At 62.5% G+C, this 362,476-nt stretch carries 318 protein-coding genes and 1 pseudogene (1 of these 319 only partly in view); 185 read left to right on the top strand and 134 right to left on the bottom strand.

Going from position 1 to position 362,476, the window contains the following annotated elements:
• Positions 1–245 precede the first annotated feature (245 nt).
• The 5 genes from fusA to ACNOHI_RS16520 form a co-directional block, all read right to left on the bottom strand.
• Positions 246–2,294, bottom strand: coding sequence for an elongation factor G (fusA, locus tag ACNOHI_RS16540; protein ID WP_420475781.1), 2,049 nt, complete (start codon positions 2,292–2,294; stop codon positions 246–248).
• 126 nt (positions 2,295–2,420) lie between these two features.
• A complete protein-coding gene (locus tag ACNOHI_RS16535; protein ID WP_420475780.1) occupies positions 2,421–3,455 on the bottom strand; it encodes a DUF2804 domain-containing protein in 1,035 nt (344 codons plus the stop codon).
• Positions 3,456–3,500: 45 nt separating this feature from the next.
• Positions 3,501–6,095: a putative bifunctional diguanylate cyclase/phosphodiesterase gene (locus ACNOHI_RS16530; protein WP_420475779.1), complete on the bottom strand. Its 2,595-nt coding sequence runs from the start codon at positions 6,093–6,095 to the stop codon at positions 3,501–3,503.
• Positions 6,088–7,272: a diguanylate cyclase gene (locus tag ACNOHI_RS16525; protein ID WP_420475778.1), complete on the bottom strand. Its 1,185-nt coding sequence runs from the start codon at positions 7,270–7,272 to the stop codon at positions 6,088–6,090. The genes ACNOHI_RS16530 and ACNOHI_RS16525 overlap by 8 nt, the downstream gene beginning before the upstream one ends.
• A 403-nt stretch (positions 7,273–7,675) precedes the next feature.
• A complete protein-coding gene (locus ACNOHI_RS16520) occupies positions 7,676–8,182 on the bottom strand; it encodes a response regulator (protein WP_420475777.1) in 507 nt (168 codons plus the stop codon).
• 394 nt (positions 8,183–8,576) lie between these two features.
• Here ACNOHI_RS16520 and ACNOHI_RS16515 point away from each other — a divergent pair, with 394 nt between their 5' ends.
• Positions 8,577–10,742: an ATP-binding protein gene (locus ACNOHI_RS16515; protein ID WP_420475776.1), complete on the top strand. Its 2,166-nt coding sequence runs from the start codon at positions 8,577–8,579 to the stop codon at positions 10,740–10,742.
• 21 nt (positions 10,743–10,763) lie between these two features.
• On the opposite strand, the gene ACNOHI_RS16510 is transcribed toward ACNOHI_RS16515, so the two are convergent.
• From ACNOHI_RS16510 to ACNOHI_RS16490, 5 genes are read right to left on the bottom strand one after another with little or no spacing between them, the layout of a single operon-like run.
• The gene (locus ACNOHI_RS16510; protein ID WP_420475775.1) at positions 10,764–11,873 is read right to left on the bottom strand and encodes a PQQ-dependent sugar dehydrogenase; all 1,110 of its coding nucleotides are present in this window, start codon (positions 11,871–11,873) and stop codon (positions 10,764–10,766) included.
• Between the two features lie 49 nt (positions 11,874–11,922).
• Entirely contained in the window at positions 11,923–12,456 is a 534-nt protein-coding gene (locus tag ACNOHI_RS16505) for a hypothetical protein (protein ID WP_420475774.1), read from the bottom strand.
• 6 nt (positions 12,457–12,462) lie between these two features.
• The gene (locus ACNOHI_RS16500; protein WP_420475773.1) at positions 12,463–12,762 is read right to left on the bottom strand and encodes a hypothetical protein; all 300 of its coding nucleotides are present in this window, start codon (positions 12,760–12,762) and stop codon (positions 12,463–12,465) included.
• Positions 12,763–12,803: 41 nt separating this feature from the next.
• Complete coding sequence (locus ACNOHI_RS16495) at positions 12,804–13,082, bottom strand: hypothetical protein (RefSeq protein WP_420475772.1); 279 nt, start codon at positions 13,080–13,082, stop codon at positions 12,804–12,806.
• Complete coding sequence (locus tag ACNOHI_RS16490) at positions 13,079–13,618, bottom strand: hemerythrin domain-containing protein (protein WP_420475771.1); 540 nt, start codon at positions 13,616–13,618, stop codon at positions 13,079–13,081. The genes ACNOHI_RS16495 and ACNOHI_RS16490 overlap by 4 nt, the downstream gene beginning before the upstream one ends.
• Positions 13,619–13,794: 176 nt before the next feature.
• Between ACNOHI_RS16490 and ACNOHI_RS16485 the strand changes: the two genes are divergently transcribed.
• The 3 genes from ACNOHI_RS16485 (at position 13,795) to ACNOHI_RS16475 (ending at position 15,599) form a co-directional block, all read left to right on the top strand.
• Positions 13,795–14,694, top strand: a complete 900-nt coding sequence (locus ACNOHI_RS16485) for a DMT family transporter (protein WP_420475770.1) — start codon at positions 13,795–13,797, stop codon at positions 14,692–14,694.
• Between the two features lie 90 nt (positions 14,695–14,784).
• Positions 14,785–15,093 (top strand): YkvA family protein, encoded by a 309-nt coding sequence (locus tag ACNOHI_RS16480; RefSeq protein WP_420475769.1) that lies wholly within the window; start codon positions 14,785–14,787, stop codon positions 15,091–15,093.
• 107 nt (positions 15,094–15,200) lie between these two features.
• Positions 15,201–15,599 carry a nuclear transport factor 2 family protein gene (locus tag ACNOHI_RS16475; protein ID WP_420475768.1) on the top strand — a complete coding sequence of 133 codons (399 nt, stop codon included), beginning with the start codon at positions 15,201–15,203 and terminating at the stop codon, positions 15,597–15,599.
• Here the strand turns inward: ACNOHI_RS16475 and ACNOHI_RS16470 are convergent, their stop codons facing one another.
• Positions 15,600–16,415: a metal-dependent hydrolase gene (locus ACNOHI_RS16470; RefSeq protein WP_420475767.1), complete on the bottom strand. Its 816-nt coding sequence runs from the start codon at positions 16,413–16,415 to the stop codon at positions 15,600–15,602.
• Between the two features lie 114 nt (positions 16,416–16,529).
• Between ACNOHI_RS16470 and ACNOHI_RS16465 the strand changes: the two genes are divergently transcribed.
• The 6 genes from ACNOHI_RS16465 (at position 16,530) to ACNOHI_RS16440 (ending at position 24,269) form a co-directional block, all read left to right on the top strand.
• Positions 16,530–17,123 (top strand): TetR/AcrR family transcriptional regulator, encoded by a 594-nt coding sequence (locus ACNOHI_RS16465; protein ID WP_420475766.1) that lies wholly within the window; start codon positions 16,530–16,532, stop codon positions 17,121–17,123.
• A 117-nt stretch (positions 17,124–17,240) separates the two neighbouring features.
• On the top strand, positions 17,241–19,973 hold the full coding sequence (locus ACNOHI_RS16460; protein WP_420475765.1) for a bifunctional diguanylate cyclase/phosphodiesterase: 2,733 nt from the start codon (positions 17,241–17,243) through the stop codon (positions 19,971–19,973).
• Between the two features lie 84 nt (positions 19,974–20,057).
• Entirely contained in the window at positions 20,058–21,560 is a 1,503-nt protein-coding gene (locus ACNOHI_RS16455; RefSeq protein WP_420475764.1) for an ATPase domain-containing protein, read from the top strand.
• A complete protein-coding gene (locus ACNOHI_RS16450; protein WP_420475763.1) occupies positions 21,550–23,073 on the top strand; it encodes a hybrid sensor histidine kinase/response regulator in 1,524 nt (507 codons plus the stop codon). The genes ACNOHI_RS16455 and ACNOHI_RS16450 overlap by 11 nt, the downstream gene beginning before the upstream one ends.
• Positions 23,074–23,145: 72 nt before the next feature.
• Positions 23,146–23,835, top strand: a complete 690-nt coding sequence (locus ACNOHI_RS16445; protein WP_420475762.1) for an MgtC/SapB family protein — start codon at positions 23,146–23,148, stop codon at positions 23,833–23,835.
• Between the two features lie 53 nt (positions 23,836–23,888).
• The gene (locus ACNOHI_RS16440; protein ID WP_420475761.1) at positions 23,889–24,269 is read left to right on the top strand and encodes a hypothetical protein; all 381 of its coding nucleotides are present in this window, start codon (positions 23,889–23,891) and stop codon (positions 24,267–24,269) included.
• Here the strand turns inward: ACNOHI_RS16440 and ACNOHI_RS16435 are convergent.
• The 4 genes from ACNOHI_RS16435 to ACNOHI_RS16420 all read right to left on the bottom strand — a co-directional run bounded on the left by ACNOHI_RS16435 (position 24,241) and on the right by ACNOHI_RS16420 (position 28,801).
• Entirely contained in the window at positions 24,241–24,534 is a 294-nt protein-coding gene (locus ACNOHI_RS16435; protein WP_420475760.1) for a hypothetical protein, read from the bottom strand. The genes ACNOHI_RS16440 and ACNOHI_RS16435 overlap by 29 nt on opposite strands.
• Before the next feature lie 98 nt (positions 24,535–24,632).
• Positions 24,633–25,361 carry a type 1 glutamine amidotransferase domain-containing protein gene (locus ACNOHI_RS16430; RefSeq protein WP_420475759.1) on the bottom strand — a complete coding sequence of 243 codons (729 nt, stop codon included), beginning with the start codon at positions 25,359–25,361 and terminating at the stop codon, positions 24,633–24,635.
• Between the two features lie 80 nt (positions 25,362–25,441).
• Positions 25,442–27,907 carry a DNA ligase D gene (gene ligD, locus ACNOHI_RS16425; RefSeq protein WP_420475758.1) on the bottom strand — a complete coding sequence of 822 codons (2,466 nt, stop codon included), beginning with the start codon at positions 27,905–27,907 and terminating at the stop codon, positions 25,442–25,444.
• Positions 27,908–27,916: 9 nt separating this feature from the next.
• Entirely contained in the window at positions 27,917–28,801 is an 885-nt protein-coding gene (locus ACNOHI_RS16420) for a Ku protein (protein WP_420475757.1), read from the bottom strand.
• 195 nt (positions 28,802–28,996) lie between these two features.
• On the opposite strand from ACNOHI_RS16420, the gene ACNOHI_RS16415 reads away from it, so the two are divergent.
• From ACNOHI_RS16415 to ACNOHI_RS16390, 6 genes are all read left to right on the top strand, one after another.
• Positions 28,997–29,917, top strand: a complete 921-nt coding sequence (locus ACNOHI_RS16415) for a Tim44 domain-containing protein (RefSeq protein ID WP_420475756.1) — start codon at positions 28,997–28,999, stop codon at positions 29,915–29,917.
• Between the two features lie 120 nt (positions 29,918–30,037).
• On the top strand, positions 30,038–30,223 hold the full coding sequence (locus ACNOHI_RS16410; protein WP_420475755.1) for a hypothetical protein: 186 nt from the start codon (positions 30,038–30,040) through the stop codon (positions 30,221–30,223).
• Positions 30,224–30,541: 318 nt separating this feature from the next.
• The gene (locus ACNOHI_RS16405) at positions 30,542–31,390 is read left to right on the top strand and encodes a c-type cytochrome (protein WP_420475754.1); all 849 of its coding nucleotides are present in this window, start codon (positions 30,542–30,544) and stop codon (positions 31,388–31,390) included.
• A gap of 15 nt (positions 31,391–31,405) precedes the next feature.
• Positions 31,406–32,782: a cbb3-type cytochrome c oxidase subunit I gene (locus ACNOHI_RS16400; protein ID WP_420475753.1), complete on the top strand. Its 1,377-nt coding sequence runs from the start codon at positions 31,406–31,408 to the stop codon at positions 32,780–32,782.
• Complete coding sequence (locus ACNOHI_RS16395; protein ID WP_420475752.1) at positions 32,779–33,582, top strand: CbbQ/NirQ/NorQ/GpvN family protein; 804 nt, start codon at positions 32,779–32,781, stop codon at positions 33,580–33,582. Before ACNOHI_RS16400 ends, ACNOHI_RS16395 begins: the two co-directional genes overlap by 4 nt.
• 3 nt (positions 33,583–33,585) lie before the next feature.
• Positions 33,586–35,565, top strand: a complete 1,980-nt coding sequence (locus ACNOHI_RS16390; protein ID WP_420475751.1) for a nitric oxide reductase activation protein NorD — start codon at positions 33,586–33,588, stop codon at positions 35,563–35,565.
• A gap of 218 nt (positions 35,566–35,783) precedes the next feature.
• Here the strand turns inward: ACNOHI_RS16390 and ACNOHI_RS16385 are convergent, their stop codons facing one another.
• The 5 genes from ACNOHI_RS16385 to ACNOHI_RS16365 all read right to left on the bottom strand — a co-directional run bounded on the left by ACNOHI_RS16385 (position 35,784) and on the right by ACNOHI_RS16365 (position 38,795).
• A complete protein-coding gene (locus ACNOHI_RS16385) occupies positions 35,784–35,978 on the bottom strand; it encodes a DUF3079 domain-containing protein (protein ID WP_420475750.1) in 195 nt (64 codons plus the stop codon).
• A 2-nt stretch (positions 35,979–35,980) separates the two neighbouring features.
• Positions 35,981–37,384 (bottom strand): oxygen-independent coproporphyrinogen III oxidase, encoded by a 1,404-nt coding sequence (gene hemN / locus ACNOHI_RS16380; protein ID WP_420475749.1) that lies wholly within the window; start codon positions 37,382–37,384, stop codon positions 35,981–35,983.
• A gap of 79 nt (positions 37,385–37,463) precedes the next feature.
• Complete coding sequence (locus tag ACNOHI_RS16375) at positions 37,464–38,078, bottom strand: hypothetical protein (RefSeq protein WP_420475748.1); 615 nt, start codon at positions 38,076–38,078, stop codon at positions 37,464–37,466.
• Between the two features lie 14 nt (positions 38,079–38,092).
• Entirely contained in the window at positions 38,093–38,344 is a 252-nt protein-coding gene (locus ACNOHI_RS16370) for a heavy-metal-associated domain-containing protein (RefSeq protein ID WP_420475747.1), read from the bottom strand.
• A gap of 40 nt (positions 38,345–38,384) precedes the next feature.
• Positions 38,385–38,795 (bottom strand): hemerythrin domain-containing protein, encoded by a 411-nt coding sequence (locus ACNOHI_RS16365; RefSeq protein WP_420475746.1) that lies wholly within the window; start codon positions 38,793–38,795, stop codon positions 38,385–38,387.
• A 91-nt stretch (positions 38,796–38,886) separates the two neighbouring features.
• On the opposite strand from ACNOHI_RS16365, the gene ACNOHI_RS16360 reads away from it, so the two are divergent.
• A complete protein-coding gene (locus ACNOHI_RS16360; RefSeq protein WP_420475745.1) occupies positions 38,887–39,159 on the top strand; it encodes a hypothetical protein in 273 nt (90 codons plus the stop codon).
• A 7-nt stretch (positions 39,160–39,166) separates the two neighbouring features.
• Here the strand turns inward: ACNOHI_RS16360 and ACNOHI_RS16355 are convergent, their stop codons facing one another.
• The 3 genes from ACNOHI_RS16355 to acnA form a co-directional block, all read right to left on the bottom strand.
• Entirely contained in the window at positions 39,167–40,336 is a 1,170-nt protein-coding gene (locus tag ACNOHI_RS16355) for a DUF4382 domain-containing protein (protein ID WP_420475744.1), read from the bottom strand.
• Positions 40,337–40,437: 101 nt separating this feature from the next.
• Complete coding sequence (locus tag ACNOHI_RS16350) at positions 40,438–41,310, bottom strand: FCD domain-containing protein (RefSeq protein WP_420475743.1); 873 nt, start codon at positions 41,308–41,310, stop codon at positions 40,438–40,440.
• A complete protein-coding gene (gene acnA, locus ACNOHI_RS16345) occupies positions 41,307–43,907 on the bottom strand; it encodes an aconitate hydratase AcnA (RefSeq protein ID WP_420475742.1) in 2,601 nt (866 codons plus the stop codon). Before acnA ends, ACNOHI_RS16350 begins: the two co-directional genes overlap by 4 nt.
• A gap of 133 nt (positions 43,908–44,040) precedes the next feature.
• On the opposite strand from acnA, the gene ACNOHI_RS16340 reads away from it, so the two are divergent.
• From ACNOHI_RS16340 to ACNOHI_RS16325, 4 genes are read left to right on the top strand one after another with little or no spacing between them, the layout of a single operon-like run.
• On the top strand, positions 44,041–45,021 hold the full coding sequence (locus ACNOHI_RS16340; RefSeq protein ID WP_420475741.1) for a Bug family tripartite tricarboxylate transporter substrate binding protein: 981 nt from the start codon (positions 44,041–44,043) through the stop codon (positions 45,019–45,021).
• On the top strand, positions 45,018–45,518 hold the full coding sequence (locus ACNOHI_RS16335; protein ID WP_420475740.1) for a tripartite tricarboxylate transporter TctB family protein: 501 nt from the start codon (positions 45,018–45,020) through the stop codon (positions 45,516–45,518). Before ACNOHI_RS16340 ends, ACNOHI_RS16335 begins: the two co-directional genes overlap by 4 nt.
• Before the next feature lie 9 nt (positions 45,519–45,527).
• Complete coding sequence (locus ACNOHI_RS16330; RefSeq protein WP_420475739.1) at positions 45,528–47,027, top strand: tripartite tricarboxylate transporter permease; 1,500 nt, start codon at positions 45,528–45,530, stop codon at positions 47,025–47,027.
• A gap of 10 nt (positions 47,028–47,037) precedes the next feature.
• Complete coding sequence (locus tag ACNOHI_RS16325; protein ID WP_420475738.1) at positions 47,038–47,775, top strand: ABC transporter substrate-binding protein; 738 nt, start codon at positions 47,038–47,040, stop codon at positions 47,773–47,775.
• Positions 47,776–47,782: 7 nt separating this feature from the next.
• On the opposite strand, the gene ACNOHI_RS16320 is transcribed toward ACNOHI_RS16325, so the two are convergent.
• The 3 genes from ACNOHI_RS16320 to ACNOHI_RS16310 form a co-directional block, all read right to left on the bottom strand.
• The gene (locus ACNOHI_RS16320; RefSeq protein WP_420475737.1) at positions 47,783–48,673 is read right to left on the bottom strand and encodes a universal stress protein; all 891 of its coding nucleotides are present in this window, start codon (positions 48,671–48,673) and stop codon (positions 47,783–47,785) included.
• 26 nt (positions 48,674–48,699) lie between these two features.
• A complete protein-coding gene (ybaL, locus tag ACNOHI_RS16315; RefSeq protein ID WP_420475795.1) occupies positions 48,700–50,430 on the bottom strand; it encodes a YbaL family putative K(+) efflux transporter in 1,731 nt (576 codons plus the stop codon).
• A 125-nt stretch (positions 50,431–50,555) separates the two neighbouring features.
• On the bottom strand, positions 50,556–50,900 hold the full coding sequence (locus ACNOHI_RS16310; protein WP_420475736.1) for a hypothetical protein: 345 nt from the start codon (positions 50,898–50,900) through the stop codon (positions 50,556–50,558).
• A gap of 171 nt (positions 50,901–51,071) precedes the next feature.
• On the opposite strand from ACNOHI_RS16310, the gene ACNOHI_RS16305 reads away from it, so the two are divergent.
• Positions 51,072–51,950: a formate/nitrite transporter family protein gene (locus ACNOHI_RS16305; protein ID WP_420475735.1), complete on the top strand. Its 879-nt coding sequence runs from the start codon at positions 51,072–51,074 to the stop codon at positions 51,948–51,950.
• A gap of 3 nt (positions 51,951–51,953) precedes the next feature.
• Here the strand turns inward: ACNOHI_RS16305 and ACNOHI_RS16300 are convergent, their stop codons facing one another.
• Complete coding sequence (locus tag ACNOHI_RS16300) at positions 51,954–53,588, bottom strand: catalase (RefSeq protein ID WP_420475734.1); 1,635 nt, start codon at positions 53,586–53,588, stop codon at positions 51,954–51,956.
• A gap of 320 nt (positions 53,589–53,908) precedes the next feature.
• Complete coding sequence (locus tag ACNOHI_RS16295; protein WP_420475733.1) at positions 53,909–56,503, bottom strand: EAL and GGDEF domain-containing protein; 2,595 nt, start codon at positions 56,501–56,503, stop codon at positions 53,909–53,911.
• A 250-nt stretch (positions 56,504–56,753) separates the two neighbouring features.
• On the opposite strand from ACNOHI_RS16295, the gene ACNOHI_RS16290 reads away from it, so the two are divergent.
• The 3 genes from ACNOHI_RS16290 (at position 56,754) to ACNOHI_RS16280 (ending at position 59,669) form a co-directional block, all read left to right on the top strand.
• Positions 56,754–57,890: a metallophosphoesterase gene (locus ACNOHI_RS16290; RefSeq protein WP_420475732.1), complete on the top strand. Its 1,137-nt coding sequence runs from the start codon at positions 56,754–56,756 to the stop codon at positions 57,888–57,890.
• Between the two features lie 199 nt (positions 57,891–58,089).
• A complete protein-coding gene (locus ACNOHI_RS16285) occupies positions 58,090–58,788 on the top strand; it encodes a hypothetical protein (RefSeq protein ID WP_420475731.1) in 699 nt (232 codons plus the stop codon).
• 191 nt (positions 58,789–58,979) lie between these two features.
• Positions 58,980–59,669, top strand: a complete 690-nt coding sequence (locus ACNOHI_RS16280) for an aspartate/glutamate racemase family protein (protein WP_420475730.1) — start codon at positions 58,980–58,982, stop codon at positions 59,667–59,669.
• A gap of 3 nt (positions 59,670–59,672) precedes the next feature.
• Here the strand turns inward: ACNOHI_RS16280 and ACNOHI_RS16275 are convergent, their stop codons facing one another.
• The 3 genes from ACNOHI_RS16275 to ACNOHI_RS16265 form a co-directional block, all read right to left on the bottom strand.
• Positions 59,673–60,785 carry an NADH:flavin oxidoreductase/NADH oxidase gene (locus tag ACNOHI_RS16275; protein ID WP_420475794.1) on the bottom strand — a complete coding sequence of 371 codons (1,113 nt, stop codon included), beginning with the start codon at positions 60,783–60,785 and terminating at the stop codon, positions 59,673–59,675.
• A gap of 64 nt (positions 60,786–60,849) precedes the next feature.
• A complete protein-coding gene (locus ACNOHI_RS16270; protein WP_420475729.1) occupies positions 60,850–62,619 on the bottom strand; it encodes a thiamine pyrophosphate-requiring protein in 1,770 nt (589 codons plus the stop codon).
• A 126-nt stretch (positions 62,620–62,745) separates the two neighbouring features.
• Positions 62,746–63,795 carry a porin gene (locus tag ACNOHI_RS16265; protein WP_420475728.1) on the bottom strand — a complete coding sequence of 350 codons (1,050 nt, stop codon included), beginning with the start codon at positions 63,793–63,795 and terminating at the stop codon, positions 62,746–62,748.
• Between the two features lie 596 nt (positions 63,796–64,391).
• Here ACNOHI_RS16265 and uraH (ACNOHI_RS16260) point away from each other — a divergent pair.
• The 3 genes from uraH (ACNOHI_RS16260) to ACNOHI_RS16250 all read left to right on the top strand — a co-directional run bounded on the left by uraH (ACNOHI_RS16260) (position 64,392) and on the right by ACNOHI_RS16250 (position 67,234).
• Entirely contained in the window at positions 64,392–64,877 is a 486-nt protein-coding gene (gene uraH / locus ACNOHI_RS16260) for a hydroxyisourate hydrolase (protein WP_420475727.1), read from the top strand.
• A gap of 46 nt (positions 64,878–64,923) precedes the next feature.
• A complete protein-coding gene (uraH, locus tag ACNOHI_RS16255; protein WP_420475726.1) occupies positions 64,924–65,277 on the top strand; it encodes a hydroxyisourate hydrolase in 354 nt (117 codons plus the stop codon).
• A 100-nt stretch (positions 65,278–65,377) separates the two neighbouring features.
• Entirely contained in the window at positions 65,378–67,234 is a 1,857-nt protein-coding gene (locus ACNOHI_RS16250; protein ID WP_420475725.1) for a methyl-accepting chemotaxis protein, read from the top strand.
• 14 nt (positions 67,235–67,248) lie between these two features.
• Here the strand turns inward: ACNOHI_RS16250 and ACNOHI_RS16245 are convergent, their stop codons facing one another.
• The gene (locus ACNOHI_RS16245) at positions 67,249–68,520 is read right to left on the bottom strand and encodes a c-type cytochrome (protein WP_420475724.1); all 1,272 of its coding nucleotides are present in this window, start codon (positions 68,518–68,520) and stop codon (positions 67,249–67,251) included.
• A complete protein-coding gene (locus tag ACNOHI_RS16240; protein WP_420475723.1) occupies positions 68,517–69,227 on the bottom strand; it encodes a c-type cytochrome in 711 nt (236 codons plus the stop codon). The genes ACNOHI_RS16245 and ACNOHI_RS16240 overlap by 4 nt, the downstream gene beginning before the upstream one ends.
• Before the next feature lie 160 nt (positions 69,228–69,387).
• On the opposite strand from ACNOHI_RS16240, the gene ACNOHI_RS16235 reads away from it, so the two are divergent.
• The 6 genes from ACNOHI_RS16235 to ACNOHI_RS16210 all read left to right on the top strand — a co-directional run bounded on the left by ACNOHI_RS16235 (position 69,388) and on the right by ACNOHI_RS16210 (position 75,755).
• Positions 69,388–69,798 (top strand): type IV pilin protein, encoded by a 411-nt coding sequence (locus ACNOHI_RS16235; RefSeq protein ID WP_420475722.1) that lies wholly within the window; start codon positions 69,388–69,390, stop codon positions 69,796–69,798.
• A 2-nt stretch (positions 69,799–69,800) separates the two neighbouring features.
• Complete coding sequence (pilV, locus tag ACNOHI_RS16230; RefSeq protein ID WP_420475721.1) at positions 69,801–70,370, top strand: type IV pilus modification protein PilV; 570 nt, start codon at positions 69,801–69,803, stop codon at positions 70,368–70,370.
• On the top strand, positions 70,370–71,566 hold the full coding sequence (locus ACNOHI_RS16225; protein WP_420475720.1) for a PilW family protein: 1,197 nt from the start codon (positions 70,370–70,372) through the stop codon (positions 71,564–71,566). Before pilV ends, ACNOHI_RS16225 begins: the two co-directional genes overlap by 1 nt.
• Entirely contained in the window at positions 71,563–72,081 is a 519-nt protein-coding gene (locus ACNOHI_RS16220; RefSeq protein ID WP_420475719.1) for a hypothetical protein, read from the top strand. Before ACNOHI_RS16225 ends, ACNOHI_RS16220 begins: the two co-directional genes overlap by 4 nt.
• Before the next feature lie 68 nt (positions 72,082–72,149).
• Positions 72,150–75,215 (top strand): pilus assembly protein, encoded by a 3,066-nt coding sequence (locus tag ACNOHI_RS16215; protein ID WP_420475718.1) that lies wholly within the window; start codon positions 72,150–72,152, stop codon positions 75,213–75,215.
• Positions 75,216–75,230: 15 nt separating this feature from the next.
• Complete coding sequence (locus ACNOHI_RS16210) at positions 75,231–75,755, top strand: GspH/FimT family pseudopilin (protein WP_420475717.1); 525 nt, start codon at positions 75,231–75,233, stop codon at positions 75,753–75,755.
• A 32-nt stretch (positions 75,756–75,787) separates the two neighbouring features.
• On the opposite strand, the gene ACNOHI_RS16205 is transcribed toward ACNOHI_RS16210, so the two are convergent.
• Positions 75,788–76,864, bottom strand: coding sequence for a 3-deoxy-7-phosphoheptulonate synthase (locus ACNOHI_RS16205; RefSeq protein ID WP_420475716.1), 1,077 nt, complete (start codon positions 76,862–76,864; stop codon positions 75,788–75,790).
• Positions 76,865–76,978: 114 nt separating this feature from the next.
• Here ACNOHI_RS16205 and ACNOHI_RS16200 point away from each other — a divergent pair, with 114 nt between their 5' ends.
• From ACNOHI_RS16200 to ACNOHI_RS16175, 6 genes are all read left to right on the top strand, one after another.
• Entirely contained in the window at positions 76,979–77,383 is a 405-nt protein-coding gene (locus ACNOHI_RS16200; protein WP_420475715.1) for a gamma-glutamylcyclotransferase family protein, read from the top strand.
• 76 nt (positions 77,384–77,459) lie between these two features.
• Entirely contained in the window at positions 77,460–79,187 is a 1,728-nt protein-coding gene (argS, locus tag ACNOHI_RS16195; RefSeq protein WP_420475714.1) for an arginine--tRNA ligase, read from the top strand.
• A gap of 21 nt (positions 79,188–79,208) precedes the next feature.
• Positions 79,209–79,853: an SPOR domain-containing protein gene (locus ACNOHI_RS16190; RefSeq protein ID WP_420475713.1), complete on the top strand. Its 645-nt coding sequence runs from the start codon at positions 79,209–79,211 to the stop codon at positions 79,851–79,853.
• A gap of 28 nt (positions 79,854–79,881) precedes the next feature.
• Positions 79,882–80,547, top strand: coding sequence for a thiol:disulfide interchange protein DsbA/DsbL (locus ACNOHI_RS16185; protein ID WP_420475712.1), 666 nt, complete (start codon positions 79,882–79,884; stop codon positions 80,545–80,547).
• A 77-nt stretch (positions 80,548–80,624) separates the two neighbouring features.
• Positions 80,625–81,407: an SDR family oxidoreductase gene (locus ACNOHI_RS16180; protein WP_420475711.1), complete on the top strand. Its 783-nt coding sequence runs from the start codon at positions 80,625–80,627 to the stop codon at positions 81,405–81,407.
• A complete protein-coding gene (locus ACNOHI_RS16175; RefSeq protein WP_420475710.1) occupies positions 81,404–82,216 on the top strand; it encodes a helical backbone metal receptor in 813 nt (270 codons plus the stop codon). Before ACNOHI_RS16180 ends, ACNOHI_RS16175 begins: the two co-directional genes overlap by 4 nt.
• On the opposite strand, the gene ACNOHI_RS16170 is transcribed toward ACNOHI_RS16175, so the two are convergent.
• Positions 82,200–82,601 (bottom strand): hypothetical protein, encoded by a 402-nt coding sequence (locus ACNOHI_RS16170; RefSeq protein ID WP_420475709.1) that lies wholly within the window; start codon positions 82,599–82,601, stop codon positions 82,200–82,202. The genes ACNOHI_RS16175 and ACNOHI_RS16170 overlap by 17 nt on opposite strands.
• Before the next feature lie 246 nt (positions 82,602–82,847).
• Positions 82,848–83,888 carry an MBL fold metallo-hydrolase gene (locus ACNOHI_RS16165; protein ID WP_420475708.1) on the bottom strand — a complete coding sequence of 347 codons (1,041 nt, stop codon included), beginning with the start codon at positions 83,886–83,888 and terminating at the stop codon, positions 82,848–82,850.
• A gap of 152 nt (positions 83,889–84,040) precedes the next feature.
• Between ACNOHI_RS16165 and ACNOHI_RS16160 the strand changes: the two genes are divergently transcribed.
• The 26 genes from ACNOHI_RS16160 (at position 84,041) to ACNOHI_RS16035 (ending at position 108,531) form a co-directional block, all read left to right on the top strand.
• Positions 84,041–84,481, top strand: a complete 441-nt coding sequence (locus ACNOHI_RS16160) for a MerR family transcriptional regulator (RefSeq protein ID WP_420475707.1) — start codon at positions 84,041–84,043, stop codon at positions 84,479–84,481.
• 133 nt (positions 84,482–84,614) lie between these two features.
• Positions 84,615–85,799, top strand: a complete 1,185-nt coding sequence (locus ACNOHI_RS16155) for an isovaleryl-CoA dehydrogenase (RefSeq protein ID WP_420475706.1) — start codon at positions 84,615–84,617, stop codon at positions 85,797–85,799.
• 82 nt (positions 85,800–85,881) lie between these two features.
• A complete protein-coding gene (locus ACNOHI_RS16150) occupies positions 85,882–86,319 on the top strand; it encodes a PaaI family thioesterase (protein ID WP_420475705.1) in 438 nt (145 codons plus the stop codon).
• An 8-nt stretch (positions 86,320–86,327) separates the two neighbouring features.
• Positions 86,328–87,269 carry a pyridoxal-phosphate dependent enzyme gene (locus ACNOHI_RS16145; RefSeq protein ID WP_420475704.1) on the top strand — a complete coding sequence of 314 codons (942 nt, stop codon included), beginning with the start codon at positions 86,328–86,330 and terminating at the stop codon, positions 87,267–87,269.
• Between the two features lies 1 nt (position 87,270).
• Entirely contained in the window at positions 87,271–89,064 is a 1,794-nt protein-coding gene (aceK, locus tag ACNOHI_RS16140; RefSeq protein ID WP_420475703.1) for a bifunctional isocitrate dehydrogenase kinase/phosphatase, read from the top strand.
• 19 nt (positions 89,065–89,083) lie between these two features.
• Positions 89,084–90,265, top strand: coding sequence for an acetyl-CoA C-acetyltransferase (locus ACNOHI_RS16135; protein WP_420475702.1), 1,182 nt, complete (start codon positions 89,084–89,086; stop codon positions 90,263–90,265).
• 127 nt (positions 90,266–90,392) lie between these two features.
• On the top strand, positions 90,393–91,064 hold the full coding sequence (locus tag ACNOHI_RS16130; protein ID WP_420475701.1) for an SDR family oxidoreductase: 672 nt from the start codon (positions 90,393–90,395) through the stop codon (positions 91,062–91,064).
• Between the two features lie 13 nt (positions 91,065–91,077).
• Positions 91,078–92,208: an acyl-CoA dehydrogenase family protein gene (locus ACNOHI_RS16125; RefSeq protein WP_420475700.1), complete on the top strand. Its 1,131-nt coding sequence runs from the start codon at positions 91,078–91,080 to the stop codon at positions 92,206–92,208.
• A gap of 10 nt (positions 92,209–92,218) precedes the next feature.
• On the top strand, positions 92,219–92,824 hold the full coding sequence (locus ACNOHI_RS16120) for a 2-hydroxychromene-2-carboxylate isomerase (RefSeq protein WP_420475699.1): 606 nt from the start codon (positions 92,219–92,221) through the stop codon (positions 92,822–92,824).
• A 12-nt stretch (positions 92,825–92,836) separates the two neighbouring features.
• A complete protein-coding gene (locus ACNOHI_RS16115) occupies positions 92,837–93,238 on the top strand; it encodes a rhodanese-like domain-containing protein (protein ID WP_420475698.1) in 402 nt (133 codons plus the stop codon).
• On the top strand, positions 93,238–93,630 hold the full coding sequence (locus tag ACNOHI_RS16110) for a YchJ family protein (RefSeq protein WP_420475697.1): 393 nt from the start codon (positions 93,238–93,240) through the stop codon (positions 93,628–93,630). Before ACNOHI_RS16115 ends, ACNOHI_RS16110 begins: the two co-directional genes overlap by 1 nt.
• A 14-nt stretch (positions 93,631–93,644) precedes the next feature.
• The gene (locus ACNOHI_RS16105) at positions 93,645–95,339 is read left to right on the top strand and encodes an AMP-binding protein (RefSeq protein WP_420475696.1); all 1,695 of its coding nucleotides are present in this window, start codon (positions 93,645–93,647) and stop codon (positions 95,337–95,339) included.
• A 25-nt stretch (positions 95,340–95,364) separates the two neighbouring features.
• Positions 95,365–96,972: a carboxyl transferase domain-containing protein gene (locus ACNOHI_RS16100; RefSeq protein WP_420475695.1), complete on the top strand. Its 1,608-nt coding sequence runs from the start codon at positions 95,365–95,367 to the stop codon at positions 96,970–96,972.
• A 2-nt stretch (positions 96,973–96,974) separates the two neighbouring features.
• Positions 96,975–97,760, top strand: a complete 786-nt coding sequence (locus ACNOHI_RS16095) for an enoyl-CoA hydratase/isomerase family protein (RefSeq protein WP_420475694.1) — start codon at positions 96,975–96,977, stop codon at positions 97,758–97,760.
• Positions 97,761–97,790: 30 nt separating this feature from the next.
• Positions 97,791–99,131 (top strand): adenosylmethionine--8-amino-7-oxononanoate transaminase, encoded by a 1,341-nt coding sequence (gene bioA, locus ACNOHI_RS16090; protein WP_420475693.1) that lies wholly within the window; start codon positions 97,791–97,793, stop codon positions 99,129–99,131.
• Positions 99,132–99,133: 2 nt separating this feature from the next.
• Entirely contained in the window at positions 99,134–100,315 is a 1,182-nt protein-coding gene (gene bioF, locus ACNOHI_RS16085; RefSeq protein WP_420475793.1) for an 8-amino-7-oxononanoate synthase, read from the top strand.
• On the top strand, positions 100,312–101,019 hold the full coding sequence (gene bioD / locus ACNOHI_RS16080) for a dethiobiotin synthase (protein WP_420475692.1): 708 nt from the start codon (positions 100,312–100,314) through the stop codon (positions 101,017–101,019). The genes bioF and bioD overlap by 4 nt, the downstream gene beginning before the upstream one ends.
• A 17-nt stretch (positions 101,020–101,036) precedes the next feature.
• The gene (bioB, locus tag ACNOHI_RS16075; protein ID WP_420475691.1) at positions 101,037–102,068 is read left to right on the top strand and encodes a biotin synthase BioB; all 1,032 of its coding nucleotides are present in this window, start codon (positions 101,037–101,039) and stop codon (positions 102,066–102,068) included.
• A gap of 116 nt (positions 102,069–102,184) precedes the next feature.
• On the top strand, positions 102,185–104,200 hold the full coding sequence (locus ACNOHI_RS16070) for an acetyl/propionyl/methylcrotonyl-CoA carboxylase subunit alpha (RefSeq protein WP_420475690.1): 2,016 nt from the start codon (positions 102,185–102,187) through the stop codon (positions 104,198–104,200).
• A 98-nt stretch (positions 104,201–104,298) separates the two neighbouring features.
• Complete coding sequence (locus tag ACNOHI_RS16065) at positions 104,299–105,207, top strand: hydroxymethylglutaryl-CoA lyase (protein WP_420475689.1); 909 nt, start codon at positions 104,299–104,301, stop codon at positions 105,205–105,207.
• Between the two features lie 21 nt (positions 105,208–105,228).
• Positions 105,229–105,807, top strand: coding sequence for a uracil-DNA glycosylase family protein (locus ACNOHI_RS16060; RefSeq protein WP_420475688.1), 579 nt, complete (start codon positions 105,229–105,231; stop codon positions 105,805–105,807).
• A 13-nt stretch (positions 105,808–105,820) separates the two neighbouring features.
• A complete protein-coding gene (locus tag ACNOHI_RS16055; RefSeq protein WP_420475687.1) occupies positions 105,821–106,333 on the top strand; it encodes a YbaK/EbsC family protein in 513 nt (170 codons plus the stop codon).
• On the top strand, positions 106,330–106,530 hold the full coding sequence (locus ACNOHI_RS16050; RefSeq protein WP_420475686.1) for a DUF1289 domain-containing protein: 201 nt from the start codon (positions 106,330–106,332) through the stop codon (positions 106,528–106,530). Before ACNOHI_RS16055 ends, ACNOHI_RS16050 begins: the two co-directional genes overlap by 4 nt.
• 20 nt (positions 106,531–106,550) lie before the next feature.
• The gene (locus tag ACNOHI_RS16045; RefSeq protein WP_420475685.1) at positions 106,551–107,177 is read left to right on the top strand and encodes a 2-hydroxychromene-2-carboxylate isomerase; all 627 of its coding nucleotides are present in this window, start codon (positions 106,551–106,553) and stop codon (positions 107,175–107,177) included.
• Positions 107,177–107,626 (top strand): hypothetical protein, encoded by a 450-nt coding sequence (locus tag ACNOHI_RS16040; protein WP_420475684.1) that lies wholly within the window; start codon positions 107,177–107,179, stop codon positions 107,624–107,626. Before ACNOHI_RS16045 ends, ACNOHI_RS16040 begins: the two co-directional genes overlap by 1 nt.
• Complete coding sequence (locus tag ACNOHI_RS16035; RefSeq protein WP_420475683.1) at positions 107,623–108,531, top strand: MBL fold metallo-hydrolase; 909 nt, start codon at positions 107,623–107,625, stop codon at positions 108,529–108,531. The genes ACNOHI_RS16040 and ACNOHI_RS16035 overlap by 4 nt, the downstream gene beginning before the upstream one ends.
• 123 nt (positions 108,532–108,654) lie before the next feature.
• Here the strand turns inward: ACNOHI_RS16035 and ACNOHI_RS16030 are convergent, their stop codons facing one another.
• The 3 genes from ACNOHI_RS16030 to ACNOHI_RS16020 are packed head-to-tail and all read right to left on the bottom strand — an operon-like array spanning position 108,655 to position 111,153.
• On the bottom strand, positions 108,655–109,557 hold the full coding sequence (locus tag ACNOHI_RS16030; protein ID WP_420475682.1) for an SDR family oxidoreductase: 903 nt from the start codon (positions 109,555–109,557) through the stop codon (positions 108,655–108,657).
• A 45-nt stretch (positions 109,558–109,602) separates the two neighbouring features.
• Positions 109,603–110,460, bottom strand: coding sequence for an enoyl-CoA hydratase-related protein (locus ACNOHI_RS16025; RefSeq protein ID WP_420475681.1), 858 nt, complete (start codon positions 110,458–110,460; stop codon positions 109,603–109,605).
• A gap of 18 nt (positions 110,461–110,478) precedes the next feature.
• On the bottom strand, positions 110,479–111,153 hold the full coding sequence (locus ACNOHI_RS16020) for a TetR/AcrR family transcriptional regulator (protein ID WP_420475680.1): 675 nt from the start codon (positions 111,151–111,153) through the stop codon (positions 110,479–110,481).
• A 136-nt stretch (positions 111,154–111,289) separates the two neighbouring features.
• Here ACNOHI_RS16020 and ACNOHI_RS16015 point away from each other — a divergent pair, with 136 nt between their 5' ends.
• Entirely contained in the window at positions 111,290–112,261 is a 972-nt protein-coding gene (locus ACNOHI_RS16015) for an NAD(P)H-dependent flavin oxidoreductase (protein ID WP_420475679.1), read from the top strand.
• A gap of 23 nt (positions 112,262–112,284) precedes the next feature.
• On the opposite strand, the gene ACNOHI_RS16010 is transcribed toward ACNOHI_RS16015, so the two are convergent.
• Positions 112,285–112,689 carry a hypothetical protein gene (locus ACNOHI_RS16010; RefSeq protein ID WP_420475678.1) on the bottom strand — a complete coding sequence of 135 codons (405 nt, stop codon included), beginning with the start codon at positions 112,687–112,689 and terminating at the stop codon, positions 112,285–112,287.
• A 132-nt stretch (positions 112,690–112,821) separates the two neighbouring features.
• Here ACNOHI_RS16010 and ACNOHI_RS16005 point away from each other — a divergent pair, with 132 nt between their 5' ends.
• A complete protein-coding gene (locus ACNOHI_RS16005; RefSeq protein ID WP_420475792.1) occupies positions 112,822–113,613 on the top strand; it encodes a helix-turn-helix domain-containing protein in 792 nt (263 codons plus the stop codon).
• Here ACNOHI_RS16005 and ACNOHI_RS16000 read toward each other — a convergent pair.
• From ACNOHI_RS16000 to ACNOHI_RS15965, 8 genes are all read right to left on the bottom strand, one after another.
• A complete protein-coding gene (locus ACNOHI_RS16000; protein ID WP_420475677.1) occupies positions 113,610–116,237 on the bottom strand; it encodes an EAL domain-containing protein in 2,628 nt (875 codons plus the stop codon). The genes ACNOHI_RS16005 and ACNOHI_RS16000 overlap by 4 nt on opposite strands.
• Complete coding sequence (locus ACNOHI_RS15995) at positions 116,195–116,833, bottom strand: SpoIIE family protein phosphatase (RefSeq protein WP_420475676.1); 639 nt, start codon at positions 116,831–116,833, stop codon at positions 116,195–116,197. The genes ACNOHI_RS16000 and ACNOHI_RS15995 overlap by 43 nt, the downstream gene beginning before the upstream one ends.
• 3 nt (positions 116,834–116,836) lie before the next feature.
• Positions 116,837–117,250 (bottom strand): anti-sigma regulatory factor, encoded by a 414-nt coding sequence (locus ACNOHI_RS15990; protein ID WP_420475675.1) that lies wholly within the window; start codon positions 117,248–117,250, stop codon positions 116,837–116,839.
• Complete coding sequence (locus ACNOHI_RS15985) at positions 117,231–117,608, bottom strand: STAS domain-containing protein (protein ID WP_420475674.1); 378 nt, start codon at positions 117,606–117,608, stop codon at positions 117,231–117,233. Before ACNOHI_RS15985 ends, ACNOHI_RS15990 begins: the two co-directional genes overlap by 20 nt.
• A gap of 9 nt (positions 117,609–117,617) precedes the next feature.
• Positions 117,618–118,550: a protoglobin domain-containing protein gene (locus ACNOHI_RS15980; protein WP_420475673.1), complete on the bottom strand. Its 933-nt coding sequence runs from the start codon at positions 118,548–118,550 to the stop codon at positions 117,618–117,620.
• A gap of 433 nt (positions 118,551–118,983) precedes the next feature.
• On the bottom strand, positions 118,984–121,044 hold the full coding sequence (locus ACNOHI_RS15975; protein ID WP_420475672.1) for a putative bifunctional diguanylate cyclase/phosphodiesterase: 2,061 nt from the start codon (positions 121,042–121,044) through the stop codon (positions 118,984–118,986).
• A 176-nt stretch (positions 121,045–121,220) separates the two neighbouring features.
• Positions 121,221–122,501 carry an MFS transporter gene (locus tag ACNOHI_RS15970; RefSeq protein ID WP_420475671.1) on the bottom strand — a complete coding sequence of 427 codons (1,281 nt, stop codon included), beginning with the start codon at positions 122,499–122,501 and terminating at the stop codon, positions 121,221–121,223.
• Positions 122,498–123,562 carry a MerR family transcriptional regulator gene (locus ACNOHI_RS15965; RefSeq protein ID WP_420475670.1) on the bottom strand — a complete coding sequence of 355 codons (1,065 nt, stop codon included), beginning with the start codon at positions 123,560–123,562 and terminating at the stop codon, positions 122,498–122,500. The genes ACNOHI_RS15970 and ACNOHI_RS15965 overlap by 4 nt, the downstream gene beginning before the upstream one ends.
• 293 nt (positions 123,563–123,855) lie before the next feature.
• Between ACNOHI_RS15965 and ACNOHI_RS15960 the strand changes: the two genes are divergently transcribed.
• A complete protein-coding gene (locus ACNOHI_RS15960; protein ID WP_420475669.1) occupies positions 123,856–125,040 on the top strand; it encodes a hypothetical protein in 1,185 nt (394 codons plus the stop codon).
• A 227-nt stretch (positions 125,041–125,267) separates the two neighbouring features.
• Positions 125,268–125,558 (top strand): hypothetical protein, encoded by a 291-nt coding sequence (locus tag ACNOHI_RS15955; protein ID WP_420475668.1) that lies wholly within the window; start codon positions 125,268–125,270, stop codon positions 125,556–125,558.
• Here the strand turns inward: ACNOHI_RS15955 and ACNOHI_RS15950 are convergent.
• The 6 genes from ACNOHI_RS15950 to ACNOHI_RS15925 all read right to left on the bottom strand — a co-directional run bounded on the left by ACNOHI_RS15950 (position 125,536) and on the right by ACNOHI_RS15925 (position 131,441).
• A complete protein-coding gene (locus ACNOHI_RS15950; RefSeq protein WP_420475667.1) occupies positions 125,536–126,705 on the bottom strand; it encodes a zinc-dependent alcohol dehydrogenase in 1,170 nt (389 codons plus the stop codon). The two genes, ACNOHI_RS15955 and ACNOHI_RS15950, sit on opposite strands and share 23 nt — an antisense overlap.
• Positions 126,702–127,751: an SRPBCC family protein gene (locus ACNOHI_RS15945; protein WP_420475666.1), complete on the bottom strand. Its 1,050-nt coding sequence runs from the start codon at positions 127,749–127,751 to the stop codon at positions 126,702–126,704. Before ACNOHI_RS15945 ends, ACNOHI_RS15950 begins: the two co-directional genes overlap by 4 nt.
• A gap of 151 nt (positions 127,752–127,902) precedes the next feature.
• Positions 127,903–128,475, bottom strand: a complete 573-nt coding sequence (locus ACNOHI_RS15940; protein ID WP_420475665.1) for a hypothetical protein — start codon at positions 128,473–128,475, stop codon at positions 127,903–127,905.
• 206 nt (positions 128,476–128,681) lie between these two features.
• On the bottom strand, positions 128,682–128,984 hold the full coding sequence (locus ACNOHI_RS15935; protein WP_420475664.1) for an antibiotic biosynthesis monooxygenase family protein: 303 nt from the start codon (positions 128,982–128,984) through the stop codon (positions 128,682–128,684).
• 44 nt (positions 128,985–129,028) lie between these two features.
• Positions 129,029–130,165, bottom strand: a complete 1,137-nt coding sequence (locus ACNOHI_RS15930) for a DNA topoisomerase IB (protein WP_420475663.1) — start codon at positions 130,163–130,165, stop codon at positions 129,029–129,031.
• A 139-nt stretch (positions 130,166–130,304) separates the two neighbouring features.
• Complete coding sequence (locus ACNOHI_RS15925; protein WP_420475662.1) at positions 130,305–131,441, bottom strand: sensor histidine kinase; 1,137 nt, start codon at positions 131,439–131,441, stop codon at positions 130,305–130,307.
• A 197-nt stretch (positions 131,442–131,638) separates the two neighbouring features.
• Here ACNOHI_RS15925 and ACNOHI_RS15920 point away from each other — a divergent pair, with 197 nt between their 5' ends.
• Positions 131,639–133,129, top strand: coding sequence for a sensor domain-containing diguanylate cyclase (locus tag ACNOHI_RS15920; protein WP_420475661.1), 1,491 nt, complete (start codon positions 131,639–131,641; stop codon positions 133,127–133,129).
• 40 nt (positions 133,130–133,169) lie between these two features.
• On the opposite strand, the gene ACNOHI_RS15915 is transcribed toward ACNOHI_RS15920, so the two are convergent.
• Positions 133,170–134,294: a branched-chain amino acid ABC transporter substrate-binding protein gene (locus tag ACNOHI_RS15915; RefSeq protein ID WP_420475660.1), complete on the bottom strand. Its 1,125-nt coding sequence runs from the start codon at positions 134,292–134,294 to the stop codon at positions 133,170–133,172.
• Positions 134,295–134,548: 254 nt separating this feature from the next.
• Between ACNOHI_RS15915 and ACNOHI_RS15910 the strand changes: the two genes are divergently transcribed.
• Together ACNOHI_RS15910 and ACNOHI_RS15905 are read left to right on the top strand one after the other, a co-directional pair.
• The gene (locus ACNOHI_RS15910) at positions 134,549–134,884 is read left to right on the top strand and encodes a cupin domain-containing protein (protein ID WP_420475659.1); all 336 of its coding nucleotides are present in this window, start codon (positions 134,549–134,551) and stop codon (positions 134,882–134,884) included.
• A gap of 5 nt (positions 134,885–134,889) precedes the next feature.
• The gene (locus tag ACNOHI_RS15905; RefSeq protein WP_420475658.1) at positions 134,890–136,164 is read left to right on the top strand and encodes an amidohydrolase family protein; all 1,275 of its coding nucleotides are present in this window, start codon (positions 134,890–134,892) and stop codon (positions 136,162–136,164) included.
• On the opposite strand, the gene ACNOHI_RS15900 is transcribed toward ACNOHI_RS15905, so the two are convergent.
• Both ACNOHI_RS15900 and ACNOHI_RS15895 read right to left on the bottom strand, forming a co-directional pair.
• A complete protein-coding gene (locus ACNOHI_RS15900) occupies positions 136,154–136,543 on the bottom strand; it encodes a phosphopantetheine adenylyltransferase (protein ID WP_420475657.1) in 390 nt (129 codons plus the stop codon). The two genes, ACNOHI_RS15905 and ACNOHI_RS15900, sit on opposite strands and share 11 nt — an antisense overlap.
• Positions 136,544–136,556: 13 nt before the next feature.
• Complete coding sequence (locus ACNOHI_RS15895) at positions 136,557–136,994, bottom strand: MAPEG family protein (RefSeq protein ID WP_420475656.1); 438 nt, start codon at positions 136,992–136,994, stop codon at positions 136,557–136,559.
• A 91-nt stretch (positions 136,995–137,085) separates the two neighbouring features.
• Here ACNOHI_RS15895 and ACNOHI_RS15890 point away from each other — a divergent pair, with 91 nt between their 5' ends.
• Together ACNOHI_RS15890 and ACNOHI_RS15885 are read left to right on the top strand one after the other, a co-directional pair.
• Complete coding sequence (locus tag ACNOHI_RS15890) at positions 137,086–138,087, top strand: GlxA family transcriptional regulator (protein WP_420475655.1); 1,002 nt, start codon at positions 137,086–137,088, stop codon at positions 138,085–138,087.
• A complete protein-coding gene (locus ACNOHI_RS15885) occupies positions 138,084–139,181 on the top strand; it encodes a DUF748 domain-containing protein (protein ID WP_420475654.1) in 1,098 nt (365 codons plus the stop codon). Before ACNOHI_RS15890 ends, ACNOHI_RS15885 begins: the two co-directional genes overlap by 4 nt.
• A 246-nt stretch (positions 139,182–139,427) precedes the next feature.
• On the opposite strand, the gene ACNOHI_RS15880 is transcribed toward ACNOHI_RS15885, so the two are convergent.
• The gene (locus ACNOHI_RS15880; protein ID WP_420475653.1) at positions 139,428–140,114 is read right to left on the bottom strand and encodes a hypothetical protein; all 687 of its coding nucleotides are present in this window, start codon (positions 140,112–140,114) and stop codon (positions 139,428–139,430) included.
• Positions 140,115–140,234: 120 nt separating this feature from the next.
• Here ACNOHI_RS15880 and ACNOHI_RS15875 point away from each other — a divergent pair, with 120 nt between their 5' ends.
• Entirely contained in the window at positions 140,235–140,999 is a 765-nt protein-coding gene (locus ACNOHI_RS15875) for a phytanoyl-CoA dioxygenase family protein (RefSeq protein ID WP_420475652.1), read from the top strand.
• On the opposite strand, the gene ACNOHI_RS15870 is transcribed toward ACNOHI_RS15875, so the two are convergent.
• The gene (locus tag ACNOHI_RS15870; RefSeq protein ID WP_420475651.1) at positions 140,996–141,679 is read right to left on the bottom strand and encodes an ArsR/SmtB family transcription factor; all 684 of its coding nucleotides are present in this window, start codon (positions 141,677–141,679) and stop codon (positions 140,996–140,998) included. The two genes, ACNOHI_RS15875 and ACNOHI_RS15870, sit on opposite strands and share 4 nt — an antisense overlap.
• Before the next feature lie 69 nt (positions 141,680–141,748).
• Here ACNOHI_RS15870 and ACNOHI_RS15865 point away from each other — a divergent pair, with 69 nt between their 5' ends.
• Both ACNOHI_RS15865 and ACNOHI_RS15860 read left to right on the top strand, forming a co-directional pair.
• Positions 141,749–142,288: an antibiotic biosynthesis monooxygenase family protein gene (locus tag ACNOHI_RS15865; protein ID WP_420475650.1), complete on the top strand. Its 540-nt coding sequence runs from the start codon at positions 141,749–141,751 to the stop codon at positions 142,286–142,288.
• Positions 142,288–143,376 carry a cytochrome P450 gene (locus ACNOHI_RS15860; RefSeq protein WP_420475649.1) on the top strand — a complete coding sequence of 363 codons (1,089 nt, stop codon included), beginning with the start codon at positions 142,288–142,290 and terminating at the stop codon, positions 143,374–143,376. The genes ACNOHI_RS15865 and ACNOHI_RS15860 overlap by 1 nt, the downstream gene beginning before the upstream one ends.
• Here the strand turns inward: ACNOHI_RS15860 and ACNOHI_RS15855 are convergent.
• Together ACNOHI_RS15855 and lon are read right to left on the bottom strand one after the other, a co-directional pair.
• The gene (locus ACNOHI_RS15855; protein ID WP_420475648.1) at positions 143,364–143,732 is read right to left on the bottom strand and encodes a hypothetical protein; all 369 of its coding nucleotides are present in this window, start codon (positions 143,730–143,732) and stop codon (positions 143,364–143,366) included. The genes ACNOHI_RS15860 and ACNOHI_RS15855 overlap by 13 nt on opposite strands.
• Positions 143,708–146,041 carry an endopeptidase La gene (gene lon, locus ACNOHI_RS15850; protein WP_420475791.1) on the bottom strand — a complete coding sequence of 778 codons (2,334 nt, stop codon included), beginning with the start codon at positions 146,039–146,041 and terminating at the stop codon, positions 143,708–143,710. Before lon ends, ACNOHI_RS15855 begins: the two co-directional genes overlap by 25 nt.
• A gap of 346 nt (positions 146,042–146,387) precedes the next feature.
• Between lon and ACNOHI_RS15845 the strand changes: the two genes are divergently transcribed.
• Positions 146,388–146,987: a type 1 glutamine amidotransferase domain-containing protein gene (locus ACNOHI_RS15845; protein ID WP_420475647.1), complete on the top strand. Its 600-nt coding sequence runs from the start codon at positions 146,388–146,390 to the stop codon at positions 146,985–146,987.
• Between the two features lie 6 nt (positions 146,988–146,993).
• Here ACNOHI_RS15845 and ACNOHI_RS15840 read toward each other — a convergent pair whose 3' ends face one another.
• The 3 genes from ACNOHI_RS15840 to ACNOHI_RS15830 all read right to left on the bottom strand — a co-directional run bounded on the left by ACNOHI_RS15840 (position 146,994) and on the right by ACNOHI_RS15830 (position 148,813).
• Positions 146,994–147,197 carry a dodecin family protein gene (locus tag ACNOHI_RS15840; protein ID WP_420475646.1) on the bottom strand — a complete coding sequence of 68 codons (204 nt, stop codon included), beginning with the start codon at positions 147,195–147,197 and terminating at the stop codon, positions 146,994–146,996.
• Positions 147,198–147,319: 122 nt separating this feature from the next.
• On the bottom strand, positions 147,320–148,063 hold the full coding sequence (locus ACNOHI_RS15835; RefSeq protein WP_420475645.1) for an MgtC/SapB family protein: 744 nt from the start codon (positions 148,061–148,063) through the stop codon (positions 147,320–147,322).
• Positions 148,064–148,126: 63 nt separating this feature from the next.
• Positions 148,127–148,813: a Crp/Fnr family transcriptional regulator gene (locus tag ACNOHI_RS15830; RefSeq protein ID WP_420475644.1), complete on the bottom strand. Its 687-nt coding sequence runs from the start codon at positions 148,811–148,813 to the stop codon at positions 148,127–148,129.
• A 218-nt stretch (positions 148,814–149,031) separates the two neighbouring features.
• Here ACNOHI_RS15830 and ACNOHI_RS15825 point away from each other — a divergent pair, with 218 nt between their 5' ends.
• The 8 genes from ACNOHI_RS15825 (at position 149,032) to ACNOHI_RS15790 (ending at position 158,195) form a co-directional block, all read left to right on the top strand.
• On the top strand, positions 149,032–150,987 hold the full coding sequence (locus ACNOHI_RS15825; protein WP_420475790.1) for an AMP-dependent synthetase/ligase: 1,956 nt from the start codon (positions 149,032–149,034) through the stop codon (positions 150,985–150,987).
• Position 150,988: 1 nt separating this feature from the next.
• Positions 150,989–151,777: an ABC transporter ATP-binding protein gene (locus ACNOHI_RS15820; protein WP_420475643.1), complete on the top strand. Its 789-nt coding sequence runs from the start codon at positions 150,989–150,991 to the stop codon at positions 151,775–151,777.
• Between the two features lie 137 nt (positions 151,778–151,914).
• Positions 151,915–152,817 (top strand): branched-chain amino acid ABC transporter permease, encoded by a 903-nt coding sequence (locus tag ACNOHI_RS15815; RefSeq protein WP_420475642.1) that lies wholly within the window; start codon positions 151,915–151,917, stop codon positions 152,815–152,817.
• 135 nt (positions 152,818–152,952) lie between these two features.
• On the top strand, positions 152,953–154,011 hold the full coding sequence (locus ACNOHI_RS15810; protein WP_420475641.1) for a branched-chain amino acid ABC transporter permease: 1,059 nt from the start codon (positions 152,953–152,955) through the stop codon (positions 154,009–154,011).
• A 53-nt stretch (positions 154,012–154,064) separates the two neighbouring features.
• Entirely contained in the window at positions 154,065–155,372 is a 1,308-nt protein-coding gene (locus ACNOHI_RS15805; RefSeq protein WP_420475640.1) for an ABC transporter substrate-binding protein, read from the top strand.
• 113 nt (positions 155,373–155,485) lie between these two features.
• Complete coding sequence (locus ACNOHI_RS15800; protein ID WP_420475639.1) at positions 155,486–156,331, top strand: ABC transporter ATP-binding protein; 846 nt, start codon at positions 155,486–155,488, stop codon at positions 156,329–156,331.
• A gap of 63 nt (positions 156,332–156,394) precedes the next feature.
• Positions 156,395–157,642: a phenylacetate--CoA ligase family protein gene (locus ACNOHI_RS15795; RefSeq protein WP_420475638.1), complete on the top strand. Its 1,248-nt coding sequence runs from the start codon at positions 156,395–156,397 to the stop codon at positions 157,640–157,642.
• A 94-nt stretch (positions 157,643–157,736) separates the two neighbouring features.
• Positions 157,737–158,195, top strand: a complete 459-nt coding sequence (locus ACNOHI_RS15790) for a cache domain-containing protein (protein ID WP_420475637.1) — start codon at positions 157,737–157,739, stop codon at positions 158,193–158,195.
• Between the two features lie 39 nt (positions 158,196–158,234).
• On the opposite strand, the gene ACNOHI_RS15785 is transcribed toward ACNOHI_RS15790, so the two are convergent.
• A complete protein-coding gene (locus tag ACNOHI_RS15785) occupies positions 158,235–158,495 on the bottom strand; it encodes a hypothetical protein (protein ID WP_420475636.1) in 261 nt (86 codons plus the stop codon).
• 247 nt (positions 158,496–158,742) lie between these two features.
• On the opposite strand from ACNOHI_RS15785, the gene ACNOHI_RS15780 reads away from it, so the two are divergent.
• Positions 158,743–159,324, top strand: a complete 582-nt coding sequence (locus ACNOHI_RS15780) for a hypoxanthine-guanine phosphoribosyltransferase (protein ID WP_420475635.1) — start codon at positions 158,743–158,745, stop codon at positions 159,322–159,324.
• Positions 159,325–159,397: 73 nt separating this feature from the next.
• On the opposite strand, the gene ACNOHI_RS15775 is transcribed toward ACNOHI_RS15780, so the two are convergent.
• Both ACNOHI_RS15775 and ACNOHI_RS15770 read right to left on the bottom strand, forming a co-directional pair.
• Complete coding sequence (locus tag ACNOHI_RS15775) at positions 159,398–159,850, bottom strand: universal stress protein (RefSeq protein WP_420475634.1); 453 nt, start codon at positions 159,848–159,850, stop codon at positions 159,398–159,400.
• Between the two features lie 91 nt (positions 159,851–159,941).
• Positions 159,942–160,493, bottom strand: a complete 552-nt coding sequence (locus tag ACNOHI_RS15770) for a glutathione peroxidase (RefSeq protein ID WP_420475633.1) — start codon at positions 160,491–160,493, stop codon at positions 159,942–159,944.
• A 123-nt stretch (positions 160,494–160,616) separates the two neighbouring features.
• Here ACNOHI_RS15770 and ACNOHI_RS15765 point away from each other — a divergent pair, with 123 nt between their 5' ends.
• The 4 genes from ACNOHI_RS15765 (at position 160,617) to ACNOHI_RS15750 (ending at position 167,475) form a co-directional block, all read left to right on the top strand.
• Complete coding sequence (locus ACNOHI_RS15765) at positions 160,617–161,006, top strand: ANTAR domain-containing response regulator (protein ID WP_420475632.1); 390 nt, start codon at positions 160,617–160,619, stop codon at positions 161,004–161,006.
• Positions 161,007–161,196: 190 nt separating this feature from the next.
• Positions 161,197–163,122 carry an acyl CoA:acetate/3-ketoacid CoA transferase gene (locus ACNOHI_RS15760; RefSeq protein WP_420475631.1) on the top strand — a complete coding sequence of 642 codons (1,926 nt, stop codon included), beginning with the start codon at positions 161,197–161,199 and terminating at the stop codon, positions 163,120–163,122.
• 286 nt (positions 163,123–163,408) lie between these two features.
• The gene (locus tag ACNOHI_RS15755; protein ID WP_420475630.1) at positions 163,409–166,261 is read left to right on the top strand and encodes a putative bifunctional diguanylate cyclase/phosphodiesterase; all 2,853 of its coding nucleotides are present in this window, start codon (positions 163,409–163,411) and stop codon (positions 166,259–166,261) included.
• A 386-nt stretch (positions 166,262–166,647) separates the two neighbouring features.
• Positions 166,648–167,475 carry a Crp/Fnr family transcriptional regulator gene (locus ACNOHI_RS15750; protein WP_420475629.1) on the top strand — a complete coding sequence of 276 codons (828 nt, stop codon included), beginning with the start codon at positions 166,648–166,650 and terminating at the stop codon, positions 167,473–167,475.
• Between the two features lie 63 nt (positions 167,476–167,538).
• On the opposite strand, the gene ACNOHI_RS15745 is transcribed toward ACNOHI_RS15750, so the two are convergent.
• Positions 167,539–169,776 carry an EAL domain-containing protein gene (locus ACNOHI_RS15745; RefSeq protein WP_420475628.1) on the bottom strand — a complete coding sequence of 746 codons (2,238 nt, stop codon included), beginning with the start codon at positions 169,774–169,776 and terminating at the stop codon, positions 167,539–167,541.
• 235 nt (positions 169,777–170,011) lie between these two features.
• Positions 170,012–171,031 (bottom strand): LysR family transcriptional regulator, encoded by a 1,020-nt coding sequence (locus tag ACNOHI_RS15740; RefSeq protein ID WP_420475627.1) that lies wholly within the window; start codon positions 171,029–171,031, stop codon positions 170,012–170,014.
• 173 nt (positions 171,032–171,204) lie between these two features.
• Here ACNOHI_RS15740 and ACNOHI_RS15735 point away from each other — a divergent pair, with 173 nt between their 5' ends.
• The 5 genes from ACNOHI_RS15735 to ACNOHI_RS15715 all read left to right on the top strand — a co-directional run bounded on the left by ACNOHI_RS15735 (position 171,205) and on the right by ACNOHI_RS15715 (position 178,672).
• Positions 171,205–172,029 carry an alpha/beta hydrolase gene (locus ACNOHI_RS15735; RefSeq protein WP_420475626.1) on the top strand — a complete coding sequence of 275 codons (825 nt, stop codon included), beginning with the start codon at positions 171,205–171,207 and terminating at the stop codon, positions 172,027–172,029.
• 74 nt (positions 172,030–172,103) lie between these two features.
• On the top strand, positions 172,104–173,324 hold the full coding sequence (locus ACNOHI_RS15730; RefSeq protein ID WP_420475625.1) for an efflux RND transporter periplasmic adaptor subunit: 1,221 nt from the start codon (positions 172,104–172,106) through the stop codon (positions 173,322–173,324).
• 104 nt (positions 173,325–173,428) lie between these two features.
• Positions 173,429–176,602: an efflux RND transporter permease subunit gene (locus tag ACNOHI_RS15725; protein WP_420475624.1), complete on the top strand. Its 3,174-nt coding sequence runs from the start codon at positions 173,429–173,431 to the stop codon at positions 176,600–176,602.
• Entirely contained in the window at positions 176,602–178,047 is a 1,446-nt protein-coding gene (locus tag ACNOHI_RS15720) for an efflux transporter outer membrane subunit (RefSeq protein ID WP_420475623.1), read from the top strand. Before ACNOHI_RS15725 ends, ACNOHI_RS15720 begins: the two co-directional genes overlap by 1 nt.
• Positions 178,048–178,315: 268 nt before the next feature.
• Entirely contained in the window at positions 178,316–178,672 is a 357-nt protein-coding gene (locus tag ACNOHI_RS15715; protein ID WP_420475622.1) for a DUF4148 domain-containing protein, read from the top strand.
• Between the two features lie 150 nt (positions 178,673–178,822).
• Here the strand turns inward: ACNOHI_RS15715 and ACNOHI_RS15710 are convergent, their stop codons facing one another.
• Together ACNOHI_RS15710 and ACNOHI_RS15705 are read right to left on the bottom strand one after the other, a co-directional pair.
• Entirely contained in the window at positions 178,823–180,433 is a 1,611-nt protein-coding gene (locus tag ACNOHI_RS15710) for an FAD-dependent oxidoreductase (RefSeq protein ID WP_420475621.1), read from the bottom strand.
• Positions 180,433–181,944, bottom strand: a complete 1,512-nt coding sequence (locus ACNOHI_RS15705; protein WP_420475620.1) for a polyamine aminopropyltransferase — start codon at positions 181,942–181,944, stop codon at positions 180,433–180,435. The genes ACNOHI_RS15710 and ACNOHI_RS15705 overlap by 1 nt, the downstream gene beginning before the upstream one ends.
• Before the next feature lie 161 nt (positions 181,945–182,105).
• On the opposite strand from ACNOHI_RS15705, the gene ACNOHI_RS15700 reads away from it, so the two are divergent.
• From ACNOHI_RS15700 to ACNOHI_RS15640, 13 genes are all read left to right on the top strand, one after another.
• On the top strand, positions 182,106–182,492 hold the full coding sequence (locus ACNOHI_RS15700; RefSeq protein WP_420475619.1) for a DUF350 domain-containing protein: 387 nt from the start codon (positions 182,106–182,108) through the stop codon (positions 182,490–182,492).
• A gap of 14 nt (positions 182,493–182,506) precedes the next feature.
• Positions 182,507–183,547 (top strand): SPFH domain-containing protein, encoded by a 1,041-nt coding sequence (locus ACNOHI_RS15695; protein ID WP_420475618.1) that lies wholly within the window; start codon positions 182,507–182,509, stop codon positions 183,545–183,547.
• A 7-nt stretch (positions 183,548–183,554) separates the two neighbouring features.
• Positions 183,555–185,003, top strand: a complete 1,449-nt coding sequence (locus tag ACNOHI_RS15690; protein WP_420475617.1) for a DUF4178 domain-containing protein — start codon at positions 183,555–183,557, stop codon at positions 185,001–185,003.
• Positions 185,000–185,167, top strand: coding sequence for a hypothetical protein (locus ACNOHI_RS15685; RefSeq protein WP_420475616.1), 168 nt, complete (start codon positions 185,000–185,002; stop codon positions 185,165–185,167). The genes ACNOHI_RS15690 and ACNOHI_RS15685 overlap by 4 nt, the downstream gene beginning before the upstream one ends.
• Positions 185,164–185,544, top strand: a complete 381-nt coding sequence (speD, locus tag ACNOHI_RS15680) for an adenosylmethionine decarboxylase (RefSeq protein ID WP_420475615.1) — start codon at positions 185,164–185,166, stop codon at positions 185,542–185,544. The genes ACNOHI_RS15685 and speD overlap by 4 nt, the downstream gene beginning before the upstream one ends.
• A complete protein-coding gene (locus ACNOHI_RS15675) occupies positions 185,541–186,326 on the top strand; it encodes a metallophosphoesterase (RefSeq protein WP_420475614.1) in 786 nt (261 codons plus the stop codon). The genes speD and ACNOHI_RS15675 overlap by 4 nt, the downstream gene beginning before the upstream one ends.
• Before the next feature lie 111 nt (positions 186,327–186,437).
• On the top strand, positions 186,438–188,603 hold the full coding sequence (locus ACNOHI_RS15670) for an EAL domain-containing protein (RefSeq protein ID WP_420475613.1): 2,166 nt from the start codon (positions 186,438–186,440) through the stop codon (positions 188,601–188,603).
• Positions 188,604–188,607: 4 nt separating this feature from the next.
• The gene (locus ACNOHI_RS15665) at positions 188,608–188,991 is read left to right on the top strand and encodes a nucleotide pyrophosphohydrolase (protein ID WP_420475612.1); all 384 of its coding nucleotides are present in this window, start codon (positions 188,608–188,610) and stop codon (positions 188,989–188,991) included.
• A 283-nt stretch (positions 188,992–189,274) separates the two neighbouring features.
• The gene (locus ACNOHI_RS15660; protein WP_420475611.1) at positions 189,275–190,438 is read left to right on the top strand and encodes a hypothetical protein; all 1,164 of its coding nucleotides are present in this window, start codon (positions 189,275–189,277) and stop codon (positions 190,436–190,438) included.
• A gap of 308 nt (positions 190,439–190,746) precedes the next feature.
• Entirely contained in the window at positions 190,747–191,400 is a 654-nt protein-coding gene (locus ACNOHI_RS15655) for a class I SAM-dependent methyltransferase (RefSeq protein WP_420475610.1), read from the top strand.
• A 151-nt stretch (positions 191,401–191,551) separates the two neighbouring features.
• Positions 191,552–192,571, top strand: a complete 1,020-nt coding sequence (locus ACNOHI_RS15650) for a DUF2156 domain-containing protein (RefSeq protein ID WP_420475609.1) — start codon at positions 191,552–191,554, stop codon at positions 192,569–192,571.
• Positions 192,572–192,590: 19 nt separating this feature from the next.
• Positions 192,591–194,159 carry an SDR family oxidoreductase gene (locus ACNOHI_RS15645; RefSeq protein ID WP_420475608.1) on the top strand — a complete coding sequence of 523 codons (1,569 nt, stop codon included), beginning with the start codon at positions 192,591–192,593 and terminating at the stop codon, positions 194,157–194,159.
• A 160-nt stretch (positions 194,160–194,319) separates the two neighbouring features.
• Complete coding sequence (locus tag ACNOHI_RS15640) at positions 194,320–194,595, top strand: hypothetical protein (RefSeq protein ID WP_420475607.1); 276 nt, start codon at positions 194,320–194,322, stop codon at positions 194,593–194,595.
• Here the strand turns inward: ACNOHI_RS15640 and ACNOHI_RS15635 are convergent.
• Entirely contained in the window at positions 194,592–195,314 is a 723-nt protein-coding gene (locus ACNOHI_RS15635) for a glutathione S-transferase (RefSeq protein WP_420475606.1), read from the bottom strand. The two genes, ACNOHI_RS15640 and ACNOHI_RS15635, sit on opposite strands and share 4 nt — an antisense overlap.
• Before the next feature lie 274 nt (positions 195,315–195,588).
• Here ACNOHI_RS15635 and ACNOHI_RS15630 point away from each other — a divergent pair, with 274 nt between their 5' ends.
• The 5 genes from ACNOHI_RS15630 (at position 195,589) to ACNOHI_RS15610 (ending at position 200,467) form a co-directional block, all read left to right on the top strand.
• Positions 195,589–196,359, top strand: coding sequence for an ABC transporter ATP-binding protein (locus ACNOHI_RS15630; protein WP_420475605.1), 771 nt, complete (start codon positions 195,589–195,591; stop codon positions 196,357–196,359).
• Entirely contained in the window at positions 196,356–197,351 is a 996-nt protein-coding gene (locus ACNOHI_RS15625; RefSeq protein ID WP_420475604.1) for an ABC transporter substrate-binding protein, read from the top strand. Before ACNOHI_RS15630 ends, ACNOHI_RS15625 begins: the two co-directional genes overlap by 4 nt.
• A 209-nt stretch (positions 197,352–197,560) precedes the next feature.
• Positions 197,561–198,334, top strand: a complete 774-nt coding sequence (locus ACNOHI_RS15620; RefSeq protein WP_420475603.1) for an ABC transporter permease — start codon at positions 197,561–197,563, stop codon at positions 198,332–198,334.
• Between the two features lies 1 nt (position 198,335).
• Positions 198,336–199,133: an ABC transporter substrate-binding protein gene (locus ACNOHI_RS15615; RefSeq protein ID WP_420475602.1), complete on the top strand. Its 798-nt coding sequence runs from the start codon at positions 198,336–198,338 to the stop codon at positions 199,131–199,133.
• An 80-nt stretch (positions 199,134–199,213) separates the two neighbouring features.
• Positions 199,214–200,467, top strand: a complete 1,254-nt coding sequence (locus ACNOHI_RS15610) for a patatin-like phospholipase family protein (RefSeq protein ID WP_420475601.1) — start codon at positions 199,214–199,216, stop codon at positions 200,465–200,467.
• A gap of 2 nt (positions 200,468–200,469) precedes the next feature.
• Here ACNOHI_RS15610 and ACNOHI_RS15605 read toward each other — a convergent pair.
• The 4 genes and pseudogenes from ACNOHI_RS15605 to ACNOHI_RS15590 all read right to left on the bottom strand — a co-directional run.
• Positions 200,470–201,291 (bottom strand): annotated as a pseudogene (locus tag ACNOHI_RS15605) (NYN domain-containing protein); the annotation flags it as partial.
• Positions 201,292–201,413: 122 nt separating this feature from the next.
• The gene (locus tag ACNOHI_RS15600) at positions 201,414–204,122 is read right to left on the bottom strand and encodes a calcium-binding protein (RefSeq protein WP_420475600.1); all 2,709 of its coding nucleotides are present in this window, start codon (positions 204,120–204,122) and stop codon (positions 201,414–201,416) included.
• 376 nt (positions 204,123–204,498) lie between these two features.
• Positions 204,499–205,635 (bottom strand): trypsin-like peptidase domain-containing protein, encoded by a 1,137-nt coding sequence (locus ACNOHI_RS15595; RefSeq protein ID WP_420475599.1) that lies wholly within the window; start codon positions 205,633–205,635, stop codon positions 204,499–204,501.
• Between the two features lie 57 nt (positions 205,636–205,692).
• Positions 205,693–206,199: an Hsp20/alpha crystallin family protein gene (locus ACNOHI_RS15590; protein WP_420475598.1), complete on the bottom strand. Its 507-nt coding sequence runs from the start codon at positions 206,197–206,199 to the stop codon at positions 205,693–205,695.
• A 164-nt stretch (positions 206,200–206,363) separates the two neighbouring features.
• Between ACNOHI_RS15590 and ACNOHI_RS15585 the strand changes: the two genes are divergently transcribed.
• From ACNOHI_RS15585 to ACNOHI_RS15530, 12 genes are all read left to right on the top strand, one after another.
• Positions 206,364–206,753 (top strand): hypothetical protein, encoded by a 390-nt coding sequence (locus tag ACNOHI_RS15585; protein WP_420475597.1) that lies wholly within the window; start codon positions 206,364–206,366, stop codon positions 206,751–206,753.
• Between the two features lie 39 nt (positions 206,754–206,792).
• Positions 206,793–207,710: an alpha/beta hydrolase family protein gene (locus tag ACNOHI_RS15580; protein ID WP_420475596.1), complete on the top strand. Its 918-nt coding sequence runs from the start codon at positions 206,793–206,795 to the stop codon at positions 207,708–207,710.
• A 104-nt stretch (positions 207,711–207,814) separates the two neighbouring features.
• Entirely contained in the window at positions 207,815–209,293 is a 1,479-nt protein-coding gene (locus ACNOHI_RS15575; RefSeq protein ID WP_420475595.1) for a COG3014 family protein, read from the top strand.
• Between the two features lie 33 nt (positions 209,294–209,326).
• Positions 209,327–209,725 carry a YcfL family protein gene (locus ACNOHI_RS15570; RefSeq protein WP_420475594.1) on the top strand — a complete coding sequence of 133 codons (399 nt, stop codon included), beginning with the start codon at positions 209,327–209,329 and terminating at the stop codon, positions 209,723–209,725.
• Positions 209,726–209,757: 32 nt separating this feature from the next.
• Positions 209,758–210,378 carry a penicillin-binding protein activator LpoB gene (gene lpoB / locus ACNOHI_RS15565; RefSeq protein ID WP_420475593.1) on the top strand — a complete coding sequence of 207 codons (621 nt, stop codon included), beginning with the start codon at positions 209,758–209,760 and terminating at the stop codon, positions 210,376–210,378.
• 23 nt (positions 210,379–210,401) lie between these two features.
• Positions 210,402–211,232 carry a hypothetical protein gene (locus tag ACNOHI_RS15560; protein WP_420475592.1) on the top strand — a complete coding sequence of 277 codons (831 nt, stop codon included), beginning with the start codon at positions 210,402–210,404 and terminating at the stop codon, positions 211,230–211,232.
• A gap of 226 nt (positions 211,233–211,458) precedes the next feature.
• Positions 211,459–213,219 carry a carboxylesterase/lipase family protein gene (locus ACNOHI_RS15555; RefSeq protein WP_420475591.1) on the top strand — a complete coding sequence of 587 codons (1,761 nt, stop codon included), beginning with the start codon at positions 211,459–211,461 and terminating at the stop codon, positions 213,217–213,219.
• Between the two features lie 195 nt (positions 213,220–213,414).
• A complete protein-coding gene (locus ACNOHI_RS15550; protein WP_420475590.1) occupies positions 213,415–217,329 on the top strand; it encodes an EAL domain-containing protein in 3,915 nt (1,304 codons plus the stop codon).
• Positions 217,330–217,473: 144 nt separating this feature from the next.
• Positions 217,474–220,188, top strand: a complete 2,715-nt coding sequence (locus ACNOHI_RS15545; protein WP_420475589.1) for a bifunctional diguanylate cyclase/phosphodiesterase — start codon at positions 217,474–217,476, stop codon at positions 220,186–220,188.
• Between the two features lie 90 nt (positions 220,189–220,278).
• Positions 220,279–222,975: a type VI secretion system Vgr family protein gene (locus tag ACNOHI_RS15540; RefSeq protein ID WP_420475588.1), complete on the top strand. Its 2,697-nt coding sequence runs from the start codon at positions 220,279–220,281 to the stop codon at positions 222,973–222,975.
• A 10-nt stretch (positions 222,976–222,985) separates the two neighbouring features.
• Positions 222,986–224,428, top strand: a complete 1,443-nt coding sequence (locus ACNOHI_RS15535) for a LysM peptidoglycan-binding domain-containing protein (protein WP_420475587.1) — start codon at positions 222,986–222,988, stop codon at positions 224,426–224,428.
• Positions 224,409–224,846, top strand: a complete 438-nt coding sequence (locus ACNOHI_RS15530) for a lysozyme inhibitor LprI family protein (protein ID WP_420475586.1) — start codon at positions 224,409–224,411, stop codon at positions 224,844–224,846. The genes ACNOHI_RS15535 and ACNOHI_RS15530 overlap by 20 nt, the downstream gene beginning before the upstream one ends.
• On the opposite strand, the gene ACNOHI_RS15525 is transcribed toward ACNOHI_RS15530, so the two are convergent.
• On the bottom strand, positions 224,843–226,093 hold the full coding sequence (locus ACNOHI_RS15525) for an NAD(P)/FAD-dependent oxidoreductase (RefSeq protein ID WP_420475585.1): 1,251 nt from the start codon (positions 226,091–226,093) through the stop codon (positions 224,843–224,845). The genes ACNOHI_RS15530 and ACNOHI_RS15525 overlap by 4 nt on opposite strands.
• 48 nt (positions 226,094–226,141) lie before the next feature.
• Positions 226,142–227,179, bottom strand: coding sequence for a histone deacetylase family protein (locus tag ACNOHI_RS15520; RefSeq protein ID WP_420475584.1), 1,038 nt, complete (start codon positions 227,177–227,179; stop codon positions 226,142–226,144).
• Between the two features lie 151 nt (positions 227,180–227,330).
• Between ACNOHI_RS15520 and ACNOHI_RS15515 the strand changes: the two genes are divergently transcribed.
• The 3 genes from ACNOHI_RS15515 (at position 227,331) to ACNOHI_RS15505 (ending at position 231,261) form a co-directional block, all read left to right on the top strand.
• Positions 227,331–228,890: a Na+/H+ antiporter gene (locus ACNOHI_RS15515; RefSeq protein WP_420475583.1), complete on the top strand. Its 1,560-nt coding sequence runs from the start codon at positions 227,331–227,333 to the stop codon at positions 228,888–228,890.
• Positions 228,891–229,069: 179 nt separating this feature from the next.
• On the top strand, positions 229,070–229,294 hold the full coding sequence (locus ACNOHI_RS15510; protein WP_420475582.1) for a helix-turn-helix domain-containing protein: 225 nt from the start codon (positions 229,070–229,072) through the stop codon (positions 229,292–229,294).
• Positions 229,294–231,261 carry a DUF2075 domain-containing protein gene (locus ACNOHI_RS15505; protein ID WP_420475581.1) on the top strand — a complete coding sequence of 656 codons (1,968 nt, stop codon included), beginning with the start codon at positions 229,294–229,296 and terminating at the stop codon, positions 231,259–231,261. Before ACNOHI_RS15510 ends, ACNOHI_RS15505 begins: the two co-directional genes overlap by 1 nt.
• Positions 231,262–231,332: 71 nt before the next feature.
• Here the strand turns inward: ACNOHI_RS15505 and gyrB are convergent, their stop codons facing one another.
• From gyrB to dnaA, 3 genes are all read right to left on the bottom strand, one after another.
• Positions 231,333–233,834, bottom strand: coding sequence for a DNA topoisomerase (ATP-hydrolyzing) subunit B (gene gyrB, locus ACNOHI_RS15500; RefSeq protein WP_420475580.1), 2,502 nt, complete (start codon positions 233,832–233,834; stop codon positions 231,333–231,335).
• A gap of 319 nt (positions 233,835–234,153) precedes the next feature.
• On the bottom strand, positions 234,154–235,260 hold the full coding sequence (dnaN, locus tag ACNOHI_RS15495) for a DNA polymerase III subunit beta (protein ID WP_420475579.1): 1,107 nt from the start codon (positions 235,258–235,260) through the stop codon (positions 234,154–234,156).
• Positions 235,261–235,519: 259 nt separating this feature from the next.
• Positions 235,520–236,926, bottom strand: a complete 1,407-nt coding sequence (gene dnaA, locus ACNOHI_RS15490; RefSeq protein ID WP_420475578.1) for a chromosomal replication initiator protein DnaA — start codon at positions 236,924–236,926, stop codon at positions 235,520–235,522.
• Between the two features lie 600 nt (positions 236,927–237,526).
• Here dnaA and rpmH point away from each other — a divergent pair.
• The 6 genes from rpmH to ACNOHI_RS15460 all read left to right on the top strand — a co-directional run bounded on the left by rpmH (position 237,527) and on the right by ACNOHI_RS15460 (position 242,441).
• Positions 237,527–237,661: a 50S ribosomal protein L34 gene (rpmH, locus tag ACNOHI_RS15485; RefSeq protein WP_040041456.1), complete on the top strand. Its 135-nt coding sequence runs from the start codon at positions 237,527–237,529 to the stop codon at positions 237,659–237,661.
• Positions 237,662–237,693: 32 nt separating this feature from the next.
• On the top strand, positions 237,694–238,095 hold the full coding sequence (gene rnpA, locus ACNOHI_RS15480) for a ribonuclease P protein component (RefSeq protein ID WP_420475577.1): 402 nt from the start codon (positions 237,694–237,696) through the stop codon (positions 238,093–238,095).
• Positions 238,095–238,349 carry a membrane protein insertion efficiency factor YidD gene (gene yidD / locus ACNOHI_RS15475; RefSeq protein ID WP_420475576.1) on the top strand — a complete coding sequence of 85 codons (255 nt, stop codon included), beginning with the start codon at positions 238,095–238,097 and terminating at the stop codon, positions 238,347–238,349. Before rnpA ends, yidD begins: the two co-directional genes overlap by 1 nt.
• 31 nt (positions 238,350–238,380) lie before the next feature.
• A complete protein-coding gene (gene yidC / locus ACNOHI_RS15470) occupies positions 238,381–240,033 on the top strand; it encodes a membrane protein insertase YidC (protein WP_420475575.1) in 1,653 nt (550 codons plus the stop codon).
• 263 nt (positions 240,034–240,296) lie between these two features.
• Complete coding sequence (gene mnmE, locus ACNOHI_RS15465) at positions 240,297–241,679, top strand: tRNA uridine-5-carboxymethylaminomethyl(34) synthesis GTPase MnmE (RefSeq protein ID WP_420475574.1); 1,383 nt, start codon at positions 240,297–240,299, stop codon at positions 241,677–241,679.
• A gap of 423 nt (positions 241,680–242,102) precedes the next feature.
• Positions 242,103–242,441 carry a DUF3135 domain-containing protein gene (locus ACNOHI_RS15460; protein WP_420475573.1) on the top strand — a complete coding sequence of 113 codons (339 nt, stop codon included), beginning with the start codon at positions 242,103–242,105 and terminating at the stop codon, positions 242,439–242,441.
• 74 nt (positions 242,442–242,515) lie between these two features.
• On the opposite strand, the gene ACNOHI_RS15455 is transcribed toward ACNOHI_RS15460, so the two are convergent.
• From ACNOHI_RS15455 to ACNOHI_RS15420, 8 genes are all read right to left on the bottom strand, one after another.
• On the bottom strand, positions 242,516–242,776 hold the full coding sequence (locus tag ACNOHI_RS15455) for a hypothetical protein (RefSeq protein WP_420475572.1): 261 nt from the start codon (positions 242,774–242,776) through the stop codon (positions 242,516–242,518).
• A gap of 163 nt (positions 242,777–242,939) precedes the next feature.
• Complete coding sequence (locus ACNOHI_RS15450; protein ID WP_420475571.1) at positions 242,940–243,158, bottom strand: hypothetical protein; 219 nt, start codon at positions 243,156–243,158, stop codon at positions 242,940–242,942.
• A gap of 274 nt (positions 243,159–243,432) precedes the next feature.
• Positions 243,433–243,825 (bottom strand): response regulator transcription factor, encoded by a 393-nt coding sequence (locus tag ACNOHI_RS15445; protein ID WP_420475570.1) that lies wholly within the window; start codon positions 243,823–243,825, stop codon positions 243,433–243,435.
• 24 nt (positions 243,826–243,849) lie between these two features.
• The gene (locus tag ACNOHI_RS15440) at positions 243,850–244,626 is read right to left on the bottom strand and encodes a response regulator (protein WP_420475569.1); all 777 of its coding nucleotides are present in this window, start codon (positions 244,624–244,626) and stop codon (positions 243,850–243,852) included.
• An 8-nt stretch (positions 244,627–244,634) separates the two neighbouring features.
• Complete coding sequence (locus ACNOHI_RS15435) at positions 244,635–248,846, bottom strand: PAS domain S-box protein (RefSeq protein ID WP_420475568.1); 4,212 nt, start codon at positions 248,844–248,846, stop codon at positions 244,635–244,637.
• Between the two features lie 127 nt (positions 248,847–248,973).
• A complete protein-coding gene (locus ACNOHI_RS15430) occupies positions 248,974–249,927 on the bottom strand; it encodes a CAP domain-containing protein (protein ID WP_420475567.1) in 954 nt (317 codons plus the stop codon).
• 105 nt (positions 249,928–250,032) lie between these two features.
• Positions 250,033–251,385, bottom strand: a complete 1,353-nt coding sequence (locus tag ACNOHI_RS15425; RefSeq protein WP_420475789.1) for a sensor histidine kinase — start codon at positions 251,383–251,385, stop codon at positions 250,033–250,035.
• Positions 251,386–251,429: 44 nt separating this feature from the next.
• Positions 251,430–252,110 (bottom strand): response regulator, encoded by a 681-nt coding sequence (locus tag ACNOHI_RS15420; RefSeq protein WP_420475566.1) that lies wholly within the window; start codon positions 252,108–252,110, stop codon positions 251,430–251,432.
• A gap of 189 nt (positions 252,111–252,299) precedes the next feature.
• On the opposite strand from ACNOHI_RS15420, the gene ACNOHI_RS15415 reads away from it, so the two are divergent.
• Both ACNOHI_RS15415 and ACNOHI_RS15410 read left to right on the top strand, forming a co-directional pair.
• Positions 252,300–253,277 (top strand): tripartite tricarboxylate transporter substrate binding protein, encoded by a 978-nt coding sequence (locus tag ACNOHI_RS15415; protein WP_420475565.1) that lies wholly within the window; start codon positions 252,300–252,302, stop codon positions 253,275–253,277.
• Between the two features lie 34 nt (positions 253,278–253,311).
• Positions 253,312–254,370, top strand: a complete 1,059-nt coding sequence (locus tag ACNOHI_RS15410) for an AbrB family transcriptional regulator (RefSeq protein WP_420475564.1) — start codon at positions 253,312–253,314, stop codon at positions 254,368–254,370.
• Between the two features lie 180 nt (positions 254,371–254,550).
• On the opposite strand, the gene ACNOHI_RS15405 is transcribed toward ACNOHI_RS15410, so the two are convergent.
• Positions 254,551–255,189, bottom strand: a complete 639-nt coding sequence (locus tag ACNOHI_RS15405) for an NAD(P)-dependent oxidoreductase (protein WP_420475563.1) — start codon at positions 255,187–255,189, stop codon at positions 254,551–254,553.
• A 108-nt stretch (positions 255,190–255,297) separates the two neighbouring features.
• Between ACNOHI_RS15405 and ACNOHI_RS15400 the strand changes: the two genes are divergently transcribed.
• On the top strand, positions 255,298–256,200 hold the full coding sequence (locus ACNOHI_RS15400) for a LysR family transcriptional regulator (protein WP_420475562.1): 903 nt from the start codon (positions 255,298–255,300) through the stop codon (positions 256,198–256,200).
• On the opposite strand, the gene ACNOHI_RS15395 is transcribed toward ACNOHI_RS15400, so the two are convergent.
• Both ACNOHI_RS15395 and ACNOHI_RS15390 read right to left on the bottom strand, forming a co-directional pair.
• Entirely contained in the window at positions 256,193–256,711 is a 519-nt protein-coding gene (locus ACNOHI_RS15395; protein WP_420475561.1) for a hypothetical protein, read from the bottom strand. The two genes, ACNOHI_RS15400 and ACNOHI_RS15395, sit on opposite strands and share 8 nt — an antisense overlap.
• On the bottom strand, positions 256,708–259,311 hold the full coding sequence (locus tag ACNOHI_RS15390) for a chemotaxis protein CheW (RefSeq protein WP_420475560.1): 2,604 nt from the start codon (positions 259,309–259,311) through the stop codon (positions 256,708–256,710). Before ACNOHI_RS15390 ends, ACNOHI_RS15395 begins: the two co-directional genes overlap by 4 nt.
• A 638-nt stretch (positions 259,312–259,949) precedes the next feature.
• On the opposite strand from ACNOHI_RS15390, the gene ACNOHI_RS15385 reads away from it, so the two are divergent.
• On the top strand, positions 259,950–260,708 hold the full coding sequence (locus tag ACNOHI_RS15385; protein WP_420475559.1) for an L-asparaginase: 759 nt from the start codon (positions 259,950–259,952) through the stop codon (positions 260,706–260,708).
• Here ACNOHI_RS15385 and ACNOHI_RS15380 read toward each other — a convergent pair.
• Both ACNOHI_RS15380 and ACNOHI_RS15375 read right to left on the bottom strand, forming a co-directional pair.
• Entirely contained in the window at positions 260,665–261,255 is a 591-nt protein-coding gene (locus ACNOHI_RS15380) for an MOSC domain-containing protein (protein ID WP_420475558.1), read from the bottom strand. The genes ACNOHI_RS15385 and ACNOHI_RS15380 overlap by 44 nt on opposite strands.
• Positions 261,252–262,415 (bottom strand): MFS transporter, encoded by a 1,164-nt coding sequence (locus ACNOHI_RS15375; RefSeq protein ID WP_420475557.1) that lies wholly within the window; start codon positions 262,413–262,415, stop codon positions 261,252–261,254. The genes ACNOHI_RS15380 and ACNOHI_RS15375 overlap by 4 nt, the downstream gene beginning before the upstream one ends.
• Before the next feature lie 198 nt (positions 262,416–262,613).
• On the opposite strand from ACNOHI_RS15375, the gene cynS reads away from it, so the two are divergent.
• Positions 262,614–263,057, top strand: a complete 444-nt coding sequence (gene cynS / locus ACNOHI_RS15370) for a cyanase (RefSeq protein WP_420475556.1) — start codon at positions 262,614–262,616, stop codon at positions 263,055–263,057.
• Here the strand turns inward: cynS and ACNOHI_RS15365 are convergent.
• Together ACNOHI_RS15365 and ACNOHI_RS15360 are read right to left on the bottom strand one after the other, a co-directional pair.
• A complete protein-coding gene (locus ACNOHI_RS15365; RefSeq protein ID WP_420475555.1) occupies positions 263,051–265,801 on the bottom strand; it encodes a M16 family metallopeptidase in 2,751 nt (916 codons plus the stop codon). The genes cynS and ACNOHI_RS15365 overlap by 7 nt on opposite strands.
• Positions 265,802–265,805: 4 nt before the next feature.
• Positions 265,806–266,795, bottom strand: a complete 990-nt coding sequence (locus tag ACNOHI_RS15360; protein ID WP_420475554.1) for a D-2-hydroxyacid dehydrogenase family protein — start codon at positions 266,793–266,795, stop codon at positions 265,806–265,808.
• 355 nt (positions 266,796–267,150) lie between these two features.
• Between ACNOHI_RS15360 and ACNOHI_RS15355 the strand changes: the two genes are divergently transcribed.
• The 3 genes from ACNOHI_RS15355 to ACNOHI_RS15345 all read left to right on the top strand — a co-directional run bounded on the left by ACNOHI_RS15355 (position 267,151) and on the right by ACNOHI_RS15345 (position 272,122).
• Positions 267,151–269,007 (top strand): phosphoenolpyruvate carboxykinase (GTP), encoded by a 1,857-nt coding sequence (locus ACNOHI_RS15355; RefSeq protein WP_420475553.1) that lies wholly within the window; start codon positions 267,151–267,153, stop codon positions 269,005–269,007.
• 379 nt (positions 269,008–269,386) lie between these two features.
• Positions 269,387–271,582, top strand: coding sequence for a DUF1631 family protein (locus ACNOHI_RS15350; RefSeq protein WP_420475552.1), 2,196 nt, complete (start codon positions 269,387–269,389; stop codon positions 271,580–271,582).
• A gap of 174 nt (positions 271,583–271,756) precedes the next feature.
• The gene (locus ACNOHI_RS15345) at positions 271,757–272,122 is read left to right on the top strand and encodes a hypothetical protein (RefSeq protein ID WP_420475551.1); all 366 of its coding nucleotides are present in this window, start codon (positions 271,757–271,759) and stop codon (positions 272,120–272,122) included.
• Here the strand turns inward: ACNOHI_RS15345 and ACNOHI_RS15340 are convergent.
• On the bottom strand, positions 272,096–272,761 hold the full coding sequence (locus tag ACNOHI_RS15340) for a 1-acyl-sn-glycerol-3-phosphate acyltransferase (RefSeq protein WP_420475550.1): 666 nt from the start codon (positions 272,759–272,761) through the stop codon (positions 272,096–272,098). The two genes, ACNOHI_RS15345 and ACNOHI_RS15340, sit on opposite strands and share 27 nt — an antisense overlap.
• Before the next feature lie 133 nt (positions 272,762–272,894).
• Here ACNOHI_RS15340 and ACNOHI_RS15335 point away from each other — a divergent pair, with 133 nt between their 5' ends.
• The gene (locus tag ACNOHI_RS15335) at positions 272,895–273,812 is read left to right on the top strand and encodes a DUF808 domain-containing protein (protein ID WP_420475549.1); all 918 of its coding nucleotides are present in this window, start codon (positions 272,895–272,897) and stop codon (positions 273,810–273,812) included.
• A 1-nt stretch (position 273,813) separates the two neighbouring features.
• Here ACNOHI_RS15335 and ACNOHI_RS15330 read toward each other — a convergent pair whose 3' ends face one another.
• From ACNOHI_RS15330 to ACNOHI_RS15320, 3 genes are read right to left on the bottom strand one after another with little or no spacing between them, the layout of a single operon-like run.
• Positions 273,814–274,398 carry a phospholipase D family protein gene (locus ACNOHI_RS15330; protein ID WP_420475788.1) on the bottom strand — a complete coding sequence of 195 codons (585 nt, stop codon included), beginning with the start codon at positions 274,396–274,398 and terminating at the stop codon, positions 273,814–273,816.
• 51 nt (positions 274,399–274,449) lie between these two features.
• Complete coding sequence (locus ACNOHI_RS15325) at positions 274,450–275,403, bottom strand: pyridoxamine 5'-phosphate oxidase family protein (protein ID WP_420475548.1); 954 nt, start codon at positions 275,401–275,403, stop codon at positions 274,450–274,452.
• 1 nt (position 275,404) lies between these two features.
• Positions 275,405–276,040 (bottom strand): glutathione S-transferase family protein, encoded by a 636-nt coding sequence (locus tag ACNOHI_RS15320; RefSeq protein ID WP_420475547.1) that lies wholly within the window; start codon positions 276,038–276,040, stop codon positions 275,405–275,407.
• Positions 276,041–276,160: 120 nt separating this feature from the next.
• Between ACNOHI_RS15320 and ACNOHI_RS15315 the strand changes: the two genes are divergently transcribed.
• Entirely contained in the window at positions 276,161–277,063 is a 903-nt protein-coding gene (locus ACNOHI_RS15315; protein ID WP_420475546.1) for a LysR substrate-binding domain-containing protein, read from the top strand.
• Positions 277,064–277,251: 188 nt separating this feature from the next.
• Positions 277,252–279,312, top strand: a complete 2,061-nt coding sequence (locus ACNOHI_RS15310; protein WP_420475545.1) for a histidine kinase — start codon at positions 277,252–277,254, stop codon at positions 279,310–279,312.
• On the opposite strand, the gene ACNOHI_RS15305 is transcribed toward ACNOHI_RS15310, so the two are convergent.
• The 3 genes from ACNOHI_RS15305 to ACNOHI_RS15295 all read right to left on the bottom strand — a co-directional run bounded on the left by ACNOHI_RS15305 (position 279,309) and on the right by ACNOHI_RS15295 (position 283,156).
• Positions 279,309–281,279 (bottom strand): TRAP transporter large permease, encoded by a 1,971-nt coding sequence (locus ACNOHI_RS15305; protein ID WP_420475544.1) that lies wholly within the window; start codon positions 281,277–281,279, stop codon positions 279,309–279,311. The genes ACNOHI_RS15310 and ACNOHI_RS15305 overlap by 4 nt on opposite strands.
• Positions 281,276–281,902, bottom strand: a complete 627-nt coding sequence (locus tag ACNOHI_RS15300) for a TRAP transporter small permease subunit (RefSeq protein WP_420475543.1) — start codon at positions 281,900–281,902, stop codon at positions 281,276–281,278. The genes ACNOHI_RS15305 and ACNOHI_RS15300 overlap by 4 nt, the downstream gene beginning before the upstream one ends.
• A gap of 108 nt (positions 281,903–282,010) precedes the next feature.
• Positions 282,011–283,156: a TRAP transporter substrate-binding protein gene (locus tag ACNOHI_RS15295; protein WP_420475542.1), complete on the bottom strand. Its 1,146-nt coding sequence runs from the start codon at positions 283,154–283,156 to the stop codon at positions 282,011–282,013.
• 476 nt (positions 283,157–283,632) lie between these two features.
• Between ACNOHI_RS15295 and ACNOHI_RS15290 the strand changes: the two genes are divergently transcribed.
• Entirely contained in the window at positions 283,633–284,649 is a 1,017-nt protein-coding gene (locus ACNOHI_RS15290) for a threonine ammonia-lyase (protein ID WP_420475541.1), read from the top strand.
• Here ACNOHI_RS15290 and ACNOHI_RS15285 read toward each other — a convergent pair.
• The 9 genes from ACNOHI_RS15285 to ACNOHI_RS15245 form a co-directional block, all read right to left on the bottom strand.
• Positions 284,646–286,319 (bottom strand): methyl-accepting chemotaxis protein, encoded by a 1,674-nt coding sequence (locus ACNOHI_RS15285; protein WP_420475540.1) that lies wholly within the window; start codon positions 286,317–286,319, stop codon positions 284,646–284,648. The genes ACNOHI_RS15290 and ACNOHI_RS15285 overlap by 4 nt on opposite strands.
• A gap of 209 nt (positions 286,320–286,528) precedes the next feature.
• Complete coding sequence (locus ACNOHI_RS15280) at positions 286,529–287,299, bottom strand: 4'-phosphopantetheinyl transferase family protein (protein ID WP_420475539.1); 771 nt, start codon at positions 287,297–287,299, stop codon at positions 286,529–286,531.
• Positions 287,296–287,949: a hypothetical protein gene (locus tag ACNOHI_RS15275; protein ID WP_420475538.1), complete on the bottom strand. Its 654-nt coding sequence runs from the start codon at positions 287,947–287,949 to the stop codon at positions 287,296–287,298. The genes ACNOHI_RS15280 and ACNOHI_RS15275 overlap by 4 nt, the downstream gene beginning before the upstream one ends.
• A 25-nt stretch (positions 287,950–287,974) precedes the next feature.
• Positions 287,975–289,282 carry an NADH:flavin oxidoreductase/NADH oxidase family protein gene (locus ACNOHI_RS15270; protein WP_420475537.1) on the bottom strand — a complete coding sequence of 436 codons (1,308 nt, stop codon included), beginning with the start codon at positions 289,280–289,282 and terminating at the stop codon, positions 287,975–287,977.
• 39 nt (positions 289,283–289,321) lie between these two features.
• Positions 289,322–291,979 carry a PEP/pyruvate-binding domain-containing protein gene (locus ACNOHI_RS15265; protein WP_420475536.1) on the bottom strand — a complete coding sequence of 886 codons (2,658 nt, stop codon included), beginning with the start codon at positions 291,977–291,979 and terminating at the stop codon, positions 289,322–289,324.
• Positions 291,976–292,779 (bottom strand): sulfite exporter TauE/SafE family protein, encoded by an 804-nt coding sequence (locus ACNOHI_RS15260; protein WP_420475787.1) that lies wholly within the window; start codon positions 292,777–292,779, stop codon positions 291,976–291,978. The genes ACNOHI_RS15265 and ACNOHI_RS15260 overlap by 4 nt, the downstream gene beginning before the upstream one ends.
• Positions 292,769–294,052 carry a hypothetical protein gene (locus tag ACNOHI_RS15255; RefSeq protein ID WP_420475535.1) on the bottom strand — a complete coding sequence of 428 codons (1,284 nt, stop codon included), beginning with the start codon at positions 294,050–294,052 and terminating at the stop codon, positions 292,769–292,771. Before ACNOHI_RS15255 ends, ACNOHI_RS15260 begins: the two co-directional genes overlap by 11 nt.
• A gap of 13 nt (positions 294,053–294,065) precedes the next feature.
• Complete coding sequence (locus tag ACNOHI_RS15250) at positions 294,066–294,476, bottom strand: hypothetical protein (protein WP_420475534.1); 411 nt, start codon at positions 294,474–294,476, stop codon at positions 294,066–294,068.
• Between the two features lie 5 nt (positions 294,477–294,481).
• Positions 294,482–300,436 (bottom strand): amino acid adenylation domain-containing protein, encoded by a 5,955-nt coding sequence (locus tag ACNOHI_RS15245; RefSeq protein WP_420475533.1) that lies wholly within the window; start codon positions 300,434–300,436, stop codon positions 294,482–294,484.
• Between the two features lie 408 nt (positions 300,437–300,844).
• Here ACNOHI_RS15245 and ACNOHI_RS15240 point away from each other — a divergent pair, with 408 nt between their 5' ends.
• The 6 genes from ACNOHI_RS15240 to ACNOHI_RS15215 all read left to right on the top strand — a co-directional run bounded on the left by ACNOHI_RS15240 (position 300,845) and on the right by ACNOHI_RS15215 (position 306,464).
• Positions 300,845–301,564 carry an ABC transporter ATP-binding protein gene (locus tag ACNOHI_RS15240; protein ID WP_420475786.1) on the top strand — a complete coding sequence of 240 codons (720 nt, stop codon included), beginning with the start codon at positions 300,845–300,847 and terminating at the stop codon, positions 301,562–301,564.
• Complete coding sequence (locus ACNOHI_RS15235; protein ID WP_420475532.1) at positions 301,561–302,949, top strand: ABC transporter permease; 1,389 nt, start codon at positions 301,561–301,563, stop codon at positions 302,947–302,949. The genes ACNOHI_RS15240 and ACNOHI_RS15235 overlap by 4 nt, the downstream gene beginning before the upstream one ends.
• A 9-nt stretch (positions 302,950–302,958) precedes the next feature.
• On the top strand, positions 302,959–303,726 hold the full coding sequence (locus ACNOHI_RS15230) for an outer membrane lipoprotein-sorting protein (protein ID WP_420475531.1): 768 nt from the start codon (positions 302,959–302,961) through the stop codon (positions 303,724–303,726).
• Positions 303,727–303,735: 9 nt separating this feature from the next.
• Positions 303,736–304,977, top strand: a complete 1,242-nt coding sequence (locus tag ACNOHI_RS15225) for a hypothetical protein (protein WP_420475530.1) — start codon at positions 303,736–303,738, stop codon at positions 304,975–304,977.
• Between the two features lie 151 nt (positions 304,978–305,128).
• Complete coding sequence (locus tag ACNOHI_RS15220; protein WP_420475529.1) at positions 305,129–306,046, top strand: lipid kinase; 918 nt, start codon at positions 305,129–305,131, stop codon at positions 306,044–306,046.
• Positions 306,030–306,464, top strand: a complete 435-nt coding sequence (locus ACNOHI_RS15215) for a DUF2383 domain-containing protein (protein ID WP_420475528.1) — start codon at positions 306,030–306,032, stop codon at positions 306,462–306,464. Before ACNOHI_RS15220 ends, ACNOHI_RS15215 begins: the two co-directional genes overlap by 17 nt.
• Here ACNOHI_RS15215 and ACNOHI_RS15210 read toward each other — a convergent pair.
• Both ACNOHI_RS15210 and ACNOHI_RS15205 read right to left on the bottom strand, forming a co-directional pair.
• Positions 306,461–307,600, bottom strand: a complete 1,140-nt coding sequence (locus ACNOHI_RS15210) for a GNAT family N-acetyltransferase (RefSeq protein WP_420475527.1) — start codon at positions 307,598–307,600, stop codon at positions 306,461–306,463. The two genes, ACNOHI_RS15215 and ACNOHI_RS15210, sit on opposite strands and share 4 nt — an antisense overlap.
• Before the next feature lie 258 nt (positions 307,601–307,858).
• On the bottom strand, positions 307,859–309,979 hold the full coding sequence (locus tag ACNOHI_RS15205) for a putative bifunctional diguanylate cyclase/phosphodiesterase (protein ID WP_420475526.1): 2,121 nt from the start codon (positions 309,977–309,979) through the stop codon (positions 307,859–307,861).
• A 258-nt stretch (positions 309,980–310,237) separates the two neighbouring features.
• Between ACNOHI_RS15205 and ACNOHI_RS15200 the strand changes: the two genes are divergently transcribed.
• The 6 genes from ACNOHI_RS15200 (at position 310,238) to ACNOHI_RS15175 (ending at position 318,898) form a co-directional block, all read left to right on the top strand.
• A complete protein-coding gene (locus tag ACNOHI_RS15200; RefSeq protein WP_420475525.1) occupies positions 310,238–312,442 on the top strand; it encodes an ATP-binding protein in 2,205 nt (734 codons plus the stop codon).
• 149 nt (positions 312,443–312,591) lie between these two features.
• On the top strand, positions 312,592–315,306 hold the full coding sequence (locus tag ACNOHI_RS15195) for a PAS domain S-box protein (protein WP_420475524.1): 2,715 nt from the start codon (positions 312,592–312,594) through the stop codon (positions 315,304–315,306).
• Positions 315,303–315,695, top strand: coding sequence for a response regulator (locus ACNOHI_RS15190; protein ID WP_420475523.1), 393 nt, complete (start codon positions 315,303–315,305; stop codon positions 315,693–315,695). Before ACNOHI_RS15195 ends, ACNOHI_RS15190 begins: the two co-directional genes overlap by 4 nt.
• A gap of 3 nt (positions 315,696–315,698) precedes the next feature.
• A complete protein-coding gene (locus ACNOHI_RS15185) occupies positions 315,699–317,375 on the top strand; it encodes a diguanylate cyclase (protein WP_420475522.1) in 1,677 nt (558 codons plus the stop codon).
• A gap of 63 nt (positions 317,376–317,438) precedes the next feature.
• On the top strand, positions 317,439–318,110 hold the full coding sequence (locus ACNOHI_RS15180; protein WP_420475521.1) for an ANTAR domain-containing response regulator: 672 nt from the start codon (positions 317,439–317,441) through the stop codon (positions 318,108–318,110).
• 122 nt (positions 318,111–318,232) lie between these two features.
• A complete protein-coding gene (locus ACNOHI_RS15175; RefSeq protein WP_420475520.1) occupies positions 318,233–318,898 on the top strand; it encodes a hypothetical protein in 666 nt (221 codons plus the stop codon).
• On the opposite strand, the gene ACNOHI_RS15170 is transcribed toward ACNOHI_RS15175, so the two are convergent.
• The 5 genes from ACNOHI_RS15170 to ACNOHI_RS15150 form a co-directional block, all read right to left on the bottom strand.
• Positions 318,892–319,986 (bottom strand): WD40/YVTN/BNR-like repeat-containing protein, encoded by a 1,095-nt coding sequence (locus ACNOHI_RS15170; protein ID WP_420475519.1) that lies wholly within the window; start codon positions 319,984–319,986, stop codon positions 318,892–318,894. The two genes, ACNOHI_RS15175 and ACNOHI_RS15170, sit on opposite strands and share 7 nt — an antisense overlap.
• A 2-nt stretch (positions 319,987–319,988) precedes the next feature.
• Positions 319,989–320,258 carry a MoaD/ThiS family protein gene (locus ACNOHI_RS15165; RefSeq protein WP_420475518.1) on the bottom strand — a complete coding sequence of 90 codons (270 nt, stop codon included), beginning with the start codon at positions 320,256–320,258 and terminating at the stop codon, positions 319,989–319,991.
• Between the two features lie 7 nt (positions 320,259–320,265).
• Positions 320,266–320,895, bottom strand: a complete 630-nt coding sequence (locus ACNOHI_RS15160) for a carbonic anhydrase (RefSeq protein ID WP_420475517.1) — start codon at positions 320,893–320,895, stop codon at positions 320,266–320,268.
• A gap of 84 nt (positions 320,896–320,979) precedes the next feature.
• Entirely contained in the window at positions 320,980–321,285 is a 306-nt protein-coding gene (locus tag ACNOHI_RS15155) for a c-type cytochrome (protein WP_420475516.1), read from the bottom strand.
• A complete protein-coding gene (locus ACNOHI_RS15150; protein ID WP_420475515.1) occupies positions 321,282–322,514 on the bottom strand; it encodes a sulfite oxidase in 1,233 nt (410 codons plus the stop codon). The genes ACNOHI_RS15155 and ACNOHI_RS15150 overlap by 4 nt, the downstream gene beginning before the upstream one ends.
• Before the next feature lie 184 nt (positions 322,515–322,698).
• Between ACNOHI_RS15150 and ACNOHI_RS15145 the strand changes: the two genes are divergently transcribed.
• The 7 genes from ACNOHI_RS15145 to cysK all read left to right on the top strand — a co-directional run bounded on the left by ACNOHI_RS15145 (position 322,699) and on the right by cysK (position 330,199).
• Entirely contained in the window at positions 322,699–324,255 is a 1,557-nt protein-coding gene (locus ACNOHI_RS15145) for a class I adenylate-forming enzyme family protein (protein ID WP_420475514.1), read from the top strand.
• 17 nt (positions 324,256–324,272) lie between these two features.
• Positions 324,273–325,136 (top strand): acyl-CoA thioesterase, encoded by an 864-nt coding sequence (locus tag ACNOHI_RS15140; RefSeq protein ID WP_420475513.1) that lies wholly within the window; start codon positions 324,273–324,275, stop codon positions 325,134–325,136.
• Between the two features lie 196 nt (positions 325,137–325,332).
• Positions 325,333–326,106, top strand: coding sequence for a TSUP family transporter (locus ACNOHI_RS15135; protein ID WP_420475512.1), 774 nt, complete (start codon positions 325,333–325,335; stop codon positions 326,104–326,106).
• A 47-nt stretch (positions 326,107–326,153) separates the two neighbouring features.
• Positions 326,154–327,149: an LLM class flavin-dependent oxidoreductase gene (locus ACNOHI_RS15130; RefSeq protein ID WP_420475511.1), complete on the top strand. Its 996-nt coding sequence runs from the start codon at positions 326,154–326,156 to the stop codon at positions 327,147–327,149.
• Between the two features lie 12 nt (positions 327,150–327,161).
• Complete coding sequence (locus ACNOHI_RS15125) at positions 327,162–327,398, top strand: hypothetical protein (protein WP_420475510.1); 237 nt, start codon at positions 327,162–327,164, stop codon at positions 327,396–327,398.
• A gap of 107 nt (positions 327,399–327,505) precedes the next feature.
• Positions 327,506–329,245, top strand: coding sequence for a cation:proton antiporter (locus tag ACNOHI_RS15120; RefSeq protein WP_420475509.1), 1,740 nt, complete (start codon positions 327,506–327,508; stop codon positions 329,243–329,245).
• A 21-nt stretch (positions 329,246–329,266) separates the two neighbouring features.
• The gene (gene cysK / locus ACNOHI_RS15115; RefSeq protein ID WP_420475508.1) at positions 329,267–330,199 is read left to right on the top strand and encodes a cysteine synthase A; all 933 of its coding nucleotides are present in this window, start codon (positions 329,267–329,269) and stop codon (positions 330,197–330,199) included.
• Here cysK and ACNOHI_RS15110 read toward each other — a convergent pair.
• Together ACNOHI_RS15110 and ACNOHI_RS15105 are read right to left on the bottom strand one after the other, a co-directional pair.
• Positions 330,196–330,828, bottom strand: coding sequence for an oxidoreductase (locus ACNOHI_RS15110; protein ID WP_420475507.1), 633 nt, complete (start codon positions 330,826–330,828; stop codon positions 330,196–330,198). The two genes, cysK and ACNOHI_RS15110, sit on opposite strands and share 4 nt — an antisense overlap.
• Positions 330,828–331,694, bottom strand: a complete 867-nt coding sequence (locus ACNOHI_RS15105; protein WP_420475506.1) for a response regulator — start codon at positions 331,692–331,694, stop codon at positions 330,828–330,830. Before ACNOHI_RS15105 ends, ACNOHI_RS15110 begins: the two co-directional genes overlap by 1 nt.
• A 181-nt stretch (positions 331,695–331,875) precedes the next feature.
• On the opposite strand from ACNOHI_RS15105, the gene ltaE reads away from it, so the two are divergent.
• Positions 331,876–332,934: a low-specificity L-threonine aldolase gene (gene ltaE / locus ACNOHI_RS15100; RefSeq protein WP_420475505.1), complete on the top strand. Its 1,059-nt coding sequence runs from the start codon at positions 331,876–331,878 to the stop codon at positions 332,932–332,934.
• Here the strand turns inward: ltaE and ACNOHI_RS15095 are convergent.
• A complete protein-coding gene (locus tag ACNOHI_RS15095) occupies positions 332,889–334,079 on the bottom strand; it encodes an alpha/beta fold hydrolase (protein ID WP_420475504.1) in 1,191 nt (396 codons plus the stop codon). The two genes, ltaE and ACNOHI_RS15095, sit on opposite strands and share 46 nt — an antisense overlap.
• 265 nt (positions 334,080–334,344) lie before the next feature.
• On the opposite strand from ACNOHI_RS15095, the gene ACNOHI_RS15090 reads away from it, so the two are divergent.
• Together ACNOHI_RS15090 and ACNOHI_RS15085 are read left to right on the top strand one after the other, a co-directional pair.
• Positions 334,345–335,022 (top strand): hypothetical protein, encoded by a 678-nt coding sequence (locus ACNOHI_RS15090; protein WP_420475503.1) that lies wholly within the window; start codon positions 334,345–334,347, stop codon positions 335,020–335,022.
• A 104-nt stretch (positions 335,023–335,126) separates the two neighbouring features.
• On the top strand, positions 335,127–335,348 hold the full coding sequence (locus tag ACNOHI_RS15085) for a DUF2061 domain-containing protein (protein WP_420475502.1): 222 nt from the start codon (positions 335,127–335,129) through the stop codon (positions 335,346–335,348).
• Between the two features lie 8 nt (positions 335,349–335,356).
• On the opposite strand, the gene ACNOHI_RS15080 is transcribed toward ACNOHI_RS15085, so the two are convergent.
• Positions 335,357–335,827, bottom strand: coding sequence for a Dps family protein (locus ACNOHI_RS15080; protein ID WP_420475501.1), 471 nt, complete (start codon positions 335,825–335,827; stop codon positions 335,357–335,359).
• Positions 335,828–335,897: 70 nt separating this feature from the next.
• On the bottom strand, positions 335,898–337,097 hold the full coding sequence (locus ACNOHI_RS15075; RefSeq protein ID WP_420475500.1) for a multidrug effflux MFS transporter: 1,200 nt from the start codon (positions 337,095–337,097) through the stop codon (positions 335,898–335,900).
• A gap of 232 nt (positions 337,098–337,329) precedes the next feature.
• Between ACNOHI_RS15075 and ACNOHI_RS15070 the strand changes: the two genes are divergently transcribed.
• From ACNOHI_RS15070 to ACNOHI_RS15060, 3 genes are all read left to right on the top strand, one after another.
• On the top strand, positions 337,330–337,791 hold the full coding sequence (locus tag ACNOHI_RS15070; RefSeq protein WP_420475499.1) for a MarR family winged helix-turn-helix transcriptional regulator: 462 nt from the start codon (positions 337,330–337,332) through the stop codon (positions 337,789–337,791).
• Between the two features lie 21 nt (positions 337,792–337,812).
• Positions 337,813–338,394 (top strand): YceI family protein, encoded by a 582-nt coding sequence (locus tag ACNOHI_RS15065; protein ID WP_420475498.1) that lies wholly within the window; start codon positions 337,813–337,815, stop codon positions 338,392–338,394.
• Positions 338,395–338,556: 162 nt separating this feature from the next.
• Positions 338,557–339,414 carry a hypothetical protein gene (locus ACNOHI_RS15060; RefSeq protein ID WP_420475497.1) on the top strand — a complete coding sequence of 286 codons (858 nt, stop codon included), beginning with the start codon at positions 338,557–338,559 and terminating at the stop codon, positions 339,412–339,414.
• On the opposite strand, the gene ACNOHI_RS15055 is transcribed toward ACNOHI_RS15060, so the two are convergent.
• The gene (locus tag ACNOHI_RS15055) at positions 339,415–340,311 is read right to left on the bottom strand and encodes a LysR family transcriptional regulator (RefSeq protein ID WP_420475496.1); all 897 of its coding nucleotides are present in this window, start codon (positions 340,309–340,311) and stop codon (positions 339,415–339,417) included. It lies immediately after the preceding gene.
• A 117-nt stretch (positions 340,312–340,428) separates the two neighbouring features.
• Between ACNOHI_RS15055 and ACNOHI_RS15050 the strand changes: the two genes are divergently transcribed.
• The 5 genes from ACNOHI_RS15050 to ACNOHI_RS15030 all read left to right on the top strand — a co-directional run bounded on the left by ACNOHI_RS15050 (position 340,429) and on the right by ACNOHI_RS15030 (position 344,769).
• Positions 340,429–340,977 (top strand): GNAT family N-acetyltransferase, encoded by a 549-nt coding sequence (locus ACNOHI_RS15050; protein ID WP_420475495.1) that lies wholly within the window; start codon positions 340,429–340,431, stop codon positions 340,975–340,977.
• 90 nt (positions 340,978–341,067) lie between these two features.
• Positions 341,068–342,453 carry a cytochrome c oxidase accessory protein CcoG gene (gene ccoG / locus ACNOHI_RS15045; protein WP_420475494.1) on the top strand — a complete coding sequence of 462 codons (1,386 nt, stop codon included), beginning with the start codon at positions 341,068–341,070 and terminating at the stop codon, positions 342,451–342,453.
• A gap of 12 nt (positions 342,454–342,465) precedes the next feature.
• On the top strand, positions 342,466–342,672 hold the full coding sequence (locus tag ACNOHI_RS15040; protein WP_420475493.1) for a DUF2970 domain-containing protein: 207 nt from the start codon (positions 342,466–342,468) through the stop codon (positions 342,670–342,672).
• Positions 342,673–342,713: 41 nt separating this feature from the next.
• Complete coding sequence (locus tag ACNOHI_RS15035) at positions 342,714–344,144, top strand: PLP-dependent aminotransferase family protein (RefSeq protein ID WP_420475785.1); 1,431 nt, start codon at positions 342,714–342,716, stop codon at positions 344,142–344,144.
• Positions 344,145–344,223: 79 nt separating this feature from the next.
• Positions 344,224–344,769, top strand: a complete 546-nt coding sequence (locus tag ACNOHI_RS15030) for a cysteine hydrolase family protein (protein ID WP_420475492.1) — start codon at positions 344,224–344,226, stop codon at positions 344,767–344,769.
• Positions 344,770–345,527: 758 nt separating this feature from the next.
• Here the strand turns inward: ACNOHI_RS15030 and ACNOHI_RS15025 are convergent.
• Positions 345,528–346,583 (bottom strand): response regulator, encoded by a 1,056-nt coding sequence (locus ACNOHI_RS15025; RefSeq protein ID WP_420475491.1) that lies wholly within the window; start codon positions 346,581–346,583, stop codon positions 345,528–345,530.
• Between the two features lie 564 nt (positions 346,584–347,147).
• On the opposite strand from ACNOHI_RS15025, the gene ACNOHI_RS15020 reads away from it, so the two are divergent.
• Positions 347,148–347,456 carry a BON domain-containing protein gene (locus tag ACNOHI_RS15020; protein ID WP_420475490.1) on the top strand — a complete coding sequence of 103 codons (309 nt, stop codon included), beginning with the start codon at positions 347,148–347,150 and terminating at the stop codon, positions 347,454–347,456.
• A gap of 56 nt (positions 347,457–347,512) precedes the next feature.
• Positions 347,513–347,728, top strand: coding sequence for a glycine zipper 2TM domain-containing protein (locus ACNOHI_RS15015; RefSeq protein ID WP_420475489.1), 216 nt, complete (start codon positions 347,513–347,515; stop codon positions 347,726–347,728).
• 106 nt (positions 347,729–347,834) lie between these two features.
• Here the strand turns inward: ACNOHI_RS15015 and ACNOHI_RS15010 are convergent, their stop codons facing one another.
• From ACNOHI_RS15010 to ACNOHI_RS15000, 3 genes are all read right to left on the bottom strand, one after another.
• Positions 347,835–348,149 carry a DUF190 domain-containing protein gene (locus ACNOHI_RS15010; RefSeq protein ID WP_420475488.1) on the bottom strand — a complete coding sequence of 105 codons (315 nt, stop codon included), beginning with the start codon at positions 348,147–348,149 and terminating at the stop codon, positions 347,835–347,837.
• A 138-nt stretch (positions 348,150–348,287) separates the two neighbouring features.
• Positions 348,288–349,790, bottom strand: coding sequence for a leucyl aminopeptidase (locus tag ACNOHI_RS15005; protein WP_420475487.1), 1,503 nt, complete (start codon positions 349,788–349,790; stop codon positions 348,288–348,290).
• Between the two features lie 7 nt (positions 349,791–349,797).
• Positions 349,798–351,270, bottom strand: a complete 1,473-nt coding sequence (locus tag ACNOHI_RS15000) for a RimK family protein (protein ID WP_420475486.1) — start codon at positions 351,268–351,270, stop codon at positions 349,798–349,800.
• Between the two features lie 177 nt (positions 351,271–351,447).
• On the opposite strand from ACNOHI_RS15000, the gene ACNOHI_RS14995 reads away from it, so the two are divergent.
• The 5 genes from ACNOHI_RS14995 to ACNOHI_RS14975 all read left to right on the top strand — a co-directional run bounded on the left by ACNOHI_RS14995 (position 351,448) and on the right by ACNOHI_RS14975 (position 357,253).
• On the top strand, positions 351,448–353,892 hold the full coding sequence (locus ACNOHI_RS14995) for an MEDS domain-containing protein (RefSeq protein ID WP_420475485.1): 2,445 nt from the start codon (positions 351,448–351,450) through the stop codon (positions 353,890–353,892).
• Between the two features lie 210 nt (positions 353,893–354,102).
• Complete coding sequence (locus ACNOHI_RS14990) at positions 354,103–354,489, top strand: DUF2946 domain-containing protein (protein WP_420475484.1); 387 nt, start codon at positions 354,103–354,105, stop codon at positions 354,487–354,489.
• A gap of 160 nt (positions 354,490–354,649) precedes the next feature.
• Positions 354,650–355,621: a hypothetical protein gene (locus tag ACNOHI_RS14985; RefSeq protein WP_420475483.1), complete on the top strand. Its 972-nt coding sequence runs from the start codon at positions 354,650–354,652 to the stop codon at positions 355,619–355,621.
• A gap of 68 nt (positions 355,622–355,689) precedes the next feature.
• Positions 355,690–356,154 carry a TlpA family protein disulfide reductase gene (locus tag ACNOHI_RS14980; RefSeq protein ID WP_420475482.1) on the top strand — a complete coding sequence of 155 codons (465 nt, stop codon included), beginning with the start codon at positions 355,690–355,692 and terminating at the stop codon, positions 356,152–356,154.
• A gap of 136 nt (positions 356,155–356,290) precedes the next feature.
• Positions 356,291–357,253 carry a glycoside hydrolase family 16 protein gene (locus tag ACNOHI_RS14975; protein WP_420475481.1) on the top strand — a complete coding sequence of 321 codons (963 nt, stop codon included), beginning with the start codon at positions 356,291–356,293 and terminating at the stop codon, positions 357,251–357,253.
• A 105-nt stretch (positions 357,254–357,358) separates the two neighbouring features.
• On the opposite strand, the gene ACNOHI_RS14970 is transcribed toward ACNOHI_RS14975, so the two are convergent.
• From ACNOHI_RS14970 to ACNOHI_RS14950, 5 genes are all read right to left on the bottom strand, one after another.
• Positions 357,359–358,372 (bottom strand): C45 family autoproteolytic acyltransferase/hydolase, encoded by a 1,014-nt coding sequence (locus ACNOHI_RS14970; RefSeq protein WP_420475480.1) that lies wholly within the window; start codon positions 358,370–358,372, stop codon positions 357,359–357,361.
• Between the two features lie 25 nt (positions 358,373–358,397).
• The gene (rnk, locus tag ACNOHI_RS14965) at positions 358,398–358,796 is read right to left on the bottom strand and encodes a nucleoside diphosphate kinase regulator (RefSeq protein ID WP_420475479.1); all 399 of its coding nucleotides are present in this window, start codon (positions 358,794–358,796) and stop codon (positions 358,398–358,400) included.
• Between the two features lie 87 nt (positions 358,797–358,883).
• Positions 358,884–359,780 (bottom strand): universal stress protein, encoded by an 897-nt coding sequence (locus ACNOHI_RS14960; RefSeq protein WP_420475478.1) that lies wholly within the window; start codon positions 359,778–359,780, stop codon positions 358,884–358,886.
• A gap of 28 nt (positions 359,781–359,808) precedes the next feature.
• Positions 359,809–360,246, bottom strand: coding sequence for a GreA/GreB family elongation factor (locus ACNOHI_RS14955; RefSeq protein ID WP_420475477.1), 438 nt, complete (start codon positions 360,244–360,246; stop codon positions 359,809–359,811).
• 390 nt (positions 360,247–360,636) lie between these two features.
• Positions 360,637–362,476 carry the 3' portion of a penicillin-binding protein 1A gene (locus tag ACNOHI_RS14950; RefSeq protein ID WP_420475476.1) on the bottom strand. 602 nt of this gene lie beyond the right edge of the window, so the window shows 1,840 of its 2,442 coding nt (coding positions 603–2,442); its start codon lies beyond the right edge, outside the window — the gene reads right to left on this strand; the stop codon is at positions 360,637–360,639.

The following is a 362,476-nucleotide window of genomic DNA, read 5'->3' as shown; positions in this document are numbered from 1 at the left end:
CTTCTCGTCCATCGGTTTGACATCCTTCCAAGGCATGGCTCTCTCCAGCAATGAAGATAGCCATAGGGTAAAAAACTGTTACCCATGTGCTTGAATTAATGTGTTACCGATCAGAGTAAACCGTACCGGGTCGCCTTTTTGGCCTACCTTTTTGGCGAAGTAAAAAGGTAGGTGGCCCGCCGGGGCCAGTCCCGGCTAGCATCCACGGAGAAAAAACAGAACCGGGCCACCGAAGAAAATAACAACTACTCTTCCGCCTCCACCTTATGCTCGCTCACCATCCTCTGCTGCGTGGAAGGCGGCACGATATCGTAATGACTGAACTCCACGGTATAACTGCCGCGCCCCGCGGTAGTCGAGTTCAACCGCGACTGGTACCCGTTCAGCTCCGACAGCGGCACCTGCCCCGACACGACGACCACTGACGCCTGCGCCGTCTGCATCCCGTTGATCTGCCCGCGACGCGAGGACAGGTCGCCGGTGATGTCGCCCATGCATTCCTCCGGCGTCACGATCTCGATGTTGACGATCGGCTCCAGCACCATCGGCCTGGCCTTCATGACGGCATCGATGAAGGCCTTGCGGCCGGCTGTCGCAAAGGCGACTTCCTTCGAGTCGACAGGATGGCTCTTGCCGTCATAGACGACCACGCGCACATCCTGCATGGGAAAGCCCGCCAGCGGCCCAGCATCCAGCACCTGGCGTATGCCCTTCTCGACGGCCGGGATGAACTGTCCGGGAATCGTTCCGCCCTTCACCTCGTCCACAAACTCGAAGCCCGATCCGCGGGGCAAGGTCTCCACGCGCAGGAACACCTCGCCGAACTGCCCGGCGCCACCGGTCTGCTTCTTGTGGCGGTGATGCCCCTCGGAACGGCCGGCAACTGTTTCGCGATAGGCAATCTTCGGGGGATGCGTGGCGACGTCGATCTTGTACACCTCCATCATGCGCTCCAGCGCCGACCGCAGGTGCAGCTCGCCCAGTCCGAGCAGGACGGTTTCATTGGTGGTGGGATTGTGCTCGACCTTCAGGCAGGCATCTTCCGCCGTCAGCTTCTGCAGGATTTCCCACATGCGCTGTTCGTCGCCGCGCTTCTTCGGCTCGATGGCGAGGCCGAAGATCGGGGTCGGGAAGACGGACGGTCGCAGGTGGATATGGTCGTCCTCCGCCGCATCGTGCAGCACGGCGTCGTACACCATGTCCTCGATCTTGGCGACCGCGCAGATATCGCCCGGCACCGCCTGTGGCACTTCCACCTGCTCCTTGCCCTGCTGCATGTAGAGATGCGCCACCTTGAACGGCTTCCGGCCGTCGCCGATGTAGAGCATGCTGTCGCGGCGCACCGTCCCCTGGTGGATGCGGAACACCGCGATCTTGCCGATGAAGGGATCGACGGCGATCTTGAAGACGTGCGCGAGCACATGTTGCGCCGGATCGGGTGTCGCGCGGATTTCCTTCTTCCTGTCCGGCGCATTGTCGTCGTCACGGTAGAACAGCGGGGGATTACCCTCCGTTGGATTCGGCATCAGCTTGACGAAGACGTCGAGCAATTCCTTGATGCCGGCACCGTTCTTCGCCGAGACAAAACAGACGGGGACGAGGTGTCCTTCGCGCAATGCCTGTTCGAATGGCGCGTGCAACTGTTCCGGCTCGATCTCGCCCTGTTCGAGGTAGAGGGCCATCAGGTCGGCATCAACTTCCACCACCTGGTCGACCAGCGCGCGATGTGCGGCCTCCACAGATGAAAAATCCGACTCGCCGGCCGGATTGAAGAAGCAGTCCACCACTTTGGATCCCCCTGCAGCAGGGAGATTGATGGGCAGGCATTCCTTGCCGAATGTTTCCTGGATGCGCGTGACCAGCCCGGGCAGGTCGACGTTGTCGGCGTCGATCTTGTTGACGATGATCATGCGGCACATGTTGCGCTGCTTCGCCCACTCCATCATGCGGCCGGTGATCATTTCAAGGCCGTTCTGCGCGTTTATGACGACCGCCGCGGTTTCCACCGCCGACAGGGCGCTGATCGCTTGCCCGATGAAGTCCGGATAGCCGGGCGTGTCGAGCACGTGGATGCGCGTGTCGCGGTGGTCGAGGTGGATAACGGCGGAACTCAGCGAATGCTGGTACTTGCGTTCCAAAGGATCGAAATCGCAGGTGGTGGTTCCCCGCTCGAGGCTGCCCGGGGTGCCGATCATGCCGGCGCCGTGGAGCAGGGCTTCGGCAAGGCTGGTCTTGCCGCTGGAGGTGTGCCCGACAAGGGCAATGGTACGGATGGCTTCGGTACTGTAAGGCATAGGTCGTTCCTTTCCTACATGCAAACCGCAAAAACCCGTTCAGGACATTATGGCGCTTGCCCCGCCGCAGGGCAAACCGATTGCTTGCAAGGTTTGATTTGGAATGGGAAAGCGACGACTAGCCGCTTACCAGCGGGAGAAATGGTCTTCCGTGATCCCGGCCAGCCGCCGGACTTCCCGCGGTGCAGCATCCGGCGCGGCCTTCACCCAGCCGCTGAAACTGCCAATCGGCTGCACGTACCGGGAAACGGCGACCAGCAGGTTCTTGTCTTCCTGCCGCATCCCCTCCGGTTCGAAATGCAGGTCGAGCAGGCCGTCCTCGGTATGGATGTGCCACGGCTTCATTGGATCGGTGCGGTCGTAATCGAAAACGGCGAGGCCCAGCGGTACCAGCCGCCCATCCAGCCACAACGCGTTCTCGTGCCCGCCAAAGTAGCCGGCCTGCAGGTTGAACCCGATATCGAGGCGGTGGGCAGACGCCCAGCGCCATTCCGTTTCGCGGGCGAGCAGACCGTTGGAATAGTCGACGCTGGCCACGCCACCGCCCAAGTCATATTTCCCGCCCTTCACCCGCACCTCGCCGGCGAGCGGCATGCCGGGTGATTTTTGCGTGGCATGCACCGAGCCGCCCTCGATCGGGCCGACCGCCAGCAGCGGCATTGCATTGCTTGCACTGAACTCGGCGTCGATCCGGAAATCCCCGCAGCGTAGTTCCAGCGCATGCCGCCCGTCGTCCAAGGTATGGCAGCGAATGTGCCTGCCCGCAAAACGGAAATGACTCGTGCCCTGGGGGGTATCCGGTACACGCGCGGTGATCCCTGGAATGCCGTCTTGCGAGAAGGAGGCCACGATTGCGCGCCTGCGGCGGTCGAAGGCGTAGGCGAACGCCGTATTGGTCCACCCCACGTCGACAATGGCGAGCCCGCAGAACAACTGCTCCGTCGACAGCGCGACATAGTGCCAGCGTTTGTGATGGAGACGGCGCCAAAGCGCATTGCGCGCGTACGGACCGCGCAGTGCGGACCAGTCGATGCGGCCGGCAGTGCCGGCAAAGCGACCGAAGGGCGGATAGCCCTCAGCGTCCGGCAAGGAAAGGCTGGCGGCGGGCGGCAGGGCAATGGGAGGCGGTTTCAGGTCCATCGGGCCGGGGAAGACTTGCAAAAACAGCCATATTACTCCCGCACCCCTACCCGGGCTTGCGGCCCCTCAACCTGCCTGGCGGCCCTGCTTTTCCTCCGGGACATGCATCTTCGCCGAGGGACGGCTGATGTGATAGCCCTGTGCATAGTCGATGCCGAGCGCGCCGACCGCCTTCAGGATATCCGCGTCCTCGACGAACTCGGCCACGGTCTTGATCTTCAGCTCCTTGGCCAGCGTCACGATACTCTTGATGAAGGCAAGGTAGGTTTCATCGTGCAGCATGTTGCGGATGAACTCGCCTTCGATCTTGATGTAGTCCACCGGGAAGCACTTGATGTACTGGAAGGACGAATAGCCCGATCCGAAGTCGTCGATGGCGAAACTGAAGCCCTGCACCTTGGCATCGAGCACGAACTTTTCCAGCAGCGTAAGGTTGCGCACCGTCTCGCGCTCGGTGATCTCGAACACGATGCGCGAGGGTTCGATGCCGTACTGCCCGGCCAGGCGGCTCACATGCGAGGCAAACTCGCCGACGATCAGTGCCTTGGGCGACAGGTTCACGAACAGCATGCCCTGGTAGCCCTGGCGGCGGACCTCGGTGAATGCCTTTTCGATGAGCTGGTAGTCCATCTTGTGGGCGATGCCCATGTTCTCGGCTTCGGCGATGAAGTCGTTGGCGGTGATGATCTGGTCGTCGAGCTGGATGCGCATGAGCAGCTCGTGGATCACGATCTCGCCGGTATGCGCGTCGCAGATCGGCTGGAAGTAAGGGATGATGCGCTGCTGGTCGAGCGCATTCTGGATCATGATCACCTTCTCGCCGGCCTTGCGGAAGACCTCCGCCATTTCGTCCTCGCTCGGCATCGCAATCGCATTCTTGCCTGCGGCCTTGGCCTTGTACATCATGTTGTCGGCCACGAGGAACAAGTCCTTGGGATTGTCGCCGTGCGTGGGGCTGAGCGCGATGCCGATCGACGACGTGGCCTTGATGCGGTTGCCGTCCGGCGTGTCCATCCAGAAGTGATCGAGCGACTCGGCGATGCGCTGCGCCACCATGTGCGCCTGCGTCTCGCTGGCTTCCGGCAGGATGATGCAGAACTCGTCGCCGCCGTAGCGCGCGATCATGTCGCCGTTGCGCACCGCGCCGTGCAGCAGGTCGGCAAACTTCTGCAGGAAGGCATCGCCGAAATGGTGCCCGAAGCGGTCGTTGAAGGTCTTGAAATTGTCGAGGTCCAGCATCATGACCGCGAAGGTCTGGTTATGCCGTTTCGAGCGGCCGATCTCGTAGCCCAGCAATTCCCAGAACATGCGCTGGTTGTACAGGTCGGTCAGCGGATCGCGCGTGGCGTAGTGCTCGAGGTCCTTGGTGTACTTGTAGATCGCCTTGACCGAGCCGACCAGGTTGAGCAGCGTGGTCAGGATGCTGCCGATCACCATGTTGCGGATATTGTCCTCGGCCATCATCGACTGCACGCCGATGCCGACGATGCCGCCGATCTTCGGCGTTTCCAGCAGCAGCGTCTTGGTCTGCACCTCGATATCGCGCGGGCTCAGGTCCGGCAGCGTGCCTTCCTCGTCGGCGATATTGTGGGCGATGGGGAGCAGCGTCGCGCCCTGGAAGAACGGCGTCTCGTCGAGCTGGCGGCGCAGGATCTTCTCGAACAGGCGCACCGTCTTTTCCTGCGGCGGATTGCGCCAGAAGACTTCGCATTCGTAGGCTTCTTCCTCGACGCGGAAGATGGTCACCAGTGCATAGGCATCGATGATGGGATTGATCTCCAGCAGCAGGTTCTTGATGAACTCGCGCCAGTCGCGCACCACGTTGGACGTGATGATGAATTTTTCCAGCAGCCGGATCTCGAATTCCAGCACGCCCTTGTCCACCGCCACGCGCTTGATCTTGTCCACCAGCAGTGCGACGTTGTCGAAGGCGACGTTGAATTCCTCGAAGCCGAAGTCGACCTTGTGCATGTCGAAGCGGTCGAAGTCCTTGATGGTGTTGAAGGTTTCGACCTTGCCCCGGAACAGGTCCATCGATCGCTTGAGGCGGCGCGCGGCGAACGAGGTCAGCGCCAGCGCCGCCAGCAGCACGACGAGGGCGAGCGCGAGGAACAGTGCGACATAGTAAATGCGCACGGTGGAGGTCACGGTCTGCAGGTTGTGCTTCACGGCGACCACGCCGAGGACGTCGCCGGCCTTCGCCGTCGTGTGGCAGCGCAGGCATTCGGCGTCCGCCAGGACGGGCTGGGCATACATCACATGGGTGCCGGTCTTGATGATCACGGCGTTGCCGCTGCTGAGGGCGAGACGCACGTGATCCGGCATTTCTCGCGTCTCGACGCCGGCGGCGCGATAGACATCGAGGCTGTCCACCGTCGTCTTGAAGGTCGACTTTCCCGCGTCCATGACCTCGTCGAGCTGGCTGCGGCTCACACCGCGGCGCAGGGCCTGGACGATCGATTCGACGTTTTGCCGGGCGATTTCGGACGAGGATTCGAGATTACGTTCTTCCAGCAGTTTTTCGTAGAGCAGCGACGAGGCAAGTGTCGCGCCGAGGAAGACCACGGCGGCCACGCCGACGGTCGCGCCGAACACAAATCCGCGCAAGGTGGTGAAGAGCCGGATGACCGCCAGGCGGACGGTTTCGAGGAGTTTACGCATTGACCACCGCCTCGTACTGAATCGGGTCCGCGCAGCCGACCAGGCGGTTCTTGCCGGCCATTTTCGCTTCGTACATGCGCTGGTCGGCGATTTCCACGAGCTGATGCCAGTCCGTGACGCCGTCAGCGATGCGCTCGGCAATGCCGAAGCTGGCGGTGACGGGATCGCCGTCCGGACGCGTCCCCAGGCCGATGTCGCGCAGGCGGGTGACAGCGCTGGTTGCGGTGGCGCCGCTGGCATTCGGCAGCAGGATGACGAACTCTTCGCCGCCCCAGCGGAGAAGGACATCGCCAGACCGCAGGTTGCTGCGCAGCTTTTCCGTCATCGTGCGCAGCACGCGGTCGCCGGCGTCATGGCCATAGGTATCGTTGACCTTCTTGAAATTGTCGATGTCGAGGAAGACGACAGACAGCGGCGCGCCGCTGCGCGACGCAATATGGAACTGGATGTCGAGCAGCTCTTCCCCGCTGGTGCGCGAGAAGCAGCCGGTCAGGCCGTCGTGCGTGGCCTGTCGCACCAGCGACATCATGAAACTGAGCTGGCTCATGCCGGCCAGCGCGGCGACCGTCGCAATCAGGAACAGGAGCCAGAAGGCGCCGAGGTGCGAACTCCAGTTGAGCATGTCCAGCTGCAGCAGCGCGACCAGCGCTTCCGCGCACAGGACAGGCATGGCGAAGACAGCGCTCTCCGTCGCGGTGAGCGGAAAAACGGCCAGGCCGGCGATCATCACGAACGGCAGAAAGGCGTAACCGGCCGCAATCGCGGCGGCGGGGCCGGCCATGTCGAAGTGGGACAGCAAGGGATGCGAGTAGATAAAGAACAGCGTCGGGATGCCGAACATCATCGCCAGCGCCTTGTAGGCCTCGCGCATGCGGATCGACTTGCGAAAGGAGACGGCGAGCATGCCGAAGGCAACGGTGGTGACAAGGCGCCCCGCGACCAGCAGGCCCGTTACCGGCCAGCTGAAGACCAGCAGGTCGATCACGATCCACAGCGGCGTCAGCACGGCAAAGAGGCCGGCGACCATGCGCACGCGGGAAATGATCATGTCGGCGCGCCGGCGCGACAGCAGGGCGACGTGGCCGTGTGGAAGCACGAGTTCGCGCAGCATGTCGCGCGGCATCGCGGCGAAGACGGTGCCGGTCAGGAATTTCAGGAGTTCGGAAATACTTTGCACGCTGTTTCCTACGCACTCCGCGCGGCGGAATGCCGTTGTTGGGGCGCGCAGTCGGGTCGGGAGTGGCGCCTCAAAGGCTGTGGTACCTCGGAATTGATGCCTTTTTGGTATGCGGCACTGTACTGCGTGACACATGAAAATTTATTGCTTTGAATCAAAATTTCCACAAATAAACTGTTGCATATCAGAATGATTTGTGATCAACCCATGCCCACCCCGACTGGAACCGCACCCCGTGCCGTCAGTCATAAAAGATGCGGACCCGCGCTTCTGCGGCGTCCGGCAACAGGAGGCAGGCAATGCGAAAAATGATCTTGATGGCGCTGGCTGGTTACGTCTGGCGCAAGGTGCAATCGCGGGTCGTCAAGCGGACGGTTTCCGGCAAATCGGTCCATCGCCCTCATTAGGCCGCCGCCGCGACGGCGGCTGCGGTCGCCCGGCTGCGCGAGCGCTTCGACATGATCTGGTGGAGCTTGGTCCGCAGCGTGTCGGCATTGAACGGCTTCACGATGTAACCGTCGGCGCCGGCCTTGGCGGCCTGGAGGATCATGTCCTTGGTGGCTTCCGCCGTGACGAGCAGGACCGGGAGGTGGTGCAGCGCGTCCTCTTCGCGGATGGCGCGCAAGAGATCGATGCCGCCCATGTGGGGCATGTGGCAGTCGGTCACGACGAAATCAAACGGCTTCCCTTCGGCTTCCGCGGCCTTGAGCATCTGGAGCGCGCTCTTTCCATCCGCTGCTTCCGAGATGCGCACATTGCGCAGCTGGTCCTTCAGCAGGCTGCCGATAACGCGGCGCATGCTTGAGATGTCGTCCACCACCAGGAAATGCGACACCGGATGATAGGCGGAATCCGCGCTTGCCAGGAGGGCGGCGGGGGCCAGGGAGGCCATGAGGTTCGTCGGGCACATGATGTGTTTCCTTCTTGTTTCTCGTGCACGTCGTGTGGCGCGCTTCGTTTAGCCTGTGCCGTTGTCTCCCTGTCTTTTTTATCGGCCAGACTGCCTCTTCTGCTCGAAGGGCATGACTGAAGCTTATTCCTGTTGTTTCCGTATGGAAATGACTGGGGTCAAGGAAATGGGGGAGTGTGGTTGCTTTTTTTGCCCGCATTCCCGGCCGTGTGAACGCATAGTTTGCGTTGCGACACATTACGCTCAACCGCCCGGAAAAGTTGATCTGAATCAATTTTAGCGATAACCGGCGGAGGCCTCTTCACGGATGTCTCGCCGGAACGGCGATAATGCGGCCCTGACTTGGTGCGCGGCAGTGCTGCATCTCCCCTCGAAACCCAACCGGAACATCCCCGTGCCCCACTCCCTCTCCCCGGAGAGAAAGCAGCAGCGTACCCTGGCCTGGCTCCAGACCAGCTTCGTCATGGCCGCACTCCTTCCCCTCATGCTCTTTTTTGGCGTCGCCGTCGTCCGCTATCACCAGATTTACCAGGAAAGACAGAACGACACCGCGCGACTGTCCCATATCGTCGCCGAGCATGCGCTCAAGCTCTTCGACACCAACGAAGTCACATTGAGCCGCATGGTCGAGCTGGTGAAAGGCGAGACGGATGCAGCATTGCGTGCCAATGAGGAGGCCTATCACCGCACATTGCGCGCGATGACCTCCGAGCTGCCGCAGGTGCAGTCCACCTGGATTACCGGGGCGGACGGCAGCGTCGTCCTGACCAACCGCTACTTTCCCGCTCCGCGCGACCTGAATCTTGGCGACCGGGAGTTCTTCCGCTATCACCAGAACGGTGGACAAGGCTTGCACATTACGGGCGTCCTGATCGGAAAGAAGACCCGGGAACCGTTCTTTGATCTCACAAGAAGGCGGACCGCGGCCGACGGCAGCTTCGCGGGGACGGTGAACGTCAGCCTGCGCCCGAGCTATCTGATCGACTTTTACCAGAGGATTGCGTCGAGGGAGAGCGCACTGACGCTCTCGCTGGTGCGTTCCGACGGCGCGGTGATTGCCCGCTGGCCCGACACGGCCGAGGCGGGGCAGCCGGTGGCGTTCAAGAACGAACTGCTGGAGCAGATGGAAAACGCGGTGGCCGAGGGGAACATCAAAGCGGCGTCGGGCATCGACGGCGTCGAGCGCATCGGAAGCTTCCACCGGCTGGCGAACTACCCGATCTACGCTTACGCCGGCTATACCTATGCCAGCATCCGCAATGAATGGCTCCGCGATCTCGCCGTCCTCGCCTTGTTCGCCGTACCGTTCTCGATCGCCTTTGGCGTGATCGGCGTCATTGTCATGCGCCAGACCCGGCGCGAACTGCAGACCGCCGAGCGGCTCCGAGTCGAGAGCGAGCACCGCAAGAAAATGGAAGAAGCGCTGCATCATTCGCAAAGGCTGGAGGCGCTGCGGCACCTGACGGGCGGCGTCGCCCACGACTTCAACAACCTGCTCATGGCGGTGGAACTGAGCGCCACCCTGCTCAGGCACACCGTTCCCCAGCTGGCAGGCAATGTGCGTCTTGAAGCGATCGAACGGGCCGTCGCCAGCGGCGCGAAGCTGACGCGGCAGCTGCTGAGCTTCTCCCGCTCGCAGCCCCTGATGCCAGCAACGATCGATCTCGGCCGCACTCTCAACAAGGTCACCGAGCTGTGCAAGCCGGTCCTGGGATCGAACATCACGCTCCAGATGAAAGTAAAGCCCGGCACGCCTGCGGTGCGCCTGGATCCGGGCGAGCTGGAACTGGCGCTGCTTAACCTCGCCATCAATGCCAGACACGCGATGCCCGATGGCGGCCAGTTCGACATCGTTGCCGCTCCTTTGCGGTGGACCGCGCGCGACTGGGTTGAAATCCGTGTCAGCGACACGGGACACGGTATCGCTCCGGAATTGCGGGAGCGCGTCTTTGAACCGTTCTTCACAACCAAGGAACCCGGAAAGGGGACCGGACTTGGCCTGAGCCAGGTCTATGGCATGTGCCAGCGCGCCGGCGGAACCGCCGTCATTGAAAGCACGGTCGGCAAGGGAACGACCGTAATCCTGCGGCTGCCCGGCTTCACCCTCGGCACGGAGGAGATCGCTGTGGACGGCATCCTCTCCGATCGTGCGGAGCCGCTGTCCGTGCTGCTCGTGGAAGACAACGAAGAGATTGCCGACGTGTCCATCGCGGCGCTCAAGATGCTGGGCTGCGACGTGAAGCATTGCGACGGCGCGTACGCCGCACTGGCGTGCCTCGAGCAGGAGCACGAACACATCGACCTCGTGCTCAGCGATATCGTCATGCCGGGTGAAATGGACGGCATCGAATTGCTGCGCTTTATCCGCGGCCGTTATCCCCACCTTTCCGTCGCCCTCATGACGGGTTACACCGAACGGCTCGATGCAGCGGAAGGGCTGAACGTCCCCATCCTCTCCAAACCCTTTAGCGTAAAGGCACTCGGCGAGCTGCTCGCCCAGACCGCCCGTCAGAAGAAGGCGCCGGACGCCGGGGATCAGGCGGTATCGATGCGCGCGTGAACCGGCTACCCGGCGCAGGAATCAGCGTGGCTGCAGTCGCAGGATCTCCCCCCGCGACTCGTCCGTCAGCAGGTACAGCAGGCCGTCCGGTCCCTCCTTGACGTCGCGGATGCGCTTCCCCAGGTTCTCCAGCAGCTTCTCCTCCTTCACCACCTTGCCGTCCTTGACGTCCAGGCGCGCGAGATAGCGGAATTTCAGGGCGCCGACAAACAGGCTTCCCTGCCAGTCCTTGCCGTACTTGTCGCTCTTCAGGAAGGCCATGCCCGACGGCGCGATCGACGGTGTCCAGTAATGCACCGGCTGCTCCAACCCGGCCTTGGCACTACCCACCCCAACCTTGCCGCCGCCGTAGTGTTCGCCGTACGAGATCACCGGCCATCCATAGTTCTTGCCTGCGTCGATGCGGTTGACCTCGTCGCCGCCCTGCGGCCCGTGCTCGTTCATCCACAGCTTGCCGTCGGGTCCCAGCACCGCGCCCTGCGCATTGCGATGGCCGTAGCTCCAGATCTCCGGCAGGGCACCGCTGCGCCCCGCGAAGGGATTGTCCCTGGGGACGGAACCATCCTTGTTGACACGGACGATCTTGCCGTGATGATTGTCGAGCTTTTGCGCATCCTCCATGCGCCGGAAGCGGTCGCCAAGCGTGAGGAAGAGCGAGCCGTCGCCGTTGTCGACGATGCGGCAGCCGAAGTGGGCCTCGCTGGGGTACTTCGGCTTCTGGCTGAAGAGGACCTTGACTTGTTCGAGCCGCTTCCCATCGCCGGACAGGCGTGCCGAAGCCAGCGCGGTCGAATTGCCGGAGCCGGACTCCGCCGGTTCGGAATAGCAGAAGTAGATCGTGCGATTGCGCGCGAACGCGCTGTCGGCCAGCACGTCGAGCAGGCCGCCCTGGCCGCCCACATCGATTTTCGGCAGGCCCGCCATCGGGGCGCCGACGACGCCGTTCGCCTGCACGAGACGCAGGCGTCCAGGCCGTTCCGTGACGAGCATGCGTCCGTTGTCGAGGAAGGTCAGGCCCCAGGGATGTTCGAGGTTCCTGGCGACGGTTTCGGGCCGGATTTGCGCTGCCGCCGCCACGCTTGTGCCGCACAGCAATGCTGCGAGTGTGAATGACAGCCGGTGCGCGCTCATGCCTCTCCTTTCCGCCGGGTTGAGTGCACCATGATAACGCCGTGCCGGCTTACTCGTTTGATCCCGAACGGCGCGCCTGCACTTTTTCCTTGATCGATTCGACCTTCGGATCGCCGGCGATGTCCCTGATGACAGCCCCGTAACTCGCCTTGCCGCGGACGATTTGCGCGCCGCGCGCCACCTCGAAGTCGATGGTGTAGCTGACGAAGATCCGGTCGGAATGCGGATCGGCGCTCATGAAGTCGATGCGGTCGACTTCGTAGTGACGCGTGGGCCAGTGCCGTACGTAGCGTTCCACATCGCGCAGGATGTCGTCGCGGCCGACGTAGCCGTGCTCATAGTACTCGGCGCGCTCGGTAAACATTTCCGCCTGCTCCTCGGGTGTCTTGTCCGCGTCAACGAAGCGGTCGAGGAAGCTGCGTATCTTGCGCTCCGTATCGGCAGTGACCGGCATGCCGTCGCGCGGCGTGTCGTCTTCCTCGTCGCCGGCCGGCTGTTCTTGTCCGGCCGGCACCGGAAGCGCGGCGGTCCATCCCGGCGACACCGGCAGGAGCAGTGCCGCCGCCAGAATCCAGCCCGCCATGTTGCGTCAGGCGATCCTGCGGAAGGCCTTGATCGAATTCAGGTTCAGGCCTTTTTCCAGGCGCCGGTTTTCGTCGATATCGAACCACTGTTCCGGTTCGGGACCATCGATGCGCACGGTGCGGATCACGTTGCGCATTTCGCGGCCAAAGGGAACGCGGCCGAAGGCGATCTGGTAGGTCTTGCCGATGATCGGCTCGAACGGTTCATCGACCATCCAGCCGGTTTCATGCCCTTCCTCGCGGTCAGGATGCATGACGGGATTTTCAATGCCGAGTTCGGTGAGGATGCCGTGTAGGGTAGCCATGGTGTGCTCCGTCGATTAGGGTGGCGGGAATGGCCGGGGGCTTATTGGGTGCGTTTCTGCTCCGACTTTTTCCGGTTGCGGCGATCGATGTCCGTCGTCGCATCGTCGATCTTCGGATCGACCGCCTTGTTGGGTGTCTTGACGATTTCTTCTGTTCCGGTGCGCGGCGGCGTGACCACGGCGCCCGGATCGGTGGGCGCCTTGTCGACGTGCGGCGGCACCTTCACTGCGGGGTTCGGGTCCTTTGGCACGCCGGTCTGTGCCTGTGCACCGGCTCCGGCGACCAGTGCCGCGGCCAGAAGGAAAACAAGCTGTTTCATCGCGCTCCCGCTTGGGCGGTGCCACTGCGTGCGGGCGGCAGCGGGGCGGCTGCGTCGGTCTCATCGGCGACCGCTTCATGCGGCTCGCCCAGTCGCGTCAAGCTGGCCTGCCGCACGCGCATTTCGTCGCCGAGGGCAATGCGCTGCGCCTGGTCGAGGAGCTTGAGCACCGCAGGGAAAAGATGTTCTTCCTCTTCCTTGTGATGATGCTCGGTCTGCTCCTTGAGCACCTTGAATTTCGCTTCAAACGACTTGTCGGCGGGATCAAGTTCGATCAGGTCAGCCAGCAGCCGCTTGAGCGACAAGTGCTCTTCCAGCGATTCCAGCAAGTCGTCCTCGGTGCGCGCACGGTGCACGGCCGGGTAAAAGATTTCTTCTTCCGCCTTGATATGGACTGTCAGCTGGTCTGCCGCTTGTGTAAACAGCGCCTTTTTCCGCGCATCGTCCTCGGCGTCGGCGACCTGGCTGAGCAGGTCCTCCATGTCGCGGTGCTGGGCAGTCAGGAATGTCACTGCGTCGAGGTCTTGTGGGGTCATCTTGTTGCACTCCGGATTGATTGAACGGTTTCCAAGTTAGAGAAGGCCCTCGTTAACTGGTTCAGACCTTCCGCTCCTTTTCGCCATGTCCTGTGAGCGAATGCAAGAAGTGAAGGGCGGCAACGCAAAAATATTCCCGCGCATACAATAGCCGGTCCACGTTTTCAGGTTTCGACATGTCAGCGCAACGCAAAACCCTCGATACCCTCGCCGTCGGCACGATGCTCGTGCTGTGCCTGCTGTGGGGACTGCAACAGGTGGCGGTGAAACTTGCCGCGCCGTCGATGGGGCCGGTGATGCAGATCGGCCTGCGCTCGCTCGCCGCGGCCGCGCTGGTCTTCCTGGTGATCCTGTGGAAAGGGGAACGCCTGTCGGTGCACGACCGCTTTTTCCTCCCCGGCATTGGTGCCGGATTGCTGTTCGCGCTGGAATTCCTGTTTGTTGCGGTGGGGCTGCAGTACACCACGGCGTCGCACATGTCGGTATTCCTCTATACGGCGCCGATCTTCACGGTGCTCGGGCTGCACTGGTTCATTCCCGGCGAACGCCTCGCGGCCCTGCAATGGGCCGGTGCGCTCGCGGCATTCGCGGGGATTGCGGTCGCGTTTTCCAATGGCTTCGCCAGCACGTCGCGCGACTGGACATCGATGCTGGCGGGCGACGCGCTCGGCGTACTCGGCGGCGTGTTCTGGGCGGCGACGACGCTGCTGATCCGCCGCTCTGCGTTGTCCGAGGCACCGCCGGCCATCACGCTGTTCTACCAGCTCGCCAGCTGCGGCGTGATTCTCGTGGCCATCGCGCTGCTGATGGGCCAGGGCAGCGGCGTGGCGATGACAGGGACGGTGTGGGGCAGCCTGTTTTTCCAGGCGGTGATCGTGGCCTTCCTCAGCTATCTCGTCTGGTTCTGGATGCTGCGCAAGTACCTTGCCTCGCGGCTGTCGGTGTTTTCTTTCCTCACGCCGATGTTCGGCGTCGGTTTCGGCGTGCTGCTGCTCAACGATCCGCTCGACCCGCGCTTTGTTGCCGGTGCGCTGCTGGTAATGGTCGGCGTTGTCATGGTGAACATCAGGCGTTGACGAAGCATCGTTCAGGAAATCCGACGGCACTTTTGGCCTCCGCTGTTGCCAAAGCTTTCCGTATCAACTTTTATTCGGTAGGAGTTCACCATGTTCCTGCGCCTCGGTCGTTTGTTCCGTGCTGTCGGACGGGAAATCCTCGTGCTGTGGTACGCCTGCCGCAATCCCGCCACGCCATTCCACCTGAAGCTGGCGGCAATATTGCTCGGCCTGTACGTCTTCAGCCCGATCGATGTCATCCCCGACTGGCTGGCCTTCCTTGGACTGGTCGACGACGTCACGCTGCTGGCGCTCGGCATCCCGGCGCTGCTGAAGTTCGTGCCGGAGCAAGCGCTGCATGAGGCGCATCGCGCCGCCGACGGACTCGTCTCACGCCTGCGCTTCGGACTGCACCGTTAAGTTTGCGCCGGCGCAAACTCTTCCCGTCTCTTCATTCCTGTTTCCGCGCGCCTGCCTACCATATGGGCAGGCGCCGGCGTTTGCCGTGCGCGAACGAGGAGGCCGTGATGTCACAACTGAATGTAGAGACGATACGCGGACTGTACGATGCCTTCAGCAAGGGCGATGTCCCGGCGGTACTGGATCGCATGGACGAACGCATCGAATGGATCGAGGCGGACAATTTCCCGTATGCCGACCGCAATCCCTATGTCGGCCCGAAGGCCGTGCTGGAAGGCGTGTTCATGCGACTGGGTCATGACTGGGATGAGTTTGCCGTGAAGCCCGAGCAGATGCTCGACGCGGAACACGAAGTCGTGGTCCTCGGCACGCACCATGGCCGTTACAAGGAAACCGGCAAGGAACTCCATGCGCAGTTCGCACATGTCTGGAGCCTGCGCGACGGCCGCGTGGTGCGCTTCCAGGAGTACACCGACACCAAGCAGTTCGCCGACGTCGTGACCTGATCACGCGCCGACGAGCGCGTACTTCTCCGAATTCTCGGCCAGCCAGCGCGTTGACTGGCTGCTGTCCTGTTGCGTCGGGTGGAAATCACTGCGGAAGTAGTCGCGCCATGGCCCGTAGGTTTCGCGCACCAGTCCGCGCTTGCCGAACAGGAAGGTCGCGGCGCTTTTCCATGTGCGCCATTTCCACAAGCTGCCGTCGCGGCGCAGGTTGTCGATCGTCTGGCGGATTGCATCGCCGAGGAAGATGGTGGTGACGCGGCGCATCCAGATGATGCGCCATGCGTGGTCGCCGTCCAGCGACTGGTACAGGTCGAAGGCGGTGCTCTTGTGCTCCGATTCCTCGGCGCTGTGCCACAGCCACATCGTCTTCAACCGCGGCTCGCCGTCGAGCACGTCATGGTTGCGCAGCAGCCAGTCGGCAAGGATCGCGGTGAAATGCTCGTTGGCCGCCGTGATGGCGACCCAGTGACGGGTGTCGACACCTTCCAGCATCTTCAGGCGTTGTTGCGCGCGCGGCGCCCATGCGTTGACCAGCCCCTGCTTCTCCAGGTGACCGTTGAACAGCGAATGCAACCGGCGGTGCGTCGCTTCCTGCCCGACGAATCCCTGCACCTCCTTGCGGAAGCGCATCTGCTTGTCCTCCGGCAAGGCTTTGTAGCCGTTGCGCACGGAATCGATGAAAAACTGTTCGCCGACCGGAAAACTCATCGACAGCGCATTGAACAGCGCGGTGCGGAAGGCGTCGCCGCCGCACCAGTGACGGTCGAAAGGCTGTTCAAGGTCGATCAGCAGGCGGCGGACAACGAGGTCGGTCATTGGAGCGCTCCGTCGGAGGAGGAAGGGGTAAAAGCGAAGTGGTACGGACGAGTACCATTCATATTCCAACGGACGCTTGGTACTGTCAAGTACCAGCCTGATAGAATTCCTGACATGACGCAAACCCTGGCCGACAACGAGTCGTTTACCCGCCACCGCCACCGCCTGCTCGAAGGGATGGCGCACGCCGTTGCCGAAAAGGGTTATGCGGAAACAACGATTGCCGACATCGTGCGCGCGGCCGCTGTCTCGCGCCGCACCTTCTACGAGCATTTCGCGACCAAATCAGCGTGCCTGATCGCGCTCTATGAGGCGGCCAGCCACGGCGCCCTCAAGGTGCTTCGCGACGCGCTCGGCCCGGACCGCGACTGGCAGGACCAGGTGGAACAGGCCATGGTGGCCTATTTTGAATGCCTCGCCCGGAATCCCGCACTGGTCCGCACCCTGTTCATCGAAATCCTCGGTCTCGGCGCGGAGGGATTGGCCGCACGGCGCAGGGTGAACGATGAAATCGTCGACTTCATGTTGCTCGTGATCAATCGCAGTCGCGGCCGCCGGCCTCTGCCGCGTGAAATGGCGATGGCGATCGTTGGCGGCGTGAACGAACTGGTGCTGAATGCCATCGAAACCGGCCAGGTCGAACGGCTGCGCGAACTGGCAATACCCGCCGTCCAGCTCATCCGTGCGGTGACCCAGGACCGCGCCTGACGCAGTTTCCCCTCCCGGAACTTCAGGGGCGGCCACGTTTCTTAGTTTCAGGTAATTCAACAGAAAGGCAGCGTTGCTTCGGGCACGATGCGGCGCGCGCACCACACCCCATCATTCATGAACGATCCGGACATCGGGGCTCCCGCTGCGCCCCGCAACGCCACAACGGCCACACAGCCCGGCTTCCTCAGGAGAAACGCCCGCGCCATTGTCCTTTGGCCGGCCGCCGCGCTGCTGCTTGCCTGCCTTCTCTGGGGCGCGATCCTTTCCATCCTCGACCGCGATCATGACAGGATCCGCGATGAGGCATCCCGGCAGGCGGGGTCGCTGGCGCGGGCCTATGCCGTCCAGCTGGAACGCACGGTCGGTTACATCGACCAGCTTAGCCTCCGCCTGAAGCACGACTGGGAAGATCCCTATGTCATCCTCAACCTGGAGCGCCAGCAGGAGCGCGGCCTGTACCCCGACAACGAGCAGCTCTACGCCAGCGTCGCGGACGGCAACGGCGACGTCGTCACGAGCACCTTGCCGCTGCCGAACCACCTGTCCTTCGCGACACATCCGAACTTCCTGGAGCACAAGGCCGGCGAGTCCGGGCTGCTGTTGGCCGGGCCAGAGGCATCCAAGCGGCTTGGCGTTCCCGTGATTCGCTTTACGCGCCGGCTCGAAGATATCGACGGCAACTTTGCCGGCATGGCCATCGTGTCGGCCCAGCCGGCTTTCCTCGGCACCTTTTATGATGAAGCCGTGCTGGGGAGCGGCGATTTCGTCTCGGTCCGCTACAGCCATGGCGCCATGCTTGCGGTGACTGCGAACGGACGGACGTCGACCGGGCAACAGTTTTACCGTGACGACCCCGCTTTCGGGATGCCGGCCGGCACGATGGTGGCGGAGGCGGACCGCTTCCGCGACGGCCAGTCGCGCATCGTGGCCTGGAAGCAGCTGGATCGCTATCCGCTTGTGGCGGTGGCCGCGCTTTCCGAAAAGCAGGTGTATGCCGCCTATCACGCTACCGCACGCCGCTACTTTGCGCTGGCAACCGCCGGCAGCCTGTTTCTCTTCCTGTTCGCCAGCATCGGCATGGCGTTGTCCGCGCGGCTTGCATGGCGGCGCCAGAAGGAGCACGAGGTCCGGGAAACCTACCGGCTCGCGGTCGATGCGGCAAAGGAAGGCTTCTACATGCTGCGTCCACTCCACGATGCCAACGGCGCCATCACCGATTTCCAGGTGGCCGACTGCAACGAGCGCGCCGCGGCGCTGGTGGGCATGAGCAAGGCAGAGTTCATCGGACGGACCGTCACCGAGCTGCATGCCGAGGACTACGCCTACGCCGCGCTGGAGCGGATGCGGCTGGCGATGGAAGAGGGCTATTACGAAGACGAGGTGCGGGTATCGAGCCGCAGCATGCTGAAGGTCGATTGGGTCCACCGCAAGCTCGTGCGCTCCGGCGCGGGCCTGGCGATGACAGTGCGCGATATTTCCGAGATCAAGGCGCACGAGCAGGAACTCACCAACATGGCCAACGCCGATGCGCTGACCACGTTACCCAACCGGCACTGGCTGACCAACTACCTGCCCGTTGCCATCGAACAGGCGCACAGCAACCGTCACAACCTGGCCGTCCTGTTCATCGACCTGGACGACTTCAAGAACATCAACGACACGCTAGGCCATGTAGCTGGCGACGAACTGCTCAAGGCCGCCGCCGACCGTTTGCGCTCGCTCGTGCGCGGCAGCGACCGGGTGGTGCGCCTGGGAGGCGACGAATTCACGATCGTGCTGGACCAGGTCCGGCGCGTGGACGACGTGGCCCGCGTGGCGCGCCTGATCATCGAAGCGCTCGGCGAACCGTTTACCGTCGGGCATTCGAGCGGGCACCGCGTGCACGCCTCGATCGGCATCAGCATGTATCCGCAGGACGGCCAGGATGGCGAGACACTCCTCAAGCATGCGGATGTCGCCATGTACGCCGCCAAGGCAGCGGGCAAGGGGCGTTACCAGTTCTACCAGTCGCACCTGTCGGACCGGCTGGTCCTGCGCATCAATCGCGAGCAGGCGCTGCGCCAGGCGATCGAGCGCGACGAGTTTGTCCTGCACTACCAGCCTCGCGTGGATGCCGCCACGGGCAAGATGGTCAGCATGGAAGCGCTGGTGCGCTGGCAGCATCCCGAACGGGGCCTGGTGCCGCCGATCGAGTTCATCGAGGTGGCGGAGGATACCGGCCTCATCCTGCAGCTCGGCAGGATCGTGATCGAGAAAGCCTGCGCCCAGATCGCGCAGTGGAAAGCGGAAGGCTTGCCCATCGTGCCGGTCTCGATCAATGTGTCGGCGCTGCAGTTCAATGAGGGCCACGTCAGCGATTTCCTGGCGCGTTCCATGCGCCGCTACGACGTGGACCCGTCGCTGGTCGGCGTCGAGTTGACCGAGTCCTGCATGGCGGGCCAGGACGACACCGTCACCGGCGAGCTGGACGGGCTGCGCCGGCTGGGCGTCAAGCTGCTGGTGGACGACTTCGGCACCGGTTATTCGTCCCTGTCCCAGCTGCAGCGGCTCAACGTCGATATCCTGAAAGTCGACCGTGCCTTTACCGTCACCCTGTGCGACGGCGCCGAAGGAAAGGCGCTGTTCAAGGCCATTGTCTCGATGGCCGATGCCCTGGATATCAGCATCGTCGCCGAAGGGGTGGAAACCGAGGAACAACTCCATGCCTTGCAAATGCTTGAATGCGACGAAGTGCAGGGGCACTTCGTGTCCCGTCCCGTTCCCGCCACGGAAATGGCAGCCCTGATGATCAAGCGTTTTCTTTTTCCCGAGGAAATTTCCCACCTGCGCGGGCCCCTCCCGGCTTGATCAAATGGATGCAGACCGGTGCAGCTTGATGCAAAATGCCGGAATACTTTCCTGATCGAAGCCTGTGTGAACGGAGGCAGACCTATGCCGAATCAACAGAATAACCATACCGATTCCCTCATCTCCACCGGCATTCCCGGCCTTGACGAAATCCTCTGCGGCGGCCTGACGCGGGAGCGCCTCTACCTCGTCGAAGGCCAGCCCGGCTCCGGCAAGACCACGTTCGGACTGCAGTTCCTGGTCGAGGGCGTCAAGCAGGGCGAGCGCGTGCTGTACATCTCCCTGGCGGAGAATGCAGTCGAACTGCGCGCTGTCGCAGCCTCCCACGGCATGTCGATGGATGGCATTCACATCCATGAAGTGATCCCCGGCGAGAGCCTCCTCGATCCGAAGGAGCAGTACACCATGTTCCATCCTTCCGAGGTGGAACTGGGCTCCACCACGCAAGAGATCCTGTCGGCGGTGGAAGCGCTCAAGCCAAGCCGTGTCGTGCTCGACTCGCTGTCCGAACTGCAGCTCCTGGCCGACAATGCCTTGCGCTATCGCCGCCAGGTGCTCGCCTACAAGCAGTTTTTCGCCAGCCGCTCGTGCACGGTCCTGCTGCTGGACGACCGCACGGCGTCCACCTCCGATCTCCAGGTCCACAGCATTGCCCATGCAGTCATTTCGCTCGAACAGAAACCGCAGGAATACGGCGTCGATCGCCGGCGCATCCGCGTCAGCAAATACCGCGGTGTCAGTTTCCGCGCCGGGCTCCATGACTATTCCATCGTGCAAGGCGGACTGATTGTCTATCCGCGCCTGGTGGCCTCGGGTTCCCGCGTGACGGCGGAAAGGGCGCAGTTTGGTTCGGGCCTGGCCCAACTCGACGCGCTGCTCGGCGGCGGCGTCGAAGAAGGCACGAGCACGCTGATCTCCGGCCCGCCGGGAACCGGCAAGTCCTCGCTGGCCGCGCAGTTCGTCTCGGCTGCCGTCGAGCGGAATGCGCGCGCCGCGATGTTCATCTTCGAGGAGTCCGCGAACAACCTGATCAACCGCACCAGGGGCCTGGGCATGAATCTGGAGCGGCCCCTGGAAAGCGGCCTGCTGACCATCCAGCAGATCGATCCGGCCGAGCTTCCGCCCGGCGAGTTTGCCCACAACGTGTGCACCGCTGCCAACCATGGCGCCAAGGTCATCGTGATCGACAGCCTGAACGGCTACCTCAGCGCGATGCCGGACGAGCGCTTCCTGACCACCCACCTGCACGAGCTGCTCACCTGGCTCGGCCAGCGCGGTGTCGTCACCATCCTGGTCGGTGTGCACCAGAATTTCATCGGCGGCAACACGGCGGCCAGCGTGGACGCCAGCTACCTTGCCGACAACGTCCTGCTGCTGCGGCATTACGAGACGGACGGCGAGGTGCGGCAGGTGATATCGGTCTTCAAGAAGCGTGGCGGCCCGCACGAGCGTACGCTGCGCGCGTTTTCCATGTCGCGCGAAGGCATCCATGTCGGACCGGTGTTGCGCCAGTTCCACGGCATCCTGACCGGTGTGCCGACCATCCGCGACGACGTCGGGAGCACCGAGACCGGCAATGACGACTGAACTGCACGCACTGGAATCACGGGTTCTTCTGCATGCCCCGACCGGGCGCGATGCGCAGCTTGTGCAACGCGTGCTTGGGGCAGGCGACATCGAAAGCGTGATCTGCGACGCGATCGAGGACGTGCTCGCCGAGCTCGAACACGGCGCGGGCGCATTGCTGCTGCAAGAGGAAGCACTGACACCGGTCGCGCTGAAGTTGCTCGGCGCATGGATTGCCAGCCAGCCCCATTGGTCCGACATCCCGATCCTCGTTGTGACGCACCAGGGGGCCGATTCGCCCGGCCTGCATTCCGTGATGGAAGCCTTGCGCAACCTTACGCTGCTGGAGCGGCCTGTGCGCACGCGCGCCCTGATCAGTGCCGTGAAGTCGGCGCTCAATGCGCGCATGCGGCAGTACCAGGTGCGCGAGGCCGAGCAGCGCAAGGATGAATTCCTGGCCAGCCTGGCGCACGAGCTGCGCAATCCGCTGGCCCCCATCCGTACCTCGATGAGCGTGCTCTCGCTCATGTATCCGGCCGCATCCGGCGTGAGCAAGGTGTGCGATGTGGTGGAGCGTCAGATCGGACACCTTACCCGGCTGGTCGACGACCTGCTCGACGTGGCACGCATCACCAGCGGCAAGATCGTGTTGCAGCGCGAGCCGGTCCTGCTCTCCGCCATCATTTCGCATGCCATGGAAATCTGCGCGCCGATGCTGGAAGGAAAACCGCACGCGCTCAAGGTGTCCCAGCCGAGGGAAGACGTCATGCTCGACGCCGACCAGGTGCGGCTGGTGCAAAGCCTGGCCAACGTCCTCGGCAATGCGATCAAGTTCACGCCGTCGCCCGGCGAGATCGCGCTTGCCGTGGAGGTGCGGGACAAGAACGTCACCTTCCGTGTCCGGGACTCGGGCATCGGCCTGGAGCCGGCGGCGATCGAGCGCATTTTCGAAATGTTTGCCCAGGGATTGCCGTCGCATGCGCGTTCGCAGGGACCCGGGGGCCTGGGCATCGGCCTCAGCCTGGCCCGGCGCTTCGTCGAAATGCACGGCGGCACGATCACGGCATCCAGTGATGGTCCCGGCAAGGGCAGTGTCTTCACGATGACCCTGCCGGTCGTGACCGGCGTCGGCACGCCAAGTGAGAAGGCCAGCGTGCCAACGCCGTCGATTGCCGCCAACCGTCGGGTACTGGTCGTGGACGACAACCGGGACGGCGCGGACATGCTGCAGCAGTTGCTCGAGGCCGACGGCTTTACCGTCGATGCGGCTTACAGCGGCGTTGACGCGCTGCAGTCGGCCGCTGCCCACCTCCCGGATATCGTCGTGATGGATATCGGCATGCCTGGCATGGACGGGTACGAAGCCGCGCGGCACATCCGCGCACTGCCGGGAGGCAAGGACATCCTGATCATCGCCGTGACCGGCTGGGGACAGGACAGCGCCAAGCTGCGGTCGCGCGAGGCGGGGTTTGACCACCATCTGGTCAAGCCGGTCCGCTTCGACCAGATCCGCAGCTTCCTCGAGCGCGCCTGATACTTGTTGTCGCGCAGAACATGTGTCGTTAATCACGTTATCCTGATCGTGTAGTACTTTTTCCTACACGACATGGATCCGGACTATCTCGTCATCATTGCCCATCTGCTCGGCGCCGTCTGTGCCGGCGGCATCATCGGTCTCGAGCGCAGCTATCACGGCCGCCCGGCCGGTTTCCGCACGCACACGCTCGTGTGCCTTGCCTCCAGCCTGCTCATGATCGTCATGCTGTTCCAGTGGAAATGGCTGGGCACCCCGGCGGGCATGGTGCAGACCGACCCGACACGCATGGCACAGGGCATCATGACCGGCATCGGCTTTCTCGGAGCGGGCGTGATCTTCAAGGAGGGCTTGAGCGTGCGCGGCCTGACGACAGCCGCCTCGATCTGGATGACGGCGGCCATCGGCATCCTGTTCGGCATCGGTTTCTACTTCCCGGCAATCGTCGCGACCGTGCTCACGCTGGGCGTGCTTTCCGTGTTCCGCCGCATCGAAGCGCGCATGCCGTCGCATTCGTATGCCCACTACTCGATCCGCTTCGGGCGTTCCGACGCCATGTCCGAGGAGCAGGTGCGCGCCATCCTCACGCGCCACGGCTTTACCGTCGCCAACATCAGCTACCGCGTCACCGACGACGGCGCCTGCTTCGAATACCGGATGGTGGTCAAGACCTCGGACGAGCGCAATACCTCCATCCTGGCCGACTACCTGCGCCAGCTTGCGCAGGTGCGGACCTTCCAGATCTCGCCGACCGGCGACTAGAACGCATTGCGGCGAACGCAGTCAGAAAGGCATGACGAAACACGGAGCGCATCATGCCCAATACCCTGGTCAGGATTTACAACAGTCTCAACACCGCGCAGCACGTGCGCGAGCAACTGCTTGCGTCGGGCTTTTCACAGGACAGCGTCCACCTCGACAGCACGCTCGATGAAGCCGGGCCCGTAGAGGGCAACGGCGTGCTCGATGCCAAGGACATGGGTGAAGGTCCGGCGGACGGTCCGCTCAACAAACTGTTCGGCGTGGAAGAGCGCACCGATGCCTACAACAATTCCGAACCGGTATGGCGGGGAACGGTCATGCTGACGGTCGACGTGGAAGACGAGGCTGAGGGGACGCGCGCGTCCGGCATCATGGACCGGTCCGGCGCGCGCAGTGTGGACGACTTCAGTTCGTGGCGGCGCCACGAGGGGTAAGGACGGGAACGCTCAAGCGGCATCTGGCACGGCGGTCGCCCATGAGGCGCCGCAGTTCCTCGATGCTGATGCCGGTGGCTTCATGCATCAGCATCAGCAGCGAACCGCCGACCTGCACGCGGCGCGCGCGGATATCGCCGATGAGCTTGCGCGCGACCTTCAGCTTCTTGGACAGCGCGCCATCGCTGGACACGCCAAGCCGCGCATTGACGATGTTGAGAAGCTTGTTGGGATCGTAAGAAGAGTATGTTGCTGCCTGGATCATTGCTTTCCTTGCTCTTGAAATAACAAACATGGGAGTGCATTGACTCTTCGATAATGCCGAAGTTCCCCATTTTGGCGCATGCCGGGCAGCAACATCCGTCACACGCTTGCTTGACGACGCTTGTTGACGGCCATGATGCCTGCCCCCACAACGGCGACGCCAACGAGCGTACGGATCGAAGGACGCGGGATAAAGCGCATCGCCGTTGTCACGAGGGCCGGGGGCGCTTCGCGTTGCGGATCGGAAAACATCGAGTGCGCATTGCCTTGCGTGACCGGGGCCGTTTGCGCGAACAGCGTCGTCATTTCCTTGATGAAGGGTTTGAGGTCTTGCGGACCACGGCTCGTGACCCAGTTGCCGTCGCGCACAACGGCCTGGTCGAGCCACACGGCGCCCGCGTTGACCATGTCGTCGCGCACGCCCGGCCAGGAAGTCATGGTCCGGCCCTTGGCAAGTCCCGCCGAAGCCATCACCCATGGTCCGTGGCACAGGCTGGCGATCGGTTTGCGCGCGGCATCGAAAGCGCGCACGAAATCGCGTGCCGCCGCGGACTGCCGCAACAGGTCGGGGCTCATGAAGCCGCCGGGGATCAGCAAGGCGTCGTAATCCGACGGACTGGCTTCATCGAGCGTTTTGCTGACCTTGATGCGGCTTGCCGGTTCGTGCAGATTGACGCCGCGAATGCTGCCCGGGCGCAGCGAAATGATGTCGACTTCGGCGCCCTTTGCTTCCAGCGCCTTCAGCGGCAGCGTCAGTTCGATTTTTTCAAAACCGTCCGCGGCGAGTACGGCGACGCGGCGGCCGTTCAGTGACGTGCGTTCAAACATGTGTGGCTCCTTGTGTATCGGATCGGATGATGCGCAGGGTCAGAGCGCGGAACGGCTGGAATAGTTCGTCTTTCCCCCGCTCAATCGAGCCCGAGCGTTTTCCGCATGGCCTTGGTGAGCGTCTGGCGCATGACCGCGTAGTCCTTCCATGGATCCATGGAGAGCCGTTCAGGCAAGGTTGCGATCGTCCACTCCGCCGCGCCTTTGATGACGTCCAGTTCGTCCCATCCGATCGGCACGGCGACAGGCAAACCGGGCCGCGCGCGCACGGAATAGGGTGCCACCGTGCTGGCCTGGCGCTTGTTGCGCAGGTAGTCGACAAAAATCTTTCCCACCCGGTTCTTCTCCCCCATCTTTGCGCTGAAATACCGGGGAAGGGTCGTCGCAAGATGGCGCGCCACCGCCTGCGAGAATGCCGACACGTCGTCCCATGTTTGGCGGCGTGCGAGCGGCACGACAAGATGCAGGCCCTTGCCGCCGCTCGTCTTCAGGAAGCTGTGAAGGCCAAGCTCGTCGAGCACGACACGTACCAGGCGCGCGCCTTCCGCCACGCGCTTCCATGGCAGGGAGGGATCGGGGTCGAGGTCGAACACCATGCAGTCCGGCTTGTCGATGCGGTCCGCCGTTGCGTTACACGTATGCAGTTCGATCGCGCCCATTTGCGCCGCACCGACCAGCGCATCGACGCTGTCGATCACCATCAGCGGATCATGGTCCGGGTCGAGGGCGGGATCGAGTGTGCGGATGCCGGGGATGTTGGTGCGGTTGATGTGCTTCTGGAAGAAATGTTCGCCGGTCACGCCGTCGGGGCATCGCAACAGATAGACGGGACGGTTGTGCAACCACGGGAGCAAGCGATCGGCGACCTGTTCGTAATAGCGCACGAGGTCGATTTTCGTCAGCCCGCTCGCCGGATCGATGACACGTTCGGGATGCGTCACCTTCACACCCTGCACCTTTGCGCCTGCGGGCGATTTGCGCGGCGGAACGGGCACGATTTGCTTGCCGTTGACGGGCACGCTCGCCGCTTCTTCGCGGCGGATGTCCGACGCCGGCTTGTCCATGCGCAGCCCATGGAATACGGCCTGCCGCAACATGCCATCATCCGTCCATTCGGCGAACGAGATTTCCGCCACCAGCTCCGGCTTGACCCAGTGCGTTTCGGCCTTGCGCACGTCGGACGGCATGTGGTCGAAGGGATTGGTTTTCTGTTCGCGCACATGCAAGGCCTTGTACGTGTCATGCAGCACCGTACGGTCGAAACCGGTGCCGACGCGCCCGGCGTAGCGCAGCTTGCCGTCGTCGTAGACGCCGAGCAGCAGCGCGCCGAAGAACTTGCGGCTGCCGTTCGGCTCGGTATAGCCGCCGATCACGAATTCCTGCCGGCGCCGGCATTTCAACTTGATCCAGGAATCGCTGCGCTTGCTCTCGTAGGGCGCATCCGTGCGCTTGCCGATAATGCCCTCCATCGAGAGCCGACAGGCCGTATCGAGGAGTTCCTGCGGCGGCTGCGCGATGGGTGCGCTGTAGCGCAGGATGCCGGGTGACGTGACTGACAGCGCCTGTTCCAGCAAGGCCCGCCGCTCGTGCAACGGCGTCTTGCGCAAGTCGAAGCCATTCAGCCAGGGCAGGTCGAACAGGAAGTACACCAGTTCCTTGCTGCGATGGTCATGGATCGCCTTCTGCAGCAGCTGGAAGTTCGGCACATCCTGCTTGTCGAGACAGACGATTTCGCCGTCCAGCCATCCGTTCTCCAGCTTCAATGCGCGGATCGCCTCGGCCTGCGCCGGCAGCTTCGCCGTCCAGTCCTTGCCGTCCCGCGTGAAGAGCTTCACATCGTCGCCATCGACACGCGCGAGCAGCCGGTAGCCGTCGAACTTGATTTCATACATCCAGTCGCCCGAACGCGGAATGTCCTCGACCAGCGTCGCGAGTTGCGGCACGAGCGTGTGGGGAAGCGCCGAGCGTTTGCGCGAGACGAGCGCGGCATCGTTGGTCTTCGGCTTGCGCAGCACGCTGTCCGGTTCCGCTTCGGTGATGTCGTATTCCCTGGCGCTACGGGCAGCCTCGTCCTTCTCCTTGACCAGGAGCCATTGTTCCTTGCTTCCGCCAGGGAGGCGCGTGCGTACCAGCGTCCATCCGCCGTGCAATTTCTCGCCGTCGAGCCGGAACTTGATTTTGCCCGCCTTGTAGGCAGCGACCGGGTCGCCCTGCGGCTCCCACGTCCCGGTGTCCCATACATCGACGTGGCCGGCCCCGTACTGCTTCTCGGGGATATCGCCTTCGAAATCGATGTAATCCAGCGGATGGTCCTCGACGTGCACGGCCAGACGCTTGTCCGAAGGATCCAGGCTGGGGCCTTTCGGCACCGCCCAGCTCTTGAGCGTGCCGTCCATCTCGAGGCGGAAGTCGTAATGCAGCTTGCGCGCATGGTGCTTCTGCACGACGAAGCGCAGGCGTTCGGCGGGTTCAACGATTTCGCCTTTCGGTTCAGGCGTGATCCGGAAGTTGCGCTTGGCGTGGTAATCGGACAGCTTTCCAGGCATGGCGGGGGATCAATGAACGGATTTCGAACCGCGCGCGTTCGCCCGTTTTCGAGCCGGGGGCGGCGGCGCCTTTTCCTTCTTCGCCGCGGCTTTCGGCGACGGCGCTCTTCCCTGCAGGCTCTTGCGCAGCAGTTCGGTCAGGTCGACCACGTTGCTGGTTTCTTCCGGCTCCTCGATCTTCACCTCGGTGATTTCGGTGGCCATGCCGGCGTCGAACTTCTCCTTCACCATCTTCATGATGTCGTCGCGGAAGGTGTCCTTGAACTGTTCGGGCTGCCATTCCTCGGTCATGCTTTCGATGAGCTGCGTGGCCATCTGCAATTCCTTGGGCTTGATGGCGACGCCTTTCAGTCCTTCTTCCGGCAGGTCGAGGTCGTCGGCGCCGCGCACCTCGGTCGCCCAGCGCAGGGTGTTGAGCACGATCGCCTGCGGCGTGGCGATCAGTGCGGCGAGGTGCTGCTTGTTGTGCAGAACGACCAGCGCGACGCCGATCTTCTTCGTCTTCAGCAAGGCTTCGCGCAGCAGCGCATAGACCTTCTCGCCGCCCTTGGTCGGGGCGAGGTAGTAGGGCGTCTCGAAGAACAGGAAGTTGACGTCCTCGGCCTCGGTGAAGCCGACGATGTCGATGGTGTGCGTGGACTTGACGTTGGCCGCCTTGATTTCCTCGTCGGACAGCACGACATACTGGTCTTCGTATTTGACCGCCTTGACGATGTCATCCTTGCCGACTTCCTCGCCGGTGTCCTTCACGACACGCTTGTAACCCACCGGCTTGAGCGACTTGCGGTGCAGCCAGTCGAAATCGATTTCATCCTGCTTCGACGCGGGGTAGAGCCCCACCGGCGCGTGCAGCAAGCCGAAGCTGATCGCGCCTTTCCACATGGTTCTTGCCATGGCGGCCGTCCTTGGAGAGGGTAATGTTGACTGTTTGACATGCAACTGCGATGCAAGTTCGGGCCGGTTATCATCTTGTTTTATCGAAGTAAATATCTACATTTATTCGCTTTTTATAATTTTGCCGCTGCTTTACCATCTAGCGCGTGTGAATGGCTCGATGCCGTCACACGACTTTCAACTCTCGGAGGAAACATGAAGAAATTTTTGGTCACCCTGATGGTCGCGGTCAGCGCGCTGTCGGTAGTCGTGTCCGAAGCGCAAGCGAAGCGCATGGGCGGCGGCGGTTCGTTCGGCAAGCAATCGCAAAGCGTGAGCCGCCAGCAAGCCGCACCGATGCAGAACCAGCAGGCCGCGCCCGCGGCCGCCACCGCGGCCAAGCCGGCGGCGCCTGCTCCCGCCGCCCCGGCAGCCAAGCCCAGCATGTGGAAGGGCCTGCTCGGCGGCGCCCTGCTCGGCCTCGGTCTCGGCGCCCTGCTGTCGCACCTCGGCATCGGCGGCGCCCTGGCCAGCATGATCAGCACGATCCTGATGGTCGGCCTGCTCGCCGCTGCGGCATTCTTCATCTACCGCATGCTGACCAGCAAGAAGAACGGCACGCAGGCAAAGAGCGCCTTCCAGCCGGCAGCCGCCGGCACGGGCTTCGCCACGCCTGACATCGGCTCGCGCATCGAACCGGCTGCGCTGCAGTCGCCTTCCGCCGCCGCTGGCGCTGCAGACGTGAACGATGCATCCTGGGGCATCCCGGCCGACTTCGACACCGCGGGCTTCCTGCGCCATGCGAAGACCTACTTCATCCGCCTGCAGGCGGCATGGGACAAGGCCGACGTGAACGACCTGCGTGAATTCACCTCGCCGGAAATGTTCGCGGAAATGAAGCAGCAACTGCTGGAGCGCGGTGCATCGGCAAACCATACCGACGTCGTGTCGCTGGACGCACAACTGCTGGGTATCGAAACCATTGGCGACGAGCACCTCGCCAGCGTGCGCTTCACCGGCATGATCCGCGAGGCGGAAAATGCACCGGCGGAACAGTTCACCGAAGTATGGAACCTGTCGAAGCCGGCCTCCGGCAACGGCGGCTGGGTACTGGCTGGGATTCAGCAAGTGTCCTGAACGCAGGCAATCCTGTAATAAAGGCCCCCGAATATTTCGGGGGCTTTTTTTATACTGGTAGAGAAGTTCGATGAGGAGGATTACATCCTGAACCAACGCCCTGCAACGCGCATCTCGAAAATGACTTGCCCCAACTGCGGCGAACCCGCAGGGGTTCCTCTCGTCTGGGGCGATCCGGACGAGGCAACGCGCGCAGCCGTCCTCCGTGGCGAGATCGTGCTGGCAGGCTGCATGATCGAGCCGATCGGCAACGCCGTTCCGGACTGCGCCTGCCTGAAATGCGCCTACCGCTGGCGCGACGCGTAGCACCTGCCTGCCGGCATCAAATTTGATATTTATTAAGACGGCGCAAGGTCAACGGATCGTACTCCGCGTCTGCCGTGTCAATTGATGCAGTATCGGCAGAAACGCAGGGCCGAGACGCGCACCTGCGACCGTCTGCCTTGCTGACGCACTCCCGTTCCCAAGAAGCACAATAAAGTGGGGTACATCACCATGCACGGCACCTTGAAGCTGCTCAGCTATGTCATTGTCCTCCTGATGGTCATAGCCATTCTGTATTCAGGCTACACCTCGATCAAGTATTGGTCCGGTATCGGCGTTTGACGCAGAAAGGACCAAGACATGAACAAGCGACAGACACGGCTGTTTGCCATCGCGTCCACTGCCATCGCGTCCCTGGTGTTCATCGGGATGACGATCGACAGCCACAGGCAGTTTCCGACTCTGACGAACGCTCAGAACATCACCCCTGCGGTACGCAGCGGGCAGGACGTCTGGCACAAGTACAACTGCATCAACTGCCATACGCTTTTCGGCGAAGGCGCCTATTACGCGCCTGACCTGACCAAGATCACGCAGCACCGCGGCGAGCAATACCTGCAGGCGTACATGCGCGATCCCTCCCAGTTCTACGACGAACAGCGGCACCGGCGGCTCATGCCGAAGCAGAACCTGAGCGAAGAGGAAATCAAGAACCTGATTGCCTTCCTCGACTGGGTCAGCAAGGTCGATAACCAGGGATGGCCTCCGCGTCCCATCCTGGTGACCGGTGCCAGCATACCGGGAACGGATATGGCCGCCGCGCCGAAAGAGGGCGGCGAGGCGCCTCCGGGCGCGCGCCCGCAGACCGGAAACGAGAATCCGATTGCGCTCGGCGAGCGGGCGTTCCGATCAGCGACGCCGGCCTGCAATGCGTGCCACTCCATCGCCCCCGGCGTCAACATGGCGGGGCCGTCCCTGGCCGGCGTCGGTTCACGCGCCGAGAAACTCGTTTCCTCGCCCGACTACAAAGGCAAGGCCAAGGATGCGATGGGCTACATCCGTGAATCCATCACCGATCCCAGCGCGCACATCGTGCCGGGCGCCATGTACTCGGCGAACGGCGTTTCCTTCATGCCCAACACCTATGGAAAGGGCCTGAAGCCCGAGCAGATCGATCAGATCGCGGCGTATCTCGCAACGTTGAAGTAATTTCAGGGGAACCGTATGCGCTACAAATCGCAGTCCGTCGCCTATTGGTATTTCGCCGTGGCGATGGTGTTGTTCGGCCTGCAGATCGTGTTTGGCCTTCTCTCGGCTGCCAAGTACCTCGGGCCCGATCCGCTCTTGTACATCCTCCCGTTCGACGTAACGAAGATGATCCACACGAACCTGCTGGTCGTGTGGGTGCTGACGGGATTCATGGGCGCCACCTACTGGATGATTCCCGATGAATCGCGCACGGAGATCTACAGCGTCAAGCTTGCGTACATCCAGCTCGCGCTGTGGGTCGTAATGGGCTTGACCGCAGTCATCGGCTACCTGTTCCGCTACGGCACGGGAAACAAGCTTCTCGAACAGCCCTTGCCGCACAAGATCATCATCGTCATCGTGATGCTGATGTTCCTCTACAACGTCGTGATGACGATCCGGAAATCCGGGCGATTCACGACGACCGAGGGTGTGCTGCTGCTCGGCGTTGCGGGCGCGGCGGTACTCTACCTGCCGTCGCTGCTGCACTTCGACAACTACACGGTCGCAATCTTCTACCGCTGGTGGACGATCCATCTGTGGGTGGAAGGTGTGTGGGAAATGATCCAGGGCGGCTTCCTCGCCTATCTCCTGATCCGCCTATCCGGCGCCGACCGCGAAGTCATGGAGAAGTGGCTGTACGTGATCGTCGGCCTGGTCTTCATCGCCGGCATCCTGGGTACGGCGCACCACTACTATTGGGTGGGCGTGCCGACGTACTGGCTGCCGATCGGCGGATTCTTCAGTGCGCTGGAGCCGGTCGCGCTGATCGCCATGGCGACCTACGCCTATTCCGCCATCCGCCGCTCGGGCATGGCGCATCCCAATACGCTGGCACTTCACTGGACGGTCGGCAGCGCCGTCTACACGCTCTTCGGCGCCGGCCTGCTCGGCCTTGCCCATACCTGGCCGGGCGTGAACAAATGGACGCACGGCACGCTGATCACCGCGATGCACGGCCATGCCGCCTTCTACGGCGCATACGCGATGATCGTCCTCGCGATGATCTCGTACGCCCTGCCGGCGATGTCGCCCAGCCGCCGCGAGCAAGGCACCAGCATTGGCTACTGGTCGTTCTGGCTGCAGCTCGCGGGGATGTTCGGCATGACGCTTTCGTTTGCGACGGCGGGCATCGGACAGGTGTATCTCGAGCGGATCCTGGGACTGGGTTACCTGGATGCGCAGCTCAAGATCCAGGTGCACTTCCTGATGCTGATCGCGACGGCCACGCTGTTCTCGATCGGCGTCATCCTGTTCATCATTGATTTCTTCAGGCACGCGCCGCGGTTTGAAATCACCACGGAGTCAGATGATGTCACCCGCACCTCGCCGGTGTCGCCAATCAGGGCATGATGTCTCAAGCAAGCAGTCCGGAGCGCAAGGAACCGTATTACCTTGCCTCCGGTGACGAGATCAGCATCTTCGAGCAATGCCATCGCCGGAACATGGCGGTGATGCTGAAGGGGCCGACCGGTTGCGGAAAAACCCGCTTCGTCGAACACATGGCGTGGCGGCTGGGACGGCCGCTGGTCACCGTTTCCTGCCATGACGACCTGAGCGCGAGCGATCTCATCGGCCGCTTCCTGATCCGGCACGACGGCACGCAATGGCAGGATGGTCCGCTCACCCGTGCGGTGCGCGAAGGCGCGATCTGCTATCTCGATGAAGTCGTCGAGGCGCGGCAGGACACGGTGGTCGTCCTGCATCCCCTGACGGATTACCGGCGCATCCTGCCGATCGACAAGACCGGGGAGACGATCGAAGCCGCGCCCGGTTTCCAGCTCGTCATTTCTTACAATCCGGGCTACCAGCGCATGCTCAAAGATCTCAAGCCCAGCACGCGCCAGCGCTTCGTGTCGCTCGATTTTGATTTCCCACCGCCGGAACGCGAAGCGCACATCATCCAGAAGGAAGGCGAAACGGACCACGCCACCGCACAGGCGCTGGTGTCGCTCGGTCAGCGCCTGCGCGGGCTGCAGGACAGGGGGCTCGCGGAAGTGCCGAGCACGCGGCTGCTGATCGCGGCAGCACGACTCATCGCCAGCGGCATCCCGGTCCGTCAGGCGTGTTATTCGGCGCTCGTGTCGCCGTTATCCGACGACGCGTCGCTCGTGGCGGCGATGCGGGATCTGGTCGACGCCACCTTCGTGTAAGCCATGCCGGAAGCAGAAGACGTCATCACGGACGTGGCGCGGCATGCCACGATCTTCGCGCGGGATCTCTGGCGGCGGCACAGGAAAGATCAACCCGCACCGACCCGGCTTGCGCTGCGGGATGTGTCGCAACGCCTGGACCTGCTGATTGCGGCGGTATTCGCAAAAAGCTTTTCGCTACGCGCCGCCCAGCCGCCAGCACCGCCGACCTTCCTGACCAAGGTATTCCGGCGCAAGGACGGGCCTAGGCATGCTGTCGCGCTTCCCGCCACGGATGGGGACAGCATCTGGCTTCCTCCCGTGCTGGCATCCTTCGAGGGTATCGAGGCCATGGACTGGTACCGTGTCATGGCGCTGCAGCAGGCGATGCGCGCCAGCCGCAAGAGCGCGGACTTCCTGGCGGGGTTGGACACGGAATGCCAGCGCGCGGTATTCCTCCTGCTGGAAGCCAACGCCGCCGACGCGCAGATTGTCCAGCTGCTTCCCGGCATGCGCGCGTCCCTTGATGCCGTGCGGCAGACTGCCTTGAGGATGCGGCCTCCCCTCGACCGGTTTCCTCTGGCGGGGCGTCCGCTGGAAGTCTTTGCCCGTTCGCTCCTGTCCGGCGACTACAGCGCCCTTCCGCCTCGCGTCGCGCTGGAACAGGCACGCGCGTTTGAACAGGCTCCTGCCGCAACGCTCCTCTACAAGGATCTCTGGACGGGCGATCTGCTTCCGCTCCCCGCGGTAAGCCGGCAAGCGATGGAGGATGGCAACCGCCCTGATCCGGCTTCCGCATCCCCCCGCAGCGCGCAGCTTCCCCGGCGTCCCGATGTGCGCGAGCCGACGGAAGACGAAGATGATGAAAAACAAGGCGCATGGATGATCCAGACCAGCCAGCCGCATGAGCAGGCGGAAGATCCGGTCGGCATGCAAAGGCCGACCGACCGTGACGAGAGTACGGCTGCGGAAGAGTTCGCCGATGCGCTTTCGGAGCTGCCGGAAGCGCGGCTGGTGTCCACACCGGGACGTGCAAAGGAAGTGCTCCTGTCCGACGACATTCCCGTTTCGCGCGCAAGTATCGATGCACCGCGTGCCTGGGACAGCGCAGGCGCGCGGCTCTTGTATCCCGAATGGGACTGCCGGATCGGCGCCTACCGGGAACCGGGCGCTGTCGTCCGCCTGCTGGCGCCGCAGGAGGGTCCGCAGGCGTGGGTCGACAGCACGCTGCGCGCGCATCAATCGATGTTGCATGCGGTCCGGCGGCGTTTCGAAATGCTTCGCGCCCAGCGCACCCGGTTGCGCAAACAGATTGATGGCGAAGAGATTGATCTCGAAGCGTACATCGACAGCCACGCCGACTACCGCGCCGGATTGCCGCGCTCCCAGCGCCTGTACCAGACCTGCCGGCCCGCCAGGCGCGACATGTCGATCGTCTTGTTGATCGACATCAGCGGCTCGACCGATGGCTGGATCTCCGCCAACAGGCGCGTCATCGATGTGGAACGCGAGGCGCTGCTGCTCGTATCGATTGCGCTCCAGGGATTGCAGGCGCCGTATGCGGTCATGGGCTTTTCCGGCGATGGGCCGCAGGCGGTGACCGTTCGCACGATCAAATCGTTCGACGAAGCGTATGGCGACGCGGTGGCCCGACGCATCGCGGCGCTCGAACCCGAACACTACACGCGCGCCGGCGCCGCGATTCGGCACGCGACCGCGGCGCTACTGCACCAGCCGGCCGCGCACCGGCTCCTGCTGCTGCTATCCGACGGCAAGCCGAACGATATCGATGTGTATGAAGGACGCTATGGCGTCGAAGACATGCGGCAGGCAGTGACGGAAGCGCGGCTGCAGGGAATCAATCCGTTCTGCCTGACCATCGATCGCCAGGCGGCCAATTACCTCCCCGGCGTGTTCGGCGCGCATCATTATGCGCTGCTGCCGAAGCCGGAATTGCTACCAACGGTGCTGCTGGAATGGATGAAGCGGCTTGTATCGGCTTGAGCACTCCATTCCCCGTCGTTCCCGCGAAGGCCTCGGCGGCCCCGCGGCAACCCATAGTGAGTTGAATCGAGAACCGGGATTATGGGTTCCCGCCTTCGCGGGAACGACGGGGGAGGTGTTCGGAAAGTTCAACCTTCAATGCCCGCCCTCGGCCTCATGTTGCAAGGATGCGGGCATACCATAACGAAAAGACGAGGATGCGTTAGATCCACCCTTACCTAATCAGCCGGCTTGTCCTGTTCCTCCGGCGCATCCAGCCCCCACTCCTGCCATCCTTCGCCGAACAGCTCGACCGGATGCTGCGTACGCTCCGAGCCGTTGCCGCAGGCGAGAGAATCGGACGGGCAGTATTTGTCGCATCCCCAGCAGACGCGCTCGGGATGCTTGGGGCTGATGGGAAACTTCTTGCTCATGGCTAGATCAGCTTGGAATACGTCGATGTCGTCGGCTGCCCCAGGTACTTGTCGAACGTCATGCCGACCGCGCGCACAAACAGCCGGCCCTTGGTGGTGACACGGATTGCCGACGGCTCGATCGTAATCAGCCCCGCGTCCTCGTATTGCCGCAGCGCGCTCATCTCGTGCGCGAAATAGTGTGGGAAGTCGATGTCGTACTGACGGTTGATGGCGTCGAAGTCGAGCGGCGCACTGCACATCAAGGTCATGATGACCTGGCGGCGCAGCAGGTCGTCCTTGCTCAGCTCGAATCCTTTTTCCACCGGCAGCCGTCCTTCGTCGAGCGCCGCGTAGTACGCGGTCACGCTGCGCACGGACTGGCTGTAGGAATTGCCGACCTTGCCGATGGCCGACACGCCGAAACCGATCAGGTCGCATTCGGCGCGCGTGGTGTACCCCTGGAAGTTGCGGTGCAGCGTGCCATCGAGGCGCGCCTTGTTCAATTCCTCTTCCGGCCTGGAGAAATGATCGAGGCCGATATATTCGTAGCCGGCTTCCAGCAGGCGGCGCGTCGACATCATGAAAATCTGCAGCCGGTCTTCCGCGGACGGCAGGTCCTCGGCGACGATCAGGCGTTGCGCCTTGAAGCGGCTCGGCAAATGCGCATAGTTGTAGAGCGCGATGCGATCCGGCGAGAGCTTGATGAGGCTGTCCAGCGTACGGCTGAAACTTTCAAGGGTTTGCTTGGGCAAGCCGTAGATCAGGTCCGCGTTCGTGGACTGGAAATTCGCCTTGCGGCTCTCGATCACCGCACGCTGCACCATGTCGAACGGCTGGATGCGGTTCACCGACTGCTGCACGGCGGGATCGAAATCCTGCACGCCGAAACTGTTCCGGTTGAAGCCAAGCTCGGCAAGCATGGACAGCGTGCCGTCGCGCACCGTGCGCGGATCGATTTCGACGCCGAGCTCGGCGTCGGGCGTGAACGTGAAATGCTTGCGCACCATCTGCATCAGCTGGCGCAGCTCGTCGGCATTGAAGAAGGTCGGCGTCCCGCCGCCCAGATGCAGCTGGACCGTCTTGCGATCCGGGCCGAGGTGGGATGCGACCATCGCCATTTCCTTGTCCAGGTAGCGCAGGTACTCGGTGACGCGGCCATGGTCCTGGGTGATGATCTTGTTGCACGCGCAGAAGTAGCACAGCGATTCGCAAAACGGCAGGTGCAGGTAGACCGACAACGGCGGATTATCGGAGCGCGTGGCGCGCTGCGCCAGGTAGGCCTGGTAGGTCTGGTCGGTGAATGCCGGGTTGAAGCGGTCGGCGGTCGGATAAGACGTGTAGCGCGGGCCCGGCTTGTCGAACTTGCGGATCAATTCTTCCGATAGGTCGATGTCGGGCAGGGAATGCGTGACGGACGATGTCATATGTTTACCTCGCAATGGGTTCGCCAGGACGCTGGCGAGTGCTTTGCGACATCTTACTCCAGCGGCTGGTTCCCCACAGTCAGCGGGCCATCCCGGTTGCCGGGATCAGTTCCGGGTCGTCGGCGTGGTCGATCAGGATGCGCCGGACGCGATCTTGCCAAAGCGATGCGAATTCCGACGTTTCCCCCTTTTCAGCGACGCCTTCAAGTATCTTTCGCAAGAGCTGCCCCGTCCGCGGGTCCGCCGGGACACGGTTCAAATGCAGGGAGAGCTGTACCGAAGCGCCGTTGTCGAGCCGTGCGAACGCTGCCTCGCCTTCCACGGCGCAGGAAAAATGCATCAGGTTCTGCCGTCCGAAATGTCCGCCGATGCCCTTGAATCCACCCGGCCCGGCCGCGCCTGTAACAAGGCTGACAACATTTCCGATGACCCCAGCCACGCCTTCCTCCATGGCGGCGGAGAACCGTACCTGGATCTCGCCGCGCTCGGGCGTCCGGTCCGGGTACAGCAGTGCCAGTGCGCGTCGCGTCATGAGGTAGGCGCCGGCGACCGTTGGGCAGGAATGCCCCGCGAGGCGCACCGCGTCGATGTAGCGATAGGTGAGAAGGCCGTCGTCGCATGCGCCGAGAAACTGGACAAGGCCGTCGTACACGGTGATGACGGGGGCCTGGTCGAAAAATGCGGGGGTGTTCATGATGCCTCGGAAAATCAGCTGCCGCAGCTTCCGCAGCACATCCCTTCTTCACCGTGGGCACGTTTCACGCCAAAGCCCGCCCGTTGTAAAGCCGTTCGCACTTCTTGCAGCGAAGTGACGTCATCGTCAAAGCTGATGTTGACTGTTCCGGTGGTGGTGGTAATGGCGACCTTGCTTACCCCGGCGATAGCGTTAAGCACGCGCGCGGCATCCATGGCGCGGGTTTCGTCCAATGCACTCGACAAGGTCAGGTTTTCGGTTTTCATGCTGCTTTCCTATGGTGAAAAAATAAGGGACTGCCCCGTCTTAAACGGCTTCGATGGCAGGATAAAAATTCGTGTCTTCCTGGCGTATCCGCGCATGGAGCTTCTTGAGCACGATGTTCGCTTCAGCCCGGAATCCCTCGGGATCCTTTGCCACGTTGGATGCCGTATTCCATTTGCGCGCGAACTCTTCGTAACGCTTCGCGATCATCTTCATGTCTTCCTGGTACTGATTGCCCAGGTGCGCCACGGATGCGTCCTTGCTATTTCTCAGCGCGGGATAAAGGACCGTGTCTTCAACGCTGAGGTGAAGCTTGATCTTCGAGCTCATGGACACCACGCCGCGCGCAATCTCGCGCGCATTGTCAACAATCCCCGACAACGCATACCGGCGCAGCGTGCTGATGCATTCATAAATCTCTACATGCTGGTGCTTGAATTTATCGATGTTCATCGTTGCTCCCTGTAAGTACGAGGACATTGTATGAGCGAGGATTAAAAGATTCAAGTAAAATATATCTTTAAATGAGGATCGGGATTGAAACATGAACTCAATTGAAAAGACAGCAATGCCAACGAGCCGCGGGAGAAAGGCGCCGGCGGTATCTCCCGGCACATGGAGCACCGACGATTACATCCGGCGATGGGCCAAAAGCCAGGGCATGGATGGCGACTGCTGCGTGCCCCTCCAAAGCCTGCACGACGAATGGTGTGCAAAGATCCATTTCGATCGCGCCGGACATCCGGTCGAGCGCCGCAAATGCGCAGGCGAAAAAAATGCCCACCGGCCGGAGCCGGTGAGCATGCCTGCGTGTTGACGGCGGCTTACTTCACCAGTGTGAAGTTCCGGGTCAGGTTGGCGCTGGTCAGGTCGATGTCGGCCGACTGCGTCTGGTAACCCGTCGCACCGGCCTGCAGCGCATATTTCCCGGCAAGCGCCGTTTGCGCCGTGAAGCTGATCGGCAGCGTGCTGCTGTACTGGCCGTAGCGCGGCGCGGCGAGGGGCAGCGGCAGCCCGTATTCCCCGGTCGTGCCATTGGCTGCGCTATACCGGATCGACGCGACCGGTCCGCCGCTCACCGTCTGGAAAGCCGTCACGCTGCCTTCGGCATCCGCCGGGAGCACTGTTCCGGACACTGTCCCCATGGTGGACGAAGCAGTCAGCAGCGGCGCGGCGCTGGTACTGAGCGCCGTCGTGCCTTTGGCCGCGACAGGCACCGCATTGACGATGTCGGTTGAACGTGCGGTGCCGGTCGCGACCACCACATAGTTACCGGCCTCCAGCGGCGCGAGCGAGAAGAAGCCTTCGCTGTCCGGTACGGTGCTGCGCACCACGACCCCATTGAGCTGGGCGCTGACGACGGTTTGCGGTCCGACAGCGCTCTTTTCGACGAAACCGTTGATCGTGCCGCTGCTCACCATCGGAATCATCCGGATCACCGGCTTGAGACCGTAGCTTCCATTGCCGCGCTGGACGATGGATTTGCAGGCATCGAAGTCGAGCGCGATTTCGGTCGTCGCGCCACTCGCCACTTCCACATTTCCGTTGAGCTTGATACCGCTTTGCACGCCGCTCGGCGTAGCCAGCGCCACTTCGCTGCCGCCGGTCGGAACGATCGAGTTGGCCAGGGCGCCGCCGGCATTCGGAACCAGCACCAGGCGGATCTGGTTGTACGTGCCGGCGGGCAGGCTGGTCTGGCCGAGGTCTTCGAGTTTGCCGTTGACGAGATTGAGCAGATCGATCTTGCGCGGCGTGGTCAATACGATTTCCGACCATCCGGCATCGCCCTCGGCAGCGTCGCCCGCCTTGTGGACGCGCACTTTGCTGACCGTCACGAAGACCTTGTCGAACCCGCACGCGGGAGCATCGGTCAGCGAGACCTTGAGGGTGCCGGGAGCGGCTGCCGTATCACCGCCACCTCCGCCGCCACAGGCTGCAAGCAGGACCGCGCCGGAAAGGCTGGCAATCAGCATTGGGGCGTGCATAGCTTTCATATATTCCTCCTTGTCTATCGCTTGTTGCACTGCTGAAAATATAAGCAGTCCAAGAGGAAATTTCGACCTTTGTTGCAAATCGAAACAAGGGGATATGCAGGCTAAGCCTTGTCGAGCAGTTTCCGGATCTTCGTGATGTTCTTGACCGTGATGCGCAGATGCTCGGCCATGGCCTCCGACGCTTCCTCGTTCCTTTCCCGTTCGAGAAGTTCAAGGATGTGGAGGTGCTGCTTGCAATGCTGCTTGTAGCGGCTGCGATCCATCATGGAGCGGTACGAAAGCAGGCGCCGCACGCGATTCACACGCTTGATGGTGTCGATGAAGAAAGGATTGCCGGAGGCTTCGACCAGCGTTTCGTGGAAGCGGACGCCGCGGTCGTGAAGCTGGTCCGGCGTGTCGTTTTCGATGCCGCCTTCCAGCAGGTGGAACTCAGCCCCCTTGCAGCGCTCCAGCGCCTGGGGTTCCAGGCGGTAGCCCGGCTCCAGCAAAGCCGCCGGCTCCACGGCGAGGCGCAGGCGGTAGGACTGCACCAGGCTTTCCGAGCTGGTGAGCATCGACGAGAAGGTCCAGCCGTAGCCGGGCTTCTTTTCCGCCCAGCCTTCCTGCGCGATGCGTCCGAGCACGTCGGACAGTTGCGTCGCCGTCAGCTGGTAACGCTGCTTAAGCATGGATTCGGTGAACTCGTCCGGCAACTTTCCCGACAGCCGGTCTTCGGCGATACGGAAATACACGGCCGTAACGATATCGCTTTGCGCCAGCGCCGGAACCGGCTGCAGGGGCACCTTGGCAAGAAAATAGCCGCGGTTCGGTTCGCGGTACAGGATGCCTTCCTCGCACAGACGGCCGAGCGCGTCGTTCACCGGCTGGCGCGAGACGCGCAGGCGGTCGGCGAGCATCTGCGCAGGCAGGTGCGTACCTACTGCGAGATTCTCGGTCCGGATGATTTCGACAATGCGCGCCGCGATCGGCTTCATGGTTCTGATGCTTCGACTGTTCGTGCAAGGATGAGCGGAATGACACCGCCGGCTTTCAGCAGGTCGACCTCCAGCCGGGTTTCGACCGCTGCCTTGCACGGGATTGTATCAATCCCGCCATCGGCACGATGAATTCGCACACCGATGTCGCAGCGCGGAGAAAGTGAGTCGACACTTGCCATCACTTCAATCCGGTCGCCGGCGGCTACCGGTGCCAGGCCGCGGTACGACAGCGGAAGTTGCACTGGAAGAATACCCATGCCGATCAGGTTGGACCGGTGGATGCGCTCGAAACTGAGGGCAAGCACGGCCCTTACGTTCAGCAGGCGCACACCCTTGGCCGCCCAGTCGCGCGACGACCCTGTGCCGTACCGCTCGCCGGCAATGATCACGACGGAATCGCCTTCCGAATGGTAACGCTCCGCCGCCGCCCAGATCGGCATCGTCTTGCCACTGGGAATATGCAAGGTATGCGCCACCGGCAGATTTTCCTGCAACAAGTTCACCACATTCTTGTTGTGGAACGCCGCGCGCAGCATCACGCGCCAGTTGCCGCGACGGGATGCGAACACGTTCAGGTCATCCCGGTCGTCGCCGCGCCCGACCAGGTAATCGGCAACCAGGCTCTTCGGCGGAATCGCACTCGCTGGCGAAATGTGGTCGGTCGTGATGTCGTCGCCGAGCACCAGCAGCGGGTAGGCGGTGTAGTTGCCGAGCTGGCAGCCTGCATCCAGCGACGCGAACGGCGGGCGTTGCAGATAATTCGAGCGATCGTCCCAGGGGAACAGCGGCGACGCCGGGGCGTCCAGTCCATGCCATACCGGATTCTTCGACGCCTCCGCAAAATCGCGCCGATAGTCTTCCGGTGCCTGGCTGGCCGCAAGTGCGGCCTCGATTTCGCCGGACGACGGCCAGAGGTCGCGCAGGAAAACATCCTTGCCGTCCGTCGATACGCCTACCGGCTCGCGCGCAAGGTCCTTTCCTGCTTCTCCGGCCAGTCCGAAGACGATCACCATTGCGGGAGACATGATGAAGCCCAGCTCGAGATCGGGATGAACGCGGCCGGGGAAGTTGCGGTTGCCGGACAGTGCGGCAACCGGCTGGCCCTTTCCTTCCTCGATCAGCGTCTTGATGGGATCCGTGAGCCCGCCCGAATTGCCGATACAGGTCGCACATCCATAACCGACGATGCCGAAACCGATCGCTTCAAGATCTTCCAGCAGTCCAGAACGCTTCAGGTATGACGCTGCCGCAGGCGATCCCGGCGCAAGGGAAGTCTTGACCCAGTGTGCCGGCTTCAAACCCAAGGCGCGCGCCTTCCGGGCGACGAGTCCTGCGGCGGCCAGCAGGCGGGGATCGGACGTGTTGGTGCAGCTCGTGATCGAGGCAATCGCGACGGGGAAACGCGGCAGTCCGCCGGTTTCCACGTTGGCTGCATGCTTCTCCAGCACTGCCGGTACATCCGACAAGGGCAACAGGTCCTGCGGGCGCTTCGGGCCCGCGACATGCAGCCCGATTTGTCCAAGGTCGATCTCGATCGTCCGTGTATAGCGCGGCGTTGCTTGCGGTTCGAACCAGAATCCGGCGCGGCGGCTGTACGCTTCCACGAGGGCGACCGCTTCTTCGTTGCGCCCGGTAGCGCGAAGATAGTCCAGCGTATGCTGATCGATGCCGAAATAGCCGGTCGTCGCACCATACTCCGGCGCCATGTTGGCCACCACGGCCCTGTCCCCGGCCGTGAGCGTCGCCACACCGGGGCCGAAGAATTCCACGAAGTCTCCTGCAACACCGACCTCGCGCAAGCGCTGCGTGACGGTCAGCGCCAGGTCGGTCGCGGTTGCACCGCCACTGATCGATCCGGCGAGGCGCACGCCGACGACATCAGGAATCCGCAACATGGTCGGCATGCCGAACATGACCGTCTGCGCTTCCAGTCCGCCCACGCCCCAGCCGAGAACACCGATGCCGTTGATCATCGGCGTGTGACTGTCGGTGCCGATCAGGGTATCGGGCACCGCCCATTCCCCTTCGGTTGTCACGACCGTCGCCAGTTGCTCGAGATTGATCGTGTGCATGATGCCCGTTCCCGGCGGATGGATGCGCACGCCGTGCAGCGTTCCCGACGCCCAGCGAAGGAAGCGGTAGCGCTCTTCATTGCGGCGCATCTCGTGCTGCAAGTTCAGTTTCACCGCATCCGGACGTCCGAACGCTTCCACCGCCAGCGAATGGTCGACAGAGACATCGACCGGAATGCTGGGATTCAGCCGGCCGGGATCGACGCCATGCTCGGCCAGCACGTTGCGCATGCCGGCGATATCGACCAGAGCAGGCGTGCTCGTCGTGTCATGCATGAGGACGCGGAGTGGCTGGAACGGAATTTCCGCCTCGCTCGTGCCGCGGTCGAGCCATTCGAAGATGGCCTGCACGGCGGCGTCGCGTTCGTCGCCCTCCATATTTCGGACGACGTTTTCGAGAAGGATGCGCAGCACGAGCGGAAGCTTGTGCAGCTCGGTCCCGAAAGCGGAGGGGAGATCGACGATCTTGAAGCGGCGGCCATGCAGTTCGAGGTGCGCTTCCGAGGCAGTGAGGGTTTCCATGGATCGCATTATTGCATATGATCGCAAAAATATGCAAAGTGTCGTACAATGAAAAAACGGCGGACCTGCGGAAGTCCTCCGACTACAACAATCCCGCGCTTTCTTCGTGGCACCTTTTCTAGGAGATGTTGAAATGTTCAAGTTGAACCAAGTGTTCGGGGCAGTCCTGCGCGCATGCGCACTCGGCGCCGTCGTAGCGGCGTCCGCGCCGGTACTGGCGCAGAATCCGCTGGAACTGAAGATCATTGCGCCCGCTGCACCCGGTGGCGGGTGGGACGGCGCTTCCCGTTCCCTGCAGCAGGTCATGGTCGCAACCGGTGCTGCAAAGAGCGTGCAGGTGGTCAACGTTCCCGGCGCCGGCGGGACGGTCGGCCTCGCGCAATTCGTTAATAGCGCGGCGGGCGATGGCAACCAATTAATGACAATGGGCATCACGATGCTGGGTGCCGTGTTGACCAACAAGTCGCCGGTCAACCTGGACACGGTGACCCCGATCGCGCGCCTGACCGCGGATCCGCTCGTCGTGGTCGTGCCTGCCAACTCTCCACACAAGACGATCAAGGACCTGGCGGCTGCATTGAAGGCCGATACCTCGAAGGTGGTGTGGGCAGGTGGCTCGGCAGGCGGTGCCGACCATATCCTCGCCGGCCTGGTGGCAAAGGCCGCGGGCGGCGATGCGAGCAAGCTGAACTACGTTCCCTTCTCGGGCGGCGGTGAAGCATTGGCGGAAATGCTTGGTGGCCGCGTGACAGCGGGTGTGTCGGGGTACAACGAATTCGAAAGCATGATCAAGGCCGGCAAGCTGCGCGCGCTCGCGCTTTCTTCCGGCAAGCGCATGACCGGTGTCGAGGTGCCGACGCTCAAGGAGCAGGGCATGGAGGTTGAACTCGTCAATTGGCGCGGCATCGTCGGGGCGCCCAACATTTCGGCCGACCAACGCAAGGCGCTCGCGATGGCCGTCGACAAGGCAATCAAGTCGCCCGAGTGGGCCAAGATCCTGAAGGCGCGCGGCTGGGATGACGCCTACCTGCCCGCCGACCAGTTCGCCGTGTTCCTCAAGAACGACCAGGCGCGGGTCAAGGATGTGCTGACCTCGATCGGACTCGCAAAATGACGAGCCCGGCTGCGCAACAGGTGCCCGCGTGGCGGGCGCCGCTGGTCGTCGGCATGGTGCTGCTGGCACTGGCCACGCTGACCCTTGTTGATGCGTTCAGGGTGACAAGCGGCACCGGTCCGGGCGTCGGACCGTCGGTCGCGATGAAGCTCATCGGCGGACTGCTCGGTTTGCTGGGTGTGGCGCACTTCATTACCGCATGGCGCAACCGCAGCGCGAGCCTGGACCTTGCGCTGGAGGAGGTGATGAACCCGGCCTCACTGGCGTGGGTACTCGGCGGCCTGATTGCGCAGATCGTTGTTCTCGCGCTGGGTGGCGGCTTCATCATCGGCGCGACGGTCTTGTTTGTATGCACTGCATGCGGTTTCGGCCGCAAGTTGCTGTCCCTCGGGCCGGTGTACGGCCTTGCACTGAGCGTACTTGTCTATGTGTTCTTCACCAAGGCGCTCTCGTTGACCTTGCCTGCCGGCCCGCTCGAACGGCTGCTGTTCGGCTAAAGGAACATCATGGAAATCTTCTCCCTGCTGCTGGACGGCGTCTGGACCGCCCTGCAGCCCGGCAACCTGCTCTTCGCCGGAATCGGCGTCCTGCTCGGCACGCTCGTCGGCATCCTGCCCGGCATCAGCCCGTCGCTCACCGTCGCCCTGCTGCTGCCGGTGACCTTCAAGCTCGATCCGACGGGTTCGATCATCATGTTTGCCGGTATCTACTTCGGCAGCATGTACGGCAGCTCGACCACGGCGATCCTGATCAACACGCCGGGTGAGGCAGCCTCGATCGCGACCGCCATCGAGGGACACAAGATGGCGCGCAATGGACGTGGCGGACCGGCGCTGGCGACAGCGGCAATCGGCTCCTTCGTTGCGGGAACCATCGCCACCGTCGGCCTCGCCGTGCTGGCGCCGACCATCGTCGAACTCGCCGTGCAGTTCGGCCCCTGGGATTACTTCGGCCTCATGGTCGTGGCCTTCGTGACGGTGTCGGCCACCTTCGGCCATTCCGTGCTGCGCGGCGTGACGAGCCTGGCGCTCGGCCTGTTCCTCGGCCTCATCGGCATCGACAAGCTGACGGGGCAGGCCCGTCTCGCCTTCGGCGTGCCGGCGCTCATGGATGGCATTTCGATCACGACGCTGGCCGTCGGCCTCTTTGCGATGGGTGAAGCGCTCTACGTCGCATGCCGGTTCAAGGAACACGCGGAGCAGGTCGAGCCGGTACGCGGTTCCCTCTGGATGACGATGAAGGACTGGCAGGCATCGTGGAAGGCATGGCTGCGCGGCACCCTGCTCGGCTTTCCTATCGGTGCCCTGCCTGCGGGCGGCGCGGAGGTGCCGACGCTGCTCTCCTACTCGCTTGAACGCAAGCTGTCCAAGGATCCCGCGGAATTCGGGAACGGCGCCATCGCCGGCGTCGCTGGCCCGGAGGCGGCGAACAATGCGTCGGCCACCGGCACGCTCGTGCCCCTGCTCGCGCTCGGCCTGCCCACCTCGGCCACCGCCGCGATGATGCTGGCCGGCTTCCAGCAGTACGGCCTGGTTCCCGGTCCGCTGCTGTTCACCACCAACCCGGAGATGGTCTGGGGCCTGATCGCCAGCTTCTTCGTCGGCAACCTGATGCTGCTCGTGCTCAACTTGCCGCTCGTCGGCCTCTGGGTCAAGCTGCTCTCCGTACCGCAATCCTGGCTGTATGCCGGCATCCTGGTCTTTGCTTCCATGGGGACGCTGGCCGCGAATCCATCGGTGGTCGAGCTGACGATACTTGTCATCTTCGGCATCACCGGATACCTGATGCGCTGCTGGGATTATCCGGTGGCCCCCATGATCGTCGGCCTGATCCTCGGCCCCATGGCCGAGAGCCAGTTCCGCCGCGCCTTGCAGGTCAGCCTCGGCGACTACCTGGTGTTCTTCAAGCATCCGTTCTCCGCGACGCTGATCGTGATTGCCGTGATCGCGCTGCTGGCGCCGTTCGTGTTCAAGGGACTGCATCGCTTCAAGGGCGATGACGAATAGAGGGCATCCGATGACTGTTTCCACAGAACTTCTGCACACGCTCGCTCCCGCCGGAACACTGCGCGCATCCATCAACCTCGGCAATCCGATCCTGGCGAGGGCACAACCCGGCGGCGCCATGCCTTACGGCGTGTCCGTCGACCTGGCGAATGAACTGGCCCGCCGCCTCGGCGTGGGAGTACAGTACATGGTCTTCGATGCGGCGGGAAAGTCAGCCGAAGCGCTCAAGCAGGACATCGTCGACGTCGGCTTCGTCGCCATCGATCCCGTGCGGGGTGAAGGCATCTCGTTCACCTCGCCTTACGTGCTGATTGAAGGCTGCTATCTCGTGAGGCAGGATTCGCCAATCACCGCCAACGAACAGGTCGACATGCCAGGCATCCGCGTTGCGGTGGGCAAGGGCAGCGCCTATGACCTTTACTTGACCCGCGAATTGCAGCGGGCCGAAATCGTGCGCGCACCGACCTCGCCAACCGTTGTCGACACCTTCGTCGCCGAAGCGCTGGAAGTCGCGGCTGGCGTGCGCCAGCAGCTGGAGTCGGATTGCACCCGCTTTCCCGGGCTGCGCCTCCTGCCGGGACGCTTCATGGTCATCCAGCAGGCGATGGCAACGCCCAAGGCGCGTCCTCCCCTTGCCGTCGATTACCTCGTGCGCTTTGTCGAGGAAATGAAGGCATCGGGATTCGTGCAGGAATCGCTGGCCCGCCATGGCATCGAGGGCGCATCAGTCGCCCCTCCGCGCGACTGAACGGATTTCAGGTACAGGACACGAGGACGTCGCACTGCGACTGGGCCAGCACATGCTTGGTCACACTGCCCAGCAGCAGGTCTTCCAGGGCGCTGTCCCCGTGCTTTCCCATCACGATCAGGTCGCATTCGAGCTCCTGTTCCTGCTCCAGGATGTGCTGCAGGGGCCGCCCGTGCAGAACCATGCCGCGCACTTGCCCCGGACTGAATCCGGCCGCTAGGCAGAGCTGTTCCAGCCTGTCGCCGGCATCGAGGCGCGCGGCACCCTGGTAGTAGTCGAACGTCTGCTCGTCCACGCCGGCGTACCGGAGCTTTCCCTCAAACGGCACTTCGTAGGCGTGCAGGAGTACGATGTCGGCCCGCGGCGCCATTGTTCGCGCAAGGAGAAGCGCCGGCAACGAGGCGGCCGACAGGTCGATCGGCACCAGCACGCTGCGATATTCCTCGTGCGGCGCCTGCTTCACGACCAGCATGGGGCGCTGGCTCTTGCTTACCATGCGTTCCGCTGTCGATCCGATCAGGAGATGCTGCATGAAGCTCGTCCCGCGTGCGCCGAGCACGATCAGGTCGGTGTCGAGTGCAAGCGCGCTGGCCCGCAGTTCCTCCAGCACCGTCCCGGTGGCGACATGCGCGGAAGGTGTCACCCCATGCTGCTGTCGCAACGCCGCTGCCAGCGTATCCAATTCATCACGCGCGTCCTGCACGACACGATGCGCAAGATCGTGTGGAATGCCGGCGACGATGCGTTCGAAGCGCTCGAGCGGAGAGAGGCTGGCCACATGCACGAGATCGAGCGTCGCCCCATGGCTGGCGGCGATGACGGCGGCCCGTGCGGCGGCGTGGCGGGCCGGCGCCGAGAAATCGGTTGCGGCAAGGATATGTTTCAGCCCAGTTGTCATGATCTTTTCCATATAAAGGATGACGTTCAGGAATGGCCGGCTGCCATGGGTGCGCCGACCGACTCCGACCGCTGATAGCGGGCCAGGATGTGCCGGCTGATTCCCTTGGCAAGCTCCGCCTCACCGAAGAAGACCGTACCGAGGGCAGCACTGCGCAGCAGACGCGACTCTTCCTCGCTGTGGGTCCGCAGGACAATTTCCACGTCAGGGTTCAGCTGCCGCGCCGTATCCACCATCTGGCGCACCCCCACAGGATCGGGCGTCGCCACCACGAGCATGGCGGCCTGGGCGATATGCGCCTGCACCAGCACGGCCGGGTCGGCCGCACTGCCGGACACCGCCGCAAGGCCTTGCTGGCGCAGCTTTTCCACCAATTCACGATTCTGTTCCACGACGACAAAGGGGATGTTGTGGTCGGCAAGCGATTGGGCAACGCGACGTCCGACGCGGCCGTATCCGACAAGGACAAGCTGCCCCTGCAGGAACTTGCCTTCCGTGTCCATGGGAAGCGCCGCGAGTGGGTCGTCCCGATGTTCGAACTGCCGGGCGAGCGAGGAGTGGCGCAGCGCAAACGCCCGCATGGGTTTGATGCTGCTGAAGACCAGCGGATTGAGCGCGATCGAGATGAGCGCGCCGGCGAGCACCAGGCTCATGCCCTCCGCGGGCAACAGTTTCAGCGACATGCCGAGGCCGGCGAGGATGAAGGAGAACTCACCGATCTGCGCCAGGCTCGCGGCGACCGTCAACGCGGTGTTCAGCGGATAGCGGAAGCACAGGACGAGCGCCATCGCAGCAATCGATTTTCCGACGATGACGATGGCGACGACCGCCAGGACGCGCAGCGGCTGCTCGACCAGCACCGTCGGCTCGAAGAGCATGCCGACGCCGACAAAGAACAGCACCGAGAACGCATCCCGCAAGGGCAGCGACTCCTGCGCGGCGCGATGGCTGAATTCGGATTCCTGCATGACCATGCCCGCAAAGAAGGCGCCGAGGGCGAACGAGACGCCGAACAGGGCGGAAGAGGCATAGGCAATACCGATCGCGGCGGCAATGACGCTGAGCGTGAAGAGTTCGCGGGAACCGGTATCGGCGACGCGCGCGAGGAACCACGGGAGCACACGGCGGCCGACCACCAGCATCAAGGCAATGAAGGCGCCGACCTGAAGGATCGTCTGCGCAATCGTGCGCCAGATCGGCCCGTCGGCCGCCCCTGCCGGGTTCGCGCCGCCGAGCGCGCCGGCGAGCGGCGGCAGGAGGACCAGGATCAGCACGGTCGCCAGGTCTTCCACGACCAGCCAGCCGACGGCGATCCTGCCGTTCATCGATTCCAGCACGCCGCGCGCTTCAAGCGCCTTCAGCAGGACGACGGTGCTGGCGCATGACAGCGTGAGGCCGAAGATGAAGGCCGGTCCGCTTTCCCATCCCCAGAACATGGCAACGGCCATCCCCAGCAATGTTGCCGCGCCCATTTGCACGACCGCGCCGGGAACCGCGATGCGTTTGACGGACAGGAGGTCATCCAGCGAAAAGTGCAGGCCGACGCCAAACATGAGGAGCATGACGCCGATCTCGGACAGTTGCGATGCCGTATCGACATCGGCGACGAAACCCGGCGTTGCCGGGCCGATGAGTATGCCGGCCAGCAGGTAGCCGACAAGAGCAGGCACCTTGAGGCGCTCGGCGATGAAGCCGAGGATGAGTGCCGCGCCGAAGCCGGCGGCAATCGTGGTGATCAGGGAAATATTGTGTTCCATCGTGACGCATTCCTCCTTCGCATGGAGTGATTTCATGGACGCGGAAGGCTCCGCACGCGCGGCCAGGCGGCCGCGTGGTTCCTGGCGGCGCGACGCGCCGGCAGGTCAGTTCGAACCTGAAGAAATCAGGATGCGCGAATCCAGTCGGGCCTGTCCGGGCCCCGCGGAATGTGGGAGGAAAATGCAGGGGCGCCACTACCGGTCTGCAATCGTCTTGCAAGCAGGGGCTGACGATGTTTGCCGAACTGTGCAATATGGCAGGCGGGGTCGGCAGGTTCCAGGTCGTCCTGGGCGGAAGCCTCAGGGGCGAGTACGCCATCGGCTGCTGCCTGGTCGGCTGTTGCATCGTTCACCCCAACACAATCGACAACGCGTGCGTGCGCATCCTGGCCGTCCACAGCCAACCCGGCGTGTGCGGGAAGGAGGTGTAGCAGGAAAACTACCAGCAATGTCTTCAGCAATCGAAGCATGGGTGCGATGGTGGAGGGTCGGTGTGATGGCGGAACAGCGGGTTAGTGTAGCGCGACATGATGCCGAATTGAAAGAAGCACGGACCTGTTCGTTATTCAATTTTTTCCGGTGCGCATCCCGCAAGTCGTGCTGAGGATCGAACCGATCCCGTCCTGCATTGCCAAAGCAACATGATCCAGCCCCCGCCAAAGTCCGCCGACCCGCTGATGCCTTCCGCCATCGCCGTATTGGCCGAGGACCTGGGCGTCAAGAAGGCGAAGCAGGATACGCTTACCTTGTTCGTTCTCGCTGTCCTCGGCGGCGCCTTCGTCGCGCTGGGCGGACTGTTTGCCACGGTGACGATCGCAGGCGCCGCCGATTACCTGCCCTTCGGCCTCACGCGCCTGCTGATGGGCATCACCTTTTCCCTCGGCCTGATCCTGGTGGTGATCGCCGGCGCCCAGTTGTTTACCAGCGACACGCTGATGGTCATGGCGTGGGCGAGCGGGCGGCTGAAAACGCGGCGCATGCTGCATGTCTGGACGACGGTATGGCTGGGCAACTTCGTGGGCGCACTTGGCACGGCTGCGCTTGTCTTTTTTGCCGGCCATTACAGCTTCGGCCATGCGGAGGTGGGGAGCGCGGCGCTTTACCTCGCTGCGGCCAAGAGCAAATTTCCACCCGTGCAGGCCTTCTTCCTCGGCATTCTGTGCAACGTGCTCGTCTGCCTTGCCGTGTGGGTATCGATGGCCGCGCAGACCACCAGCGGCAAAATCCTGGCAATCCAGTTTCCGATCACCGCCTTCGTCGCGGCAGGTTTCGAACACTGCGTCGCCAACATGTTCTTCGTGCCCTACGGCCTGATGATCAAATGGGGTGCGCCGGACAGCTTCTGGACGACGCTGGGCACGGACCGCGCTCTCGTGGACATCCCCGCGACGCAGTTCGCGATCAATCTCGCCGCCGTCACCCTGGGCAACTGGGTCGGCGGAACGCTGCTCGTCGGCAGCATCTACTGGCTGATCTTCCGGCGCGACCAGGGAGCGGCCGCGCCGAAACAGATCGAGTGACGGCTACTTGGCAGGCGCCCCTTCCTGCTGGCTGCGAGCCGCTTCCTCCTTCTTGCCGCTGGTATAGGTGGGACCCGCGCGTTTTTCATGCGGCGCCGGCTTGCCCTGCAGCGGCGGCAGATCGAGCGCCTTTTCCAGCCGCACGCCCGCGATTTCCGCGACCCGCGTGCCGTAGTCCTCGTCGCAATGCCACAGGTGCCAGATCATGCGCAGCTGGATCGGCTCGGGGCATTGCTTCAGGTCGCCGCCGATGTTGTTGACCAGTTCATCGCGTTCCCAGTCCTCGAAAGTCCGGTAGCGTTCACCGGCCTGTTTATAGTCGTCCGTCGTGCGCGTGGTCTGGTAGCGGCCGAGGTGGCCTTCCACCCACTGGTGGTAATCCTTTGCCGGCTTCGGCGCTTCCTTCATGCCGCCCAGGCTGCTCGGCTCGTAGTTGATGTGTTTGTTTTCGCTGCCGGCGTCGACGTAATACGCCATCTGGCCATCGCGCTGGTTCGTCTGCGCGCGCGCCTTTTCCTGCGGCGCGTTGACAGGCAGTTGCAGGTAGTTCGGGCCGACGCGGTAACGCTGCGTGTCCGAATACGACAGGGTGCGGCCCTGCAGCATCTTGTCATCGGAGAAGTCCACGCCGTCAACCAGCACGCCGGTGCCGAAAGCGGACTGCTCGCTTTCGGCGAACACGTTATCCGGATTGCGGTCGAGCACCATGCGGCCCACCGGCAGCAGCGGGAACTTGTCCTCCGGCCAGCGCTTGGTGTCGTCCAGCGGATCGAAGTCCAGTTCGGGATGCTCGCCGTCGGCCATCAGTTGCACGCAGAATTCCCACTCGGGAAAGTCGCCGCGCTCGATCGCGTCGTACAGGTCCTTCGTCGCATGTCCCACGTCGCGCGCCTGGATTTCCGCTGCCTGCTCGGCCGTCAGATTGCGCACACCCTGCTTGGGCTGCCAGTGGAATTTGACGAGATGGGCGACGCCCTGGTCGTTGACCAGCTTGTAGGTGTTGACGCCGGAGCCTTCCATTTCACGATAGTTTGCCGGGATGCCCCACGGGCTCTTTACCCAGGTCACCATGTGCAGCGCTTCCGGCGTCTGCGACACGAAATCGTAGAAGCGCCACGGCTCCTGACGATTCGTCACCGGGTCGGGTTTGAAGGCGTGGATCATGTCCGGAAACTTGATGGCGTCACGAATGAAGAAAACTTTCAGGTTGTTGCCGACCAGGTCCCAGTTGCCGTCCACGGTCTTCAGTTTCACCGCGAAGCCGCGCGGATCGCGTGCCGTCTCGGGCGAGTCCTTGCCGCCGATGACAGTGGAAAAACGCACGAACACGGGAGTGCGCACCCCGGTCTGCGTGAGGACCTTGGCGCGGGTGTATTTCTCCGCCGGCTCGTTGCCGATCTTGCCGGTAGCTTCGAACCAGCCATGTGCACCGGTGCCGCGCGCATGGACCACGCGCTCGGGAATGCGTTCGCGGTCGAAGTGGGTGATCTTCTCGATGAACTGATAGTTCTCCAGCGTGGCGGGGCCGCGTTCTCCGACTGATCGCAGCGACTGGTTGTCGCTCACCGGGTGCCCCTGGCGCGTCGTCAGGACCGGACGGTCAGCCTGCTTGCCCTGTTTGCTCTGCTTGTCCTTCATGACTTTCCTTTCGTGTCTGAAGTGAAGAGGAAAGTGGGACTGATATGGAAGGCGTTTGTTTCAATGCTTGCATTTGAACCTTTCAATCATTGCGATAGCAGCGTCCGGCAGTACCGACGCGAAACAATGCAATTGAAAGGCGGCCGAAAGCTTGGCGCGTGCATACTCCGGGCATCCCGGTGATTGTTACAAGCATCACCTGGAGATGCGGGAGGCAATCTGGTCCAGACGATGCCGCCTGATATTGCCGATAGCAGAACGGTGTCTTCAAGGGTTGCCATTCCGCAGCTCTCTTGTCCCCGCCTTGCGCGGGGATTTTTTTAATGAAACACTGCGCCGCGCGACAGCAGGCGTTCGAACTCTTCCGCCGGCGCGGGCGCCGCGTAGAGGAAACCCTGTCCGAAATCGCAGCCGGCATTGCGCAGCAGCTCCCATTGCTCCTGCGTTTCGATGCCTTCGGCGATGACTTTCAATCCGAGACGATGCGCCATCACGATCATCGATTCCGCAATGGCACGGTCACCTTCGTCGACGGCGATGTCGCGCACGAAGGACTGGTCGATCTTCAGGTAATCGATGTCGAATTTCTTCAGATAGGCAAGCGAGGAATATCCGGTGCCGAAATCGTCAATCGCCAGTTCGATCCCGGCATCGCGGTATTCGATCAGCCTGTCGAGAATGGATGATGACGCATTGAGCAGCAGCCCTTCCGTGATCTCGACGGTGATGCTGCCGCCGGGCATGCCATGCTGCTGGAGATAGTCCGTCCAGTTGTCTTCCTTTCCCTGTGTCAGGAACTGCACCGGCGACTTGTTGACGCCAACCTGGAAGGGCGCGCCAGTCACAGCGCTCCAGCGCAGGGAACAGTCCGCAGCCTGCCGGAACACCCAGTCGCCGATCTCGTTGATCATGCCCGACTCTTCCGCCAGCGGAATGAATTCCACCGGCTCCACCGCGCCCAGGCTGGGATGCTGCCAGCGCAGCAATGCTTCCGCCTTCACGATGCGTCCGCTTTGCAGGTCGACGACCGGCTGGAAGTGCACACAGAGCTGCCCCTCCCCGAGTGCATTGCGCAGGTCGCCGCTCAGACGCAGCCGGGCATGCGCATGTTCCTGCATCGATCGCGTAAAGAAACTGAACTGGTCGCGCCCCGCCGCCTTGGCCGCATACATGGCCTGGTCGGCATTGCGGATCAGCTCTTCCGGATTGCCGGCGTCATTCGGATACATCGTGATGCCGATGCTGCCCGATACATAGGCAACCTCATTGCCAAGATGAAAGGGCGCATGCAGCGCATCGAGGATTTTCTTGGCGAGGATTTCCACGTGCCCTTCGTCGTCCAGTTCGGTCAGGATGACGGTGAATTCGTCGCCGCCGAGCCGCGCCACAGTGTCGGACTCCCGCACGCAGTCGCCCAGCCGTCGCGCGACCTGCGTCAGCAGCAGATCGCCGGCGTCATGCCCGAGCAGGTCGTTGACTTCCTTGAAGCGGTCGAGGTCGATGAACAGCAGCGCCGCCTGCATGCCGGTGCGGTGTGCCTTGCGCACCTCCTGGTCGAGGCGGTCGCGAAACAGGCGCCGGTTGGGCAGGCCGGTCAGCGTGTCGAAATTCGCGTGGCGCCAGATGCGTTCATCGGATTCCTTCTTCGCCGAGATGTCGGTCATGGTGCCCGTCAGGCGCAAGGGCCGCCGGCGCTCGTCGCGCGTCACCACGATCGCGCGCGCCATCACCCATTTCCACGTCCCGTCCTTGCAGCGCAACCGATGCTCGTCCTTGAAGGAGGTCACCTTGCCATCGATGCATTCGTGCAGGAGCGCCAGCGTGGCGGCCGCGTCGTCCGGATGCAGGCGGTTGCGCCACTCGTCGACGGTGTTGCCGATCTCGTGCTCGGCATAGCCGAGCATGTCCTTCCAGCGTGCCGAATAGGTGACTTCGTTGGACTGCATGTCCCAGTCCCAGACGCCATCGCCCGTGCCTTCGATGGCGAGCTTCCAGCGTTCGTTGCTGATGCGCAGCGCATCCTCCGCGCGCTTCTGCGCCGTGATGTCATGCCCCTGCACGAACAGGCTGAACACCGTGCCGTCGGTGTCCGTGATCGGCTGCACCACGAGGTCGATATAGATATCGGTCTTCGGACCGCCGGTTTCGCGCTGCACGGTCGCCTTGATCCCCCTGCCGACGAACGCCTTGCCGGTCTTCAATACCTCGTCCATGATTTCGATGAATCCCTGTCCGTCCAGCTCGGGCAGGATGTCCCGGAAGGCCCGTCCAACCAGTTGCCGGTGGCCCACCAGTTGCTGGTAGGCCTCGTTGGCCATGTCAAAAACGAACTCCGGCCCGCGCACGACGGCGACAAAACCCGGGGCCTGTTCGAACAGCCTGCGCAAGTCGTTCAGCTTGGCATCCAGCATGCGATTCGTCTCTTCGAGCTCGCGGGAGCGCGAAAACAGGCTTCCCTCCGTCCGAAAGCGGAAATCCTGCGCCTGCTCGACAGCGCGCAAGGCTTTTTTCAGCGTGTAGAGTTCGGTGACGTCAATCGGATTCTGCACGATGCATGTCACTTCACCCGCACCGTCGAGGATGGGGGTATGCACGATGCTCCAATAGCGGTCCACCATGCCGTTACCGCCGGTATCGGGATCGGGAATCGCGTATTTCACCAGCGCGATCGTGTCCGGCTTGCGTTCGGCCATCACGCGCGCGAAGGACGCGCGGAACTGGTCGGCGCCCTCCGGGTTGTCCGGGGTTGGAGGAAAAGCGTCGAACACGTTGCGTCCAACCAGCGCCTCGCGCGTTCGCCCTGCAGCTTTCACATAGGCATCATTCACGTCCATGATCGTGAGATCCGGCGCGAGCATCAGGTAGAAATAGGGGGAAGCGTTTACGATGGCGGCGAAGTCAGGCGCTTCGTGCATGTGCATGCTCCTGGAAACTGGCTGGCGGGCAATGGGCTGGCTGGCCGGTCGTCTTCGCAGGCTTGCGCCGGCGTAACAACCAATAGTTATCTGACTTCCGCTACTCCGGAATACAAATATGATTGGCCTGCGCGGCGCGCAGTTCCCGCGCCGCGCCTATTGAATCGCGGTCCTTTGATCCCAAGATAGAAGCAACGCTGTTGCGTCTCCCCCCTGCGAGGCGCAAGCAGGTCTTCGACTGGATTTCGGCATGCGCTTACGCTCTTCGACACTGATCCTCCTTGGTATCCTGGCGTTACTGCACGCCTATATCGGCTGGCGCATCCTGCCCGCTTTGCCGCTGTCGGCGGCAGGCCGGTGGGCGGGTGTGGCGTGGCTCGGCGTCTCCGTGTTTCTTGTCCCGGCCGGTTTCTTCGCGCATGCCATTCGTACCCCGCATGTCGCCGACAGGGTCACCTGGGCCGGCATGCTGGCGATGGGGATGTTCTCCTCGCTGCTGGTGTTTACCTTCCTGCGCGACCTCGTGCTGGGCGTCGGCCTGCTCACCGGTTTCGCCGGTGATGCCTTCACCACCTGGAGTGCCGCCGCCGTTCCCGCGCTCGCCGTGCTGGCCACGCTGGTCGGTCTCATCAACGCGCGGCGCGTCGCGGGCGTGGTCGACGTCGACGTCCCGATCGAGGGGCTGCCGCAGGCGCTGCACGGTTTCACCATCGCCCAGATCAGCGACATCCACGTCGGCCCGACGATCAAGCGCGGTTATCTCGATGCCATCGTCGACGCCGTCAACGCGCTCGAAGCCGACCTCGTGGCGATCACCGGAGATCTGGTCGACGGCAGCGTGCGCCGGCTGGCCCCGCATACGGCGCCCCTTGCGCGACTGCGCGCGCGGCATGGCGCCTATTTCGTTACCGGCAACCACGACTACTACTCGGGCGCGCATGAATGGATACCCGAGGTTCGCCGGCTCGGGCTGACGGTCTTGCTCAACGAACACGTGGTGCTCGAGCACCGCGGCGCGTCGCTGCTGGTCGCGGGCGTGACCGACTACAGCGCCCATCATTTCGACGCATCGCACCGCAGCGATCCGCATGCCGCGATCGCCGGCGCACCGGAGGACGTCGGCGCGAAAATCCTGCTCGCCCACCAGCCGCGCACGGCAACCCGCGCCGCGGATGCCGGCTTCGACCTGCAATTGTCCGGACATACGCACGGCGGTCAGTTCTTTCCCTGGAATTTCTTCGTCCCGATGCAGCAGCCGTGGGTCGCGGGACTGCAGCGCTTGCGCAGGATGTGGGTATACATCTCGCGCGGCACCGGTTACTGGGGACCGCCCAAGCGTTTCGGCGCACCGTCGGAAATCACGCGCGTGCGGCTGGTACGCGGCTGACCGGCTTGTAAGCGTCCGTTAGAAGCATGGTGCGCGCATACGGGCCACGCTACATCCGGAAACAAAATCACGCGAAAGATGTCCTTAGGGTATCGAACCCGCGCCCCTCGTCCGTGTCGAAACGGTCGGCTTGCGGTGAACGTATTCCATCAGCGGGAGAGCGCTCCTGTTGATGAAATGCGTTTTATAGGAGATCGACGTGGGCATTCTCGGCACCCTGCTCGGCAGGCGCGAGCCTGTGGTGGAATTCCGCACCGTCGACGGCGGCCATCCTGCGCCGTTCCCGGACATGACCGACGAGCAGCTGTACAACTATGAAGTGACGTTCAACGTGCCCAAGCGCACATTCAAGGAACCGCCGCGATCGGTGCGCCCGCCCGACAACCGGCAGCCAAGGAAGGAGCCGCCGTTGAGGAAAGAACCGTTCACCGAAACCGTCGCGCAGAAAACGCAGGAGCGCCCGCCGCACGGCACCCACGAGACGCACCCGCACACGGCGACCGCGCATCGACCTACCCGGTCCATGCCGCCACCGCCAACGGAACAGAAGGACCTTCCCCCGCTCGACCTCGCCAAGCCGGTGCGTCTGGTCACGACCAAGCAGCCGGTGGAAATCATCACCACCCGTGCGCGCCATCCGGTGTACAAGGTGCACGGCTACATCGGCGACGATGATGTGGTCACCGTATTTACGCTGGAGGGGCAGTTGTCGGAGAACGGGCCGCGCTACCTCGAGAACATCCCGCAGAAGCAGCAGTTGTTCCTGAACGTGTATCCGAACCCCGACGTGCACGGCGCGGAAAAGTACCTGCTCACTCAGCATGCGTCGCGCGAACAAGCGGACATGGCGGCCAAGCCGGGCCGCATTACCTGCGCGCCGCTGCAATTTGACACGTAGATACGCGAACAAGGACGGATTTCGTCAGTTAACTGACGGAAATTGGCCGCGCTGAGTGCACACTTTCATCATGGGCCTCGCCGGCCGGAATGGCACGCCCCTTGCACGTTCCGGTTATCGACAATAACAAGAGGCAATGCCATGAAAACGGGAATATCCTCGGGAGTGGAGGACCTGTCACGGGGGACGGCATGAAATCCCCGATCTCTCCCACCATCGGCGTGGTGTCCAGTCTCGGTCTTGGCGCCTCGGGCGCCTTGCTGGATCTCCTCGCGGAGGAATGCCGATCACAGTACGGCGCGCGGCACGACAGCGATTTTCCACGGACGCTCGTCGCCATGGAAACGGTCCCGGACAACGGTGATGCGAACGACGTCCTGCGCAATGCCATGTGGCGGCTGGAGCAGGCAGGCGCGGATTTCCTGGCGCTGGCCTGCGACAGTGCGCCTGTTCACCTCCCGAACCTGGCGGAGTCGGTCGGCGTGCGCGTCCTCAACCCCATCGACCTGATGCTGGAGGCGATTCCGCTCTCGGCGCAACGCATCGCGCTGGTTGCGCCGCAATCCGTCGTGGCGTCGGAAATCTTCCAGCGGGCGCTGTGGCGCGGCGGGCACAGGCTCGTCGATCCCGGATGGCAGCAGGAAATCGATTCCCTGATTACGACTGCGCGGCTGGGAGGAGATACGCACCGGCTGGAACGCCGCTGGGTGGATTTCCTCGGCAGCGCCGCCGAAGCCGGCGTCGATACCGTGCTGGTTTCCTGCTTCGCATTGAGCAGAGTGGCGCGGCAGGTCAATGCCGCGCTGCATGTCGCCGACGGTGCACACTGCCTGGCGCGCGGCATCGTCGCCGAGTGGCTCGCCTGGTGCGTCGAGGAGTAGCCCTCAGCGCTTGCCCGGCAAGGTCTGGCTGAACAAATCCTTCGCCTCGCGCGGTTGCGATCGCCAGTACTGCGGCGGCGCGTCGACCTGCGCCCCCATCTTCGCCGCCGCGTGCCATGGCCAGCGAGGGTCGTAGAGAATGCCGCGTGCCAGCGCCACCATGTCCGCCTGGCCGGAGGCGATGATGTCCTCGGCGTGTTCCGCTTCGGTAATCAGGCCCACGGCAATCGTCGGAATAGTGGATTCGCGCCGGATGTGTTCGGCGAAGGGCACCTGGTAGCCCGCCTTGAGCGGAATCCGCTGCAGCGGCGAGAGTCCGCCGCTCGACACGTCGATGAACGCACAGCCGCTCTTCTTCAGTTCCTTCGCGAACGCCGCCGTCTGTTCGACATCCCAGCCACCTTCCACCCAGTCGGTCGCCGACACGCGGATGCCCACGGGCTTGTCCGGATTGAAGCCGGCGCGCACCGCGTCGAAGACTTCCAGCGGAAAGCGCATGCGGTTTTCCAGCGAACCACCGTATTCATCCTCGCGCCGGTTCGACAGCGGCGACAGGAATTGATGCAGCAGGTAACCGTGGGCGGCATGCACTTCGATGGCGTCGATGCCGAGCCGCTCGGCGCGGCGTGCGGCTGCCGCGAAGCCGTCGCGAATGCGCTGCAATCCGGCCGCATCAAGCGCGATCGGTGTCTCGTCGCCTTCGGTAAAGGGAAGGGCCGACGGCGCGAAGGTGCGCCATCCTCCGGCGTGCGACGCAATGGATTTTCCGCCTTCCCATGGCACGTGCGTCGATGCCTTGCGGCCCGCATGGGCAAGCTGGATGGCGATCGGCATCGGCGAATATTTTCGGACCGCATGCAACACGCTTCCCAGTGCGCGCTCGGTTTCGTCTGACCACAGGCCGAGGTCGGACGGGGAAATGCGGCCTTCCGGTTCGACCGCCGTCGCCTCGATGATGAGCAGGCCGGCGCCCGACAACGCGAGATGGCCGAGATGTACCTGGTGCCATTCCGTGGCCGCGCCATTGTCGGCGGAATACTGGCACATCGGCGCGATGACGATGCGGTTTTTCAAGGACAGGTTGCCGAGGGAAATCGGGGTAAAGAGCGCGCTCATGGATAGCCTTGGTGGAAACAGCAGAGCGGTCATTTAACCATCAATGCGCGGCGCCTGCATGACGTCACGTTTCCGACGATTGCTGCATGATTGCCTGCTTGATCGCGCCGCCATCCTGGTCACCCTTGGCGATAGCCTCATAGTACGAACGCATCTGCTTGCGCGTCACCTGCGGCGGCAGCGGCGGGACGTTCGCGTCGACCACCAGTTCGACAACGGCGGGACGGTCCGCCTGCAAGGCCTTTTCCCATGTCGGCCCGGCGTCCTCCGCGCGCTCCACGCGGAAACCATGCAGGCCGAGCATGCGCGCGAAATCGGCATAGGCGAAGTCGGGCAACTCTTGCGACGGCGCGAATTTCGGGTCGCCCTGCTGTCCGCGCTGTTCCCAGGTCACGAAGTTCAGATCGCGGTTGTTGAGCACCGCGACGGTCAGTTTCGGATTGCCCCAGCGCCGCCAGTAGCGGGCAATGGTGATGAGGGCGTTGAGCCCGTTCATCTGCATCGCGCCGTCGCCGGCCAGCGCGATGACATGACGCTGCGGGTGCGCGAACTTGGCGCCGATCGCGTACGGCAGCGCGCAGCCCATCGTCGCCAGTCCGCCCGACAGCGACGCCGCCATGCCGCGCCGCAGTTGCAGGTGCAGCGCATACCATGCGGTGGCGGACCCGGAGTCGACGGTGAGGATGCAGTCCTCCGGCAGCCGCGATGACAGCTCGCGGAAAGCGCGCTGCGGATTCATCGGCGCGGCTGCATCCTGCGCGCGGCGTTCCATCACTTGCTGCCATCGCTGCACATCCTGTTCAATCTGCATCTGCCAGCCGCGGTCGCTCTTGCGGTCCAGCAGCGGCAGGAGGGCGCGCAAGGTTTCGTGCGCGTCGCCGACGAGGTTGCATTCGGACGGATAGCGCAGTCCCAGCATGCGGCCGTCGATATCGATCTGCACGGCGCTGGCCTTGCCTTCTTCAGGCAGGAATTCGGCGTAGGGGAAACCGGTTCCCACCATCAGCAGGGTGTCGCAGTTGTTCATCAACTCGAAACTCGGCCCGGTACCGATCATGCCGATGGTGCCAGTGACAAAGGGAATGTCGTCCGGCACCGCCGCCTTGCCGAGCAGCGCTTTTGCGACGCCGGCGCCCAGTGCTTCGGCGACATCGAGCAAGGCGTCGGTGGCATGGAGCGCGCCGGCGCCCGCGAGAATGGCAACCTTCTTTCCCCGGTTCAGGATTTCCGCCGCCTGCAGCAATCCTTCCCGTGAAGGAACGAGGCTGCGCGTCGTCAGGCCGATGCCGGTGTGCACTGAGCCATGCTCATGCGGCGGTACCTCGACGGCTTCGAGTTCCTGCAGGTCGTTGGGAATGATCAGGCAAGTCACCGTGCGCTGCTCCTTCGCGATGCGGATTGCGCGGTCGACGAGGTGTTTCAGTTGCTCGGGGGTCGTTGCCATGTGGACGTACTCGTGCGCAACGTCCTTGAACAGCGACAGGAGATCCACTTCCTGCTGGTAATCCCCGCCCAGCGCCATGCGCTTCTGCTGGCCGACGATGGCGACGACAGGCTGATGATCGAGCTTGGCGTCATACAGTCCGTTGAGCAGATGGATTGCGCCCGGTCCCGAGGTCGCCAGGCAAATGCCGACCTCGCCGGTAAATTTTGCATGGGCGCAGGCCATGAAGGCGGCCAGTTCTTCGTGTCGTGCCTGGATGAATTCGATGCGGTCCTGTCGCCCGAAGGCGCCCATGATGCCGTTGATGCCGTCGCCCGGATAGCCGTAGACGCGGCGGATGTCCCATTGCTGCAGGCGGTGGAGGAGGAAGTCTGCGACAGTCCCGGCCATGGCGGTCTCCTGTGAAGAGGGAGGGAGACGGCACGCAAGTCGCGGGCCAAAGCGCGGGGAAGAATACGGAGGAGAAATGGTGCGGGAGAACGCGTCCCCCGCACCATCAGACTGCGTCAGCCGTACTTAGAACGTATGGCGCACGCCGACGTTGAACGAGCGATCACCGCTGCCCGCGTCGGTGGCATTGCCTGCCGTGTAGAAACCGACGGCGTTGTTCGCCACGGTGTTGTCGATACGCGCGAACGAGGTGTACAGGTTCGTGCGCTTGGACAAGGCATAGGTGTAGCCGAGCGCGAACTGGTTCGCATCGTTGCCGACCGCGGTCTGGTCCGACTTGCGAATGTACGATGCCAGCACGGTACCGTTGCCGACCGGCGCGCTCACGCCGAGCATCACGTCACGCGTATCTGCCTGCGCCACGTTGGTGTTGCCGGCGACGGCATTCTTGTTGACCGCATACGCGAAATGCACGGCAGCCATGCCGAAGTCGTACTTGGCGCCCAGCGTGGTCACGCGGGAGCGGGCTGTCGCGGTCGCGTTGTTGACGTTGTTGTGGGCCAGGCGGACGACGAGCGGGCCGGCCGCGTAGCCGACCTGGCCGCCGAGGGTGCGCAGGGCCGAGGTATCGCCCGCGGTCTCGCCGAGACCATAGGTCACTTCGGCGAGCACGCCGGAGATCACCGGTGCGGCGTACTTGATCGCGTTGTTGGTACGCGGGCCGCCGCCGGTGGCCGCGGTACCGCCTTGCGACATCAGGTTGGCGGCATTGCCGGCCAGGCCGCAAGCGAACGGGTCAATGACGCCGCACAGCGAGGTAAAGATCGGGGTGTACTGACGGCCGAGGGTGACGGTGCCGAAGCCGCCCTTCAGGCCGACGAATGCCTGGCGGCCGAACAGCGCGCCGCCTTGCAGTGCCGCGCCGGTATCCAGTGCAAAGCCGTTCTCCAGCGTGAACAGGGCGGACAGACCGCCGCCGAGGTCCTCGGTGCCCTTGAAACCGATGCGGGACGCATTCTGCACGCCGCTCGTAACCTTGGTGACGGAGCCGGCTGCACCGCCGCTCTGATGCTCGACGCCGCCATCGATGAGACCGTAGATCGTGACGTTGGATTGCGCTGCTGCGGAACCTGCGAATGCAGCCAGCATCGCGAATGCGAGAGGCAGTTTTTTCATTGAAGTAAATCCCTGATAGATAAAGCGGAAGTGGTATGCGTGCGTGGATGGCCGCCATCGGGTGATGCGTCGATGCACGGTGCAACGTCATGCTTGCTGTCGGACCTGAATGTCGTCCCGGAGCTACCCTTGCTGGTTAAATGAATGCCGATGCTTCCAACCGCTGAAAGACTTGCTGGGACATCGGCAAATTTCCTCAAAGCATCTTGCGTGCCATTTATCCAAGTCCGCGCGTTTGTCGATCAAACACTTGATCTGGACAGGAAGCATTCCCGACTTCCGGACAGGAAATCTTGATTATGAGAAATATTGTAAGAATCGCGTAAGCTTTCCCGGCGGCGGCAACCCGCTTACACAGCGCGAGACGCCTCCTTTCTCGCGCCCTTCGCGCTGTTCAACGCAAAAATTATTTCCCACCGGCACGTATGTTGCTAATGCAGTACTTATCGATACAGACATTTGCCGTCAGCCGGATGCTTGTGTTTCTGGCAAGGCAGTCGCATCGGTTAGCGCAGATTTTTGCAATCACAGGATCGGGTGCCGGCCGTACTTACGCGCCGGCCGGCGCGTATCCGCTCCAAGAAAAGGACGTTTAGATGAGTAATCAAGACCTGCCCCGTCGCAAATTCCTCGCCACGGGGCTTGCCCTCGGCGCCTCGGTGCTCGGCACCACGGATGCCCTGGCGCAGACCGCGCCCGCGGCACCGCAGCCCGCGAAGGCTGCCGGTCCCGGCCGTCTCACGATGCATGCCATCGATGTCTGGAACGGATTGCCCGCAGCCGGCATCCGTGTCGACCTGTCCAGGCTGGAAGGCGATACCTATAAGCTGGTGCAGTCGTTCAACGCCAACAAGGGCGGCCGTACCGACAAGCCGCTTTTCGAAGGCGAGAACTTCGCGCGCGGCAGCTATGAGATCCTGCTGCATGTAGAAGAACATTACGCAAAGATCGGCGCGCAAATGCCGAACCCGGCATTCCTCACCAGCGTGCCGATCCGCTTCTCGATCGCCGACCCCGGCCAGCGCTACCACATCGCGATCCTGCTCACGCCGTGGAGCTATTCCTACTATCGCGGCAGCTGAGCCCTGCGCAGCACCGCATATCCGCATTCACGATCAGGAGTTAAAGATGGCTGGCATTACAACGCACGTACTCAATACGGCAACCGGTACGCCGGGCGCAGGCATGCGCATTGATTTTTCGGTCTGGGAAGATGGCAAGTACAAGCTCGTCAAGACCGTGCACACGAATTCCGACGGCAGGACCGACCAGATGATCCTCAAGCCGGAAGAGACCAAGGTAGGCAAGTACGAACTGGTGTTCCACGTTCGCGAATTCTTTGCCAAGATTGGCACGCCGATGCCTGACCTGGCCTTCATCGATACGGTGCCCGTACGCTTCGCGGTCTTCGACACGGCACAGCATTACCACGTGCCGATGCTCGCGACACCGTGGAGCTGCACCACCTATCGCGGCAGCTGATTTCGCCGCACCGCGGGCCGTCCAACGCGCGGCGGCCCGCCCTCATCCGCACGGAATCCATCCGGGGCGCGGCACCGCTTCAGAATCTCACGAGACTCCCATGCTTTCCTCCATACGCAACCGCATCCTCATCGTCGCCACCATTATCATCGTGTGCGCGCTGGCCATCACCGGCAGTGCCATTTACCTGATCGTGAGCGCCAACGGCAAGACAACCATCAAGCAGGACCTGGATTCCATCGCGACCGGGCACGCGATGGCGATCGACGAATGGGTAGCCGCCAAGCAGGGCGCCGTTGCGGCGGCGGTGGCAACCGCGAGGACAGGCGATGCGCTCGCGGCGATGGGGCAGTTGCAGAAGTCCGGCGGATTCAAGGTGGCCACGCTGGGACTGGACGACAAGTCCGTGTTCGGATCGCCGCCGCCGCCGAGCGGTTTCGATGCGACCAGCCGCCCCTGGTACAAGGAAACAATGGCCGCCGGCAAGCCGCTGGTGACCAAGCCCTATGAAGACTTCCAGACCAAGCAGCCGATGGTGTCGTTTGCGAGCCCGGCCGAGCGCGAGGGCGGCCCGAAGGGCGTGGTATCAGCGGCAATCTCGCTGGAAGGCGTGCGCCAGGTCGTGACATCGATCCATCCGACACCGGCCAGCATCGGCTTTGTCGTCGATGTGCATGGCACGGTGGTCGCGCACCCGGACGCAAAATACAATCGCGTGGCCGTTTCCGAGCTTGCCCCGGAGCTGAAGACGGACACCGCGCCCAAGCTTGCCCAGACCGACGAATTGCTGGAACTGAGCCTGGGTGGCGCGACCAAGCTGATGCGCGCCAAGCCGATCAAAGGCACCGACTGGTTCCTGGTTGTGGCACTGGACAAGGATGAGGCGACCGTCGGCCTGCGCGGCGTGCTCAAAACCACCATCGTGGCGATCTTGCTGGTGGCCGTTGCGGCGGCACTGCTGATCGGCGCGGCGGTCAACAAAGTACTGCATCGCCTGTCCGAAGTGCGCGACGCGATGAACGAAATCAGCAGCGGCAGCGGCGACCTCACACGCCGCCTTCCCGAAGTCGGTCATGATGAATTGTCCGACATCGCCGGCGCCTTCAATGTCTTCGTCGACAAGGTGAACGGCATCATGCAGCAGATCCGCGACGGCAGCATCGCGATCCAGACCTCGACCGCCGAAATCTCGCGCGGCAATGCCGACCTGTCTTCACGCACGGAATCCCAGGCTAGCTCGCTCGAACAGACGGCGGCGTCGATGGAAGAACTGACGTCGACAGTGAAGGAAAACGCGGCCAATGCCCGTCACGCCAACGACCTGGTTGCCTCGGCTTCCGGTCTTGCCGCCAAGGGCGGCACGGTAGTCGGCGAAGTGGTTGATACGATGAGTTCGATCAAGGCGAGCTCGAACAAGATCGTCGAAATCATCGGCGTCATCGACGGCATCGCCTTCCAGACCAACATCCTTGCGCTGAATGCCGCGGTCGAAGCGGCGCGCGCAGGCGAACAAGGCCGCGGCTTCGCGGTGGTCGCCAGCGAAGTGCGCAGCCTGGCGCAGCGTTCGGCGAACGCGGCCAAGGAAATCAAGGAGCTGATCAACGATTCCGTCAGCAAGGTCGAGGCTGGCAGCCAGCTGGTGGAAACCGCGGGCACGACGATGACGGAGATTGTCGATTCGGTGCAGCGTGTGGCGACGATCATGAACGAGATCACCAATGCGAGCGCCGAGCAGAGCGGCGGCATCGAGGAAACCAATCGCGCCATCACGCACATGGACGAGATGACGCAGCAGAATGCCGCGCTGGTGGAACAGGCGGCAGCCGCGGCCGAGAGCCTGGAAGAGCAGGCGATCGCGCTGGCTTCCGCCGTGGCGCAGTTCAAACTGAGCCAATACGATGTGCAGACCGTTGCGACACCCCGGGCGGTCACTGGCGGCCTGCGCATGCTCGCCTGACAAGGCCGAGCAGATCAGTCGAGTTGCACCGTGCGGTAGGGATTTACCTGCTGCGCGGTCACCATCGATCCCCGATTACCCCAGTTGTTGCGAACGAAAGACACCACCGCCGCCACTTCATCGTCGGTGAGGATATTGCCGAAGGGCGGCATGCCGAAGGGACGCGGATTGCCTTGCGTGCTCGGCGGATAGCCGCCGTGCATGACGGCGCGGATCGGGTTCACCGGCGAGGCAAGCATGACGGCATGGTTGCCGGCGAGCGCCGGAATATGCGGCGGTTCGCCTGTGCCGGCGGCCTTGTGGCATTCCACGCAATGCTTTTCATACAGTGACGCGCCCAGCTTGAGGACCCGCACGCTTTCCGGCGTCGCGGTGTCGTGCACCTCCTTTGCCGCCACGTCTGCCTGCGGCAACGATTTCAGATACACCGCCATGGCACGCAGGTCCGCGTCCGCCAGGTGCTGCAGGCTTTCCCGCACGACTTCGGACATGGGACCGGAGACCACACCGCGCGCCGAAACGCCCGTCTTCATCAGGTCAACCAAGTGCTGCACTTCCCAGTTGCCGAGGCCTGCCTCGCTTTCGCCGGTGAGCGACGCGGCGTACCAACCCAGCATCGGAATCATCCCGCCGCCGAGATCGCGTTTGTCGCTTGTCGCGCCAAGGACATTGCGCGGCGTATGGCAGGCGCTGCAGTGGCCCAGGCCTTGGACGAGATAGGCGCCGCGATTCCATTCCGCATCCTTCTGCGGCTGCGCAGTGTAGACGCCCGGACGGAAATACAGTGCCCGCCATGCGACAAGCAGCGCGCGCTGGCTGAACGGGAAACGCAGTGCATGATCCTTGTTCACCAGGCGCACGGGCGGCAGCGACATGAAGTAGGCATGCATGGCGTCGGAATCCGCACGCGTCACGCGTGTGTAGTTGGGGTAAGGGAAGACCGGATACAGCAGTTTGCCGTCCTTGCCCTTGCCATTGTGGAGCGCGTTCCAGAAGTCGTCGGCGCTCCAGCTGCCGATGCCGGTTTCCTTGTCGGGTGTGATGTTAGGGGCGTGAAAGGTGCCGAATGGCGTCCTGATTGCGCGTCCGCCGCCGAAGGGCGCACCGCCCCGCGCCGTGTGGCATGCCTGGCAGTCCCCCGCTCGTGCAAGGTAGGCGCCGCGCGCCACGAGGTCGCCATCTGCTGGACGAGTAGCCGTTACCTGGTCCTCGCGCAGCCCGAAATACGCCATGGCCGCGACAACCACGGCAAGCAGGACGAGGAGAAAGAGTCCGATGCGCTTCATGGCTGCGCGCTTCCGCATTCGATGGGCAGCTTCCCGGGAAGGCTGCCCGCCGGCTTTGCGTCCGGGGGAACAGCCTGCGCGGCGAGCCAGGAGGAAACGGCGTTGATGTCTTCCAGCGAAAGCCGGTTCGTGACCTCACCCATGCAATCCGGCGCAGTCGCACGCCGTGCGCCTTCGCGCCATGCGCCAAATTGGCCGAGCAGGTAGTCGCGCGGCAGGCCGAGCAGTCCCGGGAATGCCGGTGCCACCCCGGTCAGTGCCTTGCCATGGCATGCCATGCAGGCGGGAATGTTGCGCGAGGCATCGCCGTCCACGGCAAGCGCCTTCCCGCGTTCAAGGACGGCAGGCGACGCCGTCGCCGGTTGCGGCGGCGGATAGGGCAAGTCCTGGGAAGCGAAATATTCCGCCATCTCTTTCAGGTAATCGTCGGACAGGTGCTGCACGAGGTAGGTCATCAGCGGATACTGCTCGCGCCGGCCGTCGCGGAAGTTGCGCAACTGGTTGAACAGGTAGCCGGCGGGTTTGCCTGCAATGCGCGGGTAATAGCCGTCGTTGGTGGCCCGGCCTTCCTTGCCGTGGCAGGTCATGCAAGGGGCGACGCGCTTGGCGATATCGGCATCGGCTGCGGCGGCGGGAAGGGAAGCAGCCAGCGCGAAGAGGATCACTGCCGAACGCCAGAATACGGAAAAGATTTGTTTTTCTGTCATCCACCGATTGTAAGGCCAGGTCGTCCAGTCCTGCTTGCTTGCCCCGTTACCGTTTGTTCCGCAAAAAACACCAGTTGTCCGGAAGAAATTGCCCTAATTCCGCTTGCGTATATGCTACAGATATTGCCCATGCGCAATTTTTTCCAGACGGAACAAACAAATGAACGCAGCCTTGCAAAATCTGAAATACCGCCGCGGATTCACGCTGATCGAACTGATGATTGCCGCTGCCATTGTGGCCATCCTGGCTGCGGTCGCCGTGCCAAGTTATCAGCAATACATCAAGCGCGGCAAACGCGCGGCAGCCCAGGCGGAGATGATGGATATCGCCAACCGCCAGCAGCAATATTTCCTGGACAAGCGCGGCTATGCGTCGAAGGCCGAGATCGAGTCGGCCGGCTATGCGCTGCCGACGGAAGTGTCAGCGAAGTATACCTACGACATCGCAGTCTCCTCGTCCGGCACGCCCGCTTTCACCATCACGTTCACGCCGACCGGCTCACAGGCCGACGATGGCGCGCTCACGCTGAACAACGCTGGCGTTAAAACGCCGGCCGACAAATGGAAATAGCCATGCGCCCCGCCTTCCATCCGGCGCAGCGCGGTACCTCGATGATCGAGGTGCTGGTCACCATTGTCATCCTCACCTTCGGTCTGCTTGGACTGGTCGGCATGCAGTCGCGGCTTCAGTTGTCCCAGATGGATGCCTATCAGCGCGCGCAAGCCCTCGTGCTGCTAGACGATATGGCCAGCCGCATGGCCAATAACCGTGAAACAGCCACCCTGCCGAGCTACGTCACCAATGGTTCGGTGCTTGGCACCGGTCACACGTGCAGCATCAGCTCGGGCTCGACCCGCCAGCAACGCGATGTGTGCGAGTGGAGCAATGCACTCCAGGGCGCCGCCGAGACGTCGGGCTCCAGCCGCATCGGAGCCATGGCGGGTGCCCGCGGCTGCATCGAACCGGTCGTCGGAACCAGCAATTACCGCGTCATCGTCGCCTGGCAAGGCATGGGCCCGACGGTCGTCCCGGCGAACGATTGCGGCGCCGGCGAATACAAGAACACCCAGGGCAGCACCGACGAACGTTTCCGCCGCACGATTTCGACCATCGTCAGTATCGGCACGCTCACAGGGAATTAATGATGCGCACGAACGATATCCGCCACATCGAGGGAGCCGTCACGCGGCAGGCCGGCTTCACGCTGGTCGAACTGATGGTCGCGATCACGGTCAGCCTGATGATGATGGTTGCGCTGGTGTCGCTCCTGGTCAATGTCAACCGCAACAATGACGAGCTGGAGAGGGTGAACACCCAGATTGAAAACGGCCGCTTTGCGCTCCAGTTGCTGCGTGATGATGTCATGCAGGCCGGATTCTGGGGCCCCTATATGCCTGCCATCGAGGATCGCTCCACGACGGCGGCGCCGGCGGCCGCGGTGATTCCGGCCGCAGTGCCGGATCCTTGCCAGGACCCGGCCACCTGGACACCGGCGGACCGCATCGCCCTGACCGGCATTCCCATCCAGGCCAGCCCGTCGGCACCCGGCAGTTGCGGTGGCGTTGTCGCGAGCAAGAAGGAAAACACCGACGTGCTGGTTGTCCGCCGCGCGGAGAACTGCGCTCCCGGCGAGGCCAACTGCGACGCGTTCTCGAACGGCAGGATGTACTTCCAGGCCGCCTTCTGTCCGACCCAGGGCGCCGGTTCCAACTTCGTCCTCGATTCCATCCTTGCCAACCTCAACATGCAGACGGGGGCCTGCAGCGGCACGCTTGCGCCCATGCGCAAGTACATCTCCCATATGTACTGGATCCGCAATTTCGCGAACACGACGAGTGACGGCATTCCGACCCTCGTGCGTTCGGAGTTCGACCTCGCGGGAGGCAGCTTGTCCCATCAGCCTGCCGTGGCACTGATCGAAGGCATCGAGGGATTCAATGTCGAGTTTGGTGTCGACAACACGGTGACCCGTTGCAACCTCAATACCGCCGTCAACTACACGCAGGCGCCGGCAATGGTTGACCCCGCGACCTGCGTCGCCAGTTCGACCGCGGCGCTCAACACGCTGCCCAACAACCGCGGCGACGGCATCCCGGACGGCGATTTTGTCCGCTGCACGGCGGGCACGCCCTGCACCGCGGATCAACTCATGAATACCGTTGCGGCCAAGCTGTACGTCCTCGCTCGCAGCAAGGACAAGACGCAGGGCCACACGGATACCAAGACCTACAACCTCGGGAGCGTGACCCTGGGCCCGTTCAACGACAACTACAAGCGGCACGTATTCTCGACCACCGTCCGCCTGGTGAACGTCGCCGGCAGGAGGGAAACGCCATGAAACCGAATCTGTTGCTCCGCCAGCGCGGGGCCACCCTGGTCGTCGGCCTGATCATGCTGGCACTGATCACGCTGACGGTCACCACGGCGCTGACGCTCAACTCCACCAACCTCAAGTCCGTCGGAAACATGCAGGTGCGGAACGAGGCCATTGCCGCAGCGAACAATGCAATCGAACAGGTGATCAGCGGACCGTTCGCGGTCACACCCTCCAGCACGCAGATTTCGATCGACATCGACAATGACGACGCCGCCGATTACATCGTCGACGTAAACGTACCGACCTGCCTGTACAACGTTTCGGAAACGACAAGCGCCGGTACCGGCTTTTATACGGACGTCGAAACACCAGGCTTCGAATCGGCGCCGCCCACCTTCAACACCTTGTGGGACATCCAGGCTGTCGTCCGCGACGCCAGGAGCAGCACGACCATTGTCACCGTGCATCAGGGCGTGCGGCGCTCGCAGCTGCCGCAATTGCAGACCAGCGCATCCTGCCCGGGCCCGACGACCTGACATCGATCCTCCGGCAAAGAACGAAATTTGACAGAACCGACGCAACATCTCGCACCAGGGAGTCGCACATGAGCAAGAACCTCCACAAAATCGCCGCGGCAGCCGCCTTGCTGGGTTTCCACCTGAGCGTTCCGGCGGAAGACATCGACCTGTTCGTCGGCGCAAGTTCAACGAGTACCAGTGAAGTGCCGAATGTGCTGTTCATTGTGGATAACACGGCGAACTGGAACCTGGCGTTTGAAAATGAAATTTCCGCGCTCGCCACGACGCTGGCCAATCTGCCGGCCAACAAATTCCGTATCGGCATGATGCTGGCGGCGGAAACCGGTGGCGTGAACAACAATACCGACGGCGGCTACGTGCGCGCGGCAATCCGCCTGATGGACAGCGCCAACAAGACGAAGTACCAGGCGCTGGTCAACAGCCTCGACAAGCTCAAGGACAAGGGCAACGGCGGCGCTTCCAGTCTCGTCATGGCCGAGGCCTACCGCTATTTTTCCGGCGGCGCACCTTACGGCGGCAATGGCAAGGGCAAGGCCGACTTCGCCGGCAATGCGCTGTCCAATTCGGACGGCGGCACTGCCGCGGCCCGCGCCGTCTGGGCGCTGGCCGGCAATGCGCTGGGTTCGAAGGATGCGACCACCTACGTGACGCCGGTGACTTCCGGATGCCAGAAGAACTACATCATCTATATCAGTAACGGCGCATCCAACGATAACTCCTCCGCACTAACGCAATCGGCATCCATGCTGAGCGCAGCGGGCGGCAGCACCACCCAGATTCCGATCTCACCCGCCGGCTCGCAAGTCAATGTCAGCGACGAGTGGGCGCGTTTCATGAAACAGAGCCCTTACAGCGTGGTGACCTATACCATCGACGTGAATCCCGCGTCCTCGGGCCAGGGTCCCGGTTGGACAGCGCTCCTGAAGAGCATGGCCACCGTCAGCAGCGGTGCCTATACCGCCGTCAGCACGGCCGGCGGCAGCCTGGCGCTGCAGGAAGCGGTCAACAAGGCGCTCTCTGAAATCCAGTCCGTCAACAGCGTATTCGCCGCCGTCAGTTTGCCCGTCAGCGTGAACACGCAAGGCACCTACCTGAACCAGGTCTTCGTCGGCATGTTCCGCCCCGATGCGAATGACCGCCCGCGCTGGTCCGGCAACCTGAAGCAGTACAAGATGGGTTTTGCGGGCGACGCGCTCCGTCTGCTGGATGCCGATAACACGTCGGCCATCAACAGCCAGACCGGCTTTATCGCCGAATGCGCGCGCAGCTACTGGACACCCGACAAAGGCAGCGACAGCTACTGGGCCTTCCAGCCCCAGGGCAAGTGCATTCCGCCCGGCAGCGCTGCCGACCAGTACATGAACTCCAATTCCCCCGACGGAAACATTGTCGAGAAAGGCGCGCAGGCCTACAAGCAACGCCAGGCAGCGGCGACGCGCACGGTGAAAACCTGCTCGACCAGCTTTGCTTCCTGCACGGCGATGACGAACTTCGACACAGCCAATGCAGCGATCACTCAAGCCGCCCTTGGCGCAGCCAGTGCGACCGAGCGCGACGCGCTGATCAACTGGGCACGCGGCGTCGACCTGGGCGACGAAGACAACGATGGCGACGTGAGCGAGAAACGTCCGTCCCTGCACGGCGATGTGGTGCACTCCCGCCCGGTCGCGATCAACTACGGCAGCGATGCCTCGCCCCAGGTGGTGGTGTTCTACGGCGGAAATGACGGTATCCTGCGTGCGGTCAACGGCAACCGGACGGCGTCCATCGGCGGTGCCGAGGCCGGCCGGGAATTGTGGTCCTTCGTGGCGCCGGAGTCCTATGCCAACATCAAGCGCATCCGCGACAATTCCGTCCTGGTAAGCACACCGACCATCGCCGGCAGCCCGAAACCCTATGGATTCGACGGTGCCATCACCGCCTACCAGAGTGGCGCCAATACCTGGCTGTACGCAACGATGCGGCGCGGCGGCCGCGTGCTGTACTCCTTCAACGTCTCCGACCCGGCCAATCCCATCCTCAAGTGGAAGGTCGGCTGCCCGTCCCCGACCGGGACTGCAGGCTGTACGACCAACCTGGACCGGATGGGCCAGACATGGTCGTCGGCCAAGATCCTCAAGTCAGCAGGCTACGGCTCCGGTAGCGCACCGATGCTCATCATGGGTGGCGGCTACGACACCTGCGAAGACAGCGATCCGCACGCCTGTGCATCGCCGGCAATGGGGAACAGGATCTACGTCCTGGACGCCGACACTGGCAGCTGGCTGGCCTCGCTGCCGACGGATCGCGCAGTTACGGGCGACGTGACGATCGTCCGCGACAGGACCACCGGCCTGGCGACCTACGCCTACGCGACAGACCTCGGTGGCAACGTCTATCGCATCACGATCGGTACGGCGGCACCGGCAGGCTGGACGATCACCAAGATCGCCTCGCTCGGCTGCGACTCGCCGGCGAGCTGCGCGGCCAATCGCAAGTTCATGTTCGGCCCCAACGTTGTCGAAGAGGATAACGGCGTGTACGTCGTGATGGCCGGCTCGGGCGACCGCGAGAAGCCGCTCCTGAGCTATTCATCGGCTTCCGCCACGCAAAACTACTTCTTCATGCTCAAGGACAAGCCGTCCGATGCAGCCTGGCTGACCGCCGAGGCGGCGAAATGCGGCGGCGTGTCGATCATCTGCAAGAACTCGCTGCTCGCCATTCCCGCGACCGGCAATCCGACCGCCGCCGACCTGGCCGGCAAGAAGGGCTGGTACCTGCCGCTCGCCCCCACCGAACAGGTGGTGACGTCGGCAATCACGCTGATCGGCGTGGTCACCTTCAGCACGCACAAGCCGGCTGTTGTCGCCGCGGGGAGTTGCAGCGCCAATCTCGGCCAGGCAAACGTGTACAACATTCGTTATACCGATGCCTCTCCTGCGGAAGGAACGGCCCGCTCCCAGCGCATTGCCGGTGACGGCCTGCCTCCCTCGCCGGTCGGCGGAAAGGTGACGCTGGACGATGGCCGCACAGTCCCGTTCATCATCGGATCAAAGGCCAGCTCTCCGCTCGAGGCAAACGAACCGTCGCTGAACACACCGGCCACCTCGACGCAAACGAAAAACAGGGTGTACTGGTACATCCAGCATTAACAGGCAGACACCGTCATGCGACATCATTGCCAGACAGCGGAAAGCGCGAGCGCGCCGGCAGGCCAACGAGGCTTCACCCTCGTCGAACTGATGGTGACGCTCGCCGTCGTGGCAGTCCTGCTGGGTATTGCCCTTCCCGGTTTTAACAATGCCACCCTCGGTACCAAGCTGAGCACCTATGCCAACAGCCTGGTGGCGAGCGCGAACATGGCCCGCAGCGAAGCGATCAAACGCAACGCCGCGGTCACCATGTGCGTGTCGACTGACGGCGCAACGTGCACAGGCGGAAGCTGGGAAGAGGGATGGATCGTGCTTGCCGGCACCGACGTCATCGTCCGGCAAAATGCGGCATCGACAGGGTTCAAGCTGACAGGAACGGCCAGTACGCTAACCTTCCAGGCGACCGGCGTCGGTGCGACCGTCGCCACCATTACCGCGTGCCGCGCCCTGCCGTCGGTCGGCGGCCAGGAGCGCGTAGTCAATATCAGCGCCACCGGCCGCACATCCACCGCCAAGACCTACACCGGCGTCTGTTCGTGACGTGTGCCGCAGGCGCGCCGTAACCGTGTGAATCAGCGCCCCGCGCGGCCAGGCAACACATCTCGCAATATGGCATCGGCGTCGCGCAACATCTTTTCCGTCGTGCCCCAACCGACGCAACCGTCGGTGACCGAGCAGCCATAGACCAGCTTGGACAGGTCTTCCGGGATCGACTGCTTGCCGCCGACGATGTTCGATTCAATCATCACGCCGACCAGCGACTTGTTGCCGCTGCGAATCTGGTTGACGACATCGGCCATCACCAGCGGCTGCAGGTCGGGATTCTTGAAGCTGTTCGCGTGCGAACAATCGATCACGATACTGGCCGGCAGCTTCGCCTTCTGCAACGCCTGCTCCGCCATCGCCACCGACACCGTGTCGTAGTTCGGACGTCCGTCACCGCCACGCAGCACCACATGGCCGTAGCGGTTGCCGCTGGTGCGCACGATCGACACCTTGCCCTGGCCGTTGATACCGAGGAAGGAATGCGGATGCGAGGCCGACAGGATTGCGTTGATCGCGATGCCGATATCGCCGTCGGTGCCGTTCTTGAAGCCGACCGGCGTCGACAGGCCGGACGACATCTCGCGGTGCGTCTGCGATTCGGTGGTACGCGCGCCGATCGCGGTCCAGGTGATGAGGTCGCCGAGGTACTGCGGCGAGATCGGATCGAGCGCCTCGGTCGCGGTCGGCAGGCCGAGTTCGCACACATCGAGCAGGAACCTGCGCGCATTGGCCATGCCGCGTTCGATGTGGAAGGAGTCGTCCATGTCCGGGTCGTTGATGTAGCCCTTCCAGCCGGTGGTGGTGCGCGGCTTTTCGAAGTAGACCCGCATGACCAGCAACATGGTGTCCTTCACTTCTTCCTGCAGCTTTTTCAGGCGGCGCGCATAGTCGAGGCCTGCCTCCGGGTCATGGATGGAGCACGGGCCGACCACGACGAACATGCGCGGATCCTTGCGGTCGAGGATGTTGCGCAGCGCCTCCCGGCCCTGCATCACGGCATTGCCTGCGGCATCGGTCAATGGCAGCTGCGCGTGCAAGGCTTCCGGCGTGGGCATGGTCTCGAAGGAGGAGACGTTAACGTTTTCGATATGGAATGTGGTCATGGCGGGTCGGCGCGCGATGGTAAAGCGGCTAGTTTACCGCTTGTACACGGCCGGGGTGCGGCGGGCTGCAGAGAAAGCCGCTATGCTTGGGATACTTCAAATTTCCGGCGATCCATGTCTTTCCACGTTTTCACCTACGGCTCCCTGATGTTTCCCGAGGTCTGGCAGCGCGTCGTGCGGGGCGATTACCGCAGCACCCCGGCCCGACTCGATGGTTATGCGCGCTTCGAGATCGCCGCTGAAACATATCCGGGCATGGTGGCCGCAGCCGGGTCGAGCGTAGAAGGCGTACTGTACTTCGACGTGTCATTTGCGGACATGGCTGCGCTCGATGCCTTCGAAGGCACGCAATACCGGCGCGATATGGTCCGGGTCGTACTGGAATCCGGGGAATCGGTTGAGGCCGGCACCTACATCTACCTCCTGCCGCAGAAGTTGTCAGGATCGCCATGGCTGCCCGAGTCCTTCCAGATGCAGCGCTTCATCGGCTCCTACTGCCGGGAGAAACTCGGTGAATGAGGCAGTTGGGAGCCGGTATAATGCCTCCCATCCTCAAATTCACTGAAAAACGGCCTCCGCCGTTGCCTTTCATCCCATGCTCGCTTCACAAAAACAACAGATCGTCGACCTGTTCCAGGCCGCCCTTGCCCCCATCGTCGCGGGCACCGAACTGCAACCCAATGTCGTGCTGGAGCGCCCGCGCGACGCGTCGCACGGCGACATCGCCTGCAATATCGCGATGCAGCTCGCCAAATCGTTGAAGAAGAACCCGCGCGAGCTGGCGCAGGCCATCGTCGCGCACGTGTTGGCCAACAAGGGCGACCTGATTGACACCGCGGAAATTGCCGGTCCCGGTTTCATCAACCTGCGCGTCGCCGCCACGGCCAAGCAGGCCGTCGTGCGCGCGATCCTGAAGGAAGGCGCCGAGTTCGGCAAAGGCAAGACCGGTGCAGGCAAGAAAGTGATGGTGGAATTCGTCTCCGCCAACCCGACCGGCCCGCTTCACGTCGGCCACGGCCGCCAGGGTGCATTGGGTGATGCGCTTTCCTCCCTGCTGGAAGCGCAAGGCTACGACGTCAGCCGCGAGTTCTACTACAACGACGCCGGCGTCCAGATCGGCAACCTCGCGCTGTCGGTGCAGGCGCGCGCCAAGGGTTTCAAGCCGGGCGACGCCGAGTGGCCGGAAGCCGCCTACAACGGCGACTACATCGCCGACATTGCCGCCGATTTCCTCGCGAAGAAGACCGTGTCCGCCAGCGACGGCTCGCCGGTGACCGCGAGCGGCGATGCCAACGATATCGAATCGATCCGCAAATTCGCGGTGACCTACCTGCGCCACGAGCAGGATCTTGACCTGCAGGCCTTCGGCGTCAAGTTCGACAACTACTACCTTGAGTCCTCGCTGTACACAGACGGCAAGGTCGAGTCCGCCGTGCAGGCGCTCATCCAGGCCGGCAAGACCTACGAGCAGGACGGCGCGCTGTGGCTGCGCACCACCGAATACGGCGACGACAAGGACCGCGTGATGAAGAAGTCCGACGGCACCTACACCTACTTCGTCCCCGACGTCGCCTATCACGTCACCAAGTGGCAGCGCGGCTTTGGCAAGGTCATCAACGTGCAGGGCAGCGACCACCACGGCACCATCGCGCGCGTGCGCGCCGGCCTGCAGGCGGTCGGCCTCGGCATTCCGCAGGGTTATCCCGACTACGTGCTGCACAAGATGGTCACCGTGATGAAGAACGGCGAGGAAGTGAAGATTTCCAAGCGTGCTGGTTCCTACGTGACGGTGCGCGACCTGATCGAATGGTCGGCGGGCGATGCGGCCAACGCGGCCGGCGAGCGCGACCTCACGCGCGGCCGCGACGCGGTGCGCTTCTTCCTTATCTCGCGCAAGGCCGATACCGAATTCACCTTCGATGTCGATCTCGCCTTGTCGCAATCCGACGAGAACCCGGTGTACTACGTGCAGTACGCGCATGCACGCATCTGCTCGGTGCTGGCGCAGTGGGGTGGTGACGAAAACACCATCGATGCCGGCGATCTGTCGCCGCTGACTTCGCCGCGCGAAGCCGCGCTGTTGCAGAAGCTCGCGGAGTATCCGGAAATGTTACAAAAAGCCCTCGACGAACTCGGCCCGCATCAGGTAGCGTTCTACCTGCGCGACCTGGCGGGCGAGCTGCACAGCTACTACAACGCCGAGCGCGTCCTGGTCGACGACGTGTCCACGAAAATGGCGCGTCTCGCGTTGTTGATAGCGACGCGCCAGGTTTTGCGAAACGGCCTGGCCTTGATCGGCGTATCCGCGCCAGCCAGGATGTAACACGATGTAATCCGGGGAAGTATGCAAAAGTACAGACAGCAGGGCGGGACGATTTTAGGCATCATTATCGGCTTGATCATTGGACTCGGCATCGCGTTGGGCGTCGCCATGACGATCAACAAGACGCCGATGCCTTTCACCGACAAGTCGGGCAAGGTCAAGGCGGGTGATCCGACGCCGAACCAGAGCGCGGATCCTAACCGTCCGCTGTACGGCAACAAGGCGGCAAAGGAAGTGGCCAAGGAGCCGGTGAAGGAAGTGGCGCCGCCCGAGAACACCGCCGCGCCGCAGCCGGACAAGAAGCCCGAAGTGGTGAAGGTCGATCCCAAGGCCGAAGCAAAGCAGGAAGGCAAGCCGCCGGTCATCGACCTGTCGGCCGCCGCGAAGAAGCCGGAAGCGGCGGAAGCGAAGACCGACAGCCAGGACGACAAGTGGAGCTATTTCCTGCAGGCCGGCGCCTTCCGCGAGCAGTCCGACGCCGAAGGCATGCGTGCCAAGCTCGCGCTGATGGGTGTGGAAGCGAAGGTCTCCGAGCGGCAGGCGGAAACCGGCGTGCTGTACCGGGTCCGTGTCGGCCCGTTCAACCAGATGGAATCCATGAACAAGGTCCGCGGCAAGCTGTCTGACAACGGTGTCGATGCTGCCGTGGTTCGTATCGCCAAATAGGTCATTAACACCAAGCAAAGGAAGCATAATGCGTTTTCTTCAACGTTTTCTTGCAGTACTGAGCATCAGCCTGATCGCCTTCGGCGCCAATGCCGCACCGAACAATCCGCAGAACGGCGTCGACTACCGCACACTGGACAAGCCGCAGCAGGCCGAACCCGGCAAGAAGGTCGAAGTCATCGAATTCTTCTGGTACTCCTGCCCGCACTGCTTCGCGCTCGAGCATGAGCTCGTCGCATGGGTGAAGAAGCAGGGCGACAACATCGTGTTCAAGCGCGTGCCGGTTGCCTTCCGCGACAGCATGGTGCCGCAGCAGAAGCTGTTCTACACGCTTGAAGCAATGGGCAAGTTCGATGAACTGCACCAGAAACTCTTCAACGCGATCCACGTCGAGAAGCGCCGCACCGATACCGATGCCGAGATTCTTGATTTCGTCACCAAGAACGGCATCGACAAGGCGAAGTTCCTCGAGGTGTACAACTCCTTCGGCGTGCAGAGCAAGGCCAAGCGCGCAACGCAACTGATGCAGTCCTTCCAGGTCGATGGTGTGCCGATGCTCGCGGTTGATGGGCGTTACACCACGTCGCCGAGCATCGTCGGCGCCAGCCTGGGCAACCGTCCGGAGCCGGTGTTGCACCAGGCGACGTTCCAGGTGATGGACTGGCTGGTCGGCAAGGCCAAGCAAGGCAAGTAAGTCCAGCGCGTATTACACTGAAGTCCGCCTCTCGCAAGAGGGCGGACTTTTTTTTGCCTGTACCCGGAACAACAAGAATGAAACGTGTCTTCATCACTGGTGCCTCGAGCGGCCTCGGTGCCGCGCTGGCGAAACACTACGCGCAGCAAGGGGCCGTCCTCGGCCTGCTCGCACGCCGTCGCGAGATGCTGGATCAACTTGTGCAATCGCTGCCCGGGAAGCAGCATCATGTGTATGCGGTGGATGTGACCGACCATGCCGCCGTGACGGCGGCAGCACAGGATTTCATGCGCACCGGGGGTGGTATCGATATCGTGATCGCCAACGCCGGCATTTCGGCAGGCACATTGACGGAGTATTCGGAAGACCTCGCCGTCTTCGAGCGCATCCTCGCCACCAATGTGACGGCGACGGCAGCCACCTTCGCTCCCTTCATCGCTGCGATGAAACAGCAGGCACATTCCGGCAGCCGCGACTGCCGGCTGGTCGGGATAGCGAGTGTTGCCGGCATTCGCGGACTGCCGGGTGCGGAGGCCTACAGCGCGTCCAAGGCGGCTGTGATCAGCTACTGCGAGTCCCTGCGTCTGGAGATGAGGGCTAGCGGCATCAAGGTCGTCACCATCGCCCCCGGTTACATCGATACGCCGATGACGCGCGGGAATCCCTATCCGATGCCCTTCCTCATGCATGCCGATGTGTTTGCCGACAAGGCGGCAGCGGCGATCGAAGCCGGCACGAGTTACCGTGTCATTCCCTGGCAGATGGGCGTCGTTGCCAAGGCCCTGCGGCTGCTTCCGAACTGGCTGTACGACCTGGCATTCTCGAAAGCGCCGCACAAGCCCCGGCACGCCAAGCCATGACCTTCGTCGACGCCCTCGGCCGCGAACATGCGCCGGTTGAACCCGGCGCGGCGCGCATCGTTTCGCTGGTGCCCTCGATCACCGAATTGCTGTGCGACCTCGGCCTCGCGTCGTCGCTGCTCGGACGCACCGGCTTCTGCATCCATCCGGCGGAAGTCGTGCGCGACATTCCCAAGGTCGGTGGCACCAAGGACGTCAATGTCGACAAAATTCGCCGACTGGCCCCGACCCATCTCGTCGTCAATGTCGATGAGAACGAGAAGCCGGTGGTCGACATGCTCGCCAGTTTCATTCCTCACGTTATCGTGACGCATCCGCTGGCGCCGCGCGACAACCTCGCGCTCTTTCACCTGCTGGGCGGCATCTTCGGCGCAAATGAACAGGCGGAAGCACTATGCGATGCCTTTGAACGCGAATACGCACTGCTGAAGGCGACGCCGAAGGGGCCGGCGCAGGTCATGCTGTACTGCATCTGGCAGGATCCGTGGATGACGGTGTCGCGCGATACCTATATCGCAAGGATGATGGAAGAAATCGGGTGGGAGTGCTGGAGTCCGGCGGGGGTGGCTGGCTTGGAGGCTGGCTCCCGGTATCCGGTGTTCAACTGGTCGGACGCGGTGGTGCGCTCGATTGACGGGGTGTTGCTTTCGACTGAGCCCTATCGCTTCACCGAGGCGCATGTCGATGCGCTTGAAAAGCAGGTGGGCAAGCCGGTACGACTGCTCGACGGGGAAATGATGTCCTGGTACGGAAGCCGTGCGGTCGCGGGATTGCGTTACTTGCGGACGCTTCTCATTTCTGGCGATTGATTCGCACCAGCATTCGGATGAACTCCCGCGCGATGGCCTGGTGATGCGCGTCGAGGCGTTGCAGGTCGGCGACCAGCTTCACGTCGGCGGACTCGAACCGTGCCGGGGCGTTGCCGTCGCCGTTCACATAGCCCTCGGCGCCGCCGAAACGGAGCCATTCGGCCGGCACACCCAGCCAGTGCGCGAGCGTTCGCAACTTTTCCTGGGTGGGAATCGCTTCGCCAACCAGCCACTTGCGTGCCGCATGGACAGTAATCGGACGCCCTTCAAACCGGATGTTGAATTCCCGAGCAAGTTGCGTCGGGCTGTCCGGCGAGTAATCCGCGTTGCGAAGCGCCTGTTGCAAGCGCTCACTAAAGCTTTCTCGTTCGATAGATGGATTCATGACCGCGAACTATTCCATGCCAAGGCTTGACAGTCAGTCAATGTCCGGAAGGAACTGACTGTGGCCTGATGTGTTAAGCGAATGTAACACACAATGACAAGCGAACAAGGGCTTTTTGCCCTGCGGAGACGCCAGTGTTGCGCGATAGATCAACAGAATGTGCGATTAAATGTACACCTCAGGGGCGGTTGCAAAATGACAACGAAATCGCGACCAAGGCCAATAAAATAGGCTCGGTTATATATATCAGGTGCGATGGAAGCGAATCCGGCCAGCGGAATCCGTCGTGCGCTCGAGAATTCCGTCGAACCACAGCTTGTGGAGGTGCGCGAGCGCCTCGCCCATTGCGAAGGTCAGTTGATGGGCATCCAGCGGACGACGGAACATGACCGGGACGATGTCGGCCGCCGATTGAGGCGTAGCGCATGCGGCAACGACTTCGTCCAGCCGCTCCCGGTGGTGATCACGCAACTGCCCGATGCGCGTATGCAACCCGCGGAAAGGTTTGCCGTGCGAAGGCAGGACGAGCGTGTCGTCGGGCAGCCCGTCGTACTTGCCAAGGGAATCGAGGTAGAGCTGCACCGGGTTGGCTTCCGGTTCGACGGCAAAGACCGACACGTTGGTCGAAATGCGCGGCAGCACCATGTCCCCGGAGATCAGGATCTTCAGGTGTTCGCAATACAGGGACACATGTTCGGGCGCATGGCCGAAACCGGTGATCACCTGCCATCCATGCCCGCCGATATTGAGCACCTGGCCATCCTGAACGCGGCGATATGAAGCGGGAACCGCCGGCACCAGCGTGGGGTAATAGCTCTTGCGCCCCTGCAGCTTTTCCAGCATGGCCTCGTCCGTGAGTCCGTGGCGCTGGAAATGCGGCAGCATTGCCGTGCCGTCCACGCCGGGCAGCGAACCCGACATCATGCGGGCAAAGCCGTATTCGCCGGTACTCATCCAGAGCGGCACATTCCAGCGGCTGCACAGCCAGTCGGCCAGGCCGACATGGTCCGGGTGGCAGTGCGTGGCGATGACGCGCGTCACCGGCAGGCCTTCGAGTTCGTTGGCAAATACGGTTTCCCACGCGTCGCGGGTCGCATCGTTCGCAATGCCGCAATCGACAATCGTCCATCCTTCGCCGTCCCGCAGCAGCCACAGGTTGATGTGGTCGAGCGCGAAAGGCAGCCCCATGCGCAGCCAGTAAACGCCGGGAGCGATTTCGTGGCGCTTGCCGGCCGCGGGAATGGTGTCGCCAAAGGCGTAGCTGAGCTGGGATTCGAGCGGATTCATGTGAAAAGTTTCCAGTTTCCAAGACTGCGCATGCGTGTTCACATTTCCGGGAAGCGCGTCTACAATGCGCTTTACGTTAACGTAAACTGCAACCGATACCAGCGATTCTAAGACCAATCCGTTTTTATTGCTGACGCCACCCAGATTCCGCCATGCCGACCTACACGATTACCGAACTTGCGCGCGAATTCGACATCACGCCGCGAGCCATCCGCTTCTACGAAGACCAGGGCTTGCTGAGTCCGAAACGCGAAGGCGCCGGCGGCCGCACGCGTGTCTACAGCGCACGGGAACGCACCCGCCTCAAGCTGACGCTGCGCGGCAAGCGGCTCGGCCTCAGCCTGCAGGAAATCAAGGCATTGGTCGACATGTACGAGTCGCCCAAGGACACGACGGCGCAGCTGAAGCGCTTCCTCACCGTCCTGGCGCAGCACCGCGAAACCCTGGAGCGCCAGCGCGAAGACCTGGAAGTGACGCTGGCCGAGATTGCCGCGCACGAAGAGGAGTGCCTGCGCCTGCTCGACGGCGACAAGCAAGGCAAATCCAGTGCCGCCAAGAAACCCTCGACGCGAAAGCTGAAAGATGCCGCCTGAGCGGCCTTGATACCGTAATTTCACCGTATCTGCTTTACGTTTACGTAAACGTAAATTGGAAGTATGATTTTGCATCATCGACGGCCGCGTGCGCCCGCACCGGTTGCCAATAATCCAACAACGTGAGGACGACATGATCCATTTGCCCGGCTTGACCTTTGACCATGGCGAAGACATCGCCGCGCTGCGCGAGACCGTGCAGCAATTCGCCCAGGCGGAGATTGCGCCGCGCGCAGCGGAAATCGACCGCACCGACCAGTTTCCGATGGACCTGTGGAAGAAGATGGGCGAGCTCGGCCTGCTGGGGGTCACGGTGTCCGAGGAATACGGCGGCACCGACATGGGCTACCTCGCGCACATCGTTGCGATGGAAGAAATCTCCCGCGCATCCGCGTCGGTCGGCCTGTCCTACGGCGCGCATTCCAACCTGTGCGTCAACCAGATCAAGCGCAACGGCACTGAAGAACAGAAGCAGAAATACCTGCCCAAGCTGATTTCCGGCGAACACGTCGGCGCCCTCGCGATGTCCGAGCCGAACGCCGGCTCCGACGTCGTCAGCATGAAGCTGCGCGCCGACTGGAAGGGCGACCGCTGGGTGCTCAACGGCACCAAGATGTGGATCACCAACGGTCCGGACGCCGACGTGCTCGTGGTCTATGCGAAGAACGACATCGAAGCCGGCCCGCGTGGCATGACTGCCTTCCTGATTGAAAAGGGCTTCAAGGGTTTCTCGGTTGCGCAAAAGCTCGACAAGCTCGGCATGCGCGGATCGCACACCGGCGAACTGGTTTTTGAAAACTGCGAAGTGCCGGCGGAAAACGTCCTCGGCGGCCTCGGCAAGGGCGTCAACGTGCTCATGTCGGGCCTCGACTTCGAGCGCACCGTGCTCTCCGGCGGCCCGCTGGGCATCATGCAGGCCTGCATGGACGCCGTCGTTCCCTACGTCCATGACCGCAAGCAGTTCGGCCAGCCGATCGGTGAATTCCAGCTCATGCAGGGCAAGCTCGCTGACATGTACTCGACCATGATGGCTTGCAAGGCCTATGTCTATGCAGTCGGCCAGGCATGCGACCGCGCGAAGTTGCCGGAACAGGTGCGCGCGCTGCGCAAGGATGCCGCTGGCGCAATCCTCTACTCGGCAGAAAAGGCCACCTGGATGGCCGGCGAAGCGATCCAGACGCTGGGCGGCAACGGCTACATCAACGAATACCCGGTCGGCCGCCTGTGGCGCGATGCGAAGCTGTATGAAATCGGCGCGGGCACCAGCGAGATTCGCCGGATGCTGATTGGCCGCGAGTTGTTTGCAGAGACGAAGTAATACGAGAACCACCATAAAACGACTCCCTCCCCTTCCAGGAGGAGGGAGCCAGTAGCTGAAGGATTGTTGGCGGAGACACCCCATGCATGCCCTCGACCCCAACTACCGCAAGGTCGTCAAGGACGCCTTCAACGAAGCCGCTTTCCTGTCCGCCGTCGGCATCACGTTTGTCGACTGCGGTCCCGGCTGGTGCGAATCATCCCTTCGCATCGAGCCGCGTCACCTGCAGCACACCGGCGTCATCCACGCCGGTGTGCAGGCGACCATCGCGGACCACACTGCCGGCGGTGCGGCCATGACGGTGACGGCGGAAGAAGATTTCATCCTGACGTCGGAATTCAAGATCCACCTTCTGCGTGCCGGCACGGGCGACGCATTGTTGTGCCGCGCCCAGGTTCTCAAGCCGGGCAAGGCGTTCCATGTCGTCGAGGCGGAAGTGTTTGCCCTGGCCGGCGAGCGGAAGACCTTGATCAGCAAGCTGAGCGCCACCATGGCCGTCCTGCCGCGCAACCGGAAATAGGCTTCCCTATGTCAGCCCTCCACATCACCACACCACTGCTCAGGCACGGCCCGCTTTCGGCCGCGCTCGGGAAGCAGGTCGTGCTGAAAATGGAGAACCTGCAACCGTCCGGCTCCTTCAAGCTGCGCGGCATCGGCACCATGTGCCGGCGCGCGGCGGAAAACGGGGCCACGCATTTCGTTTGCCCGTCCGGCGGCAACGCCGGGTTTGCCGCTGCCGTCGCCGGCTCTGCACTTGGCGTGCGCACGACCATCCTCGTTCCGCAAACTACGCATGAGTCGGTACGCGGCAAGATCCGGGACATCGGCGCGGAATGCATCGTGTCCGGCAATGTCTGGGACGAAACCAACGAAGAGGCGTTGCGCCTCTGCCAGGCGCCCGGCGCCGTCTACATCCCACCCTTCGATCATCCCGACATTTGGGACGGCAATGCCACGCTGATCGACGAGGCCGTGCAGCAGGCGAAAGAAGCAGGAATCGACTTCGACGTCGTCATTTGCTCGGTCGGCGGCGGAGGACTGCTGTGCGGTGTGCTCGAAGGCCTGCATCGCAACGGAAAGGCGCATGTGCCTGTTATCGCCGTAGAGACGGAAGGTGCGGCATCGCTGAATGCCGCCGTCCATGCCGGCGAACTCGTCACCCTGCCGGCGATCACTTCGATCGCGACGACACTCGGCGCAAAGCGTGTTGCACAGCAGGCATTTGAATGGACAAAGCGTCATGATGTGCGCACCTTGACCGTCAGTGATGCGCAGGCCGTGGACGCCTGCCTGCGCTTTGCCGATGACCTGCGCACCCTGGTCGAGCCCGCCTGCGGCGCCGCACTTGCCGTTGCATATCAGCAATTACCGCTCTTGAAAGAATTTCATGCTCCCCTGGTCGTCGTCTGCGGCGGCATCGGGGTGGATTTGGCTAAACTGGAGGCTTGGAAGAACCACTTCGAGCGTTGACATGCCCCAGATCGCCTTCCCCAAACTCCTCTCGTCCCAGATCGCATTCGACATTGCGCGCACAATCCTGGACGGCTTCGACAAGCACTACCGGCTGTTCCGCGCGGAGAGCCAGGCAGCGAAGCGCTATTTCGAGAAAGGCGACTGGAAAACCGCGCAGCAGAAGGCGCGCGAACGGATCGCTTTCTACGACACGCGCGTGCAGGAATGCGTGCAGATGCTCGAAGACGAGTACGACCAGGAAGAAATCGACGACGAAGTCTGGCGCGAGGTGAAGCTGCACTACATCGGCTTGCTGATCAATCACAAGCAGCCGGAGCTGGCGGAGACCTTCTTCAATTCCGTGTGCTGCAACATCCTGCACCGCTCGTACTATCACAACGATTTCATCTTCGTGCGGCCTGCGGTGTCGACGGAGTACCTGGAGACGGAAGAACTCCTGCCGACCTACCGCGTCTATTACCCGGCCAAGGACGGGCTGCACTTCACGCTCAAGCGCATCGTCACCAACTTCCAGCTGTCGCCGCCCTTCGCCGACCTCGACCGCGACGTCGGCTTCGTCGAGGCGCGCATGCGGGCAATGTTCGGCAGCGACCTGCTCGAACCCAACCACCAGATTCAGGTGCTCGCCAGCCTGTTCTACCGCAACAAGGGCGCCTACATCGTCGGCAAGGGCATCAACGGCAATCGTATCTACCCGTTCGTCGTGCCCATCCTGTACAACCGCAAAGGCCAGCTGGTGCTCGACACGGTGCTGTTCGACCCGACGCTGATCACGGTGCTGTTCTCGTTCACGCGCGCCTACTTCATGGTCGACATGGAAGTCCCGTCCGCCTACGTGCACTTCCTGCGCTCGCTGATGCCCTACAAGCCGCGCAGCGAGATCTACACCATCCTCGGCCTGCAGAAGCTGGGCAAGGCGGCGTTCTATCGCGACTTCCTGCACCACCTGCGGCATTCGTCGGACTGCTTCGAGGCCGCGCCCGGCATTCGCGGACTGGTGATGGTCGTGTTCGCGCTGCCGTCCTTCAACTATGTATTCAAGGTGATCAAGGACTACTTCCCGGCGCCGAAGGAAACCACGCGCGCGACCGTCAAGGAAAAATACCTGCTGGTGAAGAACCACGACCGCGTGGGCCGCATGGCCGATACGCTGGAATACTCCAACGTCGCCTTCCCGCGCTCGCGCTTCTCGTCCGAGCTTCTGGCGGAACTGAAGGAAGTCGCGCCCTCCATCGTCGAGGAAGAAGGCGACGAGATCATCATCAAGCACCTGTACATCGAGCGCCGCATGATTCCGCTGAACATCTGGCTTTCGGAAGCAGAGAAGCGCGGCGACCATGCCGCCATGGAGCACGGCATCGTCGAGTATGGCAACGCGATCAAGGACCTGGTCGGCGTGAACATCTTCCCCGGCGACATGCTGTACAAAAACTTCGGCGTCACCAAGCATGGCCGCGTGGTGTTCTACGACTACGACGAGATCGAATACATCACCGACTGCCAATTCCGCGAGATTCCCGCGCCCCGCAACGAAGAGGACGAGATGGCCAGCGAGCCGTGGTATCCGGTGGCGAAGAACGACGTTTTCCCCGAGCAGTTCGGCACCTTCCTGCTCGGCAACACGGAAGTGCGCAAGTACTTCCTGAAACACCACGCCGACCTGCTGACGGCGAAATACTGGCAGCGCGCCAAGCAGCGCATCCTCGACGGACATGTCGAGGACGTGTTCCCGTACCCGCAGGAACTGCGCTTCAGCTACAAACCCCTTACCCACGCGGCCCAAGCCGCCTAGCCAAGACTGGAGATGAATGATGAGTGATCCTATTGTTATCGTCGGCGCAGCACGTACCCCGATGGGCGCCTTCCAGGGCGATTTTTCCGCGCTGTCCGCAAGCGACCTGGGCGCAGTCGCGATCCGCGCTGCCGTCGAGCGCGCAGGCCTGGAGCCGAAGTTCGTCGAGGAAGTCCTGTTCGGCAATTGCCTGATGGCGGGCCAGGGCCAGGCGCCGGCGCGCCAGGCAGCGATCAAGGCCGGCATTCCCGTCTCCGCGGGCGCGGTGACGCTGTCCAAGATGTGCGGCTCGGCGATGAAGGCCGCGATGATCGGCTACGACTCGCTGCTGGCCGGCAGCAATGAAGTGGTGGTCGCAGGCGGCATGGAGTCGATGACCAACGCGCCTTACCTGATCCCGAAGGCGCGCGGCGGCTACCGTATCGGGCACGCGATGATGTACGACCACATGATGCTCGACGGCCTGGAAGACGCTTACGAGAAGGGCCGCTCGATGGGCACCTTCGGCGAGGACTGCGCGGCGAAGTACGAGTTCACCCGTGAAGAGCAGGATGCCTACGCCATCGCCTCGGTGCAGCGCGCGCAGGCCGCGACGAACGACGGCTCCTTCAAGTGGGAAATTGCACCGGTGACGATCGCGGGCAAGGGCGGCGATACCGTGATCGACAAGGACGAAGGTCCGCTGAAAGCGCGCCTCGACAAGATTCCTTCGCTCAAGCCGGCGTTCAAGAAGGACGGCACCATCACTGCCGCTTCGTCATCCTCGATCAATGACGGCGCCGCGGCACTCGTGATGATGCGCGAATCGACCGCGAAGAAGCTGGGCTGCACGCCGATCGCGCGCATCCTCGGCCACACCACGCATGCGCAGGAACCCAACTGGTTCAGCACGGCACCCGTCGGTGCGATCGAGAAGCTGTACAAGAAGCTGAACCTGACCACCAAGGATGTGGACCTGTTCGAGATCAACGAGGCGTTCGCCGTCGTCCCGATGGCGGCCATGCGCGAGCACGGCATCCCGCACGACAAGATCAACATCCATGGCGGTGCGTGCGCGCTGGGCCATCCGATCGGTGCGTCCGGTGCGCGTATCCTCGTTACCCTGATCGGTGCGCTGAAGAAGACCGGCGGCAAGCTGGGCGTGGCGTCGCTGTGTATCGGCGGTGGTGAAGGTACGGCAATGGCGATTGAACTCGTCTGATGCCACGTTCCTCCCCCTTCAAGGGGGAGGTTAGGTGGGGGATGGGTTTCGGTTGCATTGGTACCCCATCCCCACCCCAACCCTCCCCTTGAAGGGGAGGGAGTAAAACCAACGAATGCTACTCATCATGCCAACCGCACTCATCCTCGGCGCCTCCCGCGGCATCGGCCGCGAATTCGTGCGCCAGCTCCTCGCCGCCAACTGGCGCGTGATTGCCACGGCACGCGACGACGTCTCGCTTGCCGAATTGCGCACTGCTGCCGCGGAGTCGTTCAAGCTCGATGTGGCCAATCCCGATTCGCTGGCTGGACTCGGCTGGCAGCTCGACGGCGAAAAGCTGGACCTGGCCGTCTATGTCGCCGGCGTCTACGGCCCCGAAGGCCAGAGCCCGAAGTCGCCGCCCACCGCAAAGGATTTCGACGCGGTGATGCACACCAACGTGCTGGGCGCGATGCAGGCCATTCCGACGATTGCGCCGATGGTGGAAGCGGCGCAGGGCAAGTTCGCCTTCATCAGCAGCGGCATGGGCAGCATCGGCGAGACCGATTCCACCTACGGCTGGCTGTACCGCACCTCGAAGGCCGCGCTGAACATGGCCGTCAAGAGCGCGTCGCTCGACTACCCGTCCGCTACCTTCGTTGCGATGTGCCCCGGCTGGGTGCGTACCGACATGGGCGGACCGAATGCATCCATTTCCGTCGATGAAAGCGTGAGCGGCCTGCTCACCGTGATCAGCGGACTCAAACAAGAAGACAGCGGCACTTACCGCAATTACGCCGGCCGTGCGCTGGCCTGGTAAAGGGAAATCAAACATGGTTCTGTCGGAACAACACGAAATGATCCGCGACGCGCTGCGCGCCTTCTCGCAGGAACGCCTCGCCCCCAACGCCGCCCGCTGGGACAAGGAACACCACTTCCCGAAGGATGAGCTGAAAGGCCTCGCGGAACTGGGCGCCTTCGGCGTCGCCGTGCCGGAAGAACTGGGTGGCGCGGGTCTCGACTACCTCTCGCTGTCGCTCGTGCTGGAAGAAATCGCCGCTGGCGATGGCGGCACCTCGACCGTCATTTCCGTCAACAACTGCCCGGTATGCAGCATCGCCATGATGTACGCGAACGATGCGCAGAAGGAACAATGGCTCAAGCCCCTCGCGCGCGGCGAGATGCTCGGCGCCTTCTGCCTGACCGAGCCGCACGTCGGCAGCGATGCGTCCGCACTGCGTACGACGGCGACGCGCGACGGCGACGCCTACGTGTTGAACGGCGTGAAGCAGTTCATTACCAGCGGCAAGTATGCCGACGTCGCGATCGTGATGGCCGTTACCGACCGCGAAGCCGGCAAGCGCGGCATCAGCGCGTTCTGGGTGCCGACGAATACGCCAGGCTACATCGTTGCGCGTCTCGAAGAAAAGATGGGCCAGCACTCCTCGGACACCGCGCAGATCCTGTTCGAGAATTGCCGCATCCCCGCGCAGAACCTGATTGGCGAAGAAGGCCAGGGCTACAAGATCGCGCTGTCGGGACTGGAAGGCGGCCGTATCGGCATCGCCTCGCAGTCCGTCGGCATGGCGCGCGCCGCCTTCGATGCCGCGCTCGCGTATGCGAAGGAGCGCACCAGCTTCGGCAAGACGCTGTTCGAACACCAGGCGGTGCAGTTCAAGCTGTCCGAGATGGCGACGCAGATCGAAGCCGCCCGCCAGCTCATCTGGCACGCCGCCAGCCTGAAGGATGCGGGTAAACCCTGTCTGAAAGAGGCGGCCATGGCCAAGATGTTTGCCAGCGAGATGGCCGAGCGCGTCTGTTCGGATGCGATCCAGATCCACGGCGGCTACGGTTATGTCAGCGATTTCCCGGTCGAGCGCATCTATCGCGATGTGCGCGTCTGCCAGATCTACGAAGGCACGAGCGAAATCCAGAAGATCCTGATCAGCCGCGCGCTGGCCTGACGGAATGCACATGGCGACGCCGCTCGATTTTTACTTCGACTTTTCTTCGCCCTACGGGTACTTCGCTGCGTCACGCATCGAGGCGCTCGCGGCGAAGCATGGCCGTCGCGTGGCGTGGCATCCGGTCCTGCTCGGTGCGATCTTCAAGACCACCGGCGGCATGCCGTTGCCGACGGTGCCCTTGAAGGGCGAATACTCGTATCGCGATTTCGAGCGCAGCGCGCGCTTCCACGAGATTCCGTACAAGCGCCCTGCCGGCTTCCCCATCGCCACCCAGCTTCCCGCTCGTGCAATGACCTGGATTGCGCGCGACTTCGGCGCGTACAAGGCGGTGCCGTTTGCGAAAGCCGCGTACGCATCGTATTTCGTCGACGGCATCGACATCTCGCGCCCGGAGGGCATCGCTCCGGCATGCGCGAAGATCGGCATTCGCCACGACGCCGTCCTGGAGGGCGCGAACAGCCAGGAAATCAAGGACATGCTGAAAGCCGAAGTCGAAGCGGCTGTCGAACGCGGCGTATTTGGTTCGCCCTTCGTCATTGCGGACGGCGAACCGTTCTGGGGTTTCGACCGCTTCGACCAGCTCGAAGCATTTTTGAAAAACGGAAACATCTAGGGAGACAACATCATGCCGATGAAGAAGGGCTACAAGGCGCTGGTCGACGAAGCGATGGCACAGGTCAAGACCTACAGCGTGGCCGAAGCGCAAGCCAGGCTCGAGAATCCGAATGTGCAGTTCGTCGACGTGCGCGACGTGCGCGAACTGGAGCGCGACGGCGTCATCCCCGGCGCCTATCCCGCGCCGCGCGGCATGATCGAATTCTGGGTCGACCCCGATTCCCCGTACTTCAAGCCGGTGTTCGGCGAGAAGAAGGAATTCATTTTCTTCTGCGCCGCCGGCTGGCGCAGCGCGCTGACCACCAAGACCGTGCAGGACATGGGCATGGAAAACGTCGCGCATATTGAAGGCGGATTCAGCGCGTGGAAGGCGGCCGGCGCCCCGGTCGCGGAAAAGGCCAAGAAGGCGTAATGGCAAAGAAGGATGCGCAGCCCTGCCCCTGCGGCGGCCCCGCGTACGAGCGCTGCTGCGGGCGGTTCATCGACCACGGCGAGATCCCGGAGTCGGCGGAGCAGCTGATGCGCTCGCGCTACAGCGCCTATGTCCTGCAGAAGGAGCCTTACCTGAAGGCGACCTGGCATCCGAGCACACGTCCTGCCGACGTCATCGCGCAGGACGACGGCACGAAATGGCTGGGGCTGGAGGTAAAGAAGCATGTTCCCGCCGGCGACGACGCGACCGTGGAATTCGTCGCCCGCTACAAGATCGGCGGACGCGCCCATCGCCTGCACGAGGTCAGCCGTTTCGTGCGCGAGGACGGCCGCTGGTTCTATGTCGACGGAAATTTTCCTGATAACAAATGAGTGGAGATATTGGAATGGCGAAGTTGGTTACAAGCTACGACCAGGGCAGTCGCGAAACGCCGTTGATCGAACAGACGATCGGCGATTTCTTCGATGGCATGGCCAGCCGTTTTCCCGATAACGAGGCGCTGGTGTCATGCCACCAGCAGATCCGCACCACCTACCGTCAGCTGCAGCAGGAGTCGAACCGGCTGGCGAGTGCGCTTCTCGAATCCGGCCTGCGTCCCGGCGACCGTATCGGCATCTGGTCGCACAACAACGCGCAATGGCTGCTGACGCAGATCGCGACGGCCAAGGCAGGCCTCATCCTCGTCAACATCAATCCGGCCTACCGTCTTGCGGAGCTGGAATACGCGCTCAACAAGGTCGGCTGCAAATCGCTGATCACGATGACCACGTTCAAGACCAGCAATTACATCGAGATGGTGCAGGCGACGGCGCCGGAACTGGCCTCGAGCAAGCCGGGCGCCCTCAATGCTGCCAAGGTGCCGGCGCTGAAGACCGTGATTCAACTGGGCGACGAACACGTTCCCGGCATGATGCGCTTCGCCGACTTGATGGCAACGGGCAATCCCGACGATGCACGCCTGGCGGAGATCGCAAAGAACCTGAAGAACACCGATGCGATCAACATCCAGTTCACCAGCGGCACCACCGGTTTTCCGAAGGGCGCGACGCTCACTCACCGCAATGTGCTGAACAATGGCTTCTTCATCGGCGAGGCGATGCGCCTGACGCCGCAGGACAGGCTCTGCATCCCGGTTCCGCTCTACCACTGCTTCGGCATGGTGCTCGGCAACCTCGCCTGCCTCACGCATGGCGCGACGATCGTCTATCCCAACGAAGCCTTCGATCCGCTCTCCGTGCTGGAAGCGGTAGAGAAGGAGCGCTGCACCGGCCTGCACGGCGTGCCGACGATGTTCATCGCCGAACTTGACCATCCGCGCTTCAAGGAATTCAACCTCTCGACGCTGCGTACCGGCATCATGGCCGGCTCGCCCTGCCCGATCGAGGTCATGAAGCGCGTCGTCAGCGACATGAACATGCGCGAGGTCACCATTGCCTACGGCATGACCGAGACGAGTCCGGTCAGTTGCCAGAGCACGGTCGACACGCCGCTCGAAAAGCGCGTGTCGACCGTCGGCCTGACCCAGCCGCATCTCGAAGTGAAGATCGTGAATCCGGAAAGCGGCGAGATCGTGCCCATTGGGGCGTCGGGCGAGCTGTGCACGCGCGGCTATTCGGTCATGCACGGCTACTGGGAAGATCCGCAGAAAACCGCCGAAGCCATCGACGCCGAAGGCTGGATGCATACCGGCGACCTCGCGGTGATGGATGCCGAAGGTTACGTGAATATTTCCGGCCGCATCAAGGACATGGTGATCCGCGGCGGCGAGAACATTTATCCGCGCGAGATCGAGGAATTCCTGTATCGCCACCCTGCCGTGCAGGATGTGCAGGTGGTCGGCGTTCCCGACAAGAAGTACGGGGAAGAACTGTGCGCATGGATCGTCCTGCGCCAGGGCGCCGAGCTGGATGAAGAGGGCGTGCGCGAATTCTGCCGCGGCCAGATCGCGCATTACAAGGTGCCGCGCTACATCCGTTTCGTCAGCGCCTTCCCGATGACGATCACCGGCAAGGTGCAGAAGTTCAGGATGCGTGAACTGATGAAAGAAGAACTCAAGCTCGAAGAAGACAAGACGGCTTGAACACGACAATAACAAAGGACCGGACATGGCTCACATTGAAAGCAAACTGAACACCCGCAGCGAAGACTTCAAGAACAACGCTGCCGCCATGCAGCGCGTGGTCGACGACCTGAAGGAAAAGATCGCGAAGATTTCGCTTGGCGGCGGTGAAGACGCGCGCAAAAAGCATGTCTCGCGCGGCAAGCTGTTGCCGCGCGACCGCGTGCAGATGCTGCTCGACCCGGGGACGCCCTTCCTCGAACTGTCGCAGCTGGCGGCGTACGACATGTACGACAGCGCCGCGCCGTCGGCCGGCATCATCACCGGCATCGGGCGCGTCGCCGGGCAGGAATGCGTGATCGTCTGCAACGATGCGACGGTCAAGGGCGGCACCTATTACCCGATGACGGTGAAGAAACACCTGCGTGCGCAGGAGATCGCCGACCAGAACAACCTGCCGTGCATCTATCTCGTGGATTCCGGTGGCGCCAACCTGCCGAACCAGGACGACGTGTTCCCGGATCGCGACCACTTCGGCCGCATCTTCTACAACCAGGCCAACCTGTCGGCCAAGGGCATTCCGCAGATCGCGGTGGTGATGGGTTCCTGCACGGCCGGTGGCGCCTATGTGCCGGCGATGAGCGATGAATCGATCATCGTGAAGGAACAGGGCACGATTTTCCTCGGCGGCCCGCCGCTGGTGAAGGCAGCGACCGGCGAAGTGGTGAGCGCGGAAGACCTTGGCGGCGGTGACGTGCACACGCGCCTGTCCGGCGTGGTCGACCATCTCGCGATGAACGACATGCACGCCCTGTCGCTGGCGCGCACCATCGTTTCCAACCTCAACCGCCAGAAGCCGCAGCAGCTCGTGCTGCGCGAGCCGGTGGCGCCGAAGTACGACACGCATGAACTGTACGGCGTGATCCCGACGGATACCCGCAAGCCTTTCGACGTGCGCGAAGTGATCGCGCGCATCGTGGATGGCAGCGAATTCGACGAGTTCAAGGCACGCTACGGCACCACGCTGGTGTGCGGCTTCGCACACATCTTTGGCATGCCGGTCGGCATCATTGCCAACAACGGCATCCTGTTCTCGGAATCGGCGCTGAAAGGTTCGCACTTCATCGAACTGTGCTGCCAGCGCAAGATCCCGCTGGTCTTCCTGCAGAACATCACCGGCTTCATGGTCGGCCGCAAGTACGAGAACGAAGGCATCGCGCGCAATGGCGCGAAGATGGTGACGGCGGTATCGACCGCCTCCGTGCCGAAGTTCACCGTGATCATCGGCGGCAGCTTCGGCGCCGGCAACTACGGCATGTGCGGCCGCGGTTTCTCGCCGCGCATGTTGTGGATGTGGCCGAACGCGCGTATTTCGGTCATGGGCGGCGAGCAGGCGGCCAGCGTGCTGGCGACCGTCAAGCGCGACGGCATCGAAGCCAAGGGCGGCAGCTGGTCGGCGCAGGAAGAGGAAGCCTTCAAGGCGCCGATCCGCGAGCAGTACGAACACCAGGGCCATCCGTACTACGCGTCGGCACGCCTGTGGGACGACGGCGTCATCGACCCGGCGGATACCCGCATGGTGCTGGGACTGGGATTGAGCGCGTCGCTGAATGCGCCGATTCCGGAAACGAAGTTTGGCGTATTCAGGATGTAAGCATGAGCTACCAGACCCTTGAAGTGTCCATCGACGGCCGCGTGGCGACCGTCACGCTGAACCGGCCGGAAGTGCGCAACGCGTTCAACGAAACGACGATTGCGGAAATCACCCAGGCATTCCGCGAATTGGGGAAGAACGGCGACGTACGAACGATCGTGCTCGCCGCCAACGGCCCGGCGTTCTGCGCCGGTGCGGACCTCAACTGGATGAAGAAGATGGCCGGCTACACGCACGAGGAAAACCGTGCTGATGCCGGCCAGCTGGCGGAGATGTTGCGCACCATCTACACCTGTCCGAAGCCGGTCGTCGCGAAGGTGCAGGGCGATTGCTACGCAGGCGGCATGGGACTGGCCGCGGCATGTGACGTCATTGTTGCAAGCGAGGCAACTAATTTTTGCCTGAGCGAGGTAAAACTGGGCCTGATTCCTGCGACAATCTCGCCTTACGTCATTATCGCGATGGGCGAAAACGCCGCCCGCCGCTATTTCCTCACTGCGGAGCGTTTCTCCGCCCAGGAAGCACACCGGATCGGATTCGTGCACCAGGTCACCACCGCTGACGCACTGGACGCGGCAGTCGCCGACATCGTCAAGGCACTGGTCACCAACAGCCCGAACGCCGTGAAGGAAGCCAAGCGCCTCGTGCAGGACGTCGCCGGCAAACCGCTGACCGCGGAACTGATCGCCGACACGGCAGAGCGCATCGCAGACATCCGCAGTTCCGAAGAGGGCAAGGAAGGTGTGCGTTCATTCCTGGAGAAGCGCAAGCCGAACTGGCTGGGATAGCGTCGCCGGCAAGGAAACATTGGAGCAGTCTTGAACGCAAGCCTCAAATCCGACTGGGTCGAACGCAGCCTGAAAAGCGTCTGGCACCCGTGCACACAGATGCAGCACCATGAAACGGTGCCGCTGGTGCCGGTCAGCCATGGGCGCGGTGCGTGGCTGTACGACGCCAACGGCCAGCGCTACCTCGATGCCATCAGTTCGTGGTGGGTCAACCTGTTCGGCCATGCCAATCCGCGCATTAACGCCGCGCTGAAGGAACAGCTCGACCTGCTGGAACATGCGATGCTCGCCGGCTTCACGCACGAACCGGTGATCACCCTGTCGGAAAAGCTGTCGGCGCTGACTGGCGGCGTGCTCGGCCACTGCTTCTATGCGTCGGATGGCGCTTCCGCCACCGAGATCGCGCTCAAGATGAGCTTCCATTACTGGCGCAACAGCGGCAAGGATGCGAAGCGCGAATTCGTTTGCCTGAAAGGCAGCTACCACGGAGAGACGGTCGGAGCGCTTGCCGTCACCGACGTCGCCATCTTCCGCGACGCCTACGGCCCGATGCTGCAGCAATCGCATGTCGTGACGGCGCCCGATGCACGCAATGCGCGGGATGGAGAAAGTGCTGCCGACGTAGCCCGCCGTGCCGCGAAGGACCTGGAGATACTGCTGCAGGATCGCAGCGACAGGATCGCAGCTGTCATCATCGAGCCGCTGGTCCAGTGCGCTGCCGGCATGGCGATGTACGATCCGGTCTACCTGAAGGAAGTGCGCGCCCTGTGCGACCGCTACCAGGTCCACCTGATCGCGGATGAAATCGCGGTTGGTTGCGGCCGCACCGGTACCTTCTTCGCCTGCGAGCAGGCATCGATCTGGCCCGATTTCGTTTGCCTGTCGAAGGGCATCAGCGGCGGTTACCTGCCGCTGTCGCTGGTCATGACACGCGATGACATCTATCGTGCCTTCTATCACAGCGATGTCACGCGCGGCTTCCTGCACTCGCATTCCTACACCGGCAACCCGCTCGCCTGCCGCGCGGCGCTGGCGACACTGGCCATCTTTGAGGAAGACGACGTGCTCAACCATAACCGCGAGCGCGCGGAAAAGATGACTGCCGCGCTGGCGCCGCTTACCTCGCACGCCAGGGTCCGGAACTTCCGCCAGCGCGGCATGATGTGGGCATTCGATGCGGTGGTGAACGATCCCGCGAAGGCAGCGACCTTCTCGCGGCGCTTCTTCACCGAGGCCCTGCAGCAGGAACTGCTGCTGCGCCCCATCGGCCGCACCGTGTACCTGATGCCGCCCTACATCCTCGACGATGAGGAAATTGCGCTGCTTGCATCGCGCACGCACGCCGTGTTCAACAAGGTTGTGGAGGCATGACGATGGAATTGCTTGCCAACCTCGAACGCGGACTGCAGGAGCTCGACCGCCAAAGCCTGCGCCGCCGCCTGCGCGTCGCCGAGACGCCGTGCGCGCCGCGCATGAAAGTCGATGGCCGCGACATGCTGGCCTTCTGCAGCAACGACTATCTCGGCCTTGCCTCGCATCCGCGCCTGGTCGAGGCTTTGCAGGAAGGGGCGGCGCGCTACGGTGTCGGCAGCGGCGCCTCGCACTTGATCAGTGGTCATTCGCGCGCCCACGCCTTGCTCGAAGAGCGCTTCGCCGATTTCCTGTCGCCGCACCTCGAATCGCCGCGCGCCCTGTATTTCTGCACCGGCTACATGGCTAACCTGGCGGTGCTGACGGCCCTCGCCGGGCATGAAGCGGAGATCTTCTCCGAAGAACTGAACCACGCTTCGCTCATCGACGGTGCACGACTTGCCCGTACTGGCGTGAAGGTCTACGCGCACGGCGATGCGGATGCACTGGAACAACTGCTCAAGGCAAGCACGGCAACGACAAAGCTCGTCGTTACCGACAGTGTGTTCAGCATGGACGGCGACCTCGCGCCGCTGCCGAAAATGTTGAAGCTGTGCGAACAGTACGGCGCCTGGCTGATCGTCGACGACGCGCACGGCTTCGGTGTGCTCGGACAGCACGGGCGCGGCGCGCTCGAACATTTCAACCTGCGTTCGCCTTACCTCGTGTACGTGGGAACGCTTGGCAAGGCCGCCGGCGTCGGCGGCGCATTCGTCGCCGCGCATGCAACCGTCATCGAATGGCTGGTGCAGCGGGCGCGCCCCTACATCTACACCACAGCCGCCGCGCCCGCGCTGTCGCATGCGCTGATGGCAAGCATGGACATCATTGACGGTGAAGAAGGCGCGCAGCGCCGCGCCCACCTGCGGTCACTGATCGGCCAGTTGCGCAGCGAACTGAACCTGCAGCGCTGGAAGCTGTTCCCATCGAACACCGCGATCCAGCCCGTAATCATCGGCGCCAACGATGAAGCCATGCGCGCGGCGAAGGCCTTGTACGACCAGGGGTTCTGGGTGCCGGGTATCCGGCCGCCGACGGTGCCTGCCGGGACGGCGCGGCTACGCGTCACCTTGTCGGCGTCGCATACCGGCCCCGAGGTGTCCCAGTTGGCGAGCGCGTTCAATCTGATGGAGGCATTTGCGTGAGCGCTTCGATCGGTTATTTCGTGACCGGCACCGACACTGAAATCGGCAAGACGCTGGTGACGTGCACGCTGCTGCACGCTCTTGCGCAAGCGGGCGTACGCGCCGCAGGCATGAAGCCGGTCGCGGCGGGCGCGGAACTGCGTGACGGCGCATGGCACAACGAGGATGTTGACCTGCTTGTCGCGGCGGCGCCCATCGTGCTGCCGACCGACCTGACGACGCCCTACCTGCTGCGTGATGCCGCCGCGCCGCACATTGCGGCTGCACAGGAAGGCGTCAACATCGACCTCGCCCGCATCATGGATTGCTACGCGCGCGTCGCGGCCGCGGCCGATGCCGTCGTGGTCGAAGGCGTAGGAGGTTTCCGCGTTCCCTTGTCGCGCACGCATGACACCGCCGATCTCGCGCAGCAGCTTGGCCTGCCGGTCGTGCTCGTCGTCGGCATGCGGTTGGGATGCATCAATCATGCGCTGCTCACCGCCGATGCGATCGCAGCGCGCGGCCTCACACTCGCCGGCTGGGTCGCCAATGTCGTTGATCCCGGCATGCGTTATGGCGTCGACAATGTTGTCGCACTGACCGAACGCCTGGATGCACCGATGCTCGGCACGATCCCGCGCCTGCCGTCGGCGGACCCGGTGCTTGCCGCGCCCCATCTCGATTTTTCAAGTTTGCCGGGCTGGCCCCGGCCCGTTTCACACTGATGCAAAGGAAGCAGTCCATGTCGTCGCAACCGATCTCATTCCAGCAAGTTCCGACTCCCGCCAAACTGCGCGAAATCGCCGCGCAACGTTGGCCGGTCGCCAAGATCGAAGAACTGTTCAACCTGCCGTTCAGCGACCTGCTGTTCCGTGCGCAGCAGGTCCATCGCGAAAACTTCGATCCGCAGGAAGTGGAACTGGCCACGCTGATGTCGATCAAGACCGGCGGCTGTCCCGAGGATTGCGGCTATTGCCCGCAGGCCGCGCGCTATGACACCGGTGTCAAGGCGCAGAAGATCCTGGAACTCGAAACCGTGCTCGACGCCGCCCGCAAGGCGAAGGAGCATGGCGCCACCCGCTTCTGCATGGGCGCGGCATGGCGCGAGCCGAAGGACCGCGACCTCGACCACGTCGAGGCAATGGTGCGCGGCGTCAAGGATCTCGGCATGGAAGCGTGCGTCACGCTGGGCATGCTGGGAGAAGGACAGGCGGAGCGCCTGAAGGCGGCGGGTCTGGATTACTACAACCATAACCTCGACACCGCACCCGAGTTCTACAACAACATCATCACCACCCGCGATTACCAGAACCGCCTCGATACGCTGGAGCGCGTGCGCAACGCCGGCATCAAGGTGTGCTGCGGCGGCATTGTCGGCATGGGCGAATCGCGCCGCCAGCGGGCCGGCCTCGTGGCGCAGCTGGCGAACATGGACCCGTATCCGGAGTCGGTGCCAGTCAACAACCTGGTGCAGGTCGAGGGCACTCCCCTGCACGGCACCGATCCGATCGATCCGCTGGAATTCGTGCGTACGATCGCGGTCGCGCGCATCACCATGCCGAAGGCACGTGTGCGCCTTTCCGCAGGCCGTCGCGAGATGGGCGAGGCGGTGCAGGCGATGTGCTTCGTCGCTGGCGCGAATTCGATTTTCTACGGCGACAAGCTGCTGACGACCGGCAATCCGGATGTCGAAGCGGATCGCGTGTTGCTGGAAAAGCTCGGCATGAAGGTAAAGCATACGCAGCATGAGCCGAAGTGTGAGGTAACGCAGTAAGGAATGTTCCTTCCCCGTGAAGGGGAAGGCGTTGTACAGAGGATGGATTCACCCGCCATAACAACAACCAGCACCCTCTCGACACAATCGAGAGAGACAGCACCCAAGGAGTCAGCGTGTTCACCAAGATCCTGATTGCAAACCGCGGCGAAATCGCCTGCCGTGTCGCCGCCACCGCCCATCGCATGGGCATCAAGACCGTTGCGGTCTATTCGGAGGCGGATGCCAACGCCAAGCACGTCGCCGTGTGCGACGAGTCCGTCCTGATCGGCCCTGCTCCCGCGAAGGAAAGCTACCTGCGCGCGGACAAGATCATCGAGGTCGCGCTCGCCACCGGCGCCCAGGCAATCCATCCCGGCTACGGCTTCCTGTCCGAGAACGAGGATTTCGCCGAAGCCTGCGCCAAGGCCGGCCTCGCCTTCATCGGCCCGCCGGCATCGGCGATCCGCGCGATGGGCTCGAAGTCCGCGGCAAAGGCCTTGATGGAAAAGGCCGACGTGCCGCTGGTGCCGGGCTACCACGGTGACACCCAGGACGCCGATTTCCTGCAGGGACAGGCCGACAGGATCGGTTACCCGGTGCTGCTCAAGGCCAGCGCCGGCGGCGGCGGCAAGGGCATGCGTATCGTGGAGAAGAGCGCCGACTTCAAGGCAGCGCTCGAGTCCTGCAAGCGTGAAGCGATCAACAGCTTCGGCGACGACAAGGTGCTGGTCGAAAAATACCTGACCCGCCCGCGCCATATCGAGATCCAGGTGTTTGCCGACACCAAGGGCAATTGCGTGTACCTGTTCGAGCGCGACTGCTCGGTGCAGCGCCGCCACCAGAAGGTGCTGGAAGAAGCACCTGCGCCCGGCATGACGACAGAGCGCCGCCGCGCGATGGGTGAAGCCGCGGTTGCCGCCGCTAAGGCAGTCGGCTATGTCGGCGCCGGTACCGTGGAATTCATCGCCAACCAGGACGGTTCGTTCTACTTCATGGAAATGAACACCCGCCTGCAGGTGGAACACCCCGTCACCGAAATGATCACCGGCACCGACCTGGTCGAATGGCAATTGCGCGTGGCGTTCGGCGAATCCTTGCCGAAAAAGCAGGAAGAGCTGACCATTCACGGCCACGCCCTCGAAGCGCGCATCTACGCCGAGAATCCGGAGAAGGGCTTCCTGCCGTCCATCGGCACGCTGCGCCACATGCACACGCCTTCCGCTGTGACCTTCGAACTGGGCAAGGGCATTGCCGGAAATGACCCGGCCGCGATCCGTATCGATTCCGGTGTGCGTGAAAGCGATGCGATTTCCCCGTTCTACGATCCGATGATTGCCAAGCTGATCGTCTGGGGCAAGGACCGCGAGGAGGCGCTGGCGCACATGGCGCAGGCGCTGTCGGAATACCAGATCGTCGGCCTTGCCACCAACGTCGCCTTCCTCAAGCGTCTGGTCGAGAGCAAGCCCTTCTCGGGTGCGGATCTCGACACCGGCCTGATCGAACGCAACCATGCCGAGCTGTTCCCGCCGATGCCGCAAACCGCTCTGCCGGTACTAGCGCTTGCCGCGGCCTCGCTGCTGGTCTCCGAACAGAATGCCGGCGCCGCAGCGAACGATCCGTGGGCCAGCACCAGCGGCTGGCGCATGAATACGACTTTGCTGCGCACGCTCGATTACTCGGATGAGTCGGGCGCCTACCCGGTCACCGTCGGCTACAAGGATGCCGGCTGGTCGATCGCGCAAGGCGCGACGGCTGCAGCGATGACGCTGGTGGAACGCAATGGCAAGCACCTCGTCATCAAGCTCGACGGCGCAACCGTGCGCGGCACGGTGGTGCGCGACGGAGAAATGTTCCACGTCTTCACAGGCGGCGCTCACTTCCCGCTGCATTACAACGACCCGCTGGCGCATGCCGGTGAATCGGAAGCCGAAGGCGGCCGCCTGACCGCGCCGATGCCGGGCAAGATCGTGGCGGTGCTGGTCGACAAGGGCAAGACCGTCGAGAAGGGCGCGCCGCTGCTGATCATGGAAGCGATGAAGATGGAGCACACGATTGCCGCGCCGGCCAATGGTACGGTCGAGGACCTGCTGTATGCGGTCGGCGACCAGGTAGCGGAAGGGGCGCAGTTGCTGGCATTTAAGGCGGCGTAAAACCGAGACTGTGTTCGACAGCGGGTGGCAGCAGTTCTTGCAATTGCTTACTCACCCCGTCATCAGGCACGCGTAACGAACCAAACGAAAGAGCCATCATGACCCTCCCCAGCAAAGTCAAAATCGTCGAAGTCGGCCCGCGCGACGGCCTGCAGAACGAAAAGGAAACCATCCCCGTCGAGGTCAAGATCGAACTGGTCGACCGGCTGACGGAAGCCGGTTTCGCGAACATCGAAGCGGCGTCCTACGTGTCGCCCAAGTGGGTGCCACAAATGGCAACGTCCACGGAAGTCATGGCCGGCATCACGCGCAAGCCGGGCGTGATCTATTCCGCGCTGACGCCGAACATGAAGGGCTTCGAAGGCGCGCTCGCATCCAAGGCTGATGAAGTCGTCATCTTCGGCGCCGCGTCCGAAGCCTTCTCGCAAAAGAACATCAACTGCTCCATCGCGGAATCGATCGAGCGTTTCCGTGACGTTGCGCAAGCCGCCAAGCAGCACAACATCCGCCTGCGCGGCAGCATCAGCTGCTCCTTCGGCTGCCCCTACCAGGGCGAGGTATCGCCGGAAAGCGTGGCTGATGTTGTGCGGCGACTGAAGGACCTCGGCTGCGACGAGATCGACATCGCCGACACCATCGGCGTCGGCACGCCGCGTCATGTGCAAAAGGTGATGGAGCGCGCGGCGAAGGAATTTCCGATCGCACAACTGTCCGGCCATTTCCACGACACCTACGGCCAGGCGCTGGCGAACATCTACGCGGCGATGGAAGTCGGCGTGTCGATTTTCCACTCCTCCGTCGCGGGACTCGGCGGTTGCCCGTATGCGAAGGGCGCGACCGGTAACGTGTCCACCGAAGATGTGCTGTACATGATGAACGGCCTCGGCGTGGACACCGGCATCAACCTCGACAAGGTGGTGGACGCAGGACAGTTCATCTCGAAACATCTCGGCCGCAAGGCGGTGAGCCGTGCCGGCAATGCGATTGCCGCGAAGCGCGCGGGATAAATTTTCCCGCGCGGGAGAGCCATGAAGCTTCCGCTGCTGCTGTCGGAAATCCGCGCCTGCCGCCTGTGCGAGAAGCATCTTCCGTACGGACCCAGGCCGGTGGTACAGGCCGGCGCCGGCGCGCGCCTCCTGATCGTGGGCCAGGCGCCCGGCCGCCGTGTGCATGAAACCGGCATTCCGTGGAACGATCCTTCGGGCGAACGGTTGCGCGACTGGCTCGGTGTGCCGCGGGAGCAGTTTTACGACGAATCCCGCATTGCCATCGTCCCGACCGCATTCTGCTATCCGGGAAAGGGCAAGAGCGGCGACCTGCCGCCCCGTGCCGAATGCGCGCCCGCCTGGCATGCCAGCCTGCTGGAGGCTATGCCCGAGGTCCGGTTGACGCTGCTGATCGGGCGCCATGCGCAGGAATATTATTTGCGGGAAAATGGCAGGGCGACGCTCACCGAGACAGTTGCCGCGTTTGCCGACTACCTGCCGGCGTATTTCCCGCTGCCGCACCCGAGCCCCCGCAACCAGGCATGGTGGAAGGCCAACCCCTGGTTCGAGCGGGACGTGCTGCCGGCGCTGCGCCGGCATGTCGCATCGGCCTTACTCTAGTAATCAAGGAAACATGCAAGACAATCTCCAGGAAAAACTGCCGGATACCGCGCAACGCGTGGCCGACCTGCTGGTCTCGATCGGACACAACAAGCCGGTCGTGATGCTGCCTGAAACCGGCAAGACCTCGGCCGAAGCCGCCGCCGGTCTCGGATGCAGCGTGGCCGAAATCGCCAAGTCCATCGTCTTTCGCCGCCTGTCCGACGATGCGGCGGTGATGGTAGTGGCCAGCGGCGCCAACCGCGTCGACGAACACAAGGTGGCCGCCATTGTCGGGCCGCTCGGCCGCGCGGATGCGAAGTTCGTGAAGACGCGCATCGGCTACGCCATCGGCGGCGTCTGTCCGATCGGCCATGTGGAGAAGACTGTGATGCTGATCGACCAGGACCTGATGCAGTACGGCAGCGTGTGGGCCGCAGCGGGGCATCCGCATGCGGTATTCAACCTGACGCCGCAGCAGCTGGTCGCAATGACCGGCGCGCCGGTGGTTGACGTGGCATTGAAGGCAAGTCCGGCGGCGGAATGATTGATTTCGATCCGGCTACCGATACCGGCAAGGTGCCTTCACCTTGCATCAGTATCTGCAAGATGAATCCGCAGACGGGCTTGTGCGAGGGATGCTTGCGTACCATCGACGAAATCACGCGGTGGAGCACGGCGACCGAGGAAGCGAAGCGCCAGGTCTGGGTGGAGATCAAGCGCAGGCAGGACGGGTTGTTCTGAATAACGACGGAGAGAGCATCGTGAAGCAGATTGATTGGTACTTCGATTTCATTTCCCCATTCTCCTACCTGCAGAGCGAGCTGCTGCATACGCTGCCCGAGGTAAAAATCACCTTCCGGCCCGTGCTGTTCGCGGGCCTGCTTGCTCACTGGGACAACAAGGGCCCGGCCGAAATCGTCCCGAAGCGCACCTGGACCTTCGAGCACTGTGCATGGCTCGCACACAAGCACGACATCCCGATGACGATGCCGGGCCATCATCCTTTCAATCCCCTGCCGCTGCTGCGCCTGTGCATCGCGCTCGGCAGTACGAAGGAAGCCATGCAGCGCCTGTTCCGCTACGTCTGGCGCGAGGGCCATCTGCCGACGGACGAGCGGCCCTGGCAGGTATTGATGCAGGAGCTGGGTGCGACCCCGGACATGCTGGATACACCCGACGTCAAGCAGCAACTCCGCGCCAATGGCGAAATGGCAATATCCGCCAATGTGTTTGGCGTGCCGACGGCAGTCGTGGATAATCGTTGCTTCTGGGGACTGGACTCCACCGACATGCTGGTTGCCTACCTGCGTGACGACCCCTTCTTCCGTTCCGATCTGCTCAGGCAAGCGCAAACCCTGCCGCAAGGCGTACAGAGAAAAATCACGTAATGAAATTCGAGTTTTACAAACCGGAGAAGACGGTTTCCGGCCCCGCCTACAGCGGCATGTTCAAGGTCCTGGCGACGGTGGTGACCATTGTCCTCGCCGGCTACGGCACCACCATCGCACTGCGCTTTCCGTTGATGCAGTACAGCTTCGGCGTGAAGGCGCTGCTGCTGTGCGCCGCATTGATGCTGGCCGTCAGCTATTACTGGTTCCTGCGTTCCACCATCACCATCGATGACAAGGGCATCACGCAGACCTGGATGTACAACCGCAAGGTCGAATGGCCGGACATCCGCAGCGCGAAGATGATCGGCATTCCCTACTTGGGCTGGATCTTCCCGCCGCGCCTCATCGTTCGCACCGGAACCGCCTATGCCACCTTCAACGGCGGCTCGCAGGACATCCTCATTGAATTCGCGAAGATCTCCCTCGCGTACCAGATGAAAAAATGACACTTCCCGAAACGATGCGCGTGTTCGAGCGCGGCTGGCTGTCGTCGAACAATATCCTCTTCATCGGCTCCCGCGAAACGGCGCTGGTCGACAGCGGATACGCGACCCATGCCGAGCAGACCGTCGCGCTCGTGGCCCATGCGCTGCAAGGCCGCAAGCTCGACCGGTTGGTCAACACCCACCTGCATTCGGACCATTGCGGCGGCAACGCTGCGCTGCAGCACACCTACGCCTGCCTGACCGCCATTCCGGCTGCCGAAGCCGAGAAGGTGCGCGCCTGGGATACGGATGCACTCACCTACAAGGCGACCGGCCAGCAGTGCCCACGCTTCAGTTTTGATGACACGATTGCGCCCGGCGACGTGCTCACGCTTGGCGACATGACCTGGCAGGCACTTGGCGCGCCGGGCCATGATCCCCACTCCCTGATTCTTTATTGCGCGGACGAACGCATCCTGATTTCCGCCGATGCCCTTTGGCAGAACGGCTTCGGCGTGGTGTTTCCCGAACTGGAAGGCGAGCCGGGATTCGGCGAGGTGCGCGCGACGCTGGAGCTGATTGCTTCGCTCGATGTGAAGCTGGTCATTCCCGGTCACGGCGCGCCGTTCACTGACGTGGGCAAGGCGCTGGAGACGGCGTTCTCGCGCGTGGACTATTTCATGGCCGATCCGGCGCGCAATGCGCAGAATGCCATCAAGGTCCTGCTGAAGTTCCTGCTGCTGGAGAAGCAGTCGATTGCGCTCGGCGAACTCGAGCCGCTGATGGCTGGCATGTATCTGTTCCGCGAATCGAACCGGCGTTATCTGAAAAAGGATGAGTCGGAGCTCGCGCACTGGGCTGTCGCGCAGCTTGTGCGCGCCGGAGCGGCGGAAGTGAAGGCGGACCGGCTCGTCAATAAGGATTAGGGCGAACACGGGCACCGTCGCTTCAAATACCGATACAACTTGCCCCGTCATTCCCGCGGAGGCGGGAATGACGGGGCAAGGGTGAGGGGCGCGTCGGCGTTAGCGCCCGCCCATATGCGTGCGTTACGCCGTCCGCTGCTCTCGATCCTTCTTGTTCTGCGCCTCGATACGGTCCCGCGCGTCCTTCCACTGATCTTGCGTCCACGACCGCAATTCATAGAAATTTCCACCCGTCGCGAGATGATGTCCGCCGTCCATCATGATCGCCTGCCCGGTCAGCCAGTCGCAGCCGTCGGCCATCAGGAAGGTGGCCAGGTTTTGCAGCTCTTCCATCTTGCCGGCGCGGCCAAACGGATTGGTCTTCGCTGAACGTTCTCCAGGTACTTCGCCCGGATTGAGACGCTTGCTCATGCCTTCGGTCGGGATTTCGCCCGGGCCGATGGCGTTGAGGCGGACGCCGTACTGCGCCCATTCGGTCGCAAGGGACATGGTCATCGCATGGATGGCCGACTTGCTCATGGCGGAGGGCACGACAAACGGGCCGCCGTTCAGCACCCAGGTGACGATGATCGAAATCACGCTGCGGTAGCCGTCTTCCGGTTTCCACTGGCCCTTGGCCGCCATCTCCACCCAGCGCTTGCCGACGGAATGCGTGACGTAGAAGGTGCCGTGCATGACGATGTTGGCCACGGCATCGAAGCCGCGCGACGACAGGGCCGAGGTCGGCGAGATGAAGTTGCCGGCGGCATTGTTGACGAGCCCGGTGAGCGGGCCTTCGGCGAAGATCTGCTCCACCATGTCGTCGACCGCGGCGGCATCGCGAATGTCGATGCCGAAGGTCTTCACGCTGCCGCCGTGCGCGGCCATCAACTCTTTCGCGGTGTCATCGCAGACCTGCTTGCGGCGGCCGCAGATGTAAATGTCGGCGCCGAGCGACAGGTACTTCTCCGCCATCGCGCGTCCCAGGCCGGTACCGCCGCCTGTGACGAGGATGCGCTTGCCTTGCATGAGTTTGGGTTGGAACATGGCTGTCTCCTTGTTGTCCTGATCTTCTTTAACGTTTGCACATCATCACTTCAGGTCGTACTTGCCGTCCGAGAATGACTTCAGCGGCGGCAGGTCGTCGAATTCCGGCGCGCGCCCCTGCTGCTTGGCGAGGAAGGCTTCGACGAGGTTGCCGGTGCGCCAGATGCCCGACTGCAGCCAGCCCATCTGCTGCAGGGCGTCGTGGGTCGAGTGGTCGCGCGCGTAGTGAATCGCCTGCTTGCTTCCCCAGATCGCCACTGGCGGCTTCTGCGCGATCTCGCGCGCCATCTCCAATGCCGCTTCGACCATGTATTCCTGCGTGTCGAACACTTCATTGACGAGCCCGAGCGCCAGGGCACGCTGTGCCGGTAGGCGGCGTCCGGTATAGGCGAGCTCGTGCACAACGCCTTCCGGAATCAGCTTGGGCAGGCGCTGCAGCGTGCCGAGGTCAGCGGTCATGCCGATGTTGATTTCCTGGATGCAGAAGAACGCGTCCGCACTGGCGAGACGGATATCGCAGGCGCAGACCATGTCCACCCCGCCGCCGATGCATCCGCCCTGGATCGCCGCGATGACCGGCATGCGCAACTGCTCGATCAGGTTGAATGCCTGCTGCATGTCGGCCAGTTGCGGCGCAATGTTGGCGCGTCCGCCGGCGCTGCCGTCGTTGAGCGAAATGCCGGCGTCCGCACCGAACACGTCCAGCGCCATGCCGGCCGTGAAATGCTTGCCGGTGGAGGAAATGACGAGCGCGCGCGCGGGCGCGTCACGCTGCAGCATCTGCAGGATCTCGGTCAGTTCGCGCCACATCACCGGTTGCATGGTGTTCAGCGCGGCAGGACGGTTCAGCACCAGGTGGGCGACCTTGTCGGTGATGTCGAGTGTGAAGCACTGGTAAGTCATGGAGTCTCCTTGTCGTTGTTATTCAATCGGCTTCTGCCCTGTCTTCAGCGAGAGCAGGACCGCGTTGACCGCAGCGTCGAACAACTCGTCGGCGCGTTCTGTTTTCAGGTAATAGCCCTTCAGTTCGAGGCTGACCGCGCCGTGCATGGCAGCCCAGAGCAGGCGCGCGGCAGCGGTCGGGTTGGACTGGGGCAGGGCGCCGTTCTGCATGCAGGCCTCGCAGGTGTCAATCAGCACCGCCAGCGATTCCCAGGCCTGCTTGCGCGATTCCACCGGCGGAACGAAGCCGGCGATCGCGTCGCCGAACATCACCATGTAGTAGCTCGGATTGCGCCGCGCATACTGGTGATAGACGCGGGCGTGCAGGCGCAGCGGTGCGAGGCCGGCCATGTCGTCCTTGCGGGCGACGGCCTGCTCCGACGCGAGGCGGAACTCCTCCTTCAGGCGTGCAAAACCTTCGAGGTAAAGCTCGTTGGCCAGCCCGTCCTTGCCCCCGAAGAGGGAGTACAGGAGCGTGGTGGAGCAGTTGACCGCATCCGCCACGCGGCGCACGGTCATGGCGGCCGGGCCTTCCTCGGTCAACAGGCGTGTGGCGGCATCCAGCATGCCTTGGCGCAACGTGGCGCGCAGGTCTTCCTGTGCCTGGCGGAAATCGATCGGGGCTTTTTCTGCGGTGGATTTTCTGGACTTCATGCGCTTGACAAAAACATTGTTTTTTCTGATAACATCATAAACAGAATCCAGAAAAACGCAATGCCAAGTGCGATTGCGAATTAAAAAACCCGCGACGGAGACCCTCGCCGGCTCCGACAACACCAAAGGAGTTTTCATGAGCAACCCGCATTTGCCGCCCGTGCTGCAGAACCTCAGCCTGCCCGTCATCGCCTCGCCGATGTTTATCGCCAGCGGCCCGGCCCTCGTCAAGGCGCAGTGCAAGGCCGGTATCGTCGGTTCCTTTCCCGCCCTGAATGCCCGCCCGGCGGAACTGCTGGACACCTGGCTGACGGAAATCCAGGAAGAACTGGAGGCCTTCAAGCAGGCCAACCCCGGCGCCAAGGTCGGCCCCATCGCGGTCAACCAGATCGTGCACCAGTCCAACGACCGCCTCGAGCACGATGTCGCCGTGTGCGTGAAGCACCAGATTCCGATCATCATCTCCAGCCTGCGCGCGCCGCCGAAGGAAATGCTGGATGCCGTGCACAGCTATGGCGGCATCGTGATGCACGACGTCATTTCGATTCGCCATGCGGAGAAGGCGCTGGAAGCCGGCGTCGACGGCCTGATCCTGGTGGCGGCTGGCGCGGGTGGTCACGCGGGTGCGCTGTCGCCGTTCGCACTGGTGGGCGAGGTGCGCAAATTCTTCAAGGGACCGATCGCGCTGTCCGGTTCGATCGCCACCGGCGACGCCATCCTTTCCGCGCAGGCGATGGGCGCCGACTTCGCCTACATCGGTTCACGCTGGCTGGCGACGAAGGAGGCAAACGTCGATGACGCCTATCGCGAGGCAATCATCGAATCGACCGCTGCCGACGTGATCTACACCAACCTGTTCACCGGCGTGCATGGCAACTACCTGCGCAAGTCGATCGTCGCCGCGGGACTCGATCCGGACAACCTGCCGGTCGCCGACAAGTCGAAGATGAACTTCGGCTCCGGCGGCGGCAGCAAGGCCAAGGCATGGCGCGATATCTGGGGCGCCGGCCAGGGCGTCGGTTTGATGGACGCCGTGCTGACCGTGCCGGAAGTGATGGAAAAGCTGAAGGCGGAATACGCAGCCGCCCGCAAGCGGCTGGCGATGTAATGCATGTCGTGCGTCCGCGATGCCTATGCAGGCATCGCGAGGCGCACGCGCCGCACGCCGAAGAACTCCAGCTCCGCAAAGACCGCCACCACCACAGCCTGTCCGGCGACAAAGACCTGGCCCAGCAGCGTCGGCGTCACCCAGCCCGAGAACAGCAGGACGAAGCTGTCCATCACCCATAGCGCGTTCACGGCGATCACCGCCCACACCATCCGCCGCGACAGTTCCTTGCGTAATCCGGCATATCCTATAAAGGCAGCGACCGGGAACAGGACGAATCCGGCTTCGCGCAACAATACCGCCGACAATCCGAGCAGTGGGGCAAGTAAATCGGCACCGGCAACAAGCATCAGGCCCATCGCCAGTCCGGAGATGGCATCGGCAAGCAAGACGCGGCGCAGGAAACCGGGGGATTGGAAGTTCAGCATGGCAAGCTCCTCAAGGTGGATTGGACAATCCGGCATCGGGCCGGTGAGGTCATCTTTGTCCAACCGGGGGAGCAAGTCGATTACGTCCCAGGTAATGGGAACGAATGCCGCTCTTCCGCTATCATCGTCTCCATGATGCATGCCGCCCGACCTGTCGGAGACTTCCTGCGCGAATGGCGCCAGCGCCGCCGCATGAGCCAGCTCGACCTTGCGCTCGAAGCCGAGATCTCCACCCGCCACCTGAGCTTCATGGAAACCGGCCGCGCCGCGCCCAGCCGCGAGATGGTGCTGCGCCTCGCGGAGCGGCTCGACATCCCGCTGCGCGAGCGCAATGCGCTGCTGGTCGCCGCCGGGTTCGCGCCGCTGTTCCCCGAGCGCAGTCTCGACGACCCCGTGCTGCAACCTGCGCGCCGTGCGATGGAATTGGTGCTTGCCGGGCATGAACCCTATCCCGCGCTTGCGGTCGACCGCCACTGGAACCTGGTCGCGTACAACAAGGCGGTTCCCTTCTTCCTCGCCAGCGTCGACCCGTCGCTGCTCACGTCACCGGTCAACGTGCTGCGGCTGAGCCTGCATCCGCAGGGCTTTGCACCGCGTATCGCGAACTACTGGGAATGGCGCACGCACCTGTTCGAACGCCTGCGCCAGCAAATCGGCATCTCCGCGGATCCGGACCTGGTGGAACTGCTCAAGGAATTGTCCGCGTATCCGCCGCCGGCCGATGCGAAGCCACACCATGGCGGCAATGAGTATGCGGGCGTGGTGGTGCCGCTGCAGTTCATCACCGACGGCGGCGTCATGTCCTTCATCAGCACCGTGACGGTGTTCGGCACACCTATCGATGTGACGCTGTCGGAACTCGCGCTGGAAACGTTTTTCCCGGCCGATGCGGCAACGGCAGAGGCGCTCAGGAAGCTGACTTAGGAAAGCAGCCTCGCCACCTCTTCACGCGGAAGCGGCACGCTGCAATAGAAGCCCTGCAGCTGGTCGCAGCGCAGCAGCTTGAGGAGCTTGGCCTGCTCGCCGTCGTCCACGCCCTCGGCGATCACGCCGAGCTGCAGCGAATGGGCGAGCGAGATGACGGAGCTGACAATTGCCAGCCCGGACGGACTCTGGTTCATGTCGACCACGAAGGAGCGATCGATCTTGAGCAGGTCGATCGGCAGGCGCGTCAGGTAGCTGAGCGACGAATAGCCGGTGCCGAAATCGTCGATCGCGACCTTCATGCCCATGTCGCGCGCCGCCTGGAGCTTGGCAATGTTCTGCTCGAGATCTTCCATCAGGATGCTCTCGGTGATCTCCAGGTCGAGAACGCGTTCGCCGGCCGGAATCTGCGCGCCAACACTGGTCAGTCCATCGACGAAGTCGCGGTGACGCAACTGGACGACCGACAGGTTGACTGCGATCGGCACCGGCGCCAGTCCCTGCTTCTGCCAGTCGCGGTAATCCGACAAGGCACGCTCCATGATCCAGCGGCCGACCGGCAGGATCATGCCGGTCTCTTCCAGGATAGGGATGAAGGAGGACGGCAGCGTCAGGCCGGCATCGGGGTCATTCCAGCGCAGCAACGACTCCAGTCCAACCACGTCGCCGTTCACGGTGTTGAACTTCGGCTGATAGTACAGCGTGAATTCGTCGCGCTCCAGCGCGCGGTACAGGCGGTTTTCCAGCGTGAGGCGGCGGGCGACGCTGGCGTTCATCTCGCGGCGGTAGAAGAGATAGGAGTCAGCGGATTTCTGCGCCTTGCGCAGGGCGATCTCCGCATTCTTGACCAGCGTGTCGCCGTCCTCGCCGTCACCCGGGTACAGCGTGATTCCGGCCTTCACGGCGACATACAGTTCGTTGCCGTCGATCTGGAAAGCCGGCCCGAAGCAACCGTCCAGCAAGCGTTCCAGGACATGGGCGGCATTCGCCGCCCCGCGGATGTCGGCGAGCATGATGGCAAACACGTCGATGCCGAAATGGGCCAACGTGTCGTGCGAGGAAATCTTGGTATCCAGCCGGTCGGCAATCTCCTGCAGCAAGGCGTCCCCGACATGGCGGCCGAAGGTGTCGTTGACGTTCGAGAAGCGCACGATATCGACCAGCAGCACCGCGAGGACCTGCCCCTCGTGCCGCGCGATTTCGACCTGGCGGCGCAGGCGGTCATAGAACAGGTCGCGGTTGGGTTTGCCCGTCAGCGAGTTGTAGTACGCGAGATAGTTGATCTTTTCTTCGTTGACGATGTGGTTGAGCGCATACGAAATGTCGTCCGCGAGTTCGTTCAGCAGTTTCATTTCCTCACGGTCGAAGAAGCGGAGTTCGGCGGAATACAGACAGAGCACACCAACCGCCTTCCCCGCCGCGCAAAGCGGGAGGACAGCGAAGGAACGCAAGCCGTTCTGCAGACATTCTTCGCGGTAGCGCAGCCGGCGCGCCTTTGCGATGTCGTTGTAGACAATCGGCTTGCCGCAACGCAGGACCCGCATGACGAGGGCCTGTTCCTCCAGCGCCTTGTTCGTGATTACGCCCGAGGCGGCCTGCTCCTTCAGCCCCATCGAACGGGTAATGCAGGACACGGACACCCCGCGGCTGTTGCCGAAACCGACCCAGGCCATGCGGAAGTTGCCTTGCTCGACCGAGATCCTGCACACTTCGCGCATCAGCGCATTGCGTTCGGTAATCCGCACGATGGCCGCATTCGTCGCACTCATGAGTGCCTGGATCCGGCTGAGGCGGGCAATTTTCTTTTCCTGGTTCTTGCGCTCGGTGATCACCTCCGTGAACATGATGATGCCGCCGATCTCGCCCTGCGCCGTATACCAGGGATGAATCTCCCAGCGCACCGAATCAAGCGTGCCGTCCGCGCGCGTGAACTGCGCCTCGTCGCGCTTGTCGATGGCACCGGCAAGGCAACGGTCGTAAATATCGCGCCAGGCCGCCGGCGTTTCCGGAAAGACGTCGTAATGCGACAGGCCGATAATGTCCCTGTCGCCGAGTCGATAGTCGGCATGCCAGCGCGGGCTCACGAGCAGGTAGCGCATTTCCTTGTCCAGCATTGCCACCGCGGCGGGATTGTGCTTGATGAAGAGACGCATCCGCTCTTCGCTCTGGTGCAGCGCGTCCGCATGGTGCTTGAGCACCTCGTTCATTTCCCGCAGTTGCGCCACCGACTCCACGTATCCGCGATGCATCATCTCGAACGGGGCCATCGCCTGGTCGAGAAATTCCGCGGCGCGCGTCAGGAAAGAGGCGGTCTCATGCTCGGACGCCGGGCGCGTCTCGGCGGCGAATCCGAGCAGCGTGTCGTGATGTGCGCCATGCAGGTCAAGGATGCTGAGGCGGCTGACGGCGGCCTTGCGCCCGAGTTCATAGGCATGCTGCAACGCGCCTTCGTCGGAACGGCCGTGGAGGTAATCGAGAAGTGCCGTGCCGTACTCGAAATGAAAGGACGGCATGAAGCCCGTGGACACCGGGTCGTCCACGGTGCGCAAATCTGGCGACGCGCCAGCATTGTCATGCGGAATTACGGGGCGCCACAGGTCGACGCCCTGCTTCCGTTTGTCCATTGCACCCCCAGTATCAAGGCATCGTCCGTATTCTTCGCGTGCTGCGCAAATATATGATTGATGAGTTGCCGTGGTTGTTCCATGCGATCGACTTCGCGCAGGAAATTGCTGGCAATGCCGTCGGTCGCGAGCAGCAACAGATCTCCTGGAAAAACGGCCAGCGTGGCAGGATTCAGGGGTGGCAGGCGGTCGCCGACGATGCCGCCGCGCGGCAGGATTGCGATCGACTTGCCGCGCGGCTTGCTGCTCCGCCGCAGCACCGCTTCCACATTGCCCACGGCCAGCCAGGTCATGGACTCGCTGCTCGCCTCAAAGGAAGCCAGGGTGACCACGGCTCCGCGCGTTTTTCTCAGGGCCTCATGGCAACGCTGCATCAGGACCTGGACGGGATCATCCGGCTGTGCGGCAAGCGTGGCCACAGCCTGCTTCGCCGCCAGGCTCGCCAGGTCGCCATGCCCGAGACCATCGACGACCGCGACCAGGACGCCGCCGGGATAATGCGCGACCAGGAATTGATCGCCCGACTCGTTCTGCCCCGGAATCGGCCGTTCTGCAACCCAGTAATTCACCAACGGCTCCGATGCGGGGGCGGTCATCGCTCATCGCTCCCACTTCTTCATGGTGATGACCGTGCCCTTGCCGACCTCGGACACGATGTCGAATTCGTCCATCAGGCGCTTGGCGCCCGGGAGGCCAATCCCGAGCCCGCGTGAGGTCGTGTACCCGTCCTGCATCGCCAGCTTGAGATCGGGGATGCCCGGGCCCTCATCGCTGGCGACGATCAGCAGGCCGCGCTTGAGTCCGTTGCGAATGAGCTTCAGGTGCATGCTTCCCGATTTCGCATACAGCACCGTATTGCGCGCGATTTCGGAAATCGCCGTGGCAATGATCGTGCGTTCGCTGTTGGAGAAATGCAATGAAGACGCAAGCTCCTTGCCAAATTTGCGCGCCTTCAGCACATCGACATCGCTGCGCAGCGGCATGACCGTGTCTTCATTGCTTGGTTGCAGCATGCTTCTGCCCCTCGCGCCTTCGCAGCATGCACAATCCGTCCTCCAGGTCCATCGCCACCACGATACCTTCCAGCGTCAGTCCCAGTTGCACCATCGACAGCGCAACGTCGGGCTGGATGCCGACGACGACGGTCTCAGCCCCCAGCAGCTTGGTCATGTGCGCGATAGAGCGCAGCGTGCGCGCGGCAAACGAATCCATGATATCGAGCACGGTTACGTCGATCAGCACCGCGCGCGAACGGAACTGCCGCACCTTGTTGACCAGCTGGTCGCGCAGCAGCACAAGCTCTTCATCGCTGAGTTCGTCCTGGATCGACGCGATGAGGAAATGCTCCTGCTTGAGGATGGGTACCGGCATGGCGCGCCCTTATTCATTCCTGAAATCAAGGTCACGCTCGGGGTCGACACGCACCATCTTGTATCCGCTTATCTTTTCCGCCAGCTCCAGTCCGCTTTGCATGTCGCCCACGGTTTCGATCCTGCCCAGGTCGATGCCCAGCGTGACCATGGTCAGGGCAATCTCCGGCGACACGCCGGAGACGATCACTTTTGAACCCATCAGGCGCGCCGCCTCGACCGTCTGCACGAGATGGCTTGCCACGCGCGAGTCCACATAGGGCACGCCAGTGATGTCGACCACCACCACCTTCGCACGCGTGTCACGAATCGAATGCAGCAGTTGTTCGGTCAACTGGCTGGCGCGGAAGGAGTCGATCATGCCGATCACCGGCAGCAACAGGATGCCTTCGCGGAAGGGCAGCACCGGCGTCGACAATTCCTTGATCGCGTCCTGCTGCTGGCCGATCGTCCGTTCCCGTGAGCTGATATAGGTATCGATCGCCAGGCCGATGTCGAGGAAGGTCAGCTTCATCAGCGAGACGAAGATGTCGATGGCGCGCTGGGGCTCGTCCTGGTAGGTTTCATTCAGGCGGTTGAACACGGAGCGCAGGTAGAAGTTGTACATCCCCAGGTAAGCCTTGATGGGCAACGAGATACGCTCATGTGCGCTGCCCACCCGCAGGCGGTTCTCGATGTAGTCCGGCCCGTAATTGCCTTCCGTCAAGCGAAGGAAATAATTCTTCTGCGCATTCTTTACGCGTGCGAGCACCTCCGGGTCGCTGAGGAATACACGCGTTTCCTCGAAGGAAAGCAGATGACGGTAAAACTCCTCGATCACTTCATCGGCATAACGGTCGGCAAGGCCGCCGATGCTCTTCAGGCGCTCCGCGTCGTCGTCGTGAAACTGCAGGAATCGCTTGCGGCTATCGATTTCTTCCGCATCGATATTCAAGGTATTCAATAGGCTCGAACGCTCTTTCCTGTGCTTGGCTGGCGCATCCATGAGTATGTCTCGACTCCGTTCTTGTTAGGAATTAGCCTGAAGCGGGAGGATGGACAGCGTTATTGCTGTAAGGATCCACCTGTTCGCCTGCCTCGACCGCTGATGCGACGATCGCACATCCTGCGCATTCTCCGGGAGCATGGAAGCCGGCAAGCTATGCTGGAAGCTCGATTTTTGACACCATGCCGGGCTGCATAGTTTCCGGGACGATTGCGCTTCGTTCGTTGCTCTGAGCGAGCGCAATTCAATACGTGATTTCCGAATCCGTACTATTCCCAATGGTTTGGAGAAACCTGCGGCGCTACTATCGACGCGTGTCTCTTCTCCATCACCATCGGTATGGGGTTTCAGCCGCCGGCCCGTGCCGGCGGCTTTTTTTTGCTGGAACGCTTCAGGAACGTGCGCGGTATGCGGACAGGAATTGCTCGAACGCCTGCCCATCGACCGGCCGGGAGAACAGGTAGCCCTGGCCGAAATCGCATTTACTCTGGAGCAGCAGCTGGCGCTGCTCTTCGGTTTCCACACCTTCGGCAATTACCTTGATCCCCAGCTTGTGCGCCATGACGATGATGGCCTCGCACAAGGCAAGGTCGTCCGACCCCGGTGCCAGGTTGCGGACGAAGGCCTGGTCGATCTTGAGGTAATCGATGTCGAATTTTTTCAGGTAGGCAAGCGAGGAGTAACCGGTGCCGAAATCGTCGAGCGCCACCTGCACGCCATGGTCGCGGAACTGCAGCAACTGTTCACTCACGGAGGCCGAGGCATCCATGAGCAGGCCTTCCGTGATCTCCACGGCCACGCTCTGTCCGGGAAGGTGCAGCGTGCCGAGGAATTCCAGCCAGGCCTTCATGTCGAGCCCCTCGTTCTGGAACTGCACTGGCGAGACGTTGACGCTGATCTGGAAGTTCGGGTGGAATGCCTTGCGCCATCGGGCCGTCTGGCGCGCCGCTTCCCGAAACATCCACTCGCCGAGGTCGACGATCATGCCGGTTTCTTCCGCCAGCGGAATGAATTCCGCCGGGCTGACCGGGCCGCGCACCGGATGCAGCCATCGCACCAGCGCCTCCGCCTTGCGGACTTCGCCGCTGGCCAGGTCGACGATGGGCTGGTAATGCACGCAGAACTGCTTTTCGTTGAGCGCCGCCCGCAGGTCGCTCACCAGCCGCTTGCGCGCCTGCGCCGCCTGCTGCATCGAGGCGGTGAAGTAGCTGTAGCGGTTGCGGCCCTGGGCCTTGGCGGCATACATCGCCTGGTCGGCATTCTTGAGCAGCGTGTCGATTTCGGTGCCGTCGTCGGGATAGAAGGTGATGCCGATGCTGGCGGAGATATAGACCTGCTCGGTGCCGAGCTGGAAGGGTTCGGCGAGCGTCTGCAGGATGCTGTGCACGGCCCGTTCAACGTTGGCGGTGTCGCACAGCTCGCCGAGGATCACGGTGAACTCGTCGCCGCCCAGTCGCGCCACGGTGTCGGAGTCCCGCACGCAGGCGCTCACGCGTTCCGCCGCCACCTGCAATAGCCGGTCGCCCATGCCGTGCCCCAGCGTGTCGTTGACTTCCTTGAAGTAGTCGAGGTCGAGGAACAGCAGCGCGAATTGCTGTTCGGCACGGTGCGCCTTCTTGATCGACTGTTCCAGCCGGTCATGGAACATGCTGCGGTTGGGCAGTCCGGTCAGCGCGTCGAAATTCGCCTGACGCCAGATCAGTTCATCGGTCTCGCGCTTGCGCGTGATGTCCGAGAACAGTCCGACGCGGCACTGCACGCTGCCGTCGGGGTTGTAGATGGTGTTCACCGACAGCCAGCGCAGGAAATCCGTGCCGTCCTTGCGGCGCGCCCACAGTTCGCCCTGCCAGCGTCCGCCGGTGGCGAGCGCCGACCAGAGGCTGGCATAGGCTTCCGGCTTCTCGCGCTCGGAATTGAGCAACCGGATGTTCCGGCCCACGACGTCGTCCGGCTGGTAGCCGGTGATCTCGGTGAAGGCCGGATTGATGTTGATGATGTCGCCGTTGCCGTCCACCACCGACATCGCTTCGCTGCTGTTCTGGTAGACCATGGACGCCAGCTGCAGCGAATCTTCCGCCTGCTTGCGCTTGGTGACGTCGAACACGATCGAGAACAGCAGGGACTTGCCTTTGAATTCGATCGCGGAGGAATGCACTTCGACCGTGCGCACGTCGCCGCTGGCCAGGCGATGGTAGAAGATAAAGTAGTTGCGCTGCTCATGCAGTGCGCGCCGCATTTCCTCGCGCACTTCGTTCTCGGGCTGGATGTTGATCTCGCTGACCTTCATCCCGCGCAGCACGCTCTCGTCGTATTGATAGAACGCGGCGGCGGCGAGGTTGGCATCGGCAATGACGCCCGTCGCCGGATCGATCAGCAGCATGATCGAACTGTGCTTGTGAAACAGCTTTCGAAACAGATCCTCGCTGGCGTCGGAGGCCGCGAGTCTTGTCAAAAGATTATCCAGCATGGGTGTTGCCGGCGGCGAGAATGTTGATTCAAGGCATCAGTAGAGCATATTTATCCTCGTCTGTCTGGCATTTCGCAGGAGAAACGCAAAACGCGCGGCGAACGCAACACCGGACGCGGAAGGCGGCCCCTTCCGTCGCCCGGTGTTGGTCCTACAGGCATTCAGGCGGGGCGGACATCGCTGATGGTGCGCATCCCGGTGAGCCCGAACGTCGCGGCCACAATGATCACCAGCAAGGCGCCGCAACCGGCAAACAATTGCGGCAGCGTGATCTCGCGCATGAGCAAGCCGGTCAGCGCCGAAGACAGTGGCGCAATGCCCAGGAAGATGAACATGAACAGCGCCATGGTCCTGCCCAGCAGGGCGGGGGCGGCGGCCTGCTGCAGCCAGGTGTACACCTTGACCTGCACGATGCCGCTCAGCATACCGATGACCAGCAGCAGCAGGCCGGCCTGCCACGTTGCCGCCATTCCGCCAAGCGGCATGAACAGAAAACCGATCACGCCATCGATCACCAGCAGCGTCGTGCCGAAACTGCCGAAACGCAGGTTGGGGCGAAGTCCGTTGACGACCATCCCGAGCAGCGTTCCCGCTCCGTGTGCGCCAGCCAGCAGGCCGAGTGCCGCGGCGCTGTCGCCCAGGTGGTCGGCCAGCACCGGCACCGCGACGTGCACCGGCCCGGTGATGAACAGGGCAATCGCGGCCCAGTAGGCAAAGCAGGTACGCAGGTTGCGGTTGTTCCAGCAATACGACAAGCCATCGGCGACGGACTTCCAGACCGACGCCGGGTGAGCCGGTGCGGCGTCCTGGCGGGGGCGCACGGCGACACGGGACAGCGTCCAGGCGGAGAGCGCAAAGCTGAACGCGTCCAGTCCGAATGCCACACCCAGTCCTTGTGCGTCTTCGACCGCGCCGGCCTTCCCGCCGAACAGGGCGATCAGTCCGCCGGCGAGCAGCGGTCCGAGGAAGAACGACAGCTGGCGCAAGCCCATCATCATGCCGTTGGCGCGCTGCAGGTGCTCGCGCGCCACGACATGCGGCATGATGGACGTGGCGGCGGGAATGCTGAACGCGGTCGACAGGCCGATGGCGAACGCCAGCCCGTACACCATCGGCAGGCTGAGACGGCCGGTGAAGACGAGCGCGGCAAGCACGGCAAGCAGCACGGTGTTGATGACTTTGGTCAGCATCAGCACTTGCCTCGGAGAGTGACGGTCGACCAGGGCGCCGCCAACCAGGATGAAGAGCGCGCGCGGGATGCTGGTGACCGCGAGCACCGTGCCGAGCACCAGCGGATCGCCGGTCATTTTCAGGACCAGCCATGGCAGCGCGATCAGCGTGAACTGGTCGCCGATCATGGAGATCAGCGAGCCGGCCGACAGCCAGGCGAAATTGCGATCGCGCAAGAGCGGCGTGCCGCGTGGGGAGTGATGGTCGTTCATGATTTTTCCTTGATCGTGTTTGCCCTGCCGCGCGCCGCGAGAAGGTGGGTGATGCCGGCATCGAGGAAGGCAAGCATCGCGGGGTGGATGCCGGTTCCCACGAGGAGGTCGGGTTCGTTCAGGTGCGCGGCCTGCACCTTCCTGTGCACCTCCGGGTCGTCGCCCCATACGGCAACGCTCGCATCCAGCCAGCGGGCACAGGCATCCTGCCCCTGCGGGCTGCGCGGATCGGTATCGCGCTCCATCAGCGACGCCAGTTCCGCCGCGAGGTCGAGGAAGCGCAGCCGGTGCTCCATGAAATTGGCGCGCATCGGACGCATCTCCGCTTCGCTGAGGTATTTGCTGTAAACCTTCATGCGATAGGCGACCGATGCCCTTGCCATGTAATCGATCAGCTCGCCGTCCACGCCGGTCAGCGCCTGCGCAACGGGCTCGTTGCGATGGAGCGCGTCGAGTTTGAGGATCAGGCGCGCGTCGCCATCCATGCGGCGATGCGCGAGCGCCATCCAGGGGGTCGACAGCGCCTGCACTTCTTCACTTTCCGGCGGGACATTGTTGTCGAGCAAGGAGCGGATGCGCGCGACGAGGGCCATCGATTCGGTTTGAAACGCGCTGTTTTCCTTCGCCTTCAGCGCGCGCAGCTTTGCCACCTCGTCGCCGGTGAAATACTTGTCGTACATCGCCATCATCTCCAGCGTGACGAGCCAGTCGGGCAGGTCGGGTTCGACGTTATGCGCGATGCGTTCCAGCAGGAGCTTCAGGCGGTCGCGCAGCTGGATCGTGCGCTCGGCCTGGCGGTCGAGCAGCGCGATCTGCTGTTCGATCACCTGTTGCAGGCCGGCGCTGTCGTTTTCCAGCAGCGAGGCAATCTCGGCCAGCGACAGGTCCATGCGGCGCAGGGCCTGGATGCGGTGCAGGCGCTCGATGTCGTTGCGGTTGTAGAGACGGTAGCCGGCATCCGAGCGCGCGGACGGCCGCAGCAACCCGACGTCGTCGTAATGGTGCAGCGTGCGGACGGTCAGGCCGGTGCGCTTCGCGAGTTCGCCGATTTTCAGCAGCATGGAAAATGTCCCCTTCTTGAATACAGGACGTACTGTAAAGCCTGACGCTGCGTGAGGGTCAAGGGCGGGCAACAGTGGCGTGGCCATGCTTTCTCCCGAAATACAACACTCTTGCCCATGCGCCTCCTTGCGCTGACTTTTATCAAATGCACACCACACCCCGTCGGTGATGATGGGTCAAAACCTGAAAGCCTGTTCAGGGCTTCGCCTATCAGGGAGCATCATCAAGTTTGAGGTGGCACGTGTTACAAGTAACTCTCGGCAGTCGAATCACGGCAGGACTTCTTTGCGTATTGGTTGCCGCATGCGGCGGTGGCGGCGGCAGCGCCGCTCCCCAGGCGGGAACGACAGGAACAACGGATACGAGCACGGGCAGCGGGCAGCCGCAGGCGGCACAGCCACAGCCTGCGGCCCCTTCCACGAACACAGGCCAGGAAAGCCCCGCTTCACCGACAACGCCGCCCGCCGGCGGCACGCCCCAGACACCGCAGACACCGGCACCGGGCTCGGCCCTGCCGCCGGATGCAACGCAGGCCCGCTTCAACCAGCCGCTCGGACTCGCTCGCGACAGCAGCGGAAACCTGTATGTCGCGGATTCGGCCAACCATACCATTCGCAAGATCGCGCCTTCCGGCGCTGTCACCACGTTGGCCGGCACGGCGGGCATCAGCGGCAGCAACGATGGCGCCGGTGCCGCAGCGCGCTTCTCCGCGCTGAAAGGCCTTGCCGTGGATAGCGGAGGGAATGTCTACGCCGTGGATAACAGCGCGATCCGGAAGATCTCGCCGCTCGGCGTGGTGACGACGCTCGCCGGCGTGGCGGGCGAATTGGGGGATGCCGACGGCACGGGTAGTGCGGCGCGCTTCCGCCGGCCCTGGGGCATTGCGGTGGATGCGGCAGGGAACGTGTTCGTCGCCGATACCGAGAACGTACTCGTGCGGCGGATCACGCCGGCCGGCGCGGTCAGTACCTTTGCCGGAACGCGCGGCATGCGCGGGCGTGCCGACGGATCTGCAGCCACCGCCACCTTCCTCGGCCCCATGGGCATTGCGATCGATGCGGGCGGCAATCTCTACCTGACCGACTGGTTCGGCCCGCCGGCGCCGAATATTCCGGAAGGGAGCACCTTCATCCGGCGCATCGGTGCGGATGGGGCGGTCAGTACCATGGCGGGCACCTTGAATGGTGAAACCGGGCCGGGCGCCTTCATGGATACCTTTGCAATTACGACCGATGGCAGCGGCAATGTCTTCGTGGCGGCGATGCGCAGCGTCCGGCGGGTCAGCGCAACGGGGGTTATTACGGCCGTTGCGACGGGCACGGATTTCCAGTCGCTCAACGGTATCGCGATGGACGGCGCGGGCATCCTCTACGTGACCGACGTCTCCAGCCATACCGTGAGCCGCGTCACTCAGGGCGGCGACGTGACCCTTGTCGCCGGCAAGACCGGGGAGCCGGGCACCGCGAACACGCCTTGACAGGTTGGCAATGCGCTCTCGCACGCATTGCCTCCTTCATTCCAACAATTTTCCGCCGCGCCGCCATCCTGCGGGAATTTGCTTCAGGACGGCTTGTCCGATAGATAAGCCGATATGGGCAGATCTCCTGATTTTTCGAAGTAAGCAACATGATTTCTTCGATTTTTTAATGGCGCGGCATCCTGTAGGATGCACGTTTTCAGGAGCATCGTGCCCGGGAGAAGGAAATGACGGAAAGAGTGGAATGGGAAGTGGTCGACGCACCGTCGCCGCAGAGTGGAAAGCGTCAGGCAGCGGGCGAGGCGATGCGCATGATGCTCGGCCGCGGCTGGAAATGGAAGATTGCCGGCACGGCCATCGTGTCGCTCGTGACGCTGGCGTTCTTCGCCACGCTGACCGGCGCGCTGGTACTGCTGTTTGCCGCAGGCACACTGCTCACCGCCGCCGTGCGCAAACTGAAGCAGTGGCTGGTCGGCGGCAAGCGCGCGGGTAACGCTACGGTTTCAGTACGATCTTGATGCAGTCGTCCTGCTTGTTGCAGAAGATGTCGTAGCCATACGCCGCATCATGCAACGACAGGCGATGCGTGATCACCACGGATGGATCGATTTCGCCGCGCTGGATGCGCTCCAGCAACGGCTGCATGTAACGATGCACGTGCGTCTGGCCGGTCTTGATGGTCAGTGAGCGGTTCATCACCGAACCGAACGGCACCTTGTCGAGGAAGCCGCCATACACGCCGGGAATCGATACGACACCGCCGTTGCGGCACGCCATCAGCGCCTGGCGCAATGCGACCGGCCGGTCCGTTTCCGCCGCCAGCGCCTGCTTCACGCGGTCATAAGCGCCCAGTAATCCCATGCCGTGCGCTTCCATGCCGACAGCATCGATGCAGGCATCCGGCCCGCGTCCGCCGGTCAATTCCTTCAGCGCGCTCGCCACATCCACTTCTTCGTAGTCCAGCGTAATCGCCTTGGACTTCTCGCGCGCCATGCGCAGGCGCTCCGGGAAGCGGTCGATGCCGATCACCTTTTCCGCGCCAAGCAGGTAGGCGCTCTGGATCGCGAACTGGCCCACCGGCCCGCAACCCCATACCGCCACCACGGAGCCGGGTTTGATCTCGCAGGCCTCGGCCGCCATGTAGCCCGTCGGCAGGATGTCGGACAGGAACAGCACCTGCTCATCGGTCATGCCATTCGGGATCTTGAACGCGCCCACGTCGGCGTATGGCACGCGGGCATATTCGGCCTGGCCGCCCGCATACCCGCCTGTCATGTGCGAATAGCCGAAGATGCCCGAGGGCGAGTGCCCCCACATCTTCTCCGCCAGCGCCGCGTTCGGGTTCGAGTTCTCGCACACGGAATACAGCTTCTCGTGGCAGAAGAAGCAGTTGCCGCAGGCGATCGGGAAGGGGATCACGACGCGGTCGCCGATCTTCAGGTTGGTGACCGCCTTGCCCAATTCGACGATCTCGCCCATGAATTCATGGCCGAGGATGTCGCCCTTTTCCATGCCGGGCACGAAGCCGTTGTACAGATGCAGGTCGGAGCCGCAGATCGCGGTCGACGAGATCTTCACGATCGCATCGCGCGGATTGAGGATCTGCGGATCAGGCACGTTATCGACCCGCACGTCTTTCTTGCCATGCCAGACTGTCGCTCTCATCCCGGTAGTCCTTTCCTGAAAAGCGTGCGAGTGATCGCGCCGCGTTCACCCGACGGCTGGCCGATCGTCGTCGGAATCTCGCCGGTCTCGATCAGCCACTTGAATCGGCGCAGGTCTTCATCGATCTGCTGCGACGGCTCCTCGCCGAACATCTTCGCCACCAATGCGCCGGCAAGGCCGCCCGGGGGCTTGTAGCTCATCAGCACGCGCACGATGGTGCCGCGCCCGCCGGGGGCCGGTTCGAAGCGGACCACGCCTTCGTTGTCGACCTGCGAACCTTCCAGCGAGCGCCACGCGAGATGCCGCCCCGGTTCGTCGGCCACCAGTTCCGCATCCCATTCGACCGTGCTGCCGGCGGGGCCCTTCGCCTTCCAGTGCATGCGGTTGTCGCCGGTGATCTCCACCGACTCGAGGTGCTTCATGAAGCGCGGGAAGCTCGCGAAGTCATGCCAGAAGCGGTAGCACTCCTCCGGCGAGAAGTTGATGGTGATGCTCTTTTCGAGCCGCACCTCACCCGTCACGGTCGGCCCCTGGCCCATCTGCTTGCGCTGGGTGTTGTCGATGCTCGATAGCAGGTCGAGCACGGCAACCCCGGCCACAGCGGCGGTCGCCCAGCCGATGCGATTGCGCATGTTGCGCGGAGAACGCGCGGCGACGCCGAGCAGCGCCAGGTCCATGGCATCGCCGGCCACCCGCGACCACAACCAGTTCGCAGGGCGGCGCTGACTGAGGATGCCGACGCCGGCGGCAATCTCGCGCGCCCCCAGCGACCGCATCAGTTTCGGACTGTCCTGCACGCCGATCGTGCGCGATACCCCGCGCGGCGCAAACAGCTGTGCCAGGCCGAGGCCGATGCTGAACCAGCCGAGGGCTTTGGCGAGCTGCTCGGCGCGGTCGGCTTTGGGGGAACGGTAAAAGGTATCGAAGGAGGGAGTGGCTTGCTGGTCGTAGCCGGGGGGGACGTTGGCGGCGGGACTGGTATTGATGTCGGGTAAGGCGTCCCCCGCCTGGCCCGTCTCCGACGGGCGTGGTGCCTGGTCTTGCATGGTCTTCCTCCATTGCTGACGTCCGGGCCTGGCCCGTATGGTCAAGTTAGTCAGACTTATCGGAGGGGGAGTTCCCGCCGGACGGCGGCGGGCGAAGGGTGTTGATTGCTGAAAATGTGTGCAGCGGAATCGTTGCCAGCCGGGATCCGGCTTACTGGCCGGGCTGCTGGTCCTTGTTCTCGCGGCTCAGCGTGGCAAACTGCTCAAAGGTTTCCCAGGACAGTTCGGTCACTTCCGGCTTGGGAATGTGGCGATAGTTTTCGAGGCCTTCGTTGATGTAGTCGTCGGCGTGCTCTTCCGGCTTCTGCTCCGCCGCGCCGTTCTCTGCCGGCTTGGCTTCGCCGTCGCGCGGCACGGTGACTGCCTGGGTCGCGTCCTTGATCGGGAAGCGCCAGTAGATCTTGTCCAGTTCCAGGCCGCAGGATTTGCGCACGTGCTCGCGCAGGGTCATTTCGATGATGTGGGACAGGCGGAAGCGCTTCATCGGCTCCGACTCGACGATCGCGGTATAGCGGCCGCTGTTGTCGAAGCTGGTGGCGTCGGCCGACACTTCGACGCCGCTGCGGCGGAAGTAGTCGATGATGGTGTTGCGGATGAGGGTCGCGTGACGCTTGGCGCGGGCGGCCTTGGCCTTGGCTGCGCTGAGGTAGGCAAGAATGCCGATGATGAGCGCGACCAGGACGGCGATGAGCGTCAGTGTAACTGCGTCAACGTTGAAAGACATTCTTGTTCGACCTCACGGAACATGGGCAGATGGGCGGGGATGCCTGATCCAAGATCATATCACCGCATGATGCAGAATGAATTGAAATACTGCAATCCCCAGCCGTGGCGCGGTTTCCCGCCCAGCCACCGCCGCGGAACCGGACTGCCTGGCCGCCCTGGCACAGCCCTGCCGTAGGACGACAGCCGACAGGTTCCGCCGCCCTTTCAGTCCGACTTGGCCAGCAGGGTAAAGTGCTCGACCACCGGCGGCAAGGCGAAATACGGGCCGACGATGCCACGCCATTCGGCGAAGGCCGGCGACTGACGGAAATCGACGGTATGGTTTTCGAGGGTCTCCCAGAAAATCTGCAGCAGGTAACGCTCGGGCGACTCGATGCCCTTGTTGACCTTGTAACCGCGGAAGCCCTTTGCCTTGGCGATGACCTGTTCGACCCCGCGCTGGATAGCGGCGTCGAATTCAGCCTGCTTGCCCGGCTGGATGCGGATGTCGGCGAGTTCGAGGATCATGTTGTTTCCAGTGAATGAAGGGGGCATTGATTATCCCATGAAGGCTATGCTGCACGCTTCGCCTTGCCGCCCTTCTTCTCCTTGCCCGCGCCGTCCTTCGCCGCCTGCGCCAGCCGCTCCTGCAGCAGGGCCAGCACGGCCGCCTCTTCCGCGCCCAGCGCCTGCAGCTCCTGCACCAGTTCCTCGCGGGCCCGTTGCTGCATGGCGTTGACCATGGTGCCGTCGAGGTAGGACTCGATCACGGCCGGATGCACATAGCACTTGCGGCAGATGCTCGGGGTATTGCCGAGCCGCTCGGCCACCGATTCGATGGCGCGCACGACATTCTTCTTCGCCTGCGCTTCCGAATCGAATTTCTCGTATTCCTGCAGCGCGAGCGCCGCCAGCACTGTGCCCGACCAGGTGCGGAAGTCCTTCGCCGTGTAGTCCTCGCCGGTGATCTCGCGCAGGTAGTCGTTGACGTCGGCCGATCCCACGCTGCGCTGTTCGCCGTCGTCATCCACGTACTGGAACAGCTCCTGGCCCGGCAGGTCGCGGGTGCGGCGGATGATGCGGGCAAGGCGCGGGTCGTCGACCTTGATCGAATGCTGCACCCCACTCTTGCCGCGGAAGCGGAATTCGACCGCGCTGCCATCGATGCGCACGTGCCGGTCGCGCAAAGTGGTCAATCCGAAGGATTTGTTCTGCCGCGCATATTCCTCGTTCCCGATACGCATCATCGTCGCCTCGAGCAGGTAGACGATGGTGGCCAGCACCTTTTCACGCGGCAGCCCCGGCAGCTTGAGCGCTTCGTCGACGCGCTGGCGGATCAGCGGCAGCGCCTTGCCGAAGCTGAGCATGCGCTCGTACTTCGCCTCGTCGCGCACGCTGCGCCAGCGGGCGTGATACCGGTACTGCTTGCGGCGTTTGGCGTCGCGCCCGGTGGCCTGGATGTGTCCGTTCGCCCAGGGGCAGATCCAGACATCGGTCCATGCGGGCGGAATCGCCAGCGCCTTGATGCGCGCCAGCGTTGCTTCGTCGCGCACACGCTTGCCATCGGGGCCGGTGTACTGGAAGCCGTCCTTCTCGGGCACGCGCGCAATGCCCGGACTGTCATCGCCCACGTAGCGCAGGCCAACCTGTCTGGCGGTAGCGACCGCATCGTCCGCCGTCGCGGGCGAGCTGTCCGGCGTGTTCTTCATGCGTTCTCCGGGAGGGTAGAACGACTGTAGATGCTGGATCAGCGCAAGTTATGAGCCGTGTCAACGTATCGTCGAATCGTGTATCGCCGGCGACACAAGCGCCGGAGTTAACGAAAGGAAATTTGATGACGCCGCTGCGTCAGGTTTGCACGCTCGCCGCGTCCGCTTCCTCGGTAGCCAGGGGAACGGCGACGCGGAGCACGGTGCCCTGGCCCGGCGTGCTTTCGATGTGGAGCGTTCCGCCGAGCATCGTCACGCGTTCCTCCATGCCGATCAGGCCGAAGCGATGCGCCTTGCGCTGGTCGCCGGGATGCATTCCGATGCCATCGTCCCTGATCGTCATTTCCAGTTGCCGCCTGTCGATGCGCACTTCGACGCGAACAAGGGATGCGCGCGCATGGCGGCTGATATTGTTGAGCGATTCCTGCAGGATGCGGAAGACTGCGGTCGCCTGCGTCTCCGGCACCGGCCCGCCTTCGTCGTACATGGCGAGTTCGCAGACGAGGTTGTTGCGGCGCTCGAATTGCGCCACCTGCCACTCGATCGCCGCCGGCAGGCCGAGGTCCAGCACCGACGGGCGCAGGTTGTTCATGATGGCGCGGATCGACTTCATCGTGGTGTCGATGTACTCGAGCGCGGTCTCCGCCCGTTCCTGCAGCCGCGGGTGCCGTTCGCCTGTCCGCGCATGCAAGGCCGAGACATCCAGACGAAGCGCGAGTAAATTCTGGCCGAGTTCATCGTGGATCTCGCGTGCGATGCGCTTGCGTTCGTCTTCGCGCACGCGCTCCTGGTAGGCAGCCAGTTCGCGCAACGTTGCCTGCGACTGGCGCAGCGCCTCCTCCGCCTTCCTGCGTTCCTGGATTTCATGTTCAAGCTGGTCGATGGCGGCGCGCATCTGCAGGAGAGAAGGCACCCGCAGAATTTGCGGCATGATCTTCCACACGATGAAGGCGGCCAGCACCGAGATGGCAGCGGTAATGACCTTGGCCGAGGCGTCGAGCCAGTAGCTGGGATGCCAGATGGTCCAGAGCGCAATGAAGTGGGTGGTGCCGCAGGCGAAGATGAACGCCGAGAACATCAGGAAGATCCAGTTGAACCGGAGATCCGGGCGTTTGCGAACGATGGTGACCAGGGCAAGCGGGATCGAATAATAGGCCAGGCCGATGGCGGCATCGGCGACGACGTAGGACCACAGCAGCTCCGGCGTCCACAGGTAGCAGTGCCCATGCGGCATGAATCCCTCGGTGGAAAACCATTTTTCGATCAGGTCGGTCACGATGCCTCCAAGCGTAGAGCCCGTCCAACTTGGGGGACTCTTTCCTCACGCTATGCCTTAAAGACCGAATGATGCCTCAGTTTTTACGGTAATGGCTCATTGATAACGCCACCGCTGCGCGATGTATTCCGGCTGTTGCAGGATCGGACGGTCGTAACGCATACTTGACCGCATCCTGCGTCCCTTGGCGGAGCTCCATGCGTCTTCTTCCTGAAAAATTTCGTGTCCTGCTCTGGATCGCACTGGTCCTGGCGGCGGGTTTCCTGGCGACGTGCGCCGCCGCCTACTTCGTGGCCCGTGAGGCCGTACAAGGCGGCATCCGCGACGAGGCGCTGCCGATGGCCAGCGAGGCGATCGAAGCCGGACTCCGCGCGAGGATCACCCGCCCCGTCCTGATCGCATCGGCGATGGCCAGCAGCAGCTTCGAACGCGACTGGATGGCCAGGGGCGAGGAAGAGTCCGACGCCATCATTCGCTACCTTGAAGGCATCCAGCGCGAATACGGCGCGTCGGACGCTTTCCTCGTGTCGGAACGCACACGCGGCTATTACACGGCGCAGGGTATTTCCAGGATCGAGCAGGAGGGCAATGCCGGCGACACCTGGTTGTACCGCACACGTGACGCGAAGCTGCCTTTCGTGGCCGAGATCAGTATCGACCGCGCCAATGGCAACGCGCTGACCATCGTCATCAATCACCGCATCACCAGCCGCAACGGCCATTTCCTCGGAATTGCCGGCGTCGCAATGCGCATGGACGGCCTTACGTCGTTGTTCAACAGGCATGAGAAGGACGGGCGGCGCATCTATGTCGTCGATGGCAAGCGCAGGATCGTCCTCGCCGGCGGCACGCCTCCCAGCGCAAGCCGCAGCATCGAACAGGTGCCGGGAATCGGCGAGATGGCGGACCAGCTCCTGCCGCAGGACGGCAAGCCCGTGCTGCGCGACTACCGGCATGAGGGAAGGCACATGTTTGCCAGCGCGCGCGCCCTACCGGAACTGGGTTGGCACCTCATCGTGGAGCAGGATGCGGCGGACGATGTGGAACCGGTGTGGAACGCATTCATGCTGACGCTGGCTGCCGGCGCCGTCGTTACCCTACTGGTCCTTGCCCTGGTCCTGGCCACCATCCGGCGCTACGACAGGCAGCTTGAACAGATGGCGGGCACGGACATGCTGACCGGGCTGCTGAACCGCCAGGCGTTCGACTTCGTGTTCCGACAGGCGATGCTCGATGCCGACCGCGGCTCGCGTCCCACCTCATGCATCGTGTTCGATATCGATCTTTTCCGCCGCATCAACGAGACCTGCGGTCATCCGGCCGGCGACGAAGTACTTCGCACGGTCGCCCGCATCGCACGCGCCATGCTTCGTGAAAGCGACGTCATCACGCGCTGGGGCGGCGAGGAGTTCATCGTGCTGCTCAAGGAATGCACGTTGGAGCAGGCGGTCGCCGTCGCGGAAAAACTGCGGCATTCGGTCGACCAGCACGATTTCATGCCCGCCGTCCCCGACGGCCGGATCACCATCAGCCTGGGTGTCGCCCAGCATGAGACAGGCGAAACGGCAATGCGTTTCCTGCAGCGTGCGGATGAAGCACTCGCCAAGGCAAAGGCAAACGGAAGGAACAGGTTGCAGGTTGCGCGCACGGGCGCAATGGAAGGAAGTACTGCGGGGGAAGCGTTGTGAGCATGCCCCTTCCCGGGCGGGAGGGGGCAAGTCGTACAGATTAGTAGCTGGTCAGGGGAACCGGCTGGCCGCCCTTGAAGGTGAACACGGTCACCGGGGACGACTTCATGTTGCCCTTTTCGTCAAAGGCATAGGTGCCCGCGACGCCCTTGTAGGAGCCCTTGGCAATCTCTTCGCCAACCTTGGCGGCGTCGATCGTGTTGGCCTTCTTCATGGCTTCGGCGAACATCATCATGCCGTCATAGAACGAAGCGGCGTAGACATCCGGATCCTGATTGAAGCGCTTCTTGTAGCGGTCCTTGAATGCCGGACCTGCAGCAGCCTTGTCCAGGATCGCGCCGCCCTGTGCGCACAGCACGTTCTCGCCGACGGCATCGCCGCCCAGCTTGCCCATTTCCGCGGAGCAGATGGTGTCGCCGCCGAGGAGCTTGGCATTGAGGCCGAGCTGCTTCATCTGGCGGGCCATCGGTGCGCCCTGCGGTGCATAACCACCGAGGAAGATCGCCTCGACCTTCTTGGCCTTCAGGTTGGTCAGGATGGACGTGAAGTCGGCAGCCTTGTCGGTGGTGAACTCGTGGCCGACCACGTTCAGGCCGGATACCTTGGCCTGCTTCTTGAACTCTTCAGCCACGCCCTGGCCGAACGCGGTGCGGTCGTCGATCACGGCAACGGTCTTCAGCTTCAGTTCCTTGGCGGCGTACAGCGCCATCTTGGAACCGAGCTGGGTGTCGCTGGCGTTCACACGGAACAGGCCCTTGTAGCCCTGTTCGGTGATCTTCGGGTTGGACGCGACGGTCGCAACCAGTGCGCCGCCGTCGTTGTAGACGCGCGATGCGGGGATGGTGACGCCGGAGTTGTACGGGCCAACGATGTATTTCACGCCGCTGTCGACCAGCTTCTGCGCGGCGCCGACGCCGGCCTTCGGATCGGCCTGGTCGTCTTCGGACATTAGTTCGAACTTGACCTTCTTGCCGCCGACGGTGATCGGCTTGGCGTTCAGTTCTTCGATGGCGAGACGCACGCCGTTTTCATTGTCCTTGCCCGCGAAGGCTTGTGCCCCGGACAGGGGGCCGCTGTGACCGATCTTGACGACGGTTTCTTGTGCTGCCGCGGTGCCAGCCAGGCCCATCAGGGCGAGTGCGCCGATAATCTTGTTGAATTGCATGCAGGTTCCCATGTGATTGACTCTCCAATTGGCGCTGGCTTTGATTGTGTCGAAGCAGCACCCTCCTAATGTGAACTGGTTACTTCACGGCTGTGGATTATGGGCAAAGTCGTGCAAAATTATCTTGCGTTCTTTTTATGGAAACCCGCTGTTTTGAGCGATTTATTGCTCATGCAAGGTCGAATTCGAATTAAATTTGGCCGAGGGTCGATTGTGGTCAGACAGGCAAGCATTTGCGCACACGGAGGAGCAGGATGAATACCGGCAATTTATTCGGACAAATACCGACACAGCTCCCGGAGGAACTCTTCCAGCTGCTGGCCGTGGGCCAGGGCGCGCGGGTCGAACGCATCGTGTCGAAGGGCCATGCATCGCCGCCCGGCTTCTGGTACGACCAACCTGAAAACGAATGGGTCATGGTCGTGCGTGGCGAGGCACGGTTGCGCTTCGAGAAGGATGACCGCGTCGTCCATCTGGCGGGCGGCGATTATGTCAACATTGAAGCGCACGAGCGCCACCGCGTGGAATGGACGCGCGAGGACATCGAGACGGTCTGGCTGGCCGTCTTCTACCAGGAATCGGGGGAGTAAGGCGAATGGATCTGGTCATACGAAATGCGACGCTGCCGGACGGCAGGCAGGGCATCGACATTGCGATCGAAGACGGACGCATTGCGGCGCTCGGCGCGAACCTGGCCGTGCGCGGTGCGCAGGAAATCGACGCCGGCGGCGACCTCGTGACGCCGCCTTTCGTCGATGCCCACTTCCACATGGACGCTACGCTCAGCTACGGCCTGCCGCGCGTCAACCAGTCCGGCACCCTGCTGGAAGGAATTGCGCTCTGGGGCGAACTGAAGCCGCAGCTGACGCAGGAGGCGCTGGTCGAACGCGCACTGCACTATTGCGACTGGGCTGTCGCACGCGGACTGCTTGCGGTGCGCACGCACGTTGACGTGTGCGACGACCGTCTGCTTGCCGTCGAAGCATTACTGCACGTGAAAAAGCAGGTCGCCCCCTGGCTCGACTTGCAGCTCGTCGCCTTTCCGCAGGACGGCGTGCTGCGCAGTCCCAAGGCCTTCGACAACCTGAAGCGCGCGATTGCGATGGGCGTCGACGTGGTCGGCGGCATCCCGCACTTCGAACGAACCATGGCCGACGGTGCGGAATCGGTGCGGCTGCTGTGCGAATTCGCCGCGGAAAAGGGCCTGCGCGTCGACATGCATTGCGACGAATCCGACGATCCCTTGTCGCGCCACATCGAGACGCTCGCCTACCATGCGCACCGCCTCGGCCTGCACGGCCGCGTGGCCGGATCGCACCTCACCTCCATGCATTCCATGGACAACTACTACGTGAGCAAGCTGCTGCCGCTGATACGCGAAGCCGGCGTCGCCGCCATCGCCAATCCGCTCATCAACATCACGCTGCAGGGAAGACACGACAGCTATCCGAAGCGACGCGGCATGACGCGCGTGCCGGAGCTGCTGGCCGCCGGGGTCGATGTCGCCTTCGGCCATGACTGCGTGATGGATCCTTGGTACAGCCTCGGCTCCGGCGACATGCTCGAAGTCGCGCACATGGGCCTGCACGTCGCGCAGATGACGGGGCAGGAAGCAATGCATGCCTGTTTCATGGCGGTCACGCAAACGCCTGCACGCATCCTCGGACTCGAAGGCTACGGGCTGGAACCCGGCTGCCACGCCGACCTCGTGGTCCTGGATGCCGGCAGCACGATCGAAGCGATCCGCCTGCGCGCCGCGCGTCGGTATGTGGTGCGACGCGGACGCATCGTCAGCCAGGCACCGCCCGCGCATGCGCGGCTGGACTTGCCGGGGCGGCCGGCACAGGTTGACTTCCGCCTCAGGCGGTGACTGTCGCGCGCGGCGACAGCAGGTGCAGGACAAGGGCGGCAACAAGGCAAGCGACAGCCAGCACGTCCGCGGCGACCACCCGCCCGAGTGCCGCGTTGTATCCCCCGACCGATGCGGCGAGCCACAGGAAGGACACAGTCGCGGCAAGGCCGCCGCCGATGGCAAGGACGCGGTACTCCATCCGGAAGGCAGCCAGCAGCAGGAACGCGCCGAGCAGGCCGAACAGCACCGCGCGGTGACGCATCATGATCTGCAGGTTCGGATCGTCGAACGGCAATCCGTACAGCACCAACAGCCGTTCTGTCCCGAGAACGCCGGAGAGCGGAAGCAAGTGGATCACGCCAACCACGCCAAGCAGGATTGCAATGGTCCTGTTCATCGCACCCCCTCCATTACAGCCCGGCAAAGGCCAGCATGGCGACACGCACCGCAATGATCCAGCACACCGCCATGCCAAGCAAATAGGCAACCATGCGCCAGGGCTGGAGACCTGCAAGGTAGACCGCCGTGTGCGCATACCTGATCGCCACATAGGCGCCAAACAGTCCTTGCGCCGCACCGAGCGGCGCGCCGGCCAGCACGTAGGCCAGCGCCAGCGCCAGGAACAGCGGCAGGTTTTCGACATCGTTGCGCCAGACGCTGGCGCAGCGGCGCACGAAGGAAGACTCCTCGGCGCGCGCCGGGATGCGAAGCAGGGCGGCGTCTTCGGGGACGGTAAACATGCGGCTGCGGAACCGGCTGGCCACTTGCAGCATGCTGGTCAGCGTGACCTTCAGGAACAGCGCAACCAGCGCCAGGGCGAAAGCGGGAAAGGCAGGGTAATCTGTCATGGCAACCTCGATATGTGGAGTTGTTATTGTCCGGGGCATTGCAGGCAAGAGCCATTGTCGAAACCGACATTGTTATGGTTAAATCCGCCACATGACACGACAGGCGAAATCAGTTCGCATCGGCATGCTGGTCTACGCCGGCTGCCTGCGCGGCGGGGCGGTGATGCCCTTCGATGTATTCCGCATTGCCAATACGCTGGCAGGATTGCGGCCGGCGGCGCAGCGGGTGCAATTCGATGCGCAATGGGTCAGCGCGCGCGACGAAACAACGGTCGACATCGGCGGTCTGACTCTCCATCCCCAGCCCCTGGACCTGAAGAAACTCGATGCCCTGATGCTTCCCGGTATTGACCACCAAGGGCCCTTTGACATCACGCCCATGCTTGAAAAATTGGCGCCGGAGCAGGAAGCGTTGAGGCGATTTTCGCAGTCCGGCAAGCCGGTCATCTCCAGTTGTTCCAGCACCTGCCTGGTCGCCGAGGCGGGCTTGCTCGACGGCCGCCGCGCGACGACGAGCTGGTGGCTGAGCGCGTATTTCCGCAAGCGCTATCCGCAGGTCTCGCTCGATGCGGAGCAGCTCGTCGTGCAGGACGGCAATCATGTTTCTTCGGGCGGAGTGACGTCCTATATCGACCTCGCCCTGTGGCTGGTCGGCCATTTTGCGGGAGAGGAATTGCGGCAGAACGTCGCGAAGGTGCTTGCGATGGATGCCAACCGTTACAGCCAGGCGCCGTACATCGCCACCGCCATGATCCAGGACGATGGCCATGCCGTCATCGAACGCGCACGGCGCTGGCTCAACCAACGGCTTGACCGCGCATGGTCGACCGCCGAGCTGGCGGAGTATTGCAACACCAGCCAGCGGACGCTGTTGCGGCGCTTCCAGGAATCGGTCGGGATGAGCCCGGTCCAGTATGCGCAGCAATTGCGCGTGGAAAGGGCCAAGGCATTGCTGGAATCCACCCGCCTGTCGCTGGAGGACATCACCGGGCGCTGCGGCTATGAGGATGTATCGACCTTCAGCAAGGTATTCAAGCGCTGGGCGCAAGTGACCCCGCGCGAGTACCGCAGCCGTTTCGGATTGCGCCAATGAAGCCGGGACGCGCGAAACGCATCGCTGTTGCCGCCCTCGTCGTTGCCGGCGTGCTGGCGATTGCCCTGGTCGCCGGTTTTCACTACGCCACCCGCGTGCTCAAGGAGCAGGTGCAGCAGGCCCTCGGCCCGGAAAGCGAAGTCGGCGATATCGTGGTCGGCTTGTCATCCATCGAGATCCGCGACATCCGCATCGCCGCGCCCAAGGGCTGGCCTTCGCCTGACACGCTGCGTGCCGAGCGCGTGGTCGTGCGGCCCGACCTGATGGGCCTGTTTTCGTCGCGCATCCATGTTCCGTCCATCCTGGTCGACAAGGCATACGTGTCCGCACTGCGGGGACGCGACGGGAAGGTGAGGCTGCTGCCCAGCCTGCTGGAGAAGAAGCCCGGCGAAGGCGGGCAATCGACGCCGCCGGAAGTCAGCATCGGCACGATCGAACTGCGCAATGGCGCGCTGGAGTTCTTCGACGCGACGGTGCGGCAGCCGGCGCACATGACACGGATCGAGCAATTGCACGCGCGCGTCGACGACTTGCGCATCCCCAGCCTGTCCAGCCGCACCGCGATCCAGATCGACGGCCAGGTCAAGGGCGTGCAGCGCAATGGCAAGCTATCGATCACCGGCTGGGCGGAACTCGCTGCACGCAATTCTGAAATCGCCACCAAGCTGCAGGGCGTGGACCTGGTCGCGCTGCAACCCTACCTGATCAAGGCTAGCGAGACAGGTGTGCGCAAGGGGTCGCTCGACCTGCGCTTGAAATCGACCGTGCACAAGAACCGCCTGCACGCGCCGGGCACCGTCACATTGAGCCAACTCGAACTGGCGCCGGCATCCGGCGCATTCAATACCTTCATGGGTGTGCCGCGCCAGGCCGTCGTTGCGGCGCTGAAAAACCGCAAGGACCAGATCAGCATCGATTTCACGCTCGACGGCAACCTGGACGATCCGAAGTTTTCGCTGAATGAGAGCTTTGCGCTGCGCGTCGGCGCGGCTGTCGCGGAAACGCTGGGCATCAGCATTGAAGGCCTGACGAAGGGCGTTGGCAGCGCCGCCGAGGGGATCGGCGGGGTGGTGAAGAAATTGTTTGGTAAATAGGCTAACAGGTCATCCGGACAAATTCGCTGCGTTTTTATGCTCGAATGCGCGTGGACGAGCGTTAACTCTCACATGAGTTTCTCGTCATTCCCGCGAAGGCGGGAATCCATAGTGAGTTTGTTGAATGACCTTGCTTATGGATTCCCGCCTGCGCGGGAATGACGAGGAAAGGAAGTTTGCGAAGTTAAACAGAAGGTGCCCGCACGCAGCAAGCATTAGAACCCATCGACCTCAACTAGATGCTCACTAATAACTGGAGTAACCCTTGCCGACAAACGGCGGCGCCCGGCCGACCAGTTCCTCCAGCATCACCAGCTGTTCGTCGGTGTGATCGACAACGTCCTTGGCAGGGCGAATCGCCGCACCCGTTTTCCCGCTGCCGATATTGAAGGGCGAATCATGATGCTTTGTGCGCACCCAGCGCCGCACCCGCGGCTTGTCTTTCGGCGTGATCACGGCGGTGCCGTAGCAGAGGCAGAAATACGTGTCGTCCTGGCCGGCACTGATGAAGCACCCGGTGCCGCGTATGCCGATGGTGGCGGTCGGCGTTTCAAGCCGCTTGCGCCCCTTGCCGAAGACGCTGAGCACCTTGCCCGTGATATAGCGCAGCACGACTACGCCGGTCGCTTGAGTGGTACCGAACTCGCTGTTCTCCTGCTGCAGGAAGGCGTCCTTGCCGATCACGAACACGGCTTCGCTCTCCGGCCCGGTCGTGACCGTCTGGCCGGGCTTGATCTGCTGTCCAATCGAAGCAGGCTGGCCATCCACCGTAACCGTCCCCTTGATGCTGCGGATACCGCTCTGCGCGCCGGTATGCTTCGCCGCCAATGCCGCTCGCATCAGGCCCGCCATGCCCCCGACGCCCAGTGCGCCGGCAACGGCCAGGCGGCGCAAAATTGAGCGCCGCGCCATCCTTGACTGGTTCCTGTCCATCGTTCTCCTCCCTGCCTTATTGTGTGTCCGAACATTCTATCGGTTCACCGGGTAAAGAGAAGAGGCAAATTTCTCGCGGAATGCGCTAAGGTAGAGTCCTTTGTACAAGCAGGCGCCGCAATGACTTCACCGCTCACTCCCGACCAGATCCACCAGTTCAGGCAAGACGGCTTCCTCGTGTTCCGGAAGCTGGCCCCGGCCGCCGACTGCGACGCCATGCTGGAAGTCGTCCGCGCGCACCTGAAGAATGAAGTAGCGCCCGTCGAGTACGAGGCGGAAGTCGGCTATGCCGGCGCGCCCGGCTCGCTGGATGCGCCCGGTGGCAGGACCGTGCGGCGCCTGCGCAGCGCCTACCAGCGTGACGCCTGCTTCCGCGCCTGGGCGGAGGATGCGCGCATCGTGGGGTGGCTGCGGCAATTGCTTGCGGAACCGGTGTGCCTGACACTCGCGCATCACAACTGCGTAATGACCAAGCATCCTGATTTTGGCACCGCGACCGGGTGGCACCGTGATATCCGCTACTGGTCGTTCGCGCGCAATGATTTGATCGCGGTCTGGCTCGCACTGGGAACCGAGAGTGAAGCAAACGGCGCCCTGCATGTGATCCCCGGTTCGCACCGCCTGCAGGTCGGACGCCGCCAGTTGGACGACCTCGATTTCCTGCGTCCTGACGTGTCGGAAAACCAGGCTTTGTTTGCACAAGGTCGCGTGCTGGAGCTGCAGCAGGGCGACGTGGTGTTCTTCCACAGCGGACTGTTCCATGCGGCAGGGCGGAATGCGACCGGGCAGGTGAAGCATTCGGTGGTGTTCGCCTATCGCGGCCAGAGCAACCAGCCTGTCGAGGGATCGCGGTCCGCGGCGGCCGGCGATGTCTTCCTGGGTTAGACGCCGAAGGTTTCCTTCAGCCCCTGCCTTCCCTGCGGGGTCAACTGCAGCACACGGGTCTTCTGCACCTTCAGCAGCCAGCGCCGTTCGAGGAGTTGCGTGAGCAGTGCCGCACCGAGTGCGCCGCCGAGGTGGAAGCGCCGCTCGCTCCAGTCCAGGCAGCCGCAGGCGAACTGGCGCTTTGAGCCCCGCAATGCGTCGATGTCCATGCCGAACTGGCGAAACGCCTTTTCGCCTTTTGCCGTCAGTGCGATCTCCTTGTCCTTACAAGTAACCAGCCCTTTTTTTTCCGCCTGCGCCAGCAGGTTGACCGCCAGTTCGCCGGCGAGATGGTCATAGCAGGTACGCGCGTAGCGCATCGATTCCGGCGTGCCTTTCGAAGCAGGCAAGGGGCGAACGGCAGGACGCGGCGCGAGCGAGGCCAGCGATTCCAGCGCGTGCGCCACGGCGTGGCTGGCAAGACGATAGTAGCGATGCCGCCCCTGTGTTTCCACCTGCAGCAGTTCGGCCTCGACCAGCTTGGACAGGTGGCCGCTGGCCGATTGCGCCGAGATGTTGGCGGCGAAGGCCAGTTCGCCCGCCGGACGGGCGCGGCCGTCGATGAGCAGCCAGAGCATCGCGGCGCGCGCCGGGTCGCCGAGCAGCGCGGCGGCCCGGGCAATATGGGTTGCCGATTCCATGGTTCACCGTACGATGAAATATAAAGGGTTTGGAAATCGTATCATGGCCAAAACATCACGGAGGCTCCCATGTTCGCTGTCGCATTCGAAGTGTTCCCCTCGGAAACAGGTTACCAGCGCTACCTCGACATTGCCGCCGCGCTGCGCCCGAAACTCGACCTGATCGACGGCTTCGTGTCGGTCGAGCGTTTCCGCAGCCTGAGCGACCCCGGCTGGCTCCTGTCACTGTCCCTGTGGCGGGATGAAGCGGCGCTGGTGCGCTGGCGCAGCCACGGGGAGCACCATGCCGCGCAGTCAGAAGGGCGGGAAGCGGTATTCAACGATTACCGGATTCGGGTCATCCGATCCGCCGATGAACCGGCCGCTGCGTCCGGCGCGCTGGTTTGCCTGCGCGAATATCCTTCGGCAATGGAAGCGGGGAAGCATTTCAGGAGCCTGACCAATCCGGACAAGGACATTGTGCTCACCGAATTGCGTGATACCGCAGCCTTGCGCGAGTGGCAGGCTGCAGCGTCGCAGGGACTCAACTTCTGCGGCGCCGTCATTCGCGACTATGGCCTGTTCGAGCGCGCCACCGCCCCGCAGATTTTTCCAAAGGCAGTCCGATAATGAACACCTTGTTCCTGCAATCCGACATCGCCGATCCGTATGCCTTGTATGCGGAAATGCGCGCCGGACAGCCAGTGGTTTTCGACGAGCGCAATGGCATCTGGGCGGTTTATACCCATGCGATGTGCAAGCGCGTGCTTGAAAACGGCACCGCACACATTCCGCCACTCGCCGCAGCTTCCCTGATGAACACCGCGTCGCAAACCTTGACGGCGCATTTCGCGCGTCTCGCCAACCCGCCGCGCCACGCGGAGATGCGCGACGCCGTCATGCGCCTGCTTGCCTGCATGAAAAAAGTGGATGCCGGGGAGTTGCTGGTGCCATTGCTTGGTGAATCAGGAGAATGCGACTGGGTCGGAGCAGTCTGCAAGAAGTTGCCGGCGCTGGCCGTGATGCAGTCCTTCGGCTTCAGCGATGCCGATATCGACCGCGTGCTTCCACTGATGGGGCCGCTGACAAAGCTCATGCTGCCGCACAAGACGGAAGCCGAGGCCGTTGCCATGAACGCCGCTGCCGACGTCATCCTCGCGCTGGCCGACGAGCACCTCGCGCGTCATTTCCCCGCGCTGGCGGAAACCGAAGCGCGGCGTTCCATGCATGCGTGCAATCTGGTCGGCCTGCTGGTGCAAAGCGTCGATGCGGGACGCGGCATCCTGAGCAATGCGCTGTTGCAAGCGGCCCGACTGCGCGCGGTGAAGGACTGGCACGGCCTCGTCGTCGAGACGCTGCGTTTCGATCCGCCCATCCACAACACGCGCCGCATCTTGACGGAACCGCTGGAACTGGGAGAGCACCTTCTGCCCGAAGGCGCGACCGTGCTTGTCGTGCTTGCCTCCGCGAACCGTGATGCGGAATTCTTCGAGGATGCCGGCAAATTCAACATGGATCGCAGCAACAATGCCGCCCACCTGACCTTCGGCGCGGGCATGCACAGCTGCGCGGCCCATCGCTTCGCCACCGGGCTTGCTGTCGACGCGCTGCGTGCCTTGTTCCACAGGCGCGTCGAACTGAGACAGGAGGAAATTGCCTGTGAACCGATGGTCAATGCGCGATTGCCGAAGGAAATCCGCCTGCGCTATTCGTCGTGACGCCGCTTGCTCGATGAGGACAGAAGCGGCGCGAACATCAGCCGCGTAAAGTTCGCTACCTGGTTCAGGAAGAATCCTTGCGCCTCGTTCATCACCTGGTTGTACGCCTGCCGATCCAGAGTGCCTTCGCATTCTTCCGATTTCAGTCGCCCGTCCTCAAACCGTGTCTCTCGCATGCGGACATGCAGGTTGCTGCCCTCGGTAAAGATCTCCGTGGAGGAATAGCGGAAGGTAAACAACCCCTTCGGCGGTGACCACGGCGATGCAAGGTCAAGCGGGTCGGTGAGGCTGCCGCTTTCCCGTGGCGCAAGCGCACCCTTTTCTTCCCTTCTCAGCTTGTCGATTTCCGAACCCATTCCTCACCTCCGATGATCATGTTGCCGATGGCCTCGCGCAAGGCGTCATCGACGGTGTCCAGCCAGACGAAGCGCAGCGCCTTGCGCGCTTCTTCGGGTATTTCGTCGAGTTCCTTGCGATTGCGTCCGGGGAGCATGACGACGCGGATGCCGGCACGCAATGCCGCCAGGACCTTTTCCTTGACGCCGCCCACCGGCAGCACCATGCCGCGCAGGCTGATTTCGCCGGTCATCGCGCAATCGTTGCGCACCGGCTTGCCGCGCACCAGCGAGGTCAGCGCGACATACATTGCCACGCCCGCGCTGGGCCCGTCCTTGGGCATGCCACCCGCCGGCACGTGCAAGTGGATGTCATTCCTGTCGAAGACATCTGCATTGATACAGAGTTCAGCGCTGTGCGCCTTGACCAGCGTCAGCGCGGCCTGCGCGCTTTCCTTCATGACGTCGCCCAGTTGCCCGGTGAGAATCAGCTTGCCGCTGCCAGGTGTCCTGCTCGCCTCGATGAACAGGATGTCGCCTCCGGAGGGCGTCCATGCGAGGCCGGTGGCCACGCCGGGCAGGCTGGTGCGCAAGGCGATCTCGCTTTCGAATTTCTTTGGACCAAGGATGTCGGCGAGGTCGTCCTCGCCGACGCGCACTTCTTGCGCGCATCCCTCCGCGACCTGCATCGCGACATGCCGGAACACGTTGCCGATTTCGCGCTCGAGGTTGCGTACACCGGCTTCTCGGGTGTAGCCGCGGATGACGGCCTGCAATGCGCCTTCGCCCAGTTCGCACTGCACGGGCGACAGTCCGTCGGCTTCGAGTTGACGCGCGACCAGGAAGCGGCGCGCGATCTCCAGCTTCTCCTCTTCCGTATAACCGGGAATGTGCAGGACTTCCATGCGGTCCTGCAGCGCGGCGGGAATGGTGTCGAGCACGTTGGCAGTACCGATGAACATCACCTTCGACAGGTCGAACGGCTGGCCGAGGTAATTGTCGCGAAACGTCGCGTTCTGTTCCGGATCCAGCACTTCCAGCAGGGCGGCGGCCGGATCGCCATGCAGTCCGGTGGCGAGCTTGTCCATCTCGTCGAGCATCATCACGCAATTGCGTGTGCCTGCCTTGCGGATGGCCTGGACGATGTTGCCGGGCATGGCGCCAACGTAGGTGCGGCGGTGTCCGCGGATTTCCGCTTCATCGTGCACGCCGCCCAGGCTGACGCGGACGAACTTGCGGCCAGTGGCGCGCGCGATGCTCTGTCCGAGCGACGTCTTTCCGACGCCGGGCGGGCCGACGAAGCAGAGGATGGGGCTCTTGCCGTCGGGGTTCAGCTTGCGTACGGCGAGGTATTCCAGGATGCGCCGCTTGGCCTTGTGCAGGCTGAAATGGTCCTCGTCCAGGATGCGGCGCGCCGCCGCGATGTCGATGCGCTCCTCGGTCATCGTGGCCCAGGGCAGCTCGCTCATCCACTCGAGATAGGTACACTGCATCGCATATTCGGCGGACGCTTCCGGCATGCGCTCGAGGCGCTGCAATTCCTTGCGCACATGCGCCTCCACCTCTTCCGGCATGCCGGAGCGCGCAATTGCCTGTTCGATGTCGCGCACGTCGCTGTTGATGTCCTCGGATTCGCCCAGTTCGCGCTGGATGGTCTTGATCTGCTCGCGCAGCAGATACTCGCGCTGGCGGTCGTCGATGCGCTCGCGCGTCTGTTCGTTGATCTCCTGCGACAGCTTCAGCACCTCGATACGGCGCACGAGGTGGTCGAGCACCTTGTCGATGCGGTCCTGCAGGTCGATGGTTTCGATCAGTTCCTGCTTCTGCAGCAGCGGCAGGTCGATCAGGCCGGCGATGAAATCGGCAAGGATGGATGCCGACGAAATATTGTCGGCGGCGCTCGCCAGTTCCGCGGGCGCCTGCGGCAGCAGGTCGATCACCTCGGCGGCTTTCTCCTTCAGCTGGAGGAAGCGCGCCTGGATGTCGGGGGATTGCTCCTCGCTGTCTTCGATCTCCTGCACGCGCGCCGCGTGGAAGGGGAATCCGGCGACGAACTCGCGGATGCGGAAGCGGTGCTCGCCCTGGCACACGAGGTAGTTCGCGCCATCCTGGCCGCTGATGTAACGCAGGACGGTCGCCACGGTGCCGGTGCGATGAAGTTGCTCCGGCTCAGGCATCTCCACCTCCGAATCGTGCTGCAGCAGCAGGCCGACCGGGCGGCCGCTGCGGACGGCTTCCTGCGCGGCGGCAATCGAGCAGGCGCGGCCGAGGCTGATCGGCGCGATCATCCCGGGGAACAGGACAAGGTAGCGCAGGGGAACCAGCGGCATGATGTCGGATGGAAGATCGGGCGATGCCGGTGCGGCGGCCTTGAATGCCTCGAGGGCATCGGCGTTGCCGGCATCGGTGGCGAGGTCGCGGACCGTAGCCTGTTCTGTATTCATGGTGAGGCTTCCTTGAAACTCATTGCATGAGGAATCGGGCTCGCGATCGCAGATTGCCGGGCTGCCACTGCCGTTTTTTCAGGCATTGGACAGGAGCGCAGGTATTACCGTTCCTCATGCATGGCCGGATGCGAACAGTCATGTTCCCGGGAAAAATGCGGCAGAACTTAACGCATCCGGACCAAGTCGAACTTGACATCGCAACAACGCCGGAAACAAGGAAAGGAAGCTCATGGACAACCAAACCCTGCCCGGCCTGCACGTGGCCGTCCTTCTCACCGACGGCTTCGAACAGGTCGAATTCACCGAGCCGCGCAGCGCGCTCGAACAGCACGGCGCCATCATCAAGATCGTGTCGAGCAACCGCGGGAAGGTAAAAGGCGTGCATCACGACCAGCCGGGTGACGACTTCAACGTCGATGCCACCTTCGACGATGCCGATCCGATGGATTTCGATGCGGTCCTCCTTCCGGGCGGCAAGGAGAACGGCGACCGCATTCGCGGCATCGAGGCGGCGCAGCGTTTCCTGCAACGCATCGACGAGGATGGAAAGCCGATTGCGGCAATCTGCCACGGTTCCTGGCTGCTGGCTTCCGCAGGGCTGGTGCAGGGACGCACCTTGACCAGCTGGCCATCGCTGCAGAACGACATCCGAAGCGCAGGCGGCAACTGGGTGGATGAGGAAGTGGTGGTGGACGGCAACCTGGTGACCAGTCGCAAGCCGGACGACATTCCCGCATTCAACGAGAAGCTGGTCGAAGTGTTTTCCTGGCGCATGAATGCCAACCCGGGCGTACAGACAGAGCGTGCCAGCGCGGGCCCTTCCAGCTGAGGTGGGCTAATCCACCTCGAACGTCACCTTGGCATTGATGCGCCAGTTGACCACTTTGTTGTTGTCGACCTGCGCCTCGAATTCCTTGATGTACACAGAGCGGATGCCGTGAACCGATTCGCTCGCCTTCACGACGGCGGCGGTAACGGCGTCTTCCCAGCTCTTCGGGGATTCGGCGAGGACTTCAATGACTTTCATGATGTTCGACATGGCTGCCTCCGGGGCAAGGAGCGCGCTCCGCGGGGAGCGGGAGCATCGCTCATGTCGATCATAGGCGGGGGGTGTCGTATTGGACTGACGGAGATCAACGCGGCGGTGTGCCGCGCAGCGGGTCAGTTGCGTGCGTGGGAAAGCTGGAAGCTGTCGATACCCTCGACCGCCGTCAGTTCGCGCGACAACGCGCTGATACGCGCGCCGCTGGTCTTGTTCAAGGCGACCGCCACGAACTGCCATTCGATCTTGCCGTCGTGCAGGCCGATCACGATGGAACCGCTCGCGACTTCATAGCCGTTCCTCAACATCCGCTCGCGGATCATCCCCTCGTCGGGCTCTTGGCCGCGCGCAAAGCTGAGCGAGATCGCAATCGCCTGGCGCGAAGGAAGGCGGCTCGACAACTTCGGCACCGATACCATGCAGAACGCGGACAGCAGGGCCAGCAGGATCGCGGCAAGGTAGAAACCGACGCCAACGAGGATACCGGTAACCGACGCTGCCCAGATCGACGCCGCCGTCGTCAGGCCGCTGATGTTGAAGCCTTCCTTCATGATCACGCCGGCGCCGAGGAAGCCGATGCCGGTGACGATGCCCTGGATGATGCGGGTCGGGTCGGCGCCGAGGCCGATCGCCACCTGGCCGCCATACCATTCATGCGGATAGCCGGCGATGACGGTCAGTGCGGCGGAGGCCATGCACACGAGGCCGTAGGTGCGCATGCCGGCCGCGCGGCCATGGTAGAAACGTTCGTAGCCGACAAGGAACCCGAGCAACAGGGCGCCCGACAGCGTGAAAAACACGATCAGGTTGCTCTCGAGTACCGGGCCGGTCCAGAACGCCCCTAGCGCTTCCTGCGTCAGCATGGTTGCATCATCCTTCTTGTTCGATTGATCCAGTCGATGGAGACGGCGGAAAGCATAGTCCGCTCACGCGCGGAAACGTCGTAGGCCGTCGAGGTCCAGGATCTGGATGCCACCGTAATCCACCTTGAGCAAACCTTCTTTCTCCAGCACCTGCAGCGCCTGATTGGCGCGCTGGCGCGAAGCGCCGGACAGGTAGCCAATTTCCTCCTGCGAGATCTGCAGCAAGGTATCGGTGCCGGGATAGAGATGGGAGTTGAAGAGCGCGGCCAGGCAGCGCGCCACGCGGGTATCGACGTCGAGCAGGCGGTCGAACTCCACCATGCCGATGAACTGGCCCAGTCTTTCGTTGAGCTGCATCAAGAGAAATCGCGTAAACGGCAGGCTATTATCCAGCAGCCACATGAAGGTCTTGGCCGGCATGCGGGCGATGCGGCTGTCGCGCAGGGCCACCACGTCGTACTTGCGGCTTTCCTGCTTGAGCAGCGTGCCCTCGCCGAACCAGCCGCCCTTCGGCACGCCGGTGAAGGTCACCGACTTTCCTTCGGGGGACAGGTTGTTCATCTTGACGAGGCCATCGATCACGCCGATCCAGGCATCGACCATCTCGCCTTTGCGGCAGACATATCCGCCCTTCGGCACGAACTGTTCGACGGTGTCGGCTTCGACGCGCGCCAGCTGTTCCGGTGTCAGGTCTTTTGCCCAGATGGTCTGGCGCAGTACCTCTTTGAAAGCAGTCTTCTCGGACGTCATTGTGCGGCGCACCAACAAAATTTTATATTTATAGGGGGATTGTCAGTCAGATGACAGCGCACGAGAATTCAACTGTCTAGTATCCTGACACGAACAATAACGGAGACATTGTAAGCCCTTATCAGTGCTGGGGATACCCCAAAGCACGATGGCTTGCACGCCCACGCAGGCGCTCCGATCCCTTCAAGACGGTTAGACCTGTTAAAGAGAGTGGGATGATGGTAGAGACGACGAAAGCGGGCGGACGCACGTTCCCCCGATTGCTCCTGCAGCATGCGCAACAGCGCCCCGAAAAGCCCGCCTTCCGCGAGAAGGACCTCGGCATCTGGCAAACCTGGAACTGGAAACAAGTCGCCGACGAAGTGCGCGCGCTCGCCTGCGGTCTCGCCGCCATGGGCTTCAAGCGCGGCATGAACCTCGCGATTGTCGGCGACAACCGTCCGCGCCTGTACTGGTCGATGGCCGCCGCGCAATGCCTTGGCGGCGTTGCGGTTCCCCTGTACCAGGATGCGCCCGCAGCCGACATGGCCTACGTGCTCGACGATGCGGAAATCGATTTCGCCGTGGTCGAAGACCAGGAGCAGGTCGACAAACTGTTCGAGATCAAGCAGAACCTGAACCGCATCTCGCACATCATCTACGACGATCCACGCGGCATGCGTCACTACAAGCAGACCGAACTCGCCTCCTTCGAAAAGGTGCAGGAACTTGGTCGCGCGTTTGACCAGGCGAACCCGGATTTCTTCATGAACGAGGTCAATGCCGGCAAGGCGGACGACACGGCCGTGATGCTGTACACCTCGGGCACCACCGGCAAGCCGAAGGGCGTATGCCAGACCCATGGCTCCTTCATGGCTGCTGCGGAGGGCGGCGTCAGCTTCGACAAGCTCCATGCCGGCGACGACATCCTCTCCTATCTGCCGATGGCCTGGGTGGGCGACCACCTGTTCTCCTTCGCGCAGCAGATGGTAGCCGGCTTCACGGTCAACTGTCCCGAATCCGGCGACACCGTGCTGACCGACCTGCGCGAGATCGGCCCGACCTATTACTTTGCGCCGCCGCGCGTGTTCGAAAACATGCTGACCACCGTGATGATCCGCATGGAAGACGCGAGCGCTATCAAGCGCAAGATGTTCCACCACTACATGGACGTCGCGCGCCGTGTCGGTTCCGACATCCTCGACCGCAAGCCGGTCGGCATGATGGACCGCATCAGTTACGCGCTCGGCAACCTGTTCGTGTATGGCCCCCTGAAGAACGTGCTCGGCCTGTCGCGCGTGCGTGTGGCCTACACCGCCGGCGCGGCGATCGGCCCCGACCTGTTCCGCTTCTACCGCTCCATCGGCGTCAACCTGAAGCAGCTCTACGGTTCGACCGAGACCTGCGCCTACGTCTGCCTGCAACCCGACGGCAACATCAAGTTCGACAGCGTCGGCCTGCCCGCGCCCGGCGTCGAGGTCAAGCTGGCCGACAACGGCGAAGTGCTGGTCAAGTCCGCCGCGATGCTCAAGGAATACTACAAGCGTCCCGACGCGACCGCCGAAGTCATCGACAGCAACGGCTACTTCCATACCGGTGATGCTGGCATCTTCGACGAAGAAGGCCACTTGAAGATCATCGACCGCGCCGCGGACGTCGGCAAGATGACCAGCGGCGAGATGTTCGCGCCGAACTACATCGAGAACAAGCTGAAGTTCTTCCCCTTCATCAAGGAAGCGGTCGCTTTCGGCGACCAGCGCGACATGGTCTGCGCCTTCATCAACATCGACATGGAAGCCGTCGGCAACTGGGCGGAGCGCCGCGGCATCCCGTATGCCGGCTACACCGACCTGGCCGGCAAGCGCGAGACTTACGAACTGATCGCCGAGTGCGTCGAGAAGGTCAATGCCGATCTCGCGACCGAAGCGATGATGTCGGGCACGCAGATCCATCGCTTCCTCGTGCTGCACAAGGAACTCGATCCGGATGACGACGAGCTGACCCGTACCCGCAAGGTGCGCCGCCGCTTCGTCGCCGAGAAATACAAGGTGCTGATCGACGCACTGTATTCCGGAAAGATGTCGCAATACATCGAGACGCAGGTGAAGTTCGAGGACGGCCGCAAAGGCATGGTGTCCGCCGACCTGCGCATCGTGGATGTGAAGACCTACGACGCACTGAAGAAGGCGGCCTGAGATGAGTGATACACGCAAAATCGGCGACGTGATCCTGGACCTCCAGAACATCTCGCTGTCCTTTGGCGGCGTCAAGGCGCTGACCGACATTTCCTTCGATGTGCGCGAACATGAAATCCGCGCCATCATCGGCCCGAACGGCGCCGGCAAGAGCTCGATGCTCAACGTGATCAACGGCGTGTACCGTCCGCAGCTGGGCGACATCATGTATCGCGGCCAGCATCGCAAGGACATGGATACCTACGCCGCTGCCAAGAGCGGCATCGCACGCACCTTCCAGAACATCGCGCTGTTCAAGGGCATGTCGGTCCTCGACAACATCATGACCGGCCGCAACCTGAAGATGCAGACGAACTTCCTGCTGCAGGCGCTCTACTGGGGCCCGGCGCAGAAGGAAGAGATCGCGCATCGCAAGAAGGTCGAAGAAATCATCGACTTCCTCGAAATCCAGCACATCCGCAAGACGCCTGTAAGCCGCCTGCCTTATGGTTTGCAAAAGCGCGTCGAACTCGGCCGCGCCCTCGCCGCCGAACCGGAGATCCTCCTGCTGGACGAACCGATGGCCGGCATGAACGTGGAAGAGAAGCAGGACATGTGCCGCTTCATCCTCGACGTCAACGACCAGTTCGGCACCACGATCGTACTGATCGAGCATGACATGGGTGTGGTGATGGATATTTCCGACCGCGTCGTCGTGCTGGATTATGGCAAGAAGATCGGGGATGGCACGCCGGACGAGGTGCGCAGCAATCAGGATGTGATCAACGCGTACCTGGGCGTCGCACACTAAAGAACGCTCCTCCCCCTTCAAGGGGGAGGTCGGGTGGGGGATGGGTTTCTGTTCTCCAATCGCGAACGAAACCCACCCCCACCCTAACCCTCCCCCCTGAAGGGGAGGGGATTACAAGCGCTGAATAGGGACAACACATGGAACTCAGTTTCTTCTTCGAAGTTTTGATCGGCGGCCTGCTCGCGGGCGTCATGTATGCGCTGGTGGCGCTCGGCTTCGTGCTGATCTACAAGGCCTCCGGCGTCTTCAACTTTGCGCAGGGCGCGATGGTGTTCTTCGCCGCGCTCACCTGCGTCGGCCTGATCGACAAGTTCGGCGTGCCGCTGTGGGTCGCGATTCCGCTGACCATGGGCGCGATGGTGCTGCTCGGCCTTGCCACCGAACGCATCGTGCTCCGTCCGCTGGTCGCGCAGCATGAGATCACGCTGTTCATGGCCACCATCGGCCTGACCTTCTTCGTCGAAGGCCTCGCGCAGCTGATCTGGGGCGCGGAAGTGCGCCGCCTCGACATCGGCATCGAAGACGTGCCCATCATGTTCCTGCTCGAGAACTACAACATCTCGATTTCGCAGTTCGACGTGACGGCTGCAGGCATCTGCGCCATCCTCGTGACCGGCCTCGCGCTGTTCTTCTCCAAGACCAAGATCGGCCGCGCGCTGCGCGCGGTGGCGGATGACCACCAGGCCGCGCTGGCCGTAGGCATCCCGCTGCAGCAGATCTGGGGCATCGTGTGGGCGGTCGCCGGTTTCGTGGCACTGGTCGCCGGCCTGCTGTGGGGCGCACGTAACGGCGTGCAGTTCGCACTGACCTTCGTGGCGCTCAAGGCCTTGCCGGTGCTGATCCTGGGCGGCTTTACCTCGGTACCGGGCGCAATCCTCGGCGGTCTGATCATCGGTGCGTCGGAGAAACTGGCCGAGGTGTATATCGGCCCGATGGTGGGCGGCGGTATCGAAGGCTGGTTCCCGTACATCCTGGCGCTGCTGTTCCTGCTGGTGCGGCCGGAAGGGCTGTTCGGCGAGAAGATTATTCGAAGGATTTGATACCGGAAGCCCTCCCCTTCAAGGGGAGGGTTGGGGTGGGGATGGGTTTCTTCTTTATGCGCTACTGAAACCCATCCCCCACCCGGCCTCCCCCTTGAAGGGGGAGGAGAACATCAGAGAAAACAGAGGGTACATATGTTCTACCGCGAAGCAGGTCAATTCAAACCCACCTACCAGGCCGACAACCAGATCTTCCCGATCCGGCAGGACCGCCTCGGCATCTACACGCTGCTGGCAATCGCCTTCGTCGTCGTGCCGATGTTCGCCTCGCCGTACACGTTCTCGGCGATCCTGATCCCCTTCCTGATCTTCTCGCTCGCCGCGCTCGGCCTGAACATCCTGACTGGCTATGCCGGCCAGCTCTCGCTCGGTACCGCGGCCTTCATGGCGGTCGGCGCGTTTGCCTCGTACAACTTCGTGCTGCGCATCCCCGGCATCCCGATCCTGGTCGCCTTCATCCTCGGCGGCCTGTGCGCGGCGATGGTTGGTGTCGCATTCGGCCTGCCGTCCCTGCGCATCCGCGGTTTCTACCTCGCTGCCGCAACGCTCGCGACCCAGTTCTTCGTCGTCTGGTGCCTGACCAAGATCGGCTGGTTCACCAACTACAGCTCGTCGGGCGTGATCACGGCGCAGCAAATCACCATCCTCGGCTACGACTTCAACACCCCGGCCAGCAAGTATCTTCTGACCCTGTCCATCGTCTGCGTCATGGCGCTGATGGTGAAGAACATGGTGCGCAGCAATGTCGGCCGTTCCTGGATGGCCGTGCGCGACATGGACGTGGCCGCCGAGGTGATCGGCTTCCGCCTGATGCGCACCAAGCTGCTCGCGTTCGCTGTAAGCTCGTTCTACTGCGGCGTGGCCGGCGCGTTGTATGCGTACGCCTACCTGGGCACGGTGGAACCGGAAGCCTACAGCCTGGACCTGTCCTTCCGCATCCTGTTCATGATCATCATCGGCGGCGTGGGCACCATCATCGGTTCATTCTTCGGCGCGGCCTTCATCGTGCTGCTGCCGATCGTGCTGAACATCATTGCCCATACGTTTGGGCTCCCGACTTCGGTCGCCTCGAACCTCGAACTGATGGTGTTCGGCGCCCTCATCATTTTCTTCCTGATCGTCGAGCCGCATGGCCTGGCCCGCCTGTGGCAGATCGCGAAGGAAAAACTGCGGTTATGGCCATTCCCGCATTGATGTAAGCAGTACCTACAACTAGTTGTTACAACTGTCCTATCTAGGAGGAGCACATGAAGTTGATCAAAACAGTCCTGCTTGGCGCAGCGCTGGCTGGCACGGTCGCAGCAAACACTGCCGCCGCCCAGGAGCAATATATTCCCATCCTGTCCTATCGCGTCGGCCCTTACGCCGCAGGCGGATCCGGCTTCTTCGGCGGATCGATCGACTACTTCAACCTGGTTAACGCCAACGGCGGCATCAACGGCGTCAAGATCAAGTGGGAAGAGTGCGAAACCGAATACAACGCGTCCCGCGGCGTCGAGTGCTATGAGCGCTTGAAATCGAAGAACGGCGGCGCCGGCCTGGTCGAACCGCTTTCCACGGGCATCGCCTACGGCATCCTGGACCGTGTCGCCCAGGACAAGATCCCGATGACGACCCTCGGCTACGGCCGCTCCGATGCCGCCAACGGCAAGGTCTTCCCCTACGTCTTCCCGCTGATCACCTCCTACTGGAACCAGGCTGCGGCAATGACCGCCTACCTGGGCAGCAAGGAAGGCGGCATGGACAAGCTCAAGGGCAAGAAGATCGTCCACCTGTACCACGACTCGGCCTTCGGCAAGGAACCGATCCCGGTTCTCGACGCGCAGGCTGCCCAGTACGGCTTCGAACTGATCAAGATCCCCGTCGCCCACCCGGGCAACGAGCAGCAGTCGCAGTGGCTGCAGATCCGCCAGGCCAAGCCGGACTACGTGATCCTGTGGGGCTGGGGCGTGATGAACGCCGTGGCCATCAAGACCGCGCAGCGTAACGGCTTCCCGCGCGAGAAGATCCTCGGCGTGTGGTGGGCAGGTTCGGAAGAGGACGTGATCCCGGCAGGCGACGCCGCCAAGGGTTACACCACGATGACCTTCAACACCCCGGGCAACTACCCGGTCCTCGACGAGATCCGCAAGAAGGTCTATGACGCCGGCAAGGGCAACCTCGACGACAAGACCCGCGTCGGTTCCGTGTACCACATGCGTGGCGTGACCGCCGCGATCCTGTGGACCGAAGCGATCCGCAAGGCGCAGGAGAAGTTCGGCAAGGGCAAGGTCATGAACGGCGAACAGATCCGCTGGGGCATGGAAAACCTGAACGTCGACGAAGCCCGCCAGAAGGCGCTCGGCGTGCTCGGCATGTTCCCGCCGGTCAAGACCTCCTGTGAAGACCACGAAGGTTCGGGCGCCGTGAAGGTGCAGCAGTGGAACGGCAGCAAGTGGGTGCCGATCACTCCGAACTGGGTCACCGGCGACAAGGCGCTGACCAAGAAGCTGATCGACGAATCCTCGGGCAAGTACGCCGCGGAGAAGAAGATCACCCCGGCCTGCGCGGCCTAAGGTGAGCGAGGCGGCTCTCGGGAGCCGCCTCACGCGAGGGCTCGCCACCACGAGCCTTCGCGTGAGATGCACGAGTTGTACGACAAGCTGAATCCGATTCGAGAAGAGACACCATGACAACGCAAACCGTAGCGCAGGCCGTCCCCGCGGCCAATGTCCAGCCTTACCTCTCCGTCAACAACATCGAAGTGATCTACGATCACGTGATCCTGGTGTTGAAGGGCGTTTCGCTGCAGGTCCCCCAGGGCAAGATCGTGGCGCTGCTGGGCGCGAACGGCGCCGGCAAGTCGACCACCATGAAGTCGATCTCGACGCTGCTGCGCGGCGAGCGCGGCGACGTCACCAAGGGCAGTGTGGAATTCCAGGGTGAGCGCGTGGACCAGCTGACGCCGAACGAACTCGTCAAGCGCGGCCTGTCCCAGGTTATGGAAGGCCGCCACTGCTTCGGCCACCTCACGATCGAGGAAAACCTGCTGACCGGCGCCTATACCCGCAAGCTTTCGCGCGCCGAGCTGAAGGACCAGCTGGAGATGGTGTATCACTATTTCCCGCGCCTGAAGCAGCGCCGCACCTCGCAGGCCGGCTACACCTCGGGCGGCGAACAGCAGATGTGCGCGATCGGCCGCTCGCTGATGGCCAAGCCGTCGATGATCCTGCTGGACGAGCCGTCGATGGGTCTCGCGCCGCAAATTGTGGAAGAGATTTTCGAGATCGTGAAGGATCTCAACAGCAAGGAAAACGTGTCCTTCCTCGTCGCCGAGCAGAACACCATGGTCGCGCTGCGCTATGCGGACTTCGGCTACATCCTGGAGAACGGCCGCGTCGTGATGGAAGGTGCTGCAAGCGACCTCGCCACCAATGAGGACGTGAAGGAGTTCTATCTCGGCGTGTCGGGTGCGGGACGCAAGAGCTTCCGCGACATGAAGTTCTACCGCCGCCGCAAGCGCTGGCTGGCTTAAGCACGAACCCCCAAGGGTGCGCATGGCGCGCCCTGCCTTGCCAATAACACCCCCAAGCCGATCATGAACGACTATCTCGACTCACTGGAAACCCGTGACCCCGCGCAGCGCGAACGTGACCTCATGGCACGCCTGCCGCAACTCGTCTCCCGCGCGCAGACCGCGCCGGGCTGGGCGCGCATCCTCAAGGGAGTCAATGCCGCCGATGTTTCGTCGCGCGCCGCTCTCGCGCAATTGCCCGTCACGCGCAAATCGGACCTGAAAGACCTGCAGCAGGAAGACGCGCCCTTCGGCGGCCTGACGACGACGCCGGCGCGCCAGCTGCGCCACCTGTTCATGTCGCCCGGCCCGATCTTCGACCCGGAAGGCACGGGCCAGGACTGGTGGCGTTTCGCCCGCCCGATGGCGGCGGTCGGCCTGCGCAAGGGTCATGTCATCCAGAACTGCTTCTCCTACCACTTCACGCCGGCTGCCTTCATGGCGGAAGGCGGCGCGGCCAGGCTGGGCTGTCCGGTCATCCCGGCCGGCATCGGGCAGACGGAGATGCAGGTGCAGGCCATGGCCGAGCTGAAGCCGGATGCCTACATCGGCACGCCGTCCTTCCTCAAGATCATCATCGAAAAGGCGCGCGAGATGGGCGCTGACATCAGCAGCGTGCAGCGTGCCGTGGTCGGTGCGGAAGCGCTGCCGCCCTCGCTGCGCAAGTGGCTGCAGGACAATGGCGTGCCGAACGTGCTGCAGATGTACGGCTCGGCCGACGTTGGCAACATCGCGTATGAAACGCAGACCGATGGCCAGGTCAATCCGGGCATGATCCTCGATGAAGACCTGATCCTCGAAATTGTCCGTCCCGGTACCGGCGACCCGGTTGCCGAAGGCGAAGTGGGCGAAGTGGTGATCACGTCCTTCAACCCCGACTATCCGCTGATCCGCTTCGGCACCGGCGACATGTCGGCGGTAATGTCCGGCGTATCACCCTGCGGCCGCACCAACACGCGCATCAAGGGCTGGATGGGACGCGCCGACCAGACCACGAAGGTACGCGCCATGTTCGTGCATCCGTCGCAGGTGGCGGATGTGGTCAAGCGTTATCCGCAGATCGCCAAGGCGCGCCTCATCGTCACCGGCGAAATGGCCAATGACGTGATGACGCTGCACTGCGAGGTGGACGAGCCGGGCTCGGTCGCCGTCGATGCGATCGTCGAGACGATCCGCGATGTCACGAAACTGCGCGGCGAAGTGAAGCTGGTGGGCCGGGGTTCGCTCCCGAACGACGGCAAGGTCATCGAAGACGCCCGCAAATACGAATAAGCGGGCGTCCTGCCCGCCGGCATTCCCAGCGACTTCCGTTCGCGCCGCATGACGGCGCGTGGCCCCCTTTTACTCAACGACAAGGAAAACAAGAATGAAAAAGCTCCTCTCGACACTGCTCCTCGGCCTGTCCGCCGTCCTGTTCAGCCACGGCGCGCTCGCTGCCGACAAGGGCACCGCGGATGAAGCAACCGCCCTGACGAAGAAGGCGATTGCCTACCTCAAGGCCAACGGCAAGGAAAAGGCCTTCGCCGAGTTCAACAAGCCGAACGGTCAGTTCATCGATCGCGACCTGTACGTTTTCGTGTTCGATTTCAACGGCAAGACACTCGCCCACGGCACCAATCCCAAGCTGCTGGACAAGAACCTGTCCGACCTGAAGGATGCGGACGGCAAGCTGTTTGTGAAGGAATTCGTGGAAGTCGCGAAGACCAAGGGCAAGGGCTGGGTGGATTACAAGTGGCCGCACCCGGCCACCAAGGCGATCGAAGCCAAGTCGACGTATGTAGAGAAGGTGGATGACATGCTGGTTGGCTGCGGCATCTACAAGTAAGCACCGCGCGGCATTGCACCGGCTTGCGCCGGTGCAGGTTCAGAACGACTTCTTGACGACCTTGTCCGGCGACGTGCCCGGGCGGTTGTTGACGACCTCATCCACGCCGCCGGTTTCGCGCAGGTCGGTATCCACTTGTCCATTCTTCAGGTCCTCGTAGGCCTGGCGCATATCGTCGCGCACCACGCTTCCCTGGCTGTCATCCGACTCGTCGCGCTCATGCGGCATGCGCGGTGTCGTGCGCTCGCTTTCCGGCCCCTTGGTGCTGACCTGGTGTTGCTTCAGGGTGGTTTTCATCATGGCTCCATTCATGTCAGGCAATAAGCGTTCGAACGCAGGCGCCGGGAAAGATTCCCCTTTTCGCATGCCGTTTTGACAAGAAGAAAGCCCGCGTTTTCTTGACCACGGACATTGCAGTGCTTGGAAACGACATTGTGCGGGTTTCCACGACTTGCGATGGCGTGTTGCCCGCCTTATCATGGCGCGCTTTGCGTTAGGATGATGCATAGCATCCCCAGCGTTTCAACCCTTCATCGAGGCCCGCACCATGACGTACATCGACTCTGAATTCCACCGCAACAAAGCCCGCGCGCTCATGAAGGATGCCGAACTGATTTTTGACGCGGACGCCGTGCAGAAAGCGGTGGACAAGGTAGCGCAGCAGCTCAACCAGCGTTTCGACAATGACGAGAGCGAGGCATTTCCGCTGGTGCTGGGCGTGATGGGGGGCGCGGTCGTGTTCTGCGGCCAGTTGCTGACCCGGCTCACCTTCGCGCTGGAGTTCGATTACATGCACGTGACCCGCTACGGCAGCAAGGACCAGGGCGGCACCATCGAATGGAAGGTGATTCCGCGTTCGAACGTGGAAGGCCGCACCGTGATCGTGCTGGACGATATCCTCGATGAGGGCGAGACGCTCGCGCATGTGAAGGAGCGCCTGCTGCAGATGGGCGCGAAGGAAGTCGTGCTGGCGGTCTTTGCCGACAAGGATATCGGCAAGTCCAAGCCCTGCCGCGCCGATTACATCGGACTGACCTTGCCGAACAAGTTTGTCGTGGGATACGGTATGGACGCGTACGGTTACTGGCGCAACCTGCCGGCGATCTGGGCGATCAAGACCGGCGGCTGATCCGGTTTCTCTTCGTTTTTTCTTTCAGAGGCCTGCCGGGTCGCCCCGGCAGGCAGCGCTTCTCCGCAACGCGTCAGGCAGGCCGTGGCTCGGCAGCCACCAGCACGCTGCACCGGACCTTGTCGACCAGCACGGCATCCATGGAGCCGCGCCACCAGCGCAAGGCAAACGGTTTCTTCCGCGAGTGCCCCACGATCACCAGGTCGATCCCGTGCTTGTTCACCAGCTCGGCGATGACATTCACCGGTTCCCCCACCTCGAGATGCGGCGTCACGCGCAAGTCGGCGTCCTCGAGCAGCTTGCGCCCCGCTTCCAGCACCTGCGCCATGGCTTCCTTCTCGGCGAGTTCCTCATCCAGGGTCGGTACGGCGGCGACAAACTCGCCGGCCAGCACGATCGGCGTCGGTGTCACGACGACCAGCAGATGGATTTCCGCCGAGGCGCCGGGTGCGAGGCGAATGCACTCCTGCAAGGCGTGGCGGCTTTCGGGTGTCCCGTTATAGGCGACCAAAATTTTGCGGTACATGATTGCCTCCTTGTGCAGGGTGAGGAAACGTTTCCACTTTAATCATACATCGTGCAAAGGTTTCGGCAATCGATTTGCGGCAAAAGATTGATTACTGTTTCAGCACCCGTTCGATATCCCCGACCAGCTTCCCGTCATCCGGCGCCACACGGCTGGAGTAGCTTCCTACGACCTTGCCGTTGCGGTCGATCAGATACTTGTAGAAGTTCCATTTCGGCGCGGTGCCCGTGATTTTCGCCAGCTCCGCATGCAGCGGATTGGCGTCCTTCCCGCTGACCGCGCTCTTGGAGAACATCGGGAATTTCACGCCGTAGGTGTTGAAGCAGAAATCCGCGATCTGCTTGCTGTCGCCCGGCTCCTGGTTGCCGAAGTCATTGGACGGGAAGCCGAGCACGACCAGTCCCTTTGGCTGGTATTTCGCATGCAGCGCCTCCAGTCCTTCGTACTGGCTGGTAAAGCCGCAGTAGCTCGCGGTGTTGACGACCAGGAGCACCTTCCCGGCGTACTGGCACAGGTTTTGGGGCGCGTCGTCCTGCAGGCGGTTGAAGCGCTGATTGAGCAGGGACGGGCAGGAGGACGCGCCCTGCGCGGAGGCGGGTACGGCGACAGCAAGGAGGACGGGCAGGAGAATGGCAGGCAGCATGGGAATTCCCGGAGATGGAATGGATCGTTTCATTCTAGTCAAAAACCACACAACCGGCCGTGGCGCCTGCCATTTCCCGTTGGCATTGGGCTAATATGGTGAAAAATCCGGCAAGGACCACGCATGCTCAAAGTCGTCGTCATCGATGCGAACGCCATTTCGCGCAATCTGCTGACCTCCGTCCTGGTGAACGGCGGCTTCAACGTCGTGGGCGATTCCAACACCAGTCCCGCAGGGCTTGCCGCCATGATCAAGCTGCAGCCGCAGCTGGTATGCATCGACCTCGGCGGCGCGGACGATGACGCATTCGACAAGCTGAATACCATCCGCACCGGACTTCCCAAGGCCGTCGTCTTCCTCGTCTCCAGCCAATTCGACGCGAGCACGGTGCAGACCGCCGCCGAACGCGGCGTGCACGGCTTCATCGTGAAGCCCTTCAATGCCGTCAACGTCCTCGGCAGCATCCGCAAGGCGATTATCAAACTCGCCAAGTCCCATCGCGCTCCCGCATAGGGAACCAACGCGGTTAAGCGCATCAAAGCACCAAACCGCGGTCCTGCTGCACCGCAGCGCCTGCAATTGTTCCTCGCGTCAAGTACCTGCGATCAAGGAAGTTGCCGGCCGGACTGCCTACAATGGACTTCATCCACCGGCGGCGCCTTCAGGGCTTGCTGCCGGCCTTCCATTCTGAAAGGTCACTCCCATGAGAAAGAAAGTCGTATCCGCCGCTGAAGCGATCGCCATCCTGCATGACGGCGACACCCTGTGCTGCTCCGGCTTCGGCAGCAACGGCGTGCCCGTCGAACTGATCCTCGCGCTGGAGAAGCGCTTTCTCGAAACCGGCTCGCCCAAGAACCTGACGCTGCTGTTCGGCGGCGGTCCCGGCGACGGCGGCGAAGGCGGCGTGAACCGTCTCGGGCATGAGGGTCTGCTCAAGCGCGTGATCGGCGGCCACTACGGCCTGGTGCCGAAGGTCGGCAAGCTGGCGCTGGAGAGCAAGGTGGAGGCCTACAACCTGCCGCTGGGCGTGATCTCGCACATGTACCGCGATATCGCCTGCGGCCTGCCGGGCACCGTGTCCAAGGTCGGCCTCGGCACCTTCGTCGACCCGCGCCTGGAAGGCGGAAAGATCGGCAAGAAGACCGAGGAAGACCTGGTCAGCGTGGTCAACCTCGGCGGCAAGGAACTGCTGTATTTCAAGACTTTCCCGATCTCGGTCGCCTTCATTCGCGGCACCTCCGCTGACCCGGAAGGCAACATCACGATGGAACGCGAAAACCTGACGCAGGACGTGCTGGCGGTCGCCACCGCGACCAAGAACAGCGGCGGCTTCGTGATCGCGCAGGTGGAACGCATCGCCGAGCGCGGCTCGCTCAATCCGCGTCGCGTGAAGGTGCCGGGCGTGCTGGTGGACTGCGTGGTCGTCGCCAGGCCGGAGAACCATCCGCAGAACCTCAACGGCAGCTACAACCCGGCCTTCTCGGCCGAGGTGCGCGTGCCGCTCGACGCGCTGGAAGCGATGCCGCTCGACGAGCGCAAGGTGATTGCACGCCGCGCCGCCTTCGAGCTGCTGCCGAACTCGGTGGTCAACCTCGGCATCGGCATGCCGGAAGGCGTGGCCGCCGTGGCGAATGAAGAGAAGATCCTGAAGTACATGACGCTGACCGCCGAGCCCGGCGTGATCGGCGGCGTGCCGGCTTCCGGCGTCAATTTCGGCGCGGCGGTGAATCCGGATGCGGTGATCGACATGAACCAGCAGTTCGACTTCTACGACGGCGGCGGCCTCGACCTGGCGTGCCTGGGCCTCGCCGAATGCGATCCGGCCGGCAGCATCAACGTCAGCCGTTTCGGCCCCAAGCTGGCCGGCGCGGGCGGCTTCATCAACATCACGCAGAACAGCCGCACCGTGGTGTTCGTCGGCACCTTTACCGCCGGCGGATTGAAGACCAGGGTCGAAGGCGGCAAGCTGCAGATCCTGCAGGAAGGGCGCGCACGCAAGTTCGTCAACAAGATCGAGCAGGTGACCTTCAGCGGTCCATACGCGGCCAGCACCGGCCAGAACGTTCTGTACGTGACCGAGCGCTGTGTGTTCAAGCTGACGCCGCAGGGACTGGAACTGATCGAGGTCGCGCCGGGCGTGGACATCGAGAAGGACATCCTGGCGCAGATGGATTTCAAGCCGGTCATCAATAAACCGGCGACCATGGATGCGCGCATCTTCATGGACGAGCCGATGAAGTTGAAGGAAACCCTGCTGTCGATCAGCCTCGAAGACCGCATGCAGTATGACGCGAAGCAGGGCGCTGCCTTCTACAACTTCCAGGGCCTGCGCGTGATGAACCACAAGGATGTCGAGGATATCCGCCACGCCGCCGAGAAGCTTTGCCATCCGATCGGCCGCAAGGTGAAGGTCATCGTCAACTACGACGATTTCCAGATCGACGAGAACATCTCCAACGAATACTGGGCGATGGTGAAGGATCTGCATGACAAGTACTACACCCATGTCTCGCGCTACACCACCAGTGCGTTCATGCGCATGAAGATGGGAACGGCGCTGGAAAGCCGAGGCCTGGCGGCGCATATTTTTGAGACGCAGCAGGAGGCGATGGAGTCGGCGGCGGATTGAGGCGAGGGCTTACTCACTTCCCGCGCGGGCGGCTGCTTTCTGCTGATATTTCACATTCCGTACCCCGTCATCCCCGCCTTCGCGGGGATGACGGGTGGCTTTTCGCTGTAACTCAACCCTATGCACCCGCCCGCCAGTACCTATCGCAACCGCCCCCACGCAACCCCATTGCATTAAACCTATCCGGGATCATGGAAGCGCCCGGGAAGCTGTGATGAAATGACCATTTTTGCCGAATGGTTATAAGCGAAGTGTAACCGGGCTTCGCTGAACATTTCCCAAGTCCATGGACACCCGCAACGGAAAACGCTTCAACCTTCGCCGCTATTATTCCCTCATCAGCTTCGCTTTCATCCTGCTCATCGCCATCGCGCTCGGCTGGACGACACGGCATTTCGCGAAGGCCGAACTGCTTTCCCTCAGCGAGGAGAAGAACGTCGCCCTCGCCACTACGTTCCGCAATTCCCTCTGGCCGAAATTCGCCGAATCGATCAAGCAATCCTATGGCCTCTCGGCTGCCGCGCTGAAGGCGTCCCCGAATCTGCCCGAGCTGCGCGCCCATGTCGTCACGCTGATGCACGACACCGACGTGGTCAAGGTCAAGCTGTACAACCTGGACGGCGTGACCGTCTTCTCGACGGACAGCAAGCAGATCGGCGAGCAGAAGCGCAGCAACGGCGGCTTCCAGATGGCACGGGTCGGCCATGTCGCCAGCGAACTCACCCATCGCGACTCGTTCGACGCCTTCGAACAGGTCATCGAGCATCGCGACCTTGCCTCGAGCTACCTGCCGATCCAGGACGAGGCAGGCGAGATCGTTGCGGTGTTCGAGCTGTATTCCGACATCACCCGTTTCGTGGAAGAGATGAACGACGCGCAATTCGTCGTCGTCGGCACGGTCGTCGCGCTGCTCGCAGCCCTCTACGCTGCCCTGTTCGCGGTGGTGGCCCGCGCGCACCGCATCATCCAGATGCAGCGCCATTCGCTGGAACATGCGAACAGCCTGCTCGATACCCGCGTGCGTGAACGCACCACCGCCCTGGTCGAGGCCAATCGCGAGCTTAGCGACAAGATCGTCGAGCGCCGCAGGGCTGAAGAAGAGGCGAAGCGGCTCCTGATCGAGAAGGATGCGATCCTGAACAACATCACCGAGGGCGTCGCCTTCCTGCGCAGCCGGACGGTACTCACCTGCAACCGGCAGATGGAGTCGCTGTTCGGTTTCAACGAAGGCGCCATCCTCGGCAAACGCATCAATCACCTGTTCGGCGCCGGACGGCGTTATGTGCACCTGGCGCGCGAGATCCTGCGCGAACTGAAATCGGGATCGATCTTCCGCCGTGAACTGGAATTGAGGCGCCGCGACGGCTCTACCTTCTGGGCGGAATTGACGGTGCGTCCGCTGGCAATGGGAATGCCCGGCGGCGGCAGCGTCTGGGTCGTCGCCGACGTCAGCGAACGCAAGAAGGCGGAAGAACGCATGCGGCTGGCGGCGAAGGTGTTCGACAACACGCAGGAAGGCGTGACGATCACCGACCGCGATACGTATATCCTCGCGGTCAATAACGCTTTCACCGAGGTGACCGGCTACACGGAAGCGGAAGTGCTCGGCAAGCGTCCGGCGCTCCTGCAATCCGGCCGCCAGGACAAGGCGTTCTACGACGAGATGTGGCATTCACTCGACCACTCCGGACAATGGAAGGGCGAGATCTGGAACCGGCGCAAGAACGGCGAAATCTATCCCGAGTGGCTGTCGATCAGCGCGGTGCGCAACGACAGCGGCGAGGTGTCGCACTATGTCGGCGTCTTCTCGGATATCACCGAGATCAAGCGTTCGCAGGAAAAGGTGAGCTTTCTCGCTTACCACGATCCGCTCACGCAGTTGCCGAACCGCCTGCTGTTCCACGACAGGCTTGCCCATGCGATCCAGCGCGCCTCCCGCGAGAAGACCATGTTCGCGGTGTATTTCATCGACCTCGACCACTTCAAGAACGTCAACGACTCGCTCGGCCACCATGTCGGCGACCGCCTGCTGATGGAAGTGGCGGTGCTGATGCAGGCCCAGCTGCGCAAGACCGATACCATCGCGCGCCTGGGCGGCGACGAATTTATCGTGATGGTCGAGGAAGTCGACGGCGCACATGGTGCGGCGCTGGTCGCGGAGAAGCTGACGTCGATCTTCCAGAAGCCGATCCCGCTCGAAGGTCACGAACTCTACATCACCTCCAGCGTCGGCATCTGCCTCTACCCGCTCGACGGCGCGGATCCGAACACGCTCGTGCGCAATGCGGACGCGGCCATGTACCGCGCAAAGAACCATGGCCGCAATCAGTTCCATTTCTATGAACAGGAAATGACGGCGTATGCGTTCGAGCGCCTTGAACTCGACTCCGCCGTGCGCAAGGCCCTGGTGAACGAAGAGTTCTTCCTGTGCTACCAGCCCCAGGTGGACCTGGTCACGCGCGAAGTGATCGGCGCCGAAGCGCTGGTACGCTGGAACCATCCCGAGCAGGGCGTGCTGCCGCCGTCGCGCTTCATTTCCCTGGCGGAGGAATCCGGCATGATCGGCCAGCTCGGCGAGTGGGTGCTGCGCACGGCATGCCGGCAAATCAGGCGCTGGCGCGACGAGGGATTCGACCTGCCCAAGGTCGCGGTGAACGTGTCCGGCCGGCAGCTGGAACGCAAGGGCTTTGCCGACACGGTGGCGTCCATCCTGCAAGAGTGCGGCCTGCCCGCGTCTTCGCTGGAACTTGAACTGACCGAGTCCGTGCTCATGGAGACGGAAGAAACGTTCGAGGTGCTGGAAGAGCTCGATGCGCTCGGCGTACGCTTGTCGGTCGATGACTTCGGCACCGGCTATTCCTCGCTCAGCTACCTCAAGCGCCTGCCGGTGCATACGCTGAAGATCGACCGCTCCTTCATCATGGACGTCATCGGGCATGGCAACAACCAGGCCATCGTGCGCGCCGTGATCGCCATGGCCAAGACACTGGGCCTGGAGGCAGTCGCCGAGGGTGTGGAAAACGCCGACCAGGCCGATTTCCTTGCCCATGAAGGCTGCGACCAGGCGCAGGGCTACCTGTTCGGCAAGCCGGTGCCGGCGGAAGACTTCCAGTCCGCGTGGACGCGCGCTGACGTGTAACAAAATGCCTCTGCGCACTTTGCGCATATCTTCCCTCGGTATAGGCAGGGAGGAAAATTCCTACACCCCGAGGCCTGCCTGGCATTGCAACCACTTGGACCGTCGACAAGCGGAACGGCGTTGCCAAGCCATTCTGTAACACTCGGAAACAACTGCAGACAATTGCAATTCCCCAATATTGTAGGAATTTTCCGAACGCTTTTCTCCGTTCTCCGACATGCGTTTTCATCCGTCCGCTGATTACGAGAAAGCGGACGCGCGGACATAATTCTTCTCACTGATTTCCGCCTCGCAAAACACCGCATCGCCCAAGACGGTGTCACACGGCGGAAACAAGCCCAAGAGCACGAAAGCCTGAACAACTATTCTTCAAAGAAGGATTCGCAATGCTGACAACCCAACTCTCCGACGCCCGCACCGCACCGCTATCGCTGGCCACTCCTTCCCCCACCGGCGCCGCGTGGCAGCGCCAGGCCAAGTTGTGGTCCAACCTGAAAGAAGTCTGCGACCTGCTGCGCATTCCCGCCAAACTGAGTGCAGACGATTTCCAGTTCCAGCACATGCAGTTCAAGGCCGGGCAGCGCATCCACACCATCGGCCAGCCTTTCGACATGCTGTACGTGGTGAATTCCGGGTTCCTGAAGACCGTGATGATCGACGAGCTGGGCAACGAGCAAGTGCTCGGTTTCCCGATGAAGGGCGACATGTTCGGCATCGACGGCATCCATCGCAAGCAGTACGCCACGGAGACGGTGGCACTGTCCAACTGCGATGTCATCCTGATCCCGTTCAAGGTGTTCGCCGGCCTCGGCCGCAGCCATCCGGAACTGGAAGCTTCCATCTATGCCGTGATGAGCCGCGAACTGGTGCGCGAGCAGGCGATGGTCGGCACGCTGGGTTCGCTGTCAGCGGAAGCGCGCGTGGCACGTTTCCTCGTGTTCCTGTCGGAGCGCTTCACCGAGATGGGTTACTCGGGCACGCAGTTCAACCTGCGCATGACACGCCAGGAAATCGGCAACTACCTCGGCCTGACCCTGGAGACGGTCAGCCGCACTTTCTCCGCCTTCAACACCATCGGCCTGATCGGCGTGGACCAGCGCGCGATCGTGATCCACGACCTGCAATCGCTGCGCACCCTGCGCCGCCTGCCGCCGTCGCGTGTGCGCGCCAAGGCGGATGCCGCAAAGGCCAAGCCGGCCGCTGCTGCCGCATAAGACTGCCCTGCAAGACGAAAGGCCCCGCGATGCGGGGCCTTTTCATTTGTGCGTGTCCTGCACTCAGGCGACAGCCGGCGCTTCGAACAAGCGTACGAGATCGGCAGCGGGCATCGGACGGCCGAGCAGAAACCCCTGCAACACGCCGCACCCCGCCCCGCGCAGGAAGTCCGCCTGCTCGCGTGTCTCCACGCCCTCGGCGACCACCTTCAATCCCATCTTGTTGGCAATCGCGATGATCGCTTCCGTGATGGCAATGTCATCCGCGTCGCCCGGAATTCCCTTCACAAATCCGCGATCGATCTTGAGGCTGTCGAGCGGATATTGCTTGAGGCTGACCAGCGAGGAATAACCGGTGCCGAAGTCGTCGATCGACAGCGCCGCTCCCATTGCGCGGATGCGATCGAGCATGACGACCGCTTCCGCTGGATTCTGCATGATGGTGCTCTCGGTGATCTCGAATTCGAGGCGCGAGGCCGGCATGCCGCTCCCGTCCACGGCGGCGCGAATGGTGTCGAGCAGGTCGCCTGACGAGAACTGCTTGGCAGACAGGTTGACGGCGATGTGCCCGAAGTCGACTCCCGCATCCAGCCATTCCTTGCCTTGCCGGCAGGCTTCGCGCAGCACCCAGGCGCCGATCGGCACGATCAGGCCGTTCTGCTCGGCGAGCGAGATGAAGGTGCCCGGCAGCACCAGTCCCAGTTCCGGATGCCGCCAGCGGATCAGCGCTTCGACGCCGGCCACGGCGCCGGTGGTGGCGGAGAACTGCGGCTGGTAGTGCAGCTCGAACTCGCCGCGGTCGAGGGCGCGGCGCAGGCTGTTCTCGAGCAGGAGCTGCTCGAAGGCCTGCGTGTTCATGTCGCTGGTGAAGAACTGGAACGTGTTCTTGCCGCGCTGCTTGGCGCGGTACATCGCGACGTCGGCATTCTTGAGCAGCGTGGCGGCGTCGTGGCCGTCGGCCGGATAGCAGGCGATACCGATGCTGGCGGTGACGAACATCTCCTGGCCGCCGATGGCGAACGGCTGTCCCATGGCCGCGAGCAATCGCTCGGCGAGGTCGGCTGCCGCGCCGGACGAGAGCGGATCATCCAGCAGCACGGTGAATTCGTCGCCGCCCAGGCGCGCGGCGATGTCGTTCGGCTTGAGCTGCGCGCGCATGCGTCCGGCAGCAGCGACCAGCAGCTGGTCGCCGGCAAGGTGGCCGAGGGTGTCGTTGACGGTCTTGAAGCGATCGAGGTCGATGAACAGCAAGGCGAGCTGCCGGCCCGATGTGCGTGCGCGTTCGATCTCGAGGCTGAACTTGTTCATCATGCCGCTGCGGTTCCACATGCCGGTCAGGCTGTCGTGGCTGGCGAGGAATTGCAGGCGCGTTTCGTCTTCCTTGCGGCGCGTGTTGTCGGTGAAGACGCCGACGTAATTGGTGATGTTGCGCTCGGCGTCGCGCACGGTCGAGATCGACAGCCACGCCGGATACCAGTCGCCGTTCTTGCGGCGGTCACGCATCTCGCCCTGCCAGTGGCCACTGTTGGCGAGGTTGCTGAGCATGTCCTGGTTCAGCTCGGCGCCGGCGCCGGTCATCATGCGCGACAGCTTGCCCATTGCTTCCTGGGCGGTGTAGCCGGTGATGCGGGTGAAGGCGGGATTGACCGCCTCGATGCGGCATTCCGCGTCGGTGATGACAATGCCTTCGCTGGCGGAGTCGAACACACGGTTGGCCAGCCGCGACTGGTGTTCGAAGGCGACCTGCTGGCTGACGTCGAGGGCCACGCCCATGACCGCCGGGCGGCCTTCGTATTCGCAGCGGCTGCCATGCACGTCGGCCCAGACCACGCGGCCGTCGCGGCGTATCGCGCGGTAGGTATAGCGAATGCTCCTGACCTCGCCGGTCAGTCTGCGGCGGTGATTTTCCTCGAGGATGCCGACGTCGTCCGGATGGGTCAGGCTGGCGACCGGCGTGCCGAGCAGTTGTGCGGGGCTGTCGAAACCGAGGAGTTCGGCGGTCTTGTTGTTGGCATAGGCGATCTTCCCGTCCTGCACGACGTACAGACCGACCAGCGACTGTTCGACGAAATTGCGAAACTTGCGCTCCGACTCGCGCAGTGCGGCGTCGCTGGAAAGGGCAGGCGTGGTGACAACGACCCAGACGGCTCCGGCGATCGCCACTGCCAGCACCATGACCAGCCAGGTCGGCACATGCGGCGCCGCCAGCGTGATGACGGCGGCAAACAGGGCGAGCACCAGCGCCACGCGGCGGCGCGGCAGCCTTTGCATGCGCTGGGTCAGGTGGGCCGGGAACTCCATGGTTCTTCAGGCTCCGGAAGTTGGCGCGTGGCGGAAGGGGCGCAGGCGCCGGCCCGGCTTCCGAAATGCCGTTGCGGAATGCTTCATCTCCTCATCCATCTATTTGTTATATGACCATGGTACCGAGGCAGTTGTCCCGGAGCAACAGCTTACGTCGACACAGGGCGGAGGTTAGAGCGATTCCACCAAAAAGCAACAACATTTACTGACAAAGAAGCAACGATTCACCAGGAATTCAGCCGGCCACTGGGCGCACGTCGAGGGCCTGTGTTTCGCTCGCCTTCTGCACGGCCTGCTCGGCCACCGATGCCGCCAGCCCTTCGTTGGTCAGCGGGCAGCGGCCTGCGCGGATGTGCAGCGCCGGATGGTCGGCGAACAGTTCGGAAATCCACTCGACGAACACCCTGACCTTGGCCGACAGGTGGCGGTTCTGCGGATACACGACATGCAGCGGCAGGGGATCGATCGTCCAGTCTTCCAGCAGCAGTTCCAGTTCGCCGGACTGCAGGTAGGGGCAGATCACGAAAGCCGCGGTCTGCGCGATGCCCATGCCGGCCAGCGTCGCGGTCAGGTAAGCGTTCGAGTCGTTGACGGCAATGCGGCCTGGCACGCGCATCTGGAGCCGTTCGCCATCGCGGGCGAAATCCCATTCGGAGATCTTGCCGGTCTTGGCCGAGAAATAGTTGACGCACTGGTGCAGTTCGAGTTCGTTCGGATGCTGCGGCCGTCCGTTCAAAGCGATGTACGACGGCGCGGCGCAGGTGACGAAATGGATCAGGCCGATGCGGCGCGCGATCAGCGTCGAATCGGCCAGCAGGCCGCCGCGCACCGCGAGGTCGACGTTCTCTTCGATCAAGTCTACCGGACGGTCACTGCAGCCGACTTCGAGGTGAATGTCAGGATAGCGCGCCAGGAATTGCGGCAGCGATGGCATGAGCACATGCCTGCCCAGCGCCGCCGGCACATCGATGCGCAGGCGGCCGCTCGGGCTGGCCTGGGTCTTCGAGAGGGAGTCTTCGGCATCGCGTACCTCGGCGAGAATGCGCATGCAGCGCTCGTAATACGCGGCGCCGTCTGCCGTCAGGCTGATCTGGCGCGTGGTGCGGTTGAGCAGCTTGACCGACAGCGCTGTTTCCAGATTGCGCACCAGCGTCGACACGGTGGCCTTGGGCAGCTGCAGGTTCTCCGCGGCGCGGGTAAACCCGCCGGCGTCCACCACATGCACGAACACTTCCATCGCCTGCAACTTGTCCATTTTGCATTCCTCCTGACATAAGGCTGTCAGTAGCCCGTCCGTATATTGACGTCCTGGCACATCTGCTCAGTATTGTTCAAATCCCTGAACAGTCAATTCGAATTATTGCTGTTTATTCACATTCTAGAACAAAGCTATAGTGCGACGCATGGCATAAACGGCATCGCACGGAAATGGAAAACAGGACGCAACACAACGACGTCAAGGTGAAAACCCTCGCCGCACAAGGCGCGCAGGGCAAGCTGGAAGCGCGCCTGTATACGCCTGCCGGTCAGACGGCTGGCTTGATCGTCTTCTTTCCATACGGCGGCTTTGTGACGGTGGAACTGAACGACGCCGAAGAATTCGCGATGGCACTGGCGGCACGCACCGGGTACCAGGTTCTCGCCGCCGACTATACGACCGCGACGCAACGGCCGTTCCCGGCAGCAGTGGAAGATGCGCATGCGGTACTGAAATGGGCGGTGCGCAACCGGGCACGCCTGGGATGGAATGGCAAGAACCTGGTCACCGCCGGGATCGAAGCGGGCGGCAACCTCGCCGCAGTAGCGGCACTGATGGCGCGCGACCGCACCGGTCCCGCTCTGCACGCACAGATACTGATCATGCCGATGCTCGACCCCGGCCTGACCACCTGCTCGATGCGGTCGGTCGCGAATCAAGGAGGCGCGGCGCGTGCCGCCCATGCCTGCGCCGCCGGCTACCGCGACTACCTGCCGCGCGCGATCGACCGTACGCACCCGTATGCGTGCCCGATGCAGTCGAGCCGCATGAAAGGCCTGCCGCCGGCGCTGATCCTCTCGGCTGACGAGGATCCGCTGCGCGACGAGGGTGAACAGTACGGCGCCAAGCTGGCGACGGCAGGCATCAGGACAACGGTCAGGCGGCTGCCGCCGATCGAACTGGAAGAACCGGATGCGCGATGCAACTGCGCACGGAAGGAGACCGTGCTGCATGAGATCGCGACCTTCCTCGAAGGTCTGGAAGGCCCGGAATAAAAAACGCTTGACCCTCCCATCGCGGGAGGGTTGAAGCTCTGGACATCAGAAACAACTGCATAAGGAAGAACACCATGAGACGCATTTCGATCCACTCCCCCGCAGTCCGCACCGCGGCTGCCGCCACCATCTCAAGCGTTCTGGCAGCGCTGGTGCTGTCCGCCTGCGGCAAGCCCAACGCGCAGGAACTCGGCCAGAAGCCGGCCGGCGGCCCGCCCATTTCAGCGGCCGAAGTGATCGAGAAGACCATCATGGAAACCCAGGAGTTTTCCGGACGGCTGGAAGCGGTCGAACGCGTCGACGTCCGCCCGCGCGTTTCCGGATTCATTGCGTCGGTCAATTTCAAACCGGGCGCGGAAGTGAAGAAAGGCGACGTGCTGTTCGTGATCGACCCGCGCCCCTATGAAGCGGAAGCCAGCCGCGCCGAAGCCGCCGCCCTGGCCGCACGCGCCAAGGCCGACCTCGCGAAGGTGGAACTTGCCCGCGCGGAAAAACTGGTGGCCGAGAAAGCCATCGCCCAGCGCGAAGCCGATGAAAAGGCGTCCAGCGTGAAGGAACTGGAAGCGACCGCGCGCGCCGCGCAAGCCGCCCATGAAGCAGCGAAACTCAACCTCGGCTTCACCAAGGTGCATTCCCCGATCAACGGCCGCGTCAGCAAGGCGGAAGTCACCACCGGCAACCTGGTCGACGGCAGCGTGATCCTGACCTCGGTCGTCTCGGCCGATCCGATCTATGCGAGCTTCGACGGCGACGAGCAATCCTACCTGCGGGTCGGCGCGCTGGCGCGTAAGGGCATGCCGGTGACGGTGCGCATCGGACTCGCCAACGAAGAAGGCTTCCCGCATGAAGGCAAACTCGAATTCGTCGACAACCGCGTCGACCCGGCGACCGGCAGCGTGCGCATGCGCGCCGTCCTCAAGAACGCCGGCAACGAACTCGCTCCGGGCCTGTTTGCGCGCGTGCAGATCGCAAGCGGCAACGGCACCGGCGGCGAGACCAAGGCGGCCCTCATCAACGAACGTGCGATCGGCACCGACCAGAACCGCAAGTTCGTGTTCGTGGTGAACGGCGAAGGCAAGGCGGAATACCGTCCGGTGCGGCTCGGCCCTGTCGTCGACGGCCTGCGCGTCGTGCGTGAAGGCTTGCAGCCGGGCGAGAAGATCGTCGTCAACGGCCTGCAGCGCGTGCGCCCCGGCTCCCCGGTCACCGCGCAACTGATCCCGATGGACGCGGATCCGAACAAGCAACCGGCGAAAGCCGAATCGAAGGCCGATCAAAGCCTGGCGAAATCCTGATCCCCGGCAGGTAAGCACCCATCACCTGACATTTGGATTCCCTCTCCCACAAGGAGAGGGAGCGGGATCGCTCTCGCTTCTGAAACGTACCCAGAGAGAACATCATGAACTTCTCCAGATTCTTCATCGACCGCCCGATCTTCGCGGCTGTGCTGTCGATCCTCATTTTCGTGGCCGGTGTGCTGGCCATCTTCAAGCTGCCGATTTCCGAGTACCCGGACGTGGTGCCGCCCTCGGTCGTCGTGCGTGCCGTGTACCCCGGCGCCAACCCGAAGGTGATCGCGGAAACGGTCGCCGCGCCGCTCGAAGAGCAGATCAACGGCGTCGAGAACATGCTCTACATGTCCTCGCAGGCCACCTCCGACGGCGCGCTGGCATTGACGGTCACCTTCAAGATCGGCACCAACGTCGAGCAGGCCGAAACCCAGGTGCAGAACCGGGTGCAGCGCGCGCTGCCGCGCCTGCCGGAGGAGGTGCGCCAGATCGGCGTGACCACGGTGAAGAGCTCGCCGAACCTGACGATGGTGGTGCATCTGTCCTCACCGAACGGACGCTATGACGACGTCTACCTGCGCAACTACGCGGTCCTCAACATCAAGGACCAGCTGTCGCGCATTCCCGGAATGGGCGAGACCCTTCTGTTCGGCGCCGGCGACTACGCGATGCGCGTCTGGCTCGATCCGCAGAAGGTCGCCCAGCGCAATATGACGGCATCGGACGTGGTGCAGGCCATCCGCGAGCAGAACGTGCAGGTCGCTGCGGGCGTCATCGGCGCCGCTCCGGCGAAGAACGCAGAGTTCCAGCTCGTGGTCAACACCCAGGGCCGCCTGCAGTCGGAAGAAGAATTCGGCAACATCATCGTGCGCACGGGTGCGGACGGTTCGGTCACGCTGCTCAGGGATGTGGCGCGCATCGAACTCGGCGCTACCGACTATGCACTGCGCTCGCTGCTGAACAACAAGTCTGCCGCCGCCATCGCCGTCTTCGAAGCGCCGAATGCCAATGCGCTGCAACTGTCCTCCGATGTGCGCGCCAAGATGGAAGAGCTGAAGCAGGACTTCCCCGAGGGCGTGGACTACAGCGTGGTGTACGACCCGACGCAGTTCGTCCGCGAATCCATCAAGGCCGTGATCAAGACCCTGCTCGAAGCCATCGCGCTGGTGGTGCTCGTCGTGATCGTGTTCCTGCAAACCTGGCGCGCGTCCATCATTCCGCTGGTGGCGGTGCCGGTGTCCATCGTCGGCACCTTCGCGGTGCTGCTCGGTTTCGGCTTCTCGATCAACACCCTGTCGCTGTTCGGCCTGGTGCTGGCCATCGGCATCGTGGTGGACGACGCGATCGTGGTGGTGGAAAACGTCGAGCGCAACATCAGCTACGGCATGAATCCGCGCGATGCGACGATACAGGCAATGAAGGAAGTGAGTGGCCCCATCATCGCGATTGCGCTCGTGCTGTGCGCGGTGTTCGTGCCGATCGCCTTCGTGTCCGGCCTGTCCGGCCAGTTCTATCGCCAGTTCGCGCTGACGATCGCGATCTCGACCGTGATTTCCGCGTTCAACTCGCTGACGCTGTCACCCGCGCTCGCCGCAGCACTGCTCAAGCCGCACGACGCGCCGAGGGATGCATTGACGCGCGGCATGGACAAGGTGTTCGGCCCGTTCTTCAGCTGGTTCAACCGTGCCTTCGGCCGCGCGTCGAACCGCTATGAAGGCGGCGTGAAGCAGGTGCTGGCACGCAAGAGCGCATCGCTGGCTGTGTATGCGCTGCTGTCGATCGCCGCGGTGTTCGTGTTCAAGGCGGTGCCTAGCGGCTTCGTGCCCGGCCAGGACAAGCAATACCTCGTCGGCTTCGCGCAGTTGCCGGATGCCGCTTCGCTCGACCGCACCGACGCCGTGATCCGCCGCATGTCGGACATCGCCAAATCGGTGCCGGGCGTGAAGGATTCCGTCGCCTTCCCTGGCCTGTCGATCAACGGTTTCACCAATGCGCCGAACGCGGGCATCGTGTTCTTCGGCCTCGAGGCGTTCGACCAGCGCAAGTCGCCGGAGCTGTCGGGTGCTGCCATCGCGCAGCAGATCAACCAGAAACTGGGCGGCATTGAAGATGCGTTCATCATGGTTTTCCCGCCCCCGCCGGTGAACGGCCTGGGCACGATCGGCGGCTTCAAGCTGATGATCGAGGATCGCGGCAACCTCGGCTACGACAAGCTGTATGAAGCGGTGCAGGCAATGCAGATGAAGGCATGGCAGACGCCGGAGCTGGCGGGGGTGTTCTCCAGCTACCAGATCAACGTGCCGCAACTGTTCGCCGACGTGGACCGCACCAAGGCCAAGCAACTCGGCGTGCCGCTGTCGACGATTTACCAGACGCTGCAGATCAACCTCGGCTCGCTGTACGTGAACGACTTCAACCAGTTCGGCCGTACCTACCAGGTGAAGGTACAGGCCGATGCGCCGTACCGCTCGCATGCGGACGATATCGCCCAGCTGAAAGTGCGCAACAACAAGGGCGAGATGATCCCGCTGTCGTCGCTGATGAAGGTGAAGGACAGTTACGGCCCGGACCGCGTGCAGCGTTACAACGCCTACGTGTCCGCCGATATCAACGGCGCGGCCGCGCCCGGCTTCTCGAGCGGCCAGGCTCAGGCGGCAATGGAGCGCATCGCAAAGGAAGTGCTGCCCAAGGGCATCACCTACGAATGGACGGAACTGACGTACCAGGAAATCCTGGCCGGCAACACCATGGTCTTCATCTTCCCGCTGTGCGTGCTGCTGGTGTTCCTGGTGCTGGCAGCGCAGTACGAAAGCTGGACCCTGCCGCTGGCCGTGATCCTGATCGTGCCGATGTCCATCCTGTGTGCGCTGCTCGGCGTGAAGCTGACCGGCGGCGACAACAACATCTTCACGCAGATCGCCCTGTTCGTGCTGGTCGGCCTGGCGTCGAAGAACGCGATCCTGATCGTCGAGTTTGCGCGTGAGCTGGAGCATCACGGCCGCACGGTGGTGCAGGCCGCGCTGGAAGCCTGCCGCCTGCGCCTGCGCCCGATCCTGATGACCTCGATCGCTTTCATCATGGGCGTGGTGCCGCTGGTGTTCTCTTCGGGCGCGGGTGCCGAGATGCGCCATGCAATGGGTGTCGCGGTGTTCGCGGGCATGCTCGGCGTGACGCTGTTCGGCCTGTTCCTGACGCCTGTGTTTTACGTATTGCTGCGCACCTTCGCGCAGCGTTTTGAAAAACAAGTCCCGGCCGTCATCTCGCGTCCGGAAGGAGTGGTGTAATGATCCGCAAATTGCAAACCTCCCTGCTGCCGATGGTGGCTGCACTGGTGCTCGCGGGCTGCGCGGCGCCCGTACTGAAGGATCCGCAGGTCGAAGTGCCGTCCGGCTTCAAGGAGTCTGCGGTCGATGCCGGAAAATGGAAACAGGCGGAGCCGGCTGAAGCACAACCGCGCGGCGAGTGGTGGAAGGTGTTTAACGACAGCACCCTCAACCGGCTGGTCGATGAAGCCACGGCCGCCAACGCCAACCTCGCTGCAGCAGCAGCGCGCGTGAAGCAAGCGCGCGCCATCGCAGGCATTGCCGAGTCGGACCGCATCCCGAACGTGAGCATCGATGCCGGTCCGCAGCGCGGACGTCCGTCGGCCGTCTCGCTCGGACTGCCGGAAGGCACGCCGATGCCGGCAACGACGTCCTGGACGGGACGGCTGACCGCCAGCTACGAGGTTGACCTGTTCGGCCGCGTCGGCAACAACGTGAGCGCGGCGCAGGCCGACGCTGCGGCAGGCGAGGCGACCTACCGCTCGGTGCTGCTCGCGCTGCAGGCCGATGTCGCGCAGACCTATTTCCGCCTGCGCGCCACCGATGCCGAGCTGGCCTTCCTGAACGAGACGGTACGACTGCGCGAGGAGAACGTGCGCATCAACCAGCGCCGTTTCGACCTCGGCGACCTGGGCGAACTTGACCTGGCGCGATCGAAGACGGAGCTGTCGACCACGCGCTCGGAAGCAATCGCCTTGGAACGTCAGCGTGCCCAGCTCGAACACGCACTGGCCGTATTGCTCGGCAAGCCGGCGGCGGCGTTCAGCGCGGAAAGCAATCCGCTGCTCGCGTCGTCCGCCTTGCCCGGCATTCCCGCCGGCCTGCCGTCGGCCTTGCTCGAGCGCCGTCCCGACATCGCTGCCGCCCAGCGCACGATGATCGCCGCCAATGCCCGCATCGGCGTGGCGAAGTCGGCGATGTTCCCCGCGCTGCGCCTCACCGCCGCGGGCGGCGGTCAGTCGGAAGACCTGTCCGACGTCTTCAAGTGGAGCAGCCGCACCTGGCTGGTCGGTGCGCTGCTGTCCATGCCGATCATCGACGGCGGCCGCAACCGGGCGAACATCTCCCGTGCCGAAGCCGCGCTGGAGGAATCCGTCGCCGGCTATCGCCAGAGCGTGCTGAGTGCCTTCGCCGAGGTCGAGGACAACCTTGCCGGGCTGCGCACGCTTGCCGGCCAGGCACAGGCCATCGACGACGCGGTCGCCTCGGCACGCCGCTCGACCGAGCTGGCCAACAAGCTGTACCAAGCCGGCCGGTCGAGCTACCTCGACGTGATCGATGCCCAGCGCAACCTGGCGGCGGTGGAACGTAGCGCCGTGCAGTTGCGCGGCGCGCGTGCCACGACAACGGTGGCGCTGATCCGCTCGCTTGGCGGCGGATGGCAGGCGAATCCGGAAGTGAAGTAAGAAGGCATATGTACAGGCAGGATTCCGTTCTCGCGGAAATCCTGCCAAGGAGACAAAAGGTGCGTGAACTGACTGGCAGCAGCGATCGATTATTTCGGTTTCAGAAATGGTCTATTGCCGTTATTGCTGTTTTTCAACTTTCGCGCGATGGCTACACTGTGCTTCATCGATGAGCACACAACTGATGCGACTCTCGAAAGACGCGAAGGAAAGCAGGATGTCCTGACCAACGCGCCGGAGTCATTAACTTACATAGTGGAGTAACAAAATGAATGCGAAAAACCTGATTGCCGCCGTTTCCCTGCTCACCGCCGCCGGTTCCGTGCTGGCTGACCAGACCTACCCGTTCGTCGAGCACACCAACGTGGCATCGACCAAGACCCGCGCCGAAGTCGTTGCGGAAACCAGGCCGGCCGTGAACACCGAATTCGTCGAACACAAGAACGTTGCTTCCGGCAAGACCCGCGCTGAAGTGCGCCACGAGCTGGCCCAGTCCGTCGGCAGCAACCCGGAATTCGTCGAACACGTCAACGTTGCTTCGACCCGCACCCGTGAAGAAGTGCGCAACGAAGCGATCCAGGCTGCAAAGGGTACCCAGGTCAAAGGCACAAACTTTGGCGGCTGATGCCCTGATCAGGTCGGCGTACCCCGCCTGACTGTATTTCCGGGAATCGGATCCTTGGGGAGGAACCGGTTCCCGATACGAAGTCTCCTCCAGACTCTCCGAGAGTTGGATTTCACCCGCAGCCGTAACAGGTCTGCGGGTTTTTTTTCGTCAGGCCGACAGTATTTTTCGCGCAGCCTGGTATCCCCACCAGGCCGCTTCCTCGAACACGGAGAATCCGGACAGGTCGGCATGGGCGAAAAGGATGGGGCCGTCGATGTCGCGCAGGGAACGCAGCCCCTGGTTGGAGAGAAAACCCGGCAGCGGCGATGCCATGGCATGCGGGCGCAGGGTAATGTCGACGCGTTCGGCTGACAAGGCAAACGCGTCGCCGTAGGCAACCTTGAGATCGGCACTTGCCTGTTCCAGCAACTCCTCCGGCGTGGCCGTCGCGAGCCACTTGCGTGCGGCTTCCGGTGTCTGTCGGCTCAATGCCATATAGGCGGTGAAGACAGTTTTCTCCGGCGGTGCGACGCGGATGTCCTGATGCGTGGAGACGACGTAACCAAGGCCCTTCCCCTGGTAGATGACGTTATCCCACGACAAGGGCAGGTCGGGCAGCTCGCGTGGGAATCGCTTCATCAGGAAATTGCTGACCATCCAGGGCGCGTAGGCCGGCATGTGCCATTGCGTGTCGAAGCCGTACTCACGCAGGTCGAGCACGCGTGCTGCCGCGAACAAGGGCATGGCGCATATCGCCCGGCGTGCCTTCACGACAAAACTGCGGACCTCTCCGCTAACGAATTCAAAACAGTGCGCTTCGACGCCTCTTCCGGATGGTCCGAGAGACGCGACGGTGCCCGCCCGCCGCCGATGTCCCGCCGACCGGTCCATCAATGATGCAAGCGGATCGAGACCGCCGGGCCAGGTCAGCCATTCGGTGGCGCCAGTGCTTTCCGCCTCTCCACCGCGGCTGCAGAAATAATGCAGTCCCGCCCATGCCGACACCTTGTCGTATCCGGCGCCATAGTCATCCCGGGAACAATAATCGAGGTACCAGTGCAACGTCGGCGAGCGAAAGCGTTCGCGTTCGACCCACTGCCTGAACGTCAATTGGTCCAGTGCCCGCCATTGCGGATCGATGGAGGACGCCGTCATCGGAAAGACGAATGCCCGCCGCCCATCGCTCCCGCGCGCGGTCCGGGCGTGTTCCACGATGCGTGCGAACCGGTCGTGCTCCTCCCGTTCCCATTGCGGCACGCCCTCTCGCGGCAGCAGCCCGTCATGCCAGCGTCCGTCCAACAGCAGGCGCTCCTGCGGCGCATGCAGGAGGAATCGCTCGTCGACATGCGGGCGTTCGGCCGCCGGATTGCCCGTCAGGATGCCAAGATCGTGCAGCAGCTCACGCACATGGAAGGATTCCGCCGACGGCAGCGGCAGGTAATGCGCGCCCGTAGGGAAGGCAAGATCGCCGTGACGGCCTCCGGCCGCGTTGCCGTAAGGCTGCGGTCCGTCGAACACCATGAAGCGGCGGTGCCCCTCGCGGTGAAGTTTCCATGCCGCCATCAGTCCCGCGGCGCCGGATCCGAAGATGGCGACATCGGTGTTGACCTCGTAGGAAGGCGCAGGCAAGTCCTTCCCGTCACGCAGGAAATGTCCCTCGGCACGGCCGGGAGCATGGATGGTGGAAGGGATCTCCTGCAGCTTGCGATACGCTGCGCCCACGCCGAGCAACGCCGCCGCTCCCGCAGCACCGGCCAGCAGGAAGGAGCGCCGGTCCATCAGCGCACCACCCTCCGCCAGTCCTGTTCGAATTCATGCACCAGCGACTGGGTGTTGAGCCGGTTGGGCGGCATGTCGAGCCGCTGCATGTCGGGCGGGAAGGTGAACATTTCCCGCGTCGTTTCGGCATTGAGGTAACGCATCGGCAAGCGGTATTGCGCCGGCGGCTTGAACTGCTGTTGTGGCGAAGCGAGCACGAATCCCCACTCGCCGAAAGACGGCACGTAGAGGTGGTAGGGCCAGGTCCGCAGGCCGGCCTCTCGCAATGTTGCCTCGATGGTCCAGTAGGCGTGCGGTGCGAAGAAGGGCGAGGTCGACTGCACGGCGAGCAATCCATTGGCGGAGAGATGCCGCTTCACCATGCCGTAGAACGGTACCGAATAGAGCTTGCCCAGTGCGAAGCTGGATGGATCGGGAAAGTCGATGACGATGGCATCGAACACGTCTTCGTTTTCCTGCAACCATATCGCGGCGTCGGCATTCACGATCTTCACACGCGGATCGGAAAGCGATGCGTTGTTGAGTTTGACCAGTTCTTCGCGGCGGCCGAAGGCCTGCGTCATGGCAGGATCGAGATCGACCAGGGTGACCTGCCCCACATGCGGATAGCGCAGGATCTCGCGCAGCGCGAGGCCGTCGCCGCCGCCAAGTACGAGTACCGATCGCGCCCACGGCAGCGATTCCATGGCGGGGTGCACCAGCGCTTCGTGATAACGGTATTCGTCGCGCGAGGAAAACTGCAGGTTGCCATTGATGTAGAGCCGCAGGTCGTCCTTCCACTTGGTGATCAGCAGCCGCTGGTAGGGCGTGGTGGTCGAATAGATGACGTTGTCGCCCACCAGCGCATGCTCGCCCCATTGCACCAGTCGATCGGAAGCGGTGAACCCGACCAGCAGCGTGAACATGACGGCACTCGCGCGCAGGATACGTCCGGCGGCATTCGACAGCTCGCTCCGGAAGACATGGATGGTCCAGAAGGCAACGGCGACATTGAGCATGCCGAACAGGAATCCGGTCCTCACCAGTCCGAGATGCGGCGCGAGCACCAGCGGGAACAGCACCGACACCGCGAGCGCACCGAGGTAGTCGAAGGTCAGCACCTTGCTGACCAGTTCGCTGAACGCCGTCTGGCGCGCATTCAATGCAAGCATCACGAGCGGGATTTCCATTCCCACGAAGGCGCCGACCAGGAAGACAAGCACGTACAGCATGCTGCGGAAAGGCGCGCCCATCCAGGAAAAGGTGAGGAACAGCAAGGCCGCGGAGAGCCCGCCCACCAGTCCGACGGCGAGTTCGATATCGACGAAGCGGGAAAGAACGTCTTCGTCCTTTACATACTTCGACAGGTGCGCGCCCACGCCCATGGCGAACAGGTAGCAGCCAATGATGGTGGAAAACTGGAAAACGGAATCGCCAAGCAGGTAGCTCGACAAGGCGCCCGCGATCAGTTCGTACGCCAGCCCGCAGGAGGCAACGATGAAAACGGACAGGATCAGGATGTGCTTGCTCATCGGCCGGTGGGCGTTTCTAAAGCGCTGGACAGCAAAAAATTTTCGATTAGTATAGTGGCAATATGTTGTCAGGCATCCTTGGCCGGGATCGATTGTACGACGCACGCCTTCCTTGCGGACCATGCCGGATGCTCCCTGTCCACCCTGACCGAGAGACCAACTTGCCCGCCTTCGCCAATTACCTCGTCTACCTGCTGCTCTCAGGCGTGCTGCTCGTGTTCTTCTTCGTTGTCTACACGCGCGTAACGCCCTATAACGAAGTGCTCCTGATCCGGCAGGGCAACACGGCCGCGGCGCTCTCGCTGGGCGGGGCGATGCTTGGTTTCTCGCTGACAATTGCTTCCTGCATCATCCACACTTCGCGCCTCACCGAATTCCTCGGCTGGGCTTTCGGCGCGCTGGTCGTGCAGTTGCTCGCCTACATGGTAACGACGAAGTGCATGTCGATGTCGAAGGAACATATCGAATCGGGCAATGTCGCTTTCGGCGGCATCCTCGGGGCCATCGCCCTCTCTGTCGGCGCGATCAACGCCGCCTGCATCTCCTGAAACGAAAGGAAACCATGAGCCTTTTCTCCTTTATCAAGAAGCAGTTCATCGACGTCCTGCAATGGAACGAGGACACCGAAGGCGTGCTCGCCTGGCGCTTTCCGATGGAAGGTTTCGAAATCCAGAACGGCGCCGCGCTCACCGTGCGCGAGTCGCAGGTCGCCGTGTTCGTCAACGAAGGCCAGATCGCCGATGTGTTCGGCCCCGGCAACTACAAGTTGACCACCGCCACGCTGCCGGTGCTGACCTACCTCAAGAACTGGGACAAGCTGTTCGAGTCGCCTTTCAAGTCGGACGTCTACTTCTTCAGCACGCGCGTGCAGACCGGACGCAAGTGGGGCACGCCGCAGCCGATCACGATCCGCGACAAGGATTTCGACATGATCCGGTTGCGCGCCTTCGGCATGTTTTCGTACCGCGTCGCGGACCCGAAGGTTTTTTTCACCGAGCTGAGCGGCACGCGCGAGGTCTACACCCGCGACGACGTGGAAGCGCAGCTGCAGGGCATCATGCTGTCGTCCATGGCGACCTCGATCGGGGCGTCGCAGATTCCCTTCCTCGACATGGCGGCCAACCAGGCATTGATGGCCCAGCAGGTAAAGGGCGACCTTGCCACCGCGTTCGCGCGCTATGGCCTCGGTCTGGATGAATTCAATGTCGGCAGCGTGAGCCTGCCCGATGAACTGCAACAGGCGCTCGACGCGCGTATCGGCGCCGGCATGAAGGGCGGCCTCGGCGCCGGCAAGCTCGAAGGCTACACACGCTTCCAGACGGCGGAGGCTATTCCGCTTGCCGCACAGAACGAAGGCGGTCTTGCCGGGCTGGGTGCCGGACTGTCGGCCGGCATGGCGGTGGGCCAGGCGATGACGCAGGGGCTGGGCGGAGCGCCAGCGGCAGCGCCTGCGGCAGCCACGCCTGTGGCGCCTGCCGCGCCCGCCGAAGATGCGCCGGAGGTGCGCCTCGAAAAGCTCAAGACCATGCTCGACAAGGGCCTGATCTCGCAGGGCGATTACGACGATGCGAAAGCGAAAATCCTGCAGAAGCTGATCGGATAAACGCCAGATGCAGAATGTCTCCTGCCCGAGCTGCGGCGCGAATGTGCAGTTCAAGTCGCATGCCTCGGTCATGGCGGTGTGCGCGTACTGCAAATCGACCGTCCTGAAGGATGCGGATGCGGTCAAGGACGCGGGGCGCATGTCGGATGTGCTCGACGATTATTCGCCGATCCAGGTCGGCACGTCAGGCCGTTTCGGCAGCCAGGGCTTCACCGTCATCGGACGCATCCAGCTGCGCTACGACGCCGGGCTGTGGAACGAGTGGTATGTCCTCTTCGACGATGGCAATCCCGGATGGCTGTCCGATGCGTCGGGGCAGTACACACTGACCTTCGAAAAAGCCGATGCGGCATCGCAGATCGCATTCCAGGACATCCGTGCCGGCTCGCTCTACAGCATCCTCAACGAAAACTGGATCGCCTCGGATGTTCGCATTGCGCAATGCACCGGCGGCCAGGGCGAGCTGCCGTTCCGGGTCGGTGAGGGCTGGGTGGCGAAGGTTGCCGACTTCCGCCGTGGCGCCAAGTTCGTCACGCTCGATTATTCCGAATCGGACCGGCCGCGTATCTACGCAGGCCAGGCGGCCACGCTCGACCAGCTCAAGTGCCAGTTCCTGCGTGACGAGGGCACGATCCGCGACAGCGCGGGCAAGATCCGCGGACGCGTGGAGCGTCTCGGCTGCCCGTCGTGCGGCAGCAACGTGAGTTTCGTCCCGGGCGCAACCAGCCAGATCGTTTGCCCGAGCTGCCGCGCCGAGGTGGACGTGTCCACCCGCACCGCTGTCGTCCTCGAGGCGGCAACACGCATGAAGGCAGTCAAGACATCGGTCGAACTGGGCGCGAAGGCGACGATCAGCGGCGCCCAATATGAAGTCATCGGCGTGATGAAACGGCGCGATGAAGACGACAGCGTGTGGACGGAATACCTGCTGTACAGTCCGCGCGCCGGGTTCACCTGGCTGGTGGAAACCGACGAGGGCTGGTTTCACGCGACGGTGCTGGACGAATGGCCGGAATGGAACCGCGGCGACACGGCGAAGCTTGGCGCGCAGACCTACCGCAAGCAAGTCGACTACAACGCGACGGTGGACTTCGCCGCAGGAGCTTTCAACTGGCGCGTCCATGTCGGCGACACGACGCGGGTCATTGAATTCGCCCTCGGCAAGAAGAGCCTGTCCGCCGAACTGAGCGCCAATGAACTGACCTGGTCGCAATCCACGCCCGTGCCGGCGGACCAGATGCGCGCGTGGTTCGGCCTGGAGATCAAGGCCGCCGCGCTGCCGCCGAAGACTTCACTCCTGTCGGTGGCGAAATTCTTCGTGATCGCCATCCTCGTCGTCAATGCCATTCCGCTGCTGCTTGAGTTCGGCAGGACATGGGAATATGTGCTGTTTGCCTGTGGCGCCATCTATGTGCCGGCGTGGGCCATGAACCTGACAGGTGGCGGTGAGTCATGAACGGCAAGTTCATCCTCTATGCGCTGCTCGTCTCCCTCGTGTGCACCATGCTCAGCTGGGGCGAACTGACGGACGGATCCGGCGGCTCCACCCGCTCGGGCTCGGGCAGCACCTGGAGCTCCAATTCCGGAGGTGGCTGGGGCGGCGGTGGAGGGCACAAATGAACAGGTCGGTGCATCATTCGTCGGGCACGCATCTGCTGGCCGACTTGCACGAAGCGAATCGCGACGCGCTGGCGGATCCGTCCTTCATCGAGGGCCTGCTCAAGCGCGCGGCGCTGGCCGCGGGGGCGCACATCGTCTACAGCCACTTCCATCCTTTCGGCCCCGGCCTCGGCGTGACTGGCGTCGTGCTGCTGGCCGAATCGCATATTTCCATCCACACCTGGCCGGAAACCGGCTTTGCCGCCGTCGACATTTTCATGTGCGGCAAAGCGGTGCCCGGCCGCGCGCTCGCATGCATCCGCGATGGCCTGGCGCCGACGGCGGTCGACGTGCGCGACATCCCCCGGGGACATGGCCCCTCATGTGACCCAAAATGAAAATCCAGATTGCATCCGACCTCCACCTCAACCTGCTGCAGGAACGCTTTCCCGGTTTCCGCGCGGTCGAACCTGCGGCCGATGCCGAGGTCCTCGTCATCGCTGGCGACATTCACCATGGGACGGGTGCGGTCGACCTGTTTTCCGACTGGCCGGTACCGGTGGTCTACGTGCAGGGCAATCATGAAGCGTATGGCGCGGCCCTGGATGAAACGGTGCAATCCCTGCGTGCCGCTGCCGGCGGCAATGTGCACTACCTTGAGAATGATGTAGTTGTGTTCAACGGCGTACGCTTCCTCGGATGCTGCCTGTGGACCGATTACCAGCTGTTTCCGGACAAGCAACAGGCGGCCATGCAGGAATGTGAGGCGCGATTGCTCGACCATCGTGCCATTCGCATGGCGAACGGGCTGTTTACCGCCGAAGACGCGCGCCAGCTGCATCTGGCCTCCCGCGCCTGGCTGGCGGCGAAGCTGGACGAAACCTTTGACGGCCCGACCGTCGTCGTCACCCACCACAGTCCGCATCCGGGTTCCATTCATCCACGCTATGACGGCCAGCTGCTGAACGCCGGCTTCATCAGCGATCTCACGCCCTTGCTCGGGAAATCCGCGCTCTGGATTCACGGGCATGTGCATGACAGTTTTGACTACACGGTGAACGGAACGCGCGTCGTGACCAATCCGCGCGGCTATGCCCTCAACCGGCGCGCCGCCGCCACGCTCGAACAAATCCAGTGGGAAAATCCGGCATTCCAGCCGGCATTGTTACTGGAAATCTGACTCCGTCCGCGCACTTCCTGTTACGCTGTCGATGCAGCCTGCGCGGCAAGATGCAATAATTGCCGCAAGGCAGGGCAACACGACTGCACCGAAACTGATCAGGATCCGGGAATGGATAAAGAGGTTCTGGCACCCCTCACGCCAATGAGAGAGGCAGAGACAGCGGCAGCGACAAGCACAGCCGCGCCTGCCGACGCCTCGGACGCCCTGCGCGCCAGCGAGGAAAAATACCGCGGCATCCTGGAAACCATCCAGGATGCCTATTACGAAGTCGACCTCACCGGCACCATGGTGATGTGCAACAGCGCATTCTGCCGCATGCTCGGCTACACCCGTGAGGAAGTGCTGGGGCGAAACAACCGCACGTTGCAGCCGCCCGAAATCCAACCCCGCACCTTCGAAGTCTTCAACAAGGTCTATCGCACCGGCGTCCCCGAGGGTTTCGACTGGCAAATGCTGCGCAAGGATGGCTCGACCGTGACCGGTGAAGGTTCGGTGCAGCTGGTGCGCGACAGCAAGGGGGAACCGGTCGGCTTCTGCGGCATCCTGCGCGACGTGACCGAACGGCGTCGCGTGGAGCAGGCGCTGCGTGAAAGCGAGGCACGCTTCCGCTCACTGACCAACCTCACCTCGGACTGGTACTGGGAGCAGGATGCGGAGATCCGGTTCACGCGCATGGAAAGCCGCGACGCGAATTCCGATGCGGTCCGCGATTTCTTCCTCCGCAGGACACCATGGGAAACCGGCCTGCGCGTCGACCTTGCGCGCGGATGGGATGCCTTCCGCGACATGATGGTGGACCGTCGTCCGTTTCGCGACATCGTCTTCCACCGCACGCTGGAGGGTGGCAGTCCGTATTACGTGAGTGTGAGCGGCGAGCCGATCTTCGACAGCCACGGCAGGTTTACCGGCTACCGGGGCGTGGCGCGCGAAATCACCGACAGCAAGCTCGCCGAAGAGCGCATCCAGTACCTGGCCACGCACGACGGCCTGACGGGACTGCCGAACCGGGTGATGTTCAGCGAAATGCTGGCGTCCGCCATCCGCGCCGCGCGGCGGTACAACCGCAGCTTTGCAGTCCTGTTCATCGATCTCGACCGCTTCAAGTACATCAACGACACGCTTGGCCACCACGTCGGCGACACCCTGCTCAAGGAGGTCGCGACCCGCTTCAAGTCCTCCCTGCGCGCCAGCGACACGATTGCGCGCCTCGGCGGCGACGAATTCGTGGCCCTGATCCACGAGACGGCCGAGCCGGATTCGGTCGCCAAGGCAGCAGGCAAGCTCCTCGACGCCGCAGCGCGGCCCTTCGTGCTGATGGGCCGCGAGTGCCGCGTCAGCGCCAGCATCGGCATCGCGATGTATCCGCGCGACGGCGACGACGAACAGACGCTGATGAAGAATGCCGACATCGCGATGTACTTCGCGAAGGAAGAGGGCAAGAACAATTACCAGTTCTACGCGCGCGAAATTACCACGCAGTCGCTGGAGCGGCTGACGCTGGAGACCAACCTGCGCCGCGCACTGGAGCGCAATGAATTCTGCCTGCACTACCAGGCCAAGCGCGACCTGGCGACCGGCACGGTGACCGGAGTCGAGGCGCTGCTGCGCTGGAACAATGAAGAACTGGGCAACGTGCCGCCCTCGCAATTCATCCCGCTGGCCGAGGAAATCGGCGCCATCGTCCCGATCGGCAAATGGGCGCTGCGGACGGCCTGCGCGCAGAACATGGCCTGGCAGCGCGACGGCCTGCCGCCGATCTGCATGGCGGTCAACCTGTCGGTGCGCCAGTTTGCCGACGAACACCTGATCGAGGACATTGCGGCCATCCTGCGCGAAACCGGCATGCCGCCGGGCCAGCTGGAACTGGAGATCACCGAAGGCATGGTGGTGCACGATCCGGAACACGCGCAGAACCTGCTCAACGAAATCAAGCGCATGGGCATCCGCCTCGCCATCGACGATTTCGGCGCGGGCTATTCCGCGCTTGGCCAGCTCAAGTACTTCCCGATCGACACGCTGAAGGTGGACCGCTCGTTCATCAAGGACGTGGTCGACAACCCGGGCGACAAGGCCATCACCGAAGCGATCATCTCCATGGGCAAGACGCTGAAACTGACCGTGATTGCCGAAGGCGTCGAGACCACGGAACAGGAAAACTTCCTGAAGGACCAGGCCTGCGACCAGATGCAGGGGTTCCTGTTCAGCAAGCCAATGCCGCCGGAGGACGTCGCTGCGCTGTTGTGGACGCAGTCGGTCACGCAAGGGAAGGAGTAAGCGCATGCCGGACCTCGATGCGATCCGCCGGCAACTGCTCGCCTTCCGTGACGAACGCGACTGGAAGCAGTTCCATACGCTGAAGAACCTGATCGTCTCGCTGAACTTGGAATCGGCCGAGCTGCTGGAGCTGACGCAGTGGAAGACCGATGCGCAGCTCGATGCGGCGAAGGGCGATCCGGCCTTCCGCGAGGCGTTGCGCGACGAATGCGCGGATGTGCTGCTGTACCTGCTGCTGGTGGCGGACGACGCCGGTATCGACCTGCTGGAGGCGGCGCAGGCAAAGATTGCCAAGAATGCAGCGCGATATCCGGTGGAGCAGGCGTTCGGGTCGGCGAAGAAGTACACCGAGCTGAAGGACACAGCGCGGAAGAAGGCTCGGGAGTAGCCGCCGCACGCATGCGGGCTTGCCGCTCGCACATCATCTTCCTCCCCCCGTCATCCCCGCGAAGGCGGGGACCCATAGTGAGCGTGCTCGAATTTACTCAGCATGGATTCCCGCCTTCGCGGAAATGACGGGGAAAGGGAGGCGGCAAGAAAGCAGCCTTGTCCCGCTGTCATCCTCACAACACTCCTTATTTAGCCTCCATTTCCACCGGGAACTATCATTCCCCCCGGCATGTCTGTTCTTGTTCCGCGGCAACTTTCCGGACCAAGAACCCATGCCACACATGAAGTCAAAACCCCACCACCGCACCCTGCTTCCCCTCGCAGCCCTGCAAGGCGCCGTCGGCAGTTTCGGCGGCTTCATCGGCTTTTTCGTCATCGGCGCGCACGACCTGCACGCGCTGTTCCGTTATACGGCGTGCATGCTGACCGCCGCGATGGCGTCGACTTTTGTTGCCTACCTGATCAGCCCGCGCCTGCGCCTCGGCGGCGCCGCGCTGGTACGGCTCGGCCTGCTGCTGCCGGGCATTCTCCTGCTGGTGGCCGACGGCTCGGTTGCCTTGACGGCAATCGCCTTCGGCTCCTACCTCGGTGTCACATGGACAGGAAGGCATGCGCTGGAAATGTCCCTGCTCGCCGATGCCGACCGGGATTCCTATGCCGCCCGCTCCGGCACGGCTACGATCGTCCTCAGCTTCAGCGCGACGCTGGCGTCGACCCTGCTGCTGGCATCCTTCAGCGAGCAGAGCCGTTACGTGTACTGGCTGTACGGCGCGCTGTGCCTCTTCGGCGCACTCTTCCTCGGCAAGGCGATCCCGCAGACAAAACCGGTGTCATTGAAGGCGCCGCTCGCCGTCATCCGGCAGCCGCGCTTCATCGCTTGCATGCCGATCTTCTTCCTCGAATCCGGCCTGTTCGGCATCAGCCAGGCGATGTCCGCCACCGGTGCATCCAACGCGCTCGGCGTGGCCAGCCATTACGGATGGGTATCGACTGTGGCGGGACTGGCGGGCGGCATTGCGCTCTATGTCACGCGCAAGAAACGCAACAAGGACAACCGCGCGCACTGGTTCGGCGGTGCCTGCCTCGTCATGTCGGCGTCCTGGATGCTGCTCGGTGCGAGCGCCTGGATACCGGTGCTGTACATCGTCCATTCGATGATGCGCGCCGCGGGGTCGCCCTTCCTCGCGGCGAGCCAGCAGGTGCTCAACCAGTGTACCCTCGACATCCGCGGCGAACTCGCGGACCGCATCTTCGCGCGCGAACTCGTACTGTGGGTGCTGCGCATGGCTGCGCTCTGCCTGTTCTGGGCGCTTGCCATGGTGCTCACGCCGATGCACCTGTTCCTTACCGGAGCCGCCTTCCTCGCGACAGCGATGGCGACCGAATATGTGATCGGGCGCTCGCTCTTCTGGAGCAGCGCCGCGCACGCCCAACAAGCTGCCTAGTCCCATTAACCTCCGCCGCTTTTGATAAAAATCAGAAGCGGCGGCAGTCTCTTCCCGCACGCTTCGTCTCGCGCATTCCTCCCGGCGCATCGGGAAAAAATTCCTCTGCGGACACACTTTTTTTCGTGACTTCCGATGTCACGAGTTTGGCTCCGCAGGCCAACGCGCCACCCCTCGTCCTCCGCGAATCTTGTCTTAATCTAAACACACTCCATCGTCCTGCTGGAGTCCGTATCGAGGAGACGCGCCGACCGCATCCGCCGGCGCCAAGACAAACGAAAAGGCCGCAAAGGCCCGAGGATCAAGGCATGAAAGACAAGTACAAGCTGGTAGGCCCGATCTACGATTGGCTGAGCGATTTCTACAGCGGCAAATCGATCCACCACTGCAAGGTGGCGATGCTGGACAAGCTCAAGCCCGGCGACAAGGTGCTGTTCGCCGGCGTCGGCCATGGCAAGGATGCTGTCTACGCGGCCCGCCTCGGCGCCGACGTCACCGTGGTCGACCTGTCGGAAACCATGCTGAAGAACTTCCAGCGCAACCTGGACAAGGAAGGCATCAAGGTCCGCATCCGCCAGCTGCACAGCGACATCATGAAGGTCCGCGAGATCGAGAAGTACGACATGGTGGTCGCCAACTTCTTCCTCAACGTCTTCGACGAAGAGATGATGCATCGCGTGCTGGAACACCTGATCCGCCTCGGCAAGCCGGGTGCACATGTCGTCGTGGGCGACTTCGCCTACCCCACCGGGAACATCCTTTCGCGCCTTATGAAGAAAGCCTACTGGTACGGCGCCGTGCTGTTCTTCTGGGCATTTGCCGGCAATGCCGTGCACAAGATCTACAACTACCCCGAATCCATGCAGAAGCTCGGGCTGCAAGTCCGGGAAAAGAAGCATTACCGGCTGATGCTGCTGAACTGCTATTGGTCGGTGCTGGGGACGAAGCCGGCGAACCGCTAAGGATCCGCCTCCTTCCCCTTCAAGGAGAAGGTCGGGATGGGGATGGGTTTCTTCCGCAAAAGCACCTCCCCCATCCCCACCCTAACCCTCCCCTTGAAGGGGAGGGAATGCCCGCTCTTCGCTTCATTTCCCATCGCCCAGGGAGGCTGTTTTGCAAGAACAAGCACAAGTGCAAGTCATCACGCTGGACCGCCCGCTCATCGCGGACGTCACCCATCTCGACATGGCCAGGCGCGTCGCCTGCCTGAAGCAGTTCGGCTCGCATTCGATGGCGTTCTCGACGCTGCAGCCCGATATGTCCTACTTCGACATGCCCGGCGTCGGCTACATCGCCTATGCCTCGCACTGGGGCATGCGCTTCGCGCTCGCCGATCCGGTTTGCCATCCGCAGCACCGCGCGCTGATGCTCGACCGCTTCATCGAAAAATACCCGAACGCGGTCTTCGTACAGGTGACCAAGCCCGTGGTTGACCACCTGCACAGCCATTACGACTACTACGGCACGCAGTTCGGCAGCGAGTCGAAGATCGACCTTGCAACCTGGTCCTTGCGCGGCGCGAAGAAACAGATCATCCGCACTGCGATCAACCAGGCGCGCAACCAGGGCATCGAGATCCGCGAGTCGGGATTCAACCAGGATGTGAAGAAAATTTCCGAGGCCTGGATCCAGACGCGCCGCTGCAAGAACAACGAAATCCGCTTCCTGATCCGGCCGATGCTCATCGATTACCGCGAGGGCACGCGCTACTTCTATGCCTACCTCAACGGCGAGGCGGTCGGCTTCATCTTCTTCGACCCGGTGTACGCGAACAACAAGCTCATCGGCTACGTGCCCAACATCTCGCGCTCGTCGGCGAACTTCAAGCAAGGCCTGTGGTACGCGCTGATGGCGCACGCGATGGACGTGTTCAAGGCGGAAGGCGTGGAATACCTCGACCTCGGCCTGGTGCCGCTGATGATGGCCAAGGAAGTCGAACCCCAGGAGTCGCGCCTGCTGCGCATGACCATGTCCGTCATCCGCGAGCGCATGGATTTTCTCTACAACTTCAAAGGACTGGAATTCGCGAAGTCGCGCTTCCAGGGACGGGTGGAGAAGACCTATTGCTGCCACCGCAACGCCATGCCCGGCATCGCCATGACGGCGATGTTCCGCCTGACCCGCATTATCTGAACCCCTCGGAGACCACGCAATGACACGCCGTACCACCCCGCTCAGCGTCCAGACCGCCCTGTCCGGCAAACGCGTCCTGCTGACAGGGACCACCGGTTTCCTCGCCAAGGTGGTACTGGAAAAGATCATCCGTGCCGTGCCGCATGTCGGCCGCGTGATCCTGGTCCTTCGCGGCAACGGCAACTGCCGCACGGCGCGCGAGCGCTTCGAGAAGGAGATCGCCACTTCATCGATCTTCGACAAACTGCGCGAAGAACAGCCTGCCTACCTCGCGCACTTCTTCGAAGAAAAGATCGAATGCGTCACCGGCGAGATCACCGAGCCGAGCTTCGGCCTGCACGCCAACAAGTTCATCGAGCTTGCGTCGCGCATTGACGTCGTCATCAATGCTGCCGCCAGCGTCAACTTCCGCGAGCCCCTAGACCAGGCGCTCGCCATCAATACGCTGAGCCTGCACTACCTGACCGCGCTGACCCGCGTGGCGAACGCGCCGCTGGTCCAGGTTTCGACCTGCTACGTCAACGGTTACAACCGCGGCGAGATGCGTGAGGAGGTGGTATCGCCGGCGGGCGCACCCATCCCGCGGCATCGCGACGGTTACTACGACGTCGAGACCTTGATTACGAAGCTCACGCAGAAGGTCGAGCAGGTGAAGTCCGCCGTGCGCGATCCGAAACTGCTGGAGCGCCGTCTCACCGAACTGGGCATAGCAGAATCCAACCGCTACGGCTGGAACGACACCTACACCTTCACGAAGTGGATGGGCGAACAGCTTGCCATGCGCGGGATGGTCGGCCGCTCGCTGACCATCGTACGGCCATCCATCATCGAAAGCACGCTGCAGGAACCGGCGCCCGGGTGGATCGAGGGCGTCAAAGTCGCCGACGCCGTCATCCTCGCCTATGCGCGCGGCAAGACCAGTTTCTTCCCGGCGCGGCCCGAAGGGGTCATCGACATCATCCCGGCGGATCTCGTTGCCAACAGCATCCTGCTCGCCACGGCGGAAGTTCTGTCCGATTCGGTCGCACACCGCATCTACCAATGCTGCAGCGGTTCGAGCAACCCGATCCGCATGGGCGACGTGATCCGCCTGCTGCAGGAAGAATCGAAACGCCACTGGAAAAAATACGACCGACTGTTCTACACTGAGCCGAAGCACGACTTCCGCGTGGTCGGCAATGCCACGTTCCGGCTCATGATGGGGACGATGCGCGCGGGCGTCAGCATGTGGAGCGGCATCCGCCGTGCGTTCGGCGCCAATGGTGAAACGAAGGCAATGGAAAAAATGCGCACTACGCAGACGCTGGCCGTGACCTTCTCGTTCTACACGCAGCCGCGTTACCGCTTCCACAACAAGAGCCTGCTGGCGCTCGTGAAGCGCTTCCGCACGCATGACAAGGTGTTGTTCCCTGTCGACGCCAAACTGGTCAACTGGGCGGATTACCTGTGCCGCGTGCACATGACCGGATTGAATCGCTACGCGCTGCGGCGCAAGGAGGCAAAGGTGGTGGAAGTGGTCACGCCGCCGGTGTCCGTTGCTGCGGAAACAGCAGCGCCTGCCTTGCCCGCCGTGGAGGCGGTGCAGTAATCACACGCCCATGTAGTGCTCCTCTCGCCGGGCGGATGCGTTTCCGTCCCGGCATGCCTTCCTGTTCATCTTCCTTTTGATTCCCATTCCCCGCGGAACCTTTTCCCGCTCGCAACCTCAGAGATGTTGCAGCCGGTTACGAAATTTCTTTTGACAAAGATTGAAAAGGTCCGTTGTGAAGGTCGTCGCAATTCTCCGCAAGCATTACTCCCTCTACGCCCTGTTGCCTCTCGCCGCCATTTTGTGCGGCTGCGGCGGAAGCCCGCTGGAAGAAGACCCGATGCTCGCGCCGGCGAAGCTGCATGGCACGTCGGCCACAAGTGCTGCCGGCAAGCGCGCGCCGCAGCAGGGCGAGTTCAACCTGGACATCTGGAACGAGCACAAGTGGTACGAGTGTGATTGCGCACGCGATTCGACCCCGCCAGTGGGAGGCTAAGCATCCAGTTCCGGATAACGCCGGAAGAGATCATCATTGTTGAATGGAATCCGTCGCTTCGACTTCAGGTACGACTGTATCCGCTTGCGTTTTGCCACACGTGCATGCAAGGACACCAATCGGGGATACCCCGATTCGAGCCGCTCCATCACGCGTGGAAATGCGTAGCGCAAACCTTCCACCATCTGGAACAGCGAGAGGTCGGCATAGGTGAGCATGTCGCCCGCCAGCCATTCGCCCCCGCTCCGCTGCAGTACTGCCTCGAAGTAATCGAAAAACTTTGGCATCCGCGATCCGGTAAATTCCGTCGCGCGGCGCAGCGCTTCTTCCTTCTGCTCCTCGTAATACAAATCTACCCCGATCGGATGGTGCGTGTCGTGCGCCTCCACCGCCAGGTCCGCCATCGTCAATTGCAACTGATGCACCCATAAGCGCCCGGCCTCATCGTCCGGAGCCAGGCCGAGCCGCGGCCCCAGGAAGAGCAGGATGTTCGCCGTCTGCGCGATCACCTGCTCGCCGGCACGCAGGAAGGGCGGCGCAAAGGGAAGTTGCCGCAGGCTTGCGTCCTCCATCAGGCGAAACATCGCCGCCATCCCCATGCCGCTGCGCTCGGAACGACGCGCCACATCCACGTAATCGGCACCGCCTTCCTCCAGCGCCAGCCGGACGAATTCGCCGCGCCCCTGGATCTCTGGCCAATAGAACAATTCATAGCGCATGGAACAGCTCCCACATGGGATTGTCGAACAACCAATTATCAATTTGCCACGCATCGCAGCGCAGCGTTGACGCGCTTTTGTTTCCGCTATCTAATGACGCTCCGCGCTTAGCTTATTCACATTTTTATATAAGCATAGTCGGGAAAAATTGTTGTCCTCTGCCCAACGCGCCACTACATTGCGTTATTACCAAAAGTAATTCCGGCAGGCCAAACCATAACCTGCGCCCTCAGTGCGGCTTCCCCTGCCGCCGGCGCCACCCCAACACATCCTGATGAAGCTGTCGTTCAACAACATAAAGAAGCGTTTTTCCGAATTGCAGGTCATCGACGACTTCAGCCGCGAGTTCGATGAAGGGCAGCTCGTCGCCCTGGTCGGCCCATCCGGCTGCGGCAAGTCGACGCTGCTGCACATCGCCGCCGGGCTGGAAAAGCCGAGCGCCGGACAGATACTCGCCGCAGGCAAACCGGTCGAGGGCCCGAAGCCGGAACGCATGCTGATGTTCCAGGAAAACGCGCTCTATCCATGGATGACGCTGGTGCAGAACGTCGCCATGGCGCTCGAGCTGCAGAAGGTCGACAAGAAGCAGGCGCGCGAACAGGCCGTCGCCTGGCTGAACAAGGTCAACCTCAAGGGCTTCGAGGATTACTACCCGCACCAGGTGTCCGGCGGCATGCGGCAGCGCGCGGCGCTGGCGCGCGCCTTCATCACGCATCCGAAAGTGCTGCTGCTGGACGAACCCTTCGGCGCGCTCGACGCTCTTACCCGCATGACACTGCAGGATGTCTTGCGCGACCTGATCCGCGAAGCACGGCCGACGGTGTTGCTGGTCACCCACGATGTGGACGAGGCGCTGTTCCTCGCCGACCGCATCCTAGTGTTCAGCCACCGCCCGGCGAAGGTGCTGAAGGAATTCAACCTCGAGCATTTCGAGAAGACACACGACCTGTCGGACTTCGCCGATGTGCGGCGCGAGATTTTAGGATTGCTCGGCATCCATGCAGAGCACGAGGACATACCATTGACGGAAGGAGCGGGAATATGAAATCCGGGAAACTGTTGCTGTCCGCAGTCGCGGCATTCGCGATCGCCGTGCAGGCGAATGCGGAAGAGAAATTCAAGGTGGGCTATCTGCGCGTGATGGACGACGCGCAGGCGATCGTCGCGCAGGAGGCCGGCCTCTACAAAAAATACGGCCTCGACGTCGAACTGGTCGAATTCAAGTCCGGCACCGACCTCATCAAGGCCATCGTCGGTGGCCAGCTCGACTCCGGCGTGCTCGGCTTTACCAATGCGGTCGCCTGGGCATCGAAGGGCGCGGACCTGAAGGTCGTGGGCGGCGCGCAGCATGGCTACCATGCGATCATCGCGCGCGATGAATCCGGCATCAAGAAAGTGTCCGACCTGAAGGGCAAGACGCTCGCCTCGCAGGCCGAGGGCAGCACCGCCGACACCGTGCTCAAGGGCGTGGTGCTGAAGCAGGCCGGCCTCAAGCCGGACGACGTCAACGTGATGGGCGTCAGCCCGCAAGTCGCGGTGCAGTCGCTGATCGGCAAGCGCGTCGACGCCGCCTTCCTGTTCGAGCCGCAGGCCAGCATTGCGCAACTCGTCGCCCCCGTGAAGCAGGTCTACGAGATCGGCGAAGTGTGGCCCTTCCCCTGCATGGTGGTCATCACCTCCGGCGACACACTGAAGAAGCGCAAGGATGCGCTGTGGAAGTCGCTCGATGCGCAGAAGGATGCAATCGACCTGCTGCAGAAGAAACCGCAGGATGCCTCGAAGCTGATCGCCGGCTACTTCATCAGCGAGCCGACGCTCAAGACCCTGAACAAGGGCGATATCCCGCGCGAGACGGTCATCACCGACGCCATCAAGAGCCAGACCTTCAGCCCGGTGCTGACCGTGAAGGAGCAGGCGCGCATGCAGGAAATTGCGGATATCCTCCAGGAGCAGGGTTCGCTGAAGACGCGTGACGGGAAGCCGTTCGACGTAAAGTCGATCCTGGATTTGAGCTGGCAGCAGCAGCGGAAGTTGTAAGTTGAAGGCACGAGGCTGCGGATGACTCTGGCTCGTCATCCCCGCGAAGGCGGGGATCCATACTGAGGTTCCACGAGCGAACGCACTATGGGTTTCCGCCTTCGCGGGAACGACGGGGAAAGTAAGCCGAAACGTCAATCGCACGTTCCCGCAAGCAAAAGCAAAAAACCCATGGCCGGCCTTCCGCCGGCCATCGCATTTAAAACAACATGAGCACCAAGACACGCATCAGCGGCAACAGCAAGAAACTCGCCTTCGTCCTCGCCGTCGTTTTCATCCTCCTCGGCTGGCAGGCTGCCGCCTGGTCGCTGCCTGATTTCCTGATGCCGGACGTGCATACCGTCATGATCCGGCTGTGGAACGAAATGCAGTCCGAGAACTTCCGCGCCGCGCTGTGGGGCAGCCTGTTCCGCCTCGGCTCCGGCTACGGCTCGGCGATGCTGTTCGGCGTCGGTTTCGGCCTGGTCGGCGCGATCCTGTTCTTCTTCCGCGAAGTGCTCAAGTCGGCCATCATCATCCTGCAGTCGATTCCCTCGATCGCCTGGGTGCCGCTGTTCCTGATCCTGATGGGCTTCGGCAATACGCCCATCATCGTCGTCGTGGCAATCTCCGCCTTCTTCCCGGCTGCGCTGTCGGTCATGAACGCGACCGAAAGCGTGCAGCAGGTGCACGTGTCCGCCGCGCGCGTGATGGGCGCGTCGCACTGGGAATTGGTCAAGCGCGTCTACCTGCCGGCCGTCATGCCCGAGCTGATCACCGGTGCGCAGCTCGCCTTCGGCAATGCATGGCGCGCGCTGATTTCCTGCGAAATGCTGATCGGTTTCGGCAAGGGCCTCGGCCGTTCGCTCTCCTACTCGGGCGAAACCGCCGACATGGTGGGCGTGATGACCAACATCCTCGCCATCGCCATCATCGCGCCGCTGATCGACCAGCTCCTGCTCGAGCGCCTGAAGCACCGCGTCCTGCGTTACCAGTACGTTTGAGATGAACACCGCATTCCTCCCTGTCCTGCTCGCCACCGCCATCGCCGGCGGCGCGGCCCATGCGAACGGGTTGGAGCGAGCGAAACAGCGCGGAAAGCTGCTGGCCGGCATCCACTATGTCGTGCCGGAATACAAGGGCGGCATGAAGTACCGCACGCCCGAAATGCTGGACAAGGCGCTGCTGGAAGACGTCGCGAAACGCCGGCAACTGCCGCTGGAAGCCGTACAGGCCTTGTCCGGAAAACAGGCCGCGCTGCTGGCCGCCGGCAAGATCGACCTCGCACTCGCGACCGTCGCCGAGAACGATCCTCTTCATCGCACCCATACCGTCATCCCGACGGGTTACATGTCCGCGCCGATGGCCATCATGCGTACGGATACCGACATCAAGTCCTGGGCGCAGCTGAAAGGGCGCAAGGTCTGCGTGTCCGAAGGCGGCCTGCATGTCGGCACCATCGCCGCACAGTACGGCGCCATCGAGAAAGTCTACAAGGCACCGGCAGATGCATTCATCGCGGTGCGCGTCGGCGAGTGCGATGCCACTGTCCACGACAGCGCGATGCTGGAAGAGTTGATCAGATATCCCGAGTGGAAGAAATTTTCCGCACGCCTGCCGGCCGGTCCGCAGTCTGTACTGGCCTTCGTCGTGCCGGCGGCCGACAAGAAGGGCGCGGATGTCCTCAGGCAAGTCGTGGCCGACTGGAAGGCAAACGGCCTTCTCGACCAGACATTGAAAACCGCCGTGCGCAATATCGCCTTCGAGGTCTATCTCGACCAGAACGCGCCCGATTGCCATTAAGCAATCGCCGGCGCGGGTTGCGGTCGCGGAGGCATTCCCCTACATTGGTACTGCTCCATACTTCAAATGAGGCCGGTGCCATGCCCAGAAACAGCAAACCGAAGAAGAGGATCCTCCTTGCCTTGCAGGGTGGCGGCGCGCATTCCGCCTATGTCTGGGGCGTCGTCGACCGCCTGTTGCAGAACGAGGATATCGAGATTGCCGCCGTCAGCGGCACGAGCGGCGGCGCCATGGTTGCCGCCGTGCTTGCCTACGGATTGAGCATGGAAAAAGGGCCGGACGGCACGCCACTCACGGACGCCGGACGCCGTGCGGAAACGCGCAGGCTGCTCAAGCAATTCTGGACCAACGTCGCGGCCATCGGCGACTTCACCTTCAATCCCTACCGCTTCGTCGCCAACCCGCTCCATCCCTCCTGGAACATCGACGGCACACCGGTGCCGGTGGCGCTGAATGCGCTGTCGCTCGTCATGTCGCCGTATCAGCGGTTGTTCGACCTGCGCCAGAATCCGGTGTCGATGGCGCTCGCCGATTGCATCGACTTCAAGGCCCTGCGCGCGAGCAAGACTGGTCCGGCGCTCTATGTCTGCGCGACCAATGTGCGCACCAGCCAGTTGCAGACTTTCAGCAAGCGCGAAATCGATGTCGAGCACCTGCTCGCCTCGGCCTGCCTGCCGGTCGCGGACCGCGCGGTGAAGATCGGCGAGGAATACTACTGGGACGGCGGTTATGTCGCCGACCCCGCGCTCATTCCCCTGGTCCAGCACCACAAGCAGGCGTCCCGCGACCTCGTGATCGTCGGCGTCAACCCGATCGTGATGGACAAGACGGCGCTGCCGCCGGATACCGCATGGGAGATCATCGACCGCATGAACGAGATCACGTTCAATGCCTCGCTGATTTCCGAGATCAAGCGCATCCATGAAATCAACGAACTGCTGCGCCAGCTACGCCCGCATGCGGAAGCGATGAAGGCGTGCAAGACGCTGCACGACAAGGTGGAAGTGCTGATCCATTACATCCCGCCGCATGCCGACATGGCCTGCATGGGTGTGGCCAGCAAGAGCAATACCGCGCTGGGCTTCCTCAAGCACCTGCGGGAGCTGGGCCGCGAAGTGGCGGCGGCATGGGAAAACGGCAAGATCGACGGCGGCGGGGCGCCGCTGCTGGGCATCGCGTCGGATACCAACCTTGTTCGACTGTTCATCGATCCGCATCATGCGGATGCGGAAACGTTGCCGAAGCCGGTGCAGGGAGCACGCACCATTCCCGGCGCGCCGGCCCCGCTGCAGGAGGCCGTCGTCGAGCCGGCAGGACAGGAAACGAACGCCTAGTCCTCGCCTGCCGCCAGCCGCACCGTGTACTGCCCCGTCTTGTCATCGCGCGTGATCGTCAGCATGTGCCGCTGCTGCGCATCCTCGATCAACTCGCGGAAGGTGCGGTACCCGTAGGCCGACTCGTTGAACCCGGGACGGCGCCGCTTCATCGTCTGCTTCACCATCGATCCCCAGATCTTGTCGTCGCCGCGTTCGGCCGCGAGGGCTTCGACCGTTTCGACGGCGAAGTCGAGCACTTCCTGGCGCCGGTCGTCCTCGCTCTTCGGTGGCGGTGTCTTGGCCGCGCCATTGCCCCCCTTCTTTGCGGCAGGCTTCTTCTCCGCCGGCTTGCGCTTGGACTTCTGCTCGCGGACCAGGTCGTCGTAGAAAATAAACTCGTCGCAATTGGCCGCCAGCAGGTCGGAGGTCGAATCCTTGACGCCGATGCCGATCACATACTTGTTGTTCTCGCGCAGTTTGGACACCAGCGGCGAGAAATCCGAATCGCCGCTGATGATGACGAAGGCATCCACGTGCGCCTTGGTATAGCAGAGGTCGAGTGCATCGACGACCATGCGGATGTCGGCCGAGTTCTTTCCCGACTGGCGCACATGCGGAATCTCGATCAGCTCGAAGGATGCCTCGTGCATCTGCGCCTTGAAGTCCTTGTAGCGGTCCCAGTCGCAATACGCCTTCTTGACCACGATGCTGCCCTTGAGCAGCAGCCGCTCGAGCACACGGCGGATGTCGAAATGGGCGTACTTGGCGTCGCGCACGCCCAGTGCGATGTTCTCGAAATCGCAGAACAGCGCCATGCTGGTGATTTCTACCTGGCCGGCCATGAGGGCTCCCGAATGATGTGAAAGGGGGAATTATTGCACTTCCCTTATCCACCGTCGCGAAGAGCCGCCGAATAAAAGAAAAGGGGCCCCGCGGGCCCCTTTCCTGATGCCAGAATGCAGCCTTATCCCACTAGCGGATAGTCAGCAGTCGTCGTCGAGGCAACGCCGATGGGCTGGATGACCACTTCCGAGGGAGCGTTATTGATCTCGTCGCGACCCCATACGGTGCCATTGCCGAAATCGATCGTCTCGATGCCGTTGCCGGCGTACTGTCCCGCCACCCGTACTTCCTCTCCGTTGAACAGGCGAATCAGCAGATCCGGTCCCTGGCGAAGCATGATCACGCTTTCCGGTGCCACGTAGTTGCTGAAACGGAGCGTGTCGATCTCGCCAGCGTTGACCGACTCGCGAATGACATCGCGGCCATCGCCGAAATTGAAGAAGTAGGTATCGCTGCCCTCGCCACCCTGCAAGGTATCGTCGCCACCCATGCCGTAGATCAGGTCGGTGCCTGCATGGCCGATCAGATAGTCACTGTCGCCCGTGCCAAAGATCTCGGACGGCACATTGTTGATTTCGCTCGCGCCCCAGACCACGCCATTGCCGAAGTCGATCTTCTCGATCCCGTTGCCGGCGTACTGTCCCGCCACCCGTACTTCCTCTCCGTTAAACAGGCGAATCAGCAGGTCCGGTCCCTGGCGCAGCATGATCACGCTTTCCGGTGCCACGTAATTGCTGAAACGAAGCGTGTCGATCTCGCCGGCGTTGACAGACTCGCGAATGACATCGCGGCCATCGCCGAAATTGAAGAAGTAGGTATCGCTGCCCTCGCCACCCTGCAGCATATCGTCGCCACCCATGCCGTAGATCAGGTCGGTGCCTGCATGGCCGATCAGATAGTCACTGTCGCCCGTGCCAAAGATCTCGGACGGCACATTGTTGATTTCGCTCGCGCCCCAGACCACGCCATTGCCGAAGTCGATCTTCTCGATGCCGTTGCCGGCGTACTGTCCCGCCACCCGTACTTCCTCTCCGTTGAACAGGCGAATCAGCAGGTCCGGTCCCTGGCGAAGCATGATCACGCTTTCCGGTGCCACGTAGTTGCTGAAACGGAGGGTGTCGATCTCGCCCGCGTTGACGGTTTCGCGAATGACATCGCGGCCATCGCCGAAATTGAAGAAGTAGGTATCGCTGCCCTCGCCACCCTGCAGCATATCGTCGCCACCCATGCCGTAGATCAGGTCGGTGCCTGCATGGCCGATCAGATAGTCACTGTCGCCCGTGCCAAAGATCTCGGACGGCACATTGTTGATTTCGCTCGCGCCCCAGACTACACCGTTGCCAAAGTCGATCTGCTCGATACCATTGCCGGCGTACTGTCCCGCCACCCGTACTTCGTCACCGGTGAACAGGCGAATCAGCAGGTCCGGTCCCTGGCGAAGCATGATCACGCTTTCCGGTGCCACGTAGTTGCTGAAACGGAGGGTGTCGATCTCGCCCGCGTTGACGGTTTCGCGAATGACGTCGCGGCCATCCCCGAAATTGAAGAAGTAGGTATCGCTGCCTTCGCCACCCTGCAAGGTATCGTCGCCACCCATGCCGTAGATCAGGTCGGTGCCTGCATGGCCGATCAGATAGTCACTGTCGCCCGTGCCAAAGATCTCGGACGGCACATTGTTGATTTCGCTCGCGCCCCAGACTACACCGTTGCCAAAGTCGATCTGCTCGATACCATTGCCGGCGTACTGTCCCGCCACCCGTACTTCGTCACCGGTGAACAGGCGAATCAGCAGGTCCGGTCCCTGGCGAAGCATGATCACGCTTTCCGGTGCCACGTAGTTGCTGAAACGGAGCGTGTCGATCTCGCCCGCGTTGACGGTTTCGCGAATGACATCGCGGCCGTCGCCGAAATTGAAGAAGTAGGTGTCGCTTCCCCCGCCCCCCTGGAGCATATCGTCCCCGCCCATGCCTTTAATCAGGTCGGTACCGGCGGTGCCGAGGAGAGCGTCATTGGATCCCGTGCCGGTGATTTCGTGCGGCGCGCTATTGAACTCCATCGCTCCCCAGGTTGTGCCGTTGCCGAACTCGATCTTTTCGATGCCGCTGCCGGCAAATTGGCCGGCGACACGCACTTCATCGCCACTGGACAGGCGGATCAGCAAGTCGCTTCCCTTGCGGAGCAGGCTCACTTGTTCCGGCATTGCGGTGGTAAAGCGGATCATGTCCGTCTCGCCGGCATTCACTGTCTCGACAATCGTATCGAGACCGCTGCCGGAAGCGAACAGGTAGGTGTCGCTGCCGGCACCGCCCTGGAGCATGTCATTACCCGCCTTGCCGTCGATCACGTCACTGCCGGAGGAGCCGACCAGGACGTCGCTGCCGGTTGTGCCATTGATCGTCCGCATCGTCCTGTTGAGGTCCGGGCCATACCAGACTGTCCCGTCGCTGAACTGAATCTGCTCGATGCTGTTGCCTGCGTAATGGCCGGCGATCCGGATTTCGTCACCGGTCACCATCATGATGGTCAGGTCGGACCCGTCGCGGTCCAGGCGCTTCACATGGCTGGGGCGCATGTCTGTAAAGCGAATCACATCAATGTCCGCGCCGTTGACCGATTCACGGATCGTGTCGCGTCCGCTTCCCGCGGAGAACACATACACATCGCTGCCTGCGCCACCGAGCAGGGTGTCGCTGCCTGTGCCGCCGTCCAGCAGGTCATCGCCGGCGCCGCCGCTCAGCGCGTCATTACCTTCGTAACCGTAAATCTCGTCCGCGCCCGCCGTGCCATCGAGCTTGTTTGCCGCTTTCGTGCCTTTGATGATGAACGCCATTGTGTTCCTTTCTTATTAGAAATTATTCTGTCCCCGCGCCGCGCAGTCAGCGATACCGGAGAGAGCTTGCATGGAAAATGGATGACACCGCGCGTGCGCGGTGGAGAGACGACTGCAGAATTGCGTCCGGACGAAACCGGATTCGAATTGAATAGATGGGCCGTGCACGACGTTATTGTTTATGTTGGATGGCAGGTCGCATTCGGGCCCAATCATAGGAACGGCCATCGAAGATGACAATGCGAAAAAGCGGCATTCCCCTCAAGAAGAGGGTGCCGGTTTTAATTTCCTTGATCCCGATTAGGCGCAGTCCCGGAATTGGGAAGGAAGTGTGGAGGGGAGGATTGCGGATGCGCGGGGCACATCCGCCAAGGTGTTACTTTTCGAGAGAATCGGGCGTGATTTTCACGTCCATGCTCTTGCCGTCGCGCTGCACTTGGGCGGTGACCGTCGTTCCCGGCTTCGTCCCCCCGACGAGTCGCGCGAGGTCGGCCGTGGTTTGCACGGGCTGCCCGTTGTAGGCGACGACGACGTCGCCCGGACGGATGCCCGCCTTGTCCGCCGGGCCGCCTTGCTGGACTGCGGCGACGAGCGCACCCTGCGCATCCTTCATGCCGAGCGAGGACGCAATGTCCTGCGTCAGTTCCTGCAACTGCACGCCGATGCGGCCGCGCGTGACCTTGCCCGATGCGCGCAGCTGGTCCGAAATCCCGACCGCGATATCGATCGGTATCGCGAACGAGATCCCCATGTAGCCGCCGGTCTGGCTGTAGATCTGGGAGTTGATTCCAATGACTTCGCCCGTGGTCGAAAACAGCGGCCCGCCGGAGTTGCCGGGGTTGACCGCGACATCCGTCTGTATGAAGGGGACGTAGCTGCCGTTGGGCAGCAGGCGGCCTTTCGCGCTCACCACGCCCACCGTGACGCTGCTTTCAAAACCAAACGGCGCACCGATTGCCGCCACCCATTCGCCCGCCTCCACGGAAGCGGGATTACCGATCTTCACAGCAGGCAAGTCTTTCGCGTCAATCTTGATCAGCGCCACGTCGGTATAGACATCGGCGCCGATCACTTTGGCCTTGAACTGCCGCTTGTCGGTCAGCTTCACCGTCACGACGTCGGTCTGGTCAATGACATGGGCATTGGTCAGGATGTAGCCGTCGTTACTGATGATGAATCCCGACCCCAGGCTCTGCTGCGGGGCCTCGCCCATGTCGGGCGCACCGCCGAAGCGGCGGAAGAATTCGAACAGCGGATCGCCCTGGCGCAGGCCCATGTTGTTGCCCTGCCGGATGGCACTGATGTTGACCACGGCCGGTCCCTGCTGCTTGACGAGGTTGACGAAGCTGGGGAGCTGGACGCCGCTGCCGGTGACGGGCGGGGCCGCGGGCGCTTGTGCCGCGGGTGCGGCGCGCGGCGGCGGCACCTCTTCCTGTTTCGGCGAACAGGCGGCAAGAAGCATGGCAAGGGTAACGACAGCGGCCGGCCTGCGGCCAACGAACGCATGCAGCATGGAGACCTCCCTGGGTTAAATCAGGGGAAAGATAAGGACGGCAAGCCAGTTTTCAACCTAATCCACCTTCACTTTCACCTTGTGCGGCATGCCCGGATCCGCCTTCGGCAGTTCGACGCGCAGCACGCCGTTGCTGTAGCTCGCCGTTGCCTGGTCCGCGACAACGGGGACGGGCAGGGGCACGGCGCGTTCGAAGGCGCCATACGCGCATTGCAGCACGCGATAGCGTCCATCGCTTTCCTCACGCTCGAAACGCTTCTCGCCGTGCACAACGAGCCGGTTGTCCAGCACCTCGATATCCAGGTCGTTCTTGTCGACACCCGGCAGCTCGAGGCGGACGACGACGCGCTTGTTGTCCTCGAACAGGTTGGCGCCCAGCATCGACCAGGTGCCGGAAGGAATGTAGAACATGTCGTCCACATCGACCTTGTCCGGCACGTTGGTCTGCGCGCTCGGCCGGAAGGAAGTAAGGGCGCTCGATGCCGTCTGGCGCATGTGCTGCCAGCCGCCGGACATCGAATCCATCAGGGAAGACAGGCCTTGCTTGAGTTCATCCAGGTTCATGATTTGCCTCGTTCGATAAGAGGGCCGCGGCAGCGGCTCCCGGTCCTCATTGTGCGACGGTGTACAGCATCGGTCTTGGGACGGCGCAAGCTGTGGTGGCAAACAGGACGCGCCTGTTTCTTGTTGGCGCGCAGGACGCACGTCCGCAGCGCGCCTAGGATGAGTTGACGATCATCTTTCCTTGCGACATGGCCTATCGCTTTTTCCTGCTGTTTTTCGTGGCGTTCCTGTCCGCTTGTGCCGGCAACCAGGCCTACTCGGACACCACAAACACGCAGGAGCGAAAGGCGTACGTCACCTGTGCAGTCACCCGCGCCTTCCTCAGTCCCGATTCCACACGCCCCGCGACAGAGATCGCACGCCGTGCAATAAGCCAGTGCGACAGCGAGCGCCAGGCCGTCCTGCTCAAGCTGATCGAAGAGAACGCGGACAAGCCCTTCGGCATGAAATTCGTCGAGGCCTACATGGAAGAGCTGCAAGCGGCGATGCTCGACCACATCGCGCTGCGGCTTTCGCAATCACGCGCGCAGGCTGGAACCAGCACGGGCACCTGAAAAACCGGCAGTCGCACGGCGGGCGGCTATCATACGCGCATGTCATTTCCCGTCCGCATCATTGCCGTGTTGTTCCTGCTCCTGTGCCAGGCGTGCAGCCATATTCCCCTGCAGGCCGGCCGGGTGGGCAGGCACAAGTTTGCGTTCGCCGACGGCGGGACAGCGCGCTATTTTGTCCTCGACAAGCCGTCTGACGCCGTGCTTCCGCCATCGACCTATCTGTTCATGATCCCGGGCTCCGACTGTGGCAGCATGGACGGCGTCCTTCCCGGGTACTTCGACGGACTGGACGGCAGGGCAGGCGCGATACGGATTTTCATCCTGCACAAGCGCTTTATCGGGGCCGACGCGCAGGGCAGCTGCAGCGCCGAATTCATCCGGGCTGACCATCCGGAACGCTGGCTCGCCGACCAGGAGGAATTCATCCGGGCAGAACTGTCCGCCGCCCGGGTCAACGACCAGCCGCCGGAGCGCATCGTCATCGTCGGCATGTCCGAGGGTGCGGAGATCGCTCCCCTCCTTGCGAAGCGGATTCCAGGCGTGACGCATGTCGCCTTGCTCGCCAATGGCGGCATGGATCCGTTCGACACCTATCGCCTGCAGATGCAGCGACACGGCTTCCACCAGGCGGTCGCAGATATCGAGCGTGCGTGCGCCTTGCCGTCGGACGAGATGGTGGTGTCGGAGCGAACCTGTCGCTACTGGCAGGAACTGCGGACACTGCGCCATGCGGACAACCTCCTCGCGCTCGACACACCGGTCTTCATCGCGATGGGCGAAGAAGACACCCTGGTGCCGATTGAATCGGCATGGTTCATCAGGGAAAAATTCACGACAGCAGGCAAAAAAAATCTTCACCTGCTTACCGTCCCCGGCACTGGCCACGATTTCCTGCGAGAGGGAAAAAGCGCCCTCCCATATTTGTGGGATGCCTTAGAGCAATGGCTGCAGAAATAGTTCAATCCGGAACGGAAAAAACCTTGTAAGCGCGCAAGCTTCGCTGCGATACTTGTTGCCGCATGGCGCTGCCATCGACAACAAGACAAACAACGAATAACACTATGCGCTCCTATCTCCTTCCTCTCGCGGCCACGCTGATATTGACAGCGTGTGCCACCGGTCCCACACACGACAGCAAACTCGCCAGTTCCCTTGCGGCAACAACGCGCGGGGATATCGACGAAGCGATCAAGACGCTCGACGCCCAGATTGCGGCAGGCAGCGACAAGACCGACCTGCTGCTGAACCTTGAAAAGGGCGAACTGCTGCGCATTGGCACGCGTTACAAGGACAGCCTCACCGCCCTCGAAATTGCCGATCAGAAAGTGAAGCTGTGGGAAGAAACGGCAAAGACCGCGCCTGACCAGTTGCTGAACCAGGTGGGTGCCTTGTTCATGGGCGACAGCTCGCGTACCTACGAAGGCCAGGATTACGAAAAGGTGATGCTGACCACGCGCATGGCGATGAACCGCATCAACCTCGGTGACCTCGACACGGCGCGCGTCGACATCAAGCGCACCCACGAGCGCGAAGCCGTGATCGCCGAATTCCGCGCGCGCGAAACCTCGAAGGCCGAAGAGGAAGCGAAGGAAAAGGGCATCAAGACGGAAGCCAAGGAACTCAACGGCTATCCCATTGAAACCCTCAAAGACCCCGAAGTGCTGAAGCTGAAGAACGGCTACCAGAACGCGCTCAGCCACTACCTCGCCGGCTTCGTCTACGAAGCGCTGAACGAGCCAGGCCTGGCCGCTCCCGGCTACCGCAAGGCGATCGAACTGCGGCCCGACCTGCCTGTGCTCGAGGAAGGCCTGCGCGGGCTTGACCAGCGCACCAGCTTCCGCCGCCAGAAGCATGTGACCGACGTGCTCTTCATCGTCGAATCCGGCAACGCGCCGGCGCGGCAATCGAAGAAGATCCAGTTCCCGATCCCGACCACCAACGGCATCGTTACCGTGTCGTTCTCGTTCCCGGTCATCTATCCGAACAAGGATGCGATGGAACTGGCCCAGGTCAACCTCGGCCCGCACTCCATGCAGACCGCGCTGGTCACCGACTTCAATGTCATGGCCCGGCGTGCGCTGCAGGATGAGCTGCCGGGCATCCAGACCCGTGCCGCCGTGCGCGCCGTGGCGAAGGGCCTGGTGCAGGACCAGATGAACAAGAAGATGGGGGCCTTCGCCGGCCTGATCGGCAACCTTGTCGTCGCTGCCACCGAAGGCGAAGCGGACGACCGCATGTGGCGCGGCCTGCCGGACCGCGTATTCATCGCGCGCGGCTTCGTCCCGCCGGGCGAATACGACCTGCGCCTGCCGAGCCAGCCCGACAGCAACCGCAAGCTGGTTGTCGACGGCCGCTACATGGTGGTGCCGGTGCGCGTCTATCGCAACAAGACCTACTTCGGCGAACCGGTGAAGATCGGCATGCTGCCGCCGGTCATCACCCCCGCAGTCGAAGAAGCGCCGGCGGCTCCTGCCGCCCCCGCCAAACGCCCCGTCAAGCCGGCCAAGCCCGCCACCGCCGGCAAGGTCAAGAAGGCATAACCATTTTCATTTGAACCAACGACATCGAACGCCATGACTCTCTCATTCAAACGAATCGTCCTCTGCGCCAGCCTCGCACTGCTGGGCGCAGCGGCACAGGCACAACAGGACGCGCCGGCCGCGGCCTCCAGCGGCATCGCCGCCAAGCTGATCGTGCGCGGCGAGCTGCAGGGCCTGCAGGCCGTGGACCTGCGCGCGCAGCGCCGCAACGACGTGCTGGTGGTGCAGGCCGAAATCATGAACATGGACACGCGCGACCTGCGCCTGTACTACCGCTTCCGCTGGCTCGACGCCAACGGCTTCCAGGTGGGCGACGGCGAAGTGTGGAAGCCGCTGGTCTTCCTCGGCAAGCAAAGCCAGTTCATCAAGGGCACGGCCTATGGCCCGCAGGCCACCGACTTCAAGATCGAGATGAGCAGCGAACCGCGCTGATCGCGACCACGACATTTCAACGGACACACATCATGAACAAGAAATCCCTTTCCTCCCTCGCCGTCATTGGCGCCGTCATCGGCACCACCGTCATGCTCGCAGGCTGCCCCACGACGCTGTCGCAGCCGACCGTGCGCTTCTCGCGCCAGACCGTCAACTACGGCGATTCCAAGGCCGTCGAGACCGTGACCAATGAATTCGGTTCGACCGACCTGCAGATGATCGCCGAGAAGATGGTCGGCTCGCTGCTGGAAGATCCCATCCTCAACAACCGCCCGACGATGACGCTGTCCGCCGTGCGCAACAAGACCAGCGAGTACATCGACACCAAGGCGATCATGAACAGCATCCAGACCGCGCTGGTCAAGAGCCGCAAGGTGCGCTTCACCCGCAGCTCCGACGAGATGCAGGCCGGTGTCGACGAACTGCAGCGCCAGAACCAGAGCGGCCTCTACAAGACGCAGGGCAAGGCCAAGGTCGGCAACATGACCGCCGCCAAGTACACGCTGGAAGGCGAAATCGTGTCCATCGTCAAGCAGAACGCCAACACCAAGGATGTCTTCTACAAGATGACGTTGAAGGTGTACGACGTGGAAGAAGGCACCATCGAATGGCAGGACGAAAAAGAAATCCGCAAGACGTCCACGCGCTGATCCACACCACACGGGAAACGAACATGCAGAACGCATTCACCAAGACCTTGCGCGCCGCCACGGCCCTCGTGTTGGCAGCAGCAGCGACCGCCGCCTTTGCGCAGCCGAAGATCGCCGTTACGGACCTCACCTACGAGGAAAAAGTCAGCGAATACTTCCGCGTTGTCGCCGCCCACAGCAAGGGCAGCGTCAACGCCAGCAGCAGCGAGCGCGAGACGCCCAACACCTACTCCGCCCGCGATCGCGTCAGCGCCAAGCATGAAAGCAGCTACTACGAAGCGGAAGGCACCTACACCTGGATCGACCGCGGCGAGTTGCGCAACTACACCGCGGACCTGAAGGGCGCGATGATCAAGGGCGGCGGCGTGCGCCTGGTGCAGGCCAAGCCGTACTCCGGCCCGCCGACCGAAAAGATCTACGACATCATCGACCGCATCAAGAAGGGTTTCTACCCCGGCGCCGACTATGTGCTGTTCGGGACCGTCAGCAACATCGCCTTCCGCCAGGAGACGATGCAGCTGCCCGGCACCCATTCCTACACCGGCATCCTCAGCCTCGATCTGGTGGCCGACTTCAGCCTGATCAACACCAAGACCTATGAAGTGAAAGCGGCCTTCAGCGCCAGCGGCGCGGGTCAGGAAACGAAGATTGTGTCGCGTCCCGGCGACCGCGTGGTGTTCAATCGCGGCAAGGTGATCTCGGAGACCTCGAAGAGCCTGGCCGATGCGGCATATTCCGAACTGATGGTCCAGTTCGGCGTGCCGCGTGGTGCGCGTGTGACGCCTGCAGGCACCGTGATCAACGTGCAGCCGGTTGAAGTCCAGCGCAATGAACCGGTGACCGTGTACAAATAACAGACAGGGTGCGCGACCGTCTGGATCGCGTACACTTTTCGGCTGCATGAAACGCCTGTTTCGCGAAATCGAAACAGGCGTTTTTCATTGGGCCGGACGATGCAGTGCACCAAAGACTGCTTCCTGCCAATGCTTTTGATTCCCCGCAATTTCCTAGCGCTCCGGTCGTGATCTGCTTGCAGTCGGCGCAATCGTGCGCCACCCACTGCCATGAAGGAGAGACTCGATGCCAAGCATTAAAACAAGATGGCTCACCACAATCACGATCGCGCTACCCCTGATGTCCGCTGCTTATGCCAACAATGAAGGCGGATTCGACAAGACGACACGCGCGACGGAGTACGGATGGATCGACGGCGCGGTCGACGCCGGCAGCAAGACCTTGTCATGGAAGGGCATTCCCTATGCGAAGCCGCCGGTCGGAGAACTCCGCTGGCGCGCACCGGCGGACCCGGACAAATGGAACAGCGTGCTCAGCACCAAGGCGTTCGGCAACGCCTGCTCCCAGTACGGCCGCATCTACGGCCCCGGCGCCAACAACCGCTACGACGAGACCATCGGCACCACGCTGAACACGGCTGTCGGCCATGAAGACTGTCTGTACCTGAACATCTGGCGCCCCGCCAACAACGGCAAGAAGCTGCCGGTCATCGTGTTCTTCCACGGCGGCAGCAATGTGTCCGGCTATACCGCCGATCCGATGTATGAAGGCGCCAATCTCGCGCAGCGCGCGAACGCGGTGGTCGTCACCGTCAACTTCCGCCTCGGCATCCTCGGCTTCCTCAACCAGCCGCAGCTCAAGACCGGCACCGACGCCGACACGCAGTCGGGCAACTTCGCCATCCTCGACAGCATCAAGTCGCTGGAATTCCTTCAGCGCAATATCGAAAACTTCGGCGGCGACCCGGGCAACGTGACGATCATGGGCGAGTCGGCCGGCGCCATTAACGTCTATGCGCTGCTGACCTCGCCGCGATTGGCGAATGCGCCGACGAAGCTGTTCCACCGCGCGGTTCCCCTCTCCGGCGGCCTCTCGCTCGCCACCAACCTGCCTCCCGGCACGGTTCCCACGATGTCGCCGGCGTCGACCTACGCCCTTCAGGGAAATGCCCTGTTGCACCAGCTGCTGATCGTTGACGGCAAGGCCACCGACGTCCCGTCAGCACAAGCCTATGTGGCGAGTCAGACGGAACAGCAGATTGCCGCCTATCTCCGCTCGAAGACCCCGGCGCAACTGTTCAGCGTCCTGCTGACACGCCTCGCACTGCAGGGACTGGCGGGATCGGGCCCGATCCCGGACGGCGCCATCGTGGCCAGCAACCCGGTCAATGCCATCTACGCCCAGCAGTATGTCAAGGTGCCGGTCCTCGCGGGCAACACGCGTGACGAGGGCAAGCTGTTCCCGAGCTTCCTCCCGCTGGTTGGCGGCACGGGGAGTGCGCGCGCCGTCACGGACGCGCAACTGTTTGCCAACCACTTCAGCTACAAGCCGAACGACCCGCCGCAGACGGCGATCGAACAGTGGATCGCGCCGTCCTACCTGCCGGCCGACGCGCCCGTCACCGGCTTCACTGCGCGCGCCGAACAGTTCAATCGCATTTTCTTCCTCGCGAGCCGCGACAACATCCTCAATGCGCTGAAGGCGAAGCAGCCGGACGTCTGGTACTACCGTTTCGACTGGGATGAGCAGCCGTCGCCGTGGAACGTGATCTACGGCGCGGCCCACCTGTTCGACCTGCCCTTCGTGTTCGGCAACTTCAGCCCTTCGCTCATGGCCAACATCATGAACACGACGGCCAACAAGCCGGGCCGCCTGGAATTGTCGGATGCGATGATGCGAAGCATCGGGGCCTTCGCCAAACACGGCAACCCGAACAATGATTCGCTCGGCGTCTACTGGCCGACGTGGCCGACGGGCCTGACCTTCGATGCGACGCAAACACAGAAGGTGATCGGCGTGCAGAACATCGAACCGGCGATCAAGTAAGCCAGACTCCTGCATTCCCCGGGGAAATGCTTCTCCGGGGACGCCCTCCTGAATCCCGCATCCCGCCTTGCCGCGTCCGCATGTCGAACGGAACATTACGCCGTTTTGATGTTCCTATATTGGCAATACACTTTCCATTCCCACTTGTGTTTCAACGTGCAGTAACGGCTCGCCGCAACAAGCATGCCGCTCCAGATGCAGTTAGAAAATATCCCGCAAAGGGCCGCCCACTTGTGCGACGCCCCGGCCGCGTTGCTGGCTTTCATCAACGAACGCCAGCAGTGGTTCCGGTCGACGGTCGGCATCGAACTTGAAGGAAAGGGCGGCACCTGTTTCTGTGCCCAGGCCGTCTGCGGCACGGATCTGTACGTCGTCGCCGATGCCAGCAGCGATCCGTTGTTCATGCACGAACCCCTGGTACGTGAAACCGGCGTCCGTTTTTACGCGGGCATGCCGCTCGTCTCCCCCAGCGGATTTCCGTTCGGCACACTTGCTGTGCTGGATTTCAAACCACGGACCCTGTCGGACACGCAAGCCGAGGCGATCCGCATGTTCGCCATGCAAGTCATGACGGAACTGGAACTGCAACGGCAAACGTCCCGGCTCGAGGCACTGCAGGAAGAATTGCGCTGCCAGGAAGATCTCCTGAACGAACGCAGCCGGCACCTTGACAGCGTTCAACGCCTGAACGGCATGGGAAGCTGGGAAATCGGATTGCGCAATCGGCAACTGCGCTGCTCGAATGAGATGTACCGCATCTTCGGCATCGAGCGGAAATCGCCCGCAGACGACATCAATGCCTTCATGCAGCACATTCACGCCGAAGACCGGCAGAACGTTGTCCTCGCCCAGGAACGCGCATTGCGGGGAAACGCGCCGCTGGATACGGAATTCCGGGTCGTGCGCCCTGACGGCGAAGTACGCTTCGTGCACATGCGCGCCGAGATGGGCGTCAATTCCGTCTGTGAAGAATCGCTGTCGGGCACGGTGCAGGACATCACCGCGAAACGACAGGTGGCAGAGCACCTGCACCTGCTGGAAACCAGTGTGGCGCACCTCAACGACATGGTCATGATTACCGAGGCGGTGCCGGAGGACCCGGGCCCGCGCATCGTGTTCGTCAACGGCGCGTTCGAGCGCCACACCGGCTACAGCCTGGAGGAAGTGAAGGGACGCTCTCCGCGCTTCCTGCAGGGCCCGAAGTCCGACCGCAAGCAACTCGACCGCCTGCACGAAGCCATGAAACGGCAGCAGGGCATCTGCATCGAGGTGGTCAACTACAAGAAAAACGGCGACGAATTCTGGGTCGAGATCGACATCGTTCCCGTGCTCGACAGGCACGGCAGGGCGACGCACTTTGTTGCCGTCCAGCGCGATATCACCGAACGCAAGCAGCGCGACCTCGAGCTGGACAAGACCACGCGGGCGCTGCACATGCTCAAGCGCTGCAACGAAGCGCTCATGCGCGCGGAGGACCAGCGCGAACTCCTGTACCAGATCTGCGAACTGGCTGTGGAAAACGACGGCTATCAGTTCGCCTGGGTTGGCCTGGTGCGCGACGACGACCGCAAAACCGTCCAGCCAGTCGCGCATGCCGGACTGCTGCACGACCTCGCGCAGGCGGCGGCGACACAGATCAGCTGGTCGCCCACATCGGCATACGGGCGCGGCCCGATAGGCAGGGTGGTCTGGGAAGGCAAGCCGGTCCTCGTCGAAGACCTGGCGCAAGACGCGACCATGGCGCCATGGGAAGAATGGCTCCGTGCCGAGGGCTTCAGGAGCATGATTGCCTTGCCGCTGGTGACCAAGGGGAAGGTGTTTGCCGTCCTCGTCCTGTATGACCGCAGCGCCCGCACCTTCGCGCAGGACGAAGTAAAACTGATGCAGGACCTCGCCAATGACGTGTCCTTCGGCGTCGAGCACCTGCGCGCCCAACAGCGCCAGCGCCGGCTCGAAGAAGCGATCGTCAAGGTGGCCACCAGCGTCTCGGCCAGCACGGGCACCGAATTTTTCGAACAGCTGACCCGCAACCTGACCGAGGCGGTCGATGCGCAAGCCGGATTCATTGCACGCGTCATTCCCGGCGAGCCGCTTCGCAGCCGGACGATTGTCGCCGTCGTCGATGGCAAGGTCGTCGACAACTTCGAATATGTGATCAAGGGCACGCCCTGCGAGCATCTGCTGACGGAAAACCACTGTGTCGTCCTCGACAAGGTGGCCGAGCGTTTCCCGGAATCCCCGTCGCTTTCCGATCTCGGCGCCCGTGCCTACGTCGGCAGCCGCCTGGTCGATGCATCGGGCCAGCTCATGGGCCTGCTGTTCGTCCTGTTCCGCACGCCGCTGAAGCAGCTGGACCTGGTGAATTCGACCTTCCGCATCTTTGCGGCGCGCGCGGCAAGCGAGCTGGAACGGCAGGACGCGGACCTCCGCATCCGCGACCAGGCTTCCCTGCTCGACAAGGCGCAGGACGCCATCATCGTATGCAACATGGAAGACCGGATCACCTTCTGGAACAAGAGCGCGGAGCGGCTCTACGGCTGGACCGCCGAGGAAGCACTCGGCCGGAACAAGCAGGAACTGCTCTACAACGACGAGACGATTTTCCAGAACGCCATGCGCGCCGTCCTGCGCGACGGCGAGTGGAGCGGTGAAATCCCGCAATTGCGCAAGGATGGATCGCGTCTCGTGGTGGAGGCGCACTGGACGCTGATCACCTCCGACCAGGGCGAGGTGCAGGCGATCCTCGACATCCACGCCGATATCACGATGCGCAAGGCAGCCGAGGAAAAGATCCAGCAGCTGGCCTTCTACGACCAGCTCACGCGCCTGCCGAACCGGTCCTCCCTGATGGAACGCCTGCAGCACGCGGTCAGCGTGTGCAGCCGCCGCCGCACGCTCGGCGCCCTGATGCTGATCGACCTCGACAACTTCAAGACACTGAACGACACCCTCGGTCATGACAAGGGCGACATGCTGTTGCAGCAGGTGGCGTCGCGCCTGCTGCCCTGCGTCCGGCAGACGGATACGGTCGCGCGTCTGGGCGGCGACGAGTTCGTTGTCCTGCTGGAAGAGTTGAGCAGCCATGCCAACGACGCGGCTATCCAGGCCGAAGTCACCGCGGAGAAAATCCTGTCCGCCCTCAACCAGCCCTACCGCCTGGAAGGCTACGAGCACATCAGCACGCCCAGCATCGGCGTAACACTCTTCCGCGGCGGCGGCGACACGGTCGACGATGTGCTCAAGCGCGCCGACCTCGCGATGTACCAGGCCAAGGGGGCCGGCCGCAACACCATACGCTTCTTCGATCCGGGGATGCAGGCCGCCGTCAAGCACCGCCTCGGGCTGGAAGCCGACCTGCGCAATGCGGCGCGCACCAACGAGTTCGTGCTGTATTACCAGGCGCAGGTGGACAGGAACGGCTTCCAGACCGGCGCCGAAGCATTGATCCGCTGGGAGCAGCCGAACCGCGGCGTGGTATCGCCGGCCGAGTTCATTCCGCTGGCGGAAGAGACCGGCCTTATCCTGCGCCTCGGCGAATGGGTGCTGGAGACGGCATGCGGGCTGCTCGCCGAATGGCAGACCGATCCACAAACTGCGCACATGACCATGTCCGTCAATGTCAGCGCGCGGCAGTTCCGCCATCCGGATTTCGTGGAGCTGGTCTTCGGCGTACTGGAACGTACCGGCGCCAATCCGAACCATCTCAAGCTGGAGCTGACGGAAAGCCTGCTGATCGACGACATCGAAGCGACCATCGACAAGATGACGCAGCTCAAGGACCGCGGCGTCGGCTTTTCGCTCGATGACTTCGGCACCGGATATTCCTCGCTGTCCTACCTGAAGCGCTTCCCCCTCGATCAGCTCAAGATCGACCAATCCTTCGTGCGCGACGTGCTGGTCGATCCGAATGACGCGGCGATTGCCCGGACCATCGTCGCGCTCGGCCAGAGCCTGGGCCTGTCGGTCATCGCGGAAGGCGTGGAAACCGAAGCGCAGCGCGATTTCCTGGCGGAGCACGGCTGCCAGGGATACCAAGGCTATCTCTTCAGCCAGCCGGCGCCGGCTGCCGACTTCCTGACGCACATCCGCACGCTCAACACGATTCATTGAACGCATTGAGCGCGCAACTCTTCGTTTACCTCACAAGGCGCGCTCCTCTTCTGAAATACAGTCAACGTTATTCATTCCCGCATGTCGAACCAGTTTCGACCGCCTTGATGCGGTCGACGTCCATTTACAGTTTCGGACCACTTCATGGTGACGGACACACTCTCCGATGGCAGGTCATCCCGGCAGAGGTCGCTTCTTGGTGATTGGCAATTTCTCAAGAAGAACCTCGGCCTTCTGCTCTTCTGGCCCCTCAAGTCGATCATCCTCGGCCTCATCGGCTGGCACTTCCTCGTCACACATCTCGATGCGGAAAAAATCGATGCGGAACAAGCCGCGCTGCGCGAAGCGGAGACGCTGAGCCGCGCGTATGCGCAGCACCTGTTCCGCGCCCTCGAGGCCGTCGACCAGATCACGCTGTACGTCAAGAGCGGATGGGAGCTGGGCGGTAACAGCTTCAAGCTGGAGAAGATGGGCGGTACCGGTCTCTTCACGGAAAGGGCCGGCTTTTACGTCAGCATCATCGATGCGGACGGCAATCTGCGCACCAGCACCATCCCCGAGGCGCACCGCGTGAACATTTCGACGGAGCCGTACTTCCAGGTGCATCTGGACCGCAGCAACGAGTTCTATATCGGCACGGCGCGCATCGGCAATTTTTCGCGCACGCCGGTGGTTCCGTTCTCGCGGCGGCTGGAAGACGCCAACGGGTCATTCCAGGGCATCGTGCTCGTGTCCGTTGTGCCGGATTACTTCACCTCCGGCTATGACGAAGTCGCGCTGCGGCAACTCGGCTTCATTGGCATCCTGAGCGCCGACAAGGTGATCCGCCTTGCACGAATCGGCAACGAAATCTTCCTGCCGCACGGAAGCAAGACAGCGGTGATGCGGGAGCTCCCCTTCCATGAACCTGCGGGCAGCGCCATGCTGGAAGGCAACGAATGGTTCACCGACCGCCGCACACGTTACGTCGGCTGGAGTGCGACATCCGGATACAAGATGATCACCGTCGCCGGTCTCGATCGAGAAACCGAACTGGCTCCCTACCGCGAGGCGCGCCGTGAAACCATCAACCGCGGCATTGGAGCGAGCGTGGTCCTCGCCCTGCTCACCCTCGCGGCCATGCTTGTCTCGCTGCACATCGTCTGGCGGCGGCAGCAGATGCGTTCCATGCAGGAGACCTACCGGCGCGCGACCGAAGTCGGCAATGACGGCTTTCTCATCGCGCGCGCCTTGCGGGATCCCAAGGGCAACGTGGACGACTTTGAAATCACCGACTGCAACGAACGCGGCGCCAACCTACTGCGCTACCGCCGCGAAGAGCTGATCGGACAACGCATATCCTGGATGTACCAGGGCGCCGCAGTCGAACAGACGATGCGCATGCTGTGCCGCGCGATGAAAACCCGGTTTTACGAGGGCGAATCCGAGCTGGCGAGCCTCGGCCTCGAAGGCGGCCCTCGCTGGCTGCATATCCGGATCTCGCGACCCAACGACGACCTCGCCATTACCCTGCGTGACATCACCGATCTCAAGTCGCACGTCGCCGAACTCGAACGCCGCGGCAACGAGGACGCACTCACCGGCCTGCCCAACCGCCACTGGCTCAACTCCTTCCTCCCGCAGGCGGTGGAACAGGCGGCAGCCGCCCGCAGGATGCTCGCCTTGCTGTTCATCGACCTCGACGGCTTCAAAGCCGTCAACGACACGATGGGTCACAACGCCGGCGACGAAATCCTGCGCAACGCCGCGCAACGCCTCAAGGACGCGACGCGGCCCCAGGACCATGTCGTGCGCATCGGCGGCGACGAATTCCTGGTGATCCTCGAGCGGATAGGACATGCGTTCGACGCCGCCCAGGTCGCCGACCGCATCCTCGACGCCTTCGGCAGCGCCTTCAAGGTCAACCAGGGCGTGCGCGCCATCGGGGCATCGATCGGCATCAGCCTCTATCCGATCGACGGCGCCGACGCCAACACCCTGCTCAACAATGCCGACATCGCCATGTATTCCGTCAAATCGGACGGCAAGGGCACCTACCGCTTTTTCGACCCGCGCTACTCGGAAGCCATCCGCGAACGGCACCGCAGCGAAGCCGAACTGCACTATGCACTCGACCACGACCAGTTCGTCATGTACTACCAGCCGCGCGTCGACGTCTCGACCGGGGTCACCTCCAGCATGGAAGCGCTGGTACGCTGGGCGCATCCGACGCGCGGTGTAGTCGGACCGAACGAGTTCATCCCCCTCGCGGAAGAAACCGGCCTCATCATCCGGCTCGGCGAACAGGTCATCGAAAAGGTCTTCGCTCAGGTCGCCTACTGGGCAGAGCAGGGCCAGGAACTGGTGCCCGTATCCATCAATGTCTCCGCCCGCCAGTTCCGCGAATCGAATGTCGCCAAATTGCTGTCGACCTGCCTGGAACGCTACAAGGTTGACCCGGCGCTGATCGAAATCGAGCTGACCGAATCGTCGATGATCGAAGAAGGCCACAACGTCGTCGAATGCCTGCAAGCCATCCAGGCCACGGGCATCAAGCTGCTGGTGGACGATTTCGGCACCGGCTATTCATCGCTCTCGCAGCTGCAGCGGCTGGACTTCGACGTGATCAAGGTGGATCGTGCGTTCACGGCCGGGATGAAGGACTCAAAGGAAGGCATGGCCCTCATCACCGCCATCATCACCATGGCGCACGCGCTCGGCATGCGCGTCGTCGCGGAAGGCGTCGAAACCATCGAGCAGATCGTCGCGCTCAAGCAATTGCGGTGCGACGAGGTGCAAGGCTTCTTCATTTCCCGGCCTCTGCCGCCGTCGAAAACACAACCCATCCTGCCGCGCTGGTTTTTCCCCTCGACAACTTGACATCCTCTCGGGCATGGCCTCGTTTTATTGCCATTTTGCCAATTTTGCGCTATTGTCGGCGGTCTCGATTTCTTTCCAAAAAGACAATCAATGCCCGCCGATTTCCCCTTCTCCGAGGCGCTAGCCTTCACCCAGTCCGGCCGCCTGTTCACGCTGTCGTTTGCGCCCGGCTCCAGCATCGAGGATGGCGTGCTCTTGCCGCAGGAACTGTCCGGCGACGAAGCGGTGTCTGAAGGCTTCACCTACACCCTGACCTGCCTGTCTTCCGATGCGCACCTGGAACTGAAGCAGTTCATCGGCTTGCCGGTCCAGGTCTCCCTGCTGACCGATGGCGGCGAAGAGCGTGCCCTGTGCGGCCTGGTCACCCGTGCCGAATTCGCCGGCTCCGACGGCGGCTTCACCCGCTATGTGCTCACCCTGCAGGATCCCTTCGCCGTGCTGTCCCGCCGCGTCAACAGCCGCGTGTTCCAGGACCTGTCCGTTCTGGAGTTTGTCGATGTGCTGCTGCAAGAGCACCGCCAGAACAATCCCGTGCTGGCCTCCTGCTTCGACCTCGACGACCGCTGCATGGGCGAACATCCCGCCCAGTCCTGGGTCACCCAGTACAACGAATCCGACACCGCATTCATTTGCCGCTGGCTCGCGCAGGAGGGGATCAGCTGGTATTTCGAGCATGGCGAGGCCGGCGTGCCGGGCGAACACCCGAAACTGACGCTGGTGCTGTTCGACGATGTGTCGGTACTGGAATCTGCTTCTGCGGACAAAGTACGCTTCCACCGCGACGATGGCACCGAATCCGAAGACAGCATCACCGCATGGCAGGGCGTGCGGACCTTGCAGCCCGGCGGCACCGAACGCGCGAGTTACGACTACAAGTCTGTCGTCACCAGCACCCAGCAGGATGGCGCCGGCATCGACCAGGGCGAACACGGCGAAAAGCTCGCCAGCACGCTGGAAGACGTGCGTTACGAACCGCACCACAGCGCCAATGATGAGGATGATTACGCGCGCTACGGCAAGCTGCGCATCGGCGCGCATGAATTCGCCAGCAAGACCTTCAACGGCAGCGGCAGCCACCGCGAACTGACGGTAGGCAGGTATTTCGAACTGGCCGACCATCCGGTGCACGATCAGGATGCGCCCGAGGACCGGCAATTCACGGTACTGCGTACCCGGCTGTTTGCCCGCAACAATCTGTTGCAGGAAGACAAGGGCAATGAACCCGTATTCCGTACCGACTTCGATGCCACCCGCCGCCATATCCCCATCATCCCTGCCTTCAGCACCACCGAACATTCAAAGCCGGTCGCCCCGACACTGCTGACTGCCGTCGTCGTCGGCCCACCCGGCGAGGAAATCCACGTCAACGAGTACGGCTGCATCAAGGTCAGGATGCCGTTCACCCGCAGCCTTGACCATGCCTTTGCCGAAGGCGCGGGTGCCAGCGGCACGGACAAGGATTCGCTCTGGATCCGGGTTGCGCAACCGTGGACCGGCAGCCACTACGGACAGGTATGGATTCCGAGGATCGGCGACGAAGTCTTAATTCAGTTCATCAACGGCGACATCGACCGGCCCATTGTCACTGGATCCGTCTACAACGGCACACATCGTCCTGCGGCGTTCACTGATGCCGGCAATCTTCCAGGCAACAAGGCGCTGTCTGGCATCAAGAGCAAGATGTATAAGGGACGGGGGCTGAATGAGATCGTGTGGGATGACAGCACGAATGAGCAGCGCATTCGTACTGCCACTGACCATGGAAAGACCTCACTCAATCAAGGCTATCTCGTTCATCCGCGCAGGGATGGAAAAGGAGAACCGAGGGGCGAGGGATTCGAGCTAAGGACCGACCAGTACGGCGCCCTCCGCGCAGGCCGAGGCATGCTCATCAGCACCGAAGCCAGGAACAATGAAAACAGCACGCATCTGGACAGCAAGGAGCTGGCCAACCAGCTGGCGAGCAACCTGGAACTGTCGAAGTTGCTATCCGATGCGGCGAAGGACCACAACGCCGATCCGCTGGAAGCGAACGAGGAAGCGGAACGGCTGATCAAGGTCGCCAGCAAGACGTACACACAGCAAGGCGGCACAGGACAGAAGGCGGAAGTGCCCGGCTACGAAGAACCGCTCCTCGCGTTCTCCAGCCCGGCGGGCATCGTGAGCGCGACACCCAAGTCACATGAGATAGCAACGGGCGAACACATTCACCTATCAAGCCAACAGGACACAAACATCGCAGTCGGCAACAAGCTGTCGATGGCAATCAAAGAAGCATGGAGCGTCTTCGTCGCCAAGTCCGGCATCAAGCTCTTCGCCGGCAAGGGCAAGGTGCAGATCCAGGCGCAGGATGATGAGATCGAGGCGATCGCGAAGAAGGATATCAAGGTTACGTCTGTTGACGGACATATCGATATCACTGCTCCGAAGAGTATTCGACTTACTGCAGGGGGATGTCAGATTGAAGTTGGTAATGGGCAGATTACGTTGAAGGCACCGGGGCCGGTGAACATTCATGGCAGTGTGAAGAACTTGACCGGACCTGCAACGACAGCAGCTGTATTCCCAGCCCTACCAAGTACCGATCTTAGAGCGATAAAGAAAAATACCCAACTTGTTGTGCTATCGGACGAAGATGGTCATATCTTAAAAAACCGCCCCTATCGAATATGGATGAAAACTGGAGAGGTTATAGAAGGCACCACTGATCGGTATGGAGCGACAAAAGTACTCGAATCAGATGCACCAGCCGTTGGAAAAATTGAGATCCTGAAGCGAATTTCTTAGAGGTCAAGGGATGAACAAACATGTTGTACGAAGCGGAGAAACGCTGTCGTCAATTGCCACTCGCTATTCTGTAAACGCACAGGAATTGCAAACTAAGAACGGCATATCGAATCCGAAACACCTTCAACCCGGCCACGTCCTTTTAATTCCGAGCAATCGAATCCGACAAGCTGCCGCAAGCCCCGAAAAGCCGAAAAAATCAAGCAAGCAACCGGCAAAGGCGAATTCTGGAAGCGCTGAAAGACACGAGCATGAGGGCCAATTCAAGTTTAAGTGGATTTCGTTTGAATGGTTGGATGAATTACTTGAAAGGCTACGCGCGAAAGAAGCCGACGAGCACATTCAGAAATCGGAAAAAGTACAGCTCACACCGCAAGACTCAGGAGCAAAACCTTCGCCGGCACCAGCCGCAAAAAAATCGAGCAAAGGAAGCAAAAAAATCAGCGAGGTGACTGAGAAAATCAAAGAGACCTTAAACAAAGAACCACATGTTGTGACCTTTTCCGGGGTACGGCTTACCGAAAACGAAAGGAAACAGATTGTAGCTGCTGTGGCTTGCTGCGAGATGAATGCAGACGGATTCGGCAGTGTCAACCCAGATACAGAATTCATTGGAAGAAAGTTTGGAAAAAAGGGAATTGAAACAGGCTACTCACGTATCGTGCATATCGGTCTTTCATACGGGGTAATCCAGTACACGCAGGACTCAGGAAACATTGGAATCCTGTTAAAGAAACTGCAGGAAAAAAATTCTTCGAAATTCGTTCAAATTTTCGGCGGCGGAAACAAGGAAATCGCACAGTCCCTTATTACACTAACTAGTGATGGCCGCCCTGATTTACGGGGCGACAACTCGATTCCGTTATGTGGCCAAGCGTATTGGGAAGAAATAAGAGCGACCGCCAAAGGAAAAGAAATGAAGACTCTTTCAGAGCAGGACAAGGACGGCGATGGCAAATCTGACCTTCCTGCACACAGAGAGATCCGCGGAAAGCGCGTTCAACCAATCCCTGCAAACCCGAGCGAAATGCCGACTGATATATGGACGGGAACATGGAAGCAGCGATTTCTAGAGGCAGGAAATGAACTGGACTTCCAAGAGGCGCAGTTAGACTGTGCAGTAGAGATGTTTTTCAACCCCATTATTGGCCTTGCCAAGAAAAACAAAGTAAGGTCCGCACTCGGACTGGCATTTGTCACAGCGTGTGCGGTTCGCGGTGGCACGAAGTCGAAACTAGCCACATTGATATACCGAGTTGCAGGTGAACTAGGCGTTACATTACCGTTTGAGAACTCCGAGGATGAAACGCGCTGCGTCAAAGCTGTGGCAGACGCAGATGGAAAGGTTGGAAAAGTAAAATTTCACAAAGAAGAATCGAAGCGCGCGCGGCTATTGCTTGAGGACAAACTAGGATTTCTCGCAGAGGACTTATATGATCTTTCGACTTACTAACAGTATTCAACGCTTGTGCATATACATCGGATTTTCATTCTTCCTAGTGTCTCCATTCGCTTTCGCAACTTGCGATCTTGGGAAGACTCCGTTAGTAAATAATGAGTCGTGTTTGGAATTCAAAGACTCTGATCGATCCCTTAACACAAACTATCGTTCGCTAATTTCCAAACTGGATAACGATGCGAAAGAAACATTGCGCACCGTACAAAGAGAATGGATTAAATGGCGTGACAAAAAATGTTATCAAGTGCAAGAAGAGAGCGGCTGTAATCGAAACGGATCCTGCAATGGCGTAGCTCACGACATGTGCATTGTTGAACTAACAGACCAACGTGCAGACGAACTTAAGGAATTTATCGGAAACATCAATTTGGCGAAGAGGAAGAATTTCACCTATTCGAAGGACTACGACTAATAGAAGCGCGCCAGCGAATACCTCACAAATCGCTCGAGAGGCATTTTGTTTGCGAGCGCTTGTGCAATCCACCGCCCAGTATTCACCGACCCAGTAACCCCCAGATGCCCATGCCCAAATGCGCACCACAACCCAGGCAGTCTACTAACCGGCCCTAACACCGGCAACGAATCCGGCAAACAAGGCCGATGCCCCATCCACATCGTTGGCGCATTTAACGCCAGCCCCGGCAACCCCTGAACTGCAGCCTCGCCTAGTGCCTCAGCACGCCGAGCGGTCGGCGGCATCTCCAGTCCGCCAAACTCCACCGTCCCGGAAATCCGCAACCCATGCTCCATCGGCACCGCAAACACCTTTCGGTCTGCAAACACAATCGGACGCCCAATCGCGATGTTTGGCGACGCCACGTGCAGGTGATAACCGCGCTGGCTCTCCAACGGGAGACGCAGTCCCAACGGCCTTAGCAACTCAGCCGACCACACGCCGGCGGCCATGACTACCAGATTCGATTGGTACGTGCGCTCCACACCCTGCACCTTCCAGCCGCCTGCATGAGGCGCCAGCATCCGCACGCGATCACGCACGAAATCCACACCGCGTTGCCGCGCCGCCTCCGCAATTGCGTGTGCATAGGCGAACGGATTCGTCACCGCGCCTTGTTCGGGCATGAACATCGCCAGTGTGTAATCGCTGCTTACTGCAGGCTCAAGGTCGCGGATCGCCTTCGCGTCCAGGCGCTCGCATTTCACGCCGTGCCGCTCTCGTAGCCGCCACGATCCCATGTCCTTGTCCAGGGCGGCTGCATTCCGATACAAATGCAATTGCCCCGTCTGTACCACTCGGTCGGGGCAGCCGATCTCTTTGGCTAATGCGCGATGATTCTCCACCGCTCCGGTGAAGAGGTCGGTCAGCGCGGTTGCGATCTCCTCCACGCGCTGCGGCGTTGCCGACGCAACGAAGCGCCAGAGCCACGGTGCCGCGCGAAGCCAGTAGTGCGGCGGAACGTACAGCGGGCTGTCTGCTTCGAGCAGCATCTTCGCGGAACTCTTGAGGATGCCGGGCATGGCCAGCGGTGCGACCGAGCCCGCGGATATCGCGCCAGCATTGCCGAAGGAGCACTGGGAGCCAGGCTCTTCCGGATCGATGACCCGCACGGCGAACCCTTCCTTGCGCAGCGCGTAGGCTACGCACAGGCCGACAATACCAGCGCCGATGACGGTGACGTGCTGAGATGCGTTGGAATTCATATGGGAATCGACGGTGAGTTGGTATGAATGCGAAGCGGTCGCGCCGACCTAACCCGCCACATCCCGAAACCCGCGCAACACTTGCGCCACATTCACCCCAATCTCCTCGACCGCATAACCGCCCTCCATCACAAACAGTGTCGGCAATCCCAGCCCGGCGAGTTGTCCGCCCAACCGCAGGTATTCCGGCGCATCAAGCCGGAATTTCGAAATCGGATCGCCGACGTAGGTGTCCACGCCGAGGGAAATGACCAACGCGTCCGGCGCATAGTCCCGGATGCGCTTGCACGCGGAATCGAGTGCCACGAACCATTGTTCGTTGCTGCTCCCCGCCGCCAATGGATAGTTCTGGTTGAAACCAAGGCCAGGGCCGGCGCCGGTTTCGTCGGCGTGGCCGAGATAGAACGGGTACTCGGTCTTCGGGTCGCCATGAATGGACTGGAACAGCACATCGGCGCGGTCATAGAAGATCGATTGCGTGCCGTTGCCGTGGTGGTAGTCGACATCGAGAATCGCCACGCGCGAGGCGCCGCCGTCGAGGAAGGCCTGCGCAGCGACCGCCGCATTGTTGATGAAGCAGTAGCCGCCGAGGAAATCCGGACCGGCGTGGTGGCCGGGCGGGCGGGACAAGGCGAAGGCGGCACGCGCGCCCTGCGCAATGCGCCGCTGTGCCGTCAGCGCGATGTCAGCCCCCAGCCGCGCCGCACGCCAGGTGCCCGAGGTGAACGGCGTGCCGCTGTCGAAGGAGTACATGCCCAGCTGGGCAATGAAGTTGTCCGGCTCCACGTCATGCCGGAACCCGCGGATCGGCCACACGGCAGGAATCGCGTCGTGCGTGTTGCCGAGGGCGGTCCAGCTGTCCCAGGCGCGCTCGAGGAAACGCAGGTAGCGGGGCGCGTGCACGCGTTCGATCGGCGCGAGCGGGAAGCTGTCGGGTGCGGAGACCGGACCGATCTGGTGGCCGGTGACGGCCTTGAAGATGAAGTCGGCGCGCTCGGGCTTTTCGAAGCAGGGGACGAGCTCGCCGCGGTAGAACTCGAATTCGCCGCGGTGGGCGTGGTGGTCGGGGCTGTAGATGATGTCCATGGGCTGTTCTTGCATTCAAGGTCGAAACGCATGTGCCGGTATTAAACATCATTTCCAATGAGCAACGGATTCCTGCCACAATAACCGGTCCGTCCTTCCCGGAAGGCATGCGCTTCGCACGTTTCAGACCAGTTATTCAAACAGATATCCCATGCTCCTGCTCGAACTCGTCCTGATGCTCATGATCTGCGCCGCCGCCCTCAGCTGGCTCGCGCGCCAATTCAAGCTGCCGTACCCGATTGCCCTGGTCGTGGGCGGTGCGCTGCTGGGCCTGATCCCGAACCTGCCGCAGTTTCCGTTCGACCCGCAGCTCATCCTGGTGATCGTCCTGCCCCCGGTGCTGTACCAGGCGGCGCTGCTGACCTCATGGACCGACTTCAAGACACACATCCGCCCGATCAGCCTGCTGGCCATCGGGCTGGTCATCGCCACCACGCTGGCCGTCGGCTTCGCGCTCAAGTTCATGGTGCCGTCGGTCCCCTGGGCCGCCGCCTTCGTGCTGGGCGCCATCGTCTCGCCGCCGGATGCCGTGGCCGCGACGAGCATCCTGTCCCGCCTGAACATCCCCCGCCATGTCGTGACCATTCTCGAAGGCGAAAGCCTGGTCAACGACGCGTCCGGCCTGGTCATCTACAAGCTCGCGATCGCCGCCGTGCTGACCGGCGCGTTTTCGTTTGCGGAGGCGAGTGCGCAGTTTGCGCTGGTGTCAGCCGGCGGCGTGGTGATCGGGACAATCCTGGCGTTTGTGTACATCGCCATCCATCGCCGCCTGCACGATCCGTTCATCGAAGTCATCGCCGTCCTGACGATTCCCTATACCGCGTACATCGCCGCCGAATCGCTGCATGTCTCCGGCGTGCTGTCCGTCGTCGCGGCGGGGCTCGTGCGCGGGCGGTATGCGCCGGAAATCGTCTCGGCGGAAATGCGGATCATGGCCCGCTCCGTCTGGAACGTGCTCGTCTTCATCCTCAACAGCCTGATCTTCATCCTGATCGGCGTGCAGATGTCGGGCGTGATGGACAAGCTGCACCTGTATTCGCTGTCCGAACTGTTCATGCTGGGAAGCGTGATCACCCTGGTGGCCGTCGCCGTCCGCTTCGCCTGGGTGTTTCCGGTGGCGTATCTCCCGCGCTGGCTGAGCGGCAGCCTCCATGAACAGGCGCCCAAGCCACGCAACCGCGAACTGGCGATCATCAGCTGGTGCGGCATGCGCGGCATCGTCTCGCTCGCCGCCGCACTGGCGCTGCCGGCCGCCCTGCCGAACGGCGAACCCTTCCCGGCACGCGACCTGATCATCTTCATCACCTTCTTTGTCATTGCCGCGACGCTCGTCGGGCAGGGTCTCACGCTGGCTCCGCTGATTCGGAAACTGAAAGTGGGCGCGGACTGGTCGACGAATGATGAACAGCAGCATGTGCACGCGGCCATGCATGGGGCAGCGATTGCTGCCATCGATACCCATGTGGCACAGGCAAAGGCGCCTGCGGAGTGGGCGGATGAACTGCGGATGGAAATCGCCAACCGCGTTGCGCCGGGTGCGGCGGAGGGATTGGATCTCATCCCAAAGGATGAATTGTTATTGCAGCTGCGCCGAGCGGCGATCAAGGCGGAACGCAAGGAACTGATCCGGCTGTGGCGGGAGAATGAGATCAGTGATGAGGTGATGCGGCATCAGGAGGAGGTGCTGGATTATCGCGAGGCGCAGTTGTAGGGGACAGTGAAGCGGTAGTTTGCTCCTACAAATCGTCTACTGTGCGCCAATAAAAAGCTTAAAACATCGTCAACATAAGCGCACCCGCCTTCTTCAAACCCGGCAGAGTGTGACTCATAGTCCGTAGACTGATAAGTCTCATCAGCCGAATATCGTTCAGTCAATTTTCAGGACTGAACATGGAAGACAAGCAGCTAACTGCATTCGGCCTACGTTTGAGAGAACTACGTATTGAACGCGGTCTCAGCCAAGAAGAACTGGGTCTCCTCTCCGACCTTGACCGTACTTACATTAGCGGCATTGAACGTGGAACGCGGAACGTTGGGCTGATTAACGTCTTTCGAATCGCGAAAGCGCTTAACGTTCCTCCTGCTGCGTTGTTCAATGAAACAAAGGCACGCTAATGGGAGTACGTGCCTTCTACACTGCGACTGTCTGCGATTTCCTCCAAGAGTCTGTCGATTCAATTGTTGGAAAGATTAGCCAGCAACACTGCCAAGACATCGTCCAACTCCAAATGGGGGCGTGGCAAAGGGAGATCGAACTCTTAAAGGAATGCTTACCGCCCTTTGAAGGTGGACACATACTGATTGAACTTCAGATCCCGAGGATGGGACGTCGCGCAGATGCTGTCTTGATCTACCAGAACATCATCTACGTAATGGAGTTCAAGGTTGGCGCAAAGGCGTACCATTCTCACGATCTACGACAAACCCACGGCTACGCAATCGACCTTCATCATTTTCATGAAGGTAGCCATAACAAGACCATTGTCCCGCTTCTAGTAGCAACTGAGGCACCTGCGTATCAGCTCGCACTTTCGCAACCGGTAGATCATGTCCATTCGCCACTGCGCGTTAGCGCCAAGACCTTGCAGGAGGCACTTACGCATTGTGTCCGTACGATACGCGAACCAGCCCCAATCGATTTCCAATATTGGTTCGAATCTGCCTACAAGCCGACACCAACCATCGTTGAGGCAGCACAAGCGCTCTACGCCAATCATGATGTTGCGGACATTGCCCGCAACGACGCCGGAGCACATAACCTTCATGTCACGTCATCGGCAATACTGGATATCGTCCATAGAGCTCGCGAAGAAAAGCAGAAAGTAATCTGCTTTGTGACAGGAGTGCCGGGCGCAGGAAAGACGCTAGTTGGGTTAAACATTGCAACGACGAGCGTCAATATCGACGATGACGAACACGCAGTTTTCTTGTCCGGAAACGGTCCGCTGGTCGACGTGCTGACGGAAGCACTGGCACGTGACGCAAAAGACCGAAATTCCAACGCGAGCAAAGAAGTAGAACTACGTAAGGCAGCCGCGCGAATTCAAAACATTCACAAGTTCAGAGACGAGGCACTCTTGAATCCGGGAAAAGCGCCACCCGAACGGGTCGTCATTTTTGATGAGGCACAACGAGCTTGGGATGCGGAAAGCACCGCGAAATTCATGGTTCAGAAGCGTGGACAAAGAAGCTTTGATCAATCAGAGCCAGAGTTCCTAATTAGCGTCATGAACCGACATCCCGATTGGTGCGTCATCATTGCATTAATTGGTGGCGGTCAAGAGATTAATACTGGAGAGGCCGGACTCAAGGGTTGGATTGATGCTATTCGCAGCCGCTTCAACAATTGGCATGTCTATTACTCGGACAAGTTGAAGCAAGCAGAATATGCGGGCGGTGACGTAGAAATCAATGGCATTCAGCATGCGAGATCTAGAGTTGCCATGCACCTTGCGACGTCAATGCGGTCCTTCAAAGCCGAGCGCCTTTCTCACATGATTCATTATTTGATCGAGAACCAACCCGATCGTGCTGCAGCTTGTTACGCATCGTTCAGAAGTCGATTCCCAATTGTCGTTACACGAGACATCAAAAAAGCCCGTACATGGATAAAAGATCGCGCCCGAGCAAATGAAACCAAAGGCGTAATCGCGTCCTCGGGCGGCGCGCGGTTAAAACCGGATGGCATCTTTGTGAAGAACAAAATTTCTGCCGCCGACTGGTTTCTAAATGAACCTGAGGACGTACGTTCTTGTCACTTCTTAGAGGACGTTGCCACTGAGTTTGATATTCAAGGTCTCGAGCTCGACTGGTGCCTGATTGGATGGGATGCAGATTTCCGCTATAACCAGGGAGCCTTCGAGCATTGGAAATTTACTGGATCGAGTTGGAAACAACGAAATCGCTCAGCACAAAAACGTTACTTGGAGAATGCTTACCGAGTACTCCTCACACGCGCTCGCCAAGGCATGGCAATCTTTGTCCCGCGAGGTGAGCTTGAAGATCCAACTAGGCCTCCTCAGCACTACGACGAAACGTACAGCTATCTAATCAGATGTGGCGTCCAGGCTCTCGAATCTTGATTATTTCAATCGAAACGATCAATTAAAAATGGGCTCGCAAGGAGCCCATTTTGTTCAACGCCGTAGGAACATCAAACGTCAATATTCCCCGCCTGCAGCGCATTAGTCTCAATAAACGCCCGACGCGGCTCCACATCATCCCCCATCAGCGTCGTGAAAATCTGATCCGCTGCAATCGCATCCTCAATCTGCACCTTCAACAACCGGCGCACCGTCGGATCCATCGTGGTTTCCCACAGCTGTTCCGGATTCATTTCACCCAGCCCCTTGTAGCGCTGCTTGGACACGCCGCGCTCGGCTTCGTCGCGCAGCCAGTTCATCGCTTCGTGGAAGTCGCGGATCGCGATTTCCTTGGCCTTGTCGCCCTGGCCGCGGCGGACTAGTGCGCCCGGGCCGATCAGGCCCTTGAAGGTGGCGGCGGCGGCCGACAGCACCTGGTAGTCGGGGCCGTGGATGAAGTCGGCGTCGATGACGCTGACCTTCAGGTTGCCGAAGTGGCGGCGCTGGATGCGCAGCATGTGCTTGGCAGAGAGTTCGTCCGACTTCACCACGACTTCGACGGCCGGGTCGTTGATGGCCTTGGCCAGTGCCTGGGCCGAGGTCTCGGCGTTCTCGGCGTTGTCGAGGTTGAGCGTGACGCCGGTCATGATGGCCGACAGCGCTGCCTCGTCCATCGCGCGCGCGAGGCGCATGATGATGGCGTTGGCGGTGTTGTACTGGCGGACCAGTTCGGACAGGGCTTCGCCGACGATGGGTTGCGCGTTTTCGGTCGGGATGATGGCGGCGTCGTTGAGCGCGACCTTCATCATGTAGCTGGCCTCTTCGACGTCGTCCTTGAGGTAGCGCTCGTCCTTGCCGTGCTTGACCTTGTAGAGCGGCGGCTGTGCGATGTAGACGTGGCCGCGCTCGACGAGGGCGGGCATCTGGCGGTACAGCAGCGTGAGCAGCAGGGTGCGGATGTGGGCGCCGTCGACGTCCGCGTCGGTCATGATGATGATGCGGTGGTAGCGCAGCTTCTCGACGTTGAATTCGTCCGGGCCGATGCTGGTGCCGAGGGTGGCGATGAGCGTCGTGATCTGCTCGGAGGAGAGCATCTTTTCGAAGCGGGCTTTTTCGACGTTGAGCACCTTGCCGCGCAGCGGGAGGATCGCCTGGAACTTGCGGTCGCGGCCCTGCTTGGCGGAGCCGCCTGCGGAGTCACCCTCGACGATGTAGAGCTCGCACAGGGCGGGGTCTTTTTCCTGGCAGTCGGCCAGCTTGGCGGAGAGGCCGAGGCCGTCCATGATGCCCTTGCGGCGGGTCAGTTCGCGTGCTTTGCGGGCGGCTTCGCGCGCGCGGGCGGCTTCGACGATCTTGCCGCAGATGATCTTGGCGTCGTTCGGCTTTTCCATCAGGAAGTCGGTGAGCGTCTTGGCGACGATTTCCTCGACGGGGCCGCGCACTTCGGACGACACGAGCTTGTCCTTGGTCTGGGAGCTGAACTTGGGCTCGGGGACCTTGACGGAGAGCACGCAGGTGAGGCCTTCGCGCATGTCGTCGCCGGAGATTTCGACCTTGGCTTTCTTGGCGAAGTCGTTTTCTTCGATGTACTTGTTGATGACGCGGGTCATCGCTGCGCGCAGGCCGGTGAGGTGGGTGCCGCCGTCGCGCTGCGGGATGTTGTTGGTGAAGCAGAGGACCTGTTCGTTGAAGGCGTCGTTCCATTGCATGGAGACGTCGACGCCGATCATGGTGCCTTGCTCGGAGACCTTCTCGCCGGTGGCCTGGAAGATCGTCGGGTGCAGGACGCTCTTGTTCTTGTTGATGTACTCAACGAAGCCGCGGGTGCCGCCTTCGAACGCGAAGTCTTCTTCCTTGCCGGTGCGCTGGTCGGTGAGCTTGATGTGCACGCCGTTGTTCAGGAACGAGAGTTCGCGGATGCGCTTGGCGAGGATGTCGTAGTGGAATTCGACGTGCGTGAAGATTTCTTCGTCGGCCCAGAAGTGGACTTCGGTGCCGCGCTTGTCGGTTTCGCCGGTGACCTTGATCGGTGAAATCTGCACGCCGTCCTGGACTTCGAGTTCGCGGTTCTGGACCACGCCCTTGGAGAATTCCATCTGGTGCACTTTGCCATCGCGGCGGACGGTCAGGCGCAAGAGCTTGGAGAGTGCGTTCACGCAAGAGACGCCCACGCCGTGCAGGCCGCCGGAGACTTTGTACGAGTTCTGGTCGAACTTTCCGCCGGCGTGCAGCTCTGTCATCACAATCTCTGCGGCGCTGCGCTTGGGATCGTGCTTGTCGTCCCACTTGATGCCGGTCGGAATGCCGCGGCCGTTGTCGGTGATGGAGATCGAGTTGTCGGAGTGGATGGTGACGTGGATCTCGGTGCAGTGGCCGGCGAGTGCTTCGTCGATGGAGTTGTCGAGCACTTCGAATACGAGGTGGTGCAGGCCCGTGCCGTCGGAGGTGTCGCCGATGTACATGCCTGGGCGCTTGCGGACTGCTTCGAGGCCTTCGAGGATCTGGATCGAGGATGCGCTGTACGAGCTGGTCGGTTGTTGCTCACGCGGTGCTTCTTGGGGGAGTGCGGACATGGCTACCTTCTAAAACGAAACGGCTGAAAGAACGGGCTTTTCGGCTCCTTCCCCTTCAAGGGGAAGGTTGGGATGGGGATGGGTTTCTCGCGTGCTTCGAGGTTTCATTGCTGAAACCCATCCCCACCCTAGCCCTCCACTTCGCAGCTTGCAAGCTGCTTAGATTCGCACGGCGCAAAGCATGCTTTGCGAAACCCCGTGCTCATCCCCTTGAAGGGGAGGGAACCGATTGGCTATAAATTTCGGATTTCCATAAATGTGGCAAAGGGGCTCGCCTTACCCACGGCAGCCCCCTTGGCAAATTGTCTTTTCTAAATCATTAAATACGCATCGGCATCACGACGTACTTGAAGTCGGCGTTGTCCGGCACGGTGATCAACGCCGATGAATTGGCGTCGCCAAGCGCGACGTTGATGTTGTCGCACTTGAGGTTGTTCAGCACGTCGAGCAGGTAGGAGACGTTGAAGCCGATGTCGACGGTGTCGCCGCCGTAATCGATTTCGAGTTCTTCCACGGCCTCTTCCTGGTCGGCGTTGGTGGAGCTGATCTTGAGGCTGCCCGGTGCGATGATGCAGCGGACGCCCTTGAACTTATCGCTCGTCATGATGGCCGCGCGCTGCAGTGCGTGCAGCAGCGTCTGGCGGTCGATCGTGAAGTTGTTCTTGTAGCCCTTCGGGATCACGCGGGTGTAATCCGGGAACTTGCCTTCGACCAGTTTCGAAATCAGTTCGATGTCGGCGAAGGTGAGCTTGACCTGGTTGCTGGCGATCTCGAGGTCGACGGTCTGGTCGCTGTCTTCGAGCAGGCGCTGCAGTTCGAGAATCGTCTTGCGCGGGATGATGACTTCCTGGCGCTGGAAATTCTGGTCGGTCTCGACCTGGCAGAACGCGAGACGGTGGCCGTCGGTGGCGACTGCGATGACGTTCTTGCCGTCGACGACGAGCAGCAGGCCGTTCAGGTAGTAGCGGATGTCCTGCTGGGCCATCGCGAAGTGCACCATGTTGAACAGGTGCTTCAAGGTCTTCTGCGGCAGCGTGACCTTGGCGTTGAAGTGTTCGGCTTGCGCGACGGTCGGGAATTCTTCGGCGGCCAGGGTTTGCAGGGCGAAGCGCGACTTGCCGGACTGGACGGTCATGCGCTTGTTGGCCAGCGAGAGGGTGACGTCGCCGAAGTCGGGCAGCGCGCGCAGGATGTCGAGCAGCTTGCGGGCGGCGACGGTGGTCGCGGCGACTTCACCGCCGCTGCCGACGTCGGCGGTCGTGGTGATCTGCACTTCGATATCAGTGGACAGGAAGGAGACCTTTTCGCCGTCCTTGCGAATGAGGATATTGGCCAGAATCGGCAGCGTGTGCCGACGCTCGACAATACCACTCACGATCTGCAGAGGTCGGAGAAGCGTGTCTCGTTGGGTTTTGACCAATTGCATGCTTTTGTCCTTGTAGTAATTGAGTTGAGACAGTGCGGTAAGTCAGGGTGAAAAGGCAGGTCTAAAAAGGACAGATTCCCGCCTGGTCAAACAAATGCAAAACAACCTCTATTTTGACAGAAAAGGGGGGTGCCCAAGAAACCAAAGTGAGGCTTTTTTGCCTGCTTTACAAGGGCTTCGGCAGCGCCGGGGAGGCGCTGCTTTAAATTTAGGCAAAGGGGGTTGAAAGGTTATCCACAGGCCAACAGGCAGCTGTGGATTAGCCTTTCAGGGTCTGCTCGAGGACGTGCAGCTCGTGGTTCACTTCGGGGTTCTTGGAACGGTCAGCGGCAATCTTGCGTACGGCATGCAGGACCGTGGTATGGTCGCGGCCGCCGAAGAGTTCGCCGATTTCCGGCAGGCTTTTCTGCGTTAGCTCTTTGGCAAGGTACATCGCAATCTGGCGCGGACGGGCAATGTTAGCCGGGCGCTTCTTGGAGTACATGTCGGCGACCTTGATGTTGAAGAAGTCGGCGACGGTCTTCTGGATGTTCTCTACGGAAATCTGGCGGTTCTGGACGGACAGCAGATCTTTTAGTGCCTCTTTGACAACATCGATCGTGATGTCCTTGTCGTGGAATCGCGAGTACGCCAGGATCTTGCGCAGCGCGCCTTCCAGTTCGCGGACGTTGGAGCGCAGGTGCTTGGCGACGAAGAAGGCAACGTCATCGTTCAGCACGACGCCTTCGGAGGACGCTTTTTTCAGCAGGATGGCGACGCGCATTTCCAGTTCCGGCGGTTCGACGGCGACCGTCAGGCCGGAGTCGAAACGGGAAATCAGGCGGTCGTCCATGCCCGTGATTTCCTTCGGATAGGTGTCGCTGGTGATGATGATTTGTTTCTTCGCAGCAATCAACGCTTCGAACGCGTAGAAGAATTCTTCCTGCGTGCGGCTCTTGCCGGCAAAGAACTGGATGTCATCGATTAGCAGCATGTCCAGCGAATGGTAGTAGCGCTTGAAATCGTCGAAACCCTTGCGTTGGTAAGCAGTCACTACGTCGCGAACATATTGCTCTGCGTGGATATAGCGAATGCGGACGTTCGGATTTTCCTGCAGCAGCTGGTTGCCGATGGCGTGGATCAGGTGGGTCTTGCCGAGGCCGACGCCGCCGTACAGGAACAGCGGGTTGTACGACACGCCCGGGTTGTTGGCGACCTGGATGGCGGCGGCGCGCGCCAGCTGGTTGGCCTTACCGGTCACGAAATTCTCGAAGGTCAGGACCGGATTGATCTTGCTCTGGTCGCGCTTCTTTGTTTCCTCGATGACAATATCGACGCGCTCGATCGGGTCGGGCATGTCGGCGTAGTCATTACCACCGCCGGCCAGCGCGAGCGCGGCCGAAGGCATCGATATTGGCGCCGGGGCGGGCTTGCGGACGACATTAGTGCGGGGGTCGAGCACGAACTGGACATCGATCGGCTGCTCCCAGTGCTCAGCGGCCAGGGCGGTAATGCGGCCGGCAAATTGCGTCTTGACCCAATCGAGCTTGAAGCGGTTCGGTGCGGCGATGCGCAAGCAGCCATCCTCGAAGTCGAGGGGCACGAGCGGCTTGATCCAGGCACTGAACTGCTGAGGCGTGAGTTCCTGCTCCAGTTTCGCGGAGCAAGTCTGCCAGAAATTTTCCATGAATTTTTTCTAATGTTTGCTTTGTGGAAAATGCACAAGGCCCTTCGTCCTGCTCTCCTCCGGCAGTCCGCTGCACAGTCCGGGCCAAGGTGGATGGTCTGCGCAGTGGAGTGCGGGAGCGGCATGTCGATCCGGGCCGGCTTCCACAGGGAGGGGTATTCTAACGCCGGGCCTCGCAGTTATCCACAGCCTGCGTCATTTTTCCGACATAAAAAAGTGCTTGCCAATGTGGATAATTTGGGCTTAGGGAAGGTGGGGGTATTGGTTATTACTGGTGGGAAGATAATAAGGTCCAAGAAGGTGGCGGGCGGGCGCTTGCGCATGATTCTCGGCTTCTTCTCCCCGTCATTCCCGCGCAGGCGGGAATGACGGGAAGGGTGACGGGACAGATCGGGCTTTGCTGCCCGCCTGCAGACATCAAATCCGCCCACGCTCGCCTGCTTGCTACCTTTTCCATCCCTTCCTTTCCCTAAGTAATTGACATACAAGCAGAAATTGAGGTTTAATTGCGGGTTCACTGCCTGTTGCGTTTTGTGCGCGTTCACAAGACAAGAATGGGCCGCGTGATTTCCCACCCATTTTTGCTTTAGCGAGACCTAAATGAAACGTACTTACCAACCTTCCGTCGTCCGCCGCAAGCGCACCCACGGTTTCCGTGTCCGTATGGCTACCCGCGGTGGCCGCGCCGTGCTGAATGCTCGTCGCGCCAAGGGCCGCAAGCGCCTGGCCGTCTAAGCCAAGCACTGCACCCAAAAAAAGCTGCCGGCGTGAGCGAAGAACGTTCACACAACTACGCACGCACCCGGCGCATCGTGAAAACGGATGATTTTTCATCCGTTTTTCGTTTGCGGCCCGTGCAGCGCACCGCGCATTTCGTCCTGTATGCGCGCAGCAATGCGCTGGACCACGCCCGGCTGGGCATCGTGGCCGCCAAGCGCTTCGCGCCGCGCGCGGTGACCCGCAATACGATCAAGCGCGTGACGCGCGAACTGTTCCGCCAGACCGCCCTGCCTGCGATCGATTGCATCGTCCGCCTGTCCCAGCCCGTGAATTCCAAAGCCGGTCCGGCGACCAACGCGAAGCTCAAGACTGAATTGCGCCGCGAACTTGCGCAGCTGCTCGGCTCGCAGGTGGCGAAACGCCCTTCGCCCAACGCGGAATCCCGCTGATGAAAACGCTTTTGCTGCTACTATTGCGCGCGTACCAGCTGGGCATCAGTCCTTTCCTCGGCCAGAACTGCCGTTTCTACCCGACCTGCTCCACCTACGCCACCGAAGCGATCCGCGAACACGGCGCGGCGAAGGGCGGCCTGCTTGCGGCGAAACGTTTGTGCAAATGCCATCCGTGGCATCCGGGCGGCGTGGATCCGGTGCCGAAGAAGGCGGCGGACGGGCATGCGGACTGTGCCTGCCAGCATCATTGAATTACTGATTACTCAAGCACAATAAAGAACTATGGATATCCAACGTACCATCCTGTGGGTTGTGTTCTCGCTGTCCCTGCTGCTGCTGTGGGACAACTGGATGCGCTATAACGGCAAACAGTCGATGTTCTTCCCGAATGCGACGCAGCAGGCGGACAAGCCGGCTGCGGCAGGCGGCACTCCCGCCGCGAAGTCGGACGTGCCGCAACCGACGGCGACCGCGCAGGCGCCGGCCGCCATTCCGGGCGCCACTACGCCGGTCAAGAGCGAGATCATCACCATCACGACCGACGTGGTCAAGGCGGATATCGACACGGTCGGCGGCGAGCTCAAGCGCCTCGAACTGCTCAAGCACAAGGACACCGTCGACCAGACCAAGAACATGGTGCTGTTCGACTCGACGGCCGGCCACACCTACGTGGCGCAGACCGGCCTCATCGGCGGCAATTTCCCGAACCACAAGTCGGGCTTCGTCGCTAAGCCGGGTCCGCGCACGCTGGACGGCAAGGACGAGCTGCAACTGGTGCTGGAATCCGAGCAGGGCGGCGTCAAGCTGGTGAAGACCTACACCTTCCGCAAGGGCGATTACACCATCGGCGTCAAGCATGATGTGGTGAACAACAGCGGCGCACCGATCGCTCCTTCCGTCTACATGCAGCTCCTGCGCGACGGCAGCAAGCCGGCGGGTGAATCGCAGTTCTACAGCACCTTCACCGGCCCGGTCGTGTACACCGACGGCGAGAAGTACCAGAAGATGGAGTTCGAAGACATCGAGAAGGGCAAGACCAAGCACGCGACCAAGTCGGACAATGGCTGGGTGGCGCTGGTGCAGCACTACTTCGTATCGGCGCTGGTGCCGGCGCAGAACGCGCAGCGCGAGATCTATTCGAAGAAGGTCGACAACAACCTGTACGCCATCGGTTCGATCCTGCCGGTCGGCACCGTGGCGCCGGGCGCAACCGCATCGCTGGACGCGAAGCTGTACTCCGGCCCGCAGGAAACCGACCGCCTTGAAAAGCTGGCGCCCGGCCTGGAACTGGTGAAGGACTACGGCTGGCTGACGCTCCTCGCCAAGCCGATCTTCTGGCTGATGGACCAGATCCACAAGGTACTGGGCAACTGGGGCTGGACCATTATCGTGCTGACTATCATGATCAAGCTGGCCTTCTTCCCGCTGTCCGCCGCATCCTACCGCAGCATGGCGAAGATGAAGACTGTGACGCCGAAGATGACGTCGATCCGCGAGCGTTACAAGAACGATCCGCAGAAGATGAACCAGGCGCTGATGGAGCTGTACAAGACCGAGAAGATCAACCCGCTCGGCGGCTGCCTGCCGATCGTGGTGCAGATCCCGGTGTTCATCGCGCTGTACTGGGTGCTGCTGGCGTCCGTCGAGATGCGCAACGCGCCGTGGCTCGGCTGGATCCACGACCTTGCCTCGCCGGACCCGTTCTACATCCTGCCGCTGGTGATGGCCGCGTCGATGTTCATCCAGACCAAGCTGAACCCGACCCCGCCGGATCCAATCCAGGCGAAAGTGATGATGTTCATGCCGATCATTTTCTCGGTAATGTTCTTCTTCTTCCCGGCCGGCCTCGTGCTGTACTGGGTGGTGAACAACATCCTGTCGATCGCCCAGCAGTGGGTGATCACGAAGAAGATCGAGAGCGGGCAGCCGGCCTGATCGATTGGATGACCGAAGAAGCCCGTGCGATGCGCGGGCTTTTTTGTTTGCGGTAAAAGGCATTGTTGCGTATGCACGCGGCCTTGGCGTTTGATCGTTTGCTTTCCGTTCCCCGTCATTCCCGCGCAGGCGGGAATGACGGGGGAAATGCAATGACGGTTTCACTTTATCCCCCTGCCAGCAAACATCATCGATGTTGCAATTGCGTCCCTACCAATTCTTTTCATTTGATCAGTCCCTTGCCCCAACTCTAGAATCACCCCATGAACTTCGACTCTTCCCCCATCGCCGCCATCGCCACCGCACCCGGTCGCGGGGGCATCGGCGTCGTCCGCGTCTCCGGCAAGAACATCGCGCCCGTCATGCAAGCCCTCTGCGGCACGGCGGAGCTCAAGCCGCGCTACGCGACCTATCTGCCCTTCCAGAATGCCGACGGCACAGCCATCGACCAGGGCATTGCCATCTACTTCAAGGCGCCGCATTCGTACACGGGCGAGGACGTGCTCGAACTGCAAGGACACGGCGGCCCCGTGGTGATGCAGATGCTGCTGTCGCGCTGCCTGGAAGCGGGCAAGGATATCGGCCTGCGCGTGGCGCAGCCGGGCGAGTTCACGCATCGCGCCTTCCTGAATGACAAGCTCGACCTGGCACAGGCCGAGGCAGTGGCGGACCTGATCGAGGCGTCGACGGAAGCGGCGGCGAAATCGGCATCCGCCTCCTTGTCGGGCGTGTTCTCCAAGACCATCCACGAACTGGTCGACCAGGTGATCCACTTGCGCATGCTCGTGGAGGCGACGCTGGATTTCCCGGAAGAGGAAATCGACTTTCTCGAAAAATCCGACGCGCGCGGCCAGCTGGAGCGAATCCGCGCGTCGCTGAAAGAAGTGTTCGAGCAGGCATCGCAGGGCGCGCTGCTGCGCGAGGGACTGAACGTGGTGCTGGCGGGGCAGCCGAACGTTGGAAAATCCTCGCTGCTGAATGCGCTTGCTGGTTCGGAAGTCGCGATCGTCACGCCGATTGCCGGCACCACCCGCGACAAGGTGACCGAGACTATCCAGATGGAAGGCATCCCGCTGCACATCATCGATACGGCGGGCATCCGCGACGCCGGCGACGAGGTGGAACGCATCGGCATCGAGCGCACCTGGGGCGAAGTGAACAAGGCGGACGTGATCGTGCACCTGCTGGACGCGAGCCGCGGACCGACACGCGGCGATGAAGAGATCGTGGATCGCTTGCCGGATAACGTGCCTGTGCTACGGGTGTGGAACAAGATTGACTTGTCCGGCCACAAGCCGGCAGTGGACCGCATGCCGGATGCCACGCATGTTTACCTGTCGGCGACCGACCGACGCGGCATCGACCTGTTGCGGACGGAATTGCTGCGCGTGGCCGGCTGGCAGCAGACAGGCGAGTCCCGCTTCCTGGCGCGCGAGCGTCATTTGCTGGCGCTGAAGGCGGCGCGCGACCACCTCGACGTCGCGGCGGAACACGTCGCGAAGAACAACCAGACCAGCGACCATGCGCTCGACCTGTTTGCGGAAGAATTACGAATCGCGCAGGAGCGTTTGAACAGCATCACCGGAGAATTCACGCCGGATGACCTGCTTGGCGTAATTTTCAACCGTTTTTGCATTGGAAAATGACGAATATTCGGTGCGTGTTCGATAAACGCACTTTTGTTTTTAGTTAAAGCCGTGTAGTATTCGGCCACCAAATAAAGAAATCCGATACCAGGATGATCGAAGGAGACACGGAAGCCCGCTCGGCGAAAGCCCTGCGGGCTTTTTACCGGCCGCTGTTATCAGCTTTATGAATGATTGTCATCACCAGAATAAAGCGGTGGGATTTGTTGCGGAGCAGTATGATTCCTCCTGTCTCCTCCAACTCTTCTTGAATTGGATTCGCCCGCTACCGAAAGGTCAGCGGGCTTTTTTTTTGCCCGTTGTCCGGGTGCCCGCCGGTTGCGCCCAAGCAGACCGCACACCGTGTGCCCTTGAGCGGCCACAAGATACCAAAATGACAAGGGCGATATACCTGTAGTTACTTGACCTACAGGAGCCCGATTGATGACTACCCCCCTCCCGGATTTCGACGTACTGGTGGCGTTGTACCGCCACGATCCTGCTGCGCTGGAGGACTTCCGGCGCCATATGCTGCGCGAGGCAGTCGACGAGGCCCCCCTGCGGCATCGCCCTTCCCTGGAAAGGCTACTGGATCAGATCGAGACCGCCCGCGCGAGTGCGGCAACCCCGATGGATGCCGCGCTGATTGCGTTCCGCATGATGCAGGATTCGGTGGCGCGTCTTCAGGACAACTGGACGCAGGCGCTGGAAGCCGCCGCCGGATTGCACGCGGCACTGATCATCGAGCGATTGCGTAACAATAGCTCGCTCCGCGCGGCATGAGGTGGACGCCCTAACCACTGCCTTGCGTTTAATCAAGGGAAAATTTCCCTTGTGAATCATGGATATAGGGCTGCTTATCCCCAGTTGTCCACAACCTTGTCCACGCCGAATGTGGGCAACTGCGATTCTGTCGCGGAGGGAAAGTCGAGGTTGAATGCCGCCTCTTCTTCCGGACTCATCGCGTGGACAAGAAAGACGCTGCCCGCGGCTGCGGAGACGGAGTGCCCGCAATGCGGACAGGTGATGGTGCCTCTGAATTCGGCGGTATGCCCGCCGAATTCATTAACCTGGAAAGGGCGGCGGCAACTGGAATGGATACAACGTTGGAAACGCATGGGCTTGCAGAAGTACGTGCGGGCGACGGATGCCGGCACGTATTCTAGGGTTGCCGCGAGGGCAGCGGTACCTGTCCGCCGTACAAATGCCCGCCCGTTTGCGCATCATCAAACAGCGCCTGTTTGCGTGTTGCAACGCCGCTACTCCGCACCGAACCTAGCCTTACGGCACACCCGCAAGGAGGCGATGCGCCAAGGCAATTGCCTGTTCAAGTGCCTGCTCCGGGCTGTCGGAGGGTGCATCCGCCGTGTGCTGTTGGTCTTCGCTCGCGGCACCGTGCTGGTGGCTGATCATCACCACGCCGCGGAATTTTCCACCTGCTTCTTCCTGGATATCGGCCTGTGCAACCCAGTCCGCCTTGGTGTATTTGATGGCTGCCATCATCGCCTCCTTCGCTTGAGCAGTTAGGACTATGCTCACTGGAAGATGTTCGCCGAGCAGCCTGCATTGATTTTCATCAACGAAGAAATTTTCTTGAAAATCATATGCTTAACCAACGTTATCCTCACTTGTCCACAGATTTGGACACAGGAAATGTGGGTAAGCTAGAAAAACGCGCCCACCGCCCAGAGGATAAGGCCGATGCTGACGGCGGCCGAGGCGGCGATGCACAGGAAAGCGCGGAGACGATTGCGGTTGAGGGCCATGGCCGTGGTCAGGCGGGCGAGGGCAGCTTGAGCACGGCTTGTTCGAGCGTGCGCAGCAGCGTCGTGGGGTTGTAGGGCTTCACGATGTAACCGGCGGCGCCGCCCTGCATCGCTTCGGTGACCGATGCCCGGTCGTTGTTGCCGGTCACCATGAGCACGACGGCCTGCGGCAGTTTTTCCTTCACCTGCCTGAGCACGTCGATGCCATTCGGCGTCGGCATGTTGATGTCGAGGCAGATGATGTTGGGCTTGAGGCGCTCCGCCAGTTCCAGGCCGAGCCGTCCGTTGCCGGCCTCGCCGACGACGCGATAGCGTTCGCTGGCAAGGATGTGCCGCAGCATGGAGCGGCTGACGTCGTTGTCATCGATGATGAGGACACTGACATTGGCAGGATTGGGCATGGCGTTCCCCTGGTGGCTGTCGCGTTATGCTGCCGATTGCTGCACGGCGGCGCTACCGACCTGTTGATCCTGCTGCGCGATCGCACGGAAGGTCCCTTCGATATGCAGGAAGGCGTGCAGGACGTCGGGATCGAAATGGCTTGCACCTTCCCGCATGAGACGCACGGCTTCTTCGTGACTGCAGCCCGTCTCGCGCGAGACCAGCGCATCGTATGCGCCGACCACCGCCGTCAGCCGTGCAGCCAATCCGATGTTTTCGTCCGCGAATATGCGCGAAAAGCGCGGATGTTCGCGCAGCCGTTCACCCAATGCCTGAGTGTAGGCCTGCATGCGGCCAGCGAGGGCGCCGCTGTCGCGCTGCTCCGGGCGTGCTTCCGTTTCCTCGCTCCGCAGCAGCTGGCGCGCGCGCTGCAGCTGGAGCTGAGTCGCCACGCGCGCAAGCACGATAGGCGGGCTGATGGGTTTCATGATGTAGTCAGCGGCGCCAAGGGAGAGGCCGAATTCTTCATCCTCGGGCCGCGTGCGCGAGGTCAGGAAAATGACCGGGATGTCGGAGGTCTGCGGATCCGCCTTCAGGCGGCGGCAGGTCTCGTGGCCATCCATTTCCGGCATCATCACGTCGAGCAGGATGAGATCGGGGGCGGGCGCGGCATGGGCAATCTGCAGCGCCTTCACGCCGTTGGTCGCGATCTTGAGCTTGTACTTGTCCTTGAGCAGCGCCGACAGCAGGGTGATGTTGTCCGGCGTGTCGTCGACCAGCAGGATCGTCGGTTTCTGTGCGAATGCGAACAGGTTGCCCATCTCGTCTCCTAGTCGACACGGAAGCCGGCAGCCTCTGCGCCGGTGCGCAGGGCAACCAGTGCCGCATCAAAATCGTAAAGCGTGACCGCACGCTCGATGTCGCTCCAGCTGCGCGCGTCGAGCGCCGCCGCGAGCAACCCGGCCGACTGGTCAAAGGCGTCCACTGCATCGCCGTCGCTTTCGCGCAGCAGAGCGCCGATACGCTGGATGGCTGCCTGCGCTTCCGCACGATCGTAAGCGTCGTTCTCGATTCGCGCAACCAGGGGTTCCGTGCCGGGGAGCACCTTCCCGATCGCGACGAACAGCGCGCTCAGCAGGGCATCGAGTTCGTCGAGTAATGGATGCAAGTCGCTGTCGGGCGCGCCGTTCCGCATGCACTTTTCCAGGTGGGATGCGAGTTCGCGCACCTCGACGGCGCCCAGCAGGGCCGCTACCCCCTTGAGCGAATGGGCATGGCGTTCGGCCAGTTCACGGTCCTGCCGCAGCGCGCTGCGAATGTCGGCCGCCGCATCGCAATGGCTGTCGCGGAAGCGCGTCAGCATCTGCAGGAAGAATTCACGGTTGCCGAGCGTGCGGGACAATCCGTCCTCGACGTCGATGCCGTCGATCACCAGTTCGGCATCCTCATGGGCGGAAGGCTGAGCATCCTGTCCTTCGTCGCTCACCACGCATTGCGGGCACCACCGGCTGATGGCCGCATACAGTTCGGAGGGATTGATCGGCTTGGCAAGGTGGCCGTTCATCCCGGCGGCGAAGCAGCGTTCGCGCTCCTCGACCAGCGCATGGGCCGTCATTGCCAGGATCGGCAGGCGGGCGAAGCGGGCGTCGGCGCGGATGCGGCGAGTCGCTTCGTGACCATCCATTTCCGGCATCTGCACGTCCATGAAGACGAGCCCGTAACGGCGTGGGCCGCCAATCATCAGGCGGTCGAGCGCGACACGGCCGTTGGCGGCCACTTCCACGCGGATGCCGGCCGCCTGCAGGAGTTCGATGGCGATCTGCTGGTTGATTTCGTTGTCCTCGACCAGCAGCACATTGAGGTCGCGGAAGCGCGGCATGCGCTCCGGCACGCCGCCGGCAGCGATGCGCGTGCGCGGCGCGAACATTTCGACCAACGTGTCGACCAGGCTGGACGTATTGACCGGCTTGAGCAGGAAACCGTCTGCCTTCATGTGCTCGACGCGCTGACGGGCCTCTTCCCGGCCGTGCGCGGTGAGCAGGATCATGCGCGGCGGCGCACCGAGCGTATCGTCGTGCTTGACGGCGGTGATGAGGTCGAGCCCGTCCATGCCGGGCATGTCGAAGTCCGTGAACACCGCGGAATACGGCGCACTGGCATCCGCGCTGCAAATCATGTGAAGCGCCTCGCCGGCATTGCGGGCAATGTCAACGCTGACGGGCAGCGCAGCGAGGCTTTCGGCCAGCACGGTGCGCGCCGCCGGGTGGTCGTCCACCACCAGCACCCGCAGTCCTTCGATGCCCTGTGGCGGCTGGCAGTGCCTTTCCAGCGCGTCCGCCAGACCGAACCAGGCGGTGAAGCGGATCGTGGTGCCCACGCCGGCTTCGCTCTCCAGCCAGATGGTGCCGCCCATCAGCTCCACCAGGCGCTTGGAGATCGAGAGGCCGAGTCCGGTGCCACCGTACTTGCGCGTGGTCGATTCGTCGGCCTGGCTGAAGGCGCGGAACAGCTTGCCGGTCTGCTCGGCCGACATGCCGATGCCGGTGTCGCGCACGACGAACTGCAACTGGATCTTGTCGGCGCTCGTGTCGAGCCGGCGGCACGCGACGAAGACTTCGCCTTCATCGGTGAACTTGATGGCGTTGTTGATCAAATTGATCAGCACCTGGCCGAGACGCAATGGATCGCCAACCAGCCCGCGCGGGATATCGAACGGGAACTGGAACAGGTATTCCAGCCGTTTCTCGTGGGCACGGGCACCGGTCACGGTCGCGACATTGTTGAGCACGTCGTCGAGATTGAAACTGACGTGCTCCATGTCGAGCTTGCCGGCCTCGATCTTCGAAAAGTCGAGGATGTCATTGATCACGCCCAGCAGAGAGAGGCCGGCGCTGCGGATCTTTTCGACGTAGTCGCGCTGCTTGGGATCAAGCCCGGTGCGCAGGGCAAGGTGCGCCATGCCGATGATGGCGTTCATCGGCGTGCGGATTTCGTGGCTCATGTTGGCCAGGAACATCGACTTGGCGCGGGTGGTTTCCTCGGCGTGGCGGCGGGCGAGTTCGGCTTCCTTCAGCTCGGCCTGGATCTGCAGGGTTTCGAGGCGGATGCGTTCCGCCATGCTGTGCTTGAGACTGTCCTCGAGGCGCTTGCGCTCGGTCACGTCGGTCACGAAGGACAGTGTCGCCGGTTTGCCTTCCCACTCGATCATCACCGCCGACAGCTGCACCCAGATCACCGCCTTGGTTTGCGCGTTGATGATGCGGAACTGGTAGTACTGCTCGACCTGTTCGCCGCGCAGTCGGCGCATGTGGTGGTCGACCACGAGCGGCCGGTCGTCGGGATGGATGGACGCTGAGAAGGGCAGCTCGAACAGCTCTTCCTGCGTGTAACCGGTCAGCTGCACCAGGCGCGGATTGCAGAAAACGATATGGCCGCCCTGCACGACCAGGATGCATTCGGTGGCGTTGTCGACCACCTGGCGATGGTGCTCTTCGGACTTGTTGAGGTCGATCTCGAGCTGGCGGCGCTTGGTGATGTCCATGACCACCCATACCGTGCCGCGGGAGAGGTCCTGCGGATTGACCGCGCGCCCGGACAGGTAGGCCCAGAACAGGGTGCCGTCCGCGCGCCGCATCTGCAGTTCGGCCTCGAAGGAGGCGCCGCGACGCACCGCGTCAGCCACCGCTGCTCCCGTTTTCAAATAGTCCTCGCGCGACGGGTAGTACGGCTCCAGCGATTTTCCGATCGGATCCATGCGCCCGACGCGGAAGATCTGGAACAGCGCGCTGTTGGCCCAGTTGATGCGGCCGGCAGCGTTCAGGAAGATCATGCCGACGATGGAGTTCTCGAGGATGGTTTCCCGCTCCGCCAGCGTCTGCTTGAGCTTGTCCTCGAGCGCCTTGCGTTCGGTGATGTCGTTGACGAAAGCCAATGCGGCGGGGCGGCCTTCCCATTCGATGGTGACGGCGGCGACTTCGATCCAGACGGTGGTGCCGGAAATTGCATTGACGACGCGGAACGCAGTCTTCTGCTCGACCGCTTCGCCGCGCATGCGGCGCGCGTAACGGTCCAGCACCATGGGGCGGTCGTCCGGATGCACGTCATGTCCGAGCGACTGGCCGATCAGCTGGTCGTGCGCATAGCCGGTCATCTGCAGCACGCGCGCATTGGCGAACACGATCCGGCCATCCTGCATCACGAGGATGCCCTCGGTGGCGTTGTCGACCACCTGGCGGTGGTGCTCTTCGGATTTCACCAGCGCATCCTGCTGCCGCCTGCGCTCGCTCTGGTCGGAAAGGAAGGCGAGCATCGCCGGCTTGCCTTCCCAATCGATGCGCACTGCGCTCGACTCGACCCACAGCACTTCACCGTCGCGGCGCACGACGCGGAATTGCGCATAGCGTGAACTTGCCGGCACGTCGCCCATGCGGCGCTGGTAACGCTGCATGACCTCGGCGAGGTCGTCGGGATGAATCAGGGAGGTGAAGGGGATCTGCAGCAGTTCGTCGAGTGCATAACCCGACAGTGCGGCGGTGCGCGGATTGCAATAGATGAGGTGGTTGCCTTGCACCACGACGATCGCTTCGCTGACGTTTTCCACCACGTTGCGGTAGAGGTCCTGCGACCGGCGCAACGCGGATTCTTCAGCTGCCTTGCGGGCGTCGATATCGGTGAAGGTGACGACCATGCGGCGCAAGCCGTCGGCGACCGTGATCAGCTGGAAGCTGACCAGCGCGGTCAGCAGGCTGCCGTCAACGCGGCGTACGCGCCATTCGTCAGGCAGGCGCGGGCGTTCGGAAAAGAGTTCTGCGATGAAGCGATGACCGTAGGCCGCGACCTCGGGCGGCGCGGCGAGGGTCCAGGGACGTCCGACGATCTCGTCCGGCGCGAAACCGAGCATGCGCGAAAAGGCGGGATTGACGCGAAGGAAGATGCCCTTTTCGTCAAGAAAGCAGACGCCGATGCCGGTCGCGTTGAAGCCGGCACTCAGCAGTTCGTAGTCATCGTGCGCAGATGGGTTTGTATGTGGCCTTGCCGTCATCGTGCCGCTCGTTGGTGGTCCCCTCACCGATAGCAAGGGCAGGCCAATCGCGCGGCGCGCTAACGTGTCTCCTTGTTATCAGGAAACACAATATCAGATTCATGCCGGGCTGGCAGCACTGCCGGCCCTACTGTGTCGTAAATGACCACTCCCGATTGACCGGCACGCCATCAACGGTTCCGACGAATTGCACATCGTAGGTCGTCCCCGGCGACAGCACGCCCAGTGGAATGATGGAGGCCGCGGAAGGAGGCGTGAGCGGATCGGCGGCGCCTGCCACGGACGCACGGTTCTGCAGCAATTGCACCTGGAGCGCACTGCCGCCGCGCGGACGGATGCTGAAGGACTGGACGTCAATGGTCGATGTGATATCGGCATGGATGCTGACCGGGTAACCGACTTCATTACGCGACGGCACCGGATCCGGCACTTCATGGTCGCTGAAGAAATTGCGCGGCACCCGCTGCTGGCCGGCGAAGGGATAGACGATGTACCTGCCCGCGCCCAACCCGCCGTCGAGGCGGTCGGCGACGAAGTTGGTGGTGAAATACGTGGATCCGTTGCGCACCGTCGCGGCGCCGGCGCCGACCTGCAGGAATACCGGGTCAAGGATCACGAAGCGGTGGTAGATGGCGGCGATCAGGTCTTCGGCCGCGTTGACGCCCGAGGTATCCGACGTGGCGGAAAGCACTTCGCCATAGGCGTAGGCGGAACGGAACTGGTAGCCGGCGGCGGCCAGCCGGTCGCCGACGGTGACTCCGGTAAAGCCCTGCGCGCCCGGCGTCTGCTCGTGCGTGATGACGTTGTGGATCTTCTGGTATTCGGAATGCAGCTGGGCGGCGGTATCGGCCATGGGAGCGCGCACCAGGGTGCGGACGCCTGCCTGTGACCTGCGGTAGTTGAACCAGGCCACGCCGTCGTTTGCCGTATTGCCGGTGGCGACGGGCGCGCCGGGCTCGTTCACGGCGGTTGCATTCTGCGTCGTGACGCCGCCACCGTTGCTGTCGCCGCCACCGCCACAGGCGGCAAGGGCGAGCGAGGCGAGGAGGGCAAGCAAAGCCGAGCGGGAGAATCGCTCCATGGATATTCCTTTAAGCAAAGAAGCGCACAGTCCTGTCTGAACCGTAGGCGCAAAAGCCGGTTTAGACGCCAACTTTTACATAAGGTTGCAAAGCTGCACCTGGCGTCAATGGGGGAAAAGTATCCTGACTTTCAAACCGGCACCTTGCGCGCCGTCCAATAATTCGATTTTCGCGCCATGCATGGCAGCGATATCGCGCACGATGGTCAGGCCCAGCCCGCTTCCAGCGGTGTTGACCGCTTGCGCGGAGGTGGCGCGGTAGAAGGGTGCAAACACGCGCTCGCGCTCGGCTTCGGGGATGCCGGGGCCGCTGTCTTCCACTTCCAGCATCGGCACATCCACCTTGAACACGCGCATGGCGACTTTGCCGCCGCGCGGCGTGTAGCGGATCGCGTTGTCGATCAGGTTGGCCAGCATTTCGTGCAGCAGCAGCGCGTGACCGCGCACCTGTACCTCGCGCTGCCCCTCGAAAGACAGGTCGATGTCCTTTTTGACCGCCTCCACCGCCAGTTCCAGGCCAACCTGCCGGACCAGGTCGCTCAGCGACAGCGTTTGCAGTTCTCCCTCGGCCGCGCCGTGCTCGGCACGGGCGAGCGATAGCAGGCGGTTGGCCAGGTGCACCGTGGCGTCGGTGGTCGCGCCGATGCCGTGCACGATTTCGCGCATCGCCCTGGGATCATGCTCGCGCTGTGCCAGCTCGGCCTGGGTCTTGAGCACGGTGAGCGGCGTACGCAACTGGTGCGAGGCGTCGGCGATAAAACGGCGTTGCCCGGCAATCAATGTCTGCAGGCGCGCCATGTAGCCGTTCATGGCGGCCACCAGCGGGCGCACTTCCTTGTGCACGAGCGCGGGATTGAAGTCGGACAGGTCGGTCGGCTTGCGCGCTTCCACGTCATCGGCCAGCCGCTTCAGCGGACGCAACGCAAAGCGCACCGCAAACCAGACGAGCACGGCGGCGGCCAGCACCAGCAGCGCCTCGCGCAGCAGCGTATCGAAGAGGATCTTGCGCGCCAGGTCGCGTCGCGCCTCCAGCGATTCGCCGACCTGGATCAGGGCAATGCCGCGAATCGTATCGTCGTACACCGGCTGATAGAGCGCGGCAATGCGCACCGGCTCGCCGCGATACACGGCATGATAGAAGTAGACCAGCGCGGGGTAGGCCTGCGAGCGTTGCACATTCTTCGGCAAGGGCGGCAGGTCGTCGTAGCCGGACACGAAATCGCCGTGGATACCGGTAACCTTGTAGTAGATCCGCCCGAGCGTGTCCGTCTCGAAACTGTCCAGCGCCACGTAGGGCACGTCCGCCACCACCTTGCCGTCGACAATGGAGACGCGCTCCGACAGCGCGCGGGTGGAGGCGAGCAGCGAACGGTCGTAGGCGAGGTCGGCAGCTTCGATCGAGGCGTGATACACGGTGACGGCGTCGATCGCGACCAGGATGGCGAGTGGAAAGATCATCCACGCCAGCAACTGGCCGCGCAGGCTGCCGATCCGCAATGCGTTCACTGCGGTTTTTCTTCCAGCAGGTATCCGAGGCCGCGCAGCGTGGTGATGGCAACGCGGCCGGGTTCGGCGCGTTCGAGTTTCTTGCGCAGACGATGGATGTAGATCTCGATCGCGTCGAGGTTGGCGTCGTCGTCGAGCGCAAACACTTCGTCGAACAGTTTCTCTTTCGGCACGGCGCGGCCGGCGCGCGTGATCAGGACTTCGAGCACGGAATGTTCGCGCGGCGTCAGCGCGAGCGGCGTGCCGCCGTAGGTGAACATGCGCGAGACGGTGTCGAAGGAAAGCGCACCGCAGTTCAGCACCACGGCTTCATTGCCCTGCGAGCGGCGCAGGAGCGCCTTGACGCGCGCTTCGAGTTCGACCAGTTCGAAGGGCTTGGCCAGGTAATCGTCGGCGCCGAGGTTGAGGCCCTGCACGCGTTCGTTCAGTCCGCCGCGCGCAGTCAGCACCAGTACAGGCGTCTTGCTGCCGCGGGCGCGCATGCGCTTGAGCACTTCCAGTCCGTCCATCTTCGGCAGGGTGAGGTCGAGGATCACCAGCGCGTATTCCTGCGTGTGGAGCAGCGCATCGGCGTCCGCGCCATTCATCGCGCATTCGACCGTCAGGCGCGCGTCCTGCAGCGCCTTGCTGATCCAGCGCGAGAGTTCGGCGTGGTCTTCGACCAGGAGGATTCGCATATTGAAAGCAGACTGAAAGCTTGGGCAGAGTAGTGTGGAATGTTGCGCCGCTCCTCAAGCCTGCATGACGTGCGGAACGGCGTTACCCATCATACTCAACTTCAACCTGTTTGCAAAAGCGGCGCTGTTTGTCGCGCTGCCGAATATCGGCAAGAATGACGTCATCCGGCATGACAAAAGAGATGCAAAATGACAATTCGCGCATGGCTCCTCCCATTGGCGTTACTGCTTGCCGCCCAGGCAGGCGCAGAGCCCGCGCGTCCGCCGGAATGCATCGTCCCCGCCAAGCCCGGCGGTGGCATGGACCTGACCTGCAAGCTGGCGCGCAAGGGACTGGAGCCGGTAGCCAAGCTGGCGCAAGTCAACCCTGCGCTGCGCATCAGCTACCTGCCCGGCGGCATCGGAGCCGTCGCGTGGAATTCGGTGCTGTCGCAACGGCGCGCGGAACCGGACACCCTGGTCGTTTTTTCCGGTGGCTCGCTGCTCAACCTGGCGCAGGGCAAATACGGCAAGGTGTCGGCATCGGATGTGCGCTGGGTGGCGGCGCTGGGCACGGACTACGGCATGATCGCGGTGCGCGAGGATTCGCCGTACAAGACGCTGCGCGACCTGCTGGAAGCGATCAAGCGCAATCCGTCCGGCATTTCCATTGGCGCCGGCGGCACGGTCGGCAGCCAGGACTGGTTGAAGGTTTCCATCCTCGCCAAGCAGGCCGGCGGCGATGCGAAGTCGCTGCGCTTCGTGGCCTTCGAGGGCGGCGGGGAATCGTTTACCGCGCTGCTTGCCGGCTATGTGCAGGCCGTGTCCGGCGATGCGTCGGAGGCGGCCCTGCATGCGGCCAGCGGCAAGATCCGCGTGCTCGCGGTGATGGCGGACAAGCGGCTGCCCGGCCCGCTTTCCCATGTGCCGACGGCGCGCGAGCAGGGCTTCGACCTGACCTGGCCGATCATCCGTGGCGTGTACATGGGGCCGAACGTGCCGGACAAGGATTACCGCAAATGGGTGGCTGCCTTCGAGAAGATGATGGCGCAACCCGCTTTCGAACAACTGCGCGCGGCGCACGGCCTGTATCCGTTTTCGATGACGGGCGATGCGCTGACCGCTTACGTGAACCATACCGTGGACGACTACGGCAAGCGGGCGAAGGAACTGGGACTCGTCCGCTGACCTATCCCTTGCCCGGCCGGTAGCATCAGAGATCATGCCTTTCCTCACGCGCGCGAACGCGCCGCCTTTCCTGCTTTCCCTGGCCATCGGTTTCATCGCCGCGCTTGCCTGTGACTGGCTCGACACGCCATTGCCGTGGATGATCGGCCCGCTGTTCGGCTCGGCCATTGCGCGCATGGCCGGCGCGCAACTTTACAACCCGGTGCAGGTGCGCGAGGCGGGACAGTGGGCGATCGGCACGGCGCTCGGGCTGTACTTCACGCCGGCGGTGCTGGGAGTGCTCCTGTCCTATCTCGGTTACATCGTCGCCGGCGTCGGGTTTGCCATGCTGCTCGGCGTGTTCTGCGGCTGGCTGCTGCACAAGCTGTCGGGGGTCGAGAAGACGACGGCATTCTTTGCGATGGCCGTGGGTGGCGCGTCGGAAATGGCAAGCCAGGGAGAGCGCCACGGCGCAAAAGTGGACAGGGTCGCGGCGGCGCATAGCCTGCGCATCATGATGGTGGTGGCCATCATTCCCTTCCTGTTCAAGTTTGCCGGCGTGCAGGGCAGCGACGTGTATGCGCCGGGAGCACGTGTCGTGCATTATCCGGGACTCCTGCTGCTGATCCTGCTGACGAGCGCCGGCGCCCTGCTGCTCAAGCGCATCCGTTCGCCGAACGCATGGGTGATCGGGCCGCTGGCGGTCGCGATCGGCCTGACCTCGACGGGCATCAACCTGTCCGCCCTGCCGGAGTGGATGGTGCACCTCGGGCAGCTGTTCATCGGCATTTCGCTGGGCACGCGCTTCACGCCGGAATTCCTGCACACGGCGCCGCGTTACCTGGCAAGCGTGGCGGTCTGCGCACTGGTGGCCATGGGGATTGCGGCCTGCTTCGCCTTCGGGCTGTCGGCCGTGAGCGGCATTCATCCGGCGACCGCGATCCTTGCAACTTCGCCGGGCGGTATTGCGGAAATGAGCCTGACTGCGAAGACGCTGCAGCTCGGCGTGCCCATCGTCACCGCTTTCCATGTGACGCGCATGGCGGCGCTGGTGCTGACCATCGGCCCGCTGTTCCGCCTCGCGCGGAACTGGGAGCGTCGCCGGCGGGGATAAAAAAAAGGAGTGACGCCTTTAAGGCATCACTCCGAACCCCAGGAGACAGCCGGGGTGAAAGACGCTGGCAAACGTCCCCGGCTGGCACCGATGCGCATCGTATGTGATGCCTGTCTGTCAATCCAATGCTGTGTATGCATCGCCTCATGCAGGCCATGCATAACGGAACGAGCGTTCGCCTCAGTAGCCCACGGTGAAACGCTTGCGTGCGTGCGCGGGACGCTCCAGTTCATCCACCATGGCCACCGCGTAATCCTCGACGGAAATGCGGCTGTCGCCCTGCTCATTGACCAGCAGCTGGTCGGCGCCGAGGCGGAACTTGCCGGTGCGCTCGCCGGGGGCGATCACCGCGGACGGGCTCAGCAGGGTCCAGTTCAGGTGAGGCTCTTCGCGCAGCAGCTTCAGCGCTTCGCGCGCGCCCTCGGCAGTCGGACGGTACATGTCGGGGAATCCGGGCGTGTCGAGCAGTTGCACGCCGGGTGCGACTTCGAGGCTGCCCGCGCCTCCGACGACCAGCAGCCGCTGCACGTCGGCATCCTTCACCGCGCCGATGATGGATCGAATGCCCTTGACGTAGTAACCGTGGACATCGCCCTGCGCATGGCCGCTGAAGGCGCTGATGACGGCATCGTGCCCCTTGAGCTGGGCCGCAAGCCTGGCCTGGTCGAGCACGTCAGCGCCCGCCTTCGTCAGACCGGCCGCCGTGGCAAGCTTTTCAGGATGGGCGACGAGTGCCGTGACCTCATGGCCGCGGGAGAGGACTTCCTTCAGGATGGCCGAGCCGATGAAGCCGGTGGCGCCAATGAGCGCGATACGCATGGTGTGGACTCCGTGTTGTTTGAATGCATGCACATCATCGCGAAATACATTGATTCGATAAACAGGCAAGTCAATAATTGATTGTTATCCAGATCAATACAATCAGCCATGTCCCTTCTCAACCAGATCGATCTCAACAGCCTGGTGGTCTTCGATGCCGTCGTCGAGGCCGGCGGCTTCACGGCAGCGGCGGAACGCCTTGGCGTAGCGAAGGCAAAAGTCAGCATCCAGGTCGGCCGGCTGGAAGAAAAGCTCGGCACGACACTGTTCCTGCGCACCACGCGCAAGGTCAGCCTGACCGATGCCGGGCGCAGGCTGCACGACGAATGCAAGCCGCTGCTGGCCGGCATTCAGGAGGCGATTGACCAGGTCGGGCACGAGCAGGGCGAATTGACCGGCACGTTGCGGCTGACCACCAGTGTCGACCATGCGGTGCAATCGCTGGCGCAGGCCGCCGCGGAATTCGCGGCGCGTCATCCCGCGCTGCAGGTCGACCTGCGCACCGGCGACCGCGTGGTCGACCTGGTGGAGGAAGGCATCGACCTGGCGATCCGGCTTGGCTGGCTCCGCGACTCCTCGTTGCGCGCGGTCAAGCTGGGCGAGTTCGACCAGTACGTGGTGGCATCGCCAGACTACCTGCAGCGCGCAGGCAAACCGAAGCGCGTCGAGGATCTGGCGCAGCATGAGTGGGTGGCGCTCATGCTGCTGCCAACGCCCTTCACCTGGAAATTTGCCCGCCGCGGCGAGACGCACACGCTACAGGTAAAGTCCCGCCTGCGCGTGGACTCTCCCGGCGCGCTGCGCGCCATGCTGCGGCAAGGCGCCGGCATTTCGGTACTGGACGCCTACAGCGTGCGGGATGATTTAGAGGCAGGCGCGCTGGTGCGGCTGCTGCCCGACTGGTCGCTGCCACGCGGCGGCATTCATGCCGTTTATCCGCAGGGCCGGCATGTGCCGCCGCGCGTACGGCAGTTCATCGATTTCTACAAGAATTGGCTGACACCTAGCTGAACGACAGGCGCGCATGCGTCCACGGATCGGGCGTCGTGCGACGCGCCCCGAACATGCCGGCCGCCGACACCTTCAGCCGGTCCAGCGAGAACTGGCGCAAGTGCTGGAAGATGCTCTGGTTGATGTCCATCGTGGCCTGCATGACCAGCATGTCGACTTCACGCCGGGGCCCACCTTCCTGCACCTCGGCCCGGACGCGGGCGGGTCGTGCGCGCGCCGCCTGCTCGTTCATTGCGCAGCGGAAGGCGTCTTCCAGCGTCACCTGACTGGCCTCCCGCGCGAGCAGCCAGCAACGCGGCTGGTCCGGATGCCGCCGCAGCAGCTCCTCGCGGCAGAGCATCGCGCACAGCCTGAGCAATTCCTTCGCGGGCCTGCCAGTGTGTTTTTCAAGGTGTGCGATGTCGACGGATCGCGGCGCGCAAGAGACGAAGCGTCCGAGCACTTCCGTGATCAGGCACAGCCGGTCGTAAAGCACACCGCTGCCGAGGATGGCCTGTTCGATCGTGCTCATGCCGCTTCACCCAAGAGTTCAGCCGCGTCGCGATAGCCCGTCAGTCGCTGCATGTCGGTGAGATTCAGCACGGTCGGCAGCGACGGATCCTTCAAGCAGGCAAACAGTTGCGCCACATCGAGCGCCTGGATGAGCAGGCGCCCTTCGTTGGCCTGGATGACCTGCTTGACGAGCAGGCCGTCGGCGTTGGCGGCGAACGGCGTCGGGACGATCTGCGCGGCGTGGAACTCGGGCACGCCATGCAGTTCGTCGACCAGCAGGCCGATGTCCTGGCCGTTGTGGCGCACCACGACCACCTGGCTGGCGCTGCCGATCTCCGATGCCTTGCCCCGCATCAGGTGGCGCAGGTCGAACACCCAGACGAAGCTGCTGGACTCGCCGACGCGCTGTTGCGCGAGCACGCCGATGCGTTCCTCCCTGCCGCCCATCGATACCGGCGAGATTTCCGAAGCGGGCAAGGCTTCAAGCACCGCGTCGGCCGGCATCGCAAACAGCATGCCGTCGATGAAGAAGCTTGCGTACTCGCGCCCACCTTCGGCGCCGATGCCGCTCTCGATGACGGCGTCCGCAGGCCGTGCGCTGCCCTGCTCGCGCACCTCGCCGAACAGGTTGTAGACGACCGCAATCACGTCTTCCCGGTAGCCGTCAGCCACCTTGAATTCACGGTAGCCGTTGGAGGCCGTACAGCCCATGATGGCGTAATGGCCGTCGTGCAGCACGATGCGCGAAGCGCTGCTGCCGTTGTCGAGTTTGAGCAGCGCCGGATCGATGTCCAGTTGCCCTCCCACGGGCCGGCACGGATCAGTGCTGGAAATGATGCGTCCGCCCCGGTCGATGAAGAGGGCGCTGACATTCTCCTTCTCGCCCAGCGCACCGCGCAGCATGGCGTTGAACTCCGGCTCGGCGTCGAACACGATGCCGATGCCGCCAACGACCGTCGCTTCGCTGTCGGGGTCACGAATGGCGGCGTGGTACACATAGGTGGGACGGTTGCCGTAGAGCGGGGTCGGCGCGAATGGCGTCACATGGTATTGCTGCTCGTTGCGCAGCGCCCGCACGCCCGCCAGCGTGGCCGGGTCGATCCGGGTACCGACCACGGACACGCCATTCTCCAGCGGATTGGTACTGGCGATAATGCGTCCGTCCGCGTCATACACGAAGATGCGGGTATAGACGGTGTACAGCCGATTGATGTAATCGAGGATGGCGGTGACGCCTTCCATGGTTTCGAAGTCCTTTTCGTCGGCGGCCAGCGCGCTGCGCAGCTCCGGCGTCAGCGCCCACCAGCGGCAGTCGTCCGAGCGCTCGTAGAGGTTGCGGTCGAGGAGGTCGACCAGCAGATGCGTGACGAATTCAGAGTCACGCAGGCTGGATGCGAGCACGGTCTCGTAAAGGTCGCGGATCGACTGCGAAAAGAGCTCGTTGCTGCGATTGCCCGTTTCGCTGATCTGGTCGAGGATGGTTTTCAGCTTGAGCAGCTCGCCGCGCTGGCCGGCGGTCATCACCTGGCCGTTCCAGACGACGCGACGAATGGTGTCGGCGGCGGTCATGATGTCGTACAGCGGCGGGCAGAACGAGCGCGCATGGGAGAGCAGTCCATCCGCGACGTGCCCGTCGAGTGCCGACAGGGCGTCGGTGCTGCCACCGCGGAAGGCGACGTCGACGGGAATCATGACCTGCCCCTGCCATCCCGGCGGCCCCATGTAACCCTGGTAGCCCTCAGCGACAAAAGTGCGCACGAGGTATTCGCGGCCGCCGTAGACCATCAGGCGCGCGCTGGCATCCCGGTTGACCGGCACGATGGCGCCGGGTGGAATCCAGCGCTCGTCGGCGCTGGCGATGACGCGGTTCTCGCCGTCGAGCAGCAGCATGTTCGACCGCTCTTCGGCGTCGCGGTGCGAGCGGAAGATGCCGGCCATCTCCTCCTCGAAATGGAAGCACAGGCACAGCACGCCGACGGGCGATCCTGTGTCGGGGTGCAGCATGCGCCGCGAGTAGACCAGCGCTTGCTTTTTCGCAGGGCGCAGGTCGGTGGCGCGGAAGGTTTCTACATAGGTGCTCGACGCCAGCGTCTCGGCCAGCAGCGGGTCGGTGCTGCCTTCAAGCGGCGTGGCCTCGTCGATCTGCACCAGCACGTTGCCCTGCGTGTCGAGCAGGATGATTTCATCGTAGACGGTGTATTTGCTACGGTAGGCGCGCAGGCGCAGGCGGACGGCATCGGCGTCGTCGTGCATGCCGGCGACAAAGGCGCACAGCTCGCGATCGGTGGCGAGGAAGCCGACGTCAGCGGTGCGTTCGTACAGGTTGCGCACCACGATATCGATTACGTACTGCGCCTTGGTGCCGATTTCGTCGAGGACATTGCCGACCTTCTCGCGCACGAGGCTGCTGACGAGCTCCTGCTCGAGCCGGTTGAATCCGGCGCGCGTCGCGGCCATCGTGGGGAGGATGGTCTTGGCTTCGACCGGGCAGTTCATCTTGGCGGAGGCCTCGATCATGCGCCACATCAGGTTCAGTTCGCGCAGCGATTGTTCGCAGCGCACCACGTCGCGCATGTAGGGCAGGAAGGTATCGATGGCCCAAGGGGCAGTGTCGCGCATGGGTGCTGTCCTCGATAAAGGTGGGCAGAGCGTCGCTGACCGGGTAGGACAGTGACGAGAAGGCACAAAATAGTGCGATGCAACAACATTGCAAGTTGCAGGCCAACGAGAGAAAAGGTGCCGAGAGCGTTTGTTCATTTCGCCCTGCAGCATTTCCGCTCGCCGGTTTTTTCCGTGAATTCAAGCCCTTGGGAGAGTCACTGCCGCCTAACCGCTTGTCGAGGAAGCGAAAAGGAATAAGCGTGAACGTGCACTTTTTTTGTGCCTCCGAGCAACATTGTGGGGAGTGCAACGTAGACTGAATGGCATGGCTTGCTGGCAAAAACCATTGAACAAATTGCTTCGCGGCCTGTCCGATCAGTGAACCAGGGAGCGGTCCTCCACGGCGGCGGACATGACAGGCAGCATTCTCGACTGCACGCACACCGCATCGCCACTATCCGCTGTGCACTCCATGCCGCCAGACGCGGAAGGCCCGTCCTGTTGCAGTGAAAAACCGAAGCCCAATCGCGGCAAAAATCAAGAGGTGATTTGTGCCGGCGAATGGTTTAGAGTGTGTTGAACACCTCTCGCCTTGCCCGCCATAGAGCGATGGCAAGGCGCGTCGTGCCCAGTGTATGAACCGTTACCGAATGCCCATGAAACCCGTTGCACCCGGCACCGTCATCTTCCATCGCCATCGCGGATATGGCGTCATCACCTCGGTCAACCTGTTGACCGGCTGGGTGTCGGCGCGCTTCGGCGACGAGGTGCGCACGCTGGACCTGAATCTCTCGCACGATGAACTGCAGCACGCCGACGGCGAGCCGATTCGATTCCGCCGCGATGCGCCGGATCGCATGCCGCATGCGCGGCTGATGGCCATGGTGCGCGAACTGCATCGCGCGGGCTATCAGCGCCTGTACCTCTACTCCTGGCCGAAGCCGTCGGGACTGCACTGGCGCTGGCACCTGTTCACCGGACAGCGCAACTGGATCGACCGCGCCTGGCGTGAAGGCTGGTACGGCTCGGGGGCGGATTACAACTTCAATCCCGTGCTCGGCTGGGGCGACCAGCCTGGCGCGACGGCGCAGGAACTGGTGCATTCCTTTGCGCGCTTCGATCCGCAGGGATTGGCCGAGGCATTGCGCCGCGACGAGGACCATACGGAATGGTTCGACGCGGTATGCGAGGCGCTGCTGCCGAATTATGCGTACACGCTCGGATGGGATTTACGCGATGGGCCGGTGCCGGACCATCTGCCGGTGATTCCAGTGCGCCGCGGCGTGCCCGCGTATGCCGGCCCGCCTTTGCCCTGGCCTCCCGGCTGGACGAAGATCTGGACAGGTGGACGTGCGGTCGTGAAGCACAGCTTCAGAACAGATCGCGCTGCCGCCCCTTCAGACGTCGTTCGTTGACCTGCGCGAGTGAGGTTTCCCGCTTGCCGGGAAGGAGCCTCACCGCATCGCCCGCTTCCAGCGCGCCCGTCTCGATCACGCGCAAATAGAAGCCGCTGCATCCTGCCTGCAGCATCATCTTCGCCGCGTGCGAAAACCCCATCTTCGCGTTGAACTTGTAGCAGGGCTGGCGCGGGTCGGTGACCTCGAACAGGACCGAACCGGCCTGCAGGCGGTCGCCGATCCATACATCGCTTTCCAGCAAGCCTTCCAACGTCAGGTTCTCGCCCATCGAACCGAACGGCAGCAGTTCGTCGCGCTTCAATGCAGCAAGGCGTTGCGCTTTCCAGAAGGCGTAGTGCTCGACGGGATAGGCATACACCGCCTTGGCCAGGCCGCCGTGCACGCTCAGGTCCGCCTGCTCGTCGCCGTCGAGGCCGAGCTTGCCGACCGTTACCTTTCCGGCAACCGGTTTCTTGTGTATTCCGGTGACCACGCGGCGCATCTGGTCCGACTGCGGGACGAACAGATCGGCGACAGCGCCAATATTCACGCTCAGGATCTTCATGCGGCCTCCATCATGCGCCGCCGATTGGCGAGGCTGGTTGCATATAGCGACACAATGATGGCGGTGGCCATCGGGACTGCGCTATAGAAGGACAGATTGGTGGTGCCCTGCGTCGACACGATCAGGCCACCGATGAACGCACCCACTGCCTGCCCGAGATAGATCGCAGAGGAATTGAGGGATACCGAGGCCGATGCCAGCGGCGGTGCCATCGCGACCAGTCTCGCCTGCTGTGAACCGTTGATCGCAAAGCATCCCAATCCCCAGAGCAGGATCAACGCCACGGTGACCGGCAGGGAGCCACGCGTGAGCGGCCACAGCGTGATCGCGGTCAGCATGCAGCCCATCGCCACGACGCCGACACGCATCGGCCCGATGCGATCCATCACGCGTGCGCCGATGACGTTGCCGAGCACGCCGGTAATGCCGAAGCAGAGGAACATGACGCTGATGACGGTCGGCGTGGCGCCGATGAAATCCTTTAGCAGCAATGCCATGTAGGAAAACATGGTGAACATGCCGAGCGCCTGGATCGCGGTCACTGAAATCGCGAGCAGCAGCGGTGTATTGGCAAACAGCGCCTTCCATGCGGCGCGATCCATGGGGGCGATATAGAGTTTGGACGGAATCTGCATCCACACCCCGGCCGCGAACAGCGCAGCGAGCAGGCCGACCAGTCCGAAGGTGGGACGCCAGCCGATATGCGCGCCGAGATAGGCACCAATGGGGGTGCCGACCACGGCGGCGATCGACCAGCCGAGGAATACCAGCCCGATGGCCTTGCCCCGTACTTCAGGCGCCACCATGAGACCGGCAGTTGCAGCCGCCTGCGCGGTGAAGACGGCGGCGCCGAGCGCGGTCAGCATGCGTGCGGCCAGCAAAGTGTGGTAGCCCGGCGACAGCGCCGCGAGCCAGTGCATGGCCGCGTACAGCGCCAGCGATACGGTGAGCAGCTTGCGGCGTTCGATGGCGCTGGTCCAGCCAGCGAGGAAGGGGCCGGTGACGCAGATCGTCATCGCAAAGGCGGAAATCAGCATGCCCACCTGCGCCGGCGAGATGGCGAGGTCGGCGCTCAGTTCATTGAGCATGCCCGGCACGATCATGACGCCGGTGCCGATCGCGAAATTGCCGAGGGTGAGGGACCACAATCTGGTCTGCATGGGGACTCCAGGAAAGGCCTACCAGTGTAGCGAAACATGAACGACCGTGCTGAAAGCGGTCGCGCCGCACGAATTCGGGGCAGATGCATGACTGCGCGTGCGCATCCCCGGTGCATGGAGCATGCTTTCCAGCGCTTGAACGACGGCACGCCTTTTGCTGAACGGACCGCACCGTCAACCACATCAACGAGGAAGCCCATGGATCGCAACGAAGTGACCCGCAAGATCATCGAAGCCAAAGTCAGGAAGGGCCTGAAGTGGAAGGACATCGCCGAACGCATCGGCCATAGCAAGGAATGGACGACTGCGGCATGCCTCGGCCAGATGACCTTCACCAAGGCGCAGGCCGAGGCCGCGCAAGGCCTGTTCGAATTGACGGATGAGGAAGCGGCGTGGCTGCAGATCGTGCCGTACAAGGGCTCGCTGCCGACGGCGGTACCGACCGACCCGCTGATCTACCGCTGGTACGAGATCGTGAACGTGTACGGCACGACCATCAAGGAATTGATCCATGAAGAGTTCGGCGACGGCATCATGAGCGCGATCGACTTTTCAATGGACATTACGCGCGAGCCCGATCCGAAAGGCGACCGCGTCAACGTTGTGCTGTCGGGGAAGTTCCTGCCCTACAAGACTTACTGACCGGCGAAGTCACCCGCGATTGCCTCGGACATCCTTGCCGGATCAAGGTATTTCTTCAGCGCCGCGTTCACTTGTTCCGGGGTGAGCGCGGCGTAGTCCTTGTCGCGCTGCTCGCGCCAGGTCATCGTCCTTCCCCAGAAGAGGTTGTCGGCCAGCATGGCAGCCACGGTGCGTTCCTCCGTAATCGACTGCCGGCGCACGCGCAGGATCGCGCTCTTCGCGAAATCCACTTCGAGCGCGGTGTAGCCATCGGCCAGCACCTTATCCAGCTCGTCGCGCAATGCCGCCTCGAAGCGCTCCCGGTTTTGCGGCGCGAACGTGCCAGTGATGGAAATGCGGCCGTTCCGGTCGCGTGTGCCCACGCGCAATGAAGCGTTCACGCCGTAACTCAACCCCTCCTTCTCGCGCAGTCGGTTCCAGAGGCGCGTACCGGCGCGTCCGCCGAGCAATTGGATGGCCGTAAAGAGCGCGGGCGTGTCCGCATCCGTTTCCTCGAGCGCGATCGGCAGGATGGCGGCATAGGCGGCATTGGTCTTGCCGGGCATGTCGAGCACGACGTTTATTGCAGGCACGTCCTGGTAGGGCCGCGGAATGCGCGTGAAGGCATGCGGGCTGCGCCAGGCGTCGAACAGTGTGCGCAACTGTTCGGCCGCCACCGCCGCATCAAGCGGGCCGACCATGGCGAGTTCGGCATGCGCGGCGCCGGCAAACTCCCGGTAGAAGTCCTGCATGCGTTCCACCGTCGCTTCGCGTGCAGCCTGGTGCGTTTCCTGTGCCGTCCATGCGCTGCGCGGGTCATCCTTCTCATAGCGCATGGTGTGACGGGCGAGCGCAGAGTCGGCATGGGTCGCAGGATCATTCTGCCCGGCCAGGACTTGCGCGACATAAGCGCGTCGCGCCTGTTCGAACTCGTCCGTCGGGAAGGCGGGGGTTCGCACGACATCGGCCAGCAACTCCAGCATGCGCTCGAGATTTTTCCGCGGGACGTTGAAGTCGATCGCGAGACCCACCAGACTGCCGCCGGCGGGCGCAATCGCACTGACCGCCATGGAGCTGTCCATGTCCGACAGCAGGTTGTTCAGCTCGGTGCGTGAGCGCTGAGCGGTGCCCTTGAGCATCATGCTCGGCAGCAGCAGCCCATCGGCACGCCTGCCGCGCAGGGTTTCGACGCTTCCCCAGCGCAGGCGAAGCGTCCCGTTCACGCGCTCGCCCTTCGTGGCGCGCGGCAGGATGGCGAGCTTCATGCCGCCCGGCAGGATGGAGGCCTGCGTACGCGCGTCGATTTCCGCGTTGGTCATCGCAAAGGTGTCGGCGTCGACCGCTGGCGGCCGCCCGCGATAGTCCTTCAGCAGGGTGTCGAGGTCCGCCACCTGGTGCACGGGCGCGCGGACCGCCTGCGCGGTGGGAATGAAGCGTCCGCTGGTGCGGTTGCTTTGCACGAGGATGGCACGCGCGAGACGATCAACGTCGGCGGGTGTCACCTCGCCTATCCAGTCGCGCATCGCGAAACCCAGGCGCCAGTCACCGGCAGCAATCGCGTCGGTCAGGCTCATGGCCACGCCGTGCGCGTCGAGAAGCCGGCGGTTGATGGCGTTGACGATGAGTGTCTTCGCGCGCGCGACTTCCTCCTCGGCGGCGGGCGCCATCGATTCGAGCGCATCGGTCATGGCCTTCTGCGCGGTGTCGAATTCGGCACTGTCCGCAAGCAAGGCGCCCAGGTATACGAAACCCGGTTCGCGCGTCGTTTGTGTCCAGTCGAACACCGAACTGGCCAGGCCCGCCTGGACGAGTGCCTGATGCAGCCTTCCTCCCGGTGCAGCGGTGAGCACCTGTCGCAGGACCGCGAGTGCGGCGGAATCGCGGCTGCCGCCAGGCACTGCGTGGTAGGCCACGGCAATCAGCGGCGAGGCGCCGGTCCTGCGCAGCGTGACATGGCGTTCGCCCTGCTGCACCGGTTCCCGGGTGTAAGGCGGTTCAAGCGTACGGGTAGGCGCCGGCAGCGTACCGAATACAGCGGCGATGCGTCCAAGCACCGCGTCCCGGTCGATCTTCCCGGCGACGACAAGCGCGGCATTGTCCGGCTGATAGTAATGTTTGTAAAAATTCTGCAGCCGCGCGATCGACACGTTCTCGATGTCCGACTGCGTGCCGATGACGGCACGGCCGTAGGGATGCCACTGGAAGGCTGCAGCGAGCACGCCCTGATAGAGCGCGACATCGGCGCGGACGGCGGCGCGTTCGAATTCGTTGCGCACCACGGTCATCTCGCTGTCCAGGTCGCGTCGCGCGATGGAGGCGTTGACCATGGAATCGGCTAGCCAGCCGAGATACCAGTCGAGGTTGTCGCCCTCGGCGTTGAAGGTGGCGTAGTAGTTCGTGCGATCGTAGGAAGTGGTGCCGTTCCACTGCATGCCGCGCTGCGCGAACTGCGCCTTCGGGTCGGGCGTGGACGACGTGCCTTTAAAGACGAGATGCTCCAGGAGGTGGGCCATGCCGGCTTCGCCCGCACCCTCATGGCGGGATCCGACGAGGTAGACCAGGTTGACGGTGACGACGGGCCTCGCGTTGTCCGCGGCGAGCAGGATGCGCAGGCCGTTCGCCAGCCGGTATTCGTCCACGCCTTCGACCGTCGTGACATGGCGGATACCCTCGGGCAACTGGGCCCGCGCAGATGCCAGTACACCGAGGCAGGCCATACAAAGCAGCAGCGCCTTCAGTGCACGCGTCGGTTCAAGTCGTGGCATGCATCTACCGGTTCAATGCGTCGGGATTCAGGATGTTTTTCGGCGTGCCGTTGGCGAAGTCGACCACGTTCTGGAAGGCGGCGCGGAAGTACAGCTCGTAGCTGTCTTTCTCGACGTAACCGATATGCGGCGTGGCCAGCAGGGTGGGAATGGACAGCAGCGATGTCTTCGGCGGCAGGGGTTCGGATTCGAACACGTCGATGGCGGCAAAACCGGGACGGCCCCGCCTCAGCGCAGCGTCAAGCGCGCCCTCCGCAAGCAGTTCTGCCCGGCTGGTGTTGACGAGCAGGGCGGACGGTTTCATCCGGTTCAGGTCTTCTTCCGTGACGAGACCGCGCGTGACGTCGCTGAGCCGAAGGTGCAGGGACAGCACGTCCGACTGCGCGAAGAAGGCTTCGCGCGAATCTGCCGCTGAATAGCCGAGCTGCCGGGCGGCATCGCGGCTGGCTTCGCTGCCCCAGACCATCACGTGCATGCCGAAGGCCTTGCCATAGCCCGCGACCAGCCGGCCGATGCGCCCGAGGCCCCAGATGCCGAGCGTCCTGCCCTTGAGCACGGTGCCCAGCGTGTTGAGTTCCGGATTGATCGAAGCCGTCTGCCACAAGCCATCGCGCAGGTTGGCGGCGTACTGCGGGACTTTCCGAGAAGACGCCATGATCAGCGCCCAGGTCAGCTCGGCCGGCGCGGTCGGGTCGCCCACGCCTTCGGCGATCGCAATACCGTTTTCGGTGGCCGTCGCGACATCGATGTGACCGCTCACCTTGCCGGTCTGCGAGATGAGCTTGAGCATGGGCAGCTTGCCGAGCAGCTGGCGGTTGAAGACAGTGCGTTCACGGATCAGGACCAGCGCATCGAAGTCCTTTAGACGCAGCGCAAGCTGTACTACACCTTTTGCGCTGTTCGTGAACACTTTGACATCATGCCCCTCTAACAGGCGGAAGCAATCGAGGTGCCGGACGCAGTCCTGGTAATCGTCGAGGATGGCTATTTTCATATGTTCTTGCCGAGGTTGTCATAAAACCGTAGCAAAGATACGAGTCTTGGAAGAAAGGGGAAATACCTACTACAAAACTCAACTATTTTTCCTACAATTTTGTTGTAAATCATTGAGCCGAGGGGTTGCGCCGTGTACAATCAGTAACTTATATGTCGTCACTCCCTCTGGAGCTGACGCCCCCACCAGCCCGACCATTATTCCATTTTTCGGGCAGCGCGGTCCTACATCATGACCGCCTTCGACATGACCGCCGTACCGCTAGACCACTGCACTAGCCGAGCCAAAAGCTGACGACGATCCTGCCGCACCGGGACAAGACAGGTTTCTTTATTGGCATTGGAGGTAGTTTTTTATGAACCAACCCGTTATGGGAGGCATTGCAGCTTTGAATGCACCAACTTACGTCAAGAACCAGAAGCTGATCAACTGGGTTGCCGAAATCGCGGCGCTGACCAAGCCCGAAAGCATCACCTGGTGCGACGGCTCCCAGGAAGAATACGATCGGCTGTGCGCGGAAATGGTCGCCGCCGGCACCATGAAGAAGCTGAACGACGCCAAGCGCCCGAACAGCTACCTGGCCTGCTCCGACCCGTCGGATGTGGCGCGCGTCGAAGACCGCACCTTCATCTGCTCTGAAAAAGAGGAAGACGCCGGCCCGACCAATAACTGGATGGCGCCCGCTGAAATGCGCGTGACGCTGAACGGGCTGTTCGACGGCTGCATGCGCGGCCGCACCATGTACGTGGTGCCGTTCTCCATGGGCCCGCTGGGTTCCCCGATCGCCCACATCGGCATCGAACTGTCCGACTCCCCGTACGTCGTCGTCAACATGCGCATCATGACCCGCATGGGCAAGGCCGTGTACGACGTGCTTGGCGCCGAAGGCGAGTTCGTGCCCTGCGTGCACACGGTCGGCAAGCCGCTGGCCGCCGGTGAGAAGGATGTGGCATGGCCGTGCAACCAGACCAAGTACATCGTCCACTATCCGGAAACCCGTGAAATCTGGTCCTTCGGCTCCGGCTACGGCGGCAACGCGCTGCTGGGCAAGAAGTGCTTCGCGCTGCGCATCGCGTCCACCATGGGCCGCGACCAGGGCTGGCTGGCCGAACACATGCTGATCCTCGGCGTGGAATCGCCGGAAGGCAAGAAACACTACGTGGCTGCCGCCTTCCCGTCGGCCTGCGGCAAGACCAACTTCGCGATGTTGATCCCACCGAAGGCCTTCAACGGCTGGAAGGTCACCACCATCGGCGACGACATCGCCTGGATCAAGCCGGGCAAGGATGGCCGCCTGTACGCGATCAACCCGGAAGCCGGCTACTTTGGCGTAGCCCCGGGCACCAACACCGCGACCAACTCCAACTGCATGTCCTCGCTAACGGCGAACACCATCTTCACCAACGTCGCGCTGACCGACGACGGCGACGTGTGGTGGGAAGGCATGACCAAGGAACCGCCGGCACACGCCATCGACTGGCAGGGCAAGGACTGGACGCCTGAAATCGCCAAGGAAACCGGCCGCAAGGCTGCGCATCCGAACGCGCGCTTCACGGTTGCCGCCACCCAGAACCCCGTGATCGACCCGGCATGGGACGATCCGGCTGGTGTGCCGATCTCGGCCTTCATCTTCGGCGGCCGCCGTTCGACCACCGTGCCGCTGGTCACCGAAGCCCGTAACTGGGTCGAAGGCGTCTACATGGCTGCGACCATGGGCTCCGAAACCACCGCTGCAGCTGCCGGCCAGCAGGGCGTGGTGCGCCGCGACCCGTTCGCGATGCTGCCGTTCATGGGCTACAACATGAGCGACTACTTCCAGCACTGGCTGAACATCGGCAAGAAGATTGCCGCTTCGCCGGCCGAGCTGCCGAAGATCTTCTGCGTGAACTGGTTCCGCACCGACGAAAACGGCAAGTTCGTGTGGCCGGGCTTCGGCGACAACATGCGCGTGCTGAAGTGGATGCTGGATCGCATCGAAGGCAAGGCAGGCGGCAGCGAAAACATCTTCGGTGTCACCCCGCGCTACGAAGACCTGAAGTGGGACGGCCTGGAATTCACCCAGGCACAGTTCGACCGCATCACGTCGATCGACAAGGCCGCCTGGGAAGCCGAGCTGAAGCTGCATGCCGAGCTGTTCGACAAGCTGAAGTACCATCTGCCGAGCGAACTGGAGTCGACCAAAGCGCAGCTGGAAAAGCGCCTGGCGGCATAACGCCTGCAGATTTCCCGCCCGGCTCGCCGGGCAGGAGTTGAAAAACGGCCGGATATTCCGGCCGTTTTTTTTCGCGTATCGGCAGCGTGATGGAGGTGCCGAACGGCAAGGAATTTGTTACGCCTTGTCAGCTTTGGCGAGGAATTCGTCTACGTCTATACTGGTTTAAGGTGGAATAAAACCGAGAGCCTTCCAAGAATTAAACGCCAAGCTACGTAGTAAGCGCTTGCACCCATAAGTAAAGGATGAAAAGTTGCCATACGGCAAGTAACGTTTCCTTACAATTGAGATCTTGCCGTACGGCAATATTGTGCAAGAATGAAGCGGTGGTCTGGTTTACTGGACATACTCTCTCTATCTCACTCGATGCGGCAACGCCATGGTTCCCCACGCAACACCGACCGATGCGCCCGGCGCAAACCCGATTCCGCCTTCCCTGCGGATCGAGGTATTGCAGGAGCTCGCGGACACGGCGGCGAACCTGGCCAACAAGCAGATTGATGGATTCATCACGCGCATGGCCGATGCGCTGGCCGCAGAGGCGAAGTCGTCCGGCGATGCGCAGCAGGCGAAGCTGCTCAATGCCTCGGCCGCGCTTCTCAAGCGCAATCGCTATCCCTTCTATTACGTGATGTCCGAAAGGCTCGGCGCCGCACTGCATAACGAAGTGCTGGCCGCCGAATACCCCGGCACGGTCCAGGAATCGGCCGCCGTCCCCGCGTCGTTGCCGCCGGAAATCGAAGTGGACAAGAAGCTGTGCCTGATCAAGGCCGCGCGCGCCATTGAAGGTGAGAACAATACCCGCCTGACCGCGCTCAATATCCGCTTGGCCTCACTGCTCGGGCGCGAAACCCTGCAGACGGCCCACAATCCGTTCCGCCCGCACGTCTTCCTGTCGGTGATCCACGAATCCTGGTGCGAATTCCAGCCGGATGCCGGCGCGCACCACCTGGTGTACCGCGTGCTCGGGCCGGCACTGTGCCTCGACCTCGCGCCGGTACTGCATGCGCTGAACATGTCGCTGATCAAGCGGGGTATCGTGCCGCACTTGCCGGCGTCGGCACTGGTTGCCACGCTTGACGAAGAAAAAAAATCCTCGCCGGGCCAGGATGAAGCGGCACTGGACCCGGTGACGCGTCAATTGCGCCGCCTGTTCCCTGCGGAAGAAAAGAAGACCGCGGGAACGGCCGAGCGCGCGCTGCCGACCGATTTTCCTTCGCTGTTTGCCGAAGAGGCGTTGCAGGCGACAGCATCGCGCAATGAGCTCATGGGTTTCCTGTCGGCGGTGCAGCGGAGCATTGCGACGCACGCGCCCGCAGCCGGAAAGCCTGTCACACCGTTCTATGTCGAGATTCTCGACCGCATCCGCAGGGATGCCCCCGTCGGTGCGCTGACGGCGACGGACACGAGCGTCATCAACCTGCTCAAGAAAATTTTCGGCATGGTGTTCGCCGACGAGCATATCGCGGATGAAATGAAGGCGATGATCGGTTCGCTGCAGGTGCCGGTCCTGAAGGCGGCGGTGCAGGACAAGGATTTCTTTTTCAAGGCAGGACACCCGGCGCGTCGCGTGGTGGACCTGATGGCCAGGCTGGCCGTCGGCTGGGACACCCGCAAGGGCAACGCCGACCCGCTCTTCGTCGTCATCGAGCGCAGCGTCAAACGCATCCAGCAGGAATCCGAGCAGCGCATGGCGGTCTTCGCCGACGTCGCGACGGAACTGACGGCCTTCATCAAGCGCGACGACACCGCGACCGAGCAGGTGCTGGCCAATTCCATCGGCAACGCGCTGCAGCAGGAAAAGCACGACCAGTGCCTGAAAGCGGCAAAGAACGAGGTTGCCATGCGTGTCGGCACCGGCGAAGTCGTCGCTTTCGTCGAGACCTTCCTCGAAGACAAATGGGTGCGCGTGCTCACGCTTGCCTACGGCGTGAAGGATGACAAGCCGCAGGCGGCGGATAGCGCCATCAGGACCATGGACGACCTCTGCTGGAGCGTAAAGCCGAAAATCACGGCCGCCGAGCGCAAGGAACTCCTGGCCAAGCTGCCGCCCATGATCGCCATGCTCAACAAGTGGCTGGACCTGATCAAGTGGCACGGCGACGACCGCGAACGCTTCTTCAAGGAACTGGCTGAATGCCACGCTTCCATCGTGCGCGCCCCGCTCGAGTTGTCGCCGGAACGCCAGATGCAGATTGCCCTGGCGGTCGCCAAGCAGGCGGCAGAACGTCGCGCGCAGCGCCAGGCGACGCGGCAACCGGATCCCGAACCGGATCAATTCGACCAAATCGTCGACGGGCTCGAACGCGGCACCTGGATGGAATTCACGCGCAAGGATGGTACGGCAATGAAGATCAAGCTGGCCTGGGTCAGCCCGACGCGCGGCCTCTACCTGTTCTCCACCAGGGACCGGCAGGAGGCGCTCTCGATCTCCGCCGAAGCACTCGCGCAGGCGCTGCGCGAAGAGCGCGCCAAGGTGGTGTCCCTCACCGGACTGGTGGGTCGTGCGCTCGCGTCAGTCTTCGGTGCGGACGGCTCAAACGACCACACGATGGAAGCGAAGTCAGCGGCATAGTGTGCGGTTTTCCCCACGGCGCGACAGGTCACTGGTCGCGCCTCTTTTTTTCCCGATCGCCGGTTTTTGCATCACATTTTTCGATAAGTCCGCCCTTGCATGGCGCGGCGCGGAACTGGGCGGGCGTTTGCGCACCTAAGCAAACCGTTATGCGGTTTATTTGGGAGAAATCCGTTGGCGCAGGAAGAAGGCAACAAGAACATCACCCTCGATGACTTGCTGGAGCTCGTGGAGTCGGCGGCGCGTACCATCGAGCGTCTGCAGGCGGTGAATGCGTCGCTGACGCAGCAAGTGCGCGACGCGGAAACTGCCGCGCAACGTGCCGTCTCGGATGCCGAGGACAAGGCGCGCCAGCTGGAAGCCATGGAGAAAGCCGACGCCGCGTTGCGCGAGGATGCGGAGTGGTGCCGCTGGTTCAAGGAAAGGTATGGCGCGTCGACCTTTTTCTCGCATATCGAGCGCGAATATCAACAGACGCATGGAACAGTCGATCCTGTCCCGCGCGTTCCGCAATCAGGCATTGCGCCGGACGCTTCCTGATTGCTTCACGGGGGCAGCAACCTGTTGCGTGCCCTTTGAAAACACGATCGGCGCGGCACATTCGTGCTTCAGTCCGTGGCAGCTGCGATACGCTTCGCGTATGTCGGCCAGATCGGCATCCACGTCGCCGGTGAGCGTCGCATAGCTGACCAGCCGCACTTCCCTGGCAGCATAATCAAAGGTGGCCATGCCGAGCGGTACGCCGGCGGTGACCGCAATATGGTAGAACCCGCTGCGCCAGGCGTCGCGGTACTTGCGCGTGCCTTCCGGCGCCAGCGCCAGCCAGTATTCGTCGGCCGACCTGATCTGCGCCGCCAGGCGTTCGATCGCGCCGGTGCTGGTGCCGCGTTCGATCGGCTCGCCGCCCCAGGCGCGGAACAGCGGGCCCAGCAACGCGCCGCACGCGCCCTTGAACAGCGCTTCCTTTCCCAGCCAGCGGAAATGGATGCCCATCGCCCATTTGGCGAGCAGGCCGATGATGAAATCCCAGTTCGAGGTATGCGGGTAGACAATGACGACGCCGCGCGGGCCGGGCAGCGGGGCAAAATTGACGCGCCAGCCGAAGAGGGCAAGCATGCGCACGGCACATCGCTGCCAGCGCGTGCTCACGTTGGATGGGGTGAGGTAATGATCAGCCATGACGACGCATTATCCGCCCATTCATTGCTTGCTGGAAAGGCGAAGTGAACGGCGCGCCACAGTTGTTGTCATGACTGCATGGGCGTATTCATGCTTAAATCTGCAACTTCTGACATTTCCAACAAGGAATCCCATGGCCGGAGCCAGCCTGTTAGCCCTGCTTGACGACATCGCCACCATCCTCGATGACGTGGCCGCGATGACCAAGGTCGCCGCGAAGAAAACAGCCGGTGTGCTCGGCGACGACTTGGCGCTTAATGCGCAGCAGGTGTCGGGCGTGCAAGCCGATCGCGAGTTGCCCGTCGTGTGGGCGGTGGCCAAGGGCTCACTGAAGAACAAGGCGATCCTTGTGCCGGCTGCATTGGCCATCAGTGCCTTTGCGCCGTGGGCGGTGACGCCCCTGCTGATGATCGGCGGCGCCTTCCTTTGCTATGAAGGCTTCGAAAAAATCGCACACAAATTCCTGCACAGCAAACACGAAGACGACGCGCATCACGCCGAGCGCGTCAGCGCGCTGGCCAACCCGTCGGTGGACATTGTCGCGTTCGAGAAGGAGAAGGTGCAGGGCGCGGTGCGCACCGACTTCATCCTGTCGGCGGAAATCATCGTGATCGCACTCGGCACCGTGGCCGACGCCTCCTTCGCGCAGCGCGTTGCCGTGCTGGTCGGCGTGGCCGCGATCATGACTGTCGGCGTGTATGGCCTGGTCGCGGGCATCGTCAAGCTCGACGATGCGGGGCTTTACTTGAGCAAAGGCGGGAGCGGCCTGCGCCAGGCCATCGGTCGCCTGCTGCTGCGCATCGCGCCCGCGCTGATGAAGACGCTCTCGGTGCTTGGTACGGCGGCCATGTTCATGGTTGGCGGCGGCATCCTTGCGCACGGCATCCCGGCTGTGCATCACCTTGTCGAAAGCGCGGCGCATGCGACGGGGGCGCTGGAGCCGGTGACCTCGGCGCTGGGCAACGGCGTTGCGGGAGTGATTGCCGGCGGCATCGTGCTCGCGGTGGTGAGTGCTGTTCAGCGCGTCTTCCGCAAGACAGCCCGCTCCTGATTCAAAAACCGGAACGGTAGGGCTTCCCTTCGTCGAAGCGGCTCTGCCAATGCCGCAGGTAGGACGCCGCGAGCACGGCGTTGTGCCATACCACGAGCACATTCTCGCTGTTCGAACCTGCCGCTGCCTGCGAGTAATTGAACGAGCCGGTCTGCACATGCAGGCCGTCGCTGATGATGTACTTGTCGTGGTGGATGGCATACTCGCCGTTCGTGCGCACAGGAATGCCCGCGTTGACCAGCAGGTTGAGCGCGGCGAGGCCCGACTTGGTTGCATTGCCCTTTTCGTCGACGACGAGCCGCACGTCGACCCCGCGTCTGCCGGCATCGACGAGCGCGCGCACGACCTTCGGCGATGTGAAGGAATAAGCGGCAAGGCGAATGCTCTTGCGCGACGCATGGATGACCTTCAGCACCAGACGTTCCGCACTGCCCTCGGGCGAATAGCCTGCTTCGACCTGCGCGCTCGCGGGCGCGGTATCGGTGCGCGCCTGGATGGCGCGCGAAATTTCATCGACCAGCGTCGGCTGGCGTGCGTGGACATCGAGTGCGCAGAGAAGCACCAGGGCAGGGAGCAAATTCATCATCATGGCGCTGTGAGTCGCTCCCGCCCGCAGAGTTCCCTTCGGCAACAACAATCATCCCCATGTGCCCGTCCCTTCAAGATGGGGCGACGCTTCCTTCAGGCGCCATCGCATCGGCAGGGCACCCGGACGAAATACATGGTGTTGGGTCTGGAAGCGCATCACGCGCTTCGCGCCGGCGAGACGCGCGACGTCGGGACCATCCCAGTCGGTGCCGGCCGTTCCGCTCAAGTGCAGCAGGTCGCCGCGCGCGAAGTCGATGAAAAGCAGGCCGGCCCTGCCGTCGGCAGCAAGGTTGCCGATGGTGTTGAAGAAGTTGTTTCCCTGGAAGTCGGGCCACGCGAGCATGCCGCTTTCGTCGATATGCACGAAGCCGGGACGGCCGCCGCGATGGGAAACGTCGGCGCCATGGGCAGGGCTGTTTTCCACCCCGGTGCCCGTCGCAATGAAGAAGGTGTCCGCGCGCCCGATGAGCGCGGTTGCAGCGTCCGGCAGTAGTGCACCTCCGTGCGTCACGGGTTTGGGCTGGGCTGCGGGACTGTCGTCCAGTTCGCGCGTCTGGATGTACTTCGCGCAGTTGCCGAAGCTTTGCGCCAGCGCGAAGTCGAATCCGCGCGCATCGAGGGACGCGACGGTTCCGTTGGCGCGATTACGGCGCCGTGTCTCGAACTGCAGTCCCAACAGGCCGATCGCCTTGCCAGGCTGAAGCGCTGACGCCAGTGGGTCGTCCTTCGCGGGCAACGCATCGACGCGCAGCGCCGCCTGCGCCGGCGAGGAAACGAAACCCGGCGGCCCCGTGAGCACGGACGCCCAGAGGCGACCGTTTTCATCCTCCGCCCCTGCAAACAGCGTCGGCAGCAGCGGAAAAAATTCCCGGTGCTGCTCGGGCATGAAATCGCGCAGCACCACCGCGCCTACCTTTTCCATCTGTGCGCGCACGCCGGCACGCACCTGCGCCGCCTGCTCGCCGGGATGGAAGGGTGCGGCCCTGTTCGCGGCTTCGTTCATTTCAGGCTGCCTTTGCCGCCAGCGGCGGCAGTTCGATCATCGGCAGGAAGCCGGATAGCGCCTCGATGCGCGCGAGCCAGGCACGGATGGCGGGATACGGGTCGAGTGCGATGTCGCCTTCCGGCGCGCGGGCGATATAGCTGTAACCGGCCACGTCAGCGATCGTTACACGCTCGCCGAGGAGGAAGGCGCGGGACTGCAATTCACTCTCCAGCACACGGAACAGGCGCTCGGTACGCCGCAATGCGGCTTCCATGTCGACTGGCGCCCCGAAGCGCTTGCCGAGCCGTGCGGTTGCCGGGCCGAAGGCAATTTCGCTGGCCGCCACCGACAGCCAGCGCTGCACCTGCGCCGCGCCGGCAGGGTCGCGCGGGAGCCAGTGCGGCTCACCGTATTTCGTTGCGAGGTACACGAGGATCGCATTCGAGTCCGCGATCACCACGCCGTTGTCGTCGATGGCCGGCACCTGGCCGAAGGGATTCACCTTGAGGAATTCCGGCGTTTTGTTCTGGCCGGCACGCAGGTCGATATCGATTGGCGCGTACGCCAGGCCGAGCAGGGACAGGAACAGTTCCGCGCGGTGCGCGTGGCCGGAAATGAGGCTGCGGTAGAGCTTGATGGGCGGGTTCGGATGCATGTCGGATCTCCTTCGTTGTCGGGAGAACCGATTGTGCCTCGGGCCGATTGCTGAATAAATGGCAGCAAATGAAGCAGATTACTTCATAATTTGAAGTAATATTTTCGAGCTTGGGACACCATGGACAAACTGCGCGGCATCCAGACCTTCATCGCCATCGCCGACCGCGGCAGCCTGACGGCGGCGGCAGTGTCCCTCGACACGTCACTGCCGACGGTCGTACGGCGGCTGGCGGAGCTGGAGGACAAGCTCGGCGTACGCCTGTTCAATCGCACCACGCGCCGCATCCACCTGACCGATGAAGGGCATCGCTACCTTGCCATTTGCCGCCAGGCGCTCGGACAACTGGAAGAGGCGGAAGACACGCTGTTTGATGCACGGGCCACGCCGGCCGGCAAGCTGGTCATCACCATGCCGGTCTTCTTCGGACGCCTGCACGTTGCGCCGCTGGTCCACGCCTTCATGCGGCTGCATCCGGCCGTCACGGTGGACATGCTGATGCTCGACCGCAGCATCGACCTGATCGAGGAAGGCGTGGATCTTGCCGTGCGCATCGGCCATCTCGCCGATTCGACCTTGCATGCGGTTCCCGTGGCGTCGCTGCGCCGCGTCATCTGCGGCAGCCCGGACTACCTGAAGGCGAACGGCGTCCCGCGCCATCCTGCGGATCTTGAGAAGCACGCCAGCATCCGCTTTACCGGGCGGAGCGTGCTCAGCGAGTGGCAGTTCCGCGAAAACGGCCGGCTGGTGGGAGTAAGGGTTCCGCCACGCATCTCCACCAACTCGGTGGAAGCGGCCGTCGACGCCTGCTGCGACGGGGTGGCGCTGGGTGCCTTCCTGTCCTATCAGGTCCAGGACGCCGTGCGCCAGGGGCGGCTCAAGCCCGTGCTGCGAAAATTCGAGACCGATCCCCTTCCGGTGTCCATCGTGTATCCGCATGGCAGACTGATGCCCGCGCGGGTGCGCGCTTTTATTGATCTTGCCGTGCCCCGTTTGCGTGCACAGGACTTCACCCGGCTGTAGAGAAACCAAAAGTGTCACTGATTTGAAACCAATACTTTCTATTTGGCAAGTCTGTAGCGGAAGCCCCTGAACATTTTATTGACATAACTCAATGAAGTGCGATTTCGCAAACTTCCGCTGCACTGCAGCAAATAATGTACCGTAGGATTTCGGATAGCCCCAACAAGAATTACCGATCGAGGAATACCTTGTCCTGCTCCGTCTCGCAAAAGCCGGTTTCACTCGCAGCCCTTCTTGTGCTGGGGGCGGGGCTCGCGTTGACGGGCATTCTTTCCGTCTGGCTTGCCACATCCGAAGCGCACCAGCACCGCAATGCCTTTGAGCAGGCCGCCGTTGCGCGGCAGGCAGCCTTCCAGCAGAGCTTCGACGACGCGCTGCACGGGCTGACACTCGTCAACAGCCTCTTTTCCGGTGGCGATGAAGTCAACCGGCGGCAATTTCTTGACGTCGCCACGCGACTTGCCGAACTGTATCCCTACGTGCAAGTGTTTTCCTTCGTGCGCATCGACTCGGCTGACAGCAAGCGCCGCTACTACGTCGTCGACCAGGTCGCTCCCGCGGACGGCAACCTGCATGCGCGCGGCATGGATATCTCCCCGTTCCTGGAGAAAGACCCCGCGCTGGAGCGCGTACAGTTCACCGGACTTCCAAGCGCCACGCGCATGTTCACCCTCCGGCCGGAGGCGGGCGGCAAGCGTGCATTCGCCGTGATGATGCCGGTTTACCGGAACGGCGATCGAGGCGACATCGTCATCGGCTATAACGCCGTCGTCTTGCGGGCGCAGGAGTTCGTGGAACGCGTCTTGCAACGCGCGGCGCTCATGGATGCGCCCGATATCGACGTCAGCATCTTTGTGGACAACGGACAAGAAACCGAGTTTGTGTACAGCACCACCAGGCAAGCGCCCGTCCAGTCCGAGGTGAAGGCCGAGCCTGGTACGCACGCCGCGAGCATTACCCGTCATGTCGATGCGGCCGGGGTCCGCTGGCTCATCGTCAGCACGCCCGCAAAAGGTGCATCCGAGACATCGTACTCATCTGCCTGGATGGCCCTGGCAGGCGGCATGTCATTCAGCATCCTGCTCGCGCTTTACCTGCAGTCCCTCGCCGTCCAGGCCGCCTACCTTGCCCGCAGCAACGCACGGCTGACCCAGGACATCGACGCACGCAAGCGCATCGAAAGCGCCCTGCGCGCAAGCGAGGAGCGATTCGAGCGCCTGACGCGCATGTCATCCGACTGGTACTGGGAACAGGATGCCGAATTCCGTTTCACCATGATCAGCGGCGAGACCATTTTCGGCGACACGCCGACCCGCGAACTCATCGGCAAGACCCGGAGCGATATGCCGCTGGAAGTCGATGAGAAGGACTTCGAGGAGCATCTGCAGGTGCTCAAATCGCACCGGCCCTTCAGCAATCTGGAATACTGCATACGCAACAAGCGGGGCCGCGTGCACTGGATGTCGGTCAGCGGAGAACCGCTGCTTGGCGCAAACGGCGAATTCCTCGGCTATCGCGGCACCGGCCGAGACATCACCGCGCGCAAGGAAGCGGAGCAGGCGCTCAGGCAGTCGCAGACCGAATTGCGCGAACTGGCCGCACACCAGGCGCGCGTCAAGGAAGACGAGCGCAAGCGCATCGCGCGTGAAATCCACGACGATCTCGGACAGAACCTGCTCGCCCTGCGCATCGACGTATCGCTGCTGGAAAGTGAAACGCGCCAGGCCCATTCGACGATCAATGAGCGCCTCCATGGCCTGCTGTCCCAGGTGGACAACGTGGTCCGCTCGATCCGCGCCATCATCAACGACCTGCGGCCGCCCGTGCTCGACCTCGGCCTGCAGTGCGCCTTCGAATGGCAGGTGCAGCAGTTCCGCCAGCGCAGCGGCGTGTCATGCACCCTGGAGATCGAGGGCGGCGACATCGATGGCATGCTGGATGAGGAAGCGGCGACATCGGTCTTCCGCATCCTGCAGGAATCGCTGACCAACGTCAGCCGGCATGCCTACGCGACGCATGTCGACATCCGTCTGAAGCGCAAGTACGACGGCCTCGAGATCGAAATTTCGGACGACGGCGTGGGCGGCTTCCCCGGCAACATGCGCAAGCCGCGCTCCTTCGGCCTGATCGGTATCCGGGAGCGCATCTACACGCTTGGCGGCGAGTTCCGCATGGCGAGCGCGCCCGGCAAGGGCACCACGCTCACCATTACGATTCCCGCCTCGGCCACTTCGGCCGCCGCCGCCTAGTTGTACAGCAGCTCCGGCAGCCACAACCCGATTGCCGGGAACATGTACAGCAGGATCAGCGCCAGCACTTGGATTGCCATGAAAGGCAGCATGCCCAGGAAGATCTGGTTCAGCGTCACATGCGGCGGCGACACCCCTTTCAGATAGAACGCAGCCATCGCCACCGGCGGCGACAGGAAGGCCGTCTGCAGGTTGAGCGCGACCAGCAGGCCGAAGAACAGCGGATCGACCTCGAAATGCGCCAGCAGCGGGATGAAGATCGGCATGAAGATCACGATGATCTCGGTCCACTCCAGCGGCCAGCCGAGCAGGAAGATGATGACCTGCGCCAGGATCATGAACTGCAGCGGCGTCATGTCGAGCGACAGCACCCAGTTGTTGATGATCTCCTGTCCGCCCAGCAGCGCGAACGCCGCCGAGAAGATGCTTGACCCGACGAACAGCCAGCACACCATCGCGCTCGTCTTCGCTGTGAGGAAGACGGATTCCTTCAGCACCGCCAAGTTGAGCCGCTTGTAGGCCGCTGCCAGGATCAGGCCGCCGAGGGAACCCATGGCCGCCGCCTCGGTCGGCGTGGCCAGGCCGAACACGATGGCGCCGAGCACGGCCATGATGAGGATCGCCAGCGGGAAGAAGGAGCCGAGCAGCATCTTGAAGATTTCCAGCCGCGCGAAGCTGAAAATCGCATAGAAGACCAGCATGGCTGCCAGTCCGACGCCAAGCGCGATCCAGTAGGACATGGGCGCGGGCTTGGTATCGCCTTCCTCCGGCGCAGGTGTGACATCCGTTTTTTCCGCGGGCGCCTTGTCAGCAGGTGCGGCAGGCGTCGGAACGACTGCTGCTTCCGGCTTCTTGTCCTCCGAAGGCGGCTCGGCGAGGGCACCGGCGGCAGGTGGTTCGGCCAAGCCGCCCTCCGTCGGCGGCTCGGCCAGGTCGGCGCTGCCGGACTCGGTCGATTCCGTGCCCGAGTCCATGCCTTCGCCCATCTGCACCACGCCCTCTGTGTCCTGCTTTTCGACGGTGGTCACGGCGCGATAGGTGAGTCCCATGGCCAGCGCGAAGGCGAGCGCGGGCAGCAGCGCAATGCCAAGCTGTCCGAGCAGCGTACCGGAGGTCACGCCTGCGGGCCGCTTGCCGCGTAGCGCGCCGAGCAGGCCGGCGACAGCATTGCTGCTTCCGCCTTGTGCAATCCCGGACGCCCAAGCGGGCAGGGGGACCCGCCGGTCCTCTTCGGACAGCGGCGGTGCGTAATGCGGCTTCAGCTTCGCGACAACAATCACATAAGCGAGATACAACCCCGCGAGCATAATCCCCGGAAAGAACGCGCCGGCATACAGCTTGACGACCGAAACGCCGGCGGTCGCGCCGTACACGATCAGCAGCACCGACGGCGGGATCAGGATGCCGAGGCAGCCGCCTGCGGTAATGGCGCCGGCGGAAAGCCTGACGTTGTATCCCGCCTTGAGCATCGCCGGGAACGCCAGCAGGCCCATCAGCGTCACCACCGCGCCGACGATCCCGGTGGCGGTGGCGAAGATCGCACAGGTGACGATGGTGGCAACGGCGAGGGAGCCGGGGACGCGCGCCATTGCCAGGTGCAGGCTCTTGAACAGCCGGTCGATCAGGTTGGCGCGTTCGACGAGGTAGCCCATGAACACGAACAGCGGAATCGAGATCAGCACGTCGTTGGCCATCACCGCATAGGCGCGCTGCACCATGAGGTCCAGCGTAAGCCCGACCGCCTCGTGAGGACTGCGGCTGTTGTACGCGAGCCATGCGAAGAACACCCCCATGCCCATCAACGTGAACGCTGTCGGGAAGCCGAGCATGATGGCGACAACCACCAGCGCGAGCATCAGCAGGCCGAGGTGACCATTGGTCATTTCGGACGGTGACGGCATGAGGACAAAGACGCCGATGACCACCATGGCCATGATGGTGAGGCCGAACCAGACTTCTTTCCTCATTGCTTGTCCCCTTTCCCGTGGGTGACGAATGCGTCCAGCTTCGCGATGTCCTCGTCTTTCACCTGCACCATCTCCTTGAGCTTGTCGACATCGACTTCCTCGACGTCCTGTTCGCGCGCGGGCCAGTCGCCTTCGCGCAGGCAGGCGATGCAGCGGACAATCTCCACCAGGCCCTGTGCCAGCAGCAACGCGCCCGCAATCGGGATCACCGTCTTGAACGGATAGAGCGGCGGGCCGTTGGCGGTCAGCGTGGAATGTTCATTGATGGCCCAGGATTCGGCCGCGTAGGTGTACCCCGCCCAGACGAGGGCGACGACGCCGGGGATGAAGAACAGGATGTAGAGCAGCAGGTCGAGCGCGGCCTGCAGGCGCGGCGGGAAAAAGCCGTACAGCACGTCGCCGCGCACATGGCCGTTCTTGGAGAGCGTATAGGCGCCCGCCATCATGAAGGCGGTGCCGTACATCATGATCATCAGGTCGAAGGACCACGCGTTGGGCTTGTTGAGCACATAACGCGAGAATACCTCCCAGGAAACCTGCAAGGTGAGGACCAGGATGAGCCAGGCAAAGGCCTGCCCCACCCAGGTGCTCACCCTGTCAACGAAGAACAGGAACTTTTGCATTGTCGGGACCTCGTGAGGCGGCGGCCCCACGCGAGCAGACCGCCGCGGCAATCAAAAAAAACACCATCCTGACTTGCAAGATGGTGTTTCCTTCACGCTACGCGATGATCAACCTTTCTTCGCCGGCTGCTTGCCGAAGTAGTGGTTGTAGGCCATGCGGCGCGGGTTGTTGGTGTCCATGTCCCACTTCACCGCGCGTTCCGCAAAGGCGCGCATCGAGGCTTCCACTTCCTTGAACAGCGGGTTGCCCTCGCCCTTCTTGGCCACCACCTCGTCCCATACCTTGAGTTGCTCCTGCAGGAAGGTATCCGGCGTCTTGTAGAACTTCACGCCGTTCTTGGTCTGCAGTTCGCGGTAGTCGGCGGAGTAGCGGTCGACCGCCTTCCACGACATGTCGGCCGAGGCCGATTCCACCGCGTTCTCGATAATGGCCTTCAGCTTGGCCGGCAGGGCATTGAACTTGGTTTTGTTGAAGGTGATCTCGAACTGTTCCGAGCTCTGGTGGAAGCTCTGCAGCATGCAGATCTTGGAGACGTCGGGGAAGCCGAGGATGCGGTCGGAGGTGGCATTGTTGAACTCGGCGCCGTCGAGCAGGCCGCGGTCCATTGCCGGCACGATTTCACCGCCTGGCAGGGCGTTCACTGCCGCACCCATCGAGGTAAACAGGTCGATCGCGAGGCCGTTGGTGCGGAACTTCAGGCCCTTGAAATCGGCGGGCTTGGTTATCGGTTTCTTGAACCAGCCCAACGGCTGGGTCGGCATCGGACCACTCAGGAAGGAAACGATATTCGCGCCGATGGAGTCGTAGAGCTTGGCCAGCAACTCCTTGCCGCCGCCATACTTGTGCCACGCCAATACCATGTTGGCATCCATGCCGAAGGCCGGCCCGGACGTCCACAGCGCAATCGCCGCCTGTTTGCCGTAGTTGTAGCCCATCACGCCGTGGCCGCCGTCGAGCGTGCCCTTGGACACGGCGTCGAGCAGGCCGAAAGCGGGCACCACCGCGCCGGCCGGCAACACTTCGATCTTGAGTTCGCCGCCGGTCATGTCATTGACCTTCTTGGCGAAGTCGTTCGCGTATTCGTGGAAGATATCCTTCGCCGGCCATGTGCTCTGGAAGCGGAACTGGGTCGGTGCCTGCGCCGTCGCTACCGCGGGAAACGCGATCGCGGTGGCGGTGCCCGCAGCCGCCTTGCCGAGGAAGCCGCGGCGCGAGGATTGGACCTGGGGATTCTGTTTGCCAGTCTTTTTCACGGTATGTCTCCTAGATGGGTTTTAGGTTTTGTAATACCTGATCATTGTCGTCCGGGGGATTTCAACGAGACTTGATAACGAGCAATAGGACGAACTCGCAAAGAATGCGCCGCCGGGACGGAGATGGGCAAGCCGCAACGCAACATGGAATTAGGGCTAGAATGATCGGTTCCCTCTCATGATTGACTGTATGCCGCGTGCTTGCCAGTGCAAGCTTTTTTCGGCATGATCAACGCATGCACACGCAACAGCCCGCCGCATCGACACGCTTCTCCCGCTCCGCCGCCGGCGCGGGCACGGGTGCGTCCAGCGTTATTGCGGGCGGTGTGCGCCTCCCCCTTCTCTCCATTTCGATCATTCGAATTATCAAGGGTCGCTGAGCTGCGGTTTTTCCGGTGCCTGGCGCCCCCCCTTGCTGATCCTCCCGCGCGTCGACCGCTGACGCGCCGCATTCGAATCCGTTTTGGAGAACACACATGTCGACCCTCAAGTCGAGCCCGGCGTCGGGCTCTTATCCGTCCATGCATGACGTCGTGGATACCGCTCACCGCCTGAGAGGCAAAGTGCTGCGCACGCCGGTGTGGCGCTGGCAGACCGGTGCAGTCAAGGAAATCTTTGGCGACGGCACGGAAGTCTGGCTCAAACTCGAACTATTCCAGAAGACCGGCACCTTCAAGGTGCGCGGCGCGCTCAACAGCATTGAAGCGCTCGACGACGACGCGCGGCAACGTGGCGTTGTCGCCGTCAGCGCCGGCAACCACGCGATTGCCGTTGCCTGGGCGGCAAGATCAAACGACGTGCATGCGAAAGTCGTCATGCCGCGCCATGCCAGTCCTGCGCGCATCGAAGCGTGCAGGGAATACGGGGCGGAGGTGATCCTGATGCCCGACGTGCACCAGGCGTTCAGCCACGGACTGGCCATCGAGGAAGCGGAAGGCCGTACCCTGATCCATCCCTATGACGGTCCGCTCGTCGCGCAAGGTACGGCGACCGTCGGGCTGGAACTGGTGGAGCAGGTGCCGGACCTCGACGCGGTGCTGGTGCCGGTCGGCGGGGGCGGCTTGCTGGCCGGCATTGCTGCCGCGGTCAAACAGCGTTTGCCGGACTGCGCAGTGTATGGCGTCGAACCCGAAGGCGCGGATGCGATGACCCGCAGCTTCGAGTCCGGCAAGCCGCAACGGCTGGAGCGCGTCGACAGTATTGCCGACAGCCTGGGCGCGCCGTATGCGATGGACTACAGCTTCGACGTCTGCCGGCAATTCGCCGACGGCATGGTGCGCGTGGCGGACGACGACATCTGCACCGCCATGGCCCACCTCTATCGCGATGTGAAGCTGGTCGCCGAGCCTGCCGCCGCGACGGCGGCCGCAGGCCTGTTTGGGCCGCTGCGTGAAGTACTGCGCGGCAAGCGCGTGGGACTTATCGTGTGCGGGTCGAACATCGACTTGCCACGATTCTCGGCGCTGCTGCAGCGCGGTCTGGCAATCGCCTAGAACGCTTCCCAGTCGCCACCGGACACGCGGCTGACGGAACGCCGCGGTAACGGCTCCGGGACAGAAACAGACGATCGGACCACAGCGAGCCGAGGGGCAGGCGCCGCCGGAGCGGGGGCGACCTGTGCCGCGTCGAGCTTGAACGCCATCACGCAGTCGGACAGATGCAAGGCCTGGTCATGCATTGCCTGCGACGCCGCAGCAGCCTGCTCGACCAGCGCCGCATTCTGCTGCGTCGCCTGGTCCATGTGGGCGATGGCCTGGTTGACCTGTTCGATGCCTGCGGTCTGTTCCTGCGTCGCGGCGGTGATCTCGCCCATGATGTCGGTGACGCGCCTGACGCTTTCCACGATCTCCTCCATGGTCGCTCCGGCCTCGTCCACCAGGCGCGCACCACTGTCGACCTTCTCCACCGAATCGTCGATCAAAGCCTTGATTTCCTTCGCCGCCGCTGCGGAGCGTTGCGCCAGGCTGCGCACTTCCGCCGCGACGACCGCGAAACCGCGGCCCTGCTCGCCGGCACGCGCCGCTTCGACAGCGGCATTGAGCGCAAGGATGTTGGTCTGAAAGGCGATCGAGTCGATGACGCCGATGATGTCCACGATCTTCTTCGACGAAGCATTGATCGACCCCATGGTTTCGACCACCTGCGCCACTACCTTGCCGCCGCGCACGGCGACTTCCGAGGCGGAGATCGCTAGCTGGTCTGCCTGGCGTGCGTTATCAGCGTTCTGCTTCACGGTCGAGGTGAGCTCCTCCATCGAGGAGGCGGTTTCTTCCAGCGATCCCGCCTGCTGTTCGGTGCGCGCCGACAAGTCGCGGTTGCCGGCCGCGATTTCGCTCGATGCATTCTGGATGGTGTCGGTGCCGCCGCGCACCCGGGTCACGATATCGACCAGGCTGTCGTTCATGTTCTTCAGCGCGCGTATCAGCTTCCCGGTTTCGTTGTTCGAGCTGATGTCGACCCGCTGCGTGAGGTCGCCGGCGGCGATGGCGTCGGCGATCTTCACCGCGGTATCCAGCGGAATCATGATGGAACGGATCAACCACACGCCGATAAAGGCCGCAAGCAGCAGCCCGCCAAGCAAGGCGATCGCGCAACTGATGCGCACCAGGTCGTACGTCGACTGCGAGTCCGCGAAGTCTTTCTTGGCCACATCGAGCTGGAGCTGGATGAGTGTATTGATGCGTTCCTGCACCGGCTCGAAGAGCGCCTCCATCTTGCCGTGCACCAGCTCCTGGGCGAGCTTGGTATCGCGCGCGCGCAGGGCTTGCACCGCCGGTTTGATGCCTTCGGTGACAAACAGCTTGCGCTTCTCGGCAAACTCTCCGGCGATGCGGCGCTCCTCGGGCGTGAGGCTGGTCTGCATGTAGGTGTCCCAGAGCCGGTTGACCTGGACGACGTTGGCATCGACCTCATCCATCAGCTTGCTCGCCTCCTCCGGATCGTCGGAGACGGCCTTGGCGACGTGCAGCTGGTTGATTGTCAGCATGCGCATGATCTGGTCGAGCTCGCCAAGCGCCACCAGGCGGTCTTCATACAGCGACCGCATCGCATCGTTGGCCAGGCCAAGCGCGCCGATGCCGATGATGGCGCCAACGATGAGTTGTACCGAGAGAAATCCGAGGACAAAAATGAGACGGAACCGGATCGATATGTTCTTCACCATGAAAAGCCCTTTCAGTGGGCATGCGCCAATGGACAAGCCCTGTTCTGTTTATTGATTTTTCTGCGGCCGGTCGTACAACTGCAGCGGGTCTTTCCGGGACGCAGCGTCGGTTGCCGCTGCATGCTACTGTTGGTATCTTGCGGGAAAGTTGATTCAGATCAAAAATTGCAATGTGGCAATTTCATTCCGAGGGAATCACGGATTTTGTCTTACAAGGAATCGTTACGTAGCGCCATAACCGGGATCGTCACCGCGGTTGACATGAATGCGTCTCCCAGAGCAACGTATTCTCCTGCGACCCGCAGACCTTGTTTGAGCTTGACGCCCAGATCTTGAGCGACGACCAGCGATACCTTGCGGAGGCTTCGGTCGGCACCAACTATCGATACGGCCGAGAAGCCGAAATAACGGCCGACGTGCGGATAGGCTGCCTTGAAAAAGCTCTCTTTCATGGAAAAGGCAATGACGGCATGATCCTCGCTGGCGATCCCGGCCTGCGCCAGCACGCCGCGCTCTGCGTCAGTGGCGAAGTGCCGCACGTCGAGCGCTGCGTTCCGGCAGGCCGCACGGCGTTCGAGGTCGATGCCCACGCCGCAGAAATTCTCTTCATTCTGAGCCACCGCAATGGCTGTTTCGTCGCAGTGCGTAATCGAGCCGATCATGCCCACAGGCCAGACCGGACTGCGGTCCGGCCCGGTCAGCACCAAGCCCGGAGCGCCGAGGCGCGTGAGCGCCTGCGCCGCGCACAGGCGCCCGGCCAGAAATTCCGCCCGCCTCTTCCTGACCGAGCGTGAGAGCGACGGGCTGAATGGCACACCATGGCGGGCAAAGAGCTTGTCGTCAAAACGCGCCACCGAAAAGCGGCACAGGCAGGCGGTCAGTCCGAGCGAGGGCCAGGAATGCTCACCGAAGCGCGCAAAGCTGTCGGAATCCCCAGGGACGTCTTCCGCCAGGAGATCTTCCAGGCGTGCCGTCTTCATTCAATGCCCAAGGCGCGCGCCAGGTCGTCGTCGAAGCTCGCACCTCGCAACGCGCCTTCAATGCGTTGCCGCATCCGCACGAGCGTCTGCTTGACTTGATGCCTCACGCTGAGATTCGCAAGGGTGACCGGCTTGGCGCTCGAATCGTAATGCAGCCGGAATTCGACGGCCAGCGTGCCTGGAGACACCTGCTCGACCCGAAACCGTCCCCGGACGTCTGTCATGCGAACGGCATCGGCTTGCATTGGAAAGGCCGGAATGTCTTCGAAGGCCAGGATGATGACCCTGTCGGCTTCCTTGGACGCCACAAATCGCATGAGGCCATCGCGATCGTCGAAGCCCGCCGGCGCCGAGTACCGCATGTAAATCGTCCGGTCGGTGAGATCGCGCGTCCCGATTTCCTGGACCTTCGCAAGATTTTCGATCCAACCGGGCAAGCCCTCGACATCGGAGAACAGTTTCGCGGGGGCCGCCAGCGTGCCATCCATCAGCACCCTGCCCGTCACCGTCTCATAGCGATCCCCACTCTGCGTTGTGCTGAAAATCCGTACGTCTTTGCCATAGGCCTTTCGATCGGAGCCCAGAAGGTCTTGCGCCCGGGCACCGACACCCGCCGAGATCATGACGACAAGGAAAACGAGGGCACGCATGTGACCGTCCATTCGGATCATGATCCTAATTCGCCATACCGGTCACCGGCGGTTTGCGACGCAAGGCGTGCGCCATGTCTGCCGACATGTGCCTGACGAGTGCCAGCGCCAGCGACGAATCGCCCTCCGGATCACGTCCCTCCGCAAGCGTTGCCAACTGCCGCGCATACCAGGCCACCTCGCCCTGGACACGCAAGACGCGGTACGTCTTGAAGCGCATGAGCCAGCGATGCAGGACGCCGTCGGCGTGCCGCTGTACGCACAGCTCAGCCCGAGCGGTGTCGCCGCGCAAAAGCTTGTCGGCAAGGTCGGGGGTAGCGCAGAACGGGCGCGCGAGACCGACGACGTCAATGCCGCCTAGCGCCAGCACGCGCTCCATGGCCTCCCGTGTGCGGAAGCCGCCGGTCACCATGAGAGGCATCGGCTTGCTCGCCCCCTGGAGCGCTTCGGCAATCGCCAGGGCGTAATCCGTGAAATACCCGGCCTTGACCGCGTTCGCGGCGACATCCGGGTCTTCCGCGGTGTCCGGATCGCCCCGGTATCCCAGGAGGCGCAGGTGCTCAAAACTCCCGCCGGACACCTCAAGCAGATCAACGCCGGCTTCGGCCAGCCACAGCGCGCAGTGGCAACTGTCGGCAAGATCAAAACCGCCCCGTTGGAAATCTGCGGCATTGAGCTTGACCGAGATCGGGAAATGGGCGCCCACCACCTTGCGAATGCGTGCCACTATGCTGAGCAAGAGCCTTGCACGATTCGCGAGGCTGCCGCCCCAACGGTCATCGCGCCGATTGACCTTGGGCGAGAGAAACTGGCTGATCAGATAGCCGTGGGCGGCATTGATCTGGACGCCCGTGAAACCGGCCTGCTGTGCCAGCGCTGCTGTCTTGCCGAATCGCTCGATGACATTTTCGATGTCGTCTTCGGTCATCGCACGAGGCCTCGCGAAATTACCGAGCAAATCGAGCTGGACGGCCGAGGGAGCTAGCGGCGCCTTGGAGACAAGCTTGGGACATTGCCGTCCTGGATGGGAGATTTGCATCCAGAGATGCGTGTTCCCCAAAGTTCCGGCAGCCGCCCATGCCTGGAGCCTGGACATCCCGCTCTCATCTTCCAGGACAACGTTTCCCGGCCGCTCCAGATACCGCCGATCCACCATGACATTCCCGGTGATCAGGAGGCCCGCGCCGCCGCGAGCCCAGTTTTCGTAGAGCCGGCAATGGCCGTGCGTCGCGTGGTCATGGCGATCGGCGAGGCCTTCCGACATGGCGGCCTTGACGACGCGGTTCTTGAGCCGCGCGCCGCAAGGCAGTTCTAGTGCACCCGTCAAATCCATTCTCTCCTCACCCCTCTCACAGCCTGCAGTTGAAATTCGTCAGGCAAGCCCTTGTTCGGTCCCGCAGGTTGACGCGCTTTCCTCGGTGTCTCCGACTCCCGGGCGCAACGACGCGGGCGCAGGGCGGACACGGCCCTCGGTGCCATTGACCGTGATCGCATCGCCGGTGGCGATGAGCGAAGTCGCCCCGCGTACGCCGAGCACGGCGGGAATCCCATACTCCCGCGCCATGATCGCTCCGTGGGAGAGCATGCCGCCGGATTCAGTCACAAGGGCCGCGATCCGGCCGAATGCCGGAGTCCAGGCTGGATTAGTCGAATGGGTTACGAGGATGCAACCGTCGCCGACGGAATTCAGCTCCGAAGGATCATGCGCGATGCTGGCGGTAGCAGTCACAATGCCCTTGCTCACGCCATATCCCGTCCAGCCCGCCCGTGCGTTAGCGCCTTGGGCCGGCTTGGCGTCATCGTTGATGTCGTAAGGGATGTCCATTGCTTCGTAATGTGCAAAGAGCGCTCTTTGCCGAGCGACATAACCTTTCAGATCCACCGCACCGTCGGTAGACGCCGGGATCTTCTCCAGCTCCAGGAAGAAGATGTCGTCCTCGCCGGCGAGCACCCCGCTTTCCACGAGCCGCTTACCTGTGTGGATGAGCGTGCGGCGCATGACATAGACAAGCTTTCCGAAATGGAACTGGTCGTTCTCCCGAGCGGGAATGTAATCGCACATCTTGCGATAGATGGACTTGAAGACCGGGCGGAGAACGAACCCGAGTGGTCCCTTGAAGCGGGAGAGCGTCGCCGCAAAGGCATGTTCGCGCTCTTTCACTTTTTTCAGGACGCGCGTCTTCGGATCCTCGTCTTGCCCGTTCATCGCAGCGGCGATGTGTTGCCAGACCAGTTCGGGACTGTCTCGCCATTGCCGGTCATGGAATTCCTGATGCTCGAGCTTGAAGCCGAAACGCGCGATGAACCGGTCAAAGCGCGCGGCGATCTCCGGGCCTGCCGGATCTGCGCCGAGCGCCCGCTGGAAGGCTGCGTGCGATCCGCTCACCAAGGCCGTGGCGAGATTCGGCTTTTTCAGGATGAGGCGGGAGATGCGATGGAGTTCGGCGTCGCTATCGAAGGTGATGTTCTCCGCGAAGCCGGCACTCAAGCGGCAAAACGCATCGAAGGCTTCCTCTTCCGACGCGTGAACGCAACCAAGGAGCATCCGGATGATCTTCTGGCAAAAGTCGGCACAGCGCACATTGATCATGTGGACGACCCAGTACTGCTCGAAGATCTTGAGCTGTGCGTCAAGCAACTGGCGCAGCGCGGGCAGGCTCTTGGCCGCGAGTTCCGCCTCGGAAGGGACCACGAGCGGATCAAGCGCTTCGCGCTGATAGGCTTCCCAATCCTTGAAGCCCTCGGAAATCATCCGCAGCACCCCGATCGCGATCAGCGGCAGTCGCGGATTGAACCCCATGTTCTCGCGCTTCCCGAGCACGGCCTCCATCTGCGTCTTGTCGACCTTGATGCCCTTCAGCGCATGGGCAACAAGGGATTTATTGAGATAGGGGCGTCCGTAAAACACCCGGATCAGCGGACCGAACGACGATTTGTCGGCCCGGATACCGATGCGATTGAAGGTCGCTTCAAGGCCCTTCTCCAGGGCCGGGTAGAGCGTGGAGATCGTGAACGGCGTATTCACCTTGTAGAACCGCTCGGACATGTTCTCCCGCGTCCATGAGCCCTCGATGACTTGCGGTGTGAAGAGCGAACTGTCGATGTCTGCAAGGGTCGTAATGTCCCGGCTCTGGACAATGTAAAGATTCTCGCCGTCAAAAGCCCATTCGATATCCTGCGGTCTACCCGCCCAAGCCTCAATTCGCCGGGCTTCATGGGCGAGTTTCCCGATATCCCCCGCGCTCAGGCTAAGCACATCGCGCAAGCACTCCGGCACGGGACGATCGACGACCGACCCGCGTTCATAGCGAAGGTGGCTCGCCTTGTGCGCGATCTCCTGCGCGATGACTGCACCGCTCACTTTGTCGACGACGACGGAATCCGGCGTGATGTCTCCAGAAACAAGTGCTTCGCCCAGCCCATAATTCGCCTCGATGCGCAGCCGGTCGCGGTCCTGGCTCATCGGATCCACCGTAAAGAGGACGCCGGCAACGCGCGGGCGGATCATGGTTTGCACGACGACCGCCATCTTGAGGTCATGTCGCGTGAGGGCATGGTCAATCGCATGCTGGCGCAGCACTTCACTGCAAAGCGACGCCCAACAGGACTTGAGCGCTCGCCGGCATGCATCGCCACCGGCAATGCCGAGCTTCGTTTCGAACTGGCCGGCAAAGGAGAATTGCTTGGAGTCCTCCACGATGGCCGAGGAGCGAACGGCCAGAGGCTCTGCCGGGTCAAGTCCGGCCACCGCCCTGTCAATCTCTTCCGACAAGACTTCCGGCCAGGCAGCGGCCTCCCATGCCGCGCGGACGGTCTCATGGCTTGTCAGCCCGGCGAACCAGCGGTCAATCAAGGCGCTGAGCGGGGGATTCGCGGCGAGCATCGCGTCAAAGGCCAAAACGCTCACGCAAAAGCCTGGAGGCACGCGAAAGCCGTTCCGCCGCAAACGGCAGAGATTGAGTGCCTTGCCGCCGATCTCCCGCGCGGCCTCGTTCCGGTGGGAGTCGAAAGGAAGAATGTACGGCGTCATAGGGCCTTCCAGCTGTCAAAGAGAGTGAAGATCGCCATCGCCACCATGGTGGTCAGCATGAGCGCTTCGAGAATGCGGTCGGGAATACGGCTGACCGCGCGCGTCGACAAATAGACGCCAAGCCCGCAGCCTATGGAAAGAAGGGCCGCGTATCGGAGTTCGATCTGCCCATTGACGGCGTAAAAGGCGGTCCCTACCAGGGAGATGCAAAGCGCAGCCAGATAGGCCGATCCGATGCAGAACCGCATGGGTTGCTGCAGGAGCATGCGCGAAAGCGCGGCAATGGGTGTGGCCCCGCCCAGACCGAAGGCACCGCAAAAGAACCCCACGACCATACCCATGCCCCCGCCGGCCGCCTTAAAGAAAGCAGTCCCGATCATCGGGGCCGGGCCAGCGACATCCCTCGCCGGGGACGGCCGGACGCGCTTTGCCAGTCGCACCAGACCGATCGTCGGGATGATCAGGACGACGACGCCCAAGAGTGGCTCAAGGACGCGAACAGGAACACGCTGCGCGAAAAGCGCGCCCAAAAAACAGCCGATCGCCCCGGCAAAGCCGGTAATCAAGCCGTAGTCCATGACGACGTTCTTACGCCGCCAGTGGCCGACAAACGCAAAGAGGCTGATGAGGCAGGACACGAACATCGCCGTACCGATGGCTGTCGTCGTCGGCAGGTGGTCAACCGTCAGGAGAATCAGGACGAAGAGCGGCCCGCCAACATTGCCGACGATACCCAGCGCGTAGCCCGCGGCGACGAGCGCGAGGAAGGCCGGCACGCCCGAGAGAAGGCTAGGCAGCATTTCCAAAGCAGCGCTTCCTTTCGCGTTCGAGCATCGCTGCCCGTTCCGTAACGACCTCGGGATGAGAGCAATCGACGGCGCGCGCGCCTACGTGGGCAAGGCAGGCGTTGCAGAACCGGCATTGGGGGCCGATTTCCTGTCTGCGAATGTGGCGGACAAGATAGGGATCGGCGATCATCGCACGGGCAATCGACACGGCATCGCATTGTCCCGTATTGATCGCCTCTGCCATGGCGTCCGGTCCGGTAAAGCCGCCCACGCAGATCACCGGAATTTTCAGCGCACGCTTGAATTGCTCGGCATAGCCAAGATTGAATCCCTCGCTATGCGGCCACAACCGGTTGCTCAGGGCGGCCAGGATGCCTTTTGAGAGGCGCATGCTGCGCTGTTTTCCGCGCGGATATTCCTGCCCGATGCCCTCATTGAGAAGCGTGTCGAAGAAACGGTTGAAATTGCCCCGGATGGTCGGAAAGCCGGATTCGTAGTGGCCAACGCTGATCTCCACCGCGTCGAGCCCGTGATCCTCCAGCACCCGCGCAATCTCGACAAGGTCCGGCGTTTTGAGCCCCTTGCGCAGCGGCAGCGCATCATCGCCATTGAGCTTGATCAGGATAGGAAAGCCTTCGCCGACCCGCTCCCGCACCGCCTTCAAGATATCAAGCAGGATACGCAGCCGGTTTTCGGCGCTACCGCCATAAGCATCCTGCCGCCGATTGGTATAGGGAGTCAGGAACTGGCTCAGCAGGTATCCCTGCGAGGCGTGGATCTGTATGGCGTCGAAGCCTGCACGCTGACAGCGCTCGGCGGCGCGGGCAAAGCCTTCGACAAAGCTGCGGATTTCATCGATGCGCATTTCCCTCGGTTTGATTCCCGAAAACTTGTCGGAGACTGCCGATGCCGATACGGGATCGTCAAGGGTCGCAGGCTGAAACACCTGCCTGCCGGCATGGGATAGTTGTGCACAAATCTTCGAGCCGTGCCGATGGGCGATATCCGCCATCCGCTTCATCCCAGGAATCTTGTCATCATGGTCTGCCCCGGGCATCCGGTTGTAGACCCGCCCCGAGCGCTGGGTATAGAAATTTCCGGTGATGATCAGCGGTGTTCCGGCCTCGGCATAAAGCTCATAGAAGGCAACGAGCTCATCGGTGACAAAGCCATCCTCTGTGCTCATGGTTTCGGTGGTCGCGGTCTTGATGATGCGGCTGGGGATGGTCATCCCTCCAATAGTGAGCGGATCAAAAAGCACGCTTCTTTTCGCTGTTTCAGTCATCGCACGCCTCCCCTTAAATCAATCGGTTGCCGGTCTTGATTAGCCGGTAGAAGTAGTAGAGGAACAAGGCGCAGAAGACCATGTCCCCGACGACGACGATGAGCGCGTTCGCATTGGCAAGCCCCGCCGCATGAAACTTCAGCATCTGTATCGCGAAACCCAACTTGCCGATGCCGCCGACAATGACGATGCCGGTATGCCGCAGCGGATTGAACGCCACGATCAGGTAGCCAAAGAAATAGGTAAAGGTCGTTCCGGTAGCCCCCTGAAACACCGACAGCAGGACGGGATCATCCGCGCTGCGGTCAAACAGGAGCATGAAGGCATGGCCCGGATTGAAATAGCCGAGCACGCCACCACACAGGTTCCAGATCGCGGCTGCGATAAAGATGGCGCGTAAAAGTCGGATTTCTCTGTTAGTCATTGTTTTCAGTGTCGGACAAAATCCGCGATGGCTTGCGCCGTCCGCTTGTGGCTCATGATCGACCAGTGATCGCCCTCGATTTCCCGGTGGCTGAAATTCGTGGCCGTCAGGATCGTCGACCAGCCTTCCTCGTAGCCCTCGAACCAGGTGTCGGAGGCCTTCAGGAGGAGGGCGTTTTTTACGGCAATGGGTGTTGGCTCGGAGCCCGCTGCGTTGAAGAGATTGGTCACCGCCACCATGTTGCGCGCGTCGCGTTCCTCCACGGAACTTGCGGCGGGATATCCCAGGAAGGTATGGAGCTTGTCCTTGAGCCCTTCCGGCGTCGTGTCCCGGAAGCCGAAACGCGCGCCAAACCGTTGCAAGGCAGCATGGAGATACGCATCCCCGTAAAGATCGACCGGGCTTGAGATGCCACTCTGTGCGAGGAACTCCGTGAAATCAGCATGAACCCGGGGCGCCTGCGCGTCGATCGACACGAAACTAGCGATCTCCTCTCCCCGTTCGGCAAGCGCATGGGCCACCATCAACGCAACACTGACGCCAAAGGACCAGCCACCAATGAGGTAGGGACCATTCGATTGGACCGCCGTAATCTCCGCCACATAGCGCTCAACCATATTCTGCATCGACGCCATGACCGGCGAGTCGGCGGAGGTGGTATGGAGTCCGTAGAGGCGCACGCGTTCATGGCCCCCTTCAGACAAGGCCGTATGAACGGCGGACGCCAGCGGATAGAACGTCGCCAGGTTGCCGCCGACGCCGTGGATCAGGAAGAGTCGCTTGCCCTGCTTGTCAGTCTCCGTCCCGCGGGAAGGACCGTGGAATTCCACGATGCCGGTGCCGCAGGTGGATTTTCCTTCGGAAGAGGAAATGTGCTCGGCCAGTTCTCGGATGGTTGGGAACTGGTAGAAGTCATCGATGGATACCTTCACGCCCGAGATCTGGTAAAGCCGCTGCAACATGCTGATCGCAAGGAGCGAGTGTCCGCCCGCGTTCAGGAAGTCATCGTCGATGCCGATGTTCTGCAGCCCGAGGAAATTGGACCACAGCTCCGTCAACTGCGCCTGAAGCACTGTTTCCGGCGCCGCAAAAGCATCGCTCCGGTCAGAAGGCGCTACGGCGAGCTCCGCCAACGCACGCATGTCGACCTTGCCGTTCGGCGACATGGGGATTTTGTCGACCAGGATGACGACATCCGGGGTCATGAAGGCAGGAAGCCTTTGGCGAATGTAGGTCTTGACAGCTTCCGGGCTGAGAGATCGCGCGGTCTGGACATAAGCAACGATACGCTTGTCGTCGCCGTGCTTCTCCACGGCGACAGCCGAACCTGCAATGTCGGAATGCTCGCTGAGCGTGCTCTGGATCGCGCTCAGTTCGATCCGGTACCCACGCACCTTCACCTGATTGTCGGCGCGGCCAAAAAACTCCAGTTCCCCTTCCGGCGTCCAGCGTACCTGGTCTCCCGTCTTATAGAGCGTTTCCACGCCGGGCATGTCATTCGGCTTCAGGAAGGTCGCGCGCGTTGTCTCCGGGAGATTGAGATATCCGCGTCCGACGCCCGCGCCGGATAGATAGAGATTGCCGATAGTGCCGACGGGCACCGGAATCAACTGATCATCGAGGACATGGGCCCGCGTATTACGAAGCGGCCTGCCGATGGGAAGACGGGCGCGCTTGGCGTGATCGGCATTCAGCAACGCCACTGTGGCGGTCACAGCGGTCTCGGTGGGCCCGTAGGTATTGATGACCGGGATAGTCGGATTGACCTCGATCCACTGACGGAACTTGCCGATATCGGCCTCTTCGCCGCCAATCCCCACCAGACGCACCCCGAGCCCTTGGAACTCGACATTGACAATACGATGCCAGAAGGCTGTCGGGAACTTCAGTATCGTGACGCCGCATTCCTTCACACGTGCGCGCAGAACGTCGATGTCAAGCCGTTCGCGATCGCCAATGAGACTGACCGCCGCTCCACGGCTCAGTGCCGGAAAGACTTCCTCGATGAAGGAGTCGAAGTTCATGCTGGCAAACTGCAGGACGTTATCTCCGGGCTTCAGCGCGAAATGCTCGACCATGCAGAGCGCATGGTTGACGACGTTGCGGTGCTCGATCATGACGCCCTTGGGCTGGCCCGTCGTGCCGGACGTGTAGATCACATAGGCAAGATCCTCGGGCTGCGCCGCGTTGGCGGTCTTCGCGTCAAGCGGTCGGGCCCCGAAGCTGGACAGCGCCGCGCTCACCTTCGGATTGTCGAGATTGATGGGCGCGGTGTCGAACAAGCCCGCCTGGGCAATCGAGCGATCATCGGCGATGACCACGCGCACGCTGCTGTCCTTGACGATGTGGGCGAGCGTCTCTTTCGGGTAGCTTGGTGAAAGCGGGACATAAGCCGCCCCCAGCTTCATGACGGCCAGTATGCTCGCATACATGTCGAAAGTGCGATCCATGCAGATGCCGATGAAATCGCCGCGCACCGCGCCGCCGTTCTGGAGGTAATGGGCGATCTGCGTGGCGCGCTCATCCAGCGCGCGGTAGCTCAGCCGTCTCGGCCCGTCAATGAGGGCATCGGCCTCGGGGGTTCTGACCGCCTGGGCCTCAAAAAGCTGGTGGAGACACAATTGCGCGCCGCCATTCTCCGGCGCTTCCTGCCAGCTTTCGATGCGAGCGACATCCTCTTCATAGGTTCCACCGCTTGGCGTTGGCAGGGCGCCCTGGCGAATGAGAAAGAGCACGATGCGCTGGAAATACTCATCGACAAAGCGCGCTTCGAGTCGCGACTTCACGGACACGTCCAGATGCGACTTGAAGTTGCTGCTGTCGTAGTAGGACTCCGCCTTCACCCCGTTCTCGAACATGCGAATGATCAGTTGCCGGTAGGAGCGGCAATGCTCATCCCAGGCGTCCATGGGGTAGCTCTTCATCGCATCGACGAATTTTTCGATGCTGACCTCTTGCAATGTGTAGCCCATGGCTTCGAGCATCGCGACGATCTTGAGCAGGTTAATCGATTCGTTGGATTGGCTCGTAATGTTGAAGGAAGTGCTGTGCGCCTTGCCTTGAACGGACGCGACGGCATCGGCCATGAGGTCAACCGGCATGATGTCATGGAGATAATTTCCCTTCGGATAAACCCCCAATGTGAGCAGGATGCGCAGCATGATGTTGAGACCATCATTGATCTTTGATCGCCCCGTCGCGAGCTGGCCCCCGACCCAGACCAGGCGGTAGATGTTGCAATCGAAGCCATCCTTGCGGGAAAGCTCGCAGAGCGCCTCACTGGCATATTTGCTGATGTCGTAGCCGTTGTACTTATTGATATCCCGCGGGCTGATGACATCCGATTCCATGAAGACGGCCTTGTCATCCTTGTCGGGAGAGAAGGTACTCGTGCTGGCGTAGTGAAAGGATTTTTTCCGCCCCGAGCGCGCGAGGATCAGCAGCCGTCGTGTTCCTTCGACATTGACCTCCTTGATTCCCTCATAGGGAAGCCAGTTATTGACGTGCGAGCCGACGTGATAGATGCGCTGGATATTGTCTTCAAGTTTCGCGTACTCTACGGACGAGAGGCCGAGCCTGTCCTGTCCGAAGTCGCCGCGCAGGAGCGTGACCCGGCGACGGTCGATTTTTTCCTCCAGCTTGAAGTAGCTGACGGCCCGGGAAAATTTCCGCTCGACCTCTTCATCGTCCCCGCCCCGGATCAGACAGGTGAAGTGATGATCGGTTGCCGCGAGCAACGACGCCAGAAGATGCACGCCCATCAGCCCGTTAGCGCCTGTGAGGAGAGAATATTTGGTCGGCGGGCGCTCTTCGGCATTGGCCGCCGGCAGCCAGATGTCTTCTTCCACAGCAGGGAACTGATACTCCTCGCTGCGGTACAAATAGCTGGCAATGCTTGGATATCTGAAGAGAACCGCGACATCTTCGTCGAGCCGGTTCGCCAGTTCCAGCATCTGGATGGATTGGCCGCCCAGCGCAAAGAAATTCTCGTTGATGTCTATCCGTTTGGGATCAAGATCCAGCAGTTCGCCAAAGATCGCAGCTAACTCGATTTCTCTGGGCGTAGTGGCAAATTTCGGCTCTTTCGTCGAGCGGGCTGAGCAGGAAAGACGCCCCTCCCGTGTTTCGATCGGAAGCGCGTATTCGCCAAGACTGGGCAGCTCACGTTCCAGATAACGGTCGCGGGTGACGGATCGCTGGATTTTTCCGCTTGTCGTCTTCGGCAGATCGCGCGGCCGGATCAAGACCACCCGGCTTACCTTGATCTGGAATTCCTCGTAGATACGCGCAGATATCGCATCGCACAGCGTAGGCCAGGTCTCCTGTTCCGAGAACTTCTTGAGTCCGGCGACAACGACAACGCTATCGGGATCCTCTTCGTCGAGGAGGAATACCGTGGAAGAATTGGGTGCCAGCTCATTCATCTGGCCCAAGGCCCATTCAATGTCCTCGATATGGATGTTGCGGCCACGGGCAATCAACATTGCCTTGAGCCGGCCGGTGACATGGAGCTGGCCGTCCTGCATGAATCCGGCATCACCGGTCCGCAGATAGGCGCCTCGTTGGCCTGGCAGCGAGAAGTTGAACGTCTCTGCATTCGCGTCCCCGGCGTTGTAATAGCCAGGAGAGATGCTGGGGCCGGCGGCCCAAACTTCACCGATGTGGCCATCTTCAAGGACTTCGCAGGTTAGGGGGTCGACGATTTTCAAGTCATGTCCCGGCGCCACGAATCCGCTGGTCGCGTAGCCTTGGCAGCCTTCCGGGTTGCGTGCATCGCTGTTGCGGGTGCCCGTCAGCAGTAGTGTGCTTTCGGCCATGCCGTAAACGGCCATGTGCGCGTCCGGTCGCAGTCCGTGGTCCTTGAACGCAGCGTAGAAGTCCTTGACCGTCTGATTGCGTACTGGCTCGGACCCGTTGAATGCCACGAGCCAGCTGGAAAGGTCCAAACCTTCAAGGTCCTTCTCCTTGATCTTCTGGACGCAGTAGTCATAGGCGAAATTTGGTCCGCCCGAATGTGTTGCCTTGTATTTGGAGATCGCGCGCAGCCACCGCACGGGGCGCTGGATGAAATGGAGCGGCGACATGAAGATCAGCGGCGCGCCGATGTAGAGAGGATGCAGCGTCGATCCGACGAGGCCCATGTCATGGAAGATCGGCAGCCAGGAAACGCCGATGCACTTGTCGTTATAGGAGAAGGTGTGCTCGATGGCGCGCATGTTGGCCATCAGGTTGGAATGACTGACCATGACCCCCTTGGGATTCCCCGTGGAGCCGGACGTGTACTGCAGGAAGGCGATGTCACCCGGGCTGATCGCCTCATCGATGAAGCAATCCTCCTCGGCAGCACGAATATCCGAAGTGACCAGTCTCGGAAGCTTGTCGACAGTCACGCCATCGGCTTCGGACGTCTCTGCGACATAGCCTTCAAGGATGCCGTTGCCGTCGGCATCCGTCAGGATCATCGCGAAATCGCCATCCGCGACGATACGCTCGATCCGCTTGACCATCCGGGAGGTCGACGGCGGGTTGACCAGCGCCGGGATCACCCCCGCCGTCAGGCAGCCCAAAAACACTTCGATGAACTCGATGCCCTGCCGGTAAATCAGCAGGACGCGCTTACCCTTCAGTTTGCGCTGCTGCAAGCGGGCGGCGATCGTGCGTACGCTTGCATACAGATCGGCGTTGGTAATGCGATGCTCGTCGTTCTCGCCATCGCGAAGGAAGACATAGGCCGTGTTCGTCGGCTTGAGCGCCGCATGATGCTGGAGCTTCGCGACGATCGTATCCCCCGCGGACGGGATGACGGCATAACGTTCGGCGTCTTCAGCCTGAAGGGAATCGGTTATGCCTAGCCCTTCAAGAACAGCCCCTGCGTCCACGACCAGGCATTCATCGTCGCTGGTCGCGTTACTTGGCTGAAAGTAATCAGCGCCATCCTTCTTTTGTGTCTTGATCCGCATATTTGTTCGACTTTTTCGGGCGAGGTAGGAAAAAACGGCTGCCGTACAAGGGGCGGCCGGTCCGACTACTGACTGAGCTCAATTGTCATTTTTATATCATTACCCGATATCGAAATAATGTCAGTTATGCAAAACAGTGTCAGATGGTTAAGTTTTTCTAAATGTAAAATCCGCCCCGTTCATTCTTGTAAAAAAGACAATTCCTAGATGGACTCGCCAGCTTTTTCAGCGAGGTTTTTCTCCTCGGCTGCGGAAACTGCTTCGGACAACGGAGAGAAATGGGTCGTTGAAGCGAACCACAACCCGGCACAAACATGCTTCCGGCCGGCTTCCTCGATGCATCTCATCGCACGCTTGATGCCGGAGGCGGGTATCGGATCGTTTGCAGATTCTTTGACAGGGGATAGCGTGGATACAGTTGTTCTGAAGCGGGCAAGCAAGACCTACCACTTGGACTCGGTAGGTGTGTCGGCCCTGAGTGACATCAACCTCGAAATTCGATCCAATCGTTTTACGGTGATTTCCGGTCCTTCCGGGAGTGGCAAAACCACGCTGCTCAACATCATCGGCTGCATTGACCGGCCTGATCAGGGAGAGCTGATCGTCGCCGGCCAGGACGTCGGCAAGCTGTCCGACGATGCGGTATCCGATTTCCGCGCCCGGCACTTGGGCTTCATTTTCCAGACCTTCAACCTGCTGCCGGTGCTGACCGCTTACGAAAATGTCGAGTACCCGCTGCTGCTGTCGCGCGTGCCCGCAGCGCAGCGCAAGCAACGCGTTGAAACCCTGCTCGAGGCAGTCGGCCTCGCCGGCAAGGGGAGGCATCGTCCAGGCCAGCTTTCCGGGGGCCAGCGCCAGCGGGTTGCCATCGCGCGCGCTCTGGCGCCGTCGCCGCAACTGGTACTGGCTGATGAGCCGACCGCCAATCTCGACAGCCACACCGGTCAAGCCATCATCTCGCTGATGCGCCAGATGCAACGCGATCACAAGGTGTCCTTCGTATTTTCCTCTCACGATCCCCAGGTGCTGGCGGCTGCAGACGATGTCGTGAAGATGCGCGACGGACGCATCGTATCGATTCAACGTCGCGATGAAAATGAACACGTCATTGAGGACTGCGCCCTATGAACACCATGTTGCTCGCCTTGCGTAACCTGCTCCGCAACCGGCGCCGTTCCGTAACTACCTTGCTGGCGATGATCATCGGATCCAGCTCCATCCTTTTGTTCGGCGGCTACAGCCGCAATATCACCTACGGGCTGCAAACCAGCTATGTGCAGCGCAGCGGTCACCTGCAGATCCAGCACAAGGATTATTTTTTGTTCGGCAGTGGCAATCCGGCTGCTTACGGTATTGCCGATTACGCGCGCATTGTCGACACCGTCAAGAACGACCCGATACTGGGACCGATGGTGACCGTAGTGACGCCGACCTTGCAGGTGGGAGGCATCGCCGGCAATTTCGCTGCGGGCGTGTCGCGTACCGTGAGTGGTACCGGGCTGGTGGTCGAAGACCAGAACCAGATGCGGCGCTGGAACGATTACGATCTTCCGATGCGTGTGCGCACGCAGTCGCTGACCGGGACCGACAGCGATGCAGCCGTGATCGGAAATGGCGTTGCGCGCGTGCTGCAACTGTGCGCTCAGTTGAATGTGTTGAACTGTCCCCAACCTCCGCTACGCGCACATGAGGGGCAGGACGCGGCGCCCGCCGACATCGCCGCATTGTCCAGTCTGGAAAAAACCGACGTGCAGGAGCCGACCCGGGCACGCATCGAAATTCTGGCCGCCAATGTGCACGGCGCTCCGAATGTCGCCAGCCTGAATGTGGTCAAGGCCGAGGCTCAGGGCGTCAAGGAGGTTGACGATGTCGCAGTGCTGATGCATCTGACGCAGGCGCAGAAGCTGATCTACGGCAATGCTGCGCCTCAGGTGACGGCGGTCGTGCTGCAGCTCAAGCATACCAACCAGATACCGGTGGCAACGGCGCGACTGGAGCAGTTGCTGGCGACGAGCTTCCGCGACGAGTCGCTGGTGGTCCAGGAATTTACGACGCTGAATCCGTTTTATGGACAAAGCATCGGCATGTTCGACGCCATTTTCAGTTTCATTTCCGTGCTGATCGCGGCCATTGTTCTGTTCACGGTCAGCAATACGATGAGCATGGCGGTAATGGAACGCACGGTGGAAATCGGCACCTTGCGCGCGGTCGGCCTGCGCCGCAGCGGGATACGTCGTCTGTTCGTGTTCGAAGGCCTGCTGTTGGGCGCAATCGGCGCGACGCTCGGTATCGCGGTTTCTCTTGGGCTGGCCCTTATCGTCAACCACAGCGGGCTCACCTGGTTGCCGCCGGGACGGGTCGAGCCGGTACCGCTGACGGTGCGCCTGTGGGGCGAATCCGGTCTGATCGTGAGCAGCGCGGCGGGCTTGATCCTGGTAGCGGTGTTGTCCGCATGGTGGCCGGCGAATCGCGCGGCCAGGTTGCATGTGGTCGATGCGTTGCGTCACGTATAAGGAAAAATCATGAAACGATGGATGACCTTTGCATTGGCACTGGCATTTGCCGCGCCGGTCCTTGCCGCGCCGGACGCCCAGGAGATCCTGGTTGCCAGCGACGCGATCCGTAACCCGAGCAAGCCGTTCGGCCTCGTCACCACAATGCTCGAGTACCGCAACAACAAGCAGACTGGCAATACCACGCTGGCGGTCTATTCGAAGGCGGACCCGAACAGCGGGCAGTTTCGCAGCCTGATTCGATTTGTCGCCCCTGAGCGGGACGTCAACAAGCTGATGCTCAAGAATGGCAACGATTTGTGGTTCTACGATCCGTCGAACAAGGCGAGCATCCGTATATCACCGCAGCAGCGCTTGCTGGGGCAGGCGGCGAACGGTGATGTAGTCACCGTCAACTTCGCCAAAGATTACCAGGCGCAGCTGGTCGGCGAGGAGGACATGCAGGACGGCGACCGGCAAATGCGTCGCTGCTACAAGCTGTCATTGAAGGCGCGCACGCCGGACGTCACGTATCACAGTATCGAAATGTGGATCGATACCAGCAACAGCCGTCCGGTCAAAGGGCGCTTTTACACCGAGAGCGGCAAGCTGCTGAAAACGGCCTTCTTCCGCCGTTATCAACCGCAGCTCGGCATCGAACGGCCGACCGAAACGGTCATCATCGACGGCCTGGATCCGAATTGGGTCACCGTGATGCGCTATTCCGACTACGCATGGCGTGACATCCCGGAGACCTGGCTGCAGCGCGATTACCTGCCGCGTTTCAAGCCTGAATAAGCAATGCGCGTGTTTGCTGTTTTGCTGCTGCTGGCCGGCCCCGCGCAGGCGGACACTTCGGAGCTGGATGCGTTGTCGATTGCGGATAAGGCACCATCTTCCGAAAGCCGGCAGGGGCGCGACTGGCAGTTGTTCGTGGAAGCGGCGGCAGGCCACGCGACGCAGCGTATGGGGGCAGCCTCGGCCGAGAACACGCGTTTGTCGCTCGATTTTTCCCTGGACAAGTCTTTGGTGCCGGGATGGCGCGCAATACTGGCCAACCGGATCGATGTGAACTGGCAGAACGATCCTGCCGACCAGAGCAGCGTCAACACGCTGAAGGAAGCGTATCTCAGCTGGCAGCGCACGTCCGACCAGATTGTCGATCTGGGGCGTATCAATGCCCGTCATGGTGTTGCTTCGGGATATAACCCGACCGATTTTTTCAAGGCCGGTGCGGTGCGCTCGGTCGTTTCCGCTGATCCGAACAGCCTTCGGAGAAACCGTCTCGGCAGTGTCATGCTGCGCGCCCAGACACTGTGGGACAGCGGTTCGTTCAGTGTCCTCTATTCGCCGAAACTGGCGACGGAGCGCAGCGATGCCCCGTTCAACGCCGACCTGGGGGCCACGAACCGGCAGAACCGCTGGCTGCTTGCGGTCACCCAGCAATTGGCGGAAGGGATCAGTCCGCAATGGCTGTTGTATGGCGAGGACCATCGCGCTCCACAGCTCGGCTTCAACCTGGCAGCCTTGTTGAACGACGCCACGGTGGCCCATGTGGAGTGGTCCGGTGGACAAAGCAGGTCCATGCTGTCGCAGGCGCTTGATGGCGCGGAGGACAAAGCCTTTCGCTCGCGGCTGTCGACCGGCCTCACCTATACCCTGCTGACCCGGATTTCGCTCACGCTGGAGTACGCATACAACGGTGCCGGCCTGAACAGAGAGACATGGGATGCGTTACGCCGAGGGCCGCTTCCCGCTTATGTGCAATACCGGAAAGTGGCGGCCGATATACAGGATCTCCCTACCAGACAGGCAGTGTTCATGCGCGCTTCCTGGCAGGATTTCATGACCAGCCATCTCGACTTGATCGCAATGGCGCGCGTGAATCTCGACGATCGCAGCCGCATGCAATGGCTCGAGGCCCGCTATCGCTGGGACAAGGTCGATCTGGCCGTGCAATGGCAGCGCAACAGCGGGCATGCCGGTAGCGAGTATGGCGCATTGCCACAGACACAGATGACGCGGCTTCTGGTGACCTGGTTCTTTTAGCGAAAATCGTCCTCCCGCCACACAAGGTGGCCTTCCTCGTGCATCGCCAGTGCACCGGCGGCTTTGATCCAAGGCATGCTCCCTGGGAAAGGCGGAACCGTGCCCGGCCCCAAATGTCATAGCTACAGGCAACGGGTTAACGGGAGAGGCTGTGCCCAAGCGTGCGTTACTTATCGTCAACCGCAAGAGCCGCAGCGGAACCTCCGACCTTAACGCTGTCACCGAACGCCTGAAGCGGAGCGGCATGGATGTGTTGCCCTGGGCCTTGGATCGTCCGGAGCAGATTCCGGAAATGATCCGGCGGCATGCAGCAGATGTCGACCTTGCCGTCGTCGGTGGTGGCGACGGCTCGCTCAATGCCGCTGCGCCGGCATTGATCGAAACGCGACTGCCGCTCGGTGTGCTGCCGATGGGCACCGCGAACGACCTTGCGCGCACGCTGCAGATTCCCGTCGACATCGACCAGGCGAGCGACATCATCGCGGGCGGCTTGCTGCACAGGATCGATCTGGGCCGCGTCAATGACCGCTACTTTTTCAATGCCGCGCATATCGGCCTGGGCGTCCATGCGCGGGAACACCTGTCGACGGATGTGAAACGACGCTGGGGCGTGTTCGGGTATGCGCGCAGCCTGTTCAAGGCGCTCTCATCGTTCCGCCCCTTCCATGCGGACATCGTCTGCGACGGGCGCCGCAAGCGGGTGCGCTCGATCCAGATTTCGGTCGGCAATGGCAGGCATTACGGCGGCGGAATGACCATTGCCGAGGAGGCGAGCATTGACGACCGGCTGTTTTTTCTTTACAGCATCGAGCCGCGCAGCATATGGGAGCTGGTGAGGTATGCGCCTGCGTTCCGTGCCGGCAAGTTCGAGGATTACCATCCGGTCGATATCGAGCGGGGCCGCAGCATCCGCATCACGACCAGCAGGACGATGCGCATTAGCGCGGACGGGGAGGCGGTATCGCATACGCCGGCCATCTTCGAGATGATTGCGGGCGCCGTCACGGTGTACGTGCCGCCCGCCTACCTGGAAAGCAGGAAGGAGGAGATTCATGTTGCTCAGGGATGAACGGCAAATGTCCGTCAATGCCGTGGAAAAGCTTTGCTTCGAAACCGCCGACCACTACGAAGCCGCCGCTTCGGAGCTGGGCAATGACCGGCTGGCGGAAGTTTTCACGGCACTGGCCGATGAACGGCAACAGCTGGCCGCCGAACTGGCCGTGCAGATCCACGCGATCGACGACCTTCCGCAGCAGCCCGATCCCGACCGGGAGGCCATCGCGCATATGCTGGCGGGGATCAAGGCGCTGCTGTCGGGAGATATGCGCGCGTCGCTGGTGGCCGATTGCGAGCGCGGCGAGGAAGCGCTGGTGTCAGCCATCCATGCCGCGTTGCGCCAGAACCTGCCGGAGGATATGCACGGGGTGCTGCGACGCATCCTCGCCCATGCGGAAAGGGCGCAGCGGGAACTGGCGGCTGCGCATTAGGACTTGACGACACCGGCGCCGCGGACAAGGCGCCACACACGGCTGACCAGCCGCCCGGCCAGGCTGTCGCGCCGCCGCATCTGCCGCACCCAGACGCGGGTGCGCCGGACTGCGGCATGCCACACGTGGTGCATCACCAGCTTCCCGTACAACACCATGTGCAGCCAGGAGCGGTACACCACGAGGTCGTCGAGATCGCGCTGCACGCCAAGCAGGCGCGTCTTGTAGGCGTCCTGCCCCCACAGGAAGTGGTACTCGCCGCCGCCCCTGCGGATGCATTCGCAGATGGTCAGGTAGCAGCACAAGGTGCCGAGGCGATAGTCGTCATAGGCGGGGTCGTGCGCCAGCGTTTCGAGGAAGTAGTTGCTGCCCGCGCGGTAATTGATTGATCCGGCGCAGATGTGTCCGTCGATCGTGATGACGCCGACCAGGCCGCATTCGCGCACGAGCTGCACGATGCGGCGCGTGACGTCCTCGTCGTTGATTGACTCCTTGCCCTTGCTCGCCATGCGCAGGCGGTTGAGGCCGATGATATGCCGGACCTGGTGTTCCTCGATCTCGCCCGGGCCGAGGACACGGAATTCGTATGAGGGGAAATCCCGCTTGAGCTTGTTCGTGTAGCGGTGAATGTAGCTGCGCGTCGAACGTCCAAGGCTCGCGGTGTAGTTCTCGGCGCTGCTGGGCAGCGTGAGCACCATGTCCTCCAGGCAGTTGAAGCGCTGGCAGGGCAGGGGGACGTCGACCAGGTTCGCGCGCACCGCGTGGAAGGAAATGACATCGACGTTGGCATACCTGCCGAAGATATAACCGGCGAAGCGCAGGAGGTCATCCTGGTCCACCCGGATGCCTTCGTTGATCACCCGCACGGTATTGCGATGGCGCTGGAACAGCCAGGCGCAGACGATGTTCTTGCCGTCCCGCACCACGTAGGCGCTGGCATTGTCGGCGCCGCCGAAAGCGCGGTAATACGCCAGCGACGAAAACAGGTTGCCATACAATTTTTCCAGCGCCGGTCCGACGAAGGCCGGCACGTCGTTTTCGTAACACTGGATACTGACGTCCGACCACGGCGCGATCTGGATGGCGATCGTATTGCCCTGTGCGTTTTCGATGGATTGTTCTTGTCTGCGTCTCATCGCATTCATTCTCTTGATCGATCAGGTTCGGTCCGCGTCCCTGTCACGGCCCTTGTACCCGCTTTGATCGGCAATCCTCGAAGAGTTCAGTGGAGGTGACATGCGCTGCGCATGCTCTTTGTGTGAACGCAAACGGTGCGCACCATGGCGGCGCACGGACAATCAGGGGCGTGCTATCTTGAGAATGAATGGGATATCGCGCGCGGCGTCAGCATATTTCCCGCGGCGTAGGAAAACGTCCTGCAACCTGCGAAAAAATCAACTTCCCTCCCCGGCTTTCAACCACGCTTCCGCGAAGCCATCGAAAGACATTGGTTTGCCGAAGTGGTAGCCCTGGACTTCATCGCAGCCGTTCTCCAGCAGAAACCGGTGCTGCGCTTCCGCTTCGACACCTTCGGCCACCACACGCAGATTGAGAATGTGCGCCAGCGAGATGACCGCCTTGACGATGGCGGCGTCGTCCTGGTCGGTGACGATGTCGCTGACGAAGGAACGGTCGATCTTCAGGGTGTCGACGGGGAATTGCTTGAGGTAGTTCAGGCTCGAGTAGCCGGTGCCGAAATCATCGATCGAAATCTTCACACCCAGCTCCTTGAGCTTCTTCAGGATGACGAGCGATTTATCGACGTCGCGCATGACGACGGTCTCGGTGATTTCAAGTTCGAGGTAGTACGGCGCCAGGCCGCTTTCCTGCAGCACGCCCGCCACCAGGTCGACGATATCCTCCCGCATCAGCTGGCGCGGCGACAGGTTGACGGAAATCGGGATGGGCGCCAAGCCGGCCTTCTGCCAGGCGATGTTCTGCGCGCATGCGGTGCGCAGCACCCACGCGCCGATGTCGATGATGAGCCCGCTTTCCTCGGCGATGGGAATGAAGGCGTTCGGCGGAACCATGCCGCGCGCGGGATGGCACCAGCGGATCAGCGCTTCGGCGCCGACCAGTTCTCCCGTGGCGAGATGAATCTTCGGCTGGTACTGCAGCACGAACTCATCATTGGCCACCGCGCGGCGCAGGCTGGTCAGCAGCTCCAGGCGCTGCGTCGCATGCATGCTCATTTCGGCGGCGAAGTATTCGAAGTTGTTGCGGCCGAGTTCCTTGGCCTTGTACATGGCGGAATCCGCATTGCGCAATAGCGTTTCGGCATCATGACCGTCGGAAGGAAAGACGCTGATGCCGATGCTGCAGGTGATGTGCAGCGCAAGTTCATTGACTTGTGACGGTTCGGCGACGGCGGTGATGATGCGCCGGATGGTGTCGGTCACTGCTTCCAGGTTCTTCTGGTGGGAGAGCACGATCACGAATTCATCGCCGCCCTGGCGGGCGACGGTGTCGGTCGCCCGCATGCAGGACTTGAGCCGCGCGGCGACGACCTTGAGCAGTTCATCCCCGATCGGATGCCCGAGGCTGTCGTTGATGAACTTGAAATGATCGAGATCAATGAATGCCACGGCGGCAATGTCGCCATTGCGTTGCGACTGGCGGATCGCCTGCTCGAGCCGGTCGGACAGCAGGTTGCGGTTGGGCAGGCCGGTGAGTGCATCATGTGTCGCCTGGTGGCGGATCCTCGCCTCGTACACCTTGCGTTCGGTGATCTCGACGACGGTGCCTTCATAGAAGAGGATGCGCCCTCCCGCCTCGCGCACGGCACGCGCATTCTCGGAAATCCAGATCACATTGCCGTTGCGCTGGCGGACCTGCGATTCGAAGTTGATGACCTGGCCGTTTTCGCTCATCAGGCGAAGGAATTCGGCGCGGCGGCCCGGGTCGGCATACAGCTGGTGATCGATGTCGCGCAGTGTCTCGATCATCTGCAGCGGAGAGTCGTAGCCGTACATGCGGGCCAGTGCCGGGTTGACGGCGAGGTAGCCCTTGTCCGGCGTCGATTGAAAGATGCCCTCGACGGCGTTCTCGAAAATGCTGCGATAGCGACGCTCCGCCTCGTGCAACGCCTGCTCGGCTTCGTGCCGTTGGGTGATGTCCTGCACGAATCCTTCGAGCGCGATACACACGCCGCCCGCGTGGCGGATGCCGGTGCCATGCTCCCACACCCAGCGCTCGGTCCCATCGGCGCGCACGATGCGGTATTCGATGCTGTAACGGCGGTTGTACTGCAGCGCGCGGTAGATCGCATTGCGCACCATGGCGCGGTCGTCCGGATGCACCAGTTCACCGAAGTGCACCGTCCCGTCCATGAAGGCATCGACGTCATGGCCCGTCAATGTCTTGCAACCTGCGCTGACGAACTCGATGCTCCACGCGTAGTCGACGCGGCAGCGGTAGATCATCCCTTCGAAGTGGGCGAGCAGGTCGTTGAGCATGGCCGGTCCGCCGACCGGGCATTCCGGCCGCGCAAACAGGGCGATCGCAACGTGGGACATGGTTCTTCCTTTGGCTGAGCATTTCTGTAATGCAATAACGATGCCAAGATGGTATGCCCCAAGATGAGGCAGGAACCGGGTGGGAAGGAACGAGACGCGCGGTGCGGATGCACTGAGTAAGTGCGTCTTCGCATCGCGCCAGAACGTGTATCGACGGCGATACGTCGGCATGCCGGTGCGAACCTGAGTATCCAGTTGCACAGTTCTTTCATTATGATAGGCAGACCGTTCCCTTGCCACCACGCCGAAAGCCGTCCTTTGAAGATCCGCACCTACCTCACGCTGACAGCCGCCGCGGTGCTGGTGCCGGTGATCCTTTTTGCGGCGGTGGCGTTGAACATGCTGCTCAACGCCGAACGCAAGGCGGCGCTGCGGGCGGTGCATGAGACGGCTAGGGCAACGGCGCTGAGCGTGGACCGCGAACTGGCTGCCGCGGAAGCGCGGTTGCGCGCCCTGGCCACCTCGCAGCACCTGACGCGGCAGAACCTGGACAGCTTCTATTGGCAGGCCCGGAACACGCTGGGTAGCGAGGAGGGGTGGATTGTCCTCTTCGACCGCTCGGGCCAGCAGCTCGTCAATACCCGTACTGCGTTCGGCGATCCGCTGCCCCGGCGCAGCCGTCCGGAAATCGGTATCGAGACAATGCGCAACGGTTCCGTCTATGTGTCCAATCTCCTGCACGGGAATGTGGTCAACCGGCCGGTGATTTCCGTCGAAGTGCCCGTACCGCATCCGGACGGGCCGCGGTTCATCCTCAGCCAGGCCTTCGTGGCCGAGTATTTCAACCGCGTGTTCGACCAGGCCGCGATGGCCCCGGACGGCGTAATCGGCATCTTCGACCGTGACGGCCTCACCGTCGCCCGGAGCCGCGGCGCCGCGGAATTCGTCGGCAAACCGACCGTGCCGGACCTGATCGAGGCCGCACGGTCCGCTGACGAAGGCATGCTGCGCACGCGCAACCTCGAGGGCAAGGAAGTCTACGGCATCTACACGCGCTCGAAGATGTCAGGATGGATTGTGGCGGTCGGCGTGCCGATCAACCACATCGAAGACGCCGCGCGCAAGGCAGTCCTCGTGTCGGGCATCGGCCTGCTGGCCGCCATCGCAGGTGCAATCGTGGTCGCCTATCTGCTCGGACGCCGCCTGGCGGACGCAATTGGAGGCGCGGTGCGTTCGGCGACGGCGCTCGGACGCGGCGAGCAACCCGCCGAAACGTCATCCGGTGTCGTCGAAGTCGACCGCCTGCATGCGGCGCTGGCGGAGGCAGGCACGATCCTGCGGCGGGAACGCGACTCCCGTACTGCCGCCGAAGCCGAACGCGCAGCGCTGTTCGCCAGCGAACAGGAAGCGCGCCGCCTGGCCGAACAGCAGAACAAGACAAAGGATGAATTCCTCGCCATGCTCGGTCATGAACTGCGCAACCCGCTTGGCGCGATTTCCAACGCGGTGGCGATCATGGAGACCGCGGGACTGAGCGCCGAGAGCAGCCAGCGCGCCCAGGCGGTCATCAGCCGCCAAAGCCAGCATCTCGCGCGCATCGTCGATGATCTCCTGGACGTCAGCCGCGTGATGTCCGGCAAGGTCTTCCTCAACCGCCAGCACCTCGACCTGGCCGAATCGGTGCGTCATTGCGTCGCCTCTCTGTCTGGAACACGCCGCATCGGGGCGCACACGCTCGATGTCGACGTCGAGCCGGCGTGGGTGGACGCCGACCCCACCCGCATCGAGCAGGTCATCAGCAACCTGCTGCTCAATGCCGCGAAGTACACGCCCGGCGCGGGATGCATCACGGTGCGGGTGCGGGCGTGCGAGGGCAAGGCGATGCTGACGGTGAGCGACAACGGCATTGGCATTCCGGCCCAACTGATGTCGCAGATCTTCGACGTCTTCGTCCAGGGACCGGCGCAGCTGGACCGGTCGCAAGGCGGGCTGGGAATCGGACTGGCGCTGGTCCAGCGGCTCGTGATGCTGCATGGCGGCACCGTCACCGCACACAGCGATGGCGCGGGCAAGGGCAGCATGTTCATCGTCGCGCTGCCGCTGGCCACGGAAGCCGGCAATGCCGGCAGCCTCGGTGTCCCGCACCCGGCGGCGGGCGGAGGCTACCGTGTGCTGCTGGTCGAGGACAATGAAGACAACCGCCAGACACTGTCTGCCGTGCTGAGCATTTTTGGCCATACCGTCTCCGCGGCGGGCGACGGCAGCGCGGGACTGCAGGCCGCGATGGAGGAAGTGCCGGACGTGGCGGTTATCGACATCGGTCTGCCGGGAATCGATGGTTATGAAGTTGCGCGGCGCCTGCGGGCCTCTCCGGTGACCCGCGGCATCCGCCTGGTTGCCGTGACGGGCTACGGTCAGCAGGAAGACCGCGACCGCGCGCTGGCGGCCGGGTTCGATGTCCACCTTGTCAAGCCGGTGGAGCCGGCACGCCTGCTGGAGGCCATCAACCGGCTTGCGCACTGAACGTTGGTTGCTTCAAATCAGCTTTTGCACTTCCATCGCCTCGCGTAGAATTGACCGCAGAGGCGTTACCGCAAAGAAACGGTGACGCCGCCGTCCATCCCCGGGTTCCGACACGTCGGGCCTGCGAAAGCGACTGCCAGGAAAAGGCCATGCGGGAACCTCCGTCGACGACACTGCCCCCCCACCTCCGCGCCTCCCACGCGGTACAGGTACTTGACCCCGCGCCGGAAGAACGCTTCGACCGCATTACCCGCACCGCCGTGCGGCTGTTCAATGTGCCGATCGCCTTCATCTCCCTGATCGGCAAGGATGGCCGCTGGTTCAAGTCGAGGCACGGCGTGGAGAGCCGCGACCTGCCGTACTGGATTCCCTTCGCCTCGCTGGCGGCGCGCGGCGCGCCCGCCGTTGTCGGGGATGCGCTGGCCGATGCCCGGCTTTCCGGCCAGACGCTGCTGACGGCACAGCCGCCGGTACGTTTCTTCGCCGGATGGTCGCTGCATGCGGCTGACGGCACCCGCATCGGCACCTTCGCCATTGCCGACCGGCAGCCCCGCACCCTGGATGCCGAAGGCATGGAAGCGCTGCGCGACCTGGCGCAATGGACGGAATCCGAACTCAACAACGAAACCCTGCAGCAGGCGCTCGCCGCCGCCAGGGAAAGCGAATCCCGCATGCACGCGGTCGTCGACAACGTCGCCGACGGCATCATCACGCTCGACGAATTCGGCGTGATCGACAGCATCAACCCGGCGGCGCTGCAGATTTTCGGCTATCGGCCGGACGAGTTGATCGGCCAGGACATCAAGGTCCTGATGCCGGCGACCTACCATCTTTCGCACGACAACCACCTGCAGCGCTTCCGCGACACCGGGCGCACGGCGATCATCGGCGTCGACCGCGAAGTCACGGGAAGGCGCAAGGATGGCACCCTGTTTCCGATGGAGCTGATGGTCAACGAGATGTGGCTCAAGGGCCGCCGCGGCTTCGCCGGCATCGTGCGCGACATCACCGCGCGCCGCGAGAGCGAGCGACAGCTGCGCGAAAGCAGCACCCTGCTTCAGGCGCTGATGGGCAGCACGTCCTCCTTCGTCTACGTACGCGACATGAAGGGCCGCTTCCTCTTCGCCAACAAGGAGTACGAGCGCGTGTTCGGCTTTGCGCCCGGTGCGGTACTGGGCAAGACGGTGGAAGACATGTTTCCGCCCGATCTTGCTGCCCACAACCGCACCATGGACCGCCAGGTGCTGCAGGGCGGCGCCGCAACCCGCATCGAGGATGAACTGCAGCTCGACGGCGGCGCGCAGAGCTTTCTGGTGGTGCGTTCGCCGCTGCGCAATGAACGGAATGAGGTCTACGGCGTGTGCGGCGTCGGCACCGACATCACGCTGCGCAAGAAGGCGGAGCAGTTCAAGAATGAATTCATTTCCACCGTCTCGCACGAACTGCGCACGCCGCTGACCTCGATCCGCGGTTCGCTGGGCCTGCTGAGCGGTGGCGTCGCCGGCGAGATGTCCGAGCGCGCCAAATCGCTGCTGGCGATCGCCAACAACAATTGCGAACGGCTGGTACGCCTGATCAACGACATCCTCGATATCGAGAAGATCGAATCGGGGAACATGCGCTTTGAAATGGTGACGCAGCGCCTGCTGCCCCTGGTGGAACAGGCGCTGGCGTCGACCCAGCAGTTCGCGGCACAGTACCAGGTGCGTTTCGAGCTGCACGGCGACGCACACGATGCGTGGGTCGCTGTCGACGGCGACCGCATGCTCCAGGTCATCGTCAACTTGCTGTCGAATGCCGCAAAGTTTTCCCCTCCTGGCGGCAAGGTGCAGATCCGCGTGACCGATGCCGCAGGCAGTGTCCGCCTCTCCGTCATCGACCAGGGCGAAGGCGTCTCGGCCAGTTTCCGCAACCGCATCTTCCAGAAGTTTGCACAGGCGGACTCCTCCGACACGCGGCAGAAGGGCGGGTCCGGCCTGGGACTGAGCATTTCGCGCGCCATCGTCGAGCGGCATCATGGTCGCATCGACTTCAGCAGCGAACCGGGTGTGCGGACCGAATTCTTTGTCGAGTTGCCGGTGGTGTCCGGCATGCCCGCCGCGACGCGCAAGCACGGCCGCGTGCTGATCGTCGAGGATGACCACGATATCGCGCGCCTGCTTGGCATGATGCTGGCGCAGGCCGGGATGTCCAGCGACGTGGCGCACGACGCCGACCAGGCGCGCGGGATGCTGGCCAACGGCGGCTACGAAGCGATGACTCTCGACCTGGCCCTTCCGCGCGAGGATGGGCTGTCGCTGCTGCGCTGGATGCGCGAGCAGGAGGACACGCGCGCCCTGCCGGTGGTGGTGGTGTCGGCGCGCGCCGAGGAAGGGCGGCGCACACTGACCGGCGGCGCGGTCGGCATCCTCGACTGGATTCCGAAGCCGATCGATGAAGTCCGGCTGCTGGCCGCCCTCCAGGGCGCATTGCGCGGTTGCACGGACGAGGTGCCGAGCGTACTCCATGTCGAAGACGACAGCGACGTCGTTGAGGTCGTGGCAGCCATGCTGCAGCCGACCTTCCACCTCACCCATGCGGGCACGCTGGCGGAAGCGCGGGCCCGCCTCGCCGCCGAACCCTTCAGCCTGATCCTGCTCGACCTGCAGCTGCCGGACGGACATGGATCGGAGCTGATGGCATCGCTCTCGGGCCGCAACGCGGCGACGCCGGTGGTGGTGTTCTCGGTGGAGGAAGCGAACCAGCCGATGATCGACAACGTCCAGGCCGCGCTGGTGAAATCGCGCACCTCGAACGCCCAGCTGCAGTCCATCCTGCATGACCTGATCGGCAGCCGCTTCCCCGAACAAAAGGAACCGTCATGACCCGCGGCACGCTGCAACATATCCTGTACGTCGAGGACGACGCCGACATCCGTACCATCGCGCAACTCGCGCTGGAAGCAGTTGGCGGGTATACACTGAAGGTCTGCGCGTCCGGGCAGGAGGCGCTGGAAACGGTGGCCGCCGGCTATCGCCCCGAACTGATCCTGCTCGATGTCATGATGCCCGGCCTGGATGGTCCCGGCACGCTGTCGGGACTGCGCCGCCTGCCGTCGACAATGGAAACGCCGGCGGTGTTCATGACCGCCAAGGTACAGGCATCGGAAATTGCCTTTTACAAGTCGCTGGGCGCGATCGGCGTCCTGGCAAAACCGTTCGACCCGATGGCGCTGGCCGCGCAAGTGCGCCGGTTGTGGGAAAACGGGGAGTGAAACATGCACAAGAAGAATGACAATCTCGGGGAGACCGATTTCGAGGCGTCACTGCGAGCGATCGAGGACGCGTATGTGGCCGGCCTGCCCGGCCGGCTGGATGAAATCGAAAACTGCCTGCAGCGCTGCCTTGAAGAGCCGGATACCGCTGGGCACTACGATGCCCTGGTGCTGCAATTGCACTCGCTGGCGGGCTCGGCGGGCACCTTCGGCTTTTCCGAACTCGGGTTCCGCGCGACCGACCTCGAAATCCAGATGAACGCCTTCATCAAGGAAGCCGTGCACGAGCCCGGCTCCTTCACGCCGATCGCCACCGGCGTTGGCGCCTTCCTGCGCTGGGCCGTGGCCAACGCGAAGGCCAAGGGCGCGATTCCCCCGGCACAGCCCTCGCCGCCGCCGGCGCCGCGTCCGCCGGTCGAGGCTGGCTCGCAGCGCCTGATCTACCTTGTGCATGACAATACGCTGGTCGCCCGGGATATCGCCGGCCAGCTTCAGTATTTCGGCTATGAGGTGGTGATCATCACGGAACTGGCGCGGCTGCAGGAATACATCGACACGCGCATTCCGGCCGCGGTCGTCATGGACCTCGGCTTCCCGGCGGGCATCCTTGCCGGCGCGGCGGAAGTGGCGCGCATCAAGCAAGCCAACGCGCATCGTTTTGCCGTCATCTTCATTTCCACCCGCAGCAATTTCGAAGCTCGCCTCGCCACCGTACGCGCGGGCGCCGACGGTTACTTCTCCAAGCCGCTGGACATGGTTGCCCTGATCGACCGCCTTGATGCGCTGACGGTGCAGGAGGAACAGCAGCCATGCCGCATCCTGATCATCGACGACGACCTCGACACCGCGCGCCATTATGCCGCTGTGCTGCGCGGCGCCGGCATGGACGTGCACGTGCTCGACAAGATTCCTGGCATGCTGCAGACGCTGGGCGAGTACCGGCCGGAGCTGGTCCTCATGGATGTCTATATGCCGGAATGCAATGGCATCGACCTCGCACGCCTGATCCGGCAAGACAACATGTACCTCGACGTGCCCATTGTCTTTCTGTCCAGCGAATCGGACTTCGAAAAACAGCTGGACGCGATTGAATCCGGTGGCGACGACTTTCTCACCAAACCGATCCAGCCGGCGCACCTGGTGTCGGCGCTCACTAGCCGCGTGTTGCGCTACCGAGGCCTGCGCGGCCTCATCATGCGCGACAGCCTGACGGGTCTGTACAACCACTCGGCGATCAAGGAAAACCTGTCGCGCGAAATTGCCCGCTCGACCCGTGCGCTCGCTCCCTTGACGCTGGCGATGGTCGACATCGACCATTTCAAGCGTATCAACGACACCTACGGGCACCCGGTCGGCGACCAGGTGATCCGAGCGCTGGCGCGGCTTCTGCAGCAGCGGCTGCGCCGCGGCGACATCATCGGCCGCTACGGCGGCGAGGAATTCGCCGTCATCATGCCGGGCACGCCGGCGCAAGCGGCGGCGCACGTCCTCGACCAGATCCGGGAGTCGTTTTCGATGATCCGGCACTATTCCGAGGCGCGCGACTTCACCGCCACGTTTTCCGCCGGTGTCGCGGAAATCACGGCGGACACGGACACCGACGAACTGTTCCGGGTCGCCGACCTGGCCCTGTATAAGGCCAAGCACGACGGCAGAAACTGTATCCGGAATGCACCTTAGTCGGGGCTAATTGACCTGGATCAACGATTTCGGCGGCGCGCTGAAAGAGCATCGTGTCTTTATATGTCCTCTGCGCAAACCGCCGACACGATGACCGCAACGACCAGCCTTTCCCCTTCTCCAAGCAGGCGCATCCTGCTGGTGGATGACGACAGCATTACGCTGGATCTGCTGTCGCACATTTTTCACCATGCCGGTTTTGCAACGAGCAAGGCGGCGTCCGCGGAAGCGGCGCTGTCCAGCGTCTCCGAACAGGAACCGGACTTGGCGCTGCTCGATATCTCCATGCCGGGCATGTCAGGCCTCGAACTGGCGAAGCGGCTGCAGGTGGAAACCACCGTACCGTTCATGTTTCTCACGAGCAATAACGATATCAAGCTGGTGCGTGAAGCCACTGAATCGGGTGCCGTGGGTTTCCTGGTAAAACCTTTCGAACATACGCAGATCGTGCCGGCCGTCGAAGCAGCGCTCGCGCGTGCGGATGAAATCCGCCAGTTGCGGCGCACGGAGGCCAATTTGACCGCGGCGCTGGCAGCGGGTCGGGAAACAAGCATGGCGGTCGGCCTGCTGATGGCAAAACTGCAGACCGACCGCAACACCGCATTCGAAGTGCTGCGCGATTATGCGCGCTCGAACCGGTGCAAGCTGAATGAGGTCGCGCAGGAATTGCTCGCGGCGGAGGAAAGGATCAGCACGTTCAAGACCATGGTCGCCAACGTGCGCACAAAACGATGACATCCTCAGGTGCGCCTGATTGACCGAAACGGGTGACCGCGTATCCGCGCGCCGGCACCAAGGTCCCGCTCCCTGCGCCGCGCGCGAAGCACAACGAATACACCGAGTACGAAAGGAAGCCCATGTCTGCACAGCCACGCGCCATCGCGCCTGCCGACACCGTCATTGAACTGCAACCGTCCCTGCATGGACTGGAGGCCGACATCGCTTCGGTCTACCTGGCCCGTCTGGAAGGCTTGTTCGACATCGACGACCTCGGCCTGTGCGACGGAGCGCCGAGGGAAGGCAGTTTCCTTGCGCGCATCGGCAAGGCCGAGTTCTGGACCTGCGCGCTGTGCAAGAAGGACCAGTTGCGCTACAGCCCGGCCGTGCATTTCTATCTGCACACGCAGTTCGACGAACAGGGGTCGATGAACTTCCACGACTATTGCCAGGTGTGGGGCCAAAGCTTTTTCGCCGCGCGCCACGACCTGTGCAGCGCGCGCGATCTCCTGCTGCTTTTCCTCGACCAGAACCTGCATTGCCTGAAGCGCCTCTACATTCTCGAACAGCCCCATAACCAGGATCTCACCTCCACGAGCGAGGCACTGGAGCGCTGCTTCGATTCGCCTGCCAATGCGATGCTGTTCGTGGGCGACCGCTTCGCGCGGTGGGCGCTGGAAGACTGGCTGCCCTTCCATCTGCGCAATGTCTGCTGCCGTGAATTCCTCGCCGAGGAAGAGGGGCTCGCGCGCGAATGCCCCCGTACGGGGATGACCGGCATGCCGGCCACCTGCACCTGTCAGTAGAAACGCACCGCGTAGATAGGCGGCAGGGTGGTGGAGATTTCCTGCCATGTGTCGCCGGCGTTGTCAGACGCCCACAATCCGCCGGTGGTCGATCCCATCAACAGCGCAGCGCCGTCTTCGGCCACCGCCAGCGCGTGACGGTACACCAGGTCATAGCAATTCTTCTGCGGCAGTCCGTCGCGCAATACCTCGAATGATTGCCCGCCGTCGCGCGTGCGCGTGACGCACATTGCCGCGCCGACCGGAATGCGACGCTGATCGGCTTCGGCCGGCACGAACCACGCCGTCAGCGGATCCTGCGGATGCGCGGCGACCGCGAAGCCGAAGTCGGACACCAGCGGCTTGACCGCAGGCCCGATCTCCTGCCACGTCGCAGCGCCATCCACGGAACGCCAGATGCCGTTATGGTGCTGGCACCAGAGCACGTCGGGCTGCGCCGCGCACTGCACGATCATGTGCGGGTCCTGCACGGCCGGGTCTTCCATGCGCTCGGGCGGCATGTAGGCCGCGCGCATGCCCTTGACGCTGGCCTGCCAGCTCGTGCCGCCATCCTTCGTCAACCAGGCGCCGCCGCAGGAAATCCCGGCGAGGACGCGCTTGCTGTCGCGCGGATCGACACAGATGGAGTGGATGCCGGGGGAGTCGTAACCGCCGCCGAACCATTCCTTGCGCGACGGCGCGTTCCACAGCGACTGGATCAGCTCCCACGAATCGCCCCGGTCTTTCGAACGAAACAGGCCGCCGGGCAGCGTACCGGCCCACAGCACGCCGGGCTCGTCGTTTCCGCCGGCCACGAGCGACCACAACAGCGTCAGCTTCCATTCGACGTCGTCGCCCCGTTCGCCCTGTGGCGGATAGGCCGGCACCGCAATTTCCGTCCATTCCGTCTTGCCCTTGTCGCGCCGGTGCAGCTTGACGCCGAAGTGCCCGAGGTTAAGGGCAGCGTACACGGTGCCGTCGCGTTGATCGTGCAGCGCCATCGTCACCGGCTCGCCGAGGAAACCGATGTCCTGCAGCGACCATTGGCCGCCGCTGCGGGACAATTCGAACAAGCCCTTGCGGGTGGCAAGCAATGCGCGGTCGTTCATGGTCAGCCTCCGGAAAGTGCTTGCAGCACATGCACGCTGCTGCCGGGCGCAAGCGGGTCATTCAGGGAAATGCGGTCGCGGATGCGCTGACCGTCAATGAAGATGGCGACGTTCTTGCGCAGGTGCCCCTGCTCGTCAAGGATGTAGCCGCGCAACTGCGTGTTGGCGGCGAAGGCCTCCTCGAGCGCCTCGCGCAATGTCGCGGCGCCGGTCTCGATGTCCGGCGTGTCGGTGAAGCGCCTCAGCTGCTGCGTGAACTGGAGCGTCGCCATGGTGGCATCATGCGCCGTCGGGCACGCCGTCGAAGAAATCGACGACGCCGGTTTCCAGTGAATACTCGGCGCCCACGATCAGCATCCGGCCGTCCTGGATCATCTGCTCGAGAATCTCCGAACCGTGCCGCAGGTGGTTGGCGGACGCGCACACATTGGCGCGCACCGCATGGCCGACCAGCGCGTCATGGTCATGGCGCAGTTCGGTCGCCACCAGCGGCGCCACCGAGGGGCGGATGCGTTCGACGATGGAATGGATGTTGTGCGACGGATTCCTTGCCGGCCGCAATACCTGTTCGATCGTCGCCGTAATGGCGCCGCAGCGCGAATGGCCGAGCACGACGACAAGCGGCGTGCCGAACTGCTCGGCGGCAAATTCGACGCTGCCGACCTGGGAGGGTGCCACGATATTGCCGGCGATGCGGATCACGAAGAGATCGCCCAGCCCCTGGTCGAACACGAGTTCGGCGGGCACGCGCGAATCGGAGCAACCGAGGATGATCGCAAACGGTTTCTGCCCGGCGACCAGTTGGTTGCGGCGAGATTCGTCCAGATTGAGATGGCTGCCGGCGCTGCCGTTCACGAAACGGCTGTTGCCTTCACGCAGGCGGGCAAGGGCTTCAAGTGCGGTTGTCATTGCTGCGTATTCCTTTGTTGATAATGCCCGGATTATCCTACGAACTGCCCGCGGAGAACTTGCCGAAAGACGAATTGCCTGCGGCTACTTCCCGGCAACGCTTGCCACATAGTTCGCCAGCAGCCGAATCTGCGCGTCCTTCAGGTTGGTGTTGGCCGGCATCTGCCCGATGCCGTTGCGCATCGCCTTCTCTACACGCGCCGCGTCGGGCCGGAGTTCATCGAGGTCGGGGCCGACCTGTCCGCTCGCGCCGGCTTCGCGCAGTGTGTGGCAGACCGCGCACAGCGGTACTGCCTCACGCGTGAACAGGCGCTTGCCTTCCTCGATCACGTCCTGCGCCTGAACACTGCCGGCGAGCAGGACGCTAGCGGCAAGAACCGTGCACCTCATGCGACCGTCACCTGGAGCGCATGGTCACGCCAGCTGGCATTGTTGTAGCCGCCGGCATTTTCAACCCGCTCTTCCGGCTGCCGGTTGCCCTGCGCATCGATGGCGCGGCTGGCAATCGTATGCGTCCCCGGCGGCAACTGGACCGCCAGCGCAAACTGCCGCCAGGCATAACGGCCGAGGTCGGGACCGACGAAGCGTGCTTCCTTCCATGTCTTGCCGCCATCCACCGACACTTCGACCGCCTTGACCGCGTGCGCGCCGCCGAAAGCGACGCCCTTGATCTGCACCATGCCGGCCGGCACCGTGCCGCCTTCCGGCGCGGGAGAATTGATCCACGACTTGACACCCATCTCCCAGATCGACGGCTGGCCGGGGTCGCCTTTCTGTCCCGGCGCGGAAAGGCGATAGCCGGTCTTCTGGATGGCCGCGTCGCTTTCCTGCGCAGTGAAGGCGAGGCGCTTGATGTACTTGACGTTGTTGACCCCGGAATAGCCCGGCACGATGATGCGCAGCGGCCCGCCATGCGCGAGCGGGATCGGGGCGCCGTTCAATTCCCATGCGAGCAGCGCGTCGCCCATCGCCTTGAGCGGCACCGAGCGTTCGACCATCACGCTCTTCGGATCGACGCCTTCGGGCAGCTTTTCGCCGCCGGTGCTGGTCATGAACACTGCGCCATCCGCCAGACCGCCGAGTGCTTCGACGACGGCCTTCACCGGCACGCCGCTCCACATCACGCAGCCGGCGGCGCCGACCTGCCATGGCGTGCCACTCGGCTTGCTCGGAAAATAGCCGCGGCCGTTGCCCGAGCATTGCAGCACCATCGCGACCGTTTCCAGCCCCATGCCCCTCAGTTCGCGCACCGTGAGCTTGCGCGGGTTCTTCACGCCTTCGATCATCATTTCCCATGCGTCGCGGTCGGCCACGATGGCGGCATCGGGCGCGGGGAGGTTGTTGCGGACGTAGAGCTGCTCGACCGGCGTGATGATGCTGGTGCCGAAGGCGCTGCGTTTCGTCTCCAGCGTGTTGCTGGTGTGGACGATCATCGCTGCGGGATCCTTCCATGCAGTGTAGGGGGGAAGCGGTTTTGCGGCGGCGGACGCGGCCTGCGCGATCGCCGTCTTGTGGAATGCGCCGAGACCGGCGGCAGCCAATGCGGCGGCACTGCCGGCCAGCAAGTGGCGGCGCTGCGCGTTGCGGACGCGGGGTGCTTCGTTCGACCGTCTTGACATCGAATTCTCCTCCTGATGGATGATTGTTTTGATTTTGATAATGCTATTTGAGCAATATCGTTGAAGGCTCAAGTGTCGTCAAGTAAGCCCCCAGCGGCAGGAAGGGATATTGCGAACGGTCGTTCGCGAAAAATCGTAAACTGGACTAGTATTGGAGGCTCATGACAGACCAAGCCCGACACGCATGAATCCGACCATCGACGCCGTCCTCGAACAAGACTTCAACACCATCCCGCACTTGATCCGCCTGCATGCGCATGTACGGCCGTCGCATCCCGCGCTGGTGCAGGATGGCGAGACGCTCAGCTATGCGCAGCTCGATGCGCTGATGGACCGCGTGGCGGCCGCACTGCAGCGTGACGGCGTCAATCCGGGGGAAGCGGTGGCTATTTGCGCGGGAACTTCCATCGCCTATGCAGCAGTCTTTCTTGGCAGCCTGCGTGCCGGTGTCGCAGTCGCGCCGCTCGCGCCCTCGTCGTCACCGGAAAGTCTCGCATCGATGGCACGGGATGCGGATGCGCGCCTGCTGTTCCTTGACGATGCGGTGGCACAAGCACTCGCACCGCTGCGTGATTCGTTGGACATACCGGCTGTGAAGCTGGACGGCTCGGCAGCAGGAACCGCATTCCCTGCATGGCTGACCGCACCCGAGGCAAAACCGGCGCCAGTCGAGATCCAGCCCGATTGGCCCTTCAACATCATCTATTCCTCCGGCACCACCGGCGCGCCCAAGGGCATCGTGCAGCCGCATTCGATGCGCTGGACGCACGTGCAGCGTGGCCGCGTCAACGGTTATGACGACGATGCGGTTTCGCTGATCTCCACGCCGCTGTATTCGAACACCACGCTAGTGTGCTTCTTCCCGACCATCGGTCTCGGCGGCACGGTGGTGATGATGGCGAAGTTCGATGCCGCCACCTACCTCGCGCTGGCGCAACAGCATCGCGTGACGCACACCATGCTGGTGCCGGTGCAGTACCAGCGCATCATGGCACGCGAGGATTTCGGGCGCTATGACCTGTCGTCGTTCCGCATGAAGTTCTGCACCAGCGCGCCGTTCTCGGCGGCGCTGAAGGCGGACATCCTCAAGCGCTGGCCGGGGGGACTGATCGAGTACTACGGCATGACCGAAGGCGGGGGCACCTGCATGCTCGCGGCGCATGAACATCCGGACAAGCTGCACACCGTCGGAAAGCCGGCGCCCGGGCACGACATCCGCCTGATCGATGACGAAGGCCGCGAAGTGCCGCCTGGCGCGCTGGGCGAAGTGGTTGGGCATTCGCCCGCAATGATGGCGGGGTATCACAAGCAGCCGCAGAAAACCGCCGAAGCGGAATGGTTCGACCCGAGCGGCAAGCGTTTCATCCGCACCGGCGACGTCGGACGTTTCGACGAGGACGGCTTCCTCACGCTGATGGATCGCAAGAAGGACATGATCATTTCGGGCGGCTTCAACATTTATCCGAGCGACCTGGAGGCAGTGCTGGTGCAGCACCCCTCCATCGCGGAAGCGGCCGTGGTCGGCGTACCGTCTGAACGATGGGGCGAAACGCCGGTGGCCTTCGTGGTTCCGCGCGACGGCTCCTCGCTGCAGTCGCAGGATCTGCTCGACTGGGCCAACGCACGCCTCGGGAAGACGCAGCGCCTGGCAGCGGTCGAACTCACAACGCAACTGCCGCGCAGCGCAATCGGCAAGGTGCTCAAGCGCGAACTGCGCGACTCGCTGAAAACACATTTTTAAACATACGCAAGACGAACATGGTGGACAACGCTCTCTACAACACGCAAGAAATCCTCGATCTCCTCAAGCTGGAGCAGACCGGCGAAGACCGCTATCGCGGCCAGAGCCATTTCATGGGCAGCCCCAATGTATTCGGCGGCCAGGTGCTGGGCCAGTCGCTGTACGCCGCGGCAGTGACGGTGCCGGAGCGCCGCGTGCATTCGCTGCACTCGATGTTCATCCTGCCCGGCAACCATCGCCTGCCGATCGACTATGAGGTCGAGCGCGTACGCGACGGCGGCAGCTTCAGCACACGGCGCGTGGTCGCCTACCAGGAAGGCCGCCGCATCTTCGTCATGTCGGCTTCGTTCCAAACGGAAGAGGAAGGCCTGTCGCACCAGCGCCCCGCGCCCGCCAACCCCGATCCCGACACGCTGCCCTCGAGCATCGCAGAGTGGAAAAAGCTGAGCGAGGCCGGCAAGCGTCCGTTCATGCCGGTGCCGGTCGACTTCCGCGCCGATCATCCCGGCGACATCTACAGCGGCCACAACGGCAAGCCCAGCAAGCAGGTATGGACGCGCGCGCCGATGGCGCTGCCTGACGACACGCTCACGCATGAGGCGTTGTTCGCCTACGTGTCCGATTACGGACTGCTCTGGACCGCGCTGCAGCCGCACGGCATCTTCATGGGCGACCGCCGCCTGCAGATCGCCAGCCTCGACCACACGATCTGGTTCCACCGGCCGTTCCGCATGGACGAGTGGCTGCTGTTTGCGATGGAGAGCCCGAATGCGTCGGGCGGGCGCGGGTTGTGCTTTGCACATGTGTACAACCAGAAGGGAGAGCTGGTGGCGACGCTGGCGCAGGAGGGGCTGATCCGGATTCGGGAGAAGAAGGCATAAGTTTGCGGGCGCATGCTTTTCTGGCATGACATGCGGGCCATGTCGTCCCCGCCTTCGCAGGGATGACGCGGAAACTGAAGTGATGGACGAAGGTAATATCCCGCACGCTCGCGTCGTCCCTCATGCACATTCGGCATTGGATTGCCGCACGCCAATCCGCTAGCATCCATCACTCGATTCTCTCCCAAGGAAAACAATGGATTTCGTGCTGTCGCCGGAAGTCCTCGCGATGCTGTTCGGCGCCGCGGCGATTGCCGGTTTTGTGGATGCCATCGCCGGCGGTGGCGGGCTGATCACCATTCCCGTGCTGCTGCTGGCGCAGGTGCCGCCCATCCAGGCGCTCGCCACCAACAAGCTCCAGGCCTGTTCCGGCTCCTTCACCGCATCGATGATGGTGATCCGGCGCGGGCTGGTGAAAGTGCCTGATGTGCGCACGTTGTTCCTTGCCTCGCTCATTGGCTCGGCCATCGGCACCTTCCTCGTGCAATTCGTCAATGCCAAAACCCTCGATGTCCTGATCCCCATTGTGCTGGTCAGCATCGGACTGTACTTCCTGCTGGCGCCGAACGCCGGCGCAGTGGAGAAGAAGCCGCGCCTGAACCGCAGCGCCTACCAGGGCATGGTGGTACCGGGGATCGGGTTCTACGACGGCATGTTCGGACCGGGCACCGGCTCGTTCTTCTCCCTCGCCGGTGTCGCGCTGCGCGGCCAGAACCTGATCACTGCCACGGCCAATGCCAAGGTGCTCAATTTCGCCAGCAACATCGCTTCGCTCACCGTGTTCATCCTCGGCGGCAAAGTGGTATGGACCGCAGGCGGCGCGATGATCCTCGGGCAGGTGATCGGCGCATGGGGCGGCTCGCACGCGATGGTGCGCGGCGGCACGAAGCTGATCCGGCCGATGATCGTTTCCGTCTGCGCGGTAATGCTCGGCAGATATCTCTGGCAGAAGGGACTGGTCGCTTTTTGAGTGAATGACAGCAGAAAACTGCGGTCTTACCTAGAATGACATCTACGATGAAGCCATTCAAGGACATTCCCCTCAGCATCCTCGACCTCTCGCCGATCCGCGAAGGCGATTCGGCGGCTGATGCATTCCGCCGCACGCTCGACCTCGCGCAGCATGCCGAACGCTGGGGCTACCATCGCTACTGGCTGGCCGAACACCACGGCATGCCGGGCATCGCCAGCGCGGCGACCGCGGTCGTCATCGGCCACGTCGCCGGCGGCACCTCCACCATTCGCGTCGGCGCTGGCGGCATCATGCTGCCCAACCATGCGCCGCTGGTCATTGCCGAACAGTTCGGCACGCTCGAATCCCTCTATCCCGGACGCATCGACCTCGGACTAGGACGCGCGCCTGGTTCGAACCAGCTGACCGCGCGCGCCTTGCGCCGCTCGCTGCACAGCGAGGCCGATGAATTCCCGCAGCAGCTCGCCGAACTCCGCGCCTACTTCAAGCCGCGCGGCGACGGGCCGCGCGTGCGGGCGGTACCGGGCGAGGGCCTGGACGTGCCGATCTGGCTGCTCGGCTCCAGCGACTTCAGCGCCCAGCTCGCGGGGCACCTCGGCCTGCCTTTCGCCTTTGCCGGGCAGTTCTCGCCCGCCTACATGCAGGCCGCGCTCCATCTGTACCGGCAGTGCTTCCAGCCGTCCGGCGTGCTCGACAAGCCCTACGCCATGGTCGGCCTCAACATCGTGGCCGCCGACACGGAGCAGGAAGCGCGGCGGCTGCTCACCACCCACCAGCAGATGCATGTCAACCTGATACGCGGCGTACCGGGCAAGATGCCGCCGCCCGTCGACAGCATGGATGGCCGCTGGTCGCCGATGGAGCAGGCGTCCGTCGAAGCGACCCTGCGCGCTTCCATCGTCGGTGATCCAGAGACGGTCAGGCGGCAGCTGCAAGCCTTCGCCGAGGAGACGCAGGCCGATGAACTGATCGTCAACACGATGATCCACGACCATGCGGCGCGCCTGCGTTCCTACGAAATTACCGCCCAGGCCCGCTGAACGGAGGACCGAATGTACATGGTGTACTGGACCGAAGTCGACGACGGCAGCGCCGAGGCGAAAAGCCGTGACTTCCCCTCGACCGACATGAGCGCCGCAATGCAGTTCATGGAAGCCTTGCGCAAACGGCAACGCGAAGGCGAGGGTGTGTGCTTCGTCACCATGTGCGCGGAAAATCCGGATTCGGTCGGCCATCCCGGCGTCGCCGATCCGTCGCCGGATTACAACTGGAAGAAAAGACGCCGCTAGGCATTCCAAGTCATACCACCCGCTCCACTTTCTGTGACACACTTGCAGGGCTGCGCGGACGGCAGGTTTTGCCCTGTCCGCGCCCTTCGTCATCAGGATTTTTCAACGTGGAAGCACACCAGTCCCTACCCTATTTGCGGGAAACCATCCTGTTTCTCGCCCTGACGGGCATCCTCATCCCGCTGCTGCAGCGCTGGCGCATCAACCAGATCCTCGGCTTTCTCGCCGCGGGAACGCTGATCGGACCGTTCGGGCTGGGCCTGCTCGCCGACACCTATCCCTGGCTGGAGTGGTTCACCTTCCCGCGCCTGGAAGGCGTGGAAGTGCTGGCCGAGCTCGGCGTGCTCTTCCTCATGTTCATGATCGGCCTGGAGCTGTCGGCGGAGCGCTTGTGGGCATTGCGCAAATGGGTGTTCGGCGCGGGCGCCGCGCAGGTCTATATCAGCGCGGCGATTATCGGCGTCATCGCTTATGCCTTCGGCAACAGCCTGGAAGTGGCTGCCATCCTTGGCTCGGTGCTGTCGCTGTCCTCCACGGCGGTGGTGATGCAGCTGATGACGGAGCGCCGCACGCTCGGCACGCCGCTCGGCCAGGCGGGCTTTTCCATCCTGATGCTGCAGGACCTGGCCGTGGTGCCACTGCTGATCCTGATGGGCGTGCTGGCCAGCGGCACCAGCGAAGGCATGTTCGGCCTCGTCGGTGTGGCGCTGCTCAAGTCGGTCGCCGCCATCGCGCTGATCTACCTGCTCGGCCGCCGCGTGATCCGGCCGCTGTTCCACTCCTTTACGCAGCAGCGCCAGCCGGATGTGTTCATGGCGCTCACGCTGCTGTCCACGCTCGGCATCGCCGCCCTGACTGAACTGGCCGGCCTGTCGCTGGCGCTGGGCGCCTTCCTAGCCGGCCTGCTGCTGGCGGAAACGGAATTCAAGCACGAGGTGGAAGTCACGATCGAGCCCTTCAAGGGCTTGCTCATGGGCCTGTTCTTCATGTCGGTCGGCATGGCGATCGATGTGCGCGAAGTGGTGAAGTCGCCGCTCTGGCTGCCGCTGTCGGTGATTGGCCTGTTCCTCATCAAGACGCTGGTGACGAGCGTGATCCTGCGCATCGGCGGCTTCAACTGGGGCCGGGCGATCGAGGGCGGCACGCTGCTCGGACAGGGCGGCGAGTTCACCTTCATCGTGGTCGGCTTTGCATTGACCGCCAACCTGATGCCGAAGGAGATCGGCCAGTTCATCATGCTGGTGGTCAGCTTAAGCCTGTTTGCCACGCCGCTGGTCGCCAAGGCCGGCCACGCATTCGGCGACTGGTGGGACAGCGAGCATACGCAACAGGCGGGCGAGCTCGACAAGGCGGTGGTGGACAAGGAAACGGGCCATGTGATCATCGCCGGCTTCGGCCGCGTCGGCCAGCTCGTCGCCCAGATGGTGTCGGAACAGAACGTGCCGTACATCGCCTTCGAAACCAACTCGCGCGTGGTGGGCAAGCTGCATGCCGCTGGATTGCCGGTGTATTTCGGCGATGCGGCGCGGCTCGAACTGCTGCGCAAGGTGCATGCCGAGAAGGCAGCGGCGATCGTGCTCACCATGGATCATCCGGGCTCCGCTCTGCACGCGGTGAAGGCGATCCGGCGCGAATATCCCCATGTCCCGCTGTTTGCCCGCTCCCGCGATGAGAAGCACGCGCAGGCGCTCAAGCAGGCCGGCGCCTCCTACGTTATTCCGGAAACGCTGGAGGCCGGCTTGCAGCTTTCCGCCTTCGTGCTACAGTCTCTCGGTGTTTCGGAAGGCAAGGCGGCGCATACCATCCAGCTTGAGCGCGATCGCCGCATCGCAGAATTGCACGGTTAAAAATAACAGGAGAAAAACGCAATGAAGATCGTCAACGATGTCACCCAACTGATCGGCAACACCCCGCTGGTCCGCATCCGCAAGCTGTCAGCCGACGCCGGCGCGGACGTGGTCGCCAAGCTGGAGTTCTACAATCCCGCGCACAGCGTGAAGGATCGTATCGGCGTCGCCATGATCGATGCCGCCGAGAAGGCCGGGATGATCAAGCCGGACACCATCATCGTCGAACCGACCAGCGGCAATACCGGCATCGCCCTCGCGATGGTCTGCGCGGCACGCGGCTACAAGTGCGTGCTCACCATGCCGGAAACCATGAGCAAGGAACGCCGCATGCTGCTGCGCGCCTACGGCGCCGAACTGATCCTCACGCCCGGCCCGGAAGGCATGGGCGGCGCGATCAAGAAGGCGGAAGAAATGGTCGCGTCCGACCCGCGTTACTTCATGCCCCAGCAGTTCAAGAACCCGGCCAACCCGGAAGTGCATCGCAACACGACGGCCGAGGAAATCTGGCGCGACACCGACGGCAAGATCGACATCCTGGTAGCCGGCATCGGCACCGGCGGCACGATCACCGGCGTGGGCGAAGTCATCAAGGCGCGCAAACCCGGCTTCCAGGTCGTCGCAGTGGAACCGGATGCCTCGCCGGTGCTGTCCGGCGGCCAGAAGGGCCCGCACCCGATTCAGGGCATCGGCGCCGGCTTCGTGCCGGATATCCTGAACACGAAGATCTACGACGAAGTGGTGCGTGTGAAGAATGACGATGCGTTCGACTTTGCGCGCCGCGCGGCGCGCGAAGAAGGGCTGCTGGTCGGGATTTCGTCGGGCGCTGCGCTGTGGGCGGCGACGCAGATTGCACGACGTCCGGAGAACAAGGGCAAGCTGATCGTCACCATCATTCCGTCGTTCGGCGAGCGTTACCTCAGCACGCCGCTGTTCGCGAATCTTGCGGACTAAGCCGCGCGCCGGCGAATCTCGTCCGATTCAATGATCTCCACGCCCGGCGCATCCCGCCGGGCGGCTTCCACCAGCACCTTCGCCACGTCGTCCGCTTGCACCGGCTTGTATCTGCCGGGCACGAGGAATGCGAGGCGCTTTCCCATTTCTTCCCCGAAACGGAACGCCTGCCGCTCGCCGAGCAGCAGCGATGGACGCATGATCGTGAGCTGCGGCCATTCGAGCGCGCGCACGTCCGTTTCCACCTCGCCCTTGACGCGGTTGTAGAACACGCCGGACTTTACATTCGCGCCGAGCGCGCTGACCAGCAGTAAATGACGTGCGCCCTGTTCGCGCCCCAGGCATGCGAGCTGCAGCGGATAGTCGTGGTCGACCTCGCGGAAACGTTCCTGGCTTCCGGCCTGCTTGATCGTGGTGCCTAGCGCGCAAATCATCTTGTCGACTTTGAACAGTGCACGCGCCTCGTCCAGCCGCGCGAAGTCGACGACATGCTGCTCAAGCTTGGGATGACTGGTGTCGACCGGACGGCGTGCGAGGACAACCACGCGGGTGAAAACGGGATCGGCGAGAAGCCGCTGCAGGCACAGGCCGCCCACCAGACCCGTGGCGCCTGCGAGCAGGATGTCCATCAGCTTGCGCGCGCGAGGACGGATTGCGCCACGCGGCGCGCGCTCGGCAGGAAGCGGGCGATAGTGGCCAGCAGTTCATCCTCGGGTACCGGCTTTCCGAGGTAGGCGTCGCAACCGGCCCAGGAGCCGCGGAACTTGTCGAAGGCGGAGGATTTGCTGCTCAGCATGACGACGGCGGCGCCCTTGGTGGCGGGGCTGGACTTGATGCGCTTGCAGACCTGGTAGCCGTCCATGCCGGGCATCAGGATGTCGAGGAAGATGCAGGTGTAGTTCTTGGCCTGCGCCATGTCGATCGCCATTTCGCCGGTCTCGGCGAAGTCGACGTCGAAGCGGAAGGGGGCAAGCTTGTTGCGCATGAAGGCGCGCACGGTGGCGCTGTCGTCGACCACCAGCACGGATTCGTTGGTGCGGGCTTCCACGGCCGGCGCCGGTGGCGGCAGGTTGCGGTCGGCGGCGCGGCGGCGCGTGCGGCCGTCCCATCCGGTGGCCTGGCGTTGCGCGCGCTCGTGCAGGGCGCTCGACATCTGGTTGTCGAGCTGCTCGAAGAGGCGCATCCAATGGATCGGTTTTTCGACGACCGGCCATTCGGCGACGGTGCCGCGACGGCCGATGAAGACGGCGGGGGCGTGCACATTCGGCGAACGGGTCTTGAGCTCTGCGAGGCCGTGTGGGTTGTCCGCGTTGACGAGGTAGATGTCGGTGCGCTCCGCCGCATTGTCGGCTTCCGCGTAGGCAAACGGGCGTCGTCCCGTGAGGCGGAAAGTCGAGGAGAGAAGGTTTTTCTCCGCGTCGGTGAACCCGAGCATTTCGAGCACGAAGCGGCGTGTGCCGCCTTGGGGAATCTCAGCCGTAAGTGCCATATCCATGGTTGTGGACACCTGTAGAGAAAAGTGTGCGCGCCAAATCTGGACGCACTTGGTGAAATGATAACAGAAGCCGGGCGAGAACAAGCGTATTGCTTGTTGCAGCGCAACGAAGCACGGGCAAAACGCGGCTTGTGCAAAACACCGATAATGTCCGTCCGATTCTGTTTTTCCGAGAGTGACAATGAGCGATTTCCGCAGCGATACCGTGACCCAGCCGACCGCGGCAATGAAGCAGGCGATGATGGACGCGCCGCTGGGCGATGATGTATTCGGCGACGATCCGACCGTGATCCGCCTTCAGGAAACGGCAGCCGCGATGCTCGGCTTCGAGGCCGGACTGTTCGCGCCGAGCGGCACGCAGACCAACCTGATCGCGCTGATGACCCACTGCCAGCGCGGCGACGAGGCGATCGTCGGCCAGCAATGGCACACCTACCGCTGGGAAGCCGGCGGCATGGCCGTGCTGGGTTCAATCCAGCCGCAGCCGTTGGACCATCTGCCGGACGGCACGATTCCCCTGGCCGCCATCGAGGCGGCGATCAAGCCCGACGATCCGCACTTCGCGAAGACGCGGCTGGTGGCGATGGAGAACACGACCGGCGGCAAGGTACTGCCGCTGGCGTACATGCAGGAAGTGAGCGCACTGGCGAAGCGCCGCGGGCTCCGGGCGCACATCGACGGCGCGCGCCTGTTCAATGCCGCCGTCGCACTGGCGGAACAGGACGGCAGCGATCCCGTGTCAAAGGCGCGGGAGATCTGCAATGGCTACGACTCGGTATCGCTCTGCCTGTCCAAGGGACTAGGGGCGCCTGTCGGCTCGGTGCTGCTCGGCTCGAAGGAATTCATCCAGCAGGCGCGGCGCGTGCGCAAGATGCTCGGCGGGGGCATGCGTCAGGCGGGCGTACTCGCCGCCGCGGGCCTGCATGCGCTCGAGCACCATGTGCGCCGCCTCGCCGAGGACCACGCGAACGCGCGTGCGCTCGCCGAAGGGCTGGCGCGTACCTGCGCGACGCATCCAAAACTGGAGGGCAAGGTGACGGTCCATCCGGTGCAGACGAATATCCTGTTCATCGATGTCGACGAATCCGTCGCGGACGCCTTCCTGCAGCATCTTGCCGCGCAAGGGGTGAAGGTGACGAGCGGTGTGTATGGCAGCGCCAAGCGCATCCGCTGGGTCACGCACCTCAACGTTGGTCAGGAAGACGTGGCGCGCGCGTTGAAGGTGGTCGCGGCGTTCTGACGATCGGCGAGCCAATTCCCGATACGCTCGTACACCGAGGCGTCGCTGAGCAAGTCGAGATGACCGACGCCTTCCGCGATCCACTGGTGATCGTCCGGGAAGCAGAGCGTGCGCGACGCTTCCCCATGCTGGCCTAGTGCGCTTTGCACCGTCACCAGTCCATCGCCTGTGAGCCGTGACAGCTTGCCGGCGATGGCATAACAGGCGACGTCCTCCGGCAGGGACAGCGGTTTCCGCTTGTCCGCGCCGCGCTGGAAGCGGTCCCTGCCTTCCCAATCCTCTTCCAGGACATTCCCATGCCGCAGGTCGGTGATGCCTGCGCTCCTGAGCATGCCCAGGCGTGCAAACGGTGCGGCATAGGGCATCGCCTTCAGTACGGTTTCCAGCCAGTTCCCCACGCGTTCCAATGGTGCGCCGTGATGCGGCGTGCCGAGGAAAACCAGCTTGCGCAGTCGCGCTGGCCACGCATGTCCCGCCTCTTTTCCGTAATGACAGGCGCTGCGCGTCACCAGCCCGCCCATGCTGTGTCCGACAATGACCAGCTCGTCCACCGGCACCGGCCATCGCGCCAGCAGCGATTCGAGACGCGCCGCGAACAGGCGGCCGTTATCCGAAATATGCTGCCCGCTGTTGTAGTGCAGGTAGACGGGCGTATAGCCGAGATCATGCGCAAGTGCCGTGCCGTGATTGTGTCCGTCGCGCCGCCACTGCAGGTCGTTCATGCACAGTCCATGCACCAGGACCACAAGCTTGCGGCTTGCGTCAGGCAGCGCGGCGGGCGTGAGCGGTTTTCCATTGACGCGGAATTGCATGGAGATCGCCAGCGGATTGCCGGTGGATGTCAGGTAGTCGCCGACGACGCCGTTGACCGCGGAGAGAATGGCTTCCCGCGCGGGCGAGGAATGGCGCGTGCCAAACAGCGGGACGAGCTGTCCGAGGACAGTGTCAGCGGTCAATCCCGCCGTGCGCGTGACCCCGCGTACGGTACGGTAGACGAAACCGGAAATGCCCCGCAGGCGGTCGCGTGGCGCGCGCACGATGCCGGCGTGCACGCCTTCGACAAGGTCAGTCAGTTCGAGCGTGGCGTCCGTGACAAGGCGCGCTACGGCGCGGACATCGGAAGCATGGACGTGGCTGGTTTTCATGTGGAAATTCGTTCAACGGTATCGCCTGCACGATAACAGCTTGCCCCCTGCAAGCATGGCGAAAACTGCCATCCTTGTTGACCGGGATTAAACGTTTACGTTGCCTGTGAAAAACGTTTCCCGCAAGAGACTCGAAATTTGCGTTGCGTCGGAAAAATAGTGGAACCGGGCAAAAGCCTCGCAGTCAGAACGCCCTGACTGCAGGCAATTTTGCGTTGTCGAAATATGCATGCACCGAAATACCGCAACCGACAGGAATCCCATAGTGAAGAGAACGCTCGCAGCCATCGCCCTCGCCGGACTGACCGCCTCCGTATGTGCCCAATCGCAGTCGGAGATCGGCATCACCGGGAGCGTCGGTACCACCGGTGTCGGCGCGCACGCCACCTTCCCGATTTCCCCCAGCGTGAACGCCCGCGTCGGCCTTGGTTACCTCGGCTACAGCTACAAGGGCAGCACCCGCGATATGCAGTATGACCTCGACCTGAAGGCCAATACTTACGACGCGCTGATCGACTGGTACCCGGAAAAGGGCAGTTCCTTCCGCATCACCGGCGGTGTGGCGTACAACGGCAACCGCATCGACGTACATGGGCGACCGGATGCTGCCGGCTCCTATTCCATCCAAGGCAATACCTACAATGCTGCGGCCGTCGGCAATGTGTCGGGCAAGGTCGACTTCAACAAGTTCGCGCCCTACCTCGGCATCGGCTGGGGCCGCAACCTGAAGGATGAGAAGGGCTGGTCTTTCTCGACCGATATCGGCGTACTGTTCCAGGGTTCGCCGAAGACCTCGCTCACCGCCAACGGCTGCTCCGCCGGTGCCGCCGTCTGCAACCAATTCGCCAGTGACATCGCGCGTGAGAACGAAGCGCTGGCACGGGAAGTACGCAAATTCCGCGTCTACCCGGTCCTGCGAATCGGCGTCAGCTACAAGTTCTGATCCAATAGGACGCGACTATCCAATTTCTTGTTTTATTCAATTGGATCTATCAAATGCGACTCATTACCATTTGAACCATCAACGAATCAAACAAGGAGCCCGCCATGGTCACCGCCGCCAAGACTACCAGCCAGATCCTCGTCCACATGGGCGTGGCTTTCGCGACGATGTACGTGGTGACCGGCTCCATGGCGTTCGGCGGATTGGCAGCCGTGCTGGAGCCGATCTGCAATGTGATCGTCATGCCGTTGCACGACCGCCTCTGGAGTCGCATCCGCGAACGCTTTGAGCACCCCGAACTTCAGCCCGTGAGAGTTCGATCATAAGCAGGCGCTTACTTTTCAAGCAGTGACCGCAGCATCCACGCGGTCTTTTCATGCACCTGCATGCGCTGGGTCAGCAAATCGGCCGTTGGCTCGTCGCCGGCGTTATCGACCGCCTTGAACATCGCGCGTGCCGTCTTTACCACCGTTTCCTGGTCCTGCACGAGCTGCCGGATCATTTCCTCGGCCGCCGGCACACCGTCCGGCTCCTTGATCCCTGTCAGCGCCGAAAACATGGAATACGTGCCTGGCGCCGGGCTGCCCAGTGCGCGAATGCGCTCGGCGATCACGTCGACCGCCGCCGCCAGTTCCGTGTATTGCGTCTCGAACATCAGGTGCAGGGTCTGGAACATCGGGCCTTTCACGTTCCAGTGGAAATTGTGCGTCTTCAGGTACAGCGTGTAGGTGTCGGCGAGCAGACGCGACAGGCCGTCGACGATTCCGCGGCGCTCCTGCTCGGAAATGCCGATATCGATTTCCATGGTTGAAACTCCATCGAGGTTGATCGAGCTTGTTAGAGTGCAGTCAAGCTCCTGCGTCCAATGACGCAGATCAAGCCTCGAGCGCGGCGCTCCGCCATTGGCGGGACAGGACGGCAAGACATATGACGCTGCTGCCGATGCATGCCGCCAGGAACAGGGACAGCTTCAGCCCGCTGGCGCCGACCAGCGGCGCGACAACCGCCGCGACAATCGAAAACAGCAGCATCTGCACAAAGGCTTGCAGCGAAGCCGCCAAGCCGCGCATCTCGGGAAACACATTGAGCGTCATCACCATCGTACTTGGCGACGCCAGCGAGACACCGAAGGTGTACAGGAAGAGCGGCATCACCGCCCATGGAACTGTCGCAGGCAACAGCAGGTTGTAGCCGAGGTTGACGAGCGCCGCGACAGCCATCAAGCCATAGCCGGCACGCATCAGTTGCACGGGTTCGCAACGGTGCGCCAACCGGCCGGCAACCGTCGCGCCTGACACCATGCCGCCGACCAGAGGAATGAACAGCCAGCCGTACGACGTGGCGGGCAGGCCGAGCACCTGCGGGACGAAATGCGGCGCGGACGCGATATAGACGAAGAAGCCGATCGATGCGAACGCCATGGCAAAGGCAAGCAACAGGAATTGCGGATGCCGCAAGGCTGTCCAGTAGTTGCCGAGAATCTGCCTGGTATGGAAAGCCTGTCGCTGGCAGGCCGGCAAGCTTTCCGGCAGCGCGCGCCAGCACACGAGGCCGAGCAGCAACCCGACAATGGCGAGAAAGGCAAACACCGAACGCCAGCCGAACCAGAGCTGCAACCAACCGCCGAGTATGGGCGCAATGGCCGGCGCCACGGCAAAAACGATGGTGACGTCCGACAGCATTTTCTGCGCCTCGGGGCCCGACAAACGGTCGCGAATCATGGCGCGGCCCACCACCGTCCCCGCGCCCGCGGACAATCCCTGCAAGGCACGGAACAGGATCAGCATCCCGATATCGGTCGCAAACGCGGCACCGATCGAGGCCGCGGTAAACATCACCAGCGAAACGATGATCACCGGCCGCCGGCCGAAAGAATCCGACAGGGTGCCGTGAAACAGCATCATTCCCGCAAAGCAGAGCAGGTAGGCCGACAGCGTCTGCTGCACATAGACCGGCGGCACCCCGAAATCACGGGAAATGGCCGCAAAAGACGGTAGATAGGTATCGATGCAAAAAGGCCCAAGCATTGCCAGACCGGCAAGCATCAGGGTGAGGGCGCGGAGTTGCTGCTTCATGAAAGGGTTTTCCGAGATTGAACCGTACTGTAACGCGCGTGCGCGATCGGAATAAAGACGCGCTCGGGAACATCACTGTTTCCCAAGCATTGATAGTGGCTTGGACACCGGCATCCCTTCCGGCATTGTCAACAATCGAGAAACAGTCTCATTCCTGCAAGGTTGTTTATCTTCGGAATTTCGAAAAATAGAATGGATACCGTCCTAACACGAACTGTTCCGGTACGAAGCGATGAACCTCCTAGACGCGAATTTCTGCACCTCCCTGCACCTGCCCGCCACGGCAGGCGAAATGACGCAGGCCTGGCATGCGTTCGAGCAATTCGCTTCGCGGCACTTGCGCAAGCAGGGGCTGACGCCGGCGCAGTTCTCGGTGCTGTCCGCGCTGGCCGCCGCGACGACGCTCTCCTGCAAGGCGCTGAGCGAACAGACCGGCATCACCAAAGGCAGCCTCACCGGCATCATCGACCGGCTTGAACTGAACGGGCTGGCGCACCGCGTCACCTCGCAGGAAGACCGCCGGTCGCATCTTGTGAATTTGACGGACGAAGGCAGGGCGACCTTCGAACGGGTTGCAGAAAAGCATTTCGCCCACCTGCAACAGGCGTTCGAAGGCGTCGACCGCGATGAACTCGCAAGCATCGAAGCCGGCTTCCGCCGTTTTCGCCAACTCATCAACCAGGCATCCCGCTAATTTTTTGAAGGAAACCCAGCCATGAACAAGACCCTGATCCGCTCCCTGGCCGCCGCCGGCCTCATCCTGTCCTCCGCCGCGTTCGCCAACGCACCGGCCGGCAACTACAAGATCGACGCCGCGCACTCGGTCGCCTACTTCGAAGTAGGCCACATGAGCGGCATCAGCCGTTTCATGGGCCGCTTCAACGACATCTCCGGCGACCTCGTCGTCGGCGCGCCGGACGCGAGCAAGATCAAGGTCGACATCAAGACCGACAGCGTCGATACCAAGCATGACGGTCTCGACAAGCACCTGAAGAGCCCGGATTTCTTCAACGCCGTGCAGTTCCCGACGATGAACTTCACCTCCACCGGCGTGAACCTGAACGCGACCGGCGAAGGCACGGTCACCGGCAACCTGAACCTGCACGGCGTGACCAAGCCGGTCACCTTCAAGCTGAAGTACATCGGCACCGGCCCGGGCATGAAGGGTGAAACCCGTGCCGGCTACGTGGCAACCTCGACCATCAAGCGCAGCGACTTCGGCATGACCTATGGCCTGGGCAAGGCAGCGACGGATGAGGTGGAACTGCGGATCAATATCGAGGCAGTCAAGCAGTAAGGTGGAACAGGCGCTCGGATGCGGGCGCCTTTCTGCACTAACGCCTCCCCTGTGTCCCCGTTATTCCCGCGAAGGCGGGAATGACGGGGCCAAATATAAACCGCCCGCATGCAATTGCACGTGAGGCATTACCCTCGGCCGATCTCCCCCAAGGAGCCCACCATGCCCGACCCGTCCTTCGTCATCCCCCTGATCCTGCAAAGCGCCCTCGTGCCTTTCGGCATCGCGCTTGCGCTACTGTTCGCGCTGCGCCGCATGCCGCTGCAGGCGCTCGTTCCCGCCATCGCGCTTGCGGGCGGATTCGTCGCGGCGTACTTCGCGGCCTTCCATGCACAATGGTCGGCGGTGCCGAAGACGGCGCTGGACTGGCTGCCCTATATCGCCATCTTCGGCATTGTCGGCAGCCTGGCGGCCGAGAACGCACCGCAAGCGGCAACCCGGTTGCTCTCGCGTCTGGTGATTGCACTGGTGACCGTGACGCTGGTGGTCTGGCCGGCGTTGGCAAGCCTCGGCCCGACGAAGGCGGTTGTCGTCGCGGGAAGCGCGGCATTGCTGATCACCATCGCCTGGTCCTTCCTCGCGAAGTCTGGAGAAAACCGTCCGACATCCGCGCCCTTGCTGGCCATTGTCGCGGGCGGTGCGGGACTGGCGCTGATGCTCGACTCCAGCGCGGCGCTCGGTCAGTCGAGCGGGGCGCTCGCGGCGGCGCTTGCAGCCTGCCTGCTGTTCAACTTGCCGCGCGTCCGCGTCGCCTTTTCCGCGGCGGCGACCGGCACTGCCGTGCTGCTGCTTGGCGTGCTGCTGTTGAATGCTTATGTGTACGCGGGATTTTCGCCGGTGTATGTCGCACTGCTCGTCGCTGGCCTGTTCGCTGATCCGCTGGTTGCCGGCATCGACCGCCTGCGCAATCGCCAGGGCGGTGCCGGCTCCTGGATTACCGCCGCCGTGCTGACGGCCGTGCCGGTGCTGACCACGGTAGGCCTCGCGGTAAAGACAATGCAGGAATCGGGCGGCTACTGATTACCAGTCGCTCTTCAGGTTGAAGGCGCCCGCGATGAAATCCACGAAGGTGCGCACCTTCGCCGACAGGTGCTTGCGGCTGGGGTAGACCGCGTAGATGCCCATCTCGTAGGAGCGGTATTCCGGCAGCACCTCGACCAGCCGGCCGGCGCGCAAGTCCTCGCCGCAGATGAACAGGGGCTGGCGCATCAGGCCGACCCCGCCGAGCGCCGCCAGCTTCACCAGGTCGCCGTTGGTCGCGCGCAGGCTGCCGGAGACCTTCACCGTATGCTGTCCGTCGGGGCCTTCCATCTTCCATTCATCCCCCGTGGCCGCATAGCTGTAGGTGAGGCAGTTGTGCTGCGCCAGCTCGGCCGGCGTCTTCGGCGTGCCGTGCTTCTGCAGGTACTCGGGCGAGCCGCAGATCACGACGCGGTCGGACGCGAATTTCTTCGCCACCAGCCCAGACTCGGACAGCGACCCGATGCGGATCGCCATGTCCAGCCCTTCTTCCAGCAGGTCGACGCGGCGGTCGGTGACGAGGATGTCGACCTTCACGTCCGGGTACTGCTTCATGTAGGCGGAAATCACCGGTCCCATGTGCAGGATGCCGAATGACACCGGCACGGTCAGGCGCAGGGTGCCGCGCGGCGCTTCGGTCAGGTGCAGGGCGCCTTCCTCGGCTTCGCTGATATCGGCCAGGATCTGCACGCAGCGCTCGTAATAGGTGGAGCCGGACTCGGTGAGCGTCAGCTTGCGCGTGGTGCGCTGGAGCAGGCGCGTGCCAAGATGCTCCTCAAGGTGGGCGACGTACTTCGACGTCATCGCGCGCGACATGTCGAGGCGATCGGATGCCGCCGCGAAACTGCCGGTTTCCACCACGGCCGCGAAGACTTTCATGCTGGTCAGCGTATCCATTGCATCCTGCGTTCAAACGGGTGCATGCATCTTGCCACGGGCGAACACCGCGGGCAATCTGGCCCGCCGACTGCGGGGGTGCTATGCTCCGACCACCACCATTCGCCGATCATCGCCATGCATCCCCTCATTGCCGACGGTCTCTGTATCCGCCCCTTCCGCGTCAACGATGCGGAAACATTCGCGGCCGCCGTGCGCGAATCGGTTGCCACGGTCGGACCCTGGCTGCCCTGGTGCCACGCCGATTACGGGGCGAAGGAAGCGCGTACGTGGATCGGACAATGCGCCGTGCGGCTGAACATGGGATTTTCCTATGATGTCGGCGTCTTCATGGAAGATTGCGCGACACTGCTCGGCGGCGTGGCGATCAACCAGATCGACCATGTGCACAATACCGGCAACGTCGGCTACTGGGTGCGCGAAGGCATGCAGCGGCAAGGAATTGCAACGCGCGCCGCCCGTGCCATCGCCCAATACGGATTCGACACACTGCGCCTGACCCGGCTCGAAATCGTTGCCGCGGAAAACAATCGCCCCAGTCGTGCCGTGGCGGAGAAACTGGGCGCCACCTTCGAATGCGTCGCGCGCAATCGCCTGTTCGTACGTGGCGCCCCGCTGGCAGCCGCGGTCTACTCGCTGATTCCCGGCGACCTCTCCAAAGACTGATCTGATACGGTCTTTTTTCGCTGTACTGAATCTGTTTTCCCTGCCTGCAAAACGCGACAATCAGGGCTTAAAGTCCCTATCGAGCGTCCCATGAGCCAGGCACCGCAATCCGTTTCCGTGATCAGAATGTATGCCCCGCGCACCCACATTTACGTGCGCGAGGCCAAGGGCTGGTATGCCAATTGGCGCTGGGTGTGCGTGTGGCTGACACAGCTCGTCTTCTACGGCTTGCCATGGCTGTCGTGGAACGGCCGGCAGGCGGTGCTGTTTGATCTCGCCGCGCGCAAGTTCTACCTGTTCGGCATCGTCCTGTGGCCGCAGGACCTCATCTATCTCGCCGTCCTGCTCATCATCGCGGCGTTCTCGCTCTTCCTGTTCACGGCCATCGCCGGACGCGTGTGGTGCGGCTTCTCCTGCCCGCAAACCGTGTACACCGAAATCTTCATGTGGTTCGAGCGCAAGATCGAAGGCGAGCGCAGCGCGCGCATCCGCCTCGACCGGCAGCCCTGGAACCTGGAGAAGATTGCCCGGAAGGCCGCCAAGCACGGCACATGGATCGCGTTCGCGCTGTGGACGGGATTCACGTTCGTGGGCTACTTCACGCCCATCCAGGCGCTGGGCGCGGCGACCACCACACTGTCGCTCGGGCCCTGGGAATCGTTCTGGGTGCTGTTCTATGGTTTGGCGACCTACGGCAATGCCGGATGGCTGCGCGAGCAGGTGTGCCGCTACATGTGCCCGTACGCCCGCTTCCAGAGCGCGATGTTCGACGCCGATAGCCTCATCGTCAGCTACGACAGGCAGCGCGGCGAGCCGCGCATGGCCCAGGCAAAAGGGCAGGCCAGCGGCAGCTGCATCGATTGCTCGCTGTGCGTCCAGGTCTGCCCCACCGGCATCGACATCCGCAACGGCCTGCAGTACGACTGCATCGGCTGCGCCGCCTGCGTCGATGCCTGCGACTCGGTGATGGACAAGATCGGCGCACCGCGCGGCCTGATCCGCTTCACCACGGACAACGCGCTGCGTCACAAGCTCGCCGCCAGCGAGATCGCACAGCGCGTGCTCCGTCCGCGCGTCCTCATCTACTCGACGCTGCTCCTGCTGGTCATCGTCGCGTTCTGGACCGCACTGCTCAATCGCAACCCGCTGAAGATGGACGTGATCCGCGACCGGGGCACCATGGCGAGGGAAGTGGAAGACGGGATGATCGAGAACGTGTACCGGCTGCAGGTCATGAACACCGATGAGCAACCGCACCGCTATCGCCTGTCGGTCTCCGGCATCGAAGGCATTTCCCTCGCCACCCCGGGTGAGATCGCAATGCGCGGCACGGAGTCGCGCGCCATTCCCGTCACGATACGCATCCCGCATGGCAAGGGCCAGGCGGGTGCCAACACCATTCGCCTCACGCTGGAAGCAACCGGTGATACCGGCCAGCGCGTGCAGGAAAAAGCAATGTTCTTTGTTCCCCGATGAAAGGAGCCGGTCATGGCAAATAACGAAGCAAGGAAGACACGATCGTTCATGGGGACGATGGTCGCCATCGCGTGGTCCTTCATCGGACTGCGCCGCAAGCGGGACTTCGACGAGGACGTCGGCGGGCTGAATCCGGTCTACGTGATCATCGGCGGACTGATCGGCACCGCGATCTTCATCGCGATATTGCTTACAATCGTGAACATGGTCGTTCCGTGATGCGCCTGGACGGAGCGGCCGACCTGGTCCCCTGCTCCGGAATGAAACGCTACGAATCCCTTGCCGAAGAAATCGCCCAGTCGATCCGCACCGGCGTGCTGAAGCCTGGCGACCGCCTGCCTTCCGTCAGGCAGGCGAGCACCAGCCGGGGTGTAAGCGCATCGACGGTGTTCGAGGCGTACTACCTGCTCGAAGCACGGGGATTGATCCGCGCCCGCGACCGCTCCGGCTACTATGTGATCGGCGGTGCCAAGGCGCTTCCGCCGGAGGCCGACCTGTCGTCGCGCCCCTCCGGCGAGTCGGCGCCGGTCGACGTCAGCGAACTGGTGTTCGACGTGCTCGAATCGGTGAAGACCCGCGACGTCGTTCCCCTCGGCTCCGCCTTCCCGAGCCCGCTCCTCTTTCCGCTGGCGAGGCTGGCGAAATCCATGTCGTCCAGCGTGCAGGACATGGACCCGTGGAGCACCGTGGATGACCTCACACCCGGCAACGCTGCCCTGCGCCGCCAGATCGCGCTGCGTTACCTGGCCGACGGCATGCACGTCCATCCGGACGACATCGTCATTACCAACGGCGCGCTCGAAGCCCTCAACCTCTCCCTGCAGGCCGTGACGCGGCCGGGAGATTGCGTCGTCATCGAATCGCCGACGTTCTACGCCGCATTGCAGGCACTCGAGCGTTTCGGCCTGAACGCCATCGAGGTCCCCACCCATCCGCGCGATGGCGTCGACCTCGATGCGCTTGCCAGCACGCTGGAGCGGCACAAGCCCAAGGCCTGCTGGATGATGACCAATTTCCAGAATCCGCTCGGCGGCACCATGCCGGATGGCAAGAAGCAGGCGCTGGTCGAATTGCTGGCGAAGCACGACATCCCGCTGATCGAAGACGATGTGTACGGCGAGCTGTATTTCGGCAGCAAGCGCCCGGCACCGGCCAAGTTCTTCGACACGAAAGGGCTGGTGATGCATTGCTCGTCGTTTTCGAAGTGCCTCGCGCCCGGATATCGCATAGGCTGGGCCGTGCCCGGCCGTTATGCGAAGGATGTCGCACGCCTCAAACTGACGACCACGCTGTCGGCATCGGCGCCGGCACAGGCGGCCATCGCGGATTATCTCGCCAAGGGCGGCTACGACAAGCACTTGCGGCAACTGCGCCACGCGCTGTCCGTGCAGCAAAGCGCGATGATGCAGGCCGTGGTGCGCCACTTCCCGCGCGGCACGCGGTCGACCCGCCCGAGCGGCGGATACTTCCTGTGGATCGAGCTGCCGGAGAAAGTGGATGCACTGGAGATCCATCGCCAGGCGCTGGCGCTCGGCATCAGCGTCGCGCCGGGTCCGATGTTTTCGGCGCACCGCAGGTTTGGCAACTGCCTGCGCATCAACTACGGGCATCCGTGGACGACGAAGACGGAAGAGGCGCTGATGACCCTGGGCAGATTGATTGCGGCGAATACCGGAGGCGTCCTGCGCTGATCGCCGGGTGCGGGACGCTTCCCCCTCCCTGCGACGCGGGATATGATTTTGCATCGTTCACATCCGAAGGAAAAAGCCCATGACACGCAGTGCCATCCTGCTGATGGACCTTCAGCACGACTTCCTCGGCGCCCCTGGGGGCCGCATGCCGGTCGAGTCGGACAGCGTTGCCCCGATCATCGATACGGCAAATGCCATACTCGGCAAGGCAATGCTCAAGGACGCGCTGCCGGTCATGGTCGTCAACCGCTTTCCCGAAGCCGACCGCATCGGCAATTTCTTTCGCCGTGGCGCCGCGGTGGCCGGCACGCAAGGCGCCGAACTGGATGCGCGTATTCGCAGCACAGGGCCGGTCAAGGTGATCGAGAAGGCCAGCGCGAGCGCATTCACGAATCCGGAACTCGACCGCTACCTGCGCGCGGAAAGCATCAGCGATGTGTACGTGATGGGCGTGTTTGCCGAGGGCTGCGTCCGCGCGACCGTCCTTGACGCACGACGGCGCGGCTACGTCGTGCATGTGCTGGCCGACGCGGTTGCGAGCAACGCTTCCTGGAAAAAGCGATTCGGCCTCTGGACGATGCGGCGCGCGGGAGCCCATGTCCTTGCGTCGTCGGCTGTGCGCTGAAGAGGGTCCCGGCTGTTGTCGGCATCACGGATGCTGATCGTACTCTCCGCGCATGTGATGCCCTTGCGGAGTGAGGCAAAGACTGCGGTGGGCGGTGGTGCTGGCCAAGTCGTGCTGTGCGACGTCCGGAGAAGGGCGCGTACTTGCCACTCGCTTTTGTCTGCGGAGTTTCCGGGTTCGGCCCGCAGCAGGCAATCATCGGCCAAAGAGGCGGTAAGTCGGCAGACAAGCGATTGAACTGTTTTTACGGGCGGGGCGACTGGGAAGACTCTAGTTCCTCAAGTTGCTTTGGGCAGGTATCGGTATGGTAGGGACAGGCCCGCGCATGGGAGCATGAACGTGCTATCCGAGCAGCGACACCCCATGCCGCTGCCCATTTATACGCACGCTCCCATTCCTCGGAGGAGTTCATTGTCAGCAGCATTCTCTCTTGCGCCAACATCATCCGCATCATCGCGTACTTCGCGCGTGTGCCGTTCTGCTTGCACAGATTAACCATTCGTGCTGTCTCCCGAGGGACTTAACGACTCATTTGGCTTTTAGGCTCGAGCGGCGAGGCATTTGTTTTTGATTGGTGTTACGAATAGCTATCCCCACTATAGGTCAGGAGCGAGGTACTGGCTATCTATGTTGATGCGCTGGTAGGGTTAATGCCGTGAAGTGCCTGGATGCCGTGGACAGTACGGGGCCGACGCGTCTACGGCAGACAGGCGACGATCGTCGAATGTGAAGATGGTACGCGTGGCCGCTATATGCGACTACGAGACGGGAATCGATACTGTTACAACCGTCCCTACGCTTTCCCCGGGATCGATCGTAAACACGCCTTTCAGCGCACCTACACGCTCCGCCATCCCCAGAATGCCGAAGCTATTCGACTTAACGGTGTTCTTCTGGAATCCCACGCCGTTATCCCTTATACGCATAACGTACGTCTCATTTTCCACGGCCATTTCAACGTCGACTCGCGACGCATTGGCATGGCGGGCAATGTTGCTGAGCGATTCCTGCAGAATGCGGAACAGGAGCAGCACCTGACCGTCGTCAAGACCGTTGTCCGATGCTCCTGGTCGGATCTCCAGCTGGCACGTCACTGGGGTAGTCCTTTCGAACGCTTTCAATTGCCACTCGACTGCGGCATGCAGTCCGAGTTCGAGCTGGAAAGGCCGAAGGTTGTTGATAATCGATTTGACTGAATGAAGCGAAGCATCCACATTCTCAAGCATCGTTTTCGCTTCTCCATGGATCCGCGGCTCATGCTCTTTAGCCCACTCGTGCAGGCGCGTAATGTCCATTCGCAGTGCCAGCAGATTCTGGCCCAGAGCGTCGTGCACCTCCAGCGCGATGCTCTTGCGCTCCTCTTCCTTGGCTCGCTCGCGGTGAATGAGCAGTTGGCTCAAACGACGGCGTGATTCCTGTAGCGCAGCCTTCAATCGCAACAGGTTGCGTACTCGCAGGCCGAGTTCGATCCGGTCGAACGGTTTCGTCAGAAAATCCTCCACGCCGACATCGAGCGCAGCCAGCCGAGCGCCATGATCCAAGTCCGCAGTGATCATGATGATCGGGATATCGACGGTCTCACTGGCCCCCTTTAAAGACCGGGCGACTTCATAGCCGTCCATTCCCGGCATATTGATGTCTAGCAGAACGAGTTCGGGGGCATGGCGGGCAACGGCTTTCATTGCTTCCATGCCGTTTTCTGCGGTCTCCGTGATATAACCCTCTGCGCGCAGCAGCGCTTCGAGCAACCTCCGGTTTTGAAGGTTGTCATCGACAATCAGAATCTTAGGGCGAGATTCAGTAGTTGAATGCATAAGAACGGGCCTAGGTGCAGCGGCTGATCCTACAGTAGAAAATGTCCAGTGTGCAATAAGCCTTTTGGAAGAGACGGCATCTGCTGAAATGCAGTGTCAGGGTTTCGACCGCGCTTTCTATCCTGGTCGCACCAGCCTACGGCCCTCCCCTGTCGGAGTACTGAGGAGGTTGCATATGCCCGCCGCGCGATTTACAACTCGTTACCCTTGCTTACAGCAAATCCATTCTATCCATCTACACTTAGGGTATGTGGACCCGTGCATTTCGGGGCCTTGCCCCCGGTGCATGACCCTATCAAGACGCAGTCAGCGATTCAATTTGCAATCCTGACCTGAACTGCCGGACCGCAGGCCAAATACTGCCCGCGGCCGGAAGCGGGTCCTTGCGCTGCACACGATGCCGGACGCTCATGACCGCCCGGTCAGCCGATAGCAACATCGCATCAACAACGACCCGTAGACTCTACATCGACGCGCGCCCGGCCCTGCCGAGCCGCGACGCGATGGGGTTCGCCCACAGGGCGAACATGGATTGACGAAATCGAACGACGAGGAGGAAAACTCATGAAAGCAAAAAATCGCATTGCCATCGTTCTCGCCGCAGCAGCCTTTGCGTTCACCGGCTGTGCCTCGACGTCCAAGCAGGAAAGCGTCGGGGAATACATCGATGACTCGGTGATCACGACCAAAGTGAAGGCCGCCATCTTCAACGACCCGGCGCTCAAATCGAGCGAGATCAACGTCGAGACGTTCAAGGGCGTGGTCCAGTTGAGTGGTTTCGTCAGCTCCAGAGCCATGGTGGACAAGGCAGTCGCCAACGCGCAAGGCGTGCGCGGCGTCGTGTCCGTCAAGAATGACATGCGGCTGAAGTGAAAGGGCCGCGACGCACGAAACGGTGTGTGTGCCAACCCAGGCAAGGAGAAAAGAACATGAAGACGACCAAACGATGGTCATCCGTTGCGCTCGCCGTGGCGATCGTGCTCGGCTTGGGCGCTTGCAGCGGCATGTCCAAGCGCGATGCGAACACCGTGATTGGAGCCGGTATCGGCGCGGTGAGCGGCTCGGTTCTCACCGGCGGCAGCGCGCTTGGCACGGTCGGCGGCGCCGCCGTCGGTGGTGTCATCGGCGACAGGATGGGCCGATAGCATCGGCTTGAGGGAACGCCGGCGGCGCAGTCCGCGCCGTCGGTCATGTGCTTGCCCGCTCCGGAAGCACGCCCAGCCCGCGTGACTTGAAAACGCAGCCTGGCCCTCACTCGCCGAGCATTCCAAACTCAATGTGTGTCTTGGTGTAGAACAATCGCACGTTCTCCTTCCGAAGACGTTCAAACAACCTGTCCGCCTCTTCAGCTGAAACGACCATGACGACAGAGACAGGCTGGTCGGCAAGTTCGAAGAAGCGCGCCGAGTGAACCCGGTGATGATGACCCATGCCTTCACTGGCGGGGATCACCGTAACGCCCGGCAGGTTCAGTTCTTCCGTCAAATGGACGAGCCAGTCAACCAGATGCTTGCCCGCATGGCGGCGGCTTTGCTCGGTAAAAAAAGTCAGTTGAAACCCGTTCATGCTTGTTCTCCTGATGTCACGTAGGCCTGCCAGGACGCTCGTCTACCGATGCACAGTGCCGTGGCCAACGTCGTGGAGAGCAAGCTCGATTGTGCGGAAGGCGATGGTCGCGTGCCGGGAGCCGGTTCGTTCGCCCGTCTAGCTTCGAGGTGATTGCCGGGAGCGGCCCGCGAGGAAATGCGCCAGAAGCGCCACCGGCCTGCCTGTCGCGCCCTTGCCCTCTCCGGTCATCGATGCCGTTCCCGCAATGTCGAGGTGTACCCACGGATAGCGCCCGGTAAACCGCGAAAGGAAGCACGCCGCAGTGATTGCGCAGTCGCCACGCGGCCCGACGTTCGCGAAGTCCGCGATATCCGACTTGAACATGTCCTGATACTCGTGCCACAGCGGCAGGTGCCAGGCGCGATCCCAGGCGCGGTCGCCGGCTGCGAGCACCTCGCGCACGAGCGCATCGTCGTTGGAGAATACGCCGGAAGCAATCTCGCCGAGCGCGGTCACGACGGCGCCTGTGAGCGTGGCGACATCGACGAGTACCGCGGGCGTGTACCGCTCGGCGTAGGTGAGCGCATCGGCAAGAACAAGGCGGCCCTCCGAATCGGTATCGAGGATTTCCACCGTCTGGCCGGACATCGTCGTCACAACGTCGCCCGGCCTGGTGGCATTACCATCGGGCATGTTTTCCGCAGCCGGAATGATGCCGACCACGTTGAGCGGCAGCTTCATCAGCGCGGCCGCGCGCAGGGCGCCAAACACGCTCGCCGCGCCGCACATGTCGAACTTCATCTCGTCCATCTCGGACGCGGACTTGACGTTGATGCCGCCCGTATCGAACGTGATGCCCTTTCCGACGAGCACGACCGGCTGCGCGTCGGAGGCGCCGCCGTGGTACGCCATGACGATGAGTGTTGGCGGCTGGCGGCTGCCCTTCCCGACGGCGAGGATGGCGTTCATGCCGAGCTTCTCGATTTCTGCCTGGTCGAGGATCGTCACCTCGAAGCCGTGTACGCTGCCGAGCTCTCGCGCTTGATCGGCCAGATAGCTTGGGGTGCACACATTGCCGGGCAGGTTGCCGAGATCCCTGGCGAGCGTGATGCCAGCCGCGATGGACTCGGCCTGATCGATCACCGCCCCGGCTGCAGCAACCGTCGGGCGATCCGCGACGTGAAAGACAACGGTCGTGACTGCGCGCTTCTGCTTCGGCGGCGCGCTCTTGAGCTTGTCGAAGCGGTACAGGGTGTCCGTGACGGCAAGCACTGCCTGCTCGATCTTCCATGCGGCGTCGCGGCCATTCACAGGGAGCTCGTTGATGCACAGCGTCGCCTCGCCGGCGCCAGTCGTGCTCAGCGCCCTGGTCGCGGCGCAAAGCGCCGTGTGATAGCTGCTCTCGACGAGTTCGTCTTCGGGACCCAGGCCGACGAGAAGCACACGCTCGGCGGCGACGTTCGGAATCCCGGGGAGCAGTAGCGTCATGCCGAGTTCGCCGTCAAGGTCGCCGCGGCTCAGGGCCGCATTGATGGCATGGCCCGATGCGGTATCGAGCGCCATCGCCGAGGGCGAAAGTCTGCCACCCTCGTACACGCCGACCACAATGCAGCCCGTGCGCTGCTTTTCGAGGCTTTCGCTCTTGACGACAAAATCCATGATGCAGTCACGGCGTCCGAGGTTGAATCGTGCCGCCCTTGGTTTCCGCAATACGACGCGCAAACACACCCAGGATTTCGCGGTAGAGCCCCTCGCCCAACACCTGGTCCTCGTTGCCCGCGTCGATGTTCGGATTGATATTAACCTCGATCAGGTAGACGCGGTCCCCGACCTGCTTGAGATCGGCACCGTACAGGCCGCGCCCGATCAGGTTGGCGGCGCGTACAGCCGTGCTGATCACCTGCTCGGGTACCTCGCCGATCGTCGTTGCTTCGGTCTTGCCTTCGACCGGCTCTTCCTCACCCTCCAGTTTGATGATCTTCCAATGGCCTGGCGCCATGAAATACTTGGCGGCGAAGAGCGGCCGCCGATCGTAAACGCCGACGCGCCAGTCAAAGTCGCTCGGCAGCCATTCCTGCGCGATCAGGAGTTCCGATTGGCTAAAGAAGCGCTCCGTTTCCTTGCGCAGATTGTCCTCGGATTCGATTTTCACGACGTCTAGCCCGAAACCGCTGTCCGGCAGCTTGAGGACACACGGCAATCCTAGCGTCGGAATGATGTCGTCCACGTTGCCGCGATGTACGATCAGCGTGCGTGGCGTGGCGATGCGATGGCGGTCCAGCAACTCCTGCATGAATACCTTGTTCCCGCACTTGAGGACGGACTCCGGATCATCCACCACCGGCATGCCAAGCGACTCAGCCCTGCGCAGGAATTCGTAGATGACGGCTTCGCCTGGGCTTGCGCGGTTGAAGAGGGCGTCAAATTCGTCGAGGCGCTCCAGCGCATCGGGACCGATGAGTTCCGCATCCAGTCCGACGAGTGGCGCTGCCTTCAAGAACCGCTGCAGCGCTTCCTCGTTGGAAGGCTTGTGTGGTTCGTTGGGATCCCAGAGGATGGCCAGTCGCGGCCGACCCGTTTCGTCGCCGCGACGCTTGGGGGCCGGGCTGTCGCTAATGAACGACCGGACCGCGTCGAGCAGGAGCGCGCGGTCCTGCTGCGGAATATCGGCAAGGCCGATGGCGTGCAGGGCATCGAGACGCCAGCTTCCCTCCGCATGGACAAACAGCACGCGCAGCAACGGCGCACGCACCCGCGCGAAGAGCTGCTCGGCGAGAGCCTGGTGACTTGGATGCTTTCCGAAGTAAACATACAGTTGAAAGCGATCGCTGTCGTTGTGATGCAGCGTCTCCTGCACCAGCGGTTGCAACTCGGCCGCCAGCGCCTGTATGAAGGACTCGGATCGGAGATTCTCGATGGTTTTTACATCGGCGACGGGGCGTTGGCCGCGGGCCTCGGCGAGGAGCGACACGTAGTACCCGCGCCCCTGGTAGCGGCCGGTGCGGCACAGGTTAAGCACCCGCACAGTCCCCGCGTGACCGCTCTCCGGTTCGGTGAGGTAGCGGCGCGCCGTCAGAACGGCAGCCTCCGGCATCTCGAACCACTCATGCTTCTGATCAGTGACGACGAACGTTTTCATTCAACCCCCGCCCCGGCATGCTTGATGCTAAGTGGAGTGATTCAGGCCGTGTTTAGTTCCTTTCAACAGCTTCCGGAGTGCACTGCATCTCAGGGCACGTTCTGACGCAGAACGTCATTTTTCTGATTACAGTAAGATCTACCGATAATTAAACAGACCAGAGCGTTCGAGGATGACATGAAAGTTGACGATGTAAAGCACGTCGCAAATCGTGCACGTTCAACTCAGACCCCTAGTGGAATCACGTGTTGTGGCGAGCTGCATTGGGGCGCGCATTTTTGCCATCTCTATGAAACGCGCGAAGACTTGATCGACACGCTCGTTCCGTTTTTTTTGACCGGACTCGTCAATAACGAGAAGTGCTTGTGGGTAACGTCGGAGCCGCTCGACGCCGTTGCGGCTGCAGCCGCACTCGAGAAGCAGATGCCGGATCTGTCGCAGTATGCGAGCAGTGGACAGCTGCAGATCGTTGATTACACGGAGTGGTATTCGAACATCGGCAAGACGGACGGCGATTCCGTTCTCCAGGCGTGGATAGATGCCGAACAACAAGCACTTGCCGAGGGTTTCAACGGCTTGCGTGTTACCGGAAACGTTACGTTCATCAAGTCACAGGAGGAGTGGCGTGCATTCGAGCAATATGAAGCGCGCGTGACCGAGACGTTTGCCGGGCGCCGTATTCTCGGTTTGTGCAGCTATCACCTGGGCATGACCAGTAGCAGGGATCTTCTGGACGTCGTCCACAATCATGAATTTGCTGTGGCTCGACGCCAGGGCGACTGGCAAATGATTGAAAATGCGGCGATCAAGCTGGCCAAGCAAGATTTGCACAAGGCGAATTTTGAATTGGAACAGCGCGTCGCAACGCGGACCAATGAACTACGCAGTGCCCTTGCCACCGTCGAAGAACAAAAGCGTGAGCTAGAGGCTGTCCTGCACATGCGCGATGAAAGTCAGCGTCAACTGGAAGCGGAGCTTGCCGACGCGCAGCTTTTGCACAGTGTCAGCGCAGCCCTGGTCAACGAAGGTGTCGTGAGTGATTTTTACCAAAAACTGGTAGACGCTGCGGCGTTGGTGATGCGTTCAGACTTTGCGACCATCCAGCGTCTCGATCCTGACCGAAATGCCCTTGAAATCATTGTGCACCATGGGTTCGATGACGAGGCCTTGGCGTTTTGGGACTGGGTGCCGGCGCTAAGACCGACTTCCTGCGGCATGGCGCTCCACCTGAAGGAGCGTTTTATTGTGTCCGATTTCGAAGCCTGGGACTACGCAGCCGGCAGTGACGACCTCGCGGCGTTCCGGGCTGGGGGCGTCCGTGCTGCGCAGTCTACGCCACTGCTCTCGCGGAGCGGGAAGCTTCTCGGAATGATCTCCACCCATTGGAAGCGCCCTCACCAGCCATCCGAACGCGACCTCCGGCTCCTCGACATTATCGCTCGCCAGGCGGCGGACCTGATCGATCGCAACGCGGTTGCCAATGCACTGCGAGAGAAAGCAGAACGGCTGATCGAAGCCGACCGGCGCAAAGATGAATTCCTGGCCATGCTGGCGCATGAACTCCGCAATCCATTGGCTCCCATCAGCGCTGCGGCCGATTTGATGGCAATCGGACAAATCAACGAAGAACACGTGAAGAAAACCAGCGCCATTATTTCGCGCCAGGTCAAACATATGACGGGTCTGGTCGACGATTTGCTCGATGTATCGCGTGTGACCCGCGGTTTGGTCGCCCTGGACAAGACCGACCTGGACGCCAGGCAGATCGTATCCGACGCAGTCGAACAAGTCAGACCTCTGATGGAGTCGCGGCGCCACTACTTTTCCGTACACCTGCCGCCCGAGACGGCCTATGTATCGGGAGATCAGAAGCGCCTGGTGCAAGTCCTGACCAATCTCCTCAACAACGCAGCGAAATATACGCCGGAAGGCGGAAATATCGCGCTCAAGATGGCGGTCAAGGACAATGATGTGGAGTTACGCGTCGTCGACAACGGCATCGGAATGTCTGCACAAATGACGACGCAGGCATTCGAGCTTTTTGCGCAGGCCGAACGAACATCGGACCGAACGCAAGGCGGTTTGGGTTTGGGGCTCGCATTGGTCAAAAGCTTGTGCGAGTTACACCACGGCAGCGTGGAGGCGTACAGCAGGGGAAGCGGGCAGGGCAGCGAATTCACCGTGACCCTCCCACGTGTCTTGTCGGCAGCGCAGCAGGACCCGCAAACGCGCGACGATGGCAAGACCGCGACAGCGAATGGAAAGCGACTGCTCGTTGTCGATGACAATATCGATGCCGCGACCATGCTCGCCATGCTCCTGGAAGCGTCAGGGCACGAGGTCATGGTTGAACATGACCCCCGACTCGCGCTGGAACGCGCACGTATTGAGAAGCCGGATGTATGCCTGGTCGATGTCGGGCTGCCGGGCATGGATGGCAACGAACTCGCGCAAAAGATAAGGCGCCTGCCTGAAATGGCAAATGTGGTGTTGATTGCCGTGACCGGATATGGACATGAAAAGGACCGGCGGGCCTCTGCGGCTGCTGGATTCGACCATCATTTAGTCAAACCGGTCGATACGTCTTCCCTCATCAAGGTGCTGGGCCAGAACAATTCGTGAAGCGACCGGGATGTCGGCAACGGCGATGAACAGCGATCGCCACCCCCTTTCCGCATTCAGCCGGAAGGGAATAGAGATAAAATCGCAAGCCGACGCAAAGTTAAGACATATCAAGTTTTTTAATGGCCGCCCCGGTTTATTCTTCAGGCTGTAGAGTGCGCCCTTGCCATCAAGCGTGCGGCACCCAAACCGGAAAACCTTGTTGTACGAATGAACATACGAATCAGACATCTTTCTGCATGGATCGCCTGCTGTGCGGTCCTGCTCGCGGCGCTCGCGCCGACGGTGTCCCGTATGCTGGCTGCAGCGTGCAACCCGCCGTCGTATCAGCTGGATATCTGTGCTACCCCGCACACGTTGTCGGCCGCGGACGAAGACCACACCGCACACCATTCCTCCGCGCCGGCCAAGAAAGAACTGCATCTTGACCACTGTCCTTTCTGCCTGACGCACGCCGGCTCGTTCGGCCTGGTGCCGACAGGTGGCCTTATCCTCCCCGACGCAAGCAGCGTCGCGCTGCTCCCGCCGCTGTTCTATCAGTCGCCACACCCGCTTTTCGTATGGGCGACTCCGCCATCGCGCGCGCCTCCCGCCTGATCCTGGCTGTTTTTGATCGCTGAATGCCCTGTGTCTGCAGGGAAAGCGGTCTCTTCTCGTCCCATCAATACATTGCCCTGCCAGTTGGCAAGGTACCGCCATTCCCCGCACATTTTCATGCTTCAGGGTGAGTGGCCAGGAAAGACATCGGAGTTGAACAGTGAAAGCATCACAATTATTCGCCCTCGCTGCGTGCAGCGGCGTCCTGGGCAGCATTCTTCCGCAGACGGCGCTCGCCAGTTGCGGGACGGCTTTTTGCACCGTTAACAGCAACTGGACATCGGAAAGTGCGATCACGGAAGGCGGTTCCCTGCTGGACCTGCGTTACGAGTACGTGTCCCAAAACCAGCCGCGCGCGGGCACGGATGACGTTGCGGTCGGCCAGATCCGCAAGCATCACGACGAGGTCAAGACGGTGAACCGCAACCTGCTGCTGACGTATTCCCATACCTTCGACGCCCAGTGGGGAATATCGGTGACAGCACCTGTGGTCGACCGCAACCACTTCCATATCCACAATCACCGCGGCGCGCAGGTTCCGGAGCGTTGGGACTTCACCGAGCTGGGTGACGTGCGTGTGGTCGGCCGGTATCAGCTGCCGGATACGGGGACGCCGCTCCATCCGCGTGCCGCGGGCATGACCTTCGGTCTGAAACTGCCGACCGGCAAAACAACCGTCGCCAACGAAAATGGCGATGTCGCGGAGCCGTCACTGCAACCCGGCAGCGGTACGACCGATGCCATCATCGGGGCGTACTATCACCAGAAGCTGCCGCAGTCGGGCGCTTCCTGGTTTGTTCAGGCGCAGTACCAGCATGCATTGAACAGTCACGACAACTTCAAGCCTGGCGGGCAGCTCAGTGCGGACGCAGGCTATCGGCACAGCGTGACAGACCGGCTGGGTGCATTGATCCAGCTGAATTTCCTGGTGAAGCGCCGGGACAGTGGCTCTGCCGCTGAACCTGCGGACAGCGGGGCGAGGTATGTCTCCCTCAGTCCGGGATTGAGCTACGCCCTTTCGGACGCGGTTCAGGTGTACGGTTTCCTCCAGAAGCCCGTCTACCGCAATGTCAACGGCGTCCAGCTGACGGCGGACAAGGCGCTGGTCGTCGGCGTGAGCGGCCGCTTCTAGGCAATAACGCGGTGATGGGAAGGCAGCGCGACGCGCTGCTTTCCCGCGTACCCAATGGAGGTCATGCCATGCTGAAGAAAATCGCCGCGATCATCGCGCTGGTGTCGGTACCGGTCCTGGCCGGTGCATCGGATTTCTCGTTCACCGACACGAAGGGCGGAACGCATTCCCTGTCCGGCCATGCGGGAAAATGGGTGCTCGTCAACCTGTGGGCGACCTGGTGTGCGCCGTGCCTGGCGGAGATGCCGGAGCTGGAATCCTTGAGCAAGGCAAGATCCGACCTGGTGGTGCTGGGCGTGGCCGTGGACGGACAAGCGCCGAAGCGGGTCGAGCAGTTCGCCGAAAAACTGGGCGTCACTTACCCGGTTGTCGCAGCTAATGCCGCCGTGGCAAAGCAGTTTGGCCCGAGGGGTTATCCAACCACCCTTCTTTACGACGGCACCGGTCAACAGGTATGGCGCAAGGAAGGGCCGGTGACGAGGGATGAAATCGAGGGTGTGCTGCAGCGAGGCGGCGTGCGCAAGGCACCATGACGAGTTTCTGCCATCAGTCCCATATCGATTTTTTCGAAGCGAAGTCGCAGAAATCGCGGGAAAACATAGAATTATTTCCGGAACTATAAGGAGTTGTGTCTATCGAATTACTTCTTTTTGCATTGGAGAAGTTTTAATGAATGAACGCAACTCGAGAATCAACAGGTATGCGGTGTCCGCGGCGGTGGCCGGGTTACTTGCTGCATGCGGCGGTACATCGGTGGAAGACGGCTCGGGGTTGACGCCCGACACGTCATCATCGCTATCGCATACAGGCGTGGTATCCGGGACCACCGACAGCCCGCCTCAAGCGGCGCCCCCTGCGTCGACATCCACCGCAAACGCCGACTCGCCTCAAGCTTCCAGTCCTTCCTCCCCATCCCCAGTCACGCTTCCCGCATCAACCGGCCCCTCCGGGCAAGATCCCAACGCTTACACACTCACGTTTCACGACAGCTTCGACGCCGGCCTTGATCGCAGCGTCTGGAACACCGAACGCACCGACGCCAATATTGCCGTGACCAATTACGCGGTGAAGGGCGGCGTACTCAAGATCTGGCCCGCACGCGGGACGAACGGTGAATTCTTCGACCGTACTTTCGATACCGACGGGCACTTTTCGCAGCAATATGGATTCTTTGAAATGGAAGCCAAGCTTCCCAAAGGCAAAGGCGTATGGCCGGCATTCTGGCTGCTTGGCTATCGGGATGGCCGGCGACCCGAGATCGATATCCTGGAAGCGTACCCCGGCGGCGTCGCGCCATGGGGTGCGCCCGGTAATGACGGCGTTCCCGTTCCCATGATGTACGCGCCCGTGGTGTGGAACGACCGGGAAGACCAGGCCGGCTATTCAAAGGTGGCAACGCCTGACCTGTCTGCCGGGTTCCATCGCTATGGCCTGAAATGGGAACCCGACAAGACGACCTTCTACTTTGACGGCAAGGAAGTGTATTCGCTGCAGGTCAGGATTTCAGACCCGTTATTTCCCATACTCGACCTCTGGTTCGGTAGTGCCAGCGGCGAACCCGATGCCTCCACGCCGACAGGTGAATCCAACGCCTTCGAGATCAATTACGTAAAGGCGTGGCAGTTCAAATAGCCTGACCGGATCCATGCCAATCCCATGTGACGCAGCGACGGCATGGGATTGGTTGGCGTCATCGTAACGGACATGCCAACCACGACCACCAGCTTTCACCCTCACTCATTCAACGGGAACGACAAAGCGCTGTTCCCCGTCTGCTTCCAGCGGCACCATTCTCAGCTCAATCCGCCGCGGAAGAATCTTGATCAGCGCGGTCCCGACTTCCCCCTCGGCGGCGACGATTTCCGTGGCGCCCCGAGGCGCATCGGCACGGTGCATTTGCAACGACTGCAGCATGGCGAGGATGTCGTACTCGGTCGGATGGGACGGCAACTGGTCCAGCAGTTCGCCCAACGCGACATACCGTTCATGGGACGATGTCCTTGCGCCCTCCGGCACCCGCTTCTGCACGCGGTGATTCGTGTGCCAGTACTTGTTTGGAATCGGCGTCAGCACCGGTCCCGATGGTGTCGCGGTGATGTTAAGCATGATGAATTCATCGGACGAGGCCAGTACATGATGGGTCGATCCGAACCGGTCGCATTCCATCACGATATCGAGCGCTTCCGGCAGCGAGCGCGCGGCGAGCACCGCGCGGCAGACAACGAAGCCTGGCAGGCCCGTTCCCTGTTTTTCCCCGACGATGTGCGTGGCGACCTGGACGATCCCGGCACGGTTGGCCGCGAAGGTCTGCCCGGGAAGGCGGCCCGGTACGTACAGGCTCAGGAAACCCGGCTCGTCTTCGGGTTCGACGTCCACCATCCTGCATTGCCGTGCAAGCGCCGGCCCCAACCGGAGATTGTGCAGAATCAGCCCGTAACCCAGCCGGTTGACCGCGACGGTGCCGCTGGCGGTACCGTCGTTCGCGGCGACGTCCGGCCAGCAGTTCCAGGCAAATACGTCGCGGATATCCAGGCCGAGCCCGGCACTCATTCCGCGGAGCTCCTCCCAGTAACGGGGACAGTCGCTTTGCACGCGGTCCAGGAGAAACACCGCGGCGGCCCGTGCGCTTGCGACGGCATCGTCGTTGCGCGCGAGTGCCGCCGCGATCAACCCGGCGGCCGGCCTTCCTAAGGTGCCAAGCGCCATGCCGATATCGAATGGCGATCCCTTGATCGTGATACGTTCCATCATCTTCATCCGTCTGTCGGTCTGGCGCTCAGTGCTCCGCTTTGATGCGGCTTTCCGGTTGCTGGAGGACTTCCAGGATGCGAATGACGAGCGATTCTCCCGTCGGGCTCGGCCACTCGATGCTGCTGCCTGCGGACAACCCGAGAAGCGCGCTGCCGACAGGCGAAAGCACCGAGATCGTCGACGCATCGCGCACCTCGCGCGGATACACCAGCGTGCGGCAAAACTCTTCGTTTTCACCGATGGTGAAGCGCACCGTGGAGTGCATGGTCACGACCGAGCGCGGAATTTCATGCGGCTCCACGACCTCTGCCCGTTTCAGCTCCTCCAGCAGCTCGGTGGTGGTTGCGCTGATGGGCGGCATGGAATCGATCAACGCTTCCAGCCTGTCGAAGTCCGACGTCGTCACGATAATGTCTGGTTTCATGTGTCACCTTTCAAAGTAAAAACCCGTGCACGCCGGGCTTGCGGCCGTGGCGCGCCTCTCCTTCAAGCTGCCGGCACTTCGGGCGGTTCATGCGGCAGGCGGCAAGTCGATGCCCTCCGGTTCCATCGCGGTCGTGACGAGCAGGTCGCACCATCCCTGGTCGACGACCCGACGCGTCACACTGCCGAGCAGGAATTCAACGAAGCGCGGCTTTCCATGCTTCCCCAGCGCGATCAGGTCGGCATTCAACTGCTTTGCCTGGGCGCCGATCACCGGTGCGGGCACGCCATGCTGGATGGACCGGGAGATCAGCTGCTTCTTCGGCCCGAGGCTGTCGATGAAGGCATTGAGCTTGATCCGTGCAGCGTCCCGCGCGCGTATCCGGTAGCCATGGATACGATCGAGCGAAACGCCCGTCTCCCGCATCATGTCTTCGTCGGGGACGCGGAATACGTGAAGGAACGTGAAATGCGCCGACGGCGCGACGGCCAGCGCCGCACGCGCGGCTTCCTTCGATTCTTCCGAAAAATCGATCGCGACCAGCACGCGCTTGTACGCATCGTTCGGCTCGGAACAGACCAGCAGGACGGGCCGGTCCGCCAGACGGATCAGCTCGTCATTGTTGTGCCGCCTGAACAGATCGGCGAAGAAACGCTTTCCGCGCGCCGCGACGACGATCAGTCCGGCGCGACTCTCCATCGCGCGGCCGACGATGGCCTGCGGCGCGCTGCCCGCGCGTATCGAACGCACGCACGCCGGTCCGTCCTCGGGCCAGCCGGGAAGCGCAACGGAATCGCCGGCACACGCAACGCTCTTTTCCGGGGTCGCCGCAGGCGCGCGGAGATCGATTTTCGTGCAATCGACAGTCATCAATTCAAGCGTCTCCGCCTTGAGCTCGATGCTCAGCATTGCGGCGCGCATTTCGGCACGGCGCGCATCTTCCGAGTAGTCGGTTGCGACAAGGATTTTCCTGATTCGGTCCACAGCGGTCTCCGTTTGCGTCAGATGAACGTCATGCATATCGCTTCGCGCCTGCAATGGTTCGAGCGTGCCGGTCTTCGTTCGAATGCCGGATGCCGACGACCTCGACATACCTCACCTTGAAGAAGGGAAGGGTGACCGCAGTGATGCTGCCGAGCGGCCGCCCGAGCAGGGCCAGCGCGATCGGCGACAGGATCGACACGCGGGCAAGCGCGTCCTGCGTGTCCTGCGGGCAGACAAGAAAGATGGTTTCGAGCCGCATGGATCCGACTTCGCGGAAGGTGACTTCCGAATACAGCGCAACGTAATCGCTTCGCTCGGCGTTCTCCGGCAGGAGAATGGAGGAACCGATCAACTCGATCAGCTGCTCGGCGATGTTGAACGTGACATCCCGCATCCTCAGCAAGTGTTCTGCGAGGCGGCAGAGGATGGTCGCATCTTCCTGGGACAAGAAGCGTTCGTTTTTCATGGCAATAGCTCCCCGCGGCCACAGCGCAGAGCGCGTGGCCTGAGTACGGACGTAAGGTGTCAGGCGCGTTGACGGCGCCAACACATCATTCGAAGTTTGTGGGAAGGGTGGCTCGGAAGGACGGAGAAAACCGCGGAGGTTTTCCTAGGCGTCCACCGAGCCTAGGAGAGCCGGGCGAGGTGTCGAGCGGACAGGTGCGCGGGACGAGCGGAACCAAAAGCCGCATCCACGCGCAGGCCTCCCTCGTTCAGGGATGAACAGTTGCGCATCAGGAAAATGGCGGACTTGTTCACAGTGCAATGCGGTGGATGAAAGATGTCAAGGACGAGTATAACCCCTTTCGACTTTTCGTGAACCGGGTCGACAAAAACTGCCACAGGCAAACATATCTCATCGCACCGGCCATTCATTCACTTCGGAGAAAGCGTCGCCGCCACTCGACAATCCGCCGCCGCGTGTTCCCGATTCGCCGCTGCTTTCGCTCCGGCTTCCGGTGTCGGGATCGCGGCCAAGACCACTGAGGAAACGGCCGAGTTCGTCGGCCGGCGATCCCTGCCGTCCACGCTCGACCGTGCGCGTCCCGTCGGGGCCCACAACGACGGCGGTGTCGCTGCCGCTGCGTGTGATGACGCCGTAGCCGGAAGGGACCGGCTCCAGTTCGTCATGACTTGGCGGCGCCTTCACGATCAGCGGCGGCGGCCGCTTCGGTTGCGGGAACTTGGCCTTGGTATCGATCAACTTCGATTTCAACGTACCGCGGAAAAAATCGCCCACCAGCAGGATGGCGTTGTGTCCGCCCTGGCCCCAGTAATCGCTGCGCATGGTGACACGCGAATCGTTGAAGCCGACCCACGCGCCCGCCACCAGGCGCGGGTGCATGAGGATGAACCAGCCGTCGGTATTGTTCTGCGTGGTGCCGGTCTTGCCGGCAATGTCGGCGGCGATGTTGAAGCGGTTGCGCACCTCGGTGCCGGTGCCGCGCCGGACAACGCCGCGCATCATGTCGATCAGTTCGATGGCAGTCTCCTCCGACATGGCGCGCTGCGGCTCCGCGGTGAACTCGGCCAGCACCTTGCCGTCGCGGTCGGTGATCTTGCTGATGAAGACCGGTTTGCGGTATTCGCCGACCTTCGCGATGGTGGCATACGCGGACACCATTTCCAGCAGGGTGACGGGACTGGTGCCGAGCGACAGCGAGGGCACGGGATCGAGACGGCTGCTGTTGACGCCGACCGCGCGCGCCAGGTTGATGACGTGCTCCAGGCCGACGTCCTGCATCACCTGCGCGGTGATGGTGTTCTTGGAATAGATCAGGCCTTCGCGCATGCTCATCATGCGGCCGCTGAAGCCGGACATGTCGGTCGGACGCCAGACGCTGCCATCGGCGGCGCGAATTTCCACCTGGCCGTCGGGATAGATGCGGTCCGGCGCGAAGCCCTGTTCGAGCGCGGCACCGTAGACGATGGGCTTGAAGGTGGAGCCGGGCTGACGCTCGGCCTGTGCGACGTGGTCGAACTGGTCGCGCAGAAAATCACGGCTGCCGACCCAGGCCTTGACCTCACCGGTCGTCGGGTCCATGGCAACGAATCCGGCCTCGAGGCGCGTCTTGTATTCGCGCAGGCGTGCCATGAATTCGCTGTTTGCCTTCAGCTTCGTCAGCGCCGCGCGCGCCGATTGCCCGGCGGCGACGGCACGCTTGTATTCAGGGGACTCGCGCACGAAGATATCGACCAGCTCGGCCCGTTCGTTCCAGAAATGCTTGAACGGCTCGACCTTCTTTTTCAGTGACGCATAGGCGCCAGGCGTGTGCGACGCGACGCGTTCTGTTTTCCTTCCCCATTCGACATCGGCAATGTCCTGCAGGACCTGCGCCTGCCGGTCGACCGCATCCGCGGCCGCTTCCTGCAAGGCATCGTCGAGCGTGCTGTAGACGGTCAGGCCGTCGGTGTAGAGGTTGTAGTCGTTGGCATCGGCCCACTCGATCAGTTGCCGGCGCACGTGGGCGGCGAAGTGTGGCGCGATGTTGCCGAGCGGATCGGGCTGGCGGTTGAGCGTGACCTGCAGCGGCTGGTCGCGCAGTACCGCATACACCTCGTCATTGAGCATGCCGCGCTTGACCATCTGCGCGAGGACAACGTTGCGGCGCTTGCGCGCGCGCTCGGGATTGATGATGGGATTGTAGTAGCTGGTTCCCTTGAGCATCCCGATCAGGGTGGCGCTTTCGAGGACG

The sequence above is a fragment of the Noviherbaspirillum sp. ST9 genome (genome assembly GCF_048799745.1).
Lineage (GTDB): Bacteria > Pseudomonadota > Gammaproteobacteria > Burkholderiales > Burkholderiaceae_D > Noviherbaspirillum.
This window is presented reverse-complemented; position numbering and strand designations above follow the sequence as displayed.

Bases quoted from the DNA above. Each gene is read 5' to 3' on its own strand.
- fusA (WP_420475781.1), bottom strand. From the start codon at position 2,294: ATGCCTTACAGTACCGAAGCCATCCGTACCATTGCCCTTGTCGGGCAC.
- ACNOHI_RS16530 (WP_420475779.1), bottom strand. From the start codon at position 6,095: ATGCGTAAACTCCTCGAAACCGTCCGCCTGGCGGTCATCCGGCTCTTC.
- ACNOHI_RS16520 (WP_420475777.1), bottom strand. From the start codon at position 8,182: ATGTGCCCGACGAACCTCATGGCCTCCCTGGCCCCCGCCGCCCTCCTG.
- ACNOHI_RS16510 (WP_420475775.1), bottom strand. From the start codon at position 11,873: ATGAGCGCGCACCGGCTGTCATTCACACTCGCAGCATTGCTGTGCGGC.
- ACNOHI_RS16505 (WP_420475774.1), bottom strand. From the start codon at position 12,456: ATGGCGGGCTGGATTCTGGCGGCGGCACTGCTCCTGCCGGTGTCGCCG.
- ACNOHI_RS16500 (WP_420475773.1), bottom strand. From the start codon at position 12,762: ATGGCTACCCTACACGGCATCCTCACCGAACTCGGCATTGAAAATCCC.
- ACNOHI_RS16495 (WP_420475772.1), bottom strand. From the start codon at position 13,082: ATGAAACAGCTTGTTTTCCTTCTGGCCGCGGCACTGGTCGCCGGAGCC.
- ACNOHI_RS16490 (WP_420475771.1), bottom strand. From the start codon at position 13,618: ATGACCCCACAAGACCTCGACGCAGTGACATTCCTGACTGCCCAGCAC.
- ACNOHI_RS16485 (WP_420475770.1), top strand. From the start codon at position 13,795: ATGTCAGCGCAACGCAAAACCCTCGATACCCTCGCCGTCGGCACGATG.
- ACNOHI_RS16480 (WP_420475769.1), top strand. From the start codon at position 14,785: ATGTTCCTGCGCCTCGGTCGTTTGTTCCGTGCTGTCGGACGGGAAATC.
- ACNOHI_RS16475 (WP_420475768.1), top strand. From the start codon at position 15,201: ATGTCACAACTGAATGTAGAGACGATACGCGGACTGTACGATGCCTTC.
- ACNOHI_RS16470 (WP_420475767.1), bottom strand. From the start codon at position 16,415: ATGACCGACCTCGTTGTCCGCCGCCTGCTGATCGACCTTGAACAGCCT.
- ACNOHI_RS16465 (WP_420475766.1), top strand. From the start codon at position 16,530: ATGACGCAAACCCTGGCCGACAACGAGTCGTTTACCCGCCACCGCCAC.
- ACNOHI_RS16460 (WP_420475765.1), top strand. From the start codon at position 17,241: ATGAACGATCCGGACATCGGGGCTCCCGCTGCGCCCCGCAACGCCACA.
- ACNOHI_RS16455 (WP_420475764.1), top strand. From the start codon at position 20,058: ATGCCGAATCAACAGAATAACCATACCGATTCCCTCATCTCCACCGGC.
- ACNOHI_RS16450 (WP_420475763.1), top strand. From the start codon at position 21,550: ATGACGACTGAACTGCACGCACTGGAATCACGGGTTCTTCTGCATGCC.
- ACNOHI_RS16445 (WP_420475762.1), top strand. From the start codon at position 23,146: ATGGATCCGGACTATCTCGTCATCATTGCCCATCTGCTCGGCGCCGTC.
- ACNOHI_RS16440 (WP_420475761.1), top strand. From the start codon at position 23,889: ATGCCCAATACCCTGGTCAGGATTTACAACAGTCTCAACACCGCGCAG.
- ACNOHI_RS16435 (WP_420475760.1), bottom strand. From the start codon at position 24,534: ATGATCCAGGCAGCAACATACTCTTCTTACGATCCCAACAAGCTTCTC.
- ACNOHI_RS16430 (WP_420475759.1), bottom strand. From the start codon at position 25,361: ATGTTTGAACGCACGTCACTGAACGGCCGCCGCGTCGCCGTACTCGCC.
- ligD (WP_420475758.1), bottom strand. From the start codon at position 27,907: ATGCCTGGAAAGCTGTCCGATTACCACGCCAAGCGCAACTTCCGGATC.
- ACNOHI_RS16420 (WP_420475757.1), bottom strand. From the start codon at position 28,801: ATGGCAAGAACCATGTGGAAAGGCGCGATCAGCTTCGGCTTGCTGCAC.
- ACNOHI_RS16415 (WP_420475756.1), top strand. From the start codon at position 28,997: ATGAAGAAATTTTTGGTCACCCTGATGGTCGCGGTCAGCGCGCTGTCG.
- ACNOHI_RS16410 (WP_420475755.1), top strand. From the start codon at position 30,038: ATGACTTGCCCCAACTGCGGCGAACCCGCAGGGGTTCCTCTCGTCTGG.
- ACNOHI_RS16405 (WP_420475754.1), top strand. From the start codon at position 30,542: ATGAACAAGCGACAGACACGGCTGTTTGCCATCGCGTCCACTGCCATC.
- ACNOHI_RS16400 (WP_420475753.1), top strand. From the start codon at position 31,406: ATGCGCTACAAATCGCAGTCCGTCGCCTATTGGTATTTCGCCGTGGCG.
- ACNOHI_RS16395 (WP_420475752.1), top strand. From the start codon at position 32,779: ATGATGTCTCAAGCAAGCAGTCCGGAGCGCAAGGAACCGTATTACCTT.
- ACNOHI_RS16390 (WP_420475751.1), top strand. From the start codon at position 33,586: ATGCCGGAAGCAGAAGACGTCATCACGGACGTGGCGCGGCATGCCACG.
- ACNOHI_RS16385 (WP_420475750.1), bottom strand. From the start codon at position 35,978: ATGAGCAAGAAGTTTCCCATCAGCCCCAAGCATCCCGAGCGCGTCTGC.
- hemN (WP_420475749.1), bottom strand. From the start codon at position 37,384: ATGACATCGTCCGTCACGCATTCCCTGCCCGACATCGACCTATCGGAA.
- ACNOHI_RS16375 (WP_420475748.1), bottom strand. From the start codon at position 38,078: ATGAACACCCCCGCATTTTTCGACCAGGCCCCCGTCATCACCGTGTAC.
- ACNOHI_RS16370 (WP_420475747.1), bottom strand. From the start codon at position 38,344: ATGAAAACCGAAAACCTGACCTTGTCGAGTGCATTGGACGAAACCCGC.
- ACNOHI_RS16365 (WP_420475746.1), bottom strand. From the start codon at position 38,795: ATGAACATCGATAAATTCAAGCACCAGCATGTAGAGATTTATGAATGC.
- ACNOHI_RS16360 (WP_420475745.1), top strand. From the start codon at position 38,887: ATGAACTCAATTGAAAAGACAGCAATGCCAACGAGCCGCGGGAGAAAG.
- ACNOHI_RS16355 (WP_420475744.1), bottom strand. From the start codon at position 40,336: ATGAAAGCTATGCACGCCCCAATGCTGATTGCCAGCCTTTCCGGCGCG.
- ACNOHI_RS16350 (WP_420475743.1), bottom strand. From the start codon at position 41,310: ATGAAGCCGATCGCGGCGCGCATTGTCGAAATCATCCGGACCGAGAAT.
- acnA (WP_420475742.1), bottom strand. From the start codon at position 43,907: ATGGAAACCCTCACTGCCTCGGAAGCGCACCTCGAACTGCATGGCCGC.
- ACNOHI_RS16340 (WP_420475741.1), top strand. From the start codon at position 44,041: ATGTTCAAGTTGAACCAAGTGTTCGGGGCAGTCCTGCGCGCATGCGCA.
- ACNOHI_RS16335 (WP_420475740.1), top strand. From the start codon at position 45,018: ATGACGAGCCCGGCTGCGCAACAGGTGCCCGCGTGGCGGGCGCCGCTG.
- ACNOHI_RS16330 (WP_420475739.1), top strand. From the start codon at position 45,528: ATGGAAATCTTCTCCCTGCTGCTGGACGGCGTCTGGACCGCCCTGCAG.
- ACNOHI_RS16325 (WP_420475738.1), top strand. From the start codon at position 47,038: ATGACTGTTTCCACAGAACTTCTGCACACGCTCGCTCCCGCCGGAACA.
- ACNOHI_RS16320 (WP_420475737.1), bottom strand. From the start codon at position 48,673: ATGACAACTGGGCTGAAACATATCCTTGCCGCAACCGATTTCTCGGCG.
- ybaL (WP_420475795.1), bottom strand. From the start codon at position 50,430: ATGGAACACAATATTTCCCTGATCACCACGATTGCCGCCGGCTTCGGC.
- ACNOHI_RS16310 (WP_420475736.1), bottom strand. From the start codon at position 50,900: ATGCTTCGATTGCTGAAGACATTGCTGGTAGTTTTCCTGCTACACCTC.
- ACNOHI_RS16305 (WP_420475735.1), top strand. From the start codon at position 51,072: ATGATCCAGCCCCCGCCAAAGTCCGCCGACCCGCTGATGCCTTCCGCC.
- ACNOHI_RS16300 (WP_420475734.1), bottom strand. From the start codon at position 53,588: ATGAAGGACAAGCAGAGCAAACAGGGCAAGCAGGCTGACCGTCCGGTC.
- ACNOHI_RS16295 (WP_420475733.1), bottom strand. From the start codon at position 56,503: ATGCACGAAGCGCCTGACTTCGCCGCCATCGTAAACGCTTCCCCCTAT.
- ACNOHI_RS16290 (WP_420475732.1), top strand. From the start codon at position 56,754: ATGCGCTTACGCTCTTCGACACTGATCCTCCTTGGTATCCTGGCGTTA.
- ACNOHI_RS16280 (WP_420475730.1), top strand. From the start codon at position 58,980: ATGAAATCCCCGATCTCTCCCACCATCGGCGTGGTGTCCAGTCTCGGT.
- ACNOHI_RS16275 (WP_420475794.1), bottom strand. From the start codon at position 60,785: ATGAGCGCGCTCTTTACCCCGATTTCCCTCGGCAACCTGTCCTTGAAA.
- ACNOHI_RS16270 (WP_420475729.1), bottom strand. From the start codon at position 62,619: ATGGCCGGGACTGTCGCAGACTTCCTCCTCCACCGCCTGCAGCAATGG.
- ACNOHI_RS16265 (WP_420475728.1), bottom strand. From the start codon at position 63,795: ATGAAAAAACTGCCTCTCGCATTCGCGATGCTGGCTGCATTCGCAGGT.
- uraH (WP_420475727.1), top strand. From the start codon at position 64,392: ATGAGTAATCAAGACCTGCCCCGTCGCAAATTCCTCGCCACGGGGCTT.
- uraH (WP_420475726.1), top strand. From the start codon at position 64,924: ATGGCTGGCATTACAACGCACGTACTCAATACGGCAACCGGTACGCCG.
- ACNOHI_RS16250 (WP_420475725.1), top strand. From the start codon at position 65,378: ATGCTTTCCTCCATACGCAACCGCATCCTCATCGTCGCCACCATTATC.
- ACNOHI_RS16245 (WP_420475724.1), bottom strand. From the start codon at position 68,520: ATGAAGCGCATCGGACTCTTTCTCCTCGTCCTGCTTGCCGTGGTTGTC.
- ACNOHI_RS16240 (WP_420475723.1), bottom strand. From the start codon at position 69,227: ATGACAGAAAAACAAATCTTTTCCGTATTCTGGCGTTCGGCAGTGATC.
- ACNOHI_RS16235 (WP_420475722.1), top strand. From the start codon at position 69,388: ATGAACGCAGCCTTGCAAAATCTGAAATACCGCCGCGGATTCACGCTG.
- pilV (WP_420475721.1), top strand. From the start codon at position 69,801: ATGCGCCCCGCCTTCCATCCGGCGCAGCGCGGTACCTCGATGATCGAG.
- ACNOHI_RS16225 (WP_420475720.1), top strand. From the start codon at position 70,370: ATGATGCGCACGAACGATATCCGCCACATCGAGGGAGCCGTCACGCGG.
- ACNOHI_RS16220 (WP_420475719.1), top strand. From the start codon at position 71,563: ATGAAACCGAATCTGTTGCTCCGCCAGCGCGGGGCCACCCTGGTCGTC.
- ACNOHI_RS16215 (WP_420475718.1), top strand. From the start codon at position 72,150: ATGAGCAAGAACCTCCACAAAATCGCCGCGGCAGCCGCCTTGCTGGGT.
- ACNOHI_RS16210 (WP_420475717.1), top strand. From the start codon at position 75,231: ATGCGACATCATTGCCAGACAGCGGAAAGCGCGAGCGCGCCGGCAGGC.
- ACNOHI_RS16205 (WP_420475716.1), bottom strand. From the start codon at position 76,864: ATGACCACATTCCATATCGAAAACGTTAACGTCTCCTCCTTCGAGACC.
- ACNOHI_RS16200 (WP_420475715.1), top strand. From the start codon at position 76,979: ATGTCTTTCCACGTTTTCACCTACGGCTCCCTGATGTTTCCCGAGGTC.
- argS (WP_420475714.1), top strand. From the start codon at position 77,460: ATGCTCGCTTCACAAAAACAACAGATCGTCGACCTGTTCCAGGCCGCC.
- ACNOHI_RS16190 (WP_420475713.1), top strand. From the start codon at position 79,209: ATGCAAAAGTACAGACAGCAGGGCGGGACGATTTTAGGCATCATTATC.
- ACNOHI_RS16185 (WP_420475712.1), top strand. From the start codon at position 79,882: ATGCGTTTTCTTCAACGTTTTCTTGCAGTACTGAGCATCAGCCTGATC.
- ACNOHI_RS16180 (WP_420475711.1), top strand. From the start codon at position 80,625: ATGAAACGTGTCTTCATCACTGGTGCCTCGAGCGGCCTCGGTGCCGCG.
- ACNOHI_RS16175 (WP_420475710.1), top strand. From the start codon at position 81,404: ATGACCTTCGTCGACGCCCTCGGCCGCGAACATGCGCCGGTTGAACCC.
- ACNOHI_RS16170 (WP_420475709.1), bottom strand. From the start codon at position 82,601: ATGAATCCATCTATCGAACGAGAAAGCTTTAGTGAGCGCTTGCAACAG.
- ACNOHI_RS16165 (WP_420475708.1), bottom strand. From the start codon at position 83,888: ATGAATCCGCTCGAATCCCAGCTCAGCTACGCCTTTGGCGACACCATT.
- ACNOHI_RS16160 (WP_420475707.1), top strand. From the start codon at position 84,041: ATGCCGACCTACACGATTACCGAACTTGCGCGCGAATTCGACATCACG.
- ACNOHI_RS16155 (WP_420475706.1), top strand. From the start codon at position 84,615: ATGATCCATTTGCCCGGCTTGACCTTTGACCATGGCGAAGACATCGCC.
- ACNOHI_RS16150 (WP_420475705.1), top strand. From the start codon at position 85,882: ATGCATGCCCTCGACCCCAACTACCGCAAGGTCGTCAAGGACGCCTTC.
- ACNOHI_RS16145 (WP_420475704.1), top strand. From the start codon at position 86,328: ATGTCAGCCCTCCACATCACCACACCACTGCTCAGGCACGGCCCGCTT.
- aceK (WP_420475703.1), top strand. From the start codon at position 87,271: ATGCCCCAGATCGCCTTCCCCAAACTCCTCTCGTCCCAGATCGCATTC.
- ACNOHI_RS16135 (WP_420475702.1), top strand. From the start codon at position 89,084: ATGAGTGATCCTATTGTTATCGTCGGCGCAGCACGTACCCCGATGGGC.
- ACNOHI_RS16130 (WP_420475701.1), top strand. From the start codon at position 90,393: ATGCCAACCGCACTCATCCTCGGCGCCTCCCGCGGCATCGGCCGCGAA.
- ACNOHI_RS16125 (WP_420475700.1), top strand. From the start codon at position 91,078: ATGGTTCTGTCGGAACAACACGAAATGATCCGCGACGCGCTGCGCGCC.
- ACNOHI_RS16120 (WP_420475699.1), top strand. From the start codon at position 92,219: ATGGCGACGCCGCTCGATTTTTACTTCGACTTTTCTTCGCCCTACGGG.
- ACNOHI_RS16115 (WP_420475698.1), top strand. From the start codon at position 92,837: ATGCCGATGAAGAAGGGCTACAAGGCGCTGGTCGACGAAGCGATGGCA.
- ACNOHI_RS16110 (WP_420475697.1), top strand. From the start codon at position 93,238: ATGGCAAAGAAGGATGCGCAGCCCTGCCCCTGCGGCGGCCCCGCGTAC.
- ACNOHI_RS16105 (WP_420475696.1), top strand. From the start codon at position 93,645: ATGGCGAAGTTGGTTACAAGCTACGACCAGGGCAGTCGCGAAACGCCG.
- ACNOHI_RS16100 (WP_420475695.1), top strand. From the start codon at position 95,365: ATGGCTCACATTGAAAGCAAACTGAACACCCGCAGCGAAGACTTCAAG.
- ACNOHI_RS16095 (WP_420475694.1), top strand. From the start codon at position 96,975: ATGAGCTACCAGACCCTTGAAGTGTCCATCGACGGCCGCGTGGCGACC.
- bioF (WP_420475793.1), top strand. From the start codon at position 99,134: ATGGAATTGCTTGCCAACCTCGAACGCGGACTGCAGGAGCTCGACCGC.
- bioB (WP_420475691.1), top strand. From the start codon at position 101,037: ATGTCGTCGCAACCGATCTCATTCCAGCAAGTTCCGACTCCCGCCAAA.
- ACNOHI_RS16065 (WP_420475689.1), top strand. From the start codon at position 104,299: ATGACCCTCCCCAGCAAAGTCAAAATCGTCGAAGTCGGCCCGCGCGAC.
- ACNOHI_RS16060 (WP_420475688.1), top strand. From the start codon at position 105,229: ATGAAGCTTCCGCTGCTGCTGTCGGAAATCCGCGCCTGCCGCCTGTGC.
- ACNOHI_RS16055 (WP_420475687.1), top strand. From the start codon at position 105,821: ATGCAAGACAATCTCCAGGAAAAACTGCCGGATACCGCGCAACGCGTG.
- ACNOHI_RS16050 (WP_420475686.1), top strand. From the start codon at position 106,330: ATGATTGATTTCGATCCGGCTACCGATACCGGCAAGGTGCCTTCACCT.
- ACNOHI_RS16040 (WP_420475684.1), top strand. From the start codon at position 107,177: ATGAAATTCGAGTTTTACAAACCGGAGAAGACGGTTTCCGGCCCCGCC.
- ACNOHI_RS16035 (WP_420475683.1), top strand. From the start codon at position 107,623: ATGACACTTCCCGAAACGATGCGCGTGTTCGAGCGCGGCTGGCTGTCG.
- ACNOHI_RS16030 (WP_420475682.1), bottom strand. From the start codon at position 109,557: ATGTTCCAACCCAAACTCATGCAAGGCAAGCGCATCCTCGTCACAGGC.
- ACNOHI_RS16025 (WP_420475681.1), bottom strand. From the start codon at position 110,460: ATGACTTACCAGTGCTTCACACTCGACATCACCGACAAGGTCGCCCAC.
- ACNOHI_RS16020 (WP_420475680.1), bottom strand. From the start codon at position 111,153: ATGAAGTCCAGAAAATCCACCGCAGAAAAAGCCCCGATCGATTTCCGC.
- ACNOHI_RS16015 (WP_420475679.1), top strand. From the start codon at position 111,290: ATGAGCAACCCGCATTTGCCGCCCGTGCTGCAGAACCTCAGCCTGCCC.
- ACNOHI_RS16010 (WP_420475678.1), bottom strand. From the start codon at position 112,689: ATGCTGAACTTCCAATCCCCCGGTTTCCTGCGCCGCGTCTTGCTTGCC.
- ACNOHI_RS16005 (WP_420475792.1), top strand. From the start codon at position 112,822: ATGATGCATGCCGCCCGACCTGTCGGAGACTTCCTGCGCGAATGGCGC.
- ACNOHI_RS16000 (WP_420475677.1), bottom strand. From the start codon at position 116,237: ATGGACAAACGGAAGCAGGGCGTCGACCTGTGGCGCCCCGTAATTCCG.
- ACNOHI_RS15995 (WP_420475676.1), bottom strand. From the start codon at position 116,833: ATGACCGCCCCCGCATCGGAGCCGTTGGTGAATTACTGGGTTGCAGAA.
- ACNOHI_RS15990 (WP_420475675.1), bottom strand. From the start codon at position 117,250: ATGCTGCAACCAAGCAATGAAGACACGGTCATGCCGCTGCGCAGCGAT.
- ACNOHI_RS15985 (WP_420475674.1), bottom strand. From the start codon at position 117,608: ATGCCGGTACCCATCCTCAAGCAGGAGCATTTCCTCATCGCGTCGATC.
- ACNOHI_RS15970 (WP_420475671.1), bottom strand. From the start codon at position 122,501: ATGAACGACCATCACTCCCCACGCGGCACGCCGCTCTTGCGCGATCGC.
- ACNOHI_RS15965 (WP_420475670.1), bottom strand. From the start codon at position 123,562: ATGCTGCTGAAAATCGGCGAACTCGCGAAGCGCACCGGCCTGACCGTC.
- ACNOHI_RS15955 (WP_420475668.1), top strand. From the start codon at position 125,268: ATGACGGAAAGAGTGGAATGGGAAGTGGTCGACGCACCGTCGCCGCAG.
- ACNOHI_RS15950 (WP_420475667.1), bottom strand. From the start codon at position 126,705: ATGAGAGCGACAGTCTGGCATGGCAAGAAAGACGTGCGGGTCGATAAC.
- ACNOHI_RS15945 (WP_420475666.1), bottom strand. From the start codon at position 127,751: ATGCAAGACCAGGCACCACGCCCGTCGGAGACGGGCCAGGCGGGGGAC.
- ACNOHI_RS15940 (WP_420475665.1), bottom strand. From the start codon at position 128,475: ATGTCTTTCAACGTTGACGCAGTTACACTGACGCTCATCGCCGTCCTG.
- ACNOHI_RS15935 (WP_420475664.1), bottom strand. From the start codon at position 128,984: ATGATCCTCGAACTCGCCGACATCCGCATCCAGCCGGGCAAGCAGGCT.
- ACNOHI_RS15930 (WP_420475663.1), bottom strand. From the start codon at position 130,165: ATGAAGAACACGCCGGACAGCTCGCCCGCGACGGCGGACGATGCGGTC.
- ACNOHI_RS15920 (WP_420475661.1), top strand. From the start codon at position 131,639: ATGCGTCTTCTTCCTGAAAAATTTCGTGTCCTGCTCTGGATCGCACTG.
- ACNOHI_RS15915 (WP_420475660.1), bottom strand. From the start codon at position 134,294: ATGCAATTCAACAAGATTATCGGCGCACTCGCCCTGATGGGCCTGGCT.
- ACNOHI_RS15910 (WP_420475659.1), top strand. From the start codon at position 134,549: ATGAATACCGGCAATTTATTCGGACAAATACCGACACAGCTCCCGGAG.
- ACNOHI_RS15905 (WP_420475658.1), top strand. From the start codon at position 134,890: ATGGATCTGGTCATACGAAATGCGACGCTGCCGGACGGCAGGCAGGGC.
- ACNOHI_RS15900 (WP_420475657.1), bottom strand. From the start codon at position 136,543: ATGAACAGGACCATTGCAATCCTGCTTGGCGTGGTTGGCGTGATCCAC.
- ACNOHI_RS15895 (WP_420475656.1), bottom strand. From the start codon at position 136,994: ATGACAGATTACCCTGCCTTTCCCGCTTTCGCCCTGGCGCTGGTTGCG.
- ACNOHI_RS15890 (WP_420475655.1), top strand. From the start codon at position 137,086: ATGACACGACAGGCGAAATCAGTTCGCATCGGCATGCTGGTCTACGCC.
- ACNOHI_RS15885 (WP_420475654.1), top strand. From the start codon at position 138,084: ATGAAGCCGGGACGCGCGAAACGCATCGCTGTTGCCGCCCTCGTCGTT.
- ACNOHI_RS15880 (WP_420475653.1), bottom strand. From the start codon at position 140,114: ATGGACAGGAACCAGTCAAGGATGGCGCGGCGCTCAATTTTGCGCCGC.
- ACNOHI_RS15875 (WP_420475652.1), top strand. From the start codon at position 140,235: ATGACTTCACCGCTCACTCCCGACCAGATCCACCAGTTCAGGCAAGAC.
- ACNOHI_RS15870 (WP_420475651.1), bottom strand. From the start codon at position 141,679: ATGGAATCGGCAACCCATATTGCCCGGGCCGCCGCGCTGCTCGGCGAC.
- ACNOHI_RS15865 (WP_420475650.1), top strand. From the start codon at position 141,749: ATGTTCGCTGTCGCATTCGAAGTGTTCCCCTCGGAAACAGGTTACCAG.
- ACNOHI_RS15860 (WP_420475649.1), top strand. From the start codon at position 142,288: ATGAACACCTTGTTCCTGCAATCCGACATCGCCGATCCGTATGCCTTG.
- ACNOHI_RS15855 (WP_420475648.1), bottom strand. From the start codon at position 143,732: ATGGGTTCGGAAATCGACAAGCTGAGAAGGGAAGAAAAGGGTGCGCTT.
- lon (WP_420475791.1), bottom strand. From the start codon at position 146,041: ATGCCGCTGGTTCCCCTGCGCTACCTTGTCCTGTTCCCCGGGATGATC.
- ACNOHI_RS15845 (WP_420475647.1), top strand. From the start codon at position 146,388: ATGGACAACCAAACCCTGCCCGGCCTGCACGTGGCCGTCCTTCTCACC.
- ACNOHI_RS15840 (WP_420475646.1), bottom strand. From the start codon at position 147,197: ATGTCGAACATCATGAAAGTCATTGAAGTCCTCGCCGAATCCCCGAAG.
- ACNOHI_RS15835 (WP_420475645.1), bottom strand. From the start codon at position 148,063: ATGCTGACGCAGGAAGCGCTAGGGGCGTTCTGGACCGGCCCGGTACTC.
- ACNOHI_RS15830 (WP_420475644.1), bottom strand. From the start codon at position 148,813: ATGACGTCCGAGAAGACTGCTTTCAAAGAGGTACTGCGCCAGACCATC.
- ACNOHI_RS15825 (WP_420475790.1), top strand. From the start codon at position 149,032: ATGGTAGAGACGACGAAAGCGGGCGGACGCACGTTCCCCCGATTGCTC.
- ACNOHI_RS15820 (WP_420475643.1), top strand. From the start codon at position 150,989: ATGAGTGATACACGCAAAATCGGCGACGTGATCCTGGACCTCCAGAAC.
- ACNOHI_RS15815 (WP_420475642.1), top strand. From the start codon at position 151,915: ATGGAACTCAGTTTCTTCTTCGAAGTTTTGATCGGCGGCCTGCTCGCG.
- ACNOHI_RS15810 (WP_420475641.1), top strand. From the start codon at position 152,953: ATGTTCTACCGCGAAGCAGGTCAATTCAAACCCACCTACCAGGCCGAC.
- ACNOHI_RS15805 (WP_420475640.1), top strand. From the start codon at position 154,065: ATGAAGTTGATCAAAACAGTCCTGCTTGGCGCAGCGCTGGCTGGCACG.
- ACNOHI_RS15800 (WP_420475639.1), top strand. From the start codon at position 155,486: ATGACAACGCAAACCGTAGCGCAGGCCGTCCCCGCGGCCAATGTCCAG.
- ACNOHI_RS15795 (WP_420475638.1), top strand. From the start codon at position 156,395: ATGAACGACTATCTCGACTCACTGGAAACCCGTGACCCCGCGCAGCGC.
- ACNOHI_RS15790 (WP_420475637.1), top strand. From the start codon at position 157,737: ATGAAAAAGCTCCTCTCGACACTGCTCCTCGGCCTGTCCGCCGTCCTG.
- ACNOHI_RS15785 (WP_420475636.1), bottom strand. From the start codon at position 158,495: ATGATGAAAACCACCCTGAAGCAACACCAGGTCAGCACCAAGGGGCCG.
- ACNOHI_RS15780 (WP_420475635.1), top strand. From the start codon at position 158,743: ATGACGTACATCGACTCTGAATTCCACCGCAACAAAGCCCGCGCGCTC.
- ACNOHI_RS15775 (WP_420475634.1), bottom strand. From the start codon at position 159,850: ATGTACCGCAAAATTTTGGTCGCCTATAACGGGACACCCGAAAGCCGC.
- ACNOHI_RS15770 (WP_420475633.1), bottom strand. From the start codon at position 160,493: ATGCTGCCTGCCATTCTCCTGCCCGTCCTCCTTGCTGTCGCCGTACCC.
- ACNOHI_RS15765 (WP_420475632.1), top strand. From the start codon at position 160,617: ATGCTCAAAGTCGTCGTCATCGATGCGAACGCCATTTCGCGCAATCTG.
- ACNOHI_RS15760 (WP_420475631.1), top strand. From the start codon at position 161,197: ATGAGAAAGAAAGTCGTATCCGCCGCTGAAGCGATCGCCATCCTGCAT.
- ACNOHI_RS15755 (WP_420475630.1), top strand. From the start codon at position 163,409: ATGGACACCCGCAACGGAAAACGCTTCAACCTTCGCCGCTATTATTCC.
- ACNOHI_RS15750 (WP_420475629.1), top strand. From the start codon at position 166,648: ATGCTGACAACCCAACTCTCCGACGCCCGCACCGCACCGCTATCGCTG.
- ACNOHI_RS15745 (WP_420475628.1), bottom strand. From the start codon at position 169,776: ATGGAGTTCCCGGCCCACCTGACCCAGCGCATGCAAAGGCTGCCGCGC.
- ACNOHI_RS15740 (WP_420475627.1), bottom strand. From the start codon at position 171,031: ATGGACAAGTTGCAGGCGATGGAAGTGTTCGTGCATGTGGTGGACGCC.
- ACNOHI_RS15735 (WP_420475626.1), top strand. From the start codon at position 171,205: ATGGAAAACAGGACGCAACACAACGACGTCAAGGTGAAAACCCTCGCC.
- ACNOHI_RS15730 (WP_420475625.1), top strand. From the start codon at position 172,104: ATGAGACGCATTTCGATCCACTCCCCCGCAGTCCGCACCGCGGCTGCC.
- ACNOHI_RS15725 (WP_420475624.1), top strand. From the start codon at position 173,429: ATGAACTTCTCCAGATTCTTCATCGACCGCCCGATCTTCGCGGCTGTG.
- ACNOHI_RS15720 (WP_420475623.1), top strand. From the start codon at position 176,602: ATGATCCGCAAATTGCAAACCTCCCTGCTGCCGATGGTGGCTGCACTG.
- ACNOHI_RS15715 (WP_420475622.1), top strand. From the start codon at position 178,316: ATGAATGCGAAAAACCTGATTGCCGCCGTTTCCCTGCTCACCGCCGCC.
- ACNOHI_RS15710 (WP_420475621.1), bottom strand. From the start codon at position 180,433: ATGGACCGGCGCTCCTTCCTGCTGGCCGGTGCTGCGGGAGCGGCGGCG.
- ACNOHI_RS15705 (WP_420475620.1), bottom strand. From the start codon at position 181,944: ATGAGCAAGCACATCCTGATCCTGTCCGTTTTCATCGTTGCCTCCTGC.
- ACNOHI_RS15695 (WP_420475618.1), top strand. From the start codon at position 182,507: ATGAGCCTTTTCTCCTTTATCAAGAAGCAGTTCATCGACGTCCTGCAA.
- ACNOHI_RS15690 (WP_420475617.1), top strand. From the start codon at position 183,555: ATGCAGAATGTCTCCTGCCCGAGCTGCGGCGCGAATGTGCAGTTCAAG.
- ACNOHI_RS15685 (WP_420475616.1), top strand. From the start codon at position 185,000: ATGAACGGCAAGTTCATCCTCTATGCGCTGCTCGTCTCCCTCGTGTGC.
- speD (WP_420475615.1), top strand. From the start codon at position 185,164: ATGAACAGGTCGGTGCATCATTCGTCGGGCACGCATCTGCTGGCCGAC.
- ACNOHI_RS15675 (WP_420475614.1), top strand. From the start codon at position 185,541: ATGAAAATCCAGATTGCATCCGACCTCCACCTCAACCTGCTGCAGGAA.
- ACNOHI_RS15670 (WP_420475613.1), top strand. From the start codon at position 186,438: ATGGATAAAGAGGTTCTGGCACCCCTCACGCCAATGAGAGAGGCAGAG.
- ACNOHI_RS15665 (WP_420475612.1), top strand. From the start codon at position 188,608: ATGCCGGACCTCGATGCGATCCGCCGGCAACTGCTCGCCTTCCGTGAC.
- ACNOHI_RS15660 (WP_420475611.1), top strand. From the start codon at position 189,275: ATGAAGTCAAAACCCCACCACCGCACCCTGCTTCCCCTCGCAGCCCTG.
- ACNOHI_RS15655 (WP_420475610.1), top strand. From the start codon at position 190,747: ATGAAAGACAAGTACAAGCTGGTAGGCCCGATCTACGATTGGCTGAGC.
- ACNOHI_RS15645 (WP_420475608.1), top strand. From the start codon at position 192,591: ATGACACGCCGTACCACCCCGCTCAGCGTCCAGACCGCCCTGTCCGGC.
- ACNOHI_RS15635 (WP_420475606.1), bottom strand. From the start codon at position 195,314: ATGCGCTATGAATTGTTCTATTGGCCAGAGATCCAGGGGCGCGGCGAA.
- ACNOHI_RS15630 (WP_420475605.1), top strand. From the start codon at position 195,589: ATGAAGCTGTCGTTCAACAACATAAAGAAGCGTTTTTCCGAATTGCAG.
- ACNOHI_RS15625 (WP_420475604.1), top strand. From the start codon at position 196,356: ATGAAATCCGGGAAACTGTTGCTGTCCGCAGTCGCGGCATTCGCGATC.
- ACNOHI_RS15620 (WP_420475603.1), top strand. From the start codon at position 197,561: ATGAGCACCAAGACACGCATCAGCGGCAACAGCAAGAAACTCGCCTTC.
- ACNOHI_RS15615 (WP_420475602.1), top strand. From the start codon at position 198,336: ATGAACACCGCATTCCTCCCTGTCCTGCTCGCCACCGCCATCGCCGGC.
- ACNOHI_RS15610 (WP_420475601.1), top strand. From the start codon at position 199,214: ATGCCCAGAAACAGCAAACCGAAGAAGAGGATCCTCCTTGCCTTGCAG.
- ACNOHI_RS15600 (WP_420475600.1), bottom strand. From the start codon at position 204,122: ATGGCGTTCATCATCAAAGGCACGAAAGCGGCAAACAAGCTCGATGGC.
- ACNOHI_RS15595 (WP_420475599.1), bottom strand. From the start codon at position 205,635: ATGCTGCATGCGTTCGTTGGCCGCAGGCCGGCCGCTGTCGTTACCCTT.
- ACNOHI_RS15590 (WP_420475598.1), bottom strand. From the start codon at position 206,199: ATGAACCTGGATGAACTCAAGCAAGGCCTGTCTTCCCTGATGGATTCG.
- ACNOHI_RS15580 (WP_420475596.1), top strand. From the start codon at position 206,793: ATGTCATTTCCCGTCCGCATCATTGCCGTGTTGTTCCTGCTCCTGTGC.
- ACNOHI_RS15575 (WP_420475595.1), top strand. From the start codon at position 207,815: ATGCGCTCCTATCTCCTTCCTCTCGCGGCCACGCTGATATTGACAGCG.
- ACNOHI_RS15570 (WP_420475594.1), top strand. From the start codon at position 209,327: ATGACTCTCTCATTCAAACGAATCGTCCTCTGCGCCAGCCTCGCACTG.
- lpoB (WP_420475593.1), top strand. From the start codon at position 209,758: ATGAACAAGAAATCCCTTTCCTCCCTCGCCGTCATTGGCGCCGTCATC.
- ACNOHI_RS15560 (WP_420475592.1), top strand. From the start codon at position 210,402: ATGCAGAACGCATTCACCAAGACCTTGCGCGCCGCCACGGCCCTCGTG.
- ACNOHI_RS15555 (WP_420475591.1), top strand. From the start codon at position 211,459: ATGCCAAGCATTAAAACAAGATGGCTCACCACAATCACGATCGCGCTA.
- ACNOHI_RS15550 (WP_420475590.1), top strand. From the start codon at position 213,415: ATGCAGTTAGAAAATATCCCGCAAAGGGCCGCCCACTTGTGCGACGCC.
- ACNOHI_RS15545 (WP_420475589.1), top strand. From the start codon at position 217,474: ATGGTGACGGACACACTCTCCGATGGCAGGTCATCCCGGCAGAGGTCG.
- ACNOHI_RS15540 (WP_420475588.1), top strand. From the start codon at position 220,279: ATGCCCGCCGATTTCCCCTTCTCCGAGGCGCTAGCCTTCACCCAGTCC.
- ACNOHI_RS15535 (WP_420475587.1), top strand. From the start codon at position 222,986: ATGAACAAACATGTTGTACGAAGCGGAGAAACGCTGTCGTCAATTGCC.
- ACNOHI_RS15530 (WP_420475586.1), top strand. From the start codon at position 224,409: ATGATCTTTCGACTTACTAACAGTATTCAACGCTTGTGCATATACATC.
- ACNOHI_RS15525 (WP_420475585.1), bottom strand. From the start codon at position 226,093: ATGAATTCCAACGCATCTCAGCACGTCACCGTCATCGGCGCTGGTATT.
- ACNOHI_RS15520 (WP_420475584.1), bottom strand. From the start codon at position 227,179: ATGGACATCATCTACAGCCCCGACCACCACGCCCACCGCGGCGAATTC.
- ACNOHI_RS15515 (WP_420475583.1), top strand. From the start codon at position 227,331: ATGCTCCTGCTCGAACTCGTCCTGATGCTCATGATCTGCGCCGCCGCC.
- ACNOHI_RS15510 (WP_420475582.1), top strand. From the start codon at position 229,070: ATGGAAGACAAGCAGCTAACTGCATTCGGCCTACGTTTGAGAGAACTA.
- ACNOHI_RS15505 (WP_420475581.1), top strand. From the start codon at position 229,294: ATGGGAGTACGTGCCTTCTACACTGCGACTGTCTGCGATTTCCTCCAA.
- gyrB (WP_420475580.1), bottom strand. From the start codon at position 233,834: ATGTCCGCACTCCCCCAAGAAGCACCGCGTGAGCAACAACCGACCAGC.
- dnaN (WP_420475579.1), bottom strand. From the start codon at position 235,260: ATGCAATTGGTCAAAACCCAACGAGACACGCTTCTCCGACCTCTGCAG.
- dnaA (WP_420475578.1), bottom strand. From the start codon at position 236,926: ATGGAAAATTTCTGGCAGACTTGCTCCGCGAAACTGGAGCAGGAACTC.
- rpmH (WP_040041456.1), top strand. From the start codon at position 237,527: ATGAAACGTACTTACCAACCTTCCGTCGTCCGCCGCAAGCGCACCCAC.
- yidD (WP_420475576.1), top strand. From the start codon at position 238,095: ATGAAAACGCTTTTGCTGCTACTATTGCGCGCGTACCAGCTGGGCATC.
- yidC (WP_420475575.1), top strand. From the start codon at position 238,381: ATGGATATCCAACGTACCATCCTGTGGGTTGTGTTCTCGCTGTCCCTG.
- mnmE (WP_420475574.1), top strand. From the start codon at position 240,297: ATGAACTTCGACTCTTCCCCCATCGCCGCCATCGCCACCGCACCCGGT.
- ACNOHI_RS15460 (WP_420475573.1), top strand. From the start codon at position 242,103: ATGACTACCCCCCTCCCGGATTTCGACGTACTGGTGGCGTTGTACCGC.
- ACNOHI_RS15455 (WP_420475572.1), bottom strand. From the start codon at position 242,776: ATGCGTTTCCAACGTTGTATCCATTCCAGTTGCCGCCGCCCTTTCCAG.
- ACNOHI_RS15450 (WP_420475571.1), bottom strand. From the start codon at position 243,158: ATGGCAGCCATCAAATACACCAAGGCGGACTGGGTTGCACAGGCCGAT.
- ACNOHI_RS15445 (WP_420475570.1), bottom strand. From the start codon at position 243,825: ATGCCCAATCCTGCCAATGTCAGTGTCCTCATCATCGATGACAACGAC.
- ACNOHI_RS15440 (WP_420475569.1), bottom strand. From the start codon at position 244,626: ATGGGCAACCTGTTCGCATTCGCACAGAAACCGACGATCCTGCTGGTC.
- ACNOHI_RS15435 (WP_420475568.1), bottom strand. From the start codon at position 248,846: ATGACGGCAAGGCCACATACAAACCCATCTGCGCACGATGACTACGAA.
- ACNOHI_RS15430 (WP_420475567.1), bottom strand. From the start codon at position 249,927: ATGGAGCGATTCTCCCGCTCGGCTTTGCTTGCCCTCCTCGCCTCGCTC.
- ACNOHI_RS15425 (WP_420475789.1), bottom strand. From the start codon at position 251,385: ATGATCTTTCCACTCGCCATCCTGGTCGCGATCGACGCCGTCACCGTG.
- ACNOHI_RS15420 (WP_420475566.1), bottom strand. From the start codon at position 252,110: ATGCGAATCCTCCTGGTCGAAGACCACGCCGAACTCTCGCGCTGGATC.
- ACNOHI_RS15415 (WP_420475565.1), top strand. From the start codon at position 252,300: ATGACAATTCGCGCATGGCTCCTCCCATTGGCGTTACTGCTTGCCGCC.
- ACNOHI_RS15410 (WP_420475564.1), top strand. From the start codon at position 253,312: ATGCCTTTCCTCACGCGCGCGAACGCGCCGCCTTTCCTGCTTTCCCTG.
- ACNOHI_RS15405 (WP_420475563.1), bottom strand. From the start codon at position 255,189: ATGCGTATCGCGCTCATTGGCGCCACCGGCTTCATCGGCTCGGCCATC.
- ACNOHI_RS15400 (WP_420475562.1), top strand. From the start codon at position 255,298: ATGTCCCTTCTCAACCAGATCGATCTCAACAGCCTGGTGGTCTTCGAT.
- ACNOHI_RS15395 (WP_420475561.1), bottom strand. From the start codon at position 256,711: ATGAGCACGATCGAACAGGCCATCCTCGGCAGCGGTGTGCTTTACGAC.
- ACNOHI_RS15390 (WP_420475560.1), bottom strand. From the start codon at position 259,311: ATGCGCGACACTGCCCCTTGGGCCATCGATACCTTCCTGCCCTACATG.
- ACNOHI_RS15385 (WP_420475559.1), top strand. From the start codon at position 259,950: ATGAAACCCGTTGCACCCGGCACCGTCATCTTCCATCGCCATCGCGGA.
- ACNOHI_RS15380 (WP_420475558.1), bottom strand. From the start codon at position 261,255: ATGAAGATCCTGAGCGTGAATATTGGCGCTGTCGCCGATCTGTTCGTC.
- ACNOHI_RS15375 (WP_420475557.1), bottom strand. From the start codon at position 262,415: ATGCAGACCAGATTGTGGTCCCTCACCCTCGGCAATTTCGCGATCGGC.
- cynS (WP_420475556.1), top strand. From the start codon at position 262,614: ATGGATCGCAACGAAGTGACCCGCAAGATCATCGAAGCCAAAGTCAGG.
- ACNOHI_RS15365 (WP_420475555.1), bottom strand. From the start codon at position 265,801: ATGCCACGACTTGAACCGACGCGTGCACTGAAGGCGCTGCTGCTTTGT.
- ACNOHI_RS15360 (WP_420475554.1), bottom strand. From the start codon at position 266,795: ATGAAAATAGCCATCCTCGACGATTACCAGGACTGCGTCCGGCACCTC.
- ACNOHI_RS15355 (WP_420475553.1), top strand. From the start codon at position 267,151: ATGAACCAACCCGTTATGGGAGGCATTGCAGCTTTGAATGCACCAACT.
- ACNOHI_RS15350 (WP_420475552.1), top strand. From the start codon at position 269,387: ATGGTTCCCCACGCAACACCGACCGATGCGCCCGGCGCAAACCCGATT.
- ACNOHI_RS15340 (WP_420475550.1), bottom strand. From the start codon at position 272,761: ATGGCTGATCATTACCTCACCCCATCCAACGTGAGCACGCGCTGGCAG.
- ACNOHI_RS15335 (WP_420475549.1), top strand. From the start codon at position 272,895: ATGGCCGGAGCCAGCCTGTTAGCCCTGCTTGACGACATCGCCACCATC.
- ACNOHI_RS15330 (WP_420475788.1), bottom strand. From the start codon at position 274,398: ATGATGAATTTGCTCCCTGCCCTGGTGCTTCTCTGCGCACTCGATGTC.
- ACNOHI_RS15325 (WP_420475548.1), bottom strand. From the start codon at position 275,403: ATGAACGAAGCCGCGAACAGGGCCGCACCCTTCCATCCCGGCGAGCAG.
- ACNOHI_RS15320 (WP_420475547.1), bottom strand. From the start codon at position 276,040: ATGCATCCGAACCCGCCCATCAAGCTCTACCGCAGCCTCATTTCCGGC.
- ACNOHI_RS15315 (WP_420475546.1), top strand. From the start codon at position 276,161: ATGGACAAACTGCGCGGCATCCAGACCTTCATCGCCATCGCCGACCGC.
- ACNOHI_RS15305 (WP_420475544.1), bottom strand. From the start codon at position 281,279: ATGAGGAAAGAAGTCTGGTTCGGCCTCACCATCATGGCCATGGTGGTC.
- ACNOHI_RS15300 (WP_420475543.1), bottom strand. From the start codon at position 281,902: ATGCAAAAGTTCCTGTTCTTCGTTGACAGGGTGAGCACCTGGGTGGGG.
- ACNOHI_RS15290 (WP_420475541.1), top strand. From the start codon at position 283,633: ATGTCGACCCTCAAGTCGAGCCCGGCGTCGGGCTCTTATCCGTCCATG.
- ACNOHI_RS15285 (WP_420475540.1), bottom strand. From the start codon at position 286,319: ATGGTGAAGAACATATCGATCCGGTTCCGTCTCATTTTTGTCCTCGGA.
- ACNOHI_RS15280 (WP_420475539.1), bottom strand. From the start codon at position 287,299: ATGAAGACGGCACGCCTGGAAGATCTCCTGGCGGAAGACGTCCCTGGG.
- ACNOHI_RS15275 (WP_420475538.1), bottom strand. From the start codon at position 287,949: ATGCGTGCCCTCGTTTTCCTTGTCGTCATGATCTCGGCGGGTGTCGGT.
- ACNOHI_RS15270 (WP_420475537.1), bottom strand. From the start codon at position 289,282: ATGGATTTGACGGGTGCACTAGAACTGCCTTGCGGCGCGCGGCTCAAG.
- ACNOHI_RS15265 (WP_420475536.1), bottom strand. From the start codon at position 291,979: ATGACGCCGTACATTCTTCCTTTCGACTCCCACCGGAACGAGGCCGCG.
- ACNOHI_RS15260 (WP_420475787.1), bottom strand. From the start codon at position 292,779: ATGCTGCCTAGCCTTCTCTCGGGCGTGCCGGCCTTCCTCGCGCTCGTC.
- ACNOHI_RS15255 (WP_420475535.1), bottom strand. From the start codon at position 294,052: ATGACTGAAACAGCGAAAAGAAGCGTGCTTTTTGATCCGCTCACTATT.
- ACNOHI_RS15250 (WP_420475534.1), bottom strand. From the start codon at position 294,476: ATGACTAACAGAGAAATCCGACTTTTACGCGCCATCTTTATCGCAGCC.
- ACNOHI_RS15245 (WP_420475533.1), bottom strand. From the start codon at position 300,436: ATGCGGATCAAGACACAAAAGAAGGATGGCGCTGATTACTTTCAGCCA.
- ACNOHI_RS15235 (WP_420475532.1), top strand. From the start codon at position 301,561: ATGAACACCATGTTGCTCGCCTTGCGTAACCTGCTCCGCAACCGGCGC.
- ACNOHI_RS15230 (WP_420475531.1), top strand. From the start codon at position 302,959: ATGAAACGATGGATGACCTTTGCATTGGCACTGGCATTTGCCGCGCCG.
- ACNOHI_RS15215 (WP_420475528.1), top strand. From the start codon at position 306,030: ATGTTGCTCAGGGATGAACGGCAAATGTCCGTCAATGCCGTGGAAAAG.
- ACNOHI_RS15210 (WP_420475527.1), bottom strand. From the start codon at position 307,600: ATGAGACGCAGACAAGAACAATCCATCGAAAACGCACAGGGCAATACG.
- ACNOHI_RS15205 (WP_420475526.1), bottom strand. From the start codon at position 309,979: ATGTCCCACGTTGCGATCGCCCTGTTTGCGCGGCCGGAATGCCCGGTC.
- ACNOHI_RS15195 (WP_420475524.1), top strand. From the start codon at position 312,592: ATGCGGGAACCTCCGTCGACGACACTGCCCCCCCACCTCCGCGCCTCC.
- ACNOHI_RS15190 (WP_420475523.1), top strand. From the start codon at position 315,303: ATGACCCGCGGCACGCTGCAACATATCCTGTACGTCGAGGACGACGCC.
- ACNOHI_RS15185 (WP_420475522.1), top strand. From the start codon at position 315,699: ATGCACAAGAAGAATGACAATCTCGGGGAGACCGATTTCGAGGCGTCA.
- ACNOHI_RS15180 (WP_420475521.1), top strand. From the start codon at position 317,439: ATGTCCTCTGCGCAAACCGCCGACACGATGACCGCAACGACCAGCCTT.
- ACNOHI_RS15175 (WP_420475520.1), top strand. From the start codon at position 318,233: ATGTCTGCACAGCCACGCGCCATCGCGCCTGCCGACACCGTCATTGAA.
- ACNOHI_RS15170 (WP_420475519.1), bottom strand. From the start codon at position 319,986: ATGAACGACCGCGCATTGCTTGCCACCCGCAAGGGCTTGTTCGAATTG.
- ACNOHI_RS15165 (WP_420475518.1), bottom strand. From the start codon at position 320,258: ATGGCGACGCTCCAGTTCACGCAGCAGCTGAGGCGCTTCACCGACACG.
- ACNOHI_RS15160 (WP_420475517.1), bottom strand. From the start codon at position 320,895: ATGACAACCGCACTTGAAGCCCTTGCCCGCCTGCGTGAAGGCAACAGC.
- ACNOHI_RS15155 (WP_420475516.1), bottom strand. From the start codon at position 321,285: ATGAGGTGCACGGTTCTTGCCGCTAGCGTCCTGCTCGCCGGCAGTGTT.
- ACNOHI_RS15150 (WP_420475515.1), bottom strand. From the start codon at position 322,514: ATGTCAAGACGGTCGAACGAAGCACCCCGCGTCCGCAACGCGCAGCGC.
- ACNOHI_RS15145 (WP_420475514.1), top strand. From the start codon at position 322,699: ATGAATCCGACCATCGACGCCGTCCTCGAACAAGACTTCAACACCATC.
- ACNOHI_RS15140 (WP_420475513.1), top strand. From the start codon at position 324,273: ATGGTGGACAACGCTCTCTACAACACGCAAGAAATCCTCGATCTCCTC.
- ACNOHI_RS15135 (WP_420475512.1), top strand. From the start codon at position 325,333: ATGGATTTCGTGCTGTCGCCGGAAGTCCTCGCGATGCTGTTCGGCGCC.
- ACNOHI_RS15130 (WP_420475511.1), top strand. From the start codon at position 326,154: ATGAAGCCATTCAAGGACATTCCCCTCAGCATCCTCGACCTCTCGCCG.
- ACNOHI_RS15125 (WP_420475510.1), top strand. From the start codon at position 327,162: ATGTACATGGTGTACTGGACCGAAGTCGACGACGGCAGCGCCGAGGCG.
- cysK (WP_420475508.1), top strand. From the start codon at position 329,267: ATGAAGATCGTCAACGATGTCACCCAACTGATCGGCAACACCCCGCTG.
- ACNOHI_RS15110 (WP_420475507.1), bottom strand. From the start codon at position 330,828: ATGGACATCCTGCTCGCAGGCGCCACGGGTCTGGTGGGCGGCCTGTGC.
- ACNOHI_RS15105 (WP_420475506.1), bottom strand. From the start codon at position 331,694: ATGGATATGGCACTTACGGCTGAGATTCCCCAAGGCGGCACACGCCGC.
- ltaE (WP_420475505.1), top strand. From the start codon at position 331,876: ATGAGCGATTTCCGCAGCGATACCGTGACCCAGCCGACCGCGGCAATG.
- ACNOHI_RS15095 (WP_420475504.1), bottom strand. From the start codon at position 334,079: ATGAAAACCAGCCACGTCCATGCTTCCGATGTCCGCGCCGTAGCGCGC.
- ACNOHI_RS15085 (WP_420475502.1), top strand. From the start codon at position 335,127: ATGGTCACCGCCGCCAAGACTACCAGCCAGATCCTCGTCCACATGGGC.
- ACNOHI_RS15080 (WP_420475501.1), bottom strand. From the start codon at position 335,827: ATGGAAATCGATATCGGCATTTCCGAGCAGGAGCGCCGCGGAATCGTC.
- ACNOHI_RS15075 (WP_420475500.1), bottom strand. From the start codon at position 337,097: ATGAAGCAGCAACTCCGCGCCCTCACCCTGATGCTTGCCGGTCTGGCA.
- ACNOHI_RS15070 (WP_420475499.1), top strand. From the start codon at position 337,330: ATGAACCTCCTAGACGCGAATTTCTGCACCTCCCTGCACCTGCCCGCC.
- ACNOHI_RS15065 (WP_420475498.1), top strand. From the start codon at position 337,813: ATGAACAAGACCCTGATCCGCTCCCTGGCCGCCGCCGGCCTCATCCTG.
- ACNOHI_RS15060 (WP_420475497.1), top strand. From the start codon at position 338,557: ATGCCCGACCCGTCCTTCGTCATCCCCCTGATCCTGCAAAGCGCCCTC.
- ACNOHI_RS15055 (WP_420475496.1), bottom strand. From the start codon at position 340,311: ATGGATACGCTGACCAGCATGAAAGTCTTCGCGGCCGTGGTGGAAACC.
- ACNOHI_RS15050 (WP_420475495.1), top strand. From the start codon at position 340,429: ATGCATCCCCTCATTGCCGACGGTCTCTGTATCCGCCCCTTCCGCGTC.
- ccoG (WP_420475494.1), top strand. From the start codon at position 341,068: ATGAGCCAGGCACCGCAATCCGTTTCCGTGATCAGAATGTATGCCCCG.
- ACNOHI_RS15040 (WP_420475493.1), top strand. From the start codon at position 342,466: ATGGCAAATAACGAAGCAAGGAAGACACGATCGTTCATGGGGACGATG.
- ACNOHI_RS15035 (WP_420475785.1), top strand. From the start codon at position 342,714: ATGAAACGCTACGAATCCCTTGCCGAAGAAATCGCCCAGTCGATCCGC.
- ACNOHI_RS15030 (WP_420475492.1), top strand. From the start codon at position 344,224: ATGACACGCAGTGCCATCCTGCTGATGGACCTTCAGCACGACTTCCTC.
- ACNOHI_RS15025 (WP_420475491.1), bottom strand. From the start codon at position 346,583: ATGCATTCAACTACTGAATCTCGCCCTAAGATTCTGATTGTCGATGAC.
- ACNOHI_RS15020 (WP_420475490.1), top strand. From the start codon at position 347,148: ATGAAAGCAAAAAATCGCATTGCCATCGTTCTCGCCGCAGCAGCCTTT.
- ACNOHI_RS15015 (WP_420475489.1), top strand. From the start codon at position 347,513: ATGAAGACGACCAAACGATGGTCATCCGTTGCGCTCGCCGTGGCGATC.
- ACNOHI_RS15010 (WP_420475488.1), bottom strand. From the start codon at position 348,149: ATGAACGGGTTTCAACTGACTTTTTTTACCGAGCAAAGCCGCCGCCAT.
- ACNOHI_RS15005 (WP_420475487.1), bottom strand. From the start codon at position 349,790: ATGGATTTTGTCGTCAAGAGCGAAAGCCTCGAAAAGCAGCGCACGGGC.
- ACNOHI_RS15000 (WP_420475486.1), bottom strand. From the start codon at position 351,270: ATGAAAACGTTCGTCGTCACTGATCAGAAGCATGAGTGGTTCGAGATG.
- ACNOHI_RS14995 (WP_420475485.1), top strand. From the start codon at position 351,448: ATGAAAGTTGACGATGTAAAGCACGTCGCAAATCGTGCACGTTCAACT.
- ACNOHI_RS14990 (WP_420475484.1), top strand. From the start codon at position 354,103: ATGAACATACGAATCAGACATCTTTCTGCATGGATCGCCTGCTGTGCG.
- ACNOHI_RS14980 (WP_420475482.1), top strand. From the start codon at position 355,690: ATGCTGAAGAAAATCGCCGCGATCATCGCGCTGGTGTCGGTACCGGTC.
- ACNOHI_RS14975 (WP_420475481.1), top strand. From the start codon at position 356,291: ATGAATGAACGCAACTCGAGAATCAACAGGTATGCGGTGTCCGCGGCG.
- ACNOHI_RS14970 (WP_420475480.1), bottom strand. From the start codon at position 358,372: ATGATGGAACGTATCACGATCAAGGGATCGCCATTCGATATCGGCATG.
- rnk (WP_420475479.1), bottom strand. From the start codon at position 358,796: ATGAAACCAGACATTATCGTGACGACGTCGGACTTCGACAGGCTGGAA.
- ACNOHI_RS14955 (WP_420475477.1), bottom strand. From the start codon at position 360,246: ATGAAAAACGAACGCTTCTTGTCCCAGGAAGATGCGACCATCCTCTGC.